At 61.5% G+C, this 459,080-nt stretch carries 401 protein-coding genes, 1 other RNA gene, 7 pseudogenes and 1 riboswitch (2 of these 410 running past the window's edge); of the genes and pseudogenes, 208 read left to right on the top strand and 201 right to left on the bottom strand.

Annotated elements, in window-relative coordinates:
• Together nadE and nudK are read left to right on the top strand one after the other, a co-directional pair.
• Positions 1–160 carry the 3' portion of an ammonia-dependent NAD(+) synthetase gene (nadE, locus tag J3P88_RS00540; RefSeq protein WP_434573403.1) on the top strand. The gene continues 674 nt to the left of window position 1, outside the view, so the window shows 160 of its 834 coding nt (coding positions 675–834); its start codon lies beyond the left edge, outside the window; the stop codon is at positions 158–160.
• Between the two features lie 249 nt (positions 161–409).
• The gene (nudK, locus tag J3P88_RS00545; RefSeq protein WP_186706474.1) at positions 410–1,006 is read left to right on the top strand and encodes a GDP-mannose pyrophosphatase NudK; all 597 of its coding nucleotides are present in this window, start codon (positions 410–412) and stop codon (positions 1,004–1,006) included.
• Here the strand turns inward: nudK and ftrA are convergent.
• On the bottom strand, positions 1,003–1,989 hold the full coding sequence (gene ftrA, locus J3P88_RS00550; protein WP_186728432.1) for a transcriptional regulator FtrA: 987 nt from the start codon (positions 1,987–1,989) through the stop codon (positions 1,003–1,005). The genes nudK and ftrA overlap by 4 nt on opposite strands.
• 130 nt (positions 1,990–2,119) lie before the next feature.
• On the opposite strand from ftrA, the gene J3P88_RS00555 reads away from it, so the two are divergent.
• A complete protein-coding gene (locus J3P88_RS00555; RefSeq protein WP_434573405.1) occupies positions 2,120–3,109 on the top strand; it encodes an aspartate-semialdehyde dehydrogenase in 990 nt (329 codons plus the stop codon).
• A 53-nt stretch (positions 3,110–3,162) separates the two neighbouring features.
• Here the strand turns inward: J3P88_RS00555 and J3P88_RS00560 are convergent, their stop codons facing one another.
• Positions 3,163–5,385 (bottom strand): LTA synthase family protein, encoded by a 2,223-nt coding sequence (locus tag J3P88_RS00560; protein ID WP_434573407.1) that lies wholly within the window; start codon positions 5,383–5,385, stop codon positions 3,163–3,165.
• 331 nt (positions 5,386–5,716) lie between these two features.
• On the opposite strand from J3P88_RS00560, the gene J3P88_RS00565 reads away from it, so the two are divergent.
• Both J3P88_RS00565 and J3P88_RS00570 read left to right on the top strand, forming a co-directional pair.
• Complete coding sequence (locus J3P88_RS00565; protein WP_186728429.1) at positions 5,717–6,619, top strand: LysR family transcriptional regulator; 903 nt, start codon at positions 5,717–5,719, stop codon at positions 6,617–6,619.
• A gap of 125 nt (positions 6,620–6,744) precedes the next feature.
• Complete coding sequence (locus J3P88_RS00570) at positions 6,745–7,371, top strand: glutathione S-transferase family protein (protein ID WP_434573409.1); 627 nt, start codon at positions 6,745–6,747, stop codon at positions 7,369–7,371.
• Between the two features lie 171 nt (positions 7,372–7,542).
• Here the strand turns inward: J3P88_RS00570 and J3P88_RS00575 are convergent, their stop codons facing one another.
• Genes J3P88_RS00575 through J3P88_RS00610 form a run of 8 tightly spaced genes read right to left on the bottom strand, consistent with a single transcriptional unit; the run spans position 7,543 to position 16,549 of the window.
• Entirely contained in the window at positions 7,543–8,673 is a 1,131-nt protein-coding gene (locus tag J3P88_RS00575) for a glycosyltransferase family 4 protein (RefSeq protein ID WP_434573411.1), read from the bottom strand.
• Positions 8,674–9,804: a glycosyltransferase family 4 protein gene (locus tag J3P88_RS00580; RefSeq protein ID WP_434573413.1), complete on the bottom strand. Its 1,131-nt coding sequence runs from the start codon at positions 9,802–9,804 to the stop codon at positions 8,674–8,676. It abuts the gene before it with no gap.
• Entirely contained in the window at positions 9,795–11,165 is a 1,371-nt protein-coding gene (locus tag J3P88_RS00585; protein WP_434573414.1) for a glycosyltransferase family 4 protein, read from the bottom strand. The genes J3P88_RS00580 and J3P88_RS00585 overlap by 10 nt, the downstream gene beginning before the upstream one ends.
• Positions 11,162–12,427, bottom strand: coding sequence for an ABC transporter ATP-binding protein (locus J3P88_RS00590; RefSeq protein ID WP_434573416.1), 1,266 nt, complete (start codon positions 12,425–12,427; stop codon positions 11,162–11,164). Before J3P88_RS00590 ends, J3P88_RS00585 begins: the two co-directional genes overlap by 4 nt.
• Entirely contained in the window at positions 12,427–13,224 is a 798-nt protein-coding gene (locus J3P88_RS00595) for an ABC transporter permease (protein WP_434573418.1), read from the bottom strand. The genes J3P88_RS00590 and J3P88_RS00595 overlap by 1 nt, the downstream gene beginning before the upstream one ends.
• Positions 13,215–14,666, bottom strand: a complete 1,452-nt coding sequence (locus J3P88_RS00600; RefSeq protein WP_434573420.1) for a mannose-1-phosphate guanylyltransferase/mannose-6-phosphate isomerase — start codon at positions 14,664–14,666, stop codon at positions 13,215–13,217. Before J3P88_RS00600 ends, J3P88_RS00595 begins: the two co-directional genes overlap by 10 nt.
• A 3-nt stretch (positions 14,667–14,669) precedes the next feature.
• A complete protein-coding gene (gene gmd / locus J3P88_RS00605) occupies positions 14,670–15,638 on the bottom strand; it encodes a GDP-mannose 4,6-dehydratase (protein ID WP_186706486.1) in 969 nt (322 codons plus the stop codon).
• Complete coding sequence (locus J3P88_RS00610; RefSeq protein ID WP_434573423.1) at positions 15,635–16,549, bottom strand: GDP-mannose 4,6-dehydratase; 915 nt, start codon at positions 16,547–16,549, stop codon at positions 15,635–15,637. Before J3P88_RS00610 ends, gmd begins: the two co-directional genes overlap by 4 nt.
• Positions 16,550–16,979: 430 nt before the next feature.
• Here J3P88_RS00610 and J3P88_RS00615 point away from each other — a divergent pair, with 430 nt between their 5' ends.
• From J3P88_RS00615 to J3P88_RS00645, 7 genes are all read left to right on the top strand, one after another.
• Entirely contained in the window at positions 16,980–18,584 is a 1,605-nt protein-coding gene (locus J3P88_RS00615; RefSeq protein ID WP_434573425.1) for a glycosyltransferase, read from the top strand.
• Positions 18,578–19,870: a glycosyltransferase gene (locus tag J3P88_RS00620; RefSeq protein ID WP_434573427.1), complete on the top strand. Its 1,293-nt coding sequence runs from the start codon at positions 18,578–18,580 to the stop codon at positions 19,868–19,870. Before J3P88_RS00615 ends, J3P88_RS00620 begins: the two co-directional genes overlap by 7 nt.
• Positions 19,867–20,739, top strand: a complete 873-nt coding sequence (locus J3P88_RS00625; protein WP_434573429.1) for a class I SAM-dependent methyltransferase — start codon at positions 19,867–19,869, stop codon at positions 20,737–20,739. Before J3P88_RS00620 ends, J3P88_RS00625 begins: the two co-directional genes overlap by 4 nt.
• On the top strand, positions 20,736–21,890 hold the full coding sequence (locus J3P88_RS00630) for an acyltransferase family protein (protein ID WP_186706490.1): 1,155 nt from the start codon (positions 20,736–20,738) through the stop codon (positions 21,888–21,890). The genes J3P88_RS00625 and J3P88_RS00630 overlap by 4 nt, the downstream gene beginning before the upstream one ends.
• Positions 21,884–22,708 (top strand): class I SAM-dependent methyltransferase, encoded by an 825-nt coding sequence (locus tag J3P88_RS00635; RefSeq protein ID WP_434573431.1) that lies wholly within the window; start codon positions 21,884–21,886, stop codon positions 22,706–22,708. Before J3P88_RS00630 ends, J3P88_RS00635 begins: the two co-directional genes overlap by 7 nt.
• Before the next feature lie 167 nt (positions 22,709–22,875).
• Positions 22,876–24,069: a DUF3142 domain-containing protein gene (locus J3P88_RS00640; RefSeq protein ID WP_434573433.1), complete on the top strand. Its 1,194-nt coding sequence runs from the start codon at positions 22,876–22,878 to the stop codon at positions 24,067–24,069.
• Positions 24,056–26,206: a hypothetical protein gene (locus J3P88_RS00645; protein WP_434573435.1), complete on the top strand. Its 2,151-nt coding sequence runs from the start codon at positions 24,056–24,058 to the stop codon at positions 26,204–26,206. The genes J3P88_RS00640 and J3P88_RS00645 overlap by 14 nt, the downstream gene beginning before the upstream one ends.
• A 178-nt stretch (positions 26,207–26,384) precedes the next feature.
• On the opposite strand, the gene lpdA is transcribed toward J3P88_RS00645, so the two are convergent.
• The gene (lpdA, locus tag J3P88_RS00650) at positions 26,385–27,785 is read right to left on the bottom strand and encodes a dihydrolipoyl dehydrogenase (protein WP_434573437.1); all 1,401 of its coding nucleotides are present in this window, start codon (positions 27,783–27,785) and stop codon (positions 26,385–26,387) included.
• Positions 27,786–28,006: 221 nt separating this feature from the next.
• Between lpdA and J3P88_RS00655 the strand changes: the two genes are divergently transcribed.
• The 5 genes from J3P88_RS00655 to cfaB all read left to right on the top strand — a co-directional run bounded on the left by J3P88_RS00655 (position 28,007) and on the right by cfaB (position 35,341).
• A complete protein-coding gene (locus J3P88_RS00655) occupies positions 28,007–29,968 on the top strand; it encodes an SPFH domain-containing protein (RefSeq protein WP_434573438.1) in 1,962 nt (653 codons plus the stop codon).
• Positions 29,965–31,005 carry a protease modulator HflC gene (gene hflC, locus J3P88_RS00660; RefSeq protein WP_434573440.1) on the top strand — a complete coding sequence of 347 codons (1,041 nt, stop codon included), beginning with the start codon at positions 29,965–29,967 and terminating at the stop codon, positions 31,003–31,005. Before J3P88_RS00655 ends, hflC begins: the two co-directional genes overlap by 4 nt.
• The gene (hflK, locus tag J3P88_RS00665; protein ID WP_434573442.1) at positions 31,002–32,054 is read left to right on the top strand and encodes a protease modulator HflK; all 1,053 of its coding nucleotides are present in this window, start codon (positions 31,002–31,004) and stop codon (positions 32,052–32,054) included. The genes hflC and hflK overlap by 4 nt, the downstream gene beginning before the upstream one ends.
• Positions 32,051–33,970 carry a heavy metal translocating P-type ATPase gene (locus J3P88_RS00670; protein ID WP_434573444.1) on the top strand — a complete coding sequence of 640 codons (1,920 nt, stop codon included), beginning with the start codon at positions 32,051–32,053 and terminating at the stop codon, positions 33,968–33,970. Before hflK ends, J3P88_RS00670 begins: the two co-directional genes overlap by 4 nt.
• A gap of 183 nt (positions 33,971–34,153) precedes the next feature.
• The gene (gene cfaB, locus J3P88_RS00675) at positions 34,154–35,341 is read left to right on the top strand and encodes a C17 cyclopropane fatty acid synthase CfaB (RefSeq protein ID WP_434573446.1); all 1,188 of its coding nucleotides are present in this window, start codon (positions 34,154–34,156) and stop codon (positions 35,339–35,341) included.
• On the opposite strand, the gene cls is transcribed toward cfaB, so the two are convergent.
• Entirely contained in the window at positions 35,338–36,777 is a 1,440-nt protein-coding gene (gene cls, locus J3P88_RS00680; RefSeq protein WP_434573448.1) for a cardiolipin synthase, read from the bottom strand. The genes cfaB and cls overlap by 4 nt on opposite strands.
• A gap of 141 nt (positions 36,778–36,918) precedes the next feature.
• Here cls and J3P88_RS00685 point away from each other — a divergent pair, with 141 nt between their 5' ends.
• Positions 36,919–37,440 carry a DUF3617 domain-containing protein gene (locus J3P88_RS00685; RefSeq protein WP_434573450.1) on the top strand — a complete coding sequence of 174 codons (522 nt, stop codon included), beginning with the start codon at positions 36,919–36,921 and terminating at the stop codon, positions 37,438–37,440.
• Between the two features lie 152 nt (positions 37,441–37,592).
• On the opposite strand, the gene J3P88_RS00690 is transcribed toward J3P88_RS00685, so the two are convergent.
• From J3P88_RS00690 to J3P88_RS00710, 5 genes are all read right to left on the bottom strand, one after another.
• Positions 37,593–38,468, bottom strand: a complete 876-nt coding sequence (locus tag J3P88_RS00690; RefSeq protein ID WP_434573452.1) for a metal ABC transporter substrate-binding protein — start codon at positions 38,466–38,468, stop codon at positions 37,593–37,595.
• 11 nt (positions 38,469–38,479) lie between these two features.
• Complete coding sequence (locus tag J3P88_RS00695) at positions 38,480–39,346, bottom strand: metal ABC transporter permease (RefSeq protein ID WP_434573454.1); 867 nt, start codon at positions 39,344–39,346, stop codon at positions 38,480–38,482.
• Complete coding sequence (locus J3P88_RS00700; RefSeq protein ID WP_434573456.1) at positions 39,346–40,014, bottom strand: metal ABC transporter ATP-binding protein; 669 nt, start codon at positions 40,012–40,014, stop codon at positions 39,346–39,348. The genes J3P88_RS00695 and J3P88_RS00700 overlap by 1 nt, the downstream gene beginning before the upstream one ends.
• A complete protein-coding gene (gene folE2, locus J3P88_RS00705) occupies positions 40,011–40,907 on the bottom strand; it encodes a GTP cyclohydrolase FolE2 (protein WP_434573458.1) in 897 nt (298 codons plus the stop codon). Before folE2 ends, J3P88_RS00700 begins: the two co-directional genes overlap by 4 nt.
• 117 nt (positions 40,908–41,024) lie before the next feature.
• Positions 41,025–41,417: a glutamine synthetase gene (locus J3P88_RS00710; protein WP_434573460.1), complete on the bottom strand. Its 393-nt coding sequence runs from the start codon at positions 41,415–41,417 to the stop codon at positions 41,025–41,027.
• Positions 41,418–41,560: 143 nt separating this feature from the next.
• On the opposite strand from J3P88_RS00710, the gene zigA reads away from it, so the two are divergent.
• Both zigA and J3P88_RS00720 read left to right on the top strand, forming a co-directional pair.
• On the top strand, positions 41,561–42,769 hold the full coding sequence (gene zigA, locus J3P88_RS00715) for a zinc metallochaperone GTPase ZigA (protein ID WP_434573462.1): 1,209 nt from the start codon (positions 41,561–41,563) through the stop codon (positions 42,767–42,769).
• Complete coding sequence (locus J3P88_RS00720) at positions 42,769–43,419, top strand: DUF1826 domain-containing protein (protein ID WP_186706507.1); 651 nt, start codon at positions 42,769–42,771, stop codon at positions 43,417–43,419. Before zigA ends, J3P88_RS00720 begins: the two co-directional genes overlap by 1 nt.
• On the opposite strand, the gene J3P88_RS00725 is transcribed toward J3P88_RS00720, so the two are convergent.
• Positions 43,416–43,769, bottom strand: coding sequence for an NADH:ubiquinone oxidoreductase (locus J3P88_RS00725; RefSeq protein ID WP_186706508.1), 354 nt, complete (start codon positions 43,767–43,769; stop codon positions 43,416–43,418). The genes J3P88_RS00720 and J3P88_RS00725 overlap by 4 nt on opposite strands.
• A 27-nt stretch (positions 43,770–43,796) precedes the next feature.
• On the opposite strand from J3P88_RS00725, the gene J3P88_RS00730 reads away from it, so the two are divergent.
• Positions 43,797–44,762, top strand: coding sequence for a CobW family GTP-binding protein (locus J3P88_RS00730; RefSeq protein ID WP_434573465.1), 966 nt, complete (start codon positions 43,797–43,799; stop codon positions 44,760–44,762).
• 12 nt (positions 44,763–44,774) lie between these two features.
• Here J3P88_RS00730 and J3P88_RS00735 read toward each other — a convergent pair whose 3' ends face one another.
• The gene (locus J3P88_RS00735) at positions 44,775–45,197 is read right to left on the bottom strand and encodes a DUF3301 domain-containing protein (RefSeq protein ID WP_250965395.1); all 423 of its coding nucleotides are present in this window, start codon (positions 45,195–45,197) and stop codon (positions 44,775–44,777) included.
• A 119-nt stretch (positions 45,198–45,316) separates the two neighbouring features.
• Between J3P88_RS00735 and pdxY the strand changes: the two genes are divergently transcribed.
• Positions 45,317–46,189 carry a pyridoxal kinase PdxY gene (gene pdxY, locus J3P88_RS00740; protein ID WP_250965394.1) on the top strand — a complete coding sequence of 291 codons (873 nt, stop codon included), beginning with the start codon at positions 45,317–45,319 and terminating at the stop codon, positions 46,187–46,189.
• Between the two features lie 201 nt (positions 46,190–46,390).
• Here the strand turns inward: pdxY and J3P88_RS00745 are convergent, their stop codons facing one another.
• Complete coding sequence (locus J3P88_RS00745; protein WP_047226692.1) at positions 46,391–46,876, bottom strand: acyl-CoA thioesterase; 486 nt, start codon at positions 46,874–46,876, stop codon at positions 46,391–46,393.
• Positions 46,877–47,154: 278 nt separating this feature from the next.
• Between J3P88_RS00745 and J3P88_RS00750 the strand changes: the two genes are divergently transcribed.
• Positions 47,155–48,918 (top strand): cation:proton antiporter, encoded by a 1,764-nt coding sequence (locus tag J3P88_RS00750; protein ID WP_434573467.1) that lies wholly within the window; start codon positions 47,155–47,157, stop codon positions 48,916–48,918.
• A 13-nt stretch (positions 48,919–48,931) separates the two neighbouring features.
• On the opposite strand, the gene J3P88_RS00755 is transcribed toward J3P88_RS00750, so the two are convergent.
• From J3P88_RS00755 to uvrD, 3 genes are all read right to left on the bottom strand, one after another.
• Positions 48,932–49,339, bottom strand: coding sequence for an SMI1/KNR4 family protein (locus tag J3P88_RS00755; protein ID WP_186728408.1), 408 nt, complete (start codon positions 49,337–49,339; stop codon positions 48,932–48,934).
• Between the two features lie 140 nt (positions 49,340–49,479).
• The gene (locus J3P88_RS00760; protein ID WP_186728407.1) at positions 49,480–50,355 is read right to left on the bottom strand and encodes a Tim44 domain-containing protein; all 876 of its coding nucleotides are present in this window, start codon (positions 50,353–50,355) and stop codon (positions 49,480–49,482) included.
• Positions 50,356–50,674: 319 nt separating this feature from the next.
• Positions 50,675–52,858: a DNA helicase II gene (uvrD, locus tag J3P88_RS00765; protein ID WP_186710753.1), complete on the bottom strand. Its 2,184-nt coding sequence runs from the start codon at positions 52,856–52,858 to the stop codon at positions 50,675–50,677.
• Between the two features lie 261 nt (positions 52,859–53,119).
• On the opposite strand from uvrD, the gene J3P88_RS00770 reads away from it, so the two are divergent.
• A complete protein-coding gene (locus tag J3P88_RS00770) occupies positions 53,120–55,993 on the top strand; it encodes a putative bifunctional diguanylate cyclase/phosphodiesterase (RefSeq protein WP_434573470.1) in 2,874 nt (957 codons plus the stop codon).
• Positions 55,994–56,065: 72 nt separating this feature from the next.
• On the opposite strand, the gene J3P88_RS00775 is transcribed toward J3P88_RS00770, so the two are convergent.
• Complete coding sequence (locus J3P88_RS00775) at positions 56,066–56,380, bottom strand: hypothetical protein (protein ID WP_434573472.1); 315 nt, start codon at positions 56,378–56,380, stop codon at positions 56,066–56,068.
• 444 nt (positions 56,381–56,824) lie between these two features.
• Between J3P88_RS00775 and hexR the strand changes: the two genes are divergently transcribed.
• Both hexR and J3P88_RS00785 read left to right on the top strand, forming a co-directional pair.
• Positions 56,825–57,691 (top strand): transcriptional regulator HexR, encoded by an 867-nt coding sequence (gene hexR / locus J3P88_RS00780; protein WP_003187110.1) that lies wholly within the window; start codon positions 56,825–56,827, stop codon positions 57,689–57,691.
• A 255-nt stretch (positions 57,692–57,946) separates the two neighbouring features.
• Entirely contained in the window at positions 57,947–58,156 is a 210-nt protein-coding gene (locus tag J3P88_RS00785; RefSeq protein ID WP_434573474.1) for a PA3496 family putative envelope integrity protein, read from the top strand.
• Here the strand turns inward: J3P88_RS00785 and J3P88_RS00790 are convergent.
• The gene (locus J3P88_RS00790) at positions 58,098–59,060 is read right to left on the bottom strand and encodes a LysR family transcriptional regulator (RefSeq protein WP_053126704.1); all 963 of its coding nucleotides are present in this window, start codon (positions 59,058–59,060) and stop codon (positions 58,098–58,100) included. The two genes, J3P88_RS00785 and J3P88_RS00790, sit on opposite strands and share 59 nt — an antisense overlap.
• Before the next feature lie 187 nt (positions 59,061–59,247).
• Between J3P88_RS00790 and J3P88_RS00795 the strand changes: the two genes are divergently transcribed.
• A complete protein-coding gene (locus J3P88_RS00795; RefSeq protein WP_003187105.1) occupies positions 59,248–60,663 on the top strand; it encodes an acetyl-CoA carboxylase biotin carboxylase subunit in 1,416 nt (471 codons plus the stop codon).
• Between the two features lie 12 nt (positions 60,664–60,675).
• Positions 60,676–62,484: a sodium-extruding oxaloacetate decarboxylase subunit alpha gene (gene oadA / locus J3P88_RS00800; RefSeq protein ID WP_434573477.1), complete on the top strand. Its 1,809-nt coding sequence runs from the start codon at positions 60,676–60,678 to the stop codon at positions 62,482–62,484.
• A 64-nt stretch (positions 62,485–62,548) separates the two neighbouring features.
• Here oadA and J3P88_RS00805 read toward each other — a convergent pair whose 3' ends face one another.
• The 3 genes from J3P88_RS00805 to J3P88_RS00815 all read right to left on the bottom strand — a co-directional run bounded on the left by J3P88_RS00805 (position 62,549) and on the right by J3P88_RS00815 (position 67,170).
• The gene (locus J3P88_RS00805) at positions 62,549–64,609 is read right to left on the bottom strand and encodes an autotransporter domain-containing protein (protein ID WP_434573479.1); all 2,061 of its coding nucleotides are present in this window, start codon (positions 64,607–64,609) and stop codon (positions 62,549–62,551) included.
• A 909-nt stretch (positions 64,610–65,518) separates the two neighbouring features.
• Positions 65,519–66,352, bottom strand: a complete 834-nt coding sequence (locus tag J3P88_RS00810; RefSeq protein ID WP_434573481.1) for an amino acid ABC transporter permease — start codon at positions 66,350–66,352, stop codon at positions 65,519–65,521.
• Positions 66,349–67,170 carry an ABC transporter substrate-binding protein gene (locus J3P88_RS00815; RefSeq protein ID WP_434573483.1) on the bottom strand — a complete coding sequence of 274 codons (822 nt, stop codon included), beginning with the start codon at positions 67,168–67,170 and terminating at the stop codon, positions 66,349–66,351. The genes J3P88_RS00810 and J3P88_RS00815 overlap by 4 nt, the downstream gene beginning before the upstream one ends.
• 113 nt (positions 67,171–67,283) lie before the next feature.
• Here J3P88_RS00815 and J3P88_RS00820 point away from each other — a divergent pair, with 113 nt between their 5' ends.
• The 3 genes from J3P88_RS00820 (at position 67,284) to J3P88_RS00830 (ending at position 78,427) form a co-directional block, all read left to right on the top strand.
• On the top strand, positions 67,284–68,183 hold the full coding sequence (locus tag J3P88_RS00820; RefSeq protein WP_434573485.1) for a homocysteine S-methyltransferase family protein: 900 nt from the start codon (positions 67,284–67,286) through the stop codon (positions 68,181–68,183).
• Positions 68,184–68,310: 127 nt separating this feature from the next.
• On the top strand, positions 68,311–73,326 hold the full coding sequence (locus tag J3P88_RS00825) for a dermonecrotic toxin domain-containing protein (RefSeq protein ID WP_434573487.1): 5,016 nt from the start codon (positions 68,311–68,313) through the stop codon (positions 73,324–73,326).
• 112 nt (positions 73,327–73,438) lie between these two features.
• Entirely contained in the window at positions 73,439–78,427 is a 4,989-nt protein-coding gene (locus tag J3P88_RS00830) for an OTU domain-containing protein (protein ID WP_434573489.1), read from the top strand.
• A gap of 61 nt (positions 78,428–78,488) precedes the next feature.
• Here J3P88_RS00830 and J3P88_RS00835 read toward each other — a convergent pair whose 3' ends face one another.
• From J3P88_RS00835 to J3P88_RS00845, 3 genes are read right to left on the bottom strand one after another with little or no spacing between them, the layout of a single operon-like run.
• Positions 78,489–79,160, bottom strand: a complete 672-nt coding sequence (locus J3P88_RS00835) for a GNAT family N-acetyltransferase (RefSeq protein WP_434573491.1) — start codon at positions 79,158–79,160, stop codon at positions 78,489–78,491.
• A gap of 10 nt (positions 79,161–79,170) precedes the next feature.
• Entirely contained in the window at positions 79,171–79,617 is a 447-nt protein-coding gene (locus J3P88_RS00840; protein WP_434573493.1) for a GNAT family N-acetyltransferase, read from the bottom strand.
• Between the two features lie 2 nt (positions 79,618–79,619).
• Entirely contained in the window at positions 79,620–80,261 is a 642-nt protein-coding gene (locus tag J3P88_RS00845) for an FMN-binding negative transcriptional regulator (protein ID WP_434573495.1), read from the bottom strand.
• A gap of 100 nt (positions 80,262–80,361) precedes the next feature.
• Here J3P88_RS00845 and J3P88_RS00850 point away from each other — a divergent pair.
• Positions 80,362–81,932, top strand: a pseudogene (locus J3P88_RS00850) (PLP-dependent aminotransferase family protein).
• Positions 81,933–81,973: 41 nt separating this feature from the next.
• Here J3P88_RS00850 and J3P88_RS00855 read toward each other — a convergent pair.
• From J3P88_RS00855 to J3P88_RS00895, 9 genes are all read right to left on the bottom strand, one after another.
• Entirely contained in the window at positions 81,974–86,599 is a 4,626-nt protein-coding gene (locus J3P88_RS00855) for a dermonecrotic toxin domain-containing protein (RefSeq protein ID WP_434573497.1), read from the bottom strand.
• A gap of 118 nt (positions 86,600–86,717) precedes the next feature.
• Entirely contained in the window at positions 86,718–87,818 is a 1,101-nt protein-coding gene (locus J3P88_RS00860) for a polyamine ABC transporter substrate-binding protein (protein WP_434573499.1), read from the bottom strand.
• Between the two features lie 11 nt (positions 87,819–87,829).
• The gene (locus tag J3P88_RS00865; RefSeq protein WP_434573501.1) at positions 87,830–88,861 is read right to left on the bottom strand and encodes a histone deacetylase family protein; all 1,032 of its coding nucleotides are present in this window, start codon (positions 88,859–88,861) and stop codon (positions 87,830–87,832) included.
• A gap of 549 nt (positions 88,862–89,410) precedes the next feature.
• A complete protein-coding gene (locus tag J3P88_RS00870; protein WP_434573502.1) occupies positions 89,411–90,037 on the bottom strand; it encodes a hypothetical protein in 627 nt (208 codons plus the stop codon).
• A gap of 283 nt (positions 90,038–90,320) precedes the next feature.
• Complete coding sequence (locus tag J3P88_RS00875; protein ID WP_434576655.1) at positions 90,321–90,680, bottom strand: DUF6124 family protein; 360 nt, start codon at positions 90,678–90,680, stop codon at positions 90,321–90,323.
• Between the two features lie 637 nt (positions 90,681–91,317).
• Positions 91,318–93,495, bottom strand: coding sequence for a lipase family protein (locus tag J3P88_RS00880; RefSeq protein WP_434573504.1), 2,178 nt, complete (start codon positions 93,493–93,495; stop codon positions 91,318–91,320).
• Between the two features lie 12 nt (positions 93,496–93,507).
• On the bottom strand, positions 93,508–94,278 hold the full coding sequence (locus J3P88_RS00885; RefSeq protein ID WP_434573506.1) for a hypothetical protein: 771 nt from the start codon (positions 94,276–94,278) through the stop codon (positions 93,508–93,510).
• A complete protein-coding gene (locus J3P88_RS00890) occupies positions 94,275–95,129 on the bottom strand; it encodes a DUF4123 domain-containing protein (protein ID WP_434573508.1) in 855 nt (284 codons plus the stop codon). Before J3P88_RS00890 ends, J3P88_RS00885 begins: the two co-directional genes overlap by 4 nt.
• Positions 95,126–97,189 (bottom strand): type VI secretion system tip protein VgrG, encoded by a 2,064-nt coding sequence (locus tag J3P88_RS00895; protein WP_434573510.1) that lies wholly within the window; start codon positions 97,187–97,189, stop codon positions 95,126–95,128. The genes J3P88_RS00890 and J3P88_RS00895 overlap by 4 nt, the downstream gene beginning before the upstream one ends.
• A gap of 445 nt (positions 97,190–97,634) precedes the next feature.
• Between J3P88_RS00895 and tssA (J3P88_RS00900) the strand changes: the two genes are divergently transcribed.
• From tssA (J3P88_RS00900) to J3P88_RS00975, 16 genes and pseudogenes are all read left to right on the top strand, one after another.
• A complete protein-coding gene (gene tssA / locus J3P88_RS00900; RefSeq protein WP_434573512.1) occupies positions 97,635–99,191 on the top strand; it encodes a type VI secretion system protein TssA in 1,557 nt (518 codons plus the stop codon).
• 35 nt (positions 99,192–99,226) lie between these two features.
• A complete protein-coding gene (tssB, locus tag J3P88_RS00905; protein WP_434573514.1) occupies positions 99,227–99,730 on the top strand; it encodes a type VI secretion system contractile sheath small subunit in 504 nt (167 codons plus the stop codon).
• Positions 99,731–99,756: 26 nt separating this feature from the next.
• The gene (gene tssC, locus J3P88_RS00910; protein ID WP_186709576.1) at positions 99,757–101,232 is read left to right on the top strand and encodes a type VI secretion system contractile sheath large subunit; all 1,476 of its coding nucleotides are present in this window, start codon (positions 99,757–99,759) and stop codon (positions 101,230–101,232) included.
• A 6-nt stretch (positions 101,233–101,238) separates the two neighbouring features.
• Entirely contained in the window at positions 101,239–101,649 is a 411-nt protein-coding gene (gene tssE, locus J3P88_RS00915) for a type VI secretion system baseplate subunit TssE (protein ID WP_186709569.1), read from the top strand.
• Between the two features lie 6 nt (positions 101,650–101,655).
• Entirely contained in the window at positions 101,656–103,443 is a 1,788-nt protein-coding gene (gene tssF / locus J3P88_RS00920; protein ID WP_434573517.1) for a type VI secretion system baseplate subunit TssF, read from the top strand.
• On the top strand, positions 103,407–104,411 hold the full coding sequence (tssG, locus tag J3P88_RS00925) for a type VI secretion system baseplate subunit TssG (protein WP_434573519.1): 1,005 nt from the start codon (positions 103,407–103,409) through the stop codon (positions 104,409–104,411). The genes tssF (J3P88_RS00920) and tssG (J3P88_RS00925) overlap by 37 nt, the downstream gene beginning before the upstream one ends.
• A gap of 11 nt (positions 104,412–104,422) precedes the next feature.
• Complete coding sequence (gene tssH, locus J3P88_RS00930) at positions 104,423–107,008, top strand: type VI secretion system ATPase TssH (protein WP_434573521.1); 2,586 nt, start codon at positions 104,423–104,425, stop codon at positions 107,006–107,008.
• Between the two features lie 10 nt (positions 107,009–107,018).
• Positions 107,019–108,530, top strand: a complete 1,512-nt coding sequence (locus tag J3P88_RS00935) for a sigma 54-interacting transcriptional regulator (RefSeq protein WP_434576656.1) — start codon at positions 107,019–107,021, stop codon at positions 108,528–108,530.
• A gap of 61 nt (positions 108,531–108,591) precedes the next feature.
• Positions 108,592–108,732 (top strand): type VI secretion protein, encoded by a 141-nt coding sequence (locus J3P88_RS00940; RefSeq protein WP_186709547.1) that lies wholly within the window; start codon positions 108,592–108,594, stop codon positions 108,730–108,732.
• Positions 108,733–108,752: 20 nt separating this feature from the next.
• A pseudogene (tagH, locus tag J3P88_RS00945) lies at positions 108,753–109,544 on the top strand (type VI secretion system-associated FHA domain protein TagH); the annotation flags it as partial.
• 59 nt (positions 109,545–109,603) lie between these two features.
• Positions 109,604–110,107: a type VI secretion system lipoprotein TssJ gene (tssJ, locus tag J3P88_RS00950; RefSeq protein ID WP_186709544.1), complete on the top strand. Its 504-nt coding sequence runs from the start codon at positions 109,604–109,606 to the stop codon at positions 110,105–110,107.
• On the top strand, positions 110,104–111,435 hold the full coding sequence (tssK, locus tag J3P88_RS00955; protein WP_434573524.1) for a type VI secretion system baseplate subunit TssK: 1,332 nt from the start codon (positions 110,104–110,106) through the stop codon (positions 111,433–111,435). The genes tssJ (J3P88_RS00950) and tssK (J3P88_RS00955) overlap by 4 nt, the downstream gene beginning before the upstream one ends.
• Before the next feature lie 5 nt (positions 111,436–111,440).
• Entirely contained in the window at positions 111,441–112,304 is an 864-nt protein-coding gene (icmH, locus tag J3P88_RS00960; RefSeq protein WP_434573526.1) for a type IVB secretion system protein IcmH/DotU, read from the top strand.
• A 13-nt stretch (positions 112,305–112,317) separates the two neighbouring features.
• On the top strand, positions 112,318–115,785 hold the full coding sequence (tssM, locus tag J3P88_RS00965; protein ID WP_434573528.1) for a type VI secretion system membrane subunit TssM: 3,468 nt from the start codon (positions 112,318–112,320) through the stop codon (positions 115,783–115,785).
• Complete coding sequence (locus tag J3P88_RS00970) at positions 115,785–116,510, top strand: PP2C family protein-serine/threonine phosphatase (protein WP_434576657.1); 726 nt, start codon at positions 115,785–115,787, stop codon at positions 116,508–116,510. The genes tssM (J3P88_RS00965) and J3P88_RS00970 overlap by 1 nt, the downstream gene beginning before the upstream one ends.
• Positions 116,507–117,439: a serine/threonine-protein kinase gene (locus J3P88_RS00975; RefSeq protein ID WP_434573530.1), complete on the top strand. Its 933-nt coding sequence runs from the start codon at positions 116,507–116,509 to the stop codon at positions 117,437–117,439. Before J3P88_RS00970 ends, J3P88_RS00975 begins: the two co-directional genes overlap by 4 nt.
• Before the next feature lie 334 nt (positions 117,440–117,773).
• On the opposite strand, the gene J3P88_RS00980 is transcribed toward J3P88_RS00975, so the two are convergent.
• The 8 genes from J3P88_RS00980 to tssI all read right to left on the bottom strand — a co-directional run bounded on the left by J3P88_RS00980 (position 117,774) and on the right by tssI (position 128,111).
• A complete protein-coding gene (locus tag J3P88_RS00980) occupies positions 117,774–118,454 on the bottom strand; it encodes a hypothetical protein (protein ID WP_346343471.1) in 681 nt (226 codons plus the stop codon).
• Between the two features lie 9 nt (positions 118,455–118,463).
• The gene (locus J3P88_RS00985; protein ID WP_434573532.1) at positions 118,464–119,051 is read right to left on the bottom strand and encodes a hypothetical protein; all 588 of its coding nucleotides are present in this window, start codon (positions 119,049–119,051) and stop codon (positions 118,464–118,466) included.
• 107 nt (positions 119,052–119,158) lie between these two features.
• The gene (locus tag J3P88_RS00990; protein ID WP_434573534.1) at positions 119,159–119,632 is read right to left on the bottom strand and encodes an SMI1/KNR4 family protein; all 474 of its coding nucleotides are present in this window, start codon (positions 119,630–119,632) and stop codon (positions 119,159–119,161) included.
• Positions 119,633–119,719: 87 nt separating this feature from the next.
• Positions 119,720–120,337, bottom strand: coding sequence for a hypothetical protein (locus J3P88_RS00995; RefSeq protein ID WP_434573536.1), 618 nt, complete (start codon positions 120,335–120,337; stop codon positions 119,720–119,722).
• A 121-nt stretch (positions 120,338–120,458) separates the two neighbouring features.
• Positions 120,459–120,893 (bottom strand): tetratricopeptide repeat protein, encoded by a 435-nt coding sequence (locus J3P88_RS01000; RefSeq protein ID WP_027912816.1) that lies wholly within the window; start codon positions 120,891–120,893, stop codon positions 120,459–120,461.
• Between the two features lie 14 nt (positions 120,894–120,907).
• Positions 120,908–125,296, bottom strand: a complete 4,389-nt coding sequence (locus tag J3P88_RS01005) for an RHS repeat-associated core domain-containing protein (protein ID WP_434573538.1) — start codon at positions 125,294–125,296, stop codon at positions 120,908–120,910.
• Between the two features lie 430 nt (positions 125,297–125,726).
• A complete protein-coding gene (locus J3P88_RS01010) occupies positions 125,727–126,161 on the bottom strand; it encodes a DcrB-related protein (protein WP_109752757.1) in 435 nt (144 codons plus the stop codon).
• A gap of 18 nt (positions 126,162–126,179) precedes the next feature.
• Positions 126,180–128,111, bottom strand: a complete 1,932-nt coding sequence (tssI, locus tag J3P88_RS01015; protein ID WP_434573540.1) for a type VI secretion system tip protein TssI/VgrG — start codon at positions 128,109–128,111, stop codon at positions 126,180–126,182.
• A gap of 248 nt (positions 128,112–128,359) precedes the next feature.
• Here tssI and J3P88_RS01020 point away from each other — a divergent pair, with 248 nt between their 5' ends.
• The 4 genes from J3P88_RS01020 to J3P88_RS01035 all read left to right on the top strand — a co-directional run bounded on the left by J3P88_RS01020 (position 128,360) and on the right by J3P88_RS01035 (position 130,988).
• Positions 128,360–128,794 carry a DUF1795 domain-containing protein gene (locus J3P88_RS01020; protein WP_434573542.1) on the top strand — a complete coding sequence of 145 codons (435 nt, stop codon included), beginning with the start codon at positions 128,360–128,362 and terminating at the stop codon, positions 128,792–128,794.
• 35 nt (positions 128,795–128,829) lie between these two features.
• Entirely contained in the window at positions 128,830–130,125 is a 1,296-nt protein-coding gene (locus J3P88_RS01025) for a PAAR domain-containing protein (RefSeq protein WP_434573544.1), read from the top strand.
• Positions 130,122–130,655 carry a hypothetical protein gene (locus J3P88_RS01030; RefSeq protein WP_018611734.1) on the top strand — a complete coding sequence of 178 codons (534 nt, stop codon included), beginning with the start codon at positions 130,122–130,124 and terminating at the stop codon, positions 130,653–130,655. The genes J3P88_RS01025 and J3P88_RS01030 overlap by 4 nt, the downstream gene beginning before the upstream one ends.
• A gap of 66 nt (positions 130,656–130,721) precedes the next feature.
• Complete coding sequence (locus tag J3P88_RS01035; RefSeq protein ID WP_434573546.1) at positions 130,722–130,988, top strand: hypothetical protein; 267 nt, start codon at positions 130,722–130,724, stop codon at positions 130,986–130,988.
• A gap of 167 nt (positions 130,989–131,155) precedes the next feature.
• On the opposite strand, the gene J3P88_RS01040 is transcribed toward J3P88_RS01035, so the two are convergent.
• The 11 genes from J3P88_RS01040 to tssA (J3P88_RS01090) form a co-directional block, all read right to left on the bottom strand.
• The gene (locus J3P88_RS01040; protein WP_434573548.1) at positions 131,156–133,096 is read right to left on the bottom strand and encodes a type VI secretion system tip protein VgrG; all 1,941 of its coding nucleotides are present in this window, start codon (positions 133,094–133,096) and stop codon (positions 131,156–131,158) included.
• Between the two features lie 159 nt (positions 133,097–133,255).
• Entirely contained in the window at positions 133,256–135,946 is a 2,691-nt protein-coding gene (gene tssH / locus J3P88_RS01045; RefSeq protein WP_434573550.1) for a type VI secretion system ATPase TssH, read from the bottom strand.
• Positions 135,939–136,988, bottom strand: coding sequence for a type VI secretion system baseplate subunit TssG (gene tssG, locus J3P88_RS01050; RefSeq protein WP_186710273.1), 1,050 nt, complete (start codon positions 136,986–136,988; stop codon positions 135,939–135,941). Before tssG (J3P88_RS01050) ends, tssH (J3P88_RS01045) begins: the two co-directional genes overlap by 8 nt.
• On the bottom strand, positions 136,952–138,811 hold the full coding sequence (tssF, locus tag J3P88_RS01055; protein WP_434573552.1) for a type VI secretion system baseplate subunit TssF: 1,860 nt from the start codon (positions 138,809–138,811) through the stop codon (positions 136,952–136,954). Before tssF (J3P88_RS01055) ends, tssG (J3P88_RS01050) begins: the two co-directional genes overlap by 37 nt.
• Complete coding sequence (gene tssE / locus J3P88_RS01060; protein ID WP_039593609.1) at positions 138,808–139,320, bottom strand: type VI secretion system baseplate subunit TssE; 513 nt, start codon at positions 139,318–139,320, stop codon at positions 138,808–138,810. The genes tssF (J3P88_RS01055) and tssE (J3P88_RS01060) overlap by 4 nt, the downstream gene beginning before the upstream one ends.
• A complete protein-coding gene (locus J3P88_RS01065; RefSeq protein WP_434573554.1) occupies positions 139,314–139,739 on the bottom strand; it encodes a hypothetical protein in 426 nt (141 codons plus the stop codon). Before J3P88_RS01065 ends, tssE (J3P88_RS01060) begins: the two co-directional genes overlap by 7 nt.
• Positions 139,739–140,191 (bottom strand): type VI secretion system amidase effector protein Tae4, encoded by a 453-nt coding sequence (locus J3P88_RS01070; protein WP_039593611.1) that lies wholly within the window; start codon positions 140,189–140,191, stop codon positions 139,739–139,741. Before J3P88_RS01070 ends, J3P88_RS01065 begins: the two co-directional genes overlap by 1 nt.
• Before the next feature lie 81 nt (positions 140,192–140,272).
• Positions 140,273–140,761, bottom strand: a complete 489-nt coding sequence (locus J3P88_RS01075) for an Hcp family type VI secretion system effector (RefSeq protein WP_003177228.1) — start codon at positions 140,759–140,761, stop codon at positions 140,273–140,275.
• Between the two features lie 209 nt (positions 140,762–140,970).
• Complete coding sequence (gene tssC, locus J3P88_RS01080; protein ID WP_122567584.1) at positions 140,971–142,467, bottom strand: type VI secretion system contractile sheath large subunit; 1,497 nt, start codon at positions 142,465–142,467, stop codon at positions 140,971–140,973.
• A gap of 2 nt (positions 142,468–142,469) precedes the next feature.
• On the bottom strand, positions 142,470–142,976 hold the full coding sequence (tssB, locus tag J3P88_RS01085; RefSeq protein WP_003177230.1) for a type VI secretion system contractile sheath small subunit: 507 nt from the start codon (positions 142,974–142,976) through the stop codon (positions 142,470–142,472).
• 81 nt (positions 142,977–143,057) lie between these two features.
• Positions 143,058–144,089 carry a type VI secretion system protein TssA gene (gene tssA, locus J3P88_RS01090; protein ID WP_434573557.1) on the bottom strand — a complete coding sequence of 344 codons (1,032 nt, stop codon included), beginning with the start codon at positions 144,087–144,089 and terminating at the stop codon, positions 143,058–143,060.
• A 416-nt stretch (positions 144,090–144,505) separates the two neighbouring features.
• Between tssA (J3P88_RS01090) and tagH (J3P88_RS01095) the strand changes: the two genes are divergently transcribed.
• From tagH (J3P88_RS01095) to tagQ, 12 genes are all read left to right on the top strand, one after another.
• On the top strand, positions 144,506–146,032 hold the full coding sequence (tagH, locus tag J3P88_RS01095) for a type VI secretion system-associated FHA domain protein TagH (RefSeq protein WP_434573559.1): 1,527 nt from the start codon (positions 144,506–144,508) through the stop codon (positions 146,030–146,032).
• A gap of 68 nt (positions 146,033–146,100) precedes the next feature.
• Positions 146,101–146,607, top strand: coding sequence for a type VI secretion system lipoprotein TssJ (gene tssJ, locus J3P88_RS01100; protein WP_014340883.1), 507 nt, complete (start codon positions 146,101–146,103; stop codon positions 146,605–146,607).
• A 15-nt stretch (positions 146,608–146,622) separates the two neighbouring features.
• Positions 146,623–147,957, top strand: coding sequence for a type VI secretion system baseplate subunit TssK (gene tssK, locus J3P88_RS01105; RefSeq protein ID WP_116833753.1), 1,335 nt, complete (start codon positions 146,623–146,625; stop codon positions 147,955–147,957).
• A gap of 6 nt (positions 147,958–147,963) precedes the next feature.
• Positions 147,964–149,274: a DotU family type VI secretion system protein gene (locus J3P88_RS01110; RefSeq protein ID WP_434573562.1), complete on the top strand. Its 1,311-nt coding sequence runs from the start codon at positions 147,964–147,966 to the stop codon at positions 149,272–149,274.
• The gene (tssM, locus tag J3P88_RS01115) at positions 149,271–152,771 is read left to right on the top strand and encodes a type VI secretion system membrane subunit TssM (RefSeq protein ID WP_434573564.1); all 3,501 of its coding nucleotides are present in this window, start codon (positions 149,271–149,273) and stop codon (positions 152,769–152,771) included. The genes J3P88_RS01110 and tssM (J3P88_RS01115) overlap by 4 nt, the downstream gene beginning before the upstream one ends.
• The gene (tagF, locus tag J3P88_RS01120; protein WP_411385963.1) at positions 152,768–153,421 is read left to right on the top strand and encodes a type VI secretion system-associated protein TagF; all 654 of its coding nucleotides are present in this window, start codon (positions 152,768–152,770) and stop codon (positions 153,419–153,421) included. Before tssM (J3P88_RS01115) ends, tagF begins: the two co-directional genes overlap by 4 nt.
• A complete protein-coding gene (locus tag J3P88_RS01125; protein WP_186710243.1) occupies positions 153,422–154,153 on the top strand; it encodes a PP2C family protein-serine/threonine phosphatase in 732 nt (243 codons plus the stop codon). It begins immediately after the preceding gene.
• Entirely contained in the window at positions 154,150–157,251 is a 3,102-nt protein-coding gene (locus J3P88_RS01130) for a serine/threonine-protein kinase (protein WP_434573567.1), read from the top strand. Before J3P88_RS01125 ends, J3P88_RS01130 begins: the two co-directional genes overlap by 4 nt.
• On the top strand, positions 157,251–157,967 hold the full coding sequence (locus J3P88_RS01135) for an ABC transporter ATP-binding protein (RefSeq protein WP_434576658.1): 717 nt from the start codon (positions 157,251–157,253) through the stop codon (positions 157,965–157,967). The genes J3P88_RS01130 and J3P88_RS01135 overlap by 1 nt, the downstream gene beginning before the upstream one ends.
• On the top strand, positions 157,967–159,163 hold the full coding sequence (locus J3P88_RS01140) for an ABC transporter permease (protein ID WP_411385961.1): 1,197 nt from the start codon (positions 157,967–157,969) through the stop codon (positions 159,161–159,163). The genes J3P88_RS01135 and J3P88_RS01140 overlap by 1 nt, the downstream gene beginning before the upstream one ends.
• Entirely contained in the window at positions 159,156–160,883 is a 1,728-nt protein-coding gene (locus J3P88_RS01145) for an SUMF1/EgtB/PvdO family nonheme iron enzyme (RefSeq protein ID WP_189656370.1), read from the top strand. Before J3P88_RS01140 ends, J3P88_RS01145 begins: the two co-directional genes overlap by 8 nt.
• A gap of 85 nt (positions 160,884–160,968) precedes the next feature.
• Positions 160,969–161,907, top strand: coding sequence for a type VI secretion system-associated lipoprotein TagQ (tagQ, locus tag J3P88_RS01150; protein ID WP_434573570.1), 939 nt, complete (start codon positions 160,969–160,971; stop codon positions 161,905–161,907).
• A gap of 365 nt (positions 161,908–162,272) precedes the next feature.
• Here the strand turns inward: tagQ and J3P88_RS01155 are convergent, their stop codons facing one another.
• The gene (locus J3P88_RS01155; RefSeq protein WP_434573572.1) at positions 162,273–162,401 is read right to left on the bottom strand and encodes a DUF6124 family protein; all 129 of its coding nucleotides are present in this window, start codon (positions 162,399–162,401) and stop codon (positions 162,273–162,275) included.
• A 241-nt stretch (positions 162,402–162,642) separates the two neighbouring features.
• On the opposite strand from J3P88_RS01155, the gene J3P88_RS01160 reads away from it, so the two are divergent.
• Positions 162,643–163,023 (top strand): helicase, encoded by a 381-nt coding sequence (locus J3P88_RS01160; protein WP_186706906.1) that lies wholly within the window; start codon positions 162,643–162,645, stop codon positions 163,021–163,023.
• A gap of 210 nt (positions 163,024–163,233) precedes the next feature.
• Here the strand turns inward: J3P88_RS01160 and J3P88_RS01165 are convergent, their stop codons facing one another.
• The 6 genes from J3P88_RS01165 to exbB form a co-directional block, all read right to left on the bottom strand.
• Positions 163,234–164,631 (bottom strand): aminoacyl-tRNA deacylase and HDOD domain-containing protein, encoded by a 1,398-nt coding sequence (locus J3P88_RS01165; protein ID WP_186706905.1) that lies wholly within the window; start codon positions 164,629–164,631, stop codon positions 163,234–163,236.
• A 79-nt stretch (positions 164,632–164,710) separates the two neighbouring features.
• The gene (recG, locus tag J3P88_RS01170; RefSeq protein ID WP_434573575.1) at positions 164,711–166,786 is read right to left on the bottom strand and encodes an ATP-dependent DNA helicase RecG; all 2,076 of its coding nucleotides are present in this window, start codon (positions 166,784–166,786) and stop codon (positions 164,711–164,713) included.
• A gap of 9 nt (positions 166,787–166,795) precedes the next feature.
• Entirely contained in the window at positions 166,796–167,716 is a 921-nt protein-coding gene (locus tag J3P88_RS01175; RefSeq protein WP_186706903.1) for a hydrogen peroxide-inducible genes activator, read from the bottom strand.
• Between the two features lie 325 nt (positions 167,717–168,041).
• Positions 168,042–168,797 carry an energy transducer TonB gene (locus J3P88_RS01180; protein ID WP_186730335.1) on the bottom strand — a complete coding sequence of 252 codons (756 nt, stop codon included), beginning with the start codon at positions 168,795–168,797 and terminating at the stop codon, positions 168,042–168,044.
• Complete coding sequence (gene exbD / locus J3P88_RS01185) at positions 168,794–169,222, bottom strand: TonB system transport protein ExbD (RefSeq protein WP_434573577.1); 429 nt, start codon at positions 169,220–169,222, stop codon at positions 168,794–168,796. The genes J3P88_RS01180 and exbD overlap by 4 nt, the downstream gene beginning before the upstream one ends.
• A 6-nt stretch (positions 169,223–169,228) precedes the next feature.
• Positions 169,229–170,212 (bottom strand): tonB-system energizer ExbB, encoded by a 984-nt coding sequence (exbB, locus tag J3P88_RS01190; protein ID WP_434573579.1) that lies wholly within the window; start codon positions 170,210–170,212, stop codon positions 169,229–169,231.
• 186 nt (positions 170,213–170,398) lie between these two features.
• Here exbB and J3P88_RS01195 point away from each other — a divergent pair, with 186 nt between their 5' ends.
• On the top strand, positions 170,399–171,256 hold the full coding sequence (locus tag J3P88_RS01195; protein WP_186706900.1) for an SDR family oxidoreductase: 858 nt from the start codon (positions 170,399–170,401) through the stop codon (positions 171,254–171,256).
• A 133-nt stretch (positions 171,257–171,389) separates the two neighbouring features.
• On the opposite strand, the gene J3P88_RS01200 is transcribed toward J3P88_RS01195, so the two are convergent.
• The 6 genes from J3P88_RS01200 to J3P88_RS01225 form a co-directional block, all read right to left on the bottom strand.
• Positions 171,390–172,130, bottom strand: a complete 741-nt coding sequence (locus J3P88_RS01200; protein WP_434573581.1) for a hypothetical protein — start codon at positions 172,128–172,130, stop codon at positions 171,390–171,392.
• Positions 172,131–172,185: 55 nt separating this feature from the next.
• Positions 172,186–172,566, bottom strand: coding sequence for a RidA family protein (locus tag J3P88_RS01205; RefSeq protein WP_186706898.1), 381 nt, complete (start codon positions 172,564–172,566; stop codon positions 172,186–172,188).
• A gap of 35 nt (positions 172,567–172,601) precedes the next feature.
• Positions 172,602–174,707: a bifunctional GTP diphosphokinase/guanosine-3',5'-bis pyrophosphate 3'-pyrophosphohydrolase gene (gene spoT, locus J3P88_RS01210; protein WP_053126562.1), complete on the bottom strand. Its 2,106-nt coding sequence runs from the start codon at positions 174,705–174,707 to the stop codon at positions 172,602–172,604.
• A gap of 60 nt (positions 174,708–174,767) precedes the next feature.
• Positions 174,768–175,031 (bottom strand): DNA-directed RNA polymerase subunit omega, encoded by a 264-nt coding sequence (gene rpoZ, locus J3P88_RS01215; RefSeq protein WP_003177259.1) that lies wholly within the window; start codon positions 175,029–175,031, stop codon positions 174,768–174,770.
• A gap of 167 nt (positions 175,032–175,198) precedes the next feature.
• Positions 175,199–175,819 (bottom strand): guanylate kinase, encoded by a 621-nt coding sequence (gmk, locus tag J3P88_RS01220; RefSeq protein WP_053126561.1) that lies wholly within the window; start codon positions 175,817–175,819, stop codon positions 175,199–175,201.
• A gap of 12 nt (positions 175,820–175,831) precedes the next feature.
• The gene (locus J3P88_RS01225) at positions 175,832–176,695 is read right to left on the bottom strand and encodes a YicC/YloC family endoribonuclease (protein WP_434573584.1); all 864 of its coding nucleotides are present in this window, start codon (positions 176,693–176,695) and stop codon (positions 175,832–175,834) included.
• 265 nt (positions 176,696–176,960) lie between these two features.
• On the opposite strand from J3P88_RS01225, the gene rph reads away from it, so the two are divergent.
• From rph to gltS, 3 genes are all read left to right on the top strand, one after another.
• Positions 176,961–177,683 (top strand): ribonuclease PH, encoded by a 723-nt coding sequence (gene rph, locus J3P88_RS01230; protein WP_003177262.1) that lies wholly within the window; start codon positions 176,961–176,963, stop codon positions 177,681–177,683.
• 30 nt (positions 177,684–177,713) lie between these two features.
• Entirely contained in the window at positions 177,714–178,082 is a 369-nt protein-coding gene (locus tag J3P88_RS01235) for a DUF4870 domain-containing protein (protein WP_186706896.1), read from the top strand.
• A gap of 353 nt (positions 178,083–178,435) precedes the next feature.
• Positions 178,436–179,644, top strand: coding sequence for a sodium/glutamate symporter (gltS, locus tag J3P88_RS01240; RefSeq protein WP_434573587.1), 1,209 nt, complete (start codon positions 178,436–178,438; stop codon positions 179,642–179,644).
• A gap of 93 nt (positions 179,645–179,737) precedes the next feature.
• Here gltS and J3P88_RS01245 read toward each other — a convergent pair whose 3' ends face one another.
• Complete coding sequence (locus J3P88_RS01245) at positions 179,738–180,517, bottom strand: exodeoxyribonuclease III (protein ID WP_013694557.1); 780 nt, start codon at positions 180,515–180,517, stop codon at positions 179,738–179,740.
• An 82-nt stretch (positions 180,518–180,599) separates the two neighbouring features.
• Here J3P88_RS01245 and pyrE point away from each other — a divergent pair, with 82 nt between their 5' ends.
• On the top strand, positions 180,600–181,244 hold the full coding sequence (gene pyrE / locus J3P88_RS01250) for an orotate phosphoribosyltransferase (protein ID WP_186706893.1): 645 nt from the start codon (positions 180,600–180,602) through the stop codon (positions 181,242–181,244).
• Positions 181,245–181,289: 45 nt separating this feature from the next.
• On the opposite strand, the gene J3P88_RS01255 is transcribed toward pyrE, so the two are convergent.
• The 6 genes and pseudogenes from J3P88_RS01255 to coaBC all read right to left on the bottom strand — a co-directional run bounded on the left by J3P88_RS01255 (position 181,290) and on the right by coaBC (position 187,707).
• Positions 181,290–182,159 carry a hypothetical protein gene (locus J3P88_RS01255; protein ID WP_186706892.1) on the bottom strand — a complete coding sequence of 290 codons (870 nt, stop codon included), beginning with the start codon at positions 182,157–182,159 and terminating at the stop codon, positions 181,290–181,292.
• Positions 182,147–183,205 carry a type IV toxin-antitoxin system AbiEi family antitoxin gene (locus J3P88_RS01260; RefSeq protein ID WP_434573589.1) on the bottom strand — a complete coding sequence of 353 codons (1,059 nt, stop codon included), beginning with the start codon at positions 183,203–183,205 and terminating at the stop codon, positions 182,147–182,149. Before J3P88_RS01260 ends, J3P88_RS01255 begins: the two co-directional genes overlap by 13 nt.
• Positions 183,206–183,449: 244 nt before the next feature.
• A complete protein-coding gene (gene argB, locus J3P88_RS01265; RefSeq protein ID WP_003206871.1) occupies positions 183,450–184,355 on the bottom strand; it encodes an acetylglutamate kinase in 906 nt (301 codons plus the stop codon).
• Between the two features lie 27 nt (positions 184,356–184,382).
• Positions 184,383–185,786 (bottom strand): annotated as a pseudogene (locus J3P88_RS01270) (phosphomannomutase/phosphoglucomutase); the annotation flags it as partial.
• Positions 185,787–186,038: 252 nt separating this feature from the next.
• The gene (dut, locus tag J3P88_RS01275; protein WP_186706889.1) at positions 186,039–186,494 is read right to left on the bottom strand and encodes a dUTP diphosphatase; all 456 of its coding nucleotides are present in this window, start codon (positions 186,492–186,494) and stop codon (positions 186,039–186,041) included.
• A gap of 4 nt (positions 186,495–186,498) precedes the next feature.
• Positions 186,499–187,707 (bottom strand): bifunctional phosphopantothenoylcysteine decarboxylase/phosphopantothenate--cysteine ligase CoaBC, encoded by a 1,209-nt coding sequence (coaBC, locus tag J3P88_RS01280; RefSeq protein WP_003206865.1) that lies wholly within the window; start codon positions 187,705–187,707, stop codon positions 186,499–186,501.
• A 145-nt stretch (positions 187,708–187,852) separates the two neighbouring features.
• Here coaBC and radC point away from each other — a divergent pair, with 145 nt between their 5' ends.
• On the top strand, positions 187,853–188,527 hold the full coding sequence (gene radC, locus J3P88_RS01285; RefSeq protein WP_186706888.1) for a RadC family protein: 675 nt from the start codon (positions 187,853–187,855) through the stop codon (positions 188,525–188,527).
• 86 nt (positions 188,528–188,613) lie between these two features.
• On the opposite strand, the gene J3P88_RS01290 is transcribed toward radC, so the two are convergent.
• Positions 188,614–190,200 (bottom strand): ABC transporter substrate-binding protein, encoded by a 1,587-nt coding sequence (locus J3P88_RS01290; RefSeq protein ID WP_434573591.1) that lies wholly within the window; start codon positions 190,198–190,200, stop codon positions 188,614–188,616.
• Positions 190,201–190,636: 436 nt separating this feature from the next.
• On the opposite strand from J3P88_RS01290, the gene rpmB reads away from it, so the two are divergent.
• Both rpmB and rpmG read left to right on the top strand, forming a co-directional pair.
• Positions 190,637–190,870 carry a 50S ribosomal protein L28 gene (rpmB, locus tag J3P88_RS01295; protein WP_003177273.1) on the top strand — a complete coding sequence of 78 codons (234 nt, stop codon included), beginning with the start codon at positions 190,637–190,639 and terminating at the stop codon, positions 190,868–190,870.
• Between the two features lie 11 nt (positions 190,871–190,881).
• The gene (rpmG, locus tag J3P88_RS01300) at positions 190,882–191,037 is read left to right on the top strand and encodes a 50S ribosomal protein L33 (protein ID WP_003177274.1); all 156 of its coding nucleotides are present in this window, start codon (positions 190,882–190,884) and stop codon (positions 191,035–191,037) included.
• Positions 191,038–191,113: 76 nt separating this feature from the next.
• On the opposite strand, the gene J3P88_RS01305 is transcribed toward rpmG, so the two are convergent.
• Positions 191,114–191,359 carry an I78 family peptidase inhibitor gene (locus tag J3P88_RS01305; protein WP_189674365.1) on the bottom strand — a complete coding sequence of 82 codons (246 nt, stop codon included), beginning with the start codon at positions 191,357–191,359 and terminating at the stop codon, positions 191,114–191,116.
• Between the two features lie 158 nt (positions 191,360–191,517).
• Positions 191,518–191,889: a cupin domain-containing protein gene (locus tag J3P88_RS01310; RefSeq protein WP_186706885.1), complete on the bottom strand. Its 372-nt coding sequence runs from the start codon at positions 191,887–191,889 to the stop codon at positions 191,518–191,520.
• Between the two features lie 245 nt (positions 191,890–192,134).
• Here J3P88_RS01310 and J3P88_RS01315 point away from each other — a divergent pair, with 245 nt between their 5' ends.
• Complete coding sequence (locus tag J3P88_RS01315) at positions 192,135–193,628, top strand: aldehyde dehydrogenase (protein ID WP_003206859.1); 1,494 nt, start codon at positions 192,135–192,137, stop codon at positions 193,626–193,628.
• Positions 193,629–193,950: 322 nt separating this feature from the next.
• Entirely contained in the window at positions 193,951–195,093 is a 1,143-nt protein-coding gene (locus J3P88_RS01320; RefSeq protein ID WP_186730327.1) for an MFS transporter, read from the top strand.
• A 188-nt stretch (positions 195,094–195,281) separates the two neighbouring features.
• Here J3P88_RS01320 and J3P88_RS01325 read toward each other — a convergent pair whose 3' ends face one another.
• Both J3P88_RS01325 and J3P88_RS01330 read right to left on the bottom strand, forming a co-directional pair.
• On the bottom strand, positions 195,282–196,847 hold the full coding sequence (locus tag J3P88_RS01325; RefSeq protein WP_434573594.1) for a phospholipase D family protein: 1,566 nt from the start codon (positions 196,845–196,847) through the stop codon (positions 195,282–195,284).
• Between the two features lie 61 nt (positions 196,848–196,908).
• Positions 196,909–198,342, bottom strand: a complete 1,434-nt coding sequence (locus tag J3P88_RS01330) for a PLP-dependent aminotransferase family protein (RefSeq protein ID WP_186706882.1) — start codon at positions 198,340–198,342, stop codon at positions 196,909–196,911.
• 179 nt (positions 198,343–198,521) lie between these two features.
• Between J3P88_RS01330 and J3P88_RS01335 the strand changes: the two genes are divergently transcribed.
• Positions 198,522–198,767 (top strand): DUF1127 domain-containing protein, encoded by a 246-nt coding sequence (locus tag J3P88_RS01335; protein WP_186706881.1) that lies wholly within the window; start codon positions 198,522–198,524, stop codon positions 198,765–198,767.
• Between the two features lie 117 nt (positions 198,768–198,884).
• Here the strand turns inward: J3P88_RS01335 and J3P88_RS01340 are convergent, their stop codons facing one another.
• Positions 198,885–200,198 carry an NAD(P)/FAD-dependent oxidoreductase gene (locus tag J3P88_RS01340; RefSeq protein WP_434573596.1) on the bottom strand — a complete coding sequence of 438 codons (1,314 nt, stop codon included), beginning with the start codon at positions 200,196–200,198 and terminating at the stop codon, positions 198,885–198,887.
• A gap of 145 nt (positions 200,199–200,343) precedes the next feature.
• Here J3P88_RS01340 and J3P88_RS01345 point away from each other — a divergent pair, with 145 nt between their 5' ends.
• Entirely contained in the window at positions 200,344–200,697 is a 354-nt protein-coding gene (locus tag J3P88_RS01345) for a YkgJ family cysteine cluster protein (RefSeq protein ID WP_003206850.1), read from the top strand.
• 136 nt (positions 200,698–200,833) lie between these two features.
• On the opposite strand, the gene J3P88_RS01350 is transcribed toward J3P88_RS01345, so the two are convergent.
• Positions 200,834–201,322, bottom strand: a complete 489-nt coding sequence (locus tag J3P88_RS01350) for an Lrp/AsnC ligand binding domain-containing protein (protein ID WP_003206849.1) — start codon at positions 201,320–201,322, stop codon at positions 200,834–200,836.
• A 155-nt stretch (positions 201,323–201,477) separates the two neighbouring features.
• Between J3P88_RS01350 and dadA the strand changes: the two genes are divergently transcribed.
• The 6 genes from dadA (at position 201,478) to J3P88_RS01380 (ending at position 207,607) form a co-directional block, all read left to right on the top strand.
• Complete coding sequence (gene dadA / locus J3P88_RS01355) at positions 201,478–202,782, top strand: D-amino acid dehydrogenase (protein WP_053189569.1); 1,305 nt, start codon at positions 201,478–201,480, stop codon at positions 202,780–202,782.
• Positions 202,754–203,107 carry a RidA family protein gene (locus tag J3P88_RS01360; RefSeq protein ID WP_186706878.1) on the top strand — a complete coding sequence of 118 codons (354 nt, stop codon included), beginning with the start codon at positions 202,754–202,756 and terminating at the stop codon, positions 203,105–203,107. Before dadA ends, J3P88_RS01360 begins: the two co-directional genes overlap by 29 nt.
• A 97-nt stretch (positions 203,108–203,204) precedes the next feature.
• On the top strand, positions 203,205–204,278 hold the full coding sequence (gene alr / locus J3P88_RS01365) for an alanine racemase (protein ID WP_434573599.1): 1,074 nt from the start codon (positions 203,205–203,207) through the stop codon (positions 204,276–204,278).
• A 128-nt stretch (positions 204,279–204,406) separates the two neighbouring features.
• Positions 204,407–204,955 (top strand): cupin domain-containing protein, encoded by a 549-nt coding sequence (locus J3P88_RS01370; RefSeq protein WP_003206841.1) that lies wholly within the window; start codon positions 204,407–204,409, stop codon positions 204,953–204,955.
• 183 nt (positions 204,956–205,138) lie between these two features.
• On the top strand, positions 205,139–205,549 hold the full coding sequence (locus J3P88_RS01375) for a c-type cytochrome (protein ID WP_186706911.1): 411 nt from the start codon (positions 205,139–205,141) through the stop codon (positions 205,547–205,549).
• A gap of 135 nt (positions 205,550–205,684) precedes the next feature.
• Positions 205,685–207,607: an acetyl-CoA hydrolase/transferase C-terminal domain-containing protein gene (locus J3P88_RS01380; protein WP_434573602.1), complete on the top strand. Its 1,923-nt coding sequence runs from the start codon at positions 205,685–205,687 to the stop codon at positions 207,605–207,607.
• Positions 207,608–207,727: 120 nt separating this feature from the next.
• On the opposite strand, the gene J3P88_RS01385 is transcribed toward J3P88_RS01380, so the two are convergent.
• Both J3P88_RS01385 and rep read right to left on the bottom strand, forming a co-directional pair.
• The gene (locus tag J3P88_RS01385) at positions 207,728–208,300 is read right to left on the bottom strand and encodes a xanthine phosphoribosyltransferase (protein ID WP_434573604.1); all 573 of its coding nucleotides are present in this window, start codon (positions 208,298–208,300) and stop codon (positions 207,728–207,730) included.
• Between the two features lie 55 nt (positions 208,301–208,355).
• On the bottom strand, positions 208,356–210,365 hold the full coding sequence (gene rep, locus J3P88_RS01390) for a DNA helicase Rep (RefSeq protein ID WP_186706875.1): 2,010 nt from the start codon (positions 210,363–210,365) through the stop codon (positions 208,356–208,358).
• A 274-nt stretch (positions 210,366–210,639) separates the two neighbouring features.
• On the opposite strand from rep, the gene J3P88_RS01395 reads away from it, so the two are divergent.
• Positions 210,640–212,310 carry a putative bifunctional diguanylate cyclase/phosphodiesterase gene (locus J3P88_RS01395; RefSeq protein ID WP_434573606.1) on the top strand — a complete coding sequence of 557 codons (1,671 nt, stop codon included), beginning with the start codon at positions 210,640–210,642 and terminating at the stop codon, positions 212,308–212,310.
• 108 nt (positions 212,311–212,418) lie between these two features.
• Here J3P88_RS01395 and J3P88_RS01400 read toward each other — a convergent pair whose 3' ends face one another.
• Positions 212,419–213,813: a NorM family multidrug efflux MATE transporter gene (locus tag J3P88_RS01400; RefSeq protein ID WP_434576659.1), complete on the bottom strand. Its 1,395-nt coding sequence runs from the start codon at positions 213,811–213,813 to the stop codon at positions 212,419–212,421.
• A gap of 159 nt (positions 213,814–213,972) precedes the next feature.
• Between J3P88_RS01400 and J3P88_RS01405 the strand changes: the two genes are divergently transcribed.
• From J3P88_RS01405 to J3P88_RS01415, 3 genes are all read left to right on the top strand, one after another.
• Positions 213,973–214,893 carry a LysR substrate-binding domain-containing protein gene (locus tag J3P88_RS01405; protein WP_411385939.1) on the top strand — a complete coding sequence of 307 codons (921 nt, stop codon included), beginning with the start codon at positions 213,973–213,975 and terminating at the stop codon, positions 214,891–214,893.
• A gap of 186 nt (positions 214,894–215,079) precedes the next feature.
• Positions 215,080–217,056: a methyl-accepting chemotaxis protein gene (locus tag J3P88_RS01410; RefSeq protein ID WP_186730320.1), complete on the top strand. Its 1,977-nt coding sequence runs from the start codon at positions 215,080–215,082 to the stop codon at positions 217,054–217,056.
• Positions 217,057–217,435: 379 nt separating this feature from the next.
• A complete protein-coding gene (locus J3P88_RS01415) occupies positions 217,436–218,650 on the top strand; it encodes an aldose 1-epimerase family protein (RefSeq protein WP_186730319.1) in 1,215 nt (404 codons plus the stop codon).
• Positions 218,651–218,656: 6 nt separating this feature from the next.
• Here the strand turns inward: J3P88_RS01415 and J3P88_RS01420 are convergent, their stop codons facing one another.
• Positions 218,657–220,150 (bottom strand): YifB family Mg chelatase-like AAA ATPase, encoded by a 1,494-nt coding sequence (locus tag J3P88_RS01420; protein WP_434573609.1) that lies wholly within the window; start codon positions 220,148–220,150, stop codon positions 218,657–218,659.
• A 252-nt stretch (positions 220,151–220,402) separates the two neighbouring features.
• On the opposite strand from J3P88_RS01420, the gene J3P88_RS01425 reads away from it, so the two are divergent.
• Positions 220,403–221,680, top strand: coding sequence for a sensor histidine kinase (locus J3P88_RS01425; RefSeq protein ID WP_434573611.1), 1,278 nt, complete (start codon positions 220,403–220,405; stop codon positions 221,678–221,680).
• A gap of 18 nt (positions 221,681–221,698) precedes the next feature.
• Here the strand turns inward: J3P88_RS01425 and J3P88_RS01430 are convergent, their stop codons facing one another.
• Positions 221,699–221,959, bottom strand: a complete 261-nt coding sequence (locus J3P88_RS01430; RefSeq protein ID WP_053126510.1) for an accessory factor UbiK family protein — start codon at positions 221,957–221,959, stop codon at positions 221,699–221,701.
• A gap of 415 nt (positions 221,960–222,374) precedes the next feature.
• Between J3P88_RS01430 and glnK the strand changes: the two genes are divergently transcribed.
• The 4 genes from glnK to sutA all read left to right on the top strand — a co-directional run bounded on the left by glnK (position 222,375) and on the right by sutA (position 225,146).
• Positions 222,375–222,713: a P-II family nitrogen regulator gene (gene glnK, locus J3P88_RS01435; protein WP_002555808.1), complete on the top strand. Its 339-nt coding sequence runs from the start codon at positions 222,375–222,377 to the stop codon at positions 222,711–222,713.
• Between the two features lie 33 nt (positions 222,714–222,746).
• Positions 222,747–224,081: an ammonium transporter gene (locus J3P88_RS01440; RefSeq protein WP_186706865.1), complete on the top strand. Its 1,335-nt coding sequence runs from the start codon at positions 222,747–222,749 to the stop codon at positions 224,079–224,081.
• A gap of 213 nt (positions 224,082–224,294) precedes the next feature.
• Positions 224,295–224,720, top strand: a complete 426-nt coding sequence (locus J3P88_RS01445; protein ID WP_186706864.1) for a secondary thiamine-phosphate synthase enzyme YjbQ — start codon at positions 224,295–224,297, stop codon at positions 224,718–224,720.
• A 102-nt stretch (positions 224,721–224,822) separates the two neighbouring features.
• Positions 224,823–225,146 carry a transcriptional regulator SutA gene (sutA, locus tag J3P88_RS01450; RefSeq protein ID WP_072406034.1) on the top strand — a complete coding sequence of 108 codons (324 nt, stop codon included), beginning with the start codon at positions 224,823–224,825 and terminating at the stop codon, positions 225,144–225,146.
• A 347-nt stretch (positions 225,147–225,493) separates the two neighbouring features.
• Here the strand turns inward: sutA and J3P88_RS01455 are convergent, their stop codons facing one another.
• From J3P88_RS01455 to lptM, 6 genes are read right to left on the bottom strand one after another with little or no spacing between them, the layout of a single operon-like run.
• Entirely contained in the window at positions 225,494–226,198 is a 705-nt protein-coding gene (locus tag J3P88_RS01455; protein ID WP_186730150.1) for an HAD family hydrolase, read from the bottom strand.
• Positions 226,195–227,094 carry a tyrosine recombinase XerC gene (gene xerC, locus J3P88_RS01460; RefSeq protein WP_434576660.1) on the bottom strand — a complete coding sequence of 300 codons (900 nt, stop codon included), beginning with the start codon at positions 227,092–227,094 and terminating at the stop codon, positions 226,195–226,197. Before xerC ends, J3P88_RS01455 begins: the two co-directional genes overlap by 4 nt.
• A 2-nt stretch (positions 227,095–227,096) precedes the next feature.
• Complete coding sequence (locus tag J3P88_RS01465) at positions 227,097–227,819, bottom strand: DUF484 family protein (RefSeq protein ID WP_053126501.1); 723 nt, start codon at positions 227,817–227,819, stop codon at positions 227,097–227,099.
• 13 nt (positions 227,820–227,832) lie between these two features.
• Positions 227,833–228,663 carry a diaminopimelate epimerase gene (gene dapF, locus J3P88_RS01470; protein WP_434573615.1) on the bottom strand — a complete coding sequence of 277 codons (831 nt, stop codon included), beginning with the start codon at positions 228,661–228,663 and terminating at the stop codon, positions 227,833–227,835.
• Positions 228,664–228,667: 4 nt separating this feature from the next.
• Positions 228,668–229,915 carry a diaminopimelate decarboxylase gene (lysA, locus tag J3P88_RS01475; RefSeq protein ID WP_186730152.1) on the bottom strand — a complete coding sequence of 416 codons (1,248 nt, stop codon included), beginning with the start codon at positions 229,913–229,915 and terminating at the stop codon, positions 228,668–228,670.
• 9 nt (positions 229,916–229,924) lie between these two features.
• Positions 229,925–230,104: an LPS translocon maturation chaperone LptM gene (gene lptM / locus J3P88_RS01480; RefSeq protein WP_018605419.1), complete on the bottom strand. Its 180-nt coding sequence runs from the start codon at positions 230,102–230,104 to the stop codon at positions 229,925–229,927.
• Between the two features lie 184 nt (positions 230,105–230,288).
• Between lptM and cyaY the strand changes: the two genes are divergently transcribed.
• The 3 genes from cyaY to rnk all read left to right on the top strand — a co-directional run bounded on the left by cyaY (position 230,289) and on the right by rnk (position 231,525).
• Positions 230,289–230,621: an iron donor protein CyaY gene (gene cyaY, locus J3P88_RS01485; protein ID WP_072343055.1), complete on the top strand. Its 333-nt coding sequence runs from the start codon at positions 230,289–230,291 to the stop codon at positions 230,619–230,621.
• Positions 230,622–230,625: 4 nt separating this feature from the next.
• On the top strand, positions 230,626–230,844 hold the full coding sequence (locus J3P88_RS01490; RefSeq protein WP_186706859.1) for a DUF1289 domain-containing protein: 219 nt from the start codon (positions 230,626–230,628) through the stop codon (positions 230,842–230,844).
• Between the two features lie 270 nt (positions 230,845–231,114).
• Positions 231,115–231,525: a nucleoside diphosphate kinase regulator gene (gene rnk, locus J3P88_RS01495; RefSeq protein WP_186706858.1), complete on the top strand. Its 411-nt coding sequence runs from the start codon at positions 231,115–231,117 to the stop codon at positions 231,523–231,525.
• Positions 231,526–231,538: 13 nt separating this feature from the next.
• On the opposite strand, the gene J3P88_RS01500 is transcribed toward rnk, so the two are convergent.
• The 3 genes from J3P88_RS01500 to J3P88_RS01510 form a co-directional block, all read right to left on the bottom strand.
• Entirely contained in the window at positions 231,539–234,379 is a 2,841-nt protein-coding gene (locus J3P88_RS01500) for a class I adenylate cyclase (RefSeq protein ID WP_434573618.1), read from the bottom strand.
• A gap of 168 nt (positions 234,380–234,547) precedes the next feature.
• Positions 234,548–234,793, bottom strand: coding sequence for a TIGR02647 family protein (locus J3P88_RS01505; protein WP_157711860.1), 246 nt, complete (start codon positions 234,791–234,793; stop codon positions 234,548–234,550).
• Between the two features lie 233 nt (positions 234,794–235,026).
• Entirely contained in the window at positions 235,027–235,311 is a 285-nt protein-coding gene (locus tag J3P88_RS01510; RefSeq protein ID WP_434573620.1) for a hypothetical protein, read from the bottom strand.
• A gap of 124 nt (positions 235,312–235,435) precedes the next feature.
• On the opposite strand from J3P88_RS01510, the gene J3P88_RS01515 reads away from it, so the two are divergent.
• Positions 235,436–236,095 carry a glutathione S-transferase family protein gene (locus J3P88_RS01515; protein ID WP_186730153.1) on the top strand — a complete coding sequence of 220 codons (660 nt, stop codon included), beginning with the start codon at positions 235,436–235,438 and terminating at the stop codon, positions 236,093–236,095.
• A 135-nt stretch (positions 236,096–236,230) separates the two neighbouring features.
• On the opposite strand, the gene argH is transcribed toward J3P88_RS01515, so the two are convergent.
• Entirely contained in the window at positions 236,231–237,625 is a 1,395-nt protein-coding gene (argH, locus tag J3P88_RS01520; RefSeq protein WP_434573622.1) for an argininosuccinate lyase, read from the bottom strand.
• A gap of 462 nt (positions 237,626–238,087) precedes the next feature.
• Here argH and J3P88_RS01525 point away from each other — a divergent pair, with 462 nt between their 5' ends.
• The 7 genes and pseudogenes from J3P88_RS01525 (at position 238,088) to J3P88_RS01555 (ending at position 244,628) form a co-directional block, all read left to right on the top strand.
• Complete coding sequence (locus tag J3P88_RS01525) at positions 238,088–238,834, top strand: LytR/AlgR family response regulator transcription factor (protein WP_060740100.1); 747 nt, start codon at positions 238,088–238,090, stop codon at positions 238,832–238,834.
• Positions 238,835–238,971: 137 nt separating this feature from the next.
• Positions 238,972–239,913, top strand: coding sequence for a hydroxymethylbilane synthase (gene hemC / locus J3P88_RS01530; RefSeq protein ID WP_411385931.1), 942 nt, complete (start codon positions 238,972–238,974; stop codon positions 239,911–239,913).
• A pseudogene (locus J3P88_RS01535) lies at positions 239,910–240,608 on the top strand (uroporphyrinogen-III synthase); the annotation flags it as partial. The gene hemC and the pseudogene J3P88_RS01535, both read left to right, overlap by 4 nt.
• A gap of 84 nt (positions 240,609–240,692) precedes the next feature.
• Entirely contained in the window at positions 240,693–241,826 is a 1,134-nt protein-coding gene (locus J3P88_RS01540; RefSeq protein WP_434576661.1) for a uroporphyrinogen-III C-methyltransferase, read from the top strand.
• Positions 241,823–243,055 carry a heme biosynthesis protein HemY gene (locus tag J3P88_RS01545; RefSeq protein WP_434573624.1) on the top strand — a complete coding sequence of 411 codons (1,233 nt, stop codon included), beginning with the start codon at positions 241,823–241,825 and terminating at the stop codon, positions 243,053–243,055. Before J3P88_RS01540 ends, J3P88_RS01545 begins: the two co-directional genes overlap by 4 nt.
• 396 nt (positions 243,056–243,451) lie before the next feature.
• The gene (locus J3P88_RS01550; RefSeq protein ID WP_434573626.1) at positions 243,452–243,994 is read left to right on the top strand and encodes a disulfide bond formation protein B; all 543 of its coding nucleotides are present in this window, start codon (positions 243,452–243,454) and stop codon (positions 243,992–243,994) included.
• 175 nt (positions 243,995–244,169) lie between these two features.
• Entirely contained in the window at positions 244,170–244,628 is a 459-nt protein-coding gene (locus J3P88_RS01555; RefSeq protein WP_053126475.1) for an Rsd/AlgQ family anti-sigma factor, read from the top strand.
• A gap of 59 nt (positions 244,629–244,687) precedes the next feature.
• Here the strand turns inward: J3P88_RS01555 and J3P88_RS01560 are convergent, their stop codons facing one another.
• Positions 244,688–245,353, bottom strand: coding sequence for an FKBP-type peptidyl-prolyl cis-trans isomerase (locus J3P88_RS01560; RefSeq protein ID WP_186730157.1), 666 nt, complete (start codon positions 245,351–245,353; stop codon positions 244,688–244,690).
• 191 nt (positions 245,354–245,544) lie between these two features.
• On the opposite strand from J3P88_RS01560, the gene J3P88_RS01565 reads away from it, so the two are divergent.
• On the top strand, positions 245,545–246,747 hold the full coding sequence (locus J3P88_RS01565; RefSeq protein WP_434573628.1) for an AlgP family protein: 1,203 nt from the start codon (positions 245,545–245,547) through the stop codon (positions 246,745–246,747).
• On the opposite strand, the gene J3P88_RS01570 is transcribed toward J3P88_RS01565, so the two are convergent.
• Entirely contained in the window at positions 246,744–247,208 is a 465-nt protein-coding gene (locus J3P88_RS01570; protein ID WP_434573630.1) for a TIGR02444 family protein, read from the bottom strand. The genes J3P88_RS01565 and J3P88_RS01570 overlap by 4 nt on opposite strands.
• Before the next feature lie 50 nt (positions 247,209–247,258).
• Between J3P88_RS01570 and J3P88_RS01575 the strand changes: the two genes are divergently transcribed.
• The 3 genes from J3P88_RS01575 to J3P88_RS01585 all read left to right on the top strand — a co-directional run bounded on the left by J3P88_RS01575 (position 247,259) and on the right by J3P88_RS01585 (position 250,530).
• The gene (locus J3P88_RS01575) at positions 247,259–249,169 is read left to right on the top strand and encodes an ATP-binding cassette domain-containing protein (protein WP_434573632.1); all 1,911 of its coding nucleotides are present in this window, start codon (positions 247,259–247,261) and stop codon (positions 249,167–249,169) included.
• A complete protein-coding gene (locus J3P88_RS01580) occupies positions 249,169–249,750 on the top strand; it encodes a mechanosensitive ion channel family protein (RefSeq protein WP_186706844.1) in 582 nt (193 codons plus the stop codon). Before J3P88_RS01575 ends, J3P88_RS01580 begins: the two co-directional genes overlap by 1 nt.
• Before the next feature lie 147 nt (positions 249,751–249,897).
• Entirely contained in the window at positions 249,898–250,530 is a 633-nt protein-coding gene (locus tag J3P88_RS01585; RefSeq protein WP_434573634.1) for a LysE family transporter, read from the top strand.
• Positions 250,531–250,754: 224 nt separating this feature from the next.
• Here the strand turns inward: J3P88_RS01585 and J3P88_RS01590 are convergent, their stop codons facing one another.
• The 4 genes from J3P88_RS01590 to J3P88_RS01605 all read right to left on the bottom strand — a co-directional run bounded on the left by J3P88_RS01590 (position 250,755) and on the right by J3P88_RS01605 (position 254,080).
• Complete coding sequence (locus tag J3P88_RS01590; RefSeq protein ID WP_434573636.1) at positions 250,755–251,498, bottom strand: penicillin-binding protein activator LpoB; 744 nt, start codon at positions 251,496–251,498, stop codon at positions 250,755–250,757.
• Positions 251,499–251,501: 3 nt separating this feature from the next.
• Positions 251,502–252,089 (bottom strand): penicillin-binding protein activator LpoB, encoded by a 588-nt coding sequence (lpoB, locus tag J3P88_RS01595; protein WP_053126460.1) that lies wholly within the window; start codon positions 252,087–252,089, stop codon positions 251,502–251,504.
• Between the two features lie 206 nt (positions 252,090–252,295).
• Positions 252,296–252,667, bottom strand: a complete 372-nt coding sequence (locus J3P88_RS01600; protein WP_186706841.1) for a YcfL family protein — start codon at positions 252,665–252,667, stop codon at positions 252,296–252,298.
• A gap of 18 nt (positions 252,668–252,685) precedes the next feature.
• Positions 252,686–254,080: a COG3014 family protein gene (locus J3P88_RS01605; protein WP_434573638.1), complete on the bottom strand. Its 1,395-nt coding sequence runs from the start codon at positions 254,078–254,080 to the stop codon at positions 252,686–252,688.
• 316 nt (positions 254,081–254,396) lie between these two features.
• On the opposite strand from J3P88_RS01605, the gene J3P88_RS01610 reads away from it, so the two are divergent.
• Both J3P88_RS01610 and J3P88_RS01615 read left to right on the top strand, forming a co-directional pair.
• On the top strand, positions 254,397–256,295 hold the full coding sequence (locus tag J3P88_RS01610; protein ID WP_434573640.1) for an FTR1 family protein: 1,899 nt from the start codon (positions 254,397–254,399) through the stop codon (positions 256,293–256,295).
• Positions 256,296–256,442: 147 nt separating this feature from the next.
• Positions 256,443–256,898, top strand: a complete 456-nt coding sequence (locus J3P88_RS01615; protein ID WP_186706838.1) for a YaiI/YqxD family protein — start codon at positions 256,443–256,445, stop codon at positions 256,896–256,898.
• Positions 256,899–257,033: 135 nt separating this feature from the next.
• Here J3P88_RS01615 and elbB read toward each other — a convergent pair whose 3' ends face one another.
• Positions 257,034–257,702 (bottom strand): isoprenoid biosynthesis glyoxalase ElbB, encoded by a 669-nt coding sequence (gene elbB, locus J3P88_RS01620; protein WP_434573642.1) that lies wholly within the window; start codon positions 257,700–257,702, stop codon positions 257,034–257,036.
• A 124-nt stretch (positions 257,703–257,826) separates the two neighbouring features.
• On the opposite strand from elbB, the gene J3P88_RS01625 reads away from it, so the two are divergent.
• Positions 257,827–259,074 carry a sterol desaturase family protein gene (locus J3P88_RS01625; RefSeq protein ID WP_434573644.1) on the top strand — a complete coding sequence of 416 codons (1,248 nt, stop codon included), beginning with the start codon at positions 257,827–257,829 and terminating at the stop codon, positions 259,072–259,074.
• On the opposite strand, the gene J3P88_RS01630 is transcribed toward J3P88_RS01625, so the two are convergent.
• On the bottom strand, positions 259,055–259,678 hold the full coding sequence (locus J3P88_RS01630) for a DedA family protein (protein ID WP_186706835.1): 624 nt from the start codon (positions 259,676–259,678) through the stop codon (positions 259,055–259,057). The two genes, J3P88_RS01625 and J3P88_RS01630, sit on opposite strands and share 20 nt — an antisense overlap.
• Before the next feature lie 204 nt (positions 259,679–259,882).
• Here J3P88_RS01630 and hemB point away from each other — a divergent pair, with 204 nt between their 5' ends.
• On the top strand, positions 259,883–260,896 hold the full coding sequence (hemB, locus tag J3P88_RS01635; protein WP_072405986.1) for a porphobilinogen synthase: 1,014 nt from the start codon (positions 259,883–259,885) through the stop codon (positions 260,894–260,896).
• 17 nt (positions 260,897–260,913) lie between these two features.
• Positions 260,914–263,130, top strand: a complete 2,217-nt coding sequence (ppk1, locus tag J3P88_RS01640) for a polyphosphate kinase 1 (RefSeq protein ID WP_434573646.1) — start codon at positions 260,914–260,916, stop codon at positions 263,128–263,130.
• A gap of 179 nt (positions 263,131–263,309) precedes the next feature.
• On the opposite strand, the gene ppx is transcribed toward ppk1, so the two are convergent.
• From ppx to J3P88_RS01665, 5 genes are all read right to left on the bottom strand, one after another.
• The gene (gene ppx, locus J3P88_RS01645; protein ID WP_434573648.1) at positions 263,310–264,812 is read right to left on the bottom strand and encodes an exopolyphosphatase; all 1,503 of its coding nucleotides are present in this window, start codon (positions 264,810–264,812) and stop codon (positions 263,310–263,312) included.
• A gap of 120 nt (positions 264,813–264,932) precedes the next feature.
• Positions 264,933–265,667: an amino acid ABC transporter ATP-binding protein gene (locus J3P88_RS01650; RefSeq protein ID WP_431080720.1), complete on the bottom strand. Its 735-nt coding sequence runs from the start codon at positions 265,665–265,667 to the stop codon at positions 264,933–264,935.
• Positions 265,654–266,304 (bottom strand): amino acid ABC transporter permease, encoded by a 651-nt coding sequence (locus tag J3P88_RS01655; protein WP_434573651.1) that lies wholly within the window; start codon positions 266,302–266,304, stop codon positions 265,654–265,656. Before J3P88_RS01655 ends, J3P88_RS01650 begins: the two co-directional genes overlap by 14 nt.
• Entirely contained in the window at positions 266,301–266,969 is a 669-nt protein-coding gene (locus J3P88_RS01660) for an amino acid ABC transporter permease (protein WP_053126440.1), read from the bottom strand. Before J3P88_RS01660 ends, J3P88_RS01655 begins: the two co-directional genes overlap by 4 nt.
• A 21-nt stretch (positions 266,970–266,990) precedes the next feature.
• The gene (locus J3P88_RS01665; protein WP_413793149.1) at positions 266,991–267,776 is read right to left on the bottom strand and encodes a transporter substrate-binding domain-containing protein; all 786 of its coding nucleotides are present in this window, start codon (positions 267,774–267,776) and stop codon (positions 266,991–266,993) included.
• A 254-nt stretch (positions 267,777–268,030) separates the two neighbouring features.
• Here J3P88_RS01665 and J3P88_RS01670 point away from each other — a divergent pair, with 254 nt between their 5' ends.
• The 6 genes from J3P88_RS01670 (at position 268,031) to J3P88_RS01695 (ending at position 274,234) form a co-directional block, all read left to right on the top strand.
• The gene (locus tag J3P88_RS01670; RefSeq protein ID WP_186730165.1) at positions 268,031–268,738 is read left to right on the top strand and encodes a FadR/GntR family transcriptional regulator; all 708 of its coding nucleotides are present in this window, start codon (positions 268,031–268,033) and stop codon (positions 268,736–268,738) included.
• 121 nt (positions 268,739–268,859) lie between these two features.
• Complete coding sequence (trxA, locus tag J3P88_RS01675; protein WP_003206727.1) at positions 268,860–269,189, top strand: thioredoxin TrxA; 330 nt, start codon at positions 268,860–268,862, stop codon at positions 269,187–269,189.
• Between the two features lie 241 nt (positions 269,190–269,430).
• Positions 269,431–270,690: a transcription termination factor Rho gene (gene rho / locus J3P88_RS01680; RefSeq protein WP_003206716.1), complete on the top strand. Its 1,260-nt coding sequence runs from the start codon at positions 269,431–269,433 to the stop codon at positions 270,688–270,690.
• Between the two features lie 124 nt (positions 270,691–270,814).
• Positions 270,815–272,281, top strand: coding sequence for a 4-hydroxy-3-polyprenylbenzoate decarboxylase (gene ubiD / locus J3P88_RS01685; RefSeq protein WP_039590257.1), 1,467 nt, complete (start codon positions 270,815–270,817; stop codon positions 272,279–272,281).
• On the top strand, positions 272,281–273,249 hold the full coding sequence (locus J3P88_RS01690; protein WP_434573654.1) for a CDP-6-deoxy-delta-3,4-glucoseen reductase: 969 nt from the start codon (positions 272,281–272,283) through the stop codon (positions 273,247–273,249). Before ubiD ends, J3P88_RS01690 begins: the two co-directional genes overlap by 1 nt.
• Positions 273,250–273,565: 316 nt before the next feature.
• Positions 273,566–274,234: a gamma-glutamylcyclotransferase gene (locus J3P88_RS01695; RefSeq protein ID WP_434573656.1), complete on the top strand. Its 669-nt coding sequence runs from the start codon at positions 273,566–273,568 to the stop codon at positions 274,232–274,234.
• Here the strand turns inward: J3P88_RS01695 and glpT are convergent.
• A complete protein-coding gene (gene glpT / locus J3P88_RS01700) occupies positions 274,210–275,559 on the bottom strand; it encodes a glycerol-3-phosphate transporter (RefSeq protein WP_434573658.1) in 1,350 nt (449 codons plus the stop codon). The genes J3P88_RS01695 and glpT overlap by 25 nt on opposite strands.
• Before the next feature lie 324 nt (positions 275,560–275,883).
• Here glpT and J3P88_RS01705 point away from each other — a divergent pair, with 324 nt between their 5' ends.
• A complete protein-coding gene (locus tag J3P88_RS01705) occupies positions 275,884–276,489 on the top strand; it encodes an energy transducer TonB (RefSeq protein WP_434573660.1) in 606 nt (201 codons plus the stop codon).
• 41 nt (positions 276,490–276,530) lie between these two features.
• Here the strand turns inward: J3P88_RS01705 and J3P88_RS01710 are convergent, their stop codons facing one another.
• From J3P88_RS01710 to J3P88_RS01720, 3 genes are all read right to left on the bottom strand, one after another.
• Entirely contained in the window at positions 276,531–276,806 is a 276-nt protein-coding gene (locus tag J3P88_RS01710; protein WP_434573662.1) for a bacteriocin immunity protein, read from the bottom strand.
• Entirely contained in the window at positions 276,803–279,130 is a 2,328-nt protein-coding gene (locus J3P88_RS01715; protein ID WP_434573664.1) for an S-type pyocin domain-containing protein, read from the bottom strand. Before J3P88_RS01715 ends, J3P88_RS01710 begins: the two co-directional genes overlap by 4 nt.
• 429 nt (positions 279,131–279,559) lie before the next feature.
• Complete coding sequence (locus J3P88_RS01720; RefSeq protein WP_434573666.1) at positions 279,560–280,537, bottom strand: NADPH:quinone oxidoreductase family protein; 978 nt, start codon at positions 280,535–280,537, stop codon at positions 279,560–279,562.
• A 150-nt stretch (positions 280,538–280,687) separates the two neighbouring features.
• On the opposite strand from J3P88_RS01720, the gene J3P88_RS01725 reads away from it, so the two are divergent.
• The gene (locus tag J3P88_RS01725) at positions 280,688–281,104 is read left to right on the top strand and encodes a flagellar basal body-associated FliL family protein (RefSeq protein WP_186707593.1); all 417 of its coding nucleotides are present in this window, start codon (positions 280,688–280,690) and stop codon (positions 281,102–281,104) included.
• A gap of 140 nt (positions 281,105–281,244) precedes the next feature.
• On the opposite strand, the gene J3P88_RS01730 is transcribed toward J3P88_RS01725, so the two are convergent.
• On the bottom strand, positions 281,245–281,697 hold the full coding sequence (locus tag J3P88_RS01730; protein ID WP_434573668.1) for an EVE domain-containing protein: 453 nt from the start codon (positions 281,695–281,697) through the stop codon (positions 281,245–281,247).
• A 194-nt stretch (positions 281,698–281,891) separates the two neighbouring features.
• Here J3P88_RS01730 and J3P88_RS01735 point away from each other — a divergent pair, with 194 nt between their 5' ends.
• A complete protein-coding gene (locus J3P88_RS01735; RefSeq protein ID WP_162893876.1) occupies positions 281,892–282,038 on the top strand; it encodes a hypothetical protein in 147 nt (48 codons plus the stop codon).
• 35 nt (positions 282,039–282,073) lie between these two features.
• On the opposite strand, the gene J3P88_RS01740 is transcribed toward J3P88_RS01735, so the two are convergent.
• From J3P88_RS01740 to J3P88_RS01755, 4 genes are all read right to left on the bottom strand, one after another.
• The gene (locus J3P88_RS01740; RefSeq protein WP_186707591.1) at positions 282,074–282,679 is read right to left on the bottom strand and encodes a 5-formyltetrahydrofolate cyclo-ligase; all 606 of its coding nucleotides are present in this window, start codon (positions 282,677–282,679) and stop codon (positions 282,074–282,076) included.
• A gap of 114 nt (positions 282,680–282,793) precedes the next feature.
• A non-coding RNA gene (gene ssrS / locus J3P88_RS01745) (6S RNA) lies at positions 282,794–282,973 on the bottom strand.
• A 30-nt stretch (positions 282,974–283,003) separates the two neighbouring features.
• Positions 283,004–283,321, bottom strand: a complete 318-nt coding sequence (locus tag J3P88_RS01750) for a cell division protein ZapA (RefSeq protein WP_053126417.1) — start codon at positions 283,319–283,321, stop codon at positions 283,004–283,006.
• A complete protein-coding gene (locus tag J3P88_RS01755; protein ID WP_003177365.1) occupies positions 283,318–283,527 on the bottom strand; it encodes a TIGR02449 family protein in 210 nt (69 codons plus the stop codon). The genes J3P88_RS01750 and J3P88_RS01755 overlap by 4 nt, the downstream gene beginning before the upstream one ends.
• A 129-nt stretch (positions 283,528–283,656) precedes the next feature.
• On the opposite strand from J3P88_RS01755, the gene J3P88_RS01760 reads away from it, so the two are divergent.
• From J3P88_RS01760 to gcvH, 8 genes are all read left to right on the top strand, one after another.
• On the top strand, positions 283,657–284,211 hold the full coding sequence (locus tag J3P88_RS01760) for a YecA family protein (RefSeq protein ID WP_058542287.1): 555 nt from the start codon (positions 283,657–283,659) through the stop codon (positions 284,209–284,211).
• A 25-nt stretch (positions 284,212–284,236) separates the two neighbouring features.
• Positions 284,237–285,571: a Xaa-Pro aminopeptidase gene (gene pepP, locus J3P88_RS01765; protein ID WP_434573673.1), complete on the top strand. Its 1,335-nt coding sequence runs from the start codon at positions 284,237–284,239 to the stop codon at positions 285,569–285,571.
• Positions 285,568–286,755, top strand: coding sequence for a 2-octaprenyl-6-methoxyphenyl hydroxylase (gene ubiH, locus J3P88_RS01770; RefSeq protein WP_411385915.1), 1,188 nt, complete (start codon positions 285,568–285,570; stop codon positions 286,753–286,755). Before pepP ends, ubiH begins: the two co-directional genes overlap by 4 nt.
• 67 nt (positions 286,756–286,822) lie before the next feature.
• A complete protein-coding gene (locus J3P88_RS01775; RefSeq protein ID WP_186730176.1) occupies positions 286,823–288,040 on the top strand; it encodes a 2-octaprenyl-3-methyl-6-methoxy-1,4-benzoquinol hydroxylase in 1,218 nt (405 codons plus the stop codon).
• 240 nt (positions 288,041–288,280) lie between these two features.
• Positions 288,281–289,285 carry an extracellular solute-binding protein gene (locus J3P88_RS01780; protein WP_434573675.1) on the top strand — a complete coding sequence of 335 codons (1,005 nt, stop codon included), beginning with the start codon at positions 288,281–288,283 and terminating at the stop codon, positions 289,283–289,285.
• Between the two features lie 170 nt (positions 289,286–289,455).
• Positions 289,456–291,072: an ABC transporter permease gene (locus J3P88_RS01785; protein ID WP_434573677.1), complete on the top strand. Its 1,617-nt coding sequence runs from the start codon at positions 289,456–289,458 to the stop codon at positions 291,070–291,072.
• 155 nt (positions 291,073–291,227) lie between these two features.
• Positions 291,228–292,310 carry a glycine cleavage system aminomethyltransferase GcvT gene (gene gcvT / locus J3P88_RS01790; RefSeq protein ID WP_434573679.1) on the top strand — a complete coding sequence of 361 codons (1,083 nt, stop codon included), beginning with the start codon at positions 291,228–291,230 and terminating at the stop codon, positions 292,308–292,310.
• A gap of 52 nt (positions 292,311–292,362) precedes the next feature.
• Positions 292,363–292,746, top strand: coding sequence for a glycine cleavage system protein GcvH (gcvH, locus tag J3P88_RS01795; protein WP_434573681.1), 384 nt, complete (start codon positions 292,363–292,365; stop codon positions 292,744–292,746).
• A 180-nt stretch (positions 292,747–292,926) separates the two neighbouring features.
• On the opposite strand, the gene J3P88_RS01800 is transcribed toward gcvH, so the two are convergent.
• From J3P88_RS01800 to J3P88_RS01820, 5 genes are all read right to left on the bottom strand, one after another.
• Positions 292,927–293,247, bottom strand: coding sequence for a DUF2388 domain-containing protein (locus J3P88_RS01800; protein ID WP_186707601.1), 321 nt, complete (start codon positions 293,245–293,247; stop codon positions 292,927–292,929).
• 65 nt (positions 293,248–293,312) lie between these two features.
• Positions 293,313–293,762 (bottom strand): NfeD family protein, encoded by a 450-nt coding sequence (locus tag J3P88_RS01805; protein WP_186707584.1) that lies wholly within the window; start codon positions 293,760–293,762, stop codon positions 293,313–293,315.
• Between the two features lie 9 nt (positions 293,763–293,771).
• A complete protein-coding gene (locus tag J3P88_RS01810) occupies positions 293,772–294,692 on the bottom strand; it encodes an SPFH domain-containing protein (RefSeq protein WP_186707583.1) in 921 nt (306 codons plus the stop codon).
• Positions 294,693–294,890: 198 nt separating this feature from the next.
• Complete coding sequence (locus J3P88_RS01815; protein WP_186730173.1) at positions 294,891–296,675, bottom strand: GspE/PulE family protein; 1,785 nt, start codon at positions 296,673–296,675, stop codon at positions 294,891–294,893.
• Between the two features lie 145 nt (positions 296,676–296,820).
• On the bottom strand, positions 296,821–297,159 hold the full coding sequence (locus tag J3P88_RS01820) for a hypothetical protein (RefSeq protein ID WP_434573683.1): 339 nt from the start codon (positions 297,157–297,159) through the stop codon (positions 296,821–296,823).
• A 125-nt stretch (positions 297,160–297,284) separates the two neighbouring features.
• Here J3P88_RS01820 and J3P88_RS01825 point away from each other — a divergent pair, with 125 nt between their 5' ends.
• Positions 297,285–297,755 carry an Lrp/AsnC family transcriptional regulator gene (locus tag J3P88_RS01825; protein WP_186707580.1) on the top strand — a complete coding sequence of 157 codons (471 nt, stop codon included), beginning with the start codon at positions 297,285–297,287 and terminating at the stop codon, positions 297,753–297,755.
• 152 nt (positions 297,756–297,907) lie between these two features.
• Here the strand turns inward: J3P88_RS01825 and J3P88_RS01830 are convergent, their stop codons facing one another.
• Positions 297,908–299,275: an inorganic triphosphatase gene (locus J3P88_RS01830; protein WP_434573685.1), complete on the bottom strand. Its 1,368-nt coding sequence runs from the start codon at positions 299,273–299,275 to the stop codon at positions 297,908–297,910.
• A gap of 147 nt (positions 299,276–299,422) precedes the next feature.
• Here J3P88_RS01830 and argE point away from each other — a divergent pair, with 147 nt between their 5' ends.
• The 3 genes from argE (at position 299,423) to J3P88_RS01845 (ending at position 303,811) form a co-directional block, all read left to right on the top strand.
• On the top strand, positions 299,423–300,580 hold the full coding sequence (gene argE / locus J3P88_RS01835; protein WP_434573687.1) for an acetylornithine deacetylase: 1,158 nt from the start codon (positions 299,423–299,425) through the stop codon (positions 300,578–300,580).
• A gap of 137 nt (positions 300,581–300,717) precedes the next feature.
• Positions 300,718–302,016, top strand: a complete 1,299-nt coding sequence (gene argA, locus J3P88_RS01840; protein ID WP_053126389.1) for an amino-acid N-acetyltransferase — start codon at positions 300,718–300,720, stop codon at positions 302,014–302,016.
• Between the two features lie 460 nt (positions 302,017–302,476).
• Complete coding sequence (locus tag J3P88_RS01845) at positions 302,477–303,811, top strand: OprD family porin (protein ID WP_434573689.1); 1,335 nt, start codon at positions 302,477–302,479, stop codon at positions 303,809–303,811.
• A 78-nt stretch (positions 303,812–303,889) separates the two neighbouring features.
• On the opposite strand, the gene hepT is transcribed toward J3P88_RS01845, so the two are convergent.
• A complete protein-coding gene (gene hepT / locus J3P88_RS01850) occupies positions 303,890–304,318 on the bottom strand; it encodes a type VII toxin-antitoxin system HepT family RNase toxin (protein WP_434573691.1) in 429 nt (142 codons plus the stop codon).
• Positions 304,308–304,703: a type VII toxin-antitoxin system MntA family adenylyltransferase antitoxin gene (mntA, locus tag J3P88_RS01855; RefSeq protein ID WP_434573693.1), complete on the bottom strand. Its 396-nt coding sequence runs from the start codon at positions 304,701–304,703 to the stop codon at positions 304,308–304,310. Before mntA ends, hepT begins: the two co-directional genes overlap by 11 nt.
• 334 nt (positions 304,704–305,037) lie before the next feature.
• On the opposite strand from mntA, the gene J3P88_RS01860 reads away from it, so the two are divergent.
• The 7 genes from J3P88_RS01860 (at position 305,038) to J3P88_RS01890 (ending at position 310,726) form a co-directional block, all read left to right on the top strand.
• Positions 305,038–305,676, top strand: a complete 639-nt coding sequence (locus J3P88_RS01860) for a peroxiredoxin (RefSeq protein ID WP_024617266.1) — start codon at positions 305,038–305,040, stop codon at positions 305,674–305,676.
• Between the two features lie 312 nt (positions 305,677–305,988).
• Positions 305,989–306,582 (top strand): NADPH-dependent FMN reductase, encoded by a 594-nt coding sequence (gene ssuE / locus J3P88_RS01865; RefSeq protein WP_434573695.1) that lies wholly within the window; start codon positions 305,989–305,991, stop codon positions 306,580–306,582.
• Positions 306,583–306,672: 90 nt separating this feature from the next.
• Entirely contained in the window at positions 306,673–307,638 is a 966-nt protein-coding gene (locus J3P88_RS01870; RefSeq protein ID WP_186707574.1) for a sulfonate ABC transporter substrate-binding protein, read from the top strand.
• Positions 307,639–307,662: 24 nt separating this feature from the next.
• Positions 307,663–308,811, top strand: a complete 1,149-nt coding sequence (gene ssuD, locus J3P88_RS01875) for an FMNH2-dependent alkanesulfonate monooxygenase (protein WP_186707573.1) — start codon at positions 307,663–307,665, stop codon at positions 308,809–308,811.
• A 7-nt stretch (positions 308,812–308,818) separates the two neighbouring features.
• Positions 308,819–309,601, top strand: coding sequence for an aliphatic sulfonate ABC transporter permease SsuC (ssuC, locus tag J3P88_RS01880; protein ID WP_434573698.1), 783 nt, complete (start codon positions 308,819–308,821; stop codon positions 309,599–309,601).
• Entirely contained in the window at positions 309,598–310,404 is an 807-nt protein-coding gene (ssuB, locus tag J3P88_RS01885; RefSeq protein ID WP_186730212.1) for an aliphatic sulfonates ABC transporter ATP-binding protein, read from the top strand. The genes ssuC and ssuB overlap by 4 nt, the downstream gene beginning before the upstream one ends.
• Before the next feature lie 106 nt (positions 310,405–310,510).
• Entirely contained in the window at positions 310,511–310,726 is a 216-nt protein-coding gene (locus J3P88_RS01890) for a TOBE domain-containing protein (RefSeq protein ID WP_003177394.1), read from the top strand.
• 147 nt (positions 310,727–310,873) lie between these two features.
• Here the strand turns inward: J3P88_RS01890 and J3P88_RS01895 are convergent, their stop codons facing one another.
• Both J3P88_RS01895 and J3P88_RS01900 read right to left on the bottom strand, forming a co-directional pair.
• A complete protein-coding gene (locus J3P88_RS01895; protein WP_434573700.1) occupies positions 310,874–311,509 on the bottom strand; it encodes a TetR/AcrR family transcriptional regulator in 636 nt (211 codons plus the stop codon).
• Positions 311,510–311,795: 286 nt separating this feature from the next.
• A complete protein-coding gene (locus J3P88_RS01900) occupies positions 311,796–313,172 on the bottom strand; it encodes a glutamine synthetase family protein (RefSeq protein WP_014340747.1) in 1,377 nt (458 codons plus the stop codon).
• Positions 313,173–313,450: 278 nt separating this feature from the next.
• On the opposite strand from J3P88_RS01900, the gene J3P88_RS01905 reads away from it, so the two are divergent.
• The 8 genes from J3P88_RS01905 (at position 313,451) to J3P88_RS01940 (ending at position 322,617) form a co-directional block, all read left to right on the top strand.
• Positions 313,451–314,227, top strand: coding sequence for a gamma-glutamyl-gamma-aminobutyrate hydrolase family protein (locus J3P88_RS01905; protein WP_434573702.1), 777 nt, complete (start codon positions 313,451–313,453; stop codon positions 314,225–314,227).
• Positions 314,228–314,267: 40 nt separating this feature from the next.
• Entirely contained in the window at positions 314,268–315,626 is a 1,359-nt protein-coding gene (locus J3P88_RS01910) for a glutamine synthetase family protein (RefSeq protein ID WP_053126367.1), read from the top strand.
• A gap of 58 nt (positions 315,627–315,684) precedes the next feature.
• Positions 315,685–317,049, top strand: coding sequence for an aspartate aminotransferase family protein (locus J3P88_RS01915; protein ID WP_434573704.1), 1,365 nt, complete (start codon positions 315,685–315,687; stop codon positions 317,047–317,049).
• Positions 317,050–317,231: 182 nt separating this feature from the next.
• Positions 317,232–318,329 carry a polyamine ABC transporter substrate-binding protein gene (locus J3P88_RS01920; protein ID WP_434576339.1) on the top strand — a complete coding sequence of 366 codons (1,098 nt, stop codon included), beginning with the start codon at positions 317,232–317,234 and terminating at the stop codon, positions 318,327–318,329.
• Between the two features lie 186 nt (positions 318,330–318,515).
• Positions 318,516–319,613, top strand: a complete 1,098-nt coding sequence (locus J3P88_RS01925) for a polyamine ABC transporter substrate-binding protein (protein WP_434573706.1) — start codon at positions 318,516–318,518, stop codon at positions 319,611–319,613.
• Positions 319,614–319,673: 60 nt separating this feature from the next.
• Entirely contained in the window at positions 319,674–320,816 is a 1,143-nt protein-coding gene (locus J3P88_RS01930; RefSeq protein WP_030138093.1) for an ABC transporter ATP-binding protein, read from the top strand.
• Positions 320,813–321,733 carry an ABC transporter permease subunit gene (locus J3P88_RS01935; protein WP_411385899.1) on the top strand — a complete coding sequence of 307 codons (921 nt, stop codon included), beginning with the start codon at positions 320,813–320,815 and terminating at the stop codon, positions 321,731–321,733. The genes J3P88_RS01930 and J3P88_RS01935 overlap by 4 nt, the downstream gene beginning before the upstream one ends.
• Positions 321,730–322,617 carry an ABC transporter permease subunit gene (locus J3P88_RS01940; RefSeq protein ID WP_186707565.1) on the top strand — a complete coding sequence of 296 codons (888 nt, stop codon included), beginning with the start codon at positions 321,730–321,732 and terminating at the stop codon, positions 322,615–322,617. The genes J3P88_RS01935 and J3P88_RS01940 overlap by 4 nt, the downstream gene beginning before the upstream one ends.
• 335 nt (positions 322,618–322,952) lie before the next feature.
• On the opposite strand, the gene J3P88_RS01945 is transcribed toward J3P88_RS01940, so the two are convergent.
• The 3 genes from J3P88_RS01945 to J3P88_RS01955 all read right to left on the bottom strand — a co-directional run bounded on the left by J3P88_RS01945 (position 322,953) and on the right by J3P88_RS01955 (position 326,499).
• Positions 322,953–323,294 (bottom strand): carboxymuconolactone decarboxylase family protein, encoded by a 342-nt coding sequence (locus J3P88_RS01945; protein WP_014340738.1) that lies wholly within the window; start codon positions 323,292–323,294, stop codon positions 322,953–322,955.
• A 105-nt stretch (positions 323,295–323,399) separates the two neighbouring features.
• Complete coding sequence (locus J3P88_RS01950) at positions 323,400–325,805, bottom strand: penicillin acylase family protein (RefSeq protein WP_434573709.1); 2,406 nt, start codon at positions 325,803–325,805, stop codon at positions 323,400–323,402.
• 106 nt (positions 325,806–325,911) lie between these two features.
• Entirely contained in the window at positions 325,912–326,499 is a 588-nt protein-coding gene (locus J3P88_RS01955) for a DUF6436 domain-containing protein (protein WP_434573711.1), read from the bottom strand.
• A gap of 108 nt (positions 326,500–326,607) precedes the next feature.
• Between J3P88_RS01955 and J3P88_RS01960 the strand changes: the two genes are divergently transcribed.
• Positions 326,608–327,555 carry an alpha/beta hydrolase gene (locus J3P88_RS01960; protein WP_434573713.1) on the top strand — a complete coding sequence of 316 codons (948 nt, stop codon included), beginning with the start codon at positions 326,608–326,610 and terminating at the stop codon, positions 327,553–327,555.
• 131 nt (positions 327,556–327,686) lie between these two features.
• On the opposite strand, the gene J3P88_RS01965 is transcribed toward J3P88_RS01960, so the two are convergent.
• Positions 327,687–328,430 carry a DUF2059 domain-containing protein gene (locus J3P88_RS01965; RefSeq protein WP_434573715.1) on the bottom strand — a complete coding sequence of 248 codons (744 nt, stop codon included), beginning with the start codon at positions 328,428–328,430 and terminating at the stop codon, positions 327,687–327,689.
• Between the two features lie 153 nt (positions 328,431–328,583).
• On the opposite strand from J3P88_RS01965, the gene J3P88_RS01970 reads away from it, so the two are divergent.
• A complete protein-coding gene (locus J3P88_RS01970) occupies positions 328,584–329,216 on the top strand; it encodes a 2OG-Fe(II) oxygenase (protein WP_434573717.1) in 633 nt (210 codons plus the stop codon).
• 2 nt (positions 329,217–329,218) lie between these two features.
• On the top strand, positions 329,219–329,710 hold the full coding sequence (locus J3P88_RS01975; RefSeq protein WP_434573719.1) for a DUF523 domain-containing protein: 492 nt from the start codon (positions 329,219–329,221) through the stop codon (positions 329,708–329,710).
• 197 nt (positions 329,711–329,907) lie between these two features.
• Here the strand turns inward: J3P88_RS01975 and J3P88_RS01980 are convergent, their stop codons facing one another.
• Positions 329,908–331,281 carry a GTPase/DUF3482 domain-containing protein gene (locus tag J3P88_RS01980; protein WP_434573720.1) on the bottom strand — a complete coding sequence of 458 codons (1,374 nt, stop codon included), beginning with the start codon at positions 331,279–331,281 and terminating at the stop codon, positions 329,908–329,910.
• The gene (locus J3P88_RS01985) at positions 331,274–332,641 is read right to left on the bottom strand and encodes a DUF2868 domain-containing protein (protein WP_434573722.1); all 1,368 of its coding nucleotides are present in this window, start codon (positions 332,639–332,641) and stop codon (positions 331,274–331,276) included. The genes J3P88_RS01980 and J3P88_RS01985 overlap by 8 nt, the downstream gene beginning before the upstream one ends.
• Before the next feature lie 86 nt (positions 332,642–332,727).
• On the opposite strand from J3P88_RS01985, the gene J3P88_RS01990 reads away from it, so the two are divergent.
• On the top strand, positions 332,728–333,240 hold the full coding sequence (locus J3P88_RS01990; protein ID WP_434573724.1) for a dihydrofolate reductase: 513 nt from the start codon (positions 332,728–332,730) through the stop codon (positions 333,238–333,240).
• Positions 333,241–333,354: 114 nt separating this feature from the next.
• Here the strand turns inward: J3P88_RS01990 and J3P88_RS01995 are convergent, their stop codons facing one another.
• Positions 333,355–334,746, bottom strand: a complete 1,392-nt coding sequence (locus tag J3P88_RS01995; protein WP_434573726.1) for an L-cystine transporter — start codon at positions 334,744–334,746, stop codon at positions 333,355–333,357.
• Positions 334,747–334,988: 242 nt separating this feature from the next.
• On the opposite strand from J3P88_RS01995, the gene J3P88_RS02000 reads away from it, so the two are divergent.
• Positions 334,989–336,044, top strand: coding sequence for a haloacid dehalogenase-like hydrolase (locus J3P88_RS02000; protein ID WP_434573728.1), 1,056 nt, complete (start codon positions 334,989–334,991; stop codon positions 336,042–336,044).
• A 235-nt stretch (positions 336,045–336,279) separates the two neighbouring features.
• Here the strand turns inward: J3P88_RS02000 and ilvD are convergent, their stop codons facing one another.
• From ilvD to J3P88_RS02015, 3 genes are all read right to left on the bottom strand, one after another.
• Positions 336,280–338,121 carry a dihydroxy-acid dehydratase gene (ilvD, locus tag J3P88_RS02005; RefSeq protein WP_434573729.1) on the bottom strand — a complete coding sequence of 614 codons (1,842 nt, stop codon included), beginning with the start codon at positions 338,119–338,121 and terminating at the stop codon, positions 336,280–336,282.
• Positions 338,122–338,568: 447 nt separating this feature from the next.
• Positions 338,569–339,765, bottom strand: coding sequence for a class I SAM-dependent rRNA methyltransferase (locus tag J3P88_RS02010; RefSeq protein WP_003206543.1), 1,197 nt, complete (start codon positions 339,763–339,765; stop codon positions 338,569–338,571).
• Between the two features lie 111 nt (positions 339,766–339,876).
• Positions 339,877–340,416, bottom strand: a complete 540-nt coding sequence (locus J3P88_RS02015; RefSeq protein ID WP_434573731.1) for a type 1 glutamine amidotransferase domain-containing protein — start codon at positions 340,414–340,416, stop codon at positions 339,877–339,879.
• A 233-nt stretch (positions 340,417–340,649) separates the two neighbouring features.
• On the opposite strand from J3P88_RS02015, the gene J3P88_RS02020 reads away from it, so the two are divergent.
• From J3P88_RS02020 to J3P88_RS02030, 3 genes are read left to right on the top strand one after another with little or no spacing between them, the layout of a single operon-like run.
• Complete coding sequence (locus J3P88_RS02020; protein ID WP_434576340.1) at positions 340,650–341,465, top strand: HDOD domain-containing protein; 816 nt, start codon at positions 340,650–340,652, stop codon at positions 341,463–341,465.
• Positions 341,466–341,495: 30 nt separating this feature from the next.
• Positions 341,496–342,308 (top strand): bifunctional DNA-formamidopyrimidine glycosylase/DNA-(apurinic or apyrimidinic site) lyase, encoded by an 813-nt coding sequence (gene mutM, locus J3P88_RS02025; protein WP_186707547.1) that lies wholly within the window; start codon positions 341,496–341,498, stop codon positions 342,306–342,308.
• Between the two features lie 53 nt (positions 342,309–342,361).
• The gene (locus J3P88_RS02030; protein ID WP_186707546.1) at positions 342,362–342,682 is read left to right on the top strand and encodes a multidrug transporter; all 321 of its coding nucleotides are present in this window, start codon (positions 342,362–342,364) and stop codon (positions 342,680–342,682) included.
• Positions 342,683–342,845: 163 nt separating this feature from the next.
• On the opposite strand, the gene J3P88_RS02035 is transcribed toward J3P88_RS02030, so the two are convergent.
• The 5 genes from J3P88_RS02035 to J3P88_RS02055 form a co-directional block, all read right to left on the bottom strand.
• Complete coding sequence (locus tag J3P88_RS02035; RefSeq protein ID WP_003195146.1) at positions 342,846–343,097, bottom strand: YfhL family 4Fe-4S dicluster ferredoxin; 252 nt, start codon at positions 343,095–343,097, stop codon at positions 342,846–342,848.
• A gap of 133 nt (positions 343,098–343,230) precedes the next feature.
• Positions 343,231–343,710, bottom strand: a complete 480-nt coding sequence (gene coaD / locus J3P88_RS02040; protein WP_003177462.1) for a pantetheine-phosphate adenylyltransferase — start codon at positions 343,708–343,710, stop codon at positions 343,231–343,233.
• A gap of 239 nt (positions 343,711–343,949) precedes the next feature.
• A complete protein-coding gene (locus J3P88_RS02045; RefSeq protein WP_434573737.1) occupies positions 343,950–345,545 on the bottom strand; it encodes a GMC family oxidoreductase N-terminal domain-containing protein in 1,596 nt (531 codons plus the stop codon).
• A gap of 148 nt (positions 345,546–345,693) precedes the next feature.
• Positions 345,694–346,239: a twin-arginine translocation pathway signal protein gene (locus tag J3P88_RS02050; RefSeq protein ID WP_434573739.1), complete on the bottom strand. Its 546-nt coding sequence runs from the start codon at positions 346,237–346,239 to the stop codon at positions 345,694–345,696.
• 27 nt (positions 346,240–346,266) lie between these two features.
• Positions 346,267–347,697, bottom strand: a complete 1,431-nt coding sequence (locus J3P88_RS02055; protein WP_434573741.1) for a coniferyl aldehyde dehydrogenase — start codon at positions 347,695–347,697, stop codon at positions 346,267–346,269.
• A gap of 148 nt (positions 347,698–347,845) precedes the next feature.
• On the opposite strand from J3P88_RS02055, the gene J3P88_RS02060 reads away from it, so the two are divergent.
• A complete protein-coding gene (locus J3P88_RS02060) occupies positions 347,846–348,517 on the top strand; it encodes a TetR/AcrR family transcriptional regulator (RefSeq protein ID WP_060740184.1) in 672 nt (223 codons plus the stop codon).
• Between the two features lie 34 nt (positions 348,518–348,551).
• Entirely contained in the window at positions 348,552–349,406 is an 855-nt protein-coding gene (locus tag J3P88_RS02065; protein ID WP_186707542.1) for a sulfurtransferase, read from the top strand.
• 192 nt (positions 349,407–349,598) lie between these two features.
• Here J3P88_RS02065 and J3P88_RS02070 read toward each other — a convergent pair whose 3' ends face one another.
• Genes J3P88_RS02070 through J3P88_RS02085 form a run of 4 tightly spaced genes read right to left on the bottom strand, consistent with a single transcriptional unit; the run spans position 349,599 to position 354,078 of the window.
• Positions 349,599–350,597, bottom strand: coding sequence for a hydrolase (locus J3P88_RS02070; RefSeq protein ID WP_434576342.1), 999 nt, complete (start codon positions 350,595–350,597; stop codon positions 349,599–349,601).
• 31 nt (positions 350,598–350,628) lie between these two features.
• Positions 350,629–351,240 (bottom strand): 16S rRNA (guanine(966)-N(2))-methyltransferase RsmD, encoded by a 612-nt coding sequence (rsmD, locus tag J3P88_RS02075; RefSeq protein ID WP_122567412.1) that lies wholly within the window; start codon positions 351,238–351,240, stop codon positions 350,629–350,631.
• A complete protein-coding gene (locus J3P88_RS02080; RefSeq protein WP_434573744.1) occupies positions 351,240–352,730 on the bottom strand; it encodes a M16 family metallopeptidase in 1,491 nt (496 codons plus the stop codon). The genes rsmD and J3P88_RS02080 overlap by 1 nt, the downstream gene beginning before the upstream one ends.
• Positions 352,723–354,078 (bottom strand): M16 family metallopeptidase, encoded by a 1,356-nt coding sequence (locus J3P88_RS02085; protein ID WP_434573745.1) that lies wholly within the window; start codon positions 354,076–354,078, stop codon positions 352,723–352,725. Before J3P88_RS02085 ends, J3P88_RS02080 begins: the two co-directional genes overlap by 8 nt.
• Before the next feature lie 344 nt (positions 354,079–354,422).
• Between J3P88_RS02085 and ftsY the strand changes: the two genes are divergently transcribed.
• The 4 genes from ftsY (at position 354,423) to rpoH (ending at position 358,516) form a co-directional block, all read left to right on the top strand.
• Positions 354,423–355,862 (top strand): signal recognition particle-docking protein FtsY, encoded by a 1,440-nt coding sequence (gene ftsY, locus J3P88_RS02090; RefSeq protein ID WP_434573747.1) that lies wholly within the window; start codon positions 354,423–354,425, stop codon positions 355,860–355,862.
• Positions 355,859–356,530, top strand: coding sequence for a cell division ATP-binding protein FtsE (gene ftsE, locus J3P88_RS02095; protein ID WP_003177474.1), 672 nt, complete (start codon positions 355,859–355,861; stop codon positions 356,528–356,530). The genes ftsY and ftsE overlap by 4 nt, the downstream gene beginning before the upstream one ends.
• Positions 356,527–357,549 carry a permease-like cell division protein FtsX gene (gene ftsX / locus J3P88_RS02100; protein WP_186707535.1) on the top strand — a complete coding sequence of 341 codons (1,023 nt, stop codon included), beginning with the start codon at positions 356,527–356,529 and terminating at the stop codon, positions 357,547–357,549. The genes ftsE and ftsX overlap by 4 nt, the downstream gene beginning before the upstream one ends.
• A 112-nt stretch (positions 357,550–357,661) precedes the next feature.
• The gene (gene rpoH, locus J3P88_RS02105; RefSeq protein WP_003177476.1) at positions 357,662–358,516 is read left to right on the top strand and encodes an RNA polymerase sigma factor RpoH; all 855 of its coding nucleotides are present in this window, start codon (positions 357,662–357,664) and stop codon (positions 358,514–358,516) included.
• A 196-nt stretch (positions 358,517–358,712) separates the two neighbouring features.
• Here rpoH and mtgA read toward each other — a convergent pair whose 3' ends face one another.
• Entirely contained in the window at positions 358,713–359,435 is a 723-nt protein-coding gene (gene mtgA / locus J3P88_RS02110) for a monofunctional biosynthetic peptidoglycan transglycosylase (protein WP_434573750.1), read from the bottom strand.
• Between the two features lie 73 nt (positions 359,436–359,508).
• Between mtgA and J3P88_RS02115 the strand changes: the two genes are divergently transcribed.
• From J3P88_RS02115 to trmB, 4 genes are all read left to right on the top strand, one after another.
• The gene (locus J3P88_RS02115; RefSeq protein WP_186707533.1) at positions 359,509–359,889 is read left to right on the top strand and encodes a DUF423 domain-containing protein; all 381 of its coding nucleotides are present in this window, start codon (positions 359,509–359,511) and stop codon (positions 359,887–359,889) included.
• A 105-nt stretch (positions 359,890–359,994) separates the two neighbouring features.
• Positions 359,995–360,195 carry a sulfur carrier protein ThiS gene (thiS, locus tag J3P88_RS02120; RefSeq protein ID WP_163006804.1) on the top strand — a complete coding sequence of 67 codons (201 nt, stop codon included), beginning with the start codon at positions 359,995–359,997 and terminating at the stop codon, positions 360,193–360,195.
• A 54-nt stretch (positions 360,196–360,249) separates the two neighbouring features.
• Positions 360,250–361,044: a thiazole synthase gene (locus tag J3P88_RS02125; protein ID WP_003177480.1), complete on the top strand. Its 795-nt coding sequence runs from the start codon at positions 360,250–360,252 to the stop codon at positions 361,042–361,044.
• 9 nt (positions 361,045–361,053) lie between these two features.
• A complete protein-coding gene (gene trmB, locus J3P88_RS02130) occupies positions 361,054–361,779 on the top strand; it encodes a tRNA (guanosine(46)-N7)-methyltransferase TrmB (protein ID WP_181288180.1) in 726 nt (241 codons plus the stop codon).
• A gap of 145 nt (positions 361,780–361,924) precedes the next feature.
• Here the strand turns inward: trmB and J3P88_RS02135 are convergent, their stop codons facing one another.
• The 9 genes from J3P88_RS02135 to J3P88_RS02175 form a co-directional block, all read right to left on the bottom strand.
• Positions 361,925–362,248 (bottom strand): DUF3392 domain-containing protein, encoded by a 324-nt coding sequence (locus J3P88_RS02135; protein WP_014340681.1) that lies wholly within the window; start codon positions 362,246–362,248, stop codon positions 361,925–361,927.
• Positions 362,249–362,266: 18 nt separating this feature from the next.
• The gene (gene hemW / locus J3P88_RS02140; protein ID WP_434573753.1) at positions 362,267–363,466 is read right to left on the bottom strand and encodes a radical SAM family heme chaperone HemW; all 1,200 of its coding nucleotides are present in this window, start codon (positions 363,464–363,466) and stop codon (positions 362,267–362,269) included.
• Positions 363,463–364,059: an RdgB/HAM1 family non-canonical purine NTP pyrophosphatase gene (gene rdgB / locus J3P88_RS02145; RefSeq protein ID WP_250963760.1), complete on the bottom strand. Its 597-nt coding sequence runs from the start codon at positions 364,057–364,059 to the stop codon at positions 363,463–363,465. Before rdgB ends, hemW begins: the two co-directional genes overlap by 4 nt.
• A complete protein-coding gene (locus J3P88_RS02150; protein WP_186707531.1) occupies positions 364,056–364,490 on the bottom strand; it encodes a DUF4426 domain-containing protein in 435 nt (144 codons plus the stop codon). Before J3P88_RS02150 ends, rdgB begins: the two co-directional genes overlap by 4 nt.
• 25 nt (positions 364,491–364,515) lie before the next feature.
• The gene (gene metW / locus J3P88_RS02155) at positions 364,516–365,136 is read right to left on the bottom strand and encodes a methionine biosynthesis protein MetW (RefSeq protein ID WP_053126236.1); all 621 of its coding nucleotides are present in this window, start codon (positions 365,134–365,136) and stop codon (positions 364,516–364,518) included.
• A gap of 7 nt (positions 365,137–365,143) precedes the next feature.
• On the bottom strand, positions 365,144–366,283 hold the full coding sequence (metX, locus tag J3P88_RS02160; RefSeq protein ID WP_046063237.1) for a homoserine O-succinyltransferase MetX: 1,140 nt from the start codon (positions 366,281–366,283) through the stop codon (positions 365,144–365,146).
• Between the two features lie 349 nt (positions 366,284–366,632).
• Entirely contained in the window at positions 366,633–367,223 is a 591-nt protein-coding gene (locus J3P88_RS02165; protein WP_072405911.1) for a YggT family protein, read from the bottom strand.
• A 10-nt stretch (positions 367,224–367,233) separates the two neighbouring features.
• A complete protein-coding gene (gene proC / locus J3P88_RS02170; RefSeq protein WP_434573757.1) occupies positions 367,234–368,052 on the bottom strand; it encodes a pyrroline-5-carboxylate reductase in 819 nt (272 codons plus the stop codon).
• 35 nt (positions 368,053–368,087) lie between these two features.
• The gene (locus tag J3P88_RS02175; protein ID WP_434573759.1) at positions 368,088–368,774 is read right to left on the bottom strand and encodes a YggS family pyridoxal phosphate-dependent enzyme; all 687 of its coding nucleotides are present in this window, start codon (positions 368,772–368,774) and stop codon (positions 368,088–368,090) included.
• Positions 368,775–368,827: 53 nt separating this feature from the next.
• On the opposite strand from J3P88_RS02175, the gene J3P88_RS02180 reads away from it, so the two are divergent.
• Positions 368,828–369,862: a type IV pilus twitching motility protein PilT gene (locus J3P88_RS02180; protein ID WP_053126225.1), complete on the top strand. Its 1,035-nt coding sequence runs from the start codon at positions 368,828–368,830 to the stop codon at positions 369,860–369,862.
• 174 nt (positions 369,863–370,036) lie between these two features.
• On the opposite strand, the gene J3P88_RS02185 is transcribed toward J3P88_RS02180, so the two are convergent.
• A complete protein-coding gene (locus J3P88_RS02185) occupies positions 370,037–370,648 on the bottom strand; it encodes a C40 family peptidase (protein ID WP_434573761.1) in 612 nt (203 codons plus the stop codon).
• Between the two features lie 248 nt (positions 370,649–370,896).
• On the opposite strand from J3P88_RS02185, the gene J3P88_RS02190 reads away from it, so the two are divergent.
• On the top strand, positions 370,897–371,325 hold the full coding sequence (locus tag J3P88_RS02190; RefSeq protein WP_057449544.1) for an NINE protein: 429 nt from the start codon (positions 370,897–370,899) through the stop codon (positions 371,323–371,325).
• A 132-nt stretch (positions 371,326–371,457) separates the two neighbouring features.
• Here J3P88_RS02190 and J3P88_RS02195 read toward each other — a convergent pair whose 3' ends face one another.
• The 7 genes from J3P88_RS02195 to gshB all read right to left on the bottom strand — a co-directional run bounded on the left by J3P88_RS02195 (position 371,458) and on the right by gshB (position 377,503).
• Positions 371,458–372,729 carry a dihydroorotase gene (locus J3P88_RS02195; RefSeq protein WP_427002102.1) on the bottom strand — a complete coding sequence of 424 codons (1,272 nt, stop codon included), beginning with the start codon at positions 372,727–372,729 and terminating at the stop codon, positions 371,458–371,460.
• Positions 372,726–373,730 (bottom strand): aspartate carbamoyltransferase catalytic subunit, encoded by a 1,005-nt coding sequence (locus J3P88_RS02200; protein ID WP_003177495.1) that lies wholly within the window; start codon positions 373,728–373,730, stop codon positions 372,726–372,728. Before J3P88_RS02200 ends, J3P88_RS02195 begins: the two co-directional genes overlap by 4 nt.
• Before the next feature lie 24 nt (positions 373,731–373,754).
• Positions 373,755–374,261 carry a bifunctional pyr operon transcriptional regulator/uracil phosphoribosyltransferase PyrR gene (pyrR, locus tag J3P88_RS02205; RefSeq protein WP_434573764.1) on the bottom strand — a complete coding sequence of 169 codons (507 nt, stop codon included), beginning with the start codon at positions 374,259–374,261 and terminating at the stop codon, positions 373,755–373,757.
• An 84-nt stretch (positions 374,262–374,345) separates the two neighbouring features.
• The gene (gene ruvX, locus J3P88_RS02210; RefSeq protein WP_003177497.1) at positions 374,346–374,783 is read right to left on the bottom strand and encodes a Holliday junction resolvase RuvX; all 438 of its coding nucleotides are present in this window, start codon (positions 374,781–374,783) and stop codon (positions 374,346–374,348) included.
• On the bottom strand, positions 374,783–375,352 hold the full coding sequence (locus tag J3P88_RS02215; RefSeq protein ID WP_186710357.1) for a YqgE/AlgH family protein: 570 nt from the start codon (positions 375,350–375,352) through the stop codon (positions 374,783–374,785). Before J3P88_RS02215 ends, ruvX begins: the two co-directional genes overlap by 1 nt.
• A 224-nt stretch (positions 375,353–375,576) precedes the next feature.
• Entirely contained in the window at positions 375,577–376,473 is an 897-nt protein-coding gene (locus J3P88_RS02220) for a TonB family protein (protein ID WP_434573766.1), read from the bottom strand.
• 76 nt (positions 376,474–376,549) lie between these two features.
• Complete coding sequence (gene gshB, locus J3P88_RS02225) at positions 376,550–377,503, bottom strand: glutathione synthase (protein WP_434573768.1); 954 nt, start codon at positions 377,501–377,503, stop codon at positions 376,550–376,552.
• Between the two features lie 224 nt (positions 377,504–377,727).
• Between gshB and J3P88_RS02230 the strand changes: the two genes are divergently transcribed.
• The 17 genes and pseudogenes from J3P88_RS02230 to madM all read left to right on the top strand — a co-directional run bounded on the left by J3P88_RS02230 (position 377,728) and on the right by madM (position 396,800).
• Complete coding sequence (locus J3P88_RS02230; RefSeq protein ID WP_092170757.1) at positions 377,728–378,156, top strand: response regulator; 429 nt, start codon at positions 377,728–377,730, stop codon at positions 378,154–378,156.
• Positions 378,157–378,205: 49 nt separating this feature from the next.
• Entirely contained in the window at positions 378,206–378,571 is a 366-nt protein-coding gene (gene pilH, locus J3P88_RS02235) for a twitching motility response regulator PilH (protein ID WP_018609535.1), read from the top strand.
• Positions 378,572–378,581: 10 nt separating this feature from the next.
• On the top strand, positions 378,582–379,121 hold the full coding sequence (locus tag J3P88_RS02240) for a chemotaxis protein CheW (protein ID WP_186729233.1): 540 nt from the start codon (positions 378,582–378,584) through the stop codon (positions 379,119–379,121).
• A 206-nt stretch (positions 379,122–379,327) separates the two neighbouring features.
• Positions 379,328–381,388 carry a methyl-accepting chemotaxis protein gene (locus J3P88_RS02245; RefSeq protein ID WP_434573771.1) on the top strand — a complete coding sequence of 687 codons (2,061 nt, stop codon included), beginning with the start codon at positions 379,328–379,330 and terminating at the stop codon, positions 381,386–381,388.
• 189 nt (positions 381,389–381,577) lie between these two features.
• Positions 381,578–387,511, top strand: coding sequence for an Hpt domain-containing protein (locus J3P88_RS02250; RefSeq protein ID WP_434573773.1), 5,934 nt, complete (start codon positions 381,578–381,580; stop codon positions 387,509–387,511).
• Complete coding sequence (locus J3P88_RS02255) at positions 387,504–387,965, top strand: chemotaxis protein CheW (RefSeq protein ID WP_434573774.1); 462 nt, start codon at positions 387,504–387,506, stop codon at positions 387,963–387,965. Before J3P88_RS02250 ends, J3P88_RS02255 begins: the two co-directional genes overlap by 8 nt.
• 214 nt (positions 387,966–388,179) lie before the next feature.
• A pseudogene (locus tag J3P88_RS02260) lies at positions 388,180–388,809 on the top strand (nucleotidyltransferase domain-containing protein).
• Positions 388,772–389,195, top strand: a pseudogene (locus J3P88_RS02265) (hypothetical protein). The pseudogenes J3P88_RS02260 and J3P88_RS02265 overlap by 38 nt, the downstream one beginning before the upstream one ends.
• Before the next feature lie 351 nt (positions 389,196–389,546).
• Complete coding sequence (mdcA, locus tag J3P88_RS02270; RefSeq protein ID WP_434573776.1) at positions 389,547–391,217, top strand: malonate decarboxylase subunit alpha; 1,671 nt, start codon at positions 389,547–389,549, stop codon at positions 391,215–391,217.
• Positions 391,218–392,093 (top strand): triphosphoribosyl-dephospho-CoA synthase, encoded by an 876-nt coding sequence (locus tag J3P88_RS02275; RefSeq protein WP_186710367.1) that lies wholly within the window; start codon positions 391,218–391,220, stop codon positions 392,091–392,093.
• Positions 392,093–392,392, top strand: coding sequence for a malonate decarboxylase subunit delta (locus tag J3P88_RS02280; RefSeq protein WP_207966832.1), 300 nt, complete (start codon positions 392,093–392,095; stop codon positions 392,390–392,392). The genes J3P88_RS02275 and J3P88_RS02280 overlap by 1 nt, the downstream gene beginning before the upstream one ends.
• A complete protein-coding gene (locus tag J3P88_RS02285; RefSeq protein WP_434573778.1) occupies positions 392,385–393,236 on the top strand; it encodes a biotin-independent malonate decarboxylase subunit beta in 852 nt (283 codons plus the stop codon). Before J3P88_RS02280 ends, J3P88_RS02285 begins: the two co-directional genes overlap by 8 nt.
• Positions 393,233–394,036: a biotin-independent malonate decarboxylase subunit gamma gene (mdcE, locus tag J3P88_RS02290; RefSeq protein WP_434573780.1), complete on the top strand. Its 804-nt coding sequence runs from the start codon at positions 393,233–393,235 to the stop codon at positions 394,034–394,036. Before J3P88_RS02285 ends, mdcE begins: the two co-directional genes overlap by 4 nt.
• Positions 394,033–394,653 carry a malonate decarboxylase holo-ACP synthase gene (locus J3P88_RS02295; RefSeq protein ID WP_434573782.1) on the top strand — a complete coding sequence of 207 codons (621 nt, stop codon included), beginning with the start codon at positions 394,033–394,035 and terminating at the stop codon, positions 394,651–394,653. Before mdcE ends, J3P88_RS02295 begins: the two co-directional genes overlap by 4 nt.
• Positions 394,650–395,570, top strand: a complete 921-nt coding sequence (gene mdcH / locus J3P88_RS02300; protein ID WP_434573784.1) for a malonate decarboxylase subunit epsilon — start codon at positions 394,650–394,652, stop codon at positions 395,568–395,570. Before J3P88_RS02295 ends, mdcH begins: the two co-directional genes overlap by 4 nt.
• A 67-nt stretch (positions 395,571–395,637) precedes the next feature.
• A complete protein-coding gene (gene madL, locus J3P88_RS02305; protein WP_186710375.1) occupies positions 395,638–396,030 on the top strand; it encodes a malonate transporter subunit MadL in 393 nt (130 codons plus the stop codon).
• A 5-nt stretch (positions 396,031–396,035) separates the two neighbouring features.
• Positions 396,036–396,800 (top strand): malonate transporter subunit MadM, encoded by a 765-nt coding sequence (madM, locus tag J3P88_RS02310; RefSeq protein WP_053189554.1) that lies wholly within the window; start codon positions 396,036–396,038, stop codon positions 396,798–396,800.
• 112 nt (positions 396,801–396,912) lie between these two features.
• Here madM and J3P88_RS02315 read toward each other — a convergent pair whose 3' ends face one another.
• A complete protein-coding gene (locus J3P88_RS02315; RefSeq protein WP_186707073.1) occupies positions 396,913–397,827 on the bottom strand; it encodes a LysR family transcriptional regulator in 915 nt (304 codons plus the stop codon).
• Positions 397,828–398,125: 298 nt separating this feature from the next.
• On the opposite strand from J3P88_RS02315, the gene trhA reads away from it, so the two are divergent.
• A complete protein-coding gene (trhA, locus tag J3P88_RS02320) occupies positions 398,126–398,743 on the top strand; it encodes a PAQR family membrane homeostasis protein TrhA (protein ID WP_122567374.1) in 618 nt (205 codons plus the stop codon).
• On the opposite strand, the gene J3P88_RS02325 is transcribed toward trhA, so the two are convergent.
• Entirely contained in the window at positions 398,731–399,654 is a 924-nt protein-coding gene (locus J3P88_RS02325; protein WP_434573787.1) for a LysR family transcriptional regulator, read from the bottom strand. The two genes, trhA and J3P88_RS02325, sit on opposite strands and share 13 nt — an antisense overlap.
• 105 nt (positions 399,655–399,759) lie before the next feature.
• Between J3P88_RS02325 and J3P88_RS02330 the strand changes: the two genes are divergently transcribed.
• Positions 399,760–401,001, top strand: a complete 1,242-nt coding sequence (locus tag J3P88_RS02330) for a D-amino acid dehydrogenase (RefSeq protein ID WP_434573789.1) — start codon at positions 399,760–399,762, stop codon at positions 400,999–401,001.
• A gap of 21 nt (positions 401,002–401,022) precedes the next feature.
• Positions 401,023–401,925 (top strand): transporter substrate-binding domain-containing protein, encoded by a 903-nt coding sequence (locus J3P88_RS02335; RefSeq protein ID WP_434573791.1) that lies wholly within the window; start codon positions 401,023–401,025, stop codon positions 401,923–401,925.
• Between the two features lie 59 nt (positions 401,926–401,984).
• Here the strand turns inward: J3P88_RS02335 and J3P88_RS02340 are convergent, their stop codons facing one another.
• Together J3P88_RS02340 and J3P88_RS02345 are read right to left on the bottom strand one after the other, a co-directional pair.
• Entirely contained in the window at positions 401,985–402,704 is a 720-nt protein-coding gene (locus J3P88_RS02340) for a 16S rRNA (uracil(1498)-N(3))-methyltransferase (RefSeq protein WP_434573793.1), read from the bottom strand.
• Positions 402,705–402,871: 167 nt separating this feature from the next.
• Positions 402,872–404,278 (bottom strand): adenosylmethionine--8-amino-7-oxononanoate transaminase, encoded by a 1,407-nt coding sequence (locus tag J3P88_RS02345; protein WP_434573795.1) that lies wholly within the window; start codon positions 404,276–404,278, stop codon positions 402,872–402,874.
• Positions 404,279–404,500: 222 nt separating this feature from the next.
• On the opposite strand from J3P88_RS02345, the gene J3P88_RS02350 reads away from it, so the two are divergent.
• From J3P88_RS02350 to J3P88_RS02365, 4 genes are all read left to right on the top strand, one after another.
• Positions 404,501–406,264 (top strand): flavin monoamine oxidase family protein, encoded by a 1,764-nt coding sequence (locus tag J3P88_RS02350; protein WP_434573797.1) that lies wholly within the window; start codon positions 404,501–404,503, stop codon positions 406,262–406,264.
• Between the two features lie 368 nt (positions 406,265–406,632).
• Positions 406,633–406,794, top strand: coding sequence for a hypothetical protein (locus tag J3P88_RS02355; protein ID WP_434573799.1), 162 nt, complete (start codon positions 406,633–406,635; stop codon positions 406,792–406,794).
• Positions 406,795–407,033: 239 nt separating this feature from the next.
• Complete coding sequence (locus J3P88_RS02360; protein ID WP_434573801.1) at positions 407,034–407,585, top strand: cytochrome b; 552 nt, start codon at positions 407,034–407,036, stop codon at positions 407,583–407,585.
• Positions 407,586–407,617: 32 nt separating this feature from the next.
• The gene (locus tag J3P88_RS02365; protein WP_186707081.1) at positions 407,618–408,199 is read left to right on the top strand and encodes a YceI family protein; all 582 of its coding nucleotides are present in this window, start codon (positions 407,618–407,620) and stop codon (positions 408,197–408,199) included.
• A gap of 253 nt (positions 408,200–408,452) precedes the next feature.
• Here the strand turns inward: J3P88_RS02365 and J3P88_RS02370 are convergent, their stop codons facing one another.
• The 4 genes from J3P88_RS02370 to ahcY all read right to left on the bottom strand — a co-directional run bounded on the left by J3P88_RS02370 (position 408,453) and on the right by ahcY (position 414,005).
• Positions 408,453–410,321 carry a DEAD/DEAH box helicase gene (locus J3P88_RS02370; RefSeq protein ID WP_186729204.1) on the bottom strand — a complete coding sequence of 623 codons (1,869 nt, stop codon included), beginning with the start codon at positions 410,319–410,321 and terminating at the stop codon, positions 408,453–408,455.
• A gap of 261 nt (positions 410,322–410,582) precedes the next feature.
• On the bottom strand, positions 410,583–411,362 hold the full coding sequence (locus tag J3P88_RS02375) for a substrate-binding periplasmic protein (protein WP_186729202.1): 780 nt from the start codon (positions 411,360–411,362) through the stop codon (positions 410,583–410,585).
• A 199-nt stretch (positions 411,363–411,561) separates the two neighbouring features.
• Positions 411,562–412,407, bottom strand: a complete 846-nt coding sequence (gene metF / locus J3P88_RS02380) for a methylenetetrahydrofolate reductase [NAD(P)H] (protein WP_186707084.1) — start codon at positions 412,405–412,407, stop codon at positions 411,562–411,564.
• Between the two features lie 188 nt (positions 412,408–412,595).
• Complete coding sequence (gene ahcY, locus J3P88_RS02385) at positions 412,596–414,005, bottom strand: adenosylhomocysteinase (protein WP_434573804.1); 1,410 nt, start codon at positions 414,003–414,005, stop codon at positions 412,596–412,598.
• 23 nt (positions 414,006–414,028) lie between these two features.
• A riboswitch (S-adenosyl-L-homocysteine riboswitch) is annotated at positions 414,029–414,135 on the bottom strand.
• Positions 414,136–414,327: 192 nt separating this feature from the next.
• On the opposite strand from ahcY, the gene J3P88_RS02390 reads away from it, so the two are divergent.
• Both J3P88_RS02390 and J3P88_RS02395 read left to right on the top strand, forming a co-directional pair.
• Positions 414,328–414,729, top strand: coding sequence for an acyl-CoA thioesterase (locus J3P88_RS02390; protein WP_072346269.1), 402 nt, complete (start codon positions 414,328–414,330; stop codon positions 414,727–414,729).
• A 315-nt stretch (positions 414,730–415,044) separates the two neighbouring features.
• On the top strand, positions 415,045–415,926 hold the full coding sequence (locus J3P88_RS02395) for a formate/nitrite transporter family protein (protein WP_186729198.1): 882 nt from the start codon (positions 415,045–415,047) through the stop codon (positions 415,924–415,926).
• Positions 415,927–415,930: 4 nt separating this feature from the next.
• Here the strand turns inward: J3P88_RS02395 and J3P88_RS02400 are convergent, their stop codons facing one another.
• Both J3P88_RS02400 and J3P88_RS02405 read right to left on the bottom strand, forming a co-directional pair.
• Entirely contained in the window at positions 415,931–417,664 is a 1,734-nt protein-coding gene (locus tag J3P88_RS02400) for a patatin-like phospholipase family protein (protein WP_434573806.1), read from the bottom strand.
• Positions 417,665–418,113: 449 nt separating this feature from the next.
• Entirely contained in the window at positions 418,114–419,274 is a 1,161-nt protein-coding gene (locus tag J3P88_RS02405) for an MFS transporter (protein WP_434573808.1), read from the bottom strand.
• Positions 419,275–419,576: 302 nt separating this feature from the next.
• Here J3P88_RS02405 and J3P88_RS02410 point away from each other — a divergent pair, with 302 nt between their 5' ends.
• The gene (locus tag J3P88_RS02410) at positions 419,577–420,410 is read left to right on the top strand and encodes an EamA family transporter (RefSeq protein ID WP_186707088.1); all 834 of its coding nucleotides are present in this window, start codon (positions 419,577–419,579) and stop codon (positions 420,408–420,410) included.
• Positions 420,411–420,460: 50 nt separating this feature from the next.
• On the top strand, positions 420,461–420,844 hold the full coding sequence (locus tag J3P88_RS02415; protein WP_186707089.1) for an MAPEG family protein: 384 nt from the start codon (positions 420,461–420,463) through the stop codon (positions 420,842–420,844).
• A gap of 154 nt (positions 420,845–420,998) precedes the next feature.
• On the opposite strand, the gene mltA is transcribed toward J3P88_RS02415, so the two are convergent.
• Positions 420,999–422,186, bottom strand: coding sequence for a murein transglycosylase A (mltA, locus tag J3P88_RS02420; protein ID WP_434573811.1), 1,188 nt, complete (start codon positions 422,184–422,186; stop codon positions 420,999–421,001).
• Between the two features lie 125 nt (positions 422,187–422,311).
• On the opposite strand from mltA, the gene J3P88_RS02425 reads away from it, so the two are divergent.
• Entirely contained in the window at positions 422,312–422,761 is a 450-nt protein-coding gene (locus J3P88_RS02425; RefSeq protein ID WP_434573813.1) for a c-type cytochrome, read from the top strand.
• 88 nt (positions 422,762–422,849) lie between these two features.
• On the opposite strand, the gene J3P88_RS02430 is transcribed toward J3P88_RS02425, so the two are convergent.
• Positions 422,850–423,245 (bottom strand): DUF1090 domain-containing protein, encoded by a 396-nt coding sequence (locus J3P88_RS02430; protein ID WP_186707092.1) that lies wholly within the window; start codon positions 423,243–423,245, stop codon positions 422,850–422,852.
• Positions 423,246–423,335: 90 nt separating this feature from the next.
• Positions 423,336–425,009: an NAD-dependent DNA ligase LigB gene (gene ligB / locus J3P88_RS02435; protein ID WP_434573815.1), complete on the bottom strand. Its 1,674-nt coding sequence runs from the start codon at positions 425,007–425,009 to the stop codon at positions 423,336–423,338.
• Positions 425,010–425,216: 207 nt separating this feature from the next.
• On the opposite strand from ligB, the gene J3P88_RS02440 reads away from it, so the two are divergent.
• A complete protein-coding gene (locus tag J3P88_RS02440; protein ID WP_186707094.1) occupies positions 425,217–425,837 on the top strand; it encodes a LysE family translocator in 621 nt (206 codons plus the stop codon).
• A 219-nt stretch (positions 425,838–426,056) separates the two neighbouring features.
• Here the strand turns inward: J3P88_RS02440 and metK are convergent, their stop codons facing one another.
• Positions 426,057–427,247 (bottom strand): methionine adenosyltransferase, encoded by a 1,191-nt coding sequence (gene metK / locus J3P88_RS02445; protein ID WP_186729192.1) that lies wholly within the window; start codon positions 427,245–427,247, stop codon positions 426,057–426,059.
• A gap of 19 nt (positions 427,248–427,266) precedes the next feature.
• Positions 427,267–428,261, bottom strand: a pseudogene (locus J3P88_RS02450) (ArsR/SmtB family transcription factor).
• A gap of 270 nt (positions 428,262–428,531) precedes the next feature.
• Between J3P88_RS02450 and tkt the strand changes: the two are divergent.
• The 6 genes from tkt (at position 428,532) to fba (ending at position 434,882) form a co-directional block, all read left to right on the top strand.
• Positions 428,532–430,529, top strand: coding sequence for a transketolase (gene tkt, locus J3P88_RS02455; RefSeq protein ID WP_186707097.1), 1,998 nt, complete (start codon positions 428,532–428,534; stop codon positions 430,527–430,529).
• A 152-nt stretch (positions 430,530–430,681) separates the two neighbouring features.
• The gene (gene epd / locus J3P88_RS02460; RefSeq protein WP_434573818.1) at positions 430,682–431,737 is read left to right on the top strand and encodes an erythrose-4-phosphate dehydrogenase; all 1,056 of its coding nucleotides are present in this window, start codon (positions 430,682–430,684) and stop codon (positions 431,735–431,737) included.
• Positions 431,738–431,761: 24 nt separating this feature from the next.
• Positions 431,762–432,925 (top strand): phosphoglycerate kinase, encoded by a 1,164-nt coding sequence (locus tag J3P88_RS02465; RefSeq protein WP_434573820.1) that lies wholly within the window; start codon positions 431,762–431,764, stop codon positions 432,923–432,925.
• A 31-nt stretch (positions 432,926–432,956) separates the two neighbouring features.
• Positions 432,957–433,181, top strand: a complete 225-nt coding sequence (locus tag J3P88_RS02470) for a hypothetical protein (protein ID WP_122566574.1) — start codon at positions 432,957–432,959, stop codon at positions 433,179–433,181.
• A gap of 56 nt (positions 433,182–433,237) precedes the next feature.
• Complete coding sequence (locus J3P88_RS02475) at positions 433,238–433,573, top strand: MliC family protein (RefSeq protein WP_434573822.1); 336 nt, start codon at positions 433,238–433,240, stop codon at positions 433,571–433,573.
• Between the two features lie 244 nt (positions 433,574–433,817).
• The gene (gene fba, locus J3P88_RS02480) at positions 433,818–434,882 is read left to right on the top strand and encodes a class II fructose-bisphosphate aldolase (RefSeq protein ID WP_003177554.1); all 1,065 of its coding nucleotides are present in this window, start codon (positions 433,818–433,820) and stop codon (positions 434,880–434,882) included.
• Between the two features lie 60 nt (positions 434,883–434,942).
• On the opposite strand, the gene J3P88_RS02485 is transcribed toward fba, so the two are convergent.
• The 5 genes from J3P88_RS02485 to J3P88_RS02505 all read right to left on the bottom strand — a co-directional run bounded on the left by J3P88_RS02485 (position 434,943) and on the right by J3P88_RS02505 (position 438,778).
• The gene (locus tag J3P88_RS02485; RefSeq protein ID WP_434573824.1) at positions 434,943–435,257 is read right to left on the bottom strand and encodes a type II toxin-antitoxin system RelE/ParE family toxin; all 315 of its coding nucleotides are present in this window, start codon (positions 435,255–435,257) and stop codon (positions 434,943–434,945) included.
• Entirely contained in the window at positions 435,258–435,536 is a 279-nt protein-coding gene (locus tag J3P88_RS02490) for a ribbon-helix-helix domain-containing protein (protein ID WP_434573826.1), read from the bottom strand.
• Positions 435,537–436,164: 628 nt separating this feature from the next.
• Positions 436,165–436,449, bottom strand: a complete 285-nt coding sequence (locus J3P88_RS02495; protein ID WP_434573828.1) for a fructose-bisphosphate aldolase — start codon at positions 436,447–436,449, stop codon at positions 436,165–436,167.
• A gap of 461 nt (positions 436,450–436,910) precedes the next feature.
• Positions 436,911–437,579, bottom strand: a complete 669-nt coding sequence (locus J3P88_RS02500) for a polysaccharide lyase family 7 protein (protein ID WP_434573830.1) — start codon at positions 437,577–437,579, stop codon at positions 436,911–436,913.
• A 527-nt stretch (positions 437,580–438,106) separates the two neighbouring features.
• Entirely contained in the window at positions 438,107–438,778 is a 672-nt protein-coding gene (locus J3P88_RS02505) for a polysaccharide lyase family 7 protein (RefSeq protein WP_186707106.1), read from the bottom strand.
• A gap of 323 nt (positions 438,779–439,101) precedes the next feature.
• Between J3P88_RS02505 and J3P88_RS02510 the strand changes: the two genes are divergently transcribed.
• The 3 genes from J3P88_RS02510 to J3P88_RS02520 are packed head-to-tail and all read left to right on the top strand — an operon-like array spanning position 439,102 to position 442,073.
• Positions 439,102–441,225 carry a putative bifunctional diguanylate cyclase/phosphodiesterase gene (locus J3P88_RS02510; RefSeq protein WP_434573832.1) on the top strand — a complete coding sequence of 708 codons (2,124 nt, stop codon included), beginning with the start codon at positions 439,102–439,104 and terminating at the stop codon, positions 441,223–441,225.
• A 43-nt stretch (positions 441,226–441,268) separates the two neighbouring features.
• On the top strand, positions 441,269–441,772 hold the full coding sequence (locus tag J3P88_RS02515) for a M48 metallopeptidase family protein (RefSeq protein ID WP_186707108.1): 504 nt from the start codon (positions 441,269–441,271) through the stop codon (positions 441,770–441,772).
• A gap of 4 nt (positions 441,773–441,776) precedes the next feature.
• Complete coding sequence (locus J3P88_RS02520; protein WP_186707109.1) at positions 441,777–442,073, top strand: winged helix-turn-helix domain-containing protein; 297 nt, start codon at positions 441,777–441,779, stop codon at positions 442,071–442,073.
• 128 nt (positions 442,074–442,201) lie between these two features.
• Here the strand turns inward: J3P88_RS02520 and J3P88_RS02525 are convergent, their stop codons facing one another.
• Positions 442,202–442,654: a GNAT family N-acetyltransferase gene (locus J3P88_RS02525; RefSeq protein ID WP_434573834.1), complete on the bottom strand. Its 453-nt coding sequence runs from the start codon at positions 442,652–442,654 to the stop codon at positions 442,202–442,204.
• Positions 442,655–442,914: 260 nt separating this feature from the next.
• On the opposite strand from J3P88_RS02525, the gene J3P88_RS02530 reads away from it, so the two are divergent.
• On the top strand, positions 442,915–443,652 hold the full coding sequence (locus tag J3P88_RS02530) for a substrate-binding periplasmic protein (RefSeq protein ID WP_186707111.1): 738 nt from the start codon (positions 442,915–442,917) through the stop codon (positions 443,650–443,652).
• A gap of 121 nt (positions 443,653–443,773) precedes the next feature.
• Here J3P88_RS02530 and yccS read toward each other — a convergent pair whose 3' ends face one another.
• The 10 genes from yccS to choV all read right to left on the bottom strand — a co-directional run.
• Positions 443,774–445,957, bottom strand: coding sequence for a YccS family putative transporter (gene yccS, locus J3P88_RS02535; protein ID WP_186707112.1), 2,184 nt, complete (start codon positions 445,955–445,957; stop codon positions 443,774–443,776).
• Positions 445,958–446,193: 236 nt separating this feature from the next.
• On the bottom strand, positions 446,194–447,372 hold the full coding sequence (locus tag J3P88_RS02540; RefSeq protein WP_411385845.1) for an NAD(P)/FAD-dependent oxidoreductase: 1,179 nt from the start codon (positions 447,370–447,372) through the stop codon (positions 446,194–446,196).
• 161 nt (positions 447,373–447,533) lie between these two features.
• Entirely contained in the window at positions 447,534–448,871 is a 1,338-nt protein-coding gene (gene dbpA, locus J3P88_RS02545) for an ATP-dependent RNA helicase DbpA (protein WP_238349432.1), read from the bottom strand.
• Between the two features lie 320 nt (positions 448,872–449,191).
• Entirely contained in the window at positions 449,192–450,619 is a 1,428-nt protein-coding gene (mdtD, locus tag J3P88_RS02550; RefSeq protein ID WP_186707115.1) for a multidrug transporter subunit MdtD, read from the bottom strand.
• 225 nt (positions 450,620–450,844) lie between these two features.
• Positions 450,845–452,182, bottom strand: a complete 1,338-nt coding sequence (locus tag J3P88_RS02555; protein WP_434573837.1) for a TldD/PmbA family protein — start codon at positions 452,180–452,182, stop codon at positions 450,845–450,847.
• Positions 452,182–453,624, bottom strand: a complete 1,443-nt coding sequence (locus J3P88_RS02560; RefSeq protein ID WP_434573839.1) for a TldD/PmbA family protein — start codon at positions 453,622–453,624, stop codon at positions 452,182–452,184. The genes J3P88_RS02555 and J3P88_RS02560 overlap by 1 nt, the downstream gene beginning before the upstream one ends.
• A gap of 668 nt (positions 453,625–454,292) precedes the next feature.
• Positions 454,293–455,996 carry a choline dehydrogenase gene (gene betA, locus J3P88_RS02565; protein WP_434573841.1) on the bottom strand — a complete coding sequence of 568 codons (1,704 nt, stop codon included), beginning with the start codon at positions 455,994–455,996 and terminating at the stop codon, positions 454,293–454,295.
• A gap of 219 nt (positions 455,997–456,215) precedes the next feature.
• The gene (gene betB, locus J3P88_RS02570) at positions 456,216–457,688 is read right to left on the bottom strand and encodes a betaine-aldehyde dehydrogenase (protein ID WP_186729176.1); all 1,473 of its coding nucleotides are present in this window, start codon (positions 457,686–457,688) and stop codon (positions 456,216–456,218) included.
• Positions 457,689–457,767: 79 nt separating this feature from the next.
• A complete protein-coding gene (betI, locus tag J3P88_RS02575) occupies positions 457,768–458,388 on the bottom strand; it encodes a transcriptional regulator BetI (RefSeq protein ID WP_186707120.1) in 621 nt (206 codons plus the stop codon).
• A gap of 526 nt (positions 458,389–458,914) precedes the next feature.
• A protein-coding gene (choV, locus tag J3P88_RS02580) for a choline ABC transporter ATP-binding protein (protein ID WP_186707121.1) crosses the window boundary here: on the bottom strand, positions 458,915–459,080 show its 3' portion. It continues 1,013 nt past the right edge of the window; only the last 166 of its 1,179 coding nucleotides appear in the window; its start codon lies beyond the right edge, outside the window; the stop codon is at positions 458,915–458,917.

Here is a 459,080-nt window from a genome sequence, read left to right on the forward strand (position 1 = left end):
CGGTAAGTTGGATGAAGTGGCGTATGGCTGTAGCTATGAGGAAATCGATGCGTACCTGATGGGCGAAGAGGTGTCGTCGCAGGCGCGACAGATCATTGAATGCGCCTACCTCAAGACAGCCCACAAACGAGCATTGCCACGCGTCCCTGCATCGTTGTAATAGGGTTCTAAATGCAATGCTGTTCACTTAAGGCAATCGACAAACCCGTGGCGAGGGAGCTTGCTCCCGCTGGGCCGCGAAGCGGCCCCAAAACCTGCCCAATGCGGAGCATCAGGCATACCGCCCACGCCGGTTTACGACTGCTTCGCAGCCGAGCGGGAGCAATCTCTGGCCACAGGTCCATCATTTCTCTCAAGTGAACAGCATTGGGTTCCAAAGGAGACTTTTGACCTTGAACGGAGTGGGTAAATGACACAGGCAATCGGCATCAAGGACCGTGTACGCATCAAGCACGTCGAAGTCCTCTCGGACGACTGGTACGTGCTGCGCAAGACCACCTATGACTACCTCGGCCGCAATGGCCAATGGCGCGAACTGACGCGTGAAACCTATGACCGCGGCAACGGCGCCACCATCCTGCTCTACAGCAAGGCCAAGCAAACCGTGGTGTTGACCCGGCAATTCCGTTTCCCGGCCTTCGTCAACGGGCATGATGACCTGTTGATAGAAACCTGCGCCGGCCTGTTGGACAACGACGATCCGCACACCTGCATCCGCAAGGAAACCCAGGAGGAAACCGGCTATATCATCCAGGACGTGCGCAAGGTGTTCGACGCCTTCATGAGCCCGGGCTCGGTGACGGAGCGGGTGCATTTTTTCGTCGGCGAATATTTTGACGAAGACAAGCAGCACGAAGGCGGTGGCCTGGAAGCCGAAGGCGAGGAGATCGAAGTGTTGGAGCTGTCCCTCGACCAGGCTTTGGGCATGATCGAGACCGGGGAAATTTGCGACGGCAAGACCATCATGCTGTTGCAGTACGCCAAGCTGCACCGGTTGCTGGATTAGCCCCGGGCCTGCTGTGGGCGGGGCGCGCCGCTGCCGAATCGTTCGCGATAGGCGGTGGGCGGCAAACCGACAGCGTTGCGGAACGCCGCCCGGAAACTTTCCACCGACCGATAGCCGCAAGCCTGGGCGATGCCGGCCGTGCTCTGGTCGGTGCTTTCCAGCAGCTCCCGGGCCCGGTTCAAGCGTTCCTGTTGCAGCCAGGTCTTGGGCGGCAGGCCGGTGGTCTCGACGAAGCGCCGCAGGAAGGTGCGCTCGCTCATGGCGACGCGGGCCGCCATGTCGCAGACGCTCAAGGGTTGATCCAGGTGCTCGCGAAGCCACTGCAGGACGCGGCTCAGTTCGTTGCGTGGCGACTTGCTTACGGGGGCGACGATGAATTGCGCCTGCCCGCCGGTCCGTTGCGGCGCCATGACCAGGCGACGGGCCACGGAGTTGGCGACATGCGTGCCGAAATCCCGGGCGATCAGGTGCAGGCAGGCGTCAATGCCCGCCGCGCTGCCGGCTGAGGTGATCAACGGTCCGGAATCGACATACAGCACGTTTGGATCAACCTTGATCAGCGGGAATCGCTCGGCCAGTTCCGCGCAGAATTGCCAATGGGTGGTCGCGGTCTTGCCGTCGAGCAGCCCGGTGGCGGCCAGGGCAAACACCCCCGAGCAGATCGACAACAGGCGTGCGCCGCGGGCGTGGGCGCGGCGCAGTGCTTGCAGCAACGCCTCGGGAGGCGGTTCGTGGTGGCTGCGCCAGCCGGGGATGATGACGGTTCGCGCGCTGTCCAAGGCTTCGAGCCCCGCGTCGACGGCTATCCGAAGGCCGCCCAGCGCATGCATCGGTGCTGGATCGACGGCGACGATTTGGTGGTCATACCACGCTACATCCAGTTCCGGGCGCGGCAGGCCGAAAATCTCCAGGGCGATGCCAAATTCGAATACACACAAGCCTTCATAAACCAGGATCGCCACGGTTCCGGGGTGAGCGTGCATTTGGCGTGATTCCACCGTTTATTGTCTTGCGCCGCACTGTAGCGGACTGGCCCGTCTCCCTACAATCGATCGCAGGCAATCAGGGACACCGAGACGGTTGAGCCTTGCAAAGGTGGATAAGGGACGGAAAATGAAGAAAATCGCCGTGGTGGGCTGCACCGGTGCAGTGGGCATGACCATGCTGCAATTGCTTGAAGATACCGACTATGAAGTGGTCTGCATGGCCTCGGGGCGTTCGGCCGGCAAGCGCTTGGCGGTGGGGCGGGCGCGACATCTGATCGAGCCTTTTTCCCTTGAAGGTTGCGCCGCGTGCGATATCGTTTTCCTGTGTGTTTCCGGGGCCTTTGCCTTGGAATACGGTGAGCGCTTGGCGGAAAATTCCTACGTCATCGATAACTCATCGGCGTTCCGTTATCACAACGATATCCCTTTGCTCGTACCGCCCATCAATGGGCAGCGCTACAGGGGCGAGAAATTGGTCGCCAATCCCAATTGCTCATCAGCCATCGCACTGATGGTGCTGGGTCCGCTGCATGACGCGTTCGGGCTGCAGAGCGTGATCATCTCTACGTACCAGGCGGCCAGTGGGGCGGGACAGCCGGCGATGCTGGAACTGCGGGAGAAGGCTAAGTCCTTCAGCGACTATGGCGACCGCGATGACAGCGAGCACTTCGCCCATAACCTCGCCTTCAACGTGATTCCCCAGGTCGACTCGTTCGAAGCCAACGGTTACACCCGTGAAGAAATGAAAGTGGTCTGGGAGTTGCGCAAGGTGCTCGATGAACCGGCATTGGCGATCAGCACCACCGCGGTCCGGGTGCCGACCTTGCGTTCCCATGCCGAAAGTCTCAGCCTGCGCTTCAACACCCCCATCCAGTCGCTGGCGCAGGTGCGCGAGCTGTTACGCAACGCGCCAGGGGTTGAAGTGGTGGATGAGCCGGAATACGGCGCTTATCCGATGCCCATGACCTCGACCTACAAACACGCGGTGGAAGTCGGACGGATTCGCTACAACCTGATCTACGGCGAGTACGGGTTGGACTTGTTCATCAGCGGCGACCAACTGCTGCGCGGGGCGGCATTGAATGCATTTGAAATCATGCAATTGATCAAACATTGATCAGGTCCGACTCCGAACATTGGAACGCGCAGCCATGGCTGCGCGTATTTTGTTCAGCCGGATTGGACCTCGCTGTCTTCCTGCATATCGTCCAGGTATTGCGGCTGGTCCGTCTGGCTTGCCTGATCCGGCAGTTCGGTCACGACGCTGAAGTCGCTGATCTCGATGGCGCCGACCCCATGACCGAGCAGATGGAAGGAAAACGCCTTGCGCTGCTGTGGGTTGTCGAAACTGATGTTCATCACCAGTGGTTGGTCGGGTGTCACCGCCACCTCGGTCGGCAGGTCCATCGGCACATCCTGCTCGAACTCCTTGGCCTTGAGGGAAATGTAGGCGGCATGGTCAGCTTCCACGGCTCGGATGGTCAGGCTGACGCGGGTCTGCGAGCCCTTGGGCATTTCCAGGTATTGGGCACCGATCAGGTTGTCGGTCCAGTCGTTGGTGACCTGGGCCGGCAACGGGATTTTGTCCGTGCTGCCGAACTGATAATGCTGGTTCAAGGGCGTGCGCAACAGTGTCTGGTCCAGGGCGGTGGCCCGGGCGCTGATCAATCGGGCACGCTGGCCGCTGTATTGCCCGCCATAGATGACGCGGTCGGCGATGAAGCCTTCGCTGGTGTAGTCACGGCAATGCTGGAGGAAATCGCATTCGGTAAACGTGCCCTTGCCATCGTGGTAGCGCAGCTTGCCGTTGGTGAACGACATGATTTCCCGACCCGTCGGGTAGTCCCTGAACATCGAGCGGCCGGACAACGATTTGGGCACCGCAAAGCCGAAGTAATCGAGGATCGAGGCGGTCAGGTCCACATGCCCGTAGGTGCCTGACTTGATCCGGGGCAATGGTTCCGGCGCCAGCGTCAGGTTGAACCCCCAGGACGAGGCCAGCCGCACATCGTCGATGCCATGGGATTCGTCCGAGGTGATGACCACCAGGGTATTGTCCAGGATGCCCTGGCGTTCCAGGCCCGCCAGGAAGTTCGCCAGTGCGTCGTCCAGGTAACCCACCGCCGCCTGCTTGGCCGTGTCGTAGCGTTGCAGGTAGTCGTCCGGCGCGGAGTAGGGCTGGTGCGTGCCCACGGTCAGCAGAGTCAGCATCCAGGGCTTGTCCGCTTGTTGCAGTTGCCCGACGTAGTCCAGCGCGCCTTCGAAGAACGTCTTGTCGTCCTTGCCCCAAGGAAATTCCAGATAGGCGGGGCGCGTGAACCACTCCATGCCCAAGGTCGTGTCGAAGCCGATGTGCGGCATGATTCGGTCCTTGGCCATGAAGCGCAGGCCCGCGCCCTGGAGGAAATGCGTGGAAAAGCCGTTCTGGCGCAACTGGGCCGGCAGGCAGGCTTGGTTGCGCTGGGTCTGGTTGAGCATTTCGACGCCTTTGGGCGTGCCGTCGTCGAGCTTGTCGTAATCGCCACACAGCATCGCGTACAAGCCACGAATGGTCTGGTGGCTGTGCAGGACGTAATCGGGGGTGTTCATGCCGCGCTCGGCCCAGGCGCTGAGGTGTGGCATCAGGTTTTCCTGATAGCTGCTTCTCAAGGCCTGGCGATTGGCACTCACATAGGCGCCGGGAATGCCTTCCAGGGCGATAACCAGCACGTTGCGCGCACGCCCCGGTTCGGCCAGCAATTTGCGGCCATCGAGGTCCAGGCGGGTCAGCCCTTCCATGGGCGGGATTGGGTCAACGGTGTCGCCATCGAGCCATTGCCGGGCTTGGTCCTGCCCGGCGGCGATCCCCGCCGTGACGAGTTGGTGGGGCAGGTTGAACACATTCCATTGGTCCGCCTCACTGGGGCGCCAGGCTTGCAGTGCGCCGTGGCTCAGCAAGAGCAACACCGGCACGGCCCAGGCGCGGCGCGGCAAGCGTGGCGCCTGGTGGGGGCGGCAGGTCCATTGGCTCACCAGCCACAACGCCAGGGCTGCCAACTGGATCGCGGCCAGCCACGGATGGGCGAAGCCGCCGCTGGTGGAGTTTTCAACGAACTGCGGGTCGGTCAGGTAATGAATATCCGAAGGACCGGGCATCCGCCCGACCGCGCTGACCAGCTCGATGCTGGCCAGGGTCAATGCGCTCCAGGCCAGTAATACCGGGAATGCCAGCCACCCGGGACGGCGATGGAGCAGCACGATCAACAACCCGCCGATACCCAGGTCCGAGAGATAACCCAGCGGGTCGGACCAACCCAGGGCGAGACGCAGGCCCATGGGGACCATCAATACGCAGCCAATCAGGGCGATGAGCGAGGCGCGGGGATGGGTTGAAGCGCGATAAAGAACGTTCACAAAAGCAGGCCTTTCGGTTGAAGTCATTCTACTGAACGGACACTGCCCCTGTGGGAACGAGCCTGCTCGCGATAGCGCCGGATCAGCTGAGTTCATAGTGACTGACACACCGCCATCGCGAGCAGGCTCGCTCCCACAGGGGGCTTCCGTCGGTCATGAAACTGTCATGAAGAGAGATGGTAGCAAGGGCTGTCGCCCCTGGCCGGGCCAATGGTCCGGTGTCCGGCTGCGCTACGCTGTGGTTCACTGGCACAGGCCCCTACAATGGCCGTGTCGCGCTGCTTTGAGGCGTGCAGAAAACTTGTATCAGGATTTCTCATCGGGGGGATGGATGGACAGGTTCCAGGAAATGCAGGTTTTCCTCGCCGTGGCCCAGGCTTCGGGGTTTTCGTCGGCGGCGCGGCGCCTGGGCCTGTCGGCGGCCAGCGTCACGCGGGCGGTGGCAGCGTTGGAGCAACGCATCGGCACGCCACTGCTGGTCCGTACCACTCGCAACGTGTACCTGAGCGAAGCCGGCCAGCGCTTTCTCGAGGACTGTCGGCGGATCCTGAACGATTTGCAGGAAGCCGAGGATTCGGCGGCTGGCAGTCACGTCCAGCCCCGCGGGCAGTTGACGATTACCGCGCCGGTACTGTTTGGGCAATTGTTCGTCACGCCGCTGCTAGTGGATTACCTGCACCGATTCCCCGAGGTCAGCATCAACGCCTTGTTGTTGGACCGCACGGTCAGTCTGGTAGAGGAGGGCATCGACGTTGCCCTGCGCATTGGCGAGCTGCCGGACAGCAACCTGCACGCCGTGCGGGTCGGTGAAGTGCGGCGGGTGGTGTGCGGCTCCCCGGATTTCTTCGCGCGCCACGGGCGGCCCCGGCATCCGGATGACCTGGAGCGAATGCCCGTGGTGGCGTCATCGGCCATTGGCCAGGTCAAAAGCTGGACCTTCATCGATTCAGGCCAACCGTTGGCCGTCCGGCCCGTGCCGCGGTTGGTAGTGACGGCCAACCAGGCGGCGATTACCGCCGCTTGTCAGGGACTGGGGATGACGCGAATCCTGTCTTATCAGGTGGCGGGCAACGTGGCCGCCGGTGAGCTGGAAATCGTCCTGGCCGATTTCGAATTGCCGCCGCTGCCGATCCATGTGGTGTACCAAGGCGGGCGCAATGCGCCGGCGCGGGTCCGCAGTTTTGTCGATTTTGTTGTCAGTGCATTGCGCGAACATCCAGCCTTGAGCGGCTGAAGCATTGTTTCTCTGGCTGAAACAATGGATTGCATCTGCAGGTGATTCTCTTGTTTTTGCCTTGGGCGGAAGATGACCCCATCGACGCCGTTGTGCTGATGGCGTCACTTCCAGCGGAGTCGACCATGAACCCGATCAAGCACTATCACTTCCCGCTTTCCGGCCATTCCCATCGCGTTCAACTGATGCTGTCGTTACTCGAACTGCCGGTCGAGGAGATCTTTGTCGACTTGGCCAAGGGCGCGCACAAACAGGCGGATTTCCTTGCGCTCAATGCGTTTGGCCAAGTACCGGTCATCGATGATAACGGTGTGGTGCTGGCGGACTCCAACGCGATCCTCGTGTACCTGGCGCAAAAATATGGCAAGGGCCGCTGGCTGCCCACCGATCCAGTCGGTGCCGCCCGGGTGCAACGCTGGTTGTCGGCGGCGGCCGGGCCGATCCATGCGGGGCCGGCCACGGCGCGGCTGATCACGGTGTTTGGCGCGGCCTACAACGCTGAGGACGTGATTGCCCGGTCCCACACTGTGTTGAACGTCATTGATCAGGAATTGAGCGCCCGTGCTTTCCTGGCGGGTGACGCGGCGACCGTCGCGGACATCGCCGGCTACAGCTATATCGCCCATGCACCGGAAGGCAATGTGTCGTTGGAGGACTACGCCAATGTGCGGGCCTGGCTGGCGCGGATCGAAGCCTTGCCCGGGTTCGTGGGCATGCCGCGGACGGTTGTCGGGTTGCAAAAGCATTCATGAGCACTTGAATGGGTGTGGCGAGGGGATTTATCCCCGCTGGGGCGCGAAGCGGCCCCCTAGAAGTATCGGCCGTCGCGGTTTGTCAGAACGAGAGCAAGGGGCTGCTGCGCAGCCCAGCGGGGATAAATCCCCTCGCCACATAGGATTGCGTCGCTCTATCGTGAGGTGGGATCAGGCGTAGGAAAGCGCCTTTTCCTCCAGCAGTTCCTCGTACAGCTGCACCCACTTGTGGCCCATCTCTTCGGACGTGAACAGCTGACGATAACGGGCTTCGGCCCTGGCCCCCATTGCCTGGGCCTGCGCCGGGTTTTCCCACAGGGTGCGCATCGCCTCGCGGAATGCCTCGGGGTTGCTCGGTGGCACCACCAGGCCGGTTTCTTCGTGGATATTGATGTAGCTGGTGCCAGTGCCGATTTCGCTGGAGATCATCGGCTTGCCGAACATCGCGCCTTCGAGCAGGGAGATGCCAAAGGCTTCGGAGCGCAGGTGCGAAGGGAACACGATGGCATAACTCAGTTCCAGCAGCGCAACCTTGTCTTCGTCCCCCAGTCGCCCGAGGAAATGCAGGTTGCGCAGGCCCAGTGCCGCCGCCTGGGCATGCAGTTGTTTTTCCAATGGACCGGCGCCCACGATGACCACGGGATAATTCACGCCTTTGAGGGCGTCGAGCAGAATGTGCAGGCCTTTGTAATAACGCATCACCCCCACGAACAAAAAGAACCGCTCACCCAGTCTGGCCTTCCACCCCGCCATGCGCTCGGCGTCGGGCTGTGGATAACTGCTCTTGTTCAGGCCGTAGGTGATAATCCGGGTCTTGGCCCTGTATGCCTTGAGCACATCGCTGGTATGCACATAGTTCGGCGAGGCTGCGACGATCCGATCCGCGCCGTCCAGGAAACGTCGCATCAGCGGTCGATAGAGCGTGAGCAGGTGCCGTTGGCGAACGATGTCCGAATGGTAGGTCACGACGTAGGGTTTTTTCGCGGCGCTGCAAAAGTGCACCAGGTCCATGAACGGCCAGGGGAAGTGGAAATTGATCACGTCCGCTTCGGCGGCCAGTTCACGGAATTTCTTGAAAACGCTGTAGGAGAAGCCGGTGGATGCTAGCTGGAAGTCCATTCGAGCTTGATGAACCACATGCTGGCGGATCTTGATCGGCTCCGACGCCGGTTGCCCGCTCAGGGCCAACACGGTGTTATCGATACTCAACCGGTCGGTGCTGTCGCACAGCTGGAAGATAACCTGTTCGATGCCACCCATGGAGTCTGGCAAATAGGTTTTGTAAAAGTGCAGGACTCGCATTCAACCTCCCAAGACCTGGCGATACGCCTGAGCCGTGACCTTTGCACAGCGCTCCCAGGAAAACAGCGCTGCCTGTTGTAAGCCTGCTTCCCGACACGCCTGCCAGTGCGGGCGATCCTCAATCAACCGCTGCATGGCGTCGCGCATGCCTTGTGGATCGTCGGGCTCGCAATAAATGCCAGCCGCCCCGGCCACTTCCGGCATCGCCGAGCAGCGGGTGGTCATTACCGGCGTGCCGCTGGCCATGGCTTCAAGCACCGGTAGGCCAAAGCCTTCGTAGAACGACGGGAAAATCAGTGCCCGGGCCCCCGCCAACAGCTGGGCGACCTGTTCGTCAGGCAGATACCCCGCCAGGCAGACATGACCATCTGCCAGGGCGCGTTTCAACTCATCATTGAGCTGTGCCTGTTGCCATCCGCTCATTCCTACAATGAACAAAGGAAAAGCCTGACGTATGGACTCAGGAAGCCCGGCATGAGCGCGCAAGGCCAATGACAGGTTCTTGCGTGGCTCCAGGGTGCCGACACAGAGAAAGTATCGGCCGTGCTCCAGCCCATGGGCCTTGAGCACGCTGTCGATCGCTTCCGGTTCGCGCGGGTGGAAACGTGTCGCCACCCCAAGCGGCGCGACCCTCAGGCGCTCGGCGGGAATGCCGAAATATTGCTGGGCTTCATCGGCGATGAATTGCGAGTCGGTCAGAATCAATTGGGCCTGTTCCACTGCGCGGCTGAGCCGTCGCTCGATTTCCTTCAGGCGTGCCGGTGGCTGCGTCTCGGGGTAGCGCAGGTGCGTGAGGTCATGGAGGGTGATCACCGTCGGCCCTTCGAAAGCCAACGGCCACAGGCTGGGTTCGTGATACAGGTCGATAGCCTTTGAACGGCCTTGATCGAAGCGTTTCTGCTCCAGCCAGCGCCGCGCTTGGTAGGCGCCCGGAACCCGTCGCAGCAACGGGCTCAGCTTGGAATAGCCTGGCTTGGCTGTTGGTGGCAACTGCGGGCTCCAGCCCCAACCGTGGAACAACGACAACTGTACGTCCGGCTCCCGCGCCAAGGCAGTCGCCAGTTCCGCTACGTAGTGGCCGATACCGGTGCGGGGCGCCTGGAGAATGCGTGCGTTGAGGGCTATCCGCATGTTGTTTCCCTGTCGACGATCGCTGCACCAATAATGTGGCCCTCGATTCGCTCCACCAATTGCGCACTGGCCTGGCGCCAGCTCAGCCATTGCCATTGATCCAGGTTGCGCTTGGCCGGGAATACCCCGGTGCGCTCCATGTCGATGACCAGGTTCGCCAGGCTTTGGGGATCGTCGAGATCGAAATAGGCCATGAACTCTCCGCCGATTTCCCGAAACACTTCAATGTCGCTGCCCATCGCCGGCAAGCCGCGTTGCATGGCTTCTACCAACGGCAGGCCGAAGCCCTCCACATAGGACGGGAACACCAGCGCCGTGGCGTGTCGGTAGGCGTGTTCCAGGCTTTGGTCCTCCAGGTTGTTGAACATGAACAGGCGGCTGTCGAGCTGCGGATGGCGTTGAATGCGCTCGATCAGGGCTTCGCATTTCCAGCCGATCTTGCCGACGATGCAGAGTCGCGCTTGTGAACCGGCGGCCCAGGCCCGTTCGAAGGCATCGAGCAGGTAAGCGTGGTTTTTGCGCGGCTCGATGGTGCTCACCATCAGGAACACCGGCTCGGGGCGCTTGAACAGCCGCAACAAGTTCGGGTCGACGGGTTGGGTGGCGTCAACCAGGTCCAGTTCGCTGCCCAGGTGGAAATAGTCGAACCAGCGCTTGCGCACCTCTTGCTCGCCAATGCGCCGGACCATTTCCTGGCGAAGCTGGTCGCGGATGGTGGTGGAAATGGCGATGTAGCCGTCGGCGGTGCGGGCGATCCAGTCGAACCAATGGTTGAACACCTTGACCAGTCCGGCGTCGCAGAATTGCGGATGGGTCAGGGGAATCAGGTCGTAGACCACTGAGATGATCCCGACGCCATCACGCTTGAGCTGTTCGGCCAGGGGAAAGAAACCTGAGTGCCAGGAAGAGTCCAGCAACACCAGCTGATCGCCGGCCCGATGTGCCAGCGGTACGCTGCGTGCCGGGACTGGCTTGCGTTTGAGGAGACGATCGAGGATTCGAATGGGGAGGCTCAAGCACGCCAGGGAGAACAGTCGGCAAGCCACGTACAAGAAGCGGCGAGCCCAGATCGACTGGCTGAAGGGGCGCCGTTGTTCGAGGGTCCGCTGCCTGAGCCAGAACAGGTTGGCGAACTGTACCAGCCGTGCTCGCAGACTGGCCAGATCCAGTCCGTTCGTGGGCAAAGGGGCCAGGCTTTTCACTTCGTACAGCTTGCCCTGCAGCATCACCACGGGAATGCATTCGCGCTCCCGATCCTTGGCCGGCAATTCACGAATGACGTTGCGCACCACTCGCTGGATGCCGGAGTTGTCATTCGGGTGGTCGTATACATAGGTGCAATCCACCAACAGACGGCTCATGGCAACTCCTTTTGCGGTACCGCCTCGACGGCCGTTTGGCTCGAACGCTGGATACTGGTCCGGGCCTGGAGCCAGGAACAGCCGACGAAATCCTCCTGGCGATTATTGATCACGTGGAACACCAATCCGTAGTCGCGCCATTCGAAATTACGGTCCAGGTGCGAGTCCAGCCGCGACAGGCTGAGCGCGACGGAGTAATTGCCCTTGCCCAGGCGCATGTCGAAACTGAAGCGGAAGGTGATCTGTTCGCCGGCCTTGAGGTCGGTCACGGCCTTGTCCTGGCGATGGGTGTTGATGCCGTACATGGGCTGGCCCAGGCGGTCCTTGATCAAAAAGCCCAGTACCAGCCGTTCGATGTCCTGGCGGATCTCGACCCGCACTTGCAGCACCATCGGCTGGCCGATCTCGGCCACTTCCACCGACTGCCCCTGGCTGTTGAGCAACTGCACATCGACGATGCCGGCCTCGCCGGTGCCGGAAATGGTCCGCACCTGACCGCTGGCGAGCATTTCCTGGCGGACCACTTGGCCTTCGCGCTGGGCCAGCATCGCGTTGTAGTAATCCATCACCTCTTCCGGTTTGCCGCGCATGGCCATGCGCCCGTGTTCGAGCAGGATCGCGGTGTCGCAGATCGACTGGATCGCCGAGCGATCATGGGACACGATCAGCAGCGTGGTGCCGGCCTTGCGGAAGCTGCGGATGCGCTCGAAGCTCTTGTGCTGGAAGTAGGCGTCGCCCACCGACAGCGCTTCGTCGACGATCAGGATGTCCGGGCGCCGGGCGGTGGCGACACTGAACGCCAAGCGCATCTGCATGCCGCTGGAATAGGTGCGTACCGGCTGGTCGATGGCCTCGCCGATTTCGGCGAAGCCCTCGATCTCGGGCATCAGGGCTTCGATTTCCTCCACCTGCATGCCCAGCAACTGACCGGCCATGAACGCGTTCTGGCGACCGGTGAAATCCGGATGAAAGCCCATGCCCAGTTCCAGCAACGCGGCAACGCGGCCTTGTAGCTGGATGTGGCCGCAGGTGGGTTGGGTGGTGCCGGTGATCATCTTGAGCAACGTACTTTTGCCGGCGCCGTTGACCCCGACGATGCCAACGGCTTCCCCGGGCTGGATCTCGAAATCCACACCCTGGAGGATCCAGTGCAGGTGGTGACGCTGGCGGGAAAAGGGAATCAACCACTCCAACAGCCGGCTCCAGCGGTTCGGATACTGCTTGTAGGCCTTGCCCAGGCCGGTGACACGCAAATGTCCCATCAGAGTTCATCCACCATTTCACCGCCGCGCCGGCGAAACATGCGCAAGCCCAGGGCGCACAACAGCAGGGCGAGCACCAGCAACGGCACCAGCGAACTCCAGACCGGCCACTGGTTATAGAGAAACAGGTTCTGGTAGCTCTGCATCAGGGCGGTCATGGGGTTGAACGCGAGCAGTTGCTGGATCGACGGCGGCAGGATCGTCATCGGGTAGACGATCGGCGTGAACCAGAACCAGAATTGCAGGCAAATGCCGAACAGCTGCCCGACATCGCGGAAAAACACATTGAGGATCCCCAGCAGCATGCCCAGCCCGGCGGCGAACATCACTTGCAGGGCCAGCAGCGGCACCAGGGCCAGCAAGGTCATGCCTGGCCAGCGTCCGGTGATCAACAGGAAACCGAGAAACAGCCCAAGGATGATCGCGAAGTTGATGCCCGCGTTGAAGAGCACGATCACCGGCAGGCAGATCCGCGGGAAGCTGATCTTTTTCAGCAGGTTGGCGTTTTCCAGGAACATGCCCTGGCTGCGGGTGGTGATTTCCGCGAACAAGCCCCAGGTCAGCAGCCCGGCGCAGAGGTAGACGCTATAGGCCATGCCATCTTCGACCCCGGGCAGGCGGGCACGCATGATGTGGGAAAAAATCACCGTGTAGACGAGGATCATCGACAACGGGTTGAGCACCGTCCACAACGCGCCGAACAACGAGTTGCGATACCGCGCCTGGAACTCGCGCTTGACGCTGCCCAGGACGAAGCCGCGGTAATTCCACAGGGAGTGGGGCAAGCTCAGCAACATGCGTCGACCCTGCCGTAGTGGTCTTCGAAGCGAACGATGTCGTCTTCCCCCAGATATTCGCCACTTTGCACTTCGATGATCACCAGATCGATCACGCCGGGATTCTCCAGACGATGTTTGTGTCCGGCCGGGATGAAGGTCGATTCATTCTTGGCGACCAGGTGCGAACCCGAGCCATTGTTGGTGACCTTGGCCATGCCTTCGACCACCACCCAGTGTTCGTTGCGATGGTGGTGCATTTGCAGCGACAGCGACGCGCCAGGCTTGACCACGATGCGCTTGATCTTGAAGCGTGGCCCTTCTTCAAGCACGGTATAACTGCCCCATGGGCGGCTGACCGTGCGATGCAGGCGATAGGCTTCGTGCGCCTTGTCCTTGAGTTGCCGGGCGACGCGGCGCACATCCTGGGCGCGGTCGGCATGGGCCACCAGCACGGCGTCGGCGGTGTCGATGATGATCAGGTTTTCCACGCCCAGGGCCGCCACCAGACGGCCTTCGCTCTGGACGAAGTTGTGCTGGCTGTCGATGAACAGGGCCTCGCCGGTGGCGCGGTTGTTCTGCGCGTCGGCGGGCACCAGGCCGGCGACGGCGCTCCAGGAACCAATATCGCTCCAATCGAATGTGGCCGGGATCACCACGACATTGGCGGAGCGCTCCATCAGGGCATAGTCGATGGAGATGTCTGGCATGTCGGCGAAATGCGCCGCGGACAATTCCTGCTGCACGCACCCTGAGGTTTCCACCGCCGTGCTGGCCGCGACGCAGGCGCGCGCCTGTTCCAGCAGCTCGGGGGCGTGGGCTTGCAACTCCGCCAAGAGGGTCTTGACCGAGAAGCAGAACATTCCTGAGTTCCACAAGAAACGGCCGCTTTCCAAATACTGCGTGGCGGTCGGCAAGTCGGGCTTTTCGACGAAGCGAACGACCTTGGCCGCGCCCTTGGTGTCCAGCGGCTGGCCCCGTTCGATATAGCCGAATCCGGTTTCCGGCGCCGAGGGCAGCACGCCCAAGGTCACCAGGTGACCGCTCTTCGCCAGTTCCACGGCGTGCGCCACCGATGCCTGGAAGGCCGCCTCGTCCTGGATCAAATGATCGGCCGGCATGACCACCAGGATCGCCTCGTCACCATGCAACGCCTGAATGGCGAGGGTGGCCGTGGCAATGGCCGGCGCGGTGTTGCGGCCCGTGGGTTCGAGGACGAAGTGACCACGGTGACGTTCCAGGTGGGCACTTTGATAGTGATCGCGGCTCTGGAAATAGTATTCGCGATTGGTGACCGTGACGATATCGCCCCGGCCATCGAACAACCCCGCGGCACGCCGGTAGGTTTTGCCCAGCAACGATTGGCCGTCGGGTAAGCGCATGAACGGCTTGGGATGACCCTCGCGGGACACCGGCCACAACCTCGTCCCGGCTCCGCCGGAGAGAATCACAGGAATGAGCATGGCCTACTCCTTGGCGACGCGTTTCATGTCCGCATCCATCATCATGCGGATCAGGGTGTCGAGGTCGGTCCGGGGCTTCCAGCCCAGGACGCGTTGGGCCTTGGCCGGGTTGCCGAGCAACACCTCGACTTCGGCCGGGCGGAAAAACGCCGGGTCGATCTTGACGAAGTCACGGTAGTCCAGGCCCACATGTTCGAAGGCGATCCTGCACATCTCGCGCACGGTGGTGGTGACGCCAGTGGCCACTACGTAATCGTCGGGGGTGTCCTGTTGCAACATCAGCCACATGGCCTCGACGTAATCGCCGGCAAAGCCCCAATCGCGCTTGGCGTCGATATTGCCCAGGCGCAACTCCTGCTGCTTGCCCTGCTTGATGCGCGCGGCGGCGTCGGTGACCTTGCGGGTCACGAACTCGATGCCGCGCAGCGGTGATTCGTGGTTGAACAGGATGCCGCTGCTGGCGTGCAGGCCGAAGCTTTCCCGGTAATTGACGGTGATCCAGTGGCCGTACAGTTTCGCGACGCCATAGGGACTGCGTGGGTAAAACGGGGTGTGCTCGTCCTGCTGCTCGGCCTGGATCAGGCCGAACATTTCGCTGGTGGAGGCCTGGTAGAAACGGGTCTGCGTACTGAACTGGCGAATGGCTTCGAGCAGATGGGTGACCCCCAGCCCGTCGACGATGCCGGTGGTCACCGGCTGGTCCCAGGAGGCCGCGACGAAGCTTTGCGCGGCCAGGTTATACACCTCGTCCGGCGCCGACTTGATCACCGCCCGCTGCACCGAGCAGGCATCGGCCATGTCACCGTCCAAATAAACGATGTCTTGTTCGATGCCCATCTCTCGCAGCCGCCAGCGCGAGTCGCTGCTGCGTCGCGCCACCAGACCGTGGACTTTGTAACCCTTGTCGAGCAGCAACTTGGCCAGATACGCGCCGTCCTGGCCGGTGATCCCTGTGATCAATGCACTTTTCATTCTTGTTGTACCCGTATCTCCCAGTCGGACAGGATCGCCCGCAAGGATTGTTGTGTTGTTGTTTCGGGCGTCCATCCGGTGGCCTGTCGTAGCTTGGCAGGGCTACCACAGACGCGACGCTGTTCTGCGCGGCGAAGACGCGCAGGGTCCTGGATCAGTTGCACATCGACCTGGGCGATATCGCCCAGTTGTTCGATCAGGCTGCGAATGCTCTGCTCGCGACCCGAGCAGATGTTGTAGACCTGCCCCGGGGCGCCTTTTTCCAGCAGGCTCAGGTAGGCCGAAATCACATCGCCGACATCGAGGAAGTCGCGGGTCACGTCGATATCGCCCACCTGCAACCGGGCCGGTTGCAGGCCCAGCTTGATCAGGCTGATTTGCCGGGCGGCGCTGGCAATGACGAAGCTGTCCTTCTGGCCGGGGCCGATGTGATTGAACGGGCGAGCCACCAGCACCGGCCAGCCTTCGCTCATGCCCCATTGCAGGCTCAGCAGTTCGGCCGACAGCTTGCTCACGGCGTACGGGTTGCGTGGGGCGGGTGCTTGCAGTTCGGTAATCGGCAGCCGGTCTTCGCTGACCTGACCATAGACGTCACCGGAGCTGACATACAGGAACGTGCCGGTGAACCCCCGGGCCTTGAGGGCCTGGAGCAGGTTCAAGGTGCCCAACAGGTTGATGTTCAGGGTGCGTGCCGGGTCGCGGAAGGCTTCAGGGACAAAGGTCTGGCCCGCCAGGTGGATCACGGCGTCGGGAACCTCGGGCCAGAGGCCCTCCAGGGTCTTGGCATCCGTCAGGTCGTAGCGCGCGGCGACAGGCATCACCTGCCAGGCCGAATCATGACCGTTCAGTCGAGAATTGAGGTGACGTCCAACGAAGCCGCTGAGGCCCGTAACGAACAGACGTTTTTTCAAGCACCAGCCCCCTTTACGGTGACTTCGTCTATCGCGAATGGAGTAGGAAATTTCCGTAAGATCGGGGAAAAGTCACTCAACGATCAGCTTAGCGAAGCTTTTGTTGTAGTTGTTTGGTTGCCAATCTGTGCCAATTTCGCCGCAATTTCAACAGCGCAAACCGTGACTGACCAGTTCTCATATTTATAGCGGGTTTATTCACATCGAGCGGTTCACGAACCCTTGGCGGATGTGTTTAGAATGCCCCTCGTCACACTTGCCCCTGGTTCCGATCTTCGGATCAAACCGCAAGGGACGGGACCATTAAAAAAACAAGAACGAGACGGGTAGCAAGATGAACGACGCGTGGCGGCTCCCGGGCCGGCTCGATGCGTGACTCGACCGTCATGAAGTTGGGGCTGCCGGGATGGCGGCGCCATGATGGGATGCCATGAATTTCATTCTTTACTCGGATGTAAACGATCACTCCATCAGTCAGAGCCTCGGTCGCCCTGAGTACAGCTATTACTTCGTGCTCAAGGCCTATCGCCCCGTGCTGGAAAGCCTGGGGCCGGTGCATGTGGTGTCGTCGGTCGCAGAGGTCGATCCGCTTTATCAAACGTTGCGGCAGGCCGGACAGGACTGCTTGTTCCTTTCGTTTTCCCCCCCGCACAAGACCCCGCTCGACCTGCTGTGCCCGATGGTCTGCGTAGTGGCCTGGGAGTTCGATTCGATCCCGGCCGAGCACTGGGATGACGACCCGCGGCATGACTGGAGCCGCACGCTGGCCCGTCATGGCCGGGTGATTACCTTGTCCAGCCACACGGCCGAGGCGATCCGTCGGACGTTGGGTGAGGATTTCCCAGTGCTGGTGTTGCCCACGCCACTGTGGGAGCGTTTCGCGGCGGTTCGTGAGCAACACCCAAGCCGGCCGGTCAACCCCGGAACGACCTTGCAGATCAAGGGTTGCATCATCGACAGTCGGCCCCTCGGGTTGTCGGCGGATGGCTTGATCGCGCCGATTTTCGAAGGTGAGCCGGAACCAGAGCCTGGCATTGATCCGGGCATCGTACCGCCGCCGCTGACTTGGCGGCGGCGGGCATTCATTTCCCGTCATTACCTGCGCGAAGTCGTCCGCGCCTTCACCGGCGGGAGCGAGCAGGGCCCCGTCTGGCTGTTCAAGCACAACCTGCTGTGCTGGTATCGCGAGGCGGTCCGCGACCTGATTCCGGTGCCGGTACGCGTTGCCACCAGCCGGGTCCTGAGGGGGCCAGCGCCGCCGTTAGTCGTCGAGCCCGTTCCTGAGCCCGCGCCACCGGAACATCCCCAAGCCGTCCTGCCGGACACCAGCCAGATGGCGGAAACCGACGTCAGCGGGGTGGTGTACGTCAGCGTGTTCAACCCTGATGACGGTCGCAAGAACTGGCATCAGTTGATCACCGCCTTCTGTTGGGCGCTACGCGACGTCGAAGACGCCACGCTGGTGCTGAAGATGACCCAGAACGATCTGTCGACCTACTACGTCGAGCTGCTGACGCTGCTGTCCCAGCTGTCGCCATTCAGTTGCCGGGTGGTGGTGATGCACGGTTACCTGGAGGACGAACAGTTCGCCCGGCTGTATGGCGCGGCGAGTTTCTACGTCAACGCGTCCCGTTGCGAAGGCCTGTGCCTGCCGCTGATGGAATTCATGTCCTGCGCCCGCCCGGCCATCGCGCCGGACCACACGGCGATGCGCGACTACATCGATACCGAAGTAGCCTTCATCGTCAAGTCCAGCCGCGAACCCACGATCTGGCCGGAAGACTCGCGCATCTTGTATCGCACCCTGCGCCATCGGCCCGACTGGGGTTCATTGAAACTCGCCTATGAACAGAGCTACGCCATGGCCAAGCACCAGCCGCAGGCCTACCAGGCCATGGCCGTTGCCGCGAGCGAGCGGATGCGCCGCTATTGCGGGTTCGCCCCGGTGCAGCAGCGCCTGGCGGATTTCCTGGCGGCGCCAGGCTGTGATGAAGGGCTGTCGCGGGTGGCCCAGGCAGGTACCGCCTCATGTTGATCATCATTTATTCGGAAACCAACCAGAGCAACATCCTGGAAAACCTCGGCAAGCCCGAGTACAGCTATTACTTCGTGCTCAAGGAGTTCCGCCCGGTGCTGGAGCGGTTGGGGCAGGTCGTCGAAGTGACTCGACCTGACGAAGAGGTCGACCCGCTTTATGCCGATTGCCTGGGGCGCGGCGAGGATTGCGTATTCCTGTCGTTTTCACCGCCGCACCGCACTGCCGCCCACTACGCCTGTCCGACGATCCCGGTGTTTGCCTGGGAGTTCAGCACCGTCCCCACCGAAAGCTGGCAGGGCGAGCCCCGGCACGATTGGCGGGTGGTCCTGGGCGCAACCGGCATGGCGATCACCCATTCCAGCTTCACGGTCAAAACCGTTCGCGAGGTGATGGGGGCGGACTTCCCCATCGCCGCCGTCGCCGCGCCGGTATGGGACCGCTTTGCCGCCCGTGGGGCGGCGCTGGCCCAGCGGCCGACAGTGGATCACATGCGCCTGCAATTGCACGGCCTGTTGATCGACAGCCGCACCACCGACCTGCGGCCGTATGGCCCACCGGCGCATCAGGCCGGTATGCCGCTGGTGCTGGACGGCCCGGCCGAGGATTGCGAGTTACTGCTGGACGGTGTGATTTACACCTCCGTGTTCAATCCTTACGACGGTCGCAAGAACTGGAAGGACATGATCAGCGCGTTTTGCACGACATTTCGCGACGTTGCCGACGCAACCTTGGTGCTCAAGCTGACTCATCACGACGTCAGCGCCGCGCTGACCGACATGCTCCACCATGTCTACAAGAACCAGTCGTACCGCTGTCGCATCGTGCTGATACACGGTTACCTGGCGGACGCGGACTACGAACGACTGGTGGAAGCCACCCGGTACGTGGTCAACAGTTCCTACGGCGAAGGGCAGTGCCTGCCGTTGATGGAGTTCATGTCGTGCGGCCGTCCGGCGATTGCGCCGCTGAACACGGCGATGGCCGACTACATCGACCCTGACAACGCCTTCATAGTGGAGTCGACCGAGGAATTGACCGCCTGGCCCCACGACCCGCGTGCCGCATACCGCACCCTGCGGTATGTCACCGATTGGGACTCGCTGTGTTTGGCCTATCGCGCCAGTTATGACGTGGCCAAGAACGACCCCGAGCGTTATCGCCGGATGTCGGCCCACGCCGTGCGCAGCCTGGAAAAATTCTGCAGCCAGGCCAACGCCGAGCAGCGTTTGCGGGCGTTTTTTGAAGCCATACCCGAGCGGCACCGGAACGCGCAGCAACCATGATCCGCCGATGGCTGGCCGGGCTCAGGCCTCCGGTCGAACCCTCGCCACCGCCGACGGCGGCCGTTTCGCCCCGGGATGCCGGCCTCTACGACGCGATGCTCGACGGTTGGTTTTGCAGTGAAACCGGTGAGTTGCTCAAGGGCTTTGCCATCACGGCCGAGGATACTTTACTGGATGTCGGCTGCGGCGAAGGCGTGGCGACCCTGTTTGCAATGCGCCAGGGCGCGTCCGTGATCTTTACCGACAGCGAACAGGACAAGGTGCGCGACCTCGCCCGCCAGGTCGAAGCCCAGGCCGCCGCGCCGTTCCTGGGCCTGGTCAGCAACAGCCTGCCGCTGCCCCTGGCCGATGGCTGTGCGAACAAGATCGTCTGCATGGAAGTGCTCGAGCATATCCATGATCCAGCGCCGTTCATGGCCGAACTGGTGCGCATGGGCCGGCCCGGGGCGCAGTACCTGCTCAGCGTGCCGGCTTCGGTGGGCGAGCATTTGCAGCAAGGCATCGCGCCGCCGGGCTACTTTCAAGCGCCCAACCATGTACAGATTTTCACTGCCGAACGATTCGCCGCGCTGGTGGAAGACGCCGGGCTGGTGATCGAGCATCGTCAGGCCAGCGGATTTTTCTGGGTCATGGGCATGATTTTCTTCTGGGCCAGCGAACGGGCGGCGGGCCGGGACCTCGAGGGGGCCGTGCGCGACCGTATCCAGGCGCCGTACCCACCGTTGATGGAGCGCTGGGCGAGGCTCTGGCAGGACCTGCTGGCGCAGCCCGACGGCTTGGCGATCAAGCAGGGGCTGGACCGGTTCATGCCCAAGAGCCAGGTCATCATCGCGCGTAAACCCGATCGTTCTTCCGGGAGTCCTTCATGAGCAGCAAGCGGATCATGGACATCGAGTTGTTGCGCGCTGTTGCGGTGATCGGCGTGTTGTTCCATCACCTGCAAGGCATGCCATTTCCTGGCGGATGGCCGCGCCTGGCGGCCCTGGCCGACAGTTTCCAGCTGTGGTGGGGCGTGGACCTGTTCTTCGCGATTTCCGGGTTTGTCATCGGACGCAGCCTGATCCCGCAGTTGCGGCGCTGCGACAATCCCCGGCAATTCTGGGCCATCACCCGGGACTTCTGGATTCGCCGGGCGTTTCGCCTGTTGCCGTCGGCCTGGCTCTGGCTGCTACTGGTGCTGTTCGCGGTGTTCTTCCTGAACCGCTCCGGCGCGTTTGGCAGCGTGCAGGCCAACCTGCAGGCGACGCTGGCCGGTTTCCTGCAATTCGCCAACCTGCGTTTTGCCGATGCGTTCATGCAGTACGAATACGGCGCAAGCTTCGTGTACTGGACGCTGTCGCTGGAAGAGCAGTTCTATCTGATCCTGCCGTTGCTGGTGTTCGTCTCGCGTCGCTATCTGGTGTGGGTGTTGCTGGCGGTGGTGCTGGTGCAATTCTTCACTTGGCGGGCGCTGTGGTTGTCGGTGATTCGTACCGATGCCTTGGCGCTGGGTGTGTTGTTGTCGATCTGGAGCTTGCGGCCCAGCTACTGGCGCTTCGAGCCCACGTGGTTGCGCCGCCCCCCCTTGGGCCTGCTGCTGGTGCTGGGCCTTGGCAGCGTGATGGCCTGGATCGCCACCGAGCACTTCAATTTGTCGTTCTACCGTCTCGGGGTCATTGCCGTGCTCAGCGCCGTGCTGGTCTGGGTGGCCTCGTATGATCGGGATTATCTGTTGCCCCGCGGTCGACTGAAAACGGCGCTGACTTGGGTGGGCAGTCGTTCCTATGGGATCTACCTGATCCACATCCCGGTGTTTTTCCTGCTGCGCGAATTGTGGTTTCGTTTCGCCCCCTTGGGCTCGCCGGACCCGGCAAGCCATCCCTGGCCGGCCCTGGCGTGTGCGTTGTTATTGATCGGGCTGTTGAGCGAGCTCAATTACCGCTGGGTCGAAATGCCCATGCGCAACCGTGGTGCCCGGCTGGTTGAACGCCTGTCCGCCGCCCGAACCGTCCTTCCTCTCCCTGGAGCCCCGACATGCTGAGCCTTTTGAAGAAACTCACCACGGGCCTGCCCGCGCCCGCCGAGCCGGCCGCCGAGAAAGTCGACCCGTATATGCTCGGGCTGCACGATGCGATGCTCAGCGGCTGGTTCAACCAGCAAACCGGCGAACTGTTCACGGGTTTCCCGGTGACGCCTGAAGACACGCTGCTGGACGTGGGCTGCGGCGACGGCGGCAACGTGCATTTTTGTGGAATGCGTGGGGCGAAGATCATCATTGCCGACATCGACGCGGCCAAGGTCGAAGCCACTCGCCAGCGCTTGAGCGACACCCCCGCGCGCGAAGTCGAGTGCCACGTGACCGACTGCAACCCGCTGCCGATTGCCGACGCCACGGCCACCCGGGTGGTATCCACCGAAGTCATCGAGCACGTCGACGACCCGGCGCAATTCCTCGCCGAGCTGGTGCGGGTCGGCCAGCCCGGTGCGCTGTACCTGCTGAGCGTGCCGCACCCCAGTTCCGAAGACCTGCAAAAGGACATCGCCGCGCCGGAGTACTTCCGCAAGCCCAACCACATTCGCATCATCAGCGAAGAGCAGTTCAAGGCGATGGTCAGCGAGGCCGGCTTGGAAGTGTTGAGCCACAGCCAATACGGATTCTATTGGTCGATGTGGATGCTGTTGTTCTGGGAGGCCAAGGTTGATTTCAGCAACCCCGACCACCCGTTGCTCAATCATTGGGCCGACACTTGGCAAGCCATACTGAATTCGCCGCGTGGTGTGGAGATCAAGCAGGCGCTGGACGCGGTGGTGGCCAAGAGTCAGGTGATTATTGCGCGTAAGCCTGGCGCGCTCCCCTAGCAGCAAGGGCGCCTTTTGTGGCGAGGGAGCTTGCTCCCGCTGGGTTGCGAAGCGACCCCCATTTGGTGGGCGCTGCGCACCCAAGCGGGAGCAAGCTCCCTCGCCACAGATATTCGCCAGGATCCGGGGGGCGTAATCTGCCAGACTTTTATGGATGGTAAGGCTTCATGACGTTTCTTTCCCGGCTCGCCCTGGCCCTCGCCGCGTTGCTTCTAGGGGGCTGCGAACAATCTCCGGCGCCGGCCCTCGATCAACAGCTCTATATTTGGCAACGCCAATGGACCCCGGCCCACGGGCTGGCGCTGCGCCAAAGCCAGGGTGACTTTTCCACGTTGCGGGTGCTGGCGTTGCAGGCGTTCCCCGGGGCGGGCTGGCGTCGTGCGCGGATCGATCCGGCCTTGCTCAAGGCGGACGGCCGTCCGGTGATCGCCGTGATTCGCCTGGACGGCCAGCTCAAGGCCCTGGACCAGGACGACGTCATCGCGCAAATCCAGCAAGTGCTGGGCGATTGGCAAGCCCAAGACCTGACCCCAGTGGGCGTGGAGATCGACCACGATGCTGGCAATGCGCGGTTGCCGGCCTATGGACAATTCCTCGGCCAACTGCGGCACAGCCTGCCGGCCAATCTGCGGCTCAGCATCACGGCGCTACCGGCCTGGCTCGACAGCCCCGCATTGCCGGGGTTGCTGGAAACGGTGGACAGCAGCGTGCTGCAGGTCCACGCGGTGAGTGATCCACGGCAAGGCCTGTTCGATCCGAAACAGGCCCGGCGCTGGGCGCAACGCTGGGGTGAACTCACCTCGCGGCCGTTTTACCTGGCCCTGCCGGCCTACGGCGTGGCGCTGCTGACCCAGGAGAGCGGCATGCCGGTGGTGGAAAGTGAAGTGCCGATCGACCGCGGCGGCGAGCGTCAGGAATTGCTGGCCGATCCGCAGCAAGTGGCCGGGCTTGCGGCAGATTTGCGGGCCGATCCGCCGCAACATCTTGCCGGGCTGATCTGGTTTCGCCTGCCCTTGGCCGGTGACCGGCGGGCATGGAGCCTGACCACCCTCGGTGCTGTCGCTCGGGGCGATCATCTGGACAGTCGCCTGGCGTTGCAGTGGGAGCAGCAGGACGGCTTGTACGATATCCGCCTGGTCAACCAGGGCAATCTCGACAGTCCCTGGCCCCAGCGCCTGACGCTGACTGTCGGCGCCTGTGACGGTGTCGATGCCCTGGCTGGTTATACGTTGCAACAAACCCCCGGACTGCTTACCTTCACCCGCATTCAGGAAGGCCGCTTGGCGGCGGGTAGCCAACGGGCAATCGGCTGGGCGCGCTGTACGAAAATCGACCAAGGAGGTTTCAATGTTTACCCGTGAGTGGCCTCGTCACCTGCTGTGCCTGAGCCTATGCCTGCCGCTGGGCCCGGCGTTGGCCTGCGGGCCGGATTTCCCGATGCGCCTGCTGGATAACCGCGCCCAGACGCTGGCGGAATTGCCCGAGGGCAGCTTTCGCTTCGAGGTTAGCCGTCTCGGCCAGGCGATTGCCGGACTCAAGCCGGCCACCGAGGCGACGCGCAACCCGGACTACAGCTATGACGACCTGCCTTCCTACGTGGAGCAACGCACCAAGGCCGAACAGATTGGCCTGACACCGCCGCAACAAGCGGTGGTGGAGCGCTTGCGCGCGTTGACTGACATCGACCAGGTGGCGGCTGAAGCGGCCAAGCTACCGGATGAATTGCGCCTATATGCGCTCGGCGCGGCGGCTTTTAATGTCGGTGAACATCAGCGCGCCGTGGAGGCCTTCCAGCAATTGCTGGCATTGCCGGCTGATCAACGTCGGTTGCGCAGCACCTGGGCCGCGTATTCCCTGGGACGGGCCTTGTTCGCCGTGAGCACCGAGGCGGGCAGTGGCGACCCCGTGGCCTTGCAGGACCAGGCGCGCGCAGCGTTTCGCCAGGCCCGGGAAATGAGCATTGCCGGCTTCAGCGATCCGTTGGAACTGGGTATTGCCAGCCTCGGTGAAGAAGCCCGGGTGGCCTACACCGCAGACGACTGGGACAGCGCCATCGGCCTGTACGCGATCCAGAACCTGCAAGGCTCACCGGTCGGCTACAGCTCGTTGCTGCAATTGGCACAAGGCTTGAGCGTCCAGCCAGATGAACGCTTGAGTGAATTGCTCAAGACCAAGTCGGTGCAACGACTGGTCACCGCCTATCTGCTCAGCCGCGTCGGCTGGTGGGACGGTGAAGAACCGTCGGGTGAGAAAAGGCTGGTCAAGCTGTTACAGGCCAACGCTCGGGACAACCTGGACGATGCCGACCGTTTGGCGGCGGTGAGTTACCAGCACGGCGATTACGCCAGCGCCCAGGCATTTGTGCAGAAGGCTGCCAACACAGGCCTGGCCTGGTGGCTGCGCGCCAAGCTGGCCTTGCGCGATGGCGACAAGGCGGCCGCGGCGGCAGCTTATGCCAAGGCTGCCCAGGCCTTTCCGAACGATGAGTCCTGGGGCAACCGTCGTACACCGGATTGGAACTACGAGTCGGTGCAGCCCAAGTGCCGGGTCGAGGGTGAAAGCGCAATCCTGGCCTTGCAGCGCGGTGATTATCTGCAAGCCTTCGATCAGCTCTATCGCGGTCAGGGCAACTATTGGTACGACGCCGCCGCCGTCGCCGAGCGGGTGCTCACGGTGGAGGAGCTCAAGCAGTACGTCGACGTCCAAGTCCCGGCGCCACCGGCGTTGAGCCAGGCGGATCGAGACAACTACGTGCCGCTGCCCGTGGCTGCGAGCCTGCGCAATCTGCTGGGTCGGCGTTTGCTGAGGGAAGGGCGCTTTGATGAGGCGCCGGCTTATTTCGATAACCCAGAACTGCAGAACAAGGCCCGCGCCTATGGGCAGTTGCGCCAGGATGCAGAGTCCAAATGGTGGCCAACCCGGCGGGCCGAGGCCTACTACTACGCATCCCGGATGGCGCGCGAATGGGGCATGGAGCTGCTGGGTTACGAAATGGCGCCGGATTACGCCAGCCTGGGCGGCAACTACAGCCTGGAACCGGTCGAGCTGAAGGTCGGGCCGCTGGTGGCCGAAGGGGAAGTGCAACGCCAGCAGGCCAGCGCCGCGCAGCCGGACGTGCGTTATCACTATCGGTTTGTCGCTACGGCGCTGGCGAGCCAAGCGGCGGATTATCTGCCGCACACCAGCCAGGCGTTTGCGGCGGTGCTGTGCAAAGCCGTGGGATACAACTCCAGCCTTGAAGAGCAAAGCGCGTTGTACCAGCGTTATGTGAAGGACGGTCCGTATGTGGTTTGGGCCGGGGATTTCGGCCATCAATGCCAGGAACCGGATTTCAGCTCTGCGAACAAACGCTACGTGACCCAGGCCTTGGACCCGATCCGCTCGACGCTGCGGCCTTACAAGGTTTGGCTGCAAGTGGGAGGGGCCGTGCTGGTGGTGGCGATGGCGTTGGGGCTGATCAGCCGGCGCCGGCGCAAGGCGCGGATGTCGGCCAGCTAAACTAACGGCCAGCCGAACACAAATTGTGGCGACGGAGCTTGCTCCCGCTCGGCTGCGCAGCGGCCGTCATTTTGCGAGTCCGCTGCCTGACCTGGGAAACGATGGGGACCGCTTCGCGGTCCAGCGGGAGCAAGCTCCCTCGACACAAAAGATTGTTCGCTCCAGCTTTGCGTTGTTCCTACATCTGCGTCGCCATCCCCTCCACATTCATGGCCGCCTGGCGCAACGCCTCCGAGCGGGTAGGGTGGGGGTGGCAGGTCAGGGCGATGTCCTCGGCCGAGGCGCTGAACTCCATGGCCACGCAGTACTCACCGATCATCTCGCTGACGCTCGGGCCCACCAGGTGCACGCCAAGGATTTCATCGGTGCGTTCATCGGCCAGGACCTTGGCGAACCCTTCGGTCTCGTGGTTGATCTTGGCCCGGCTGTTGGCCGTGAACGGAAACTTGCCGACCTTGTAGGCCCGGCCTTCAGCCTTGAGTTGTTCTTCGGTCTTGCCGACGCTGGCCAGTTCCGGGCGGGTGTAGATGACGCTGGGGATCAGCCCATAGTTGACCTCGGCGGCCTTGCCGGCGATCTGTTCGATGCAGGCCATGGCTTCGTCTTCGGCCTTGTGGGCCAGCATCGGTCCGGCCGTCACGTCGCCAATCACCCAGACGCCGGGCGCTTCGGTGCGGTGACGCTGGTTGGCGAGCATGCCGCGTTTGTCGGTGCTCAACCCGACGTTCTCCAGTCCCAGCCCTTGCGTGTAGGGCCGACGACCGATGGCGACCAGCACATAATCGGCGTCCAGGGTCTGTGCTTCGCCGCCCGCCGCCGGTTCGACCTGCAATTGCACGCCGCTGGCCGAAGTAGCGGCGCCGGTGACCTTCGCACTCAACTTGAATTGGATGCCTTGTTTAGCCAAGGCCCGTTGCAAGGTCTTGCCAGCCTCGGCGTCCACGCCCGGGCAGATGCGATCCAGGTATTCCACCACGGTGACCTGGGCGCCCAGGCGCCGCCAGACCGAGCCCAGTTCCAGGCCGATCACACCGGCGCCGATCACCACCAGATGCCGGGGCACCTCACCCAGGGACAAGGCACCGGTGGAATCGAGGATGCGTTGGTTATCAATGGTCACGCCCGGCAGCGACATGGGCTCCGAGCCGGTGGCGATGACGATGTCCTTGGCGCTCAGTTCGGTCTTGGTCCCATCGTCAGCGGTGACGGTCACCTTGCCCGGCCCGTCGATATGGCCCCAACCTTTGATCCAGTCGACTTTGTTCTTGCGAAACAGAAACTCGATGCCTTTGGTCAGGCCCGCCACGCTGTCGTCTTTCTGCTTCATCATTTGCGCAAGGTTGAGGGTGGGGCTGACTTCAATGCCCAGGGTGGCGAACTCCGCGCCCGTGGCCGCTTCGTACAGTTCCGAGGCATGCAGCAGCGCCTTGGAGGGCATGCAACCAACGTTCAGGCAGGTGCCGCCCAGGGTGGCTCGACCTTCGACGCAGGCGGCCTTCAGTCCCAACTGCCCGGCCCGAATCGCTGCGTTATACCCGCCCGGGCCGCCGCCCAGAATGACCACGTCGTAGTTGCTCATCGCTGTTCTCCCGCTTGGCCTGATAAAAAATTATGGCTGTAATATGAGCGTTTCCAGAGATTACGGTCAAGGCTTAAGTCAAGCGGCCAGCGAGGCCCTTGCCATGAAGAATTCAAAACGGAAATTTCACAGCAATCGTTATAAGGTAACGACCTATAACAGAGTGTCGGTGGCGTCTGCCCACGGGCCCGGATTTTGATCGCCACAAGTGCTGGGGTGGTATGCAAGTCGATCTAGCTATCGAGGGGGCACAAGTCGCCGAATGGCCGCGTTTTCAGCAAGCGTCGTTCCAAGGGCGCCGCTTGAAACGGATCGCCTTCGCCTTGGGAAGCGTGGCGGGCGTGGGCCTGGTACTGGCGTTTTTCATCGGGGTGTTTTCGCCGCAATCACTGTGGCCAGCCTTGTTGGTCAGTCAAGGCGCGGGGCTACTGGTGCTGGTGGCAGGCTTGCAATCGGCCTGGTGGGTGACGTTATGGCGCAGCAAAGCGCTGCTGCCGGCTGTGGATAACCTGCCGATTGAAAACGTGCCTGTTGATAACCTGGGTTGGTATGAGCGGTTGCTGGACCGCATCGGCGCACGCTCGGTCGGCCTGCTCAAGCAAATCGGTGCGCCTGCGCTGTGGCTGGCCGGTTGGGCGGTGCTGGTATTACTGAGCCTGGAGCAAGCCTGGGACTTGCAACTGCCCGCTGCCACCCTCGGGGTCTCGGCCAGTGTGGGGGCGGTGCTGTCGTTGTTGTTGGCGTTCGGGTTATTGGTATTCGAGCGGCAATTGGCTCAGCAATCCACGGCGCAATGGCCGGAAGCGCCGGCGCTGGCGCAACTGACCCGAGTGGCGATCATCGGGCTGGTGCTCGGTGCCTTGTGCTTGCTGTTCGCCACCGAAACGTCTCTCTGGCCGCTGCGCCTGGCGGTACTGATGGGGCTGTTGCCAGGGTTGGTGGCGGCAGAGTTGTTGCTGCGCGCGGTGCTGTCGTTGTTTATTCCGCGCCGGGACAGCCTGGAACCGACGCTGCTGGGGCGCAGCGTCATCGCCGATCTGCTGCGCTGGCCGCCGCAACCGTTGCTGGCCTTGCAACATGAGCTGCACAACCGTTTCGGCATCGATCTGCGCCAGGTCTGGGCCTTCAGCTACATGCGCCGGGCTTTTTTGCCGGTGTTGGCGCTGGTGGTGCTGGTGGGCTGGTTGTTGACGGGCGTACATGAGGTGCCGCTGCAAGGGCGGGGCATCTATGAGCGTTTCGGTAAACCGGTAGAAGTATTCGGCCCCGGCTTGCACGTCGCGTTGCCTTGGCCGTGGGGCAGGGTGCTCAACGTCGAGAACGGTGTTGTGCATGAGCTGGCGACCAGCGTCATGGATAACCAGGCGGTAGTCGAGGCTGCGCCGGCGGAAGGCCCGGCGCCGGCAATTGCCAATCGGTTGTGGGACGCCAGCCATGTGAACGACAAATCCCAGGTCATTGCCAGCCGTCGTGCCGATCAACAGAGCTTCCAGATCGTCAACATGGACGTGCGTTTTGTCTATCGCATCGGCCTGACTGACGCCGCGGCATTGGCGGCGACCTATAACAGCGCCGATGTGCCGACGCTGATCCGCAGCACCGCTAGCCGCATCCTGGTGCATGAATTTGCTTCGCGCACGTTGGATGGTTTGCTGGGTGCGGACCGTGTCAGTCTGGCCGACGAAATTGGTCGCGCCGTGCAGGCGGATTTGCAGTCGCTCGACAGCGGTGTGGAAATCCTGGCGACGGTGGTGGAGGCGATTCATCCGCCGGCCGGTGCAGCCAATGCCTACCACGGCGTGCAGGCAGCGCAGATCGGCGCCCAAGCATTGATCGCCCGGGAGCGTGGTGCGGCGGCGGAACAGACCAACCAAGCGCAGTTGCAGGCCAGCATCGCCCATGACCAGGCCACTGCCACGGCCCAGGAAATAAACGCGACCGCCCGGGCGGCCGATTTGCGTTTCAGCGCCGACCGCAAAGCCTACGCCACGGCGGGGCACGCTTTTATGCTGGAACACTATTTGAGCCAACTGAGCCAGGGCCTCGGCGATGCCCAGTTGCTGATTCTCGATCATCGCCTGGGCGGCGGCGGCAACGCGCCGACCATCGACTTGCGTACCTTCACGCTGCCGGCCGACCCCGCGTCGCCGCGTAACCCTGCCTCACCAGGAGCTGCCCATTGAGCCAGTCCTCTTCACACGGTCACCACGACCACGCCGGTCACGATCACGGCCATGGCGGTCATCACCACGGCCATCATCACCACCCTCACGGCGATCCGCAGCAAGCCGGTCCGTTTCCTTGGCGACGGATGGGCTGGGCGGTGTTGTTGATGACGTTCGCTGTCGCGGCCGCGAGCCTGGTGCAGGTGCGTTCGGGGGAGGCCACGGTCATTACCCGTTTCGGTAATCCGGCCCGAGTGTTGCTGCAACCCGGCCTGGGGTGGCGCTGGCCGGCGCCGTTCGAGGCGGCGATCCCGGTGGACCTGCGATTGCGTACCACATCCAGCGGCCTGCAGGACGTCGGTACTCGCGACGGACTGCGGATCATCGTCCAGGCGTATGTGGCTTGGCAGGTGCAGGGGGACCCGGACAACGTGCAGCGTTTCATGCGCGCAGTGCAGAACCAACCGGACGAAGCGGCGCGACAGATCCGCACGTTTGTCGGCTCGGCGCTGGAAACCACGGCCGCCAGTTTCGACTTGGCGAACCTGGTCAACACCGATGCCAGCCAGGTGCGCATCGCCGATTTCGAAGCCCAGCTGCGTCAGCAGATCGATCAACAATTGCTCACTACTTACGGCGTGCGTGTGTTGCAAGTCGGCATCGAGCGCTTGACCTTGCCCTCTGTGACACTGACCGCAACGGTGGATCGCATGCGAGCCGAGCGCGAGACAATCGCCACCGAGCGCACCGCCATCGGCAAGCGGGAAGCGGCGCAGATTCGCTCCGCCGCGGAACGTGATGCCCGGGTGGTGCAAGCTGATGCAACGGTGAAAGCTGCCGATGTCGAAGCGCAGTCCCGGGTAGAAGCGGCCGAGATTTATGGTCGGGCATACGCTGGCTCCCCGCAGCTCTACAACTTGCTCCGTTCGCTGGACACCTTGGGCACCATCGTCGGTCCTGGCACCAAGCTCATTTTGCGCACCGATGCCGCGCCGTTCCGTGTGCTGGTGGACGGCCCTGCTTCCGTGGAAGGCAAAGGTGGAACACAACCATGAGTGTGGTTCCACGTGGAACAAACGAGTTATCCAGTCCGTGGATCCAGGCCGGGCGCCTGGCGTTCCTGGCGCTTTACGCCGTGACGGTGTTGGCGGCGTTGGCTTGGGTTTTTTCCAATGTGCGGCAAATCGATCCGCAGAATCGCGCGGTGGTCCTGCATTTTGGCGCCTTGGATCGCGTCCAGAATGCCGGTCTCTTACTGGCGTGGCCGCGTCCCGTGGAGCAAGTGATCCTGCTCCCAGCCGCGGATCGGGTGCTTGAGCGGCGGGTGGAAAATCTGCTGCGCTTGGATGCGGCCCTGCAAGCCGATCGTGTCGCCAGTTTCGCCACGCCGGTCAGCGATGCGTTGGCCGGTTCTGGTTATTTATTGACCGGTGATGCCGGCGTGGTGCAACTGGATGTGCGCGTGTTTTACAAAGTCACCGACCCTTACGCTTTCGTCTTGCAAGGCGAACATGTCCTGCCGGCACTGGATCGGTTGGCGACCCGCAGTGCCGTGGCGCTGACGGCGGCCCGGGACCTCGACACTATTCTGGTGGCGCGCCCCGAACTGATGGGCAGCGATAACCAGGCCGCCGAACGGCGCGAACGCTTGCGGGGTGATCTGGTGCAAGGGCTTAACCGACGCTTGGCTGATTTGGCGGCGACAGGGCAGGGGCTGGGCATCGAAGTGGTGCGGGTCGATGTGCAATCGAGTCTGCCGGGGCCGGCGGTGAGTGCGTTCAATGCGGTGCTGACCGCCAGCCAGCAGGCCGACAAAGCCGTTGCCAACGCCCGCACCGAAGCGGAAAAACTCACCCAGGCCGCTCGCCAAGACGCAGACCGTGCCGTGCAAGTCGCCCATGCCCAGGCCAGCGAACGGCTCGCCAGGGCTTCGGCCGACACGGCCACGGTGCTCGGCCTGGCGAAGACCCAAGGCAGCGATTCGCAAATGCTGCTGCGCCTGTATCGCGAACGCATGCCCGCCATCCTTCGACAGGCCGGTTCAGTGACCACGGTCGACCCAAAAGACGATTCTCGTCTGATCATCCAGGGAGCCGGCCAATGAGCGCCCAAACCCCCGCAGCACCGATGTTGTCCTCGGCGGAACAACGCACCGCAGTTCGGCAATTGACCTTGGCAATGGTCGCCCTCGGCTTGCTCGCATTGGGCCTGGCATGGCGCGGCTGGTCGCCGGAGCAGAGCGGTGTCAGCCAACTGCTGTTGGGGTTTGCCTCGCTGTTGGTGGCCGTGCCGGTGATGCGTTCGGCCTGGTACAGCTTGCGTTACCCAAGCCTGCACGGGATCACTGACCAACTGATCGCCCTGGCGATGCTCGGCGCCTGGGCCACCGACGACCTGCTGACGGCGGCGTTACTGCCGATCATCATGATCTTCGGCCATGTGCTGGAAGAGCGCAGTGTCATTGGTTCCCAGGAAGCGATCCATGCCCTTGGCCAATTGACCCGCAGCCAAGGTCGCAAAGTGCAGGCCGATGGCTCGATCATTGATGTCGACAACGCGACTCTCCAGCCTGGCGATGTCGTCGAGGTGCGCGCCGGCGACCGAGTGCCGGCCGATGGCCGGGTGTTGTCTGGCCAGGCCAGCCTCGACACCGCGCCCATCACCGGTGAATCGGTGCCGCTGGAGGCGGTCGTTGGCACCGAGGTCTATGGCGGGGCGATCAATCTGGATGGCCTGCTGCGCCTGGAAGTGACCCGCACCGGCGAAGAATCCACCCTGGGCAAAGTCATTGCCCTGATGCAAAACGCCGAACGTTCCAAGCCACCCATTACCCGTTTGTTGGAGCGCTACGCCGGCAGCTATTTGGTATTGGTGTTGTTGTTGGCGGCGGTGACTTGGTTCGTGACCAACGATGCCCAGGCGATGTTGGCGGTATTGGTGGCGGCGTGTCCTTGCGCGTTGGTGCTGTCGGCGCCAGCCACGGCCATTGCCGGCATTGCGGTGGCGGCCCGCCACGGGATCCTGATCCGCAGCTCGGCCTTCCTGGAAGAGCTGGCGGACCTGACCTCGTTGGTGGTCGATAAGACCGGCACCTTGACCTACGGCGTGCTGCGTCTGCAATCCATCGAACGTGCCCAGGATGCCCACGCATCATTGTTGCTGCCATTGGCCGCCAGCCTGGGTTCGGCCAGCAGTCATCCGGTCAGTCGTGCATTGGCGGGGTTGGTGGAACAGGAAAATGGCCTGCCGCTGTGGGATATCCGCGAGCGTCAAGGGTTGGGTGTGGTCGCCATGACCGCACAGGGGGAAGCGGCCCTCGGTCGGCCGGAATTGTTTGCACAGCTGGGCATTCAAACATCGGCGATCCCTGAGCACGACGGTCCGATTGCCGGGCTGGCCTTGGACGGGCAATTTCTTGCCTGGCTACTGCTGGCCGATAGCGTCAAGCCGGAGGCGCAGATGGCCATGGCTGAACTGCGGGACTTGGGTCTGGGCCGCCAGCTGCTGTTGACCGGCGACCGCCAGAGCGTGGCCGCGACCCTGGCCCGGGACGTCGGCATCGGCGAGGTGCAAGCCCAGGCCTTGCCGGAAGACAAACTTGAACGGGTCATGGCTGAAATCGACCATGGGTTCCGCCCCATGGTGGTAGGCGATGGCATCAACGATTCCCTGGCGCTCAAGGCCGGGGTGGTAGGTGTGGCCATGGGCGCGGGCGGTGCCGACATCGCCCTGGCGTCGGCGGACATCGTGTTGATCGGCAGCGACCTGCGGCGCCTCGGCACCTGCGTGCGGTTGAGTCGCCAGTGCCGACGCACGCTGCAGGTCAACGTGATCATTGGCTTGGGTTGGACGTTGGCCATCGTTGCTTTTGCCGCTTTCGGTTGGCTTGGCGCGGCGGGGGCGATGATCGCAGCGTTGCTGCACAATTTGAGTACGCTGCTAGTCTTGGGTAATGCCGGGCGCTTGCTGCGCTTCCATGAGCCATTGCTCAAGGTCCAAGCGAAAGGCACCGTTGGATAGCTCCAGGCGAACTGTGCGTCACACGCGCAGTCTGCTGTTGGAGAGGGCATACCGCCGCGGGACTTACCCGTCACAGGGAGTGTTATGGGACAGCGATAGAAAAAGGCTATAAATTCGATAGCCAGCTATTTTTCTAACATGGTCTACCCTCATTTCAGACGTCTGAAACAAGGGGGATTATCCATGCTCGCGCAACTTCCACCGGCCTTACAGAATCTGCATCTCCCGCTTCGGCTGCGGCTCTGGGATGGCCATGAATTTTCATTGGGTGCCGATCCCAGCGTCACGATTGTGGTCAAGGACCCACAAATGGTCGCGCAATTCACCCACCCCAGCCTGGACGCATTGGGGGCGGCGTTTGTCGAAGGCAAGCTGGAACTCGAAGGTTCGATCCACGAAGTCATTCGGGTCTGCGATGAATTGAGCCAGGCATTGGTGGAGGATGATGCCGGTAACCAGCCGGTACGTTCCGTCCACGACAAGGAAACCGACGCCAAGGCGATCTCCTACCACTACGATCTTTCCAACGCGTTCTATCAGCTGTGGCTCGACAGTGACATGGTCTATTCCTGTGCCTACTTCGAGACGGGCAGCGAAACCCTCGAACAGGCCCAGCAAGCCAAATTCCGTCATCTGTGCCGCAAGCTGCGATTGCAGCCAGGCGATTACCTGCTGGACGTCGGTTGCGGTTGGGGCGGTCTGGCGCGATACGCCGCGCGGGAGTTCGGTGCCAAGGTCTTCGGTATCACCCTGAGCAAGGCGCAGTTGGCCCTGGCCCGGGAACGGGTCAAGGCCGAAGGCCTGGAGGGTCAGGTCGAATTGCAACTGCTGGATTACCGCGACCTGCCCCAGGACGGCCGCTTCGACAAAGTGGTCAGCGTCGGCATGTTCGAGCATGTCGGCCATGCCAACCTCGAGCAGTACTGCAAGACGTTGTTCGGCGCCGTGCGAGAGGGTGGGTTGGTGATGAACCATGGCATCACCGCCAAGCACACCGATGGGCGTCCGGTCGGTCGCGGCGCTGGCGAGTTCATTGAGAAGTACGTATTCCCCAACGGTGAGTTGCCGCACCTGTCGATGATTTCCGCGCAGATCAGCGAAGCCGGGCTAGAGATTGTCGACGTGGAAAGCCTGCGCATGCACTACGCACGCACCCTCGATCACTGGAGTGAACGCCTGGAGGACAACCTTGAGGCGGCGTCCAAGGAAGTGTCGGAGCAGGCGTTACGGATCTGGCGACTGTACCTGGCCGGCTGCGCCTACGCGTTCGCCAAGGGCTGGATCAATCTGCACCAGATCCTGGCGGTGAAGGCACACGCCGACGGCAGTCACGAGTTACCCTGGACCCGGGACGATCTTTACGTCCCTTAAAGAATCGGCGAAATAAGCCGGGCGATTCGCATGCCGATCTTCTGCAGGCGGTGGGTCTCCCGGCTTTCCTGTTTGTCGATTTCCTGGGCCTGGGCGAAGTCCTCTTCAAGCATCTGCTCGACCTCGCTGGCGAACGGAATATCCACGGTGAGCAGCATGACTTCGAAGTTCAAGCGGAACGAACGGTTGTCCAGGTTCGCACTGCCGATGGCGCTGATTTCCCGGTCGATCAGCACCACTTTCTGGTGCAAGAAACCCGGCGCATAACGGAACACCCGCACGCCGGCCCGAACCGCTTCAAATGCATATAGGCTGGACGCTGCGTAGACGATCTTGTGATCGGGCCGTGAGGGCAGCAGGATGCGCACATCCACGCCGCGCAGTACCGCCAGGCGCAAGGCGGCGAACACCGCTTCGTCGGGGATGAAGTATGGCGTGGTGATCCACACGCGTTCGCTGGCGGCGTGAATGGCCTCGACAAAAAACAACGAGCAGGTTTCATAGTCATCGGCCGGGCCGCTGGCCAGCAACTGGCACAGTACACCGTCGTCTGGGTAGCTGTCTGGCAGGATCAATGGAGGCAGCGAACGGGCCGCCCAGAACCAGTCTTCGGCGAACGACTCCTGCATGCTTGCCACCACCGGCCCGCGCACTTGGACGTGGGTGTCGCGCCACGGCGCCAAGGGTGGTTTTTCGCCCAGGTATTCGTCACCGACGTTGTGCCCGCCGACGAACCCCTGCACACCGTCCACTACCACGATTTTGCGATGGTTGCGAAAGTTGACCTGGAACCGATTGAGCCAGCCACTGCGGGTGGCGAACGCTTTTACATGGACGCCGCCGTCGCGCAAGGCTTGCACATAACGGTGGGGCAGGGAGTGGCTGCCGATACGGTCGTAGAGCAGATACACCACCACGCCCTCGGCGGCTTTTTTCAAGAGCAGTGTGTGCAGGCGTTGACCGAGGCGGTCGTCATGGATGATAAAAAACTGAATCAGCACGGCCTGTCGTGCCTGGTCGATGGCCTGGAAAATCGCTTCGAACGTGGCATGGCCGTTGACGAGCAACCGCACCTGGTTATTCGCCAGGCACGGTGCGCGCCCCAGTTTCGGCATGGCCCGCAATGAAGCGTAGGCCTGGGAGGCGCGAGCGGTCAGGGCTTCTTCGACCCACGGCCGCCAGTTCAGCTCGGAGATCGCCTTGCGCATTTCCTCGTTGGCTTGCCGGCGCGCCTTGATGTAGCCATCGAAGGTGCTGCGGCCGAACACCAGATATGGAATCAACGTCAGGTAGGGAATGAAGGTCAGCGACAGGGCCCAGGCAATCGAGCCTTGGGCGGTGCGTACCGTCAGTACGGCATGGACAGCGGCGATGGAACCCAGGGTATGGAGCAGCGCGATCAGGTAACCGAAAACATGCGGGCCGAAATAATCCATGGGGCAGCCTTGCTCCTGAAGTTTCAATGCTTAACAGACCATGTTCCAAGGTGAATGTCGCTATTTAATTCACAGGTCTTGGCCCTGAACCGAAGCCTGTCGGTGGCGTCTAACGGCCACTTGTCCTCTGGAGTTTGTGCAATGAATGTTCGTCTGCTGGGTGTGGCCTTGGCGATGGGTTTGTCGGTTCCGATGGCGGCTCAGGCGCAGATGCTCCAGCCGGGTTTGTGGGAATTGACCACTAGCAACATAAAGGTCGATAACCAGAACCTGCCGGACCTGCAACTGATCCTCGGCCAGTTGCAAACCCAGATGACCCCAGAGCAACGGGCGATGCTGGAAAAGCAGGGGATCACCATGGGCGGTAAAGGTATTCGCGTGTGCCTGACCCCGGCGCAGGTGCAGACCAATGATATTCCGCTGCAAGACCCGCAATCGGGTTGCAAGCAGCAGATTACCGAGCGCACCGGCAATCAGTGGAAGTTTCGCTTCAGTTGCCCGAAAGCCCAGGGGAATGGGATCGCTACGTTCCAGAGCGATCGTGAATTCACCACCAAGGTCAACGGTACTTTTAACGCCACCGGCATCCAGCAGAATGGCAGCCTCGACACGCGCGCGGTGTGGCTGGGGCAGGATTGCGGAACGGTCAAGCCGAGGGCTTGAATCGTAAACGTAATCTCTTGGTGAACCTGTGGGAGCAAAGCTTGCTCGCGATGCGGGCAACTTGGTTTATCGCCAAGCGCGTCATCGTTCATCGCGGGCAAGCCTTGTTCCCACAAGTGCTTGGTAAGGGCAGCCTTACCACAAGTGCTTGATCAAGGCCGACTCAGCGCCTCATACAATGTATTGAGGTTGTACTCGAACAGGCCAGTGAACGTACTGGCCGGTCCGCTGGCGGCGAGTGCATCGGAGTACAGCGTGCCACCGATGTGGGCGCCGCTCTCGTCGGCGATCTGCTTGAGCAGGCGCGCGTCCTTGATGTTTTCCATGAACACCGCTTTGACCTTCGCCTGACGAATCTGGGTAATCAACGCCGCAACTTCTGCCGCCGAGGGTTCACGCTCGGTGGACAAACCCTGGGGCGCCATGAACTCGATGCCGTAGGCCTGGCCCAGGTAACCGAATGCATCATGGGACGTCACGATCTTGCGATTACCGGCAGGCAATGCGCCGAGCTTGGCCTTGGCTTCGGCGAGCAGGGCGTAGATCTTCTTCAGGTACGCCTGGCTGTTGCGTTCGTAATCGGCTTTGTTGGCCGGGTCGGCCGCTTCCAGTGCCTTGGTGATGTTGCTGACGTACAGCTCGGCGTTCGCCAGGTTGTGCCACGCGTGCGGATCGGGAATGGTCTCGCCATCCTCCTCCAACGACCGCGGAATAACGCCGCGGCTGGCGCTGATCACCGGGGCGCTGGTTTCGGTGCTGGTCACCAGGCGGTCCAGCCACGGCTCGAAGCCCAAGCCGTTCTTGATGATCAGTTTTGCCTTGAGCAATGCCTTGGCGTCGTCTGGCGTGGGTTCGTAGGTGTGTGCATCGGCGTCCGGCCCGACCATGTTGGTGATTTGAATATGCTCACCGCCGACCTGCCGGGTCATGTCGGCGAGGATGCTGAAACTGGTCACGACCTGAAGTTTTTCGGCGGCGGACAGGGACATGGACAGCATCAGACTGAGTAGCACGAGCAGAACGCGCATCGGGAGACACCTCATTGGGATGTGAGCAAAGGCGGGCGGCGCAGTAAACCGTGCACCGGACCGAACACCACCGACAACAGATACAACACGCCTGCCACCAGAATGATGGACGGCCCGCTGGGCAGTGAGTAATAGAAGGACAGCAACAGGCCAAGCCAGACCGAGAGGCAACCGAGCAGCCCGGCGATGAGCATCAGCAGCGGCAGACGACGGCTCCAGAATCGCGACGCGGCGGCCGGCAGCATCATCAAGCCGACCACCATCAGTGCGCCGATGGCCTGGAAGCCGATCACCAGGTTCAGCACCACCAAGGTCAGGAACACGCCATGGGCCAACGGACCGAGACGACTGACGGTTTGCAGGAACAGCGGGTCCAGGGTATCGAGCAGCAACGGTCGATAGATCAACGCCATCGCCACCAGGCTGGCGCCGGAAACCCACAGCATGCCGTTGAGTGTCGGTCCGTCTACCGCCAAGGCCGAGCCGAACAGCAGGTGAAGCAAGTCCAGGCGTTTGCCCGCCATGCCAAGGATCAGCACACCCGCGGCCAAAGAAATGGGATAAATCGCCGCGAGGCTGGCGTCCTCTCGCAGGCCGGTGCGGCGGGTAATCCAGGCGGCGAGTCCGGCCATGCTCAAGCCCGCGCCCAGGCCGCCAATGGTCAACGCTGGCAGGCTTAGTCCGGCAAACCAGAAGCCCAAGGCAGCGCCAGGCAAAATGCCGTGAGCCACCGCGTCACCAATCAAGCTCATGCGCCGAAGAATCAAGAACACACCCAACGGCGCCGTGCTGCACGCCAACACCAGGCCGCCCAGCAAGGCCCGACGCATAAAGACAAACTCTAGGAAGGGTTGCCAGAAATGCGTGGCCGTGAGCATCAAGCCACCCACGTTTGGGGTTGTTGGGCAATCAAGTCGATACTGCGACCCAGCACGCAGCCAGTGTTTTTGATCAGCAGCGTATGGGGGACATGTTGGCGTACCGCTGCCAAATCATGACACACCACCATGATCGTTCTGCCCGCGGCATGCCATCGATGAATGTGTTTCCACAGCAGCGCCTGGCCTTGTTCGTCGAGGGCGGCGTGGGGTTCGTCGAGCAACAGCAAAGGCGCTTCGGCCAGGCTCAGGCGAGCGAGCAGGGCGCGTTGCAACTCGCCCCCGGACAACGCCATCAAGGGACGATGTTCAAGGCCGCTCAGTGCCCAATCCTTGAGTACGGTTTGCAGCAACTGTCTTCGCATCGCAGGCGTGTGCCGATTGCCCCAGGAACCGGCGGCCACCAGTTCTTGCAAGCTGATGGGAAATTGCCGATCCAGATGTTGCTGCTGTGGCATGAATGAGACGCCGCCACGTCGTGGAACATTTAGAGCGACCTTGCCGGAGAGCGGTTTTTGCAGTCCTGCGAGCACTTTCAGCAAACTGCTTTTGCCTGAGCCGTTGGCACCGATGATGGCGGTGAGGCTGCCTTCCGGTCGCTCCATGGCGAGCGGCGGCGTGAGCGGTTGGCCGGAAATGCCCCAGCGCAGTGCTTGGCAGTTGATCATGATAGGTCTCGGTTCCAACGGCTTTGAGCCACGGCGTCATGGGCATGGAGGCTTTCGGCATGAACGACGCGTACCTCCAGGGCAGTGATCCCGGGGGACCGGGCCAGGGCCGTGCTCAGTCGCCGCGCAGCGTCTTCGCAGAACATCAGGTTTTGGCCGTTGGCCAGGGCGAATGCTTGTTCATCGGCGCGTTTGACGGCGGTCTGCACAGCGGTGCCGAGGGCTGCTTCGGCTTCGTCGATGAACGACTGTAGGGGCAATTCCTCAACATCGGCGTCCAGGCGCAGGGTCAGGGTTGCGGTACTACGCTGGCTATGTGGGGTGGCGACGATCCCATTCGATGAACCCAACCAAGCCAGAATTTCAGCGTGCTCGAGTTTCTTGTTGGCGAAATCGTCGACGAATTGCTGCTGAATTAACTGCCGCGAAAGGGCGGCCGAGCATGGGCAAGTCGAGGAATAGGGAATCTGGATTTTCAGTTCCACGTGGAACATTGTGTTTTTCAAATGAGCTTCAATGCTCACCGGATAGCCTTTCCAGCCCATCAACGGGCTGATTAACGCCGGACGCTTGAGCAGCAGATCGGTGTGCACGCTGAGCGAAGCCGCAACGGACAAACCTTCATGACTGTCGAGGAATTGCTTCAGGATTTGGCGCATTAGCGATGGTGAAAGTGGCCTTTCCTCAAGCAACCCTAGCGCCAGGTATAAACGTGACATGTGGATACCGCGTGCTTCACCGTCATCAAGGCTGACGCCGGCGTCGGCCGTCGCACTTAGACGCTGACCGTCAATCAATACCGGTGTTGCGATGCCACACATGCCCACCCAATCAAGGGGCAGGGTTTGACGTGAAACCTGCGCAGCCACGTCGGGCAACGTTAACGCATTCATGGCTGAGACCCATCGAAGGTTCAAAATTAGATGTTATAGTATAACGGTATAATTAAAGAAGCCTTTTTCCATGAAGGGAGTTTCATCTTCCTAAACGTTCATGTTCCACGTGAAACATCAGCGCGGTGAAGCCTGACAGCCGTTCATACGGCCGCATACAAATGATCCGCCGCTACCGCCCGAGCTTGAAAAGCGATTAAGGGTTGTCCAGCCCACACGCCGGCTGTAGCCAACCCAACTTTCTCCATCCGATGCCAAGCCCGTAAAGAACGTAAGCTGACCGTAACGGCTGTTTGTTTGCGCCCAATAGCGGCGACCGACGGCTTCAAAACCGCGCAAATAAATTGTATTTCCCGCGGTCGCGACGCTGTAGGCATTGCCTTGTTCATCCACGCAGGCCAGCAAATTCGCGCTTCGGGTGCAGTTCGCCAATAGTGGACTTTGGGCCGCCGCGCTCAGCGCCCATAACAACAGCGGACCCGCCAAAACAAACTTCAGATGGTTACGCATGGATTGATCTCGGACAAATGAGAGCCGGCGGGGCTGGTTGAATTGTGTTGTTATACTATAACATTAAGAGAACCAGGCCCTGAACCCAGCCAAACCCTGGAAACGAGCCGTCGTCGAAGCGGCCGTCCGATGAGGATATACCGATGCCCAATCGCCTTCCTGTAACCGTGCTTTCCGGATTTCTCGGTGCCGGTAAAAGCACGCTGCTCAACCACGTCCTGCGTAATCGCGACAATTTGCGGGTCGCCGTAATCGTTAACGATATGAGCGAAATCAACATCGATGGCAGCGAAGTCCAGCGAGATGTCACCCTGAGTCGTTCCGAAGAGAAATTGGTCGAGATGAGCAACGGCTGCATCTGCTGCACGCTGCGTGAGGACTTGCTTGAAGAAGTCGGGCAGCTCGCCAGGGAAGGGCGTTTCGATTACCTGTTGATCGAATCCACGGGGATCTCCGAGCCGTTGCCCGTGGCGGAAACTTTCACGTTTCGTGATGAAGAAGGCCGAAGCCTGGCCGACGTGGCGCGACTCGACACCATGGTCACGGTGGTTGATGGGGTGAACTTCCTGTTGGATTACCAAGCTGCCGAAAGCCTGGCCTCAAGGGGCGAAACCTTGGGAGAAGAAGATGAGCGTTCGATCACCGATTTGCTGATCGAACAGATCGAGTTTGCCGACGTCATTCTGATCAGCAAGATCGACTTGATCAGCCAGCACGAGCGGGAAGAGTTGAGCGCGATTTTGCGGCGCCTCAACGCCCAGGCACAGATCATTCCCATGGTCATGGGAGAGGTGCCCCTGGGCCGAATTCTCGACACGGGGCTTTTTGATTTTGAACGCGCCGCCCAGGCGCCCGGCTGGCTACAGGAACTGCGTGGCGAACATGTGCCAGAAACCGAGGAATATGGCATCGCCTCGACTGCCTACCGTGCCCGCCGGCCGTTCCATCCCCAACGGTTCTTCAGCTTCATCGACCGTCCGTGGCCCAACGGCAAGCTCCTGCGTTCCAAGGGTTTTTTCTGGCTGGCCAGCAAGCCTGAGGAGGCGGGCAGTTGGTCCCAGGCGGGAGGCTTGATGCGGCATGGTTTCGCCGGGCGCTGGTGGCGGTTCGTGCCGAAGAATCAATGGCCGCAGGATGAAGAGAGCACGGTGACAATCATGAAGAACTGGCTGGCCGCCACGGGCGATTGTCGCCAGGAACTGATCTTCATTGGCCAGGACATCGATTTTGCCCAACTTACCGCTGAGCTGGACGATTGCCTGCTCACCGATGCGGAAATGGCCCTCGGCGTTGAAAGCTGGCGGCTGTGGCCCGATCCGTTCGGCCCATGGCATGAAGAGGTCGCAGCGTGATGCTGGCGCCGGCTTTGAAAAAAATGATGCAGGTCCGGCAGGTCCAAGGCGACACGCCAGGCATCTTCACGAAGATCCTGGAGGACGGCACCAACCTGGCAGTCTGGCAGCGGCAGCTTCCTGCACACATCGGCGATTTTGCCGCCATGGTGCTGGCGATGGACCAGCCACTGGCCGAATCCCGTGTGCTCGACTTGCCAGAGGAAGACACCCAGCCGGCGCTGCACGGCCTGGCTGCGGGTTTCAGCGACCTGCAGGGCTATGAAGGCTTTATCGCCGATGTTTCCTGGCTCGTCAGCGCGTTTGCCTGCCTGCTGGGCGCCCAACGTGTCGGTTTGCGTCTACGCACCCTGGATAAGGCCATGTGCCCGCGCTTCCATGTCGACCACGTGCCGGTGCGGTTGCTGACTACCTATGCGGGTGTCGGTAGCCAGTGGCTTAAGGAAGAGGTCATGGACCGCCGGCGCCTGGCACAGCCTGAAGCCGGGCCGGTTGATCCGCGCGTGATCCAGCAGTTTGGTTGCGGTGATGTCGGCTTGCTTAAAGGCGAGAAATGGCACGGTAATGAGGGGTTTGGCCTGATCCATCGCTCGCCGGAGCCCGCGCCGGGAGAGCGTCGCCTGATTCTCACGCTGGACTGGCTGGCTTAAGGCTTTAGCCAAGTTCCCTGGCTTTTCCCCTCACAAAATGGCTGCAGGTAAGCGGCATCGGTCGCCACGCCGTAATAGTGAATATCCTGGCGGTAAGGCATATTGGCGACCTGGGCGTTGCTGCACACGCCGAACGCGCCGCCAGGGCATTGATCGACGTATTGCACCTCGACTTTCTGGCCGGCAAGGTTTGGCTGGCAGAAACCGTCGGCAAACAGCTTCTGCGGGATGTTGCGGTTCTGCTGGCAGACTTTCACATCCAGTCGTTCCGCCTGGCTGTGGACCACACAGGCCTGGGCCAATGCCTGGTTCGACGTCAATGCCAGTAACAACCAGCCGATCATCCGCATGTTCACCTCCATCGAAAGTCGTCGATTATGTTGCAGCACATTCCCACCCATGTCATCGCCGGTCCCTTGGGCGCCGGCAAGACCAGCCTGATCAGACATCTGCTGGCCCAACGCCCGGCCAATGAGCGCTGGGCGGTGCTGATCAATGAGTTTGGCCAGATCGGCCTGGATGCCGCGCTGCTGACCCAGGCTGGCGATGGTATCGCACTGGGCGAAGTGGCCGGCGGCTGCTTGTGCTGCGTCAATGGCGCGCCGTTTCAGATCGGTCTTGGGCGTTTGCTGCGCAAGGCCCAGCCGGATCGGCTGTTCATCGAACCCTCGGGCTTGGGACATCCGGCGCAGTTGATGCGGCAGTTGAGCGAAGCGCCATGGCTCGGCGTGCTGGCGGTGCAACCCTGTGTGCTGGTGTTGGATGCCCGGGCGATGGCGGACGGCAAACCCTTGCCCGACGCGCAGCGACAAACCCTGGCGGATGCCGGACTGCTGGTGCTGAACAACTCCGACACCCTCACCCAAGCCGACCGAGAACGGTTGACGGCGCAACTGCCAGGGCGGGCGTTGTACTGGACGCAACAGGCTGCGCTGCCGATCGATCGATTGCCAGGCCTTGCGGCTCGGGGCAGTGGGGCTGTGGATAACTTGAATCTACCGAAGCGCTTGGGCCAGATACCGGCCATCTGGCCCGACCCGACGATGCCGATCTGTTTGTATCAGCAGCAGGAAGGTGGCTGGAGTATTGGTTGGCGCTGGCACCCCAGCCAGCAATTCGACGCAGCGGCATTGACGCGATGGCTACAAGGCCAAGACTGGAAACGGGCGAAGATGGTTATCCACAGCCTCGACGGTTGGGTTTCAGCCAATGCGTTAGAAGCGGCGGCGCTGGGCTGGCAGGCCAGCGAATGGCGCCAGGATTCCCGGATCGAGCTGATTTTCGATCAGCCGCAAGACGTCGATCACCTGCAAGCCGGTCTGGCGAACTGCCGGTGTGCCTGAATCAACCCTGTTTCAAGGCTTCCACTTGTTGTGTTCCTGGCGCCACTGGCTCAACTCGATGACTTCGGCCCTGGGCCTGGTCTGGACCGGTTCAATAGGGGTTGGTGGTGTTTCTTCGAACGGCATCGGGTAGGGCGCCAGTTCTATGTGTGCGCTGTGGGCACCGAACTGGGTGATGGTGCCCGAATGGCGGCTTTCGCCGGTGACGGTGAACTCGAAGGTGTAGACGCGAGCCAGGCGTCGTCGACCATTGGCGTCCTTTACGAAGCCGATTTTTTTCAGCGCCACGTTGCCGTCCAGCAGCTCGATCTTGAGGTTGGCGCAATGCTGCATGACCCTCGCCAACGCCCGTTCGCGCAAGCCATGGTTGTGCCACAGCCAGGCGCCGCCGCTAGCCAGCAGCATCAGCACGAAAATATTTCCAAGGGTCAGCATGAACGAAGTGCTCCGACAAGTTGCTGTCAGCTTAACTGTCTCGCCGGTCTGTCGTACAGGCTGCGTTTAGTCGCATACTGCGCGGCTTGAATTTCAATCGTTTTACGGAAACTTCCCGCATGAAACGTACGCCTCATCTGCTTGCCATTCAGTCCCACGTGGTGTTCGGGCACGCCGGCAATAGCGCCGCAGTGTTTCCGATGCAGCGGGTCGGTGTGAACGTCTGGCCGCTCAATACCGTGCAATTTTCCAATCACACCCAGTACGGCCAATGGACCGGCGAGGTGCTGGCGCCCGAGCAAATACCTGCATTGGTAGAAGGCATCGCCGCCATCGGTGAGCTGGGGCATTGCGATGCGGTGTTATCCGGTTACCTGGGCAGCGCGGCCCAGGGGCGGGCGATTCTGACGGGCGTGGCGCGGATCAAGGCGGCCAATCCAAAGGCGCTGTACCTGTGTGACCCGGTCATGGGGCATCCAGAGAAGGGCTGTATCGTGGCGCCCGAGGTGAGCAAATTTCTCTTGGAAGAAGCCGCTGCCGTGGCGGATCTCATGTGCCCGAACCAACTGGAACTGGACAGTTTTTCCGGGCGCAAGGCGCAGTCGTTGCTGGACTGCCTGGCGATGGCTCGCGCGCTGCTGGCCCGTGGGCCGAAAGCGGTGCTGGTCAAGCACTTGGCCTACCCCGGCAAACCCGATGACAGCTTCGAAATGCTGTTGGTGACCGCCGAGGGCAGTTGGCACCTGCGCCGTCCACTGTTGGCGTTCCCGCGCCAGCCGGTGGGTGTGGGTGACCTGACCTCGGGGTTGTTCCTGGCACGGATACTGTTGGGGGACAGCCTGGTGGCGGCGTTCGAATTCACCGCCGCTGCGGTGCACGAAGTGCTGTTGGAAACCCAGGCCTGCACAAGCTATGAACTTGAACTGGTCCGTGCCCAGGACCGGATCGCCCATCCACGGGTGCGGTTCGAGGCGGTGCCGATCAGCCTCTGATCAATGCAGGCCATGCGAGCCTGCTCGCGATAGCGGTGTAACAGCGACATTGATAGTGAATGTGATGCCCCTTTCGCGAGCAAGCCCGCTCCCACCTACTCGAGTTGGGTGTCGATGGCCCGCGACAAAGGCACTCGGTTAACTGTGGGAGCGGGCTTGCTCGCGAAAGGGGCGACTCGGTCGAATGGACAGTCGCTCCAGTTAAGGCCCGTCCGCCTTGATCTCCTGGTAGCGCCTCTCCAGTTCCTGGCGAATCTGCCGCCGTTGCTGGGCTTGTTCGTAGCGGCGCTTTTCTTCGCTGTTTTGCGGCTGCAAGGGCGGCACGGCAGCGGGTTTGCGCTGGTCATCCACCGCAACCATGGTGAAGAAGCAACTGTTGGTGTGACGCACCGAGCGTTCGCGAATATTTTCGGTCACGACTTTGATGCCCACTTCCATCGACGTGTTGCCGGTGTAGTTCACCGAGGCCAGGAAGGTCACCAGTTCGCCGACATGAATCGGCTCGCGGAAGATCACCTGGTCAACCGACAGGGTCACCACGTAGCGCCCGGCATAGCGGCTGGCGCAGGCGTAGGCGACTTCATCGAGGTATTTGAGCAAGGTGCCGCCATGGACATTGCCAGAGAAGTTGGCCATATCGGGGGTCATCAACACCGTCATCGACAGCTGGGCGTTTCCGGGTTCCATAACGTACTCACGGTTCAAGGCAGTCATTCGGGAGTGCACCTCTGCGGATGCTGGTGAGTGGCCTGCAAACAGGTCACCCCGTTTTAAAAACCACCGATATCGGGACGCTGCGCCTGTGCTTGCCGTCACGCGCCGATGGATCTGTTTCCATATATTGCACCGTCTTTTTGTCGGAAGTCGCGGTGTTACCCTTCAAAAGCCCCTTGCGAGGGCAATTCCTACAGCGGAAACGGATTTCTCCAGCTCGGCAGTGCGTCATTTGAACAGGGAGCCCCGACATGCATGCCATCAGTTTCATCCAGGATCTGGCGATCATCATGATGGCTGCGGGGCTGGTAACCGTACTCTTTCATCGTTTCAAACAACCGGTGGTACTGGGCTATATCGTGGCCGGCTTCATCATTGGCCCGCACACGCCGCCGTTTGGTTTTATCCACGACGAAGACACGATCAAGACCCTGGCCGAGCTCGGGGTGATCTTCCTGATGTTTTGCCTGGGGCTGGAATTCAGCCTGCGCAAACTGTTCAAGGTCGGCGCCACGGCCTTCATCGCGGCGTTCCTCGAAATCGTGTTGATGATCTGGATCGGCTATGAAATCGGCCGCTGGTTCGAATGGAGCACCATGGACTCGCTGTTTTTGGGCGCGATCCTGGCCATTTCCTCCACCACCATCATCGTCAAGGCCCTCAACGACCTGAAGATGAAGAACGAGCGCTTCGCGCAGTTGATCTTCGGGGTGTTGATCGTCGAGGACATCCTCGGTATCGGCATCATCGCCTTGCTGTCGAGCATTGCCGTCAGCGGCACCGTGAGCTCCGGCGAGGTGTTTTCCACCGTTGGCAAGTTGTCGCTGTTCATGATCGTCGCGTTGGTCATCGGCATTCTGCTGGTGCCGAGGTTGCTGGCCTACGTGGCGAAGTTCGACAGCAACGAAATGCTGCTGATTACCGTACTGGGCCTGTGTTTCGGCTTCTGCCTGCTGGTGGTGAAGCTGGAATACAGCATGGTGCTCGGGGCATTCCTGATCGGTGCAATCATGGCCGAGTCCCGGCAACTGCTGAAGATCGAGCGGTTGGTGGAGCCGGTGCGCGATCTGTTCAGCGCGATCTTCTTTGTCGCCATCGGGCTGATGCTCGATCCGGCGATATTGCTGCAATACGCCTGGCCGATTGCGGTGATCACGGGCGCCGTGGTGCTTGGCAAGATGTTGTCGTGCGGCCTCGGTGCCTTTATCGCCGGCAACGATGGGCGCACCTCGTTGCGCGTTGGGATGGGTCTTTCGCAGATCGGCGAATTCTCCTTCATCATCGCGTCGCTGGGGATGACCTTGCAGGTCACCAGCGATTTCCTCTACCCGGTAGCGGTCGCCGTCTCGGTGCTGACCACACTGCTGACGCCTTACTTGATCCGGGCCGCCGACCCGCTGTCCGTCAAGTTGGCAACGGCCATGCCGCAACGGCTGACGCGAGTGCTGGGGATGTATGGCGAATGGCTGCGTAGCATCCAGCCCCACGGCGAAGGTGCGATGCTGGCGTCGATGATCCGGCGGATTCTCCTGCAGGTAGGCGTCAACCTGGCGTTGGTCATCGCCATTTTTGTCTCGGGGGGATATTTCGCCGAGCGGATGTCGGCTTACCTGCAAGCCTGGATCAGCGATTCGAGCTGGCAAAAAGCATTGATCTGGGGTGGGGCGTTACTGCTGTCGCTGCCGTTCCTGATCGCTGCTTACCGCAAGCTCAAGGCATTGTCGATGTTGCTGGCGGAGATGGGCGTGAAGCCGGAGATGGCTGGCCGCCACACCCAGCGCGTGCGCCGGGTGATCGCCGAAGTGATCCCCATTCTCTCGCTGCTGGTGATTTTCCTGCTGTTGGCAGCCTTGTCGGCCAGCATCCTGCCGACCAACAAGTTGCTCGTACTGATCGCCGTGGTGGCGACTGCCGTGGCGGCACTGCTTTGGCGTTGGTTCATCCGCTTGCATACGCGGATGCAGGTGGCCTTGCTTGAAACCCTGGACAACCACAAGGAGTCGTCCGGGCATTGACCGGCAGCGGGGCTCAGCTTTCCAGCCAGACGTCCCGGGCCCAGTGCCAGACCGATTCCCAGGTTTCCTCGGCGACCAGTTCTTCTTCGGCTTGCCACAACACCACCGTGCCGTCTTCTTCGACGCAGTAATAATCATCGCCGTCCTGGCAGATCGGGATCAGGCTGCGGTCGACACCGGCATCCCAGGCATTGGCGGCCACATCCGGAAGGTAGGTGTGGGACTGTGGATCGGTGACGGTTACCGGTTCCAGGCTGCCGTAGACGACGTCGCTGACGGTTAGCAAAAACTCCCTGAAGACGAACGGGATATCGATGAACAGCTGCTCTTCGATCTCTACCAGCATGTCTTCGTCGGGCAATTCCAGCGGGACCGGTACGGGCTCGTTGGCTTCACGCAATTGTTCGATGATTTCTTCCACGTCCGGGGATCCTCTTTCTCGATGGCGCGGTTTTATATGGAGCGGTTTATACAGTAGCTCGCTATAGATGCAACCGCGAAATAGAAAACCCCGGCCTGAGCCGGGGTTCTTTTATTTCAACATGCAAAAACGGTAAAGGTTCAACCGTTCTGGCGGATACCAGCCACCAGCCAAGGCTGGTCATCGCCCTGGGCACGTTCCATGTTCCAGCTTTCGCTGAACGCTTCGCCCTTGTCGAAGCGAGAATCCTTCGACAGACCGCTGAAGGTCAAGGTGGCGATGGTCTTGTCGGCGCGATCGTCGACACCATCCAGTTGCACCTGCAGGTTGTCGATGTAGGTGGACTGGAAGCCGTCACCCAGTTCGGCCCGTTCGCGCTTGAGGAATTCCAGCAATTGCGGGGTGACGAACTCGGAGATCTTGTCCATCTCGTTCGCGTCCCAATGTTGCTGCAGGGCCATGAAGTGGTTGCGCGCGGCTTCGATGAAGCGTTGTTCATTGAACCAGGCCGGCGCATTGATCACCGGACGAGCGGCCACAGGCGCTGCCGAACCACCGAAGATCGAACCGCTGGCAGGCTGCTGGTTGAACACTTCACGCTGCATCGGCGCGTGGCCAGCTGGAGCGAGTTGCTCCTGCTGCTTGCGACGACGAGCGGCAATGAAGCGGAAGACCAGGAAGGCGATGACCGCCATGATCAGGATGTCGAAGATCTGCATGCCCTGGAAGCCGTCACCCATGAACATGGAGGCGAGCAGGCCACCGGCAGCGATGCCGGCCAGGGGGCCGAGCCAGCGCGACGCGCCGCTGGCCTTGGTGGCAGCGCCCGCGGCACCGGCCGCGCCTGCGGTGGCAGCGGTAGAGCCGGCGGCAGAAGACGGCGCCATCTGGCTGGTCTGGTGAGTCGGGGCTGCTCCCGAACTTTTACCACCGCCAAAGCGCTTGGCGGCATTGGCGTCGATGGCCATCGTCAGGCCGATGCACAACGCCATGGCGATGCTAAGAAAACGTTTCATATAAAGGCATTCCCATTTGTGGATAGCACGCGCGCCATGTTGCACAGCTGAAGTGTTGCTGGCTAGCGGGAGAGTGTTTCGGGCTTTTGCGTGACAGCTTAGGTTCAGCTTCGGCTGTGCAAGAAGGCTTGTTCGCTTTGGGCTGTAGGAAAGGGGAACAAGTTCTATCGGAAACTACAATGTGGGTGGGGGTTTTATACCTGTGGGAGCAAGGCTTGCCCGCGAAGCGGTGGCCCATTCGACAGATGTGTCAGACCGATCGCTATCGCGGGCAAGCCTTGCTCCCACAGGAGGCACAGAGGGTGCTTCCTGTGGGTCTTTAGATCGCTTCGAGCTTGGCATACCCCAGCATCAGCCACTTGCTGCCTTCGCTGAAATTCACCTGCACCCGGGCCTGGGCGCCGGCGCCTTCGAAGTTGAGGATAACGCCGTCGCCGAATACCGAGTGCCGCACGGTCTGGCCGAGGCTGAAGCCGGTTTCCGGGATATCGCTGCCGCCAAACAAGCTGCTGGTGCTTTGTTGCTGGCCGCCGCCGAACGGTCGGCTGACACTGTTGGACAGCCGCACTTCCTGGATCAAGCCCTTCGGCACTTCACGTACGAAGCGCGACACTTTGTTGTAGGTCTCGCTGCCATACAAGCGTCGGGTTTCGGCGTAGGTCATGACCAGGTTCTGCATGGCGCGGGTGATACCGACATAGGCCAGGCGTCGTTCCTCTTCCAGGCGTCCCGGCTCTTCCAGGCTCATCTTGTGAGGGAACAGGCCTTCTTCCATGCCCACGAGAAACACGTAAGGGAATTCCAGGCCCTTGGCGCTGTGCAGGGTCATCAGCTGGACGCTGTCTTCATGTTCGTCGGCCTGGGTGTCGCCGGCCTCCAGCGAGGCGTGACCGAGGAAGGCCGACAGGGGCGACAGGTCTGCGTCTTCTTCGGTGTTCTCGAAGTTGCGCGCGGCGCTGACCAGTTCCTCGAGGTTTTCCACCCGGGCCTGGCCTTTCTCGCCTTTTTCCGCTTCGTGGTAGGCGATCAGGCCGGACTGCTCGATGACGGTCTGGGTCATCAAGTGCAGGGGCATTTCCCCACACTTGGCGGCCAGGTCTTCGATCAGGTCCATGAAGGCCTTCAGGGCACCGGCGGCGCGACCGGTCACGCCTTTGTTGGTGACCAGCTGGCGCATGGCTTCCCACATGGACACATGGCTGTGGCGCGCGTGATCGCGAATCGCCTCGACGGTTTTCTCGCCAATGCCCCGCGTAGGCACGTTGATGACCCGCTCCAGGGCCGCGTCGTTGCCCCGACCTTCGATCAGGCGCAGATAGGCCATGGCGTTCTTGATTTCCGCACGTTCGAAGAAGCGCTGGCCACCATAGATGCGGTAAGGGATCCGTTCGCGCAGCAAGGCCTCTTCCAGCACTCGCGACTGGGCGTTGGAACGGTACAGGATGGCAATGTCGCTACGGGCCAGGCCGGTTTTCAGCGCGCTCTCGATGGTTTCCACCACGTAGCGGGCCTCATCGTGTTCGTTGAAGGCGGCATAGAGGTTGATCGCTTCGCCTTCGCCGCCATCAGTCCACAGTTCCTTGCCCAGGCGCCCGGTGTTGTTGGCGATCAGGGCGTTGGCGGCTTTGAGGATGCCGGCGGTGGAGCGGTAGTTCTGTTCCAGGCGGATGACTTCGGCGTCGGGAAAGTCCGCCGAGTACTGGTGAATGTTCTCGATCTTGGCGCCGCGCCAGCCGTAGATCGACTGATCGTCGTCACCCACCACCATCAGGCTGTCGCCGCCCTTGGCGAGCAGGCGCAACCAGGCGTATTGCACGGCGTTGGTGTCTTGGAACTCGTCCACCAGTACATGCCGGAAGCGCTTTTGGTAGTGAGCCAGCAGGCCCGGGTGGTCGCGCCACAGGTCCAGGGCCCGCAGCAGCAGCTCGGAAAAGTCGATCACCCCGGCACGCTGGCACGCCGCCTCGTAGGCTTCGTAGATGCTGCGCATGGTTGCCAGGAACAGGTCGCCGCTGGCCTGGATATGCTGCGGGCGCAGGCCTTCGTCTTTCTGGCCGTTGATGAACCATTGGGCCTGGCGGGCCGGCCAGCGTTGTTCGTCCAGGCCCAGCTCGCGGATCACCCGCTTGACCAGGCGTTGCTGGTCGTCGCTGTCCAGGATCTGGAAGGTCTGGCTCAGCCCGGCCTCCTGCCAATGCGCCCGCAACAAGCGGTGCGCCAGGCCGTGGAAGGTGCCGACCCACATGCCGGCGGGGTTGATGCCCATCAGTTGTTCGATGCGATGGCGCATCTCCGCCGCGGCCTTGTTGGTGAATGTCACCGACAGGATCGAATGGGGCGAGGCGTTCTCGACCTGGATCAACCAGGCGATACGGTGCACCAGCACTCGGGTTTTACCGGAGCCGGCACCGGCCAGGACCAACTGACGACCCACGGAGGCGGCTACGGCCTGACGTTGGGCATCGTTGAGGGAGTTCAGCAGAAGGGAGAGATCATCGCGCATCGGAGCATTCTAGGGTGCGGCGTCACCCCGGGCAAACCGAGCTTTGCATCGGCCGATAAAAGACCGTTTGGTGATGACCGGCGAGTCACGGGCTACAGGCATTGGCAGGACTCGCTCGGGAGGGGCGCCATCCAATGAAATAGCGACTTTTTTCAATGTTTTTATGAGCTGGGGCAGTGTGGGATGGCCCATGGCTTGTGTATGCTCGGCGCTTGTTTCGGGTTCTCCACGCTCCTCTCTATAAGAACAAGAACAGTGCCAATGACCCTCAATTCCGATCCGGCGGGCCCCTGTATGGAACCGCGGGTCATCTGCAAGCAGTACGCCACGGAGATGGCGGTCGAGCGCACACGTCTGCTGTATCAGGGCTCACTGCTTCCTACATTGTTCATGCTGCTCAACGGTCTGGTCTGCGCCGCACTGTTATGGGAGCCGCGGCGCTATTTCCTGGTCAGCGTCTGGCTCGTCTGGTTGTTGTCACTGGTGGCGTTGCGGGTGATCCAGGTGGCGGCTTTCGATTCGGCAATGCCAAGCCGCCAGGCCCACCCGATCTGGTTGCGTATGTTTTTGCTGGGCTCGGCGATGACCGGCCTCACGCTGGCTGGTGCTGGCATCGCGTTGGTCCCGGCCGACAGCTTCCAGCAGCAGGCCTGGGTGTTCGGCCTGATTGGCGCGGCCGCGTTGTCGGCCAGCGTGGCCTATGCCGTGAGTCTTCCGGCGTTCCTGTCCTTTGCCTTGCCCTGCCTGTTGCCGGCCATCGGCTATCTCTTCTGGGGTGGCGATGAGCAGCAGCGGGGGTGGGGCTGGCTCGGGCTGATTGTGTTGGTTTCCTTGAGCGTGGTGGCTTGGCAAGTCAATCGCCTGATTCAGAATGGCATGTTGCGCCGTTTCCAGAACCAGGCGTTGATCGAGCATCTGCAGCAAACCCAAACCCGCGGTGCGATGCTCAACGAGGCGCTGGGCCGGGAGGTTGAGCAACGGCGCTCGGCCGAGGAAAAATTGCGGGCGGCCCAGGTGGGCCTGGAGGCGCGGGTCGCGCAGCGCAGCCTTGAGTTGGAGGCCGCCAGCCAGGCCCTGAGCAAAAGCGAGGCGCGCCTGGCCCTGGCCCTCAAGGCCAGTGAGCTGGGGTTGTGGGATTGGAACCTGCAGACTGACGAAGTCCATCACACCCAGCTCAAGGAGTTGTTCGGCCTGGAGCCCGAATACGTCACGGCGATGCTCAGCCATCTCACTCCGCGCCTGCACCCCCAAGACCTGCCGGCGCTCAAGCGGGCCCTGGTCGAACACCTCAAGGGTCGCAGCGAGGATTACCAGATCGAATACCGGGTGCGGCACGGCGATGGCCATTGGGTCTGGATTGAAGACCGTGGCCGGGCCGTGGAGCGCAGCGCCAGCGGACGGGTGCTGCGCATGGTCGGGACTCGGCGCGACATCAGCGCGAGCAAGGAACTCGAGCAGCAACGGCAGCTGGCGGCCACGGTGTTCGAGGCCGCCAGCGAAGGGATTGTGATTTTCGACCCCAACTATGTGCTGCTCGCGGCCAATCAAGCGTTCACGCGAGTCACCGGTTTCAATATCGATGACATGCTTGGGCGCAACGTCGTCAACCTGCCGTGCAGTCGCGACGCGCGCCGGCACTACCCCATCATTCGTCAAGCGCTCAAACAGCATGGCACCTGGCAGGGTGAGCTGGTGGAGGCGCGGGCCAACGGCGAGTTGTACCCGCAATGGCTGCAACTGAACGTCGTGCGCAATGCTCGGGGAAATATCAGCCATATCGTGGGCTTTTTCGCCGATCTTTCGGCGCGCCGCGAATCCGAAGAGCGCATGCGCTACCTGACCCATTACGACGAGCTGACCGGGCTGGCGAATCGCTCCCTGTTCCGCGAGCGCCTGAACGAAGCTCATCAGCGGGTGCGCCAGGGTGGACGGCGTAGCCTGGCGTTGCTGCATATCAACCTGGACCGTTTCAAACTGCTCAACGATAGCCTCGGCCATGACATCGCCGACCAGTTGTTGCAGAAAATGGCGCGGCGCTTGATCAATGCACTGCCCGAGGCCGACACCATTGCCCGGTTATCCGGCGATGAGTTTGCGGTGTTGTTCGATGCCTACGGCAGCCTTTCCAGCCTGGCGCGGGTGGCGACCCGGCTGGCCGCCAAGCTGCGCGTGCCGCTGACCATCGAAGGTCATGAATTGGTGCTCAGTGCCTCCATCGGCATCAGCTTGTTGCCAGACAACACGCGAGAAATTGCCACGCTGGTCAGCCAGGCGAACATGGCCATGCAGCACGCCAAGCACCTGGGGGGCAACAACTTCCAGTTCTACACCGAGAGTCTCCAGGCCAGCACGCTGGAGCGCCTGCAACTGGAAAATCAACTGCGCAAGGCCTTGGAAGAGCAACAACTGAAGGTCTTTTATCAGCCCAAATTGTGCCTGGCCACCGGTCGCCTGAACGCCGCCGAGGCGCTGGTGCGTTGGGATCATCCGGCCATGGGCCGAGTCCCGCCGGGGGATTTCATCGGCTTGGCTGAAGAGACCGGGCTGATCGGACCGATTGGCGAGTTCGTGTTGCGCCAAGCCTGTTGGCAGGCGTGCGAATGGCAGCGCCAAGGACTTGAGCCGATCAGGGTGTCGGTCAACCTGTCGGTGCATCAGTTGCGCCAGGGCAAGCTGGTCAGCCTGGTGCGACAAGTGCTGGAGGAAACCGGCCTGGCGCCCCAGTACCTGGAGCTGGAGTTGACCGAGAGCCAGTTGCTCGACAGCGTTGAACACATCATCGCCACGTTCCAGCAATTGCGCGACCTTGGGGTCAAGCTGGCGATCGATGATTTTGGCACCGGCTACTCATCCCTGAGCTACCTCAAGCGTATCCCGGTGGACTACGTGAAGATCGACCAGGCGTTCATCCGCGGGCTGGGCGAGGGCAGCGTGGACACCGCCATTACCCGGGCAATCATTGCAATGGCCCATGGCTTGTCGCTCAAGGTAGTGGCTGAAGGCGTTGAGCGCCAGGAGCAGCTTGAGTTCCTCAGGAACGAAGGTTGCGATGAGGTTCAAGGGTATCTGATCAGCCGGCCGGTGGAAGCCGAGGGGTTGGCCAAGTTGTTGCGGATGGAACACTTGGCTGAGTGAACCTGATCGCCGATTGAAACTTCCCGTCCGACGACGAATGCGTCGGGCGGGAAGTTGTTTGTGGCCGAATGCTTAGTGGGTGATTAGAATTTCATCAATGTGGTGCAGCAACTTTCCTTCGAAAAAAATACTGACACTGGTGACGTTGGATTTACCCAGCTCTTTGTATTCGACAACCTTGTCTGTGAGCACTTGTAGCGAAACCCCGTCGGAATTTTGAAGTATCAACTCCAATCGTAGATCAAAAGATTTGTCCTGTTTGGCGCTCCGGACCAGCGTCGGGATAACGCCGGAATTTGCTACGGTTACGGTGCCAAAGGTGCGGAAAGATGCAGCTCCTGGCATACGATCGATTTGTGCTGTCCAATCTTTAGTTGTGATTTTCATAGTGGTAATTCCTTTAGTTAAAGTTGATTGCTTCCTGCGGGAGCCAATATAACGGCTTTGACTTGATGGTGTTAGCTAAGTGGCAGTTGGTATTGTAAGGAGAAATGAACTTTCAATGGCCTACTTGGTTTTGGCTTGAGAGCTACTGCCTAGGGTTGTAGGGATTATATATTGTTGGGAACTGCAAGTTGTTGAGTGTTTGGCTCATTGGAAATAGACGCTATTGCCCACGTTGGAAGCTCTGGCCGGGTCGGGAAGTCAGGCGATCGACAGCGCAGAGGCTTTGCGCTACGGCCCAGACTGCTACATCGGGCAATCCTCGGCCAAAACAAAGGGGCAGCGAGGTAATCCAGTTACGTTTTGGACGGGCAAAGCGCCAATTCTTGTAGTATAACTACAAGCTTGCTACATCCCGGCATCTGCCCATAACAAGAGTCCAGCCCCTTGAACCTGTTGCAACACATCGCCCAGTCACGCCACTTGCTGCGCAAGTCGGAGCTGAAAGTCGCCGATCACGTACTGCTTGATCCCGCGGCCGTGATGCATAGCTCCATGGCCGATCTTGCCCACAGCGTCGGCATCAGCGAACCGACCATCGTGCGTTTCTGCCGGGCCATCGGTTGCTCGGGCTTCCAGGACCTGAAACTCAAGCTGGCGCAAAGCCTGGCCGCCGGCGCGAGCTTCGGTCAGTTTGCGATCCATGAAGATGATTCAGTGGCGGACTACAGCCTGAAAATCTTCGACACGACCCTGCATACCCTCATGGAAGTTCGCGAGAAGCTCGACCCGGTGGCGTTGCAAAAAGCCGTCACGGCCATGTCCCAGGCCCAGCGTGTCGAGTTTTATGGCTTCGGCGCCTCGGGCGCGGTGGCCGCCGATGCCCAGCACAAGTTCTTCCGGTTGCTGCTGACGGCAGCGGCCTATTCCGACCCGCACATGCAGGCCATGTCGGCAGTGACCTTGAAACCCACCGATGTGGCGATCTGCATTTCCCAGTCGGGGCGTTCCAAGGACCTGCTGATCACCGCGAACCTGGTGCGCGAAAGCGGTGCCTCGTTGATCACCTTGTGTCCGAGCCAGACGCCGCTGGCAGAGCTTTCCACGGTGAACCTGGCCATCGACGTGCATGAGGACACTGAGATCTACACGCCGCTAACCTCGCGCATCGCCCATCTGGTGGTGATCGACGTACTGGCGATGGGCGTCGCCATGGCTCGTGGCCCGAGCTTGGTCAACCACCTCAAGAGCGTGAAGCGCAGCCTTCGCAGCCTGAGGCTGTCGCCCAAGTCGGTGAAGGCGCTGGACGACTGAATCCCAAGCCCTGAGGTCGAGGGGCTTTTGTGGCGAGGGAGCTTGCTCCCGCTGGGCTGCGAAGCAGCCCCCAACGATTTTCCCAGATACACCGCATTGGCTGGTTTGCGACTGCTGCGCAGCCGAGCGGGAGCAAGCTCCCTCGCCACAGGGGATCATTTCCCCTGAATTCATCGTTCTGTAACGCACGCGCCGCCAAACCGTCATCCCTCATCGTCATCGTAAAGCTCCCGTATACGTCTTGGGAGTCTCGACATGACCCAGTCCTACGAAGAACGCAGCGCCGTCAAAACCCGTCGTCAGCAGGAAGACCAACGCCGCATGGCGTTCCGTCGTGCAATCGAAGACCGCTATGAACAGCGTCAGCTTCTGGCCGAGATCAGCGAACTTCCTGACGCGGTAGAGTTCAATTACTGGCAGGCAACGCCGGCGGCTTCCCGTCGAAACGCTCAACCAGGCCGATGATCTGAGCGCGCTCGCCGCGAACGAAGGCCAGGAAGGCATGGGCCACCGGTGACAGGCGCTTGGCCCTGGCCTGCACCAGGCACCAACTGCGGTACAGCGGCAATTCCTCCACCGGCAACTCGATGAGCGCGCCGGACGACAATTCCCGGCTCACGGCGTGGCGTGTCAACAGCGCCACGCCCAGCCCGGCTACTACGCATTCGCGCTGGGCCTCCGCCGACGCCACTTCCAGCGTCTGGGTGAAGTGCACTCGTTTCTCCTTGAAATATTCCTCACAGGCCAGTCGCGTGCCGGACCCCGGCTCGCGCAACAGCAGCGTGTAGGGCTCCAGGTCCTGCAAGCGCAGCGGACCCAGGTGGCACAGCGGATGGTCGGGCGGCGCCACGGCGACGATCGGATTGTTGAGAAAGGGCAGGAATTCCAGGCCCATGTCCTGGGGCACCATGGACATGATCACCAGGTCGTCACGGTTGTCCGAGAGCCGGCGGATGACCTGGCCGCGATTGACCACCGTGAGGTTGAGGTTGACCTCCGGATGCTGGCGCTTGAATGCGGCGAATAGATGCGGGACGAAGTACTTGGCGCTGGACTCCACCGCCAGCTTCAGTTGGCCTTGCAGCGAACCCTGCATGTCCGAGAGCTGCATATCGAGGTTTTCCAGGCGCCCGAAGATGTCGCGGCTGGCACGTTGCAGGGCTTCGGCGGCTTCGGTCATGTAGAGTTTTTTGCCGACGTATTCGAATAACGGCTGGCCAATCAGCTCTTCCAGAGATCGAATCTGTAGGCTAACGGCCGGTTGTGTGAGAGACATTTCGTCGGCTGCACGGCTGTAGGACCTCAGGTCGCACACCTCGTTAAAAATCTGCAATTGGCGCAATGTCATACGCATCAACGACTTACGCATCTTTTAAGTACTCTGGTGTGGGGCGGACAGCTCAACTATAAGTCTTTGCTTATGCATGACCCAATAATTATTCATTTTTGTTAATCCACAGCCAGGACTAGTGTGGAGCTGCGACCAATTGTTACATCTGGTCACGCGTCGGCCTGGATCCCAGGCCGTGGTATCACCGGCTCAAGGGAACCTCCAATTGATAACAAAGATCCTGATCGCCAACCGTGGTGAGATTGCCGTCCGCATCGTGCGCGCTTGCGCCGAGATGGGCATTCGCTCGGTCGCGGTCTACTCCGACGCGGACCGTCATGCGTTGCATGTCAAGCGTGCGGACGAGGCCCACAGCATCGGCGCTGATCCGCTGGCCGGCTACCTCAACCCGCGCAAACTGGTGAACCTGGCGGTGGAAACCGGCTGTGATGCCTTGCACCCCGGCTACGGTTTCCTTTCGGAAAATGCCGAGCTGGCGGACATCTGCGCTGAACGCGGCATCAAATTCATTGGCCCGTCGGCGGAAGTCATTCGCCGCATGGGCGACAAGACCGAAGCGCGTCGCAGCATGATCAAGGCCGGTGTGCCGGTCACGCCGGGTACCGAAGGCAACGTGGCGGGCATCGAAGAGGCCCTGACCGAAGGTGATCGGATCGGTTACCCGGTGATGCTCAAGGCCACCTCTGGTGGCGGCGGTCGCGGTATCCGTCGTTGCAACAGCCGTGAAGAACTCGAACAGGCCTTCCCGCGGGTGATTTCCGAAGCCACCAAGGCGTTCGGTTCGGCGGAAGTGTTCCTGGAAAAATGCATCGTCAATCCCAAGCACATCGAAGCGCAGATCCTGGGCGACAGTTTCGGCAACGTGGTGCACCTGTTCGAACGCGATTGCTCGATCCAGCGCCGTAACCAGAAGCTGATCGAAATCGCCCCGAGCCCGCAACTGACCCCCGAGCAGCGCGCCTACATCGGTGACCTGTCGGTGCGCGCCGCCAAGGCCGTGGGCTACGAGAACGCCGGCACCGTGGAGTTTTTGCTCGCCGAAGGCGAGGTGTACTTCATGGAGATGAACACCCGGGTGCAGGTGGAACACACCATCACCGAAGAAATCACCGGTATCGACATTGTTCGCGAACAGATCCGCATCGCCTCCGGGCTGCCGCTGTCGGTCAAGCAGGAAGACATCCAGCACCGGGGTTTTGCGTTGCAGTTCCGCATCAACGCCGAGGACCCGAAAAACAACTTCCTGCCCAGCTTCGGCAAGATCACCCGCTACTACGCCCCGGGCGGCCCGGGTGTGCGCACCGACACGGCGATCTACACCGGCTACACCATTCCGCCGTTCTACGATTCGATGTGCCTGAAACTGGTGGTCTGGGCGTTGACCTGGGAAGAAGCGATGGACCGTGGCCTGCGAGCCCTGGATGACATGCGCCTGCAGGGGGTCAAGACCACCGCCGCGTATTACCAGGAAATCCTGCGCAATCCGGAATTCCGCAGCGGCCAGTTCAACACCAGCTTCGTTGAAAGCCATCCTGAACTGACCAACTACTCGATCAAGCGCAAACCCGAAGAGCTGGCCTTGGCCATCGCCGCCGCCATTGCCGCCCACGCAGGCCTGTAAGGAATCATGACAATGTCCAAGAAGATCCACGTTACCGACACAATCCTGCGCGACGCTCACCAATCGCTGCTCGCCACCCGCATGCGCACCGAAGACATGCTGCCGATCTGCGACAAGCTCGACAAGGTCGGCTATTGGTCGCTGGAAGTCTGGGGCGGCGCCACATTCGATGCCTGCGTGCGCTTCCTGAAAGAAGACCCGTGGGAACGCCTGCGTCAACTGCGTGCCGCGTTGCCCAACACTCGCCTGCAAATGCTCCTGCGCGGCCAGAACCTGCTGGGTTACCGCCATTACAGCGATGACGTGGTCAAGGCGTTCGTGGCCAAGGCCGCGGTCAACGGCATCGATGTGTTCCGTATTTTCGATGCGATGAACGACGTGCGTAACCTGCGGGTCGCCATCGAAGCGGTGAAAGCTGCCGGCAAGCACGCCCAAGGCACCATCGCCTACACCACCAGCCCAGTGCACACCATCGACGCGTTCGTGGCCCAGGCCAAGCAGATGGAAGCCATGGGGTGCGACTCCGTGGCAATCAAGGACATGGCCGGCCTGCTGACCCCGTATGCCACTGGCGAGCTGGTGAAAGCGCTGAAGACCGAGCAATCGTTGCCGGTGTTCATCCACTCCCACGACACCGCCGGCCTGGCTGCGATGTGCCAGCTCAAGGCCATCGAAAACGGTGCCGATCACATTGACACCGCGATCTCCAGCTTCGCCTGGGGCACCAGCCATCCGGGCACCGAGTCGATGGTTGCGGCCCTTAAAGGCAGTGAATTCGACACCGGGCTGGACCTGGAGCTGTTGCAGGAAATCGGCCTGTATTTCTACGCCGTGCGCAAGAAGTACCACCAGTTCGAAAGCGAGTTCACCGCGGTGGACACTCGCGTCCAGGTCAACCAGGTGCCGGGGGGGATGATTTCCAACCTCGCCAACCAGCTGAAAGAGCAGGGCGCGCTGAACCGGATGAACGAAGTGCTGGCGGAAATCCCGCGGGTACGCGAAGACCTCGGCTTCCCGCCGCTGGTGACCCCGACCTCGCAGATCGTCGGCACCCAGGCGTTCTTCAACGTGTTGGCCGGTGAGCGCTACAAGACCATCACCAACGAAGTGAAGCTTTATCTGCAGGGCGGCTACGGCAAGGCGCCGGGCTCGGTGAGTGAGAAGCTGCGTCGCCAGGCCATCGGCAGCGAAGAAGTGATCGACGTGCGCCCGGCCGATTTGCTCAAGCCGGAAATGACCAAGCTGCGCGGCGAAATCGGTGCACTGGCCAAGTCCGAAGAGGACGTGCTGACCTATGCCATGTTCCCGGACATCGGTCGCAAGTTCCTCGAGGAACGCGAAGCCGGCACCCTGACCCCGGAAGTGCTGCTGCCCATTCCTGAGGCAGGCAGCGTGAGCTCCGCGGGCGGTGAAGGTGTGCCGACCGAGTTCGTCATCGACGTGCACGGCGAAACCTATCGCGTCGACATCACCGGTGTGGGCGTCAAGGCCGAAGGCAAGCGTCACTTCTACTTGTCCATCGATGGCATGCCCGAAGAGGTCGTGTTCGAACCGCTCAATGAATTCGTCGGCGGCGGCAGCAGCAAGCGCAAGCAAGCCACTGCGCCAGGCCATGTCAGCACCACCATGCCGGGCAACATCGTTGATGTCCTGGTCAAGGAGGGCGACGTGGTGAAGGCCGGCCAAGCGGTGCTGATCACCGAAGCCATGAAGATGGAAACCGAAGTCCAGGCGGCCATCGCCGGCAAGGTCACCGCCATTCATGTGGCCAAGGGCGACCGGGTCAACCCGGGCGAGATCCTGATCGAAATCGAAGGCTGATCCAAACGGCCTCGATGCATTGTTTTACCTCGGGGGAGCAGGTGCTCCCCTTTTTTTTCGCCCGTCAGAACATCATCCGCCATTGGCCGGTCAACGCGCCGTTGCGGTTGTCCTGGCCCGTTTCGCCGCTGTAATTCAGTCCCAGGGTATGACGTGGCGATACGGCCAAATCTAGCCCTGCCTGCCAGAGCAAGCTGTCACGGTCCAGTTCGACGCCTTTGACGGTATAGATGCCACTTCCACTAGCCATACGCTGATGTGAGGTGCCCCTTACGTCGCCATACAGGTGCTTCCAGCCGACATCCAGTCGCGGCGTCAACCGCATGCCTCGGTCGAAAACCAAAGGGCGGGCGAGGCGCAGGCCGAGGTCGCTGCTGTAGTGTTCCTGTGCCTGGCCGTTGTACTGCAACGCGGCGTCCCCACCTTTTTCGGTATAGGCATCGCGTTGATAGCGCTGGTAACCCACTTGGACATAGGGTTCGATATCGAAATGTCCAACATCCAGGTTGTAGCCGATCTGTCCAAAGACCTGCTGTGTCGTGGCATCGTAACGACCCTTCAAGCGATCCCTGAATCCGTTGAAGGCAACGTGGCGCTTGGTGCTGCCGTCATGACTGCCATAGACAGCGCCCAGGCGCAGCGCCAGCGGCCCGTCCTGGCGCAAGGCGTACGCGCCGGCGAGCCAACTGTCCAGGGCCCCGTCGAACTGATAACTGTCCATCCGCGTCTGGGTCTTGCTGCCGATGATGCCCAGCCGCCAATCGGGGCTGACAGCCCAATCAGTTCCCAGCATCAGGCCCTTGGTCGAATGCTTGAGGGCGAAGTCGCCCAATTGCTTGGCGAGGCTGCCGCTGTTGCCGATGGCTTGGACCCAGACTTGGCCGTTGTCGTACCCATCCGCCGGACTTCTCCGGCTCATGGCCGAGAGCATTCCGGTGCCGATTGGCGCGATGCTGCTCAAGGTGGCATTGCCCAGATCGGCGGTGTCATAACCGCCCAGTTGGTCGATGGCATCGGCGGCGGTGGTCAGGTTGGTGCCAAGCAGGGCGTTGATGGCGGCGTTGGGTTTGGGCACAGGTTGGGTGGCCGACGATTGAGCCGCAGGCGTTGGCGCGGCGCCGGCAGTTTTTGGTGATTCGGTGAGTTTTGACGTTGGGCGAGTGGCTTGCGGCTCGTCGGCCGGGGACGGTACTGGCGCTGAAGTGCCGCTAGGTACTGGCGGCGATGGTTCGGCTGACTGTGGCTTCGGAATAGCGCCTACAAATTCTTGGCCGTTGGGATTTGCCGTGACGTTCTCAAGGGGCACTTCGTTGCGAGCGAGGACCAGTTCCACTTGTTTCTCCGTGATGTAGTCCGGTGTAGCCGTCATGAAAGCGAGTTCATTGATGACCTTTCCAAACTTCCCATCGATCTTGTCCGCCTTGATCACGACGTGCTTGCCGGCTTCGGTGGATTCGCCGGATACGGCGGTGATCTTCAGCGTCGCATTGCCCAAGGTAGCGGTGCCGCCAACGTTGATCGTGGCGCTGCCTTTCTCTGCATCGATTCCATAAACCAACGTCGCGCTCTTGGATAATTTGAAATCGTTGATAACCGAAGGGGCTCCCGTTACAGGATTGACTTCCACCAGGCCGGCCACATCCAGCGCGTCGACCGTCCCGCCACCGCTGAACGTGCCATTTTTTCCCACGAACACAGGCCCGGCCACCGTGCCTTGGTTCACGAGTTCGCCAAGAATGTGCATCGCTCCGTTGATGTCACCGGTGTTGATCAATTGGGCGTTCGAATCAATCAGGCTGCGGCTGTCGAAGGCCTTGCTGTTTGACCATTCGCCTCGCTTTAAATACAGGTCCTGGAAATTACGTATTTCACCTAACTCGCCTCCCTTGGCGATATCCAGTTGCAAGACGTTGGCGCCACCGCCGCCGTCGGTGAGCCCGATGAGTTCGCCTTGCCTGGTGACAAGCACCAGATCGTTACTGGCGTCCTTCGACAAAGGGACTTCCTGGATTTTGATGACTCTCTGGGTATGGGTATCCGGCGCAGCCGCGAACACCTTGAGACGAGCCTGCATCTCGCCGGTTGTTTCGAAGGAATGGGTTTCCCCGGCAACTGATTGAGCCATCGAAACATCGGCACAACCAAGCGCCAAGGCGATTGCCAGCGCAAGATGTTGGGGCAGGTATGTGTGTTGGGTAGGCATCGAATGTGACCTCTGATGAAAGAGGTCGCACTTTAAAAATTTCACCCTGTGCGGCGATGCCAGCCATCTCCTCGCCGTGGGAAAGATTCGGCGGATGAAATGTGTAGGCTGCTTGTGCTGCGATCAGCGTGTTGGTTGGTTGGCTTTCATGGTCCGGAGCTTTGCCCTACGACCCTTTCAGAAAAGTGTACGGACCGGACACATGGTTAACGGGGCGCCCGAGATCGACGTCCACCGCTAGGTGGCCTGATAGCCGACCTAGCTATTGGTGGGATCGCGTTTCTTCTGTGGGAGCGAGCCTGCTCGCGAAAGCGGAGGATCAGTTTGCGGTGATGTTGGATACCCACAAGGGTTTGGGAAACGGCACGGTCCGGTGGCGAGGGAGCTTGCTCCCGCTGGGGCGCGCAGCGGCCCCAAAAAAGCGATGAGCGCTGCGCACTCAAGCGGGAGCAAGCTCCCTCGCCACAAAAGCTTCCCAGCCATCACGCCACAGATTGATCAACGGTAAACGCTGTGGGAGCAAACTTGCGATAGCGGTGTTTTAGTTACATGGATGTTGGACTTGCTGACCCCATCGCGAGCAGGCTCGCTCCCACAGGAGAAACGCGGTCCCCATCAAGAGCCAGATCGGCTATCAGGCCGCCTCGGCGTGGACGTTGATCTCGGGCACACCGAGCCTAGGCGAGGTGCCAAGTGGTGGGGCAAAAGCGTTTGGCTTACTTTTGACTGGGCCGGCTTCCGGGCTTTTCGAAAGTGACTCGCCGTCAGGGCGAAACCTTAAGTGGCCGTTACCGCAGCAATGGATATACCCACCAACCTTAAAACCCCGACTCAACGATTATTCAGATAAGCCTTCCCATAATGCCGCTCCATCCGCGCCTGAATCAGCTCCAACGCAATCGACATCAACCAGTAAATAATCGCCGCCGTCGTCAGCATCTCGATATACCGATAACTGGAACGACCATAAGACTGCGCCAAAAACATCACCTCCCAAACCCCCATCACCGAGATCAGCGAGGAATCCTTGAGCATGGAGATGAATTGATTGGTGGTCGGCGGGATGATGGTGCGCATGGCCTGGGGCAGGGTGACGCGCCAGAAGATCACGGTTTCGCTCAGGCCCAGGGCGAGGGAAGCTTCGCGTTGGCCGTTGGGGACGCCAAGGATGCCGGCGCGGAAGATTTCGCTCAGGTAGGCGCCGTAGTTAAGCGACAGCGCGATGATCCCTGCGGCGATGGCGCCGGGGACCACGCCCAGTTGCGGCAGGCCCAGGTAGATCAGCAGGATCTGGATCAGCAACGGCGTGCCGCGAAAGAACGATGCGTAGAAACTGGCGATGCCGAACGCCACTGCACTGCTGGACAGCCGCGCCAGGGCGGTGATGAAGCCCAGCAATGACGAAGCGACGATCGAACACAGGCACAGGAACAACGTCAGCACCGCGCCTTGCAAAAAGCCATTGGGCGCCAGGTGCACACCTAGCAGGTTTGGCAGTTTGTCGAGGATGATCGAGAACTTCAGGTCGAAGCTCAGGAAGAAACTCGCGAACAGCACCAGCATGACCGCCCAGGTCAGATACAACCGTGTGCGGAAACCGAAGATTTTTTGCAGGCGTGATTCAGCCGCCGGTGGCGGTGGCTGAGGCGGTGGAAAAGAAGTCATTGGGTGATGTCGGCGCCGATCCATTTCTGCGAGAGTCTGCTCAAGGTGCCGTCCTGTTTCAACTGGGCAAAGACTTCACGCACCTTGCTGTCCCATTGGGCGTCGCCCTTTTCAATGGCCACCGAGTTCGGTTCGGAGTAGAGCGACGCGCCGGCCAGCTTGAAGCGCTTGTCTTCGGTCAGGCGCGGCTGCGCGGTCACCAGGTTGGTCAGCACCGCGTCCAGGCGCACCCCGGCGCCCAGGCCCAGGTCCTGGAAAGCCACGTTGTCGGTGTCGTACGGGGCGATCTGCACGTCCTCGAACGGGTAGCTCAGTTGGGTGTCCTCGGCGCCTTCGATCACCAGGTTCTTGTTCAGGTAGCTCTCGTAGCTGGAGGCGCTGGTCAGGCCAACCTTCTTGCCGCTCAGGTCCTTGGCGCCGTGGATACGGTCGTCCTTGGCGTTGACCACGATCACCGCTGGCGAAGCGTAATACTGCACCGGGAAGTCGAACACTTCGGCGCGGGCCTTGCTCGGCGTCATCGAGCAGATGCAGATGTCATAGCGCCCGCTCCAGTGACCGGCCGCGATCACGTCCCAGGACGGCGTTTCCAGGCGCAGTTTCACGCCCAGTTTCTGCGCCACGGCCTTGGCGACGTCCACGTCAAAACCGTCGAGCTGGTTCTGATCGTTGAGGAACGAGAAAGGCGGATAACTTTCCATCAGCACACCAACCAGCTCTTTTTTCTGTTCGATGCGATCCAGCGTGGCGCCGGCGAATGCTTGCGAAGAGGCAGCCAGCAGCGTCAGGCCCAGGGCCAGCAATGGTTGTAATTTCATGTGAGGGCCCTGTTAGAAAAATAAGTTGTAGTTCTCTGAATGGTGCGTATTAAATAGTTATAAGAACAACTCCGGTAGTGAGTATTTTTCATAAGCTTATGAGTGAATCGCATATGGGCGCAGTAACGACAGTTATTCTCGATGGCGGCATGGGCCGTGAACTGCAACGCCGTGGCGCGCCGTTCCGACAGCCCGAGTGGTCGGCGCTGGCCTTGAGCGAAGCGCCTCAGGCCGTTGAGGCCGTGCATGCGGCTTATATCGCCAGCGGCGCCAACGTCATCACCAGCAACAGTTACGCCGTGGTGCCGTTCCATATTGGCGAGGCGCGTTTCGCCGCCGAAGGCCAGGCCTTGGCCGCGCTGGCGGGTGAGTTGGCCCGGCGCGCAGTGGAGGCTTCAGGTAAAGCGGTGCGGGTAGCTGGGTCGCTGCCGCCGCTGTTCGGTTCCTATCGGCCGGATCTGTTCGACGCCTCCCGCGCCAGTGAATTGCTCGCGCCCCTGGTGAACGGCCTGTCGCCCCACGTCGATTTGTGGCTGGCCGAGACCCAAAGCTCCACGGTCGAAGCACGGGCGATTCATGCCGGGCTACCGAAAAACGGCAAGCCGTTCTGGCTGTCGTTTACCCTGAAAGACGAAGACACCGATGAAGTGCCACGCTTGCGTTCCGGCGAGCCGGTGGCGGACGCCGCGGCGGTGGCGGCGGAACTGGGTGTCGAAGTGCTGCTGTTCAACTGCAGCCAACCGGAAGTGATCGGCGCGGCCATCGATGCGGCGCGGGACACCTTCGAGCGCCTGGGGGTGAGAATCCACATCGGTGCCTACGCCAACGCCTTCCCGCCGCAACCGAAGGAAGCGACGGCCAACGATGGTTTGGACCCGCTGCGCGAAGACCTCGACCCACCGGGTTACCTGCAATGGGCGGCGGACTGGCGCAAGCGCGGGGCCAATCACCTGGGCGGCTGCTGCGGGATCGGGCCGGAGCACATTGCCGTGTTGGCGCAACAGCTGGACTGAGCAGTCGGGCAGGACATCCAAACTTACGATTCTCGTCGCTTGCGCGGCGATGCCTATACATATGTATGCCGTTTTCGCTTTTGCGACGGGATAGGGTCCGGTTTCCTCAATCAAACCGGGCCCTTGAATGTCTACTTTTTCCGAAGATGCGCCAGGCGCGCCATCGAATCCCCCTGTTGTCCCTCTCAAACCCACCGACGTGTTACCCAGCGGCCCCGACAGCACGGCTCAAGCCGACTTGCTCAGCCCCAAGGGAAAAGAGCAGGCCAGGTTATTGGGTTTGCTGGATACCAACCAAGCGAAACTGGCGCGTCTGTTCGCCAGTCTTCCGACGTTCGACAGCGTGCTCAAACGTTTGCTGGTCAACACACTCCAGACAAAAATCCCCTCGCGTAAGTTACGCACCTCACGGCCTGATGAGATTGATCCGGACTTCTGCTATGTGGGGCACTTCACGGCTGACTCCAACGGCGGGCGCTCGCTGACGACTTCGCAGAGTTTTACCGACGTCCTGTGGCGTTGCATGCAGACGGATACGCCCGAGACCTATAAGGGCAGCGGTGTGGGTTTCTTCACCCGTCCAGACTCGGCGAAGGAGGCCGACAGCCTGTTTGTCGATCCGCTGGACGCGCAGGATCTACGGGCCATGGAGGCGGTGCTCTACCTCGCCAACCCCGCCACGAATGAGCGCGTGAAGCGCCAGTTTCGCGACGACTTGGCCCAGTTTCGCAGCCGCCCCTACCGCGAAGACAACCTCGAGCTGCCCACCACGGCGGCCGCCTTCGCTCATTGGCTTTCCCTGCGATTCCTGCATCTTTTCAACCTTTACAAAGTCGATCGGCGGCCGGCCGCCCAACTCACGCCCAGTGAGCGCATCCAGCAGAAAGATGAAGACCGCCTGCTGGACATCATCACCACCCATCCTGCCAAGGCGGACCGAAACCGGTTGCTGCTGGCCCCTATTCCCCACGTCTACACCGTGATGCTGGCCATGGGGACGGCGGCACCGCAGAAATGGCCTGCCGCGATGGTGATCAAGTTTACCGATCGCCTGACGTTGTTCCTGTATTCCCTGGAAGGTGGGTTACAGCGATTCCGCTCGGTACAAGACCTGATCAGCAACGTGCACCCGACCCACGACGGGCAGGAGCGCACCATCCTGGATATAACGACCGAACTGTCCGGGCATGTGTTTGAGGTGGCGGCGGATGACCTGCTGCAGTTGCAAAGCACTGCACTGAAAACGGCACTGAACGCGCCAGGCAACGAGACGCTCGCGTTGAACACCTTCGCGCAACGCGTTGAAAGTGCGCTGGGCCTGTCCATGTTGTCGCTCGCCGAGCCCTTGGCGGTGCGCCAGCAAACCCTGGTGGAAAACAATCGCCCGGGTTTCTACAAGGCTGCGACCCGCTCCGAGCAAGCCCATTATCGTCGTCTGGAAGGGCAGGTCTTCAAGGCCGTCTACGCCTTGGGCGGCGGAGTCCCGACGCTGCTGCAGTTCACTCGCCAGCAGATCAGGCAATACCTTGAGCGCACCGTATATCCGGGCATCGAGCCGGACCCGGACAAAACCACGATCATGCTGTTCCAGGGCGGCAGTGCCCGTCCAAGCCAGTTTCGTAGCAGCAGCCTGACCCAGTTGATGCTCGATAACCTGCGCCCGCATCAATACCCGAATGCAATGCGGGAGGTCCTGCCGGTGTATCTGCTTGACCGGCATGGCCAACGTGTCCGGCATCCGGCCAATGGTTTTTTTGTCACGTTGACGGGCACGCAACTGGCGCGGATGGCGAACCATCTTGATGTCGGGGGCCGTTATGAAACGCTGCTGCGCAGGGAGATGAACAAACCTCAATACAAGGCCGCGTGGCAAGCGGCGTATCTGGCCAATTTGCAATTCAAGGGCTACGAGGCCGCGCTCAGGGGCGACGAGGTGTTCAAGGCCTCCCTGCTGGATAAGGCTTTCAATCCACCGAGGTCACGCAAGCGGGTGGCTCTCTGGCTGGACGCGGTCCTGGGTTCACCGACAGCGGCGGGGCGTGCGTGGGTCGACGGGCGCAAGGTCTGCGTCCATGGACTGGTATTGGGCGGCAGCGTGGGGGCAGGAGGGCAGCAAGATGCGCTGAACAATGCGGTCAGCATCGACGGTGTATTGATTTTTTCCGATCACGACGGTCCGGATATCCAGGGCACCGTGGGCGTTTATTTCCCGGACAGCCCCGGTGGTGACGATTTCCGCGAGTTCGCTGACCTGAGCGACGGCATTGCCGGGCTGTTGCCGGAAGAACAATGGCAGGCGTACTTCCGTTCGCGCATTTCCACGCTGGATCCCGGGCAGATCAAGCGCTTGTTGGGTCAGCAAGGCGGTCGACCGTTGATTCGTGGGGTGCTGTTGAGCGGCGATCTGTTTGAGGTTCTTCATAAGGCCTATGTCGAATTCCAAAGCGCCTACGCGGATCACCGCTCCAACAGCAACCGGGACATCAGCCATCAAACCGCGGCGAAGCTGGCGATGATGACGGTCGAGATCATCTTCGACTTGGCCGGCCTGCTGCTGGTGCCCGGTTTCCAGATGCTCAAGCGCGCCATCAAGACCGGGTTGCTGGTGCTCAAGACCGGTGCTGTCCCGACGAACCTGCCCACCCTGGCGTTCGTCGATCGCGTGGCCAACCATGTGCAGAAAGGGCTGGCCGGTGGGGTGAGTGTTCCGGTACGCGGCAAGTCCACTTTCCTGGCGATGACGGGTCGCCCAAACCCGGCCGAAGCGTTGGCCGGGCTGCCGCTGGAAGAGGCGCTTTATCGCCGTTATGCGGTGACGGATACGTCGTTGCTGCAAGGGGTCACGCCGGATCCCCAGGGTTTTTATCGCCCCACGCTCACACAGAACGCCACGGGGAGCGTGACCCGCCCGGTGTATGTGCGGCAACCCGACGGGACGGTGTTCCGGGTGCACGACCATACGCGGTTGAGGGCCACCGAGGCCACCATCGTCGACCCTGTCACGGGCTTGAGCATCCGTTCCAGTGGCGTGATGAGGAGTACCGTGGCGCGGATGCCCGATGGGGAATGGCGCGCGGTAGGACACGGCTCGGGCGGCGGCAAGCGCTCGCCGTCCCCCCAGCCAGGCCCTTCAAACCCTAAGCGGCCTGCCGCATTGCCTCGCAGCGCTTCCAACCTGGTGCGTACGCCAAACGAGTGGGACGTCGAGATCATGGACCTGGTCCCGGCCCTCGTCACCCAGCTGCCGAATTGGCCACGCAACCGGAGCTTGTTGATCATCGAGCAAAGGCCGGAGCGTCAGGACTGGTCGGTACGGTTCACACCGGGGCAGGTTGAACGGGCTTATCCGGCCATTGATCATCCGCTGAGATCAGACACGGATATCGTCTTGAGCCGGATCGGTGAGAACCATTACAACCTGCTGCTGGGTGAAGAGGTCGTCGCCAACCTGCTGCTGGGTGAAGAGGTCGTCGCGTTCGATGCCGATGGTGACTGCTTCTTCAATGCCGTCGCCCGGGGATTGAACGAGGGGCAGGCACAGCAGAGGTTTTCGATGCAGGGATTGCGCAATGACGTCGCCGACTACATCGACCTGCATCCGCAAGTGAATGATTACCTGGTGGTGCAACCCTCCGGGATCCAGCAGATGCTCTCTGATAATGCACCGACGCTGGCAGACATCATGGGCGAGCAGGCGGTGCTCGATCTCACCCAAGTCATTTATGGAGGTGTCAATCCACACCGCTTGTTCCAACCGATTCGGGACTACTTGAACCTGCATGTAAGAGCGATGGAGCGCAGGGTCTTGAACCAGGCTCAGGTGGCTGACTTGCCGCCGGAGATCCTGCAACACATCGGGCACCTCCTCTCACCCCGCATGCCGGGTCGCCTGCTGCTCAGCAGCATTCCGTATTACACGCAGAAGAGTCAGGCCTTGCAGGCATTCTTCGAGGATGTGCTGTTGCAGCCCATCGCCAGCCGGGAAATCGCCGAATTGCTCAATAATGAATACCTCATGCTCTCTCAGGACGTGGTGCACGTCATGCTCGAATACGGTGTCCGGGCCCGTGACCTGACAGACCATCACCCCCGCAATGAGATGGCCTACGTCAAGTACGACGAGGCCGTGCACGGCCAGCTCACTGACGATCAGCTCGACCAACAGCTCGATGGTGCCCTTTTGGTCGATCGCGACGACCTGGAGAAAGTGGCGAGACGATTCGAGCGTGAAACGGGCACGCGTATCGATGACGATATCTACCTGATGGATCAGTTCGTTTACTACGACAGGGTCGATGACCTCACGGATTTGCTCATCGTGTCCCTCGAGCGTTACCCCGTCTTGTTGGCACGGACCCGGATCCTCCTGCGCAGCCCCGTGATCGCTTCCAACCTGGGCGGCCTGTTCCCGGTGAAACAGCTCGCGGCATGGATACGAGATCCGGCGTTGAATGACGCGCGCCTTCAAATCATCGCCGAATATGCCAGTAGCCATTACCAGGAAATAGTGAGAACGGGCCGCATTGATATCGATTGGATGCGACCGTTCGATGATCGCAATCTGCATAATCTTGTTCGCCAGCAGGACGAACTGGTGAGTTTTTGGGATTTTCTCCCAGGCTTTCAGTATCTCGAAGACAGCAATATGTCGACGGCCGTGGGTTTGTTCAGCATTTCAGGCCAGATGGCTTCCAATAACCGGATCGCAATTTTTTTCGAGACCCCGAACCTATGGCGAGCCATTCAAGCGATGCCGGGCATCTCACCGCGCGGCGCCCGGCGAATCTGGGAGGACTTGGTGGGGCCGCAGTTCAGCGATGAGAATATACGGCGAACATTGGCGCAGCGTGGTTCGTTGAGTTCCGAGTCGGCTTTCACCAGCGCATTGATCGACAGCCTGACTCTGGACGAAGCTCACGCCCATCGGATCATTCTCGGCGCTTATGGCGTGACCCCACGGCAAGTCCTGCGTTTTATGAACAATTTTGAGTTTACAGGGGCGCTTGCAGACCATAGCCGCCTAGCGCTCGCGCGTTACCTGGCTCGTCATGGATCGATCCCGGATTGGGCTTGGCAGTATGCTCGAGCGGGGGTAACGCCCGAATCGCTGCGATCGTTCCTGGCCGCACGTAAAACGTCCTGAAAATGATTGCTTACGGTTTTTTCGGGCTTGGTCGCGACCCGATATATATGTATGTCATGTCTGGTTGATTAACGCGTTAGGTTTTGGCCTTCAATCCACCATGGACGGTCAAATGCCTATTGATTCCAGAAATGGATCCGACGATTCGTCGATCTCTGTCGTTTCCCTGCTATCCGCCAGCGGCCAGGCCGCTGGTCCACCCACAAGTGTCCAGGAACAGGAACAGGAACAACTCAGACAGTTGAACCTGCTGGACGCTAACCAAGCAGCACTGACCCGTTTGTTCGCTGGCCTGCCAACATTCGATACGGTACTCAAGGACTTGTTGGTTAAAGCCATCAAGGCAACCATTCCAACACACAAGTTTCGTAGCTCATTGCTTGAGCGTATCGATCCGGATCACTGGTACGTGAATCATTATGCAACTGATTCGAACGGTGAGCGGTCGTTGACTGCCTCGAAGAGCTTTTCTGAGGTTATGTGGGATGGTGTATCAACCGATTCACCTCCTGCTTACACACTGGGTGAGGTGGGGTTTTTCACCCGTCCAGATGAGGTGGATGAAACCCATAGCGTATTTGCCGTGCCGGTGGATATGCCCATGCTCCGAGCCATGGAGTCGGCATTGCATATTGCCAATCCGCCAACCAATGACCACGTGAGCCGTCAGTTCCGTGCTGGACTTGCGCACTTTCGTCACCCTGTAAATGACGGGGACTGGCTCGGTTCGACAACCTTGAAGACGGTAGAGGCGGCCTTCGCCCATTTGCTTTCCCAGCGGTTTTTACATTTTCTCGACTTGTACAAGGCTGATCGGGATCCCGCTGCCAAATCAGTCCAGGGCTTGCGCACGTTGCACGGTGACGAGGATCGCTTGTTGGACCTCATCACCACCCACCCTGCGAAAGCGGACAGAAACCGATTGATGCGAGCGCCCATACCGCAGGTATATGCGGTCATGCTCGACATGGGCGTCGATACACCGCAGCAATGGCCTGGTGCGATGGTTATCAAGCGAGCGGACCAACAGATGTTGTTTCTTTACTCTCTGGAGCGCGGACTGCAACGGTTCGGTTCTTTTCAGCAATTAGTCGCTCGCGTGCTGCCTGTTTATAAGGATCAACAACGCAAGGTCCTGGATATTTCCACTGAACGCACTGGACATGTCTTTGCCGTCGCGGCGCAAGAGCTGTTGGATTTGCAAAGCGCTGCTCTCGAAACAGCATTGAATGCGCCGGAAAACGAGACGGTCGCGGTGAGGACCTTTGCAAGGAATGTCGAGGATGCGCTGGTTCTACCCACGTTAAGCCTTGTCGAGCCGCTGATTTTTCGTGTCGCTACGCAAATCGAGAACAACCGGCCCGATTTCTATAAAACCGCGACGCCTTTGGAGCAAGCCCACTATCGCCGTTTGGAAGGCAAAACTCTAAACGCGGCCTACCGACTGGGCGATGGCATTGAGACGTTGGAGCAGTTCGCCCGGCGAAAGATCAAACAGTATCTCCAGCAAACCGTGCATACGAATATACATCCCGATCCGGACAAAACAATGATCACGTTTTTTTCCGGGAAAACTGTTGACCCCAGGAATTCCCGCATTACCAGCTTGACCCAGTTAATGCTTGATAATGTGCGTCCACATCAATATCCAAATACCCTGAGAGAGATACTGACCGTCTACTTGGTCGACCGGCATGGCCAGCGTATACGGCACCCAGCCACCGGTTTCCCGATTACTTTGGCAGGGGATGAACTCGCCAGGATGGCAACCACACTCGATGTCGGTGGAAGCTACGAAACCCTGATTCGCGAAGTGTTGAATAAACCTGCCTATAAGGCGGCGTGGCAGGTAGCTTACTTGGCCAATATGAAGCTCAAGGGATACGAAGCGACGCTCAAGGGAAGCGAAGTATTCAGAACCGAGGTCGTGGACGACTCCCGCAAACCAGCGAAGTCCAAGAAACGATTGGCTCTTTGGCTCAGAGCCATAGCGCAATCGCCGACAGCAGAAGGGCGTGCCGAAGTCGGCGGACGACACGTGAATGTCTATGGTCTTCTACTGGGGGGAAGCGTTGGCATTGGTGGGCAGAACGGGACGATGGGCGATGCGGTCAGCATCGAGGGTGCGCTGATTGTTACGGATCAGGACGGGCCGGTCATCAAGGGGACCGTCGCTGTTTATTTTCCTGACAGCCCTCAGGGTAACGATCTCCATGAGTTTTCTGATCTGAGCGATGGCGTTGCAGCGCTTCTGCGACAGGAAGAATGGCGGACATACTTCCGTTCGCGTATTTCCAGTGCCGATCAAGAGGAAATAAAAAAAATGCTGGGACAGCATCGCAGTCGCCCCCTGATTCGGGGCATGTTGATCACCGGTGACTTTCTCGAGACCTTTCACCAGGCGCACGTCAACTTCCACAGCGCGTATGCGGATCACCGTTCCACCAGTAACCGAGACATGCAACGTCAAGCGGCGCTCAGGATCGGCATGGCGGTGGTGGAAAGCATGATGGATCTGGTCGGTTTGCTTTTTACCCCTGGCTTTCGATTACTCAGTAGTGCGGTGGAGGTTGGCTACAGCGCATTCAGAACCGGTATTCCAATGGATCTGAAGACCCTGATACATGTGCATAATCTCTCATCGCGTATAAACCAACGCTCCGTTCATGGCTGGGTCCTTCCGCTAAAGGGGCAGGCCTCCCCCGTGACGGCCGCGGCTCGTCAGAGCCAGCGAGAAGCGCCGGCCGGCCTGCCATTGGAAGAAACGCTGTATCGCCGCTATGCCGTGACGGATCCAGCCTTGATCCAAGGGGCGTCGCCGGATGCCCAAGGTTTTTATCGCCCCTCCATTACCGACAATGCTACCGGTAGCGTTAGCCGTCGCGTGTATGTTCGGCAACCCGACGGGACGGTTTTTCGGGTGCACGATCACACCCGGCTGAACGCCTCTGAAGCTACCCTTGTCGATCCAATGACGGGCTTGAGCATCCGCTCGAGCGGCGTGATGAGAAGTACAGTCGCGCAGATGCCCGATGGCGAATGGCGCGCCGTAGGGTTCGGCCAGGGGGGAGGAAAACGACGAGCAGGCAGCTCTCCCGGACCAGGCCCTTCAGACCCCAAGGTGCCTGCTTTAACGAGTATTTCCGATGTAATCCGCACGCCGGGTAGTTGGGACAATGAAATCATGGACCTGGTGCCCGCAATCATGACTCGTCTCGGGAGTTGGCCGAGCAACCGAAGCCTGCTGATCAGGGATGAAATAGCGCGGAACAATCAATGGTCGGTGCGATTTACCCCAGGCGAGAATGAACGTATCTATCCGCTGCGCCATCACCCGGATCAATTGCCCAACGATGTCGTCCTGAGCCGGGTCAGGACCAATCATTACCGCTTGATCTTGAATGATCGCACGGTGGATATTCCTGCCGACGGGGACTGTTTCTTCAATGCCATTGCCCAAGGGCTGAATGAAGGCCAAGCGCAAGGTAGGTTCACGATGCGGGGGCTTCGCAATGAGGCGGCTCGTTATATCGATCAACATCCAGAGTTGGCACATTATCTTCCGGCACAACAAGGCTCCGGCATGCAGCTGGCGCTATTTCACAATGCAGCGCCGCTGAAAGACCTGTTGGGTACCGCCGCGTTCAGAGATCTGACACAAATCATCGATGGCGGTCCTAACCCGCATCAATTATTCCAGCCGGCCTTGAATTACTTGAGCAGTGCTATCAATAGCGCAGGCCGTAGGGTATTGAACCGAGCGCAAAGCGGCGTTCTACCGGCGGAAATATATCAACAGATTGGCCGATATTTATCAGTGCGGGCAGCCGGTCCGCTGCGTCGCTGGTATGGGCCCCTGACGTCACGAGAACGGCAATCCCTGCACGACTTCTTGAAAAATGTCTTGTTAGCGCCCGTTCAGCATCGGTATATCGTCCAGTTGATCGAAGAGGATCATTTCTTGTTAAGCCATGATCAGATCCACATATTGCTTGAGTATGGTGTCACCGCTCGGGAGCTGGTGTTTAATCATCGCGTCGCTGACGACGCCTTTGTCCTGTTCGATCAGGAGACGCATGGTCATCTCGATGAGGATGAACTCGAAGAACTGCTCGACGGCGTTTCGCTGGTGACCAGCGATGAGTTGGAAGAGTTGGCACAAAGAATCAGGCAGACAACCGGTCGGGTGATTGATGATCAGGCAGAGCTGCTTAATGCGTTCATAGACCACACCAATGCGGACAACACCAGGAGCCTGTACCGCCAAGCTCTTAGTCGCTTTCCTGCCCTGCAAAGGCGGGCTGAAATATTACTGGGATCCCCCATCGTTGCCTGGACGCTGGGTGACAAGCTGAGCGTGAGCTTGTTTGCAGAGTGGTTGCGCGATACCACGCTGTCCAATGTACGACTTCGCCTGATTGCCGAATATGCCAATAGCCGTTATTCGGAGTTATTGAACACCACGGATCTTGATATTGACTGGATGCGCCCGTTCAACGATCGAAACCTGGGAAGTATCATCGCTCGCCGGACTGAACTGGAGGCTTTCAGGATTTTCTTAGGCAACGAGCAAGAAGTCGGCGACGAGCCTGCCTGGGTCTTGAATTTTTTTAGTGCTCTTGGGCAGCGTGCGTCCAACGCCAGGATCAGTCTGTTGTTCGATACGCCTGGCTTATGGAGCTCGTTACAGCGATTCTCTCTCGATAGCGCCAGGCAAATTTGGGAGGATTTGATTGGGCCACACTTTAGCGATACACACATTCGGCTGGCGCTTGGGCAGCCTGGGGTATTAAGTTCTGAGTTGCATTTCGCGTTGGCGTTAGAGACCAGTCTTACTTCAGAAGAAGTCCGTGCGAACCGGATTATTCGTGGGCTTTTTAGCCTCGGCCAACGGCGGGCACAGCAATATTTATATAACTTCGACTTCCCAACGAATCGCTTGGGACATAGTCGTCTGGATTTTGCATTGCACTTGGAAAATCATATGCGAATGCCCGACTGGGCTTGGCAATATGTTAGGGACGGCGTGTCGGCGGATTCCCTGAAATTGTTTGGAGACCCTAAGGCACCAAAACCAGACGCAAATAAACCCGCTGATTGAATACCAGGCCGACTCCTCATCGCGCGCTCGCCTGCGATGGGGAGTCGAAAGGTATCGCAGGCTACATTCGACATTGCGCCAGACTGTGAATTTGCCCACCCTCGCGCTGATTGCCCTCGCTCAACCATCGCTCGAACCCTGCACGGACCGTCGGCCATTCAGAATCCAGCATTGAGTACCACGCCGTGTCGCGGTTCTGTCCCTTGAGCACCATGTGCTGGCGGAACACCCCCTCAAATGTGAAGCCCAGCCGCTCGGCAGCGTATTTGGAACGGGCGTTGGCGTTGTTGCACTTCCATTCCAGGCGGCGATAACCCAAGGTGAACGACTCTTTGGCCAGCAGATAAACCGCCTCGGTGCTTTTCGGCGAGCGCTGCATCGGCGCGCCGAACGTCACGTGGCCGATCTCGATGCGGCCTTGGGCCGGGACGATGGACATCAGGCTCAGAATGCCCTGCACCTCGCCGTTGGCGCGGTCGATCACGCTGAAAAAATACGGGTCGATATTACTCGCGTGTTTGTTTAGCCAGGCATCGAAGGCGCTGCGATCCTTGAAAGGACCGTAGGGCAAATAGTCCCAGAGTTTGGGATCGGCACCGGGGCCTTCCAGCGCTTGCCACAAATCGTCGGCGTGACGCGCCGGGTCGAGTTTCTCAAGGCGAATGAACCGTCCTTCGAGCAATCGCGCAAAGGGTGCGGGAGCGCCTTTCCAATGGGCCAGTGATGTCGACATGTTTTGCTTCCTACAGGGCTTTGCGAAATTGGATGAAGCCTGGGCGTTCGGCGATGCGCTCGTAGAGCTGGATCGCGGTCGCGTTGGTTTCGTGAGTCAACCAGTGCACCTTGCAGCAACCGTCGGCCGTGGCGGTAGCGTAGACGAACTCGATGAGCTGGCGACCCACACCGGCGCCACGGCTCTGTTCGGTCACCAGCAAGTCTTGCAGGTAGCAGGAATTCTCGATGCTCCAGTTCGAACGGTGATAGATGAAGTGCACCAGGCCCACCGCCGTGTCGCCCTGCCAGGCCAGGGCAGCATGGGTCGGTTCGCTGTCATCAAGCAAGCGCTGCCAGGTGCTTTGGGTCACCGCGTCCGGCAATTCGGTGTTGTAGAAGCGCAGGTAGGCTTGCCACAGCGGCAGCCAGGCGGCGTGGTCGCCGGCGCTGACTTGGCGGATGTCGAGTGGGCTCATGTTCACTCCTTGGGCAGTTGTTCAGGCATCAGGTGAGCGAGGGCGCGATCCTGCGGATCGGGGCTGGCGGCGAGGCCGTTGCGTACCCCGGCGGCATCCGCGGGGCTGCGGTTCTGACTGAGCTTGCGCTTGCCTTCCAGGCGCAGGATGGGCAGGGCGAAGCCGACGATGGCCTTGAGCATACTGTCGATGTACTCGGTTGGTGCGTCATCGATTTTCCACGGCTGCTCGCGGCCGCTTTCGTGGCGGTCGGTGAGGGCGCCTACCAGGTTGCGCAAGCGATGCGCGTCGCTGAATACCTCAGCGCTGCCATAGGCGTGTACGGCCACGTAGTTCCAGGTCGGCACGACTTTGCCGTGTTCGGCCTTGCTCGGGTACAACCCAGGGCTGACGTAGGCTTCGGCACCAGCGAATATCACCAGGGCTTCGGCCCCGGCTTCTAAATCGCGCCATTGTGGATTGGCCCGGGCCATGTGCCCGTACAGGCTGCCGTTCGGCCCTTGTTGCGTATCCAGCAACAGCGGCAAATGGCTGGCCTGCAAACCGTGTTCGCCCTGGGTAACCAATACTGCCAGGCGACAATCGCCGATTAGTTGGTGCAACTGGGGCAGGTCTTCGACGGCAAAGGTTTTAGGGTTGTACATGATGATTTTCCTTGGCGAATGCGAGCATCCTAGGCAGGCTATTGGTCTGTTGTAAGAGCCACTTCCGATCAATTCGATAGGTCCATTAATGAGGACTGTCATGCACTACACCGCACCGCCACTCTCGTTCAACCCCGCTGGCATCGAACTGGACCGCCGCCAAGGCCTCAGTCGCCAGCTTTATCAGGCGTTGCGGGCCCGGGTGCTGGACGGACGCCTGGCCAGTGGCACGCGCCTGCCGGCCAGCCGTGACCTGGCGGCGGCCTTGTCGATCTCGCGCAACAGCGTGGTGCGGGCCTACGACCAGCTTTACGCCGAGGGTTTCATCGAAGGGCGCGTTGGCGACGGTACTTACGTGGCGAAACTGTCCTCGCCGACGCTGCCACTGAAAAATATATCCACAAAAGTATCCACAGGGTTTTCAACAAGCTTACCCACAACCTTATCCACAGATTGGCTGGATTTACCTGTGGCTCCATCCAGTAAAGTTATCCACAGCGGTGCGTTGAACCGCGTCGAAGAACACCATTTGCCTCAGCCGCCCAGTGGTCCGCCGCGAGCGTTCAGGGTCGGTGTACCGGCTTTCGATCTGTTCCCTTTCGATGTCTGGGCCAAGCTGAATGCGGCGTTCTGGCGAAAGCCGGATCTGCAACAGTTGTGTTATGGCGATTCCCAAGGGGACGCACGCTTGCGCGGGCTGATCGCCGCTTATTTGCGCAGCTCCCGGGGGCTGCACTGCACGGCTGAACAAATTGTGATCACCAGTGGCGCCCAGCAGGGCATCAGCCTTTGTGCACAGCTGCTGGTGGACCCGGGCGACGTCGTGCGGTGGTGGACCCGGGCGACGTCGTGGCGGTGGAAAACCCTGGCTATCGCGCCGCCGGGCATGCGTTCGCCGTGGCCGGTGCCGATGTCAGGGGTGTGCCGGTCGATGGCGGCGGGTTGGATTGCGCGGCGCTGGGTACGTTGAGCCACTGTCGGCTGGCCTACGTGACGCCGTCCCACCAGTATCCGACCGGGGTGGTCATGAGCCTGCCACGGCGATTGGAATTGTTGGCCTGGGCCGAACGCAACGATGGCTGGGTCGTCGAGGACGACTACGATGGTGAGTACCGCTACAGCGGCGCGCCCCTGGCGCCCTTGGCTTCACTTGATCGCCAGGGTCGGGTGCTTTACGTCGGCACGTTCGGCAAAGTGGCGTTCCCGGCCCTGCGCCTGGGCTATCTGGTGCTGCCGCCAGGCTTGGTCGACGCCTTCGCGCGGCGGCGCGCCGTGGATGTGCGTCACTCCGAAGTCAGCACCCAGGCCGTGATGGCGGAGTTCATGGCCGCCGGGCATTTCCAACGACATATCCGGCGCATGCGCCGCGCCGCCTTGGCGCGGCGGGATGCCCTGCTGGCAGGTTGGCCGAAGGCTGTACCGGGCGTCGGCGCCATGCCCACGGTCGTGGCCGGGCTGCATGCCACGGTTCCCGTGGATAGCATCGAGCGTGAAGCTGAACTGATCGCCCAGGCGGCAAGCGCAGGTGTGGAAATCAATGGCCTGAGTGGCTATTGGTTACCTACTACGCCTGCAGAAGTCCGCGCCGGTCTGGTGCTGGGCTTTGCGGCAGTCCCGCCAGGGGCGATCGGCACCGCGCTGGCGAGCTTGATAAAGGCCTGGAAAATCTGACGGCACGTAACCGGGACATCAATCGCAGGCCGGGTTATTACCTATGATTTGCTCTCTGGAAAAAACACCTGTATGGCCTGATCATAGGCAATTTCGCTGCGGTAGTGCTCGATCAACTGACGTTGGCTCAGTCCATCCGTAGAGACATCGGCGACCTCCGATTTGACCTGCTCCAGCGTCTTCAGGCGTGCCGAAACAAACCTACGGTCGGGGCCCCAAAACGTGGAGTAGTGGAAGTCAGCGAACCAGAGCGCCTTACCGGTTTTCCAGTCTTTGATTTCATATCTGTCCAAGTAATGTTTTTGCGGTTTTTTGATACGTTTTCGCGCGATCCGTTTGGTGATGTGAATCAGTTTTCGCTCCTTCAACCAGATCAAACCACTCATGGTCGGTGGGCTCTGTTTGATAAGGCCCAGTACGGTGTCGTACTCCTGGCTCCACAGCGCCGTCGATTCTTTTTTGAGTTGCAAGCGCAAGGACTCCGCCAAGCGTTGATTTTCCGCTGACGGTTCAACCGTTTCATTCGTGACCACACTTTGTACTTGATCAAGGGCCTTTTTGATTGCTACCCCGACTGTTTCCAGCCGGCGCGCATGCGCGCTCAGGATCATTGCGACGCCAGCAGGGGTGCGTTCTGGCTGTTGCAAGTCTTTCTCGATTTGCGCCTTGAAGGCCGGTAGTCCGTCGATCAGCGCTTGGCCTTTTTGAATGCTCGTCTTAAGGGCCGGGACCGCCAATGGTGTGTCGGACGGTATATGCTGGGCCCATTCACCTGTTTCCTTACGGCGGAACGTGGCGATGATTTCACTCGTGAATGGATTCTTCACATCGACCCAACCCGTCTCTTCGTACGAGCCGGATAAGCGAGGCTCACCGCTGACGAGGCCCCAGAAGCGGGCCCTGATCATTTTTTTCCGAGGTCCGGGGCGTGGTTTATAAAGAGCGCCCGATCGTTGTCCATCGCTTCGCTTATCAAGGGTTTTGGCCAAATAAAGCAACGCTTGTTTTTTGAGATCACCTATTCGCTGTCGCAGGCGACTGAGATGTTGCAGGTCGGTGCTGCCTTTGTATTCGCTGTCGATGTAGTCGAGGTGTTCGTCGATGGCGGTGAACTGTTCCGTCAGGCCGCCGAGCGCATCGATTTGCTCATCCAGCCGGATCTCGCTGCGCTCATCGATCGCATCATGCAGGGTTTGGGCGGCCACTATTGCCGTGTCGATCAGTTGGTTTATTTCGCGCCAGCCTTCGGGCATCGTGGCGACGCTTTCAAGGGTCAGGCAGAGATGGCGATACATATCCAGTTGAAGGAACCGTAAATCGTCGCTCACGTAGAGAGGCATCGTTGCGCGATGGTCCCGGATGATCTCAACGCCTCCACGTCCCAGTCGCTTGAGCTCGGAAAAGCGTGTCTCCATATAGTCCAGACGCTCGATCATGTCGTCGCCGAGAGCAATCATGTTGTTGGCTGCGTCGATGTGCTGTTGCTCCAGTACTACGTCCCGAGACTGGGCCATGCTCAGCGCTTGATTCATGGCAGGGGCAAAGCGCTCTTGCAACACGGCCATTTCCGCAAAGGTGAAGTGGATTTGCGCGTCCAGATAGGCAACGCCTATTCGGGGGAAATCGGGCCTTGATTGAAAGACCGGCCATTCCATCAATCTCTTCAGGGCTTCATCATAGTAGTGCCGTTGCTCTGCCAAGGTCCTCGAGTAGACGTCACGGAAAATCGCTCTGGTTGCGCTGGAGGCTTGCTTAAAGGCTTGGGCATCTGCGGTCAGCAAGCGCTCGTTGCTCAGTTTCTGTTTTTCAAATGTAGTGAGTTCAGCCAGCAACTGGACGTTCCGGCGCTGTGCGCTGAGGACGACTTGTTGCATGACACCTTTTGACCCGACGCCGCTTAGGCGTAATCGGCTATCGATTCGCCATTGACCTCGTTCATCCCTGATCAGCGCAGGTCCGGTGCGTGTTTTGTCTGCAATGTTGACTTGCTCTGTCTGGACCGTGACCTCGAACCATTTGTCCGACATCTTCGTGTACCAGTGCCCATCCTTCTGGTAGAGGCCCTTGAGCGCGCCTTCGCTCTCTGGCAGTCCTGGGTCGTCGGGGGCCTCGATGCTGAAACTATCGAGCAGGCTGATGTCCTTCCTGGCTTTACCCATCAAGACGCCACTGGTATGGATGATGTCGTAGTGATCTTGCGACAGCTCTTGTTGGGCAAGCGGCGCGAGTGCCTCGATCACGGGCTTGGGTTTGAGCTCGGGCACACCGATTTCCGGTTCCGGCAATGGCTTCACTGCGGCGGTTTCCGGAGCTTCTGTTGGACGACCGCGGTTGTTTGACTTGCGACGATCGATTGCAGCATTGACGACACCCAATGCCACGTTGAGCAGTAAATCGACGAAGATCTCCCACTTGGCCTGGCCCTTGACCTGGTCCTCGGCTATTCCATCGTTTTGCGTCAATTGTTCAAGGTCATTCATTATTTGCCAGAGCCAGACCGCTGTGTTCGCGGTGGTGCCGAGATAGGGCAGCGCCAGATTTAAAATCAGCCAACCCGCTTGTTTGAAAGACGCCCAGCGGCTCTCGCTGTCAGAGACAGACTGACGGTCGGCGAGTGTGACCAAGGCGTCGGCATTGGCCTTGAACAATAGCGGCATGAAGTCGCTTCCCAGGGATTCGTCACTGAGCGTGACAGGGCCAGCGTTGGTTACTGACGTGATGGGAGCCGCCACGAAATCCACGACGGCCCAAGGCGAGGGCAAGGTTCCCGGAAAAACATATCTGCCGTAGGTATCCCGTACACCGTCGGGCAGCCACGCCAGCACCGATTGGCGCAAGGAATCGGTTTGTTTGATGGCGTATAACAGGTTGCTGAACGAGGGGAACTGCCACAGCTGCGGTTCGAGCATCGGGCGGTAGAGCAGGCAAGGACCGGCGCTCGACGTCTGCGGGCCGATCACGAACATATTGGCAACGATGTCCTCGGAAAGACCCAGCTGAAGCTCGGGCACGAACGCCAATTTGCGCAGGACAATGGCTTGGCCTTCAACCTTGCGGTTCGCTTCCAACGTTTCCATCAGCGCCGCGACATAACGACAACCGCGGTCATCTATGTTGCCTTGGCCCCGCAGTTTGGCTTCCAGCGCCAGCAACGGCAGCTGTACGCGTAGCTGTTCGGTGTACAACTTTTCCCGACGGCTCGACTCCGCCGGATCGTCAAGCAGTTTGGTTTTGACCAACTGCGGATAGACGCGGCCGATATCGACCTGAGTGATGAGGTTTTCAAGATAATCCACGGTGACCCACTCGGGTAACTCGGTCCCGTCACGAGCGCTCACGGTTCTATTGCCAGATGGCAGTGCGATCAAGTTTTGCAAGGCCAGTTCAACGAGGTTGAACGAGGTCGTGTCCGACTGGAACGGGACGACGAAGGTTCCCCAGACAACGGGGCTTTCTATTTCTACCTCGATGTTTTCCGGGGCTGGCGTCGAAAGGGTGCCCTGATCGGATCGCATTTGGGCTTTCAGGGCATTCGACGCGTACTCTTTAATGGCCGGAATATCGTCCAGGTAGGTCTTGCCGGCATGGGAACTGCTCAGCGCCGACAGATCCTTCATGTACTGGGCAAACAGTGTCTGGTCGGCTTCGGATGCTTGCTTCAGCCACTCGGGTATTTGATGTTTGAACCAGGACTCTCCGGGCCCGGTCGTCAATCCGAAAGCGGATGGTTCGATTCCTGCTAAGGCCCGATTCAACTCCGCGTGGCTGAGGCCGAGGATCCGGACCTGCATGGCGATAAGCCCGCAGGCCTTGCTGTCAAAAACGTTGCCGCTGGGCTCATAAAACTGCCACCTTATTTTCATCCCGTCCAGATCACCCAGATGGCTCGGAAGCGACCGTTCAAATGCATCGCGTGAGTCGAACCTCTCGTAGCCATTGAGCAATGAATGCGTAAGAACAACCTCCTTGTTGTCGATCAGGCCGACCAGCACGACTAACGAATTTTCGTTCACGCGGATCGTTCGTCCGTCCTCGACGGCTTCGACGTCAACCAGGTAGGCGTGGCTGTCATACTTATCCTTGCGGTCTGCGGGGACGGGGTGGAGAAACAGCTGCCTGGCCATGTCGCATTCAGTCTCCGTCCAGCCCTTCACCTGCTTGACGTTCCAGATTTTGCGCAGCGTGTCGGACATTTCCTGCCAGCGCGCAGCGTACTTGCCGAATGGAGTGTTCCAGTAAGCCAGTTGTTTTTCCTGGCTGGCCGCCGGCATGGCGGGCACCAACTCGTTGATCAGGCGTCCAATCTGGTCGATGCGTACCGGCAAATACGCCTCCGGGACGGTGATGGGGAGCTGAGTCAGAAAGTGCAGCCCATCAATCAACAACGTCGGCTCGTTTGAGTCCGCTCGCTCGGCGAGCAAATCACTGAGCGATTGGTAAATGGTGGGGAGCGCCACGATTTCACCGTCAATGATGTCCCAGTCCGGTGTGCCGAGAACAGTTGCGTAGGGGTCCAGGTCCAGAGAAGGGTAGAGGTCTTTGAGCGCGCGCCGCAGGAGTTCAGCGGCAACGTCCGGATAGCTGGGGCCTGCAAGTAACTGGTTGAGCAACGCCCCCCTGATGCTTGCGTCGGATATAGGGTCTGTGTCGGTAGCATCGAGTGTCATTTGAGTAGTCCCTTATCTCAAGATATGAAAAACCCGAAGCCGAACGCTTCGGGTTTTTCATGCTAGGGAGGCACGGGACGGCGCAGGTGGTAATTATGTATAGGCAGCCATTTTTCGCTTATTGACCGGACTTTATTCGTGTCCAAGCCCGCGTCCGGGCCCGCTCGGCGTCCCTGGGCAACGGCTGCAGCGTATACAGCGTGGCCATCGCCGCTTCCGTCGGATAGAGGTTGGGATTGCCGCGGATCGCCGGGTCGACTTTCTCGGTGGCGTCCTTGTTCGGGTTTGGATAACCGACAAAATCACTCACCGGCGCAATCACCTGCGGTTGCAGCAAATAGTTGATGAAGGTGTAGGCGTCGTCCGGGTTTTTCGCGCCTTTGGGGATCGCGAGCATGTCGAACCAGATCGGCGCGCCTTCCTTGGGCAAGCGCATGTCCACCGTCACACCGTTCTTGGCTTCCTTGGCCCGGTTGGCCGCCTGGGAGAAGCTGCCGGAATAACCCACCGCCACGCAGATATCACCGTTGGCGATGTCGGCCATGTACTTGGACGAGTGGAAATAAGTGATGTACGGGCGCACCTTCATCATCAGCGCCTCGGCCTTGGCGTAGTCCGCCGGCTGCTTGCTGTTGGGGTCCAGGCCCAGGTGCTGCAAGGCCAGGGGCAGTATTTCCGACGGCGAATCAAGCAAGGCCACGCCGCATTGCTTGAGCTTGCTGATGTTCTCTTCCTTGAAGATCAGGTCCCAACTGTCCACTGGCGCGTTGGCGCCCAGGGCGGCCTTGACCTTGTCCGGGTTGAAGCCGATCAGGATGGTGCCGTACATGTAGGGCACGGCGAACTTGTTGCCCGGGTCGTTGGCTTCGATCAGCTTCATCAGCTTGGGGTCGAGGTGGTTCCAGTTCGGCAGCTTGCTGCGGTCCAGGGGCTGGAACACCCCGGCTTCGATCTGCTTGGCCAGGAACACGTTGGACGGCACCACCACGTCATAGCCTGAGTTGCCCGTCAGCAGCTTGGCCTCCAGGGCCTCGTTGGTGTCGAAGATGTCATAGACCAGCTTGACCTGGCTGTTCTGCGCCTTGAAGTCCTCCAGGGCCTTGGGCGTGATGTAGTCGAACCAGTTGTAGACGCGCAAGGTGCGCTCCTCGGCCTGGACAGCGCCGCAAAGCAGCGCGGCGCACACGGCTGGGGCCATTAAACGCTTGAGTCTGTTCATGCTGTTGTTCCTCATGGGGCGCTTTGGAAACCTTCAAGAACGTTCACGGCATTGATGCCGATTTCTGCCACCGCGTAGCCGCCTTCCATCACGAACAGCGTCGGCTTGCCGAGCGCCGCGATGCGCTTGCCCATCGCCAGGTAGTCCGGGCTGTCGAGCTTGAATTGCGAGATCGGGTCGTCCTTGAACGTGTCCACGCCCAGGGACACGACGATGACATCGGCGTCGTAGCCCCGGATTTGCCCACAGGCCTGCTCCAGCGCCGCGCTCCAGGTGTCCCAGCCGGAGCCGGCTGGCAAAGGGTAGTTGAAATTGAAACCCTCACCGTCGCCCTCGCCGAGCTCATCGGCATAACCCAGGAAAAACGGAAACTCCGCCTCCGGATGGCCGTGGATCGACGCGAACAACACGTCGCTGCGCTCATAAAAAATCGATTGGGTGCCGTTGCCGTGGTGGTAATCCACATCCAGGATCGCGACCTTCTTATGGCCCTGGTCGAGAAAGGCCTGGGCGGCAATGGCCGCGTTGTTGAGGTAGCAATAACCCCCCATCAAGTCGCCAGCGGCGTGGTGCCCCGGTGGGCGGCACAAGGCAAAGGCACTGCGCGCCCCACGCTGGATGTCCGCCTGGGCGGTGAGGGCCACTTGCGCGGCGCTGTAGGCCGCCTGCCAAGTGCCGGCGGTGATCGGCGCGCCGGCGTCGAAACTGTAATAACCCAACTGGCCGTGCAGGCTGGTGGGGATGACCGTGCGAAAGGTCCGAGCCGGCCAGGTGAAGGGCAGCAAGTCGCCGTCGCGGTTGTACTTGGCCCAGCGGTCCCAGGCGCCTTTGAAAAATTCCAGGTATGCCGCGCTGTGGATACGCTGGATCGGCCCCAGGCCAAAATCCTGCGGCGCCTCCACCGGCCCCAGCCCCTGCGTCTTGACCCGCTCCAACACATGATCGGCCCGGGACGGCATCTCGAAGCAAGGCATCAACTGCCCGTCCATCAACTCGCAGCGGCCGTGGTGCAGGTGGTGATCGTCTGAGTAGATCGTCAGCATTTTGTTGTTCTCCGCATGGCTGGTCGGTTTGGACACAGTCTTGCGGCGGGAGGGGTTTTGGAGAACGGCAGGAGAGGCCAAAAGGGGATCGAAATGGCCAAAAGGTTTGACCGTAAATCGCCCCTTGTTGGCGCGGGTGTGCGCTGGTTCGGGGCGTTGGGGACCAAGGCTATCTGAGGCCATATAATGATGGGGTAGCGAAGAAGTGCTGAAGCGAGCCTTCCAGCTTGAAAGCCAGCTTCGTTTTTTGTTGCCAGTTGCTAAATAAAAAAGCGGCCGATGGACCGCCTAATGCTTACTTTGTGGGGGTTACGCGCTGGCAGATAGCTTGACCAACCGCGAGCCTGCGAGTGCACCATCAGGCTCATCGGAGGACCCACGACGGATGCGGTCGAGTATCCGCAAGTCCATTGAGTTTGTGACACGAGCTTTGCGCAAGCCGCGTACGTACAAGCAGTCAAAGTTGTCCTGCCCTTTATGTTTGCCGGCCTTCCCGCGTTGGGTTGCTTTCAATTTGCTCATTTTTCGATCACCTCTGAAATGATGCTATTACTCATCAAGAGTCAACACAAGGGCACCGTTTACCATCTGAAATTCATTTTCGAGGTATATAGGGACTGCGCCGGGTAACGGGCTATCCATTTCAATGAGTTCCGCACCAATGATCTTGCGGTACTGAGTAACGGCAAGCACGCAAAGCTGGATGACTCTTCTCTTCAACGGGTGTGAACCACTCTCCCGCTTGGGATGGCCTTCCAGTAGCTTGATCCGTACAACGGTGCGTTTGCCGCTGGGTGTGGCGAAGCATAGACCGCACAGTAGATTCCCGTACCACAGCGCAAGGTCAAGATGTCGGGCATCGCTTTTGATGATCTCTGGAGAGTCATGCCAGGGGAAACCATGGTCTGATTCCCATAGATTAAATTGTTCGAGCGCATCAGCATCGATGTTGCCGAAGCGCACCAGTGCAAAATCAACACCAGACGCTCGTTCAGGATCTGCTGGTTCTTGTGCTAGCAACGTCAATAGCTCGTTGGAAGCTGTGCGGGCCGCACAGGCATAAGCCCGCCATTCCTCATATTTGCGCCGTATAACTTTCCCCACTTCCAAATCCTTGATATCAACTTTTTTCGCACCCCCCTCTAGAAGAATGTGATGCTTAAAGTGGTTCAGCAATTACTGACGGGATTGGCCGCCAAGCCGTTCGCTGATGTCAGCGACGAGGAGACGATAGGGGTTGAGTGTATGGCCCACAAGTCGGCGGGTTCCGGTGTAGTTGTAGGCAAAGGCGCAAGGCTGCGTGGCTTGGCGGAAGGGCTGAGCAACCCGTCAGACGCGCCTTACAACCCGTGGCGAGGGAGTCTTGCTCCCGCTGGGCGTGAAGCGGCCCTAAAATCTTGCGGTCGCTGCGCCGCCGAGCGGGAGCAAGCTCCCTCGACACGGGTTGGTGGTGCTGCGGCTAGCGAGGGTCGACGTTATCCAGCGCACGGCTGGCCAGCAATGAACTCATCTCGATCAGTTGCTGGATGCCGAGGGCAATGTGGCGGCGGTGGCCTTCCAGGTCAAAGGCCAGGTTGCTGATCATCGCGTCGGCGGATGCCAGGTTTTCGCTGAGGTTGGCGAGCAGGCATTCGTTGTCGGCGTTTTTTGACACGGTGAAGAGCTGGTCCGGTTTGGATGCATCTTCAGACTTTTCCGGTTTCGGTTGCAGGTAATAATCCAAGGCGCGCCTTTCTGCTTCGTCTTGTTTTTTCGTTTTGGATTTGGTGGACGTAGAGCTGCGATCTGCTTCGGGGGGATTCGGTGTTGGCTTGAACATGTGCTGATACTCCATGGTTAAGCCGCAACCTCTTCCCTACTAAAAGAAGGGTGGCGGCTGTACGCAGGTTAGTAGACCGGGGAGATCAGCATTGCCGGCGCGCCGAAGCGCCCTGCGCACAGCCACCATCAAGGACAGGTAGGAACCTGCTTGGACGGAGAGCTCATGCATCCTACTGACACAACCCCGGGCTACTAAACCCGACCACTGATGGGCAGTGGCAGGGAAACGATAGAACCCATGGGCAAGGCGCACAAGCGGGCGGATTCTGGCGTAGTTGTAGGCAATGGCGCAAGGATGCGTAGCTGGGCGGAAGCGTTGCGGCGGGAGAATAAACAAGCCTCGGTAATGCCCAGGAATCGGGGCGATGGAGCTTGCCCTTGCTCGGCGGCGCAGCGGTTTTTCTGTAAGAATGTGCCCGCTTTTTTGGGGCCGCTGCGCAGCCCAGCGGTGCGGTGCGACGTTTCACTGAATCCCCTCGCCACAAAATGGGCACCCACCGCCAATCCCCTGTGGGAGCGAGCCTGCTCGCGATGGCGCCAGCACATGCACACCCGATCTGAAGGCACGCACGGCCTGTGGCGAGGGAGCTTGCTCCCGCTCGGCGGCGCAGCCGTCGTATTGGCCGCCATACCGATCAGATGATGAAATCGAGATCCAGCGTATACGGTTCGCCAATGGCATACCCGTGACCACCACGGATCAATTCCCCGTCGTCATTCATGGCCGGCGCCATCGCCAACTGCTCCGCCACCCTGTTCTCCGGATGCGCCTGCCAGCGAGCCAGGTTTTGTGCCAATTGCTCAGGTTGTTCCGACAAACTCCCGTAGACATCTTTTTCACTGACCGACGCGGTGCGCAGCGTCGCCAGGCGCGCACGGGTGTTGTGCATCTTGTCGACCTCGCGGATGAGCGCAATGTTGACGGCGCTTTCGCTACGCCCATTGGGCGCGCGCCTTCCCGTCAGGTAACGCTCTTCATCCCGCAGCTGTTGGGTAATCCGCGTCAGTGCATTGTCGATCCATTCATATTCGCGTTTTGTCGCCAGTGTGCTTCCGCGGATTTGCGCTTCCTGCCAGCGCCGCAGGGTCGCCCAGCAAGCGGGAATGTAGCTGGGGACCATGAAGTGATCACCGGTCTGGATGAGTTGGGCCAGCAATGCCGGGCGGTTCGGCAAGCCATGTTTATGCTTGAGGGCCACCTCGCAGGCGGCGTGTTGGGTGATGGTGTCGCACTGGGGCATCCACAGGATTGAAGACCGCTCCTTGCGATCGAACTCCACCGGCAGGAAGTGCCGCAAAAAGCCGTGGTGCTCGTAGCGCTCGCCCGTCAGGTTAGTGATGCCCGCGACGAACACGGAAAGGCCGACCGGTACGTTGACGAATGCAAGGGCCAACCCTGTGCCATAAACATCGCTCTTGGTATTCATCCAACTGCCGGGGACGCTGGGTATCGGGTCGTTGTGGTTGACCATTCGGTAATGCACCAGGGCTTCGGCGTTTTTTGTGAAGGTGGCGTCGGCGGCGCGAGGGGCGCCGTAGGTGTAAAGCTGGAGGGTGTAGCCTTCTGGTCTGCGCCGCAGCATTTCTGAAAGGAGTAACGCCACCGCGCCGCCCAGGCTGTGGCCGCATATCAGCAGTTTTTGGCCGGCGTAGAACCTGTCCAGATAGCTCGTCACGAAGGCCGCAGTTTTCTTGGCGGCACCATAGAACCCTTGATGCACCTGGCCGACACCTTCTTCAAACGGCACTTGGAGCGCATCGGCGTCGCGCAGGAAGTCGGCGGTTTGCTGGGTGCCACGTACTGCTATCAGGATCAGTTCGTCGTTGTGGGTGATGTAGGCCTGGGTGTCGGTGCTTTCTTGCTTGTCGGTGTCATCGAGAAAATGGACTTTGGCGGGATGTTCCTGATGTGCACCCAATTCCGGATCGTTGACCGCGTAGAGGGCTGGGTCGAACGGCACGATCTCCAGGCGTTTGGAGTAGGGCACGTCTTCATAAAGCGGGTGATAGGGCTTTGTCTGTTCCGGATAGAACTCCCCGAGTTCTTCGCACTTGGCCAATGCATCCGCGAACCAATTGCCCACGCTTGGTTGCTTGGTGAAGCTCAGCGGCGTTGTTATCGGAGCCTTGTCAGGTGTTTGCCCGAAGGGGCAGTAGGTCAAGGTCGACATGAGCGCCAGTTGATACAAGTTGAGCGCGCAGAATTCAGGGGCGATGGACAGCATGGGGCGCAAGGCGCGCAACGGGCGAACTTCCAACACCGTGTGTTTTTGCGGCATCAGCGCTACGCCGAGCTTGCCATGTTCACCCATCAGGCGTGCCGGCCCCGAAGGGGCTGGGTAATGGCGGTACACCTCGGGGGGCAAGTGCGCGACATGCTTGACCAAGTGCCGTACTTCCACTTGGAAGTAATCGTCTGCACAGGCTTGTGCGGGATTTTCCCGGGTGCGTGTGGCGTTTGGGTTCAGGTAGCGGGTTTGCTCGGCGCGGACTTGTAGTTCGGTGATTTGGAGAGGGTAGTGCGGTCTTGTCTGTAGAAATGAGTAGACCTCTTCAACCCCTTGATACTTCTGATCAAAATGCAAGGCAATCGGTCCTGCATGGTGGTTGGCGATCTTGCCGACACCCATGACATCTAGGTTGCCAGGGTATTTTTGTCCTTCTGAGTCGGTAGCGACATAAGCCAGCCCTGCATAAGGCTCACCAGAGCCAAGCTCATCGACGAGCTGAAAACTGCTCCACTTACCTCCCACAGGGCAGGTCAGATTGCGATGGCTCAGCCGTGACTCCAGTTCTTTTTGCAATGACGTCATACGCGGATTTCCTTATTCCGTACAACCGGGGTAAATAGTGCATTTCTGTCCGTCGGGCATTTGAAAGCCGCTGAAGTCCTTGTAATTGCCGTAACAAAATGCGTATTGGTCCTCAAAGTGTTTGCCCATGCAGCGTTTCCAACCGTCAGGCACCTTCACCCACGTGTCTCCAATGGCGGGTCTTTCTTCGTCCGCCAACTTGATCTTCATCCTCACGGTTTTACCCGGTAGCTGATCAAGGGTGTACGCCGAGAAAGGACGTCCACGCCCAAGCTCGCCTTGTGGGTTGGTTTTTTTGCAGTCGAGGATTTTTCTTAGAATGCGGGGCTTGCCTGAGGTGCGGAACAACCATTGGCATTGGCCGTAAAAAGTGCTTTCACCCGCTTCGCTGAACGTGCCTTTGTATTGTGTTTCCAGCTCATCGCGAATCACGACGTTGGCTGAGTCTTGACTGATATCGCTCCAATCCTTGCCATAGGCGGAGTTGATTTCGAGCTCAATGCGGCTGATCACCAGCGGGCAACCCATACGGGTTCGGCGAATAACGATTTCGGAGTCGGGTTTGTATGCCTTACGCCACTCCCTGTTGAATACCGGCGCTTTGTTATACCGGGTCTCGACGGTGCAGGTTTCGCTTGGGGCGGGCACGTAGTACACCGCTGCCTGGTAGGCAAAGTCACGCGGTAAATCTGCCGTAAAAGTAAACGTGTTCGGCTGTGTGTTGGCACAACCTGCCGTCATCGCCAGGCCGCTCAAACTTGCAATGCACAAAGCCTGTTTCATGCCGGCGTATCTCCCTGCCAAAACCCTGCCATCAGGCGCACCCGTTCAAAATGCTCGTCGGGGCTTTCAGCTGAACGTACTTGCCAATACGGCGCCAGCGCCTGGGCGGGTGCTTGCAGGCGCTGGGTCAATAAAAACTCCAACTGCTCGGGCGCCTGCCACTGCCAGGCCTCGGCCTGATCGAGCGTGGCACGCAACCACGCCTCCGGGTTTTGTTGCTCGGCCAGTGTTGCGAAGGCCTGGACATGCTCGGCCAACAGGAAGCGACGGGCATTGACGAGCCGAACCTGCATCGCTTGCTGCGGGGTAACGGGCACCTGCAGCCAAAGAGGCGAATCAGGCACCGGATAGGTTCCTGGCGCCGGGTTATGCGTGCTTGACCAGTGATTGCCCTGCCAATAGCAGACACTGATCGCTGGTCCGAGGTAGGCCGGATAGTCTTCAACGGACAGGTGCTTGAGCGCCCGGGACAGTACACGGTTGTCATGGAAGCGGTACAACGCCTGATGGGGGCGCTCTCCGATGATCAGCCGTTCCCGCCAGTGCTCCACCAGTGTAGGCAGCTCCCCTTTGGGAAGGCTGGCAAACCATCCCCAGTGGCTGTCCGGTCGGTCGAGCAGTTCATTGATGTGTTCGTCGCCGGGCCTATCGAAGGTGAAGACAAAGGGGCCGGCGTCAGCGAGGTCAGCAACCAGCGTTTGGCCGTACACGCTCAAGTATTGGTCAGGACGACTGTTCTTGAGCAATGTCTGGCGCGTGGGGTGCTCATGTTCTGAGTCCAGGACGAGGCACAGGGCGTGGCCGAGGCGTTGCTGTTCGATCAACCATTGATGGGGGAGTGAGCGAGTCATGCGGCGGCGACTTCCATTAGGCAGAGACCCTCGCGGCAGGCCTCGCAGATCGGACAAAAGTCCAATCCCGCTGCTTTGCTGGCTGTTATCAGCGCGCGTTGAGTGGGAGCGAATACTGGGGCTGGAGCCGCCAAGGGATCGGTCAAACCGGGTCTGAATGATGAGGCAGTGGCGCCGGCCATGGGGGCGCCGCCGAGTTGTATTTCACTGCTGCTGTAGATACCACTGTGATCGATCACGATGTGCTGGCCCCCGGCTTTCAAACTGAGGGTTGCGCCTGCTTCAAGGACCACATGAGCGCCTGCCTTGATATGAATTTGCTGCCCGGCCTCGACGGCCAGTGTCTGATCGACATGGGTGTGGCGGTTGGCGACGCGCAGGTAGTCATTGCCTTCGACCTGGACCGTGCGGTCGGCGGCCGTGGTCCGATGCTCTTCGGCGTGCAGGACAGTGATGCTGTTGCCCTTGATGGTTTCCCGTCGCTCGTTGCCAATCTCCAATCGGCTGTCGTTTTCGATTTTTTGTTCCATGTCACGCTGAGCTCGCAAATAGATCAGTTCCTGACCTGCGCGATCTTCCAGATGCAGCTCGTTGAAGCCCTTGCCGTCCGGTGAGCTGCGAGAGCGAAACACAGTACGGGTCTTGTGCGCAGGCAACGGGTAGGGCGAGGCATTGGCGCTATTGGTCAGGCATCCGATGATCAACGGCTTGTCGGGATCGCCCTCCATGAAGGCCACCAATACCTCCATGCCCACCCGCGGGATCGTGGCGCCCCCGTAGCTGTCACCCGCCCAGTTGGAGGCCACTCGCAACCAACAACTGCTGCCGTCGTCGACCTGTCCCGCACGATCCCAAAAGAACCTGACCTTGACCCGGCCATACCGGTCGCAGTGGATATCTTCGCCCTGGGGGCCGGTGACGATTGCGGTCTGACTGCCCGATATACGTGGTTTCTTATAGACCCGCTGCGAACGGAAGATCGCGTCCCAAGGCGTGGCAACGAAGCGATTGCGGTAGCCCTGATTGAAGCGATCTCCAGCCTCGCCAGCGTTACTGGAAGTGATTTCCTCCAGCACTTGCGGCTGTTTGCCTTCGTGATGCACTTCGGTCAGGAGCCATAGATCATTCCATTCCTGGCGAGGGTGCTCACTCAATGTCAGGAAGTGCCCCGTCCTCAATGCTGGCTGATCACTCTTTCCTTCGGCCTGGCGGTAGTCGACGCGATGGCGTTCCAGGGCTCTCTGGCTCAATAATCTGCCGCGTTTCTGCTGGGTAAAGTCGCCCGGATAGTCATAGGCTTCCAGGTCTGGTTGAACGTTTTCGACGCTAGGCTGACAGCTGCTCTCCAACAGGAATGTCGCCTTCTCGAAATCGTAATCACGGCGCGTGACGCGGCTGGTCCGGGTCTCCAGTCGCAGGCCAAATCGATGGATGACCGGCTCGTCGTCAACCATGCCGCTGCCGTGTTTATAAACAGTGCGCTGCTCAAGCCGAGGGAATACGGTCTGGTTATCACCAAATACCAGGTGATGGTCCGATTCACTGTACTGGAAGTGATAATGCAGGCCTTCTTCGTGACACAGGCGCTCGATGAAGTGCAAGTCGGATTCGTGATACTGCACACAGTAGTCACGAGGCAAATAACTCGCACTTAACTGGAAGCGATGGGCATCGGTGAGAATGCCGTGTTCCTTGAGAATCAACGTGATGATGTGCGGCACACTGGCCTGTTGGAAAATTCGCTGATTGATGCGGTGCTCCAAGTAAGCCAGGCGTGGCGCTAATCTTATTGTGTAATAAGTCAGCCTTTTACCTGAATCGCCTTGCGCAGCACGATAAATCACCCCGTGAACACCGCTTCCCTGTTTATCAAATGCTAAAAAGGCCTGTTTGTTTAATAAATGTTCCAGGTTTATATCCCTTCGTTCGCTGACAAGTTCAATGTCGAATGAATAGGGGGTGCTGATGGCTTCGGAACCTTCGAAGGCCAGGACTTGGAAGTCGTGCGTGAGGTCACGGATCGTGAGGCGGAAGTTGGACAGATCAAAGGTGGGTAACATGGCGAACGTCCTTGGGTTGTGGCTTTAGCTCCTGATTCCATTGAAGCAGTCCTGACGGATGATCGCGTAGGCACCGGTAAAAAAAGAAAGGGATGTAGGAATTTTCTTCATGGGTAAAAGAGATTGCGACAGAAATAATTTGAAGCGGTTTGTCATTTTTTGAAAGGTAAATTCCATCATTTCCAATACTGGCTTGACGTGGGAAGTTTTCACTTGGGCTCCATTTGGTTTTGTTTCTTTAAAAAAAGGAAAGCTCCTACTTTTTTATTCTGAAAACCTTGGCATTCTTCGCGGCGTTCGGCAGGTAAGAGAGCGGTGAGCGTTTGGGGCGAGGCGGCTGGGATTGTATTTGGCGAAATCTCCTACAAACGAAGCTGAATATTTACCTTGAATAACCATGCCGTCCAAATAACCCACGCCACACACCGAACTTTCAGGGGGGTAAATGTCGTATTCCGAAAATCTGTCCGTCCATTATTTGATGCTCGCCAAGACTCCCGTTTCCAAGGACAGTTTTGCGGGTGCGGACGTGCGTTTTTCAAATGAATACGAAGTCTTGGAAAGCGAGGTGGGCAAAGCCCAGTCGATGCACGCAAGTGGTCAGGTCGACTGGTTGAAGGTCCTTGAGGGAAGCGAAGTGCTGTTGCGGACCCAGTCGAAGGATCTACGTGTGGTGGCTTGGCTGGTTTGGGCGCTGTATCAGCGAGAGTCGTTTCAAGGGCTGCTAGCGGGTCTCGGTCTTTTGCAGAACTTATGCAAGCACCATTGGCTGGACATCCACCCGCTCAAGAATCGAACCCGTGCCGCCAGCATCAATTGGCTGTTGCCTCGCCTGGAACAAGCGTTCGGCGATGACATTGCAATCAAGGAGCAGTTGCCGATGTTTCGCCATCTCGCGGAACAAATGGAGAGCCTCGACGCTGCTTGCACCGCCCAATTGGGTGACGACGCACCTCTGCTGCTGCCGCTGTGTCGGCGCCTCGACAGTATGATCCAGCGAGCCACCGGAAACCGGCCGCAGCCTGGCGCCATTGGAACGGTTGTGGCTCAGGTAAAGCAGGTTGCCACCCAGCTGCTCGCATCCGGCACTCCGATCGAAAACGAAAAAGAAGCCCACAAAGCGCTGCGCGCCCAGCAGGAGGGTGCGCGTCCGTTATGCGCGTGGTGGCTCAAACAAAAAGCGACTGACGCTCGTGCCCTGCGCCTGAATCGCACCATGCTCTGGCTGGCCATCGATGTATTGCCCGAGCGCAATGCCGAGCAGGTCACCCAGCTGCGCGGCCTGCCAGCGGACAAACTCAAGGTTTACCAAGATCGTTTCCAGCAGGGTGATTACGCAGACCTGCTTGTGGAGATCGAGGCGAGCCTGGCGACGGCACCGTTCTGGTTCGATGGCCAGAGGCTTGCCTGGGAATGCCTGCAAGGGTTGAACGCCGAGTTGGCCATGCGGGAAGTGGAAGTCCATTTTGCGTTATTCATCCAGCGCCTGCCGGGGATTATCGAATTGCGCTGGCATGACGGTACGCCGTTCGCCGATCCGGCCACCCGGGGTTGGATCGCTGCCCAAGTCAAGCCTCACCTGCAGAGTCCCGGCGCGGCACCCACGGCCGATGTCCCCGACAACCTTGCGCCTTGGGAAGGGGCGCTGGAGGAGGCCGAGGCGATCCTGCGCAACGACGGTCTCAAACCCGCCGTTAAGTTGCTCAGGCAAGGCATGCAAAGCGCCAATGGAGCGCGCGCGCGATTTCTTTGGCACTTCGCGTTGGCTCGTGTGTGCTTTTCGGCCAGGAAATACGAACTCGCCAAGGTCCAGTTGGAGGCCCTCGATCAGACGCTACGAAACGCAGGCCTGAATGCCTGGGAGCCGCTCTTGGAGCTGCAGGTGCTGCACCTGTTGCATAGCTGCTGCGAGTTGTTGCCACAAAACCACTCTGTACGTGAATGCAAGGAAGAGACCCATCGCAGGTTATGTCACCTCGATCTGGAACGGGTCATTGAATAGGCCTCCGGGTCCCAAATTGAAAGAAGGAGAAAATCATGGCCAAAGAAGGCTCGGTCGCCCCTAAGGAACGTATCAACGTTACCTTCAAGCCTGCCACCGGCGGTGCTCAGGAAGACATTGAACTGCCGTTGAAACTGTTGGCGATCGGTGATTACACCCACCGCTTGGATGAACGCAAGGTCGAGGATCGCAAGCCGATCGGCATCGACAAAATTACCTTCGACGAAGTGTTGGCCAAGCAAGAGCTGAGCCTGACCCTGAGCGTACCGAATCGTCTCCAGGCAGAGAGCGGCGTTGAGGAGCTGCCTGTACAGCTGCGCTTGAACTCGATGAAGGACTTCAATCCGGCGAGCCTGGTCGAGCAAGTACCGGAACTCAGCAAGCTGATGGCGCTGCGCGAGGCGCTGGTGGCACTCAAAGGGCCGTTGGGCAACACGCCGGCATTTCGTAAAGCCATCGAAGGCGTACTCGCCAATGACGACTCCCGCCGCCGCGTACTGGATGAGCTGGGCCTGGACACCACAGCGAAGAGCGCTTGATTTCTTTCAGCCAAGGAAGCCGAAACATGAGTACCCATGCAGTACAGCAGCAGAGCCAGGACAACGCGGACTACAGCATTCTTGAAAGCATCATCGCCCAGACGCGTCTGACTCCGGACGATGAAGCCTACGACATTGCCAGGCGCGGTGTGTCCGCGTTCATCGAAGAGCTGCTCAAGCCACAAAACAGCGGCGAGCCGGTCAAGAAGGCCATGGTTGACCGAATGATCGCCGAGATCGACGCCAAGCTCAGTCGCCAGGTGGACGAAATCCTCCACCACCCGCAATTCCAGGCGTTGGAATCGGCGTGGCGCGGTTTGCAGTTGCTGGTGGACCGCACCGACTTCCGCGAAAACATCAAGATAGAAATGCTCAATGTGTCCAAGGACGATTTGCTGGACGACTTCGAGGATTCGCCTGAGGTCATGCAGTCGGGCCTGTACAAGCATATCTACACCGCTGAGTACGGCCAGTTCGGTGGGCAACCGGTGGGCGCGGTCATCGCCAACTACTTCATGTCCCCAAGCTCGCCGGACGTGAAATTGATGCAGTACGTGTCCAGTGTCGCCTGCATGTCCCATGCGCCATTCATTGCTGCGGCCGGTCCGAAATTCTTTGGCCTGGAGAGTTTCACGGGACTGCCGGACCTCAAGGACCTGAAAGATCATTTCGAAGGCCCGCAATTCGCCAAGTGGCAGAGCTTTCGTCAATCGGAAGACGCTCGTTATTTCGGCCTGACCGTCCCGCGCTTCCTATTGCGCAACCCATACGATCCGCAAGAGAACCCGGCCAAGTCGTTCGTCTACAAGGAAACCGTTGCCAACAGCCACGAGCACTACCTGTGGGGCAACACGGCGTACGCATTCGGCACGAGGCTGACCGACAGCTTCGCTAAATTCCGCTGGTGCCCGAATATCGTCGGCCCACAAAGTGGTGGCGCGGTCGAAGATCTGCCATTGCACCACTTCGAAAGCATGGGCGAAATCGAAACCAAGATCCCGACCGAAGTACTGGTGTCCGATCGCCGCGAATACGAATTGGCCGAGGAGGGCTTCATCTCCCTGACCATGCGCAAAGGCAGTGACAATGCCGCGTTCTTCTCCGCCAGCTCCGTGCAGAAATCAAAGTTCTTCGGTAACAGCGCCGAGGACAAGCATGCAGAGCTGAACTACAAGCTCGGCACCCAGTTGCCTTACATGATGATCGTCAATCGCCTGGCTCATTATTTGAAAGTTCTGCAGCGCGAGCAATTGGGGTCCTGGAAAGAACGCACGGACCTGGAGCGTGAGCTCAATAACTGGATCCGCCAGTACGTGGCCGACCAGGAGAACCCAAGTGCCGAAGTCCGTGGCCGTCGTCCGCTGCGTGCCGCGAAGATTGTAGTCAGTGACGTGGAAGGTGAACCGGGCTGGTACCGCGTCGGCCTCAACGTAAGGCCGCACTTTAAATACATGGGCGCCGATTTCACGCTGTCACTGGTCGGCAAACTGGACAAGGCGTAAGCACCCATGACTTACGGCAGTCTTTTCGAACGACTGGCTGATGATTCTGAAAAGCGCAGGGGTTTGAGCCGCGAGGTTTGCGTTGTCACATCCGTTGCTGCGCATCTGGCCAAGATGCTCAGTACGCGGGCAGGTAGCGTGCAGACACTCGCGGATTATGGACTGCCGGACCTCAATGACATGCGCTTTAGCCTGCACGACGTGGGGAGCCAAGCCCGCAGGGCAATCGAGACCTTCATCAAGGCCTACGAACCACGTTTGCGCGATGTCTGTGTCGTTTTAATGCCGAGCAACGCCGATCAACTTCGCCTGTCCTTGCGCATCGACGCGTTACTGGATGTGGACGGGGTCAGGCGACAGGTCAGCTTTTCCGCGCGCCTGGACGGCAGCGGTCAGGTCAAGGTCAGACAAGGATAGCCACTGATGTCGTTCAATCATTACTACCAGAGCGAACTGACGGCGCTCCGCCAGTTGGGTCGATGTTTCGCCGAGCGCAACCCGGCATTGGCGCCCTTTCTCGGGCAGGCCGGACGGGACCCGGATGTAGAGCGGCTACTGGAGGGGTTTGCATTCCTGACCGGACGGCTGCGCCAGAAGCTAGACGACCAGTTGCCGGAGCTGAGTCATTCGCTGATGCAACTGTTGTGGCCGAACTACATGCGGCCATTGCCGGCCTTCGGCATTTTGCAGTTCGATCCGCTGCAGCGATCTGGGCCCGCGTTTCGGGTCGAGCGCGATACCCCGGTCGAAAGCAAGCCGGTCCAGAAGGTGAGTTGTCGTTTCCTTACCTGTTACCCCACCGACGTCCTCGCGCTTGATCTGACCCAGCTGAGTTATTCGGTAAAAGGGGAGGGGTCGCTGTTGAGCTTGCATCTTCAGATGCGTTGCGACGGTCATTTGGGCGAGCTACAACTGAGCCGCTTACGCCTGCATTTGACTGGCGAACGCTACATCAGCCAGATGCTTTATCTAAGCCTGCTGCGTAATCTTGAAGGTATCGAGCTGATCCCGTTGGACGGCACCGGCGCGGCCCTACGGACGGCAGATGGCAGCCCGACGACGTTCAGGCTCCCCGCTGACCGTGTACAGCCGGTCGGGTTTGCCGAGGAGGAAGCGCTGGTCCCGTACCCGCTGAATACCTTTCGTGGCTATCGCTACCTGCAAGAATATTTCGCTTTCCAGGACAAGTTCCTGTTCGTCGACATCAATGGCCTGGACCTGATCAACACCTTGCCGCATGGCAACATCGAGCAGATGCGAGGCCTGGAGCTGCGCTTCGATATTGGCAAAAGTAGTATCCAGCGAATGCGCCCGACGCTGGATAACATAAAGCTGTACTGCACGCCGATCGTCAATCTGTTCAAGCATGACGCCCACCCGATCCGCCTGGACAGCAAACAAGATGAGTACCTGCTGTTGCCGGCTGATTACGACCAGGAGCACTGCGGTGTGTTTTCGGTCGAAAGCGTCACTGGCTGGAGTCCCGGAGGCCTGGGTTATCAGGCCTATGTGCCGTTCGAATCCTTCGAGCACGATTCAAGCTTCGATGTGCCCCACAGCCGCCCCTATTACAGCGTTCGCCAGCGGTCTTCCTTGATGCACGACGGTCTGGACACCTGCCTGGGCTTTGGTGTCCGGCACGCTCACCCTCATGAAACCCTGTCGATCGAATTGATGTGCACCAACCGGAACCTGCCGCGCCAGCTCAAGCCCGGGGACATCGATCAACCCAGCGAAAAAAGCCCCGAGGGGCTGAGTTTCCGCAACATCGGTCCGGTCACGCCAAGTTTCGCGCCGCCACTCAACCGCGACTTCCTCTGGAAGTTGATCAGCAATATGTCACTCAACTATCTGTCCCTGGCCGACGTCAATGCGCTCAAGGTGATTCTCGAAACCTACGATTTTCCGCGTTACCACGACGAACAGGCAGAGAAAGTCAGCAAGCGTTTGCTCAATGGACTCAAGTCAATCCGGCACCAGGCGGTCGACCGCTTGCACCGGGGCTTGCCGGTGCGTGGCCTGCGCACTGAACTGACCATCGATTCACTGGGTTACATCGGCGAGGGCGACCTGTTCGTCTTCGCTTCGGTCCTCAACGAGTTTTTCGCGTTGTATGCCAGCCTCAATTCGTACCACGAGTTGCGGGTGAACAGCACACAAGGAGAGGTGTACCAATGGACACCCCGCATGGGCCAACAGCCGCTTCTATAAACGTGCTGACGCAAGGGATACGCGAGTACTCGTTATTCCAGGCCGTGTTGCTGGTCATTGATCGGCTGGGCGAGGCTCATCCTGGTTTGGACGATAAAGCGCTGTATGACCGATTGGAGTTTCAGGCCAACCCAAGCCTGGGATTCCCGTCCAGCGACATTGATCGTGTGGAGTTTTTTGAAGAGCACGGCCAGGTGCGGGCGCGTCTGCGCTTGAACCTGATCAGCTTGGTGGGTGCGGGTTCGCCGTTGCCGGCGTTCTACGGTGAGCAGGCAGTAGGAGAGGAAAACGGCAATCCAACACGCGACTTTCTGGACGTCTTTCACCATCGTCTCCAACGGCTGATGCTGCCGATCTGGCGCAAGTATCGTTACTGCGCAAGTTTTCAGAGCGGCGCCCGAGATCCGTTTTCCGAACAGTTGTACGCACTGATCGGTTTAGGGGGCGAAGAGATTCGCAAGGCCAGCCAACTGAACTGGAAACGTCTGCTGCCGTACCTGGGCTTGCTGAGCCTGCGTGCCCATTCAGCGGCGCTGATCGAGGCCGTACTGCGTTATTACTTCAAGCACGCCGAACTGAACCTCGAACAGTGCGTCGAGCGGCATGTGGACATCCTTGACGAACAGCTTAATCGCCTGGGGAGCGCCAACAGCCTGCTCGGTCAGGACCTGGTGTTCGGCGAGCGAGTGCGCGACCGCAGCGGCAAGTTTCGGATCCATATCAGCGAGCTGGACTGGCAGCGCTTCCACGAATTTCTGCCCATTGGAAACGGTTACCAGCCGCTGTGTTCGCTGGTGCAATTCACCCTGCGTGATCCCCTCGAATATGACATTCGCCTGGTCCTGCGCCAGCAGGCAATTCGTGAGCTGTGTATCGGTGAACAGAACACTTGCCGCCTGGGATGGACCAGTTGGCTGGGGCATGAGCGCGCTGATGGCGTGGTGACCCTTGGCAGTAAAATTCATTAGGAATGGATGACATGATCAATGTAGACCTTCAGCAACTGATCCAGGCATTGGACGCTGAAACCAGGCGTGACCTGGAGCGTTCGGCCGAGCATTGCGTGGCCCGTGCCGCGGACAAGATCCTGGTGGAAGACTTGATGCTGAGTCTGCTGGAGCGTCCCCAGGGTCTGCTCGCGCGCGCCTTGCAGGACGCCCAGGTCAGTGCAGGCGAGTTGAACGCGGCCCTGCAACCGCGGATAGGGCACAGCGCTTCGCGCAACCCGGTATTCGCTCCGGAACTGGTGCAGTGGTTGCAGGATGCGCTGCTGGTGGCCAATCTCGAACTCGGCCGCAGCGACGTCGGACAAGCAGCGTTGCTCCTGGCGTTGCTGCGCAACCCGCTTCGCTACGCCGGGAGTGCTTATTTGGCGCTGCTTAACCGGTTGAACGTTGATCGCCTGAAAGGGTTCGCCTTGTCGCAACAGGCTCAACCGGTTGCCGGCCAGCCCATCACGACGCACGGCTCCCTGCTGTCGCGCTTTACCCATGACCTGACCCGACAGGCCCGCGAAAGCCAACTTGACCCGGTGCTTTGCCGCGACGGCGAAATCAGGCAGATGATCGATATCCTCGTTCGTCGCCGCAAAAACAATCCAATCGTCGTCGGTGAGGCGGGGGTGGGCAAGACCGCCATCGTCGAGGGGCTGGCGTTGCGCATCGCCGCCGGGGAGGTTCCGTCGGTGCTTCAAGGCGTTGAATTGCTTTCACTGGATATGGGGCTGCTGCAGGCTGGGGCCAGCATCAAGGGAGAATTCGAGCGTCGTCTCAAGGGGGTGATCGACGAGGTCAAGGCTTCGCCAAAATCCATCATCCTGTTCATCGACGAGGCCCATACCTTGATCGGCGCGGGTAACAACGCCGGGGGCACCGATGCGGCCAACCTGCTCAAGCCTGCCTTGGCCCGGGGCGAGCTGCGTACCATCGCGGCGACCACCTGGGCCGAGTATAAAAAATACTTTGAGAAAGACCCGGCCCTGGCCCGTCGTTTCCAAGCGGTGCAATTGCACGAGCCGACCGTCAGCGAGGCAGTGACCATCCTGCGTGGCCTGGCCCGGGTCTACGAAAACAGTCATGGCGTCTACCTGCGCGATGACGCGGTGGTCACGGCAGCGCAATTGTCGGCCCGCTACCTGGCCGGTCGTCAGTTGCCGGACAAGGCGGTGGATGTGCTCGACACCGCCTGCGCTCGCGTGCGGATCAGCTTGGCCGCGGCCCCACAAAGCCTGGAGCGACTACGTGGCGAGTTGGCCGAAGGCGCGCGCCAACGCCAGGCGCTGCGTCGCGACGCAGAGGCTGGCCTGCCGGTTGATCTTCAGGCTCTGGAGGCGCTGGAGGTACGTCTGGCAGCCATCGAGGACGAGAGTCACACGCTGGAATTCCAATGGACCGAGCAACGTATCCTCGCGGAACGTTTGCTGTCGCTACGTCAGCAATTGGCCAGGGCACGGGAAAGCGCGGTGGATCAAGCCCACGGTATCGAGGCGCTGGAAGCGGCCGTGCATGAAACACACGACTCGCTGGTGGCCGCACAAACCCAGGAGCGCCTGGTCAGCTTTGAAGTTTGCCCACGACTGGTCGCCGAAGTGATCCATGCCTGGACCGGTGTACCGCTGGCGCAACTGGCGCGCGAGCACAATCTGAAGGTGGCCAGTTTCGCCACAGACCTGCGTGCTCGTATTCGTGGCCAGGAACCGGCCATACAGGCGCTTGATCGCGCGATGCGCGCCGCCGCCGCAGGCTTGAACGAACCCGACGCCCCGGTAGGCGTATTTTTGTTGGTGGGCCCAAGTGGCGTCGGCAAGACTGAAACAGCACATGCCTTGGCCGACCTGCTCTATGGCGGTGAGCGTTTCCTCACAACGATCAACATGACCGAGTTCCAGGAGAAACATACCGTTTCCCGACTGATCGGAGCGCCGCCGGGCTACGTCGGTTTTGGCGAAGGCGGCATGCTCACCGAAGCTGTGCGGCAAAAAACCTATAGCGTGGTGCTGCTCGACGAAGTCGAAAAAGCCGACCCGGATGTGTTGAACCTGTTCTACCAGATCTTCGACAAAGGCCTGGCCAATGATGGGGAAGGGCGGGAGATCGATTTTCGCAACACCCTGATTCTGATGACATCGAACCTGGGCAGTGAGTGTATCGACGAGCTGTGCGAAAACGGCGCACGACCAAGTGCCGAGCGCCTTGAGGAGTCCATTCGCCCGATCCTCAGCGACCATTTCAAGCCAGCGTTGCTGGCCCGCATGCGCGTGGTGCCGTATTACCCGGTCAGCGGGCCTGTGCTGCGTGAACTGGTGGAAATCAAACTCGACCGCCTGGGCCAGCGATTGCGTCGACGTCAGTTGGGCTTCAGTTATTGCGAGCACCTCGTGAGCCACCTGGTCGAGCGCTGCAGTCGCAATGACCGTGGAGCGCGGCTGATTGGTCAATTGCTCGACCAGCACCTGATGCCGCTGGTTGCCGACCGCTTGCTCGCGGCCATGGCCGGCGGCGAACCGCTACGGCATGTACGCGCGGTGCTCAAGGGTGAAGCCAGTGTCGCGTGCGAGTTCTCCTGAAGTGGGCGCTCTGTTCAAGAAACTCTCGCAGCCACTGGACTATGCCGAAGCGCTCTTGGCGCAGTTCTCCAACCTCTCGCTTTTGACGGAAGGTGAGGCGTTGGTGGGGAATTTCATCCAGGGTGTGTCTCGGCTCAGCGGTTGTGAGCTGGTGCAGTTATACCTGCTCGACACCACCGGTACACGCCTGAAAATGAACACCGAATGCCTGGAAGGCCAGTTGCATTTTCGTGACCCGCAAAGCCTGCCTTCCGATTACCAGGCTGAACAATTGCTGCAATTCTCCCTGGGCCAGAACCGTGTGGTGTACCTCGGGTCGTTGAGCGACAGCGTTCACGAAACCCGCTTTCTGCCAGCCCGGGCCACACCTTGGCAGTCACTGCTTTGTGTTCCCCTGGTCGACCCGCAGGGTAGCGTCGGTGGCTTGTTGTTGTGTGCCAGTGCTCAGCATCTCGACTTGCATGGCGTCGCTGAGTCCCTGGGGCATCTGGGGGCCTTCGCCCTTGGCCAGATGCATCTGCTGCAGCGTCTGCACCGTCCGGCCGAGACACCTGTTACTTCAAGCCTGCCGAGCGGCATCAGCTACGGCCTGATCGGCAGGAGCGTGGCCATGCGCAAGACCTGCTCACTGATCAGTAAGGTACTGCACAGCCCCTATACCGTCTTGCTGCGGGGCGAAACCGGCACCGGCAAGGAGGTGGTGGCCCGGGCCCTCCATAACCACGGCCCGCGTCGATCCAAGGCATTTATCGTGCAGAACTGTGCGGCGGTCCCCGAGAATTTGCTGGAGAGTGAGCTTTTCGGCTATCGCAGAGGGGCGTTCACCGGTGCCGATCGAGACCGTGCCGGGCTGTTCGACGTGGCCAACGGCGGCACGCTGTTGCTGGACGAAATTGGCGATATGCCGTTGTCCCTGCAAGCCAAGTTACTGCGAGTGTTGCAGGAGGGCGAAATTCGTCCTTTGGGGTCCAACGACACCCATCACGTCGACGTACGCATTGTTGCCGCGACTCATCGCGACCTTAAGCGATTGATGGATGAGGGCAAGTTCCGCGAAGACCTGTATTACCGTCTCGCACAGTTTCCGATCCAGCTACCGGCGTTGCGTCATCGCGACGGTGACATCATCGAACTGGCGCGGCATTTTGCCGATAAGGCTTGCACGCTGCTGCAGCGTGATCCGGTGTGTTGGTCAGACGCGGCGCTCGATCACCTGTCGGCCTACGGCTTCCCGGGGAACGTCCGGGAACTCAAGAGCGTCGTGGAAAGGGCTGTGCTCCTGTGCGAAGGCGACGAACTGCTCATCGAGCACTTTGCATTGCACATCGAGACCCCTTCCGAGCGCGGCCGCATCAACCTGCGTGAGCGGATGGAGCAGATCGAACGTGGTTTGCTGATCGATTGCTTGCGCGAGAACTCGGGCAACAAGACCCGCGCCGCCCGCGAGCTCGGCCTGCCGCTGCGCACCTTGATCTATCGCCTCGCGCGTCTGAACGTCCAGCGCGGTGATTTCAATGATTGACCCTTCTTTCGCGCTATGGGTAACCGTTCCAGCCCGATCCTTTCATTCTGGAGACTTCTTGATGCCTGTCTTTCCCTGGCGAGCCGTCCTGTCGGCGATTCTCGTGTCATTGGCCCTGGGCGGTTGTAACGCCAATTACAAATTCAACGACAGTGGTTATCGCCCTCTGGGTGATCCGCAGGCAGTCAATCGCGGCAAGTGATGCCAAGGAGCTTTTGATAGATGGAACTTGTTCTTGAAATGCTCAACGCCAGCCAGTTCGTCCCGTCACGGCTGTGCCGGAAGACCTTCGGGCCGACCGGCGGCGTGATCGGGCGGGGCGAGGGCTGCCACTGGCTCATTCCTGACCGCGAGCGCCTGTTGTCCAAGCGTCACGCGCAGGTCAGCTTTCGTGACGGCGCGTTTTTCCTGACCGACACCAGTGGTAATGGTACGACCCATCGCGAAAGCGGCGTGCGCCTGCCCAGGGGCGAGTCGGTACCCATACTGGATGGGAATGCCTACATCATGGGCGATTTCGAGATCCTCGCACGGCTGGTCTCCGGGCCGGCGGACAAGCCTGCCGAAGCGAGCCGCCCGAGGCCGATCGACAGCCTCATTCCCGATGACGCCTTTCTGGAGCTCGATCCGTTGAAGGCGTTGGATCAGCAGGACCGGGCCTTGCTGGACATCGATGAGCTGATAAATCCTGCGACCGTCCCGCCGGACGCCCTTGGGCGGCCGGATTATGCGCGTATCGATATGGAAAGCCTGCTCTTGCCGGAGCTGGTGGGAGCGCCAGTCGAACCAGGGCCTGCCCCCATCCCGCCCACCGAAACTATTGGCCACCCCCACGACGGCTTTTGGCAGCGCTTCGGTACGGCCTTGGGCATGGATCTCGAAAGCCTGGACGGCAAGGCCCGCGAAGCCCTGGCGATCAACGCCGCGCTGCTGCTCAAGCAAAGCATTCAGGGCTTGCAACAGAGCCTGCGTATTCACTCGGGGCTGAAAAGCGAACTGCGCCTGGCCCAGACCTATGAAGAACAGGTTCGCTTGATTGCCAGCCTGCAAATCGACCACCACGGATGATGTCCATGCTGCACTGCACGATGCACCTACCCAAGATTTTGACTGCGCTCGCCACGACTCTGCTGCTGGCCGGTTGCACCACGCTGTCGCCCTTTTCGACGATGACCAAGCTCAGCCTCACCCTGACGGCCAATGACCGACTCAACCCTGATCTCAATGGCCGGCCATCGCCGGTGGTGGTGCGGTTGTTCGAACTCAAGCATCCGGTGGCTTTTGAGAATGCCGATTTCTTCAGCCTCTATGAGCGTCCGAGGGAAACACTGGCCCCTGATCTGGTTGCCAGCGAGGAGTTGGAGCTACGTCCGGGCGAAACCGTCGAGCTCAGGCTCGGTATCACCGGGGATGGCCGTTACGTCGGCCTGCTCGCGGCGTACCGTGACCTGCCACACGCCCGTTGGCGCTATACGCTGCCAGTGGCTGCGGCGCAGTTGACCGAAGCAAGCTTGACCCTCGACCAGGAGGGAATCGCCAACACGCTTGAGCGACTGGCCAAGGTGGCTGACCGATGAATCACGACAAGGTCATCTGGCAGGAAGGCATGCTGTTGCGCCCCCAACATTTGCAACACAACGATCGCTACTTCGACCACCAATTGAAGGTTCGCACCCGGTTGCTGGCCAGCTACGCCTGGGGCTTCCTGGCGCTTGAGATCGATCTGCAATTCCTCAACATGGGGCAACTGGTGGTCAGCCAGGCCAGCGGGGTCCTGCCGGATGGCAGTCTGTTCGAACTGGGTGGCAACGCCGAGCCGCTGGCCTTGGAAGTACCGTCCAATACCCGCAATACCCCGATTTACCTTGCGCTGCCATTGGTGACCGGCAATCACATCGAGTCCCGTCGTCCAGAGCAGTCAGACGTGTTGGCACGCTACACCGTCTACGACGCGCAGGTGAACGACTCCAATGCCGGAGAGGCCGGAGGGAGCCAAATCAGTTGCGGTCGTCCGGACTTGCGCCTGCTGTTGGGCGAGCAGCAGAGTGATCATGCGTTCGTGAAGCTCAAGCTCTGTGAAGTGCTCGATACCACGGCCGATGGGGTGATCAGGCTCGATCCGAACTTTGTACCGACCTTCATCCAGGCTCGCGCTTCCCACTACTTGCTGTCGTGTCTCAAGGAGATCATCGGCATGCTTGCCCATCGAGGCGACACCCTGGCTGAGCGGATCCGCTCCAATGGCAAGGCCGGTGGTGCGCAAGTCGGCGATTTCATGATGTTGCAACTGATCAACCGCAATGAACTGTTGCTGCGTCATGACCTGGATCTGGAGCAGGTGCACCCCGAAACGCTGTACCGAACGCTACTGGCCCTGCTGGGTGACTTGGCAACGTTCTCCAGTGACAGCAAGCGTCCAACGCTTAGCAACCGCTACCAGCACAGCGACCAAGGCGCATGTTTTCGAAGCCTGATGCAAGCGATTCGCCAGGTCTTGTCGATGGTGCTCGAGCAACACGCTATTGAACTGCCGCTGCAGCCGCGCCAATACGGAATCATCGTCTCGCCGCTGCAGGACCTGTCGTTGCTGGACACCGCTTCATTCGTGCTGGCGGCAAGTGCCCACTGTGACAGCGAAGAGCTGCGCCATCGATTGCCGGCGCACCTCAAGGTCGGTTCGGTGGAGCACATCCGCCAATTGGTCAACCTGCATCTGCCCGGCATCAAGATCAGGCCTTTGCCCGTGGCCCCGCGGCAGATCGCGTTCCATGCCAACAAAACCTATTTCATTCTCGAACCCAACGCCGAAGACCTGGCGCAACTGAAGCGCTCCGCAGGTTTTGCGTTCCATGTCAGCGGTGATTTCGCCGAGCTTGAATTGAATTTCTGGGCCATCAGGAACTGAACCAAATGGATAAGGAACATCTTCAGGATGAAACAACGGTCCTGCTCGACCAACATGGACAACGCCCTGCTTCAGTGCCTTTGACTGACGCAGCCCCGCCGCCGCGTTTCGAACAGTTGCAAGAGCGAATGATCTACGCCGCGCACCTGCCGCAGCCCCAGACGTTCACGGTCAGCCTCAATCCGCTGGTCGCGGCGGCGTCCGGATTGCTGTCGCACATGGTTCAGCTCAAGCACGGTCGCGAACGCGAGGACCTGCACGCCCTTAAAGGGGAACTGAAGCGGAGCCTGGAACAGTTCGAAGCCTGTGCCTTGCAGGGCGGTGTTGAAAGCAGTCAGTTGATCGCCGCGCGTTACGTGTTGTGCACCGCGATTGATGAGGCGATTGTCACCACGCCGTGGGGCCACGGGGGCGGTTGGTCACAGATAAGTTTGCTCAGCACCTTCCACAACGAAACCTTTGGTGGCGAGAAAGTCTTTCAATTGCTTGAGCGCTTATCGAAGAACCCCCTCAAGCACTTGCCCATGCTGGAGTTGTTGTACTTGTGCCTATCCCTGGGCTTCGAAGGCAAATACCGGATTCAGACCCGCGGGATGCTCGAACTCGAAAGCCTGCGTGACGCCCTGTATCGGTTGATTCGCCAGACCTGCGGCGACACCCCACGTGAACTGTCACCTCACTGGGAGGGCTTCGGCGGCGCGCGGCGCCGTCCGATGCGCATTGTCCCGACTTGGATGGTCGCGGCTTTCACGCTGGCCTGCCTGGGGGTGATGTACGCAAGTTTCGCCTGGGTATTGGACGAGCAACGCAAAAGCGTATTGCAACCTTATCAACTGTCAGAACCGGTCGCCGCTCAGCCGCTGCCGTAAACAGGGACGTGTCATGAAATCGCTTTTCAGGAAAATCAGTGCCTGGGTGCGCCAGACCTGGGTTTGGACGCTGCTGCTGGTGCTTGGTGTCGCGCTGTTGGTGTGGTTCGCCGGGCCACTTCTGGCCGTCAATGACTACAAGTTCTGGGCGAGCCCGACGGCGCGACTGCTGACTGTCACCGTGCTTGCGCTGGGCTGGGGCCTTGGCATGGTTTTCGTCAACGGGCGAGCCGGTTCAAGCGCGAATTCCCAACAAAACGCCCCCGATCAGGCTCGAACCCTGCATCAGGCCAGGATTGATGATGAGCGGCGCGAAGTGCGCTCGCGCTTCAAGCAGGCCTTAACCACGTTAAGGTCCTCGAACCTTTATTCCGGCCACGGCGATCTGCCCTGGTATCTGCTGATAGGCCCGCCTGGCAGCGGTAAAACCCATCTGCTGGAGTGCTCGGGTCTGGATTTTTCGTTCAATAGGCTAACGCGAAGCGCGGTCAGCAACGGATCCGGTACTCGGCATTGCGATTGGTATTTTGCCGAGCCCGCCGTGCTGGTCGATACCGCCGGACGCTACCTGACCCAACCGGACAGCGAACTTGACGGCAGCGGCTGGACTGTATTGCTCGAACTGTTGCGCAAGCATCGCCGCAGTCGCCCGTTGGGTGGTGTGCTGGTGACCGTGCCGTCCGAGGTCCTGTTACTGGGCAGCGAGGATGAAGTTACTACACTGGCCCGCCAGATTCGTGGTCGCCTGCAGGAACTGCAACGGCGACTGCGCATCGATGTCCCGATTTACCTGATCCTGAGCAAAGCGGACAGCGTGCCCGGTTTTAACGAGTTCTTTGATTCACTGACTCGCGAGGAAAACGACCAGGTACTGGGCGCGAGTTTCAGCCGGGACTCACGCGGCAGTGACATCACCGTGTTACGTGCTGAGTTCGAGGCACTGCTGCATCGGCTCAACAGCCAAATGATCATGCGCATGCATCAGGAGCGCGATACGTTGCGCCGTAGTCGCATGCTTGATTTCCCCCACCAACTTGGACAACTCGGCACCAGCCTGAGCCTACTGGCCGAGCAGGCATTCAGCGGCAATGTCGGGACGTTGCGTGGTTTCTATCTGACCTGCGCATCGTCGCCGGACCGCTCGGCGGCCCTGACCTCCGAACCTGGCAACGCGGGCGTGGGTGCCAGCCTTACTGGTCGGCGCTCGCGGTTCATTCATCACCTGCTCAGTCGGGTGATTTTTCCGGAAGCTGATCTGAGCGACCTCGTTCAGCGCGAACGCCGTCGTATCCATTGGGGGCAGCGGGCGTTGTACCTGGGGGCGCTGACGGTCGTTGGCCTGTGCGGGCTGTTGTGGGCGAGCGGTTTTTCAACCAATCACGAGCGCTTGGACAGCCTGCGTACGCTGGCGCAGCGCTGGGTTCAGCAACAATCGACCCCAGTGAGCACCGATGATTGGACCGCGATGCTCGAATCATTGGATATCCGCTTCGAGGCCACTCGGGTTTTCCCACCCTACAATGCGGTGCCGTTGCATGAGCGTGTCGGCCTGTATCAGGGTGAAGCGACCAAGGCTGTGGTCAACGACGCATACGAGCGTGAATTGCAGGCGCAACTGCTGCCAAAGATCGCGCAGAGGTTGGAGGAACATGTCCGCAACAACCGGGATGATCGCGGGCAACTGCTCGATAGCCTGCGCGCGTACTTGATGCTGGGCTTGAAGGAGCGTCGCGATGTCGCCTGGCTCAAGAATCGGGTGGCCAAAGACGGATCGCTTCGTTACCCCGGCAACATGGCGCTGCAAGAGCGTTTGAATGCTCACTTTGCGCGCCTGTTGGAGCTGCCCTTCATTCAGGTGCTCAACGAGCCACTGGTGACCCAGGCCCGGGAGGCCCTTCGCCGTGAGTCCTTGGCTGCCGTCGTGTACAGGATGCTGCATGAACAGGCCAGTCATCTGCCGCCATATCGACTCAACCCACACCTGGGGTCACAAGGGGCGCTGCTGGTCGGCACTGACCATGAGATTCCCGGTATCTATACCCGACAAGGTTATGAACGCTACTTCTCGGTTCGAGGTGCGACCCTCGTCACCGAACTGCTGCGGGACAACTGGGTGCTGGGAGAGAGTGAGCGTCTTAGTGCTATGGACATGCGGCGCCTGATGGTCGAGCTGGAGCAGCTGTATTTTCGTGATTATGCCGACCACTGGAGCGAGGCGGTCGGCCAGGTCGCCCTCCAGGCCATCAGCAATGCGGGCGAGGGCGCCGAGCAACTTGCGGGCCTGACCTCGGCTCATTCGCCGATTTTGCGGCTGCTGGTACAGGTGCGCGAAAACACCCGCTTCCAGACTGTTGCCGAGGCATTCGACGACCTGCCGCCAGCGGCGGGGAAGCAAGGAGCAGCCGATAAGAAACTTGCCGCCGTGGCGGGGAAAGCCGCTGCGTCCCTGACCGAACATCTGCCGGACACTGCGCAAAAATCCTTGCGACGGCGTTTCGAACCGCTGCATCGCCTATTGGATGAGGAGGGTGGGCCCACGGCTGATCTGGTCCAGGCCTTGCGTGCCCTCGATGAGGTGCAAGTGCAATTGGCGAGCCTGGCCCGGGCCAGTGCGCCGGAACAAGCCGCGTTCGAACTGGCCAGGCACCGCATGGATGGCCAGCGCGATGGGTTGAGCAAGCTGCGCAGTGCCTCTGCTCGCCTGCCGCGACCGGTCAATGGGTGGTTCAACGTACTGGCCGAGGACAGTTGGCGTTTGGTCCTCAACGACGCTTATCGTTACCTGAACCAGCGGTATCAGAGCGAGCTGTACAGCTTTTATGGCAAGGCGATCAACAAGCGGTACCCGTTCAGCGCCCACAGTGCCAGCGACGTTGCGCTCAACGACTTCCGGGTATTTTTCAAGGACCAGGGCATCGTCGATCGATTCTTCAACCACTACATGCAGCCCTTCATCAGCGGCCCCGAAGGAAACTATCGCCTGCGCAGCATCGACGGCCAGAGCTTGCCGATGTCCCGGCTCTACCTGGATCAGATGGCGACCGCGCAGACCATCCGCCGGAGCTTTTTCGCCGACAACCCGAACGAACCGCGAGTGCAGTTCAAGCTTGAACCGTACACGTTGGATCCAGCGGTGAGCCGTGCTGAATTCCGCTTTGGCGACCAGACGCTTGAATACCGCCACGGTCCGATCCTGCCGATGGCGTTTACCTGGCCAAGTGACGCGCAGGATGGTCGAACAGCCTTGGTGTTGGACAAAATGGTCGGACGCGGCATCGGCATAGAAAAAAATACCGGGCCGTGGTCACTGTTTCGTTTGTTCGACCTGATGCAGAGCGAATACCTGACCGGGCGCGATGTACGCGTGTTGAAGGCGGACTTGGGTGGCCTGCGTGCCAATTATTTGCTGACGAGCCAGCGCACACCGAACCCTTTCGACATGAGCGTGCTGCGCACATTCCGTCTGCCGGCGCAGCTTTGATTCCGCCATCAGGCCCCTGGCGCAGCGCCGCGCGTACGCATCCCGGCAAGACCCGGGCACGTAATGAGGATGCCTTTCTCGACAGCTCACAATGGGGAATGTGGGCTGTCGCTGACGGTATGGGCGGCCACTCGGGCGGTGACATCGCCAGCCAGTTGATCGTGGCCAACCTGACGGAACTGCCAGTCTGCCGGGACTTGGATCAACGTTCCAAGGCGGTGCGTCAATGCCTGCGCTGGACCAATCGGCGGCTGAGCCAGGAACTTACCGTCACCGACGATCATCCCGGCATTACTGGCAGCACGGTGGTGGTGCTGTTGCTGGAAGGGAACCGCGGCGTGTGCATTTGGGCGGGCGATAGCCGTTGTTACCTGTGGCGCGGTCGACGGTTGTACCAATTGACCAAGGATCATTCATTGCAACAGCAACTGATGGACACGCAACACATCAGCCGCGATGAGGCCGGTGCTCACCCTGCGGCCAAAGCGTTGACTCGCGCAGTGGGCGCCGCGCCAGAACTGAAGTTGGAGGTGTTGGAACTGGATGTTCACCCGGGCGATACGTTCCTGCTGTGCAGCGACGGCCTGTATCAGGGCTTTGGTGCAATGGCCCTTGGCAACGCCTTGAGCCTGGCTTCGCCATGTAAGGTCCTGGAGCAGCTTTTCGATGTCGTCTTGCGTGGCCCGGCGCGGGATAACCTGACCGCCGTAGTGATCCGAGCGTGAATGAAGAGGGTGGCCATCCTACGTATTTCGCCTTTGCCAACCCGGTGTCCGCTGTGGCATCCGGTCAGCGTTGCCTCAGCGAAGCGCCGGACCTACTCGCGGGACGCTATCGCCTCGAACGCTTGCTGGGGGCGGGCGGCATGGGTGTTGTTTACCGCGCGCGGGATTTATTGCATGAACAATATGCCGACCCCGATCCGTACCTTGCGTTGAAAATGCTCAGTGGAGCATTCGACGAATCAGCCGATGCGAGTGCGCTGCTCTACAGCGAGTTCGCCCTGATGCGGCGATTGCACCACCCAAATATCTTGCGTCCCTACACCTTCGAAGTGGATGCCGCCCAACGGCGGGCTTTCATCACCATGGAGTTGATGCGCGGGCTGACCCTGGACCAATTGCTGTGCGAACGCCCCCTGGGGCTGCCTTGGCCCGAACTGAAGGCGATCGCCGTGCCGCTGCTCGATGCCCTGGCATATGCCCATGGACGTGGTGTACTGCACGGCGATATGAAGCCCAGCAACATCCTATTGAGTGAAGAAGGCCTGCGCCTGTTCGATTTCGGCTTGGGCCTGGCCGAGGAGGGTCCTTCGCAGCACCTGCCGAACCTCAACCGTGAACGCCTCAACGCTTGGACCCCAGGTTACGCGGCGCCTGAACTGCTTGAAGGTGCGCCCCTATCAGCGAGTGCCGATGTCTATGGCGTGGCTTGCGTGTTGTATGAACTGGCGAGCGGCAAACACCCGTTCCGGCGCTTACCCGCCACTCAGGCTCGCGATGCCCGGCTGGATCGTTCACTCAAGGCACCGCGCAACCTGCCCAGGCATTGCTGGCCGGCGCTGCGAATGGCGTTGGCGTTTGATCCAGGGCAGCGTCGTATTAGTTCGGCTCGATTGCGTGATGCCTTGGGTGGAGTGTCGTCCTGGTGGTGACATTCTCCCTGTGTGCGAGCTTGCTCGCGAAGGCGGCAGCACGGTACGCACCAGGTCTTAAATGACACTCGGTCCCCGTGGCGAGGGAGCTTGCTCCCGCTCGGCGGCGCAGCCGTCGTAAACCGGCTGATGCGGTGTGTCTGTAGGAATGCGCCGGCCTGTTTTGGGGCGGCTACGCCACCCAGCGGGAGCAAGCTCCCTCGCCACGGGATTTGCGTTTCGGATCAAATCCTGTGGCGTTCGCGCATCGGCATTTCACCCGTTTGTAATGGGGGCCGTGATCGATGCGCTGCAGCGCTCGTCGGCCAACGGCACGTCGCTCCTTGGATGGCTGTCAAAGCTTGTCCAGGCTAGACACCGTTGTGGTGTAGAAGGCCACGCCCGACTTGTCGATGACTTTTATTCTGCCGCCTTCCTCCTTCAGGTCTTTGAGGTACGGACCGAACGCTATTTCGTCGGGCGCGGTTCGCAGGATTTCTTTGTCGAGTACCGGTGTGTCTTTCCTCAAGACCTTGAGGTTCATGAGGAAGCAGTCGATGGTTAACTGGCACTCCAGGGCGCAGACATAGTCCGACCCTTTTATTTTTTTCTGCTTGAAGGTCCACTCGTTTTTATAGTGGTTGCGGCGGAACTCATCCATTGCGTTTTTCAGCAGATCAAGCGGCAAGGCTATGTGCGGGCGGCATGTTTCCAGGCCTTCCAACAACCGTTGTATAAAGAACTCATTGAGCTCGTTGACCGATGTGCATTTTTTATACTGTTCGGTATCCAGGCTGACATTGACGATGAGCGCGCCGCTGGAGTTTACATAGGGCTCGTTGACGGTTTGGCGGGTGCCGACAAAGCAGATTTTCTTGAAGTTGGGCGTTTCGAATTTTTCTGCACTCAGGTGGCGCTCAAGAAAATTGCAGATCGATCGGCTTTGGTCGCGAAACGGATGAATAATGTCGTCGCTGAATTCGCCCAGGTCGGGGTATAGGTAAATTTCTTTTAAGATCATGATTTTGACGCTCACGCCGCCGGTCTATCTAAGCGGCACAGGTAAGCGGCGGGTTAACGGCCTTAGGCTCTCACGGTCCGTCCAAAGCCCTGGGAAGACTTCGAACTTCAGATCGTCGCGGTTAACGCCAGTATCGAAATAGCGGCACAACCTGTCGCTCAAGTCTTCATCTCCCCACATATTGGTGAGCTCGTATTTCTCAATGACGTGGCGGTTTTTCGAAAGCTTCAGATCTTCTTTCAGTGCGGGCACCAAGCTGTAATCGGCAGCGCAATCTGTGCCGATATCGATCAGGTCGGCGCCACGAAACGGGAAACCACCTTCAAAGTTGACGTGTGGCCTGAGCCAATAACGTTCATGGTCTGACAGGGTCAAGGAGGTTGTGCAGGTTAGTTTTTCCACCGCCAGCCGTTGGGTAACCACTTTTCCTACGAAGCCGCTGAATAAAATCATGCTGTTATCCAGTACGAGGTCGGGCCAGGTGCCGTCCTCGCTTTTCACGTCGTAAAAACGCATGACTGAATGCTTGGTCATTTGACCCAAGGTGTATAAATCGTCTCGCAGTTTGAGGCTGACTAGATCGCCTTCCTTCAAGGTGATGCGCTTGGCCATGGGTTCACTCCATTCCGAATATATTGATGATGCTCACGAGCACCGGCCCGCCCGTGCTCCTCGACCTTTGCTGGCGTTTCAGATCAAACCCTGTGGCGTTCGCTGGTTTATTCCTCGTCCAAATCTTCCTCATCGATCAGCCCTTGAACGAAGCGGAGGAAATTCGAGCAGACCAGCTTTTCGGATTGAGCCTGATTCTCTTCAGGGCTGAGGTCGCTATCGAAGCTATCAGTCGTGAAATAGCTAACGGCTTCGGTATCAAGGTTCAGGCAAAAGAAGTTGCCACCCCAGTCATTTGCGAAAGGTAAGAGGTGTGCAGGAAGTACCTGTTTCTTCAGCATCAACTGGTAGGTGGACAACACCGTGGATTCACCATGAGCGATCGACTTGAAGGTAGCCACTTCGATGGGATCGAAAAAGTCTTCGCTGACCCAATAAGCTCGTTCCGGCATGCCGCCGTTGTACTTGAGGTAATGGTTTCGAAAGGGAGCCGGTAGCTTCTTGCCGATGACGGACTCCAGATAATCCAGGTCCGCTGGCGTAAGGGCTGCTTCGCCACCTGAGAATGCGTTTTCAAGCACAGCGATCTCCGAGTATGGGTAGGGATGCGTTGCTGAAGAGGCTCTGCCAACATTCCGCTCGACTTCTCCTATAGCTATTAAGCATTTTCACTCAAGTAGGTTTTTCGCTAACGCCAAGTCGAACTGCTTATTCCCAAATATCGATTTAGTAGCCAGGGCTTTCTTGAGCACATCCGAATCCAGGCTCAGATTGTTTTTGTGCGCTGCAAAGACAATCGTCAGGAATGGAAACGCATAGTTATCCGGCTCGGCCAACACGTCATCGATTAATGCGGGCGAGCCAAGAACGCTGTGCTCTGCCTTGGGCAGGAAAAATTTTTCGAGCCGTTCGCTTATTTTTTTGACGGTTGCGCTGATGGCTTGAGAGGACGGGGTTCTGATGATGCCGCCCAGCTCGTCACCGAATTGCTTTGCTTCCTCCGACAAGGAACTCTTCGACAAAAACGATGCGTTCAACAGCCGGCTTTCGTAGGGCGGGGATTGCTCTTTGCAGAAGCTGAAAGCCTCGCAGGTATAGATCTCCAACCCCGCGTAATAGCCGTCGGCCTTGGTCAAGTGTTGAACGTAGATTTCCCCAAGCTTTTCCTTGGCAGCGAGCAGGTCAAGTTTGTTTTTGCTGGCCTTCAGGTCCAAGTGGGGTGACGTTGTTTGCTTCAGCGCCGCCAGTAACTCCGCTTCTAGGTGCTTGCGAATTTCCACACTCATGACGTAGACCTGAGCGAGTCTCGTGGGGCAATCACTTCATGCTCATCCGTTGGCTCGATCGGCATATAAATGTCAAAGCTTGTCCGGGCTAGAAACCGAGGGCTCTAGAGCCATGCTTTGGTCAGGCCTTTTTTTCCAAGTAAAACTTCAGATATTTTTTGGGTCTTTCTTGAAAGGCTCGAGCTTTGCCGAAGCTGTAGGCGTCATCAAAGTACCTATAAGCCTGCGCGTGGTCTCCCAGCTCAAAATAGACCATTCCCAGGTTAATCAGCGGCCCTGTATCGATATCCGATTCCCGGCCATCCAAGGTCTTTTGTGCCCAGTCTTTAGCAGCCTCGAAATCCCCATTGTCAAAATGCAGGTTGAAAAAAGAACCTGTGACCCAGGCTGACAAAGGTGTCCATTCCAGCTTCGGTTCAGGAAGCAATTCCCAAGCTTTTTGGTACAGGGCTTGAGCTTCATTTTTTTTGTTTTGCTCATCGAGTTCATTACCCGACGCCATGATGCGCATTACTTCGTCTGCCAGCGTCGGGCTTTCATCTGCCAAGTCTTTCATATGACGTTCCTTTACTAGTAAATGGGCTTTTCTGCGGGGCCAATAAAATCGCCGGGGTCCCTATATCGATCCGTCAGGAGCGCGCCTTTGGAGCGGTTATGGGAATAATATTCCAGCTCATAATTGTCAGGGTCGCGCATCCATCCCCTCACTTCTTTGGTTTTAGCCCCATGGAAACCGCCTTTGGAGTTCCAGTATTTAACGGCATCCGTTTTATGAGCCATGTCGGCGTCTTTAATGGAATACCATTTCTTGTCGGTGCTCTGGAATCTCATGTTTTTCCCGGTGCCGATTATTTTACCTTCGGCTCTCATCCGCGCGATCACCGCTTTGCCGGTACGGCTGCTCTTCCCAGGGGTTCTGCCTACAGAGTTCAGGCGACAAGATAGACCCAATGGATCGATCCATCCAAAGGGGTTGGGACTGTAGGCGTAAAAATTCAGACCACCGTTCAACCCAATCGGATCCGGCGTAGTAAACCGCCCCACATCCGGATCATAAAACCTGAACGTATTGAAATGCAGCCCGGTTTCCCGGTCCAGGTACTGCCCCTGGAACCGCAAATTCTGCTCTTCGATGTAATACGGCTCGCGCACCTCTTCCAGCGTGTTGCCCCACACCCGATACGTCGCCAGCCAAACGTTGTGTCCGTCGGCTTCGGTGAGTTGTTCCGGCAGGCCGTTGAGGTCGTTGTGGTAGTAGCGGATCTTTTGCAGCGGGCCGCTGCCGTCGACGCGGGCCAGGGGTTCGTAGCCGTCGTCTTCGTAGAGGTACAGGCTGGTTTGCTGGTGGCGGTGTTCCTGCAACAGACGCATGCCGTCCCAGGTGAAGCGGGTTTCCCCCAGCGGGTAACCATTGTTGTCGTGCTCGGCCTTGGCGATGCGCCGGCCCAGCGGGTCGTAGGCCATTTTCACCACGCTGCCGTTGTCGTTGCGCACTTCAATCAAGCGGCTTTCGGCGTCGTAGGCGAAGTGCTGCACGCCACGTTTGGCGCTGCGTTTTTCGATCATCCGGCCAAAGGCGTCGTAGCGGTAGCGCTTGTCCTGGTAGGTCAGCAGTTTGTTGTGCACCACCAATCCGGCGCCGGGGGCCGGGCCGTCCAGCAGGTTGGCGGCGGCGTCGTAGGTGAAGGTTTCGCGCTGGCCGTGCAGGCTGTCCTGGCTGGCGATGATGCGGCCGGTGGCGTCATAGTGCAGGAGCTGGCGCTGTTGCGCGGCGGGTTGCTGGTCGAGTTTGCCGATGAGGTTATCGGCGGGGTCGTACTCGAAGTGTTTTTGCACCGCCGCCGGCAACAGCGAGGGTTGGCTACTGTGGCGGCGTTGTCGCGTGCGCAGGCGGCCGCTGCGGTCGTATTCGCTGCGGGTGCTGATCTGCCCTTGGGTGCGCAGCACTTCGCGGTGCAGGCGGTCGCGTTCGAAGTCGCTGATGACCTGGCCGTCGAGATTGATCTGGTGCAGATGACCACTGCCGTAGTACAGGCGGTTGACCCAGCGGCCATCGGGCAGTTGGGTCTGGATCAGGTTGCCGAGTTCGTCGTAGTGGTGTTGCAGGCTGCCGCCGGCGCTGTTTTCGGCGAGCAACTGGCCGAGGGCGTCGTAGGCGAAGCTCAGGGTTTGCGCGTTGCCCTGCAGGTCGGTGAAGGTGACGGCGGTGAGTTGGTCCAGCGGGTCGTAACTGTATTCAGTGCGGCCATCGTCGGTGACTTTAGCGATCAACCGGCCCACGGCGTCGCGTTCCAGGCGATGGACGATGGGCGCCGGCGGTGCTTCGGTAATAATCGCCAGGCCCGTGCCGTATGGCGCAGGCATCGCCGTTACTGCCGCGACGTTGTCGAGGCGGTCGTAGTCGTAGCGCTTGGCGCTGCCATCCAGGTCGTGTTGTTCGATCAACCGATCGCCGATATCCCAGGCAAACCGGTAGCTCTCGCCATTCTCGTTGGTCAGCGCTTGCAGCCGGCCGAAGCTGTCGTAGGCGAACTGCACCTGCCGGCCCTGGGCGTCGGTGCGTTGGCGGACCTGACCGCGGCGGTTGTGCTGGTAGAGCGTGGTATGCCCGGCCGGGTCGGTGTAGCTGATGAGTTGGCCGGCGGTGTCGCGCTGGTAATGCTCGGTGCGGCCGTCCGGCAATTGGCTGCCGAGCAGCCGGCCTTGGGCGTCGTAGCTGAATTGGGTGCGTTCGCCGAGGGCGTCGGTGATGGTGTGCAGGTAACCGCGCGCGTCGTAGCTGAAGCGCGTCGGGTAACCCGAGCAATCGACGTGTTCCACCAGTTGGCCGAACGGGTTCCAGCGCAGCTTTTTGCTTTTGCCGGTGGCGTCGATGATTTCCACGACCTGGCCGTGGGCGTCGTAGCGGTAGCGGGTGATGTGGCCCAGCGGGTCGGTTTCCGCTGTGCAGTTGCCGCGCTGATCGTAGCGGTATTTCCAGCTGTGGCCGGCGGCGTTGGTGTCCGCCAGCGGCAGGGCCCAATGTTCGAGCCATAGGGTAGATTCGCTGCGGCCCAACGGGTCGGTTTCGCTGATCAGGTTGCCGGCGTCGTCGTAGTTGAATTGATACTGACCGCCCTGCGGATCGGTAGCACTGAGCATCTGGCGCTCATCGTTCCACTCGAACAACCACGTCTGGCCGAGGTTGTCGCTGAACCGGGTGATCTGGTGCTGGCTGTTCCAGTGCCGAATGCTGACCCGTTGCAGGCTGTCGATGATATGGGTGATGCCAGCGGCAAGGTCATAGTCGAATTGGTAGGCGTCGCCTTCGTCGGTCCAGTGCCGGACCACGCGCCATTCCTGGTCGTCGATCAGGGCCCATTCGTAGGAGCAGTGCAGGCCGCTGGGCAACTGGTGCTCGACCATCCTTTGCCCGGCGTCGTAGCGGAAGCGCCGTTGGACCTGGCCGGTGGCATCGCGCACTTCGGCGAGGGTGTTCGCCGCGTCGTAGGCGTAGCTGACCAGCACTTCGCGGGATTGGTCGGGGTAGAGGCGCTCGATGTGGGTGACGCGTTCGCCTTCGCGAATCAGCTCGACTTGCACCAGGTCGAAGGTGTCGCGCAGCCGCACCAGGCGTCCGGCCTCGTCGTAGTCGAGGTGGATGCGGTTGTCGTTGCGGTCACCCAGTTGGCTCAGGCGCAGGTGCGAAGGGTTGGCGGGCGAAGGTTCGAACAGACGGTACAGGCCGTCTTCGCTTTCGATCAGCAATGGCCCATCCACATGGCGGCGCACGGCCAGGCCTTCGCCGGCGCTGAACACCGCGCCGCCCAAGGGAATGGAGCCCATGTCGATGGGCCGGCCTTGTTCGTCGGTGTAGACCAGGGTTTCGCCGCCGTCGGGGTGGGGCAGGATCTCTACTTGGACTTCGTAGGCCACGCTCCAGCCGGCGCCGAACAAGGTATCCCGGCGTTCGTCGCGGCTGTTGTACACGCGTTGCCAGTCGATGGGCAGGATGCCGGGCAAGACGAAATCCAGCTCCTCGTCACCGCCCAGCACTTTGGCCCCGGTGGCGGCATGCACCGGGTTCGACGAACCCATGGCCGCATTGGCCGCTGCGTTCGCCGCGCTGCTGGCGGCCATGGACACCGCGCCGCCCACCAGCATGCACGGCAGTTTGCTGAAGAACTTGCCCTTGCCGCCCTTGAGCATCAGCAGCGCGGTGACTGCCAGGCCGACGCCCGGGGTCTTGCCGCTGCGAATCTCGCGTACCACCACCGAACCGCCGCCGATGGTCACGTTGGGCGAGATCAGCCCGGCCGACACCACCGTCGCATCGCAGGTGCTGCGGTCGCCACTGCGCACGGCGGGCTGGCCGTTGATGGTGACCTTTTCCGAGCCTTCGGCCATGAACTGCGGTGGCATCGGTGGGTGCTTGGTGCAGATCACCAGGTCTTCTGGCCGGGTCTCCGTACCGGGGGCCGGCGAGGCGACGGTGGGGCGCCACATCTGCGAAAAGAATTCCCCGGCCATGTCCAGGTAACTGGCTTCGGCTTCTTCTTCCGGCTCGGGCATGTCCAGTTCGGTGCCGGCCGGCGCGACGTGGGACACAACAGCGCCGGCGGCGCGGGCCGAGGGGATGTTGTTGGTAAAGGTATCTTTGGAGCCGGTGAGGATGTTGGCCTGCACCGTGGGCGGAAAGAGGGCGTTGCCGATGCCCTCGCATATATTGCTCAGGCCTTTGTCGGCCCCGGTCTTGCTCATGGCCAGGCCGACAATGGTGCCCACCACCAGGCCCAGGACGAAGCAGCCCAGGCCGCCGGTGACCACGGTGATGCCCGTGGCCGCGACCACGGCGGCGGTCGCCAGGGCGGTGATCGCGATGTTCGCCGCCACTTCCAGGACGCCGCCGAGGATGTCGGCCATCATCGAGGTATGGTTGAGTGCATCGCCCAGGCGGGCGGCCCAGAGCGCGTCAGACATGCAAGTCGCTCAGGTGGACAGGGTGGCTGTGGAGTGTGTGTTCAAGCAATTTGATGCCTTCCATTGCGCCGGTGTCCTTGTGGGTGACGTCATGCTGATTGATGCCATTTCTGGCGCTTGATCCGCTTTGGTTTGAGGCGATTACAGAGCGGGTGCTTTTGTTCCATCTTCAACTTCCCAACCACCGTCAATCCCCTGTGGGAGCGAGCCTGCTCGCGATGGGGCCTGATCAGTCAACCTCATCAGCGTCTGACCCACTGCTTTCGCGAGCAAGCCCGCTCCCACATTTGATCCGGGGTGAGTTCGAATTCCCTGGCCGCCGCTAATCCCCTGTGGGAGCGGGCTTGCTCGCGAAGGCGTCGGTACATCCGGCACCCATATAGCTGACCCATCGCAATCGCGAGCAGGCTCGCTCCCACGGGGATGGTCGTCAGGCCGGGGTATCGAACACCAGCGAACCCTTGATCGTCGCCCAATGCGCCGCTTCGGCATCGCCCAGTTTCTCGGCTTTCACGTAACTCAGGGCCAGCATCTTGCGGGTGCCGGGCAGTACCAGTGCGAGCTGATACTGGAAAACCTTTTCATTGCCTTTGTTGAACTGGCTGCGCAATTCGATGGCTTCGACTTCCTGGTTGGCGCCCACGCGCACGGTGGCGCCCGGCTGGCAGCGCAGTTGCTGGACCTGTTTTTCCAGGCGCTTGAGTTGGTCGTCGAGGTTGCTTTGCAGGGTCTCGCCTTCGGCCAGCAAGCTGCGGCTGACGATCAGGGAAGTACCCAGTTCAGGAAACTTGAGGATATTGATCGTCGCGTCCAGCAACTCGCTTGGCGGCAGTTGGAGCTGGAATTCGTTGAGGCGGTAAGTCATGGCGCTTGAATCTCGAAGTTAGCCCTTGGGGAACGCGGCGCTGATGTTGGCATCGATACTGCCTTTGACGCCCTGGCCGTCCGGCGTGGCGCCCGGGCCGCCACCGTTGTTCAGGTGCAGCACGCCGCCGGTGTTGAACTCGGCATCGCCGCTGGCGTAGAAGCTGATCTGCACGCCGGTCAGGTTGATCTGGCCGCTGGCGTTAAGCTCCAGGATGCTTTCCCCGCACACCAGGCGCAGGTTCTCGCCCACTTCGATGACGTAGCTCTGGCTGATGCTGTCGGTCTTGCGCTGGCCCACCGAGAGGATGTCCTCCTGCTTGACGATGCGCAGGCGGTTGTTGCCGATGGTCACCGTTTCGTTGTGGCCGATGCTTTTGTTGCGGTCATGGCCCACCGAATGGCTCTCGTCCACCTCGACCACGATGTCCTGGTTGCGCTCGGCATGGATGTACAACTGCTCGGCGCCTTTCTTGTCTTCCATGCGGATTTCGTTGAAATTCGCCGGTGTGCCGCCCTTGCTCGAACGGCTTTTCATGCCGCTCTGGGTCGCGTTATCTGGCAGGTCGTAGGGCACGGTCTGTTCGGCGTTGTAGACGCGGCCGGTGATGATCGGGCGGTCTGGATCACCCTCGAGAAAGCTCACGATGACTTCCTGGCCGATGCGCGGAATTTGCATCGAGCCCCAGTTTTTCCCGGCCCAGGATTGCGACACCCGAATCCAGCACGAGCTGTTCTCGTTGGACTGGTCGTGACGGTCCCAATAGAAATGCACCTTCACCCGGCCGAACTGATCGGTCCAGATTTCCTCGCCCTTGGGGCCGACTACCAACGCGGTTTGCGGGCCTTTGACGATGGGGCGGTGAGTAATCGCCAGCGGACGATAACTCTGCTGGGCGTCGATGCAGGTCAGGCTGCTTTCGAACTGCGCGGTTGGCGCGCCGCTACCGGTCTCGCCGCTTTCCTGGGAGAGGTAATAGCGAGCGCCGACGATCAGGTACTCGCGGTTCTGGTCCTGGCGGCTAAAACCCGTGAGGCTGAACAGATGCCCCGAGCCCAGGCCCCGGGCATTGCCCGCCAGTTCGACTTGCTCGTGCAGGGTCTGCAAGGCCTCGATGCGGGTGCGGGCGTAGTGTTCGCCGTCCTCGCTTTGCACATAGGTGCCGGGATAGTCGTAGAGCGGATAGTCGCCGGCGGTGTGCGGACGGGGCATGGCCGAGCGCACGTCGATGCGCGCGCTGGGGCGTTGGAAGTCGTAGTCGTTGAGTTCCAGCGAACCCGGTTGGACTTCCTGGGCCAAGTGCCAATCATGAATATGATCGCGCTCGCGCTGTTGCTCATTCTTGGGGTAGTAGGGCACCGAACCGTAGCCGGGTGCCGTGGTGTGGGCGCCATAGGCATCGGCCAGCACCAACACGTGACGGCCCTGCTCGTGACGGAAGAAATAGTAGATCCCTTCCTGCTCCATCAGCCGGCTGACGAAATCAAAACTGGTCTCGCGGTACTGCACGCAGTATTCCCACTCCCGATAGGGGTGGCTCAAGGCATCTTCGAAATCGGAAAAACCCAGGTCGCGGAACACCTGCTTGATGATCTGCGGGATGGTCAGGTTCTGGAAAATCCGGCAATCGGAGGTGCGGGTCAGCAGCCAAAGCCACGGGCGCAAGGTGGCCTGGTAGCTGGCGAACTGGCCCTGGTCGACGTTCTGGCTGCAACGGGCGACGATGCCATGGAAGTAGCGCTCGCCACCGCCATCGAGCTGCAGGCTCACGCACATGGGCTTGCCGAGCAACTGGTTGAGGTCGATGGCGTTGTCCAGCGAGTGCAACTGCAACTCGTAGTTGAACAGCCGCCCCAGCTCTTCGCCGCCGCCCATGTCCTTGAGCAGCAGAACCTCGGGTCCGAGGGGGCTGGTGACCTTGGCCAGGCGTGTGGCTTGGTTGAATAGCATCGGTAGTCCTTATCGCGGCCGCAGTCCATTTGACGCTGCGCAAGATTGCCGGCTTTTGATGTTCAAGATCAAGAGAGCGCGCCTTTCGACAGCGTGTGCACAGGCATGTAAACGCCAGAGTAGTGACGCTGATCGCATAATGTAGTTTGTTACGCGGGGCAGAGGAACCCGGTTCTTGATTGTTCCCAGGCATTACTTGAATATCTGCTCCTTCGCGCGTCACCTCACGTCCATGGAAAGCGATTACTGTGACCTCTTACCGCATTCAAGAAGCCGATCTCGAAATCCCCGATGCCTGGCAGGACCAGAGCATCAATATTTTCAAGCTGCCGGCCGTCGGTCCCGCTAAAGAAGCCAGTTTCGTGATCAGCCGCGATGCCACCCAGGGCGACGCGCCCTTTGCCGAGTACGTGGACCGCCAGCTCAAAAGCGCCGAGCAGCAACTGCCGGGCTTCAAGCTGGTGCAGCGCTGGGACACGGTGTTGCAGGGGCTCACCACCACGTTGCTGGATTACACCTGGCAACGGGAGGGGCGTGAACTGATGCTGCGCCAGGTGTTCATCGAGCGTAAGCCGGCGGTGCTGATCACCACCTTGACCACTACACCGAACGATTTCCCTTATCACGAGCCGGCCTGGAAGCTGGCGATGCATTCGTTCAAGCCACAGCCTCCGATTGCCTGAGCATCGACACGTCCCACTGAGTACTCATACACATCATGGATGCACAGGCTGCAGCACGTCTGGGTGATGAAATAGCCCACGGGTTCGGGTTGGCCGCGATGGTCGCCGGAGCCGTGGCCGGCGCCTTGATCGGCGCCGCGGTCGTTGCCGCGACGGTGGCCACGGGTGGAGTGGCCCTGGCGATCATGGCCGGCTCGATTGCCGCCGGCGGCTTGTCGATGTTCCAGATCGTCAAAGGCCTTTCCACCATCTTCAACCTGCCCGAGCCCACCACGGGGGCGTTGATCATGGGCAGCTTCAACGTCTACATCAACGATCGCAATGCCATGCGGGCGGGCGAAGACGTTTCGTCGTCCTGCACCGGGCTGCCGATGAACCACCCGATCTGGCCCTTCCCGGTGTTGATCGCCGAAGGCAGCGCCACGGTGTTCATCAACGGCAAGCCGGCGGCGCGCCTGCACAGCAAAATGGTCTGTGGCGCTCATATCAAGACCGGCAGCCCGAATACCTTCATCGGTGGGCCGACGGTGTCGGTGGCGTTTGTCCTGGATCTTGAAGGGTGGATGCACACGGGGTTGGAAGCGTTGGGGATGCTGGCCATGGGGGGCGCGGCGATTCTCGCGGCCATGGCCGGCGTTGCCGCTTTAGTCGGTTTTGTGGTGATCGGCGGCACGATGATGGCTGGCATGGCGTTGCTAGGGGATTTGGGGGATCGCTTGGGGCCGGGTTACCGGGACCTGCTGCAGGGCGTCGCGGGAATGGCGCTTTTGGGCCTGGGCCCGAAAATGGCAAAAATCGGTACGGCGCCCAAACCGCGCTCGGTGAGCTTCAAACCGGGCTACACGTCAGAGGATATCGCTGCGATACCCAAGTTGAGCCGGCCCAATCCTGCCGATTACCTTGAGGCCTCCTATATCGACAAGCATCTCAAAGTCTTTCAGGATGAAGGCGGTGCGTTTCTGTTTACCCCCGATGACATTGCCAACCCCATGTATGGAACCTTTAGCGACACTAAGTACGTCATGGCCAAGTCAGACCTGCACGGTGTGGTCGCCGAGTTTAAGAAAACCGGTGATCTTTCCATTCTGGAGACCGCTTTGGGTTATGAACCGGGCAGCTTCACCGGCAAGGAGATCTACATGATGAACCTGGAAAATCCCAAGGTTGTCATGCCCTCCGGTAACGAGCGCGGAGCGAACCCGTTATGGCGCCCTGGCGGCCTGACCCATCCCGGCGGTATGCGTGAAGCGGTATTGGATAAGGTGGCCATCCCACACAATAACGACATCAATTTCCTGCTCGCGAACCCGGATGTAGTGAGAATCCAATGAGTGCCACCCTAGATAACGTATTGCTGTTGGCCCTGGCCAATGATGAGCTGGATAAATTCCTTGTCGGCGAGCCGTTCTACTTCCAAGAAGCCCAGAACGATAACGAAGAACCGCAGAACATCGTCGCGGCCTTCGATTTGCTGGTGCTGCGTTACTGGCAACAGACGCGTGACCCTCAGTTTCCTGGGCGTTTCGTGGCGGCTTTGCTCAAGATTCTCGCGACTTACCCGGATCGTAATCGGGCGATTTATGTCGCTGCGGTGTGGGTCTGGTACTACCGGTTTTGCCTGAGCAAAAAGCAGGCGCAGCCCGAGGGGCTTTATGCCGACCTGTTCGAGGTCGATATGGGGGCCGTGGCGCTGGCCCTCCAGCGGCAGCTTGAGCTCAACAAGGCTGAGCTTGTTCAGGACACGCGGTGGGCGGGCGGCACCTGGAACAGCCAGAACGGCTTGTGGGGGCCACTGATGCGCACCGCCCTGGTTGTCCGGGACAAGCTGGGCGGCCCTGACTTTGTGCCGGCCAATCTCTGAGTGATGAATGATGTGCTGAAAGCCTACGTGGAAAGAGCCGACGGTGACTCGATTCGAGTTCGAATCATGGATAACACACTGGACTCTCCCCTGGGTGCCCTCGGGTTTTCGAATGCGACAGAACAAGCTATCTACCTTTTGCGCGTCGCGGACGACAAGCAGAAGGCTAAGGTCTTCGATGAGCTCCGTTCATTGGGCGTGGCCTTTTCGGCGGGCAAGGAATGGTGCCCCTCCGAAGTGTTCAAATATCTTCGTGACGAGCAACTGCTGAGCGGCAAGTACTTGCGAGTCGCGTGGACGCAGCCCGGTCAGTATCGGCTTACGAACGAGTGAAATTTGAAGATAGACTCTGTGGCGAGGGAGCTTGCTCCCGCTTGAGTGCGAAGCACTCACAAAGGGGGGCTGCTTCGCAGCCCAGCGGGAGCAAGCTCCCTCGCCACGGGATCATCGTTTACTTAAGTGAGCAGCGTTGCAGCCAGGGGTTGCTCCGGTGGTGAACATCAGTGTTTGGCCCTTGTTGGGAACAACGCCTTCACTGCCGCATCGATAACACCCTTGATGCCCTTGCCCTTGGCATCCACTTCGCTGGCGCCTCCGGAGTTGAGGTCCAAACGGCCGCCGGTGTCGATGTTGCCATTGCCACTGGCGTAGATGTTGAAGGCGGTGCCCGAGATGTTGATCTCGCCACTGGCATTGAACTCCAGCACGCTTTTGCCACACACCAGTCGAATCTGCGAGCCCGCTTCCACGAGATATTGGGTGCTGATGCTATCGCTCTTGGTGCCGCCGACGACCAAGGCATCGTTGCGCTGCACGGCCCGCAGTCGGTCTTGGCCAATGCGTACGGTTTCGTTGTGGCCGATGCTTTTATTGCGGTCGTGGCCTACCGAATGGCTCTCATCTACCTCGACCACGATGTCCTGGTTGCGCTCGGCATGGATGTACAACTGCTCGGCGCCTTTCTTGTCTTCCATGCGGATTTCGTTGAAATTCGCCGGCGTGCCGCCCTTGCTCGAACGGCTCTTGGTGCCGCTCTGGGTGGCATTGGCGGGCAGCGCATAGGGCACGGTTTGTTCGGCGTTGTACACGCGACCGGTGACGATGGGCCGGTCGGGGTCGCCTTCAAGGAAGCTCACGATCACTTCCTGACCAATGCGCGGTATCTGCACCGAGCCCCAATTCTTGCCGGCCCATGCCTGCGACACCCGAATCCAGCACGAGCTGTTTTCATTGGATTGGTCGTGACGGTCCCAATAGAAATGCACCTTCACCCGGCCGAACTGATCGGTCCAGATTTCCTCGCCCTTGGGCCCGACCACCAACGCAGTCTGCGGGCCCTTGACGATCGGGCGATGGGTAATCGCCAAGGGGCGATAGCTTTGCTGGGCATTGATGCAGGTCAGGCTGCTTTCGAATTGTGCTGAAGGCGCGCCGCCACCGGTCTCGCCGCTTTCCTGGGAGAGGTAATAGCGAGCGCCGACGATCAGGTACTCGCGGTTCTGGTCCTGGCGGCTGAAGCCGGTGAGGCTGAACAAATGCCCCGAACCCAGGCCCCGGGCGTTGCCCGACAACTCGACTTGCTCGTGCAGGGTCTGCAAGGCCTCGATGCGGGTGCGGGCGTAGTGTTCGCCGTCGGCGCTTTGCACGTAGGTGCCGGGGTAGTCGTAGAGCGGATAGTCGCCAGCGGTATGCGGGCGCGGCATGGCCGCACGCACATCAATGTGTGCACTCGGGCGCTGGAAGTCGTAGTCGTTGAGCTCCAACGAACCCGGTTGGACTTCCTGGGCCAGGTGCCAATCATGAATATGATCGCGCTCGCGCTGCTGCTCATTCTTCGGGTAGTAGGGCACCGATGCATAGCCGGGTGCAGGGGCGTGGGCGCCATAAGCGTCGGCCATCACCAGTACATGACGGCCCTGCTCATGGCGGAAGAAGTAGTAAATGCCTTCCTGTTCCATCAAGCGGCTGACGAAATCAAAACTGGTCTCGCGATACTGGACGCAGTATTCCCACTCGCGATAAGGCCGGCTCAAGGCGTCTTCGAAATCGGAAAAGCCCAGGTCGCGGAACACCTGCTTGATGATCTGCGGGATGGTCAGGTTCTGGAAAATCCGGCAATCGGAGGTGCGGGTCAGCAGCCACAGCCACGGGCGCAAGGTGGCCTGGTAGCTGGCGAACTGGCCCTGGTCGACGTTCTGGCTGCAACGGGCGACGATGCCATGGAAGTAGCGCTCGCCACCGCCATCGAGCTGCAGGCTCACGCACATGGGCTTGCCGAGCAATTGGTTGAGGTCGATGGCGTTGTTCAGCGAATGCAACTGCAACTCGTAGTTGAACAGCCGCCCCAGCTCTTCGCCGCCGCCCATGTCCTTGAGCAGCAGAACCTCGGGCCCGAGGGGGCTGGTGATCTTGGCCAGGCGGGTGGCTTGGTTGAATAACATCGAGGGTCTCGTGCAGGTTGAATAGCTAAAGGAGCGCAATCCCCCAATGTGGGAGCGGGCTTGCTCGCGAAAGCGGTGTGTCAGCCAACATCAATGTCGCTGACAGATTGCATTCGCGAGCAAGCCCGCTCCCACAGGGGATAGAGGTGTTCCTAACAGTCAAGCCGCGTCGCTGAAATCGTACTTCAGTTCGTTGTCCACGGCGCTGATCCGCACGCCGGCCAGGGCCTTGCCTTCGAGCATGCGGGTCAGGAACTCGCGGCTCATGTCCGGCAGCAGGCTGTTGGTCAGGATGGTGTCGATCATGCGCCCGCCGCTTTCGGTTTCGGTGCAACGCGAGACGATCAAATCGATCACCGCATCGTCGTAGTCGAAGGCGACTTTGTGGGTGCTTTCCACGCGCTTCTTGATGCGGTTGAGTTGCAGGCGGGTGATGGCCTTGAGCATCTCATCGCTGAGCGGGTAGTACGGGATCGTCACCAGGCGGCCGAGCAAGGCCGGCGGGAAAATCTCCAGCAGCGGCTGGCGCAACGCCTTGGCGATCTCTTCCGGCTCGGGCACGTTCTGTGGGTCCTTGCAGACCTGGGCGATCAGCTCGGTGCCGGCGTTGGTGGTCAGCAGGATCAAGGTGTTCTTGAAGTCGATCACCCGGCCTTCGCCGTCCTCCATCACGCCTTTGTCGAACACCTGGAAGAAGATCTCATGCACGTCCGGGTGGGCTTTTTCCACCTCGTCCAGCAGCACCACGCTGTACGGTTTGCGCCGCACGGCTTCGGTCAGCACACCGCCTTCGCCGTAGCCGATGTAGCCCGGTGGCGCGCCCTTGAGGGTGGACACGGTGTGGGCTTCCTGGAACTCGCTCATGTTGATGGTGATGACGTTCTGCTCACCGCCGTACATGGCTTCAGCCAGGGCCAGGGCGGTTTCGGTCTTGCCCACGCCGGAGGTGCCGGCAAGCATGAACACGCCAATCGGCTTGCTCGGGTTGTCGAGGCCGGCGCGGGAGGTCTGGATGCGCTTGGCGATCATCTGCAAGGCATGGTCCTGGCCGATGATGCGTTTTTTCAGGTGCTGGTCGAGGTTGAGCACGGTTTCCAGTTCGTTGCGGGCCATGCGGCCCACGGGGATACCGGTCCAGTCGGCGACCACCGAGGCCACGGCCTGGTAATCCACGGTCGGCAGGATCAACGGGGTTTCGCCTTGCAGGGCGGTCAGGCGCTGTTGCAGGTCCACCAGTTTCTCGCGCAGTTGGTGGCTTTCGTTGTCAAAAGCTTCGCTGTTGTCTTCGCTGTCCACCACGCCGACGCGTTCGCGCAGGGTCGCGCGGGTTTCCAGCAGTTCGTCCACCAGGGTTTTCTCTTCGGCCCAGCGGCTTTCCAGCTCGGCCAGGCGCTCGCGCTCGGCGCTCAGCAGGCTTTCGCTGTGGGTCTGGCGAGTGCCGATGACCACGCCAATCGCTTGTTCACGGGCGATGATTTGCAGCTCGGTTTCCAGGGCTTCGATACGCCGACGGCTGTCGTCCACTTCAGCCGGCACGGCGTGCAGGCTGATGGCGACGCGGGCGCAGGCGGTGTCCAGCAGGCTCACGGATTTGTCCGGCAACTGGCGCGCGGGAATGTAGCGGTGGGACAGCTTGACCGAGGCTTCCAGGGCTTCGTCGAGGATTTGCACCTGGTGGTGTTTTTCCATGGTCGAGGCCACGCCGCGCATCATCAGCAAGGCCTTGTCTTCCGACGGCTCGGCCACTTGCACCACTTGGAAGCGGCGGGTCAGGGCTGGGTCTTTTTCGATGTGCTTCTTGTACTCGGCCCAGGTCGTGGCGGCCACGGTGCGCAAGGTGCCGCGGGCCAGCGCCGGCTTGAGCAGGTTGGCCGCGTCGCCCGTGCCGGCGGCGCCACCGGCACCCACCAGGGTGTGGGCTTCGTCGATGAACAGGATGATCGGCTTGGGCGAGGCCTGGACGTCTTCGATGACCTGGCGCAGGCGCTGTTCGAACTCGCCTTTCATGCTTGCGCCGGCCTGTAACAGGCCCACGTCGAGGCTGCGCAATTCCACGTCCTTGAGGGCCGGTGGCACGTCGCCGGCGACGATGCGCAGGGCGAAGCCTTCGACCACGGCGGTCTTGCCCACGCCGGCTTCACCGGTGAGGATCGGGTTGTTCTGCCGGCGGCGCATGAGGATGTCCACCAGTTGGCGAATCTCTTCGTCACGGCCGACGATGGGGTCGAGCTTGCCGCTGCGGGCCTGCTCGGTGAGGTCGACGGTAAAGCGCTTGAGGGCCTCCTGCTTGCCCATGGCGGCCGGGGCCATGGCGCCGCTGGCTTCGCCCGGCACGGCGCCGGCGTTGAACCCGTCGCTGGCGGTCAGGGCGTTTTCCGGCGAGTCGCCGACGTATTCGTCAAAGCGCTCGCTCAGGGCTTCGACCTTGACCTTGTCGAACTCCGACGACAGGCCCAGCAGCGCGTGGCGCAGGCTTGGTGTCTTGAGGATGCCCAGCACCAGGTAACCGGTGCGCACCTGGCTTTCGCCGAACATCAGGCTGCCATAGACCCAGCCGCGTTCCACGGCTTCTTCCACGTGGGAGGACAAGTCGGTGATCGACGTCGAACCCCGTGGCAAACGATCCAATGCCTCGGTGAGGTCGCGGGCCAGGCGCGCCGGCTCGATGTTGAACTGGCGGATGATGCGGTGCAGGTCCGAGTCCTGCAGTTGCAGCAACTGGTGAAACCAGTGGGCCAGTTCCACATAAGGGTTACCGCGCAACTTGCAGAACACGGTGGCGGCTTCGATGGCTTTGTAGGCCACGCTGTTGAGTTTGCCGAACAACGCGGCGCGACTGATTTCACCCATGCTCATGGCTCCTTGAGGTCTGTGAGGTGTTGGCCTGTTCGGCGTAATGCCGGGCCAGTATTAAATCGTTGGCATCTTTTTCAGGACGTCCCAGCCAGGTGTTGAAGCCCAGGCGGAAACGGCCATTGAGTTGTAGTGCGGGCACTTCGGGCTGTTCCAGGACCAGGTTCAGGTCCCAATCCAACTCGTGGCCCAGGTATTCGGCGACCCAGGCCACCAGCTCGTTGAACGGTTGGCTGCCGGGCAGCATGCCCATGTAGTCAACGAGCTTGAGTGGCCCCAGGCGAATGCGGAATTTGTGCTGGCGGTCCCACACGAAGCGGCCCAGGCAGAAGTCCACGCCCAGTTGCGCGTTGACACCGACGCGGCTGCGTTCCGGCAGTTCCAGCCATTGGCCGACGTACTCTTCGATTTCCACCGGCAGGCCGAAGTACTCGCTGAGGATCGCTTTCAAACCGTCCGGGTAGCGGGTCTGCGCCGACAGGTGGCCGCTGTAGTGCAGTTTCGCCGTGTCGGGGATCAGCCCTTGGTTGAGCAGGCTCGGCATGCCCCGACCGCTGAGGGCCGCCAGCCGCGCCGACCAATAGTCATCGTTGGGGCGGTCGTGGCTGACCGTCGGCCGCGCTTCGGCCCAGGCCCGGTAGAACAGGCTGAGCAGGCGATGGTGGAACACATCGAGAAAGCGCTTGCTGGTGCTGTCGCCATTGTTGCGCTGGCGCTCGCGCACGTATTCGGTGATGTGCAGCGGCATCGGGCCGTTGGGGCCGCCGAGGCCGAAGAAGAACTGCTCCAGGCGCGCCGGCGTACCGTCGCCGCCCGGTTGCACCGAGGCGAGGGTGGCCGGGGCGAAGGTGCAGTCGGCCTGTTGCCCGAGGCGCAACGGGTCATCGGCCAGGCGCAGGGAATGGCCCAGGCGCGGCAGCTCGGGGGATTCGCACTCGATGCGCCGCAACGCCTGGAAGAAGTCGTATTCCCAGGGTTCCTGGTGCATCGCCTCCAGGGTACTCACAGGGTCGGACGACGTCCGGGCTTGGCTTTCCATCGCATGATCTCGCCGCGTTCGGTGGTACGGATCACCGTCTCGGTAAAACTGTTGATCGACACGTAGCGTGCCAGGAAGCGCTCGAACACCGCACCGAGCAGGAACACCCCGGTGCCGCGAAACGCGTTTTCATTAAATTCCAGGGTGATCTCCAGGCCTCGACCGAACACGATCGGGCCGGGCATCGGCAAGCGCCGGGTGCAGGCCTTGCTGCTGACTTCCCGCAGGCCTTCGATCTGCAATTGCAAGGCCGCGTCGTTGCTGTCGCCGTACAGGCGCAGCAGTTCGCGCAGGGCGGCGGCGCCTTGGCCTTGTTCGCTCAACGACAAGTAGTTCAGCGACAACTGGCTGATCAGCCGCCAGGCCTTGGCGTCGTGGGCATGGCTGGCCCGTGGTCGACTGGGTCCGGCCACGCAGCGCACGGCGCCCACCGGGGCACTGTCGGCGAGGGTGAAGTCAGTCTTGCCGTTGCCCACGCTCATGAACAGCGGCAGGTCGCGGTTGGTGCACAGCGCGGTCACGCCGAGTTGGCGCAGGTCATGGCGGTAGGGCGCTTGCTGGCTGTCCACCAGGCTGACGAAGGTTTCGCTGCCGATGTAGGTCGAGCGCGGGCCGTTGCGTCGTTGGTCGCTGGACAGCACGCGCGGTTCGCGCCGTACGGTGTAGTAGGCCTGGTCGCGGCCATAACGGGACGGATCGCGCACGGCGTAGAACGGCAGGAACGGTTGCTCCGGCCCGGTGCCGTGGCCAGTCAGGCCACTCAGGGAATGCACTTCGAAATCCATCGGCCGGGTGCGGTCGGCGATCACGTGGTGTTCGTTGACCCGCTCCGACAAGTGAATGCGGTCCAGGCGCTTGGGAAACAGGTTGATGGCCGGGGTGCAGAACGGCAGGAACTGCGAAGCACCGACGCTGCCTTCCAGGCTCGGATCGTGACGGTCGAACAGCACGATCAGCTCCAGCTCCTGGCCGTCGCAGCGCTTGACCGCACGGCCCAACTGGGTGAAGTCGACAAACAGGAAGCGGTGGGGCAGGGCGAAGTATTCCTGCAACAGGCGATAGCCCTGGAAGGCCCGCGACACCACGGGCAGGGCGGCGTCGGCATCGTCGAAGCCGCGCGAGCGCAACGCATCCTGGGGCAACCGCTCCACCCAGTCGCCGCCGGGCTTGCGGGCGAACACCGCGCAGGCATTGCCCAGCAGTTGTTCGTAGAGGCGGAAAGGCTGCTCATCGGCGCCGCTCAAGTACAGCGGCAGGTTGTCCAGGGCCAGGCTGTTGAACGGCAGTTCGGCGCCGGTGCGCAGGGTCAGGCGCAGGCCGGCCTTGGCCTTCGGTTCACTGGCGGCCAGGCGCCCGAGCACGGCGGACGGATTGCCGAAATACTCGGCCTGGCTGACCTGCAACGGCCACAACGTCACCGCGTGGGCGGTGCGGTACTCACAGCAGGTCTGGGTTTCGCGACCCAGGGCGGCGCGCAGGACGGTGTCGCGAGGCAGCGGGAAACCACTGCTCAGCGAGCCTTCGTCCGGGTCGGCCTGCATTTGCACCACGGTCATCGACGGCGTCGGCGCCAGGTAATGCGGGTAGGCGATTTCTAGCAGGTTGTGGGTGAAGGTCGGGTACTCGGCGTCGAGCTTGAGCTGAACCCGGGCCGTCAGGTAGGCGAAGCCTTCGAGCAGGCGCTCGACATACGGGTCGGCGCAGTCCATGCCGGCCAAGGTCAGCCGACTGGCGATCTTGGGATATTCCTTGGCGAACTCCGCCGCGCTTTCGCGCACATGGTGCAGTTCCTGGTTGTACAGCTCCAGCAGGCGCGGGTTCATGGGCGTCTCCGCTGGTCGGCGTTGACCACGCGCACATGGCCGGTTTCCAGGTCCAGGTCGGTCTGCAGCATCAGCCGCAGCGGCACCGGCTGGGCCCAGAGGTCGCCTTCGATCTCGAAACTCAACGCGTTATGGTTCATCTCGGCCGTCGCCCGGGCCCGCACTCGCAGGGTGTGGCGCAGGATCCGCGGTTCGAAGGTGGCAATGGCCTGGTGGATCAAGGTTTCCAGGGCCGAGACATCGACGTTCGACGCGCTGTTGCCGGCCAGCGCCGGCAACCCGAAATTCACCACCGAAGTGCCTGCCGGGGTATGCAGCGTGGCATCGGCGTCGAGCAATGACGTGGTGTTGAGCAGCCACGCCAGGTCACGCAGCACCGAGGCCTTCAATTGGGTCAGGGAGAGCACGCGCTTGTCGGCGCTTTCCTTGGGGTTGGTCGGATCGTCGTCGGTCAACCGGTCCAGCAGGGACGGTTGCAGGCGATCGCGGGTGGCAATTTCGGTTACCACGTGAAAGGCGCTACATACATTTTTTGGTCGCCGCCGGAGCCGCAAGCCGCATAGACGCTGACCGTTCCCGCCTCGAAACCTGCCGGCATCTGACGAATAGCCTGCATTTTGCTCAGGCAATCGCGGCTGGGGGCCGGCATGTGTTCACTGCGCCAGACCGCCAATATCGGAATGTCATTGAACATTTCCACGCGCAGCTTCTGCTGTTTATCCAGGCTGAAGCCGCACGGCCATTCCATGTCCAGCTTCATGCGGCTCTGGTCGGGCTTGACCAATGTGCATTGGCCTTGGTCGTCAACCAGGCTGAGCGACTGACCCACGAAAACGGCCTTGGTCGTCAGCGTATCGGCATGCTCGGCGCATGCGCTCAGGCTGACCAGGCTCATGGCCAGGCCTGCGGCGAGCAGGGGCTTTTTCATTACGCGAGCTCCCAGAACCAGACGGCTTTGGATCTGTAGAAAAGATCGTTGGTTTGGGTCAGGCCACGGTTCCATAAATCGATATGGTCACCGGTACGGCCTTCTGCGGACTCCCCTGATTGCTGGAAGCAGTCCTTGAAGAAAATCAGTCCGGTTTTTCCCATCAATTTGCGACGTTCCTCGGCACTGTTGCCCAGGATGGTTGGCCGTCCGAGATGATGTTTCCACAACCAATTGGCCAGCGATTCGGCGCCCCTGGCGTGTTCATGCGCACACTTGGGTTCGGTGTAGGTGGATTTGTTGACCTTGATGGTCTTCTCCGCATTGAGCGTCAGGCTCATGCGTATGGCGCATTGGTTTGCCCAGGGGCCTTCACAAGGTTTTGCGTCGGGGTGGGCCACCAGCAGATCGGAATACGCTTTCCACAAATTGACAAACGAAGGCTTGGCCATGACTCAGATACCACGTGGGAAAGGGTTGGATTCGAGCAAGCACCAAACACCCCCGGCGCGTGGCACCGGGGGCGTGTTCGATTACACCTTGATGTTCTGACGGATGTTCCAGCCGAACTTGACCGGACCGCCTTCCTTGGTGCCGTCGGCTTTCTGTGGCTGGTAGTCCACCAGCACCTTGGCGAAGTTCAGGGTGACGTTTTCGGTCAGGCGATCATCGCTGCCCGAGCCGCCAGTGCTCAGGGACGTGACCAGCACTTCTTCCAGGTTGATGATCATGTACTCGACCTGGCTTTCACCGCCGGCCTTGCGCACGGTCAGCTTGACCTTGTCGATGTGCTTGCCGCTGGCGCAGTGCATCATCAGGTTCGGCGACGCCTTGTCGACGTACTTGGTCAGGGACAGGTCCTGGACGTTGACCTTGCCCGCACCACCGCCGCTGCCGACGTGCATGTTGCCGGACTGGGACATGCCCCAGCTCCAGTTCAGGACGTCGATCTCGTCCTTGTGGGCCTTGTCCATGGACTCGCCCTTGATGTCGCCAATCTTGATGAAAATATCAACAGCCATGTTTTCTCCCTGTGTGGTCTTTACCACATTGTTTGGTTGACGCTGACCTTGCGAAATTACTTTGAATGTCAGTCAAGACACCGAACCTGTGGGAGCGGGCTTGCTCGCGAATGCGGTGGATCATTCAACATCGACGTCGACTGACCCGACGCTTTCGCGAGCAAGCCCGCTCCCACACAGGAGCGAGCCCTTTCCAACTAAACCTCTGTTTACGCGCCCTTGGCCGAAGGCAGTTTCGATACCAGGCGCAGCGACACGGTCAGCCCTTCGAGCTGGTAGTGCGGGCGCAGGTAGAACTTGGAGTTGTAGTACCCCGGGTTGCCTTCGACTTCTTCGACGATCACTTCAGCAGCAGCCAATGGATGCTGGGCCTTGGTGGTCTCGGTGGAGTGCGCCGGGTCACCGTCGACGTAGTTGAGGATCCAGTCCTGCAACCAGCGCTGCATCTCGTCCTTCTCTTTGAAGGAACCGATCTTGTCGCGCACGATGCACTTGAGGTAATGGGCGAAACGGCAGGTGGCGAACAGGTACGGCAGGCGCGCGGCCAGGTTGGCGTTGGCGGTGGCGTCCGGGTCGTCGTATTCGGCCGGTTTCTGCAGCGACTGGGCGCCGATGAAGGCCGCGAAGTCGGTGTTTTTCTTGTGCAGCAGCGGCATGAAACCGTTCTTCGCCAGTTCCGCTTCACGGCGGTCCGAGATGGCGATCTCGGTCGGGCACTTCATGTCCACGCCACCGTCGTCGGTCGGGAAGGTGTGGGCTGGCAGGTTTTCCACTTCGCCGCCGGACTCCACGCCACGGATGCGCGAGCACCAGCCGAAGTGTTTGAACGAACGGTTGATGTTCACCGCCATCGCGTAGGCAGCGTTGGCCCAGGTGTACTTGGAGCTGTCGGCGCCGTCGGTGTTTTCTTCGAAGGCGAAGGCTTCCACCGGGTCGGTCTTGGCGCCGTACGGCAGGCGCGCCAGGAAGCGCGGCATGGTCAGGCCGATGTAGCGCGAGTCTTCCGATTCACGCAGCGAGCGCCAGCCGGCGTATTCCGGAGTGGTGAAGATCTTGGTCAGGTCGCGCGGGTTCGACAGTTCCTGCCACGAGCCCATGCCCATCACGGTCGGCGAAGCCGCGGCGATGAACGGCGAGTGCATGGCCGCGCAGACTTTCGACAGTTCGCCCAGCAGTTCCACGTCCGGTGGCGACTGGTCGAAGTAGTAGTCGCCCACCAGGCAGCCGTAAGGCTCGCCGCCGAACTGGCCGTATTCTTCTTCGTACATCTTCTTGAAAAGCGGGCTCTGGTCCCACGCGGTGCCCTTGAATTTCTTCAGGGTCTTGTGCAGGTCGGTCTTGGAGATGTTGAGCACGCGGATCTTGAGCTGCTCATCGGTCTCGGTGTTGTTGACCAGGTAGTGCAGGCCACGCCAGGCGCTTTCCAGTTGCTGGAAGTCCGGGTGATGGATGACCTGGTTGACCTGGGCGGTGAGCTTGGCGTCGATGGCGGCGATGATCGATTCGATCGACTTGATGGCGTCGTTGGACACCAGGTCGGTCTGCGCCAGGGCCTGCTCGGCCAGGGTGCGCACGGCCGTTTCAACGGCTTCGCGGGCACGCTCGGTCTTGGGCTTGAATTCTTGCAGCAGCAGGGACGCAAACTCGCTGGTTTCTTGGGTGGCGCCCAGGTTCTGCACGCCTTCGCGGGCGGTATTGTCAGTCATGATCATTGGTCCTGTGCTGGCTTCGGCGCGCTCGCCAGAGCCTGCAACAGCGCTGGGTCCTTGATCGCCTTCATGATGATTTCTTCGGCACCGGTCTTGCCGTCCATGTAGGTCAGCAGGTTGGCCAATTGGGTGCGCGCTTCGAGCAGCTTGTTCAGCGAGTCGACCTTGCGGGCGACGGCCGCCGGGCTGAAGTCGTCCATGCTTTCGAACGTCAGGTCCAGGCTCAGGTTGCCTTCGCCGGTCAGTTCGTTAGGCACATGGAACGCCACGCGCGGCTGCATGGCCTTGAGGCGCGAGTCGAAGTTGTCGACGTCGATCTCGAGGAACTTGCGGTCGGCCACCGGTGCCAGAGGCTCGGCGGGCTTGCCGGCGAGGTCGGCCATGACGCCCATGACGAAGGGCAACTGGACCTTTTTCTCGGCGCCGTAGAGCTCGACGTCGTACTCGATCTGCACTCGAGGCGCGCGGTTGCGCGCGATGAATTTCTGAGAACTTTGCTTCGCCACGTTGCTGCTCCTGGTCGCTTGAGCGACGGTGTTGGCGTCATCGGGGGTGCCGGTGACGTGACTGCGTGATCCGCTCGCTTTTTATTCGCTGTCTGGGCCGCGCAGGTTTTCAAATTGGCTCATGCCGTCGGGAATCAGGTTGCGCACGATGGCCGCGAAGTCGGCGTGCACCAGATTCTTGGCCCGGTTCAACAGCACCGGCAGCGGGCTGGAGGGCTCATGACGGGTGTAGTAAGCGAGAATCCGGTCCAGGCTGCGCAGCACATCGTCGCGGTTGTTGATGTCGCCGCTGATGGTGCTGGTATTACGCGGTGCGCTTGTGACACTTGCATGTTCGGTGGGCGCTGCGCTGTCGTCGCTGACGGGCTCGGCCTGGGCGCTGTCGCCGCTCTGCGGGGCGAACTGACCGAGAATCTGCAGGGCCATTTTCAGCGGCTGCTTCAACGGGCCGAGGTCCACGCCTTGGGCGGAACCGACCTGGTCGCTGACTTGCTGCTCGATGGCTTCGGCGGCACTACGGGCTTCGAGCAGGGCGGCACGGATGATCTCCAGCTGCTCGGGATCGCTGTCGAGCAGGGCCCCGGCGAGCTGTTCGGCGCCGAGGTTTTCATCCGGGAAACTTTGCAGGCCGCTGGCATTGGCGGCGGCGCGCAGGCTGACGGCACCGAAGGTGCGCGAACGGGTCAGGATGCTCTCGCGCAGCAGGCGGATAGTGACATCGGACGTCAGGCCGGCGAGGGCATTGATGCGCACGGTGGGGTCGTTGTCGTCATCGGCGTCCAGGCGCGGATGCAGTTCGGCCCAGTATTGCTTGAGCAGCTCGCTGATCAGCGTCAGCACACGGGCCATGCCCGGCAGGCCTTCGAGGGCCAGGGAGCTTTGCATCAGGTAATGGGTGATGCGCAGGTCTTTGCTGCGCGCAAGCAAGTCCAGGCTCTGCTGCTGGATGCTGCGCCATTCAGGGGGTTCGGCAGGCAGGATCGAATCGCCCATGCTGCGCTCGGGTTGGCCCCGGGAGTCGCGTTCCAGGCGCAGGAAATCCGCGTCATATTCCAGGTCTTCACCGCACGGCGAAGTCGCGGAAACGGCGGCGAGCAGCAAAGGCACATCCACTTGGATCGATCTCCCTATCACCCGCTTGAAGAAGTCGGGCAGTTCACACGCAAGTTTCGGATGAAACTCCACATGTTCCTTGACGGTAATGGCCCTTTAGATCTTTGATGATTTTAAAGTGCCATCATGTATATTCAAGAAGTTGTGCATTTTTGGTGTAGTACTTATCGCTTGTCAAGGTAAGCTATTTCGCCTGTGTATGCCCTATGTAACAGTTGTGATGCGCTTAACAGCCTGCCCGACCCACCGGTCGAAGCGGCAACTGACGTGGGGTTTTTGTCACGCAAGCCGGTTATGATCAGCAATCATGCTGGCAAAAAGCCGTTCCCACGGTTGTTGGCAAGGTTGCCGGCGGGTCGTCAGGGCCTCAAACCCTCACTCCCGCCCGCGCGCGAAGTATTCAGCAAGGAGGCAAGATGCCGCTGTGTTTGACTATCACTAGTTATCACAAAATTACCCCAGGCCAGTGTTCTGAAAAGTCCATGGACCAGGGGGTGATGGCAATTGGCCGCAATTCCGATAATGACTGGGTATTACCGGACCCCGAGCGTCTGGTTTCCGGTAAACATTGCGTTATCCAATACAAAGACGGGCGTTATTACTTGACCGATAACAGCACCAATGGTGTGGAATTGGTCAAGGCCGGCGTGCGCCTGCGCAAGGGCAACAGCGAACCCCTGCAAGACGGCGAAGTGATCCGCATCGGTGATTATGAAATCCAGGCTCGCGTGGATTTCAGCCTGCCGGTCACCGACAGCAACCCGTTCGCCGAGTCCCCCAGCAGTTTCGAGGCCTTGATGGGGCAACAGAGCGCGCCGGCGTATGCGCCGTCTCCGATTCCCGGACCGTCACCGGTCCAGGTGCCTGCGCATTTCCAGGGTGTGTCGGCCATGGACACCCTGCCGGACCTGTTCGATTTCTTGGCGCCGAGCAGCGTCCCGCCGGCCACCCAGCCTGACCATGTCCCGGCCGAGCAACACAATTTCCGCCCGCCGACACCGATTGCCCAGCCGAGCCCGCCGCCGGTGATCGAGCCGGTGATGCCGCCGTCTGCCTCGGTGATACCCGACGACTGGGACCCGTTCAGCGACAAGCCTGCGCCGGTGGCGGTTGCGCCGCTGCCCGTGGCCCCGCCGCCGGTCCCGTTACCGCCGGAGGTCGAGCCAGTCGCGACGCCTGTTGCGCAGCCGCCGCTCGCCGACATCTTTGCTGACATCATTGCACCGCCGCCGGCCCCCGTGCCTGAAGCGTCGGTCACCCGCGTCGAGCCCCCGGTCGCACCGCCTGTTGCGCCTGTTGCGCCTGTTGCGTCGGTTACCCCGGTGGCTCCGACTGCTCCGGCCGAGTCTGCCCAGCCCGACTTGCTGCAAGCCTTCCTGCGCGGTGCCGGGCTGGATCAGTTACGCCTGGACAAGGCCAACGCCGAAGCGCAGATGGAAAACATCGGACGCAGTTATCGGTTGATGGTCGAAGGCTTGATCGATGTCCTGCGCGCCCGCAGCAGCCTCAAGGGTGAGTTCCGCATCCAGCAGACGATGATCCAGCCGGTGGAAAACAACCCGCTGAAGTTCGCCCCCAATGTCGATGAAGCCCTGCTGTTGCTGTTGCGCCACGGCAACCAGGCGTTCATGGCTCCGGACGCGGCGGTGCGCGACAGTTTCGATGACTTGCGGGCCCACCAACTGGCGGTGATGGCCGGTGTGGAAGCGGCCATCAAGCATTTGCTGGGGCGTTTCGAACCGTCGCAACTGGAAGAACGCATGGCCAAGCCCGGTGGGCTGTCGGGCATTTTCAGCGGCTCGCGACAGGCCCAGTACTGGCAGCAATTCACCGAGCTCTACAGCAACATTTCCCGGGAAGCCCAGGAGGATTTCCAGGACCTGTTCGGTCGCGAGTTCAGTCGCGCCTACGAAGAACACAGCACACGACAGCGACGCCGTTGAGCGGCGTCGCCTTATAACAATACTGATAAGCCCACAACGGATAGCTCAAACGTCATTGAGGACGCAGGATGATTCCCAGGTTTTTACTCGCAGTTGCCACCGTGCTTCTGCTGACGGCGTGCGCCAAGGATGCGGCCAACCCCCAGCCCGAAGAAGCTGAGGCCGACACCGCCGCCATCGAGCTGCATTTCCATGCCATTGCCGGTCTCAACCCCGGCGCCACCGGCCAGCCGGCCCCGGTCCGGGTGCGCATTTTCGAACTGAAAAATGCCGCGACCTTCGGCCGCTCCGATTATTTCGCCTTGGCCGAACGGGCCCAGGCCACGCTGGGCGCCGACCTGATCGACCAAGACGAGGTGCTGATCCAGCCCGGCCAGCAATTGAGCCTGCAACGCGACCTCGACCCGGCAACGCGGCACATCGGAATACTGGTGGGCTATCGCGAGCTGGACCAGTCGCTGTGGCGCACGGTGATGAATGTCCCGGCGCGCGAATACACCGAATACCAGATCAGCCTCGATGTGCGCGCCGTGCGCAGCGCCGTCGTCGTTCCCCCATCCAGCCCTGCCCAATAAGCAATCGGAGCCCCCATGTCCTGGAACAATCGCGTGGTCTGGTCGGAAGGCATGTTCATTGGAACGCAGCACTTCCAACAGCATGACCGTTACCTGGAAAACCTCATCGACGCCCGCAGCCGCCCGTTGTCGGCCGGCGCCTGGGGTTTTTCCGAATTGCTGATCGACCAGGGCCTGCTGGCCCAGGGCAAGCTGGCGATCATCTCGGCGCGGGGCCTGTTGCCGGACGGTACGCCGTTCAATATTCCCCAGGATGACCTGGCGCCAACCCCGCTGAACGTCGATGACAACCTGCGCGATGGCCTGGTGTACCTGGCCTTGCCACTCAAGCGTGCCGGTGCCCGCGACACCGTGGATGAAGGCGAAGACCTCGGCGCTGCGCGGTATGTGAGCCAGGTCTGCGAAGTGCGCGACGACAACGCACCGTTCGAAAACCGCGCGCCGGTGGCCCTCGGCTCCCGGGCGCTGCGGTTGTTGACCGAACAGGATGGCATCGGCGACTACGCCGCCATCGGTGTGGTGCGCATCAAGGAAAAACGCGCCGACCGTGCGTTGGTGCTCGACGACGCCTACATTCCGCCGCTGCTGGATGTCATCGCCTCCAAACCGTTGGCGGCGTTTCGCAGCGAATTGCTGGGCCTGCTGCATCAACGCGGCGAAGCGTTGGCCGGGCGGGTGGTGGCGTCCGGTGCCGGTGGCGCCTCGGAAATTGCCGACTTCATGCTGTTGCAACTGGTCAACCGCGCCCAGCCGCTGATCCAGCACCTGAGCCAGTTGAGCCCGCTGCACCCCGAGCGTTTCTACAGCGAACTGGTGAGCCTGGCCGGGGAGTTCTCCACGTTCACCGCCTCCGGGCGACGACCGCAACAGTACCCGCCTTACCAGCACGATGACCTGGCGCTCAGCTACGCGCCAGTGATGCAGGCCCTGCGCGAAGCCCTGTCGATGTTGATCGACAGCAAGGCGACGCCGATTCCGATTGTCGAGAAAGCCTACGGCATCCACGTGGCGATGCTGGCCGACAAGACCCTGCTCGACAGCGCCAGCTTCATCCTGGTGGTGCGCGCCGACGTGCCGGCCGAAACCCTGCGCAGCCGCTTCGGCCAGCAGAGCAAGGTCGGTTCGGTGGAACACATCCGTGACCTGGTCAATCTGCAATTGCCGGGCATCGGCCTGTTGCCGTTACCGGTGGCGCCACGGCAGTTGCCGTACCACGCCGGTTCCACCTACTACGAACTCGACCGGGGCAGCGACCACTGGCAGCAGTTGAGCAACTCCGGCGGCTTTGCGTTCCACATCGCCGGCCAGTTCCCAGGGCTGAACCTGGCGTTCTGGGCGATCCGAGGATAAACCGCGATGAGCAACGACGATCGTACCCAGTTCATGCCGACGCCCGGTGGCCGTGGCGCCGATCCCTTTCGCCCGGATCCTGGCCGGCCCCATCCTGCGCCGGCGTCCGCGCCGCTGTCGATGCCGGCCGCGCCGGTCCTGACCGGTAAGGCCGAGGGCCTCAACCCGCTGGAAAGTGCCGCCGGCCCGTTGCTGGCCTTGCTGACGCGCCTGCGCAACACCATCGCCCACCCGGCGCCGGCCAGTTTGCGTGCGCAACTGCTGGCCTACCTGCGCCAATTCGAAGAGCGCGCCGAGGCCGCCGGCGTGGTGCGTAACGATGTGTTGCTGGCCCGCTACGCCTTGTGCACCGCCCTCGACGAAGCGGTGTTGAGCACCCCATGGGGCGGCACCAGCGACTGGGGCAAGCAAAGCCTGCTGATCACCGTGCACAACGAAGCCTGGGGCGGCGAGAAGGTGTTCCAGTTGCTGGAGCATTGCCTGCAAAGCCCGCGCGAGCGCCTGTATCTGCTGGAACTGCTGTACCTGTGCATGTGCCTCGGCTTTGAAGGTCGTTACCGAGTGATGAACGACGGTCGCAGCCAACTGGAAGCGTTGCGTGAGCGCACCAGTGCGGTGATCCGCAGCGCCCGGGGCGACTACGAGCGCGAGCTGTCGCCGCACTGGCGTGGGGTCACCGTGGCCCGCGATCGCCTGGCGCAATTCATGCCGCCATGGATCGCCGTGGCCATCGGCGTGGCCCTGCTGCTGGCATTGCTGTTCGGCCTGCGCATGAAGCTCGCCTCGGATGCCGAGCCGGTGTTCAAGAACATTCATTTCCTCGGTGAAATCCCGGTGCAGACCATCGACCGTCCCGTGGTGCAGCCCAAAGTGATCGAGCGCCCACGCCTGGCCGGCTTCCTCGCCGACGAAATCCGCGCCAACCGCATTGCGGTGGAAGATGCCGTCGACCGCTCGGTGGTGACCATCCGTGGCGATGAACTGTTCGCCTCGGGCAGCGCCAGCATCAAGGACGATTTCCAGCCATTGATGCTGCGCATCGCCGATGCGGTGCGCAAGGTCAAGGGCCAGGTCCTGGTCACCGGCCACAGCGACAATCGCCCGATCGCCACCCTCCGGTTCCCGTCCAACTGGGCGTTGTCCGAAGCGCGGGCGCAATCGGTGCTGCAAATTCTCTCGGCCAAGACTGGCCAGCCCGAGCGCTTCAGCGCCGAAGGCCGCAGCGACACCGAACCGTTGGCATCCAACGCCACCACAGAGGGGCGTGCGCGCAACCGTCGGGTTGAAATCACAGTATTGGCGGAGGGGGTCGAGTGAAGGCGTTTTTCAGTTTTATGACCCGCTGGGTCATCCCATTGCTGGGGCTGATCGCCCTGAGCCTGATCATCTGGTTCGTCGGCCCGCTGCTCGATTGGCTGGTGCCCGAAGGCCGGCGCTGGGCCTTGATCATTCTGGTGTTCGCGGTGTGGATCGCCTATCGGGTGTTCCGCATCATCCAGGCCCGCCGTCAGGCTGCCGAAGTGATGCGCAGCCTGGCCGCGCAAACCCCGCCGGACCCGACCAGCATCGCCACCGCCGAAGAACTCGAAACCCTGCGCCAGCGCATGGACGAAGCCTTGGCCCTGCTCAAGAAAGCCAAGCTGGGCGGTGACGAGCGCCGTAACCTCTACGAGCTGCCGTGGTACGTGATCATCGGCCCGCCGGGTTCGGGCAAGACCACCGCCCTGGTCAACTCCGGGCTGCATTTCCCGCTGGCCGCGCAATTGGGCGCCGGTGCCGTGCGCGGTGTCGGCGGTACGCGCAATTGCGATTGGTGGTTCACCGACCAGGCGGTCCTGCTCGACACCGCCGGCCGCTACACCACCCAGGACAGCGACGCGACCATCGACAAGGCCGCGTGGCTGGGCTTCCTCGGCCTGCTGAAAAAACAACGGGCCCGACGTCCGATTGACGGGGCGTTCATCGCCATCAGCCTGTCCGACCTGCTGCTGGGCAGCGACGCCGAGCGCGCCGCCCACGCCGCGGCGATTCGCTTGCGGATCCAGGAGTTGTACACCCAACTGGGCGTGCGCTTCCCGATCTACCTGATGCTGACCAAGCTCGACCTCGTGCCGGGGTTCATGGAGTATTTCGACACCCTGAGCAAGGAAGAGCGCGCCCAGGTCTGGGGCATGACCTTCGCCCTGGACGATGGCAAGAGCAACGACAGCCCGCTGGCGTACCTGCAAAGCGAATTCACCGGCCTTGAGCAGCGCCTCAACGACCGCCTGGTGGAGCGCCTGCAACAAGAGCGTGACCCGGCGCGGCGTGACCTGATCTACGGCTTCCCGCAGCAGTTCGGCGCCTTGAAGGATTGCCTGCAAAGCTTCCTCGAGGGCGTGTTCAAACCCAACGCCTTCGAAGAGCGGGTGTTGCTGCGCGGCGTGTATTTCACCAGCGGCACCCAGGAAGGCAGCCCGATCGATCGCCTGATCGGCTCCATGGCCCAGAGCATGAACCTGGACCGCCAGCACCTGGCGCGCCAGACCGGCACCGGGCGCAGCTACTTCATCGAAAAACTCTTCACCGCCGTGGCCTTCGCCGAGCGCGGGCTGGTGGGCGTCGATCCGAAAGTCGAGCGTCGACGCAAGTGGATCGCCCGCGGTGTGCTGGCCTCCACGGTGGTGTTGGTGCTGGTGGTCAGCACGTTGTGGTGGGTCAGCTACCGGGCCAACCAGGCCTACATCGCCCAGGTCGATCAGAAGGTCGCGCCATTGGGCCAGACCGTGCAGAACCTCAGCCCGGCACAACGGGATGTGCTCGCGGTGTTGCCGCTGCTCAACGCGGTGAAGCACCTGGCCGACGACGCCCCGAGCTGGGCCGAAGGCCTGGGCCTGTACCAGGGTGACATGCTTGAAGCCGAGTCCGGCAGCGTCTATCGCAAGCTGCTGATCGCGGTGTTCGCGCCACGCCTGCTGACGCGCATCGAAGAGCAACTGCACAGCGGTGGCAATTCGGATTTCCTCTACGAAGGCTTGAAGGCCTACCTGATGCTCGCCGACACCGAGCATTACGACGCCGACTTCATCAAGGCCTGGATCGCCCTGGATTGGGACCGCAGCCTGCCGCGGGACTTGCCAGCCGAGCAGCGCCAGGCCCTGACCGGGCATTTGCAGGCGCTGTTCGAACGGCGTCCGCCCCTCGCGCGCCTTGACCCACGCCTGGTCGAAGACCTGCGCCGCCAGTTGCAGCAATTGCCGGTGGCCCAGCGGGTCTATGACCGGATCAAGCGGCAGAAACTGCCCGAAGGCATCCCGGACTTCCGCATCAACGAAGCCGCCGGGCGTGACGCCGCGCTGGTGTTCAGCCGCAAGAGCGGCAAGCCATTGGGCGAGCCGTTGAGCGGGTTCTTCACCGTCAAGGGTTACCGCCAGGGCTTTTTGCTCAGCAGCCTGAGCCAGACCGGCACCCTGGCCGAAGAGCAATGGGTGCTGGGCCACGAAGAGGCCGACCAGCAGAACGTCGCCAGTTTGGCCGCCGACGTGCGTCGCCTGTACTTCCAGGATTATCTGCGCCAATGGGACGCCTTGCTGGCCGACATCGACTTCGTGCCGATCACCAGCGTGGCCCAGGCCGCCGATGTGCTGCGGGTGATTTCCGGCCCGACCTCGCCACTGAAAAAACTGCTGGTGGCGGTGGCGAAGGAAACCGACCTGCAACAGGATGAACGCCTGCTGGCCGCCCAAGGCGCGCCAGTGGAAGGCGGTGTGGACAAGCTCAAGGAACGCCTGGGCAGCTTGCTCGGCCAGGAGCAGGCGACGCAAAACGCACCGGCGCAAAGCGATGACCCGATCACCGCGCACTTCGCCGAGCTCAACAGCATCGTCAGCAAAAGCGAAGGCGAGCCGGCAGCCATCGACGGCTTGCTGGCGGATATGAACGCCTTGTACGTGCAGGTCAGCGCCATGGTCGGTGCCAGCGGCGACGCCTTGCTCGGCGAAGCCAAGAACCAGGCCTCGGCCGCCGCCACCCGCGTCAGCCTCAACGCCGAACGCCAGCCGCCGCTGGTGCAGGGCCTGGTCAAGTCGGTGGTCAACTCCACCACCAACAGCATGATGGGCGGGGTGCGCAACCAACTGAACGCCGCCTGGACCAGCGAAGTGGTGAACATCTATCGCCAGTCCCTGGCCGGGCGCTATCCGATGTCGCCAGGCAGCGCGCGGGACGCGACCCTGGATGACTTCGGCCAGTTCTTCGGCGTCGGCGGGGTGATGGACAACTACTTCCGCAAGTACCTGCAACCTTACGTCGACACCTCGACTCCGACCTGGCGCTGGCAGCCGGGCGCGGCGCAGAAGCTCGGCATCGCCCCCGGCGTGCTGCAGACCTTCCAGCGCGCGGCGACCATCCGCGACGCGTTCTTCCGTTCCGGCGGCACCCAGCCGATGGTGCGTTTCGAACTCAAGCCGGTGGCGATGGACTCGACCATCACCCAGTTCCTGCTCGATCTCGACGGCCAGCAACTGAGCTACGACCACGGCCCGAGCCGCCCGACCGCCATGCAGTGGCCGAACCCGGGCAGCATCGGCGTGGTGCGGATCTCGATCATGCCGCCGTCGTCCAACGGTCGCTCCGGCATCACCCTGGATGGGCCATGGGCCTGGTTCCGACTGTTGGAGCAATCGGACCTGACCGCCGGCAACTCGCCGGATCGCTTCAACCTGCGGCTGCGGGTCGACGGCGCCAGCGCCTCTTATGAGCTGCGGGCCAACAGCGCCTTCAACCCATTCAAGAGCCGGGTGCTTAGCGGCTTCAGCCTGCCGGAGCGGCTATGAGTACACCGGGCTTCTATGGAAAGTTGGCCAGCCGCGGTGACTTCGTCAGCCGTGGCTTGCCCCAGGGCTTTATCGGCCCGTGGGATTCGTGGCTGGCGGCGGGTTTGCTCGCCAGCCAGACCAGCCTCGGCGAGCGCTGGCTGGACGCCTATCTGGTCAGCCCGCTGTGGCGCTTCATGGTCGCGCCGGGGGTGTGTGGCCCGGACGCCGCTGTTGGGGTGGTGATGCCGAGCATCGATCGGGTCGGTCGTTATTTTCCGCTGACCATTGCCGTGCTGCTGGAGCCCGACGCGGACCCGGCCTCGGTGGTGGGCGGTGCGGACGAGTGGTTCGAGCGGGTCGAAAACCTGTTGTTGAGTACGTTGAGCGTCGAGGCCAGTTTCGAGGCGTTCAACGAACAACTGGAAACCCTCGGCAGCCCGATGTACCTGCCGCGCACGCCGAGCAGCCGTTTCGCCAGCCTGCACCGCTTCGATGCCAGCGACCCGCAGCGGCGCATGAGCGCCCTGGCCGAGGCGGCCTGTGAAGGTGTGAGCCTGTGGTGGGGCCAGGGATCGGAGCGCATTGCCCCGGGTTTGATGCGCTGCCAGGGATTGCCGGCGGCGGCTGATTTTGCGCAATTTTTGCTCGGCCAAGAAGGTGTTGTGTAGATGCGTCCAAGTGCCGGAAAAGCAATCAAGTCTGCAAGCAAGAGCCATGTCGGGATGGTCCGCCAGGTCAATGAAGACGCCTGCCTGGACCTGCCGGAAAACGGCCTCTGGGTCGTTGCCGACGGCATGGGCGGGCACGCGGCGGGCGACTACGTCAGCAGCCTGATCGTCGACAGCCTGCGCGGCATTGCCGTGGGGCGTTCGCTGGACGAATACGTCGCGGCGCTGCAAAGCGACCTGCTGCGGGTCAACGCCGCCGTGCGGGAGGAAACCGCCAACCGTGGCGTGACGATGATGGGCAGCACCGTGGTGGTGCTGGCCGTCCGCGACCTGCGTGGCATGTGCCTGTGGGCCGGTGACAGCCGTTTGTATCGCCTGCGCGACGGCGTGCTCGAAGGCATCTCCCGGGACCACAGCTATGTCCAGGACTTGCAGGACAGCGGCCTGCTCAGCGAAGCCGAGGCGCGCGTGCATCCACGGGCCAACATCGTCACCCGGGCCATCGGCGTCGAGGCGCAACTGAACGTGGCGCTGACCGAACTGTTGCTGGTGCCTGGCGACAGCTACTTGTTGTGCAGCGACGGGCTGACCAAGACCGTCGAGGACGATGAAATCCGCGAAGTGTTGAGCCACGACGAGCCCGGCGAAATCGCCAGCAGCCTGGTGTCCCTGGGCCTGATGCGCGGCGCGCCGGACAACATCACCGTGGTGGTCGTGAAGGTGCCGTCATGAGCTTGACCTTGAACATTGTCATCCCCGGCTACGACATCGAAGGGCCGATCGGCGAAGGCGCGATGGCCAGTGTGTATCTGGCGACCCAGCGTTCGCTGGAGCGCAAGGTGGCGTTGAAAGTCATGGCCGCCGCCCTGGCCGCCGACCCGACTTTCTGCGAGCGTTTCCTGCGCGAAGGCAAGACCCTGGCGCGCTTGTCGCATCCGCACACCGTCACCATCCATGACATCGGCAACGTCGGTGAGCTGTATTACATGGCGATGGAATACCTGCCCAACGGCACGCTCAAGGAACGCATCGCCGCGGGCCTGACGCCGGAGCAGGGCCTGACCTACATTCGCCAGATCGCTTCAGCATTGGGTTATGCCCACGGGCTGGGCCTGGTCCACCGTGACGTCAAGCCGGCCAACATCCTGTTCCGCGCCGATGGTACGGCGGTGCTCTCGGACTTCGGCATCGCCAAGTCCCTCGACGACCGCACCCAGTTCACCCAGGCTGGCTTTGCTGTGGGTACGCCCAGCTACATGAGCCCGGAACAGGCCCGTGGGCAAGACATCGACGGTCGCGCCGACCTGTATGCCCTGGGCGTGGTGCTCTACGAAATCCTCGTCGGCAAACTGCCGTACACCGGCAACGACGCACTCTCCACGGCCCTGGCGCACCTGACCGAGCCGTTGCCGGAGTTGCCGGTGCATCACGGCCGTTACCAGGACGTGTTGCGCAAGTTGCTGGCGAAAGACCCGGCGGAGCGTTTCCCGGATGCGGCGGCGTTGCTGCGGGCGTTGGATAACCTGCCTGAGGCATCGGCGGAAGCGACGCTGATCCGGCCGTTGTCGTTTGAACTGCCGGCCACGCCGCCGGCGGTGGATGACTTGGCGGGTTTGACGCCCATGTCCATCGATATTCCGAGCGGCCCGGCTTATTCCCCACCGCCGTCACAACCGCAGTCCAAACCCGTTCCGCCGCCGATAAAACCGACGGTTCAATCCTCGGTGTCGGAGCAGCGCAAGGGGCCGGTGTTCGCCCTGGCCGCCGTCGCGGTCGCCGTGGCGCTGGCGTTGGGTGGCGCGGGTTATTGGTGGTTGGCCGGTGACGATGGCAAGGACGTGAAGACGCCCGTGGCCACGAACACCTCGGTCAAACCACCGGAAGTGAAGCCGCCGAAGGCCCCGGAAGTGCCGGCGGTCAAACCGCCCGTCGTCCCTGCGGCTCAGCCCCCCGTGGCGACCGAGGCCGATGGCGGCCAGCGTCCGCTCTTGATGGCCGGCAAGAAAACCCTGTTCCAGCGCGTGCTCAGCAAGCCGGGGGCGAAACTCGCCGAGGCGCCGGGCGCCGCACCGGGCAAGGCCCTGCCAGCGTTTTCGGTGTTGTATGTGTACCAGCGCAAGGACGTGGATGGCAGCGCCTGGGTGCGCGTCGGCGCGGCCACTGACGGGCGCAGCGACGGCTGGTTGCCCGCCGCCCAGGTCAGCGACTGGAAGCAGAGCCTGGTGCTCAAGTTCACTGAACGTTCCGGCCGTGCGCCGGTGATGTTCCTGCGTCAGCCCGGCGAGGTGGAAAAACTCCTGGCTAACCCTTCGGCGGCCAAGAACGTGCTGCTCAAGGCCCAGCAGAGCCCCCAGGAAGACCAGCAAGTGCTGGCCCTGGAACCGGCCGCCAGCGCCGTGCCGCAGAGCCAGTTCTACCTGTTGCCGATCTTCGATTCCCGCGAGAGCCTCGATGAGAACGGCCAGCCGGTGCAGTTGCTGAATGTGGCGTCCATCGATCCGGGCAACACGCCCAGGGCTTCGAACAACAACACGCCGATCACCACTGCCAACGCCGACGCGTTCCGCACCGCCGTGGTGCTGGTGGTGGACACCACCGTGTCGATGCAGCCCTACATCGATCAGGTGCGCGATGTGGTTCATCAACTGCAAACCCGCATCGCCGAGCGCGGCGAGTTGGACAGTGTCAGTTTCGGCATGGTGGGTTTTCGCAGCAGCATCCAGAAAACCCCGGGCCTGGAATACGTCGCCAAGACCTTGATCACCCTCGAACAGGGCCGCGACCCGCAACGCTTCATGGAGCTGGCGCGGCAGGTCAAGGCCTCCACGGTGTCGAGCCATTCGTTCAACGAAGATGCGTTCGCCGGGGTCATGCAGGCCGTCGAAGGCATGGACTGGTCCGGTTACGGCGGGCGCTTGATCCTGTTGGTCACCGACGCCGGCGCCCTGCGCAAGAACGACCCGTTTGCCGCCACGCAAATGAACGAGGCCGAAGTGCGCCAGGCGGCGCTGGGCAAGCAAATCAAGATCTACGCCCTGCACCTGCTCAGCGACGCGGGCAAGAAAACCCATGCCGGCGCCCAGAGCCAATACCGGACCCTGACCGCCGACGCCAACCCGCAGATCGGCGACCTGTACATTCCAGTGCCGGGCGCCGACGTGCGCAAATTCGGCGAGCGGGTCGACGAGATCGGCTCGGTGTTCGCCGACCTGGTGCACCAGGTGCGCAGCAATAAGCCGCAAAGCGTGCCGCTGCTCAGCGCCGCGCCGAGCCTGGCCGACAAATCGGCGGCGGTCGGCTACGCGATGCACATGGACTTTTTGGGGCGTAAATCCGCCAGCCAGGCGCCGCAACTGGTCAGCGCCTGGACCGCCGACCGCGACTTGACCAACCCGGCGCTGCCGGCGTTCCAGGTCTGTGTGATGCTGACCAAGCTGCAACTCAACGACCTGCAGCAGTCGCTGAAGCTGATCGTCGACGCGGCCCGCAAGACCCAGAGCTCGCCCAAGGATTTCTTCCAGGAAATCGCCAGCGCCAGTGCCTACATGAGCCGCGACCCGTCGGCCCTGCGCAAGGGGGGCAACCTCGCCGATGGCGGGATTCTCGGCGAGTACCTGGAAGGGCTGCCGTACCGCAGCAAGTCGCTGAACATGACCCAGGACCTGTGGCTGTCCTTGAGCGTGGCCGAGCAGGAAGATTTCATCGACGAGCTGGATTCGAAAATCCGCCTCTACGAAACCTTCCACAACGACCTCGCCAACTGGGTGCGCTTCGGCGACGCCGAGCCGGGCGACGCCTTGTACCGCGTTCCGTTGTCGACGCTGCCGTGATGCTGACCCTGAACGCCGTGCACAAAAGCCGGGGCGCCGGCAGCCAGCGCTACAGCCTGGTGATTCCACGGCTGTATTTGCGCGGCGGTGAACAACTGGCGGTGGTCGGCCCCAGCGGCTGTGGCAAGAGCACCTTGTTGGATATGTTGGCGCTGGTGTTGGCGCCGGATCAGGCCGGGCAGTTCGATTTCACGCCCGCCGACACGCCGCTGGACATCGCCAAATTGTGGCGTGCGTCGCAACAGGGCACCTTGGCCGAGCTGCGCAGCCGTTACCTGGGTTATGTTCTGCAAACCGGCGGCCTGCTGGGTTTTTTGGATGTGCGTGGCAACATCGCGTTGTCGCGCAAATTGCTGGGCTTGAAGGATGACGCTAGCGTGACGCGCCTGGCTGGGCAGTTGGACATTGCCGATCAACTGGACAAGAAACCGGCGGACTTATCCGTGGGCCAACGCCAGCGGGTCAGTTGTGCCCGGGCGTTGGCCCACGGCCCACGCCTGTTGCTGGCCGATGAGCCGACCGCCGCCCTCGACCCGCTGAACGCCGAGCGCGTCATGCAGTTGCTGGTGGCCCAGGCCCGCGAACACGGCGTCTGCTGCGTAGTTGCCACCCACGACGAAGCGCTGGCCCGGGCCAGCGGTTTGCAGGTACGGCGCATCAGTTGCCGTCGCGATGCCGACGGCGGTGTCACCGCCACCCTCGGGGAGGCTTGCTGATGCGCGGCGCGCTGGTGGCTTCCCTGGCCTGGCAGGATTACCGCAACGATGCCTGGCTGTCGGCCTGCTCGGTGCTGGCTTTGGTGGCCGTGGTGGCGCCGTTGCTGGTGCTGTTCGGCCTGAAGTTCGGCCTGGTCAGCAGCCTGACCGAGCGCTTGCAGAACGACCCTGCCACCCGGGAAATCATCCCCTTGGGCGGCGGTCGCTTCAGTGCCGAATTCGTCGAACAATTGAGCCAGCGCGGTGATGTGGCCTTTGCCTTGCCGCGCACCCGGCAGATCGCCGCCACGGCGGATTTGAGCAGCGAGGCGTCGGCTGTCACGGTCGAGATGATTCCCACCGCCGCCAACGATCCGTTGTTCGATCACTTGCCGGTGCCCCAAGGCTTGGATCAAGTGGTGCTCAGCCAGACCGCCGCTGAAAAACTCGGGGCCAAGGCGGGTGATTGGCTGCAGGCCAGTTTCGGCCGGCAGGTGGCCGGTCGCAGCGAGGCCCAGCGCACCCGCGTGCAGGTGCTGCAGGTGCTGCCACTGGAAGCCTTCGCCCGGGACGGCCTGTTCGCGCCGCTGGCGTTGCTGGAGGCGGCCGAGGATTACCGCGACGGCCGTGCCGTGCCTGCGTTCGGCTGGCCGGGCGATGCGGTGGGCGAGGCCGGGCAGCGCGTGTATCCGGCGTTTCGCTTGTATGCTCGCAGCCTCGGCGATGTCGAGCCGTTGCGGCAGTATTTCGCCGGGCAGAACCTGTTGGTATCGACCCAGGCCCAGACCATCGCACAAGTGCAATCGTTGAGCCGCAACCTGTCGATCGTGTTCTGGATCATCGCCGGGTTGGCCTTGGCCGGCGCGTTCGCGGCGATCTTTGCCGGTGCCTTGGCGGCGGTCGAGCGCAAGCGTCGGGAATTGTCGGTGTTGCGCCTGTTGGGGGTTTCCACCGCGGCGCTGTTGCTGTTCGTGGTGTTGCAGGCGCTCTACAGCGCCACGTTTGCGGCCCTGCTCAGTGCCGGCCTGTATGGCCTGGCGCAGTCGGGCCTGAATTATTTATTTGCACAGATGCCCGGCGAATACGCCAGTCATCTGTTGGTGCGTCACTACACCTTGGCCCTGGTGGCCGTGCTCGGCGTCAGCGCCGTCGCGGCGGCTTGCGGCGGCTGGCGAGTGGCGCGCATCCAGGCGTGTGAAGGAATTCGCGATGTATAAGTTATTAGGCGCCGCCGTGGCGCTGAGCCTCGCCAGCCTGACATGGGCTGATGAAGCCACGGACAAGCTGGACAACCCCAAGCCATTGCCCGACGACGTCAGCCTGCCGCTGCCGTGCGAAGGCCAGATGGTGTTCCGCTACGTCTACATCCTCGCCCAGGGCACCCTGGACGACCGCGAGATCAGCCTCGGCTACCCGTTCAGCGAAGGCGAGGCGGGCTATCAGCAGTCGTTCATTTCCGGCTACCGGCGCGACTTCATCAACGGTCAGTTCACCCTCAAGGACCTGCCCAAGGACTGGAACACGACCATCACGCCGTTGATGCCCAAGACCGACGCCAAGACGCCGCTCAAGCCGATGCTGTACTTCATTGGCAAGTACGAGGTCACGGCCCGGCAATACGCCCAGGTCATGGCCCAAGCGCAATCACTGGCCAGCGGCGAAGCGGCGCCAGCCTGCGAAACCTTGCAAGCCGAGTTGCCTCAAGGCGTGGCCGGGCGTTTGCCCAAGGTGAAACTGTCGAAATTCGAGGCCGAGCGCTTCTCGGCGGTGTACAGCGCCTGGCTGATGAAATACCACAAGGACCTGCTGCCGGTGAGCGGTCGCGGCACCTCCGCCGAAGACGGCGGGCTGGGTTTCGTGCGCTTGCCAACGGAAGTCGAGTGGGAATTCGCTGCCCGTGGCGGCCAAGCTGTGAGTCGTCAGGACCTGGAGGGGCGTCTGTTCCCTCGGCGCCTGGAAGGCAGTGAAAGCGACGGGCCCCTGGCCGATTGGGCGGTGTTCAACCAGGTCGCCGGCGGCACTGGCCAGGCGGCGCGGCTGATGCCCATCGGCACCAAGCTGCCGAACCCCATCGGCTTGTTCGATGTGGTGGGCAACGCGGCCGAGATGGTCCAGGAATCCTTCCAGTTGGTGCATGCCGGTCGCCGCCAGGGCGCCTATGGCGGCTTCGTGGTCAAGGGTGGCAACTACCTGGAAGGCGAGGGCACGCTGTTCACCGGCATGCGCCGCGAGTACCCGTTGTTCACGGCAGATGGCACTGAGCAAAGCAACGAGACCACCGGTTTTCGCGTGGCCGTCGGCGCGTTGTCGGCGCCGCGTTCGCGCTACAAGGAATTGTTCGCCCAATGGCAGAAAGAGGGGCGGCTCGCGTCGCTGACCGACGCCATCGACGACGCCGACGACCCGACCAAGCGCCTGGACAGCATCATCGCCGCCAGCGTCGATCCGCGCCTGCAAGCCGAACTGGGCCTGGTCAACGAGGAGCTCAAGCGCAACGTCTCACTCATCGCCCAGCAGCGCGAGGAAGCGGCGGGCAACCTGATCCAGTCCTCGGCCCTGGTGGCCGAGACCGTCAACAACTACAACATTCGCCTGACCAATCTGCAGAACAGTCGGCAAGCCGCCTTGGACGCCAAGGACGAGGCCAGCGCCACGCTGTTCGCCACGGCCATCGACAACGGCCGCAGCGCGCTGGATGGCGCGGTGGCGATCTACATCGACAACCTGGCCACCGGCACGCGCTACACCGATGCCGTGATCCAGGCGCAGTTTCAGCGCATCAAGGAAGAATTGGAGCGCAAACCGGTGCTGGGCAAGAGCCTGGTGGCGCGTGCAACGTTATTCGTTCGTCATGTCGGGGATTATCGTCAGCAAAAACGAGCCGACCCGGCGGCGATATTGAAGGAATTGCTCGCATCGAACGCTCAGCGGTCTTGAGTGTTCGTTGTCAGCGAGCTTGGAAGGGACTCAGGCGGCGATAGCGCCGTGCTGAGCTGGTCAACACTTAAAAGAGAACACAACTATGCTTTTCTCCCGTAAACCTTTGGCTTCGGTTTCCAAGCGTCACTTGCTGATGGTCGCTGTCGGCTTCAGCACCGTACTGACCGGCTGCGCCACGTCGCCGACGTCCAAGGTCGCGTCGAGCACCAAGGTCGAGTACTACCCGAACTGCTACGAGCCGGTGCAGCACTTGCGCGCCACCGAAGGCAACATGACCAAGTCGGTTGTCACCGGTGCGGCCGTTGGCGCGGTCGGCGGGGCGCTGCTGGGCGCCCTGACCGCTGACAAGGAAGACCGTGGTCGCAACGCCGCCATCGGTGCCGCGGGCGGCGCCTTGGCCGGTGGTGCCGCCGGTTATTACACCGAGCGCCAGAAGCAGATCGCCGATGACAACATGCGCATCGCTTCCTACGCTGCTGATGTCAGCAAAAGCGCTTCGGACATCGACCGTAGCACCGCCTACGCCAAGACCTCGCAGCAGTGCTACCAGAACGCGTTCAGCAAACTGGTTGCCGACCGCAAGGCCAAGACCATCAACGACACCGAGGGCCGTAAGCGCCTGGCGGAAATCGTCGCTGGCCTGAAAGAGTCGAACGACCTGATCGTCGCGGTCAACGGCAAAGCGTCCGAAGACCTGAACAACTACACCCAGGCCTACGAGAAAGACCTGCAGCAAGTGGGTGTGCAGCGTACTGACGTGGTGACTGTGGCCACTGCCGATACCACGCAGGTTGTGGCGCAGACCAGCACCAAGACCAAGAAGAAAGTGACGCCGGCGAAGAAGAAAGAACTGCCAACCGTGCCTAAAGAAGCGGTCGCCACTGAGAAAACCTTGCAGGACGCCAAGGCCAAGCAAGATCAAAGCAAGCAGGTTGCCAGCGCGGGTACCACCCAGGTCAACAGCATGTGCAAAAACCCGGACCTGGGCGACTGGGCACCGGTTCCTTGCCCGAATGTTTGATTGAGTGAGGGTGGCTGATCATCCCCTTGGGGAGTGATCACTGTGTGAAACCTGTGGGAGCGGGCTTGCTCGCGAAGGCGTCGGTTCAGTTGGCATCAATGTCGACTGACCCACCGCCATCGCGAGCAAGCTCGCTCCCACAGTTGTTTTTGGGGTGATCGAAATGTCCGCAAAGCCCCCAATCCCCTGTGGGAGCGGGCTTGCTCGCGAAGGCGTCGGTTCAGCTTGCATCATTGTTGCCTGACACTCCGCTATCGCGAGCAGGCTCGCTCCCACAGTGGATTGGGCTCCGGTTCGAAACAGAACCCTGTGGGAGCAAAGCTTGCTCGCGATGGCGCTGGTTCAGCCTGCATCAATGCAAAGCTCTATACCTTGGCCCCAGGCGCCACCGCCTCCTTGGTTTCCAGATGATCCAACGCCCGCTCGATCAACAACTGCACCCCATCGGCCATGCGACTGATCGCCAGGGCGACGCAGCGGCGTGGGTCATTCACATCGTTAATGTCCGAGGGTTTGGCAGGGGAAAAGGAGCAAAGGATCGCAGCCTTCGGCAGCTCCTACGGAAATCGATGTAGGAACTGCCGAAGGTTGCGATCTTTTGATTTTGAATTCGTGACTTAGCAGTCATCTTTCGCGAAAACCAGCTGATCTTCCGCTAAAGCGATCCGATGATGGCGTTGCGCCGAAGAATCGCTAAACTGCCAGCCATTGATCTTTTCTCACGAGGCTGTGCCCATGAAATTTCGTTTTCTGTTGTGGATGCTGGGGTTGTTGATGGGCAAGGCCAGCCGGACCAACCCGGCGTTCCAACAGCAGTTGGGCGACAAGGAGTTGGTGTTCCAGTTGCAAACCCTGGATGGCAAGGTCGCCCGGCATTTCACCGTGAAGAACCAGCGCATCACCAGCCAGTCCGGGGTTTACCCGACCCCGGCCTTCGCCATCGCCTTCAAGGACGCCGCCTATGGCTTCGCGACGATGCAGGCCAAGAACAAGCAGTTGGCATTCATGACGGGGATTCAGGACAAGTCGATCCAGATCAAGGGCAACCCGGCGCTGGTGATCTGGTTCCAGGGGCTGACCAAGTACCTGAAGCCGAGGAAACCTAAAGCCAAGTGACTCCCCTGTGGCGAGGGAGCTTGCTCCCGCTGGGCGGCGAAGCGGCCCCAAACGGATTGACACGGTCTTCCAGGCAGATCGCGTCGGCAGGTTTTGCGGCTGCTACGCAGCCGAGCGGGAGCAAGCTCCCTCGCCACAAAAGCTCTTCAGTCAGCAGCCAATGAGCTCATCAGGCAGTTAGCCATCAATGAGCTATGAATCAGCCGGGCATCAGTGGCCGAACTGCGAAGCCAGTTCCCGCAGCAGCACTTCGGCCTCAAGCACCTTGCTGACCACATCGTTGGCCTTTTCCCGGGTCAGGCCCACACGTTCGAGCAACGCATCCGGGATGTCTTCATCCGGGCCGGAGCCGATGCTGCGCGAGCGCAGCAAGCGCACGGCCAGGCATACCAGGTTCGGGTAGGCGGCGTATTCGCCGTCGTAGTGCGGGTCGTGCTGGAAGCGCAGGGCGGTGGCCAGTTCGTCGGGCATGTCCCAGTAGCGCATCAGCCAGGCGCCGATCTGCTCGCGGCTGATGCCCAGCAAGTGTTGCTCCACGTAGCTGTGGCACAGGTGCGGGTTGACCTCCAGGTGTCGGCAGATCAGCGAGAAGTGCGGCGGGAACACATGGGCCAGCAGTAGATAACCAAAGTTGTGCAGCAGGCCGGACAGGTAGGTCAGGCCGCCTTCGGGACGCTGGGCCCGCGGCATGGCGCGGGTCAGGCCTTCGATGACGGCGGCGGTGTAGATCGACTGGTGCCAGTACGGCGTGGTGTGTTGCGGGTGGTCCTTGGGCAGGCTCAGGGTCTTGCCCAGGGCCAGGCCCAGTGCCAGGTTGATCACCAGGTCGAAGCCCAGCACGCGGACGATGGCGTCTTCCACCGAGCGAATCTTGCCGGGCGAGGCGTAGTAGGGCGAGGCGGCCCAGCTCACCACTTGCGCGGCCAGGGCTGGATCGGTCTCTACCACACCGGTGATGTCATCGATGGTGGCGTCGGGGTCGACCCGCAGCTTGATAATTTTTTGCGCGGTTTCAGCCAGCGGCGGGATCTCGATGGTTTCTTCCAGCCGTTGCTGGATACGCCGGGCGGTAAACGCTTGCACAGCCTGGGTGATTTCCGCGCGGTCGTCGTGCGGGCGGTCCAGGTTGGGGGTGATGTTGCTCACGGCTTCGCCAAATGTCGCGGCGCTGGCCTTGGTGAGCATGGTCTTGAACGCTTCGCTGGTCACTTCCAGCAGCAGCCCCGGCTCGCCGGAGTTGATCAGCAATTTGGGTTCGCGCAGCAGGCTTTCTTCGTACAGGCACGGTGAGCTGGTCAGCGCCGGCAGGCCGGGCAGCAGGCTCAGGCTGTGTTTGCCGAGCATGCGCTCCAGGCGTTCGGTCGGCACCGCCGTGAGCTTGCGACCGGTGAGTTCGGCCAGGCGATTGAGGTCCAGCAGCTGGCTTTGTGGAAACAGCACCATGAGCGCGCCAACGGCATCGTGCAGCAACACCGCCTGCACCTTGCGGGCTGGGTTCAGGCCGGGTCGTTCGAGTACTTCGTCATAGCCGATGCCCAATTTCTCGAGCAACAGCCGAATAACAGACGGAGCGTGCGGGGCTTCGGGGACGAGGGCAGCTTCTGTCATGGTCTGTATCCGTTTTCCTACAAGTTGGTCAGTATAACCAGCTTGTCCGGCACGCGGGTCTTGAAAACTGAGCGCGTGCTCACACTTGGCCGTATTGCTGCCCATGACGCAGCCAGCGATCCAGCAGCGGGCTGACGTGGTCGGGCCAGCGTTCCAGCAGGGCCTGGGCGGCGTCGCGTACGGCAGGGAGCAGATCGGCGTCGCGCATCAGGTCGGCTACCTTGAATTGAAGCAGACCGGTCTGGCGCGTGCCGAGCATTTCACCGGGGCCGCGCAATTCGAGGTCTTTTTCGGCGATGACGAAACCGTCGTTGGTTTCGCGCATGATCCCCAGCCGTTGGCGCCCGATCTGCGACAGTGGCGGGTGATAGAGCAAGACGCAATGGCTGGCGGCGCTGCCCCGGCCCACCCGGCCGCGCAGCTGGTGCAACTGCGCCAGGCCCAGGCGCTCGGGGTTTTCGATGATCATCAGGCTGGCGTTTGGCACGTCGACGCCGACCTCGATCACCGTGGTGGCGACCAGCAGTTGCAGGGCGCCGGCCTTGAATTCAGCCATGACCGCGGCTTTTTCGACGGGTTTCATGCGGCCGTGGATCAGCCCGACCTTCAACTCGCCGAGGGCGGCGGTGAGGTCCTCGAAGGTGGTTTCGGCCGCCTGGCAGGTCAGCTCTTCCGACTCTTCGATCAACGTACACACCCAATAGGCCTGCCGTCCTTCGGCGCAGGCGCTGCGCACGCGCTCGATCACTTCCACTCGTCGGGTATCGGTCACCAGCACGGTGTTGACCGGTGTACGGCCGGGGGGCAGTTCGTCGAGGATCGAGGTGTCGAGGTCGGCGTAGGCGCTCATCGCCAGGGTCCGTGGAATCGGCGTGGCGGTCATGATCAGTTGGTGAGGGCACATGCGCCCACCCACGCCTTTCTGCCGCAAAGCCAGGCGTTGTTGCACGCCGAAGCGGTGCTGTTCGTCGATGATCACCAAGGCCAGGTTCTTGAACTGCACTTCATCCTGGAACAGCGCATGGGTGCCGACCACCATCGGCGCGCCTTCGGCGATCTGCGCCAGGGCGGCGGCGCGGTTCTTGCCCTTGAGCTTGCCGGCCAGCCAGGCGACTTCAATGCCCAGTGGTTCGAGCCAGCGCTGGAAGGCGATGAAATGTTGCTCGGCGAGGATCTCGGTGGGCGCCATCAACGCCACTTGATAACCGGCTTCCAAGGCCTGCAGCGCGGCGAGGGCGGCAACCACGGTCTTGCCGGCGCCGACATCGCCCTGGATCAGCCGCAGCATCGGCTCGGGCTGGCTCAGGTCGTAGGCGATTTCGTTGCCCACGCGTTGCTGGGCGCCCGTTGGGGTGAAGCCGAGGTTGGCCAGGTAGCGGGCCGGCAGGTCCTTGGCCTTGGGCATGGCCGGGGCGCGCAGGGAACGCAGGCTTTCGCGCAGGCGTTGCTGGGACAGTTGATGGGTCAGCAGTTCTTCGAACGCGAGGCGATGCTGGGCCCAGTGATGGCCGAGGGCGAGTTCGTCGACGTCGGCATCGGCGGGCGGATGGTGCAGGTAGCGGATCGCATCGGCCAGCGGCGCCAACTGGTAATCCCGGGCCAGTTCCGTGGGCAGCCAGTCGGGCAGGCTGCTGGGGCCCAGTAGCGTCAGGGTTTGCTGGCAGAGCTGGCGCAAACGTTGTTGGGTCAGGCCTTCGGTGAGCGGATAGACCGGGGTCAGGGTTTCATCCACGGGCGGCGGCTCGTCACCGGTAATGCTGCGGTATTCCGGGTGATAGATCTCCAGCCCCGACGCCCCGGGCCGTGCTTCGCCGTAGCAACGCACGCGGGTGCCGCGCTTGAGACCTTCCTTTTGCGCATTGCTGAAGTGATAGAAACGCAGGCTGAGCCCACCGGTGCCATCCTGCAGGCGCACCACCAGGCTGCGACGACGGCCCATGACTACATCGGCGCCGCTGACGGTGCCTTCGATCACCGCGTCCTGCCCCGGGCGCAGATGGCCGATGGGCACCACGCGGGTGCGGTCCTGATAGCGCAACGGCAGGTGAAACAGCAGGTCCTGGAGGTTTTCCAGGCCGACCTTGGCCAGTTTCTCGGCCATGGCTTCACCGACACCCTTGAGTGTCGTGACCGGCACTTTCGACAGCTCAGTCATGGCAGCGGCTTACTTGGCAGCGGGCGGCTTGGCCACGGAGCACAGGCGGATCGAGTCGGCGAGGATTTCGATGGCCTTGGGCCGCGGGAAGCTGGCGCGCCAGGCGATGGCAACGGTGCGGAACGGCACGGGTGGCGTCAGCGGGCGGACTTCGATCACGCCAGGGGAGTAATGATGGCTGTCCACCGCCGACAGCGGCAGGATCGAAATACCCAGGCCGGAAGCGACCATGTGGCGAATGGTTTCCAGGGAGCTGGATTCCACCGTGGTGTGCTTGGCGCCTTCGCTGCCCTTGGTCAGGGTCGGGCAGGCTTCGAGCACCTGGTCGCGGAAGCAGTGGCCCTCGCCGAGCAGCAGCAGGCTCTTGTCGTTGAGCAGGGCGGCGTCGATGGTTTTTTTCTGGGTCCAGGGGTGCTCTGCCGGCATCAGGACGTAGAACGGTTCGTCATAGAGCGGCAGGGTCAGGACGTCGGCTTCGTTGAACGGCAGGGCGATGATGATCGCGTCCAGCTCGCCGTTGCGCAGCTTGTCGCGCAGCACGTGGGTGAAATTTTCTTCGATGTACAACGGCATCTGCGGGGCGACCCGGTGCAGTTGCGGAATCAGGTGCGGGAACAGGTACGGGCCGACGGTGTAGATCGCGCCGACTTTCAGCGGGGCGGTCAATTGGTTCTTGCCGGCCTGGGCCAGTTCGCGAATGCCTTGGGCCTGTTCAAGGACCTTCTGTGCCTGGGCGACGATGCCTTCGCCTACCGGGGTCAGGCGCACGGCGCTTTTGCTGCGCTCGAAAATCAGCACACCGAGTTCGTCTTCAAGTTTTTTCACACCCACCGACAGCGTCGGCTGGCTGACGTGGCAACGCTCGGCCGCATGGCCGAAATGCTGCTCTTGGGCGAGGGTCACGATGTAGCGTAATTCTGTGAGGGTCATGGCGAGCGTCCGTGAAGTTGCGAGCCAAGCATACCGGCTGCAATCGATAGACGCACGTTATCAGACTGGGGGTGCGGTGGGACACTGGCGAATGTCTGTGGGGCGTTGCTGGATATGAAAAAGGCATCTTTCGATGCCTTTATGTCGGTTGTGCTCATTGTGGCGAGGGAGCTTGCTCCCGCTGGCCTGCGCAGCAGGCCTCTGGTGCGGCGAACGCGGTCTGCCTGATGCAGCACATTCGCTGGTTTTGGGGCCGCTTCGCGGCCCAGCGGGAGCAAGCTCCCTCGCCACAGGATTCAACCTGCCATCGGATTGCCAGATTGAGTCAACGCCGGCGCTTGTCGATGGAGTACACGAACGGTGCCGTCAGTTCGATGGTGCCGTTGGTCAGCAACTCCGCCGGTGGCTTGGGCAACGGCTGGGCGCGGCGGATCATTTCCAGGGTGGCCCGGTCCAGCAACTCCGTGCCGGAACTGCCCACCAGTTCGAATGACAACACGTTGCCGTCGGCATCCACCACGAAACGCAGGCGGTTGGTGCCTTCCTTGTTCATCTGTTGGGCCCTGGGCGGGTACTTCTTGTACTTGCCCAGGTGCGCCAGCAGCGTGCCCTGCCAATTGGCCTTGGCAGCCGATTGCGCGGGCGACGGGCCAGGCGCCGGTTGCGCGGACTTCTCGGCCACTGACTGGGTTGGCGGCGTGTCGCTGGGTTTCTGCTCCGACGGCTGTTCCTTCGGCGGCTCGGGTTTTTTCTCCACCGGTTTGGGCTTGGGCGGTTGAGGCTTGGGCTTGGGCTTGACCGGCTTGGGCACGGCGATTTCAGGCTTCGGTGCTTCGGCGAGTTTAGGCAGCGGCAGCTCTTCCACCGGCTCGGGCGGTTGCGGCGGTGTGACGACTTTTGGCGGTGCCGGTGGCGGCGGGGCTGGAACCGGCGCCAGCTCGACCATCATCGCCTGGGGCGGCAACTCGATGGGTGCTCGCGTGGTCCAGTTCAGCGCCAGGGCGATGGCGAGCGCATGCACGCCCAGCACCACTGCCAGGCTACCGCTGTAACGCGTCAGCTTTTGGCGCGTCGTGATCATTTTTTAGGCGCCGTCTCGAGTCCGACCAGGCCGACTTTCAGGTAGCCGGCGCTTCGCAGCGCGTCCATCACGCTCATCAGGTCGCCGTAGTCCACGCCTTTATCGGCCTGGAAGAAGATCGTCGTGTCCTTCTTGCCCTGGGTCTTGGCGTCGAGGGTCGCGCCGAGGACGTCGGCCTTGACCTCTTCCTCACCGAGGAACAGGCGCTGATCGGCCTTGACGCTGAGGAACACTGGTTTCTCCGGCCGCGGCGAAGGCTTGGCCGTCGACGCCGGCAGGTCGACCTTGATGTCCACGGTGGCCAGTGGGGCGGCCACCATGAAGATGATCAACAGCACCAGCATCACGTCGATGAACGGCGTGACATTGATTTCGTGGTTCTCGGCCAGATCGTCGTCTGCGCCTTCTTTCAAATGCAGGCCCATGGCCGATTACCCCACTTTCACCATGTGTGGTTGCGAGCCACGCTCGGGCGGCAAGTGGTCGAGGTCACGGCTGACCAGCAGCAGGACTTCAGCCGAAGCGTCGGAAACCTGGGCCTTGTAGCCGGCAATGGAGCGGGCGAAGACGTTGTAGATCACCACCGCCGGGATCGCCGCGACCAGGCCCAATGCCGTTGCCAGCAGGGCTTCGGCAATACCCGGAGCGACGACGGCGAGGTTGGTGGTCTGGGTCTTGGCGATGCCGATGAAGCTGTTCATGATGCCCCACACGGTGCCGAACAGGCCGACGAACGGCGCGGTGGAACCAATGGTGGCGAGCACGCCGGTGCCGCTGCTCATGTTGCGACCGCAGGCGGCGACCAGGCGCTCGAGGCGGAAGCTCACGCGCTCCTTGATGCCTTCCTTCTCGCGGCTGTTGGCCGACAGGCGCATCTCTTCGAGGGCGTCATGCACCAGCAGGTTGGCGAGGGTGCCTTCCTTCGCCGCGGTGGCGCTGGCTTCCTTGAGGGTGGCGGCTTTTTTCAGGGCGGCGATTTCACCGCGCAAGCGACGCTTGGCACCCAGCAGCTCGAAGCCTTTGGCGATCCAGATGGTCCAGGTGATGATCGAGGCGATGGCCAGACCGATCATCACGATCTTCACGATGATGTCGGCGTTCTGGTACATGCCCCATGGCGACAGGTCGTGGGCCATGCCCAGGGTATTGTCGGCTTCGAGCACTTCAGGTGCATCGGCCTCGACGGCTTGGGCCGGGTCGGTGGCGGCCGGCGTCGCAACGGGAGCGGCTGGATCGGCAGGCGCCTGGGCAGCAGCAGGTGCGGCGGCCGGAGTCGTCGCTGGGGTCGTGGCGGGCGCCTGTGCATCGGCGAAGGCCACGGCAGGTGCCAGCAACAGGCTGAACAACAAGGCGGCTACCGTGCTCCAGGCACGAGGTCGATTGGTTGGCGAAGCGGGGGATAGAGAGCGTTTCATGCTGGCCGGACCTGAGAAAAAAGGAGGTTGATGTTCTTCCAGGCCTCGTGGGCCGAGAACAAAAGTGGCGAGCATTATTGCAAGTAATTCTTGTTAACAAAAGTAATACAGTTACTTTTTTTGTCGCATGGCTAGCCGCTCATCCCCCACGGAGGCTAGTCTGCGGCTTTGCCAGAGGAGTTCTTGATGTCCGCGCCTTCTGTTTTGATCGCCGGCTGCGGTGATATCGGCGGCCGCCTGGCCAGCCAGTTAGTGGCCGAACATTGGCAAGTCCATGGCCTGCGGCGCACGGTTTCGAACTTGCCGGCGGGTGTCATCGGGGTGGCAGGGGATTTGTTCAGCGAGCAATGCCCCGCCGACTGGCCCACCGGGTCCCTGGATTACCTGGTGTACAGCGCGGCGGCCACCGACCATGACGAGGCGGGCTATCGCAGCGCTTACGTCGAAGGGTTGCAGCATGTGCTGGGCTGGCTGAAGCAGCATGGCCAACGGCCCAAGCGCCTGTTGTTTGTGTCCAGCAGCAGTGTGTATGGGCAGCAGCAGGGCGAATGGGTGGATGAAACGTCGCCCACCGTGGCCGGCGGATATTCCGGTCGATTGATGCTCGAAGCCGAGCAAGTCGCCCTGGACAGCGGCATTCCGGCCAGTCGCGTGCGCCTGACCGGCATTTATGGTCCAGGTCGGGAGTGGTTGCTGAGCCAGGTGCGCCAGGGTTATCGCGTGGTGATCGACCCGCCGCTGTACGCCAATCGTATCCACGCTGACGACGCGGCCGGCTTGCTGGCGTTTCTGCTGGAGGCTGATCGCCAAGGCAAGGTGCTGGACGACTGCTACATCGGCGTCGACAATGCCCCTGCGCCGTTGGCCGAAGTCGTGGGCTGGCTGCGGGAATTCATGGGTGTTACCGAGTGGGCCGAAGATGCCAGCGTGCGGCGCGCCGGCAGCAAGCGCTGCAGCAATGCCCGGGCGAAGGCCTTGGGCTGGACGCCGCGTTATCCGAGTTTTCGCGAGGGGTATGCGGCGATTCTGGAAGGGCGCTGCTGATTCGCCTGACACCCCAAAGCACCTGTGGGAGCGGGCTTGCTCGCGAAGGGGCCCTGACATTCAACATCTTCGTTGACTGTCATGCCGTCTTCGCGAGCAAGCCCGCTCCCACATGAGAGTTGCGTCGTGGCTCCTACTGCTTTTCAAGCACCCACTGCCGATCACCCGGCGTGAACGAAGGCATTTCATCCGCCAATGCCGCATTCACGGTCTGGAAAATCTCCAGCTTCTTGCCGTCGCGGGCAAAGATCCATGTATTGCCCTGGCCGTTTTGTTGCAGCCAGATGTTGTCGTTGCCGCCGCTCATGGAGGCGCAATCGCCGGCCAGGCACAAGGCGTAGCGATCGGCACCCGGCAGGCCGCTGACCTGGCCGTCGGGCTGGAATTGCACGGTGGCGCCCTGGCCGGGGCCGCTGGTGATGTTCCAAGTGCCACCGAGGTAAGCGGCATACAGCGCGCGCTCGAAACTGGCACCGATGGGTGCGCCTTCCGGTACCTGCACTTGCGCGCGGTCGAACACCTGCTGCGGTTCGTTCTCGGTGGCGGCCTGGCTCAACTGGTCGCCGTCGCGCTTGAGTTCGCTGGCGGAGCTGCCGTAGAAGTCGACTTTCCAGGCGCCGTCTTCTTCGCCCAGCAACTTGCCTTCAACGTTCTCAAAACCGTTGGTGTAGCGCGCCTGGCCGGCCCGGGTGTTGACGTCCCATTCCAGGTTCGGGCCATAGCCTTGCAGCGCTTCGCGCAGCGGGCCGCCCTTGGCGGCAGCGTCGATGGCCGCCTGGTTGATCCAGGTGCCGCTGATGTCACGGTCGGCAGGGTCGCTGGCGCAGCCGCCCAGAAGCAGGGCTGCCAGCGAGAGAGCAAGCGCTTTGCGCATGGTGGAATCCTTTCAAGACGAAAACGGCGCAGCGGGGGAAGCTGCGCCGACCTTATTACTCGAGGACCAGGATGGCATCCATCTCGACCTGCGAGCCCTTTGGCAGGGCCGCTACGCCGATGGCGGCGCGGGCAGGGTAGGGCTGGTCGAAGTATTTGCCCATGATCTCGTTGACCTTGGCAAAGTGGCTCAGGTCGGTGAGGAAGATATTCAGCTTGACGATGTCCTTGAACGAACCACCGGCAGCCTCGGCTACGGCCTTGAGGTTTTCGAACACCTGCACGGTCTGGGCTTCGAAGCCTTCCACCAGTTCCATGGTTTTCGGGTCCAGTGGGATCTGGCCCGACATGTACACCGTGTTGCCGGCCTTGATCGCCTGGGAATAGGTGCCGATGGCGGCTGGGGCCTTGTCGCTGGTGATTACGGTCTTGGTCATCGATGACTCCTTGTAAGGAATAGGCTATTGAGGCGTTATGCGCGCATCCGGGTGATGCGGATAACGCCGGTCAGGGCGCGCAGCTTCTTGATTACGCGGGCCAGGTGCACACGGTCGTGCACGCTGACCACCAATTGGACGACGCTGATGCGACCATCGCGCTCGTCCATGCTGATTTTTTCGATATTGCCGTCGGCGGCGTTGACGCTGCTGGCCAGCAGGGCGATCAGGCCGCGCTGGTGTTCCAGCTCGACTCGCAGCTCGACATTGAACTCGCCAGTGACATCCTTGGCCCACGAAAGCTGGATGCATTTTTCCGGGTTGTGGCGGATTTCGCTGATGTTGCGGCAGTTGTCCAGGTGCACCACCATTCCCTTGCCGGCGGACAGGTGGCCGACAATCGGATCGCCCGGGATCGGCGTGCAACACTTGGCATAGCTGAGCACCAGGCCCTCGGTGCCGCGAATCGCCAGCGGGCCTTCGGGGCTTGGCAGCTGTTCGCCTTCGCCGAGCAGGCGACGGGCGACGACATAGGCCATGCGATTGCCCAGGCCGATGTCTTCGAGCAGGTCTTCGATCAATTCGAGACGGTATTCGTGGAGCATCACCTGCACCCGCTCACCCGGAATCTTGTCCAGGGAGCTGTCGAAGCCGTTCAGGACCTTGTTCAGCAGGCGTTCGCCGAGGCTGATGGATTCGGAGCGACGTTGCAGCTTCAGCGCGTGACGGATGTGCGTGCGGGCCTTGCCGGTGACCACGAAATTGAGCCACGCCGGGTTGGGGCGCGCGCCGGGGGCGCTGACGATCTCCACCGTGGAGCCACTTTGCAGCGGTTCGGACAACGGTGCCAGGCGGCGGTTGATGCGACAGGCAATGCAGCTGTTGCCGACGTCGGTGTGCACCGCATAGGCAAAGTCCACGGCCGTGGAGCCCTTGGGCAGCTCCATGATTCGGCCCTTGGGCGTGAAGACGTAGACCTCGTCCGGGAACAGGTCGATCTTCACGCTCTCGATGAATTCCAGGGAGTTGCCGGCGCGCTGCTGCATTTCCAGCACGCCCTTGACCCACTGCCGGGCGCGGGCGTGGGTGCTCTTGGGCTGTTCGTCACCGCTGGATTTGTAGAGCCAGTGGGCGGCGATGCCGTTGTTGGCCATCTCTTCCATTTCACGGGTGCGGATCTGGATTTCGATCGGCACGCCGTGCATGCCGAAGAGCGTGGTGTGCAGCGACTGGTAGCCGTTGGCCTTGGGGATCGCGATGTAGTCCTTGAAGCGCCCCGGCAACGGTTTGTACAAATTATGCACAGCCCCCAGCACGCGGTAGCAGGTGTCGACCTTGTCGACGATGATCCGGAAGGCGTAGACGTCCATGATCTCGTTGAAGGCCCGGCGCTTGCCGCGCATTTTCTTGTAGATGCCGTAGAGATGTTTCTGGCGCCCGCTGACTTCGCCTTCGATGCCGTCGATGGCCAGGCAGTGGCTCAGGGACTCTTCGATCTTGTTGACGATTTCCTTGCGGTTGCCCCGGGCGCGCTTGACGGCCTGGTTGATCCGCGCAGAACGCATCGGGTGCATGGCCTTGAAGCCCAGGTCTTCGAACTCGATGCGGATGGCATGCATGCCCAGGCGATTGGCGATGGGGGCGTAGATTTCCAGGGTTTCCTTGGCGATGCGCCGGCGTTTTTCGCCGGACAGCACTTCCAGGGTGCGCATGTTGTGCAGGCGGTCAGCGAGCTTGACCAGGATCACGCGGATGTCGCGTGCCATGGCCATGGCCATTTTCTGAAAGTTTTCGGCCTGGGCCTCAGCCTTGGTCTCGAAGTTCATCTGGGTCAGCTTGCTGACCCCGTCGACCAGTTCGGCCACGGTTTCGCCGAACTGCGCTTGCAGCGCTTCCTTGGCAATGCCGGTGTCTTCGATCACGTCATGCAGCATCGCCGCCATCAGGCTCTGATGGTCCATGTGCATGTCGGCAAGAATGTTCGCCACCGCAAGCGGGTGCGTGACGTACGCCTCGCCGCTGCGTCGGCGTTGGCCGTCGTGGGCTTGTTCGGCGTAGAAATAGGCTCGGCGGACCAGGTTGACCTGGTCCGTGCCGAGGTAGGCCGATAAGCGATCGGCGAGGGCGTCTATGCTCGGCATGATGGTGACTCCTGCCGTTTGCTGTGACCCCGCGCCGTGCTACGTCGACCAGGCATAGGCTTAGACCGCCTCGTTGGACTCGTCCTCGAACGCTGCGAACAGCGGTTCGTCTTCGACGATCTCAGCGTTGGCGATGAACTCGTAGCTCATCAGGCCTTCGGCGATTTCACGCAGCGCTACCACGGTAGGCTTGTCGTTTTCCCACTGGACCAATGGCTCTTTGCCGCCGGTGGCCAGTTGACGGGCACGCTTGGTAGAGAGCATGACCAGCTCAAAGCGGTTTTCCACGTGTTCTAGGCAGTCTTCAACGGTTACGCGGGCCATGGTATTCCTCGGAGCGAATGCAATATGCGCGCTGCCCGGTTGGGCGAGCGGACTCGACAGTTTAAAAAAACACCAGCGTTTAGGGAAGCGCTGATTTTTTAACCAAACCCCTCGGCGCGCTGCGAGTACCAATGTAAAGCCGTCGCAGCGGTTTTGGGAAGGGCTGTTCAGCCCAGTAGTTCGGCCAATAATTTACCGAAACGTTGCTGCTGGCGTTTCTGTTGCAGCTGGCTGGCGCGGAAAATCGCCTTCAGGTCGTCCAGCGCGTGGGCGAAATCGTCGTTGATGATCAGATAATCGTAGTCGACGTAGTGGCTCATTTCGCTGACCGCTTCACGCATCCGGCCTTCGATGATCTCGTCGCTGTCCTGGCCGCGGTTGGTCAGGCGCTGGCGCAAGGCCTGTTGGCTCGGGGGAAGGATGAAGATCGAGCGGGCCTGGGGCATCAGCTTGCGCACCTGCTCGGCGCCTTGCCAGTCGATTTCCAGGATCAGGTCATGGCCTTCGTCGAGGGTCTGCTGCAGATAGCTTTGCGACGTGCCGTAGAGGTTGCCGAAGACTTCGGCGCGCTCCAGGAAGTCGCCGTGCTCGGCCATTTTCACGAACTCTTCGCGGTCGACGAAGTGATAGTTCACGCCGTTGACTTCGCCTGGGCGCATGGCACGGGTGGTGTGCGAGACCGAGACGCGGATCTGCGGCTCGGCGTCGATCAGCGCCTTGACCAGGCTGGTCTTGCCGGCGCCCGAGGGCGCGGAAATGATGTAGAGAGTGCCGGTGCTGTGGGTCATGTCGGGTTAGCCTTACTCAATGTTCTGCACTTGTTCGCGCATTTGCTCGATCAACACTTTGAGGTTGACCGCTGCCTGGGTGCTGCGCGGGTCGAAGGCTTTGGAGCCCAGTGTATTGGCTTCGCGGTTGAGCTCTTGCATCAGGAAGTCGAGGCGGCGACCGGCCGCGCCGCCGGACTTGAGCACCCGGCGGACTTCGATGATGTGGGTGCTCAGGCGATCCAGTTCTTCGGCCACGTCGCTCTTTTGCGCGAGCATGACCATTTCCTGTTCCAGGCGTTGCGGGTCCAGCTCGGCCTTCATGTCGGCGAAACGATCGAGGACCTTCTGGCGCTGGGTGGCGAGCATCTGCGGGACCAGCTCGCGCAGGGTGCCGACGTCTTCTTCGATGGAGGTCAGGCGCTCGTTGATCAGCCGGGCCAGCTCCGCGCCTTCACGCTCGCGACCGGCCTTGAGCTCTTTCAGGCCTTGGTTGAACAATGCCAGCGCTTCCGCGTTCAGCGCCTGGGGGTCGCTCGCGTCACCCACCAGCACGCCGGGCCAGGCCAGGACTTCCAGCGGATTCAGGGCCGCGGGGTTTTTGATCAGGCTGGCGACGGTTTCGGCGGCAGCGACCAACTGCGCGGCGCGCTCGCGGTCCACTTGCAGGGGTTTGCCAGTGCTTTCTTCGGTGAAACGCAGGGTGCATTCCAGCTTGCCTCGGGACAGGCCCTGGCGCAGCGCTTCGCGTACGTTGCCTTCCAGGTCGCGGAAGGACTCGGGCAGGCGCAGGTGCGGCTCCAGGTAACGGCTGTTGACCGAGCGCAGCTCCCAGCTCAGCGTGCCTTGGGCCCCGGCTTTCTCGACGCGGGCGAAGGCGGTCATGCTGTGCACCATGGGGGTTCCTCGCAATGCAGGCCGGCCACAACCAATGGGTGCGGGGCCTGGGATCTGTGGATAAATGCTGAAGGACAGCAAAGGCGCGGGATTGTAGCGCAGTGGGACCCAAGCGCCCAAACAGCTCCGGCAACAAACCGCTGCAGCCCGTCGGCCGGGGCTTCGGGCGCGTTCACCGGTCGCGTCAGCTTTTTTAAACTGCCCTCTGGCGGCCCACGGCTCTATAATGTCCGGCAGTTTTCCGTCCTCTGTACAGGTGTTCCCTATGAAACGTCCAAGTGGTCGCGCTGCCGATCAGCTTCGCTCGATCCGCATTACCCGCAACTACACCAAACACGCCGAGGGATCTGTACTGGTCGAATTCGGTGATACCAAGGTCATCTGCACCGTCAGCGTCGAAAACGGCGTACCACGGTTTCTCAAGGGTCAAGGCCAGGGCTGGTTGACCGCCGAATACGGCATGCTGCCGCGCGCCACCGGCGAGCGGAACCAGCGTGAGGCCAGCCGTGGCAAGCAGGGCGGCCGCACCCTGGAAATCCAGCGTCTGATCGGTCGTTCGCTGCGCGCTGCGCTGGACATGTCCAAGCTGGGCGACGTGACGCTGTATGTCGATTGCGATGTGATCCAGGCCGACGGCGGCACGCGTACGGCTTCCATTACCGGGGCCATGGTTGCGCTGGTCGATGCCTTGAAAGTGATCAAGAAGCGCGGCGGCCTCAAGGGCGGTGACCCGCTCAAGCAAATGATCGCCGCCGTGTCCGTGGGCATGTACCAGGGCGAGCCGGTGCTGGACCTGGATTACCTGGAAGATTCCGCCGCCGAGACCGACCTGAACGTGGTCATGACCAGCGCCGGTGGTTTCATCGAAGTCCAGGGCACCGCCGAGGGCGCGCCGTTCCAGCCGGAAGAATTGAACGCTATGCTGGAATTGGCGAAGAAAGGCATGAACGAGATCTTCGAACTGCAAAAGGCCGCCTTGGCCGACTGATCGTTGTGCGCTTCAGACAAGGAGAATGTCATGAGTGATGAGCAAGTCCTGTTGCCCCAGCCGAGCAAAGAAGTGCGGCAATGGGCGATGTTTTGTCACCTGTCTGCACTAGTGGGAATTTTCATTCCGTTCGGTTCGCTGATCGGGCCGCTGGTCATCTGGCAGATCAAGCGTGAATCCGACCCGTTCATCGATGCCCAGGGCAAGGAGGCGCTGAACTTCCAGATCACCGTGGCGATCGCCGCGGCGATCAGCCTGCTGCTGATGATCGTGGTGATCGGCTTCTTCCTGTTCGGCCTGGTGGCCATCGGTGCGCTGGTGCTGACGATCATTGGCGGCGTGAAGGCCAATGAAGGGCAGCCGTATCGGTATCCGTTTACCTGGCGGTTGGTTAAATAATCTTCCACGCTGCTCAGAAAATGCCCCGTCTTATCGGGGCATTTTTTTTGACGTCTTAATTGTTTCTCTTTATGTACGATGCCCTTTGCGCACAAAGTTGTTGTGCTTGTATATTGGCCTTACATTTTTAGTCACAACTGCACAGTTTCAGGGCGGTCTCTGTGCTTGGCAATAAGACTCTACGATTGATAGAGTTGGCCCAAGTTATATTCCTTCAGAAATATTTCGATATATTCAGACCATTGAAGGTCATTGAATTTAAAGACAATTAGTGTTGAGGAACAACCTGTTCAAGAGGCGTGTCCAGGTAAAAAGTTCGTCCTTGAAAAGATATGAAAAAAGATTAAGTAATTATGTTTCAGCTCGATTTCTATGGAACCCTTGTCGCCGCCTCGTTAGTGCTTCTGTTGGGGCGCGGCCTTGTTACACGTGTTGGTTTTCTGCGTGCCTACAATATCCCTGAACCTGTAGCGGGTGGGCTGGTAGTTGCCCTGGCGCTCTTGGCTATGCGGGGACTTGAAGTTGAAGTTCGGTTTGATACTTCTCTGCAAACACCGTTGATGCTGGCGTTTTTTGCCACGATCGGCCTCAGTGCAGATTTGGCCAGCCTGAAGAAAGGCGGGCGCGTCGTGGGGGTTTTCCTGCTCGCGGTGGTTGGTCTGCTGGTGGTTCAGAATGCCATGGGTATCGGGCTCGCAAAAGCGCTGGGGCTCGATCCGTTGATGGGGTTGCTGACAGGCTCGGTCACCTTGGCGGGCGGTCACGGTACAGGCGCGGCGTGGGGGTCGGTGTTCAGTGAGAAATACGGTCTGGCTTCCGCCTCCGAACTTGCGATGGCTTCCGCGACGTTTGGCTTGGTGTTGGGTGGCTTGATCGGTGGGCCGGTTGCGCGGTTGCTCATCAAGCGTGTCCAATCACCCGGCGGCCTTGAGCCAGAAAAAACCCGGATGCCCAAGGGCTTCGAGCAGCCAAACAAAGAGCGCTCGATAACGGCGTTTTCGTTTATCGAGACACTTGCTTTGATCGCGGTCAGCCTGTTGGCCGGCACGCTCTTGAATGGGCAGCTCCACGGTACTGCATTCGAATTGCCGACGTTCGTTTGCGTCTTGTTCGTAGGAGTGGTCTTGCGCAACGGGCTTTCGGCACTTGGCTTGTATCAAGTATTCGAACGAGAAGTATCCGTGCTTGGCAACGTCAGCTTGTCGTTGTTCCTGGCGATTGCCTTGATGTCACTCAAATTATGGGACCTGGCCTCATTGGCCTTGCCGATCTTCATCATCCTGGCGGCGCAGACATTGGTTATGGCACTGTTTGCGATTTTCGTGACGTTCAGGATCATGGGCAGTCACTACGATGCCGCGGTATTGGCGGCGGGACATTGCGGTTTTGGGCTGGGCGCCACGCCGACGGCCATCGCCAACATGCAAGCTGTGACGCAGCGCTACGGACCTTCGCAAATAGCGTTTCTGGTGGTGCCGATGGTGGGAGCGTTCTTCATCGATATCATTAACGTCATCGTCATCAAGTTGTACCTGGCCCTGCCGTTTTTCGCCGTGACTTGATGTTCTGGGCGGTAGCGTGCTCCATGAAAAATGCCCGTATCTTGCGATACGGGCATTTTTTGTCCGGTCTACCGGAGGCTATCGCCGATACGCTTAGATGGTCAGCGTCCAATCGTAATCCACGATCAGCGGCGCATGCTGCGAGAACCGTGGCTGGCGCGGCAGGCGGGCGCTGCGTACGAAGCGGCGCAACCCGGGCGTCAGCAGCTGGTAGTCGAAACGCCAGCCGAGGTTGAGCATCTCGGCCTGCTCGTTGTCTGGCCACCAGCTGTACTGGTCGCCTTCACGGCTGACTTCACGCAGGGCGTCGACATAACCCATGTTGCCAATGATCTCGTCCATCCAGGCCCGTTCCGGCGCCAGGAAACCAGGAGATTGCTGGCTGTCGCGCCAGTTCTTGATATCCAGCTTCTGTTGCGCCACGTACAGCGAGCCACAATAAATGTACTCGCGACGTTTGCGCCGCTGTTTATCAAGGTAACGGGCGAAGTCGTCCATCAACTTGAATTTCTGATTCAAATCTTCATCGCCGTTCTGCCCCGAAGGGAGCAGCAAGGTCGCGATGCTGACCTTGTCGAAATCGGCTTGCAGGTAGCGCCCGTAGCGGTCCGCCGTCTCGAAACCGAGACCGTTGATGACAGCCTTCGGTTGCAGCCGCGAGTACAAAGCCACGCCACCCTGGGCGGGGACTTCGGCATCGCAGGCATAAAGGAAGTAACCATCCAGTTGGAAGGCTGCATCGTCCAGTTCAAAGGCGGAGGCGCGGGTGTCCTGCAGGCAGATGACGTCGGCATTCTGTGCTTGCAGCCAACTGAGCAAACCACGCTCGACTGCAGCCTGAATACCATTGACGTTCACACTGATGATCCGCATAAATGGCCCCAAAAATCACGTGCGTGTATGATACACGCCGTGTACCTATTTAGCTAAATCCGCGGTATTTGAGGCTTTTTTCATGCAGGCGTATCAGCGCGATTTCATTCGCTTTGCCATCGATCGCGGCGTTTTGCGCTTCGGTGAATTCACCCTCAAGTCCGGGCGCACCAGCCCGTACTTCTTCAATGCGGGCCTGTTCAACAGCGGAACCGCCCTGGCACAGTTGGGCCGGTTCTATGCCGCAGCCATCGTCGAGAGCGGCATCCCGTTCGACGTATTGTTTGGCCCGGCCTACAAAGGCATCCCGCTGGCTGCCACCACCGCTGTGGCCTTGGCCGAACACCACGGCCGCGACCTGCCCTGGTGCTTCAACCGCAAGGAAGCCAAGGCCCACGGCGAAGGCGGCAGCCTGGTCGGCGCGCCGCTGACCGGCGAAGTATTGATCATCGACGACGTGATCACCGCGGGCACCGCCATTCGCGAAGTGATGCAGATCATCGGTTCCCAGGAAGGCGCCAAGGCCGCTGGTGTGCTGATCGCCCTGAACCGCCAGGAGCGCGGCAACGGCGAGCTGTCGGCGATCCAGGAAGTGGAGCGCGATTTCGGCATTCCAGTGGTCAGCATTGTGTCGCTGAACCAAGTGCTGGAATTTTTGGCCGATGATCCGCAGCTCAAGCAGCATTTGCCGGCAGTGGAAGCCTACCGCGCCCAGTTCGGCGTCTAAAAACCAAGGCCCCGGAAACAGGGCCTTGTTTTTTTCAGTGAATGTTCACTCCCGTAAATGAAGGGCGCGAAGTAAGGCATCCACTTGCCCGAAAGCATCCTGCTGCCACTGATCTGGCGTCCGATCCTCAAGGATCTGGCTGTCTTCGACGAAACGCCTTACGGACGTCGGGCCATAACCGTCGGCAATATCAAATTTCTGGCAGATGTACAGAAAGCCTTGCTCGCCACTTCCGGTTTCAAGTACGGGGCGGCATTCCTGCGCGAGCGCTGCTATGCCGCCCGGAAAATTGCGAACGCAATAGTAAATGTCGTAGGCGTCTTTCTGCTTGTGTCGTCCATTAAGGGCATAGCCTTTCATTGCGAGCAGTGCCGGGATAGAGCACACGGCAACCTCGACTCGATTTGTACCGCCGGTAGGCATAGGTCCTTCAATTGCGACCATCTGATAAAACCGCATTGCCAGGTCGGCACCGTCGGCACGTTGAACTGCAAAGTCGCTCAGAATGGGCGGTTTGTTTTGAATGATCGCAGCATCGCGTGGCATCAAGAAATCCACGATCACATCTATCGGGGCTCCCCCGTCATCCACGGGAACCTGGCGAACGAGTTGAAAGCGTCGTAACTCTCCTCTCTGCTCGTACCCATTGCCCATCAAGGCTTCGACCAGAGTCGCGTACTCGCCATCACCCAGTGCTTCTGCATCAAGGCTCAAGTCGACATCGAGTGTACCGACATGCTGCATATCGTCATTTGCAAGGAGCAGCCATGGCACTGCACCGCCAATCACTGCGAACTTTCCTTTGAAGCTACCCAGGATCTGACCCATTTCGACGAGTACTGCTTTAACTGCCACCGTCGTCCTGTCTTCATAATCCGAGGCCGATTGAGGTTCCTGCGGTACTACCGGGGCCATGTCAGTTTTTCCTGGCGTAGATATTCGGCCGCTTCCTTTGCGCGCTCGCCAGCAATGGATAGGTCCAAATAGGTTTGAACGGGGCTGGTGCATATCGCATCGGGCGCCGCTTCGACGACGTCCAAAAGGAGCCCTTCGTCCTTAGGGAGGGTAATCACCACATTTTCACCCTTGGTGACGGGGACCAGTTGCAAAGCTGTGATTAATTTTTCCAGGCCTTCACTGTCGGCGTAAAAATAATTCGTGCTGACTCGGGCGTAGGGGGCGAGCCATTGTGCGGCGGAAAACGAGGAAAATACCGTGCGTCCATTGCCTTTTTCGCCGATTACGCTGCGTGCCGCATTCTCCAGGGAGCTGCCGTGTAAGGCGGTATAGAATTTTTTACGCTCCCCGGATGGAGCCTCATAGGCTTGGACCCATGCATCCAGAAGCGATTGAGGATCGCACAGGAAAAATCCATCGCGTGTTGCTTGTCCCCATTCGCGATCAAGTAGGGCCGTGCGCACATTGCTGACTTGGCCCAAGCTCACATTGGCTGCCTCGGAGAGTTCTATCACACGCCATGCATGATCGGGCTCGCGCAACATCGTACGAAGGATCTGTGCTGACTTCGGCTTGAAGAGAGATTTCAGCCCTCTGTTTTCCGAGGGCGGCTTTTCTGCGACTTGGTGGTCGATGAATACACCATCGAACGACAGCCAGGCATTGCCCTCCAGATCCAGATAACCCACGCCTTTTTCCCGGCATGCCTGTCTCGCAGCAAGCGAAAGGTAGGGGGCTATCACGATAGGCGTGATCTCTGTACTCCTTTCACTGACGTAGTCGCGAAGTTGGAGTATGGCTGCGGTAACAAATCGGGGCTGTCCGTTGGCTTTGATGTCGCAGGCCAGGAAATGCGATTTTCCCGAAGCGACTATTTCAACGATGAGATCAGGGGCCCAGGTTTTGGCTGGCAGCGAGATCTTCACGCTTTTTATCTCGATGACCGGTACTTTGCCTAGGAGGTCTTGAAGCGCCTCTTTCGCGTTTATTGTGAGTATTTTCATTGACAGAGACCTTTTCAACGAATGCTGAAACTACCAATTTCAGTGAAAGTAGTCCACGTATTTCAGCAAAATGGGTGGTTTCAGCGTTTGTTGAAATGGCATCATCGCTGAAAATCAAGACAGGGTAAGCTTGATGTCTTCTTGCTCGCGAAAAAAAACGCGAGCCCTGCCAGTGCAAAATGGACTTCATGTTTTGAATCCACTTTGAAAACTGCCAAGGATCGCGATTTTGGTGTGTCAGCTATCAGGGACGCTTGCGATTGCTGATCAACGTACCCACGCCGGTATCGGTGAAGATCTCCAGCAGGATCGCATTGGGCACCCGGCCGTCGATGATCAGCGAGCTGCCGACGCCGCCCTGTACCGCTTCCAGCGCGCAACGAATCTTCGGCAGCATGCCGCCGTAGATGGTGCCGTCGGCGATGAGGTCATCGACCTGCTGGGTCGACAGTCCGGTCAGGACCTTGCCCGACTTGTCCATCAGGCCGGCGATGTTGGTCAGCAGCATCAGCTTTTCAGCTTTCAGTGCCTCGGCAACCTTGCCTGCCACCAAATCGGCGTTGATGTTGTACGACTCACCGTTGGCGCCCACGCCGATGGGCGCGATGACCGGGATGAAGTCGCCCTTGACCAGCAGGTTCAGCAGGTCGGTGTTGATGCCGACTACTTCGCCCACATGACCGATGTCGATGATTTCCGGCTGGGTCATCTCCGGGGTCTGGCGGGTGACGGTGAGTTTCTTCGCCCGGATCAGCTCGGCGTCCTTGCCCGTCAGACCGATGGCGCTGCCGCCATGGCGGTTGATCAAGTTGACGATGTCCTTGTTGACCTGGCCGCCCAGGACCATCTCCACCACATCCATGGTCTGTGCATCGGTCACGCGCATGCCGTCGATGAAGTGACTCTCGATCGACAGGCGCTTGAGCAGGTCGCCGATCTGCGGGCCACCACCGTGTACGACCACCGGGTTGATGCCCACGGCCTTCATCAGCACGATGTCGCGGGCGAAGCCGGTCTTGAGCTCCTCGCTTTCCATCGCGTTGCCGCCGTATTTGATCACCAGGGTCTTGCCGACGTAGCGTCGGATATAAGGCAACGCTTCGGACAGGACCTTGGCGGTGTTGGCGGCGGCTTCGCGTTCGAGGGTCATTCAGGGCTCCGGTAGTGCTTCAAAAAATCAAAACGGTAGTTGGAGATCAGGTGCAACACGTTTGAGTTGGGCGTGGAATACGTCCTTGATGCGCTGCAGTTCCGCCTCGTTGTCGGCTTCGAAACGCAGCACCAGCACCGGTGTGGTGTTGGAGGCGCGGACCAGGCCCCAGCCTTGTGGGTAGTCGACCCGCACACCGTCGATGGTGGTCAGTTCGGCGCCTTCGCCCCACTGGGCGTCGTGCAGAGCATCAATGATGCTGAATTTGCTCTCTTCGGTCACATGGATATTGATTTCTGGCGTAGAAATATCGTTCGGGAAGGTCGCGAACAGTTCTTCGGCCGTGGATTTTTCCTTGCTGAGGATCTCCAGCAGGCGCGCGGCGCTGTAGATGCCATCATCAAAACCGAACCAGCGTTCCTTGAAAAAGATGTGGCCGCTCATTTCGCCGGCCAGCAGGGCGCCGCTCTGTTTCATTTTCTTCTTGATCAACGAGTGACCGGTTTTCCACATGAGCGGGCGACCGCCATATTCCTTGATCAGCGGCACCAGGCGACGGGTGCATTTCACGTCGAAAATGATCTCGGCATCGGGGTTGCGCGCCACCACGTCCTTGGCAAACAGCATCAGCAGGCGGTCCGGGAACACCACGCTGCCGGTATTGGTCACCACGCCCACGCGGTCGCCGTCGCCGTCGAAGGCCAGGCCCAGGTCGGCGTTGGTTTCCTTGACCTTGGCGATCAGGTCTTCGAGGTTTTCCAGCTTGCCCGGGTCCGGGTGGTGGTTGGGGAAGTTGCCGTCCACGTCGCAGAACAGCGGGATAACTTCGCAGTTCAGGGCTTCGATCAGTTGCGGGGCGATCACGCCGGCCGCGCCGTTGCCGCAATCGACTACCACTTTCAGGCGGCGGGCGAGCTTCACGTCCTTGACGATCTCGTCGTTGTAGCGAGGAAGGATATCGACCTTGGTCACGCTGCCCTGGCCGCTGCTCAGGTCGTTGGTCTTGAGGCGGGTATGCAGGGCCTGGATCTGCTCGTTGGCGAGGGTGTCGCCGGCGATGACGATCTTGAAGCCGTTGTAGTTCGACGGGTTGTGGCTACCGGTGAGCATCACCCCGGATTTACCGGCCAGCACGTTGGCGGCGTAATACAGCGCGGGCGTCGGCACCAGGCCCACGTCGCTGACGTGGCAGCCGCTGTCGGCAACGCCTTTGATCAATTGTTCGACCAGCTCGGGGCCCGACAAGCGGCCGTCACGGCCGACGCACACGTTCGGTTCGCCCTGGGCCAGGCTCTGGGAGCCAATGGCGCGGCCGATCCAGTAGGCGGTTTCGGCGGTGAGGGTTTCCGGTACCACGCCACGGATGTCGTAGGCGCGGAAAATGCTTTCAGGGAAGATCGGGGCGATTGCGGCTGGGGTGTTCATGGGCGGGGCGCTCTATCAGGAAAGTGACTGGACAGGCCGACACTGGGTGTCGGCAGGCTCAAGCTGAAGGGTATGACGGCGTTTTTGACAGAGAGTTCGTGGTGGGAAAGTGCCATGAGACAGCGGTACCCCGGCCTCGCTCGCCTAATACATTGATTCCGGATGGGAAACCTAGCAGAAAGCCATTGCGCATTTTTTGTCCTGAAACAGAAGCTTCATGAGCGGGCCGGGCAGGACGCCGGGCCCGCAATCGAGCGGTCAATGGCTGCCGGAATGTCCAAAACCACCGGCGCCGCGCTGGCTCTCGTCGAATTCGTCGACCAGTTCGAAGTGGGCCTGGACCACCGGCACCAGTACCAACTGCGCGATGCGCTCGCCCACGGCAATATTGAAGGCCGTTTGGCCGCGGTTCCAGCACGACACCATCAGTTCGCCCTGGTAGTCGGAATCGATCAGGCCCACCAGGTTGCCCAGCACGATGCCGTGTTTGTGGCCCAGGCCCGAGCGCGGCAGGATCAGCGCGGCCAGGCCCGGGTCGCCGATGTACACCGACAGGCCGGTAGGAATCAGTAGGGTCTGGCCTGGCTCCAGGATCGTGTCCTGCTTGAGCATCGCCCGTAGGTCGAGGCCGGCGGAGCCTGGTGTGGCGTATTGCGGCAGCGGGAATTCGCTGCCGATGCGTGGGTCGAGGATCTTGGCTTGTAGAGCGTGCATGACATTAAACCTGGTTCAGACGTTCGGCGATGAAAGTGATCAGCTGGCGGGCAATCTTGCTCTTGCTGGTCTGGGCGAAAAGTGTGGCGTGCAACTGGCGGTCGATCACGCTGCAGGCGTTTTCTTCGCTGTTGAAGCCGATGCTCGGGTTGGCCACATCGTTGGCGACGATCAAGTCGAGGTTCTTGTCCTTGAGCTTGCGGGCGGCGTAATCGAGCAGGTGTTCGGTCTCGGCGGCGAAGCCGACACTGAACGGTCGGTCGGGGCGGGTGGCGATGCTGGCCAGGATGTCCGGGTTGCGCACCATTTGCAGGAGCAGGCCGTCGCCGCTTGTAGGGTCTTTCTTCAATTTTTGCGGGGCAACGACTTCGGGGCGGTAGTCCGCTACCGCAGCCGAGGCGATGAACAGGTCGCAGGGGATGGCCGCTTCGCAGGCCGCGAGCATGTCCCGGGCGCTGACCACGTCGATGCGCGTGACTCGGTCCGGGGTCGGCAGGTGCACCGGACCTGTGATCAGCGTCACCCGGGCGCCGGCTTCGACGGCGGCTTCGGCCAGGGCGAAGCCCATTTTTCCGGAGCTGTGGTTGGTGATGTAGCGCACCGGGTCGATGTTTTCCTGGGTCGGCCCGGCAGTGATCAGCACATGCTTGCCGGTCAGGGCCTGGCGCTGGAAGCAATCGGCGGCGCACTGGGCCAGGTCGGTAGCCTCAAGCATGCGCCCCATGCCGACGTCGCCGCAGGCCTGGCTGCCGGAGGCTGGGCCGAAGACTTTCAGGGCGCGGCTTTCCAGCAATTGCAGGTTGGCCTGGGTGGCCGGATCGCGCCACATGGCCTGGTTCATGGCGGGGGCGACGGCGACCACGGCGTCGGTGGCAAGCACCAGGGTGGTCAGCAGGTCGTCGGCGATGCCTTGGGCCAAACGGGCGATCAGGTCGGCCGTGGCCGGGGCGATCAGCACCAGGTCGGCCCACTTGGCCAGTTCGATATGGCCCATGGCGGCTTCGGCCGCCGGGTCGAGCAAATCCAGGTGGACCGGGTGGCCGGACAGGGCTTGCATGGTCAGCGGGGTGATGAACTCGCTGCCGCCACGGGTCATGACGACCCGTACTTCCGCGCCCTGGTCGATGAGTCGGCGAACCAGCTCGGCGCTCTTGTAGGCGGCAATGCCGCCGCCGACGCCCAGAACGATGCGTTTCCGATACAGCCGCTGCATAGGCCTGCCTTTCGATTTCAGTGGTCAGTGCAAGGCGAACCCCTTGGCAGCAGCCTGCCAGGGTGCAAATCGCCTGCAAAAAAGATGGGCTACGATATCACAGCGACCGCTACGGAACAGCGGCGCCCACAATCAGGGAGATGCCATGAGTATTCGTGACTGGCCCGCGGCCGAGCGACCGCGGGAGAGGTTATTGGCGCTGGGGGCGGGGAGTCTTTCGGACGCCGAGCTGCTGGCGATTTTTTTACGCACCGGGGTGTCAGGCAAAAGCGCGGTGGATCTGGCGCGACAACTGTTGATTCAATTTGGCAGCCTGCGCGCGCTGCTTGAAGCCGATCAGATTACATTCAGCAATCATATGGGGCTCGGGCCGGCGAAGTTTGCCCAGTTGCAGGCGGCTCAGGAAATGAGTCGGCGGCACTTGGCTGAGCGGGCACGGGAAAAGACATCACTGGAAAGCCCATTCGCGGTGCGTGAATACCTCAAATCCATGCTGCGCCACGAACCCCACGAGGTGTTCGGTTGCCTGTTTCTCAATTCCAAGCACCAGGTGCTGACCTTCGAGGCGCTGTTTCGCGGTTCTATCGACAGCGCCAGTGTCCATCCCCGGCAGGTGGTCAAGCGCGCCCTGGCCCATAACGCCGCTGCGTTGATCCTGTGCCACAACCACCCCTCCGGCAACGCCGAGCCCAGCCAGGCCGACCGTGTGCTCACTGAGCGGCTCCAGGAGGCCCTGGAGTTGATCGATGTGCGGGTGCTCGACCATTTCATCGTTGGCGATGGGGAACCGTTGTCGATGGCGGAGCGGGGGTGGATGTAGGCCGGGTCTGACGAAGCGAGGCCCTTTGTGGGAGCAAGCTCGCTCCCACAGGGACCATTGCAACTTCAAATGTCCGTGGGCTGGGGTTACTTGAGGCTGACCTTGGAGTAGTCCTGCCGCCCAAACGGGCTCACCCCATAACCCTGCACATCCTTGCGGGTAAGCGCGAAGGCAGTGGGGTGGGCCAGGGGTAGCCACAGGGCCTGCTGCTGGATCTGGGCCTGGGCCTGTTCGTAGAGCTTGGCGCGCACGCCTTGTTCGCCGGTGGTCTTGCCGGCGCTGATCAGTTTGTCCAGGTCCGGGTTGCAATAACGGGCGAAGTTGGTCCCGGACTTCACCGCCGCGCAGGAAAACTGCGGCGTGAGGAAGTTGTCCGGGTCGCCGTTGTCGCCGGCCCAGCCCATGAACAGCAGGTCATGCTCGCCGGCCTTGGCGCGGCGGATCAGTTCGCCCCATTCGATCACGCGGATTTCCGCCTGGATGCCGACTTCCGCCAGGTCCGATTGCAGCAGCTGTGCGCCTAGGCTTGGGTTGGGATTGAGCAGGCTGCCGGAAGGGCGCGTCCAGATGGTGGTCTTGAAGCCTTCCTTCAAGCCGGCCTTGGCCAGCAAGTCGCGGGCCTTGGCCGGGTCGTGGGCATAGCCCGGCAAGTGCTTGGCATAGCTCCAGGTGTTCGGTGGGTAAGGGCCGCTGGCGGCTTCGGCGGTGCCTTCGAAGACGGTCTTGAGGTAGCTGGCCTTGTCGAAGGCCAGGTTGATGGCTTGCCGCACCTCGGGCTTGTCCAGGGGCGGATGCTGGCTGTTGATCGCCAGGAACGCGGTCATGAAGGCCTCGGTCTGGGCCACGCTCAGGGTCGATTCCTGCCGGGCGGCCTGCACATCCAGCGGCTTGGGCGACAGGGCGATCTGGCATTCGTTGCGGCGCAGTTTCTGCAGTCGCACGTTGGCGTCCGGCGTGATGGCGTATATCAGCGGGTCCACCTGGGGCTTGCCGCCGAAATAGGCGTCGTTGGCCTTATAGCGAATCGAGGCGTCCTTCTGGAATCGGCTGAAAATGAACGGGCCGGTGCCGACCGGCTGGCTGTTGAGTTTTTCCGGCGTGCCGGCCTGCATCAACTGGTCGGCGTATTCGGCCGAATAGATGGAGGCAAAACCCATGCTCAACGTCGCCAGGAACGTCGAGTCGGCGTGATCGAGGGTGAAGCGCACGGTCAGCGGATCCAGGGCGTCGATTTTCTTGATCAGCGCCGGCAACTGCATGGACTGGGCGTGAGGGAAACCGCTTTGCGCGACCTTGTGCCACGGGTTCGCCGGATCGAGCATGCGTTCGAAGCTGAACTTCACGTCCTCGGCGGTCAGGTCGCGGCGCGGCGTGAAGTAATCGGTGCGGTGGAACTTGACCTGCGGCCGCAGCTTGAACACGTAGGTCAGGCCATCGGTGGAGACTTCCCAGCGCTCGGCCAGGCTGGGGACTACTTTGCCGCTGGCGGTGTCGAAATCCACCAGGCGGTTCATCAGCACGTCGGCAGAGGCATTGGTGGTGGTCAGGGAGTTGTACTGGACGACATCGAACCCTTCCGGGCTAGCTTCGGTGCAGACGCTCAGGGCGGCGGCGAATACCTGCGGGGTGATCAGCAGAGGGGCGAGCAACAACGGTAGGGCAGCGAGGCGCATGGTCGGTTTCCTGTGCAAGTCGAAGGCCCATCTGCGAGTGCAGTCTGGAAAAGGCCTACCCTAGTGGGCTCGCTGCCAAATGACTATCCCCTTTTTGCATTTTCCGGCACGCTGCGGCGACGTTTGGGTGGCCAAAACCTGTCGTATGTGAAAAAAACCTGCGTGCGGCGACGAGCGGTAAGGGGTGGCGCCAGCCTCTGTCCCCGCCGTCCCGGGCGGTTGGCCGATGATTCTCCAGGAAGACAAATCACATCGGCTGTTGTTGCACTGTGGTCTTTCTGGTATAAAGCAGCGCTCTTTTCTAGGGGCCCGGTTCCTTCACTGTAGGTGTAGCCGGTAAGACCCTTAAAGAAACGCGGCGCCTGGCGCCAAATGACTGAGAGATTAAGCGGCCAACCCATGCCGGGTTGGGCATGTGGTTTTAGAGGGCTGAGGCATGTCGAGAGTCTGTCAAGTTACCGGTAAGGGTCCGGTGACTGGGAATAACATTTCCCACGCAAACAACAAAACCCGTCGTCGTTTCCTGCCGAACCTGCAGCATCACCGCTTCTGGGTTGAAGAAGAGAAACGTTTTGTGCGTCTGCGCGTATCTGCCAAAGGCATGCGCATCATCGACAAGCGTGGCATCAGTGTCGTGCTGGCCGAACTTCGTCGCGATGGCAAGGTTTAAGGGAGCTAATCATGCGTGAATTGATTCGTTTGATCTCGAGCGCCGGTACTGGTCACTTCTACACTACCGACAAGAACAAGCGTACTACCCCGGACAAAATCGAGATCAAGAAATATGATCCGGTTGTTCGCAAGCACGTGATCTACAAGGAAGGCAAAATCAAGTAATTGATTTTTCCCTTCTTACGAAAAAGGCCCGTATCGCGAGATACGGGCCTTTTTTGTTGTGTTTTGGTCCTGTGGATCAACCGCATTTAATGCCGACGATGATTCCGTCGACATCCGTTACAAGGTTGATGCGTCGCGGGCGCAGATCGTAGGTTATAGGGTGTTTCGGGCCTGCGGGGCGAACCTGGGCCCCGTTGGCCAGCGCGCGAACTTCTTCACGCAGCTCGCGGGTGTATTTTTGGCCAATGGTGTACTGGGCGATAGCGATATCGCACTGGTCGTCTGGCATCGGCACGACAACGGTGTCGTTTTGATTCGGCATTTCTAGCTTCCTTGCTGATCGTTAAAAAGAAAAGGCACTCACCGGTTGGGTTGGTCGCGCATCCTGCGCGTCCCGCTGCGACGATAAATTGCGCGGTGCCTATGGCAGGTTTTAATCGTCACCGTGGCGATTGACCAATGATTAAGTGTCACGGTCTTTTACGGCGCGGTCTTGGCCTGTTCAAACACCACATAGATCTTGCGGCACGGCTCCAGCACTTCCCAGGTGCCCTTGAACCCCGCTGGGATCACGAAGCGGTCGCCGGCCCGCAGGGTCTTGGCGTTGCCGTCATTGTCCCGCAGCACGGAAACGCCCTGGACGATCTCGCAGTATTCATGCTCGGTGTAGTTGACCGTCCACTGGCCAATGGCGCCTTCCCACACGCCAGCGTTCATTTGCCCACAGGGGCTGCTGTAGTGGTTGAACACGGCTTGTTCGGGATCGCCCTTGAACACCTTGGCCGGGTCCGGGCGATAACGTTCGGCGGTGGTATTGGCCTGGCTGAAGTCGACGATGTCCTGAATGCTCATGCGGGTGATCCCCAGTGATCGCTTGGAAAGGCCTCGAGTCTATGTTTATTAAAACGAACATCGCAAGGCCGTTTGCCACCGTTGTGTCAAATATATTGAAACATGACCAGCCGCTGGTTTAGGGTGGCGGGTGCCCCGTACCAATTACAGCGCCGAACAGCGCCGAAAGCAGGCTGGCCGGGCAGAATTCTTTTGAGCGCTGCGCATTGCGCGGCGTTCGTACTCAATAAGAGGAGGACACACGCATGACCACCCTGACTCGTGCCGATTGGGAACAACGCGCCCGCGACCTGAAAATCGAAGGCCGCGCCTTTATCAACGGTGAGTACACCGATGCGGTGTCCGGCGAAACCTTCGATTGCCTCAGCCCGGTCGATGGCCGCCTGCTGGGCAAGATCGCCAGCTGCGACGTGGCCGACGCCCAGCGTGCCGTCGAGAATGCCCGCGCCACTTTCAACTCCGGCGTCTGGTCGCGCCTGGCGCCAAGCAAGCGCAAAACCACCATGATTCGTTTCGCCGGCCTGCTCAAGCAGCATGCCGAAGAGCTGGCCCTGCTTGAAACCCTCGACATGGGCAAGCCGATCAGCGACTCGCTGAACATCGACGTGCCCGGCGCGGCCCAAGCGTTGAGCTGGAGCGGTGAAGCCATCGACAAGCTCTACGACGAAGTGGCCGCCACGCCGCACGATCAATTGGGCCTGGTGACCCGTGAGCCGGTGGGTGTCGTGGGCGCGATCGTGCCGTGGAACTTCCCGCTGATGATGGCCTGCTGGAAGCTCGGTCCGGCGTTGTCCACCGGTAACTCGGTGGTGCTCAAGCCGTCGGAAAAGTCCCCGCTGACCGCCATCCGCATCGCCGCGCTGGCGATCGAGGCCGGCATTCCGAAAGGCGTGCTGAACGTGCTGCCAGGCTACGGCCACACCGTCGGCAAGGCCCTGGCCCTGCATATGGACGTCGATACGCTGGTGTTCACTGGCTCGACCAAGATCGCCAAGCAATTGATGATCTATTCCGGTGAATCCAACATGAAGCGCATCTGGCTGGAAGCCGGCGGCAAGAGCCCGAACATCGTGTTCGCCGATGCTCCGGACCTGCAGGCCGCGGCCGAATCCGCTGCCAGCGCCATCGCCTTCAACCAGGGCGAAGTCTGCACCGCCGGCTCGCGGCTGTTGGTGGAGCGTTCCATCAAGGACACGTTCCTGCCGCTGGTGATCGAAGCCCTCAAGGGCTGGAAGCCGGGCAACCCCCTGGACCCGGCGACCAACGTCGGCGCCCTGGTGGATACCCAGCAGATGAACACGGTGTTGTCCTACATCGAGGCCGGTCACAGCGACGGCGCCAAACTGGTCGCCGGTGGCAAGCGCATCCTTGAAGAAACCGGCGGCACTTATGTCGAGCCGACGATTTTTGACGGCGTGAGCAATGCCATGAAGATCGCTCAGGAAGAGATTTTCGGCCCGGTGTTGTCGGTCATCGCCTTCGACACCGCCGAGCAGGCCATTGAAATCGCCAACGACACGCCGTATGGCCTGGCTGCAGCGGTATGGACCAAGGACATCTCCAAGGCTCACCTCACCGCCAAGGCCCTGCGCGCCGGCAGCGTATGGGTCAACCAGTACGACGGCGGCGACATGACCGCACCGTTCGGTGGCTTCAAGCAGTCGGGCAACGGTCGCGACAAGTCGCTGCATGCGTTCGACAAATACACCGAGCTGAAGTCGACCTGGATCAAGCTTTGACATGGGCGGCCCCGGACCCTGTCCGGGGCTCCATGCAGCGCTGATTCTTTTGTGGGAGCGGGCTTGCTCGCGAAAGCGGTTTAACATTCAGCAACTAAGTTGACTGGCACTCCGCCTTCGCGAGCAAGCCCGCTCCCACATTGGTTGAGAATGAGCGGAAGATTGGCGGTCGAAACAGATCCCCTGTGGGAGCGAGCCTGCTCGCGATAGCGGTATGACAGTCGACGACTTTGTTGAATGTTGCTCCGTCATCGCGAGCAGGCTCGCTCCCACATTTGTTTTGCGTAGGGCTTGAAACATCACTGTCCACAGGAGCGTGGAAATGCGTTGGGCAACCTATTTCGCCGTGTTGGCGTCTGTCCTGAGCGTCGGCCTGGCCCTGGGCGTGAGCATGCCGCTGGTATCGCTGCGCCTGGAGGGCTGGGGTTATGGCTCGTTCGCCATTGGCGTGATGGCTGCGATGCCGGCCGTGGGGGTGTTGCTTGGGGCCAAGGTGTCGAGCCGTCTGGCGGCGCGGTTCGGCACGGCGGCGTTGATGCGCCTGTGCCTATGGGGTGGGGCAGTGTCCATCGGGCTCCTGGCGCTACTGCCCAGCTATACAGTCTGGTTGCTGTTGCGCCTGATGATCGGCGTGGTTCTGACCTTGGTGTTCATTCTGGGTGAAAGTTGGATCAATCAGTTGGTCATTGAAAAATGGCGTGGACGGCTGGTGGCGCTATACGGCAGCAGCTACGCCCTGAGCCAGTTGTCTGGCCCGCTGCTGCTGGGCGCCCTGGGGACCGATCATGACTACGGGTTTTGGGTGGGCGTTGGGCTGTTGTTGATCGCACCCTTGTTGCTGCTGGGCCGTAGCGGTGCACCCAGCAGTGAGGCCGGCAACGTCACGTTCAGTGATTTATGGGCGTTCTGCCGCGGCTTGCCAGCGATTGCCTGGGCGGTCTCGTTGTTCGCTGCGTTCGAGGCGATGATCCTCACCTTGCTGCCCGTGTATTGCCTGCGCCAGGGCTTCACGGCTGACATCGCGCTGGCGATGGTCAGTACCGTGGTGGTCGGCGATGCCTTGCTGCAGTTGCCCATCGGTGCCCTGGCCGATCGTGTGTCTCGCCGGGCTCTGTTGACGGGGTGTGCGGTGGCATTGATGTTATCGAGCCTGGCGGTTCCGCTGCTGATCGATACCCTGCTGATCTGGCCGCTGTGGGTGCTGTTCGGCGCCAGCGCAGGCGGTTTGTTCACGTTGTCGCTGATCCTGATCGGCGAGCGTTACCGCGACGATGCGCTGGTTCGGGCCAACGCCCATGTCGCGCAACTGTGGGGGCTCGGTTGCCTGGTCGGCCCGCTGGTGGCGGGGGCGGGCAGCCAATGGATCAGCGGCCATGCGCTGCCTTTGTTCATGGCGGCCGGGGCGTTCGGGCTGGTGATCCTGCTGGTTCGCCAGGGGGCGTTTGGGAGCACCCAGCCCGCTTGAACACCCGAAACCCTGTAGCAAGGGGGACTTTTGTGGCGAGGGAGCTTGCTCCCGCTCGGTTGCGCAGCAACCGCAAAGCCGGGACTGCTTCGCAGTCCAGCGGGAGCAAGCTCCCTCGCCACAAAAGCGGTCTGCCACAAGGCAGGCTGTCCACAAAGCGGTCTGCCACAAAAGCGACCTGTCCGCCTCTAAAGCATCCGCTCCAGTCCGATCGTCGTGCTGAACCAGGCATTGAACCGGCGCCACCAACTGCCCGGTTCTCGGGCCAGGTCGTGGATCTGGCCGTTATCTTCGGTGGTCCACACAAGCGTTCCATCTTCCAGCCTCGCCTGGTAGCTCAAGGCCGGCGCCATGCCTTGCAAGGCCAGCTCACGGACTTGTCCGGCGAGTTCAGGGCTGTCCACCAGCACGCCGACTTCGGTGTTCCATAGCACCGAACGCGGGTCGAAATTGAACGAGCCAATGAAGGATTTCTGCTGGTCGAAGATGATCGCCTTGCTGTGCAGGCTGGAGTCCGATTCGCCGTAGGACTTGCTGTAGAACAAGTGAGCGCTGCCGCCGGTGTCGCCCGGTTGCCGTCGCAACTCGAACAGGCGCACGCCATGTTGCAGCAGGGCCTTGCGGTACGGCGCGTAGCCGCCGTGCACGGCGGGCACGTCGGTGGCTTCCAGGGAATTGGTCAGCAGGCTCACCGACACACCGGCGTCTGCGCGACTGGTCAAGTACACCAAGCCTGGCTGGCCGGGGACGAAGTAGGCGGAAATCATGATCAGTTCTTTGCTGACGCCCGTCAGTTCGGGGGCCAGTTGGGTGGTCAGCAATAGCTGCGGGTCCGGTTCACCCTTGGCCAGCACTTTACTGGGCGCGTCCCACAGCGCCTGGTTCCAGGCCCAGATCAACTGGTCGCGCCACGTATCCAGGCGCGGTTGGGTCTTGTAGGCAGTCAATTGCTGGTAAAGCGCGTGGTTTTCCTTGTGGGTCTGCTCCAGCGACTCTTGCAGGCGCAGCCGACTGTTGGCCAGGTCCTTGGGCGTGGGGCGATGGGACAGGAACTGTTCGATGGGTTTGCTCAGGGCGCTGTTCCAGTACTGGTCGAAACTGTGGCCCAATTGTTCGGCCACCGGGCCGACGCCGAGCAGGTCGATGTCGGTGAAGTTCAGGTTGGGTTCGGCGTCGAAATACTCATCGCCCAGGTTGCGGCCGCCGACGATGGCCATGCTGTTGTCGGCCAGCCAAAGCTTGTTGTGCATCCGCCGGTGTTGCAGCGACAGGTTGAACAGGCGCCCGAGGCCACGGGTCACGCCGGTAGCGCGTCCGAGGTGCAGCGGATTGAACAGGCGGATCTGGATCTGTGGGTGAGCGGCAAGGGTCGCGATGATCTGGTCGAGGCCATCGCTGGTGGTGTCGTCCAGCAGGATCCGCACGCGCACGCCGCGGTCGGCGGCCTTGAGCAATTCATCCACCAGCATTCGAGTACTGATGCCGTCGTGGACGATGTAGTACTGCAAATCCAGGCTGCCTTGGGCGTTGCGAATCAGCTCGGCTCGGGCGGTAAAGGCCTCGGTGCTGTCCGATAGCAGCCGAAAGCCTGAGCGTCCTTCGTGGGGCGCGGCCTGGGCCTGGACCGAGCGGCCGAACGAGGATTCGGCGGCGGGCAAGGCCTGGGAGGGCTCACGGGTGACATCAAGACCGGCGCAGCCGCTCAGCAGTGAGGCGACTAACAGCAACGCAGGCAGGATCGGTCTGGATCTCACGTAGGATCGTTCCGCTTGTTGGTGGTGATCGGCTGTTGGGTGCTGCTTCCCTGGTTAACTTTCAGACGACATCGCGCTGGGTTTCGTTCAACAGTGCGATGGCGGCCGCTCCGACCTTGCGCACAGCCTCTTCGATCTGGGCCGTTGGCTTGGCAGCGTAGTTCATCCGCAGGCAGTTGCGGTACTTGCCCGATGCCGAAAAGATGCTGCCGACAGCGACCTGTACGCCTTGGTCCAGCAGGACTCGATTGAGCTTCAGCGTATCGAAGCCGTCGGGCAGTTCCACCCACAGCATGAAGCTGCCCCGCGGGCGGCTGGCACGGGTACCCGCTGGGAAATAGCGGCTGACCCAGTCAATCATTGCGTCGCGATTGCGCTGGTATTGCGTGCGCATACGCCGTAAATGGGGTTCGAAGTGCCCGCCCTTGAGAAACTCGGCAATGGCGATCTGCGGCTGTGGCGCGGTAGAGCCGGTGCTGATGTATTTCATGTGCAGCACCCGCTCCAGATACCGGCCTGGCGCGACCCAACCAATGCGCAGGCCAGGCGCCAGGGTCTTGGAAAACGAACTGCAGAGTAAGACGCGGCCGTCTTCATCGAACGACTTGATGGTGCGTGGGCGAGGGTAGGTGTAGGCCAACTCCCCATACACATCATCTTCAATAATCGCCACGTCGAAGCGTTGCGCCAGGTTCAGCAGCGCGCGTTTATTGGCGTCGGGCATGATGTAGCCCAATGGGTTGTTGCAGCTGGGAGTCAACTGTATGGCCTTGATAGGCCATTGCTCCAGGGCCAGTTCCAGCGCATCCAGGCTGATGCCGGTAAGCGGGTCGGTGGGAATCTCCAGGGCTTTCATGCCCAGGCCCTTGAGGGTTTGCATGGCCCCGTGAAAGCTGGGTGAGTCCACCGCGACGATATCGCCTTGTTCGCAGGTGGCGCGGATGCTGACCGACAGGGCTTCATGGCAGCCGGTGGTGACGATCAGGTCATTGGGGCCCAATTGGCAGCCGGAGTCCAGCGACAGCCGGGCGATCTGCTCGCGCAACGCGAGGTTGCCGTAAATGTTGTCGTAATACAGGCCCGGCATGTCTTGTCGGCGGCTGATCTGCGCCAGGCTGCGTAGCAGCGGTTTCATGGTCGGCGAATGGATATCCGGCATGCCTCGGCCCAGTTGCACCACGTCCGGGCGCGGCACGGCGCGTATCAGTTCCAGCACCTGGTCCCATTGGGAAATGTCCACGGGGCGCTGGGCCGGGCGGCCAATCACCGGCAGGTCCGGCAGTTCACGGCTCACGGGCACGAAATAACCTGACTTGGGTCTCGGCATCGCCAGCCCGCTGTCTTCGAGCACGCGATAGGCCTGCTGCACCGTACTCAAGCTGACCCCATGCTCCGTGCTCAATGCCCGTACAGAAGGCAGCCGGTCGCCAGGACGGTAGAAGCCCTGTTCGATGCGGGTGCCGAGCAGTTCGGCGAGGTTCACATAGAGGGTCATGGTGCGCTCCCGATGAGATGAGCAACTGCAACCGATACAGTTGAGTTGGAAAATGACGATTCAGTGCCGGAAATACCAAATCTGTATGCTTATAAAAGAATTGGGTTGAATCTGTATTGCTTTTAGCCGTCCGCGCATCATGAAACCTCTGGCTACCCAAGTAAACAGGAGCGATCAAAATGAACGGCTTGAGCGATGTGCGGCTGACGTTACACAGTCAGGAACTGGCGGCAGGGCAAGAGAAAGGGCTGCGCAGCGCGACATTGCGCAATGCACCGTCCGGCCTCGGTCGCTGGGGCCTGTTCTGGCATCGTCTGCATACACGCAAGGCCTTGTTGGAACTTACACCCGAACAGTTGCATGACGTCGGGCTGAGCCGAGAGCAGGCGCGGGAGGAGGGGCTGAAGCCGTTCTGGCGGCTTTGACGTGATCAAGAACCTGTGGCGAGGGAGCTTGCTCCCGCTCGGTTGCGCAGCGACCGCAAAATCGTAGGGTCGCTGCGCAACCCAGCGGGAGCAAGCTCCCTCGCCACGGTTGTTGGGCTAGACCAATTCTTTCAACCGATGCCACAACATCCCCAACGCCAACAACGGTGAGCGCAAATGCTTGCCACCCGGGAAGGTCATGTGCGGGACCTGGGCGAACAGGTCGAAACCGCTGCTCTGCTGCTCGCTGATGGCTTCGGCCAACAATTTGCCGGCCAGGTGCGTGGCATTCACGCCGTGGCCGGAATAGGCTTGGGCGTAATACACATTGGGCTGGTCCTTGAGCCGGCCGATCTGCGGCAAACGGTTGGCACCGATGCCAATCATCCCGCCCCATTGATAATCGATTTTCACATCCGCCAATTGCGGGAACACCTTGAGCATCTTCGGGCGCATGTAGGCGCCAATGTCCTGCGGGTCGCGGCCGGAATAGTGACAGGCCCCGCCGAACAACAAGCGACGATCGGCCGAAAGCCGGTAGTAATCCAATGCCACCCGTTGGTCGCAGACCGCCATGTTCTGCGGCAACAACGCCTGTGCCTGCGCTTGGCTCAAGGGTTCGGTGGCGATGATGTAGCTGCCGGCCGGCAACACTTTACCGCCGAGTTGCGGGTTGAGTCCGTTGAGGTAGGCGTTGCAGCCCAGTACCAGCGTCTTGGCGTGGACCGAGCCCTGTTGGGTGTGCACCTTCACTTCAGGGCCGTAGTCGATACGCGTGACCGCCGATTGCTCTAACAGCCGGACCCCCAGTTGCTGCGCGGCGGCGGCTTCGCCCAAGGCCAGGTTAAGCGGATGCAGATGGCCCGAGCCCATGTCGATCAATCCGCCGACGTAGCGATCCGAGCCTACGACGCTGTGCATTTCGTCGGCTTGCAGCAGTCGGGTCGAGTGGCGATAACCGAGGCTGCGCAGTTCTTCGGCGTCTTCGGCGAAGCCTTCCAGATCGCCGGGTTTGTTGGCGAGGTCGCAGTAGCCCCAGGTGAGGTCGCAAGGAATCTGGAAGCGCTCGACCCGCTGCCGAACGATTTCCACCGCCTCAAGGCCCATGAGCTTCATCTGGCGCACGCCGTCGGTGCCGATGATGGGCGCGAACTGGTCGAGGCCATGGCCGACGCCACGGATCAATTGGCCGCCGTTGCGCCCGCTGGCGCCCCAGCCGATCCGGTGCGCCTCCAGCAGCGCCACGCTCATGCCGCGTTCAGCCAGTTCGATCGCCGTGTTCAACCCGGAGAACCCGCCGCCGACGACGCAGACGTCCACCCGCAACTCCCCCTGCAACACCGGATGGTCCGGTTGCGGCAGGCTGCTGGCGGCGTAGTAAGAGGCGGCGTGCGCGTGGTTCGGGACAGGTTGCTGAACACGGGCGTTCATGTGCGTAATCCTGATTGTTCTGTTTGAGAAATTTTACGGAGCATAAGCCGGGGATTCCTCCTCGGGCAACACCGGTCGGTTGGCGCTGTCTGGTCCGCGGCTTTTAAGGCAGAATCCCGGACAGTCCTTCTCGGTAACCGTCTCGATGAGCTGCAACAGTCAAAAAATTCGCACGCTACGCCAGCAGATTCCCTCGTTCGAGTGCGTACCGGGCTGCCATGACTGCTGCGGTCCGGTCACCACCTCGCCCGAGGAAATGGCCCGCTTGCCCCGCAAGACCCGCGCCGAACAGGATGCGGCCATGGAAGCGCTCGACTGCGTGCACCTGGGGCCCAACGGTTGCACGGTCTATGACGAGCGTCCGCTGATCTGTCGGCTGTTCGGCACCACGGCGACCTTGCCGTGTCCCAATGGCCGGCGACCGGTGGAACTGATTCATCCGCGTGTGGAGAAGCAGATTCATGAATATATGGCCAGCACTCGGCAGGTATTGGTCTAGCGGTCTGGCATACCGAGTCGCGGCTTTCGCGAGCAGGCTCGCTCCCACAAGGGCTCTCTGTAGTTCGCAAGAAAGCGTTCGCCACCTACCTGTGTGGGAGCGAGCCTGCTCGCGAAGGCGGCCTTGGGGGCTGCCATCAATCCGGAATCGGCAGGTTCAAGCTCTCCTTCACTTCTTCCATCACGATGTAGCTCTTGGATTCGCGCACGTGCGGCAGTTTGAGCAGGATGTCCCCCAGCAGCTTGCGGTACGACGCCATCTCGGAAATCCGTGCTTTCACCAGGTAGTCGAAATCTCCTGACACCAGGTGACATTCCAGCACGTGAGGCAATTTCAGCACGGCGCGTCGGAATTCTTCGAAGGTGTCGCCGGATTTGTAGTCGAGGCTGATCTCGACAAATACCAGCAGGCTGCCCTTCAAGTGCTGCGGGTTGAGCCGGGCGTTGTAGCCCATGATGATCCCTTCGCGCTCCAGGCGCCGCACCCGTTCGGTACAGGGCGTGGTGGAGAGACCGACCTTTTCCCCCAGCTCGGTGAAGGAGATCCGTCCGTCCGCCTGGAGGATCCGCAGGATGTTGCGGTCGATCTTGTCCAGCTCGCGTTTGGTCTGGGTGTTGGTACGCACAGGTGATGCGCCTCCATGAAAAGGGGTTTTGCCGAGAATTCTCGCCAAATATAGGTGTTTATATAGTGAAAAGCACTGGCTGATCTTTTTTACACTGCGCCCATCAAAGCTATGTACAACAAACGTCAGCGGTTATCCGCGATGAGGGCATCAACATGCGCGTTCTGGTCTTGGGTAGCGGCGTCATCGGTACCGTCAGTGCTTATTACCTGGCTCGTGCCGGGTTTGAAGTGGTGGTGGTCGACCGTCAGCCAGCACCTGCCATGGAAACCAGTTTCGCCAATGCCGGTCAGGTGTCGCCGGGTTATGCCTCGCCGTGGGCCGCGCCGGGCGTACCGCTCAAGGCCATCAAATGGCTGCTGCAACGCCATGCGCCACTGGCGATCAAGGCCACTGCCGACGTTGATCAATACCTGTGGATGGCACAAATGCTGCGCAACTGCACCGCCAGCCGGTATGCCATCAACAAGGAACGCATGGTCCGCCTGTCCGAGTACAGCCGCGACTGCCTCGACGAGCTGCGCGCCGAAACCGGCATCGCCTACGAAGGCCGTAGCCTGGGGACTACGCAGTTGTTCCGCACCCAGGCCCAGCTCGATGGCGCGGCAAAAGATATCGCCGTGTTGAAAGAGTCCGGCGTGCCGTTCGAAGTGCTCGACCGCGAAGGCATCGCCCGGGTCGAACCGGCCCTGGCCAATGTCACCGACATCCTGGCGGGTGCCTTGCGCTTGCCCAACGACCAGACCGGCGACTGCCAGATGTTTACCACGCGCCTGGCGGAAATGGCGGTGAAGCTGGGCGTGCAATTCCGCTTCGGCCAGGACATCCAACGCCTGGACTTCGCGGGTGATCGCATCAACGGCGTGTGGATCGACGGCAAGCTGGAAACCGCCGACCGTTATGTGCTCGCCCTGGGCAGCTATTCGCCGCAACTGCTCAAGCCCCTCGGGATCCGTGCACCGGTGTATCCGCTCAAGGGTTACTCCCTGACCGTGCCGATCACCAACCCGGCCATGGCACCGACCTCGACCATTCTCGACGAAACCTACAAGGTCGCGATCACCCGCTTCGACAATCGCATTCGGGTGGGCGGCATGGCGGAAATCGCCGGTTTTGACCTGTCCCTCAACCCACGTCGGCGCGAAACCCTGGAGATGATCGTCAACGACCTTTATCCTCAGGGCGGCGACCTGGCCCAGGCCAGTTTCTGGACCGGCTTGCGTCCGACCACCCCGGACGGCACGCCAATCGTAGGCGCCACACCGTTCAAGAATCTGTTCCTGAACACCGGCCATGGCACCCTTGGATGGACCATGGCCTGTGGTTCCGGTCGCCTGTTGGCCGACCTGATGGCAAAGAAAAAGCCGCAGATCAGCGCCGAAGGCCTCGATATTTCCCGTTACGGTAGCAAACACCAGGAGTCTGCAAAACATGTCAATCCAGCGCCAGCTCACCAATGACCGCATGAGCCAGGTTGTCGTGCACAACGGCACTGTTTACCTGGCCGGGCAGGTCGGCGACGACATGAACGCCGGTATTGAACAGCAGACCCGCGAATGCCTGGCCAATATCGAACGCTTGCTGGACCTGTCCGGGACTGACAAGACGCGGCTGTTATCGGTGACGATCTACCTGAAGGACATCGAGGCCCATTTCGCAGGCATGAATGCCGTCTGGGACCAATGGTTGCCCAAAGGCGTCGCCCCGGCCCGTGCCACGGTTGAGGCCAAGCTGTGTGAACCGGAGATTCTGGTGGAGCTGTCCGTCGTGGCCGCGCTGCCTTAATTCCCGGCCGAAACGATCCCTCTTCCGGCGCTGCGGGCGGTTCATGCCGTCAGCCCGCGCCGGTTTTTTATTGATGACCGCCTAGAAGCCTGCCGCCATGCGTCCTGCCCGTGCCCTGATCGATCTCCAAGCCCTGCGTCACAACTACCAATTGGCCCGCGAAGTCACGGGGGCCAAAGCCCTTGCGGTGATCAAGGCCGACGCCTATGGGCACGGCGCGGTGCGTTGCGCCGAGGCGCTGCAGGACACGGCGGACGGGTTTGCCGTGGCCTGCATCGAAGAGGCCCTGGAATTGCGGGCCGGCGGGATTCGTGGGCCGATCCTGCTGTTGGAAGGGTTTTTCGAAGCCGATGAGTTGCCACTGATCGTCGAGCACGATTTCTGGTGCGTGGTGCATTCGTTGTGGCAGCTTGAAACGATTGAAAAAGCCCCTCTGAGCCAGCCGATCACCGTCTGGCTCAAGCTCGATTCCGGCATGCACCGGGTCGGCCTGCATCCGACGGATTACCAGGCCGCCTACCGTCGCCTGCTCGCCAGCGGCAAAGTGGCGAAGATTGTGTTGATGAGCCACTTCGCCCGTGCCGATGAACTGCACGATCCCAGCAGTACCGAGCAGTTGGCGATCTTCGACAAAGCCCGCCAGGGCCTGGTGGCGCCGATCAGCCTGCGCAATTCACCAGCGGTGCTAGGCTGGCCGCAGATACCCAGCGACTGGGTGCGCCCGGGCATCATGCTCTACGGGGCCACGCCTTTTGATGAGCCCAACGCTGTCGCCTCGCGCTTGCAACCGGTGATGACCCTGGAGTCGAAGATCATCAGCGTGCGCGAATTGCCTGCCGGCGAGCCGGTGGGCTATGGCGCTCGCTTTGTGACCACGCAACCGACCCGGGTGGGCGTGGTCGCCATGGGTTATGCCGACGGCTACCCACGCCAGGCCCCCACCGGTACGCCGGTGCTGGTGGAGGGGCAGCGCAGCCAGTTGGTGGGCCGGGTGTCGATGGACATGCTGGCTGTCGACTTGACTCATTTGCCCCAGGCCGGGCTCGGCTCGACCGTGGAGTTGTGGGGCAAGCACATCCTCGCCAGCGATGTCGCCAAGGCCGCCGACACGATTCCTTATCAGATTTTCTGCAACCTGCGGCGGGTGCCACGGCTCTATTCCGGGGCCTGACACGAAGCGCAACCTACCGAAAGTCGCTTCACCGCACAGGATTCGGGTCAAAGTGTTGTAAATACTGAACGCTGTCGCCATGATAACGCTCACTTTCCACACAACCTGATTCCCTGGAGGCTCCAGCATTGGACGTCGGTGAACGACTGCAATCCATTCGTAAACTCAAAGGCCTTTCCCAGCGTGAACTCGCCAAGCGCGCGGGCGTCACCAACAGCACTATTTCGATGATCGAGAAGAACAGCGTCAGCCCCTCGATCAGTTCGCTGCGTAAGGTCCTTGGCGGGATTCCCATGTCCATGGTCGAATTTTTCTCCGAAGAGATCCTCCAGGAGAAACCGACCCAGATCGTCTACAAAGCCAACGAACTGATCGACATCTCCGACGGCGCCGTGACCATGAAGCTGGTGGGCAGGGCACACCCGAGCCGGGCGATTGCCTTCCTCAATGAAATCTATCCACCGGGTGCCGATACCGGTGAAGAGATGCTCACCCATGAGGGCGAGGAAACCGGGATCCTGGTGGAAGGGCGGCTGGAATTGGTGGTCGGCGTCGAAACCTTCGTGCTCGAAGCCGGCGACAGCTATTATTTCGAAAGCACCAAGCCGCACCGTTTCCGTAATCCGTTCGACGTGCCGGCGCGACTGATCAGCGCAGCCACACCGGCCAATTTCTAGACCGAGAGGCGCCAGGCCCGCGTGGCCAAGGCGCCCGCTTGTTGGGCTGTCATGACAAACAAGACCCTTGTGACTTTGGGGTTGTTTCAGAGTGACAGGCTTACCGCTATACTTGCGCCCGCCTGCAAACCGTGGCCGCAGGCGTGACTAGCCACCATTGAGGGTGTACGCGTGAACCTAATTATGAAAATGCTGGCTGCACCAGCAACCGTATTGGCCCTATGGGCTGCGACCGCTCAAGCGGCGCCGAACGACGAAATCGCCAAGCGCCTTGAACCCGTCGGCCAGGTCTGCGTCCAGGGCAAGGAATGCAAGGGTATGGAAGTCGTGGCTTCGGCTGGCGGCGGGGCTGCCAAGACGCCGAAAGACGTGATCGCAAAACACTGCAACGCTTGCCACGGCACTGGCCTGCTGGGCGCGCCGAAAATCGGCGACAAGGCTGCCTGGAAAGAGCGCGCCGACCACCAGGGTGGTCTCGATGGCATCCTGGCCAAGGCGATTACTGGCGTGAACGCCATGCCGCCTAAAGGCACCTGCGCCGACTGCTCCGATGACGACCTCAAGGGCGCCATCAAAGAGATGTCTGGCCTGTAATACGCCAACATCTTTCACAAAAAAGCCGCTTACGAGCGGCTTTTTTGCGCCTGGGATTTTTCGGGGCTGTTCATCGCAACCAAGACCCGGCAAGCTCGGTCCAACCCACATTCATGGAATGTCCTGGAGGGTCCGATGGTGCAGTTGTGTTCAATCGAACAGGCGGTGGATGACGTGCTCGAGCGCCTGCCGGCGCATATTCATCTCGGCATGCCCCTGGGGCTGGGCAAGCCCAACCTGTTCGCCAACGCGCTGTACCGGCGCATCGCAGAACTGCCCGAGCGACAGCTGACCCTCTACACCGCCCTGAGCCTGGGCCGGCCGAACCTGGGCGACGGTTTGCAGAAGCGCTTCCTCGAACCCTTTATCGAACGGGTCTTCGGTGATTACCCCGAGCTGGATTTCTTGGCGGACCTGCAGCGGGACAGCCTGCCGGCCAACATCCGCGTCCAGCAATTCTTCATGCAGCCCGGCAGCCTGCTGCATAGCACGTCGGCCCAGCAGGACTACGTCAGCAGCAACTACAGCCATGCGGCCCGGGACATCAACGCCGCCGGCTTGAACCTGGTGGCGCAACTGGTGGCGAGCGCCCCGGAGCACCCGGATCGCCTAAGCCTGAGCTGCAACCCGGACATCACCCTCGACCTGCTGCCGATGATCGCCAAGCGGCGCGAGGCCGGGGAGACCATTCTCATGGTGGGCCAGGTCCATAGCGACTTGCCCTACATGCCCGGCGACGCGGAAGTCGGCATCGACGCTTTCGACCTGTTGATCGACGAAAAGGACAGCCACTCGTTGTTCTCCACGCCGAACATGCCGGTGGGTTTCCAGGACCATTTGATCGGCCTGCACGCCAGTACGCTGGTGCGCGATGGCGGTACGTTGCAGATCGGTATCGGCTCGATGGGCGACGCATTGACCGCGGCACTGCTGGCGCGCCAGGCCGATAACGCCGGCTACCAGGCGTTGCTGGCGGACCTGAACCTTAGCCAGTGGGCGCAATTGATCGAGCATGAGGGCGGGGTCGAGCCGTTTGCCAAAGGGCTGTACGGTTGCAGTGAAATGTTCGTCAACGGTTTGCTGGCGCTGGCGGAGGCCGGGATCATCCGGCGCAAGGTCTACCCCGACGAGGCGACCCAGGAGCGGGCCAATGCCGGGACGCTCGACGAGGCGGCGCAACCCGACGGCATCTGCATACACGGCGGATTCTTCCTCGGCCCGCGCAGCTTTTACGAGCGTCTGCGCGAGCTGCCGCAAAGCCGTCTGCGCGAATTCAACATGACGCGCATCAGTTACATCAACGAGCTGTACGGCCAGGAACAGCTCAAGCGCCTGCAACGCCTTGATGCCCGTTTCATCAACACGGTTTTCACCATGACCCTGATGGGCGCCGGGGTCGCCGATCAGTTGGAAGATGGGCGGGTGCTCAGCGGTGTGGGCGGGCAGTACAACTTCGTTGCCCAGGGCCATGCGCTGGAGGGCGGGCGCTCGATCCTGCTGCTGCGCAGTTGGCGTGAGGCCGGGGGCGAGATCAGCTCGAACATCGTCTGGGAGTATGGCCATTGCACGATTCCCCGGCACCTGCGGGACATCGTGATCACCGAATACGGCATCGCCGACCTGCGCGGCAAGACCGACGCGGCAGTGATCGAGGCGTTACTGAACATCAGCGACTCACGCTTCCAGCCCGGGTTGATCGAGCAGGCGCAAAAGGCCGGCAAGCTGCCGAAGGATTTCCGTCTCGATCCGCGGTTCGCCGACAACACCTCGGAGCGGTTGCAGGCGATCCAGGCACGCCATCCGAACCTGTTTCCCGAGTATCCGCTGGGCTGTGATTTCGATGGGCTGGAGCGGGACCTATTACGGGCGCTGAACTGGCTCAAGAGCAAGTTCAAGCTCACTGAGATCCTGGAGCTGGGCAAAGCCGCGCTGGATGCACCGGAGCCCTGGGAATATGCCGGGCATCTGGAGCGGATGCAGTTGACGAGTCCCGAGGGGTTGAAGGAGGAATTGGCCCAGCGGTTGCTGCTGGCGGGGCTCAAGGCGACTGCGCCATAGCGGTATATACATTCCCCTGTGGGAGCGGGCTTGCTCGCGAATGCGGTGTATCAGTTAGCATTGATGTGGCTGACACACCGCATTCGCGAGCAAGCCCGCTCCCACAGGGGTATGAGGGGGTTATTCGATGAAGGTCACAACCCCACCCGCCAGCGACTTCACCCGAGCCAACGACTCGACGCGATAGCCCTGTGCATCCAATTCCGCGCGGCCGCCCTGGAATGACTTCTCGATCACGATCCCCAGACCTGCCACGGTGGCGCCGGCCTGCTTGATGATGGAAATCAGCGCCTGGGAGGCTTTGCCGTTGGCCAGGAAGTCATCGATGATCAGCACCCGATCACTGCTGGTCAGGTGACGCGGGCTGATGGCGACGGTACTTTCGGTCTTCTTGGTGAACGAATACACGGTGGCCGACAGCAGATTCTCCGTCAGGGTCAGGGACTGTTGCTTGCGGGCGAAGATCACCGGCACGCCAAGGTTCAGCCCGGTCATGATCGCCGGGGCAATGCCCGAGGCTTCGATGGTGACGATCTTGGTAATGCCAGAATCCTTGAACAGCGCGGCGAATTCGTCGCCGATCAGCTTCATCAATTGCGGGTCGATCTGGTGGTTGAGAAACGCATCAACCTTCAGGACCTGGTCGGACAGCACGATGCCTAGCTCGCGGATTTTCTGGTGCAGGGCTTCCATGAAGCCTCCTCTGATGGCGCGTGAGCGCCTGAAGTCGATGAAAAAGTAAATGATTCTAGCGCTTTAACATCGCGCGTATATCCGCCAGGGCACTGTTGCCGCGAACGACTTTGACTTCCGTTGGCGTGTCGTCATTGCCTTCCCAGGCCAGGTCGTCCGGCGGCAGTTCATCGAGAAAGCGGCTCGGTGCGCAGTCGATCACTTCGCCGTATTGCTTGCGCTTGGCGGCGAAGGTGAAGGCCAGCGTCTGGCGTGCCCGGGTAATGCCGACATAGGCCAGGCGCCGTTCTTCCTCGATGGTGTCGGCCTCGATGCTGGAACGGTGCGGCAGGATTTCCTCTTCCATGCCCATGATGAACACGTAGGGAAACTCCAGGCCCTTGGAAGCATGCAGCGTCATCATCTGCACGCCTTCGGCGCCTTCTTCCTCTTCCTGCTGGCGCTCGAGCATGTCCCGCAGCACGAGTTTGCCGATGGCGTCCTCGACCGTCATGTCGCCGTCTTCGTCTTTTTCCAGGGTGTTCTTCAACGCCTCGATCAGGAACCAGACGTTGCTCATCCGGTAGTCGGCAGCCTTGTCGCTGGAGCTGTTGGTGCGCAGCCAGTTCTCATAGTCGATATCCATGACCATGCTGCGCAGCGCCGAGATCGGATCTTCCCCGGCGCACTGCTCGCGGACCTTGTCCATGAAGCGCTTGAAGCGCGCCAGGCGATCGGTGAAGCGGCTGTCCAAGTGCTCGCCCAGGCCGATTTCATCGGTGGCGGCGTACATCGAGATCTTGCGCTCGGTGGCATAGTTGCCGAGTTTTTCCAGGGTGGTCGAACCGATTTCCCGGCGCGGCACGTTGATCACCCGTAGGAAGGCGTTGTCGTCGTCCGGGTTCACGATCAGGCGGAAGTAGGCCATCAGGTCCTTCACTTCCTGGCGTCCGAAAAAGCTGTTGCCCCCCGACAGGCGATAAGGCACCTGGTGATGCTGCAATTTCAGCTCGATCAGCTTGGCCTGGTAGTTGCCGCGGTACAGGATCGCAAAGTCGCTGTACGGCCGGTCGGTGCGCAGGTGCAGGCTGAGGATTTCCATGGCCACGCGCTCGGCTTCGGCGTCTTCGTTGCGGCAACGGATCACGCGGATCTCGTCGCCGTGGCCCATCTCGCTCCACAGCTGCTTTTCGAACTCGTGGGGGTTGTTGGAAATCAGCACGTTGGCGCAGCGCAGGATGCGGCTGGTGGAGCGGTAGTTCTGCTCCAGCATCACCACTTTGAGCGACGGGTAGTCTTCCTTGAGCAACATCAGGTTTTCCGGCCGCGCGCCGCGCCAGGCATAGATCGACTGGTCATCGTCACCCACCACGGTGAACTGGTTGCGCTTGCCGATCAGTAGCTTCACCAGCAAATACTGGCTGGCGTTGGTGTCCTGGTATTCGTCCACGAGCAGGTAGCGGACCTTGTTCTGCCATTTTTCGAGAATGTCGGCGTGGTCCTGGAACAGCTTGACCGGCAACAGGATCAGGTCGTCGAAGTCCACCGCGTTGAACGCCTTGAGCGTGCGCTGGTAGTGGGTGTAGACGATGGCGGCCGTCTGCTCCTTGGGGTTGCGGGCGTTTTCCAGGGCCTCGGGCGGCAGGATCAGGTCGTTTTTCCAGGCGCCGATCATGTTCTTGATCTCATCCACGCCGTCGTCGCCCGAATATTCCTTCTGCATGATGTCGGTCATCAGGGCCTTGACGTCGGTCTCGTCGAAAATCGAGAAGCCCGGTTTGTAGCCCAGCCGCGCGTGTTCCTTGCGGATGATGTTCAGGCCCAGGTTGTGGAAGGTACAGACTGTCAGGCCGCGACCTTCGCCGGCGCGCAGCAGGCCGCCGACCCGCTCTTTCATTTCCCGGGCGGCCTTATTGGTGAAGGTCATGGCGACGATGTACTGGGCGCGGATGCCACAATTCTGGATCAGGTGCGCGATCTTGCGGGTGATCACGCTGGTCTTGCCGGAGCCTGCACCGGCGAGCACCAAAAGAGGGCCGCCGACATAGTTCACGGCTTCTTGCTGCCGGGGATTGAGTCGGGACATGACAGGGTTCAGGGAGTCGTTTGCGAAATGGGCCGGCATTTTAACAGGCTCAGAGAATTGTGCTGCTCTGTCCGACTTGTGACGCACACAGGATTGTCATTTGCCGCTTTTGTCACTTTCACGCAGGATGTGGAGCCAATTGGGTCCTGCGTAGCATTTCGAGCGGAAAAAACCACCGAAAAGCGCGTGTTTGAGAACCATTGGCATTGGTCATTGCCCATCGGCAGGTCATAATGCCCGGCGCCTACCACCTTGCAGAGTCTAGGGAGTCAGCTTGTCAACGCCTGTCGAACCCTTGCGTTTGCTGTTATTGGCCCAAGAGCCAGAGTGGGCAGCAATCTTGCGCGAGTGCCTGGTGCCCTTGGGGCCATCGGTCGTGTTGATCAGCGCCCCGAGCTGGGAGTCAGTCTGCAGCCTGTTCGAAGACAATCGCAATGCGGTGTTGCTGACCGTTGCGGCGTTGCAACCGGCGCCGGGTCGTTGCAGCCTGCCAACCATCCTGTTGCTTGAGCACGAGCCGGCGGCTGCCCCCGACGGTGTCAGCGACTGGTTGGTGCGCGACGTGCTCGACGGTGCGACCCTGCGTCGTTGCCTGCGCCATGTGCGTGAACGCGGCGTGCTGGAAAACACCTTGCAGCGCCTCGCCGAACAGGACCCGTTGACAGGCATCGCCAATCGCCAGGGCTTCCAGACCTTGCTGGCGGCGCGCCTGGCGGAAAACGACGGCCGTGGCCTGGCGCTCGGTCACCTGGACCTGGACAACTTTCGCCACGCCAACGACGCCCTCGGCCACCAGGCCGGTGACCGCTTGATCCTGCAAGTGGTGTCGCGTCTCAAGAGCTCGCTCGAGGCCGGCGATCAATTGGCGCGATTGGGCAGTGATGAGTTCGCCCTGTTGATCGACACCCGCCGCGCACCACAGCGGGCCGAGTGGATGGCCGAGCGTATTACCGAGGCCTTGGCCGAACCTTATTGGGTGGACGGTGAAAGCTTGCTGATCGGCTGTAGTCTGGGCGTCGCCCATGCCCGCGCCCAGGCCGGCGCCGATCCGCTGATGTGGCACGCCCACATCGCCATGCAACAGGCCAAGAGCACCCAGGGCTGCACCTTTCATATCTTCAACGAGCGCATCAATCGCAATGCCCGCAGCCTCGCCGACCTGGAAAGCGAGCTGCGCCGGGCACTGCGCCGCGACGAGTTGGAACTGCATTACCAGCCCCGATTGAACCTCGATGGCGGCCACATCGTCGGCCTCGAAGCCCTGGTGCGCTGGCGTCACGGCGAGCGCGGCTTGCTGCCGCCGAGTGAGTTCGTGCCGCTGGCCGAACAGAGCGGCCTGATCGTGCCGCTGGGCTACTGGGTGATTTCCCGGGCGCTGCGGGACATGCAGGCCCTGCGCGAGCGAGGGCTGGCGCCGTTGCACATGGCGGTCAACCTGTCGTTCCGGCAGTTCCAGGACAGCCAGTTGCTGCCGACCTTGAGCCGGCTGATTGCCGAGCGGGGTGTCGAGGCGCAATGGCTTGAATTCGAACTCACCGAAACCGCCGTCATGCGCCGCAGCGAACTGGTCAAGCAGACCATGGATGCCTTGGGCCGCCTGGGGGTGCGCTTCTCCCTGGACGACTTCGGCACCGGCTTCTCGTCGTTCGTGCACCTCAACAGCCTGCCGATCGCCTTGCTCAAGATCGACAAGAGCTTCGTCGGCGGCATGGAACAGCGCGAAGAGAACCGCAAACTGGTGCACGCCATGATCAACCTGGCCCACAACCTCAACCTGGAGGTGGTGGCCGAAGGTGTGGAAACCCAGGAACAACTGGACCTGCTTCGCGGTTTCGGTTGCGACCAGGTGCAGGGTTTCCTGATCAGCAAGCCGTTGCCGTTGCCGGAGTTGGTTGAATATTTGACGTTCGAGGGTGATCAGCAGTCGATGCTGGAAATCAGCTGACACAAAACCCTGTGGGAGCGGGCTTGCTCGCGAAGGCGGTGAATCAGTCGATATATGTCTGGCTGATACGCCGCCTTCGCGAGCAAGCCCGCTCCCACATAGTGAACCTCAGTCGGCTTGGATGCTTTCGAAACGCCGCAGTCCAGGCTCACTGCGAATCATCCGTTTCATCTTCCATTCGAACGCCAGCGTCAGGCTCACGGCCGCACAGGCCAGCCCCAGGGCCAGGCCCCACCAGACACCGGTTGGCCCCCAGTTCAAGTGGAAAGCCATCCACCACGCCGACGGCGCACCGATCAGCCAATAGCAACCCAGGCCCACCAGGAAGGTGGTCTTGGCGTCCTTGAGTCCGCGAATGCAGCCCATGGCGATGGTTTGCGTGCCGTCGAACAGCTCGAACCACGCCGCCACCGCCAACAGGCTCACCGCCAAGTTGATCACCTCGCGAAACGCCGGGTCGTCGTGGTCCAGGAACAAGCCGATCAATTGATGGGGCAACAACCAGAACACCATGGCGAACGCCAGCATCGCGGCCGCGCCGAAGCCGATCCCGACCCGCCCGGCCAGGCGCGCCATCAGCAGTTGCCCGGCGCCGTAGTGCTGGCCGATGCGCATGGTGATGGCGTAGGACATCCCGGCCGGCACCATGAACGCCACCGAGACGATTTGCAGGGCGATCTGGTGAGCCGCCAACGGCGTGCTGCCCATGGTGCCCATGCACAGCGCGGCGAACGCGAACAGCCCGACCTCCACTGCGTACGTGCCGCCAATCGGCAGGCCCAGGCGCCACAGTTCCTTGAGGTATTGGCGGTTGGGCCGCGACAGCCCATCCAGCAGCGGATAGGCACGGTAGGCCGGGTGCCGATGGATGTGCCAGGCCAGCGCCAGGGCCATGCAATTGGCGACGATGGCCGTGACCAGGCCGATGCCCATCAAGCCGAGTTTCGGCAGGCCGAACATGCCGGTGATGAGCGCGTAGTTGAGCAGGAAGTTGGCCACCGTACCGCCGAGGCTGATCACCATTACGGGTGTGGCTCGGCCGATGGCGCTGGTAAAGCCGCGCAGGGCCATGAAGCTCAGGTAGCCGGGCAGGGCGAATGGCAGCGCCAGCAGGAACTGCCCGGCGGACAGTACGTTGGTTTCGGTCTGGCCGAACATCAGCAGCACCGGCTTGAGGTTCCACAGCAGCAACCCGGCCATCAGCGCCATCAACCAGGCCAGCCATAATCCGGCCTGGGTCAGCCGGGTAGCCCCCTCGATATCGCCTGCGCCCTGGCGAATCGCAACCAGGGTGCCCACCGCGGCGATCACACCGATGCAGAAGATCGACACGAACGAATAGGTGGCCGCCCCGAGCCCACCACCGGCGAGGGCTTCGGGGCTCAGGCGCGCCATCATCACGGTGTCGGTGAGCACCATCAGCATGTGCGCCAACTGCGAGGCAATCAACGGCCCCGCCAGCCGCAGGATGGCCCAGAGTTCGGTACGCACCGGATGCCGCATGATCATCACGCTCCCTGTTCAAAGAAGGCAGTAAAGCGACGATTCTCGGCGCTCTAGACGGATTGCACAAAAGGATAAAAAAGATCGCTGGCATGATTAAAACTCATGCTGGGCGCGTTTCTGGTAGGGTTTGCAAACACCGCCATGGAGCTTTTTGCGATGCCTCGTCGTCTTCCTCCGCTTTATGCGCTGCGGGCATTCGAAGCCGCGGCACGCTACAGCTCGTTCACCCGGGCCGCCGAAGAGCTGTCGATTACCCAGAGCGCCGTCAGCCGGCACATTCGCACCCTGGAAGATCACTTTGCCTGTCGGCTGTTCCAGCGCAGCGGTCGCAACTTGCAATTGACCGAGGCGGCACGGCTGCTGCTGCCGGGCGTGCGCGAAGGTTTCATGGCGCTGGAGCGGGCCTGCCACACCTTGCATGGCGAAGACGGCATCTTGCGCATGAAGGCACCCTCCACATTGACCATGCGCTGGCTGTTGGCGCGCCTGAGCCGTTTCCGGCATCTGCAGCCTGGTAACGAAGTGCAACTGACCAGTGCCTGGATGGACATCGATTCGGTGGACTTCAACGTCGAGCCCTTCGATTGCGCCGTATTGCTGGGCAACGGGCATTTTCCGGCGGACTGGGAGGCCAGTCTGCTGTTCCCCGAGGAGTTGATTCCGGTGGGCGCGCCGAACCTGCTGAACGATCAGCCCTGGGATGTGGCGCGGTTGGCCAGCGCCGAACTGCTGCACCCGACGCCGGATCGCCGGGACTGGCGCAACTGGTTGCAACGCATGGGCCTGGCCGACAAGGTCTCGCTCAAGGGTGGGCAGGTGTTCGATACCCTGGAGCTGGGCATGATCGCGGCGGCACGCGGCTATGGGGTGTCCATGGGCGACCTGCTGATGGTGGCCGAGGACGTTGCCCAAGGGCGCCTGAGCCTGCCATGGCCGACGGCGGTTGCCAGTGGCGAGCACTATTACCTGGTCTGGCCGAAAACCCGGCCGGGGGGCGAGCGTTTGCGCCGGCTCAGCGACTTCCTCCAGGGTGAGGTCAAGGCCATGCAGTTGCCCGATGTGCAGCGTCTGGGCTGAAACGTTGCAGTTGGCGTGCTAGCCACTTGGCATTAATCCGTCCAAACCGCTCAAGTATTTGGCTTTGCCGCCGAATCCGTGAAGATGGAACCCTCGTTCAGAAAGGGTCTACTTACACCTCACCCGAATAAAATGCCGAGCGTGCGACGTGATCAGGATGATCCGGTCTCTCGGCCAGGAGCCGTCATGTCTCAACCCCGCGCCCGGATCGCCTCGCAGCTAGGCCTTGCCCTTGCCGTGATACTGGCGGTCGTGATCTCCGGCAGTACCGTCTTCGCCCTGCGTTCGCTGGACACCGCCAACCTTGCCACCCGTGAAGAGCACTTGGCCAGCGAAGCGCGCCTGATGGCCGATCAGCTCAATACCTTCCACAGCACCTTGCGTGAGAGCACCCAGCGCTTGGCCGGCCTGTTCGAAAAGCGCTTCAGCGCGGGTTTGACCGTGCATCCAGACCAGCCGGTGACGGTGGCGGGCGTACAGACCCCAGGCTTGAACCTGGGCAGCGAGGTGTTGAACAACAACTTCAAGGAAGTGGATGACTTCAAAGCGATGACCGCCGGTGTGGCCACGATATTCGTGCGCAGCGGCGACGATTTCATTCGCGTCAGCACCTCCGTCAGTAAACAGGACGGCACGCGGGCCATCGGCACTGTGCTCGACCGCGCCGGTCCAGCCTACGGTCCGGTGATCAGCGGGCAGAGCTACATCGGCCGGGCCCTGCTGTTCGGGCGCTTCTACATGTCGCAGTACACGCCCGTACGCGACAGCAGCGGCAAGATCATCGCCGTGTTGTATGTAGGCTTCGATTACACCGATGCGCAAAACGCGCAGTTCGAAAACCTCAAGCGTTTCCGCATTGGGCAGACCGGTTCGCTGGCCTTGTTGGATGAGCAAAACAAATGGCTGGTGCCGCCGGCAGGTGTACAGGCGCTGGATAATGCGACCGTGGCCATTACGGGCCTGATCAAAAAACCGGGCAAGGGTGCGTTCTGGGCCGATACCGCCGAAGACTTCTACAGCGTTGCCGTGCCGTTCGAGGGTGGGCCGTGGGCGGTGGTGGCGAGCATGCCGAAAACCGAGATCCGCGCCGTGACCTGGAGCGTCGGTACGCAGTTGGCCATCGGCAGCCTGCTGGCGATGCTGTTGGCGGTCGGCTCGGCGATGTGGTTGTTGCGTAGCAAATTGGCACCGCTGGGGGATTTGGTGCGCCAGGCCGAAGCATTGGGCGCTGGCGACCTGAGCGTGCGCCTGAACGTATCGAGCCATGACGAAATCGGTCAGCTGGCCCGTGCCTTCAACCAGATGAGCCAGGCCCTATCGACCATGGTCGAGCACATCCGCAAGGCCTCCCAGGAGGTCAACAGCCGCGCCCAGGCCCTGTCCGGGTTGTCCAGCGGGGCGTACGAGGGCATGGAGCAGCAGTCCGGCGAAATCACCAGCATGGCGGGCGCGGTGGAAGAGTTCAGTGCGACCTCCTTGAACATTGCCGACAACATGGGCAACACCGAACGTCTGGCCCAGGAGAATGCCCAGCAAACCCGCATTGGCCGGACCTCGATGGATGAGGCGTCGTCGTCCCTGGAACAAATTGCCGGCGCGCTGAACAGCACGGCCTCGGTCATCAATACCCTGGGCCAGCGTTCCCAGGAGATCGGCGGCATCGTCGGTGTCATCACCTCGATTGCCGAGCAGACCAACCTGCTGGCCTTGAACGCCGCCATCGAGGCCGCCCGCGCCGGCGAGCAGGGCCGTGGTTTCGCCGTGGTGGCCGATGAAGTCCGCAGCCTGGCGTCCCGCACCCGCCAGGCCACAGACGAAATCTCCAGCATGATCAATAGTATCCAGCAGGAAACCGGCAATGCCATCAGCACCATGGAGCAGGGCAACCTGCTGATGCAGGAAGGCTTGTCGCGCAATGCCAACGTGGCCTCGGCCCTGGCGCGCATCGACGAGCAGAGTCGCTCGGCAGGCCAGCAATTCGCGGCGATCACCACCGCCACCCAGGAACAAAGCAGCACCGCGACCCTGCTCAGCAGCAACCTGCAGAGCATCGCCATGGCCAACAGCGAACAGCGCCAAGTAGTCTCGAACCTGGCGCTCACCGCCAAAGAACTGGAAAAACTCGCCCAGGACCTGCGCCAAGAGGTGGATCGGTTCCGCTGAGGCCTCTGCAACCACCGCGAGCAGGCACCCCCGCGATTAATGTGGGAGCGAGCCTGCTCGCGAAGGCGTCTTGTCAGTCACATCTCTGTAAGCTGACCCACTGCCATCGCGAGCAGGCTCGCTCCCACAAGGGAGTTTACGGGTGATCCCTCTTCTTGCGCCTGCCTGGAATCAGTGTGGGAGCGGGCTTGCTCGCGAAGGCGGCAGTCCAGTCACCCTCATCTCAACCTGACCCACCGCTATCGCGAGCGAGCCCGCTCCCACAAAAGCCCTCAATCCAATGGTCCATCCTTTTTTAAGATTATTGCTGTTTTTTAGCTTGCTGAAACGTTTCTTCAAGTCTATAAAAACCGCACAACTCCAATAAAAGGTCGTGACCATGACTCCGCTCAAACTGCTCGTTACCCTTGGCGCCTTGGGCGCTGCTTCCCATGCGATGGCTTGGGATTACGTCCTGCTGGATACCGATAAAGCCGCCCAACCCTGGCAAATCACCAGCCAGCAACTCGGCGTGAAGACCGACAAACCCTTTTCCGTGACGATGCGCACCCTGCACGGTGGTCGGCAGGAAGGTGTCAGTGTGGTCGACATCGACAACGGCACCCTGAAGCTTTCAGTGGTCCCGACCCGTGGCATGAATGTGCTGCAGGCATCGGTTGGCGACGTGCGCATGGGATGGGATTCGCCCGTCAAGGAAGTGGTCAACCCGGCGTTCATCGAGCTCAACGGCCGAGGCGGGTTGGGTTGGCTTGAAGGCTTCAACGAGCTGGTCACCCGCTGCGGCTACGAATGGGTCGGCCATCCCGGCATGGACAATGGCGAGCTGCTGACCCTGCACGGTCGCGCCGCGAATATTCCGGCTAACAAAGTCACCTTGCACATCGATGAGAAACCGCCCTACGCCATTACCCTGCGGGGCGAGTTGAAGGAGCAGGCATTCAAGAAGGTCGATTTCTCGGTGCAGACCGAACTGGTCACCGAGCCCGGCAGCGTGACGTTCGCGCTCAACGACACGCTGACCAACAACGGCGATTACCCGAAGGAATACCAAGCGCTCTACCACAGCAATTTCAGCACGCCTTTCCTGGAGCAGGGCGCTCGTTTCGCGGCACCGGTCAAGCAGGTCTCGCCGTTCAACGATAAGGCCAAGGGCGACTTGGCCGACTGGCAGACCTACCGGGGTCCGACCAAGGATTACGACGAAACCGTTTATAACGTCGTGCCCTACGCCGACGCCAAGGGCGACACCCTCACGGTGTTGCACAACAAGGCCGGCAGTCTCGGGGTGTCGGTGGGCTTCAACACCAGCACGCTGCCCGTGTTCTCCCTGTGGAAAAACACGGATACCCAAGGCCAGGGCTACGTGACCGGGCTGGAGCCCGGCACCAGTTTTTCCTATAACCGCCGGTATCAGCGCCCCTTGGGCCTGGTGCCCACCATCGCGCCGAAAGAGCACAAGCAATTCCAGATCCACTACAGCCTGTTGGCAGACAAGGGCGCTGTGGATAAGGCGCTCAAGCGCATCGATACGATCCAGAACGGTCAAAAAACCGAGGTTCGGCAAACACCGTTGGTGGACCTGAGCAAACCATAAAGGGGTTCAAGCCGTAGCCGGCCGGTACTGCAACGCTTCGGCCAGGTGCTCGCGGCGAATGCTCCCCGCTTGCTCCAGGTCCGCCAATGTCCGGGCGACCTTGAGCAAGCGATGGGCGGCGCGCAGCGACAGCGTCAGCCGCTCGCAGGCGGTTTCCAGCCAGGTTTCATCGGTTGTGGATAACTTGCAATGCCGGCGCAACCCCGGCAGATCGAGGAAGGCATTGGCGCAGCCCTGGCGTTCCTGCTGGCGCTCCCGGGCTTCGGCGACGCGCTCGGCGACCGTGGCCGTATCGTCCCCGGGTTCGCGCTTGGGGTTCAAGGCCGTGGCTTCCCGGGCGACGGTCAGGTGCAGGTCGATGCGGTCCAGCAGCGGGCCGGAGAGTTTGTTGCGGTAGCGCTGCACCATGTCCGGTGTACAGGCACAGCGGCCACTGGGTTCGCCAAGATATCCACAGGGGCAGGGATTCATCGCCGCCACCAACTGGAAGCGCGCCGGGAAGCGCACCCGGTCACGGGCGCGAGACACCACGATGTGCCCGGACTCCAGCGGTTCTCTCAAGACCTCCAACACCTTGCGGTCGAATTCCGGCAGCTCATCCAGGAACAGCACGCCATGGTGGGCGAGGGTGATCTCCCCTGGCTGCGGTTTTGACCCGCCACCGACCAGCGCCGGGCCGGAAGCCGAGTGGTGTGGCTGGCGAAACGGACGTTGCGGCCAATGGCTCAACGGCACGCAACTGGCCACCGACTGAATGGCTGCGACCTCCAGGGCTTCGCTCTCGGCCAGTGGTGGCAACAGCCCGGGCAAACGGCTCGCCAGCAAGGTCTTGCCGGTGCCCGGTGGCCCGCTGAACAGCAGGTTGTGAGCCCCTGCGGCAGCAATCAGCAACGCCCGCTTGGCCGCGGCCTGGCCTTGTACTTCATTCAGGTCGGGGTAGGGTTTGCTGGCCGAAAGCAGTCCATTGGAAATGAACGGCTCGACCGGCGTGTGACCGTTGAAGTGCGCCACCGCTTCCAGCAGATGGTCCACGGCGATCACCTTCAGCCCCGAGGCCAGGCAGGCTTCCTCGGCATTGGCCCGTGGCACCACCAGTATGCGCCCGGCCTTGCGCGCCGCCAGCGCCGCGGGCAATACCCCGCGCACCGGGCGTACTGCGCCAGACAAGGCCAGTTCGCCGAGGCATTCCACGTCGTCCAAGGTCAGGGTCGGCACCTGCACGCTGGCCGAGAGGATGCCCAGGGCGATGGCCAGGTCGAAGCGGCCGCCGTCTTTTGGCAGGTCCGCCGGCGCCAGGTTCAGGGTGATGCGCCGCGCCGGAAAATTCAGCCCCGAGTTGATGATCGCGCTGCGCACCCGATCCTTGCTTTCCTTGACCGCCGCTTCCGGCAGGCCAACCATCGTCAGCGACGGCAAGCCATTGGCCAGGTGGACTTCAACGGTAACGGCAGGCGCCTCGACCCCTACCTGGGCGCGGCTATGGACAATGGCAAGCGACATGAATCGTTCCTTGAGTGAATGGGGCGCCGCGTCCTGCGGCTCTTGAAGATTAGTCGTGGGGATGAACTTGGGCGCAGTAATTGAGGGGAGAAAATTTGGCAGGATGTTTCGAGGGTGAGTGACAGCCGAGGAGCGGCCAACACCCTATCGTTCAATCCGTACCGCCGCGAATATCCGGCCGTCGCCCTCTGCTAGACTCGATTTTGCCCAGTCGGCACTTGGCGGTATCAACGGCACAGCGAGGAAGTGGCCATGAACGATCTGCTGGCTCTGTTAACCGACAAGCGCTTCATGCCTCACGGGCATTGCTACATGTGGCGTCCGGATCTGCTGTGGACCAATGTGATCGCCGACGGCTTGATCACCCTGTCCTACGTCACCATCCCCTTTACCCTCCTGTACTTTATCCACAAGCGCAAGGATGTGCCGTTCGATTGGATGCTGGCGGCTTTCGGCGTGTTTATCCTGGCCTGCGGGACCAGTCATGTGATGGAGATCCTGACCATCTGGCAGCCCTATTACTGGCTGTCGGCGCTGGTCAAGGTGATCACTGCGATCGCCTCGGTGATTACCGCCATCCTGCTGGTGCGGTTGGTGCCGGCGGCCCTGAAGATCCCCAGCCCGCAGCAACTGGCCAAGGTCAACGACGAATTGCGCGAGGCGCAGGCCGAACTGGTGACCACTGCGCGCCGGGCCGGCATGGCGGAGATCGCCACCAATGTGCTGCACAACGTGGGCAATGTGCTTAACAGCGTCAATGTGTCAGCCCAGGTCCTCTACGATAAGGTGCACACCTCCAAGGGGCCTGCGGTGGCCAAGGTCGCCCAGTTGATGAAGGACCATCCCGATGACCTCGGCGACTTCATCAGCACTGATCCGAAAGGGCGCGCGCTACCCGACTATCTCGACAAGCTGGCCGACGCGCTGGCCGTCGAGCAGCAAGGCATGATCGCCGAGCTGGCGCAATTGACCCGTCGAATCGACCACATCAAGGAAATCGTCGCCACCCAGCAGTCCTACGCTGGCAATGCCAGTGTCTTGGAGCCGGGCTCGTTGCGTGAGCTGGTCGAGGATGTCGTGCGCATTTGCGATGTGTCCCTGGCCCGCCACCACATCACGCTGATCAAGGAATTCAGCGATACCCCGCAAATGCCGTTGGATAAGCACCGAGTGCTGCAGATCCTGGTCAATCTGATCAACAACGCCAAGCAGGCGCTGGACGCAGGTACGAACCGGCCGCCGCAGATCGTCTTGCGCCTGAAGATCGTTGACGAGGGGCGCGTCCGGGTCGAGATCGAGGACAACGGCGAGGGGATCGCGCAGGACAATCTGGCGCGGGTGTTCGAGCACGGCTTCAGCACGCGTGTCGACGGCCATGGTTTTGGCCTGCACAGCTGCATCCTGGCTGCGCACGAAATGGGCGGCGATCTGACCGTGCAGAGCGCCGGGCCGGGCTGCGGCGCGCTGTTTATCCTGGAGCTGCCGCTGGCACTGACCCCGGACCCATCTCAACATGTTGCGAGGGGTTGAGTGGCCCGCAGGGGCTGCTTATTCCTGTGCCGGAGCCAGTCGCGCTTCCAGCTCCGCGACCTTGGCCTCCAGGCTTTCGAGCCGTGCCCGGGTCCGGGCCAGCACGACCATCTGGCTGTCGAATTCTTCCCGGCTGACCAGGTCCAGCTTACTGAAGCCGCTTTGCAGCAGGGCCTTGAACTGGCTTTCGATTTCGCTTTTGGGCAGCGGCGTGTCACCACTCAAGAGGCGGGAGGCGTGGCCGCTCAGGGCGTCGAGGAGGTCTTTGGGCGCAAGCATGTGCAGGTGTCCTGGAAACGATGGCGGGCAGTGTACCACGCAGTGTCTATAGTCAATTCGCAAGCCGGGGATGCACGCTTTTCGCGCATTGCGCCGGGCGTTGCTGCACTGTTGTTGTGCGTAACGTTGCGGTTCATGCCGCAGTGCACGTCGAGCAGGTGGCCAAGAGATTGAAATCAGAGGGTTTGGGTGCAGATGGCAAGGTTTCTGCTTAGAGGCTGATGACCCATGCACTGATGCAGTCGCTGTGACGAATGCAGTGCAGCAGGCGGAACGGGGAGTTTCGTCAGGATCGGTTAACTGGCACCTGTCGGGCAACTTGGGCCGACGACGCGTTACAAAGCCAGGCACTGCGCTTAGACTTGAGTCGGGTTTGTTTTCCTGGGGCAAGTCCACCAATTCGGGAGAAAGTTTCATGAAGCTAGTCACTGCCATCATCAAGCCGTTCAAGTTGGACGACGTGCGCGAGTCGTTGTCCGAGATCGGCGTGCAGGGCATTACCGTTACTGAGGTCAAGGGCTTCGGTCGGCAGAAGGGCCACACCGAGCTGTATCGCGGCGCGGAATACGTGGTCGATTTCCTGCCCAAGGTGAAGATCGATGTCGCCATTGACGACAAGGATCTTGACCGGGTGATCGAGGCAATCACCAAGGCCGCCAACACCGGCAAGATCGGTGACGGGAAGATCTTTGTGGTCAATCTGGAACAGGCTATCCGCATCCGTACCGGCGAAACCGATACCGACGCCATCTAAGCCGCCAAACCCAACGCCCCAGGAGAAAACAATATGACTCTGCGTAAATTCGCAGGGCTAGGAGCCCTGTTGTCCTTCGCAATGCCTGGCCTGGCCATGGCAGAAGAAGCGGCAGCCCCTGTCCTGAACTCCGGCGACACCGCCTGGATGCTCACGGCCACGATTCTTGTACTGTTCATGACCATTCCCGGCCTGGCACTGTTCTACGGTGGCATGGTCCGGTCGAAAAACCTTCTTTCCGTGATGATGCAGTGCTTTGCCATTACCGGTCTGATCAGCGTCCTGTGGGTCATCTATGGCTACAGCATCGCGTTCGACACCACCGGCATGGAGCAGGGCGTCGTCAATTTCAACTCCTTCGTCGGTGGCCTGGGCAAGGCGTTCCTGGCGGGCGTCACGCCGGCGAGCATCACCGGTCCGGCGGCGCTGTTCCCTGAAGCGGTGTTCATCACTTTCCAGATGACCTTCGCCATCATCACCCCGGCCCTGATCGTCGGCGCATTTGCCGAGCGGATGAAGTTCTCCGCCATGCTGATCTTCATGGGCGTGTGGTTCACCCTGGTGTATGCACCGATTGCGCACATGGTCTGGTCCGGCAACGGCGGCCTGATGTGGGACTGGGGCGTGCTGGACTTCGCTGGCGGCACCGTGGTGCACATCAACGCCGGTATCGCAGGTCTGGTGGCGTGCCTGGTATTGGGCAAGCGCAAAGGCTTCCCGACTACCCCAATGGCGCCGCACAACCTGGGTTACACCCTGATGGGCGCGGCCATGCTGTGGGTCGGCTGGTTCGGCTTCAACGCCGGTTCTGCTGTCGCCGCCAACGGCACCGCCGGCATGGCGATGCTGGTGACCCAGATCGCGACCGCTGCGGCGGCGCTGGGCTGGATGTTTGCCGAGTGGATCACCCACGGCAAGCCAAGCGCACTGGGCATTGCCTCGGGCGTGGTGGCCGGTCTGGTTGCAATTACCCCGGCTGCCGGTACCGTGGGCCCGATGGGCGCCTTGGTCATCGGCCTGGCGGCGGGCGTGGTGTGCTTCTTCTGCGCTACCACCCTCAAGCGCAAGCTCGGTTATGACGATTCCCTGGACGCCTTCGGCGTACACGGCATCGGCGGTATCCTCGGCGCGATCCTGACCGGTGTGTTCGCCGCTCCGGCACTGGGTGGCTTCGGCACCGTGACCGACATCGGCGCGCAAGTGTGGATTCAATTCAAAGGCGTGGGTTTCACGGTGGTCTACACCGGGATCGTCACCTTCATCATCCTCAAGGTGCTGGATGCCGTCATGGGTCTGCGTGTCACCGAGGAAGAAGAAGCCGTGGGCCTGGACCTGGCTCAGCACAACGAGCGTGGCTACAACCTGTAAATACGCGCCCATAAAAAATGCCCGGTTCGCCGGGCATTTTTTTGCCTGGAATTTGTCATTGCTCACAGGATGCGGCGGTTTTTCCGACGCCTTTTGTTGTGGATGCGACATGGGTTTTTATACCGCCAAAGGCTTACATCGAAGCAAGAATATTAGGGCCTTTGTTTTTTCCCAGAGCGCGCTAGAATGCGCGCCGAACGTGCGGAGAACTGTATGTGGCAACAGACGCTGATAACCCTGCGGGCAAGGCCCCGGGGCTTTCATCTGGTGACGGACGAGTTGCTGGCCGGCCTGCCTGAACTCAAGGCGTGTCGTGTTGGTCTGTTGCATCTGTGGCTGCAGCATACCTCGGCCTCGTTGACCATCAACGAGAACGCCGATCCGGCGGTACGTCGAGACTTCGAACGATTTTTCAATCGGCTGATCCCACAAGGAGCCGCCGGTTATGAGCACAACGACGAAGGCCTGGACGACCTCCCGGCGCACTTCAAGGCCAGCGTGCTCGGTTGCCAGCTCAGCCTGCCGGTTACGGCAGGAAGGCTGGCATTGGGAACCTGGCAAGGTGTTTATCTGGGCGAGCACCGTGATCACGGCGGTGCTCGTAAAGTCCTCGCCACCTTGTACGGTGAAGAGGCATAACCGCTGATTGCCGGCGGATGTTGAATTTTTTCTGGCAGCCTTCGAACAGATGGCGAAGCTGGGCTATAACTAATCTGCTTTTCGCAAGTCATGAGGTAGAACATGAGCGACGATGATCTGGAAAACGACGACCTCGAAGTAGGCGACGAAGACGAGACCGAAGAAGGCCTTGAAGTGGCGGCGGAAGACGTTGCCGAAGACGATGGCGCCGACGTTCCGGCTCCTACCGCCAAAGGCAAGGCCAAGGCGGCTGTGTCGGTCGACGAATTGCCGAGCGTAGAGGCCAAGAACAAGGAGCGTGATGCGCTCGCCAAGGCCATGGAGGAATTCCTGGCCAGGGGCGGTAAAGTGCAGGAAGTGGAGGCCAACGTGGTCGCTGATCCGCCCAAGAAGCCAGACAACAAGTACGGCAGCCGCCCTATCTGAGTGTCTGCTTCTTGCTTGCTGAAAAAGCCCGCCGTCGCTGCGGGCTTTTTCATGGGCGCAGAGCTTCGGTGCACCGCAGTTCCAGGGTGGGAGCGAGCTTGCTCGCGATGACTTCAGCCCAGACAACCCAATCCGGTGGTGAGGGAGCTTGCTCCCGCTCGGCTGCGCAGCAGTCGCTAAACCGGTCGAAGTGGTCTGCCTGGAAATACGCCGGGGCCCGCTTCGCAGGCCAGCGGGAGCAAGCTCCCTCGCCACGGATCGGTTTGAGGCTCAGGCGGCGGATGGGGGCCGTCTTCGCGAGCAAGCTCGCTCCCACATAGGGATTTGAGGCGCTGCGAAGCAGGGGGTCAGGGCTGGCTATGCCACCCTGCCAATAACCCCGGCAGTTCGGTCAGGCTGCGAATTTCCGCGTCGGGCGCGTGCGCGGCATCCCAGGCCTTGCCCGTCGGGTTGAACCACACCGCGCGCAGGCCGGCCTGTTGGGCGCCGGCGATGTCGTCGCCCGGGTGATCGCCGATATGCACGGCCGTCTGCGCCGTTGCACCACCGCGCTGCAGGGCTTCGTGGAACAGCCGGGCGTCTGGCTTGGCGATGCCGATGTCTTCGGCGCACAGGGCAAACTTGAAGTAGTCGGCCAGCCCGAGGCGACGCACATCGGCGTTGCCGTTGGTGACGACGCCAAGGGCGAACTGGTTGGCGAGGATTTCCAGGGTTGGCTCGACGTCGGGGAAGACCTCCAGTTGATGCCGGGCATGGAGGAATGCCTCGAATCCCTGGTCTGCCAACTCCGAGGCTCGCCACTGATCATAACCGGCGTCTTGCAGCGCCCGGAACAGCACTCGCCGGCGCAGTGCACTGATGCGGTGCTTGAGGTTCGGCTCTTCGCTGAGCACTTGCGTGCGGATCGCCCACAGGCGCTCCACCGGGAAATCGCCCAGGTCGGGCGCGTTGTCGGTCAGCCATTGGCGGAGTACGGCTTCGGCGCTGGCGATCACCGGGGCGGTGTCCCACAAGGTGTCGTCCAGGTCGAAAGTGATGAGCTCGATGGTCATGATTCGTCGCCCTTGATGCGTTTGGCCCTGGGGTGGGCACTGTCATAGACCGTTGCCAGGTGCTGGAAATCCAAATGGGTGTAGATCTGTGTGGTCTTGATGTCCGAGTGACCCAGCAGCTCTTGCACGGCGCGCAGGTCCTGGGAGGATTCCAGCAGGTGGCTGGCGAAGGAATGCCTGAGCATGTGCGGGTGCAGGTTCTGCCCCAGCTCGCGTTCGCCGGCGGCCTTGACCCGCAACTGGATCGCCCGCGGGCCGAGGCGCCGACCGCGTTGGCTGACGAATACCGCATCGTCGGCAGGGTTGGCCAGTGCTCGCAGGGGCAGCCACTGCTTCAGGGCTTCCCGGGCCTTGCGGCCGACGGGCAGCAGGCGCGTCTTGCTGCCCTTGCCGAGTACCTGGACCATGCCGTCGGCCAGGTCCAGTTGATCCAGGTTGAGCCCCGTCAGCTCTGAAAGCCGCAGGCCGGAAGAATAGAACAGCTCGAGAATCGCCTGGTCGCGCCGGGCCAGGAAATCATCCTCGACGGCGCCTTCAAGCAATTGCAGGGCGCGGTCGGTGTCGAGGGTCTTCGGCAGCCGGCGTTCGCCCTTGGGCGGCGCCAGGCCGGTGGCCGGATCGTGATCGCACAGGCCTTCGCGATTGAGGTAGTGGTACAGGCCACGCACCGCCGATAACAGGCGCGCCAGGCTGCGGGAGGATTGGCCTTGTTGATGCAAGCGGGCGATCAGGCTGCGCAAGCGCTGGATGTCCAGGGCCGACCAACTGCCGATGTTCTGCTTCTGGCACCAGCCCAGCACTTTTTCCAGGTCGCGGCGATAGGCCGATAACGTGTGGGGCGACACCTGGCGCTCACTGCGCAGGTGTTCGCAGTAGGCGTCCAGTTGCCGTTCCATCATCAGCGTACCGGGCGCAGCGAGCCGGCGACCCTTGGCAGCACCCGGCCGGTGACTTCGGCGATGTAGCTCAGGAACAGCGTGCCCACCGAACTCTTGTAGTGCTGCGGATCGCGGCTGGCAATGGCCAGCACGCCGTGCACGCCCTGGTGGGCGATGGCGACGACGGCAGTGGAGCCGATCTGCTTGCGTTGTTCTTCGCCAAACAGGAAGTCCAGTTCATGCTCGCGCAGGCTGCCGCTGACACTTTTGTCTTCCGTGAGCAGGCCGCCAATGGCCGTCTGCGCTTCGGCGTGGGTCACCCAGCGGCCCACCGGCATGGCGTTGTCGCCGAAAAGGATCAGGCTGACGAAGGGCACCTGGAAATCCTGGCGCAGGCTGTCTTCGACGCTCATGACCAGGTCTTCAAGGGTGCTGGCGTCCATCAGGGCCAGGATCAGCCGACGGGTCTTGTCGAAGAGCCGGTCGTTGTCCCGGGCCACGTCCATCAGGTGCGACAGCCGATGGCGCATTTCGATGTTGCGCTCGCGCAGGATTTTCATCTGGTGCTCCACCAGCGACACGGTATCGCCGCGCCGGTGGGGGATGCGCATCGTCGCAAGCAGTTCTTCATGCTCGACGAAGAAGTCCGGATGAGCCTCCAGGTAAGCAGCCACGGCCGCGGTTTCTGGAAGACTGGGGGATTCGTCGGGCTGTGGGGCTGGAACCTGTGGCTGATCGGTCATGGGTTTGGCTCACTCAAAGACGAACTTGTCCTTCGTATACGCGCACTGCCGGGCCGGTCATCATCACCGGCTGGCCAGGGCCTGCCCATTCGATGGACAGGCGCCCGCCGGGCAGGTCGATCAACAATGGCGAATCCATCCACCCCTGGCTGATCGCAGCGACGGCGGCGGCACAGGCGCCGGTCCCGCAGGCCTGGGTTTCCCCGGCGCCGCGTTCCCAGACGCGCAATTGTGCGCGGTGGCGGTCGATGACTTGCAGGAAACCGACATTCACCCGCGCCGGAAAGCGCGAATGGTGTTCGATTTTCGGCCCCAGTTCATGCACCGGGGCACTGTTGATGTCGGTCACGCGCAGCACGGCATGGGGGTTGCCCATGGAGACCGCCGCCAGCTCCACCGGGGTGCCATCGACGTCCACCTGATAGCTCAAGGCCTGGGCCGGCGCCTGGAACGGGATGTCCGCGGGCACCAGGCGCGGAGCGCCCATATTGACGCCGATCTGGCCGTCGCTGCGCACATCGAGCTCGATGATGCCGCTCTTGGTCTCGACGCGGATCTGCCGCTTGGCGGTCAGGCGCTTGTCCAGCACGAAACGGGCGAAGCAGCGCGCGCCGTTGCCGCATTGCTCCACTTCCGAACCGTCGGCGTTGAAGATCCGATAGCGAAAATCCACGTCCGGGTTGTTCGGCGCCTCGACGATCAGCAACTGGTCGAACCCGATGCCGGTGTGGCGGTCGCCCCATTGCTTGGCATGCTTGGGCTGGATGTGCGCGTGCTGGCTGACCAGGTCGAGGACCATGAAGTCATTGCCCAGGCCGTGCATCTTGGTAAAACGCAGCAGCATGGTTTTACTCCGGCAGCAGGCTTTCGCCGGCAAACAACTCGGCTACCGTCTCGCGGCGACGCACTTCGAATGCCTGATCACCGTCCACCAGCACCTCGGCGCAGCGGCCGCGGGTGTTGTAGTTGGAACTCATGACAAACCCGTAGGCACCGGCCGAATGCACGGCCAGCAAGTCGCCTTCTTCCAGCGCCAGCTCCCGGCCTTTTGCCAGGAAATCACCGGTTTCGCAGATCGGCCCGACGATGTCGTAGGGGCGGGCCGCGGTGTCGCGAGGGCGCACGGCGGTGACGTCCATCCACGCCTGGTACAGCGCCGGGCGGATCAGGTCGTTCATGGCCGCATCAACGATGGCGAAATCCTTGTGCTCGGTGTGCTTGAGGTATTCGACCTGGGTCAGCAGCACGCCGGCATTGGCCACGATGTAGCGGCCGGGCTCGAACATCAGCGCCAGGTCGCGACCGTCGAGGCGTTCACGCACGGCCTTGATGTAGTCGGCCACCAGCGGCGGCTCTTCATCGCGATAGCGCACGCCGACACCGCCACCCAGGTCGATGTGACGCAGGTAGATGCCGCAGTCGCCGAGGCGGTCGACCAGCGCCAGCAGGCGGTCGAGGGCATCGATGAACGGTTCGAGGGTGGTCAGCTGCGAGCCGATGTGGCAATCGACGCCCAGCACTTCCAGGTTCGGCAGTTGGGCGGCGCGCACGTACACATCCTCGGCGTCGGCAATGGCGATGCCGAACTTGTTTTCCTTCAGGCCGGTGGAAATGTACGGATGGGTGCCAGCGTCGACGTCCGGGTTCACCCGCAGGGAAACCGGCGCGCGGACGCCCAGCTCGGCGGCGACGACTTGCAGGCGCTCGAGCTCATCGGTGGATTCAATGTTGAAGCAGTGCACGCCGACTTCCAGGGCGCGGCGCATGTCTTCGCGGGTCTTGCCGACGCCGGAGAAGACGATCTTGTCGGCGCTGCCGCCCGCGGCCAGCACACGCTCGAGCTCGCCACCGGAGACGATGTCGAAACCGGCGCCCAGGCGTGCGAGGACGTTGAGCACGCCCAGGTTCGAGTTGGCTTTTACAGCGAAGCACACCAGGTGCGGCATGCCTTCGAGGGCATCGGCGAATGTCCGATATTGCGCTTCGATGTGGGCACGGGAATAGACGTAGGTCGGCGTGCCGAAACGTTCGGCGATCGCGGACAGGGCAACCCCTTCCGCGAACAGCTCCCCGCCACGGTAGTTAAAAGCGTCCATGGCGTTCCCTTAGTAAGTGGTGTGGGTGTCGTGCGAGTGTGACTTGGATTGCGACGACTTGGCCTGTTCTGCTTGTTCTTCGGGAGACTTGCTGTCATCAGGCAGGTACAGCGGACCCTTTTGACCACAAGCTGTCACGAGGCAGGCAACCGCGACGAGCGCAGCAAGGGAAGAGATCAGGCGCTTCATGGCGAAATCCTTGAAAATGCGTTAATTGCGCCGGAGTATACCGGCCACCCGTCAGCTTGCCTATGCAACGGGGCGCCCGTCCGGCGGCACTGGGGTCGTCAGTCGGTATATCCTTTGCAATCGCCGGGAAGCGTCCGTATCTTGCGGCGCTTGAGCATGAGCAGACATTTTCGAGGTTGCCGCAATGAGTTTGACTGAAGCCCGTTTTCACGATCTGGTCGATGCGACCCAGCAAACGCTGGAGGATGTGTTCGATGACAGTGGCCTGGACATTGACCTGGAAATCTCCGCCGGTGTCCTCACCGTCAAGTTCGAAAACGGCAGCCAGCTGATCTTCAGTCGCCAGGAGCCGTTGCGGCAGTTGTGGCTGGCAGCGGTCTCCGGCGGCTTTCATTTCGACTACGACGAGGAAAGCGAACGCTGGATGTGCGACAAGAGCGAAGAGCAGCTGGGCGAGATGCTCGAGCGCATCGTCAAGCAGCAGGCTGGCGTTGAACTCGATTTCGAAGGCCTGTGACGGCGTGAGCCAGACCGCCCTGCCACGGCCACCCAAGCCGCTCTACAGCAACGTCAGCCCCGCCGTGCCGTCGCCGTGTACCGGCGTGTGCAAGTTGGATGAACGCAAGGTCTGCCTCGGATGTTTGCGCCATGTGGAAGATATCCGCGAATGGCGCTCGGCCGACGACGAGCGCCGGCGGGTCATTTGTGCCGAGGCGCTCAAGCGCAGACTCTTGAAGTAGCCAACACCTGATGGCCAGGCTTTTTGTGGCGAGGGAGCTTGCTCCCGCTCGGCTGCGCAGCAGTCGCAGTTTTTTGGGGTCGCTTCGCAACCCAGCGGGAGCAAGGGTTCGGTGGTGTCCATGGGCAGGGCAAATCCTGCCCGGGTTGTTTATTTATTGAGCTGTGGTAGTGTCCGGCTACGCCTCAACTTATCGAGGCCCGTGAAAACCCCGCCTTTTTGTGGCGGGGTTTTGCTTTTTTTGTGCAGAAGAAAGGAGTCTGCCTGGATCATGACCGCACCTTCCATCACCCTTACCCGCCTGGACGTACAGCGTCTGGAACGCCTGATCGACAGTCTTGATGAAACGCTGCCGGGCGTGATTGCGTTGCAAACTGAACTGGATCGCGCCGAAAACGTGGTGGGCCACGAAGAAGTGCCTGCCGATGTCGTGACCATGAACTCGCGTGTGCACTGCCGCGAAGAAAGCAGCGGCAAGGACTATCACTTGACCTTGGTTTATCCACAGGACGCCAAGGCCGACGAAGGCCGGATCTCGATCCTCGCGCCGGTGGGCAGTGCCTTGCTGGGCCTGAAGGTCGGCCAGCACATCGACTGGCCGGCCCCGGGCGGCAAGACGCTGAAGCTGACCTTGCTGGACGTCGAATACCAGCCCGAAGCCGGCGGTGATTTTCAGCTCTGAGTGCCCGGGCGCATCAGGCCAGGGCCAGCGCCTCGTTCAGGGCGCGTTCCAGGTCGGCCTTGTAGCGCAGGTACAAGTTTGTTGAGCAGGCGCCGTCGCCCACCAGTCCCGAGAGGTCCAGGTCAGTGATGTAGCAGCGATAGCGCTGGGCTTCGCGGCGCTGTTCGACGATCTCCCTGGCGACCACGCGGAACAGCTGGTCGCCATGCTCCAGTTCGGAAAACTCCTGTTGATCGCAGTACAAGGTGACGTGCACCTGCCCGTGCGCCGCTTTGCCGATGATCGCCTGCACGTCATAGAACGGTTTGTTGACCGGCATCTGCGGGGCTTGCCGCGCTTCGATCCGTCGTGCCCGGCCACCTGAAGGCAGCAACTGGTAGTACAGGGTTTCCAGGCTCAGCGGCTGGGCGGCATCCAGCGGCAGCAAGGCGTCGCGGCGGTACAGCACCGATTGCACAAAGCGCTGCAGCGGTACCAGCAGGCTTTGTTCGTCGTGATACGGCACGCGTTGTTGCCACAGCGCGTTGAATTCATCGAGCACGTACAGGTCGGCTTCGTCCTCGTTGGTCCGGTAGAACACCTGGATGCACTCGGGCTGCCCCATGGGCAGGATCAGCGCCAGGTCATGGTCTTCCAGCGCCATCGGGTCCAGGTGCAAGGGGCTGTAGGCCGTCAGTTCTTCGCCCAGGTAATCCATCAGCGCCGACAAGCTGCCCAGGGCTACGTGATTGACCTGGCCGGGCACCAATTCCAGCACGTGATAGTGCTGCTGGACCTGAAGCAGATAACGGTAATTGAGCCTGCTCAATAACAGGGTCTGGGCTGTTTCGATGACCTCCTCGACGCGCCGCGCAATGAACTGGGCGCGGTTGTGGCAGAAGCAGCGCACCTGCAAGCGCGGCTGGCGCTGGGTGACGGGCAGGTCGTTGAGGTAGTCGCGCAGGCAATCGAGCAGGGCGTGTTCGCCGTCGAAACGCTTGACCAGCACCTCATTCCAACTGTTGAGGGTGACTTGGTCGAGGGTCAGCACCAGGTTTTCCCGGACCCCGGCATAGCTCAGGGAATCGGTACGCTCGGTGGTCATCAGAATGTTCAAGTCGCGGTGGTGCTTGAGCGGGTCGACGCCGACGTTCACCAGGATCAACACTTCGCTGGGCACGCTGGCCCGCAACAACTGCGCTTCGTCCACCGTAACCAGGGGCAGGGCGATGGATTGCTGCAGGCTTCCCAGCAGGTTGAACAGTTCGAACTCGCTCAGGTCGCTGCTACCTGGGTGTAGCGCCAGGCGCGTGCTGCTGTCGATCACGCCGTTGCGATGACACCAGGTCAGCAGTTCCAGCAACTCCCGGCAGCGCTTGATCGGCGCGAAGTTCTCCCACTCCAGGGCGTTGAGGCTGCCGTTGTACAGGCCCCACTGGTTCTGCCCGGGTTCTTTCTTGTTGGGCGACTGGACCAGGGTCAAGGTGTCTTCGGCCAGGTCCGGCGCGATGCCGGGGTTGATGAACTCGACCTTGTCGGCCTTGCGCTCGAAGGCGGCGTACAACCGCCGGCCCAGCACGTTGAGATCGCGCTTGTTGATCAGGCTGACGGTTTTCTCGGTGCGGGCGAACTGGGTCAGGAAGCGGTAGCTGTGGGTGAGTTCGTTGACCAGGGCGCGCCGCTCGTGGGTGACCTGGCGGACTTTCCACTGGCTGCGGCTGTCCAGCAAGGCCAACTGACGCTGGTCCCAGCCCCACTCCCTGGCCAGGCGCTCAAGCAGTACCCGTTGCCAGCCATTGCTGCGCGCCTGGCCGGTGAGTTTGCGATTGACCTTCAAGTACAGCGCGCGGCGGATCAGCTCCAGGCGTTCGGGTTCGCCACGGGCATTGAGGTATTCCTCGATGCGGCGGTAAACCAGCATGTATGGGTCCAGCTCTTCCAGGTCCAGGCGATTGGCAAACACCGCCTGCTTGAAACGCAGGCTCAGGCAGCGCACGTTCGGGTGTTCGCTGGCATAGACTTCGGTCAGCAGCAGCTTGAGCACGGACTTATAGGGCGATTCGATGCCCTTGAACAGTTGCCAGAGCCCGGCACCGACGAATTCTCCCGGCGGGATGTAGGCCAGATGCCCTAGGTCCAGGGTTTCATCCGCGCGAATGAAACGCTTGGACATCAGCGTATGGGTGTATTGCTCGTAGTTCTCTTCTTCATAGACCGGCACCAGCCACCAGATCGGTGTGCGCCCGGCCAGCCAGATCGCGGTGCGGTAGAACTCGTCGAGCAACAGGTAGTGCTGGGTGGTGCCGCAATCGTCGGAACTGAGCTGGTTGTCCCGCTCGCCCCGCACAAAACGCGCCGGGTCGATCAGGAAAAAGTGCGCTTCGGCGCCCTGGGTCGCGGCCCATATCTCCAGCAACTGGCATTTCTTGCGCAGCTCGGCCAGCTCATCGTCGCTCAGGTCCGGCCCGTGGCAGACCCACACGTCCATGTCGCTCTGATCGGCCTGGGCCAGGGTGCCGAGGCTGCCCATCAGGAACAGGCCCAGGATCGGGCGAGGCGGGTTGCCGCCGTGCCGAGGCTTGTAGGAAAACGAACGGGTCAGCCGCTGGGCTTCGGCAAGGACGTCGGCGTCAGGCTCGTAGTTCGACAGTCCGGCAGGCGTGCTGCCGGAGACGTAGCCGGGCAGCAGCGGATGGTTGACGTGGAAGAACAGCGGCAGCAACGTCAGCACGCCTTGCTGGCGCGGCGACAGGCCTTCGAGGGCGCGCTCCATCCGCACGGTGTTGAGCTTGAGGAAACGTGCGCGCAACTGGCTCAGCACCTTGCGGTCGATTCCTTCGTCCAGATCGGGGCGTATTTCGTGGTTGCGGGTCATGTCGGCTCAAACCGGCTCGCGGCGTCGAACGTGGGGTGATGGCAGGTTAGCGCCCGGTCTTGGGAATACTTAAGCTGAAAACAGGATTTTGAGGTTGGTTTTTTACGCAGGGCGCCAGTGCGCCGGCGGAAATCCCGTAGAGGAGATTTCCGTGGGCGGCAGGGGGGATCAGGCGGTTTCTTGAACGCTGAGAATAGTCAGGACGGTTTGTACATTCTGCGCGGCATCACGCCCAAGGCTGGTCAGGTAGCCACCATCGGGTTGATCGATCAGCTCTTTTTCGAACAGGCGTTGGGCAGCGGCAATCGCTTTAGGGGCAGCGGTCTGATGAATTTTCAGGCCTTCCTGGGAACTGTCCAGGTTGAAGAGTGCGAGGATTTCCAGTTCGGCAACCAACTCAGGGGTAAGCGACATAAGGACTCCAGACTTTCTAGGAATTTGGTCGACAGCGTCACTAAGGTGAGCGCACTCGGCCGAGCTGTCCAGTGTCAGTGTCATGCTTTTTTTGTTTAAAGCGATTCTTTTGTGGCGAGGGAGCTTGCTCCCGCTGGGACGCGAAGCGGCCCCAATAGCTTGACGACTGCTGCGCAGCCGAGCGGGAGCAAGCTCCCTCGCCACAAGAGCGGTCCAGTTTTCACAAGAGCGGTTCAGTTTTTTTCCGGCGGCAACTCGGGGAGGGCACGCAAGGCGGCTTCGTACCACTCGGTATTGAACGGGCGGTCCTCTTCCAGGATCGCGTCGATTTCCACCGCGAGCACATGGGCCATCAAGTTGAGGATTTCTTCGCGCTCATAACCCACCAGGGTCAATTTATTGAAAACGGCCTTGGCCGCTGGCGGGTTGTCACTCTCGATCTGGTTTTCAATCGCCTCGATCAGCGTGTTCTCGACGAACGCTTCTTCTTCGTTGTCGATATCGGTTGGCTCGCTCATGGCAGGCTCCTGTAGGAAAGGCCGCCAGTTTACCTGCATTCAGCGTCGTGATGCGCCTGGCAGGAAACGCCTCGACGGTCTATAACGCAAGGCTGCCCACCCCGCACGGCCTGGAGGCTTTGTAATGCTCAAGCTTTATGGTTTCTCCGTCAGTAATTATTACAACATGGTCAAGCTGGCGCTGCTGGAGAAGGGCCTGCCCTTCGAAGAGGTCCAGTTCTTCGGCGCCCAGACCCCGGAAGCCCTGGCCATCAGCCCGCGCGGCAAGGTGCCGGTGCTCAAGACCGAACAGGGTTTTATCAACGAGACCAGCGTCATCCTCGAATACCTCGAGCAGACCCAGCCGGGTAAAGCCTTGCTGCCAGCCGACCCGTTCGAGCGCGCCCAGGTGTTGGCCTTGTGCCGGGAAATCGAGTTGTACATCGAGCTGCCCGGACGGGCCTGCTATGGCGAGGCGTTCTTCGGTATGCAGGTGGCCGAGGCCATCAAGGAAAAATCCAAGGCCGAATTGCTGCTGGGGTTCGCCTCGCTCGGTCGACACGGCAAGTTCTCGCCCTACGTGGCGGGCGACAGCCTGAGCATTGCCGACCTGTATTTCTACTACAGCCTTTCGCTGGCTTTGCAGGTGGGCAAGAAGGTCTTCGATATGGATCTGCTGGCGGACATGCCGGCGGCCAAGGCACTGATGGAGCGGTTGGGGGAGAACCCGAACGTGCAGCGGATCGCGGCGGACAGGGAGGCAGAGATGCCGGCGTTTTTGGCGAGGATTGCCGCCAAGAAGTGAGTTTTGTGGCGCCTTCTTAAAGGACGCCTTCGCGAGCAAGCCCGCTCCCACATGGGATCTCCATATTCACCAAGATTTTGGGTCCACTGGAGATCCCATGTGGGAGCGGGCTTGCTCGCGAAGCTTTTTAGCTTTTTAGCGGCTGGCGAGCAGCGCCTGGCCACGCACCACGGCTGCCTTGACCTGCGCCGGCGCGGTGCCGCCGATGTGGTCGCGGGCATTGACCGAGCCTTCCAGGGTCAGCACGGCAAACACGTCCTGCTCGATCTGATCACTGAACTGGCGCAGTTCGTCCAGGCTCATTTCTGCGAGGTCCTTGCCACTGTCTACGCCGTATTTCACGGCATGGCCGACAATCTCATGGCAATCGCGGAACGGCAGGCCGCGGCGTACCAGGTAATCGGCCAGGTCGGTGGCAGTGGAGAAGCCGCGCAGGGCCGCTTCGCGCATCACCGCGTGCTTGGGCTTGATGGCCGGGATCATGTCGGCGAAGGCCCGCAGCGAATCGCGCAAGGTATCGGCGGCGTCGAACAGCGGTTCCTTGTCTTCCTGGTTGTCCTTGTTGTAGGCCAGCGGCTGGCCTTTCATCAGGGTCAGCAGGCCCATCAGTGCGCCGAACACCCGGCCACTCTTGCCGCGCACCAGTTCCGGCACGTCGGGGTTTTTCTTTTGCGGCATGATCGAGCTGCCGGTGCAGAAGCGGTCGGGCAAATCGATGAATTGGAACTGCGCGCTGGTCCACAGCACCAGCTCTTCGGAGAAACGCGACAGGTGCATCATCGCAATGCTTGCGGCGGCGCAGAATTCGATGGCGAAATCGCGGTCCGAGACATTATCCAGAGAGTTGCCGCCGACGGCGTCGAAGCCCAGCAACTGCGCAGTGTATTCACGATCGATCGGGTACGTGGTGCCGGCCAGCGCGGCGCTGCCCAGGGGCATGCGGTTGGTGCGCTTGCGGCAGTCCACCAGGCGCTCGTAGTCGCGGCTGAGCATTTCGAACCAGGCCAGCATGTGATGCCCAAACGTTACAGGTTGGGCGGTCTGCAGGTGCGTGAAGCCCGGCATGATGCTCTCGGCCTCGCGCTCGGCTTGCTCCAGCAGGCCTTTTTGCAAGCGCGTGATTTCGCCCAGGATCAGGTCGATTTCATCCCGCAGCCACAAGCGGATGTCAGTGGCGACCTGGTCGTTGCGGCTGCGGCCGGTGTGCAGTTTCTTGCCGGTCACGCCGATGCGGTCGGTCAGGCGTGCTTCGATATTCATGTGCACGTCTTCAAGGTCGACGCGCCAGTCGAACTGGCCGGCCTCGATTTCAGTTTCGATGGTCTTCAGGCCGTCGATGATGCTGTCGCGCTCGGCATCGGTGAGCACGCCGACCTTGGCCAGCATGGTGGCGTGGGCGATCGAACCCATGATGTCGTGGCGATACAGGCGCTGGTCAAAATTGACGGAGGCGGTGAAGCGGGCGACGAAGGCGTCGACGGGTTCACTGAAGCGGCCGCCCCAGGACTGATTGGTCTTGTCAGTGCTCATGAATTCGCTCGTGATCGGCTGTGGAGAAAGTAGCGGTTAAAGGCTGCGGCGGATGATAGCAGGGTTGCCGGGACTGGCGCTGGCACTGGTCGGAAGGTTTTTCCGATCGGGCCTTGGGATCCAAGAAGGGTTTCGCACAACGATATTTTTCGATTGAGCAATATCGTCGTGGCAACCGTCTACAGTGGACGGTAGGACTTTTGCTTTTTCCATCCGTGGCGCACCGGAAAAATAGAAGAAGGGGGAGCTCATATTGGTCAGATCGACAGTTAACAATCCCTACGGCGACGCCGTGCGACAACGGGCCTCGGGCATCGGTCGGCAAGCGCTGGTAAAGATAGACAACCGCCTCGCGGCACTTTTTGGCCCTCGAACGAGTCTTAGCGTGGATCGCGGTGACGGATGTCACTTCCCCTGTCTACGCTATCCTTGTGCGAGACTCACGCAGGAATCCAGCGCAATATGAATGTCCTGATCGTTGATGACGAACCACTGGCCCGCGAGCGCCTGAGCCGAATGGTTGGCGAACTCGAGGGTTACAGTGTCCTGGAGCCGAGCGCCACCAATGGCGACGAGGCATTGGCCCTTATCGACAGCCACAAGCCGGATATCGTGCTGCTCGACATTCGCATGCCTGGCCTGGACGGCCTGCAAGTGGCGGCGAAGTTGTGTGAACGAGAATCGCCGCCCGCCGTGGTGTTCTGTACCACCCGGGACGACTTCCCACCCGAGGTGTTGCAGGCCGGTGCCGTGGGCTATCTGGTCAAGCCCGTGGCGTCCGAGGCGTTGCTCGAAGCCTTGCGCAAGGCCGAGCGGCCCAACCGCGTGCAACTGGCGGCGCTGACCCGCCCGGCCGCCGAAAGCGGCAGTGGCCCACGCAGCCACATCAGTGCGCGCACCCGCAAAGGCATCGAGTTGATCCCCTTGAACCAGGTGGTCTATTTCATTGCCGACCACAAGTACGTGACCTTGCGTCATGAGAGTGGCGAGGTGTTGCTGGACGAACCCCTCAAGGCCCTTGAGGACGAGTTCGGCGAACGCTTCGTGCGTATCCATCGCAACGCCCTCGTGGCCCGCGAGCGCATCGAGCGTTTGCAGCGCACCCCCCTTGGGCATTTCCAACTGTTCCTCAAGGGCCTCAATGGCGACGCGCTGATTGTCAGCCGACGGCATGTGGCCGGCGTGCGCAAGATGATGCAGCAGCTTTAGCCGGGCGGTCCAAGGCGTTCAAAGCGTTTCATTTCGGGGATCTGGCGGCCAGGGAGGCCTTGAGGTCGTGATTCAAATCAAAGCGGTTTTGGCTGAGCTGTTATTATCTGCCGTATCTTTTAAGTACGGATTGATCCATGTCCCCTCGCGAGATCCGCATCGCCACCCGTAAAAGTGCCTTGGCCCTCTGGCAGGCCGAATACGTCAAAGCCCGCCTGGAAGCGGCCCATCCCGGGCTGAGCGTGACCCTGGTGCCCATGGTCAGTCGCGGTGACAAGCTGCTGGATTCGCCGCTGTCGAAGATTGGCGGCAAGGGCCTGTTCGTCAAGGAGCTGGAAACTGCGTTGCTGGACAACGAAGCCGACATCGCCGTGCACTCGATGAAAGACGTGCCCATGGACTTCCCCGAAGGCCTGGGCCTGTTTTGCATCTGCGAGCGAGAAGACCCCCGCGATGCGTTCGTCTCCAACACGTTTTCCAGCCTTGAGGCGCTGCCTGCCGGGAGCGTGGTCGGCACGTCCAGCCTGCGTCGCCAGGCACAATTGCTGACGCGGCGCCCGGACCTGCAAATCCGTTTCCTGCGTGGCAACGTCAACACACGCCTGGCCAAGCTCGATGCCGGCGAATACGACGCCATCATCCTCGCCGCCGCCGGCTTGATCCGCCTGGGCTTCGAAGACCGCATCACCTCGGCCATCAGCGTCGATGACAGCCTGCCGGCCGGCGGGCAAGGGGCGGTGGGCATCGAGTGCCGTAGCGCCGACAGCGACATCCATGCCCTGCTGGCGCCGCTGCATCATGCAGACACCGCCACGCGGGTGTTCGCCGAGCGCGCGCTGAACAAACATCTCAATGGCGGTTGCCAGGTGCCAATCGCCTGTTACGCCGTGCTGGAGGGTGAGCAGGTCTGGTTGCGCGGTCTGGTGGGGGATCCCAACGGCGGCCGACTGCTTAGCGCCCAGGCGCGGGCGCCGCGCCACGATGCCGAGGCGCTGGGTGTACGCGTGGCTGAAGACCTGCTGAGCCAAGGCGCCGCCGACATCCTCAAGGCGGTCTACGGCGAGGCCGGCCACGCGTGACGGGTTGGCGGCTGTTGCTCACCCGGCCGGCGGACGAGTCGTCGGCGCTGGCGGCGGTTCTGGCCGAAGCGGGGGTCTACAGCAGCAGCTTGCCGTTGCTGGAGATCGAGCCGGTCCCGCTGTCCGATGCCGGTCGCGCGATATTCCAGGCGCTGGATCAATACGCTGCCGTGATCGTGGTCAGCAAACCGGCCGCACGCCTGTGCGTCGAGCTGCTGCGCCAATACTGGCCCCGGCCTCCGGATCAACCCTGGTTCAGCGTGGGCGCGGCCACCGGACAGATCCTCGCCGATGCCGGCCTCACCGTGTTTTATCCCGATCACGGCGATGACAGCGAAGCCTTGCTGGAACACTTGGTCTTGCGCCAGGCTGTATCGCGGCCCGACCCCAAGGTCTTGATCGTGCGGGGCGAAGGCGGCCGCGGCTTGCTGGCAGAGCGTTTGCGTGAGCAAGGTGCTAGTGTCGATTACCTGGAATTGTACCGACGCCACTTGCCCAGTCATGGCGAAGGGGCATTGCAGGCATTAGTCGAAGCGGAACGCTTGAACGCCCTGGTGGTCAGCAGTGGGCAGGGCTTCGAGCATCTGCGGCGGCTGGCCGGCGATGCGTGGCCGGCCCTGGCGCGGTTACCGTTGTTTGTGCCAAGCCCAAGGGTGGCCGAGATGGCGCGAGCCGCCGGGGCCCGAACAGTTGTGGATTGCCGTGGCGCCCATGCCGCGGCTTTGCTGGCGGCGTTACGGGAACACTCCGTGCCGTTTTCTAATGCAAAGGATGGATACGTGAGCGAAACAGCCTTGCCAAAAGAAGATCTAGACCAGCCAGCGATCGATGCGCCGGTTGAAACCCCGCCTCCCGTAGCGCCGCGTCGTGGCAACGGGGTGGCCGTTGTTGCACTGTTGCTCGGTGCTGCCGGCGTAGCCATTGGCGGCTGGGGCGTATGGCAGGTGCGTCACCTGCAAACCAATAACCAGCAGCAGTCCGCCCAGGTCCAGGCGCTGAACGACCAGGCCCAGACCCTCAAGCTCAACGAGCAACGCCTGAGCGAGCGCCTGGCGCAATTGCCCCCGGCTGAAGAGTTGGAAGAGCGGCGGCGCCTGGTGGCCCAGTTGCAGAGTGACCAGCAACACTTGAATCAGCGCCTGGAAACCGTGCTCGGTGCCAGCCGCAAGGACTGGCGCCTGGCAGAGGCCGAGCACCTGTTGCGCCTGGCCAGCCTGCGTCTTTCCGCCCTGCAAGACATCAACAGTGCCCAGGCGCTGGTCCAGGGCGCTGACGAAATCCTGCGGGAGCAGAACGACCCTGGTTCGTTCGCCGCCCGCGAGCAAATGGCCAAGACCCTCGCTGCGCTGCGCAGCACCGAACAACCGGATCGCACCGGGCTGTTCCTGCAACTGGGCGCCTTGCGTGACCAGGTGCTGCAACTGACCGAACTGGCACCCGAGTACAAGGATCGCGGCGAATCGCTGCTGGGCCTGACCGCCGATGGCGATGGTGCCAGCCGGTGGGCGCAGTGGTGGGATCAGATCTCGCGCTATATCCGCATCGATTTCAACGCGGACGAGAACGTTCGTCCGCTGCTGGCCGGGCAGAGCCTCGTACAAGTGCGCCTGGCCCTGAGCCTGGCGCTGGAGCAGGCGCAATGGGCCGCCCTCAACGGCCAGGCGCCGGTCTACACCCAGGCGCTGACCGAGGCGCGGGATGTGTTGAAGAACAACTTCAACCAGGACAACCCGCAAAGCAAAGTCATGCTCGAGCGCGTGGGTGAGCTGTCCAAGCAACCGGTGACGGTGGTCACCCCGGACCTGACCGGCACGCTGAGCAGCGTCCAGGCCTACCTTGAGCGCCGCAACCTCAATGCCGAGGAATCGGTCAAGCCGCTGCCCGCGCCTGGCGCGCAGGAGGCCACGCCATGAAACGTCTCTACGTGATTCTGTTCGTGGTCATCGCCGCCGCCGGCTTGCTGGGCGTGGCGATTGCCGAGCATTCGGGTTACGTGCTGGTGGCGTACAAGAACTTCCGTTATGAAGCCGGCCTGTGGGTCACCCTGGCGCTGGTGGCGGTGCTCTGGCTGGTGTGGCGAGGCCTGAGATTCCTGATCGGGCTGGTGACCACTTCCAGCGGCGTGGTCAACCCGTGGTCGCGGCGCAACCGCAGCCGTCGGGTGCAAGTGGCGATCGAACACGGCCAGTTGGACCTGGCCGAAGGTCGCTGGGCCAGTGCCCAGCGCCACCTGCACCGTGCCGCCGAAGCCGAGCGCCAACCGCTGCTGTATTACCTGGGTGCTGCCCGCGCGGCTAACGAACAAGGTCTTTACGAACAGAGCGACAGTTTGCTGGAGCGCGCCCTGGAGCGTCAGCCCCAGGCGGAGCTGGCCATTGCCCTGACGCACGCGCAACTGCAGACGGACCGGGGCGACACGGACGGGGCATTGAGCACGCTGCAGGCCATGCATGAGCGTCATCCCCATAACGTCCAGGCCCTGCGCCAATTGCAGCGACTGCATCAGCAGCGCGGCGACTGGTCGGCGGTGATCCGGCTGTTGCCGGAGTTGCGCAAGGATAAAGTCCTGCCGCCGGCTGAATTGGCTGAACTGGAACGGCGTGCCTGGGGCGAAAACCTCACCCTGGCGGCCCACCGTGAAGAGGACGGCAGTGTCGGTTTGCAGTCGCTCAATCGGGCCTGGCAACAGCTGACCTCCGCACAGCGCCAGGAACCGGCGTTGGTATTGGCCTATGCCGAGCAACTGCGTCAGTTGGGCGCTCAGGTCGAAGCCGAAGAGGTGCTGCGCGGCGCGCTCAAGCGTCGCTACGACAGCCACCTGGCGCGTCTATATGGGCTGGTTCGTGGCAACGATCCGATCCGCCAACTGCAAACGGCCGAGGGCTGGCTCAAGGACCACCCGGCCGATCCAAGCCTGTTGCTGACCCTGGGGCGCCTGTGCCTGCAGAACAGCTTGTGGGGCAAGGCGCGGGATTACCTGGAAAGCAGTTTGCGGGCCCAGCGCAATCCCGAAGCCTGCGCCGAACTGGCGCGCCTGCTGGCGCAACTGGGGGATGCCGAGCGCAGCAACCAGTTGTTCCAAGAGGGGTTGGGGTTGCTGGATGAGCGCCTGCTGGCTGCGCCGCTGCCGGTTCCGGCTTAGGTGTTGTCCACTTGAGAGGGGTATGACTCATTCTTGAAAAGGGTATGAACCATTGTGGCGAGGGAGCTTGCTCCCGCTCGGCTGCGCAGCAGTCGTAAAAAACCTGCTCACTGTTTTCCTGACGCACCGTGTTGAATGGCTTTGGGGCTGCTGCGCAGCCCAGCGGGAGCAAGCTCCCTCGCCACGGGTTGGTGAACCTTAAATGCGCTGTTGCGAATACGGTTTTGGGGCTTTGGTCATACCATCAGTAAAGTCCTACAGCTCATCGCGCCGTATCCTTCTCGGCCTGTTGGGAATTCCCTACACCCCTGGTGAAGTGTCTGCGCGGGGCTGCCTTGAAAGGCCCGAGGGCTTTCCTCTACCGTAACAGCTTGTCTCTTCTGTTACGGAATCGCCATGTCTTTGGCCAGCTCACGTTTCTTGTTTCTCATGGCTTCCATCGCCGCCGCCCTGGCTTTGGGCATTAGCACGTATCTGGAATATTCGGTCGGCCTGGCGCCTTGCAGCCTGTGTGTCTTGCAGCGGTTGTGCCTGATGCTGTTCCTGGTGAACAGTCTCGTGGCCTGCGTACAGGGTCCAGGCCAAAGAGGCACGCTCTTCTACGGTACGGCAGGGCTGGTTTTTGCAGCGGGGGGAATGACCCTGGCCTGGCGTCAGGTCTTGATGCAAAGCGATTCGTTCGAGCCGTTAGCTGATTGTGTTGCCCAGCCCAAGCTGATGGATTCGTGGTGGTGCGCGTTGCATCGTATCTTTGATGGCACCGTCGACTGCGCGAATATCACTTGGACGTTGTTCGACATGAGCATCCCCGAGTGGAGCTTGTTGTTTTTTCTTGCGGTGTCCAGCGTGATGACCTATCTGCTGCTGCGCCTTGCCTGGAGTGCTCTGGTACAACCGCTCAGCGGCGAGACGTCGCAGTTGGTCCGGGCCGTGGATTAAACACTTGTATGAACTTTATCTCCTGCGTACCTTGAAGCCGTTGTCGTGCGGGCATAATCTGGCCCGCACGTGTTATTGGAATTGTGCCGCTCGATCATGTTGTGTCTGGCTTGTCCCTGTTCCATCAGGCGTGCACAGGCTGCGAGGGGCATGACTCACAAGGGAAGAAATCACCATGCTCGAAAGTTGTCAGAATGCTCAGGAACGCTGGGGTGGGGTGCATCTGTTGATCGATCGCTGGCTGCAAGAGCGTCGCGAACTGATTCGGGCCTACGATGATCTTGGCGACAAGCCTGAAGCCCTGAGCGAAAGCCGCAAACCCTTGCAAGAGTTCTGCGGTGTGCTGGTCGACTATGTGTCTGCCGGTCATTTCGAGATCTATGAACAACTGACGGGCGAGGCCAAGGCCTTCAACGACAAGCGCGGCCTGGAACTGGCCGAGACGATTTACCCGCGCATCGATGTCATCACCGAGAAGCTGCTGGCGTTCAACGACCTGTGCGATGAAGGCAAGTGTGTAGCGGAAAAATTCAAGGAGCTGGGCGGCTTGCTGCACGAGCGTTTCGAATTGGAAGACTGCCTGATCGAAGTGCTGCACAACGCCCACAAGGAAGAAGATACCGTCCAGGCCTGAGGCCTCGCGGTCATGAAAAAACGGTGCGCATTGCGCACCGTTTTTTTATTGGGTCAACGTCAGGTCGTCGCGCCCAGCAACTCGATCTCAAACACCAATGGCGTGTACGGCGGGATCACATCCCCGGCCCCTTCAGCGCCATAGGCCAGGGACGACGGAATCACCAGTCGCCATTTCGCGCCGACCGGCATTTGCGGCAATGCACTGCGCCAACCGTCAATCACACTGTCGAGGTTGAACCATTGTGCCTGGCGGTTGGAATCGAATACGGAGCCGTCCGGCAGTCGACCGGTATACAGCACCTGGACCTTGCCATGAGGGCCGGCCTTCGCGCCATGGCCTGGCTTGATTTCGGTCAGCAGGATGCCGTCTGCCAGTTGCTGGACGCCGGGTCGGTTCTTTTCTTCGACGAGAAATTGTTGCTCGGTTTTCAATGCGGCTTCGGTTTGCGGCGTTGTCGAAGGCGCGTTCAGTTGCGCCTGGTGCTCGGCCAGGATTTGTTCGATGCGCTCATCCTTGAGCGCCAGCGGCTTGCCCAGGTAGGCCTGTTGCAAACCTTCAACCAAGGCTTTGATCTGCAGGTCCGGCACGTCCTGGCGCAGGCGTTCGCCGAGGCTGGCGCCCAGGCTGTAAGCCAAATCGTGGGCATCGTTTGCGCTGGTTTTTTCAGCGGCCTGGACCGTGGCGCAAGCCATGCACAGGAGTAAAAACAGGTGACGCGACATGTGTGCTCTCCGGCCTCGAATCGAGGAATTATGCCAGTGCCGATATCTGTAGAGGTGGATTGCCAAGGCACTGGCGCAGAAGATTTTTCCTCCCTTGCAACGCAACGTCTTGTGTACTGTCAACATGCCCTAGCGGCGGTTGCAGCAGAGGTCTAGTATGAGCCGCACTCACGTCAGTCAGGAGGTAAACCATGTCGGCCACCAAGAAGCCTGTAAACACTCCGTTGCACTTGCTCCAACAACTCTCGGGCAGCCTGCTCGAACATCTGGAAAATGCCTGCTCCCAAGCGCTGGCTGATGCTGAAAAACTGCTCGCCAAACTGGAAAAGCAACGCGGCAAGGCGCAGGAAAAACTGCACAAGTCGCGCACCAAACTGCAAGACGCAGCCACCGCTGGCAAGGCCAAGGCCCAAGCCAAGGCTAAAGACGTCGTGAAAGAACTCGAAGACTTGCTCGATGCCTTGAAGGATCGTCAGTCCGAAACCCGCGCCTACATTCTGCAACTCAAGCGTGATGCCCAGGAAAGCCTGAAACTGGCCCAGGGCGTCGGTCGCGTGCAAGAAGCCGCGGGCAAGGCGCTGTCGCTTCGTGCTGCCAAGCCTGCCGCTGTATCGGCCAAGAAGCCGGCGGCTAAACCCGCCGTGGCAAAAGCACCGGCAAAAGTCGCTGCCAAGCCTGCCGCCAAAGCCCCGGCCAAAGTCGCTGCCAAGCCTGCCGCCAAAGCACCGGCCAAAGCCGCCAGCAAGCCGGCTGCCAAACCCGTCGCTGCCAGCGCTGCAAAACCTGCGGCGAAAAAACCAGTCGTCAAGGCGGCTGCCAAGCCCGCTGCAAAAACGGCGGCCGCTAAACCTGCCGCTGCCAAGCCTGCTGTAAAAGCGGCTGCTAAACCTGCCGCCAAGCCTGCGGCAAAAGCTGTCGCCAAACCTGCCGCTAAAACAGCCGCCGCTAAACCGGCTGCCAAAGCGCCGGTAAAAGCCACTGCAAAACCGGCTGCCGCCAAGCCTGCTGCCAAACCGGCAGCGAAGCCTGCGGCAACCAAAACGGCTGCGGCCAAGCCCGCTGCAAAAACCGCTGCCAAGCCAGTCGCTGCCAAAGCCCCTGCCAAAACCGCGGCTAAACCCGCTGCCAAACCGGCCGCGGCCAAGCCTGCAGTTGCGAAGCCAACGGCTGCCAAGCCAGCCGCCGCGAAACCAGTTGCTGCCAAGCCCGCCGCGAAACCGGCCGTGAAAAAACCAGCCGCTGCAAAACCTGCGACTGCGCCAGCCGCCAAGCCCGCAACATCGGCTCCGGCTCCGACCGCGGCACCTGCGCCAACCGCCAGCACGCCGGCCGCGGCGACCAGCCCAGCTGCCGTTGCGCCGACCGCCAGCAGCACCCCAACCAGCGCTTCCTAAGTGCCGGACACCGCGACGCGCAGCTGATGCAGCGCGTCGCGGCTCGCGGGTTCGGCATTCGCCGCCAGCCCTTGCAGCCATTGCGCTGAATCGTTCTGTTGTGCCCCCGGCCAATCCATGGCCAGCGCTTCCAATCTTTCCAACAATCGCCGTTCGGCGGCCAACTCCAGCTGCTTGACCTGTTCGCGCAGGCCATTGAGTGCCGTGTCCTGAAGGGCGCCGGCTTTCCATTGGTTGCGAAGCGTACGCAGTGGCCGCACCACCTCGGTCTCCCACGGCTCGGCCATTCGTCGAAGTCGCTGCAGCCGGTGTTCATTGCAGGCCACGCCGCGCTGCGCCAGCCACAGGCCACAAAGCAGCAGGCAGACGTTGGCGCCGGCGTCTTGTGCCGCCAGGCACGCAGGCTCTACGCCAGGCTTGGCATAGAGGTCGAGGGAAAAACTCCACAGGTCAGGGGACATCGTGCTACTCGCGCCAGTTGCGAGCGAAGCTGGTAGACTCCGCCGCCATTATGATCCGACTTCAGAACCTGACTTTACAGCGTGGCCCGCAACGTCTGCTAGAAGACGCCGAGCTGACCCTGCACGCCGGCCACAAAGCCGGCCTCATCGGTGCCAACGGCGCCGGCAAATCGAGCCTGTTCGCCTTGCTGCGAGGCGAGTTGCACCCGGACTCGGGCGATTGCCTGCTGCCGGCCGACTGGCGCATCGCCCACATGCGCCAGGAGGTCGACACCCTCGAGCGCCTGGCGGTGGACTACGTGCTCGATGGCGACCTGCGCCTGCGCCAGGTGCAACGTGACCTGGCGGCGGCGGAAGCGGCCCACGACGGTGCCGCACAGGCCCGCCTGCATTCGGAACTCGACAGTGCCGATGGCTACACCGCCGATGCCCGCGCGCGCAAATTGCTCGCCGGGCTGGGCTTTACCAATGAGCAGATGGATCGCCAGGTCGGGGACTTCTCCGGTGGCTGGCGGATGCGCCTGAACTTGGCCCAGGCATTGATGTGCCCTTCGGATCTGTTGCTGCTTGATGAGCCGACCAACCACCTGGACCTCGACGCCATCATCTGGCTCGAAGACTGGCTCAAGAGTTACCCAGGCACGCTGCTGCTGATTTCCCATGACCGCGATTTCCTCGACGCGGTGGTGGATCACGTGGCCCATGTCGATCAGCGCAAGCTCACCTTGTATCGCGGCGGCTACAGCGCCTTCGAGCGCGCGCGTGCCGAACGCCTGGCCCAGCAACAGCAGGCCTACGAGAAGCAACAGGCGCAACGTGCGCACATGGAAAGCTACATCGCCCGCTTCAAGGCCCAGGCCACCAAGGCCCGCCAGGCCCAGAGCCGGATCAAGGCGCTGGAGCGGATGGAAGAACTATCGGCGGCCCACGTCGATTCACCGTTCGATTTTGTCTTCCGCGAATCGACCAAGATCTCCAGCCCATTGATCGACCTGTCCGACGCGCGCCTGGGCTACGGCGACAAGACCGTGCTGGAGAAGGTCAAGCTGCAACTGACCCCTGGAGCGCGGATCGGTCTGCTGGGCCCCAACGGTGCCGGTAAGTCGACCCTGATCAAGAACCTGTCCGGCGAACTCGAGCCTCTGGCCGGGCGCCTGACCCGAGGTGAAAACACCGTCGTCGGCTACTTCGCCCAGCACCAGCTCGACTCCCTGGATTCCAAGGCCAGCCCGCTGCTGCACCTGCAACGGTTGGCGCCGACCGAGCGCGAACAGACCCTGCGCGATTTCCTCGGTGGTTTCGATTTCCGCGGGGCGCGCATCGACGAGCCGGTGCTGAATTTCTCCGGTGGCGAAAAGGCCCGTCTGGCACTGGCATTGATCGCCTGGGGCCGACCGAACCTGTTGCTGCTCGATGAACCGACCAACCACCTGGACCTGGAAATGCGCCTGGCCCTGACCATGGCCTTACAGGAATTCAGTGGCGCGGTATTGGTGGTGTCCCACGATCGGCATTTGCTCAAGAGCACCACGGATAACTTCTTCCTGGTCGCCGATGGCAAGGTCGAGGAGTTCGACGGTGACCTGGAGGACTACGCCCGTTGGCTGGTGGAGTACCGCCAGCGCAACGCGCCGGTCAGCAGCACACCGGTCAACCCGGACAAGACCGACAAGAAAGCCCAGCGCCAGGCCGCCGCCGCACTGCGCCAGCAACTGGCGCCGCACAAGCGCGAGGCCGACAAGCTCGAAGCCGAGCTGGGCAAGCTGCATGAAAAACTGCAGAAAATCGAAACCAGCCTGGGCGACAGTGGTCTCTACGAGGCAGCGCGCAAGGATGAGTTGCGTGACCTGCTGGCCGAACAGGCCAAGCTGAAGGTCCGGGAAGCGGAGCTCGAGGAGGCTTGGATGCACGCGCTGGAATTGCTGGAAAACCTGCAAGCGGAGCTGGAGGCGTTGTCCTGATGGAAGCGTTGGCGTTGCCTGTCCCTGTCATGTGGATCGAGCCGATCTGGCTCGGTGTGCAAATCCTGCTGATCCTGGTGGCCGGTTATGTCTCGCAGCGCTTCGTCGCGCGTGCGCTCACGGGCCTGGGTGAGCGTTACCCGCTCCCACCCCAACTGGTGATTATCCTGCGGGGTGTGCTGCGCTGGCTGATCATGGGCACTGCGGTGCTGGTGGTGCTCGAACGCCTGGGTGTCTCGGCCACGGTGCTGTGGACGGCGCTGTCGGGTTTTGTCGCGGTGGCAGCGGTGGCGTTCTTCGCCATCTGGAGCGTGCTGTCCAACCTGTTCTGCGCCGTTTTGATCTACACCGTGGGACCCTTTCGCCTGGGCGATGTGGTCGAGTTGGTGGATAGCACCGACAAGCCCGGTATCAAGGGGCGCGTGGTGGCAATCAATCTGCTGTACACCACGCTGATCGAACCCGAGGAACTCGGCACCGGCAGCGCGATGGTGCAAGTGCCCAACAGCCTGTTCTTCCAGCGCTCGGTGCGGCGCTGGCGCGGCAGTGAGGCGTTTCCGGTGGGTGGGTTCGTCGAATAACGCATAGGGCCGCTACGCGGCCCAGCGGGAGCGAGCTCCCTCGCCACGGTGTTTGCATCGACTCAAATGCGTGTGCAAAAAACGATGGTCAACGGCGTGACGGCGCATTAGCTTAGTCGTTTCGACGAATCCGAGCCGGGGAGTGCAATGGTGCTGGAAACATGGTTGGCGTTTTTCGCTGCGTGCTGGGTGATCAGTCTTTCGCCGGGTGCCGGCGCGATTGCATCGATGTCCAGCGGTCTGCGATATGGCTTTTGGCGCGGTTACTGGAACGCCTTGGGCCTGCAATTGGGCCTGGCGTTGCAAATCCTGGTCGTTGCCGCCGGTGTTGGCGCGATCCTCACGGCGTCGGCCACTGCGTTCTATGCCATCAAGTGGTTCGGCGTGGCCTACCTGGTCTACCTGGGGGTCAAGCAGTGGCGAGCCATTCCCGGCGACATGACCGACGACGCGGCCCCACGGCCCATAGGTAAGCCCCTGGCGCTGGTGTTTCGCGGTTTCCTGGTCAATGTCAGCAACCCCAAGGCGCTGGTGTTCATGCTGGCGGTGTTGCCGCAGTTCATCAATCCCCATGCACCGTTGATCCAGCAGTACCTGATCCTGGGCGTCACCATGATCGCCGTCGATCTCATCGTCATGGCCGGGTACACCGGGTTGGCGTCTAAAGTCCTGCGTCTGTTGCGCACACCGAAACAACAGCGGCGGATGAACCGTGCCTTCGCGGGTATGTTCATTGGCGCGGCGGGTTTGCTTGCGACGATCAGAAAGGCTGCTGCATAAAGCAAAACCTGTGGCGAGGTAGCTTTTGTGGCTGGCTTTTGTAGAGGGCTTTTGTGGCGAGGGAGCTTGCTCCCGCTGGGCTGCGAAGCGGCCCCAAGATCTTGCGGTCGCTGCGCAACCGAGCGGGAGCAAGCTCCCTCGCCACAAAAGCATTCAGCTCATCACAGAAGCTAAAACAGCTAGCTCGCCACAAGAGCCGCTAAACAGCTACCCGACGGTATGACTCAGCGCAAGATCACCGGCGCCGTATCCCGAGGCAGGTTATTGCGCTGTACCGGTTCGCCAGGTTGCTCGTAGCTCGGGCCGCCGAGTTGTTCGCTCAGTTGCCGCGCCACGTCTTCACCCAGGGCCTTGGACACTTCGCGGACCACCCGCGGGCGGTTGAGGCTGATGCGTGCGTCCCGGTGGTTCAGCAACTTGGTGTCCTGGCCTTCGCCCATGGCCGTGAAGGCCGAGGTGATCTCGTAGGTCTTGGTGTTGATCAGGCTGAAGTCCGCCACCAGGGTCAACGCCAGCACAGCCGAGTAGCTGTCGGTATGGGCCAGCTCGTTGATGTCGCGGGTGAAATCGATGTCCGACACGGTGCCGAACAGCACGTAGTCGGCACCCTTGAAGTTGCCGGCCTTGATGCGCTTGATCACGTCATACACGTCGCCACTGGATGCCGCCGTGTGGGGCGTGCCCTGGGTCAGCTGGAACATGCCGCTGCGCAGGATCTCGCCCTTGATGTCGCCGGTGAACTTGCGCAGTTCGCCCTGCTCGATGTAGCTGCTGGTGGCTTCCATCTCGTCGTAGCTCGAGGAAGCGCTGGCGCTGTAGGGGGTCGCCTGGAAGTTGCTCTGCGCCGAAACGGTGTGGATGTATTCCTCCACCCGTTCCTGGTACGCCAGGTCGGTTACCGCGACTTTTGGGGCCGCCTGGGCACTGAATGCGCAGGCCAGGGCCATGATGCCTATCCATGTGCGCATGGCTTAGCGCTCCGTGGTCTTGCGGATTTCTTTTTCGTCCATCCACTCGGCCAGACCGCTCTCGACGTCGATCAATTGCAGGCTGAATTTGTAGAAGACGTCCTTGTAGTCGCTGCTGCGCTTGACGATCGAGCTGATGGAGCCCTCGAGGCGGTACTTGGCAGCGATCATGTTGCCGGTCTTGGCCACGGTGCTTTTCTTGTACAGGCCGCTCTGGTTCTGCAGCTTGAGCTGGTCGACCTGGCTTTCCATGGCGGTGTTGTCGCTGGCGAAACGGGCCGCGCCGGTCTTCATCAACTGGGTCTTGATGCTGGTGGTGATTTCGCGGGTGTCGATGTATTCGCTGGTCTTGTTCTTCACGTCATAGACCTGGACAACCGGGCGACCCTGCAGGATGCCGGACTGGGCCAGGGAGCGGGTCATGGACTCGGCGATCATTTGCAGGTCGGTGGAGCCGAACTCGTTGGTCACGGTTTCCACGGCCTTGGTATCGCCGTAGCTGATGTTCTTGTTGCCCAGGACCGGCGAGTTGTTGGCACAGCCGCTGACCAGCAGGGCGGCGAGGGCGAGGGAGGAAATGCGTACGAACATGTGGGGGCTCTCGAAAACTGAATGAATATGGGCTTAGGTGCAATGCCGATCGGTAAAGGAACTTGTGCCGACGGTCCCTGTGGCGAGGGAGCTTGCTCCCGCTCGGTTGCGTAGCGACCGCAAGATCTTGGGGCCGCTTCGCGGCCCAGCGGGAGCAAGCTCCCTCGCCACAGGTCCGGTGCTGGCTTGACCGACCGGGATCAGGCTCAAGGGGTATTGATTTCCAAACGGAAGTCCACGGCCTTGGGTGTCGGTGCGATGGCCGGCAGGAAACTGGTCTGTTCGCCATACATCGTCAGGCTTTTCCAGGTTTCTTCTTCGGCGATCGGAAAGCCTTCCGGCCCCAGCCAGGCAAAGCGGTAATACATCGTCTTGTTGTTGTAGCTGGTATTGCTCAACTGGACATTGACGGTCATGTAGCCGTTTTCCCGGGCCACGCGCATGGCGCCGACCACGATGTTCTTGGTCTTGCCCATCGCCACGACCTTGCTGGCGGCGCTGCCCGGCTCCGGTGGCGGCGGGGTGGCGCAACCGGCCAGCAAGGCCAGGGCGCCGACGGCGATCAGTTTTAAACGCATGTGAACAAGACTCCGTTCTTAAGGTTGCTTGAGGGCAATGGCGGTCGGGTTGGCGCTTGGTATCACCTGGGCCGCCAGGCCGCCGGCGAACACTTGGTTACCCACCGCTCGCAGCGTGATGACCTGGTAGCGCTGGTCGACGGTGACCTTGACCACCGAACCGCCCACCGCGCTTGGCAGGGTGACCTGGTGCTCGCCTTTCTTCAGGCGCAGGCGCACCACTTGGGTGTAGTCGGGCAGGGTGCGCCAGGTCCGGGTGTCGGCGCCTTCGAGTACCGCCGAGGTAAGACCCACGGCCAAGCCGGCCAAGGGATTGGTTTCGTTGATTTGCTTTTGCGCCACGCCACGGGTGACGGCGCGCACGGTGGTGCGCAGGATGATGCCCGGCATGTCGTCGCGCAGGGCCCGGCGGGACATGGCGGTGGTGCTGTTGAGCTGGGTCAGGTCCAACTGGCGGCCATCGACACCGATCTGGCCGAAGGTGGCTGTGGAGGTGTCAGGCTTGATCAGCGGGAACGACAACGGTGTGATGACCAAGTTGCCGCTGATCGGCAGCGGAAGGGGAATGCGGATCGAGTCCCGGGACGGCGCCAGGCCACTCTGCACCACGATCAGGATGTCGCTGTCATCGCTTTTGGCGGCAGGCTTGTCCAGGTCGCGCAGGGCCTGCTCCAGCAATGGCGTGTTGGGGCGCAGTTCGGCGGCCTTGCGATAGCCCGGCGCGGCCAGGTCTTTTTCACCCAGGGCTTCGTAGACGAAACCGGCCAGGTAGTGGCTGAACGCGCTTTGGTAACTGTTTTTGAGGCCGACGACTTCCGGGGCGTCGAGGCTGGCCACCGGGTAACCCTGGAGGTCCTTGTATTCGGTCCTGACCCCTTGTTTCTCGGCTTCCTCCTCGCGCTTGAGGTATTCCTTGTCCCGCAGGTCGGCGATCACCGCTTCGCGTTCGTGGGTCTTCTTGATCTGGGTCCGGGCGCCGTCGAAGTCGTTCACTGCCAGCAGATTCAAGGCCATCTGCGTGGTCAGCATGACCTTTTCGTAATCGTAGCCTTCGTAGCGGCGGACTTTATCGTTGACCAGGAAGCTGCCGAACTGGGCCAGGTACTTGGCTGTGTCGAGCTTGACCGCATCCTCCCACTGGCCGACCTGCTGATCGGCGCTGTTCCAGGCGGTCTGGCTGCCGGACAAATCGCCCTTGGCACGCAGCAGCTCACCTTTCTCGAAGTAATACAGCAGGTCTTTGTCCTGGCTGGAGTTGTTCTTTTCCAGCAGGGTCAACGCGCCGTCGACGTTGCCGGACGCCAGCTGCTGGTTGGTCTGGGCCAATTCGCTGTCGTAGTTGCGAAAGGCCGAGCAGCCGGACAACAAGGTGATCGCGCCGAGGGCGACCGAAAGAACGGCACGGGATGCCATGAACATTTTCTTCCCTGATAGCAGCCGGGGGTGTGCGGGCCGGGCTGGAGCGATCCCACGGACGAGCGTCGAAACGCTGTCGGTTCCTCATAAAAAGAGGAGCTTTTATGCCATCGAATGATAAGAAGGCCGCGGGATTATAAACATGGCGCTTGGCTATGTAATGGCTTTTCAATTGCGAAATGCTGTTTTTGTGACATCACCTCCAAAGCATGAAAATCCGATGAAAATCGGCTCCCCAGGCACATCCGCCCTTGAGCCAAAGCCATTGGAAGTGAACAATGTGTTACTTCTTATTACCAACCGAGAGTCATTCATGACTGCGCCGTTCCGTTTGCTGGCCTGGCTTGTATTGCCATTGCTTGCGCTGTGCAGCACTTCGCTGCTGGCCGACACCCTCGAAAGTGCCCCCCAGGCGCTGCATTTATTGGATTACATCGGGGCGGATTACCCGGCTACGGTCGAGGCAGGCAAGGTCATCGACGAGGCGGAGTACCGCGAGCAGTTGGAGTTCACCCAGGCGCTGGAAGGGTTGATCGTCGGGTTGCCGGCCAAACCGGAAAAGGCCGAGTTGGTCCAGGGCATCGGCGCCTTGCGCACGGCGATCACCCAGCGCCAGGACGGCGGCGAAGTCGCCCGCCTGGCGCGGCAGCTGGGGGCCAAGCTGGCGGTGGCATATGAAGTCAGCCAAGCGCCGGTCATCACTCCCGATCCCATTCGCGGTGCGCCGTTGTATGCGCAGAATTGTTCGGTGTGCCACGGTGCCAGCGGTGCCGGCGACGGTCCTGCCGGTGTTGGCCTGGAACCGCCGCCCGCCAACTTGCGGGACGCCCAGCGCCTGGATCGCCTGAGCCTCTATGGGATCTACAACACCCTCGGCATGGGCATCGAAGGCACCGACATGCCGGCCTTCGCCGATCAGCTCGACGACCGTCAACGCTGGGACCTGGCGACCTACATCGCCAGCTTCAGCGCCGACCCGGCCGCGGCCAAAAGTGAACAAGTCTTTAACCTCGCTGACCTGGCGCGCCAGACCCCGGGCGAAGTCCTCGCCGCGCAAGGCCCGGCGGCGGCGGCGACATTCCGTGCCCAGCGTGCCCAGCCGCCACAGGTGCAACGTGGCCCGGCGCAGTTGCTCGACTACACGGCCGCTACTCTGGACAAAAGCATCGCGGCGTATCGCGCCGGTGACCATGACCAGGCCTACGACCTGTCGGTCGCGGCTTATCTGGAAGGTTTCGAGCTGGTGGAAAGCTCGCTGGACAATGTCGATGCCAACGTGCGCAAAGACACCGAAAAGGCCCTGATGGCCTACCGTCAGTCGCTGCAGGACGGTCTGCCGGTGGAGCAGGCCGAACAGCGCCTGGACGCGGCCAAGGCCAAGTTGAAAGCGTCCGCCGACTTGCTGGGCGGCGATGGCTTGAGCTGGTCGCTGAGCTACATCTCCGGCTTGCTGATCCTGCTGCGTGAAGGGTTGGAAGCGATCCTGGTGCTGGCGGCAATCCTGGCATTCCTGCGCAACACCGGCCAGCAGTCGGCGGTGCGCAGCGTTAACGTCGGTTGGGGCCTGGCGCTGCTGGCCGGCCTGGCGACCTGGGGCCTGGCGGCGTATGTGATCGACGTCAGCGGTGCCCAGCGCGAGTTGCTCGAAGGCGCGACGGCGTTGTTCGCCAGCGTGATGGTGCTGTGGCTGGGCGTCTGGATGCACGACCGTCGCCACGCAGCGGCCTGGCAGGACTACATCAAGAGCAGCCTGGTGGGCGGCGGTGGTCGTTTTGGTTTTGCGATCCTGGCGTTCTTCTCGGTCTATCGCGAACTGTTCGAAGTGATCCTGTTCTACGAAACCCTGTGGCTGCAAGCGGGCCCTGCCGGGCACAACGCGGTGCTGGCCGGCGGTGCGACGGCGCTGGTGTTGCTGGTGGGGTTGGCCTGGGTGATCCTGCGCGGCTCGGCGAAACTGCCGCTGACGCTGTTCTTCAGCATCAACGCCGCGTTGTTGTGCGCGCTGTCGGTGGTGTTCGCCGGTCATGGCGTGAAGGCGTTGCAGGAAGCCGGGATTTTCGGCACCCATCCGGTGGCGTTCTTCGACTTCGACTGGCTGGGCATTCATGCCGATGCCTATTCGCTGGCCGCGCAAGTGGTGGCGATCGTGGCGATCGTGGTGCTGTATGGGCGCAGTTGGGTGGCGGAGAAGCGTCGGGTGCAGGTTTCCTGAAAAGCGGCATTCGCTGCGCTCATGATCGCGAGCAAGCTTTGCTCCCACACAAGCCTGCTCCCGCACAAGCCTTGCTCCCACAGCCAGCACTTACCTGTGGGAGCAAGGCTTGCCCGCGATGCTTTTTAATTTAGAGGAAGCCACTCAATGCGCGTATGGATCGACGCCGACGCCTGTCCCAAGGCGGCGAAGGAACTGGTGGTCAAGTTCGCCTTGAAGCGCCGGTTCGAGGTGGTGCTGGTGGCTGGCCAACCGCAGATCAAGCCGGCCCTGGCCTGTGTGAAGTTGATCGTGGTGCCCAGCGGCCCTGACGCGGCGGACGATTACCTGGTGGAGCACGCCGTGCCGGGTGAGCTGGTGATCTGCAGCGACGTGCCCTTGGCCGACCGGTTGGTAAAGAGGGGCGTCGCCGCCCTGGATCCGCGGGGCAAGGAGTTCGACGCGCAAAACATGGGCGAGCGCCTGGCGGTGCGCAACCTGTTCACCGATTTGCGTGAGCAGGGGCATATGGGTGGCGGCCCGGCGGCGTACAGCGAGCGGGACAAGCAAGGATTTGCCAATGCGCTGGATCGGATCCTGACTCGGTTGACTCGAGTTTCCTGAGTCTTGCCTCAATTCCCTTGTGGGAGCGGGCTTGCTCGCGAAGGCGTCGGTTCAGTTGGCTCATCGATGACTGACACACCGCATTCGCGAGCAAGCCCGCTCCCACAGGAAGAAGGTTCAGGAGCGGTTGCGGGGTCAGGCGTCGTTCTCGTGCGTCAATTCCAACACCCGGTCCACCAGCTTGTTGATGCCCGAAGCCGCTTCGCTGATGTTCTGCGCCAGCATGTAGGCCGGGGTACTGACCAGTTTGCGCGCGCGGTCCTCGACGATGTCGGTCACCGCGCAGTCTTCGTGGGTACCGCCCATTTTGCTCACGGCCGCCGCCGTGTCCGGGTCGTTGCCGATGGTGCAGGTCACCCCCGGGCCATAGATTTTTGCTGCCAGGGCCGGGGAGATGCAGATCAGCCCCACCGGTTTACCGGCCTCGGCAAAGGCCTCGGTCAAGGCCAGGACTTCTGGCTGGACCGTGCAACCGACGCCTTCGACGGCAAAGTTGGAGAGGTTTTTCGCCGAGCCAAAGCCACCGGGTACGATCAGCGCATCGAAATCGTCGACGTTGGCGTCACGCAAATCCTTCACGTTGCCCCGGGCGATCCGCGCGGACTCCACCAACACGTTGCGGCTCTCGGGCATCTCCTCGCCTGTCAGGTGATTGATCACATGCAACTGGGCAATGTCGGGGGCGAAGCACTGGACCTGCGCCCCGCGCTGATCGAGGCGCAGCAAGGTGATCACGCTTTCGTGGATCTCGGCGCCGTCATACACGCCACAGCCGGAAAGGATCACTGCAATTTTTTTGCTCATGGGCTTTTTCTCCAGATTCATGGCGTTAAATGTCTACTAATTTGTCACTCGTTGCCATAGGGGGATCGGGCAGCTACACCTAACCTGCCGGTTATCTCCCTGCCTCGCCTGCCCGGGTTGCGTCATGAACTTCATCCTGTATGCCGTGCCGTTCTTCTTTGTGCTGATTGCCGTCGAGTTGTTGGCCGATCGCTGGCGGGGCGTGAGCCACTACCGCGTGGCAGACGCGATCAACAGCGTGAGCACCGGCGTGCTGTCGACCACCACCGGCCTGCTGACCAAAGGCGTGGGACTGGTGACCTATGCCTTTGCGTTGAAGCACCTGGCCGTCATCGAGCTCCCTGCCGACCGGGCCTGGACCTGGGTGTTTGCCTTTGTGCTCTACGACTTCTGCTATTACTGGCTGCACCGCATGGGGCATGAGCGCAACATCCTCTGGGCCGCCCATTCGGTGCATCACCAGAGCGAGGACTACAACCTGTCCACCGCGTTGCGCCAGACCAGCACCGGCTTCCTGTTGAGCTGGGTCTTCTACGTCCCGCTCGCCGTATTGGGCGTGCCGTTGGTGGTCTTCGTCAGCGTTGCGGCGTTGAATCTGCTGTACCAGTTCTGGGTCCACACCCAGCACATTCCCAAGCTCGGCTGGCTGGAGTGGTGTTTCGTGACGCCGTCCAATCATCGTGCCCACCATGCACAGAACCCTCTCTACATGGATCGCAACTACGGCGGGGTGTTCATTATTTGGGACCGTCTGTTTGGCACCTTCCAGGAAGAAGACGATAACGAGCCGGTGATTTTTGGCGTGACCACGCCGCTGGCGAGCTGGAATCCGTTGTGGGCCAACCTGCAGTTCTATGCCCAGCTGTGGGCCGATGCGCGGCGAGCGGGGCGCTGGTGGGACAAGCTGCGAATCTGGTTCATGCCCACCGGTTGGCGTCCGGCGGATGTCGCGGCCCGGTACCCGCTGAACAAGCCGGACTTGAGCCAGTTCCGCAAATTCGAAGTGCCGCTGGACCTGCGCCAGCAGTGGTACGCAGGGCTGCAGTTCGGCGTCTACATTGCCTTGGGCAGTTATTTGATGAACCTTGAAGGCAGCCTGCCGGTCGCCGCCCTGGTGCTGGGTTGGGGCGCGGTGGCGTTCGGTCTGTTCGTGTTGGGCGTGGCCCTGGAGAATCGCCCGTGGGCGCTGAAGCTGGAGCTGTTGCGGCTGGCGTCGAACCTGCCGCTGGTATGGCTGGCGCCCTTGGCCGGGTTGTGGCCGGCCAGCGCTGTGATGAGCCATGGGGCCTGGGTCGGGCTGCTCAGCTACAGCCTGCTCAGCGGCATCGGGCTGTACTGCTGCCGCAGCCGGTTTACTCGGTTGGCGTCGTAGGCTCGGCAGACTTGGCTTGTTCGAGTCGCTCGGCTTCGAGGACTTTCTTGGCCAGCCGCGCATTCTTGATGCGCCGGCGCAGCCACAGGACCAGGCCCAGCACCAGCAGCGCGCCGAGCACCCACAGTTCGTATTTCTTGATGCTACCCAGCATGCCTTCCAGCACCGCGCCGAAGTGGTACGCGGCGGCGGCCAGGGCCGTGGCCCAGATTGCCGCGCCGATGCCGTTGAGCAGCAGGTAGCGGCCCGGCGGGTAGCCTGACAGGCCGATGGCCACCGGCATCACCGTGCGCAGGCCGTAGACGAAGCGGAAACTCAGGACCCAGATGTCCGGATGCCGGCGGATGTGCTCCAACGCGCGATCGCCCATCAACTGCCAGCGCGGCTTGCGCGCCAAGAGCTTGCGGCCGTGCTTGCGCCCCAGGAAATACCACAGCTGATCGCCCGCGTAGCTGCCGCAGAACGCCACGACGACCACCAGGTTGATGTCCATGTAGCCACGGAACGCCAGGAAGCCTGCGAGCACGAGGATGGTTTCGCCTTCGAAGAACGTGCCGATAAACAGGGCCAAGTAGCCGAAGTCATGCAGAAATTGTTGGAGCATTGTCTGGGTGCTGGCGAAATGAACGCGCAGCCTAACCCTTCGGGCACATTCAGGAAAGTATCGAAATGTGTCTCGACGTGAACAATTCCTACAGAAGACAATGACTGCGACTACCGGTCGCGCTTTCGCACAACTGTCACGCGTTCGTCATAATGGCCGCTTATAACTGTCACGCTCGCCCGTCTGCGGGCTCAGGAGTCTGCCGTGAGCTTTACCCCCGCCAATCGTCTGTTCCCTGCTACCCGTCTGCGTCGCAACCGCCGTGATGAGTTCTCTCGTCGGCTGGTGCGTGAAAACGTGCTGACCACCGATGACCTGATCCTGCCGGTGTTCGTGCTGGACGGTGAGAACCGTCGCGAAGCGGTGGCGTCGATGCCCGGGGTGGAGCGCCTGACCATCGACCTGCTGCTCGAAGAAGCCGCCCACTGGGTCGAGCTGGGCATTCCGGCGCTGGCCCTGTTCCCGGTTACGCCGCCGGCGCTCAAGTCCCTGGACGCCGCCGAAGCCTGGAACCCGGAGGGCATTGCCCAACGTGCGACCCGTGCCCTGCGTGCGCGTTTCCCGGAACTGGGGGTGATCACCGACGTGGCGCTGGACCCGTTCACCACCCACGGGCAGGACGGTATCCTCGACGAAGAAGGCTATGTGCAGAACGACATTACCGTCGATGCGCTGGTCCGGCAGGCGTTGTCCCATGCCGAGGCCGGTGCCCAGGTGGTAGCGCCGTCGGACATGATGGACGGGCGCATCCAGGCGATCCGCGAAGCCCTCGAGGTCGCCGGTCACGTCAATGTGCGGATCATGGCCTACTCGGCCAAGTACGCCAGCGCCTATTACGGCCCGTTCCGCGATGCGGTCGGCTCGGCGCTGAACCTGGGCAAGGCCAACAAGGCCTCTTATCAGATGGACCCGGCCAACAGTCAGGAAGCCTTGCACGAAGTGGCGGCTGACTTGTCAGAAGGGGCAGACATGGTCATGGTCAAGCCTGGCATGCCCTACCTCGACATTCTTTGCCGGGTCAAAGACGAATTCAAAGTGCCGACCTTTGTTTATCAGGTCAGCGGCGAGTACGCCATGCACATGGCCGCGATCCAGAACGGTTGGTTGGGCGAAGGGGTGATCCTGGAGTCCTTGACCGCTTTCAAACGCGCAGGCGCTGATGGCATCCTGACTTACTTTGCCGTGCGCGCCGCCCAATTGTTACGAGAGCAGAAATAGCCTCCCAGGAACTTGCGATGAATACCGAAGGACTCACAGAAGTTGCCGTAAAAGACGCTCAACCCGTGGTCGAGCCAGTCGCCGAGACACCGCCGGAGCTGGAGCCCGCTCCCCCGGCTGTGGTCGAGCCTGCCCCGGCGCCGGCGATTGCTATTCCGAACCTGGATGACAGCAGCCTGTACATCCATCGCGAGCTGTCGCAACTGCAGTTCAACATCCGCGTGCTGGAGCAGGCGCTGGACGAGTCCTACCCGCTGCTGGAGCGGCTGAAGTTCCTGCTGATCTTTTCCAGCAACCTGGACGAGTTTTTCGAAATTCGTGTGGCCGGCCTGAAGAAGCAGATCACCTTCGCCCGTGAACAGGCCGGCGCCGATGGTCTGCAACCGCACCAGGCCTTGGCGCGCATCAGCGAACTGGTCCACGGTCATGTGGACCGGCAGTACGCGATCCTCAACGACATCCTGTTGCCGGAGCTGGAAAAGCACCAGGTGCGCTTCATCCGCCGGCGCAACTGGAACACCAAGATCAAGACTTGGGTGCGCCGCTATTTCCGCGACGAGATCGCACCGATCATTACGCCGATCGGCCTCGATCCGACGCACCCGTTCCCGCTGCTGGTCAACAAGAGCCTGAACTTCATCGTCGAGCTGGAAGGCATCGACGCCTTCGGTCGCGATTCCGGCCTGGCGATCATCCCGGCGCCGCGCCTGTTGCCGCGCATCATTCGTGTGCCGGAAGACGTCGGCGGCCCCGGGGACAATTATGTGTTCCTGTCGTCGATGATCCACGCCCACGCCGATGACCTGTTCCAGGGCATGAAAGTGAAGGGTTGCTACCAGTTCCGCCTGACCCGTAACGCCGACCTGTCGGTGGACACCGAGGACGTCGAAGACCTGGCCCGTGCCCTGCGCGGCGAGCTGTTCTCCCGTCGCTACGGCGATGCGGTGCGCTTGGAGGTGGCCGACACCTGCCCCAAACACCTGTCCGACTACCTGCTCAAGCAGTTCAACCTGCACGAGACCGAGCTGTACCAGGTCAACGGCCCGGTCAACCTGACCCGACTGTTCAGCATCACCGGCCTGGACAGCCATCCGGAGCTGCAATATTCGCCGTTTACGCCGCAGATCCCGAAATTGCTGCAAAACAGCGAGAACATTTTCAGCGTGATCAGCAAGCAGGACATCCTCCTGTTGCACCCGTTCGAGTCGTTCACGCCGGTGGTCGACCTGCTGCGCCAGGCCGCCAAGGACCCCCACGTCCTGGCGGTGCGCCAGACCCTGTATCGCAGCGGCGCCAACTCGGAAATCGTCGATGCCCTGGTGGACGCCGCGCGAAACGGCAAGGAAGTCACGGCGGTGATCGAATTGCGCGCCCGCTTCGACGAGGAATCCAACCTGCAACTGGCCAGCCGCCTGCAAGCGGCAGGCGCGGTGGTGATCTACGGCGTGGTCGGCTTCAAGACCCACGCCAAGATGATGCTCATCCTGCGCCGTGAAGCCGGTGAGATCGTGCGTTACGCCCACTTGGGCACCGGCAACTACCATGCCGCCAACGCCCGCCTGTACACCGACTACAGCCTGCTGACCTCCGACGATGCCTTGTGCGAGGACGTCGGCAAGCTGTTCAGCCAGTTGATCGGCATGGGCAAGACCCTGCGCATGAAGAAACTGCTGCATGCGCCGTTCACCCTGAAAAAGGGCATGCTCGACATGATCGCCCGGGAGACGCAGTTCGCCCTGGATGGCAAACCGGCCCACATCATTGCCAAGTTCAACTCGCTGACCGATCCGAAGATCATCCGGGCGTTGTACAAGGCCAGCCAGTCGGGCGTGCGCATCGACCTCGTGGTGCGGGGCATGTGCTGCCTGCGGCCGGGCATTCCGGGGGTGTCCCACAACATCCACGTGCGCTCGATCATCGGGCGGTTCCTGGAGCACACGCGGGTGTTCTACTTCCTCAACGGCGGTGAGGAGCAGATGTTCCTGTCCAGCGCCGACTGGATGGAGCGCAACCTCGACAAGCGGGTCGAGACCTGCTTCCCGGTGGAAGGCAAGAAGCTGATCCTGCGGGTCAAGAAGGAGTTGGAAAGCTACCTGACCGACAACACCCACAGCTGGAGCCTGCAGTCGGATGGCCGTTACATCCGCAACACGCCGACCGGCAACCAGAACCCGCGCAGCGCCCAGGCGACCTTGTTGGAGCGTTTGAGCAGCCCGGTGTTGGCGGTTCGTTAAAAGCTCGAAGGTTGGGTGGCAGGCTTAGCTTTTGTGGCGAGGGAGCTTGCTCCCGCTGGGCCGGTCCGACGCTTCGGGCGCAGCAGCCCCAACTCTTGGGAGGGCTTCGCCCTCCAGCGGGAGCAAGCTCCCTCGCCACAATGGATTGCAGTTGGGCCACTAGGGACTCCAGCAAGCAATCAGTGGATGTTCAACACAATCCCGACCCGCGTCAGCCATTCCGCTTCCTGGGCGAAGTCGGCCTGGGTCAGTTGGTTCTCTTCCAGCCAGCCGTCGGGAAACATCACGTCCAACTGATCGCCGTCGGCATGCAGGGCCACTTGCGGCATTTCCTGGGTGCCACGGATGTGGTGGAACAGGATCGCAAAACGCAGCAGCACGCACAGGCGAATCAGCTTGATGCCGTCGTCGCCGAACTCGGCGAATTTATCCTTGGGAATGTTGCGCCGATGGCCGCGTACCAATAGCGCGAGCATCTGCTGGTCTTCCCGGGAGAAACCCGCCAGGTCGGAGTGCTCGATCAGGTAGGCGCCGTGCTTGTGGTAGTGATAGTGGGCGATGTCCAGGCCCACTTCATGGACCTTGGCGGCCCAGCCCAGCAACTCACGCCAGACCCCGTCGTTAAGGTCCCAATCGTCGGCGACCTGGTCGAAGGCATGTAGCGCCTTGCGCTCGACCCGTACGGCTTGTTCCAGGTCGACGTGATAACGCTCCATGAGCGAGCCCAGGGTGCGTTCACGCACGTCTTCGTGATGATGCCGTCCCAGCAGGTCGTAAAGCACGCCTTCGCGCAGGGCGCCCTCGCAGTGGTCCATGCGTTGCAATTCGAGGGCGTCGAAAATCGCTTCGAGGATCGCCAGGCCCGCCGGGAAAATCGCCCGACGGTCGGGCTTGATGCCTTCGAAATCGATCTTGTCCGCCTCACCGAGCTTGAACACCCTGCGCTTGAGCCAGGCCAGGCCCTCGGCGTTGACTTCGCCAGTGCCGTGGCCACCCGCCTTGAGCGCCAGGCCGATGGCCCGGATGGTCCCCGAGGAGCCGATGGCTTCGTCCCAGGTCAGGCGATGCAGGGCGTGTTCGATGCTCATGATTTCCAGGCGCGCCGCCGTATAGGCCTGGGCATAGCGGGCCGGGGTGATCTTGCCGTCGCGGAAATAACGCTGGGTGTAGCTGACGCAGCCCATCTGCAGGCTTTCGCGCAGCAGCGGCTCGAAGCGCTGGCCGATGATGAACTCGGTACTGCCCCCACCGATGTCCGCCACCAGGCGCTTGCCCGGGGTGTCGGCCAAAGTATGGGAAACGCCCAGGTAGATCAGGCGGGCTTCTTCACGGCCGGAGATGACTTCCACCGGATGGCCGAGGATGGCTTCGGCGCGGCGGATGAACTCGCCCCGGTTGCGTGCCTCGCGCAGGGCGTTGGTGCCGACGATCCGCACCGCGCCCAGGGGCATGCCGTTGATCAGTTGGGCGAACCGCTTGAGGCAATCGAGCCCGCGCTGGATGGATTCTTCGCTCAGTTGGCGTTCTTCATCGATGCCGGCGGCCAGTTGGACCTTCTCGCCGAGCCGCTCAAGAATGCGAATTTCCCCGTTCTGGGCCTTGGCGACGACCATGTGGAAGCTGTTGGAGCCCAGGTCGATGGCGGCGATCAGGGACAGATTCTTGGCTTGGGATGGCGGCATGGTCAAAAAGTCTCGGTCGATAACCTTGCCATCCTGCCACGATCGACCGCTTACGCCAACGCACCTGAAGCAAACCCTTGAGCCAGAGCCATTCGCAGGATGCTTCTGTGGCAGTAAAGATCAGGCAGGCTCGACCGTGCCGATGAAGTTAGCCAGTTCGGCCGTCTGCGGATTGGCGAACAACACCTTGGGATCGCCCACCTCATGCACCTTGCCCTGGTGCATGAACACCAGTTTGTCGCCGACTTCCCGGGCGAAGCGCATTTCATGGGTGACCATGATCAGCGTCATGCCTTCCTTGGCCAGTTGTCGCACCACGCTGAGCACTTCGTTGACCAGCTCCGGGTCCAGGGCCGAGGTGATTTCGTCGCACAGCAGCACTTTCGGCGACATCGCCAGGGCGCGGGCAATCGCCACCCGTTGCTGTTGGCCGCCGGACAAGCGGTCGGGGAAGGCATCGAATTTCTCGCCCAGCCCGACCCTTTCCAGCATCTGCCGCGCCAGCTCGGCCGCCTTGGCCTTGGGCACTTTTTGCACAACCTGCGGCGCGAGCATGACGTTCTCACCGACCGTCAGGTGCGGAAACAGGTTGAACTGCTGGAACACCATCCCGACTTTCTGCCGCAGGCTGCGCAGGTCGGCGCGGGCCGCATCGAGGTATTCGCCGTCGACTTCGATCACGCCATCGTTGATCGACTCCAGGCCATTGAGGGTGCGCAGCAAGGTGGATTTGCCCGAGCCGCTGCGGCCGATGATCGCCACCACCTGGCCTTCCTCGACACTCAGGTCGATGCCTTTGAGCACGTGATGATCGCCGTAGTATTTATGCAGGGCGGTAATTCTAAGCAGAGGCATGCAGTCTCCTTTCCAGGTAGCGCGCACTGAGGGACAAGGGGTAGCAGAGCAGGAAGTAACCGAGGGCGACCAGGCCATAGACCATGAACGGCTCGAACGTGGCGTTGGCGAGCATGCCGCCGGTCTTGGTCAGTTCGGTAAAGCCGATGATCGACGTGACAGCCGTACCTTTGACCACCTGCACGGAAAAGCCCACGGTCGGCGCCACGGCGATGCGCAGGGCCTGGGGCAGGATCACGTAGCGCAACTGTTCGAGCGGGTTGAGGGCCAGGCTTGCGGAGGCTTCCCACTGGCCATCGGAAATCGAGTCGACACAACCGCGCCAGATCTCCGCCAGGTAGGCGCTGGTAAACAGCGTCAGGGCAATCGCCGCCGCCATCCACGGTGAAATCTCGACGCCGGCCAAGGCCACGCCAAAGAACACCAGGAACAACTGCATCAACAGTGGCGTGCCTTGGAACAGCTCGATGTAGGTGCGGGCGATGTTGCGGGGCAGGGCGCGTTTGGAGATGCGCAGGACCATCACCAACAAACCGATCACGCCGCCGCCGATAAACGCCACCAACGACAGCGCCAAGGTCCATTGCAGCCCGGTGAGCAGGTTGCGCACCACGTCCCAGAAAGTGAAATCGCTCATTGGCTGCTCCTGGCAATGTAGCGACGCCCGACCCAATTGAGGAACTGGCGGATCAACAGCGCCATGCACAAATAGATCAGCGTGGTCAGCGCGTACGTTTCGAACGCGCGGAAGTTGCGCGACTGGATGAAGTTGGCGGCAAAGCTCAATTCTTCGGTGGCGATCTGCGAACAGACCGCCGAGCCGAGCATCACGATGATGATCTGGCTGCTCAGGGCCGGCCAGACCTTGCCCAGCGCTGGCAGCAGCACCACGTGGCGGAAGGCCTCGAAGCGGCTCATCGCCAGGGCCGCGGCGGCTTCCAGTTGCCCCCGTGGGATCGCCTGGATGCCGGCACGGATGATCTCGGTGGAGTAGGCGCCAAGGTTGATCACCATCGCCAATACCGCGGCCTGCCATTCGGAAATCTGCAGGCCCAGGGACGGCAAGCCGAAGAAGATGAAAAACAGCTGCACAAGGAACGGCGTGTTGCGGATCAACTCCACGTACACGCCGAAGATCGCCGCGAACGGGCGAATGTTCCACGCCCGCACCACGGCCCCGACGATGCCCAGGCTGACCCCGAGCAACGTGCCGATGGCCGTCAGTTCCAGGGTGAACAACGCACCGCGCAACAGCAGCTCGGTGTTTTGCACCACCGGTAGAAAATCGAACTGATAAGCCATGCTCAGCCTCTCAAGCGACGGTCAGAGATCGGCCGGCAGCGGCTGCTTGAGCCAGGTCTGGGAGTTTTTCTCCAGGCTGCCATCGGTCTTGGCGGTGGCCAGGATCTGGTTGACCTTGTCCAACAGCGCCGGCTCGTTCTTGTTCACGCCCACGTAAACCGGTGAGTCCTTGAGTTTTACCTTCAGCGCCGGAACACGCTTGGGGTTGCGTTCGCTGATGGCGACCATCACCACGTTGCCGCTGGCGATCAGGTCCACCTGGCCGGCCAGGTAGGCGGCGATGGTCGAGTTGTTGTCTTCGAAGCGCTTGATGGTGGCGCCTTCGGGGGCGACTTTGGTCAGCTCGATGTCTTCGATGGCGCCACGGGTGACGCTGATGGTCTTGCCCTTGAGGTCGTCCAGGGTGTTGATGGCGGCATCAGGCGGGCCGAACACGGCCAGGTAGAACGGCGCATAGGCGCTGGAAAAGTCGATGACCTTTTCCCGCTCCGGGTTCTTGCCCAGGCTGGAAATCACCAGGTCGACCTTGCCGGTGGTCAGGAACGGGATGCGGTTGGTGCTGTTGACGGGGGTCAGTTCAAGCTTGACCTTGAGCTGGTCGGCCAGCAGCTTCGCGGTGTCGATGTCCAGGCCGCGGGGTTTCATGTCCGGGCCGACCGAACCGAAGGGCGGGAAATCCTGGGGCACGGCGACCTTGAGGGTGCCACGCTTGACCACGTCTTCCAGGCCGTCGGCGTGGGCAGGCAGCTGACAAAGCATCAGGCTGGCGAACAGGGCTGTGAGCAGGGCGCTGCAACGCTGAATCATGGCGAATCTCCGCAATCGGTGATGTGATTTCTGCGTTCGGACAGAGCACAGGCCATGCCAAGCCGGCTCTTCATCGGTCAAAGCCACGGTTTTGCTGGTGGGAGGCGGTCTTACTGGTCTGAACAGTTGCGCCGCGTTTCGCACCTTTATCGGGCGTCGGCATTTGCCGCCGAACCCTGCTGGGGCACGACTTGCCGGGCGCGGCGAATAGCTTTACAACTAGCCGCTCACTGGCCCGGTTCGTCTGAAAAATCATGAATTCCATCGCTCGTGCCGTTCCTGAAGTGGCGCTGCAAGCCATCCGCAAACTGATCGTCGATGAAGGCTTCGGCCCCGGCGATGCGCTGCCGTCGCAACGGGACCTGGCGCTGCAACTGGGGGTGAGCCGGGCGTCGTTGCGCGAAGCGCTGTCGTCCCTGAGTGCCTTGGGCATGATCAGCGTGCAGCCGGGCAAGGGCGTGTTCGTGCAGGCACCGGTAGAGGCTCCACGCAGCGAGTCCGCGCCGGGGTGGCCGTTCGCGGCCCAGGCTTCGCCGGTGGACATCTTCCAGTTGCGCTACGCCCTGGAAGGTTTCGCGGCGGGGTTGGCGGCGGTGACGCTCAGCGCCGATGAGCTCGACCGGTTGCAAGACAATGTCGAAGCCATGCGCCGGGAATTGAAGGTCGGGGATTTCGACGCCGCCGCGCGGCTGGATTTCGAATTCCATCGGCGAATCCTGCTGGCCAGCGGCAACCAGGCGATGCTGAGCATCCTCACCGCCAGCGCCGACATCTTCCTGGAGAGCCAGAAACTACCGTTCATCCGGGCGGAGCGGGCGATGGAAACCTGGCAGGAGCATCGCAAGATCCTGCGCGCCCTGGCCCGTCGGGCGTCAGGCGCCGCGCAAAAAGCCATGCAGGAACATGTACGTAACGCTGCGCTGCGTACCGGCATTTCCTTTGTCGCTCCCGTAGCTTCTTGAACCGGGCCATACTCAAATACATCGTGCGCCATAGCGAGACTCAATCAACTGCGGCTTCCTGAACCCTGGAAGGGCCGCTATGATGGGCCACGTTTTTTTGCTGATGACCCCGGAGATTTCCATGAGCAGCGATCTGATCAAACACGTTAGCGACGCTAGCTTCGAAGCTGACGTTCTCAAGGCCGAAGGCGCGGTACTGGTCGACTATTGGGCTGAGTGGTGCGGTCCTTGCAAAATGATCGCTCCGGTCCTGGACGAGATTGCCGAGACCTACAAGGGCAAACTGACCGTTGCCAAGCTGAACATCGACGAAAACCAGGAGACGCCGGCCAAGCACGGCGTGCGTGGTATCCCGACCCTGATGCTGTTCAAGAACGGCAACGTCGAAGCCACCAAGGTCGGTGCCCTGTCGAAGTCGCAACTGGCTGCTTTCCTCGACGCCAACATCTAAGCGCCGAATGCCACTGGAAAAGCCCCGCAAATCGCGGGGCTTTTTCGTTATTCGGGGCTAGACGCTTGCAAACCCAGGTGGTACATTCGGCCCCGCACTGGTTTCTCCATTGCCCCCTGCAAGCCGTCGCCGACGCTCTCCTTTCGAATAAGTACGCGATCCTGTCGCCTTCTCCGCGGCGCGGCCTCATTAAGCCAAAAGCTTAATTTCCCCCCTCCATAAATGATTACGTCATTCCTATATGAATCTGACTGAACTCAAGCAAAAGCCGATTACCGAACTGCTCGAATTGGCCGAACAGATGGGCATAGAAAATATGGCCCGTTCGCGCAAGCAGGACGTGATTTTCTCCCTGCTCAAGAAGCACGCGAAAAGCGGCGAGGAAATCTCCGGTGATGGCGTGCTGGAGATTCTCCAGGACGGCTTCGGCTTCCTTCGCTCCGCAGACGCTTCCTATCTCGCCGGCCCAGACGATATCTACGTCTCGCCGAGCCAGATCCGTCGCTTCAACTTGCGCACCGGTGACACCATCGTTGGCAAGATCCGCCCTCCGAAGGAAGGCGAGCGTTATTTCGCCCTGCTCAAGGTCGACACGATCAACTTCGATCGTCCGGAAAACGCGAAGAACAAGATTCTCTTCGAGAACCTGACCCCGCTGTTCCCGACCGTGCGCATGAAGATGGAAGCCGGCAACGGTTCCACCGAAGACCTCACCGGTCGTGTCATCGACCTGTGCGCACCCATCGGCAAAGGCCAGCGTGGCCTGATCGTGGCGCCGCCGAAAGCGGGCAAGACGATCATGCTGCAGAACATCGCGGCCAACATCGCCCGTAACAACCCTGAAGTTCACCTGATCGTGTTGCTGATCGACGAACGTCCGGAAGAAGTGACCGAGATGCAGCGCACCGTGCGCGGCGAAGTGGTCGCCTCGACGTTCGACGAGCCGCCAACCCGTCACGTGCAGGTTGCCGAAATGGTGATCGAGAAGGCCAAGCGCCTGGTCGAGCACAAGAAGGACGTGGTGATCCTGCTGGACTCCATCACCCGTCTGGCCCGCGCCTACAACACCGTGATCCCGAGCTCCGGCAAGGTGCTGACCGGTGGTGTCGATGCCCACGCGCTGGAAAAACCGAAGCGTTTCTTCGGCGCCGCGCGGAACATCGAGGAAGGCGGTTCGCTGACCATCATCGCCACCGCACTGGTTGAAACCGGTTCGAAGATGGACGAAGTGATCTACGAGGAATTCAAGGGCACCGGCAACATGGAGCTGCCCCTGGACCGTCGTATCGCCGAGAAGCGTGTGTTCCCGGCCATCAACATCAACCGTTCCGGTACCCGTCGCGAAGAATTGCTGACCGCCGATGACGAGTTGCAGCGCATGTGGATCCTGCGCAAGCTGCTGCATCCGATGGATGAAGTCGCTGCCATCGAGTTCCTGGTCGACAAGCTGAAGACGACCAAGACCAACGATGAGTTCTTCCTGTCGATGAAACGCAAGTAAATCGTCAGGACAGGCCAGCAAGAGCCGGGGAAACCCGGCTTTTTGCTATCTGTGCATTCACTATTCTGGACGGGCGGCGTTAAACTCGGGCCCCCGAACGCCACGGCGACCATGAGGCTTTTGCATGCAGTATCGCGACTTGCGCGACTTTATCAGTGGGCTGGAACAGCGCGGCGAACTCAAGCGCATCCAGGTACCGGTGTCCCCCGTCCTGGAAATGACCGAGGTCTGCGACCGCACCCTGCGCGCAAAAGGCCCGGCGCTGTTGTTCGAAAACCCGACGGGTTATGACATCCCGGTGCTGGGCAACCTGTTCGGCACACCGGAGCGCGTGGCCCTGGGCATGGGTGCCGAAGCGGTCAGCGAACTGCGCGAGATCGGCAAGCTGCTGGCGTTCCTCAAGGAGCCCGAGCCGCCCAAAGGCCTGAAGGACGCCTGGTCGAAGCTGCCGATTTTCCGCAAGATCATTTCCATGGCGCCGAAAGTCGTCAAGGACGCGATCTGCCAGGAAGTGGTGATCGAGGGTGACGATGTCGATTTGGCTATGCTGCCGGTACAGACCTGCTGGCCGGGCGACGTCGGCCCGCTGATCACCTGGGGCCTTACCGTTACCAAAGGCCCGAACAAGGACCGCCAGAACCTGGGCATCTACCGTCAGCAGGTGATCGGCCGCAACAAGGTCATCATGCGCTGGCTGAGCCATCGGGGTGGTGCGCTGGATTACCGCGAGTGGTGTGAAAAACACCCCGGCCAGCCCTTCCCGGTGTCGGTGGCCCTGGGCGCGGACCCGGCGACTATCCTCGGCGCTGTCACGCCCGTGCCCGACAGCCTTTCCGAATATGCCTTCGCCGGCCTGCTGCGGGGCAACCGTACCGAACTGGTGAAATGCCGCGGCAACGACCTGCAAGTGCCGGCCACCGCCGAGATCATCCTTGAGGGGGTGATCCATCCTGGCGAAATGGCCGACGAAGGACCGTACGGCGACCACACCGGTTACTACAACGAAGTCGACAGTTTCCCTGTGTTTACCGTCGAGCGCATCACCCATCGGATCAAGCCGATCTACCACAGCACCTACACCGGTCGTCCGCCTGACGAACCGGCGATTCTCGGCGTGGCGCTGAACGAAGTGTTCGTGCCTATCCTGCAAAAGCAGTTTCCGGAAATCACCGATTTCTATTTGCCGCCGGAAGGCTGTTCGTATCGCATGGCCGTGGTGACCATGAAGAAGTCGTATCCGGGGCACGCCAAGCGGGTGATGCTCGGGGTCTGGTCGTTTTTGCGACAGTTCATGTACACCAAGTTCGTTATCGTCACCGACGACGATATCAATGCACGGGACTGGAACGACGTGATCTGGGCCATCACCACGCGCATGGACCCCAAGCGCGACACGGTGATGATCGAGAATACGCCGATCGACTACCTCGACTTCGCCTCGCCGGTGTCAGGCCTGGGGTCGAAGATGGGGCTCGATGCCACGCATAAATGGCCCGGTGAAACCACCCGTGAGTGGGGCCGGGTTATCGTCAAGGATGAAGCCGTTACCCAACGGATCGATGCCATCTGGAATCAGTTAGGAATAGATTGATGCGTGTGACCTTGCAGCCTTCCGGCGCGGTGCTGGAGATACAGCCGGCGGAGCGGATTCTCGATGGCGCGCGGCGCCTGGGCTATGAATGCCCGCAAAGCTGCCGCAACGGCAACTGCCACGTCTGTGGCGCGTTGCTGGTGGAAGGCCGTGTGCAACAGGCGGGCGAGGTGCGCGATCACGGTGAGATCTTCACCTGTATCGCCGAGCCGCTGGAGGACTGCGTGGTGCTGTGGGACGGCGTGCTGTCGCCGGGTGAGTTGCCGGTACGCAACCTGGCGTGCCAGGTCATCGAGTGCGCCGACGTAGGCGGTGATGTCTGGCGAGTGCGCCTGCGTGCGCCGGCGGGCAAGCCGCCGCGCTATCACGCCGGGCAGTACCTGATGATCGAGCGGGAAAACGGCGAGAAATCGGCTTTTTCCCTGGCCTCGGCGCCGCATTCCGGGCGCGAGCTGCAATTGCACGTATTGGTGCGCGAAAGCAGTGCACAGGCGCTGCTGGAGCAACTGCGACGCAACCCCAGCGTGCGCGTCGAAATGCCGTTTGGCGACACGCATTTGTCCGAGCTACCGCAAGGCCCATTGGTGCTGATCGCCGCTGGAACCGGCATGGCGCAGATGCACAGCTTGATCGAGCACTGCCGCGCGGCGGGCTTCAAGCACCCGGTGCACCTGTATTGGGGCGTGCGGCGGCCGGACGATTTCTATGAAATCGAGCATTGGGACGAATGGAAAAAACTGCCGAACCTGTTCCTGCATAAAGTTGTCAGCGACTTGTGTGGCTGGGAAGGGCGCTGCGGGATGCTCCATGAAGCGGTGTGCGAGGACATCAGCGATCTTTCCGGCGTGCATGTCTACGCCAGCGGCTCGCCGGCCATGATCTACGCCACGCTCGATGCCCTGGTGGAAGCCGGCATGGATGCTCATCAGATGCGTGCGGATGTGTTTGCGTATGCGCCGCGCGCCTGAGCCGCATTCATCCTCCCAGGCTTAGGTCTGCTTTTTGTGGCGAGGGAGCTTGCTCCCGCTCGGTTGCGCAGCGACCGCCTCTTTTGGGACTGCTTCGCAGTCCAGCGGGAGCAAGCTCCCTCGCCACAACAGCAGATGTCCATCCATCGATATAACATCATATATTTCGTTTCGATATTTAGCCTTGAGGCTAGATACCGATAACGTATATAGGGTACGCAATGGCATTTAACTTGCCTGAATTCCCCTGACCGTCAACACCATGACGGCACCCTGACTACCTTCCGCCCCCGCGAGGAGCCAACCGCTAACGGCCATGACCGCTATCGAATCCGCCATTACCTGTGCCTTGTACCCGCCACGACTCGAACTGGGGCCGCAGCTGACCCGTGAACAATTGCTCGCCTCGATGCAATTGACCATGAGTCTCCACCAGGGCGGTCCGGTCTGGTTGTTCGCGTACGGTTCATTGATCTGGCGGCCGGAATGCACGGCGGTGGAGCGGGTGCGCGGCCGGGTCCATGGTTACCATCGCGGTTTATACCTGTGGTCCCATGAACACCGCGGCACCCCGGAATTGCCAGGATTGGTGTTCGGATTGGATCGCGGCGGTTCATGCAGCGGTTTCGCCTACAGGTTGCCGGAGGAAAATCTCGAGGACTCGCTGTTTGCCCTGTGGCAGCGCGAGATGCCGGTGCCGTCCTATCGCCCGCACTGGCTCAGTTGCCGTCTCGAGGATGGCAGCCGGGTGCAAGCCTTGGGTTTTGTGTTGGAGCGACACCTGCCCAGCTATGCCGGCAACTTGCCGGACCATGTGCTGAGCCAGGTGTTCGAAAGCGCCTGTGGGCGTTACGGCACCACTCGCGATTACGTCGAGCAGACCGTACACGCCCTGCGCAGCCACGCCATGCCAGACCGGAACCTGGAGGCGCGGCTCAGGCGCTGCCAATCAGCGCTGGATCAGGCGACCGCTTCGCGGCTCTGACTGGCGATTTGCTTGTGCCATAGGGTTGGCGCGAGGAATGCCATCGCCAGCAGGCAGGCACCGACCAACAGCACAAAACCGCCATCCCAGCCAAAGTGGTCCACGGTGTAGCCCATGGCGGCGCTGGCCGCGACCGATCCACCCAGGTAACCAAACAGACCCGTGAAGCCCGCGGCGGTACCGGCGGCTTTCTTCGGCGCCAGCTCCAATGCCTGCAAACCGATCAGCATCACCGGGCCGTAGATCAGGAATCCGATGGAAACCAGGGCGATCATGTCGACGGTCGGGTTGCCGGCCGGGTTCAGCCAGTACACCAGCGTTGCCACGGTCACCAGGGCCATGAACACCATGCCAGTCAGGCCACGGTTGCCACGGAAGATCTTGTCGGACATCCAGCCACACAGCAGCGTGCCGGGAATGCCCGCCCACTCGTAGAAGAAATAGGCCCAGGAGCTCTTGTCCACCGTGAAGCCCTTGGCTTCCTTGAGGTAGGTCGGCGCCCAGTCCAGCACGCCGTAGCGCAGCAGGTAGACGAAGACGTTGGCCATGGCGATGTACCAGAGCATCTTGTTGCGCAGCACGTACTTGACGAAGATTTCCTTGGCGCTGAATTCGTTCTCGTGGCTGGCGTCGTAGCCTTCCGGGTAGTCGTTCTTGTATTTCTCGATCGGGGGCAGGCCCACCGATTGCGGGGTGTCGCGCATGGTCGCGAAGGCAAACACCGCAACGACGAGCGCCACGGTAGCGGGCACGTAGAATGCCGCGTGCCAATCATTGAACCAGGCCATGCCCAGCAGGAACAGCGGGCCGATCAGGCCGCCACCGACGTTGTGCGCCACGTTCCACACCGACACCACGCCGCCACGTTCCTTCTGCGACCACCAGTGCACCATGGTCCGTCCGCTTGGCGGCCAGCCCATGCCTTGGGCCCAGCCGTTGATGAACAGGAGGATGAACATGATGGTCACGCTGGACGTTGCCCAGGGCGCGAAACCGAACACGAACATCACCCCCGCCGAGACCAGCAAGCCGAAGGGCAGGAAGTAACGCGGGTTGGAACGGTCGGACACCAGGCCCATCAGGAACTTCGACAGCCCATAAGCGATGGCGATGGCCGACATGGCCAGGCCCAGCTGGCCACGGGTATAACCCTCGTCGATCAGGTACGGCATGGCCAGGGAGAAGTTCTTGCGCAGCAGGTAATACCCGGCGTAGCCAATGAAGATCCCTGCGAAGATCTGCCAGCGAAGGCGTCGGTAAGTGCTGTCTATTTTTTCTTCAGGCAGGACTGCCTGGTGTGCTGCAGGTCGAAAGAAAGCAAACATTCAAGTGCTCCAGGTTCTTGTTATGGCGGCGGATGCGAATGTTACAGTTTCGTTACCGAAAATAGCATCGCTCGTTGTCGCATAAAAAGCAGAAATTTCGATTGATCATGTTCTTAAGTGAACATGTCGTTCAGACGTAAGCGAAGGGCGTCGTAGGAAATGCCTTCGCGACGCCCTTTCATGCGCCGCATCGGTGAATACGGGGCAAAGCAGTGGGAAACATCCTTCGCCCAAATGGGAAGTCTCGCTATAGGGTCCATGAGCCATGGCCTTTACCCTTTACGTTTCTGCCAGGTCTGGCATTTCAACTGAGGGGTAGGGGCAATGAGGTGGTCCGTGGTGATGCTGTTGCTGTGCTTGGCCGGTACGAGCGGGGCAGCGGAAATGTTGTTGGTGCCCGAGCACAATCCCAGGCCGGATTACCCGACGGCCCTGGTCCGCAAGGGCATCATGGGTATGGCCCGGGTCGGCTTCATGGTGCATGCCGATGGTCGTGTCGATGAGGTCACGATCTTGCACAGCGATCATCCGGATTTCGCCGAAGCGGCACGGGAGGCCGTGAGCCAATGGCGCTTCAAGCCTTGGCCGGTGGATCTTGAACACCCGGCGAAGACGCATGTCGTAGCGCCCTTCGAGTTCCGCCTGGATGACTTGCCACTGGACGCCAATAAATGGATCAAGACGTGGAAATGCTCGGACATCAACGCCCACGCCAACGGCCAGCTATGGGTGCAGGACTTGCTCCCGTTCCATTACACACGCCTTTACTTATCCAATGTGTTTTTCGTCAAACAGCTACCGGAAGCTGAGCGCCTGGCGTTGATCGCTCGGTTCAACAGGCTCTTGCCCTCGATCGTGCAGCGTTGCGGGAGTTTTCCAGCGGCGCGGTATGTGCGGATGCTGCCGAAGGAGGTTCGTGAGTTGCTTTAGCCTCGTTTTTAGGGCATCGCCGTTGGCGATGCCCCTACTTGTTATTCTGGCTTGAAACCGGGTTTTCCGTTTTGTTCTCGCCAGATTTTAATTTCATTCAGGATTCCTTCCGGACTGTCTTCTCGACCTTGTTTAGGGTAGAAAATAAGTGCGGATTTTTCTGGGTGCTCAGTAACCTTCTCAAAATGCTTTGCAAGTTTACTGGTGTATTCACCCAGCTCATCTCCAGTAAGTTCGTTATTGTCTTCGAAAAATTCCTTAAGAAAGGATAGAAACTCTGCTTCGGTATAGTCCTCGATTTTTTCTTTGAAGATCATGGCTTTGTTCCTTTTTTGTGAAGCTCAATATGTTCTTTAGGTGTCATGATGCTCAGGTTGTCTAAATCGTAAACTGCACCGCCCTTGGAAATCCATTGTATATGATGAATTTCAAATTTGTTCCTTTCACCTACGTGGTCGTCTGGAGTTGTGAACGGGGCAGCGCCGTTACGCATCAGTTTCAGGTTGGATCTACTGAACTGTGCTGATAATTTTTCATCATTGGCTACCCTCTCCCAAAATTTTTCTCGGAAGGCATCAAAGTCTCTGAAGTCCTGACCTCGAAGTAGATTTGCTATCTCGCGAGGAATGGGGGCACCAACGCCGTGCTCGCTACTTCCTAGCCAGTGTTCCCCAACCTCCTGACCTGCTCCAGTCACCGTCCCCGGCTCATATCGCGGCCCGGTACGACTCGCCATGACATAGACTGGCTGGATTCCCGATTCCATTGGGAATACCAGCACATAATCGTCAATGTCAGCGTCATCGCACGTTGGATGCTCGTCTATTCTCCCCTCTATCTGGGTAATCCTGGCCCCGGGAAGGATCCTGATTTCCGGCTGCGTCACAGGCAATTCGGTCGATCCAAGGAGACTATCCCCTGGAGGGCTGTTCGGCGTCCAAGTCAGTGTCCTTGGAAGAATCCCCTCGGTCGTGAAAGTGTAGAGATTGGTGTGTGGATCCAGTGTTACGTATCTGATCCGAACCTCGTTGGATAAACTTCCACCGGTCGGTGAGAGATAAAACTGAGTATGCTCCCCGCGAACAGATGACACGACGCGAAGCGGTAGGTGGTCTGTTTCAGCATTTGGAGTTAGTTTGAAACCCTCGTCCAATTGGGACAGTGGAATGCTAACCACCACTGGATTACGCTGAAGTTCGCTATTGCCGATTGTCGGAGAATATGACACCGCCACGCCAAATACCGTCAATGGACCACCGGCCAGGGTGGCACTCGCTTTCTTCAGTAGGTCGATGGCGCCTTGCAACGAAACGGGCGAACCCTCATACCCAGCGATCAAGCCGTCGGGAGTCGTCATGAGTGGCCGCGCGGAGGCCATCGCGCCGCTGGCGGTGGACAGTTGTATATTTTCGATGTGATGCTTCAACCGAAAGGTCGCATCGATATCGGCTTGTGCTTTACGCAGCGACGTCTTTCGTGAATCACTCGTCAATACATTGCCTACTGCATGCTCTGCTTTGGTTGCGTCCTGGTGCGCGACAGACAATTCCCGGTGTTTTTGCTGCATCCAAGGCAGTTTTTGATTGATGTCTTCAGGCTGGGCTTGGTTGAACTGATGAAGTAGCGCGTTAAAACGGACTGCCAATGCCGCCGCGATTTTCTGTTTTCGTTCTTGTTCGGCTCGTTGCGCCTCAGCTCGGGCTTGGGCTTGCTTTAGAGCTTGTGCTTTTTTCTCGGCAGCAACACGTAGCTGTTCTTGTAAGCGTTCGGCTGCTAAGGCCCGGTCGATGAGTCCAGCAAAGGCGTTAGTTGTTTTCGTTAAATGTCGAACGGATTCGGAATGAAGAAGGGATACATGGTAGTCCTGCCATCGCTTTCCTAGGTTTGTTTTTGCCTGTAGCGCCACAAGATTGCTGAGGGCTTCGAGCTCAGGTTTACTCAAGGGAGGCTTGATGTTCGGATTGGCTTTCGCAAAAGCAGCGATAGCTGCACGCTCAGTTGCAATCATCTTGGCTAAGGCTGCTTTGTAGTTCCTAAGCGACTGGGAGGCGGTTAGCCCGCCTGTTGCACCCAGCGTTGATGAGACTTTTTTTAGTAAAAATCCTGGTAGAAGCCGGAGGTGAATATTTTTTTCTTGATTGATAATCCTAAGTTTTTCATTTGCTGCTGATGCGGAATCACTTTGTCCGGATTTGACAGCAGCCAGCTCGACTTTTTTTGATGCGTGTTCCAGTTGCCCAGCAAGGATGTCGTTTTGCAATGAAAGCCGTTTCAGCTCCAACGCTGATCGGTACGCGTTGTCGATCGCTGAGTAAGCGACGGCGATATTGGGTGGGGAGGTCTGCAGGCTTTCCATTACTCTTTTGAAGGACAGTTCCTTCATTAGGAAGAATGGATTATGACCATATAGCGAGTAAGCGCTTTTGGTGCGTGCTTGATATTTGGATTCTTTGGATTGAATAGCCTTAAGCGTTGCATCCTGTTCTGTCTTCGCTTTTTCCAATGGCGAAAGTGGGCGAGCGCCTATAGCTGATCTTTTTGCTTGTTCGAGTTCTTTGATGGTTGTCTCGGTAAGTTTTATAAAAGTATTACGATACTCGGCGTCGATGACTTCGCTATTTGCTATACGCTCCTTCATCATGTCATCCCACGCGTGGGGAATAGACGCGTTGTGTCTTTTTGAACTTCTAGTGACTCCTCTAGGAGGCCCCTCGTACAAACCCCAAGCCCCTTGGAAATATCCGCCAGTGAAATTTTCACCTCTGATCGATAAAGGGCCTATTTCGTATGAGCCGGGTCCCAGTTGCTTATGAGGTCCTAAATAGGTGTTCGCATCGCACATATGACTTATCCATGTCGGTTCGTCCGTGACTGAATGGCTCCCCGCTGCTGCGGGGGGCTTTGTGTGTGAGGAAGGTTTGCGCATTTCTTTGGCGAGGATGCGGTATATATCTATCGCCAAATCAAATTTTATTTATGGCTGCCAAGAATTCCGACATGGGTCAAATGGAATAAAAAAAGGCCAGGGCCACCCTCATCGGTGGCCCTGGCCTTTTTGTCTGATGCGGTTTCAACGCACCTGCACAACCACCTTCCCCACCGCCTTGCGCTGCCCCAGGTCATTGATCGCCTGGGCGGCGTTGCTCAGCGGATACACCTGGGACACCAGCGGCTTGAGCTTGCCCTCGGCGAACCAGCCGAACAATTGCTGGAAATTGGCGGCATTGTCCTTCGGTTGGCGCTGGGCGAAAGAGCCCCAGAATACGCCCACTACGGCGGCGCCCTTGAGCAAGGCCAGGTTCACGGGGAGTTCCGGGATGCGTCCGCTGGCAAAACCCACCACCAGCAACCGGCCGTTCCAGGCGATGGCGCGGATGGCCTGGTCGAACAGGTCGCCGCCCACCGGGTCGTAGATCACGTCGGCGCCCTGGCCGTCGGTGAGGCGCTTGATTTCATCCTTCAGGCTGGTTTCGCTGTAGTTGATCAAATCGTCGGCACCGGCCGCCTTGGCCACTGCGAGTTTCTCCGCGCTGCTGGCGGCGGCGATCACCCGGGCGCCCATGGCCTTGCCGATTTCCACGGCCGCCAGGCCAACGCCACCGGAGGCGCCGAGCACCAGCAGGGTTTCGCCGGGTTGCAGGTTGGCCCGTTGCCTGAGGGCGTGCATCGAGGTGCCATAGGTCATGCTGAAAGCCGCGGCGGTGTTGAAGTCCATGGACGCGGGAATCGGCAACACGTTGTAGCCGGGGACCGCCACCTGTTCGGCAAAGCTGCCCCAGCCGGTCAGCGCCATCACCCGGTCGCCGACTTTCAAGTGGCTGACGTTCTCACCCACCTGGCTGACCACGCCCGCCGCTTCGCCGCCGGGGGAAAACGGGAAGGGTGGCTTGAATTGGTATTTGCCCTCGATGATCAGCGTGTCAGGGAAATTCACCCCGGCGGCGTGCACGTCCAACAGCACTTCGTTCTTCTTGGCGACGGGGCTGGCGACGTCTTCCAGCACCAGCGATTCGGCGGGGCCGAATTCTTTGCACAGCACGGCTTTCATCAGGGCTATTCCTTTGGGAGTGATGGCCGATAAGTGTAGGTGTGAGAGATAACGGGTCAACGAGCATGCCCCGCCCTGATAGCCGGCCATAAGCTTGTGCTTGAACGGCGGGTCGGTATGCTGGGCCGCAAACCGGATGAGGAATCGATTGTGAAAGCGTGGATCATGTTGATGCTGGCCCTGTCGCTGCCTGTGGCGGCGATGGCCGAAGAGGCCAAGGAAGCGAAAGAGGGCGAGGCACCGAAAGTCAGTTATATCACCCTCAGCCCGCCGTTCGTGGGCAACTATGGCTTGGACGGCACGGCGAAGCTGAAGGTCTACAAGGCCGACGTGGCCCTGCGCGTGACCGGTGATGCCGCCGCGGCGGCGGTCAAGGCCAACGAGCCACTGATTCGTAACCAGTTGGTGGCGTTGTTTGCCCAGCAGACCACCGAGGGGATGAACAACCTCGAAGCCAAGGAAAAACTGCGTCAGGAAGCGTTGAAGCAGACCCAGCAGGTGATGAACGACGAGACTGGCAAGCCGATGGTGGATGATTTGTTGTTCAACAACCTGATCATTCAATAGGTTTTGTGGTGGCTGGGCGGGCCCTATCGCGAGCAAGCTCGCTCCCACAGTGGATCTCCAGTGGTCCTATTTTGTGAACAACCGAGACCCCTGTGGGAGCGAGCTTGCTCGCGATAGCGGCCTACCGGACAGCGAATCACTCAAGGCTTCAGCGCAACCACCGCCGCCCACTGCTCCGCCGTCACCGGCATCACTGACAGCCGCGAGCCTTTCTGCACCAGCGGCATTTCCGCCAGGGCGGTCTGTTGCTTGAGGCAGTCGAGCTTCAGGACGTGGCGGAACGTCTCGACATGGGCCACGTCGATCGCGGTCCAGGGGTTTTTGTCCGGGCTGGCCTTGGCGTCGAAATAATGGCTGTCCGGGTCCAAGGCGGTCGGGTCGGGGTAGGCCGCCTGGATGATTTTGCCGATCCCGGCGATACCGGGCTCGGGGCAGCTGGAATGGTAGAAAAAGAATGTATCGCCCACCGCCATGGCCCGCAGGAAATTGCGTGCCTGGTAGTTGCGAACCCCGTCCCAACGGGCCTGGCCAAGCTTTTCCAAGCCCTGGATGGACAATTCGTCAGGCTCGGATTTCATCAGCCAATAGGCCATGATTGCTACTCCTTGGCGGTGTGGAAAAAATAGTTCAGCGATTTTATGACAAACCGACAGTCGGTTGACGCCAGAGTTTGCGTGTAGGGGCCGGTTGCCGCAAAATGCCGGCCTTCCAAGCTTGACGCTGCTGCACGGCCAATAAGAAAACCGCTGCTGTCATCGTGTGTGATATGCCTTGAGGGGGGCAATCGATGAAACGCAAACCGGATTTGTTGTGGATCTTGGTCATTCTGTTCGGTCTGGGTGTCGTGACCACGGGTTACGCCCAAAGCCTGTGGGCCAACAAGACCGAGGCGCCGGTGGATATCACCCAACCCGCGCCATCGCTCAAACGCTGAACCCGCTTTCCAGGCGCCGCGGATGACCGTGGCGTCTATCCCGCGATATACCACCGCCTGTCGCTGACCGTTCCCTGTAGCGGTACGTCCCAGCTTGCCTGCGCCAATCGTTCGACCTTCTGGCATTCATGGGCCAGCCCCAATAGCGTTGGCTTGCGCCACTGCTTGCGTCGCGCCAGGTACGCCAGGCTGCGGTCGTAAAAACCGCCGCCCATGCCCAATCGACCTCCCGCATCGTCAAACCCCACCAGTGGCAACAACACCAGGTCCAGCGTCCAGACCTTGCGTTGCCGGGCGACGTTCTTGCGTGGTTCAGGGATACGAAACCGATTGGGCTGCATCTGTTCGCCGGGGTGGATGCGTTGGAATACCATCTTGGTCTGCGGCCACGGGCTGAGTACCGGCAGGTAAGTGGCCTTGCCCCGGCGCTGGGCCGCGCGCAGTAGCAGGCGCGGGTCGATTTCGCCATCGTTGGGCAGGTACAGGGCGATGTGCTTTGCACGGCGAAACAGCGGGTGCTGGGCCAGTTGTTTGTACAGCCCGCGGGCGGCTTGCCGTTGCTGGGCGGGCGTCAGAGCGCGACGGGCCTGGCGCAGCAGGCGTCGAAGTTGCGGGCGGGGCAGCAGCGCGGGTTCGGTCATATCAAGGCTTCACGCAGTGGCGATGTCACAGCGTAACCGCAAAACAGGGTGCCCAGAAATGCCTGCGCCAGAAACGACAATGCCAGTTCATATGAACTGGCATTGTCTGGAGTCAGGCTCCCCGGATGAACCGCTGTCGGCTTAGCCCTTGAACCCGAAAGTTCAAGGTGGAAGTTGCAGGAGGCGTTAAGGCTTTCCGTCAAGCGGACATGCACACCGGCCCCAACGTGCAACCCCCGTGGTTGTGCGTATCGGCTCAGGGACATCACCAACTGGCAAGCACCCCAGGGAGTGACGCGAGTATACCCCAGGCAGCTTCGCGAATCAGCCCTTGGCGACGTCTGGATCGGTGGCGAGCACCAGATCCACCCGATCGAGCAGGTCGCGCACCTGTTCACGGGTCGAGCCGCTGACCTGTACGTCCGGCGTGTCCTGGCGATGCAACAGGTCGTGGGTGATGTTCAAGGCGGCCATCACGGCGATGCGATCGGCGCCGATGACTTTGCCGCTGCTGCGGATCTCGCGCATCTTGCCGTCCAGGTAACGGGCGGCACTCACCAGGTTGCTGCGCTCTTCCTGGGGGCAGATGATCGAATATTCTTTGTCGAGGATCTGCACGGTAACGCTATTGCTTGAACTCATGAGTCTTGCTCCAGGGCCTTGAGGCGCGAAATCATCGATTCGACCTTACGCCGGGCGATTTCGTTTTTTTCAATGAGGTGCGCGCGTTCCTCGCGCCAGGTTTTTTCCTGAGCTAATAGGAGTCCGTTTTGGCTCTTAAGTTGCTCGACCCGGTCAATTAGCAGTTCGAGTCTGGCCATCAGCGCTTGCAGGTCGGTGTCTTCCATTGTGTCCACTGAAGATTGTGTCTGATGGAGGGTATGGGTCGCACAGCCTCTGATAGTCTTGGCGAGTCTGTCGATGTAGGATACAAGGCCTCCATTCTAGACATAGCGCCGTCTGGCGCCTAGCTGCCCATGCCCATTCAGAATTCCCCGTATCAAGCATTCGCCACCCTGCTGAGCACCAGCGGTCATCCTGTCTCGCCCGCCGAACTGCATGGCCTGTTGCTCGGTCGCAGCTGCGCCGGCGCCGGCTTCGAGGCCGACGGCTGGTTGGCCGACGCCGCCGAGCTGTTGGAAGGCGAGCCGGCGGACAACGTCCGTAACGCGCTGATCGGCCTGCAGGAAATGGTCAAGGGCGAGTTGACCAGCGACGACATGACCGTCGTCCTGCTGTTGCCCACTGACGACGCCCCCCTGGCCGAGCGCGCCGCGGCGCTGGGGCAGTGGTGCCAGGGCTTCCTCGCCGGCTTCGGCCTGACCCGCCGCGAATACGCGCTGAGCGAAGAAGCGAAGGAAGTGCTGCAGGATCTGGCCGCGATTTCTCAGGTCCAGGATGCCCTGGAAGAGTCCGACGACGGCGAAAGCGACTACATGGAAGTGATGGAGTACCTGCGGGTCGCGCCATTGCTGCTGTTCACCGAGACCAAGAAAACCGATGCAGCGGCCCCCAAGCCGTCCTTGCATTAATTGTTAGAGGGAACCCCGTCTGCCCATGATTCATATCCCGAAATCGGAATACAGCCGTCGCCGCAAGGCCTTGATGGCGCAGATGGAACCCAACAGCATCGCAATCCTGCCCGCCGCCGCCGTTGCGATCCGCAACCGCGACGTCGAGCATGTCTACCGCCAGGACAGCGACTTCCAATACCTCAGCGGCTTTCCCGAGCCGCAAGCGGTGCTGGTGCTGATGCCCGGCCGCGCCCATGGCGAATACATCCTCTTTTGTCGCGAGCGCAACGCCGAACGTGAGTTGTGGGACGGCCTGCGCGCCGGCCAGGAAGGCGCGATCCGTGACTACGGTGCCGACGACGCTTTTCCCATCGCCGACATCGACGACATCCTGCCGGGCCTGATCGAAGGTCGCGACCGGGTGTATTCGGCCATGGGCAGCAACCCTGAATTCGACCGGCACCTGATGGAGTGGATCAACGTGATTCGCTCCAAGGCCCACCTTGGCGCCCAGCCGCCGAACGAATTCGTTGCCCTGGATCACTTGCTGCACGACATGCGCCTGTATAAATCGGCGGCGGAACTGAAGGTCATGCGCGAAGCGGCGCGGATCTCCGCCCAGGCGCACATCCGGGCGATGCAGGCGGCGCGCCCGGGGTTGCATGAGTTCAGCCTGGAGGCCGAGCTCGATTATGAGTTTCGCAAGGGCGGGGCGAAGATGCCGGCCTACGGCTCGATCGTCGCGGCGGGGCGCAACAGCTGCATCCTGCACTATCAGCAGAACGACGCGTTGCTTAAGGACGGCGACCTGGTGTTGATCGACGCCGGCTGTGAAATCGACTGCTACGCCAGCGATATCACGCGTACCTGGCCGGTCAGCGGCAAGTTTTCGCCCGAACAGAAGGCGATCTACGAAGTGGTGCTGGCTGCCCAGGAAGCCGCGTTTGCCCAGATCGCACCGGACAAACACTGGAACCAGGCCCACGAAGCGACGGTCCGGGTCATTACCGAAGGGTTGGTGCGCCTGGGACTGCTGGAGGGTGAGGTGGACGATTTGATTGCCAGCGAGGCCTACCGGGCGTTCTACATGCACCGCGCCGGCCATTGGCTAGGCATGGACGTGCATGATGTGGGCGAATACCGGGTCGGCGGCGAATGGCGGGTCCTGGAAATCGGCATGACGTTGACAGTGGAACCGGGCATCTATATCAGCCCGAACAACCGCAGCGTCGCGAAAAAATGGCGCGGCATTGGCGTGCGCATCGAGGATGACGTGGTAGTGACCAAGACCGGTTGTGAAATCCTGAGCCGAGGCGTGCCGAAAACGGTCGCCGACATCGAGGCCCTGATGGCCGCCGCCCGGACGCAAGCGGCATGAGCCGGATCAACGTGGCGATCATCGGCGGCGGCCTGGTCGGCGCGAGCCTGGCCCTGGCCCTGCAGGCTGGTGCCAAGGCCCGGGGCTGGAAGATCATGCTGATCGAGCCCTTCGCCCCTGGCGACGCCTGGCAGCCAAGCTACGATGCCCGGTCCTCGGCATTGTCCTACGGTGCCCGGCAGATTTATCAACGCCTGGGTGTCTGGCAAGAGATTTCCCGCCGCGCCGAACCGATCAAGCAGATCCATGTGTCCGACCGCGGGCGGTTTTCCACGGCGCGGCTGTCGGCCATGGAAGAAGGTGTGCCAGCGCTGGGCTATGTGGTGGAAAACGCCTGGCTCGGCCAGTGCCTGTGGCAAGGCCTGGACCCGGAAGTGGTCAGTTGGCGCTGTCCGGCGCAGGTGACGCGCATGGAGCCATTGGTCGGCGGTTATCGCCTGACCCTCGACGACGAAACCACCCTGGAATGCGATCTTGCGGTACTGGCCGATGGTGGTCGCTCCAGCCTGCGCGAGCAGTTGGGCGTCGGCGTGCGCAGTCGCCCATATGACCAAAGCGCCTTGATTGCCAACATCACCCCCAGCGAAGCCCACAATGGCATGGCCTTCGAACGCTTCACCGATGACGGCCCGATGGCCTTGTTGCCGCTGCCGGAGAATCGTTGCGCGCTGGTCTGGACCCGCCAGGGCATGGACGCACAACGGCTGGCAGCCCTCGACGAGCGCAGCTTCCTCAGCGAATTGCAGGGCGTGTTCGGTTATCGCCTGGGGACGCTGAAACAGGTGGGCGTGCGGCACTTGTACCCGCTGGCGTTGGTGGAGGCTGAAGAGCAGGTCCGTCCGCACCTGGCAATCCTCGGCAACGCCGCCCACAGCCTGCATCCAATTGCCGGGCAGGGGTTCAACCTGTCCCTGCGCGATGCCCAGGCCCTGGCCGATGCCTTGCTCGACAGCGACGGCGAGCCCGGAGACTTTGCCGTGTTGCAGGCTTATCGCGAGAGCCAGCGCACGGATCAGGCCCTGACCGTGGGCTTCTCCGACCAGGTCACGCGCCTGTTCGGCAGCAACCTGCCGCTGGTGTCCCTGGGCCGTAACCTCGGCTTGCTGGGCCTCGACCTGTTGCCTCCGGCCAAGCGCTGGTTCGCCCGCCAGGCCATGGGTTTGGGGACGCGTCCCGATGCGTGAGGCTGGCGTGGTCACTTCTTTTCATGGGCGACTGACGTCGCCAGCAAAACAGGCATAGAGCATGGAATTGCGTGCAGATCTGCTGATTGTCGGCGCCGGTATGGTCGGCAGCGCCCTGGCGCTGGCGTTGCAGGGCAGTGGCCTGCAAGTGCTGTTGCTCGACGGCAGCCCGATGAGCGTCAAGCCCTTCGATCCCCAGGCCGCGTTCGAGCCCCGGGTCAGCGCCTTGTCGACGGCCAGCCAGCGAATCCTCGACCGCCTGGGCGTCTGGGACGGCATCACCACCCGGCGTGCCAGCCCTTATACCGACATGCACGTCTGGGACGGCAGCGGCACCGGGCAGATTCATTTTTCCGCCGCCAGCCTGCACGCCGAGACGCTTGGGCACATCGTTGAAAATCGCGTGGTGCAGGACGCGCTGCTGGATCGGTTGCATGATTGCGACCTGGGCCTGCTGGCCAATGCCCGGCTGGAACAGATGCGTCGCTCCGGCGATGATTGGTTGCTGACCCTGGCCGATGGCCGCACCCTGCGCGCGCCCCTGGTCATTGCCGCCGACGGCGCGAATTCGGCTGTGCGCCGCCTGACCGGCGTGGCAACACGCGAATGGGATTACCTGCACCATGCCATCGTCACCAGCGTGCGCAGCACCCGGCCGCATCGAATGACGGCATGGCAGCGCTTCACCGATAACGGTCCGCTGGCGTTCCTGCCCCTTGAGCGTGACGGCCAGCATGACTGGTGCTCGATTGTCTGGTCCACGACCCCCGAAGAAGCGCAGCGTTTGATGGCGCTCGATGACACTCGATTCTGCAACGAGCTGGAACGCGCCTTCGAAGGCCAGCTCGGTCCGGTACTGAGCGCCGACCCGCGCCTGTGCGTGCCGCTGCGCCAGCGCCATGCCAAACGCTACGTGGCCGAAGGGCTGGCGCTGATCGGCGACGCGGCCCACACCATCCATCCGTTGGCTGGGCAGGGGGTGAACCTGGGCTTCCTCGACGCCGCCGTGCTGGCCGAAGTGCTGTTGCAAGCGGCCGCACGCGGCGAGCGCTTGGCGGACGTGAAGGTGTTGAGCCGCTACGAGCGGCGCCGCATGCCCCACAACCTGGCGCTGATGGCCGCGATGGAGGGCTTCGAGCGGTTGTTCCAGGCCGATCCGCTGCCGGTGCGCTGGTTGCGTAACACCGGGTTGAAACTGGTAGACCGCTTGCCTGAGGCCAAGGCGCTGTTCGTGCGCGAGGCGCTGGGGTTGATTGGAGATTTGCCGGATCTGGCCAAGGCTTGAGAGGTGGGTTGGGCTTATGGCCCTATCGCGGGCAAGCCTTGCTCCCACAAGCTTTTGCTTCCCCCGGATGTCCGATGTGGGAGCTGTTGTGGGAGCAAGGCTCGCCCGCGATGGCTGTCGCAAAACACTGCACAGCTCAAGGCTGCAACATTTGGAAATGTGTCCGCCTACTGTTCGATTGTGATGACAAATGTGAGTCCTTATCATTTGCGCTTCGCTCACCATCCAGAGACCGCTACCATGTTGGCAACCAAACGCCTGCTGTCCGCCCTCGCCTTGACCCTGATCGGCACCACTGCCGCCCAGGCCGCCGATGAGGTGGTGGTCTACTCCTCGCGCATCGATGAACTGATCAAGCCGGTCTTCGACGCCTACACCAAGAAAACCGGCGTGTCGGTGAAGTTCATCACTGACAAGGAAGCGCCGTTGATGCAGCGGATCAAGGCCGAAGGCGCAAACGCCACCGCCGACCTGCTGCTCACCGTCGATGCCGGTAACCTTTGGCAAGCCGAGCAGATGGGCATTCTCCAGCCGTTTACCTCCCCGGTGATCGACGCCAACATCCCGTCTCAATACCGCGCGTCCTCCCACGCCTGGACCGGCTTGAGCCTGCGGGCGCGGACCATCGTCTATTCCACCGAGCGGGTTAAACCCAGCGAATTGATCACCTATGAAGCGTTGGCTGGCAAAGAGTGGGAAGGCCGTCTGTGCCTGCGGACCTCGAAGAAGGTCTACAACCAGTCCCTGACTGCCACCCTGATCGAAACCCACGGGGCGGAAAAAACCGAGGAAATTCTCAAGGGCTGGGTCAAGAACCTGTCCACTGACGTGTTCTCCGACGACACTGCGTTGCTTGAAGCGATCAACGCTGGCCAATGCGATGTCGGCATCGTCAACACCTACTACTATGGCCGCTTGCACCAGCAGAAGCCGGACCTGAAGGTCAAGCTGTTCTGGCCGAACCAGGCTGATCGTGGCGTGCACATCAACCTCTCCGGCATTGGCTTGACCCAGCATGCACCGCATCCGGAAGCCGCGAAGAAGCTGGTGGAGTGGATGACCACGCCAGAAGCACAGAGCATTTTCGCCGACGTGAACCAGGAATTCCCGGCCAACCCGAAAGTCGAACCGTCCAAGGAAGTGGCAGCCTGGGGCAAGTTCAAGGCCGACACCCTGCCGGTGGAAGTCGCGGGTAAACGCCAGGCCGAAGCCATTCGCATGATGGATCGCGCTGGCTGGAACTGAGACCCGTCCTGTTCAGTTCATTGAAAACAGGTGGCGAGGGAGCTTGCTCCCGCTGGAGGGCGAAGCCCTCCCAGAGTATCTGCGGGCCATGGCCCGGAACTTTGGGGGCTACTTCGTAGCCCAGCGGGAGCAAGCTCCCTCGCCACGTGACCATTTAACGAGAGTTTTCCTTGGCCCACCCCGCCCAACGCCGTTGGTACCCCCTGGTCTTCGCCATCGCCGCGTTGGTCCTGTTGCCCTTGAGCGTCTTGCTGCTGTCCTGGCAGAGCATCGACCAACAGATCTGGTCCCACCTGTGGGACACGCAAATGCCACGCCTGCTAGGCAACACCCTCACGTTGATCCTTGGCGTGGGGATCGGTGTGACGCTGTTGGGGGTCAGTCTCGCTTGGCTCACCAGCCTGTGTGAGTTCCCGGGGCGACGCTGGCTCGACTGGGCGTTGATGCTGCCGTTTGCGATTCCGGCTTATGTGCTGGCGTTTGTCTTCGTGGGTCTGCTGGATTTTGCCGGCCCTGTGCAGACGCTGATGCGAGAGTGGTTCGGCAGCGGCCTGCGCCTGCCTCGGGTTCGTTCCACCGGCGGGGTAATCCTGGTGCTGGTGCTGGTCTTTTACCCTTACGTCTATCTGCTGGCACGCAGCGCCTTCCTGGCCCAGGGCAAGGGCCTGATGGAGGCTGCCCGGGTGCTGGGGCAATCGCCGTGGCAGGCGTTCTGGCGCGTGGCGCTGCCGATGGCCCGGCCGGCCATCGGTGCAGGCGTGGCGCTGGCGCTGATGGAAACCCTGGCGGATTTCGGTGCGGTGTCAGTGTTCAACTTCGACACCTTCACCACCGCCATCTACAAGACCTGGTACGGATTCTTCAGCCTATCCAGCGCAGCCCAATTGGCCAGCCTGCTGTTGTTGGCGGTGATGCTGGTGCTCTACGGCGAACGCCGGGCCCGCGGCGCCAACCGAGCCAGCAACGAGCGGCCCCGGGTCAAGGCGTTGTACACGTTGCGCGGCTTCAAGGCCGTGGCGGCCAGTGGCTGGTGCTTCCTGGTGTTTGCCTGCGCGTTTGTCATCCCGGTGCTGCAATTGGTGGTGTGGTTCTGGCAACGCGGCCGTTTCGACCTGGATGAGCGTTATGCCGGGCTGATCGTCCACACCCTCTACTTGGGCGGCCTGGCCGCGTTGGTCACCGTCTGCGTGGCCTTGCTGCTGGCGTTCGCCCGGCGGTTGGCGCCGACCCGCCCGATTCGTGCCGGCGTCGGCCTGGCGAACCTGGGATATGCCTTGCCCGGTTCTGTGTTGGCGGTGTCGATCATGCTCGCGTTCAGCTACCTGGACCGTGAGCTGGTCATTCCGCTGTCGACCTGGCTCGGCGGCGCAGGCAAGCCGTTGCTGCTGGGCAGCCTGTCGGCGCTGTTGTTGGCGTATCTGGTGCGCTTCCTGGCCGTGGCCTACGGTCCGTTGGAGAGCAGCCTGGCGCGAATTCGTCCGTCCTTGCCCGAAGCGGCACGCAGCCTTGGGGTCAGTGGGCCACGACTGTTTTTCAAAGTGTATCTGCCGTTGTTGTTGCCCGGGACATTGAGCGCGGCGTTGCTGGTGTTCGTCGATGTGCTCAAGGAAATGCCCGCGACGCTGCTGATGCGCCCGTTCGGCTGGGACACGCTGGCGGTGCGGATCTTCGAGATGACCAGCGAAGGGGAGTGGGCCCGGGCCGCGTTGCCGGCGCTGACGTTGGTCTTGGTGGGGTTGTTGCCGGTCATCGGATTGATACGACGTTCGGCCCATCGAAACAGCTAGGTGTCAGTCCTACTTCATGCGGCTACAATGCGCGGCATTCGGTGCGGTCCGTCTGTCGGACCGGGCAACTGAGAGCGTCAGAAAACTCCTTTTTTCAGGCGTTCGCGCTACGCAGTGTCCGTCCGCACCTTCGCCAAGCCCGGAAGGAGAAACCCATGGGACAGCGTACGCCTCTGTATGACCTTCATCTCGCCCTCGGCGCGAAGATGGTCGATTTTGGCGGTTGGGATATGCCTTTGCACTACGGCTCGCAAGTCGAAGAGCACCATCAGGTGCGTCGCGACTGCGGTGTGTTCGATGTATCCCACATGACCGTGATCGATGTCGCCGGCCCCCAGGCCAAGGTCTGGCTGCAGCGCTTGCTGGCCAATGACGTCGACCGTTTGCAGGGCTCAGGCAGTGCCTTGTACAGCGCGATGCTCAATGAGCGCGGCGGCATTGTCGACGACATGATTATCTACCGTGTCGAGGACGGCTATCGGCTGGTCTTCAACGCCTCGACTCGCGATCAGGACCTGGCCTGGATGCAGGCGCAGCTCGGTGACTACGACGTGCAGTTACATGAGCGCCCCGAGCTGGCGATGCTGGCGATCCAGGGCCCCCACGCCCGGCAAAAGATTGCCGAGTTGGTCACGCAACCGCGTGGGCAAATCATCCAGCAACTCAAGCCTTTCGAAGGCCGCGCCGACGGCGAATGGTTCATCGCCCGGACCGGCTACACCGGCGAAGATGGCCTGGAGATTGTGCTGCCCGCCCAAGAGGCCCCGAGTTTCTTCAACGACCTCGTAGGGGCCGGCATTTCGCCCATCGGCCTCGGCGCCCGCGATACCTTGCGCCTGGAAGCCGGCATGAACCTCTACGGCCAGGACATCGGTCAGGACGTTTCGCCCCTGGCCTCGAACATGGCCTGGAGCATCGCCTGGGAACCGGCGAGCCGTCCGTTCATCGGGCGCAGTGCGCTAGAGGCCGAGCTTGCCAGCGGTGTGCAGCACAAACTGGTCGGGCTGGTGCTGGAAGAGCGGGGCGTTTTACGCGCCCATCAAGTGGTTCGCATCGCCAATGTTGGCGAAGGAGAGATCACCAGTGGTAGTTTTTCTCCTACGCTTAGCAAGTCGATTGCCCTGGCACGTGTTCCGATGGAAACCGCCGACCGGGCCGAGGTGGAAATTCGTGGTAAGTGGTACCCGGTACGGGTGGTCAAACCGACCTTCGTCCGCCATGGCAAAACCCTGATCTAACCTTTTGCGGCGGGCCGCTGGCCGCTGACACTTTCTCTTGAGGACACAGAATATGAGTGATATCCCTGCCGACCTGCGGTTTGCCGAAAGCCATGAGTGGGCCCGTCTGGAAGCTGACGGCACCGTCACCGTGGGCATCAGCGACCATGCGCAGGAAGCCTTGGGCGATGTGGTGTTTGTCGAGCTGACGGAAATCGGTAAGGTCTTTGCCGCGGGTGACCAGGCCGGTGTGGTTGAGTCGGTCAAGGCCGCTTCCGACATCTACGCCCCGGTTGCCGGCGAAGTGGTCGCGATCAACGAAGAGTTGGGCGGTTCGCCGGAGTTGCTGAACTCCGATCCGTACGGCGCCTGGATCTTCAAGCTCAAGCCAAGCGACAAGGCTATGCTGGATAAGTTGCTCGATGCGGCAGGCTACAAGGCCGCAATCGGCGAATAACCCGGATCTAATGTGGGAGCGGGCTTGCTCGCGAAAGCGGTGTGTCAGGTTCAGTAGTGTTGACTGATACACCGCTTTCGCGAGCAAGCCCGCTCCCACAGGGTACTGGGGATAGCTTCGGGATGTTCACGGAGCAAAAAAATGCCGCTCAATCGAGCGGCATTTTTCATGGGCCGGGAATCACTCCTGGGCGACGGCGTTTTTCGCCAGGATCGCGTTGGCCAGTTCCATGTCGGTGGCTTGCAGGCCTGGGTTGTCGGCACGCACTTTCTGCATCGCTGCCTCCAGGTAAGGGCCGCGGATACCGCCATCACTGGCGACGAAGCTGCCGGCATCGTCCTGGGCGGCGACGATCAGCTTGTTATCCTTGAAGGTCAGGTAGGTGGAACCGGTGGTCGCACCGGATGAGATGACGTTACGCCAAAACGTGTCGGCCATTGCCGAGCCAACAGGAAGAGACAGCAAGGCTAGGGTAGCGACAGCAAGTTTGAGACGCATGATAGGTGACTCCACTGGGTTAACTATGACGTTGGATTACCTGCGTCTCGATTCAGTTCCATGACTTGTCAGTCAGCCCGCTCCACTTGCAATACCGCGCCTTCCTGGGCCACCACCTTGACTCGCGTACCAATGGGCGACTCGGGCCCCTTGGCCAGCCAGACGCTGTCGGCCACCTTGATCTTGCCGCGGCCCTCGACGATCGCTTCATGCACCAGGAAGACCTTGCCGATCAGTTCCTGTCCGCGCAGGTTCAGGAGCGGCTGATCGCTTTGGCGCACCGCGCTGCGCTGGCGTTGCCACCAGTACAGTGCCGTGGCGATGGCAAACAGGCCGAACAACAGGAACTGCAGCTCCCACGGCATCTGCGGCAGGATGAACGTGAGTACGCCGACTGCCGCGGCGGCCATGCCGATCCACAGCAAGTAGCCACCGGCGCCGAAGACTTCGAGGATCAGCAGGATCACGCCCAGCGCCAGCCAGTCCCAGTACGACATGTGTTGCAGGAACTCCCACATACGCGCGCCTCAGGCTTTCTTGCTGTCGAAGGTGGCCTTGACGATCTCGCCGATGCCACCGACCGCACCGATGACCTGGCTGGCTTCCAGCGGCATCAGGATCACCTTGCTGTTGTTGGCCGACGCCAGTTTGCCCAGCGCATCGATGTATTTCTGCGCGACGAAGTAGTTCACGGCCTGGACGTTACCGTCGGCAATGGCCTGGGACACGACCTGGGTGGCCAGTGCTTCGGCTTGCGCCTGGCGCTCGCGGGCCTCGGACTCCAGGAACGCGGCCTGGCGGCTGCCCTCGGCCTCGAGGATCTGCGCCTGCTTCTTGCCTTCGGCGGTGAGAATCGCCGACGCGCGCAGGCCCTCGGCTTCGAGGATCTGGGCACGCTTGATCCGTTCGGCTTTCATTTGCCCCGACATGGCGGCCATCAGGTCGGCCGGCGGGCTGATGTCCTTGATCTCGATCCGGGTGATCTTGATGCCCCACGGCGCCGTGGCTTCATCGACGGTGCGCAGCAGTTTTTCGTTGATGCCGTCGCGCTGGCTCAGCATCGCATCCAGCTCCATGGACCCCAGCACGGTGCGGATATTGGTTTGCAACAGGTTGCGGATGGCGTGTTCGAGGTTGTTGACTTCGTAGGCTGCCTGGGCCGTATTGACCACCTGGAAGAAGCACACGGCGTCGATCTGTACCGTGGCGTTGTCGGCGGTGATGACTTCCTGGGGCGGGATGTCCAGCACGCTTTCCATGACGTTGATCTTGCGCCCGATGCGATCCATCACCGGGATGATGATGTTCAGGCCGGGCTTGAGCGTATTGGTGTAGCGGCCGAACCGCTCGACCGTCCATTGGTAGCCCTGGGGTACGACCTTGAAGCCCATGAAGAGAATGACGACCACCAGGCCGATGAAAAGTAAAAGTACGCTACCGATCTGCATGACGGTTCCCTGTGCGAATTGAGATGGACCTGTGAGCCCTGAGTGTAGGGCAAGCGGCCATTATCCTCACTCTGTGGCAGCAAAGCTTGCTCGCGATGCAGGCGCCTCGCTTCCCAGGGAGACCGCGTCATCTTCATCGCGGGCAAGCCTTGCTCCCACGGTGAGGTCAAAACCCTCTCGCCACAGGTGCTGCCGCTATTACTTCTGCTCGCTCTGAGGCGTAACCCGCAACACTTCCTCGACCGTGGTCAAGCCTGCCGCGACCTTTTGTGCCCCTGACAGCCGCAGGCTGCGCATGCCTTCCTTGAAGGCCTGGCGGCGCACCGCCAGCAGGTCGGTGTCGGGGTGGATCAAGGCCTTGACGCTGTCGGTCAGTTGCATGATTTCATAGACGCCGGCGCGGCCGCGGTAACCGGTGTCGCGGCATTCCAGGCAACCGACGGCCTGCTGGGCATTGCTCGGCAGCGGTGCCTGCCAGGGCCGGGTCAGGGTCTGCCAGTCGTCTTCGTTCAGGGTCAGTGGCGCCTTGCATTGTGGGCACAGGGTGCGCACCAACCGCTGGGCCATGACCCCGAGGACGGTGGCCTTGATCAAATAATGGGGCACGCCCAGCTCCAGCAGGCGACTGATGGCGCTCGGTGCGTCGTTGGTGTGCAGCGTCGACAGGACCAAGTGACCGGTGAGCGCTGCCTGGATCGCCATTTCAGCGGTTTCCAGGTCTCGGATCTCACCGATCATGATGATGTCCGGGTCTTGTCGCATGAGGGCCCGCACCCCGGCGGCGAAGCTCAGGTCGATGTTGTGCTGGACCTGCATCTGGTTGAAGGACGCCTCGACCATTTCGATCGGGTCCTCGATGGTGCAGAGGTTCACTTCCGGCGTCGCCAGCTTCTTGAGTGTGGTGTAGAGGGTGGTGGTCTTGCCGGAACCGGTCGGCCCGGTCACCAGGATGATGCCGTTGGGCTGGCGGGTCATGTCCTGCCAGCGGCGCAGGTCGTCGGCGGAGAAACCGAGCTGGTCGAAATCCTTGAGCAGCACTTCCGGGTCGAAGATACGCATGACCATTTTTTCGCCGAACGCCGTGGGCAAGGTCGACAGGCGCAACTCCACTTCGCCGCCGTCCGGGGTCTTGGTCTTGACCCGGCCATCCTGGGGTTTGCGTTTTTCCGCGACGTTCATCCGCCCCAGGCTCTTGAGGCGGCTGACGATCGCCATCGTGACCTGCGGCGGGAATTGGTAGACGGTGTGCAGCACCCCGTCGATGCGAAACCGCACCGTGCCCTGCTCGCGGCGCGGTTCGATGTGGATATCGCTGGCCCGCTGTTGGAAGGCGTACTGGAACAGCCAGTCGACGATGTTGACGATGTGGGCGTCGTTGGCGTCCGGTTCCTGGTCGCTGGCGCCGAGGTTGAGCAACTGTTCGAAATTACTCAGGTTGCTCGGTTGCTGATCGACCGTGGTGGCGCCGCTGACCGATTTGGCCAGGCGATAGAACTCCACGCTCAGGCGCTGGATATCCACCGGATTGGCGACCACCCGCTTGATCGGCAACTTGAGCACATGGGTCAGGTCGGCTTCCCAGCTGTTGACGTAGGGTTGTGCGCTGGCGACGGTGACGGCGTCACGATCGACCGCCACCGCGAGGATCTTGTGGCGCTGGGCAAAGGCATACGACATCAAGGGCGTTACGGCCGCCACGTTGATTTTCAGCGGGTCGATGCGCATGTAGGGCTGGCCGGCCTGCTGGGACAACCACAGGGTCAGGTTCTCAAGGTCCAGGCGCTTGCCGGGCCGACTGAGGTCGTCCAGGTGCTGGTTGGCAATGAACTCCAGCGGATGCAGCTGGCTGTTGGCGCTGTGGCGCCGGCGGGCGTTGAGCGCGGTTTCGGCCGAATCCTGGCTGATGAAGCCCTGGGTGACCAGTTGGCGCAGCAGATCATTGAGGTCCAGCCAGCGGTCCTGAGTGGCGTGTTTGGTGGACATGCGGGTTCCTATTGGACAATTGCAGCAAAGCCGCGATACAGACGCCTCGGCGTCCTCGCTCGGTCTGCAAAAGAATAGTCCCGACCCGGTGGTCCGTTGGGCCACTACCCGACCAATGCGTTACCAATTCTTGCCCGTGGGGGGCTCAACCGGCCGCTTGGGTCGGCTCAACTCGCGCAATATCAGCGTCTTGCAGGTCCACCGAGCACATGCCGATCAGGTTACGTAATTTTTCTGCGATGACCTGGGCACGGTGCCAACTCAGGCCGTCCATGAGGATGTCCAGCGATAGCAGATCGTCGAGGCGCTCGACGCGAACCTGCTGTGGGGTCAGGCCCTGCAAGGCAAACAGGTTCAATGCCCGGCAGAGCAGGTCCGGCTCGGCCTCTGCCAGCATCTGATAGTGCACGCGGCAATGGGCATTGGCGGCGTGCCAGACATCGGCGCGGGTCGGGGTGGTGGCAACGGCTTCGAGTGGGGGCATGTGCGATCTCCTTGGCGGCGGAGAAATATTTACATGCGTCGCCGGGTATTTCTTATCTAAGATGAGTACTTTCGGCGATGTTTCGAATCGCTTGAGTCTCCAGATCATTCATTTTGGGTTTGTCTATGCAAAGCGAGCTGGATAGCTATGACCGCAGGATACTGGCCCTGCTGCAAGAGGATGCCTCGCTGTCCAGCGCGCAGATCGCCGAGCAAGTGGGTTTGTCTCAATCGCCGTGCTGGCGGCGGATCCAGCGGATGAAGGAGGAGGGCATCATCCGCGCCCAGGTGACCCTGCTGGACCGCAAGAAAATCGGCCTCAACACGCAGATCTTCGCCGAAGTGAAACTCAACGCCCATGGCCGTTCGAACTTCACCGAATTCACCGAGGCGATCCGCGGCTTTCCCGAAGTGTTGGAGTGCTACGTGCTGATGGGTTCGGTGGATTTTCTGCTGCGCATCGTCACGGCGGACATCGAGGCGTATGAGCGATTCTTTTTCGAAAAGCTGTCGATGGTGCCGGGGATCCAGGAGGTGAATTCGATCGTGGCGCTGTCGGAGATCAAGTCGACGACGAGTTTGCCGGTGGTGCGCTAGTTGGATCTGAGGTGAATGTGCCGGCCCCTTCGCGAGCAAGCCCGCTCCCACAATGGTCCTCCGCCGTACACACATGTTGTGTTCGCTGAAGATCCAGTGTGGGAGCGGGCTTGCTCGCGAAAGCGGTACTCCAGACGCAGAAGATCTTTCGGTTACAGGCGCAACAACGTCTTCCAAGCCCGATTCTGATACACCGCAATCGCCTGTTGCTTGCGCGCATCCAGCGTTTCGTCGGTGATCGGTTGGTTGGCCAGTTGTGCCAGCTTGTTCAGCTCACCGTAGAGCCGATCCATTTCCGGGATCTCCAGCACCTGGCGGGCATGGTGCAGCCAGGCCTGGATGCGTTCGATGCGCGGCAGTTGTTCGGCCAGGTCTTCCGGTTGCTGTTGATAACGTTGCAATTGCAGGGACGAGGACTCTTCGCCCAACAGGCGTGGCAACCAGCTGCCCAGTTGCGCCGCGCCCTGGCGATTGCCGCGGGTGTTGCGCTCGGCGGCCCAGCTGCGGGCCAGCAGCCAGCGTGACGTGTTGAGGGAAAACAGGCCCCAACGCGGGTCTTGCAGCTCTTCGAGGAACTGTTCCGGCGCGGCCTTGCGCACGTCTTCGTCGTCCAGGCCGGCCTGGACCAGCGGGCGCCAGTCTTCCAGCAACGCGTCCAGGGCCAGGCGCAAGTCGTGGGTCGATTGGCGCGGCGCGGCCTGGCCGAGGCTGCTGAGCAGGGCGCGCAGTTCGGCTAGGCTTTCCACCCAGTCCTGCAGCAGGCGCCAATGGCCGTTGAACCGGTATTGCTCGGCCAGGCGCTGGCTGCTGCCGAGCAAATGCCAGCTCAGCGCGGCGAAGGCATCGTCCAGCGGCGTTTCGGCAGTCAGTTGCGGGGCTGGCAGGCTCAAGGCGTAGCTGCCCGCGTCATGCAGGCGATAGCCACGCTCGGCCTTGCTGATGTCGCAGGGCATCAGGGGCAGGGTCATGGCCAGCTCGGCGGCCAGTTCCAGCAGGGCGGCGGGTTCGCCTTCGCGCAGTTCCAGCTCCAGTTCGCAGATTTCTTCCTTCTGCTTGCCGACCACCACGTGGCCCAGGTCCAGGGCGGCTTCGATGACCACTTTGCTTTTGCCACGGCCCCAAGCGATTTCAGCGCGTTCGCGAACGAAATCGGTGGTGAAGATGGCCTTGAGGGTTTTCTTGTCCAGTTCGGCCAAGGCCTCGGGCCAGCATTCGCCGTCGAGCTTCTTCAGGTCGAGCTTGGCCTTGGGCAGGTGCCAGTCGTATTCGTTGCGCTCGGACAGGCCGGCGACGCTCTGGCCGCGGGTCTTGAGGGTCTGGATCACCTCTTCGCCGTCGCGACGCAGGCGCAGGGCGACCTTGGCCCGGGCCAGGTCACGCTCTGGCGTGTCGAAATACTGGTTCATCAATTCGTGGCGTTCCCAGCCACTCTTGTTGCGTTTTTTCAGCAGCGGATGCTCGCGCAAGGCTGCCAGGGTCTCGCGGCTGACGCGGAGTTTGATTTCGGTTTCTTTCTGCATGGCCGGAAAATCCAGGGATCGGGTGCGCAGCCGGGGGAAGGTGTGGCTGCCAAGGCCGTGCAGTGTACAGGACTGACTCGCCCTAGGTTTATTCCTGGGTCCAGATGGTTCTATGATGAACGCCAATCTGTATGCCCGGAGCCAGCGATGCCTTTGCCGTCCATGAAAGATCAATTCGCTGCCCTGATCGCCACGCCTTCGGTCAGCTGTACCCAGCCTGGGCTCGACCAGTCCAACAGCGCCGTCATCGAGCTGTTGGCCGGCTGGCTCACTGAGCTGGGGTTCTCCTGCGATATCCAGCAGGTCAGCCCTGGCAAATTCAATCTGCTGGCCAGTTTCGGCAGCGGTCCCGGCGGCCTAGTGCTGGCCGGCCACAGTGACACGGTGCCGTTCGACGGCGCCTTGTGGCAGACCGATCCGTTGAAGCTCACTGAGGTCGATGGCCGGTGGGTCGGCCTGGGCAGTTGTGACATGAAGGGTTTTTTCGCCCTGGCCATCGAAGCGGTCAAGCCGCTGCTGGACCAACCGTTCAAGCAACCGCTGCTGATCCTCGCCACCTGTGATGAAGAAAGCTCCATGTCCGGCGCCCGGGCCCTGGCCGATGCCGGCCGGCCCTTGGGGCGGGCAGCGGTGATCGGTGAGCCGACCGGCCTCAAGCCAATACGGATGCACAAAGGCATCATGATGGAGCGCATCGACATTTTCGGGCGTAGCGGCCATTCGTCCGATCCGCGCCTGGGCCACAGCGCGTTGGAGGCCATGCACGATGCCATGGGCGAATTGCGCGGCCTACGCCTGCAATGGCAGCGTGAATTCCGTAACCCGCAGTTCAGCGTGCCGCAACCGACCCTGAATTTCGGCTGCATCCACGGCGGCGACAACCCCAACCGGATCTGCGGCCAATGTTCCATGGAATTTGACCTGCGGCCTTTGCCAGGCATGGACCCGCAAGTGCTGCGGGCGGCGATCCAGCAGAAGCTCAACCCCATCGCCGAGCGCCATCAAGTCAAGATCGACTACGCGCCGCTGTTCCCCGAAGTGCCGCCGTTCGAGCAGGCCGAGGACGCCGAATTGGTCCGCGTGGCCGAACGACTGACCGGCCATCGTGCCGAAGCAGTGGCGTTCGGCACCGAAGCGCCTTATCTTCAGCGCCTTGGCTGTGAAACCCTGGTGCTCGGTCCTGGCGATATCGCCTGTGCCCACCAACCGGGCGAGTACCTTGAAATGTCACGTTTGCAACCTACCGTGGAGCTGTTGCGGCAGTTGATCGGCCATTACTGTCTGACGTCGGCCACGGCCGATTAAATTGCGCCCTTGCGGGCCCGTATTCATCACATGAGGAGAGCGCGCGTGTCGCCAAGCCTGTTCCGACGATAACCACCAGCCCGTTGTGCGTTCTGTTTCGTCTTTTTTTGGCTGTTATTTATTACAGGTCCAGGTTCATGCCCGAATACGTCAATTGGCTTCGTCATGCTTCGCCCTACATCAACGCCCACCGCGATTGCACCTTCATCGTCATGCTGCCCGGCGACGGGGTGGAACACCCTAATTTCGGCAACATCGTCCATGACCTGGTGCTGCTCCACAGCCTCGGCGTGCGCCTGGTGCTGGTCCATGGTTCGCGCCCGCAGATCGAGACTCGCCTCGCTGCGCGGGGCCTGACGCCTCACTACCACCACGGCATGCGCATCACCGACGCGGCGACCCTGGAGTGTGTGATCGACGCGGTCGGCCAGTTGCGCATCGCCATCGAGGCGCGCCTGTCCATGGACATGGCGTCCTCGCCCATGCAGGGCTCGCGGCTGCGGGTCGCCAGCGGCAACCTGGTCACCGCCCGGCCGATCGGCGTGCTCGAAGGCGTGGATTACCACCACACCGGCGAAGTGCGCCGGGTCGATCGCAAGGGCATCAACCGGCTGCTGGACGAGCGCTCCATCGTGTTGCTGTCGCCGTTGGGTTATTCGCCCACCGGAGAAATCTTCAACCTGGCCTGTGAAGACGTCGCCACCCGGGCGGCCATCGACTTGGCGGCCGACAAGCTGCTGCTGTTCGGTGCCGAACAGGGGCTTATCGGCGAGGACGGACGGCTGGTGCGGGAATTACGTCCGCAACAGGTCCCAGGCCACATGCAACGCCTGGGCAGCGACTATCAGGCCGAACTGCTGGACGCGGCGGCCCAGGCCTGTCGTGGTGGCGTTGCGCGCAGCCACATCGTCAGTTATGCCGAGGACGGCGCGCTGCTGGCCGAATTGTTCACCCGCGATGGCAGCGGTACGTTGGTGGCCCAGGAACAATTCGAAGTGGTGCGCGAAGCGGCCATTGAAGATGTCGGCGGCCTGCTGGACCTGATCAGTCCGCTGGAAGAGCAGGGGATTCTGGTGCGTCGCTCCCGCGAAGTGCTGGAGCGCGAGATCGAACAGTTCAGCGTTGTCGAGCGCGAAGGCATGATCATCGCCTGCGCGGCGCTGTACCAGATCGCCGATTCGGATGCCGGGGAACTGGCCTGCCTGGCGGTGAACCCGGAGTACCGCCACGGTGGCCGAGGCGACGAACTGCTGGAGCGGATCGAAACCCGCGCCCGCGCCCAAGGGCTCAAGACGCTGTTCGTACTCACGACCCGTACCGCCCACTGGTTCCGCGAACGTGGTTTCGAGCCCAGCAGCGTCGACCGTCTGCCGGCCGCGCGAGCCTCGCTCTACAACTATCAGCGTAATTCGAAAATCTTCGAAAAAGCCCTGTAACCCCTGGCGCGCTCCCTGCGTGGGAGTGTCGCAGGGGGCGTCTTTTTGATTTCAGACAATGAATCGCCTGACGCATAGCCATCAAGCTCCCATCTCAAGCAGCCTCGGCGCGAAAGGATCAAGGGATCCCTCTACGCCGGGGGTTTCCCGCTGAGCGCTTCTCGACAAAAAGCCATTCAGTAATCCGCCGGCTGGCCGATACGCCGGACCACGGTTGATGAAGCTTTGATGGCAGCTATATGTCGAAAAGAGCTGAAAACTGGCAGAACAATTCTTTTTGGATTTATAGAGAATCCATTATCCTGCGGGCCGTGTAGCGGGGTTAGACCATGGTCGTAGACACAATTGGTTACGATTGACTTGTCAGTCACGGTCTGGCGCTAATCGCGCATCCGCGGATTCCGGGCGTTCGATCCGGAACCAAAGACACACAAGAATTAGAAAACGAGAGGAGCGAAGCATGAACAAGTCCACCTTGGCCCTGGCTGTGGCCGTTGGGGTTTTGGCGCAGCAGGCAGGCGCCGCCGGTTTTATCGAGGACAGCAAGGCTACCTTGGGTCTGCGTAACTTCTACATCAACACGGATAACCGTGATGGCACCGCCAATCCTTCCAAGCAGGAGGAATGGGGACAGGGTTTCATTTTTAACTTCACTTCCGGCTACACCCAAGGCACCGTCGGCTTCGGCGTCGATGCTATCGGTCTGGTGGGTGTGAAGCTGGACTCTGGTAAAGGCACGGCCTACAACGCAACCAACAATAAGGGTGGCACTGTCTTCCCTAGCGAAAGCGACGGTCGTGCGGTAGATGATTTCGGCAGCCTGGGTCTGACCGCTAAGGTCAAGGTTTCCAAGACGGAACTGCGCCTGGGCACCTTGCAGCCGAAGCTGCCTGTAGTGACCTTCAACGATGGTCGCCTGTTGCCACAAACTTTTGAAGGTGGTCAGATCACCTCCAACGATATCGATAACCTGACTTTGGTTGGCGGTAAGTTGGAACATGCGAAAGGTCGTAACTCGACCAACAACGATTCGCTGACAATTGCTGGCTCTAACGGCGCGACCACAACTGCTACCAGCAACCAGCGTAGCAATGAGTTCTACTATGCCGGCGGTGACTACAAAATCACCAAGGATCTGACGGCTCAGTACTATTACGGCAACCTGGAAGATTTCTACACTCAACATTTCCTGGGCCTGGTCCACAACCTGGCGCTGCCAGTGGGTAGCCTGAAATCCGATCTGCGTTACTTCAACAGTGATTCCGATGGCAAGAACGCCAGCCAGGAAGGTCGTCTGACGGGGTATCGCGCTTCTGGCTTCCAGAACAATGGTGGTGAAGTAGACAACCGTACCTGGAGTGCAAAATTCACTTACAGCCTGCAAGGCCATGCGCTCAGCGCCGGTTATCAGCGTGTGAATGGCACCAGCGACTTCCCATTCCTGAACCAGGGTGACGGTGCATCTGCCTACCTGATCACTGACGTTCAAATCGGCAAGTTCCAGCGTGCTGGCGAGCGTACCTGGCTGGCTCAGTACGCCTATGACTTTGCAACTGTTGGCGTGCCAGGCTTGACGACTTCGGTCATCTACCTGAAGGGCGACAACATTGCCACTGCTACCGGTGATAAGAGCGAGTGGGAACGTGACTTCACGCTCGGTTACGTTGTCCCGGATGGCAAGTTCAAAGGCCTGGGCTTGGCGTGGAGAAACGCCTCGCTGCGCTCTGAAGTGGCCAACCAGCGTAACCAGGACGAAAACCGCCTGATCGTGAGCTACACGCTGCCGATTCTGTAATTAGGCGTAAAAAAGCCCCGCCCGGCAATACGCCGGGCGGGGCTTTTGTTTTTTTGGTTCAATGAACCGGAGATTGCTTTATTCCTTGGTGTTCACCGCGTCCTTACGCAGTATGAACGCGCTGAACGCCAGGAAATCGCCCAGATGCTGGGTAATGATCGCGACCATGATCGGCAACTGCAGGGCTTGGTAGTCATGCACGGCGATGTTCCTGAAACCCACCATGTTCTTCAGGTTTCTAACCAGCCCTTCTTCCACCCAGCCACCTTGGAAAAGCAGTTCGAATGTATCGCGGGCACTTTGCGGGACACCCAATCGTTCACGTCGGATCAAATGCTGTCCCATGTCCAGTGCCGCTTCACACGCACGCTGGATGTTCAGGACTGCCGAATCCTGGCGAGTGAAATCGGTGGCAAACGTAGCGGGATCTTTCTCGTATTCCTCCCGCACCCTTGCGACGCAACGCTCGATACTCGCTGCTTTATTGATCAGTACGTCATCGGCCATACACGCTGCCTTCTTCCTGAATATCCTTGAGCAATCCTGCCCGAGCCTCATCGAGAGCGGTTTTTTCGCTGAGAATAAAGCACTCGAACAACCCAGCCTGTACATCTTTGGCCCAGAGCCTCTGTCCTCGGGTCACGATTTGGTACTGCATGACGGTCGTTGCCCCGCGTAGATCGATCAGGTCCACGGGGCTGCCCGCGATATCCGCCAAATCACCTGAAAGCTGCCATAACGACACAGGATCGACTTCGCCGGATAAAAGCACAGCCAAATCGACATCACTGTCAGGCCCGGCGGTGCCCTGCGCATGGCTGCCGAACAGGTAAACCGCCAGCAGTCCAGGGAGGTGGTTTTGCAGATGAGTCAGCAAGGCTTGAGTGTTCATGCTGCCTATCCTAGCCGCTCGTCCTGAAATCGCGTCAATAATTTCCGTAGTGTAGGTACAAAACAAAAAAAGCCCCGCCCGGCAACACGCCGGGCGGGGCTTTGCGTTTTCGAGTAGGGCCCACCCCTGTAGCCTTCCTCGAATTTCTCCTCTTTTCAGCAACTCGAGGCCTTCTCGAACCTCGCTGACGATCTTGTGCCGGTATGCGAAATGGCGCCAGTGAACAGTTTTTTATATTCACTAATGATCTAGATAAATGGATATTCATTCTTTTTAAAGCAATCGAAACCGGTGCAAAGTTTGGGCTCACAACAATTCATCCAGGAGCCGCACCATGAGCCTCAGACTCGGCGACATCGCCCCCGACTTCGAACAGGATTCCAGCGCCGGCAAGATTCGCTTCCACGAATGGCTCGGTGACAGCTGGGGTGTACTGTTTTCCCACCCGGCGGATTTCACGCCGGTATGCACCACCGAATTGGGCCTCACGGCCAAGCTCAAGGACGAGTTCGCCCAGCGTGGGGTCAAGGCCATTGCCCTCTCGGTGGACCCGGTGGACTCGCACCACAAGTGGATCGAGGACATCAACGAGACCCAGAACGCCGTGGTCAACTTTCCGATCCTGGCCGATGCCGACCGCAAGGTCTCTGATCTGTACGACCTCATCCACCCCAACGCCAGCGACACCTTGACCGTGCGCTCATTGTTCGTGATCGACCCGAACAAGAAGATTCGCCTGACCATTACCTATCCCGCCAGCACGGGTCGCAATTTCAACGAGATCCTGCGGGTGATCGATTCCCTGCAATTGACCGACAACTACAAGGTCGCCACCCCGGCCAACTGGCAGGACGGCGATGAAGTGGTGATCGTGCCGTCGCTCAAGGATGAAGAAGAACTCAAGCAGCGTTTCCCCAAGGGCTATCGTGCCGTGAAGCCTTACCTGCGCCTCACACCGCAGCCTAACCGTTGACGCAACACCTGACTCTGAACCTGTGGGAGCGAGCCTGCTCGCGATAGCGGTGTACCAGTCGACATCGACACTGGCAGATCCGACGCCATCGCGAGCAGGCTCGCTCCCACAGTTTGATCTTCTGTGCACCAAGGGTTTTGGCCGTTTCGACGGCCTTTTTTATTGCGCCAAGGAAAGTGAATCACATATCCCTTAATCGCATAACCAAATGAATAAATATGATTTAAAGATATATAAATCCCCTGTTATGGTTTGCCCATGCAGCGAGATCGCCCACCGCGAATCGCACGTGACAGTTAAGGAAGGGTAGGCATGTTGGTCGTCTCACTCGGTGGCAGTCCCAGCCAACGCTCCCGCTCCGGGGTGCTGCTGGAACGCTCGCAACGTTGGTTGCAACAGCAAGGTGTGGAGGTGGTGAGCTATCAGGTGCGCGATTTCCCGGCCGAAGATCTGCTCCATGCCCGTTTCGACAGCCCGAAGGTCGTCGACCTGCTCCAGCAGATCGAAAATGCTGACGGCCTGGTGATCGCCACGCCGGTGTACAAGGCGTCTTTTTCCGGTGCGCTGAAGACCGTGCTGGACCTGCTGCCTGAGCGGGCCCTGGCTCACAAAGTGGTGTTGCCCATGGCCACCGGCGGCAGCATCGCCCATATGCTGGCGGTGGATTACGCCCTTAAACCGGTGTTGTCGGCGCTCAAGGCCCAGGAAATGCTCCATGGGATTTTTGCCGAAGACAGCCAGATCGCTTATGGCGAAGGCAGCGCCCAGGCCCAATTGGCGCCGGCCCTGCAGCAGCGTCTGGACGAGGCGCTGGAACAGTTTTACAGCGCCATGGCCCGTCGGCCCCGGCCGTTGGACCCTCATGTATTGAACGAACGTTTGCTGAGTGCTCGCTGGAGCATTTGAACCCGAACACCCCTGATTCAACTCACCTTACTCAGCCGCCAACGGCCCAGCAGGTGCAGCCAAAACCCCACAGCAAAAAGGAGAGGCGCCATGCGCACTGTCATTTTGCGTCGCGGGCTGGTCGCTCTGTTTGCTGCGGCTGTGTCCCTCGGCGTCATCACCCAAGCTCAAGCCGAGACCTTGCGGATTGGTTATCAGAAATACGGCACCCTGGTGCTGCTCAAGGCCAAGGGGTCGTTGGAAAAACGCCTCGCCGCCCAAGGCGTGGACGTGCAATGGACCGAATTCCCCGGAGGTCCGCAGCTGTTGGAAGGCTTGAACGTCGGCTCCATCGACTTCGGCGTGACCGGTGAAACGCCGCCGGTGTTTGCCCAAGCCGCGGGCGCCGACCTGCTTTACGTTGCTTACGAGCCGCCGGCGCCCACCAGCGAGGCCATCCTGGTGCCGAAAGGCTCGGCCATCCAATCGGTGCAAGACCTCAAGGGCAAGAAGGTCGTGCTGAACAAAGGCTCGAACGTCCACTACCTGCTGGTGCGGGCGTTGGAAGATGCTGGCCTGAAGTATTCCGACATTCAAACCGTTTTCCTGCCGCCAGCCGATGCCCGTGCCGCGTTCGAACGGGGCAGCGTAGACGCCTGGGTGATCTGGGACCCGTACCAGGCGGCCGCCGAACAACAGTTGCAGGCACGCACCCTGCGTGACGGCAAAGGCATCGTCGATAACCACCAGTTCTACCTCGCCACCAAGCCCTATGCGCAAAAAAATCCCCAAGTCATTACCGCCCTGGTGGAGGAAGTGCGGGCAGTGGGGGAGTGGTCCAAGGCCAATCCTGAAGACGTGACCAAACAGGTCTCGCCGCTGCTCGGCCTGCCGGCGGACATCACCCTGACGTCGGTGAAACGCCAAGGCTATGGGGCGCTGTTCCTCACGCCGGAGGTGGTGGCGGCGCAGCAGAAAATCGCCGACAGCTTCTACCAGCTCAAATTGATTCCCAAGCCCTTGAGCATCAAGGACGTGATCTGGACGCCGCCGGCGGCCGTTGCGAACGCGCAGTAATTCGACCCCTTAGGAGACCACTCCATGAGCCTCAATATTTTCTGGTTCCTGCCTACCCATGGCGACGGCCATTACCTTGGCACTGCCGAAGGCGCCCGCGCCGTCGATCACGGTTACTTGCAGCAGGTCGCCCAAGCGGCGGATCGACTGGGTTTTGGCGGTGTGTTGATCCCCACCGGGCGTTCCTGCGAGGACTCCTGGCTGGTGGCCGCTTCATTGATTCCCGTGACCCAGCGCCTGAAATTCCTCGTCGCCCTGCGCCCCGGGATCATTTCCCCGACGGTGGCGGCACGGCAGGCCGCGACCCTCGACCGGTTGTCCGGAGGGCGGGCGCTGTTCAACCTGGTGACCGGCGGCGACCCGGATGAATTGGCCGGTGACGGCCTGTTCCTCGACCACGAACAACGCTACCAGGCCTCGGTGGAATTCACCCGCATCTGGCGCCGGGTGCTGGAAGGCGAGACCGTGGATTACGACGGTGAGCACATCAGCGTGAAGGGCGCCAAGCTGCTCTATCCGCCGATCCAGCAACCGCGTCCGCCTCTGTATTTTGGCGGCTCGTCGGAAGCTGCCCAGGACCTGGCGGCCGAACAAGTGGAAATGGTGCTGACCTGGGGCGAGCCGCCGGCCGCCGTTGCGCAGAAAATCGAACAGGTACGGGCCAAGGCTGCGAAGCTCGGACGTACCGTGCGCTTCGGCATCCGCCTGCATGTGATCGTGCGGGAAACCAACGCCGAAGCCTGGCGAGCGGCCGACCGGCTGATTTCTCACCTGGACGACGACACCATCGCCCGGGCCCAGGCCTCCCTGGCGCGCTTCGATTCGGTGGGCCAGCAACGCATGGCCGCCCTGCACGGCGGCAGTCGCGACAAGCTGGAAGTCAGCCCCAACCTCTGGGCCGGTGTCGGCCTGGTACGCGGCGGTGCCGGCACGGCGCTGGTGGGCGATGGCCCGACCGTGGCGGCGCGGGTCAAGGAGTATGCCGACCTTGGCATCGACACCTTTATCTTCTCCGGTTATCCCCACCTGGAAGAGTCCTATCGCGTGGCGGAACTGTTGTTTCCGCACTTGGATGTGGAGCGCCCGGAGTTGCCGAAAAGCCAGGGCTATGTGAGCCCGTTCGGTGAAATGGTGGCCAACGACATCCTGCCCAAAGCCGCGTCCCAGAGCTGAGGCGGCCATGAATAAAATCATCCACAACCTCGCGCCCTGGGCGGTGCCGCTGCTGTTGCTGGCGGTCTGGCAACTGTCGGTGTCGGCCGGTTGGTTGTCCACGCGGATCCTGCCGGCACCCGTGGCGGTGATCGAAGCCGGCGTCAACCTGGTGCGCAGCGGTGAGATCTGGACGCACCTGGCGATCAGTGGTTGGCGGGCGGCGGTCGGTTTCCTGATCGGCGGCGGCATCGGCCTGGCCCTGGGCTTTATCACTGGCTTGTCGAAATGGGGCGAGCGCCTGTTGGACAGCTCCGTGCAGATGGTGCGCAACGTCCCGCATCTGGCGCTGATTCCGCTGGTGATCCTGTGGTTCGGCATCGATGAGTCGGCGAAAATCTTCCTGGTAGCCCTGGGCACGTTATTTCCGATCTACCTCAACACCTACCACGGCATCCGCAACGTCGACCCGGCGCTGGTGGAAATGGCCCGCAGCTACGGCTTGTCCGGCTTCAGCCTGTTTCGCCAGGTGATCCTGCCGGGCGCCTTGCCTTCGATCCTGGTGGGCGTGCGCTTTGCCCTGGGCTTCATGTGGTTGACGTTGATCGTGGCGGAAACCATTTCGGCCAGCGCCGGCATCGGCTACTTGGCGATGAATGCCCGTGAGTTCCTGCAAACCGATGTGGTGGTGCTGGCGATTCTCCTGTACGCGGTGCTGGGCAAATTGGCCGACCTGGCCGCCCGTGGGCTTGAGCGGGTCTGGCTGCGCTGGCATCCGGCGTACCAAGTGAACAAGGGAGGTGCCGCATGACCGCCCAACAACCTCCGCGCCTGCTGCGTGGCATCCCGCTGGCGGTGCGCAACCTGCAAAAAACCTTTGGCACGCGTCAGGTATTGCGCGACATCGACCTGCATATCCCGGCCGGGCAATTCGTGGCTGTGGTCGGTCGCAGCGGTTGTGGCAAAAGTACCTTGCTGCGGTTGCTGGCCGGCCTCGATCAACCCACCGACGGCCAACTGCTGGCGGGCTCGGCGGCCTTGAGTGCGGCGCAACAGGACACGCGGTTGATGTTCCAGGAAGCGCGTCTGCTGCCGTGGAAAAAAGTCATCGACAACGTTGGCCTCGGGCTCAACGGCAACTGGCGTCCGCAGGCCTTGCAGGCACTGGAAGCCGTCGGCTTGGCCGACCGTGCCCAGGAGTGGCCGGCGGCATTGTCCGGCGGCCAGAAACAACGGGTGGCCCTCGCCCGCGCGCTGATTCATCAGCCACGGCTGTTGTTGCTCGACGAACCCTTGGGCGCATTGGACGCCCTGACCCGTATCGAGATGCAGCAACTGATCGAAAACCTCTGGCAGCAGCACGGTTTCACGGTGTTGCTGGTGACTCACGACGTCAGCGAAGCGGTGGCGATTGCCGACCGGGTGATCCTGATCGAGGACGGCCAGGTCGGCCTCGACCTGCCCATCGACCTGCCACGCCCACGGGTTCGCGGCTCTCATCGCCTGGCGAGCCTGGAAACCGAAGTCCTCAACCGTGTGCTGTCCTTGCCCGGCCAACCGCCGGAACCCGAACCCGTTTCACCCTTGCCTACGCAATTGCGTTGGGCGCAATGAAGCAGCTTCAAGCGGCAAGCTACAAGCCGCAAGAAGAAGCACAGCGCTTTTACTTGCAGCTTATAGCTTGCCACTTGCAGCTCATTTCGACCCCAGGAGAAATCGTATGACCATCAAAGCCATCAACGTACGCAACCAGTTCAAAGGCACCATCAAGGAAATCGTCGAAGGCGACGTGCTGTCGGAAATCGACGTGCAGACCGCCTCCGGCATCGTCACGTCGGTCATCACCACCCGTTCGGTCAAGGAGTTGGAACTGGCGATCGGCAGCGAAGTGATTGCCTTCGTCAAATCCACCGAGGTGTCTATCGCCAAGTTGTGAACGATGCTTGACCCACGGCCCCGGACGGCGAGAGCCCTTCGGGGCTTTTGGGCTGCGCACGCATGCACTTTGTTGAGGTGAGGAGGGGGCTGCTGCGCAGCCCAGCGGGAGCAAGCTCCCTCGCCACGATGAGGTTGCTTCTGGGGATTAGAGGGCTTCGCGCTTGGGCAGATACGGCGGCAGGTACAGCCCCAGGTACGCATCGAATACCCGCATGCCTTCTTCGGCCATGCGTGGGGTGATCTGGCCGTGTTGTTGGACCGAGCGGGCGTAGACGCGGTCGCCCAGTTCCATGGCCAGGGCGAACACATCGACGTCGTCGGGCAGGGGTGGCAGGGCGAAATGGTGATCGAAGACCTTGTGCAGCAAGTCGCTCAGCTCGAGGTCGTGCTGGCGGTCGGCCTGGGTGACTTCGGTCAGGCCGTGCTGGGCCAGGATCAGTTGGCGAGCGGCGGCGTCCTGGCTGTAGATGGCGAGCATGCGTTGTTCCACCAGCCGGGACAGGTCGTGCCAATGGTTCAGCGCGGCATGATCGATCGGTGCTTGCAGGCCCGCGCGGAAGGCGGCGTGGACATCGGCGGTCAGGGCTTCGAGCAGGGCCGGGACGCTGGCGAAGAAGTGGTACACGGAAGAGGGCGGGATCCCGGCGCGCTCGGCGACGCTGTAGATCGACAGGCTGGCCACGCCTTCGGCGGCAAGCAGCGTACGGGCGGCATCGAGAATGGTGTCGATCCGGGCCTGGCTGCGTGCGCGGGGCTTGCGGGGTGTGGCGATGCGCGTCATGGACGTCTCCTGCGGGGCTGCCGGGCATTGTACGCAGAGCGAGCGGATGGTCCATACCCGGACTTGTGAGCAGAGCAACTCCTGTGGCGAGGGAGCTTGCTCCCGCTGGGCTGCGAAGCAACCCCGAAACCAGTCGCCGCCGTGGTTCAGGTTGACCGTTTCAGCATTTTTGGGGCTGCTGCGCAGCCCAGCGGGAGCAAGCTCCCTCGCCACAATGTTCGGCGGCAGACATAAAAAAACGCCGCAGGCCATAAGGCCTGCGGCGTTTCTTTTTGACCGCAACCGCTTACACGGTATGCAGGTACCAGTTGTACTCAAGGTCGGAGATGGAGTGTTCGAACTCCTCCAGCTCGCTTTCCTTGCAGGCCACGAAGATATCGATGTATTTCGGGTCGATGTACTTGGCCATGACTTCGCTGTCGTCCAGCTCGCGCAGGGCATCGCGCAAGTTGTTCGGCAAGCTTTGCTCGTTCTGCTCGTAGCTGTTGCCTTCCACCGGCGCACCGGGCTCGATCTTGTTGACCAGGCCATGGTGCACCCCTGCCAGCACGGAGGCCATCAGCAGGTACGGGTTGGCATCGGCACCGGCGACGCGGTGTTCCAGGCGCACGGCATCGGCCGAGCCGGTCGGCACGCGCAAGGCCACGGTGCGGTTGTCCAGGCCCCAGGTCGGCGAGTTCGGCACGTAGAACTGTGCGCCGAAACGACGGTAGGAGTTGACGTTCGGGCAGAGGAAAGCCATCTGCGCGGGCAGGGTCTCGAGCACACCGCCGATCGCGTGACGCAATGCGGCGTTCTGCTCGGGATCCTCGCTGGCAAAGATATTCTTGCCGTCTTTATCCAGGATCGAAATGTGGACGTGCAAACCATTGCCTGCCTGGCCCGGATACGGCTTGGCCATGAAGGTGGTGTCCATTTCATGGTCGTAGGCGATGTTCTTGATCAGGCGCTTGAGCAGGACCGCGTAGTCGCACGCCTTGATCGGATCGGCCACGTGGTGCAGGTTCACTTCGAACTGCGCCGGGGCACTTTCCTTGACGATGGCGTCGGCGGGAATGCCTTGCTCCTTGGCCCCTTCCAGAATGTCCTGGAGGCAATCGACGTATTCGTCGAGGTCATCGATCAGGTAGACCTGGGTCGAATGCGGGCGTTTGCCGGAAATCGGCGAGCGGGGCGGTTGGGGGCGTCCATTCACGTTCTCCTGGTCGATCAGGTAGAACTCCAGCTCGAACGCGGCGCAGATGGTCAGGCCCAGTTCATCGAACTTGGTCACGACCTGGCGCAGGACTTCGCGCGGGTCGGCGAAGAAAGGCTCGCCTTCGAGTTCGTGCATGGTCATCAACAGTTGCGCGGTAGGGCGCTTCTGCCAAGGCTCATTGCACAGGGTGTCAGGGATTGGATAGCAGATCCGGTCGGCATCACCGATGTCCAGGCCCAGGCCGGTGCTTTCCACCGTAGAGCCATTGATATCCAGGGCAAATAGAGAGGCCGGCAGGTTGATGCCTTTCTCGTAAACCTTGTGGAGGCTGGTGCGTTCTATGCGCTTGCCGCGCACCACACCATTCATATCCGCAATCAGAAGGTCAACGTACAGAACCTCAGGATGTTCCTTAAGGAACGCGTTCGCTTCGTTAAGCTGAACGGCACGCGGGGGTACCGACATGATGCAACACCTTTGTTGTTAAAAATATCAATCATTGATCTCTTCGAAAGCCAGTCAACCCGAACGGCATGCCGAAGTCAAGCAGGGCCTTTTTTGCCCTAAAAAAGCACCTGCGAGGCTTTTTTGGGGCAATTTAGGGCGTTTTTTTCCCTTTAGGGGCCTTGGCGCCCGCAGGCTTGAGCGGGCCGTGTTGTATTTTTTACGGGGGTGTTGTGTAAAAAAATGAACAAGGCTAAGCTCGATTCAAACCCATAACAGCAATAATACCGGGGTGCTTCATGTCTCGCCTGCCGTTAATCGGCGTCACCACCTGCTCCAAGCAGATCGGTCTGCATGCTTATCACACCAGTGGCGATAAATATTCCCGGGCTGTCGCGACAGCCGCCAAGGGCTTGCCAGTGCTGCTTCCGTCCTTGGCGGATCTGTTCCAACCGTCCGATATTCTGGACGCCTTGGACGGTATTCTTTTTACCGGCTCTCCTTCTAATGTAGAACCTTTTCACTATCAGGGCCCGGCCAGTGCGCCCGGCACTGCCCATGATCCTGCACGGGACGCCACCACCCTGCCGCTGATCCGCGCCGCTGTCGAGGCGGGCATCCCGGTGCTGGGCATCTGCCGTGGTTTTCAGGAGATGAACGTAGCCTTTGGCGGCAGCCTGCATCAGAAAGTTCATGAAGTCGGAACCTTCATCGATCATCGTGAAGACGAGACTCAAGCGGTGGAGGTCCAATACGGTCCTGCCCATGCCGTGCATATCCAGCCCGGCGGTGTACTGGCAGGCCTGGGATTGCCTCAATCGATAGAGGTCAACTCGATCCACAGCCAGGGCATCGAGCGCCTGGCGCCTGGGTTGCGGGCCGAAGCGGTGGCCCCCGACGGCCTGATCGAGGCTGTTTCGGTGCCAGAAGGCAAGGCTTTTGCTTTAGGTGTGCAATGGCACCCCGAATGGGAGGTAAGCTCTAACCCGTACTACCTTGCGATTTTCCAGGCATTTGGCGATGCCTGCCGAGCAAGGGCAACACAACGCGACGCGGATGCGTCAAACAACGCCTGACGATTAATAGCAGTCAGGAAACTCACGCCTAGAGGCATTTATGAGTAACAACCTCGACCAGCTCACCGATTGGTTGAAAGACCACAAGATCACAGAAGTCGAATGCATGATTGGCGACCTGACCGGTATCACCCGGGGCAAGATCTCGCCGACCAACAAGTTCATCGCCGAAAAAGGCATGCGCCTGCCCGAGAGCGTGCTGCTCCAGACCGTGACGGGCGACTATGTCGAAGACGACATCTATTACGAACTGCTCGACCCGGCTGACATCGACATGATCTGCCGCCCGGACGAGAACGCCGTGTTCCTTGTGCCTTGGGCCATCGAGCCCACCGCCCAGGTCATCCACGACGCCTACGACAAGCAGGGCAACCCCATCGAGCTGTCGCCGCGCAACGTGCTCAAGAAAGTGCTCAAGCTCTACGCCGACAAAGGCTGGCAGCCCATCGTCGCGCCGGAAATGGAGTTCTACCTGACCAAGCGCAGCGACGACCCGGACTTCCCGTTGCAGCCGCCCATTGGCCGCTCCGGCCGCCCGGAGACCGGTCGCCAGTCCTTCTCGATCGAAGCGGCCAACGAATTCGACCCACTGTTCGAAGACGTCTACGACTGGTGCGAATTGCAGGAGCTGGACCTCGATACCCTGATCCATGAGGACGGCACGGCGCAGATGGAAATCAACTTCCGTCACGGCGATGCCTTGTCCCTGGCCGACCAGATCCTGGTGTTCAAGCGCACCATGCGCGAGGCGGCACTCAAGCACGACGTGGCCGCCACCTTCATGGCCAAGCCCATGACCGGCGAGCCGGGCAGTGCGATGCACCTGCACCAGAGCATCATCGACAAGGAAACCGGCAAGAACGTTTTCTCCAATGAAGACGGGACCATGAGCGATCTGTTCCTGCACCACATCGGTGGCCTGCAGAAATTCATCCCCGAGCTGTTGCCGCTGTTCGCTCCCAACGTCAACTCGTTCCGCCGCTTCCTGCCGGATACGTCGGCGCCGGTGAACGTGGAGTGGGGCGAAGAGAACCGCACCGTGGGTCTGCGCGTGCCGGATGCCGGGCCGCAGAACCGTCGGGTGGAAAACCGCTTGCCGGGCGCCGACGCCAACCCGTACCTGGCGATTGCCGCCAGCCTGCTGTGTGGCTTCATCGGCATGGTCGAAGGCATCAGCCCGAGCGCGCCGGTGGTGGGCCGCGGCTACGAACGCCGCAACCTGCGTTTGCCGCTGACCATCGAAGACGCCCTGGAACGCATGGAAAACAGCACCACTATCGAGAAATACCTGGGCAAGAAATTCATCACAGGCTACGTCGCGGTCAAGCGGGCCGAGCATGAAAACTTCAAGCGCGTCATCAGTTCGTGGGAGCGGGAATTCCTGCTCTTTGCCGTCTGAAGCGCCGGGCGGGGCTGCTTCAGGCAGCTTCGCCCTCACCGATAACAGGAGAATTCGCATGACCCGCAATAACCCGCAAACCCGTGAATGGCAGGCCCTGAGCAACGATCATCACCTGGCGCCGTTCAGCGACTTCAAGCAGCTCAAAGAGAAAGGCCCGCGCATCATCACCCACGCCAAGGGCGTCTACCTCTGGGACAGTGAAGGCAACAAGATCCTCGACGGCATGGCTGGCCTCTGGTGCGTGGCCGTCGGTTACGGTCGCGCGGAGCTGGCCGATGCCGCCAGCCAACAGATGCGCGAATTGCCGTACTACAACCTGTTCTTCCAGACGGCCCACCCGCCGGTGCTGGAACTGTCCAAAGCCATCGCCGACATCGCCCCTGAAGGCATGAACCACGTGTTCTTCACCGGCTCCGGCTCCGAGGGCAACGACACCATGTTGCGGATGGTCCGCCATTATTGGGCGATCAAGGGCCAGCCAAACAAAAAAGTCATCATCAGCCGCAAGAACGGTTATCACGGCTCGACCGTCGCGGGCGCGAGCCTGGGCGGCATGACTTATATGCACGAGCAGGGCGACCTGCCGATCCCGGGCATTGTCCACATTGCCCAGCCTTACTGGTTCGGTGAAGGCGGCGACATGAGCCCCGAAGAGTTCGGCGTTTGGGCGGCCAACCAGTTGGAAGAAAAAATCCTGGAGATCGGCGTAGACAACGTCGGTGCGTTCATCGCCGAGCCGATCCAGGGCGCTGGTGGCGTGATCGTGCCGCCGGACAGCTACTGGTCGCGCATGAAGGAAATCCTCGCCAAGTACGACATCCTGTTCGTGGCCGACGAAGTGATCTGTGGCTTTGGCCGTACCGGTGAGTGGTTCGGTACCGACCATTACGGGTTGAAACCGCACATGATGACCATCGCCAAGGGCCTGACCTCCGGCTACATCCCCATGGGTGGGCTGATCGTGCGCGACGACGTGGTCGCGGTGCTCAACGAAGGCGGCGACTTCAACCACGGCTTTACCTACTCCGGTCACCCGGTGGCCGCGGCGGTGGCCCTGGAAAACATCCGCATCCTGCGCGACGAGAAGATCATCGAGCGTGTCCACAGCGAAACGGCACCCTATTTGCAACAACGCTTACGGGAACTGAACGATCATCCGCTGGTGGGTGAAGTACGTGGGGTCGGTTTGCTGGGGGCGATCGAACTGGTCCAGGACAAGGCCACGCGCAAGCGCTACGAAGGCAAGGGTGTGGGCATGATCTGCCGGCAGTTCTGCTTCGATAACGGGCTGATCATGCGCGCGGTGGGCGACACCATGATCATTGCGCCGCCGCTGGTGATCAGCAAGGCCGAGATCGATGAGTTGGTGACCAAGGCGCGGCAGTGCCTGGACCTGACCCTCAGTGCGTTGCAAGGCTAAGTGCTAGGCTCTGAGCGAGGTGCCTGCAAGGGCCTCGCCCAGCGTGAACAAAAGGCTGGGCTTGTGTTGAAAGCCTGGCCTGTAACTTGCCAGACTACCGCCTGTTCAAGTTGCCAGAGAGCCGGCTACTGAACTGTGGCTAAAAAGAATAACTGGAGCATCAATCCATGAAGGCATTAGGTATGAAGATAGCTGGCAAGACCCTCCTCGCCATGTCCCTGATGGGCGTGATGGCGGGCGCCGTCCAGGCGGACGACAAAGTGCTGCACGTCTATAACTGGTCCGACTACATTGCGCCGGACACCGTTGCCAAGTTCGAAAAGGAAACGGGGATCAAAGTCGTCTACGACGTGTTCGACAGCAACGAAACCCTGGAAGCCAAGTTGCTGGCTGGCAAATCCGGTTATGACATCGTGGTGCCGTCGAACAACTTCCTGGCCAAGCAGATCAAGGCTGGCGTCTACCAGGAGCTGGACAAGTCCAAGCTGCCTAACTGGAAGAACCTGGACACCGACCTGCTCAAGGCCGTCGGCGATGCCAGCGACCAGGGCAACAAACATGCCTTCCCTTACATGTGGGGTACCATCGGCATCGGTTACAACCCCGAGAAGGTCAAGGCCGCATTGGGCGTCGACAAGATCGACTCCTGGGACACCCTGCTCAAGCCCGAGAACATCGCCAAGCTCAAGAGCTGCGGTGTGAGCTTCCTCGATTCGCCAACCGAAATGATTCCGGTGGCCCTGCATTACCTCGGTTATCCGACCGACAGCCAAGACAAGAAACAACTGGCCGAGGCCGAGGCGCTGTTCCTCAAGTTGCGTCCATCGATCGGTTACTTCCACTCGTCCAAATACATTTCCGACCTGGCCAACGGCAACATCTGCGTCGCCGTGGGTTACTCGGGTGATATCGAGCAATCCAAGAGCCGCGCTGCCGAAGCTGGCGGCAAAGTGAAAGTGGCCTACACCATTCCGAAGGAAGGTGCCGGTTCGTTCTATGACATGGTCGCCATTCCCAAGGATGCCGAAAACGTCGAGGCCGCTTATAAGTGGATGAACTTCATCCTGCAGCCGGAAGTCATGGCTGAGATCACCGACAACGTGCGTTTCCCTAACGGCAACAAGGCCGCCACCGCTCTGGTGGACAAGGAAATCTCCGGTGACCCGAGCATTTATCCATCGGACGAAGTGAAGGCCAAGCTGTACGCCATCGCCGACTTGCCAGCCGCGACCCAGCGGATCCTGACCCGCAGCTGGACCAAGATCAAATCCGGTAAATAAGCCGGCCTGAAGCACCCTCCTGTTGTCGCGGCCAGCGCGGCGGCGGCAACAGGAACCCATAAATAACTAAAAGTTTTGCGGGATCGGTTTATCGAGGGTAAGTTGCGCGCCGGTTTTGTTGCAGGGCCCCAGCAAGGGTCACGTAACGGGGGCAACTTGGGCCCAACTATTTAAGAGGACCTCCACGTGCCAGTCTTTTCTTTGTTACGCAACGCCTTGCTGGTGGGCGCCGGCCTGACGCTCGCCGTCAGTGCCCAGGCTGCCTCCACTGTGCATATTTATAATTGGTCGGACTACATCGGCGAGACCACCCTGGCGGATTTCGAAAAAGCCACGGGCATCAAGCCGGTGTATGACGTGTTTGACTCCAACGAAACCCTGGAAGGCAAGTTGCTGGCGGGGCGCACCGGTTACGACGTGGTCGTGCCGTCCAACCACTTCCTGGGCAAGCAGATCAAGGCCGGGGCTTTCCAGAAGCTCGACAAGGCGCAGTTGCCCAACTACGCCAATCTCGACCCGGTGCTGCTCAAGCGCCTGGAAAAGAACGACCCGGGCAACCAGTACGCCGTGCCTTACCTGTGGGGCACCAACGGCATCGGCTATAACGTCGAGAAAATCAAGGCAGTCCTGGGTGTCGACAAGATCGATTCGTGGGCCATGCTGTTCGAGCCGGAAAACATCAAGAAGCTGTCCAGCTGCGGCGTTTCGTTCCTCGACTCGGGTGACGAGATGATCCCGGCGATGCTCAATTACCTGGGCTTGAACCCCAACAGCGAAAACCCTGAAGACTACAAGAAGGCCGAGGCCCAACTCCTCAAGATCCGGCCTTACGTGACCTACTTCAACTCCTCCAAATACATCTCCGACCTGGCCAATGGCGAGATCTGCGTGGCCGCCGGTTTTTCCGGGGACATCTTCCAGGCCCGCGAACGTGCCAGCGAAGCCGGCAAGGGCGTCGACATCGCCTACGTGATTCCCAAGGAAGGCGGCAACCTCTGGTTCGACATGCTGGCGATTCCCCGTGATGCCGGCAACGTCAAGCAAGCCCATGCCTTCATCAACTATGTGCTCAAGCCTGAGGTCATCGCCCAGGTCAGCGACGTTGTCGGTTATGCCAACCCGAACCCCAAGGCTGGCGAACTGATGGACCAGAAAGTACGCACCGATGAAGCGGTTTATCCACCGCAAGCGGTCGTCGACAAGCTCTACGTCAACTCCGAGTTGCCGCCCAAGATCCAACGACTCATGACCCGCAGCTGGACCAAGGTCAAGTCGGGTAAATAAACGTCAACACTCTTGTTCGCCTCCTTGGGGCGAACTGCAAATTCTGTGGGAGTTTCGTAAATGGCAGTTGCCTCCGGCGCCTATAAGAAAGCCCTCGAGGGCGACCAGACACCCAAGCAGGTGCTGGTCAAAATCGACCGGGTCACGAAGAAGTTCGACGAGACGATTGCCGTGGACGATGTGTCCCTGGAAATCAAGAAAGGCGAGATCTTCGCCTTGCTCGGCGGCTCGGGATCGGGCAAATCCACCTTGCTGCGCATGCTGGCCGGTTTCGAGCGGCCCACCGAGGGACGGATTTTCCTCGACGGCGTGGACATCACCGACATGCCGCCCTATGAGCGGCCGATCAACATGATGTTCCAGTCCTACGCCCTGTTCCCCCACATGACCGTGGCGCAGAACATCGCCTTCGGCCTGCAACAGGACAAGATTCCGAAAGCCGAGATCGATGCCCGCGTGGCGGAGATGCTCAAGCTGGTGCAGATGAGCCAGTACGCCAAGCGCAAACCGCACCAGCTGTCCGGTGGCCAGCGCCAGCGGGTGGCCTTGGCCCGTTCCCTGGCCAAGCGGCCCAAGCTGTTGCTGCTCGACGAGCCGATGGGCGCCCTGGACAAGAAGCTGCGTTCGCAAATGCAGCTTGAGCTGGTGGAGATCATCGAGCGGGTCGGCGTGACCTGCGTCATGGTGACCCACGACCAGGAAGAGGCCATGACCATGGCCGAGCGCATCGCGATCATGCACCTGGGCTGGATCGCCCAGATCGGCAGCCCGATCGACATCTACGAAACCCCGACCAGCCGCCTGGTCTGCGAATTCATCGGCAACGTCAACATCTTCGAGACCGAAGTGGTGGACGACGCCGAAGGCCACGCGGTGCTGACCTGCAAGGACCTGGACCGCAGCATCTACGTGGGCCACGGCATCAGCACCTCGGTGCAGGACAAGTCCGTGACCTACGCCATTCGCCCGGAAAAACTGCTGGTCACCTCCGAGCAGCCGACCTGCGAGCACAACTGGTCCAGCGGCAAGGTCCATGACATCGCCTACCTGGGCGGTCACTCGGTGTTCTATGTCGAGCTGCCGAGCGGCAAGCTCGTGCAATCCTTCGTCGCCAACGCCGAACGCCGTGGCCAGCGCCCGACCTGGGGCGACCAGGTGTTCGTCTGGTGGGAAGACGACAGCGGCGTGGTGCTTCGCTCATGAACATGCGCAAACTCAAACGCCGACTCGATCGAATAACGCCCGGTGGCCGCCAACTGGTCATCGGGGTGCCTTTCATCTGGCTGTTCCTGTTCTTCATGCTGCCGTTCTTCATCGTCTTGAAGATCAGCTTCGCCGAAGCCGACGTGGCCATTCCGCCCTACACCGAGATCTACAGCTACGTCGACCAGAAGCTGCAGGTGCTGCTCAACCTCGCCAACTACGTGATGCTGAGCGAGGACGAGTTGTACATCGCCGCCTACCTCGGCTCGCTGAAGATGGCCTTGATCAGCACGGTCCTGTGCCTGCTGATCGGTTATCCGATGGCCTACGGCATCGCCAATGCCCGCAAAGAGATGCAGACGGTGCTGGTGCTGCTGATCATGATGCCGACCTGGACCGCGATCCTGATCCGCGTCTATGCGTGGATGGGCATCCTCAGCAACAACGGCTTGCTCAACGGCTTCCTGATGAGCATGGGCTGGATCAGCGAGCCGCTGCAGATCCTCAACACCAACCTGGCGGTGTATATCGGGGTCGTCTACTCCTATCTGCCGTTCATGATCCTGCCGTTGTACGCCAACCTGGTCAAACACGACCAAAGCCTGCTGGAGGCCGCCTCCGACCTGGGTTCGAGCACCTTCAACAGCTTCTGGAAAATCACCGTGCCGCTGTCCAAGAACGGCATCATCGCAGGCTGCATGCTGGTGTTCATCCCTGTGGTGGGCGAGTTCGTGATCCCGGAACTGCTGGGTGGCCCGGAAACCCTGATGATCGGCAAAGTGCTGTGGCAGGAATTCTTCAATAACCGAGACTGGCCGGTGGCGTCCGCCCTGGCGGTGGTGATGCTGGCGATCCTGATCGTGCCCATCATCCTGTTCAACCGCAGTCAGGCCAAAGAAATGGAGGGCAAGGAATGAAGCGCTTCAGTTTTTCAAGCCTGATGCTGGTGCTGGGTTTGCTGTTCATCTACGCGCCGATGCTGATTTTGGTGATCTACTCGTTCAACGCCTCGAAACTGGTGACGGTGTGGGGCGGCTGGTCGGTCAAGTGGTACGTCGGTCTGCTGGACAACAGCCAGTTGATGGGCTCGGTGATGCGCTCGCTGGAAATCGCCTGCTACACGGCGATTGCCGCGGTGGCCCTGGGGACGCTGGCGGCCTTCGTGCTGACCCGCATCACCCACTTCAAGGGCCGCACGCTGTTCGGCGGCCTGGTCACCGCGCCGCTGGTGATGCCGGAAGTGATCACTGGTCTGTCGCTGTTGCTGCTGTTCGTGGCCATGGCGCAGATGATCGGCTGGCCCCAGGAGCGTGGCATCGTCACGATCTGGATCGCCCACACCACGTTCTGCGCGGCCTATGTGGCGGTGGTGGTCTCGGCGCGCTTGCGTGAGTTGGACCTGTCCATCGAAGAGGCGGCCATGGACCTCGGTGCGCGGCCGTGGAAGGTGTTCTTCCTGATCACCATCCCGATGATCGCGCCGTCACTGGCGGCGGGGGGCATGATGTCCTTCGCGTTGTCCCTGGACGACCTGGTGCTGGCGAGCTTCGTCTCCGGTCCTGGTTCGACGACCTTGCCGATGGAAGTGTTCTCGGCCGTGCGCCTGGGGGTGAAACCGGAAATCAACGCCGTGGCGAGCCTGATCCTGCTGGCGGTGTCGCTGGTGACCTTCCTGGTCTGGTACTTCAGCCGCCGCGCCGAAGAAAATCGCAAGCGCGCGATCCAGCAAGCCATCGAAGAAAGCGCCGCCGATTCCTGGAAGCAACCGGAAGTCCGCCGGGCCGAGACCGCGCCGGTCTGACCCGATACTGGCACCCAATGTGGGAGCGGGCTTGCTCGCGAAGACGGAGGTACATTCAACATTCATGTTGGCTGATACACCGCTTTCGCGAGCAAGCCCGCTCCCACAGGTTTTTGGGAACGCCACGGTCCTGTGGCGAGGGAGCTTGCTCCCGCTTGAGTGCGCAGCGCTCATCGCTTTTTTTGGGGGCGCTGCGCGACCCAGCGGGAGCAAGCTCCCTCGCCACAAAAGCTTCCAAATCATCACGCCATGGATTGATCAACAGTAAATCCTGTGGGAGCCAGCTTGCTCCGGGCGGCGATCCGACGATAGCGACCTGTGGGGTTATTGGCCCGTCACTTCTTCAACGCGTCATGAGCCTCCAGCGCTCGCAGGGAGTAGATGTACGCCGCGCCCGCGTTGAGGGACACCGCGGTGGCCAGGGTGGCGGCGATTTCTTCGCGGGTGGCGCCGGCCTTGATGGCGGCGTCGGTGTGTACGCCGATGCAGCCGTCACAGCGCGTGGTGATGGCGACGGCGATGGAGATCAGTTCCCGGGTCTTGGCATCGAGCACATTGTTCTCCGCCGCGGCTTCGTCCAGGGCCATGTAGGCCTTGACCATCTTCGGATTGCTTTTGCCCAGGGCACCAAAGGCGCTCTTGATGGTGGGCAGCAGCTCGGACCAGTTGTTGAACATAGCGTTGACTCCTGTGGAAGAGACGGGCAAGTGTGCCCCTGTAGTCTTGACCATCCATGACGATCAAGCCCGGCTAACGATGAAAAAAAGTCCTGCACGCCCGATTCAGGGCGCCCGGGCCGGCAACAGCTTCAAGGTGCCATGGGTGTTGGCCGTTACTTCTTCCTCGGCCAGGTGCGCCTGGTGATACAGCCCCTCGATGTACGCCTCGGCCTGATCCTCGTAATGCTTGTCGAACGGAACACCGCTCTGGCCAACGGGGTTGATGGTGACGCTGTGGCTCGGGTCGGCGAAGTCGATGATGCGCCGGGTCGAAGGCCCGTAGGTCACCGGCCACGGCGCCGGGCCGATCCGGGCGGAGAGGTTGTTGGGCACTTCGTGAGTGCCGGGCGCGGCGAACGGGCCGACGTTGAAGATCCGGTCCAGGGGCTTTTGCAGGCCCAGCGGGTGGCCGTGGGTCAGGGTGTGGGCCTTGCCCCATTGCCATTGCGTGGCATCGTCGCCGAAGGTGGCCTTCAAATGGTCGAGGCTCTTGTCCCAGGCCTTTTTCACGGTGTCGGCACGGGTCTCGGTGCCGAGGGTCGTGCGATCGTCCCACCACGGTGAGTCCTCTGCGGTTGCCAAGCGTGGCAGGGCCGCGTCGATCACCCGGGTCGACAGGGCGGTTTCGAAGAACCCGTCGCCCAGTTCATCGTGCAGGGCGGCATCGGCCAGGTTGAACAGGAATTGGTTGAACAGCGTGGCGCTGAGGGAGTCCAGGGGATAATCGCCAGGCCATTGGGCCAATTGTTCCACCCATTTGCGTTGCTGCGGGTCACTGACCACCCCACGCAGCACCGGCACCAGCGGTGCAAGCAGGCGAGGACCGTAGGCGGTGGTGGTGCCCAACTGCAGTTTCTGGGTGCTTTCCAGGTCCCACTTCGCCTGCTTGTCGCTGAGCTGGTGGTTGAGTTGCTGGCCACGGTCGGCAAGGTTGTAGTAGCCGGGGATCTCGATGCCGCTGGCCGGCACCGGTTGGAAATTGGCCGAGACGATGTAGCCCCGCGCCGGATTTTCTTCCTGCGGGTTGCTGCTGAACGGATAGAAACCTTCCTTTTCCGCCTCCGGGCTGCTGCCATCGAGAATGAAGCCAGGCTTCACGCCGGCGGGGCGCTTGGGCAATTGCGCAGCGGCCCACCAGCCGATGTCCCCCTTGGCATTGGCCCAGACCACGTTCAGCCCCGGTGCGTGGATCTTGGCCGAAGCGCCGCGGGCCTTGGCGAGGGTGTCGGCGCGGTTGAGCTGGTAGAAGGCGTTGAGGATCGGGTTGCGGCTTTCCAGGAATCCCCACCACATGGCGACCGGAGTCTTGCCGGCGTTGGCGCCGAGGGCATCGTTGACGATCGGACCGTGGGGCGACTGGCGCAGCACCAGCGTCACCGGCGCCTGGCCCTTGACCGCGATCTGCTGCTCGCTGCGGGTCATGTCCACCCATTGGTCGCGATACCAGACCTGCTCGGGATTGTCCGGGTTGACCTTCTCGGCGATCAGGTCCAGGTCGTCGTTCTGGAACATGGTGACGCTCCAGCCGAAATCCTTGCTCATGCCTAGCGTCGCAAAGGGCAGCAATGCCTGGTAATGCCCGTAGAGCTCAAAGCCGGGGGCCGACAGGTGCGCCTCGTACCACACCGACGGCGTGGAAAAACGAATGTGCGGGTCGCCCGCCAGCAATGGCTTGCCGCTGCGGGTACGGCTGCCGGCGACCGCCCAGGCGTTACTGCCTTCGAACTGCGGCAAGCCATTGTCGGCCAGGGCCTGCTCGCTCAGGCGGGCCAGGGCGTTGAGGCCTTTCCAATCGGCGGCGGCCAGGGGCAGGCCGGCTTTGCGCCCTTCGGCCAGCACGCCCTGGGGCTGCCAGTCGAGGTCGAAAATATTCAGGTAGTTGGCACCCAGCACATCGCGCACATAGGTCAGCAGGGGTTCGGTGCGAAAGGCAGCGGCGAAGCTGTAGGCCATGTAGCCGGTGATGCTCACGGTGTCTTCGGCGGTGAAGGGGCGCTTGGGAATGCCCAGCACATCGAACTCCACGGGCCGGGTGTGGCTGTCCTGGTAGGCGTTGATACCGTCCAGGTAAGCCTGCATGGCGACCCAGGCGGGGGATTGCGGGTCCTGCTCGGTGATGTAGGCCGCGGCGCGCTCGCGAATACGCAGGCTGCGCATCAGCTTATCGGTGTCCAGCAGCTTCGGCCCCAGCACCTCGGCCAGCTCGCCCCGGGCGAGGCGGCGCATGATCTCCATCTGGAACAGCCGGTCCTGGGCATGGACATAACCGAGGGCGCGGTACAGGTCGGCTTCGTTCTCGGCGCGGATATGCGGCACACCGCGTTCGTCGTAGCGCACCGTCACCGAGCCCAGCAGCCCTTGCATCTGCATCGTGCCTTGGCGGGTGGGCTGCTTGCTGTAGAGGTAGCCGCCCGCGACGATGATCGCGGTGACGATCAATGAGAGGAAGGCGATGAGGGTGCGTTTCATGGTGAGTCCTTATTCTGATGACAGCGGTTCCATGGCCTCGCTGTTCGTTCCCTGTTTAACATGCCGCTGCGCGACTTCGCATCGCTCCTCGGGAGGATTTCCCGTCTTATTCCTTGCCTGATGTGTCCTGGGACCAAGGACAATAGCAACCCACCGCCATCGTATGCGTCGCATTGACCGCCCGACCGCCGCTCAACGCTTCAAGAATCGGCTCGATGAAGCTGTTGCTCGAATTACAGGTCAGGCCTTCGCTGTAGGGGCCGAAATACGCGAGCTGGCCGCTGCGATCCCAGATCGCCACGGCCGGGCTGGCGGGGATCTGGCTGGAGCCGGGCAGGCTTGGGAGCGGCTTGAGGTTGTTCAGGGTGGCCGGTAACTGACCCTGGCTGCCGGGCTTTTGTACCGCATAGAACTCGACGCCTTGCGGTACGTATTTATCCACCAGTTCGGAAAGGTGTTGCTGATTGCCGACGTTGCACGGGCACGCCGGGTCCCAGAAATGCACCAGGCGGATCGCGCCGGGGCCTGCCAGGTCGGCGGGCAGGCGCAGAGGGTCGCCGGAAAATATCGCGGTGTGTTGGCTGAAGGCCCGCAGGAAACGGCCCTGGAACCAGTCGTAGGCCACCCACAATACGATGGCGCATCCGAGGGCGAGCAGGCTGGCAAGCAAGGTCGTGCGGTGGGACGGGCGCATGGAGTCGATCCTCTGAGGCCGCGTAGCTTGCCATGCTTGCCGCGACAGATGAATATCGCAGGCCTGTAAAGTCTGTTTCGCGCGCTGCGCCTTTGTCTGGAACTCTTGATGCCTGCCACTTTCGATCCCGATCTCCTGCGTGCCAGCCTGCAACCGTTGGCCCAGTGGCAAGCCCTGTCCGAGCAAGCCCGGGCCTACCAGCGGTTCTATGGGCTGGATTTCCCCCAGCGCAGTGTGCGCAAGGGATTAGGGCGTTTCGAGGTGGGCGGGTATGAAGTGGTCAGCCAGGTCTGGTGGCCGGAAAAAACCGTGGCGACGTTGTTTGTGTTCCACGGTTACTACGATCACATGGGGCTGTACCGGCACCTGATCGAGTGGGCCTTGGAGCAGAAATTCGCGGTGATCGCCTGCGACCTGCCTGGCCATGGCCTGTCCAGCGGCGAACGCGCCAGCATCGGCGATTTCGCCGAGTACCAGGCCACCTTGCAGGGCTTGTTGGCCGAGGCCGCGACGCTGGACCTGCCGCATCCCTGGCACTTGTGTGGGCAAAGCACTGGCGGCGCCATCGTGGTCGATCACGTGCTCAACCACGGCGCGCAGAGCCCGGCCCAGGGTCAGGTCATCCTGCTGTCACCCCTGGTACGGCCGCGGGCCTGGGGCTGGTCGCGCCTGAGTTATTACCTGCTCAAGCCCTTCGTGACCGGCATCGCCCGGCGTTTCAGCGAGAACTCCACCGACCCGCAGTTCCTGCCTTTCTTGCAAGCCGACCCGTTGCAACCGCTGCGCCTGCCTACTGCGTGGGTGGGCGCGTTGGGGCAATGGATCAAGCGTATCGAAGCCGCCCCAAGCAGCCCGCGCCAGCCCTTGATCGTGCAGGGGGAGGCGGATATGACGGTGGATTGGGTGCACAACCTGAACGTGCTGCGCAGCAAGTTCGACCGGCCGCAGGTGTTGATGTTGCCTGAGGGGCGGCATCATCTGGCGAACGAGGCGCTGGCGATGCGGCAGGAGATGTTTGGGTTCTTGACGAAGCGGATGAGCAGAGTCAGGCGGTGACTGATTAATTGCCTTCGCGAGCAAGCCCGCTCCCACAGGGTCTTGAGTGAACTTAGGTTCTGCGACCGTCGCAAACCCCTGTGGGAGCGGGCTTGCTCGCGAAAGCGGTATAGCCGGCGCTGAAGATCTATCTACTGCCCGAGATCCTGCCCCACCGCCAACCCCGCCCGAATCGCCGCCAGGGCCGCCTGATAATAAGCCTGGCCCTCGGTCGATTCGGCGAAGGTGGCGAATTCTTCCAGCTCGGTATCCGTCAGGTCACGGTAGACGTACAGCAGCGTGTTGTTCAGGTCCGCGCCGATCTGTTCCATCAGGCGCTGGCGCTGGCCGTTGAGCATGCCCTGGGCCTGGCCGGCACCCAAGAGTCCCGGGATCATCGAGCTCAGGCTGTCGGCCGCCACGCCGGCGATCGCCAGGCTGACTTCGGCGCCGGCCTCGCGGGCGGGGAGGGCCTGGGCCAGGTGGCCGATGATCAACAGGCGGTTGTCGCTGGCTTGCATCTTCGGCAGGCCCTTGGCGTTTTTCGCCAATTGGTCGCGCCGGGTCGCCAGCAATTCGGCCGCCACGACCTTGCGGCCCAGGGGCGACTGGAAAAAGGCCAGGGCCGGGTTCGGGTCGCGAAGCTTGCTGCGTATCTGCGCCTCGGCCCGCTGGTCCATGGCCTGGGGAGCAAAACGTTGATTGCTGTTGTTGACCAGCGCCTGGAACACCGCCGGCGGCAGGCTGCTCTGGTAGCGTTGCTGGGCGGCGCTCAAGGCATCATTGAAATGCGCCCGCTGTTCCGGCCAGCCGGCGACCTTGTACAACTGGTCGTAGCTGTCTGCCCAGGCGGGCAAAACGCAGAACATCAACAGTGAGAAAAGCAAACGGCGCATAGGGACTCCTGTCAGCAGCCGACTATTCTCCGTGGGGTGTGGGGTCTTGTCGAGAATTCGTATCAAGTTCGTACGGCGGTGCTCTTGGAGGTAAAGAACCGACGCAGCGAACCCGCTGCGTGGCGCTGTCGGTTTTGCAGGCGCCGGCATACTATGCGCGCCATGCAAATACCTTCTGATCACCCGCTGCTGTTACGTATCGTCGACGACCTGGCCGAGCGCGGCTGGTCGCAGCAGAACCTCTTCCTGCCGGACGCGCTGACCCGCGCCCTGGCGGCCGAATGCCGCCAGCGTGCCGCCGAGGGTGAGCTGGCCCCGGCGGCGGTCGGACGCGGGCCGTTCTCGGAGATTCGCGAAGGGATCCGGGGTGATCGCATTCAGTGGATCGAGCCTGGCCAGGCGCAAGCCTGCGATCAATACCTGACACTGATGGATAGCCTGCGCGAGGCGATGAATCGCGGGTTGTTCCTGGGGCTGGAAGACTTCGAAAGTCATTTTGCCCTGTATCCACCCGGCGCGTTCTACCTCAAGCATGTCGACCGCTTTCGCGACGACGACCGGCGGATGGTGTCGGCGGTGCTTTATCTCAACGACGATTGGTTGCCGGAACACGGCGGCCAGTTGCGCATGTACCTGGAGGACGGCGTGGAGCGTGACGTGGTGCCCATCGGCGGTTGCCTGGTGGTGTTCCTGTCGGGGGACATCCCTCACGAAGTGCTGCCGGCCACCCGGGATCGCCTGTCCTTGACCGGTTGGTTCCGCCGTCGCGGCAACGAGGTGTTCTGACGATGGAAAAGATCCTGGTCAGCCGCTGCCTGCTCGGCCATCGCGTGCGCTACGACGGCGGTGCCAGCGGGCCGTTCGATCAACTCCAGCAATGGCTCGACCAAGGCCGGGTCGTACCGCTGTGCCCGGAAGTCGCTGGCGGCTTGCCCACCCCGCGTGCGGCGGCGGAGATTCCTGGGGGGCAGGGCGGGCAAGTGCTTGACGGTCAGGCCGCGGTGATCACCACCGATGGCGAAGATGTGAGCGCGCAATTTCTGTCAGGCGCGTATCAAGCGCTGGAGCAGGTGCGAGTTCACGGCATCCGCATCGCGGTGCTCAAGGCCAACAGCCCATCGTGTGGCAACCTGCTGACCTATGATGGGACGTTCAGTGGTGTGAAAGTCAGCGGCGAAGGGGTGACGGCGGCGTTGCTCAGGCGCCATGGCGTGCGGGTGTTCAGTGAGCTGGAGTTGCCTGAAGCGGCGGCGGCCCTGAAGGCCTTGAGCCACGAATAACTTCTGGCTGACCGCTTTTGTGGCGAGGGAGCTTGCTCCCGCTGGGCCGCGAAGCGGTCCTGAAACCTGACACTCCGGTGTGTCAGGCCAACCGCGTTCCGGCATTTTGGGGCCGCTTCGCAGCCCAGCGGGAGCAAGCTCCCTCGCCACAGGTTTTGTGTACTGCCAAAGGGTACTTGGCCAGAACCTTGTGTCGCTCAGAGCTGCTCGGCCAACTGCTCGATCTGCTCCTGCCGCTCCGCCTGGCTCAACCGCGGCTGGGGGTTGAGGGATGACCATTGCGGATGCGCCCGGGCCTTGTTCAGGGCTTCGGGCAGCTTGCCCTCGCGCCAAGTCTTGTCCTGGGGCGTGGCGATGCGGATGCTGTCCAGCGCCGCGTGGCCGCGCAGGTTGAGGGCTTGCAGCAACTGTCCTTGGCGCAGGGCCAGTAGGCGCAGCACGCTGTCGTCAACCGTCAGTTCCCGTTGCCCCTTGAGTTTGCCCATCAGCCGGTTGCCGTAGCTGCGGGCGGTTTGCAGGGTGCCGCCGACAATCGCCCCGGCCAGGGCGGCGGCGCCGAGGGTCAGGCCACCTACCAGCAAGTCCACCCCGGCACCGGCCGCCGCGCCCGCCGCGATCCCGCCGCCGACGCGTACACCCAATTGCTTGAGGGTTTCGGGGTTGAACAGGTCATCGCCCCAGCGCCCGTCGAGCAGCGGCAGGTCGCCGGCGGCGGCGTCCTGGGGACGGAACGCGTAGAGTTTGAGCAGGGCTTCGACACAACGCTGTTCGCGTTGACGTACCGCGTTGCGCAATTCGCCAATGGCCTGGCGTTCCAGTTCGGTATCGCTGGCGACGCTGCGTCGGCAGGCGGCGCAGTCGATCAGCAGTTCGGCGATCAAGCGCGCCGCGCTCTGCTGGCGGGCCAGGCGTTGGGCCTGCTGGTCGGCGACCAGTCGCTCCAGTTGCCCACGGGCGCCTTCCAGCAACAACGCGAGGCTTTCATACAGGCGTCGCTCGCCGTCCTCGGGCGGGGCGACGCTGTCAAAGCGCACCAGGGCGTGCAACCCCAATCGCGCCAGGGCTTCGCGCCAGTCGGGTTCACGATGCTGGGCGCTGCTGACGAAATTCAGCACCGGCAGCAGCGGTTTGCCACAACTGGCGAGGACTTCCAATTCATCGCGGTACTTGGCCAGCACCGGTTCCCGAGCATCGATCACATACAAACCGGCGTCGCTGGCGAGCAATTGCCGCAGTACCTTGGCTTCCTGTTCGAAGCGTTGTCGCGCCTCGCTACCCTCGAGGAAGCGAGCCAGGCGCGCCGGGCCGTCGAGGCGTTCGCCAGGACGCTCCAGGCGCTCGAGGTAATCGAGCAGGGCGATGGCATCTTCCAGGCCCGGCGTGTCGTACAGCTCCAGCAACGCTTCGCCGTCCACCGACAGGCGCGCACCCTCGACATGCCGGGTGGTGCTTGGGCGGTGGGACACCTCGCCGAAGCCGACGTCGCGGGTCAAGGTCCGCAGCAACGAGGTCTTGCCCACGTTGGTGTGGCCGACCACGGCCAGTTTCAGCGGCTTCACGGGGTCAGTCATGGCCGCTCTCCAGCCAGTTCAAGGGCATGCAATCGGCGAACGGCAACTGCAACTGTTGCAGCGCGCTGTGCCAGTCCCCCAGGCGCTCGGCGTCCAGCGCTTCGCCGGGCGGCGCCTGCAACAGCCAGACGCGGGTGGCGCTGGCGCTGCGGGCCAGCTCGGCGATCAGCGCCAGGCTGCCACGGTCCGGCGAGCGACGTGGGTCACAGGCAATCGCCAGGCGTGTCGGCGGAAAACGCGACAGCTGTTCGAGGAGTTTGTGGCGCGACTCGCGGCTGTCGAGGATGCCGGCGCTTTTCACGGTTTCGGGCAGCTTGGGCGGCCAGGGCCGATCATCCAGTTCGATCGCCACCAGCAGCGCGCCGTCGCTGTCCATCGCACTGACGGCACTTTCGACTCGATGCAAGTGCGCGGGGGCGGCGTCGTTGACGCCCAGGCGTTCGCTGCTGGGCATCAGCCGTTCACGCAACTGGGCGTAGCCCGGCAGGTTCAAATCCAGGCGCAGCGTGGCGCGACCGCGTCGCCAGCGCCACAGGCACAGCAACGCCAGGCCCAGGCGGGGTAGCAGGCCATAGACCAGCAGCACGCCGACCAGCCAGGCGGCCCAGGCCTGGCGGGCGCTTTCGATGTTCAGCGCGGCGTCGCCACTGGCGCGGATCATGTCCTCGGTCGGCACGCTGAAGCCCAGCAGTGCCGGCAGTGCGCCGAGGGCCTGGGTCATGGCGACGAAGGTTTCGCTGCCCAGCAGGGTGGTTTCCCAGACGAAGCCATAGCGCCGGGTCGCCATCAGCAGCAGGACGATGACCAGCGCGCTGAGCATCGCCAGCAGCCACAGGCCATTGACCAACACACCGAGGGCCCAGCGACTGAGTTTGTGCCGTTGCAGCAACAGCAGCAGGGCCGGCGCCAGTTGGGCGGCCTTGGCGTCGCGGGCGAGTTTTTCGCTGAGCCACAGCCACAGGCGTCCCAGTGCGGCACCTTGCTCACCGGCGAAGACCAGGCCCAGGACCCAACCGATGAGCAGCACCAGATTCAACCCCAACAGACTGCCCAAGGCCCAGAACACATTGACCGGTGCCTGGCCGTCACCGAGGGCGGCCAACCCGAGGCCGGCGCCGCTGAGGACGGCGAGCAGCGCCAAGGCGATCAGCGCCAGGCGCGCCCCTTGCAGCCAATGGCGCAGGGCTTGCGTGAGGCCATCGCGCTCGGCCAGCCAACGGGCGCGCTGATGGATGCGGGCGGATAGATCGCCGCCTGACGCACGGGCCAGGCGATTGGCTTCCTGGTCTTGGAGCGGGCCGGCGTGCTCTTCACGCAGGCGGATCGTCTCGGTCAACCAGAGGTTCTGCAGTACTGTCACGGGGGCTTCCGTTGCTCGAATGAGGGTTGAGCATAACCGCTGTGATGCCTGTCGGGGTACGCCGGGCCTCTGGTATCCTCGCGGCCATGAACAAAACTCTCCCCCTAAGCCTGATCGCAGCCCTCGGTGAAAACCGTGTGATCGGCGTCGACAACAGCATGCCCTGGCACCTGCCGGGGGATTTCAAATACTTCAAGGCCACCACCTTGGGCAAGCCGATCATCATGGGGCGCAAGACCTGGGACTCCCTCGGTCGACCGCTGCCGGGGCGGCTGAACATCGTCGTCAGTCGCCAGCCGGGTCTGGTGCTGGAAGGTGCCGAGGTGTTTTCCACCTTGGAAGCCGCCGTGGCGCGGGCCGAGGCCTGGGCGCTGGAGCAGGGTATCGACGAATTGATGTTGATCGGTGGCGCCCAGCTCTATGCCCAGGCCCTGGAACAGGCGGATCGACTGTACCTGACCCGCGTGGCGCTGAGCCCTGAGGGAGATGCGTGGTTTCCTGAGTTCGATCCGAGCCAGTGGAAACGGGTCTCGAACCAGCCGAACCCGGGTGAAGGCGACAAGCCGGCCTATAGCTTTGAGGTGTGGGAAAAGCTTTAAAGCAAAAGCTTCGCGAGCAAGCCCGCTCCCACAGTCGACCGATTTTTCCTGGCACAACTCGGTTAACTGTGGGAGCGGGCTTGCTCGCGAAGGCGATTGATCAGGCGCCACCCATCAAGCGTGCACCAACTCCCCATGCTCCTGGGCATCAAGCAACGCCTTGTCCGTCTGCTGCATCACCTGGCTGGTAATCGCCCCGGCGGTGATCGAGCCGCTGACGTTCAACGCCGTACGCCCCATGTCGATCAGCGGTTCGACGGAAATCAGCAAAGCCACCAGCGACACCGGCAAGCCCATGGCCGGCAGCACGATCAGCGCGGCGAACGTCGCGCCGCCTCCGACCCCGGCCACCCCGGCCGAACTCAACGTCACGATCGCCACCAGTGTTGCGATCCACACCGGGTCCAGCGGGTTGATGCCCACGGTCGGTGCGACCATCACCGCCAGCATGGCCGGGTAAAGGCCGGCACAACCGTTCTGGCCGATAGTGGCGCCGAACGAGGCGCTGAAGCTGGCAATCGCCCGGGGAATGCCGAGGCGGCTGGTCTGGGCTTCGATGCTCAATGGGATGGTGGCCGCGCTGGAGCGGCTGGTGAAAGCGAAGGTCAACACGGGCCAGATCTTGCGGAAAAAGCGCAATGGGTTGATGCCGGCAGCGGACACCAGTAGGCCATGGACCACGAACATCAGGCCCAGCCCCAGGTACGACACCACGACAAAGCTGCCGAGCTTGATGATGTCCTGCAGGTTGGAACCGGCCACCACCTTGGTCATCAACGCCAGCACACCGTATGGCGTCAGCTTCATCACCAGGCGCACCAGGCGCGTCACCCAGCTTTGCAGGGTGTCGATCGCGTTGATCACTTTCTGGCCTTTCTCCACGTCATCCTTGAGCAACTGCAACGCCGCGACGCCGAGGAACGCGGCGAAGATCACCACGCTGATGATCGACGTCGGCTTGGCCCGCGCCAGGTCGGCAAAGGGGTTCTGCGGAATGAACGAAAGCAGCAGTTGCGGGATGTTCAGGTCGGCGACCTTGCCGGCGTAGTCGCTCTGGATCACTTGCAGGCGCGCCAACTCCTGGGTGCCGGCCACCAGGCCCTCGGCGGTGAGGCCGAACAGGTTGGTCAGGCCGATGCCGATCAGCGCGGCGATTGCGGTGGTGAACAGCAGCGTGCCAATGGTCAGGAAGCTGATCTTGCCCAGGGACGAGGCGTTATGCAGGCGGGCCACGGCGCTGAGGATCGAGGCGAAGACCAGTGGAATCACGATCATCTGCAGCAACTGCACGTAGCCGTTGCCCACCAGGTCGAACCAGCCGATCGAGGCCTTGAGCACCGGATTGCCGGCGCCATAAATCGTGTGCAGGGCGATACCGAACACCACGCCCAGCACCAGCGCCAGCAGCACTTTCTTGGCCAGGCTCCAGGTGCGGTGACGGGTTTGCGCCAGGCCGAACAGCAAGGCGAGGAACACCAGCAGGTTGAGGATCAGCGGCAGATTCATCAAAAGAGACTCCGATAAGACGTACCAGTCGCCCGAAGCCGCGACTGTGAGCCGGGAAGCCTAACAGCCTGATATCTAATGAATTAATACTAAAAAGGCATGTTGATTGTCGTTTATGGAATAAGGACTTGGCGTTTGCGGGTACGTCGCTGGCGTGATCAGGACGCAAGCGGTCGCGGCTGGGCGAGGACTGTCACACGCATTTGTTAGCGTCGAGTTCTTTGAACCCGGGAGAAATGCCGATGAAACTCGCACCTCGTTTTCTCGCTGTCGCCTTGAGTCTTGGCCTCGTCGGCCAGGCACTTGCCACCGAACTCAAGCACTGGCCAGCGGAGCAGGCCAAGGCCTTGGACGCGATGATCGCCGCCAACGCCAACAAGGGTAACTACGCGGTGTTCGACATGGACAACACCAGTTACCGCTACGACCTTGAGGAATCGTTGCTGCCGTTCATGGAGAACAAGGGCCTCATCACCCGGGAAACCCTCGACCCGTCCTTGAAGTTGATGCCGTTCAAGGACACGGCCGACCACAAGGAAAGCCTGTTCAGCTATTACTACCGCTTGTGCGAAGTCGATGACATGGTCTGCTACCCGTGGGTGGCCCAGGTGTTCTCGGGCTTCACGCTCAAGGAGCTCAAGGGCTACGTCGATGAGCTGATGGCGTCCGGCAAGCCGGTGCCGACCACTTATTACGATGGCGACAAGGTGGTCGAGTACACCGTCAATCCACCGAAGATCTTCACCGGTCAGGCCGAGCTGTACAACAAGCTGATGGAAAACGGCATCGAGGTCTATGTCATGACCGCCGCTTCCGAAGAACTGGTGCGCATGGTCGCCGCGGACCCGAAATACGGCTACAACCTCAAGCCGCAGAACGTGATCGGCGTGACCACGCTGCTCAAGGACCGCAAGACCGGCGAGCTGACTACCGCGCGCAAGCAGATCACCAACGGCAAATATGACGAGAAGGCTAACCTTGGCCTGGAGTACACGCCGTACCTGTGGACCCCGGCAACCTGGATGGCCGGCAAGCACGCGGCGATCCTGACGTACATCGACGAATGGAAAAAACCGGTGCTGGTGGCGGGTGACACACCGACCAGTGACGGCTACATGCTGTTCCACGACGTGGACGTGGCCAAGGGCGGGATTCACCTGTGGGTCAACCGCAAGGACAAGTACATGACCCAGATCAACGGCATGATGGCCAAGCACGCCGCCGCCCAAGCCAAGGAAGGACTGCCAGTGACGGCGGACAAGAACTGGGTGATCGTCAAGCCTGAAGACATCCAATAACCCCCCGTCCCACAGGGATACCAAGGAACCTTGTGGCGAGGGAGCTTGCTCCCGCTGGGCTGCGTAGCAGCCCTAAAGTCAGCCCACGCATTGAGGGGAGGGACGAATTTTTGGGGCCGCTTCGCGACCCAGCGGGAGCAAGCTCCCTCGCCACGAAAGATGACTTGGCTCAAAGGGTCGAACTGAAGCCCAAAAAAATGCCCCGCACTTGGCGGGGCTTTTTTATGGGCAGCGCTTACAGGCCGTCAAGCATCGCCTTGTTACGCACCGCGCCCTTGTCGGCGCTGGTGGCGAGCAGGGCGTAGGCCTTGAGGGCCGTAGTGACTTTGCGCGGACGCACTTCCACCGGTTTCCAGCCCTTGTTGTCCTGTTCGATGCGGCGCCCGGCCAGTTCGTCGTCGCTGATCAACAGGTTGATCGAGCGGTTCGGAATGTCGATCAGGACCTTGTCGCCATCGCGCACCAGGCCGATGGCGCCGCCCGCCGCCGCTTCCGGCGAAGCGTGGCCGATGGACAGGCCCGAGGTGCCGCCGGAGAAACGGCCATCGGTCAGCAAGGCGCAGGCTTTGCCCAGGCCCTTGGATTTCAGGTAGGACGTCGGGTAGAGCATTTCCTGCATGCCCGGGCCGCCTTTCGGGCCTTCGTAGCGAATGATCACGATGTCGCCGGCCTTCACTTCGTCGGCGAGGATGCCGCGCACGGCGCTGTCCTGGCTCTCGAAAATCTTCGCATTGCCTTCGAACACATGGATCGACTCGTCGACGCCGGCGGTTTTCACCACGCAGCCGTCCAGGGCGATGTTGCCGTACAGCACGGCCAGGCCGCCTTCCTGGGAGTAGGCGTGTTCGACGCTGCGGATGCAGCCGTTTTCACGGTCGTCGTCCAGGGTTTCCCAGCGGGTCGACTGGCTGAACGCGGTTTGCGTCGGGATGCCCGCCGGGCCGGCCTTGAAGAAGTGATGCACGGCCTCGTCGGTGGTCTGGGTGATGTCCCACTTGGCGATGGCCTCGGCCATGGTCTTGCTGTGCACGGTCGGCAGGTCGGTGTGCAGCAGGCCGCCACGGGCCAGGGAACCGAGGATGCTGAAGATCCCGCCGGCACGGTGCACGTCTTCCATGTGGTACTTCTGGATGTTCGGCGCGACCTTGCACAGCTGCGGTACGTGACGGGACAGGCGGTCGATGTCGCGCAGGTCGAAATCAATCTCGGCTTCCTGGGCCGCGGCCAGCAAGTGCAGGATGGTGTTGGTGGAACCGCCCATGGCGATGTCCAGGGTCATGGCGTTTTCGAACGCCTTGAAGTTGGCGATGTTGCGCGGCAACACCGACTCGTCGTTCTCGACGTAGTAGCGCTTGCACAGCTCGACGATGGTCCGGCCGGCCTGCAGGAACAACTGTTCGCGGTCGCTGTGGGTGGCCAGGGTCGAACCGTTGCCCGGCAGGGCCAGGCCCAGGGCTTCGGTCAGGCAGTTCATCGAGTTGGCGGTGAACATGCCGGAGCACGAACCGCAAGTCGGGCAAGCGCTGCGCTCATACTCGGCAACCTTCTCGTCAGAAGCGCTGGAGTCGGCGGCGATCACCATGGCGTCGACCAGGTCCAGGCCGTGGCTGGCGAGCTTGGTCTTGCCGGCTTCCATCGGACCGCCGGAGACGAAGATCACCGGGATGTTCAGGCGCAGGGCGGCCATGAGCATGCCGGGGGTGATCTTGTCGCAGTTGGAAATGCACACGATGGCGTCGGCGCAGTGGGCGTTGACCATGTATTCGACCGAGTCGGCGATGATCTCGCGGCTCGGCAGCGAATAAAGCATGCCGTCGTGGCCCATGGCGATGCCGTCGTCCACGGCGATGGTGTTGAATTCCTTGGCAACGCCGCCGACGCGTTCGATTTCCCGGGCAACCAGTTGGCCGAGGTCCTTGAGGTGCACGTGACCTGGTACGAACTGGGTGAAGGAGTTGGCAATGGCGATGATCGGCTTCTTGAAGTCGTCATCCTTCATCCCCGTGGCGCGCCACAAGGCACGGGCGCCGGCCATGTTGCGGCCATGGGTGGATGTTTTCGAGCGGTAATCAGGCATGGAGCACTCCGGGCGGCTAATCAGGTACTTATCAGGTATCAATGGGGAAGTGAGCTTCTGTCGACGTCTGGAGCACCCGGGTTTGGCCGTGTGTCCGCAAGTGGCCGATGACTTTGCAGGATCGCTGCGCGCCTCGGCATGAGCTCATAAACCCGCCGGGGATGAATGGCGATGAATGCCACGATTCTACACCGCTGGCGCCAGGATGAAATGACGCAAAGCGCTGATCGGACGCCAATGTCGTGCGCGGGATGACGACTGGCAGGGTTCAGCCGACTAACAGGCCCCTGCCACGCTGCCGGACCTGGGGGGCAACAGCGGGGCCGGGGTTGATCTTTTGAGCGGAGGCTTATTCAGACGCGCAAAAAAAATCGCAGCCAAGGCTGCGATCAGGATGCAATTGGAGTGTGCGGGGCACAGCGCTATTGGCCCTGGCCCCGCCTGGCCTCAGCTGTTGGGCAACAACCGGCAGGTGATGCTCTTGATATAGCGGGTTTCGGCGATGGCCGGGTGTACCGGGTGGTCTGGCCCCTGGCCGCCGCGTTCGAGCAGTTGGATGTTGCGGTCCAGGTGACGGGCGCTGGTCAGCAGGATGTTTTGCAGGTCGTCTTCGGGCAGGTGCATCGAGCACGATGCGCTGACCAGGATGCCGTCCTTGCTGAGCAGGCGCATGGCTTGCTCGTTGAGGCGGCGATAGGCGCCTTCGCCGTTCTTCAGGTCTTTCTTGCGTTTGATGAAGGCCGGTGGGTCGGCGACGATCACGTCGAAGCGCTCTTCGCTGGCCTTGAGCTCCTTCAGGGCCTCGAAGACGTCGCCTTCGATACAGGTCAGCTTCTCGGCGAAGCCGTTCAGCGCGGCGTTGCGCTCGACACCGTCGAGGGCGAAGGCCGAGGCGTCGACGCAGAACACTTCACTGGCGCCGAACGCCGCGGCTTGCACGCCCCAGCCGCCGATGTAGCTGAACAGGTCCAGCACGCGCTTGCCCTTGGCGTACGGGGCCAGGCGCGCGCGGTTCATGCGGTGGTCGTAGAACCAGCCGGTTTTCTGGCCTTCCATGACCGGCGCCTCGAACTTCACGCCGTTCTCTTCCAGGGCGACCCATTCCGGCACCAGGCCGAACACGGTCTCGACGTAGCGGTTCAGGCCTTCGGCGTCGCGGGCGGCGGAGTCGTTCTTGAACAGGATGCCGCTGGGCTTGAGCACTTGAGTCAGGGCGGCGATCACGTCGTCCTTGTGGGCTTCCATGGTGGCCGAGGCGATCTGCACCACCAGGATGTCGCCGAAGCGGTCGACCACCAGGCCCGGCAGCAGGTCGGAGTCGCCGTAGACCAGGCGATAGAACGGCTTGTCGAACAGCCGCTCGCGCAGGGACAACGCCACGTTGAGGCGATGCACCAGCAGGGATTTGTCCAGCGGCAGCTTCACGTCACGGGACAGCAGCCGGGCGCAGATCAGGTTGTTAGGGCTCATCGCAACGATGCCCAACGGCTTGCCGCCGGCGGCTTCGAGGATGGCCTGGTCGCCGGCCTTGAAGCCGTGCAGGGGCGTGGCGGCTACATCGATTTCGTTGCTGTAGACCCACAAGTGGCCGGCGCGCAGGCGACGGTCGGCGTTGGCTTTGAGGCGCAGGCTAGGCAGGGACATGACGTCGCTCCGGAAAAAAGAGCGGGAGTATACCGTGTTGCAACCTTGGCGGGGCTTGCGGTGGACATGTGGTGAGGGAGTGGGCTCCCTCGCCACGGTGTCGAGCATGCTTCAAGCGGACAACGCGTTGAGCAACTCGCGGTTAAAGGCCGGGATGTCATCAGGCTGGCGGCTGCTGATCAACGTGCCGTCCTTGACCACTTCCTGGTCGACCCAGTTCGCGCCGGCGTTGACCAGGTCATCCTTGAGGGTCTTGTAGCTGGTCATGGTCTTGCCCTTGACCAGCCCGCTCGATACCAGCAGCCAGCCGCCATGGCAAATCACCGCGATGGGCTTTCTCGCCGCTTCGAAGCCCTTGACCAGTTTCTGGGCGTCGGGGTCGATGCGGATGGTGTCGGAGTTCTGCACGCCACCGGGCAGCACCACGGCGTCGTACTGCTCGACATTGGCGGCCTTGAAGGTCAGGTCGATCGGGAAGTCGTCGGCCGGCTGGTCATGGTTCCAGCCTTTGACCTGGCCTTCGCGGGCCGAAACGATGTCCACCTTGACGCCGGCCTGTTCCAGCGCCTGTTGGGGGCCGGTCAGTTCGGCTTGTTCAAAACCGTCGGTCACCAGGATGGCGACACGTTTATTGTTCAGGGAGCCAGGCATGAAAAAATCTCCTCAAGCTGAGTGGCTGGGTTGCCGACTAAAGCCTGTATGCAGGCTCGGCTGTCGGCCCTGTAAAGTCCGAAGCCGATGCCTGAAGGAAAGTTCCGCCGATCTCCCTTGCGGTGTATCGGATCCATCTTTAAGGGTTAGAATCCCCGCCTGACCCAGAGTGTGTACTCATGTCCAAAGAGCTTACTGCCGAACAGATCCAACAGTCCTTGCAAGGCATCAGCGTGCCGCCCCAGCCGCAGATCATGGTGGATCTGCAGATGGAGCAGTACATGCCCGACCCGGACCTGGAGACCATCGCCAAGTTGATTTCTCAGGACCCGGGCCTTTCCGGGGCCTTGCTCAAGATCGTCAACTCGCCGTATTACGGCCTGCGCAACAAGATCACCTCGATCCAGCGCGCGGTGAACCTGCTGGGCAGCCGTTCGATCATCAACCTGATCAATGCGCAGTCGATCAAGGGCGAGCTGCACGACGACGCCATCGTCACCCTGAACCGCTTCTGGGATACCGCCCAGGACGTGGCGATGACCTGCCTGACCCTGGCCAAGCGCGTTGGCCTGGAAAACGGTGACGAAGCCTATGCCCTGGGGTTGTTCCACGATTGTGGCGTGCCGTTGATGCTCAAGCAGTTTCCCAGCTACATGGGCGTGCTGGAAGAGGCCTACGCCAGTGCCAGCGCCGAGTGCCGGGTGGTGGACACCGAGAACCGCGTGTTCAATACCAACCATGCGGTGGTCGGTTACTACACTTCCAAGTCCTGGCGCCTGCCGGATCACGTCAGCCAGGCCATTGCCAACCACCACAATGCCCTGGCGGTGTTCAGCGACGAGTCTTCACGCAACAACAGCCCGCTGAAAAACCTGCTGGCGATCCTGAAGATGTCCGAGAACATCTGTGCCTCCCACCGGGTACTCGGCAATCAGGCCGAAGACCACGAGTGGGAGAGCGTCGGGGGCATGGTGCTCGACTACATCGGTTTGTCGGAATACGACTTCCAGACCCAAAAACAGGAAATTCGCGACCTCGCCTCCCGTTGAGCGCGCGGCTTCGCCTGACGCGAGAACCCCATGCCAGAACTGCCGGAAGTCGAAACCACCCGTCGCGGCATCGCGCCCCATCTTGAAGGCCAGCGGGTCAGTCGCGTGGTGGTCCGTGACCGCCGCCTGCGCTGGCCGATCCCGGAAGATCTCGACGTGCGGCTCTCGGGCCAGCGCATCGTGCAAGTGGAGCGGCGGGCCAAGTACCTGTTGATCAATGCCGAGGTCGGCACGTTGATCAGCCACCTGGGCATGTCCGGCAACTTGCGCCTGGTGGAGGTCGGCATGCCCGCCCTCAAGCATGAGCACGTGGACATCGAGCTGGAGTCGGGCCTGGCCTTGCGCTACACCGACCCTCGGCGTTTCGGCGCGATGCTCTGGAGCCTCGACCCGCTCAATCACGAGTTGTTGATTCGCCTCGGTCCCGAGCCGTTGACCGACCTGTTCGATGGCGAGCGGTTGTTCCAGCTTTCGCGAGGGCGCTCCATGGCCGTCAAGCCGTTCATCATGGACAACGCAGTGGTGGTGGGCGTGGGCAATATCTACGCGACCGAGGCGCTGTTCGCCGCCGGGATCGACCCGCGCCGGTCAGCCGGAGGCATTTCCCGGGCGCGTTACCTGAAGCTGGCGATCGAGATCAAGCGCATCCTCGCCCATGCCATCGAGCGCGGTGGCACCACGTTGCGGGACTTCATCGGTGGGGACGGCCAGCCGGGCTATTTCCAGCAGGAGCTGTTTGTCTATGGCCGGGGCGGGGAACTGTGCAAGGTCTGCGGCACGGGGCTGCGGGAAATCCGCCTGGGCCAGCGCGCCAGCGTCTGGTGCCCTCGCTGCCAGAGCTGATCGGTCCTACGGTCTATAGTCAGTATTAACTGATTTAGCCGAAGGATCGCCCGATGAAATTGCTTCGACCTGTCGCTTTAGCGCTGCTGCTGAGTGTTGGTTTGCCTGCCCAGGCCAACAGTGGCAGCGGCGACCCGCGCTACACCATCCAGAATCCGCCGGCTTTTGCCATGATCGGTGATCTGCTGATCGCCCGCCCACTGCTGCTCGCCGCCACGGTGATCGGGGCGGGGGCGTTCGTGGTGTCGTTGCCCTTTACCGCGCTGGGCGGTGGGGTCGGCGATGCGGGGAAGGCGCTGGTGGTGGACCCGGCGAAAGCCACGTTTGTGCGATGCCTGGGGTGTGTGGGGGAGGGGTTTGAGCGGCAGGAGTGAAGGTCGACAGTTATATCTGGGTGGTTGCTGAGGGCCTCTTCGCGAGCAAGCCCGCTCCCACAAGGGATGTGCTTATGACACAAATCATGTGAACACAGTCGATTTCTGTGGGAGCGGGCTTGCTCGCGAAGTCGTCGGTACAGACGCTACAAAACCACCTGGCTCAAGCCTTGCCAGTGATCTTGCGATATTTCTCCATCAACTGCTCTTCCGTCTCTGGATGAGCCTCGTCCAGCGGGATGCAATCCACTGGGCAAACCTGCTGGCACTGGGGTTCGTCGTAATGGCCGACGCACTGGGTGCACAGGTTCGGGTCGATGACGTAGATTTCCTCGCCTTGGGAAATGGCGGCGTTCGGGCACTCGGGTTCGCAGACGTCGCAATTGATGCAGTCGTCGGTGATGATCAGGGACATGCAGGCTCCTGCCGGGGCGTTGGGCCCGGGCATCTGAAAACGTATGGGCGCAATTGTGCCGCATTGACGAGCGCAGTGCACGCGGGCGCGATGGACTGCGCTGTGCTGCGAGGCGGCTCGCAGTACCCGCCAGCTATTTCTTGAAGCGCAGCGTCAGCGCATCGGCCACGGCCGGGTGGACGAACTTGGTGATATCACCGCCCAACGCCGCAATTTCCCGCACCAAGGTCGAGGAAATGAACGAGTAGCGTTCCGACGGCGTCAGGAACAGGCTTTCGACGTCCGGTGCCAGCTGGCGGTTCATGTTGGCCAGTTGGAACTCATACTCGAAGTCCGAGACCGCGCGCAGGCCGCGCAGGAACACGTTGGCGTTCTTTTCCTTGGCAAAGTGGGCCAGAAGCGTCGAGAAGCCGACCACTTCCACGTTGGGCAGGTGTTTGGTGACCTCGCGGGCCAGCTCCACACGTTGTTCCAGCGGGAACAGCGGATTTTTCTTCGGGCTGGCGGCGACGGCAATGATCACATGGTCGAACAGGCGCGCGGCGCGTTCGACCAGATCGCCATGGCCCTTGGTAATAGGGTCGAAGGTACCTGGGTACAACACTCGGTTCATCGCGTCGTCCTGGCGGGAGTCCGTTGGGGAGTCGGATGGTATCGCAGCCTTCTCGGTCGGCCAAGTCGGCTGTTGCGTAAGAAAGCACTATAGACGCTGCGAATAACCCGGATATCCAGACGTTCGGTAAGCCTGTGGCGAGGGAGCTTGCTCCCGCTGGGCTGCGCAGCAGACCCATTTTGTGAGCGCTTCGCGCTCAAGCGGGAGCAAGCTCCCTCGCCACGGTTTCAATACAGGGTTCATGGGTTTTTCAGGCGTTCGGCCAGGGCCGTCGCCAGTTGTGCGGTCAGCCCGTACACCGACAACTGCGGGTTGGCGCCGATGCTGGTGGGGAACAGCGAGCCGTCATGGATCGACAGGTTGCCCAGTTGGTGGTGGCGGCCCAGGCTGTCGGCGACAGCGGTTTTCGGGTCTTCGCCCATGGCGCAGCCACCCATCACGTGGGCACTGCCCAGGCGCGTGCGATACAAGGCCAGGTCGAGTCCGTCGATCAGTGTGCGGGCTTCGGCCAGGGTCTTCACGTAGTGGGCATCGCTATGGGCGGGCATGACCGCCTTGGCGCCGCCGGCGAATTGTATTTCGGCCATGCTGTGGAAAGCCCGGCGCAGGCCATCCCAGGTATACGGCGAAACGGGGTAGTCGAGCACGGGCGTGCCGTCGCTGCGCAACTCGACGTTGCCGCCGGGACTGTCCGGGTGAAAACCGTCGCGCAACAGCGCCAGCATGGCGTGGGTATGGGGCAGTTGGGCCATGTGCACGGCGTTCTCGGCGCCGAACCCGCCCAATAACGTGGTGGCGAGGGCCGGGTGCAGGGGCGGGACTTCGAGCTTGTAGGCCATCTTGCCGGTAGTCCCGTCCTGCCATTGGAAATGATCCGAATAAATCGATTGCGGCGCGCCGTAGAACGGATTGATGACCTCGTCGAATTGCCCGACGGACATGTTTACCAAGTGCAGGAAGGTGCGCTTGCCCACGCGTTCGTGCGGGTCTGGCGCCTCGGAGCGCAACAGCAGGCCCGGGCTGTTGATGCCACCACCCGCCAGCACGTAGTGCCGCGCCTTGACGGTGATGCGCCGCCCGGTCGGCGCCACGCAACGTTCGTCCATGGCTTGGCACTCGATGCCGACCACCGCGTCGTTCTTGATCGTCAGGCGCTCGGCCCGCGCCAGGTAAAGCAGCGCGCCACCCTTGTCCAGCGTGGCCGGGATGGTGGTGACCAGCATCGACTGCTTGGCGTTGGTCGGGCAGCCCATGCCGCAATAACCCAGGTTCCAGCAACCGCGGACGTTGCGCGGGATGACGTGCCAGGCGTAGCCCAGTTGTTCACAGCCTTTGCGGATCACGTCGTTGTTGGCGTTGGGCGGAACGAGCCACGGCGCCACGCCCAGGCGTTGTTCCATCTGCGCAAACCAGGGTGCCATGTCAGCACGGCCGTGGCCCTTGACGTTGTGCTCGGCGGCCCAATGGTCGAGGGTCTGGTCGGGCGTGCGGAAGCTGGAGGTCCAATTGATCAGCGTCGTGCCGCCGACGGCCCGGCCCTGGAGAATGATAATGGCGCCGTCCTTGCTCATGCGCCCGAGGCCTTCCTGGTACAGGCTGCTGTAGGCCTGGTCTTCGAGCAGCTTGAAGTCATGGCTGGTCTTGAGCGGCCCTTCCTCGATCAGCAACACACGGTAGCCGGCGGCACTGAGGATTTCCGCCGTGGTCCCGCCACCGGCACCGCTGCCGACGATGGCCACGTCCGCTTCCAGGGTCAGGTCTTCGGTCAGCTGCGCGCCGTTGTAGGTGGTCCAGCCACGGGCGAGGCCTTCGCGGAAGGGATCGGGTACGGGCATGTTCAGGGCTCTCTTATTGTTATGTGTCGACGATGAGGAACCCTGTGGAAGCGGGCTTGCTCGCGAAGGCGGCTGTACATTCAACATTTATGCAAGCTGACACACCGCCTTCGCGAGCAAGCCCGCTCCCACAGGATCTCACTGGCTTTCAAATCTTGGGCGGTCCTGGATACCCGCAACGCGCCCAGGACTCGGGGCGGCTGTACCAGGCCATCATCAGCAGTTGCAGCAATGAGCTGTGGCCTTGGCGCAGCAGGTCCAGAGAACTGTTTTCCCACCGGGCGAGGAACTGGCGGATGTCATCGGCGCTGGCGTTCTCCCACGTGCCCCAGACCCCGGTCAGTGGTCCACGGGTAATGCCAAGGGTGAGCACATCGAACAGCTGATGCGTGAGCTTGAGCATGGCGGGGGACAAGTGGGCCAGGCCGTTGTCCAGGCTTTTCAGGGTTTCGTCAGTGGCGGCAGGGATTCGTTCGGGGGTCACTGCGCCCTCCAGCATCACGGGGATGACGCTGCGTAGAAATGGCAGGTCGCTGTCGCGCAGGGCGATCAAGCCCGCGGCCGGTTGGCTTGGCGAGCAACCGCTCAGGCTGACGCCGAGCCCGACGGTGGCCAGGAAGGCGCTGGCGCCGAGGCTGAATTTCAGCAGGCCGCGCCGTGACAGCGCGGGGGTATCGATGAGGCTTGGGTTCATTATTGTTATTACCCGGCAAGAGACGCGTCAGCGGACAAACAGCTTCTGGATCAGTTTCTGCAACGGCTTGCCATAGGGTGGATAAATCAGCTTCGCCGCGTTGAACCGCTGTTTGGTCAGCACGCCCTTGGCCTTGCTGAAGGTCAGGAAACCCTCATGCCCGTGGTAGTGCCCCATTCCCGAGGGCCCGATGCCGCCGAATGGCATGTCATCCTGGGCGACATGCAGCAGCGTGTCGTTCAGGCAGACGCCGCCGGAATGGGTTTCGTGGAGCACGCGATGCTGTTCGGCCTTGTTGTAGCCGAAGTAGTAGAGCGCCAGCGGGCGGGGTCGCTGACTGATGTAGGCAAACGCCTGTTCGAGATTGTCATAAGGCACGATGGGCAGCAGCGGGCCGAAGATCTCGTCCTGCATGACGTTCATCTCATCGTTGACGTTGAGCAGCAGGCTGTGGGCCATGCGGCGACCCTGGCCTTGCTCGAACAGCTCGATCAGCAACGCGCCTTTGCTGGTGGCGTCGCCGATGTAGCCGTTGAGCCGCGCCAGTTGTCGTTCGTTGATGACGGCGGTGTAGTCCGGGTTGTCCGCCAGGGTCGGATAAAACCCTCGAACCGCCTCGCGATAGGCCTCGACGAACTCGCCGACGCGGTTCTGCGGCACTAGCACATAGTCCGGGGCGACACAGGTTTGCCCGGCATTCAGGGTTTTGCCGAAGGCAATGCGTTCGGCGGCGTCCTTGATCGGTACATCGACCGACACGATGGCCGGCGATTTCCCACCCAGCTCAAGGGTGACAGGCGTCAGGTTTTCGGCAGCGGCGCGCATGACATGCTTGCCAATGCTGGTGGCGCCGGTGAACAACAGGTGATCGAAGGGCAACTTGGAAAACGCCATGCCCACGTCCGCCTCGCCCAGCACCACGCACACCAGGTCCTGGGGGAAGACCCGGGCCAGCAATTGCTTGAGCAGCAAACCGGTCGCCGGTGTCGATTCGCTGAGCTTGAGCATCACCCGGTTGCCCGCCGCCAGTGCCCCTACCAGCGGCCCGATGGCGAGGAACAGTGGGTAATTCCACGGGACGATGACCCCGACCACGCCCAACGGCTGATAGATCACTTTGGCGGACGCCGGTTGAAAGGCCATGCCCACCTTGCGCCGGGAGGGCTTCATCCAACCCTGGAGGTGACGGCTGGCGTAATGAATGCCATGCAGGCTCGGCATCAGCTCGGCCAGCAGTGTTTCGTCGGCGCTGCGGTGGCTGAAGTCCTGGCTGATGGCGTCGATCAAGGCTTGGCGTTCGTTGCTTAATACCTCCCGCAGTGCCTTGAGCCATTGGCGGCGCTGTACGGCCGGTGGCATCGGGTGGGCGGCGTAGGCCAGGCGCTGGGCATCGAAGCGCGACCGCAGCTCGTCCAGTTGTTGTTGAGACTCGTGCAGGTAGGCCACGTCGGCAGGCATCGTCAGGCACCAGATATTATTAGAGTGGGTGTTTTTTAGAGCTTATACTCTAAAAAGTCAATGACATCCTTAGCGGCTTTGGGTTTTTCCTGTGGCGGATAGGTCGTAAGATGCCGTTCAATGCTTTCGTCGAATTAAAGCCCAAACCATGGCCCCACGAATGAAAACCAGCGAGCGCATCGTGCAAAACAGCCTCGAGCTGTTCAACCAACAGGGTGAGCGTAGCGTCAGCACCAATCACATCGCCGCCCACATGGACATGTCCCCGGGCAATCTCTATTACCACTTCCCCAACAAGCAGGCGATTATCGCCGTGCTGTTCAGTGAGTATGAGAACCTGGTGGACAGTTTCCTGCGACCGCCCCAGGGCCGGGCGGCGACAGTGGATGACAAACGCTTTTACCTGCAGGAACTGCTGGCGGCCATGTGGCGCTATCGCTTCCTGCACCGGGACCTGGAGCATCTGCTCGACAGCGATCCGGACCTGGCGGCCCGCTATCGGCGGTTTTCCCAGCGCTGCCTGATCCACGGCACCGCCATCTACGAGGGCTTCGTTGCCGCCGGTATCCTGAAGATGGACCGGGTGCAGATCGAATCCCTGACCCTCAACGCCTGGATCATCCTCACGTCCTGGGTGCGGTTCTTGTGCACCACGCGGGAAAATTTCAGCCACCTGAGCGAGCAGGCCATCAAGCGTGGCGTCTATCAGGTGCTGGTGCTGGAGGCCGGTTTCGTGACCGATCAGGCCCGCGAGGCGGTGGATGCACTGTTCAAGGAATATTACGTCCCGCTGGCCCAGACCCTGGAGGAAGGGCAGTAGGAATCGATCCCCGATTTAGTCACAGGAGCTCACCATGCCCATCGCGCAACTCATCAGCCCCCAAGCCCTCGAACAGCGGCGATCCCAGCCCGGGCTGGTGATCCTCGATTGCCGTTTCGCCCTGGAAGACCCGGATTACGGTCAGCGCAGTTATGCCGAGGGCCACATTGCCGGGGCGTCTTTCGCAGACCTTGAGCGCGATTTGAGTGGAGCGGTGACAAAGGGCGTGACCGGGCGTCATCCGTTGCCCGAGCCCGAGGCGTTGATCGAGCGTCTCAAGACTTGGGGGCTGGATAACGACAGCGAGGTCGTGCTGTACGACGACGGTCCCGGCGCCTATGCCGCGCGGGCCTGGTGGTTGCTGGCCTGGCTGGGCAAGCGCGACGGCGTGTACATCCTCGACGGTGGGCTCAAGGCCTGGCATGCCGCCGGCTTGCCCCTGAGTCTTGATCCGCCGCAGAACGGTCGTGGGACCTTCAGCGGTGCGCCGGACGCGAGTTTGTTGATCGATGCGCAAGCCCTGCAACAACGCCTTGGCGAGCCGGCCATGACTTTGCTGGATGCCCGGGCCTTGCCGCGTTTCAAGGGCGAAGTCGAGCCGATCGACCCGATAGCCGGGCATATCCCGGGCGCCCAGTGCGCAGCGTTCACGGACAACCTGGGCGCCGATGGCCGCTTCCTGCCGGCCGAACAGCTCAAGCAACGCTTCGCCGAAAAACTGGGCGAGCGTTCGCCCACCGAACTGGTGGCGTACTGCGGCTCCGGCGTGACGGCGTGTCATAACCTGTTTGCCTTGTGCCTGGCAGGCTATCCGTTGGGACGGCTGTATGCCGGCTCGTGGAGTGAGTGGATCAATGATCCACAGCGGGGCGTGGCGAAGGGCGAATAACGAACACCCGGAATCGATATGGGTGAACACCAGACTGGTGGACACCCCGGAAAAAATTGTGGGAGCGGGCTTGCTCGCGAAGACGGCGGTACATCCAACATTAATGCAATCTGACCCACCGCTTTCGCGAGCAAGCCCGCTCCCACAGGGGATTCGTTTTGTCTGCAGATCCTTTTACTGCCCTTGCCACGCTCAGCCGCGCCCCAGGCTGGCCAGCCAATGGGGAATCCGCCGCTCCAGGTAATACCCGGGGCGCCGCAAGGTTCCGTCGACAAACCCCACATGCCCACCCCGGGCGTGCAATTCAATCCGGGTCGAGGCCGATAATTCGCCCGGTTCGGGCAGGCTGTGGGGGAAGACAAAAGGATCGTCGGCGGCCTGGATGACCAGGGTCGGCGTGCTGATAGCTGCCATGAAATAGCGGCTGGAGGCGCGGCGGTAGTAATCCGCTGCATCGGAGAACCCATGCAGCGGCGCCGTTACCCGGCCGTCAAAGTCCCAGAAGGTGCGCATGTTCTCCAGCGGGCCCAGCGCCGCCAGGGTCGCCAGGCCTTCGTGACGTCCGTCGTGCAGAAACTGGCGTTGCTTGTTGCGCACATAGGCCACCAGTTGTCGCATGAAATGCGCCTGGTAGAGCTTCGAGAATCCCTGGCCGATGCGATCGGCGCACTGGTCGAGGCGAAACGGTACCGAGACCGCCACCGCCCCTTGCAACTGGCTGTCGCCGCCGGTTTCCCCCAGGTGCTTGAGCAACACATTGCCGCCCAACGAATAGCCCACCGCAAACAGCGGCGCCAAGGGGCGTCGGGCGCGCAAATGGGCGATGGCGGCGGCCAGGTCTTCGCTGACGCCCGAATGATAGCTGCGGGGCAGCAGGTTCGGCTCACCCGAGCAGCCGCGCCAGTTCAACGCCGCACTGGCCCAGCCCTGGCGACCGAGCGCCTGCTGCAACCCGGCCACGTAGGGCGAATTGGAAGAGCCGGTCAGCCCGTGCAGCACCAGCACCAAGGGTGCCTCGGCGCTGTGGGGGCCATGCCAGTCGAGGTCGAGGAAATCGCCGTCTTCCAACCACAAGCGCTCGCGTTGGCGCGCGATGTGGGTGGTCGGGCGCCACAAGGGGCCCCACAAGGTTTGCAGGTGCGGATTGCCAAGGCCCGGAGCAGGGACGAAACGTTCAGGTGCGGCGGACATCATTATTATTCTCGATGTACGGGTCAGCCGTTCAGCCCATGTCCTTTGTCAAACGCTGCCACAACGCGTAATACACCCGTCCGGATTTCTGCTCGCGGTGCAAGCGCCAGTTGCCCGGCAAGCCCAGGGTGGACGGGGCGGTCTCGCTTTCAGTGTAGACCCAGGCATCCTCGGCCAGCCACTGGCGTTCCTCGAGCAAGGCGCAGACCGTCGGCAGCAGGTTCTGGTTGAACGGCGGGTCGAGGAACACCAGGTCGAAAGGTGTCGCCGGTTGGCTGTCGAGGTAGCGCAGTGCATCGGCGGTTTGCACCTGGCCGACGGTGCAGCGCAGGGTGCCCAGGTGTTCCTTCAGGCTGGAGACCGCCAGGTTGCTGGCGTCCAGCGCCTGGCCCATGGCGGCGCCACGAGACAGGGCCTCGAGAAACAAGGCGCCGCTGCCGGCGAACGGGTCGAGCACCCGGGCACCCGCCACGTAGGGCGCGAGCCAGTTGAACAGGGTTTCCCGCACGCGGTCCGGGGTCGGGCGCAAGCCTGGGGCATCCGGGAAGCTAAGGCGCCGGCTGCGCCATTCGCCGCCGATGATGCGCAACTGGTTCACACCGTTGTGCACGGGTTTCTTGCTGGAATTGGATGGGCGGGCCATTAGTGCTCCGGAACCCCGAGCGGCTGCTCGGCAGGTTTGTCAGTGGGGGGCGGCAACGGCTTTTGCGGCACGCTCGGGCCGGCGGTGACGATAACCATCTTGTCGGTGCTCAGGTGTTTGTTCAGCGCGGCCTTGACCTGCTCGACGGTCAGTTCCTGGGACTGGCGCATGAAGTCCTCCAGGTAGCTCAGCGGCAAGTCGTAGAACCCCATGGCGCCGAGCTGGCCGACGATGTCGGCGTTGCTGGCGGTGGACAGCGGGAAGCTACCGGCCAGCTCGCGCTTGGCGTCATCGAGTTCTTTTTGGGTCGGACCGTTCTTGAGGTAGTCGGCGAACACGTCCTGCACCAGTTTCAAGGTGCCCTCGCTCATCTCTGCACGGGTTTGCAAATTGATCATGAACGGGCCGCGGGCCTGCATCGCCGTGAAACCGGAGTACACGCCGTAGGTCAGGCCGCGCTTTTCGCGAACTTCAGTCATCAACCGCGTGCCGAAGCCACCGCCGCCGAGGATCTGGTTGCCCAGGGACACGGCGGCGTAGTCCGGATCGTCGCGGTCGATGCCCAGTTGCGCGAGCATCAGGTTGGTCTGCTTGGAGGGGAACTCGATGTGACCGATGCTCGCCTTCGGCTCCACCGGTGGCGGGGTTTTCGCCAGGGCCGGGCCTTTGGGGAGCGCGGTGGAAACCTGGTTGGCAATCGCTTCTGCTTCGGCGCGGGACAAGTCCCCCACCAGTGCGATCACGGCGTTGCCGGCGGCATAGGCCTTGGCGTGGAACGCCCGGGCCTGGGCCAGGGTGATCGGTGGAATGCTCTCGGCGGTGCCGTCGCTGGAGTGGGCATACGGATGCTCGCCGTACAGGCGCTTCATCAGTTCCAGGCCCGCCAGTTTGCCGGGGTTCTGCTTCTGGTACTCGAAGCCGGCCAGCATCTGATTCTTGATCCGGGCAAGGGAGTCGGCGGGGAAGGTCGGTTTGCCGACGACTTCGGCGAACAACTTCAATGCCGGCTCGCGCTTGTCGGCCGCACTGAGACTGCGCAGGGACGCCACGGCCATGTCCCGGTAGGCACCGTTGCCGAAGTCCGCGCCGAGGCTTTCGAAGCCCTGGGCAATGGCGCTGACATCCTTGCCGGCCACGCCTTCGTTGAGCATGGCGTTGGTCAGCAGGGCGAGGCCAGGGGCGTCGCCGTCCTGGCTGCTGCCGGCGGCGAAGGTCAGGCGCAGGTCGAACATCGGCAATTCCCGGGCTTCGACGAACAGCACCTTGGCGCCGTCGGCGGTTTTCCAGGTTTGCACGTCGAGCTGGCGCCGGCTGGGCGCCTTGTCGTTCAGTTCAGCCAAGGATTGCAGCTTGTTGCCGGACTTGGCCTTGTCCAAGGCCTGGCTGGCGTTGGAGTCGCTGGACGGCGTCAGGTAAAAGGCCAGGGCGCAGGCCAGGGCGATCGACACCAGGCCGATCGGCACCAGGCGCGATGATTTGCGCTCACTCATGAGCTTTCTCCTCGGGCAGGATGTGCGCAACGCTTAGACGCGAGCGGGTGAAATACAGCTGGGCTGCCTTCTGGATGTCTTGCGGGGTCACGCTTCGCAGTTCGGCGAGTTCGGTGTCCATCAGTTTCCAGGACAAACCGACGGTTTCCAGCTGGCCGATGGCGGTGGCCTGGCTGGTGATCGAATCGCGCTCATACACCAGGCCGGCGATGACCTGGGCGCGTACGCGTTCCAGTTCCTCGGCGGTCGGGGCGGTGGTTTTCAACTGTTCGAGCAAGCGCCACAGGCCGGCTTCGGCCTGGGCCAGGGTTTTGTTTTTCTGCGTGTTGGGCGTTGCCGACAAGGTGAACAGCGTGTCGCCACGGGTGAACGCGTCGTAGCTCGACGAACCGCCGGACACCAACTCTTCACCGCGCTCCAGCTGGGTCGGGATCCGGCCGCTGTAGCCGCCGTCCAGCAGGGCCGAGATCAGCCGCAGGGCATTGACCGACGCCTTGTCTGTCGTGGTGGCGATGCTGGGCACGTTGAAAGCCAGCATCACGCTGGGCAGTTGGGTCTGCACATGCAAAGTGATCTGGCGCTCGCCGGGTTCGGCCAGTTCCAGGGGGATTTTCGCGACCGGCACCGCGCGCCGGGCAATCGGGCCGAAATAACGCTGGGCCAGGGACTTGACCTCATCCGGCGTTACGTCGCCAACCACCACCAGGGTCGCGTTGTTCGGGGTGTACCAGGATTGGTACCAGTGACGCAGCTCTTCGACGGTCATCCGGTCCAGGTCGGCCATCCAGCCGATGGTCGGCGTGTGGTAGCCGCTGGCCGGATAAGCCATGGCCTTGAAGCGCTCGTAGGCCTTGGACATGGGCTTGTCGTCGGTGCGCATGCGGCGCTCTTCCTTGATCACCTCGATCTCGCGGCTGAATTCCTCCGGCGGCAGGCGCAGGCTGGCCATGCGATCGGCTTCCAATTCGAAGGCCACGCCCAGGCGGTCACGGGCCAGCACCTGGTAGTAGGCGGTGAAGTCATCGCTGGTAAAGGCGTTCTCCTCGGCGCCCAGGTCGCGCAGGATCAGCGAGGCTTCGCCGGGGCCGACTTTTTCACTGCCCTTGAACATCATGTGTTCAAGAGCGTGGGACAAACCGGTCTGGCCTGGCGTTTCGTAGCTGGAGCCCACCTTGTACCAGACCTGGGACACCACCACCGGCGCGCGATGGTCTTCGCGCACGACGACCTTCAGGCCGTTGTCGAGGGTGAATTCATGGGTGGGTTGTGGGTCGGCAGCCAAGGCTGAAAAGGGCAGACAAACTGTGCTGAGCAGCAGGCCTGCGGCGCGGCGGGCAAGAGCATTCATTCGTGTTTAAACCTGTTGGGTTGCCCGCTAGGTCTTAGCGTCGGCGGGCGAGAGGGTGCTAGGATACTGATCCGTTTTACTGGCGGCCACGCCTATCGGGCCTTTTATCGGCCCGGGGTTGTCTGGGTTCCCCGGAGAAACGTTGGGTTTGCTCGTTGATCCCGACGTTTTCGCCGATGATGCCGTACCAGTCCTTCGAAAAAATCGACTTTGAGGCGTCCTGGGGACGCTTCGACAAAATGTTGCGCGTGAACAAGCTGGATGAAACGCAGTCTGTTCAGCATCGAATATTTATCACCGAGGCGCCCTCGTGGCGCGTCGCTACCGTGAGATAGCCGTCCTCCATGTTTGGTTCCAACGACGACAAGAAGACCCCAGCTGCGGCTGGCGAGAAAAAAAGCCTGTTCGGATGGCTGCGCAAGAAGCCGCAGGAAACCGTCGTCGAACAGCCAGAAGCGCTACCTGAGCCCGCCGCCGAAACAGTGGCCGAAGAGGCCGCGCCCATCGTCCTGCCGATTGCCGAGCCGGTGCTGCAGCCGGCCGAGCCTGAACCCGAGCTCGCGCCTGAGCCGCTGGCCGAACAGCCGCTGACCCCGCCGGCCGGGCAAACCCCTTGGCTGACCTTGCCGGTGGCGGAAGAGCCGGTCGCACTGGTCGAGGACGAGGTTGCGCATACCCCACCACCGATTCCGGCAACGACGCAACCTGTCGAGAAGCCGGTCGAGGCGCCGGTTGCCGAAGCGCCAGCGTCCGTCATTACGCCCGCCGCGCCTCAACCCGTTCCTGAGCCAGAGCCTGCTCCGGCTGAGGTTCCGACTCCGGCCGAGCCGCCACGCACGGCCGAAGAAAACAAGGTCGGCTTCTTCGCCCGCCTCAAGCAGGGCCTGTCCAAGACCAGCGCCAGCATCGGCGAAGGCATGGCCAGCCTGTTCCTGGGCAAGAAAGTCATCGATGACGAATTGCTGGAAGACATCGAAACCCGCCTGCTGACTGCCGATGTCGGTGTCGAGGCCACGTCGGTGATCATCCAGAGCCTGACCCAGAAGGTCGCGCGCAAACAGCTGACCGACGCCGATGCCTTGTACAAATCCCTGCAAGGCGAGCTGACCAGCCTGCTCAAGCCGGTGGAAAAACCCCTGGTGGTGGCTTCGCAGAACAAGCCGTTCGTGATCCTGGTCGTGGGCGTCAACGGCGCCGGCAAGACCACCACCATCGGCAAGCTGGCCAAGAAGCTGCAGCTCGAAGGCAAGAAAGTCATGCTGGCCGCGGGCGACACCTTCCGCGCCGCCGCGGTCGAACAGCTGCAGGTGTGGGGCGAGCGCAACAAGATCCCGGTGATCGCCCAGCACACCGGTGCCGACTCCGCCTCGGTGATCTTCGACGCCGTACAAGCGGCCAAGGCCCGTGGCATCGATGTGCTGATCGCCGACACCGCCGGTCGCCTGCACACCAAAGACAACCTGATGGAAGAGTTGAAGAAGGTTCGCCGGGTGATCGGCAAGCTCGACGCCGACGCGCCCCACGAAGTGCTGCTGGTGCTGGACGCCGGTACCGGCCAGAACGCCATCAACCAGGCCAAGCAATTCAACCAGACCGTCGAACTGACCGGGCTGGCCCTGACCAAGCTCGACGGCACGGCCAAGGGCGGGGTGATTTTCGCCCTGGCCAAGCAGTTCGGCCTGCCCATTCGCTACATCGGCGTGGGCGAAGGCATCGACGATTTGCGCACCTTTGAAGCCGAGCCCTTTGTCCAGGCACTGTTTGCCGAGCGGGAGCATTCATGATTCGTTTCGAACAGGTCGGTAAACGCTATCCGAACGGTCATGTCGGCTTGCATGAGCTGAGCTTTCGGGTCCGTCGGGGCGAGTTTCTGTTTGTCACCGGCCATTCCGGCGCCGGCAAAAGTACCCTGCTGCGCCTGTTGCTGGCGATGGAACGACCGTCTACTGGCAAACTGCTGCTGGCCGGCCAGGACCTGAGCACCATCAGCAATGCCCAGATCCCCTACCTGCGGCGGCAGATCGGCGTGGTGTTCCAGAATCACCAATTGCTGTTCGACCGCACGGTGTTCAACAACGTGGCGTTGCCGTTGCAGATCCTCGGCTTGTCCAAGGCCGAGATCATCAAGCGCGTGGACTCGGCCCTGGAGCGCGTGGCCCTGTCGGACAAGACCGACCTGTACCCAGGCGACCTGTCCACCGGCCAGCAACAGCGCGTCGGCATCGCCCGCGCCATCGTCCATCGCCCGGCCTTGCTGCTGGCGGACGAACCCACCGGTAACCTCGACCCGCGCCTGGCGGCGGAAATCATGGGCGTGTTCGAAGACATCAACCGCCTGGGCACCAGTGTGCTCATCGCCAGTCACGACCTGGCACTGATCGCGCGCATGCGTCACCGTATGCTCACCTTGCAACGCGGTCGACTGATCGGTGACGGGGAGGCCGGCGTATGAGTGCTACTCGCAGCCCGAAAGTGGCCGAACGCGTGGCCCCGAAGGCCTCCGATCCGCAGCCGCAAAAGAAAAAGCGCGACGATGACGACGGCCCGGACTTCGCCACGCTGCTGCGCGCCTGGATCGAAAGCCATCGCGCCAGCCTGCTGGACAGCCTGCGGCGCCTGGGCAAGCAGCCCATCGGCAGCTTCTTTACCTGCATGGTGATGGCGGTTGCCTTGAGCCTGCCCATGGGGCTGTCATTATTGCTAAATAATGTGGAGCGCCTCGGCGGTTCCTGGCAGCGCGCCGCGCAGATTTCCCTGTACCTGCAGATGGACGCCAGTCCTGGTGAAGGCCAGGCGTTGCGTGAGCAAATCAAGGCCATGCCAGGCGTGTCCGATGCCGAATACATCGGGCGCGAGCAGGCGCTGGAGGAATTCCAGCAGCAGTCCGGCCTGGGCGATGCCCTCAAGGAATTGCCGGAGAATCCGCTGCCAGGCGTGGTGCTGGTGACGCCGAACGAGGTCGACAAGCCGGCCCTTGAAGCATTAAGACAAAGACTTTCCGAGTTGCCGAAGGTACAACAGGCGCAACTTGATCTAGTCTGGGTCGAGCGTCTGGCGGCGATCCTCAAGCTGGGCGACCGGTTTGTCTTCGGTCTGACGGTGCTGCTGGTTTCTGCATTACTTTTGGTGATAGGCAATACCATTCGTCTTCATATTGAAAACCGCCGCACCGAGATAGAAGTGATTAAACTCGTCGGCGGTACGGACAGTTATGTACGCAGGCCCTTCCTTTATATGGGGGCGCTGTATGGCTTCGGTGCCGGCATTCTGTCTTGGGGCGTATTGGCGTTTGGCCTGGATTGGCTGAACGATGCGGTAGTGGGGCTGGCCGGTTTGTACGGCAGTGATTTCTCGCTGGCCGGAGTGCCAGTCGCCGACGGTCTGTCGCTCTTGCTTGGCGCGGTGCTGTTGGGTTATATCGGTGCATGGATTGCGGTCGCACGCCACTTGCGTGAGCTTGCGCCAAAATAGTGTTTTTTGCGCGTATTGACCTTTCGGTTTTTGTGGGAACTTGTCCTACGGTTCCCGGTCAATTTTCGCAGTGCTGAACTGCACGAGTTATGTAAGTTGGAGGTTTTTTCGTATGACCACTTCTTTGCAACCTGCTTATGCTCTGGTCCCGGGTGCGAACCTGGAGGCCTATGTGCACACGGTCAACAGCATCCCGCTGCTGACCCCCGAGCAGGAGCGTGAACTGGCCGAGAGTCTCTACTATGAGCAGGATCTTGAGGCGGCTCGGCAGATGGTGCTCGCCCACCTGCGTTTTGTCGTACATATCGCCCGCAGCTATTCCGGCTACGGGCTGGCCCAGGCCGACCTGATCCAGGAAGGCAACGTTGGCCTGATGAAGGCGGTCAAGCGTTTCAACCCGGAAATGGGTGTACGCCTGGTGTCGTTTGCCGTGCACTGGATCAAGGCGGAAATCCACGAGTTCATCTTGCGCAACTGGCGCATCGTGAAAGTCGCGACCACCAAGGCCCAGCGCAAGCTGTTCTTCAATCTGCGCAGCCAGAAGAAGCGTCTGGCCTGGCTGAACAACGAGGAAGTCCATCGCGTTGCCGAAAGCCTGGGCGTGGAGCCTCGGGAAGTGCGCGAGATGGAAAGCCGCCTGACCGGCCATGACATGGCCTTCGACCCGGCCGCCGAAGCGGACGACGACAGCGCTTTCCAATCGCCGGCCAACTATCTGGAAGACCACCGGTACGACCCGGCGCGTCAACTGGAGGACGCCGACTGGAGCGACAACTCCAACACCAACCTGCACGAAGCACTGGAAGTGCTGGACGAGCGCAGCCGCGACATCCTCTACCAGCGCTGGCTGGCCGAGGAAAAAGCCACGCTGCACGACCTGGCGCAGAAGTACAACGTGTCGGCCGAGCGGATTCGCCAGCTTGAGAAGAGCGCGATGAACAAGCTCAAGGTCTCGATCGCGGCTTGACCTGCGATAGCGACAATAAAAAACGCCCCGATCAGTGATGATCGGGGCGTTTTTTATTGTGCTCAATCTCGGACCTGACACTCCACCTGTGGGAGCGGGCTTGCTCGCGAATGCGGTGTGCCAGTCCACATCAATGTATCTGGTGCACCGCATTCGCGAGCAAGCCCGCTCCCACAAGGGGTCTCCAGTGTCTTGGTTATTGGGCCCAAGGCGCTCGCCGCGAATTATTGAGCTCCAGCAAATAACCGGCGCCCCCCAACTGGCTCATCTGCTGGCGAATCCAACCCGCCCGCCGTAGCACGTAGGGGCTCGGCCGGCTTGCGCTCCATTTTCGCGGGTTGGGCAACACCGCCGCCAACAGGCTGGCCTGTTGCCGGGGCAATGCACCCGCGCCCACGCGAAAGTGATGCCGCGCCGCCGCTTCCGCTCCAAACACGCCGTCATCCCACTCCACGCTATTGAGGTACACCTCGAGGATCCGCTGCTTGGGCCAGAACACTTCGATCAGCGCGGTGAACCAGGCCTCCAGGCCTTTGCGCAGCCAGCTGCGGCCCGACCACAGGAACAGGTTTTTCGAGACTTGCTGGCTGAGGGTGCTGGCGCCGCGGATCGAGCCGCCACGGCCATTGTGGGCGAAGGCGGCCTGGATCGCACCGATGTCGAAGCCCCAGTGTTCGGGGAATTTCTGGTCTTCGCCAGCAATTACCGCAACCTTGAGGCTGTCGGATATCTGCTCCCAAGGTTGCCAGTCGCGCTGCAGGTCGATCGGCTCGCCGTTGAACCAGGATTCAACCTTGCGCTCGATCATCAGCGCGGTGAACGGTGGCGGCACCACGCGAAACAGCAGCACCAGCACAACGCTGCCGACGGCGAACCAGAGCAGGGCTTTAAGGAATCGTCGAAACAATGTACGCAGCATAGAGATGGCTTGGCCGAACCCGTCGAGCGGGCCATTATACAGACCCTGCCCACCGAGTCTGATTGGAGTTCCCATGTTGCGTAGCTTTCTGATGCTGGCGGCTTTTTTCGGTTTCACAGGCGTGGCGTTGGGGGCATTCGCCGCCCATGGCCTGAAAAGCCGCCTGAGCGCCGATTACCTGGCGATTTTCCACACCGGCGTCACCTACCAACTGGTCCACACCCTGGCGTTGCTGGGCGTCGCGCTGCTGGCCACGCACATTCCCGGACGCATCGTCACCTGGGCTGGGGTTTCCTTTGTGATCGGTATCCTGTTGTTCTCCGGCAGCCTGTATTTGTTGACCCTTACAGGCGTTACCAAGCTGGGCATCATCACGCCCTTGGGCGGCGTGGCCTTCCTGATCGGCTGGTTGTGCCTGGGCATCGCGGCCTGGCGCCTGCAACTTGCCGCTTGAAGCTTGAAGCTTGAAGCTTGTAGCTCGTAGCTGACCAAGGGGCTTGGGTCACCCAGACTGATCGGGCTAGAATGCCAGCCCCTAAAAATGATGGCGGCATCCGGCATGCGCATTCAGTTGAACGGCGAACCCCTTGAACTGCCCGACGGTGAAACCGTTGCGGCCCTGCTGACCCGTCTGGAACTCACCGGACGCCGCGTCGCGGTGGAACTCAATCTGGATATCGTCCCGCGCAGCCAGCACGCCGAAACCACGTTGAACGACGGTGATTCGGTCGAAGTGGTCCATGCCATCGGCGGCGGCTAGTCGCCTCGGTTTCGCAGCATTTCGCAAGAACCTCACCCCAACAGAGGATTTCCCATGAGCATCGTTCGTAGCGACAAGCCCTTCGTCCTGGCCGGTCGTACCTACCAGTCGCGCTTGCTGGTAGGCACCGGTAAGTACCGCGACATGGAAGAAACCCGCCTGGCCATCGAGGCCTCGGGCGCCGAGATCGTGACCGTCGCCGTGCGCCGGACCAACATCGGCCAGAACCCGGGCGAACCGAACCTGCTGGATATCCTGCCGCCGGATCGCTACACCATCCTGCCGAACACCGCCGGTTGCTTCGACGCCATCGAGGCTGTGCGCACCTGCCGCCTGGCCCGTGAACTGCTCGACGGCCACAACCTGGTGAAGCTGGAAGTGCTGGCGGACCAGAAGACCCTGTTCCCCAACGTGATCGAAACCCTCAAGGCCGCCGAGACCCTGGTCAAGGAAGGTTTCGACGTGATGGTCTACACCAGCGACGACCCGATCATTGCCCGTCAACTGGCGGAGATCGGCTGCATCGCGGTCATGCCGCTGGCCGGCCTGATCGGCACGGGCCTGGGGATCTGCAACCCATACAACCTGCAGATCATCCTGGAAGAAGCCAAGATCCCGGTGTTGGTGGATGCCGGTGTCGGTACCGCCTCTGACGCCACCATTGCCATGGAATTGGGTTGCGAAGCGGTGCTGATGAACTCGGCCATCGCCCACGCCCAGCAGCCGATCCTGATGGCCGAAGCCATGAAACACGCCATCGTCGCCGGTCGCCTGGCGTACCTGGCCGGGCGCATGCCGAAAAAACTTTACGCCAGCGCCTCCTCGCCGCTGGATGGTCTGATCAAGTAAGAGCCATTGATGACTGAATCGAACGACACGCCGGTCCTGCCGGAAGAAGGCGAAGAGCGCCAGCACCGCCGCATCAAGAGTTTCGTAATGCGCGCCGGGCGCATGACTGAAGGCCAGCAGCGTGGCCTGGAGCAGGGCGCGCCGCTTTATGTCCTGCCGTTGGCTGACGCACCGGTCGACTTCGACCAGGTATTTGGCCGCTCGGCCCCGCGCTCGCTGGAAATCGGCTTTGGCATGGGCCACTCGTTGTTGGAGATGGCCGCCGCTTCACCTGAGCAGGATTTCATTGGTGTGGAAGTCCACCGTCCAGGCGTCGGTGCGCTGCTCAATGGCGTACTGACCCAAGGGCTGACCAACCTGCGGGTCTACGATTGTGACGCCATCGAAGTGCTCAACCGCTGCGTGGCCGATAACAGTCTCGATCGGCTGATGCTGTTCTTCCCGGATCCCTGGCACAAAAGCCGTCACCATAAGCGCCGGATCGTCCAGGCGTCGTTCGCTGAGCTGGTGCGTAGCAAGTTGAAGGTCGGCGGTGTGCTGCACATGGCCACCGACTGGGAACCCTACGCCGAGTACATGCTGGAAGTGATGAACGTCGCCCCGGGTTATCGCAACCTGGCCGAAGATGGCAAGTGCGTGCCGCGCCCGGCTGAACGGCCGATCACCAAGTTCGAGCGCCGTGGCGAACGGCTTGGGCATGGGGTTTGGGATTTGAAGTTCGAGAAATTGGCGTAAACACCAGAAATCCCTGCTGAAATGGGATTCCCTGTGGGAGCGGGCTTGCTCGCGAAAGCGGTGTAGCAGTCGACATGGATGTTGAATGTTCTGCCGCATTCGCGAGCAAGCCCGCTCCCACATGTGTTTCGTGGTGTCTGTTGGTTCAGCGCCGATCCGCCACTACGCCAATCAACACCAGCACCACCAACAACACCGGCGCCAGGCTGTAGTTGTTGAACTGGCTCAAGCCCCTGACGATCCACGGCGTGGCATAGATCAGCGCCGCGCCGCTGCCGATCATGCATAGCAGGGCGATCAAGGGGACGCGCAAGGCGCCGGCGATGCTGCCCAGGCGCTGTTCGACCCAGCCCTTGATGTCGGCACCAAACAGCACCAGCAAACAGCCTACCAATGCCAGGGAGATTTCCGACAGGTTGCTGCGGCTCCAGCGGGACACGGTGGCCAGCAGGTCGAGTACCAGATCCATTCGATTTCCTTGTGTTGATCAGCTCAGAAATGTCTGCAGCAAGTCATTGAGAAACAGCTGTCCGCGCTCGGTGGCCGCCAGACGTGTCGGTTCGACCTGCAACAACCCGCTTTGTTCGGCCTCGCGCCGGCCTTCGGCCAGGCTTTCAAGTGGCAGCCCGGTGCGCTCCGGGTACAGCCGCGCTTCCACGCCTGCGGTCAGGCGCAGGGCGTTCATCAGGAACTCGAATGGCAGTTCTTCGTTGGCCAGGATTTTCTCGCCGGCCTGGAAGCTTTTGGCTGGGTTGAGGTAGTCCTTGGGCAGGCGGGTCTTCCAGGTGCGCACGATGCGCCCGTCCGGATGGCTGAGCTTGCCGTGGGCGCCGGCACCGATGCCGATGAAGTCGCCGAAACTCCAGTAATTGAGGTTATGCCGCGCCGCCCGACCGGGCTGGGCGTAGGCCGAGACTTCGTATTGGCCGTAGCCGTGTTCGGCCAGCAAGGCCTGCCCGGCTTCCTGGATGTCCCACAGCGTGTCGTCTTCGGGCAAGGTCGGCGGCTGGTTCCAGAACACCGTGTTCGGCTCCAGCGTCAATTGGTACCAGGACAGGTGGGTCGGCTTCAAGGCGATGGCCTGGCGCAGGTCGCTCAAGGCGTCGTCGAGGGACTGGTCGGGCAGCCCATGCATCAGGTCCAGGTTGAAATTGTCGAACCCGGCCTGGCGGGCCATGCCGGCGGCGCGCACCGCCTCGTCACCGTTATGGATCCGGCCCAAGGCTTCGAGCTTGGCCTGCTGGAAGCTCTGGATGCCGATGGACAAGCGATTGATGCCCAGGGCCCGGTAGGCGACGAACTTTTCCTGCTCGAACGTGCCGGGGTTGGCTTCCAAGGTGATTTCAATGTCCTGGGCGAACGGTATCCGCGCTTCGACACCCTTGAGCAAGCGGCCCAAGGCCTGGGCGCTGAACAGGCTCGGGGTGCCGCCACCGAAGAAGATCGAGCTCAGCGGGCGACCGTAAACCGCGTGCAGGTCCTGGTCGAGGTCGGCCAGCAGGGCGTCGACATACTCTTCTTCCGGCAACTGCGGACTGGCGGTGTGGGAGTTGAAGTCGCAATACGGGCATTTGCGCACGCACCACGGGATGTGGACGTACAACGCCAGGGGCGGCAGCACCGGCAGCGGCGCCCGAGGCGTTTGGACACCGCCATGAATCAGCGGTGCGGGAGCGTCATCGATCATTGCAGGCCCAGGCGTTGACGCAGCAGGGCCATGGCGCGGGCGCGGTGGCTCAGTTGGTTTTTTTCCACCGGCCCCAGCTCGGCGCTGGAGCAATTGCGCTCCGGCACCCAGAACAACGGGTCGTAGCCAAAACCGTGCTCGCCGCTGGCCTCGGTGAGAATGCGCCCGTGCCACAGGCCCTCGCAGAGGATCGGCAACGGATCGTCGGCGTGGCGGACCAAGGCCAGCACACAGACGAACTGCGCGCCGCGCTCGGCTTCGGGCACGTCCTTGAGGGCGTCGAGCAGCTTGGCGTTGTTCGCCGCGTCACCTTTGCCGTCAGCGTAACGGGCCGAGTAAATGCCCGGCGCACCGCCGAGGAAATCCACGGCCAGTCCGGAATCGTCGGCCAGCGCTGGCAGACCGGAGATACGCGCGGCATTGCGGGCCTTGAGAATGGCGTTCTCGACGAACGACAGGCCAGTCTCCTCCGGTTCCACCTGGCTGAATTCGCCGATGGAGCGCAACTGCACCGACCCGCCGAGCATGGCCTGCAGTTCCTTGAGTTTGCCGGCGTTGTGGCTGGCCAGCACGAGTTGGGTAAGGTTGATCATTGGCCCGGGAACAGTTCCTGGTTGAAGTTGAGGGTGTTGATCTTGTCGCCGATCCGCACCTGGATCTCGAAGGTGCGGTTTTCCTGCTGGGGCACCGGATACTGGGCGATGTAGTAGATCGCGCCTTGCTCGATCACCTGCTTGAATTGCAGCGGGATGCTCTGGCTGGTGAGGTCTTTCACCGTGCCGCTGACCTGGGCCATCAAGGGCTTGCCGCCCTTGATCACCGAAATATTGATCACGCCCTGGTTCTTGCTGCGAATCAGCTCGGCTGCCTTGGCGATGTCGGGCGTCAGGAACGTGGAGTTGAAGGTGTTGTAGTGCACGGTGATATCACCGAATTTTTCCATGCGCTCGGCCTTGATGGCGTCGGCGGCCATGGCGCCAACGCTCAGGCAAGCGGTGATCAAAAACAACGCTAGACGTTTCATGTCGTGCTCCTGGTGAGGCCGGGGCTCACACCGCGACCTGATGATCGGCCAGGCCTGGGCTGCTGACCCGATAGATGCCTATTTCCCCTAACAGATTAGGCCATAGCTTGCTGGCCCACCCGTGGCGGTGCTGTTGGTCCACGGCCAGGCGATCGATGACCTTGGCCTCACGTTCGTGGCACAGCGCTTCGAAATCCTTGAAGGTGCAGAAGTGGATGTTCGGCGTGTTGTACCAGGTGTAGGGCAGGAAATCCGAGACCGGCATGCGGCCCTTGCTCGCCAGGTACCAGCGGCAGCGCCAGTGGCCGAAGTTGGGGAAGGTGATGATGCACTGGCGTCCGACCCGCAGCATTTCGTCGAGGATCTTGTCCGGGTAGTGCACCGCTTGCAGGGCCTGGGTCATGACCACGATGTCGAAGCTGTTGCTGGCGAAGTTGCCCAGGCCCTTGTCCAGGTCCTGCTCGATGACGTTGATGCCCTTGGCGACGCACTCGGCAATGTTGTCCGGGTCGTTTTCCAGGCCGTAGCCGGTGACTTGCTTGTTGTCCCGCAGCCAGGTCAGCAGTTCGCCGTTGCCGCAGCCCAGGTCGAGCACGCGGCTGCCGGCGGGGATCCATTCCTGGATGATGTCCAGATCGGCTCTCATGGCGTCCTCACAGCGTTATACGGTTCATGTAGTTGCCGAACGCCTGCAGGTAGCGCGGGATCGGGATCAAAAAGGCGTCGTGGCCCTGGGGCGCGTCGATTTCCAAGTAGCAGACGTCCTTGCGCGCGGCCATCAGCGCATCCACCAGCTCCCGCGAGCGCGCCGGGGAGAAGCGCCAGTCGGTGGTGAACGACATCACACAGAACTTGGCGGTGGCGTTGGCGAAGGTTTTCGCCAGGTTATCGTCGAAGTTCGCCGCCGGATCGAAGTAGTCCAGCGCCTTGGTCATCAACAGGTAGGTGTTGGCGTCGAAACGCCCGGAGAACTCTTCACCTTGATAACGCAGGTAACTCTCGACCTGGAACTCGACGCTGTGGAAGTCGTAGTTGAGCTTCTCGCTCTTGAGTCCTCGGCCGAATTTCTCGCCCATGGAGTCGTCGGACAGGTAGGTGATGTGCCCGACCATGCGCGCCAGCATCAGCCCACGCTTGGGGATCACGCCGTGTTCCTGGAACGAACCGCCGTGGAATTCCGGGTCGGTGAGGATCGCCTGGCGCGCCACTTCGTTGAAGGCGATGTTCTGCGCCGACAGCTTGGGCGCCGAGGCGATTGCCAGGCAGTGGCGCACGCGGTCCGGGTAGGTGATGGTCCATTGCAGGGCCTGCATGCCGCCCAGGCTGCCACCGATCACCGCCGCCCACTGGCCGATGCCGAGGCGGTCGGCCAGGCGCGCCTGGCTATGGACCCAATCTTCCACGGTCAGTACCGGGAAATCGGCGCCGAAGGGCTTGCCGGTGTCCGGGTTGAGGCTGCTGGGGCCGGTGGAGCCGTTGCAACCGCCGAGGTTGTTCAGGCTGACCACGAAAAACTTGCTGGTGTCGATGGGCTTGCCCGGGCCAATGCAGCTATCCCACCAGCCGGGCTTGCGGTCGTCGATGCTGTGGTAGCCGGCGGCATGGTGATGCCCCGACAAGGCGTGGCAAATCAACACGGCATTGCTCGCCGTGGCGTTGAGGGTGCCGTAGGTTTCGTAGATCAGGTCATAGGCTGGCAACGAACGGCCGCAGGCCAGGGCCAGGGGCTCGCTGAAATGCGCCGTTTGCGGCGTCACCAGACCAACGGAATCGGGGGGAAAGGCAGCTGGCATCGACCCTGCTCGCGTTGAAATGAGGCGTAAGTCTAAAGACCGCTGGGGTTAGCGGCAAGCAAACGGCGGCGCTGATTGTCCGCTGATGCAAACCCTGTGGCGACTGGATCAATCTGTGGCGAGGGAGCTTGCTCCCGCTGGGGCGGGCTGGCGCTCCAGCGCGAAGCGGCCCCGTAGGAGCTGTGTAGGAGCTGCCGAGTGCAACGAGGCTGCGATCTTTCCCCTGACAATTGAGTCGTGAGCGAAAGATCAAGATCAAGATCAAGATCAAAAGATCGCAGGCTTCGCCAGCTCCTACAGAGCCCAGCGGGAGCAAGCTCCCTCGCCACAGGAAAAGTTGCAGCGTGCTTTAGATCAGCAACCGCAGGATCTCCGGCATCATGGTCATTGCCGCCAGGTTATTGATCACCAGCATGTCGATCAGCTTGAGCACCATGAACGCCAGGATCGGCGAGATGTCCAGGCCACCCAGGTTCGGCACGATGCGGCGGAACGGTGCCAGGGCCGGCTCGCAGATCTGGTTCACCAGTTCGGCACCCGGGTTATGGCTGCCCGGCGCGACCCACGACAGGATCACGCTGATGATCATGGCGAAGAAGAAAATCTTCAGGAACAGCGCGGTCACGCCAATGATCGACCAGATCAGCAGTTGCAGCGGGTTGCCGGTGGTGCCGTAGGTCAGCAGCAAGGTCAGGGCCATCAATGCCAATTGCACCAGGATCGCCAGGACCAGCGACGACATGTCCAGGCCGAACAGGCTCGGGATGATCCGGCGCAGCGGCTTGAGCAGCGGCTGGGTGGCCTTGACGATGAACTGGCACAACGGGTTGTAGAAGTTGGCACGCACCAGTTGCAGCACGAAGCGCAGCAGCACGATCAGCAGGTACAGGCTGCCGAGGGTTTGCAGCACGTAGACCGCTGCAGTGTTCAATCCAATCATGAATGGCTCCTTATTGGCCCAGTTGTTCGGCCATTTCGGCCGAGCGGTGCGCGGCGGCGCCGAGTGCTTTTTCCACCAGGGCTTCGAAGCCCCCGGCCTGGAACGATTTGATGGCCGCTTCTGTGGTGCCGGCCGGCGAAGTCACGCGGCGGCGCAGCTCGGCCGCATCGACGTCGCTGGACACCGCCATGTGCGCGGCACCGAGGGCGGTCTGCAAGGTCAACTGGGCGGCGGTTTCCCGGCTCAGGCCAAGCTTCTCGCCAGCGGCGGTCATGGCTTCGATCAGCAGGAAGAAGTACGCCGGCCCCGAGCCGGAGACGGCGGTGACGGCGTCCAATTGCTGTTCGGTGTCCAGCCACAGGGCCAGGCCCACGGCCGACAGCAGCGTTTCGGCCTGCTGGCGTTGTTCGGCGCTCACCTGTTCGGTGGCGAACAGGCCGCTGACACCCTGGCGCAGCAGCGCCGGGGTGTTGGGCATGCAGCGTACGATCGGCTGCTCGCCGAGCCAGTTGTTCATGCTGGCGCAGGTGATACCCGCTGCAATCGACACCACCAGTTGATGGGGCTTGAGGCTTGGGCGCAGGGCCTCGCAGACGGTTTTCATCGCTTGCGGCTTGACCGCCAGCACGATGACGTCCGCGCCGTCGATGGCCTGGGCGTTGTCGGCAAAGGTCTCGATGCCGTGCTCGGCGCTGACTCGGGTGCGGGTCTCTTCACCTGGATCGCTGGCGCGGATCAGAGAAGCGTCCAGACCCTTGGCCCGCAGGCCGCCGATCAGGCTGGCGGCCATGTTGCCGGCGCCGATGAAAGCAATACGCGTGTTGCTCATGACAGGTCCTTATAAAGAGATGAGTCGGCCATGGTTCAGGAGTGACCGTAGTCGCGGGCGCCAAACAGGGCAGTGCCGATGCGCACCCAGGTGGCGCCTTGGGCAATGGCCGACTCAAGGTCGTGGCTCATGCCCATGGAAAGTGTGTCCAGTGGCAGTGCCAGGCTGGCTTGCAGGCGTTGAACGGCGGCGAAGGCCGCATCCTGGGCGGTGCGGTCATCGGTGGGTTCGGGAATTGCCATCAGCCCGCGCAGCTTCAAGCGTGGCAAAGCACTGATGGCATTGGCGAGGGCGGGCAGGTCGGCCGGAGTGCAGCCGGATTTGCTGGCTTCACCGCTGACATTGACCTGGATGCAGATGTTCAGCGGCGGCAATTCGGCCGGACGCTGCTCGGACAGGCGCTGTGCAATTTTCAAGCGATCCACGGAATGCACCCAATCGAAGTGTTCGGCGATAGCACGCGTCTTGTTCGATTGAATGGGGCCGATGAAGTGCCAGATCAAGGGCAGGTCGGTCAATTCGGCCTGTTTGCTCAAGGCCTCTTGCAGGTAGTTCTCGCCGAAGTCCCGCAGGCCGGCGGCATAGGCTTCACGCAGGGCCTGGGCGGGCTTGGTCTTGCTCACGGCCAGCAGTTGGACGCTGCCTTCGGCACGTTGGGCGGTCTGCTCCGCCGTGCGGATACGCGAACTAACCTGAGCAATGTTGTCTGCTATCGTGGACATAAAGAAGCGCCAGCGGTGAGGTTCGCGGCATTCTACTGGAATTGAGGAGCGCTATGGATATCACTGAACTGCTGGCCTTCAGCGCCAAACAGGGGGCGTCGGACCTGCACCTGTCCGCCGGGCTGCCGCCGATGATCCGCGTGGATGGTGACGTACGGCGGATCAACCTGCCGGCGCTGGACCACAAGCAGGTCCATGAATTGATCTACGACATCATGAACGACCGGCAACGGGTGGATTACGAAAAGTTTCTGGAAACCGACTTTTCCTTCGACGTGCCGGGCGTCGCGCGGTTTCGGGTCAACGCCTTCAACCAGAATCGCGGCGCGGGGGCGGTGTTCCGGACCATTCCATCGAAAGTCCTGACCATGGAAGACCTGGGGATGGGCGAAGTGTTTCGCAAAATCACCGAGGCGCCGCGCGGGCTGGTGCTGGTGACCGGGCCGACCGGCTCAGGCAAGTCCACCACCCTGGCGGCCATGATCGACCACCTCAACAGCCACAAGCACCATCACATCCTCACCATCGAAGACCCTATCGAATTCGTTCACGAACCGCGCAAATGCCTGATCAACCAGCGCGAGGTGCACCGCGACACCCAAGGCTTCTCCACGGCCTTGCGTTCAGCCTTGCGGGAGGACCCGGACGTGATCCTGGTGGGCGAGATGCGCGACCTGGAAACCATCCGCCTGGCGCTGACCGCCGCTGAAACCGGGCACCTGGTGTTCGGCACCTTGCACACCACGTCGGCGGCAAAGACCATCGATCGGGTGGTGGACGTGTTCCCCGGCGACGAGAAGTCGATGGTTCGCTCGATGTTGTCGGAGTCGTTGCAAGCGGTGATATCCCAGACGCTGATCAAGAAGATCGGCGGCGGCCGGGTCGCGGCCCATGAAATCATGCTGGGGACCTCGGCCATTCGGAACCTGATCCGGGAAGACAAGGTGGCGCAGATGTACTCATCCATCCAGACCGGCGGCTCGCTGGGGATGCAGACGCTGGACATGTGTTTGAAGGATTTGGTGAACAAGGGCTTGATCAGCCGCGAACATGCCCGGGAGCGGGCGCGTACGCCGGATAATTTCTAGGGTAGGAGGCAGTACCGCGTTGTGGCGAGGGAGCTTGCTCCCGCTGGGGCGCGGAGCGGCCCTGAAGGCGGCTGCCTGGAACTGTCTGGGTGACGGTGGCGTCTGGTTTGGGGCTGCTTCGCAGCCCGGCGGGAGCAAGCTCCCTCGCCACAAGGGCCATGCGAGCTTTTCGGATCAGCGCTGAACCACGCGCATCGCCCCAGGCTCTTTCGGCAGCACCCGTTTGGCGACCACGTAATGGGTATTCCAGTACGGTTTGTTCAGCGTGTCGATGGTCACCGACTTGCCACGGCGCGGGGCGTGGATGAAGCGGTCGTTGCCCAGGTAGATGGCCACGTGGTTGACCCGGCGGCTCTTGAGCTTGAAGAAAATCAGGTCGCCGGGCTTGAGGTCCTTGCGCTCGACTTTCTCGCCATGACCAGCAGCCATGGCGTTGGAGGTGCGCGGCAGGTCGAACGTGGCGTCGTTGAACGCGTATTTCACCAAGCCACTGCAATCGAAACCTTTACTTGGGCTGCTGCCGCCCCAACGATAAGGTGTGCCGAGCACATTCACGGCGCGGCTCAGCACGTTGCTGGTCGTCTTGGTCGCCATGGGTGGCACCAGGCGACTGTGAGCGGTGCTCACGCGCTGGACGCCCTGCTTGTTCTTGCTCGGAGGAGCAGAAACATGGGATTTCGGGGTGTAGCCGTTGACGTTGGGAAGACGTTGCTCACGATTGGTGGCGTGGGCGGCCAGTGGCAATAATAGGCAAATGGTTAGCCATGTCTTGAAAAATGGACGCATTAGGCAGGGCTCATAAAGGTTAGCGCGCAACTTTATAACAGCTTTTTTTGCCATTCCGAGGCCGTTTGTCGATCCGAAACCCAGCGTAAACCCTGCACCACTGCGGCAATTTGACTTGATTGTCCGACAGAAGCCCGGTACCACGGGCGTTTCCTCGGTCCGAGTCGTCCAGGACCGCTTGTCGGCGAGACACAAAAAAGTCACAAAAAGTCAGAACAAATTTTTCTATCGAGGCAAAAGAGGCATTCATGAACAGCTATCAGCAGGACGCAATCCGCGATACCCACAGCAAAGTCATCGGGTATCTGCTGTGGATTTTCGGTTTTACCGGCGCTCACCGTTTCTATTATGGCAAGCCGGTCACGGGCACGATCTGGTTTTTCACCTTCGGCCTGCTGGGCATCGGTTGGTTGATCGACCTGTTCCTGATCCCGGCCATGGACCGCGAAGCGGACCTGCGTTTCACCCCCGGGCCCATCGAGTACAGCGTGGCTTGGATTCTGCTGACGTTCCTGGGGGTGCTGGGCGTACACCGGATGTATCAGGGCAAGTGGCTCAGCGGGATCCTCTACCTGCTGACCGGTGGGGTGTTTTTCCTTGGGGTGCTGTATGACTTCTGGACGCTGAATGATCAGGTGTCGATTCGGAATGCGCAGAAGCGTGGGGCTTTTCACTAAGCCAGTCAGATCGAGTCGCCTGCATTCGCGAGCAAGCCCGCTCCCACAGGGATCGTCGGTGAGCACATTATTGTGAGCACCTCGGACCAAGTGTGGGAGCGGGCTTGCTCGCGAAGCAGGCGACGCGGTTTTTCAGGCCTGGTGAGTGATGCGCCCATCCATCAGCGTATAACGCACCACGCCCGGCAGGCTGTGGCCGAGGAACGGGCAGTTGTCGCCCTTGGAGCGCCAGGCTTCACCGGCCACGGTTGACGCGGCTGGGTCGAACAGCACCAGGTCCGCTGCTGCGCCCACCGCGAGTTTCCCCGCCGGCAGTTGCAGCGCCTGGGCCGGGCCGGCGCTCAGGCGCGCCAGCAAGGTCGGCAAATCCAGCAAACCGTCTTCCACCAGCGTCAGGGCCAGCGGCAGCAGCAGTTCGACGCTGCTGATGCCCGGTTCGGTGGCGCCGAACGGAGCCAGCTTGGCATCGCGCTCGTGGGGTTGGTGATGGCTCGAGATGGCCGAGATCACGCCAGATTTCACGGCCTCGCGCAGGCCATCGCGGTCGGCGCGAGTGCGCAGCGGCGGCTGGACGTGGTAGACGCTGTTGAAATCGATCAGCGCTTCGTCGGTGAGGATCAACTGATACAGCGCGACGTCGGCGGTCACCGGCAAGCCGCGGGCCTGGGCCTGGGCGATCAATGCGGCGCCGCGGGCACTGGTCAGTTGGCTGAAGTGGGCGCGCACGCCGCTCTGTTCCACCAACAGCAGGTCCCGGGCCAGGGCCACGGTCTCGGCGGTTTCCGGGATGCCCGGCAGGCCGAGGAAGCTGGCGGTCGGGCCTTCATGGGCGAGGCCACCTTCGGCCAGGTCATGGTCCTGGGAGTTGAAAATCACCGTCAGGCCGAAAGTCGCCGCGTATTCCAGGGCACGGCACAGGGTACGGGTGTTGCGGAAACTGTTCAGGCCATTGCCGAACGCCACGCACCCGGCGTCACGCAGGGCGATGAGCTCGGCCAGTTGTTCGCCTTCCAGGCCTTTGCTCAGTGCGCCAATCGGGAAGACCTTGGTGTTGCCGGCTTCACGGGCGCGGTCGAGGATCAGTTCGGCCACGGCCGAGGTGTCCAGCACCGGTTTGGTCTGCGGCGGGCAGCACAGGCTGGTCACGCCACCGGCGGCGGCGGCGCGGGTTTCGCTGATGATGCTGCCTTTGCGGCTGTAGCCCGGTTCGCGCAGGGCAACGTTCAGATCCACCAGGCCGGGCGCGGCCACCAGGCCTTGGGCGTCGAGGATTTCGGCGGCGACGAAACCTGTCGGCGCCGCGCCAAGGGCGACGATCTTGCAGGCATCGATATGAATATCAGTCACTTGATCCAGGCCGCTGGCTGGATCGATCACGCGTGCGCCGAGAATGCTGAGCTTCACTGGGCGTTCTCCTGGTCGAATTGGCGCTGGGCCGTTTGTCCGCTCATGGCCATGGACAGCACGGCCATGCGGATGGCGATGCCGTAGGTCACCTGGTTGAGGATCACCGAGTGCGGCCCGTCGGCCACCGCCGACTCGATCTCCACGCCGCGGTTGATCGGGCCTGGGTGCATGACGATGGCATCCGGCTTGGCCCCGGCCAGGCGCGCCGTGGTCAGGCCGAACAGGCGGTAGAACTCGCCTTCGCTGGGCAGCAGGCCACCGGTCATGCGCTCGCGTTGCAGGCGCAGCATGATCACCACGTCCACATCCTTGAGGCCTTCGGTCATGTCGGTGTAGACCTTCACGCCGTATTGCTCGACGCCGATGGGCAGCAGGGTTTTCGGCGCGATCACGCGGATGTCCGGGCAACCGAGGGTCTTGAGGGCCAGCATGTTCGAGCGGGCCACCCGCGAGTGCAGGATGTCACCGACGATCGCTACGGACAGGTTCTCGAAGCTGCCCTTGTGCCGACGGATGGTCAGCATGTCGAGCATGCCCTGGGTCGGGTGCGCGTGACGGCCGTCGCCGCCGTTGATGATCGCCACTTGCGGGCAGACATGTTCGGCAATGAAGTGCGCCGCGCCCGAATCACCGTGGCGCACGACAAACATGTCGGCGGCCATGGCTTCAAGGTTGCGCAGGGTGTCGAGCAGGGTTTCGCCCTTGCTCGCCGAGGACGTGGACACGTTGAGGGTGATCACGTCCGCCGACAACCGCTGGGCCGCCAGTTCGAAGGTGGTGCGGGTGCGGGTGGAGTTTTCGAAGAACACGTTGCACACGGTCTTGCCGCGCAGCAACGGGACTTTTTTAACCGCCCGGGCGCCGACTTCGAGGAAGGAGTCGGCGGTGTCGAGGATTTCCGTCAGCAGCTCGCGGCGCAGGCCGTCGAGGGACAGGAAGTGCCGCAGCTGGCCCTGATCGTTGAGCTGCAGCGGGCGCTTGGTTTCGAGAGGCGTCATCGCGATGGACTCTTACAAGGGCAGTTAAAGGGCAAGGTCTTGCAGTTCGAGTTGCAGCGGCGACGGCCCGGAGAGCTTGACCCGCTCGTGGACGGCCAGCGTCAGCGTCGCGCCGACCACGTTCGGTCGGATCGGCAGCTCGGCGGCGTCCAGGTCCAGCAGGCACACCAACGTCACGCTGGCCGGGCGACCGTAGTCGAACAGTTCGTTCATGGCGGCGCGGATGGTCCGGCCGCTCATCAGCACGTCGTCGATCAGCACCAGGTGCTGGCCTTCGATCTCGAACGGCAGCGCCGAGGGGCGTACCTGCGGGTGCAGGCCGTTCTGGCTGAAGTCGTCACGGTAGAAGGACACGTCCAGGGTGCCCAGCGGCGATTGGCTGCCCAGTGCTTCGAGCAAGGCCTGGGCGACCCAGACGCCACCGGTGCGAATGCCGATGTAGCGCGGTTCGCTGATGCCGCGTTGTTCCAGGTGTGCCGTGAGACGAATCGCCATCTGGCTGATCAGTTCGGCAGGATTGGGCAGGCTCATGCTGGCTCCTTCAGGTTCCCGGGCCGGTGGTGAATGGCGCGGTCTATCGCTAAGAGAAAGCGCCTTGGCGGCGCTTTCAAAAAATCAGGTTTCGAACAGGGCGGCGTTGGCGTCGAGCCAGCCTTGCAGCAGCAGGGCGGCGGCGATGGCGTCCACCGGGTTGTCGCGGTAACTGCCTTTCTGTCCGCCGCGCACCAGGCGCTCGCCCTTGGCCTCGAAAGTGGTCAGGCGCTCGTCATGGGTATAGAAGGGCAGGTTGTAGCGGCCATTGAGCCGGCGGGCGAACTTTTCCGCGCGCAGGCACATGTCACTGGGCGTGCCGTCCATGTTCAGGGGCAGGCCGACCACCACGGCATCGGGTTTCCATTCCTTGATCAGCGCTTCGACCTGGTTCCAGTCCGGCACGCCATTCTGCGCCTTCAAGGTGCACAACTCGCGGGCCTGGCCGGTAATGACCTGGCCGACCGCTACGCCGATCTGTTTGGTGCCGTAATCGAAGCCCAGCAGCAAGCGCAGGGCCATCAGGCGTGTCCTGCCTGGCTGGTGAGCAGGCTGAGGTTGACTCCCAACCGGCTGGCCGCCGCTTCCAGGCGCAGTTCGCTGCTGGTATTGAACAGGATGTCGGCGTCGAACGGGCAGGTCAGCCAGGCGTTATCCGCCAGTTCGGCTTCCAGTTGCCCGGGCTCCCAGCCGGCATAGCCGAGGGCGATCAGGCTTTTCGCCGGGCCGACGCCATCGGCGATGGCGAACAGCACGTCCTGGGAGGTGGACAGCGATAAACCGTCCAGGTCCACCGTGGCCTGGAATTTGGGGCCCGACGGATGGAGCACGAAACCGCGATCGGTCTGCACCGGGCCGCCAATGAAAATCGGCACGTGCTGGCACAAGAGTGGCGGTTCCACCTCGGGCCGCAACTGCTCGAGAATGTCCGCCAGGTTCAGCTCTTGCGGCCGATTGACCACCAGCCCCATGGCCCCATTGGCCGTGTGCTCGACGATGTAGGTCAAGGTGTGGGCAAAGTTCGGATCGGCCATGTGCGGCATGGCAATCAGGAAGTGATGCTTGAGGTAGGTGGGGCTGACGTTTTTCATAGGCGCTAGTGTGGCGGCGCAGGGGCGAACTGACAAGCTGGGGATGTGCAGGAAATGCCTCGATCTGGAAGGAGACACCAGTCAAATGTGGGAGCGGGCTTGCTCGCGAAGGGGCCAGTACATCCGACGGATCTCTTGTGGCAGGGCCGCCGTCTTCGCGAGCAAGCCCGCTCCCACAGTAGATCAGCCGCGGGTTCAGGCGCCATGTCCACCACTGATGCAGCTCAGTTACTGGAAAGCCGGTCACCCCGGGCGAACTTCCAGGTGCGGATGATTTCCAGCCGGTCGATGTCCGACAGGTCCCCGGTAAACGGTGCGAACGGTGCGGCCAGGCGCACGATGCGCTGGGCTGCCTGGTCCAGCAGCGGTTGGCCGGAGGATTCGAGCACCAGCACTTCATACAACGAGCCGTCGCGGTTGATTGAGACCATGAGCCGCAGGTTGCCGTAGATCTGTTTGCGCCGCGCTTCGTCGGGGTAGTTGAGGTTGCCGATGCGCTCGACCTTCTTGCGCCACTCGTCCTTGTACCAGGCGCCCTTGTCGCGCATGGTCGAGGCGGCGCTCAGGCGGTGGATGCGCGGGCGCTTGGCGTAGAGCTGTTGCTCCTGGGCCAGTTCGGCTTCCAGGCTGGCGATATCGCTGGACAGCTGGGAGCTGTCGAAGGTGGGCACCGGGGCCTGGGGCTTGGGATCGGGCTTGACCTCTTCCTTGACCGGGGCTTTTTTCGGCTTCGGCGCCACGGTGGTCACGGCTGCCTTGGGCGCCGTTTCCCGCACTTCGGGCTTGGCCGTCGGCGGCGGGGTGACTTTCTGCACCGTGCTGTCCTGGAACGGCGCGATTTCGGTGGTCTTGGGGGTCGCCTTTTTTTCCAGGGTGCCGCTGCCTTGCTGGTTTTCCTGGGCAAGGAAATCGGCCTTCTCGGGCTTGGCCTCGCTCTTGAAAGTGGCCAGGGTAATTTCCAGGGTCTGGCTGATCTGCTTGGGCTCGACTGTGGCAAACCCGACGCCCAGCAGCAGCGCCAGGTGGATCAACGCCGCCAGGAACAGGGTAAAACCGAGGCGATCAGCCGGGCGCACGCCACGATGGGCGAGCTCTTGGGGCAGATCGGACGGAAGTGTCATGACAAGGAAACCAACATCGCGTTTTTTTCAGGCCGGGCATGATAACGCAATGTGGGTTTCCTTCAGCAGATCTGGATCAACGAGCCTTGAGCTTCTGATCGATGGCATCCATCAACATGCCGCCGATGTCCGTGCCAAAGGCGTTGTCGATCTCGCGAATGCACGTCGGGCTGGTGACGTTGATTTCTGTCAGGTGCTCGCCGATCACGTCCAGGCCCACGAACAGCAGGCCTTTCTCACGCAGGGTCGGGCCGACCTGGGCGGCGATCCAGCGGTCCTTCTCGGTCAGCGGTCGCGCCTCGCCACGGCCACCGGCCGCCAGGTTGCCGCGGGTTTCGCCGGCTGCCGGAATGCGCGCCAGGCAATAGTCCACCGGTTCGCCGTCAATCATCAGGATGCGCTTGTCGCCATCGACGATGGCCGGTAGGTAGCCTTGGATCATGATCTGTTGCTGGCCGTGCAGGGTCAGGGTTTCCAGGATCACCGACAGGTTCGGGTGGCCGGCGGTGTGCCGGAAGATCGAGGAACCGCCCATGCCGTCCAGGGGCTTGAGGATCACGTCGCCGTGATGGTCGGCAAATGCGCGCAACACGTCCGGGCGACGGCTGACGATGGTTGGCGGCGTGCATTGCGGGAACAGCGTGGCGAACAGCTTTTCGTTGCAGTCGCGCAGGCTCTGGGGCTTGTTGACCACCAGCACGCCAGCGTTTTCAGCCTGTTCCAGCAGGTAGGTGGAGTACACGAACTCCATGTCGAACGGCGGATCCTTGCGCATCAGGATCACGTCCAGGTCGCTGAGCAGCGCATCGCTTTCATCGCCCAGCTCGAACCATTTTTCAGGGTTGGCGAAGACCTTTAGCGGCTTCATCCGCGCCCGTGCCTGGCCTTCGGCCTGGTAGAGGTCGCGCTGCTCCATGTAGAACAGCTCCCAGCCGCGCTTCTGAGCGGCCAGCAGCATGGCCAGCGAGCTATCCTTCTTATAGGAAATGCTGGCGATAGGGTCCATGACAATGCCGACGCGTACGCTCATGGCTTGGTTCCTCGAAATATGATGGGCACATAATGGCGTGAAAAAGTGGCGTCAGAGTGGCGCCCGGAAGATTGGCGGTCAAGGAAAAACCACCGCGCCGAGCGGCCGATAGATCGGCGATGGAGACTGTGCTAAAAAGGCTGCCATGTGACGTGCGGGCCTTGAACATCAAGGGTTTGCGCTGTCGTTCACACTTACGCGTTAAAAATCGGTCCGCAGTGGCAATGGCAGAGCATCTCACGCAGCAGCAACCCAGCGCCTTGAAGGTCATGGTCATCGACGACTCGAAGACCATCCGCCGCACCGCCGAAACCTTGCTGCGCAACGTGGGTTGCGAGGTGATCACGGCCATCGACGGTTTCGATGCCCTGGCCAAGATCGCCGACCATCATCCGGGCATCATTTTTGTCGACATCATGATGCCGCGCCTCGATGGCTACCAGACCTGTGCCCTGATCAAGAACAACAGCGCGTTCAAGGCCACGCCGGTGATCATGCTGTCGTCCCGGGACGGGTTGTTCGACAAGGCCAAGGGGCGCATCGTCGGTTCCGATCAGTTTTTGACCAAGCCGTTCAGCAAGGAAGAACTGCTGGGGGCGATACAGGCCCATGTCCCGGGCTTTGCCGCTGTCCAGCCGCACCAGGCACATTAATGACACTCGGCCAACGGGCCCGGGGTCAACAAGAAAAATGGGGAACACCATGGCACGAGTTCTGATCGTCGATGATTCGCCGACTGAAATGTACAAACTGACCGGCATGCTGGAAAAGCACGGCCACGAGGTTCTGAAGGCCGAGAACGGCGCCGATGGCGTGGCCCTGGCCCGCCAGGAAAAACCCGATGCGGTGCTGATGGACATCGTCATGCCCGGCCTCAACGGCTTCCAGGCCACGCGCCAGTTGACCAAGGACCCGGACACCGGCCATATCCCCGTGATCATCATCACCACCAAGGACCAGGACACCGACAAGGTCTGGGGGACGCGCCAGGGCGCGAAGGACTACCTGACCAAGCCGGTGGACGAAGAAACCCTGATCGCGACCCTGAACAAAGTATTGGCGGGTTGACGGCGCGGCCATGAGCCAGTCCCTGACGGCCTTCGAACTGCTGTTGCAGATCGACCGGCGTTGCCGGCTTCTGGGGGCGGACCTGCCCTCCCAGCCGACCCACCGCGCCGGCTGGAGCGGCATCGGCTTTCGCCTGGGCGAGCACTGGTACGTGGCGCCGATGGGCGAAGTCAGCGAAGTGCTGCACGAGCCACGTCACACGCACTTGCCCGGGGTCAAGCCGTGGGTACGTGGTGTGGCTAACCTGCGCGGACGCTTGTTGCCGTTGATGGACTTGTGCGGGTTCTTCGGCCATGAACTGTCGACCGTACGCAAGCAGCGGCGCGTGCTGGTGGTGGACCACGACGAAGTGTTCGCCGGGTTGCTGGTGGACGAAGTCCTTGGGCTGCAGCACTTTGCCCAGGACAGCCTGGAACCGACGCTGGTGGACGACCACGACGGCCCGGAAGCAGCCTTCGTCAAGGGCCGGTTTGGCGGCGAGCGCGAGTGGCAGGTGTTCAGCCCGTTTGCCCTGGCGCGGTCTCCGGGGTTCATGGATGTGGCGATTTAACCAGAAATATTGGGTGAATGGGCTGGCCTCTTCGCGAGCAAGCCCGCTCCCACATGGATCTGCCGTGAACTCAAATTGTGTGAGCGCCATAGATCAAATGTGGGAGCGGGCTTGCTCGCGAAGGAGGCGACTCGGTCTGACAGGTGAGTAAAGCAGTTGCCCCAGGAACAGCCGTAAGTTGGATTGGGCAGTACAGGCGAAAATCGATGATCAAAGCAAAAACAGGCAAGCCACTGGAAGCGTCGCGCAGTCGTTCGCAGATCATCGTGCTGTTCGTCGCGCTGATCGTCTTCATCATGCTGCTGTTCGCCAACTTCGCTTACCTCAACACTCAATCCACCTATGACAAACAGTACATCGGCCATGCCGGTGAGCTGCGGGTGCTGTCCCAGCGCATCGCCAAGAACGCCACCGAGGCCGCCGCCGGCAAGCCCGCGGCGTTCAAGCTGCTCAGCGACGCGCGCAATGACTTCGCCCAGCGCTGGGGTTACCTGAAACAGGGCGACCCGGTGACCGGCCTGCCGCCTGCGCCCGCCACCCTGCGTCCACAGATGCGCGCCGTGCAGCTGGATTGGGAGCGCCTGCTCAAGAACACCGATGCCATCCTCTCCAGCGAGCAGACCGTGCTGTCGCTGCATCAGGTGGCAGCCACCCTGGCTGAAACCGTGCCGCAGTTGCAGGTCGAGTACGAAAAAGTCGTCGAGATCCTGCTGCAACGTGGCGCGCCGGCTGCCCAGGTGGCGATGGCCCAGCGCCAGTCGCTGCTGGCCGAACGGATTCTCGGCGCGGTGAATACCGTGCTGGCGGGGGACGAAAATGCCAGCCAGGCGGCTGACACCTTTGGTCGCGACGCGGCGCGTTTTGGCCAGGTGCTCAATGGCATGTTGCGAGGTGATCCGGCCTTGAAGATCTCCCAGGTCCAGGACCGCGATGCCCGGGCACGCCTGAGTGAAATCAGCGAGCTGTTCGAATTCGTCTCAGGCTCGGTGGATGAAATCCTCGAGACCTCGCCGGAGCTGTTCAAGGTCCGCGAGTCGGCCGGCAACATCTTCAACCTGTCGCAGACCCTGCTCGACGAGGCTTCGCACCTGGCCACGGCCTTCGAAAACCTCGCCGGTGGGCGCTCCGTCAACACCATTGGCGGTTATGTGCTGGGGCTGATGGCGCTGATGTCGATCATCCTGATCGGGCTGGTGATGGTCCGCGAGACCAACCGCCAGCTCCACGAAACCGCGGAAAAGAACGAGCGCAACCAGAACGCGATCATGCGGCTGCTGGATGAAATCGAAGACCTGGCCGACGGCGACCTGACCGTCACGGCCTCGGTCACCGAGGACTTCACCGGCACCATCGCCGACTCCATCAACTACTCGGTGGACCAACTGCGCGACCTGGTGGCGACCATCAACCTCACCGCCGGCCAGGTTGCCGCCGCCGTGCAGGAAACCCAGGCCACGGCGATGCACCTGGCCCAGGCTTCCGAACACCAGGCCCAGCAAATTTCCGAAGCATCGACTTCAATTAATGAAATGGCCCAGTCCATCGACCAGGTGTCGGCCAATGCCGCCGAATCGTCGGCGGTGGCCGAGCGCTCGGTGGAAATCGCCAACAAGGGCAACGAGGTGGTGCACAACACCATTCATGGCATGGACAACATTCGCGAACAGATCCAGGACACCGCCAAGCGCATCAAGCGCCTAGGGGAGTCGTCCCAGGAAATCGGCGACATTGTCAGCCTGATCGACGACATCGCCGACCAGACCAACATCCTCGCCCTCAACGCCGCCATCCAGGCGTCCATGGCCGGCGATGCCGGGCGCGGGTTCGCGGTGGTGGCCGATGAAGTGCAGCGCCTGGCCGAGCGTTCTTCGGCGGCGACCCGGCAAATCGAGACCCTGGTGCGAGCGATCCAGGCCGATACCAACGAAGCGGTGATTTCCATGGAGCAGACCACCACCGAAGTGGTGCGCGGTGCACGACTGGCCCAGGATGCCGGCGTCGCCCTGGAAGAAATCGAAGGCGTGTCCAAGACCCTGGCGGCGCTGATCCAGAGCATCTCCAACGCGGCGCAGCAACAGACCACCTCGGCGGGGCAGATTTCCTTGACCATGAACGTGATCCAACAGATCACCACGCAGACTTCGTCGGGCTCCACCGCCACCGCCGAAAGCATTGGCAACCTGGCGAAAATGGCCAGTCAGCTGCGCCGTTCGGTGTCGGGGTTTACCTTGCCGACGGCGCCTGTGGTGGATGAGGACAAGGTGTGACAGGCCGGATCTGCATATTGAGAAGGGTCATGTGGCGAGGAAGCTTTTGTGGCGAGGGAGCTTGCTCCCGCTGGGGGGCGCAGCCGCCCCAAAGATTTCGTGAGCGCTGCGCACTCAAGCGGGAGCAAGCTCCCTCGCCACAAAGGCTGATGTAATCCTGCGGCATACGACTGTTGATTTGGAGTGGTTATGGGTGATCGGCACGACTACGTGGCCCTGGAATGGGTCAAGGGCGAGATTGCCGAAACGCTGAAGCAGGCTCATCTGGCCCTCAACCGCCTGGTGGACGATCCCCAGGCGGCGGATGCCCTCGGGCAGTGCCTGGCCTGCATTCACCAGGTCCACGGCGGCCTGCAGATGGTCGAGTTCTACGGTGCGGCGCTGCTGGCCGAGGAGATGGAGCAGCTGTGCGCCGCCCTCGAGGACAACCGCGTCACCCATCGCGACGAAGCCATCAGCCTGTTGAGCCAGGCCCTGGGGCAGTTGCCGATCTACCTTGACCGCGTACAAGGTGCCCGCCGCGACCTGCCGTTGGTGGTACTGCCCTTGATCAACGACCTGCGCAGTGCCCGGGGCGAGAGCCTGCTGTCGGAAACCAGCCTGTTCAGCCCCGAACTGCCCGATATTGCGCCGCTTGACGACGAGGCCTTGCAGCGCCTTGAACCCGCCGACCTGCCAAACACCTTGCGCAAATGGCGCCAGACCCTGCAAATGGCCCTGGTGGGCCTGCTGCGCGAACAAGACGACGCGACCCACCTCGGTTACCTGGCCAAGGTCTTCCAGCGCCTGGAAACCTTGTGCGCCGGCGCGCCGCTCAATGCGTTATGGCAGGTGGCCTCGGCGCTGGTCGAAGGCATGCGTGACGGGCGCATCGCCAACAGCCCGGCGCTGCGCAGCCTGTTCAAGGAAGCCGACAAGGAACTCAAGCGCCTGCTGGACCAAGGCATGCCCGGCATCAATCAGCCGGCACCGCCGCACCTGCTCAAGAGCTTGTTGTTCTATATTGCCAAGGCCGAACATCCCAGCGGGCAGATGCAGATCATGAAAGAACGCTACTCACTGGACGACGCGCTGCCCGACAGCGCCATGGTCGACGAAGAACGCGCGCGCCTGGCCGGGCCCGACCGCGATGCCATGCGCTCGGTGCTCGCCGCGCTGTGCGAGGAGTTGGTGCGGGTCAAGGAACGCCTGGACCTGTTCGTGCGCAGCGATCGCCAGCACGCCTCGGAACTGGACAGCCTGCTGGCGCCGCTGCGGCAAATCGCCGACACCCTGGCGGTGCTGGGCTTCGGCCAGCCGCGCAAGGTCATCATCGATCAACTGGCGGTGGTCCTGAGCCTTGCCCAAGGCCAGCGCGCGCCGGATGACGCGACCCTGATGGATGTCGCCGGGGCCTTGCTCTACGTCGAGGCGACCCTGGCCGGCATGGTCGGCACCGTCGAGCCCGAGAGCCGCGAAGACACGCACCTGCCCACCACCGACCTGACCCAGATCCACCAGATCGTCATCAAGGAAGCCCACACCTGCCTGCAACAGGCCAAGGACATGATCGTCGACTACATCGACGCGGACTGGAACAGCGAGCAACTTCAGCCCTTGCCGGCACTGCTGACCCAGGTGCGCGGCGCGCTGGCGATGATCCCCCTGGGCCGCGCCGCCAGCCTGGTGGAGGCCTGCAACGCGTTCATCCGCGACCACCTGCTGCTGGAGCAGGCCCAGCCGGGATGGGAGGAGCTCGATCACCTGGCCGACGTGATCACCGGCCTGGAATACTACCTGGAGCGCTTGAGCGAAGACCCGGAAACCCCTGGCGAGCCGTTGCTCGATGGGGTCGAGCGGAGCCTGGCCGCGCTCGGCTATTACCCTGACGAAGCGCGGGTGCCGGTGCTCGATGATGTGTTGAGCCCCAACGAAGCCCAGGTCATGCAGGACTTGCAGGAGCTGGACGACCCGCAGACGGTGCAGTCCTTGGCCGAGGTGCTGGCCAGTCCGGTGTCGGCGGTCAATCCGCCGGCCCGGAGCACCCCGGGCAGCCTGTTGCCGCCACCACTGGACGAAAGCCCGGTGGACGACGAATTGCGCGAGGTCTTCCTCGAGGAAACCGCCGAGGTGCTCGACGTTCTGCGTGAGTACCTGCCGCGCTGGGGCGCGCATCCCGACGATGCTGTTGCCCTGGGCGAACTGCGCCGGGCGTTCCATACCTTGAAAGGCAGCGGCCGGATGGTGCGGGCGCTGGTGCTGGGCGAGCTGGCCTGGGCCGTGGAAAACCTGCTCAACCGGGTGCTGGAGCGCAGCGTCGAGCCGGGGGCGTCGGTCCGTCAGCTGATCGAAGATACCGTGCAGTTGTTGCCGGACCTGGTGGCCGAATTCGCCGCCAATCGCCAGCGCCAGCGTGACGACGTCGACCGCCTGGCCGCCCGCGCCCATGGCCTGGCCAAGGGCGGCGATGAAGACGATGACGACGAGCAGGATGTAGCCGCTCTCGATCCGCTGCTGTTGAAGATCTTCGACAACGAAGCCCAGGGCCACCTCGCCAGCCTCAATCGTTTTCTCGACCAGGCGGCCGACCACCTGCCGTTGCAGGCCAGCGATGAATTGCAGCGGGCCTTGCACACCCTCAAGGGCAGTGCGTCCATGGCCGGCGTGCTGCCCATCGCCGAGCTGGCGGGTGCGATGGATGAGCTCGCCCGGGAATACCGGGCGCACCTGATCGCCCTCGACCTGGATGAGGTGGAATTGCTGCTGGAGGCAGAGGGACTGCTGCGCCTGGGCCTGCGCCGGTTGCACAGCGAACCGCTGACGCCGATCCCCGGCGCCGGGGACCTTATCCAGCGCGCCCAGGCGCTGCTGGCCGAGCGCCTGCACGCCGCCAACAGTGCGCCGGGCAAAGCCCTGAGGACCAAGCGCGATCCACAATTGATCAACAATTTCCTTGCCCAGGGCATGGACATCCTGCTGGACGCCGAGAGCCTCTTGCAGCGCTGGCAGCAGCACCCTGGCGAAGGCCAGGAATTGAGTGCGCTGCTGGATGAACTGACTACCCTCGGCGAAGGCGCGCACTTGGCCGACCTGCACCCGGTGGACGAACTCTGCGAAGCCCTGCTGGACCTCTACGGCGCGGTGGAAGAAAGCAGCCTGGCGGTCAGCGATGAATTTTTCCAGCAAGCGCAGCGCGCCCATGAAGCGCTGATCGACATGCTCGATGAGCTGGCGGCCGGGCAGCACGTGCGTCCGCAACCCGAGCGGGTACAGGCCCTGCGTCGCTTGCTTCAGGAGAGCCTCGACCCGTCGGCCACCGGCCTGATCCGCAGCGACGGCAGCCGCACCTTGAGCATCCGCGAACTGGGCCACGCGACGGCGGAAATGGAACGTGACACGCCCGCCGAGACCTCGATGGAAGATGACCTCGCGTCGATTTTCCTCGAAGAGGCCCAGGACATTCTCGAAAGCGCCGCCCAGGCCTTGCAACGCTGGTTGGCCGATCCGGACAATGGCGCGCCGTTGTCCTCGCTGCAACGTGACTTGCACACCCTCAAGGGTGGCGCGCGGATGGCCGACATCCGGCCGGTGAGCGACCTGGCCCAGGAGCTGGAAAACCTCTACGAAGGGCTGGTGGACCGGCGCTACAGCTACAACGAGGAACTGGCGCAGTTGCTCGATAACAGCCACGAACGCCTCGACCTGTTGCTTGGGCAGTTGCAACAGGGCCAGCCGTTGGGCGATCCCGTTGCGCTGATCGACGCCATCCGAAGGTTCCGCCAGGACAAGCCGAACGCCATCGAGACGAGCGCCGCGGCCCAGGCCGACGGCACCGGCCATGATCCCGAGTTGCTGGAAATCTTCCTTGAAGAAGGCTTCGACATCCTCGACAGCTCGGGCGCGGCGCTGCTGCGCTGGCAGGAAGAACCGTCGAACCGCCAGGCCGTGGAAACCCTGCTACGGGATTTGCACACCCTCAAGGGCGGCGCGCGGATGGTGGAAATCGGCCCCATCGGCGACCTCGCCCACGAACTGGAAAACCTCTACGAAGGCCTGTCGGCGGGCCTGCTCCAGCCGACCCCGGCGCTGTTCGCCTTGTTGCAAAGCAGCCATGACCGACTGGCGCAGATGCTCGATGCGGTGCGCGCCGGTCACCCGTGCCCACTGGCCGACCGGCTGATCGCGCAGATCCAGGCGGTGAATCATCCCCAGGAAAGCGCGGCGCCACAGGCTGTTTCGACACCGGAGCCGGTCCCCACCGCTAGCGTAAGTCTTCCCACGGCGCCGGCAAGACCGGACCCTGGCGCAGCGGGCGACGGTGCGGACATGGTCAAGGTCTCCGCCGAACTGCTCGACGACCTGGTGAACCTGGCGGGCGAAACGTCGATTTTCCGTGGGCGCATCGAACAGCAAGTCAACGACGCGCGCGTGGCCCTGGGCGAAATGGAAACCACCATCGAGCGCATGCGCGACCAGTTGCGGCGCCTGGACACCGAGACCCAGGGGCGGATTCTCAGCCGCCAGCAAGTGGAGGCCGAGCGCCTGGGCTACGAAGAATTCGACCCGCTGGAAATGGACCGGCATTCCCAGTTGCAGCAATTGTCCCGGGCGCTGTTCGAGTCCGCGTCGGACTTGCTCGAACTCAAGGAAACCCTGGATCGCAGCAACCACGACGCCGAAGTCCTGTTGCAACAGCAGGGGCGGATCAACACCGAGCTCCAGGAAGGCCTGATGCGCACGCGCATGGTGCCGTTCGAACGCATGCTGCCGCGGCTCAAGCGCATCGTCCGGCAAGTGGCGCAGGAATTGGGCAAGGACGTGGAATTCGTGGTCGGCAATGCCGACGGCGAGATGGATCGTAATGTCCTGGAACGCATGGCCGCGCCGCTGGAACACATGCTGCGCAACGCCGTCGACCACGGCCTGGAGTCGGCCGACGTGCGCATCGCCGCCGGCAAGCCCGCGCGGGGGCGCATCAGCCTCGACCTGTCCCGGGAGGGCGGCGACATCATTTTCGACATCCGCGACGACGGTGCCGGCGTGCCGCTGGAAGCGGTGCGGCGCAAGGCGATCAAGCGTGGCCTGTTGGCGCCGGACAGCGACATCAGTGACCGCGACGTGCTGCAGTTCATCCTGCAACCGGGGTTTTCAACCGCGGAAAAAATCACCCAGATCTCTGGGCGTGGCGTGGGCATGGACGTGGCCCACGAAGAGGTGCGGCAGTTGGGTGGCAGCATGGTCATCGATTCCACGCCGGGGCAGGGCGTGCATTTCCGCATTCGCCTGCCGTTTACCGTGGCGGTGAACCGGGCGTTGATGGTGCATTGTCACGACGACCAGTACGCGATCCCACTGAACGCCATCGACAGCATGGTCCGGGTGTTGCCCGCCGAACTGGACGGCTATTACCAGCTCGATCCGCCGACCTACACCTACGCCGGGCAACGCTATGAGCTGTGCTATCTGGGCGAGTTGCTGAAAACCGGCGGCCGCCCGAAATTGCTGGGCCAGAGCCAACCCTTGCCGGTGTTGCTGGTGAAGTGCAACGAGCGGCACGTCGCCGTGCAGGTGGACGCCATCGCCGGGACCCGGGAGATCGTGGTCAAGAGCCTGGGGCCGCAATTCGCGGCGGTGCAGGGCTTGTCCGGGGCGACGATCCTGGGGGATGGCCGGGTGGTGTTGATCCTCGACCTGCTGGCGCCGATCCGCGCCTTGCCCCACCAGGTTCCGCGCCGCCAGGTGCCGGCCGAAGGCGAGGGCGAACCGCAACGGCCACTGCTGGTGCTGGTGGTGGATGACTCGGTGACGGTGCGCAAGGTCACCAGTCGCCTGCTGGAACGCCATGGCATGCATGTCCTGACCGCCAAGGACGGCGTGGATGCCATGGCGCTACTGGCCGAACACGCGCCCGACCTGATGCTGCTGGACATCGAAATGCCGCGCATGGACGGTTTCGAAGTGGCCACCCAAGTGCGCAACGACCCGCGCCTGGCGCACCTGCCGATCATCATGATTACCTCCCGCACCGGCCAGAAACACCGCGACCGCGCCATGGCCATCGGTGTCAATGACTACCTGGGCAAGCCGTACCAGGAATCGGTGCTGCTCGACAGCATCGCCCACTGGAGCAAAACCCATGCATGAGCATCGCACCAGCCACCTCACCGGGTTATTGCTGCCCTTGGCCGACCGACACCTGATCCTGCCCAACGTGGCGGTGGCCGAACTGATCGACTACCAGAGCAGCGTCTTCGATTTGGACACTCCACCGTGGTTCCTGGGCTGGGTGAGCTGGCGCGAACGGCAGATCCCGCTGTTGAGCTTCGAGTCGGCCTGCGGCCAGAAAACCGTGATGGGCGAGCGCGTGCGCATCGTCGTGCTCAACGCCCTGGGCGGGCGCCCGGAACTGCGCTTCATCGCTTTGCTGGTCCAAGGTATTCCACGTTCCTGCAAGCTCGACAGCCAGTTGAGCTACGTCGACGTGCCGCTGTGCGGGCTGGAGCAGGCGGCGGTGCAGGTGGGGGAGCATGTAGCGAAAGTGCCAGATTTGCTGGCGTTGGAAGAGTTGGTGATTGCGGCGGGATTGGTCGGCAACTGAGCCCAAACTGTGGGAGCGAGCTTGCTCGCTCCCACAGGGCAGGCCCTCATCCGGATGTCGCAAACCGTGGCGAGGGAGCTTGCTCCCGCTGGGCTGAGAAGCAGCCCCATAAGGGGCTGTTAAGTCCTTTTATGGGGACCGACTTAAGTGTCAAAGCTTGATAAGTCCCAATAAGGGACCTATCGTTCCCCTTTTGGGACTGTAGACTGCTTATATGAACCCTCTTTCTCTCAGCGACGCGCTGTTCACGGCCACTCAGCAGCGAGTCTTGGGCTTGTTGTTTGGTAAGCCTGATCAAAGCTTCTATGCCAACGAAATTGCCCGCTGGGCCCAAGTAGGCAAAGGCAGCCTCATGCGCGAGCTGGAGCGCCTGCAACGCTCAGGCGTGCTCACCATGACTCGTCTGGGCAATCAAACCCATTATCAAGCCAATCCACACTGTCCGATTTACGCTGAACTGCTGGGCATCGTGCGCAAGACCATCGGCATCGCCGAACCGTTACGCCTGGCATTGGAGCCCTTTTCAGAGCAACTGTGCTGGGCGTTCGTCTATGGCTCCATCGCCAAGGGCCAGGCGAACACATCCAGTGACATAGACCTCATGCTGATCGGCGAGGGCCTGCACTACAGTGAAGTCATGGAGCGGCTCCTGCCTCTGGAAGAACAACTGGGCCGCCCCCTCAACCCTACGCTCTAGACGCCCCGGGACTGGGCAGCAAAACTTGCGGCCGGCAACAGCTTCGTGGTGCGGGTAGCGCAGCAGGAGAAGATCGACTTGCTGGGTGAAAACCCTTTGGAAACCAAGGATGGACAAGCACCAAAACCTGGAGAACCTGTCACATAGCGGCGGCCTGAAAACCGAACCACCGGATCGCCAGGAATGTGAAGGCCTGATGCGTTCAGCCGTGGATCGCTTGAAGGATGCCCAAACCACTTCCCTCTCTTTCTCAAGTCGATTCGACCTGGCATATAACGCCGCCCATGCCTTGGCGCTCACGGCGCTACGTTTGAGCGGTTATCGGTCGGACAAACGCTATCTGGTCTTCCAGTGCCTGATTCACACGGCGGATGCGAGCAAAGTACAGGTCCGGTTATTCGTTGTGTCATGAGCGGCGCAACCTCGCCGAGTACGAGGGTTATATGGACGAAGACCATGCACTCCTTACGCAAATGATTGAGAACGCGGCAGAATTGCTCGAACGAGTCCAACAGTTAATGGCTAAAACTTAATACCCGTGGTGAGTGGACCTGCTCCCACAGGGCTGGCCCTCATTCGGATGTCGCAAACCGTGGCGAGGGAGCTTGCTCCCGCTGGGTCGCGCCCGTAGGAGCTGTCGAGTGCAACGAGGCTGCGATCTTTCCCCAGACAATTGAATCTCAAGCGAAAGATCAAAAAATCGCAGCCTTCGGCAGCTCCTACAGCGCAGCCGAGCGGGAGCAAGCTCCCTCGCCACAGAAGCATTGTCCGCTGCGGCATTCAACCATTACTCCCACCGTAACGATCCGCCGCTGAGCTTGATTGATGCCCACGCCACAACACTCCTAAGGTGAGCTCCACGACAGCGAACCCGTGGAGTGGTCATGACAACAACAATATCCCCCGACTCGCGCTGGACGCGGCGGCGCAGCGAGAAACAGCGGCGTCTCGGGCTGGTGAAGGGGCTTGCCGACGGAGTGGTGCTGCCCACCGACAAGATCGTCGCGGCGCTGGAGGCGTTGATCCTGCCCGGCGACTGTGTGGTGCTGGAAGGCAATAACCAGAAGCAGGCGGACTTCCTGTCCCGCTCCCTGGCGAAAGTCGACCCTTCGAAGCTGCATGACCTGCACATGATCATGCCCAGCGTCGGTCGTTCCGAGCACTTGGACCTGTTCGAACGCGGCATCGCCCGTAAGCTCGATTTTTCTTTCGCCGGTACCCAGAGCCTGCGCATCAGCCAGTTGCTGGAAGACGGCCTGCTGGAAATCGGCGCGATCCACACCTACATCGAGCTCTATGCCCGGCTGGTGGTGGACCTGATTCCCAATGTCGTGCTCTCGGCCGGTTTCATGGCCGACCGCGCCGGCAATATCTACACCGGCCCCAGCACCGAAGACACGCCGGCGCTGATCGAACCGGCGGCCTTCAGCGACGGCATCGTGATCGTCCAGGTCAATCAGTTGGTAGACGATGTCAGCGATTTGCCGCGAGTCGATATCCCGGCGTCCTGGGTGGATTTCGTGGTGGTGGCCGACAAACCGTTCTACATCGAACCGTTGTTCACCCGCGACCCTCGCCATATCAAGCCTGTGCATGTGCTGATGGCAATGATGGCGATCCGTGGGATCTACGAAAAACACAACGTCCAGTCCCTCAACCACGGCATCGGTTTCAACACCGCCGCCATCGAATTGATCTTGCCGACCTACGGCGAATCCCTTGGTTTGAAGGGCAAGATCTGCCGCAACTGGACCCTCAATCCGCACCCGACCCTGATCCCGGCCATCGAAAGCGGCTGGGTCGAAAGCGTGCATTGCTTCGGCACCGAGTTGGGCATGGAAAGTTACATCGCCGCGCGCCCCGACGTGTTCTTCACCGGCCACGACGGTTCGCTGCGCTCCAACCGCATGGTCTGCCAACTGGCGGGGCAGTACGCGGTGGACCTGTTCATCGGCGCCACCCTGCAAGTGGACGGCGACGGCCATTCCTCCACGGTGACCCGCGGTCGACTGGCCGGCTTCGGCGGTGCGCCGAACATGGGCCATGACCCCCGCGGTCGCCGTCACGGCACGCCGGCCTGGCTCGACATGCGCCACGGCGATGGCGAGGCGCCGTTACTCGAACGCGGCAAGAAGCTGGTAGTGCAGATGGTCGAGACGTTCCAGGAGGGCGGCAAGCCCACCTTCGTCGACACTCTCGACGCGGTGGACGTGGCGAAGAAAGCCGGCATGCCCCTGGCGCCGATCATGATCTACGGCGATGACGTCACCCACCTGCTCACCGAAGAGGGCATCGCCTACCTGTACAAGGCCCGCTCCCTGGAAGAGCGCCAGGCGATGATCGCCGCCGTGGCCGGCGTCACTGCCATCGGCCTGCGCCATGACCCGAAAGACACCGCACGCATGCGCCGCGAAGGGCTGATCGCCTTGCCCGAAGACCTCGGCATCCGCCGCACCGACGCCACCCGCGAGTTGCTCGCGGCCAAGAGCGTGGCCGATCTGGTGGAATGGTCCGGTGGCCTCTACAACCCGCCCGCCAAGTTCAGGAGCTGGTAAATGCGCGCCCTTAATCTGCAACCCAAGACGTTATCCCTGGCTGAACGTTTGGCCGATCTGGCGGTGGACGCGCTGATCGACGAAGCCGACCTCTCACCCAAACCGGCCCTGGTGGACCGGCGCGGCAGTGGTGCCCACACCGACCTGCACCTGGGCCTGATGCACGCCTCGGCACTGTCGCTGTGGCCGGCCTTCAAGGAAATGGCCGAGGCCGCCCTCGAGTGTGGCGAGATCGGCTTGCCGCTGCGCGAGGCCCTTGGCCGGATCGGCCGAGAAGGTGAAGCCGCGATGCTCGCCACCACGGGCGGCGTAAATACGCATCGTGGTGCGATCTGGGCCTTGGGCTTGCTCGTCGCGGCGGCGGCGCTTGAGCCTGAATCCAACGTCGCGGGCGCCGTCACGCTACGCGCCGCCCGCCTGGCCTTGCTCACCGACCGTTATGCACCCCAACCCTTGAGCCACGGCGCCCAGGTCGCCCAGCGCTACGGCGTGCGCGGCGCCCGGGAAGAAGCGCAACTGGCGTTCCCGGCGGTGACGGGCCTGGGCTTGCCGCAACTCAAGCGCAGCCGCGCGGCGGGGGCGGGCGAGCAGAACGCTCGCCTGGATGCCTTGCTGGCGATCATGACAACACTGGCCGACACCTGCGTGCTTTACCGCGCCGGCGAAGCGGGTCTGCAAGCCATGCAGCAGGGTGCCAAAGCGGTGCTCGACGCCGGTGGCAGTGCGAGCCTGGGCGGCCGTCGCCAATTGCATGCGCTGGACCAACAACTGATTGCCTTGAACGCCTCGCCCGGCGGCGCTGCCGACCTGCTCGCCGCCTGCCTGTTCCTCGATCGCATCGAGCGCGGCGATGGCTTCTTCCCAGGAGTGTGCTGATGGAAACCTTATCCTTTGAATTCCCCGCCGGCCAGCCGCCACGGGGCCGGGCGCTGGTGGGCTGTGTCGGCTCGGGCGATCTGGAAGTACTGATCGAGCCTGGCCTGGCGGGCAAGCTGACCATCCAGGTGCAGACCTCAGTCAACGGCAGCGAGCAGCGCTGGCGGCATCTGTTTGCGCGGATGTTCGACGGTCAGACACCGGCCGCGATGAGCATCGACATCCATGATTTCGGCGCCACCCCCGGCGTGGTGCGCCTGCGCCTGGAACAAGGCTTCGAGGAGATCGGCCATGACTGACAGCGCAGCGTTGCTCAACAAGCACAGCTTCGTCGAACTCGGCGCCCGGCAACGGGCCAAAGCCTTGCTCGATGCCGGTACGTTCCGCGAATTGCTCGACCCGTTCCAGCGGATCATGTCGCCGTGGCTGTTGCGCCAAGGCGTGGTGCCGCAAAGCGACGACGGCGTAGTGATCGCCAAGGGCATGCTCGACGGCCTGCCGGTGGTGATCGCCGCCATCGAAGGCGCGTTCCAGGGTGGCAGCCTCGGCGAAGTCGGCGGGGCGAAGATCGCCGGTGCGTTGGAATTGGCGGCGCAGGACAACCGCAAAGGTATTCCGACCCGCGCCGTGTTGCTGCTGGAAACCGGCGGCGTGCGGTTGCAGGAAGCCAACCTCGGGCTTGCGGCGATTGCCGAGATTCACTCGGCGATAGTCGATCTGCGCCAGTACCAGCCAGTGGTTGGTGTGGTCGCCGGCAGCGTCGGTTGCTTTGGCGGCATGTCCATTGCCGCCGGGCTGTGCAGCTATCTGCTGGTGACCCGGGAAGCACGGCTGGGCCTGAACGGTCCGCAAGTGATCGAACAGGAAGCCGGCCTCGACGAATACGACTCTCGCGACCGGCCATTTATCTGGAGCCTGACCGGCGGTGAGCAGCGTTTCGCCACCGGACTGGTGGACCGTTACGCGGCCGACGACGTGACGCAGATCCGCCAGCAGGTCAGCCAGTTGCTGCACCTGGGCGTGCCCGCGCAGCACCGCAGTGGCCAGGCCGAACTGTTCCTGCAACGCCTGGCCCGCTTGGACACCGGTGTGCAAATCGAACCGGAAGCGGTTCGCCAGCTGTACCAGGGAGAACGCCCATGAGTGCTTATTCGTTGAGAGGCTTGCGCTGGTTCGAGGCCTTGAGTGGTGGTGCCAGCACGGTGCAAGGTTTACCCGCTTCGTTGAAAGTCGCCGATGTCAGCCTGGGCGAACAAACCGTGCGCCTGCTGGGGGTGGTGGCCGATCCCGACAACCGTTTCCCTCGGGCGCGCAATGGCGAAGTCGGCTTGCTGGAAGGGTGGGGCCTGGCCAAGGCGGTGGATGACGCCATCGACGCCGACCGCGATGCAACCCACAAGCGTGCGCTGATCGCCATTGTCGATGTGCCGAGCCAGGCCTATGGCCGGCGCGAAGAAGCGCTGGGCATTCACCAGGCCCTGGCCGGCGCCGCTGACAGTTACGCCCGCGCCCGGTTGGCCGGGCATCCGGTGATTGGCTTGCTGGTGGGCAAGGCGATGTCGGGGGCGTTCCTGGCCCACGGCTACCAGGCCAACCGGTTGATCGCCCTGCGCGACCCGGGCGTGATGGTCCACGCCATGGGCAAGGCTTCGGCGGCGCGGGTGACCTTGCGCAGTGTCGAGGAGCTTGAAGCGCTGGCTGCCAGCGTGCCGCCGATGGCCTATGACATCGACAGCTTTGCCAGCCTGGGCTTGCTGTGGGAAACCCTGTCGGTGGAGCAGATCGAACAGCCCTCGGCGACTGATTTGGCCCGGGTCATCGATTGCCTGCAACAGGCGATCAACGATGTCGCCACTGCGCCTCGCGACTTGAGCAGTCGCCTCGGTGCGACCCATCGGGCAGCCTCCAGCACGGTTCGCCAATTGTTGAGAGCGCAGTGGTGAATACGTACCTGGCCCATGACCTGCTCTGGGGGATGACCCCGGAGCAGGTGCCTGCGAGTGCGCCGGCATGGGTGGTCGAATCGATTGCCGCCGGTCATCCGGTGGTGGTTCGGCGCTCGCTGACGGCACCGGATCGAATCGCGGTCGGCGTGCGTGGGCGCTTGCGCGAGCAGCGTTATGCAACATCGATGGCGGTCGCGGCGATCTCCCGTTGCGTCAGGCCGGAAGACCTCTGTCACGTCGAGTCGACTCGCGACCTGCCGGCCCTGCACACGCTGGCCCGCCTGCGCCCGCTGCTCGATGCCAGCGGCTGGGCCTGGGGGGTCAGTGGCAGCGCCGGATTCGAACTCGCCACGGGTGTCGAGGCACTGCATGAGCGCAGCGACCTGGATCTGATTCTGCGCACGCCGCAGCGCCTGGATCGGCTCCAGGCCAAGGAGTTGCTGGCGCTACTGGATGCTTCGGTATGCGCCGTGGACATGCAGTTGCAAACCCCTTGCGGCGCCGTGGCCTTGCGCGAATGGGCGGGCTCGTCCCGTCGGGTCTTGCTCAAGGATGATGTCCGGGCCCGGCTGGTGAGCGATCCCTGGCAGCCTTCGTTGGAGCAGGTCGCGTGAGCAGGCTCTTGGTCTTTCCCGGCCAGGGTGCGCAGCGCGTGGGCATGCTCCATGGGGTGGCGCCGCGGATCCTGGACGAGGCGGGTGCTGTGCTCGGTGAAGACGTCTTGCGGCTGGACAGCGCTGAAGCCTTGCAATCAACCCGCGCCGTGCAGCTGTGCCTGCTGATCGCCGGCGTGGCGGCGGCCCGCCGATTGCTGGAACGGGCTCCCGCGCCTGATTATGTGGCGGGACTGTCCATCGGTGCGTATCCGGCGGCAGTGGTGGCCGGGGCGCTGGCTTTCGAGGATGCGTTGCGGCTGGTCAGCCTGCGCGGCGAACTGATGCAGCAGGCCTACCCGCAAGGCTACGGCATGACGGCGATCATCGGCCTGGACCTCGCGGCGGTGGAAGCCTTGCTGGCCCAGGTGCACAGTGAAACAACGCCGGTCTACCTGGCCAATATCAATGCCGATAACCAAGTGGTCATTGCCGGCAGCGACGGCGCCATGGGCCTCGTTGCCGAAAAGGCTCGGAGCCAAGGCGCTGGCAAGGCCTGCCGGCTGGCGGTGAGCGTGCCGTCCCATTGTCCGTTGCTGGAGGCGCCGGCCCGGACGTTGGCCGAGGCGTTTGCCGAGGTGCCGTTGAAAGCTCCGACACTGGGCTATCTCAGCGGCAGCCGCGCCCGGCCGGTGATCAAGATCGATGCCCTGCGCGACGACCTGGCCTTCAACATGTGCCGTGTCGTCGATTGGCGCGGCACGGTGCAAAGCGCCTACGAGCGAGGCGTGCGGTTGCAGATCGAACTGCCGCCCGGTGCGGTGCTCACCGCCCTGGCGCGCCGGGTGTTCGAGCAGGGCTCCGTCATCGCCTTCGACGGTGCTCGGCTCGATACCTTGCAAGCGCTGTTGCGTGAGGAGGGAAGCCGCCAACCCTAGACCACCGACTCAAGCTGGCGAAGCACAAAAACAACAACTTCGACGATGCACTTTGAGGACTACGACAATGATTATTTACGGTGTGGCGTTCCTGGCCTTTTGTACCCTGGCGGGTATTTTCATCGGCGAGCTGCTGGGCAAGCTGATTGGCGTGCCGGCCAACGTCGGCGGCGTCGGCATTGCGATGCTGCTGTTGATCGGCCTGGGCAGTTACCTGAACAAACGCGGCCTGTTCACGGGCAAATCCGAGGCCGGCGTGGAATTCTGGAGTGCGATCTACATCCCCATCGTGGTCGCGATGGCGGCCCAGCAAAACGTCTACGGTGCACTCAAGGGTGGGCCGATGGCGATCCTGGCCGGGACCCTGGCGGTGGTGATTGCCTTTGCGTTGGTACCGGTGCTGGTGCGCATTGGCAACAAAGGGCCTCAGGCCGACATCTCCGTCAAGACGGTCGGGTGATTGCCATGTACGAATCCATGATGAAAGTCATCACCGGCTACGGCCTGATCAGCGGTTTTGCCATTGTCGGCATCACCATGTGGGTGTCCTACTGGATCAGCAATACCTTCACCAAGGGCCGCCTGCACGGTTCGGCCATCGCCATCCTGCTGGGGCTAGTGCTCTCCTACATCGGCGGGGCAATGACCGGTGGGCAGAAGGGCGTGGTGGACATTCCACTGCTGTCCGGGATTGGCCTGCTGGGCGGTGCCATGCTGCGGGACTTCGCCATCGTCGCCACGGCGTTCGGCGTGAGCGTCGAGGAACTCAAGCGCGCCGGTTTCGTCGGGGTGCTGGCGTTGTTTGTCGGCGTCGGTACGTCGTTCATTGCCGGTGTCGGCGTGGCGATGGCCTTCGGTTATACCGATTCGGTGAGCCTGACCACCATTGGTGCGGGAGCGGTGACCTACATCGTCGGGCCGGTGACCGGGGCGGCGATTGGGGCCAGTTCCGAGGTGATGGCGCTGTCCATTGCCGCCGGATTGATCAAGGCGATCCTGGTGATGGTGGCGACGCCGTTCGTGGCGCCGTACATCGGCCTCAACAACCCGCGCAGCGCGGTGATTTTTGGCGGCTTGATGGGCACCTCCAGCGGCGTGGCCGGTGGGTTGGCGGCCACCGATCCGAAGCTGGTGCCGTATGGTTGCCTGACGGCGGCGTTCTACACGGCACTTGGGTGTTTGCTCGGGCCTTCGCTGCTGTTCTTGATCATGCGGGGGTTGATGGGGTAGGGCTTAGTCTCTTTGTTGAAAGAACTGGCCTCTTCGCGAGCAAGCCCGCTCCCACAGTAGACCCCGAGTCCTCTGTGGGAGCGGGCTTGCTCGCGAAGGGGGCAACTCGGTCTCACGCCTGCCGATTGGCATACATCCGGCACTCCGCCAACAACGCCAGCAAGTTCGGATCACGCTCCTTGGCCTTCAGGAACACCACGCCAATGTGCTGCTGCAACCGGTACTTTTCCTGCAAGGGGATCAGCTTCACCCGGTTTTCATACACCGCTGCAATCCGGCCCGGCAGCAAAGCGTAGCCCACCCCGGAACTGACCATGCTCAGCAGGGTGAAGATGTCGTTGACCTGCATCGCCACCTTCGGCTCGAACCCCGCCTGCTTGAACACCCGTACACCGTCCTGATGCGTGGCGAAGCCCTGGGTCAGGGTGATGAACGTTTCGTCGCGGACCTCGGCCAAGTCGACTTCGCTGCGCTGGGCAAAGGGCGAGTCGGCCGGCGTGGCGAGGAAGATGTCATCGGAAAACAGCGCGATCTGCTCGCAATCCGGGTCGTTGACGCTGTCGTCCAGGGACACCAGGATCGCATCGACTTCCATGTTCTTGAGCTTGTACAGCAGGTCGATGTTGGAGCCCATGATCAGGTCGATATTGAGTTCGCTGCGGCGGATCTTCAGGCCCATGATCAACTGCGGCACGGTCTTGACTGTCAGCGAATACAGCGAGCCAAGCTTGAAGCGCTCGGCGGAGAAGCCGGCGGCCTCGCGGGTCAGGCGCACACTGTCGACCACGTCCTGGATCAGCTTCTGCGCCCGTTCCTCCAGCACATAGGCGCTTTCCAACGGCGTGAGGTTGCGGCCTTCGTGCTTGAACAGCGGGCAGCGCAAGGCGCTTTCCAGCGAGTGAATGGCCCGGTGCACGCTGACGTTGCTGGTCTGCAACTCGGCCGCCGCCCGCGCCAGGTTGCCGGTGCGCATGAAGGCCAGGAACACCTCGAGTTTCTTCAGGGTCAATTCTTCGTCGATCAGCATGGGGCGGACTCTTATTCGTATGGGCTGATTGTGCCCCATGTCTTCCTGGCGACGCGATTCATGTGGCTGGAGAGCCTTTGTGGCGAGGGAGCTTGCTCCCGCTGGGTTGCGCAGCAGCCCCAAGGATCTTGTGAGCGCTGCGCACTGGAGCGCCAGCCCGGTCAAGCGGGAGCAAGCTCCCTCGCCACAAATGATCTTTTGCCACAGGTTCTGTGTGCGATGCAGAGAGCAAACCATTGCACTTTCAAGCGCCAAGCCTGAGCCTTGGCCCCTGTTTCTAAATGCGAGGTGGTATTGGATGTATCACGGGGAACGACTCAACGCCTGGACGCACCTGGTGGGGGCGGTGGCCGCGTTTATCGGCGCGGTGTGGTTGCTGGTGATCGCCGGGATGGCCGGCGATCCATGGAAGATCGTCAGCGTGGCGATCTACGGGTTCACCTTGCTGGTGCTGTACAGCGCTTCGACGGTCTATCACAGCGTGCGCGGGCGCAAAAAAGAAATCATGCAGAAGGTCGATCATTTCTCGATCTACCTGTTGATCGCCGGCAGCTACACCCCGTTCTGCCTGGTGACCCTGCGTGGGCCCTGGGGCTGGACATTGTTCGGGATCGTCTGGGGGCTGGCCGTGATTGGTATCTTGCAGGAAATCAAGCCGCGTTCCGAAGCGCGGATCCTGTCGATCGTGATCTACGCCGTGATGGGCTGGATCGTGCTGGTGGCGGTCAAGCCCTTGCTGGCGGCGTTGGGCAGCACAGGGTTCGCCTGGCTGGCCTCGGGTGGCGTGTTGTACACCGTCGGCATTATCTTTTTCGCCCTCGACCACCGGCTGCGCCACGCCCATGGCATCTGGCACCTGTTTGTCATGGCCGGCAGTCTGCTGCACTTCGTGGCGATTCTGTTCTACGTGCTTTGAGCGGCGGCGAACAGGCGATCCAACTGCGCCTGGGCCTGGCTGGCAAAAATCTCCAGCAACGCGCCGAGGGTATGCACCGGCGCCTCATTGGCACGGGTCACGGCGTACAGGGAAATCGGCAGTGGGGGCGACAGCGGCCGGATGGCGGTGCGAGTGCTCGAAGCGCCGAGCGCGGTGAACGGGTCGATCACTGCCAGCCCGGCACCGGACTCGACCATGGCCCGGGCCAGTGAATAGGTCTGTACGGCGATGCTGATGCGCGGCGGCGGTTCCACGGCCTTGAGATAGCCGTCCAGCTTGGCCGAAAGTGGGTCGGCACTGGACAGGCCGATCAACGGTGCGCCGGCCAGGGCCTGCAACGGCATCGGCTGGCCCACCTGCGCTTCGGGCCAATGACCGCTCGGCGCCAGGGCGACCAATACGCCGCTGGCCAGGGCCCGGGCCTTGAGTCCTGGATGATCGGGCGGTTGCAGGGTCAGGGCCACGTCGATTTCGCGCATCAGCAGGTTCTGCGTCAGTTCGCGGCTGTGGGCGCTGGACAACTCGCAGACGATGTCCGGGTAGCGTCGGGTCCATTGATGGATCGCCGCCGGCAATAGCGACAAGGCCAGGGCCGGTGTCGCGCCGATCCGCAGGCTGTGGCCCGGCTCGCGGCGCAGGCTCTGGGCGAGGCGCCGGACACCTTGCAGGCTCTCGCTGACCTTGTCGACTTCGCGCTCCAACTCCAGCGCTTCGGGGGTGGCCTGCAACTTGCCGCGCACCCGCAGGAATAACGCAAACCCCAATTGCTGCTCGGCGTGCTGCAGCACTTTGGTCACCGCCGGTTGCGAAACGTGCAGCAGTTGGGCCGCACCGCTGATGGAACCGGTCTGGCGGATGGCCTGGAAAATCTCGATATGGCGAAGGCGCATGGCAAGCCCATAACCTTTGTTTATAGGGGGCCCATCTTTATTCATTGTTCGCGGCCTGTCACCTGGCCCTAACCTGAAGCCATTCAAAACAGATGTGAGACGGACATGGCTCAGCGGGTTTGCATCATCGGCGGTGGCGTGGTGGGGCTGGCGACGGCTTATGCGCTGGTGCGCGACGGCATCGACGTGAAGGTGGTGGAGGCCCGGGAGACCTTGGGCAGCGAAACCAGTTTTGCCAACGGTGGCCAGCTGTCCTATCGCTATGTCGCCCCGCTGGCGGATGCCGGCGTGCCCTGGCAGGCCCTGGGCTGGATGCTGCGCGGTGACTCGCCGCTCAAGCTGCGGCCACGCCTGGACCCGGCGCAGTGGCGCTGGATGGCTGCGTTCATTGGCGCGTGCCGGACTTCGGTCAATCGGCGCAACGGCGCCCACCTGCTGCGCCTGGCGCTGTTGAGCCAGGCGACCTTGCAGGGCTGGCGCGAGCAGGACCACCTCGACGGCTTCGAGTGGCGGCGCAACGGCAAGCTGGTGACGTTTCGTGACGCCGGGCATTTTCGGCGCGCGCGGCAGGGGTTGGCGGACAGTGCCTCTCAGCAGGTGCTTGGCCCCGCCGAGTGCGCGACCCTGGAACCGGCCCTGGCCGGCGTGCCGTATGTAGGCGGGATCTACACACCGGATGAGGAGGTCGCCGATTGCCATGGGTTCTGCCAGCAATTGGCGGCACGTTTGCGCGCTTCGGGGCGCTGCGAGTTCCTGTTGGGGCAGCCGGTCAGCGCCATCGAACACGCCAATGGCGCGGTGCAGGCCATCGTGCTGGACGGGCAGCGGCTGCCGGTGGAGCACTTGGTGATCGCTGCCGGCCACCGCAGCGCCGCGCTCGCCTTGCCCGGCGTGCGGATGCCGCTGTATCCGCTCAAGGGCTACAGCTTGACCGTGCCCATTGGTCCCGAGCATCAGGCGCCGGAGTTGAGCATCACCGACTACGACCGCAAAGTTGTCTACGCGCGGATCGGCGAACAATTGCGAATCGCGGCGATGGTCGACATCGTCGGCTTCGACCCGACGCCGGACCCCAAGCGCCTGGCCTTGATCAAGCGCCAGGCCCTGGAAACTTTTCCCCAGGCTGGGGATTATTCCCGTGCTATCGAATGGGCCGGCATGCGCCCGGCCACCCCCAGTGGCGTGCCGCTGATCGGCGCCACCGGCTACCGTAACCTATGGCTCAACCTGGGCCATGGGGCCTTGGGTTTTACCCTGGCGTGTGGCAGTGCTCGCGTGCTCAGCGAGCTGATCCGCCAGCACACACCTTCCATCGACTTGCAGGGCCTGACGCCCCGCGCCGCCTGACTTACCCAACGGAGAATAACAATGCAAAAAATCACGTTGATCGGCTGCACCCTGAGCCTGCTATTGAGCGCCGCGGCTTTTGCCAATGAGGCGCCAACGGCGGGCGCGCTGGGCAAGATCGCTAGCAGCAAGACCATCACCCTGGGCTATCGTGACGCCTCGGTGCCGTTTTCCTATGTCGCGGATAACAGCGGCAAACCGATGGGTTATTCGGTGGAACTGGCGAGCAAGATCGTCGAGCGCATCAAGCAGCAACTGGCATTGCCGCAACTGAACGTGAAGTACAACCTGGTTACCTCCCAGACCCGCATTCCACTGGTGCAGAACGGCACCGTGGACCTGGAGTGCGGCTCCACCGGGGTGACGGCCGAGCGGCAGAAGCAAGTGGCGTTTTCCTATGGTTTTATCTACGTGAAGGGCCAGTTGCTGACGGCCAGGGACAGCGGCATTCACAGCTTCGCCGACCTGCGTGGCAAGAACGTGGTGACCACCGCCGGCACCACCAATGAGCGCTTCCTGAAAAGCTACAACCAGGACAACAAGGCCGACATGTTCATCATCAGCGCCAAGGACCACGGCGAGTCCTTCCAGATGCTCGAGACCGGCCGGGCGGCGGCGTTCTACATGGACGATGCGCTGCTCTACGGCGAACGGGCCAAGGCCCGCGACCCGCACAAGTGGGTGGTGGTGGGGCAGGAGCAATCGCGGGAGATCTACAGCTGCATGGTGCGCAAGGACGATCCGCAATTCCTGGCATTGGTCAACGCGACCCTGGCCGATTTGTACAAGTCGGGGGAGATCAACGAGATCTACGACCGCTGGTTCCAGAAACCGATTCCACCCAAGGGCCTGAACCTGGAGTTTCCGATGACCAGCGAGTTGAAGGCGATCATTGCCAAACCGACGAGTGAGCCGGTGCAGTAAGTGTCATGTACCGCTGAGCCCGCTCCCACATTAAATGGCATCTTCAATGGGGCGGAGCCTTAGAAATCCCCCCACAACTGCTGCGCCACCGCCAACGCCACCACCGGCGCGGTTTCGGTGCGCAGCACGCGGGGGCCGAGGCGGGCGGCGTGGTAGCCGGCGGCTTTGGCCTGCTCGACCTCGGCATCCGACAAGCCGCCCTCAGGGCCGATCAGGAAGGCCAGTGTGGACGGTTTGTCATGGCTGACCAGCGGCTCGGCCACCGGGTGCAGTACCAGTTTCAGTTCGGCCTCGGCCTGCTTCAACCAGTCCGCCAGCAACAGCGGCGGGTGGATCACCGGCACGGTCGAGCGTCCACACTGTTCGCAGGCGCTGATCGCCACCTGGCGCCAGTGCAGCAAGCGTTTGTCGGCGCGCTCGTCCTTGAGGCGCACTTCGCAGCGCTCGCTGAAAATCGGTGTGATCTCGCTGACCCCCAATTCCGTGGCCTTCTGGATCGCCCAGTCCATGCGCTCGCCCCGGGACAGGCCCTGGCCGAGGTGAATACGCAGCGACGATTCAGGCTGTCCGGCGAACTGCTCGTCCAGTTGCACCCGCACGCGTTTCTTGCCGACTTCGGCCAGGGTGCCGCGAAACTCCTGGCCGGAGCCGTCGAACACCTGCACCGCATCGCCCTCGGCCATGCGCAGCACCCGGCCTATGTAGTGGGCCTGGGCCTCAGGCAGCTCGTGATCGCCGAGGCTCAGGGGGGCATCGATGAAGAAGCGGGACAGTCTCATGTTTTGTTCTCTATTGAATCTGAATTCGACGTTGCTGCGAGGGAGCTTTGTGGCGAGGGAGCTTGCTCCCGCTCGATTGCGCAGCAATCGCCAGGAGGGGCCGCTTCGCCCGAAGCGTCGGACCGGCCCAGCGGGAGCAAGCTCCCTCGCCACAGAGAAATCTGCCGTCAGCCCGGATCGCGATAACCCGGGTGAAAGTCCTTCGGCACCGCCACGCTGACCTTGTCCCGGGTGGCGATGTCGATGCCTTCGCTGGCCACTTCGGCGAGGAAGTCGATCTGCTCGGGGGTGATGACATACGGCGGCAGGAAATACACCACGCTGCCCAGCGGTCGCAACAATGCACCGCGCTCCAGGGCATGCTGGAACACGGCGAGGCCGCGGCGTTCCTGCCATGGATAAGCGGTCTTGCTGGCCTTGTCCTTGACCATCTCGATGGCCAGCACCATGCCGGTCTGGCGCACCTCGGCGACGTTCGGATGGTCGGCCAGGTGGGCGGTCGCGCTGGCCAGGCGTTGGGCCAGGGCTCGGTTGTTTTCGATGACGTTGTCTTCTTCGAAGATATCCAGCGTCGCCAGGGCCGCCGCGCAGGCCAGCGGGTTGCCCGTGTAGCTGTGGGAATGCAGGAAGGCGCGCAAGGTCGGGTAGTCGTCGTAGAACGCGCTGTAGACCTCGTCGGTGGTCACGCACGCCGCCAGCGGCAGGTAACCGCCGGTCAGGGCCTTGGACAGGCAGAGGAAATCCGGGGTGATGCCGGCCTGTTCACAGGCAAACATCGTCCCGGTGCGGCCGAAGCCGACGGCGATTTCGTCGTGGATCAGGTGCACGCCGTAGCGGTCGCAGGCCTCGCGCAGCAGTTTCAGGTACACCGGGTGGTACATGCGCATGCCGCCGGCGCCCTGGATCAGCGGCTCGACGATCACCGCCGCCACCGTGTCGTGGTGCTCGGCCAGGGTCTGCTCCATGGCGGCGAACATATTCCGCGAATGCTCCTCCCAACCCATGCCTTCGGGGCGGTGGTAACAGTCGGGGCTCGGCACCTTGATCGTGTCCAGCAGCAACGCCTTGTAGGTTTCCGTGAACAACGGCACGTCGCCCACCGACATCGCCGCGATGGTTTCGCCGTGGTAACTGTTGCTCAGGGTGACGAAGCGCTTCTTGTCCGGTTGGCCGCGATTGATCCAGTAGTGGAAGCTCATCTTCATCGCCACTTCGATGCAGGACGAACCGTTATCGGCGTAGAAGCACCGGGTCAGGCCTTCGGGCGTCATTTTTACCAGGCGCTCGGACAGCTCGATCACCGGCTGGTGGCTGAAACCGGCAAGGATCACATGCTCCAGTTGATCGACCTGGTCCTTGATGCGCTGGTTGATGCGCGGGTTGGCGTGGCCGAACACGTTGACCCACCAGGAACTGACGGCATCGAGGTAGCGCTTGCCTTCGAAATCTTCCAGCCACACGCCTTCACCGCGCTTGATGGGGATCAGGGGCAGCTGTTCGTGGTCTTTCATCTGGGTGCAGGGATGCCACAGCACCGCGAGGTCGCGTTGCATCCACTGGTTATTCAGGCCCATGTACAGTCTCCTCGAGGCGGCTCGCGGCGGGCGCGGGCAAAACAATCGCGCAAGCCTATGCAATGGCGGCCGTGGGGACAACCCATTGTGTCATTCGCGCTACTTTGAGCCAGGCGATAGACGTCGCTGGCGGCGTTTTGATGGCTGACGTATTCTTCGCCGTTCCCTGGGCCGACTGGCTCGAAGCTGAAATTTCCTAGGTTTTAATCCGGAGTTCGTTGAATGTCTGCTGGTTGGCTGCGCGCCTGTGCGCTGGTGATGATAGGGCTGTTCAGCGTTTCGGCGCTGGCCAAGGACAAGCAACCGACGGCCATCGTCATCGGCGGCGGGTTGGCCGGACTGACGGCGGCCTACGAGCTGCAAAACAAGGGCTGGGCCGTGACCCTGCTGGAAGCCAAGCCAAGCCTGGGTGGCCGCTCGGGCATGGCCACCAGCGAGTGGATCGGCAACGAAAAGACCCAGCCGGTACTGAACAAGTACGTCTCCACCTTCAAGCTGAGCACCACGCCGGCCCCGGAATTCGTGCGGACCCCCAGCTACCTGATCGACGGTACGTATTTCACCGCCGCAGACCTGGCGACCAAGCAGCCGGCCACCGCCGAAGCCCTCAAGCGCTACGAAACCACCCTGGACGACCTGGCGCGCTCCATCGATGACCCACAGAATCCAGCGGCCACAAATACCTTGCATGCGCTGGACCAGATCACCGTGTCCAACTGGCTCGACCGCCTGCAATTGCCGGCCACGGCCCGTCAGCTGGTGAACCAGGAAATCCGCACGCGGTACGACGAGCCTTCGCGCCTGTCGCTGCTGTATTTCGCTCAGCAGAACCGCGTCTATCGCGGCGTGTCCGACCGCGACCTGCGGGCCTCGCGCTTGCTCGGTGGCAGTCCGGTCCTGGCCCAGGCGTTTGTCAAGCAGCTGAAAACCATCAAGACCAACTCGCCCGTGTCGGCCATCTCCCAGGACAAGGACGGCGTGACCGTCAAGGTCGGCAGCGTGGGCTACCAGGCTGACTACGTGGTGCTGGCGGTGCCATTGCGAGCCCTGAACAAGATCCAGTTGACCCCGGCCCTGGATGCCCAGCATCAAGGTGCGATCAAAGGCACCAACTACGGCTGGCGCGACCAGATCATGCTCAAGTTCAAGACCCCGGTCTGGGACAGCAAGGCGCGCATGTCGGGTGAGATCTACAGCAACACCGGCCTGGGCATGATGTGGATCGAGCCGGCCCTGAAGGGCGGCGCCAACGTAGTCATCAACCTGTCCGGCGACAACGCCCGGGTGATGCAGGCCTTCGGCGACAAACAGATGGTCGACCAGGTGCTGATCCGCCTGCACGCGTTTTATCCACAGGCCCGTGGCGCGTTCACCGGCTATGAGATCCGCCGCTACAGCACCGACCCGTCCATGGGCGGCGCCTACCTGGCCTTTGGTCCGGGCCAGATCAGCAAGTACTGGCGCCTGTGGGAAAAGCCGTTGCAGCGCGTAGCTTTTGCCGGTGAACATACCGATACGTTGTACCCGGGTACCCTGGAGGGGGCGTTGCGCAGCGGCCAGCGGGCGGCGAGTCAGGTTGAAGACCTGGCGGCCGGCAAGTCGTTCGAACCGGCCAAGGTTGTTCCGGCTGCAACGGCAGCCGCCGCGGGTGCGGTAGCGGCGAAGAAGGGCAACTTCTTCAGCAACCTGTTTGGCGGTTCGGATGACGACAAGAAGCCCGAGCCGGTGAAGGCGCCAGAGTCGGTAGCACCGCCGCCAGCGCCAACGCCTGCTCCCGCCCCAGTACCGGTCCCGGTGGAACCTCCCGCGCCGGCCCCGGCGAAGGTTGAGCCAGCCAAGAAAGCAGCGACCAAACCCGCGGCGAAAAAACCGGCTGCCAAGGCCCCAGCTAAAAAAGTCCCGGCCAAGGCTCCGGTGAAAAAGGCCGAGCCGGTGAAAAAACCAGCAGTCAAGCCGACGACGGCTACTGAGACCAAGGCTCAGTAACCGCACAAATGAGAAAAACGCGGCTAGTGCCAGTCAGTTAAGCAGCAAACCTGTGGGAGCAAAGCTTGCTCGCGATTGCGGTAAGCCAGCCGACAACGATGTTGGCGACTCTGCCGCTATCGCGAGCAAGCTTTGCTCCCACAGGATTTATGCCGTTTGCTCCTAACTGATAGGCATCAGGCTCAAGGGCCGCATTTTTATTCAGCATCAGGCGCGCTGCTGCCACTCAAAGCCAGGCGTCGTGTAATGCTCGCTAACGTCCTACACGCCTCGACGATATATCGGAAACTTCCCACCCTTTAACCAGAAGCAGGTGATAGAGCGCACCAAGCCATGAGTCTAGGCTCCTCAAAAAAACAGGAGCGAGTATGAAAATACTATTAGCGATGGCCGTATTGGTTTCGTTGTATGGCTGTGTGTATGGTGATGACCATGAGCCTCTAATGACTCCGGTGATCCTCGAGCAAGACACTCAGTTGGCGTACAAATGCACCTTCGATCCCTATAACCCAAAATGCGCGGTGGACTAACAATCAAGGCTTTAGCTCGTGGCCGCTTTGGTAGGACTGAGCCTCGCGATTACGTCTTCCAGCCAAGCCGTTCTCTTGGCTGCCCCTCGCCATCACGCAGCGCATCCGCTTTAATCTTTCCTTAACGCTCCCCTCCCAGACTGATGATCGTATTTCTCGATATTTCAAAGCGAAATTTTCCGCTTTAAATCGATAGATAAGTCGCTAGTCTTGAGCGCAGTTTTTACAGGATATGAGCAATGCAGCTACGCAACTCTTCTTCTCGTTATGGTTGGGTCAGTATCGCTGTGCACTGGGCCGTTGCCCTGGCGGTGTACGGGTTGTTCGCGCTGGGCCTGTGGATGGTCGGCCTGGATTACTACAGCACCTGGCGCAAAGACGCACCGGACCTGCACAAGAGCATTGGCCTGGTGCTGCTGGCGGTCATGTTGCTGCGGGTGGTTTGGCGGTTTGTCAGCCCGCCGCCACCGACCCTGCAAACCTATGGCCGCCTGACCCGCGTCAGCGCCAAGCTTGGCCATAGCGCACTGTATCTCGGGTTGTTCGCCGTGATGATTGCCGGTTACCTGATTTCCACCGCAGACGGTGTCGGGATCCCGGTGTTTGGCCTGTTCGAAGTACCCGCGCTGGTGTCCGGACTGCCCGATCAGGCAGACGTCGCCGGCCAGATCCACTTCTACCTGGCATGGGCATTGGTAATTTTTTCCGGCCTTCATGCGTTGGCAGCATTGAAACACCACTTTATCGACCGTGACGCGACCCTCAAGCGAATGCTGGGGCGCGAAGCCTGATGTTCAACCTCGACTCCAAAGGAATAGAAAGCATGTTGAAAAAGACGCTCGCCGCCCTGGCAATCGGTTCTGCCCTGCTGTCCGCCGGCCAGGCCATGGCTGCCGACTACGTGGTCGACAAGGAAGGCCAGCACGCCTTCGTCGACTTCAAGATCAGCCACCTGGGCTATAGCTACATCACCGGTACCTTCAAGGACATCGACGGCAAGTTCAGCTTCGACGCCGCCAAGCCTGAAGCCAGCAAGATCGAGTTCAACGTCAACACCGCCAGCGTGTTCACCAATCACGCCGAGCGTGACAAGCACATCGCCAGCGCTGACTTCTTGAATGCCAGCAAATTCGGCAAGGCCACGTTCGTGTCCACCAGCGTCAAGTCCACCGGCGAAAACACGGCCGATGTGACCGGTGACCTGACCCTGCTGGGCGTGACCAAGCCGGTCGTGGTCAAGGCGACTTTCCTGGGCGAAGGCAAGGACCCATGGGGTGGCTACCGTGCCGGCTTCGAAGGCACCACTACCATCAAGCGTTCCGACTTCGGCAAGCAGAAAGACCTGGGGCCAAAATCCGACACGGTCGAACTGTACGTCTCGTTCGAAGGTGTCAAAGCGAAGTAACTTTCGCGCCTGACAAAAAAACGCCCCTGGTCTTGCGATCAGGGGCGTTTTTGTTGCCACATGTAATCTGACAAACAGCGCAGGATCCTTTGTGGGAGCGGGCTTGCTCGCGAATGCGGTGGGTCAGTCGATAAAGTATTGCCTGATAGACCGCATTCGCGAGCAAGCCCGCTCCCACATTTGGAACTGTGTTGGGGCCAAAAAAATGCCCCAGGTCGTGAGACATGGGGCATTTTTCAAGGCATGGAAAAACTCAGCGATTGCGTGTCAGCAAGGCCGGTTTTTCGCCCCGCGGACGGCTTGGCAACTGGTCCAATTGCTCAGGCGTCGGGAAACGATCGGCTTTCGATTCCTTGTGCATGATCTTCGGTTGGTTGCCGCGCGGGTTCTGCACGGCGGGTTCCTGGCGAGGCTGGTCGTCACGGGCCGGGCGGCGCGGGCGGGTGTCGTCGCGGCGGGCCTGGCCGTCACGGGGGGCACCGTTGCGTGGACCGTTGCGCTTGGCCGGTGGCGTGCCGGTGGACGAGCCGTTGCTGTTGCGCGGACCGTTCTGGCGACCTTGTGGCGTGCCGGTGCGCGGAGCGCCTGCACCGGCGCCCTGTGCCGGGGCACCTGGGCGGCGACCGCGGCCTTGGGCCGGTTTCTGCTGCGGCACGTAGTCGACGCGGTTACCGAAGTTATCCACATCGTCATCCAGGAACTCGTCCGGAGCACGATCGGCTGCGGCACGCGGTGCTGGGCGCTGCTGTTCACGGGCCGGAGTGCCTTCGCGAGGCTTTTGCTCGCGGGCAGGGCGTTCGCCGCGGCCATTGCTGTTGCTGGCCGATTTTTCCTTGCCCTTGTCCTTGCCTTTGTCTTTGCGACCGCCGCCGCCACCGCCGCCATTCGGACCGTCGCCGCGTGGGCCACGGGCGTTGCGCGGATTGCGCACGTCCGGACGTTCGCGCACTTCAGGCTTCTCGGCCTCGATGGTGCTGGCATCAAAGCCCATCAGGTCGCCGTCGGCGATTTTCTGCTTGGTCATGCGCTCGATGCTTTTGAGCAGTTTTTCTTCGTCCGGCGCGACCAGGGAAATCGCCTCGCCGGAACGACCGGCCCGGCCGGTACGGCCGATACGGTGCACGTAATCTTCATCGACGTTAGGCAGCTCGAAGTTGACCACGTGGGGCAACTGGTCGATGTCCAGGCCACGGGCCGCGATGTCGGTGGCCACGAGGATGCGCACTTCGCCGGCCTTGAAATCGGCCAGGGCCTTGGTGCGAGCGTTCTGGCTCTTGTTGCCATGGATCGCCACGGCCGGCAGGCCATGTTTGTCCAGGTACTCGGCCAGGCGGTTGGCGCCGTGCTTGGTGCGGGTGAAGACCAGGACCTGTTCCCAGGCGCCGGCGGTAATCAGGTGCGCCAGCAGGGCACGCTTGTGGCTGGCCGCCAGGCGGAACACACGCTGCTCGATCCGCTCGACCGTGGTGTTCGGCGGCGTGACTTCGATGCGCTCCGGGTTGTGCAGCAGCTTGCCGGCCAGGTCGGTGATGTCCTTGGAAAACGTAGCCGAAAACAGCAGGTTCTGGCGCTTGGCAGGCAGGCGGGCGAGGACTTTCTTCACGTCATGGACAAAGCCCATGTCGAGCATGCGGTCGGCTTCGTCCAGCACGAGGATTTCGACGTGGGACAAATCGACGCTGCCCTGGCCGGCCAGGTCCAGCAGGCGACCGGGGCAGGCCACCAGTACATCGACGCCACGGGACATGGCCTGGACCTGGGGGTTCATGCCAACGCCGCCAAAAATGCAGGCGCTGACGAACTTCAGGTCGCGAGCATAGATCTTGAAGCTCTCGTGTACCTGGGCCGCCAGTTCGCGGGTGGGGGTCAGGACCAGTACGCGCGGTTGGCGCGGGCCATGACGCTGGGATTTGTCTGGGTGACCGTTAGGAAACAACCGCTCCAGGATCGGAAGGGCGAAACCGCCGGTTTTGCCAGTACCTGTCTGCGCCGCGACCATCAGGTCGCGACCTTGCAACACGGCGGGAATGGCCCGCTGTTGCACCGGGGTAGGCTGGGTATAGCCGGCGGCTTCGATGGCGCCGACTAAAGCCTCGGAGAGACCGAGGGAAGCAAAGGACATGAGTAATCCTGTTTTAGTGAGGGCCTGGCCCAATGGGATAGTCTTGCCGGGCGCGAATGACGTTCAACCAAAAGACGTCATCCCGTCCGGTCCTGCCGGGCCTCGAAGGCGGGTCCGGACAAGGCTCGCGCGGGCTGTAGGCTGCGCTGTAGCGGTGTCGGGATGCCTTTTGCAAGACCGGGCGTCCGGGCGTGAGCCTGGCGGGAAGGCCGGAGTATAACAGAGCAAACGCCGCGCGCCGCTTTCCTGCTGCTCAACGGTTTATTTCAGCACTGGACTGGCTGGGTGAGTGGTCTTCGCCAGGGGGCCGGCGCCATAGCGGGCGCTCAGTTCGGCATAGGCCGGTTCGCGCTTGAAACGCTTGAGTTCGGCACCGAAGCGTTGCACCAGCAAATCCATGCCGGCGTTGCGCCGTACCGCCAGGTATTGGCTTTGACGGCTCACCACCATAGGGTTTTCGGTGATCTGGTCGCCCAGTTGCATTTGTTCGAGCACATGCCGACCGACCCTGCGGTCGGTGATAAGCAGGTCGATCCTACCCAGTTGCAACTTACCGAAGTTGGCTTCGTGGGTGGGCGCCGCTTCACGTTTGAACCGGGGCGACTCACTGAAGGCCTGGCTGTACAGGTAGCCGGGCGAGGTACCAACCGTCAGGCCGGCCAGGTCATCGAGCGTGCGAAATGGGTGGGGCCGGGCGTTGGCGTAGAACATCACAAATTCCACGTCCGACAGCGGTTCGCTGGGATAAAGCAGCGTCGCATCGCGTTCATTGCTGTGGAAAATGTCCAGCGCGCCGTCCGCCAACCCCTGTTCGAGCATCGCCAGGCAACGCTTCCAGGGCAGGAACTGCCATTCCACGTCGATGCCCAGGCGCTTGAACACAATCGCCGTGGCTTCGTAGTCCAGGCCGAGCATCTTGCCGTTCTCTTCGTAGACATACGGGGCCCAGGGCTCGGTGACAATGCGCAACTTCTCGGCCTGAGCGGTCATGCTCAGGCACAAGAGAAAAAAGGAGGTCAGCAGCTGGACAATGACGGGCATGGCCTGAGGTTACGACGAGAACTCATCAAATAGCTAGAGCGCTCTGGCCTGCGCCTTGGTTGCCTTTTGCTTGCCTTTGGTGCTCATTGAGGCCTCGTGGCATTCATCCGATGCGAACGCATTTGCTTGAGGCTGAGGAACTGAATGGAAAAGGCCTTGGTTTTCGCCAAGGCCTCTTTGTACAACCGCATCAAGTCATTCAACGCGGCAGCTTGAGGTTGTTCCATACCGCGAGGCTGGGCTCGGCCTGGTTAAGGGTATAGAAATGCAGCCCCGGTGCGCCGCCTTGCAACAAACGTTCGCACATTTGCGTGATGACGTCCTCGCCGAAGCGTTGGATGCTCGAGGAATCGTCGCCATAGGCTTCCAGCTGCTTGCGGATCCAGCGTGGGATTTCAGCACCGCAGGCGTCGGAGAAACGCGCCAGCTTGCTGTAGTTGGTGATTGGCATGATGCCCGGCACGACCGGAATATCGACGCCCAGCTTGCGGATACGTTCGACAAAGTAGAAGTAACTGTCGGCGTTAAAGAAGTATTGGGTAATCGCGCTGTTGGCGCCGGCATTGGCCTTGCGGACGAAATTGTTGAGATCGTCTTCAAAGTTACGCGCTTGCGGGTGCATCTCCGGGTACGCAGCCACTTCAATGTGGAAGTGATCGCCGGTTTCTTCTCGGATGAAGTTCACCAATTCGTTGGCGTGGCGCAGCTCGCCGCTGGCCATGCCCATGCCCGACGGCAGGTCGCCACGCAGAGCAACGATGCGCTTGATGCCAGCGGCCTTGTACTGGGTCAACAGGCTGCGCAGGTCGTCCTTGCTGTCGCCGACGCAGGACAGGTGCGGAGCGGCCGGGACTTTGACTTCGCCTTCGAGCTGCAACACGGTGTTCAGGGTGCGGTCACGGGTCGAGCCGCCGGCGCCATAGGTGCAGGAGAAGAAGTCGGGGTTGTAGCGGGCCAACTGACGGGCAGTGGCGATCAGTTTTTCATGCCCAGCATCGGTCTTCGTCGGGAAGAACTCGAAGCTGTAGCGACGGTCTTGGGACATGGTCATATCCTTGGAAACTCGTAAGCCTGGACGCCTTGCGCATCACAATATGGGAGCGGGCTGTGTGGGAGCAAAGCTTGCTCGCGATCCAGGCGCTGCGGTCCTCGAGAGACCGCGGCGTTTTCATCGCGGGCAAGCCTTGCTCCCACACAGCCCGCTCCCACAGGGAGAGCAGGCAATAGCGCCGATCAGTAGCGGTAAGCGTGCGGCTTGAACGGGCCTTCGACGGTGACGCCGATGTAGTCAGCCTGTTGCTTGGTCAGCTTGGTGACCACGCCGCCGAAGCCGCGGACCATTTCCAGGGCCACTTCTTCGTCGAGTTTCTTCGGCAACACTTCCACGGTCAGGCGCTCGGCTTTCTGGGCCGGCGACAGGTCGGCGTATTTCTGGCCGAACAGGAAGATCTGGGCCAGGACCTGGTTGGCGAACGAGCCGTCCATGATGCGGCTTGGGTGACCGGTGGCATTGCCCAGGTTCACCAGGCGGCCTTCGGCCAACAGGATCAGGTAGTCATCGTTCTGTGGATCGAAGCTGCCAGTGCCGGTGCGGTGCACCTTGTGGACCTGCGGCTTGACTTCTTCCCATGCCCAGTTCTTGCGCATGAAAGCGGTGTCGATTTCATTGTCGAAGTGGCCGATGTTGCAGACCACGGCGCGCTTCTTCAGGGCCTTGAGCATGTTGGCATCGCAGACATTGACGTTGCCGGTGGTGGTCACGATCAGGTCGATCTTGCCCAGCAGAGCCTTGTCGATGCTGCCCTCGGTGCCGTCGTTGATCCCGTCGATGAACGGCGAAACCAGCTCGAAACCGTCCATGCAGGCTTGCATGGCGCAGATCGGGTCGACTTCGGAGACCTTGACGATCATGCCTTCCTGGCGCAGGGACTGGGCCGAACCCTTGCCCACGTCACCGTAGCCGATCACCAGCGCCTGCTTGCCGGACAGCAAGTGGTCGGTGCCGCGCTTGATGGCGTCGTTGAGGCTGTGACGGCAGCCGTACTTGTTGTCGTTCTTGCTCTTGGTCACCGAGTCGTTGACGTTGATGGCCGGGATTTTCAGCTCGCCCTTGGCCAGCATGTCCAGCAGGCGGTGCACGCCGGTGGTGGTTTCTTCGGTCACGCCGTGGACCTTGTCCAGCACGGCCGGGTATTTCTTGTGCAGCAGCTCGGTCAGGTCGCCGCCGTCGTCGAGGATCATGTTGGTGTCCCATGGCTGGCCATCCTTGAGGATGGTCTGCTCCAGGCACCACTCGTACTCTTGCTCGGTCTCGCCTTTCCAGGCGAATACCGGGATGCCGGCGGCGGCGATGGCGGCAGCGGCCTGGTCCTGGGTCGAGAAGATGTTGCAGGACGACCAGCGCACTTCGGCACCCAGGGCAACCAGGGTTTCGATCAGCACGGCGGTCTGGATGGTCATGTGGATGCAGCCGAGGATTTTTGCGCCCTTCAATGGCTGTTCGCCAGAGTACTTGCGGCGCAGACCCATCAGGGCTGGCATTTCGGATTCGGCGATGATGATTTCGCGACGGCCCCAGGCAGCCAGGGACATGTCGGCGACTTTGTAGTCGGTAAAAGCAGCAGGCGTGATAACAGCGCTCATGAAGAGCCTCCATTCGTAATGTATGCGAATGGGCGCCGTTGTGCGTTTAGTGTCCGTGCGGGTAGCCCCGTACAAACAACGCCCCATCCGAGCCTGACAGGTCGAGCCTGCTGCAGCGCCCCTCGGACAGGTGGCGGGAACGGTCCAAAGCGTGGACCGAGGTAAGACGGTGGCGATTATAACGGGCTAATCGGATCTTCCAAAAGGGTTTCTGTCGGCAAATCGAAATTGCCGATGACCGTCATAGGGCCCACGACGTAGAGCCTGGCCGTGCGGTCTGCCATGATGCAGCAATCCAACGGCCAGACACTCAGGAGTGATCATGAATTTCCACACCCGCAAATGGGTCAAGCCCGAAGACCTCAACCCCAACGGCACGCTGTTCGGCGGTAGCCTGTTGCGCTGGATCGACGAGGAGGCGGCGATCTATGCCATCGTCCAGCTCGGCAACCAGCGCGTGGTCACCAAGTACATCTCGGAAATCAATTTCGTCAGCGCTTCGCGCCAGGGCGACATCATCGAGCTGGGTATCACCGCCACCGAGTTTGGCCGCACGTCCATCACCCTGACCTGCGAGGTGCGCAACAAAATCACCCGCAAGAGCATCCTGACCGTGGAGAAAATGGTCTTCGTCAACCTCGGCGAAGACGGCCTGCCTGCGCCTCATGGGCGGACCGAGATCAAGTACGTCAAGGATCAGTTCAAGGATGATGTCGTCGAGTGAGTTCGGCGGCGCTGCTATCGCGAGCAGGCTCGCACCCACAAGGGGCCCGGGTTGATCACCCGATTTGTGTTCCCCTTGTGGGAGCGGGCTTGCTCGCGAAGGCGGCTGCACATTCAGCCCCGATGCAAGCTGACCCGGCGCTTTCGCGAGCGAGCCCGCTCCCACATTATTTTGGGGGTGATCACGGGATTTGTGTTCACCGCCGTCCCCCTGTGGGAGCGAGCCTGCTCGCGATAGCGGTTTCAGGCTGAGGTAACTGAACAGCGCTGGACGCCGCGTGTCGTAGGTACATCACGCCACGGCTTCAGGAGCTGTATGGACACCCACAAAGAAGGCAAGACCCCGGACCTTTCGGCTCAGGAGCAGCACGAAGTCGACCGTAACCAGCCGCCGCGGGCGGCCGTGCTGCATGAAATCATCCGCACCCAAGGCAATCTGGAGCTGGAGCGTAGCGTCGCCGCGCTGTGGTGGTCGGCGCTGGCGGCCGGGCTGACCATGGGCCTGTCCCTGATGGCGATGGGCTTGCTCAATTCTCGATTACCGGATCACGAAGGTTTCAAAGTGATCGCCAGTTTCGGTTACTGCGCAGGCTTTCTAGCGGTGATTCTCGCGCGCCAGCAATTGTTCACCGAAAACACCCTGACCGCCGTGCTGCCGATCATGAGCAAGCCGACTTTGGGCAATTTCGGTCGATTGTTCCGGTTATGGGGCGTGGTGCTGGTGGGCAACCTGTGCGGCACCTTGTTGGTGGCCTATGTGATGTTGCACCTGCCGATTTTTGACCGGCGCACCGATCTGGCCTTCCTGGAGATCGGTCGCAAGGTCATGGAGAACGACACTGGCCAGATGTTCGCCAAGGGCATCATTTCCGGTTGGATGATCGCCACCATGGTGTGGATGATTCCGTCCATGGAGAGCGCCAAGATGTGGATCATCATCCTGATCACCTACCTCATGGCGCTCGGGGACTTCACCCACATCGTCGTCGGCTCGGCCGAAGTGTCCTACCTGGTCTTTGCCGGGCAATTGTCCTGGGAGGATTTCTGGATGGTGTTTGCCGGGCCGACGTTGGCAGGCAATATCGTCGGTGGAAGTTTTATCTTTGCGTTGATCAGCCATGCACAGATTCGCAGCGAAGTGGGCCCGCCGAAAGATAAGCACCCCGATAAGCCTGCGCAGCGCATTGACTCGGAGTAGGCGGTTATTTGAATTGCATGTTGCGCAGTGTATTGCGGGTTGTTGAATTCGGATTGGGCATTCCTGTGGCGCGTGATCTGTAGTTCGCGATGACCCCTTCGAGTGCTCCGTTGAACGCGTTCTTCTGGTCCTGTGAGTTGTTGATCTCTGGCACTTTCTGCAGTTTCTGGATGGCCTCGTCTATCAGATGAATGTTCGGATCGGGCTGGCCGAAGAGATAGCGCGCGGGATTCAGCACGTGTTGCGCGGCGTAACGGATGCGCGTGGCAATGTCCTGCAAGTGCATTTGCTCGACGGCGCGACGGGTCACCTTGGATGCGTTGGGCGCGCCTTTATCCCACTCGGCGGCGGCCTGCAGGAACTGCATGAAATCCGGGTCATTGCCATGATTGAGGCGTTTAGCCAGCCATTCCTGCCGGCCGGGTGTTGTTGCAAACTGATCGATTTGCCATATGGCAGTGGAAATTTGCGGGGTGGGTTTAAGTGGGAGGGACTCGCCTTGCGGGTTGCTGAGGTCGTTGGCCTTCTGGATCGCCAGCTTCAACAACGTCAATGCCGTTTTTGCCTCTTGTCTGAAGAAGATCACCTCGGCGCAGGCTTCGTCGCCTTCCAGTTCTGTCCTTAGCTGCTCGAATTCCTTGTCACCCAACGCCAACAGCGCATCCTCGATCGAGTCAAACAAAAAGGTTTGTCGAGTGGCGTTGTGCTCGTCCAGGTGGGTTTGGACTTTCTTGCGCAGTTCTTCCTGGAGATGATCCTTGATCTCCTTGGACATGCCGAAATTGACTGTCCCGCTCAGCAGGCCGCGGTAATCACCTTTATTGGATTTCAGCGGTACGACGACGGTCTGGTCGGCAAAGCGCCTCAGTTGATCGGCATTCCATACAGAGCTGGCCGTATGGGGTGCATTGAGAAAATTGTCCTTTAGGGCCGTGATGCCCGTGCCTCGCTGGTTTTCTGGATTCGTCTCTTGCGCCTCGAATACCAGGATCAAAGACTCGCTGTCCGGGATCGGGCTCATGGAGGTCGTCGGGTTATAGATGTCAGGTACCGGTGTGTTGTTCAGGATGCCGCCATCGGCACATGCCGTGGCTATGTCCATCGGTTGGAACGGTTGCCCTTGCAGGGTCGGTTTGCTGAACACCACCGGCAGCGACGCCGAAATGTGCGCGGCCACGGCAATGTCCATATCGGGGGTCGATTCCGCGCTGAAGACCACCAATTGTGTGCCTTCTTCGAACATGACGGTGCCGGTGATTTCCGCGGTCTTGATCTGTGGGATCTCTTTACTCAGGACGGCCAAGTCGGCGAAGGTGACGTATTGGTTCTTTTCCACATTGGCTACGGCTTGTTGCGCCTCTTTGGAAAGAGGTTCCGGGTGATCTTTGCAGCGTTGTAGAAGCGCCGCGCAGGACTCCTCTCGGATCAAATTCTCCAGCGGCATCCCCTTGGAGCCCAGGCGCGGCAACAGATCACACAGCAGTTGCGCCAGCGGAACGGTTTTGAGTTTTTCGCCCAGCTTCGACCATCCGTTCTGGAGTGTTCTAACAATTGTATGGGTGCTGTCGAGCAAGGACGTGAGGGGGATTGCGTCAAGGATCTCGTCAAAGCGAGCGTGACTCATGCCGTTGGCAAGCATGGCGGCCGATATGGCCCCCGCCGAGGAACCTGAAATCGTTCTGATATCGTTCATGACGCCGTTGGCTTCGAGGGCTTCGACAAGTCCGGAATAAGCCATCCCTTTGGCGCCACCGCCACTTAGCACCAGTTTCGTAATGGGAGGCCGATGCATGCTGAGTTGGACGCTACCGTCTTCCTTTCGAACGACAATGATCGATCGGTATGTCGCGTCGAATGCCAATAGGCAAGGGGCAGGGTGCGCTTGTTTTGCAAGCGGCTCTGTGCTTTCAAAAGGGCGAGAGGGGTGTTGCGAGATTGCGCTTAGCATTTGGTTCGTTCCTTGAACCGTGGGTGGAGGCCGACTTTAAGCAAAGTTCGCAGACGGATGGCGTTGTGTCTCAATTGGATAAACATCCGTCGGCGGCAACAGCGTCCGGCGGATATCAATGAAAAACCTCTGGAGCAAGGCTTCAGGTAGGTAGGTAAAACTGCCCGCGCGGATTAGGGGCAAAGTCTGATGCAAAGCGTCGCCCTTTCACTCACGAGCAGGACAGATTTCCCAGCCCCTCAAATAGCGACGGCCGCCAAGCGGCGCTGTCGATGGATAAAAAACAAGGCGGTCAATACCGTGAGGCCGCCGACAGCCGCCCCGGCCCACGGCAGATCCGCCAGGTCGGCACCGCTGGCGACCACCAATCCACCCATCCAGGCCCCGGCCGCGTTGCCGAGATTGAACGCGCTCTGATTCAACGTAGAGCCGAGGTTCGGTGCTTCGTGGGCCTGGTCGATGATCAGCAATTGCAGGATCGGGCACAGGGCGAAGGCGAAGACGCCCCACAGCACCAGCGTGATCGCCGCCGGGATCACCGACCGGCTGGTCTGGCTGAACGCGGCCAGCACCAGCACCACGGCCAAGGCCATGCCCACCAGCGCAGGCAGCAGGCGCCGGTCCGCCAGGCGTCCGCCAAGGAAGCTGCCCGCCGTCAGGCCGATGCCGAATAACAGCAGCATGACGGTGATGCCGTGGGGGCTGACACCGGTGATGTCCTGCAGGATCGGCGCGATGTAGGTGAACACGCTGAACAAACTGGTGGAGGCCAGCACGCTCATGCCCAGGGCGAGCAACACGTCGACCTTGCCCAGGACCTTGAATTCGCTGGCCAGGTTGGCCTTGTCCATGGGGATTTCCTTGGGCAGCCAGACCCATTGGGCAACGGCGGCGATCACGCCGATGATCGAGACCGCCCAGAAGGTCGAGCGCCAGCCGGCGTATTGACCCAGGGCCGTGCCCAACGGGACGCCCAGCACGTTGGCCAGGGTCAAGCCGGTGAACATCATGGCAATCGCCTGGGCCCGTTTGTTCGGCGCCACCAGCCCGGCCGCCACCACCGATCCAATGCCAAAGAACGCGCCGTGGCACAACGCAGTGATGACCCGGGCGGCCATCAGCGTGGTGTAGTTCGGCGCCAGGGCGCAGAGCACGTTGCCAAGGATAAACATCAGGGTCATGCCCAGCAGCGTGGCCTTGCGCGGCATGTTGGCGGTGCCGATCGCCAGGATCGGCGCGCCGAACACCACGCCCAGGGCGTAGCCGGTGATCAGCAGCCCGGCCTGGGGAATACTCACGGTCAGGTCCCGGGCGACATCGGGCAACAGGCCCATGATGACGAATTCAGTCGTGCCGATGCCAAAAGCGGCAACGGCCAAAGCAAGCAAGGCGAGTGGCATGCGCAAGGTCTCTGTCTGTAGTCTTGACGCCCGGATCAGGCATACGCATGCCGGCGCCCCGGTTCGAGTGAACGGGACAACAGCAAAATTATTGGTATTGGTGTATGCGCAACTGAGTGCGGCGTGATCGGTTTGCAGTATAAACGATAGCGAATCAATTCATGAGCCTTACTGGTGTAGGAGCTGACGAGTGCAACGAGGCTGCGATCTTTCCGCCGACAATTGAGTCTGAAGCGAAAGATCAAAAGATCGCAGCCTTCGGCAGCTCCTACGGGGCGGTGGGACAAGACAAGGAGCGTGCCGTGCTTGCGACGGCCTTGGTGTTGGTAGCGGCACTGTTGCATGCGGCATGGAATACGCTGATCAAGTTCAGTGGCGAGCGTTTGCTGGTGGTGGCATGCATGGACAGCGTCGCCCTGCTGTTCGTCGCGTTGGCCCTGGGTTTCGTGGCATGGCCGCCATTGGAAATCTGGCCGTGGATCCTGGCGTCGGCGGCGTTCGAGCTGTTGTACCGTTATTTGCTGATCCAGGCTTATCGGGTCGGTGACCTGGGGTTGGTCTATCCCCTGATGCGCGGCCTGTCGCCGCTGGTGGTGCTGGCCCTGACGTTTATTTTCGCCGGTGAAGCCCTGACGACCCAGCAGGTCATCGGTATCTTGCTGATCCCGTTCGGCATGCTTTGCCTGTTGTGGCAGGGCGGTGGCGGCGACCGGCTGCCTTGGTCGATGCTGCCGGTGGTGGCGCTGATCGGCCTGTGCATCGGCTGCTACACCTTTATCGACGGGCATGCTTTGCGGCGTTGGTCCCATCCGCTGGATTACCTGGTCTGGGTCACGCTGCTCAGCGCCTGGCCGTTCCCGTTACTGGCGCTGGTGGGCAAGCGGCCGGCGTTCATGCGGTTCTGGCGCGAACAGTGGCGACTGGGATTGGCGGTCGGGTTCTGCGTATTGTTCAGCTACGCTCTGGTGCTGTGGGCCATGCAACTGGGCTCGATCGCCGAAGCGGCGGCGCTGCGGGAGATCAGCGTGATCCTGGTTGTGCTCTTTGGCATGCGCTACCTTAAAGAACCTTTTGGCCGGCCACGGCTCTTAGCCTGCGGGCTGGTGCTGATTGGCATGCTGGTGATGAAATCCTGACCGGCGCCTGATGCTCGATTCTATATAAAACTCAAAAAGGAAAACGCGGTATGACGGTTGCCCTGTGGTGTGTGTTGATTGCTTTTCTCCTGCCTTACCTGTGTGTCGGGATCGCCAAGGCTGGTGGCAGATACCGGTTGCAGGATAACCATGACCCACGGGATTTTCTGGATTCCCTCGAAGGCGCGCCCCGACGTGCCTTCGCCGCGCAACTGAACAGCTTTGAAATCAGCCCGTTCTTTGCCGCCGCGGTGATCGTCGCTCACCTGGCCGGGAATGCCGAACTGGTTACCATCAACGTGTTGGCGGTGTTGTTCATCACCAGTCGCTTGCTCTACATCATTTGCTATCTGGCGGACTGGGCGATTCTGCGGTCGCTGGTGTGGTTCGTGGGGGTGGGGTTGGTCCTGAGTTTCTTCTTTGTTTCGGTCTGAGCCTGGTTCTTAAATCAAGGCGCCTGTACTGGCCTCTTCGCGAGCAAGCCCGCTCCCACATTTTATCTTCAGTGAATCACAACACTTGTGAGCACCCGAAATCCGTGTGGGAGCGGGCTTGCTCGCGAAAGGGCCCGCCCAGTGAACCCAGTCCTCAGGGATTGGCGGTTACTGCATTCGCCACCTGAGGCACTGACGGCAACGCCATGCCCTTGGGCCAGAGCATCCAGATCTGTCCCTGCTGCTTCATATCCCCCGCCAACTGTCCGGCCGCCTCGCCCGTGCCCCAGAACAGGTCCGCCCGCACTTCGCCGGTGATTGCACCGCCGGTGTCCTGGGCGGCGACGGGCCGGTTCAGGACGCTGCCGTCGGGGCGCGTAGTGGATAGCCACAACAGGCTGCCCAGTGGAATCACCTTGCGGTCCACCGCCACGCTGTAGCCGGCGGTCAGCGGCACATTCAGCGAACCTCGGGGGCCTTCATTGCTGTCGGGGTTGCGGTTGAAGAACACGTAGCTGGGGTTGCTGCCGAGCAATTCTGGAATGCGGTTCGGGTTGGCCTTGGCCCAGGCACTGATAGTGCCCATGGTCACGTCTTCCTTCTTCAGCTCACCCTGTTCGACCAGCCAGCGGCCGATGGGGCGGTAAGGGTGGCCGTTCTGGTCGGCATAACCGATGCGCAGTTGGCGGCCATCAGCGAGCTGAATGCGCCCTGAACCTTGGATTTGCAGGAACTGCAGGTTCATGGGGTCGGTCAGCCAGGCAATGACCGGTGCCTTCACCCCGTTGGTTTCGATGGTGGCTGCATCGTCGTACGGCTTGAGCACCCGGCCTTCGAGGCGTCCGCGCAGGCGTTTACCCTTGAGCTCAGGGTAGATGCTGTCCAGCGACACAATGATCATGTCTTCCGGCACGCCGTAAACCGGGATATTCGCCGTGGCGGTCTGGGTGAGGCTGCCGGGGTAGACCGGTTCGTAATAGCCGGTAATCAGGCCGTTGGGGCTGTTGTCTCCCGAGCGCAGGCCATAGACGTCCAGGTTTTGTTTCAGGAAACTGCGTACCGCCACAGCCGTCAGCGGCACGTTGGCCGCCGCCGCGCAGGTCGCGCCCCACACCGCGTCGGCCTTGAGCCGGGTGCATGCGCTACGCCAGGAACCGAAACCGGCCAGCAGGTCTGCATCGGACACCGTTGGCAACGCCTCCCAGGGGGCGCTGACGTAGGTGGCGAGCGCATGGGTCTGCGGTTCCTCGACCTTTTCACCGCGATTGCAACCGGCCAACAGGGCGATCAGCGGTAGGGTCAATGCCAGGCCTTTGTGCCAGGGCTTGATGCGGCTGTTCATGAAGATTTCCTTTGCAGCCATTCGAACACTGTCAGGTGCTCGAACAACCCGTATTGTTGATAGGGGCATTGGTCTTTACCGGTGATCCGAGGATACTAATCGCCGTTTCCTGCCCCGAGGCCAAGATGTTTGTAAAACGATTTTCCATGGCCATGCTGGCCTGTCTGATGTTGTCCGCCTGTGGCGGCGTCGATCCCAATTCTCCCCTGGGCCAGCGCAAGACGATCTTCAAGCAGATGCTCAAGACCAACGAGGAACTGGGCGGCATGTTGCGTGGCCGAGTACCGTTTGACGGCGCACGTTTCGCCGAGGGTGCGGCACAACTGGACCAACTGTCCCATGAGCCGTGGAAACACTTCCCACAAGTACGCGAGCAAGACCACACCAGCGCCCGGGATGAAGTCTGGCAAAAACAGGCGCGCTTCCAGGAGCTGGCCCGCAACCTTGAAGCAGCCACCGGTGAGTTGGTGATCGTCAGCAAGGTCCAGCCCTACCGGGCCAGCAACCTGGGGCCGGCGGTGCAGAAGGTCGAGGATGCGTGCAGTGCCTGTCATAAAGAGTTTCGGGATTATTGATGGTGGAGCAGTTGCAAGCTTCAAGCTGAAAGCTGCAAGCGTGGCGCTTTGAACTTGCAGCTTGCAGCTAGAAACTTGCAGCTAGAACCTACTTATCCAACTCATCCACCGCTTCCTGCAGCTCCTTGCGGGAGGCCGCCAGCTTGTCCTTGCGTTTGTTGATCCGCTCGGCATCGCCTTTCTTCATGGCCTTTTCCAGGTCGGCCTGGCGCCGGCTGACCTCGTGCTTGGCATCGAGCACCTTGTTTTCCCGCTCCTTGCGCAAGGAAGCATCGGTGCAATGGGTGGTGACTTCGTTCAGGGCCGTTTCCAGGCCAGCCTGCTGATCCTGGTTGCCACGGGACTTGGCCAGTTCGATCTGGTTGATGATGCCCTGGCGCTTGGCCGCGCAACCGGTGAGTTCCGGGGTTTGCTCGTCCGCCATCAAAGGGGCGGCCATGGCGCTGCACAAGAGCAGCAGGGCAGCGGGGGACAGGAAATTCATAGCAACTCCGTAAAAAATCGCGAGCGGTCGGTGCAGATGCGCTGTTGGAACGCATGCTTGCCCCTTGGGTTCAACCGCACGGGCGTCGGATTAAAAACCGTCGACCCCGGCGGTGCGTAATTCGTCACTCAAGGCCAGTACCTGCGGGTCGCGAAAAAAGGCGCTCAATTGCGCGGCGCGTCCCGGTCCGATGCCGGCTTCGGCTTGCCATTGTTCGGTACTGCGTTCGGCCAGCTTCTGCCACGGCCCTTCCAGTCGTGCCTGACCGCTGGGCGGCAGGCCCAAGGCCTTGAGCCATTGTCCGAAAGGGCGTTGTCGGGCGCTGTCCAGGCTGGCGAGCAGGCGGACGCTACTGCGCTCGCCGAAGCCGCCAATGTTAGCAAGCTCGGCGGCGTCGAGGGTCAACCAATCCAGTAATCCGTTGAGTCGACCGGCAGCCAGGAGTTTTTCCCAGGTGCCGGGGCCGACATGGGGCAGGGCAAGCCCGTGCTTGCCGCTGAGCCAGTTCAGGCGTGCGAGGAATTGGCTTTCACAACCGGGCGTCGCTTGCCAGCAACTCAAGAAGTGATGATCGCTCGCCGTGGGGGCATTGACGTCCTGGCGTTCGAGGCTGCGCAGTACCACTTCGTCGAGGCGTGGGATGGTCAGCCCGGCCAGGCTGATGGCGACCCGGTCGCCGGGGCGGATGTCCATCTCCTCCCAGCGCTTGAGAGAGCTGACGCTCACCCGGCGAATCCACCGGTCGTCGAGCCGGATGCGTTCAAGCTCCAGTACGGGGGTGATACGCCCCGTACGACCGACCTTGAAGTGCACCTTGCGCACTTCGGCCAAAGCCTGGGCATACGGGTATTTCCAGGCCACGCTCCAGAACGGCGCCCTGGCCTGCCAGCGGTCGGAGGGTGGGCGGCGGCTCTGGCGCAGAACGATTCCGTCGCTGGCGAAGGGCAACGGTGTGCGATACCAGTGGTCGCGCCACTGCTGGGCATCGGCCAATGCCCGGACGGGCTGGTGGTAGTCGCGGGTGTCGGCGAAACCCAACTTGTGCAGCGCGGCCATCCGCTCGGGCAGGGTGTCCGGTCCTTCAGGCCATTCCCAGATAAACAGGCCGATATAGATTCCGTCTTGCACAGTCAGGCTATCGCGCGCCATCAAACCCGCCATGGTGCCGCGGGCGTTCACGCTGCCGCTGTTGGCTTGGACATGGTCCAGCAGCCGCCAGTACAGCTCGCCCTGGACGACCAGGTCTATGGGCTGGTGCAGTTGTTGCGGGATGGCGCCGATCTTGCGCGCATTTGTGGTCCAGTCATGCCCCTGGACACCATCGCCGCGGCTGATCGCCTGGTGCAGGCGGCCCTTGCGGTAAACCAGGGAGACCGCCACGCCATCGATTTTCGGCTGCGCCCAGACGTCCTCCCGACCCTGCAGCCAAGCCTCCACGGCGTCGGCGTCCTTGAGTTTTTCCAGGCCGGTATGGACGATGGGGTGTGGCACCTTTCCGCCCGCCGAGCGCAGGGGATCATCGGGCGCCGCGAGGTGGAAGCAACCGCGCCATTGGCCCAACTGGTTGCGGGACTGGTCATAAAGCTCATCGGCCACCAGCGTCTGGCCGAGGCGGTGGTAACTGTCGTCCCAGGTGTCGATCTGCTGTTGCAGTGCGGCGATCTCGGCCTGGGCACGTTCAACAGGCCAGTCGGGACAGGGCGCAGCAACCGCGGGAATAGCGATGAAGACGAGACAGGCGAGGGCATGCAGGAACGGTGGCATCGAAGCATCCTTGCTTGGTTGAGTACCTCAAGGCTAGTCAGTGTCTTGATCGTTGCGAGGCCCGGAGCGTTACCGGATTTTGCGGCGTCTGATGGCTAAATCGCGGCGGTACAGTCCGACGCGATTTAGCCGCGCAACTGTCCCTTGAACCCCTCGATGACCGGTGCAGAATGAACCTTCGATCCGCCTCCGCCTGGAACGCTCGAAATGGACCTGTCGACCCTCGCTGTTTTCATTCCGGCCTGCTTTGCGCTGAACATGGCGCCAGGGCCGAACAACCTGCTCTCCATCAGTAACGCCTCGCGTTATGGCTTCGTCCGGGCGTGCGGCGGCGGTGTCGGTCGGTTGCTGGCGTTTGCAATCATGATCGCCCTGGCGGCGGTGGGGCTCACCGCTGTGCTGCACACCTCGGAGTTGCTGTTCCTGGGGATCAAGCTCGTCGGTGCCGGTTACCTGTTCTACCTGGCCGTGCAGTTGTGGCGGGCCCAGCCTGAGGCCGACAACGAAGCCGGGCTCGCCTCGATGAGCCGAGCCGGCCTGGCACGCCAGGAGTTCCTGGTGGCGATCGGGAATCCGAAGGCGATCCTGTTGTTTACTGCGTTCCTGCCGCAATTCGTCGACCGTACCGGCACCGTTACCCAACAATTCGCCGTGCTGGGTGGCTTGTTCCTGGTGCTGGAGTGCATCGCCATCGGGCTGTATTGCTACATGGGCATTTACGCACGGCGGCTGTTTGCCCGGCCCAGCGGTAAGCGCCTGTTTAACCGGATGTGTGCAGGGCTGCTCGCCAGCGCGGCTTCGTTTTTGCTGGTGGCACGGCGATCGTGAATATTGCGTTAAGTCTTTGTGGCGAGGGAGCTTGCTCCCGCTGGGGTGCGAAGCAGCCCCAATCAGTAGTCCGGGCAACTCAATACACCTGAGGGCTGAGGGGGGGCGCTTCGCGCCCCAGCGGGAGCAAGCTCCCTCGCCACAGTGTGTGGTGGTGAACCCAGGGCATGAAAAAGCCCCTGGCGACCGAGTCGCCAGGGGCTTTTTTACAGGCGGGTGTTACAGGCCGGCAGCGGCGCGCAGGGCGTCGGCGCGGTCGGTTTTTTCCCAGGTGAACGTGGTGAAGGTGTCGTCACCCACGGTCTTGGTCTGTGGCGTGCGACCGAAGTGGCCGTAGGCAGCAGTGTCCTGGTACATCGGGTGCAGCAGGTCGAGCATCTTGGTGATGGCGTACGGACGCAGGTCGAACACTTCACGGACCAGGTTGATGATCTTGTCATCGCCGATCTTGCCGGTGCCGAAGGTGTTCAGCGAGATCGACGTAGGCTGGGCCACGCCAATGGCGTAGGACACCTGGATCTCGCAACGCTCGGCCAGACCGGCGGCCACGATGTTCTTGGCGACATAACGACCGGCGTAGGCGGCCGAACGGTCAACCTTGGAAGGGTCCTTGCCGGAGAACGCGCCGCCGCCGTGACGGGCCATGCCGCCGTAGCTGTCGACGATGATCTTGCGACCGGTCAGGCCGCAGTCGCCCACCGGGCCGCCGATGATGAACTGGCCGGTCGGGTTGATGTGGAACTGGGTGTCCTTGGACAGCAGCTCGGCAGGCAGCACGTGCTTGACGATCAGTTCCATCACGCCTTCGCGCAGGTCTTTGTAGGACACATCAGGGTTGTGCTGGGTCGACAGGACGACAGCGTCGATGCCAACCACCTTGCCGCCTTCGTAACGGCAGGTCACCTGGGACTTGGCGTCCGGACGCAACCACGGCAGCAGGCCGGATTTACGGGCCTCGGCCTGGCGCTGGACCAACTGGTGCGAGAACGTGATCGGGGCCGGCATCAGCACGTCGGTCTCGTTGCTGGCGTAGCCGAACATCAGGCCCTGGTCGCCGGCGCCCTGGTCTTCTGGCTTGGCCCGATCAACGCCCTGGTTGATGTCGGGGGACTGCTTGCCGATGATGTTCATCACGCCGCAGGTCGCGCCGTCGAAGCCGACGTCGGAGCTGTCGTAGCCAATGCCCAGGATGACGTCGCGGACGATCTGTTCCAGGTCGACCCAGGCCGAGGTGGTGACTTCGCCGGCGATGATCGCCACGCCCGTTTTCACCAGAGTCTCGCACGCCACGCGGGCGAACTTGTCTTCAGCAATGATGGCGTCCAGCACCGCATCAGAAATCTGGTCGGCGATTTTGTCCGGATGCCCTTCAGACACGGACTCGGAGGTGAAAAGGGAGTATTCGCTCATCTCGATGTTTTCCTACAAGTTACCGTTGGTGAGTGTCGCCAGTGGCCGCTGAAAGTGGCGAACCTGGATCTGGAAACCATTACGTAAGCCTATATAGAGGCTTTCCCCGGGCACGAGGCCCGCTGTGGTGGCCCAGCGGGCCAGGTCGTCTTGTTCAAAGCCGAGCCAGAGATCGCCGCAGGCTTCCCTGGCCCAACTCTGGTTGTGGCTGCATAACTCGGTCACCAGCAGGCTGCCGCCCGGTTGCAGCAGGCCGGCCATGTGCTTGAGTGCCTCGGCCGGCGCGGCGAAATGATGCAGCACCATATTCAATACAACGCAGTCAGCCTGCTTGTTCATGCCATCCAATGCATCGGCCAGTTGCAGGCGGACGTTAGCCAGGGCCTCGCGCTCACAGACCTGGCGCGCCAGTTCGAGCATGGCCGGGCTGTTGTCCAGCGCCGTCACTTGGCTGAAGCGTCGCGCCAGCTCCGGCAGGAACGCACCGTCGCCGGGGCCGACTTCGATCGCCGTGGCCGTGGGCTCGAAGCTCAATTTATCGAGCAGTGCCACGACGCTTTCGCGGTATTGCGGCAGTCCGGCGATCAGGTCTTGCTGGGCGCGAAACTTCTCGGCGACCCGTGCGAAGAAGTCCTGGCTGGCAGCGGCCCGTTGGCCGTGGACCTGGGCGATGCGAGCCTGTACGTCGCTCGGCAGGGCCAGCGCGTCCACTTCGTCCAGCAGCGCCGCGTGCAGCTTGCCGCCCAACAGGTCGGTGTGGGGTAGGGCGCGGCGATAGAAGATGGCGTTGCCTTCCCGGCGAGTCGCCACCAGGTCGGCCTGGGCCAGGACCTTGAGGTGATGGCTCATACCGGACTGACCGATGCCGAAGATCTGCGCCAGTTCCAGCACGCCGAACGAATCGTTGGCCAGGGCGCGCAAAACATTGAGCCGCAACGGATCGCCGCCGGCCTTGCAAAGGGCCGCCAGCTCATCGCAGTCGTCATGGCGAATGGTGGGCGCGGGTAAGTTCATGAGCGGCAGTCTAGTGAGGGGTTTGGATCGCCGCAAGGTCAATATCAAAAAGTTTTGATATTGGTGGATAAATGGCACTTCCCAACCCGTGCTTGACTCTACAACACATCAGCGGAAAGGTTTCACCTGGCGAATGCGACTTTATCCACCGGAAAAACGCTCATGGATGACTATCTGTCATTGCCCCGGGGCGGGTGGGTGAGGGAAAATGCTCGCCTTTTTCAGTTTCGTTTTATTCATTCTCGATTCAATACCCGCAGGAGAACAGCGATGCCCAGCCGTCGTGAGCGTGCCAATGCCATTCGTGCCCTCAGCATGGATGCCGTGCAGAAAGCCAACAGCGGCCATCCCGGTGCCCCCATGGGTATGGCGGATATCGCCGAGGTGCTTTGGCGCGACTACCTCAAGCACAGCCCGAGCAACCCAGCCTTCGCCGACCGTGACCGTTTCGTACTGTCCAACGGTCACGGCTCGATGTTGATCTACTCGCTGCTGCACCTGACCGGCTATGACCTGTCGATCGATGACCTGAAGAACTTCCGCCAGTTGCACAGCCGCACCCCGGGCCACCCGGAATACGGCTACACCCCGGGCGTGGAAACCACCACCGGTCCATTGGGCCAGGGCCTGGCCAACGCCGTGGGTTTTGCCCTGGCGGAAAAAGTCCTGGCCGCGCAGTTCAACCGCCCTGGTCATAACGTCGTCGATCACCACACTTACGTGTTCCTGGGTGATGGCTGCATGATGGAAGGCATTTCCCATGAAGTCGCCTCCCTGGCCGGCACCCTGGGCCTGGACAAGCTGATCGCGTTCTACGACGACAACGGCATCTCCATCGACGGCGAAGTCGAAGGCTGGTTCACCGACGACACCCCCAAGCGCTTCGAAGCCTACAACTGGCTGGTGATCCGCAACGTCGACGGCCACGATCCGGAAGAGATCAAGATTGCCATCGAGACGGCTCGCAAGAGCTCCCAGCCGACCCTGATCTGCTGCAAGACCACCATCGGTTTCGGCTCGCCGAACAAGCAGGGCAAGGAAGACTGCCACGGCGCGCCACTGGGCGCCGAGGAAATCGCCCTGACCCGCGCTGCGCTGAAGTGGAACCATGGCCCGTTCGAAATCCCGGCCGACATCTATGCCGAATGGGATGCCAAGGAAAAAGGCCGCGCCCTCGAAGCCGAGTGGGACCAGCGTTTCGCCGCCTATTCCGCCGAATTCCCTGAGCTGGCCAACGAGCTGGTGCGTCGCCTCAGCGGTGAGTTGCCGGCCGATTTCGCCGAAAAAGCCTCGGCGTACATCGCAGAAGTCGCCGCCAAGGGCGAAACCATTGCCAGCCGCAAGGCCAGCCAGAACACCCTGAACGCCTTCGGCCCGTTGCTGCCGGAACTGCTGGGCGGTTCGGCCGACCTGGCCGGTTCCAACCTGACCCTGTGGAAAGGCTGCAAAGGTGTCAGCGCCGAAGACGCCAGCGGCAACTACATGTACTACGGCGTTCGTGAGTTCGGCATGAGCGCGATCATGAACGGTGTCGCGCTGCACGGCGGCCTGGTGCCTTACGGCGCGACCTTCCTGATGTTCATGGAATACGCCCGCAACGCCGTGCGCATGTCGGCGTTGATGAAAAAACGCATCCTGTATGTGTTCACCCATGACTCCATCGGCTTGGGCGAAGACGGCCCGACGCACCAGCCGATCGAGCAACTGGCGAGCCTGCGTTGCACGCCGAACCTGGACACCTGGCGTCCTTGCGATGCCGTGGAATCGGCGGTGGCCTGGAAATACGCCCTCGAGCGTAACGACGGTCCGTCGGCACTGATCTTTTCGCGCCAGAACCTGCAGCACCAGAACCGCGGTGCCGACCAGATCGGCGACATCGCGCGCGGCGGCTACGTGCTCAAGGATTGCATTGGCGAGCCTGAGCTGATCCTGATTGCCACCGGTTCCGAAGTCGGCCTGGCCGTCCAGGCCTATGACAAGCTGACCGAGCAGGGCCGCAACGTACGCGTAGTGTCCATGCCGTGCACCAGCGTGTTCGACGCCCAGGACGCCGGTTACAAGCAAGCGGTGTTGCCGCTGCAGGTCAGTGCGCGGATCGCCATCGAGGCTGCCCATGCCGATTACTGGTACAAGTACGTGGGCCTGGAAGGCCGCGTGATCGGCATGACCACCTACGGCGAATCGGCACCTGCGCCGGCGCTGTTCGAGGAGTTTGGCTTCACCCTGGAAAACATCCTGGGTCAGGCGGAAGAGCTGCTGGAAGACTGATCCGAAAGTTGCGTCGTCTGGACTGCCGCCTTCGCGAGCAAGCCCGCTCCCACATTTGGAATGCAATCTCATGTGGGAGCGGGCTTGCTCGCGAAGGCGGTGGCTCAGGCAACACTGAGCTGAAGGATTCACCACGCCAATCGAGAACCCCCATGCCCCAACCGCGTCCCTACAAAGTTGCACTCAACGGCTACGGCCGGATTGGTCGTTGCGTCTTGCGTGCGTTGTTCGAGCGAGGGGCCAAGGCCGGTTTCGAAATCGTGGCGATCAACGACCTGGCCGACATGGCCAGCATCGAATACCTGACACGCTTTGACTCCACCCATGGCCGGTTCCCCGGCGAAGTGCGGGTCGAGGGCGATTGTCTGCATATCAATGGTGATTGCGTGAAGGTCCTGCGCAGCGCCACCCCCGAAGGCATCGATTGGGCGTCCCTGGGCGTCGATCTGGTGCTTGAATGCTCCGGCGCCTATAACACTCGCGACGATGGCCTGCGCTTCATCGCCGCCGGCGCGCCACGGGTATTGTTTTCCCAGCCGATGGCCAGCGAAGCGGACGTCGACGCCACCATCGTCTATGGCGTGAACCAGGATTGCCTGAGCGGCGAAGAGCTGCTGGTGTCCAACGCGTCCTGCACGACCAACTGCGGCGTGCCGCTGTTGCGCCTGCTGGACCAGGCCATCGGCCTGGAATATGTATCGATCACCACCATCCACTCGGCGATGAACGACCAGCCGGTGATCGATGCCTATCACCACGAGGACTTGCGCCGCACCCGTTCGGCGTTCCAGTCGGTGATTCCGGTGTCCACTGGTCTGGCGCGCGGCATCGAACGGCTGCTGCCGGAACTTGCCGGGCGAATTCAGGCCAAAGCCGTGCGGGTGCCGACGGTCAACGTGTCCTGCCTCGACATTACGATGCAGACCGTGAGCGATACCGACGCCACCGAGGTCAACCGAATCCTGCGCGAAGCCGCCACCAGCGGCCCGCTCAAAGGCCTTCTGGCCTATACCGAGTTGCCTCACGCCAGCTGTGATTTTAATCATGACCCCCATTCGGCCATTGTCGATGCCAGCCAGACCCGTGTATCCGGGCCGCGGCTTGTGAACATCCTGGCCTGGTTCGACAACGAATGGGGGTTCGCCAACCGAATGCTGGACGTTGCCGAGCATTACCTGCAAACCGCTTTGAAAAAACCTGCTCCCTAAACAGTTACCCAGGAATTGCGACCCATGACCGTGTTGAAGATGTCCGACCTCGATCTGCAAGGTAAGCGCGTACTGATCCGCGAAGACCTCAACGTCCCCGTCAAGGACGGTGTTGTCACCAGCGACGCGCGTATCCTGGCTTCGCTGCCGACCATCAAGCTGGCCTTGGAAAAAGGCGCGGCCGTGATGGTTTGTTCCCACCTGGGCCGTCCGACCGAAGGCGAGTTCTCGGCGGAAAACAGCCTCAAGCCTGTGGCTGACTACCTGAGCAAGGCCTTGGGCCGCGAAGTGCCGCTAGTGGCCGATTACCTGGGCGGCGTCGACGTCAAGGCCGGCGACGTGGTGCTGTTCGAAAACGTGCGCTTCAACAAGGGCGAGAAAAAGAACGCCGACGAGTTGGCCCAGCAATACGCCGCCCTGTGCGACGTATTCGTGATGGACGCCTTTGGCACCGCCCACCGCGCCGAAGGCTCGACTCATGGCGTGGCGAAGTTCGCCAAAGTCGCCGCCGCGGGTCCCTTGCTGGCCGCCGAACTGGACGCATTGGGCAAGGCCCTGGGTTCGCCGGCCCAGCCAATGGCTGCCATTGTGGCCGGCTCCAAGGTTTCCACCAAACTGGACGTGCTCAATAGCCTGAGCCAGGTCTGCAACCAGTTGATCGTGGGCGGCGGCATCGCCAACACCTTCCTGGCTGCTGCCGGTCACCCGGTTGGCAAATCCCTGTACGAGCCAGACCTGCTGGACACTGCCCGGGAAATCGCCGCCAAGGTCAGCGTACCGTTGCCGGTGGACGTGGTCGTGGCCAAGGAGTTCGCTGAAAGCGCCACCGCCACCGTCAAGCTGATCGCCGACGTGGCCGACGATGACATGATTCTCGACATCGGCCCGCAAACCGCAGCCAACTTCGCCGAACTGCTGAAATCCTCCCAGACGATCCTGTGGAACGGTCCGGTTGGCGTGTTCGAGTTCGACCAGTTCGGCAACGGCACCAAGGTGCTGGCCCAAGCCATCGCCGAAAGCGCGGCGTTCTCCATCGCCGGTGGCGGCGACACCCTGGCGGCCATCGATAAATATGGCGTGGCCGCAAAGATCTCCTACATTTCCACCGGTGGCGGCGCATTCCTCGAATTCGTCGAAGGTAAAGTGCTGCCTGCCGTGGAAGTCCTGGAAAGCCGGGCCAAGGCCTGACGCTGCGTTGACCAGGCAAAGGAGTGTTCTGATGGTCAAGACGTTCACGTTGCTGCTGGCGGCGACGATGCTGGTGGCTTGCTCAAGCAGCCCGGAGGCCCCGGCCCCGCAAACCGGCACGCCGACGCCCGAAGAAGGCTGTTACCAGGCCGACTGGCAAGCCGAGACCAATCCGGTGCTGAACAAGCGTTCCGGACCGGACGGCCTGGACAAATACGAGACGCAAACCCCGGCCAAGGAACATGGTTGTCCTTGACGGGTCTGACACTTAACTCATGGCGGGCGGCAGGTGCCGTCCGTCGAGGAACACGGATGAAAGGCTTGATCGCCGTCGTGGCGTTGGCATTGCTGGCCGGTTGTTCGCAACTGGGTTTTTTGCAGTCGTCCGAACCCGTTTCAGAGGGCTGGACAAGCTGGACCTGTGACAGCGAGGCCAAAGTGCTCTGGCGCTACACCGATGCCGCACGCAAGGAAGTCGATGTACGCCTGGGCGGCGCCGATAAGGTGTATCGCCTCACGCTGGAGCCGGGTGGCGAAGGTTCGCTGTACAGCGACGACATGCTGGCGTTCCACGTCAAGGGTGAGGAAGGCCTGGTGTACTGGGTCGCCACCAATGATTTGATTGGGCGTGGCTGCAAGGCAGAGTGATTCACTGAGATCCAATGTGGGAGGGGGCTTGCTCGCGAATGCGGCGGGTCAGCTTGCATCTTTGCTGAATGTGAAACCGCATTCGCGAGCAAGCCCGCTCCCACAGGGACCTCTATACGTTTTGAGATTTTGCTTCACCGAACACGCAGGCCGGGGCCAACCCCCGATCCGCAATGACTTGAATAGCCGCCGCCGCTCCGGCAGGCTGGCACGATTAACGACCCTCGACCGGGAGAGAGACACAATGGCACTTATCAGCATGCGTCAGATGCTGGACCACGCAGCCGAGTTCGGCTACGGCGTTCCAGCCTTTAACGTCAACAACCTTGAGCAGATGCGCGCCATCATGGAAGCCGCTGACAAGACTGACTCTCCGGTGATCGTCCAGGCTTCGGCCGGCGCCCGCAAATACGCCGGCGCGCCATTCCTGCGTCACCTGATCCTGGCGGCGATCGAAGAATTCCCGCACATCCCGGTGTGCATGCACCAGGACCACGGCACCAGCCCGGACGTCTGCCAGCGCTCGATCCAACTGGGCTTCAGCTCGGTGATGATGGACGGTTCCCTTGGCGAAGACGGCAAGACCCCGACCGACTACGAATACAACGTACGCGTCACCCAGCAAACCGTCGCCATGGCCCATGCCTGCGGCGTCTCGGTGGAAGGTGAGCTGGGTTGCCTGGGCTCGCTGGAAACCGGCATGGCCGGTGAAGAAGACGGTATCGGCGCCGAAGGCGTGCTCGACCACAGCCAAATGCTGACCGACCCGGAAGAAGCTGCGGATTTCGTCAAGAAAACCCAGGTCGACGCCCTGGCCATCGCCATTGGCACCAGCCACGGCGCCTACAAGTTCACCAAGCCGCCTACCGGCGACGTGCTGGCCATCGACCGCATCAAGGAAATCCACAAGCGCATTCCCAACACTCACTTGGTGATGCACGGTTCTTCTTCGGTACCGCAGGAGTGGCTGGCGATCATCAACCAGTACGGTGGCGACATCAAGGAAACCTACGGTGTGCCGGTTGAGGAGATCGTCGAAGGTATCAAGTACGGCGTGCGCAAGGTCAACATCGACACTGACCTGCGTTTGGCTTCCACTGGTGCGATGCGTCGGTTGATGGCGACCAATCCTAGCGAGTTTGATCCGCGTAAGTTCTTTGGCGCGACGGTGACGGCGATGCGGGATGTTTGTATTGCGCGTTATGAGGCGTTTGGTACGGCGGGTAATGCTTCCAAGATCAAGCCGATCTCTTTGGAGGCTATGTATCAGCGGTATTTGAAGGGTGAGTTGAACGCTAAGGTTAATTGATGGTTTAGCGCTGTGAGAAAACCCGCAGAGATGCGGGTTTTTTATGTTTTGGATTTAGCGTCAATCGTTGCGCTCGCACTGCAAAGTGACCTCAAAGTCCTGTCCGCCATAAAAAACGCCCAAGATGGAAACTCGTGAGACATTAACGGAAAAGGCAATAACGGTCCGCTTGCGGTAGTTGGTGATGCGCAGGCCTGGGCGTATATCCTCCCTCAGATTCCCTCGGTGCGGAAACACCCGCAGTTCTTCGCAGTAGGTCACGATGGCGTCGGTATACCGATGGGCAATTTCCGGTGAAGCCTCTGTGGCAATGTAGCGATAGAGCGCAGCTAACTGTTCAAGGGCTTCCGGTGCAAATTCGACGGTACACGTCATTCAGGGTTTTATAGCTGCGTTCTGGTGTTCTGTCGCCAATCGAGAGCGTACCTGATCAGCGCTGAGTGCGCGCGAGGGGTCGGCTTTCAAGGCGTCGTAAGCCGGGGCTACTTGGCCTACCAGCCAGTTTTCCAGCGCCCGATCACGAGCCAGCAGCGCCCGGAGGCCGTCACGAATGACCTCACTTTCAGTGGCGTATTCACCGGCAGCCACCTTGGCTTTCACTACGTCGGCCATCTGGTTAGGCAGCGTGATGCTGAATTGTTGAGTGCTACGCATGATAGGCCTCCTGGATAAGACGGGATTTAATCCTACTCTGCTCAAAAGAATATGCACATGACCTCCTGTCATCCTTGATGACTTTGCGGGCGGATTTAGAAGTGAACTTGCTTTGGCGGTGGTTCAGTCGATGAAAGATTTTGAATGCACCGGCCTCTTCGCGAGCAAGCCCGCTCCCACAGGAGGAACGCGGTCCCCATCAAGAGCCAGGTCGGCTTTAAGGCCGCCTCGTGGTGGACGTTGATCTCGGCGCCCCGTTAACCACGCTGGCCGAACGCAGGCATTGTGGAGTGGGCAACCCGGCATGGATGCCGGGTTAGCCGCGCTGGGCCATGGATGGCCCTTCGCGGCGGGCCCACGGAGCAATGCCGGAGTGAGGGAACACCGAGCCAAAGCGAGGTGCCAAGTGGTGGGGCAGAAGCGTTTTGCTTACTTTTGACTGGGCCGGCTTCCGGGCTTCTCAAAAGTGAGCCGCCGTAAGGGCGGAACCATAGGTAGCCGTTACAAAAAAAACGGATATACACACAGATTCAGATAGTGCTGTGTCAGTCGACATCCATGCTGCTGACCCAGCGCTATCGCGAGCAAGCTCGCTCCCACAGGGTGAACATCTCCCGCCGGGAGGGCTTTATTGGTCTTCGAGGCCGCGTTGTTCTATTACCCCGAACACGTCGGTCACGTACTGGACCAGGATCCGGGCGACATTGGTGAGGATGTTGAGGTCGCTGGCGGCCGAGTCGCGCAGGGTGGCGCAGGCCATGAACGTCAGGTAATCGAGCGTGGCATGCAGACGTTCGCTCGCACAGGCGTGAAGCTCTGTTAGCGGGACGGTTTTGTCGATGAATAGCACAGGTTGGGTGGTGGCGATTGGAGTGAGAGGGGTGAAGCGGCTAAGTGATTGAGTCGTCGTCATAAGTTTTGGGCTCTATTAATAAAAATTAATTGCCACCTGCTTGCTGCGAAACAAATAGGTGGCAGTTGCGCGCGGGTTCGCAGACCGAGATAGAGACCAAACCCGGCAGACCCGAAGGTCTCCCGCGCGCAACCGCCATAAAATGAACGCAGGCGAGTTTGCCTGAATTTTCATTTGACGGTGCAAAGTCTCTGTTCTGTCAGTGGGCTGCGAAACCCTTGCCCACTGACCAACGCCAGCAGGCAAACCGAACTATAGAGGAGATTTTCGAAGCCAAAATCGGCCCTGTAGGACGCACCGACCCCCTGTGGCGAGGGAGCTTGCTCCCGCTCGGGGGCGCAGCCGCCGCAAAACCGGCACATGTGATGGGTCTGGCGGAAAGAGGGCCGCTTCGCAGCCCAGCGGGAGCAAGCTCCCTCGCCACAGGGTGTAAATTCCTACGAAATTTTAGGACGTAAAGTTCAGGTGTTGTGATCGATATCCAGCACGCTGAATGTCACTTTCCCACCTTCGCTGGTATAGCCCGTGTTGTCCTGCACATACACCCCAGCCTTGAAATACAACGGCTTGTCGCGCCACGCCGCGCCGACGGTGGTGTACCAGCTATTACCGGCAGCGGTAATGCCCAGGTCGCCGGTACGATCGAGATGAATCCGGTAAGAGAAGGACTGATTGAGCTTCACCCCAGTGGCAACGGTAATCACCCTGCCTTCGCTGTCGTCAGGCCGCATGCGGACCTTGGCGACGATATTCCCGGTGGCGCTGTCTTCCTTGTATTGGTATTCCAGCTTGACCATCGGCTTGCTGCTGTCCTTGGCATGGATCTGGCCGATCACGATCTTGCCGCTGCTGGGCACCTGATTGACCACCAAATTTGCCCGTAGCTGGTTGTCGGCGTCGGGATAAACCCAGTTGCGCAAGGTGCCGTCCCGGTAGGTCTCGCGTAATTCGCTGCGGGGGTAGATGGCGTTTTCAGTCTTGGTGCCGGTGACCGGAGACCAGAAATACACCGTGCTGCCTTCGGAGTTGAAATATTTGTCCTGGAACCCATCCACCAGTCGAGGGGTTTCGATGGTTTTCGGCGGGCTGCCTTCAGGGATGCTCAGGTTCCAGGTTGCAAGGTCGACCATGTTCGGATCCTTTCTACTGCAAAAGAAATGATTCACGCCATCGCCGGAGGCTCTAGGACGCACTTTTGCTGAGGCCAAGAATGGGCGCGGACGGGAATTTGGCGCATTCGTCCGGCGGAGGGTTGGCGTCAGCAGACCGTCAGAGTGGTGTTTTCTGGATTTGTGCCCGAGATAATCAACCGTTGGTCGGGTGCCGGGCTTTTTCTTGGAACCATTACGCGATGGCTATTTGGCAGCTATTTAGGGCAGGGCAAAAAAAAGCACCCAAGCCGGATAATGCCGACAGTTAAGCGAAATAAAGCCCGGCAGTAACCCTGTGGCGAGGGAGCTTGCTCCCGCTGGGTCGCGAAGCGGCCCTGTTTTTGGGGCTGCTACGCAGCCCAGCGGGAGCAAGCTCCCTCGCCACGGTTTGTGTGTTTGCCCGTGCTATCCACTTAACTGACAGGTATTACCCAAGCCGGATGCTTTCTAAGGAGGGGCGCCGATAGCAGCGTTCCGTGCCGCTATTACGACGCAGCAGGCTGCAATCAAAGCGTGGTGTGTTTGATTTCCAGCAGGCTGAACGTCACTTTCCCACCTTCGGTGACGTAGCCGGTATTGTCCTGCACATACACACCCGCCTTGAAATAGAGCGGTTTGACTTTCCAGCTCGGATCAACGGTGGTTCGCCAGTTGTAGCCCGCCGCCGTGATGCCGAGTGCGCCCTTCGGGCTCAGGTGGATCATGTAGGAAAAACTCCGGTTGAGGGTCACGCCCGTGGCGATGGTAATGACCTGGCCCGTCGCGTCGTCCGGACGAAGACGCACCTTGGCGACGATGTTTCCGGTGGAGCTGTAGGTTTTGTATTGGTATTCCAGTTTCACCATCGGACTGGTGCTGTCTTTGGTGTGAATCTGGCCGATCACGATCTTGCCGGTGCTGGGCACCTGGTTGACGGTGACGGTCGCGCGCAAGGTGTTGTCCGCCGACGGGTAAAGCCAATTGCGCAAGGTGCCGTCGCTATTGGTTTCGCGCAGTTCGCTGCGTGGGTAAATAGCATTGGCCGTCGTGGCGCCTGTCACGGGAGCCCAGAAAAACACCGTGCCGGTTTCAGAGTTGAAGTACTGGTTCTTGAAGCCCTGAACCAATTGTGAGGTTTCAATGGTGGCCGGTGGGGCGCCCTCGGGGATGCTCAAGTTCCAGGTTGCGAGATCGATCATGTCCAGGTCCTGCGTATCAAAGGTGTAAAGGTGAATGCCGTAGCGGGAGGCTTTAAACCGCCCTTTTGAAGCGTTTCGGAACGCTGGACTTGGGCTTTTCTTGTAGACCGTTCGGCGGATGTTTGACGTCAATTGTTCGTCGATGAGGTCTTTGCAGTTTCTGTGCCTGGGGAGGGTGACCGTTAGTCGGCTATTTCGGGCTTTGTCTGGATGATGGCGCGTTGACACCTACTGCTTTTCAAAATCCCGGTCTAGAGTGAGGGGACAGTATTTGTCCGCTTTGCTACGTAAAAACGGACGTGGCGCCCGATAAGAGAAGCAGCATGGAATGCGCGCAACCAACGCCCGGCGAAGACAGCTCTGTCCTTTTGATTGTTGATGATTACCCTGAAAACCTGCTCAGCATGCGGGCCTTGTTGCAGCGTCAGGATTGGCGGGTGATGACCGCGTCCTCGGGGGTCGAGGCGCTTAACCTGCTGCTTGAGCACGACATCGATCTGGTTCTGCTGGATGTGCAGATGCCCGACATGGACGGGTTCGAAGTGGCGCGCCTGATGCGTGGCAGCCAGCGCACGCGGCTCACGCCGATCATTTTCCTGACCGCCAACGAGCAGTCCCAGGACGCGGTCATCAAGGGCTACGCCAGTGGCGCGGTGGACTACCTGTTCAAGCCCTTCGATCCGCAAATCCTCAAGCCCAAGGTCCAGGCGTTGCTCGAGCACCAGCGCAATCGCCGGGCCTTGCAGCGCCTGAGCCAGGATCTCGAAGCGGCCAGGGCGTTCAATGCCTCGGTGCTGGACAACGCCGCCGAAGGCATCCTGGTGGTGGATGAGAACGGTTGCATCCGCTTCGCCAACCCGTCCACCTGCCGCTTGCTCAATGCCACCGCCGAGCAGTTGCAGGACATGCCATTCCTGGATTTCCTGCAAAAACCGCACATCCCCGAATGGATCGGTTCCGATATCCACAACGCTTATCAGCGTGGTGAAACCTGGCGATTGCATGACGCAGTGCTGCGCACGGCACCCGGCCAGCAAGTGTCGGTGGCCTTGTCCTGCGCCCCGTTGCCTTCGGAGCAGAAGGCAATGGTGGTGACGCTCCAGGACATGTCCGTTGTGCGCCACCTGCACCAGCAACTCGAATACCAGGCCGTTACGGACCCGCTGACCGGCTTGCTCAACCGCCGGGGGTTCTACCAGACCGCGGAAAACCTGTTGATGCGCAGCGAGCGCCTGGAAAGCAACTGGGTGTTGCTGTACCTGGACCTCGATGGTTTCAAGCGGGTCAACGACTCACTGGGGCACGACGCCGGGGACCGGGTTTTGCGCTGGGTGTCGGAGCAGTTGAAGGCGTGCCTGCGCCCCTTCGATATTCTGGCGCGGCTGGGTGGGGACGAGTTCACGGCGCTGCTGGACCTGGAGTTTCCCGAGCAGGCGGCGAAGATCGCGGAGAAGCTCATCGAGCGCGTCGCGATCTGCCAGCAGATCGAAGGCATGGACGTGGCGCTCGGCGCCAGCATCGGCATTGCGACCTACCCCGACTGTGGCGCCAACCTCGATGGGCTGCTGCGGGCGTCCGACATCGCCATGTACGAAGCCAAGCGTGCCGGCCGCCAGCAATACCGTTTCTACGATCACGAAATGAACGGGCGGGCCCGTTCACGGCTGATGCTGGAAGAGAGCGTGCGCTCGGCTATCGAGAACCGTGATTTCAATATGGTCTACCAGCCGCAGGTGAGTATCGTCGACGGGCGGATCCGCGGATTCGAGGCGCTGTTGCGCTGGCAGCACCCGAGCGTCGGCGATGTGCCGCCGGGGCTGTTCCTGCCGTTGCTGGAAGAGGCGCGGTTGATCAGTCGGCTGGGCAGTTGGATCTATCATCGCAGCGCGGCCCAGCGCAAAGTCTGGGAGCGCTTGTTCGCGGACGACCTGGTGTTGGGCGTGAGCCTGAGCAGCACTCAATTCGGTATGCCGAACCTGGTGACCGAGTTGCGCCAGGTCCTGGAACGCCATGCCTTGAAGCCTCGGCAACTGGAGGTCGAGGTGACCGAGGATGCGCTGATGCGCAACCCCGATGAAACCCAAAAGCAATTGCGTCTGCTGCGCCAACTGGGCGTGCGGGTGGCCTTGGATGACTTTGGTTCGGGGCCTTGTTCGCTGGCGCATCTGCGCGACCTTGAACTCGATACCCTCAAGCTTGATCGGCACTTGATCGCCCGTTTGCCAGGGTCGCCCCGGGATGCGGCGTTGGCGGCCTCGGTGATCGACCTGTGTACGCAGCTGGGCTTGCGGGTGATCGCCGAAGGGGTGGAAACCCGCGAGCAGTATCAGTGGCTGCAGGCCCATGGCTGCGAGTACGTGCAAGGGTTCCTCGTGGCGCGACCGTTGATGGCCGAAGACACCAATGCCTTCGCCACGCCCTTCGACTGGAGCGCGGTGCAGGCCTGAATTCGCTACACTGGCGGCCTCTTGTGACTGTGTTGCCCTCTTGATGACCGCACTCAAATACCTCCAGGCCTATCCTGCCGCCCTGCAAGCCCAAGTGCAGCAATTGATCGCCCAGGACCGCCTGGGCGAATACCTGCAACAGCGCTATCCGGGTCGGCATCCAATCCAGAGCGACAAGGCCCTGTACGGATATGCGCTGGACCTCAAGCAGCAATACCTGCGTAACGCACCGGCCATCGACAAGGTGTTGTTCGACAGTCGCCTGGACCTGACCCACCGCGCCCTCGGCCTGCACACCGCGGTGTCGCGGGTACAGGGCGGCAAGCTCAAGGCCAAGAAGGAAATCCGCATCGCGGCGCTGTTCAAGGACGCAGCGCCCGAGTTCCTGAAGATGATCGTTGTGCACGAGCTGGCGCACTTCAAGGAGTCAGACCACAACAAGGCCTTCTACCAACTCTGCGAACACATGCTGCCGGGCTATCACCAGTTGGAATTCGACCTGCGGGTGTACCTGACCTGGCGGGACCTGCAACCTCACAAGGAATGACCGGATGGACGTGAGCAAGACCAAGACCAGTTTCTACCGTCGCCTGTACGTGGCTTACCTGATCGACAGCGGCCTGGCCAGCAACGTCCCGGCGCTCACCGAAGCCACCGGCATGCCCCGGCGTACCGCCCAGGACACCATCGCCGCGCTGGCTGACCTGGATATCGTGTGTGAGTTCGAGCAAGAGGACGGCGCGCGCAACCATGCCGGGCGGTATCGGATTCGCGATTGGGGGGCGATCGATCGGGGGTGGATCGAGGGGAATTTGCCGCGGATCAAGGCGGTGCTTGAGTATCCCTGAATACTGGTTGTGTCTGGCCTGACGCCTTCGCGAGCAAGCCACACTCCCACAGTGTGGTCTTCTGTGGGCACAAAATCTGTGTCCACCTCGGAACCCTTGTGGGAGCGGGCTTGCTCGCGAAGGGGATCTTAAGGACGATGCATGCCGATGTGTGGAATCCCATCCTCCATGTATTCCACCCCCACCACTTCAAACCCATACCGCCCGTAATACCCCTGCAAATGCGCCTGGGCCGACAACGAGATCGATACGCCGGGCCAATGCTTCTCGGCCTGCTTGAGGGCCTTTTCCATCAGCGTATGGCCCAACCCCTGGCCGCGTGCCTGTGGCGCGATGATCACGCGCCCGACCACCACGTCGCTGTTTTGCGAGTGCGGGTCGAGCAGGCGCAGGTAAGCCACCAAGTGGTTGTCGTGCCAGGCCATCAAGTGGCAGGTGTCGCCCTCCAGGTCCAGGCCGTCAACGTCCGGGTAGGCGCAGTTCTGCTCGACGACGAACACCTCGGCGCGCAGCTTGAGGACGGCATACAGCTGCTCCTTGCTCAGGTCAGTGTGATGTTTGCAGACCCATTCGATATCCATTTTTTGAATTTCCTGAAGAACCTGATGCCGATAGTAAGCGTGCTTGGCTCGGAAGTCTCTTGCTTGCACGACCCGAAAATCTGTGACAAAGACCAAAATGCCATCATTCCTTTGTCGCGGGACTGTCGTCTTTGTGTAATCTTCATGGCAGCGCTGCGCAGCGGTTCCAATGAGCTAATGTTAGGACCGGGTGTCCGAGGATGCCCGTTGGGTTTGGGCTAAAAACAAACCGGGCTTTGAACCCGTCAAGGATGTTTGGCATGCCGCGATTGCATCGAGCTCTTGCATTGATCGGGTTGCTGTTGCTGAGCTACGAAGCCTGTGCGCAGAAGTTGCGCCTGGTTGCCGATGCCTGGCCGCCCTTTACCGATTCCACCCTGATCAATGGCGGCCTGGCGACCGACATCGTCAGCACGGCCCTGGCGCGGGCCGGTTATGCCACGGACTTCGAACAAGTGCCCTGGGCCCGGGCGATGCTGGGTATCGGCGAGGGCCGCTATGATGTGCTGATCAATGCCTGGTACAGCGAGGAGCGCACGCACATAGGCCGGTTCTCGGCCGAGTACCTGCTCAACCGCGTGCGCTTCATCAAGCGCAAGGACGAAGCGATCCAGTTTGATAGCCTGCCCCAGTTGCGTGCGTATCCCATCGCCGTGGTGCGTGGTTACGCCTATTCCAAGGCGTTCGACGAAGACCCGAAAATGCAGAAAGTGCCGGTGCACAATTTCGCCATGGCGGTGCGCATGCTGGCGGCCGACCGGGTGAAGTTGACCCTGGAGGACGAGTACGTCGCCCGCTATTACCTGGCCCGTGAATCGCCCACGGTGCGCAGCGCCGTGGAGTTCCTGCCCAAGCCCTTGAGCGAAAACAGCCTGCACATCCTGGTCAGCCTGAAGAACCCGGAGCATGAGCAGATCGTGGCCGGGTTCGATCGGGCGATCGCGGCGATGAAGGCGGATGGGAGTTATGACCGGTTGCTCAAGCAACATGGTATGTGAGCTTAAAGGTTGATTTGCCTGGACTGGCCTCTTCGCGAGCAAGCCCGCTCCCACATTTGGAATGCGTACTCCTGTGGGAGCGGGCTTGCTCGCGAAGGGGGCGGCCCATTCCCTACAACCCTCAAGCCTCGCCAGTGTCCTTGATCAGATGCGCCGCCAACGTGCGCAACGGCCCCAGCTGCCGACAGATCAACCCCAATTGCGTCTGCACCAACCGCTGTCCTTCGTCGATCTCATCAGGCATCTGCTCCAACTCACTGGCCAGGGCTTCCTCTTCATCGCTCTGGATCGCGATCGGCTGTTTGCTTGCCAGGCCTTGTGCGATTTCGTCGATGCTCGCCGCCAGTTTCACCCCGGCACCGTCGATCAATTGTTCGCGTACTTGCGTCGGCAACTCGGTGCCGCGATGGGCGCCCAGGCCTGACAGGTAGCTGAGCAGGGTGTGGGACAGCACCAGGAAGCGGAAGCCCACGTCGGCTTCCTTGCGGAAGTGCCCCGGCTCCATCAGCATGTTGGCCAGCGTGGTGGACAGCGCGGCATCGGCGTTGTGGGCGTTGCGTCGGGCCAGGCGATAAGCCAGGTCGTCGCTTTTGCCGGCGGCGTATTGCTGCATGATCTGGCGCAGGTAAATGCTGTTGCAGGTCAGCGTGTTGGCCAGCACCTTGTTCAGCCGCCGACCTTGCCAGTCGGGCAGGAACAGGAACACCGCCAGCCCGGCGATCAGGCTGCCCAGCAAGGTATCGAACAACCGTGGCAGCAGCAGCCCGTAGCCGTCGCCCACCTGGTTGAAGCAGAACAGCACCATGACGGTGATCGCCGCCGTCGCCAGGGTGTAGCGGGTGGTGCGGTTGGTAAAGAACACCACCCCGGCGGCAATGGCGAAGCACGATTGCACCAGCGGATTGGGAAACAGGTCGAACAGCGCCCAGGCCACGGTCAGGCCGATGGCGGTGCCGATGATCCGCTGGCCGAGCTTGCGCCGGGTGGCGCCATAGTTGGGTTGGCAGACGAACAGCGTGGTGAGGATGATCCAATAACCCTGGGACGGGTGGATCAGGTGCACCATGGCGTAGCCCACGCTCAGGGCCAGGGGCAGGCGCAGGGCATGGCGGAACAGCAGCGAGGTGGGCGTGAGCTGGGTGCGCAAGCGCAGCCAGACGTCCTTGAGATTGCGCGGCGAGCGGTCCAGCAGGCTGCTGTCGGTGGCGTCGGCCAGGGCGTCGGGGTTGCTCGCGTCGCTGAGCAGGCGGTCCATGGTGCCCAGGTTCACCGACAGGGCTCGCAACGACCGCAGCAAGCCGCGCCAGGCCGGGTTGCTCTGGATGCGCAGGTGTTCGAGGGACGCGTGCAGGTCGTTGAGGGCTTCGGCAAAAGTATCGTCGTAGATGAATGGCTGGCGCAGTTGGATCGATTCGGCCAGCGCCTGGCAGGCCTTGCCTTGCTGGCGCAGCAGGCGTTGGCAGCGGAACAGCACGTCGCTGTGGAAGAACGCCTCGGCCAGGGCGTTGTAGGGATAGTGGGACGAGCTGGCCCGTTCGTGGATGTCCTGGGCCAGGAAGTACAGCTTCAGGTAGCGGCTGACCTTCGAGCCGGGCCGGCCATTGCCGACGCGGTGCAGGATGATTTCCTTCGCGCTGTTGAGCGCAGCGACCACCCGACCGTTTTGCTGGGCCAGCTCCAGGCGGCGTGCTTCGATGTCCAGTTGGCGGATCGGCTCCAGGAGCGATGATTTGAGCTTGAGGTAGCGTCCCAGTTCGCGAAACAGCCGCGCCAGGCTTTGCTGCACCGGCTGGTTGGAAAACAATGCCTGCCACACGACCGACAGCACGCCGTACCACGCGGCACCGGCGACCAATAGCAGGGGTTCGTGCCAGAAATCGTTGACGGCGACGCCGCGCTGGTCCACGCCGATCATGGTGTAGACCGAAAGAATCAGGGTTGCCGAGGCAATTGCGCCATAACGTTCGCCCAAGGCGCCAAGCATGGTCAGGCCGAATGCCGCCAGGGCCAGGGCGACGATGAACAGGATGGGGTAGGGAAACAGCAACTCCACCGACAGCGCTGCGGTGCTGAAACACAGCAGCGTGACTGCCAGCGCATTGAGGCGGCCCTGCCAACTGTCGTCGGTCTCGGCCAGGGCGCTGGCGATGATGCCCAGGAACAAGGGAATCAGCAGCGCCATCTCGTCCAGGTACCAACACAACCCCATGCTGCCGGTCAGGGCGATGAAGACCCGCACGCTATAACTGAACTTATCCAACGCCCAAAGGCGACGCAAAGACTGGCTAAACGAGTTCGCTGACATGAAGTGCACGGGCCTGACGGGCAATGACGCTAAATTGAGGCAGTAATGACGCCGACGCAATGGCGGCGATCACATCTGGCAGCAAAAAGTGTTCCGATGTCCGCCGCCGAGCTACTGTAGGAGCGGGCTTGCTCGCGAAAGCGGTGTGTCAGCCGCTATTGAATTGCCTGATACACCGCCTTCGCGAGCAAGCCCGCTCCCACAGGGTTTATTACCCACATTCGAGTCGTGTCGGCTCAGACGTACTGCGCCGCCGCATACCCGGAAGCCCAGGCCCACTGGAAATTGAACCCGCCCAGGTGCCCGGTGACGTCCAGCACTTCGCCGATGAAATACAGGCCCGGGCTTTTCAGCGACTCCATGGTCTTGGACGAGACTTCCCGGGTGTCGACGCCGCCGAGGGTGACTTCGGCGGTGCGGTAGCCTTCGGTGCCGGCGGGGACGACATTCCAGCTCGCCAGTTTCTCGGCGATGTCCGCCAGCTCTGCGTGGGTGTATTGCTTCATGGGTTTGGACACGAACCAAGTGTCGGCCAGCAGGTTGGCCATTTTCTTGGTGAACAACTCGCCCAGCAGAGTCTTGAGTTCGCTGTTGGGGCGTTCGGCCTGTTGCTGTTGCAGCCATTGCGGCACATCGTGGTCGGGCAGCAGGTTGATCTGCACCGTGTCCCCTGGTTCCCAGAACGAGGAAATCTGCAGGATCGCCGGGCCGCTCAGGCCGCGATGGGTGAACAGGATGTTCTCGCGAAAACTCTGGTCGTTGCAGCTCACCAGGCAATCTACCGAGGTGCCCGAGAGTTCAGTGCACAGGGCCTTGAGCTGATCGGTGATGGTGAACGGCACCAGGCCGGCGCGGGTCGGCAGCAGTTCGTGGCCAAACTGTTTTGCCACCTGATAACCGAAGCCGGTTGCCCCGAGCGTGGGGATCGACAGCCCACCCGTGGCGATCACCAGGGATTGGCAGGCGAGGGCGCCGAGGGTGGTTTGCAGCCGGTAGCCGCCGTCGGTTTTTTCGATCTGCGTGATCGAGGTGTCCAGGTGCAGGCTGACGCCGGCCTGGTCGCATTCATCCAACAGCAGGCCGAGGATGTCGCTGGACTTGTTATCGCAGAACAACTGGCCGAGCTTTTTTTCGTGATAAGGCACGCCGTGCTTGGCCACCAGCGCGATGAAATCCCACTGGGTGTAGCGGGCCAGGGCCGACTTGCAGAAGTGCGGGTTCTGCGACAGGAAATTGCCCGGCTCGGTGTACATGTTGGTGAAATTGCAGCGCCCGCCGCCCGACATGAGGATTTTCTTGCCGGCCTTGTTGGCGTGGTCCAGCAACATCACCTGCCGCCCGCGCGCGGCCGCGGTCAGCGCGCACATCAACCCTGCGGCGCCAGCGCCAATGATCACGACTTCGGTAGAGCGCAAAACGGTGTCCTCGCACAAAAATTTAATGTTCACCGACAAACCAATGTGGGAGCGGGCTTGCTCGCGAAGGCGGTGGGTCAGTCGACATTGAATCGACTGGTCCTCCGCATTCGCGAGCAAGCCCGCTCCCACAAGGGATCTCTGTTGGGTTGGAGATCGCTTTACAGGATCCGCACCCGCAACGAGCGGCCCTTGATCTTGCCATCGTTCAAGCGCTGCAAGGCCTGTTTGGCGATGCCGCGTTCCACGGCCACGTAGGCCTGGAAATCGAAGATCGCGATCTTGCCGACCTGGGCGCCAGGGATGCCGGCGTCGCCGGTCAGGGCGCCGAGGATATCGCCAGGGCGGACTTTGTCCTTGCGCCCGGCGCCGATGCACAGGGTGCTCATGGCCGGCAGCAGCGGGCCGCCACCCTGGGGCTTGAGGTTGTCCAATTGGTCCCAGCTCAGCGGTGACTTCTGCAGTTGCTCGATGGCCTGGGCGCGGTGGGCTTCGGACGGCGCCACCAGGCTGATGGCGATGCCTTTCTCACCGGCGCGACCGGTGCGGCCGACACGGTGGATGTGGATTTCCGAATCCCGGGCCAGCTCGACGTTGATCACCATGTCCAGGGCGTCGATGTCGAGGCCGCGGGCCGCTACGTCGGTGGCCACCAGCACCGAGGTGCTGCGGTTGGCGAACATCGCCAGCACCTGGTCGCGGTCGCGCTGTTCCAGGTCGCCGTGCAGGCCGACGGCCGAGATGCCCTTGGCCGTCAGGTGGTCGACGGTTTCCTGGACTTGCTGCTTGGTGAAGCAGAACGCCACGCAGGAGGCCGGGCGGAAATGGGCCAGGACCTTGACCACCGCGTCCATGCGCTCCTCGGGGGAGATCTCATAGAAGCGCTGCTCGATCTGCGCATCGGAGTGCAGCGCCTCGGCCTTTACTTGCTGCGGGTTGCGCATGAACTTGGACGACAGTTGCTTGATGCCCACCGGGTAGGTGGCGGAGAACAGCAGCGTCTGGCGGCGTTCCGGGGTCTGCTGAATGATATCTTCGATGGCGTCGTAGAAGCCCATGTCGAGCATGCGGTCGGCTTCGTCGAGGATCAGCGTGTTGAGGCCGTCCAGGACCAGCGAGCCCTTGCGCAGGTGCTGCTGGATGCGCCCCGGCGTGCCGACGATGATGTGGGCGCCGTGTTCGAGGGAGGCGATCTGCGGGCCGAAGGACACGCCGCCGCACAGGGTCAGGACCTTGATGTTGTCTTCGGCGCGGGCCAGGCGACGGATTTCCTTGGCGACCTGGTCGGCCAGCTCGCGGGTCGGGCACATCACCAGAGCCTGGCAGCCGAAGAAGCGCGGGTTGATCGGGTTCAGCAGGCCGATGCCGAAGGCGGCGGTCTTGCCGCTGCCGGTCTTGGCCTGGGCGATCAGGTCCATGCCCTTGAGGATCACCGGCAAGCTTTGCGCCTGGATCGGCGTCATCTGGGCATAACCGAGTGATTCGAGGTTAGCCAGCATGGCGGCGGACAGCGGCAAAGTATTAAAAGCGGTGGCAATGGTGGTCACGGGACTGGCCTGCAAAACAAAATGTCGCGCAGTGTAGCAGCCTCGTGCCACTTTCTTCGAAAGTTCTGGACGAGCTGTGGCGCAGTTCTGAAGTGGGCGAATTCCCTGTGGCGAGGGAGCTTGCTCCCGCTGGGGCGCGAAGCGGCCCCAAACCGGCCAACACGGTGCCCCTGGAAGTCCGCGTCGCCTGGATTGCGTCTGCTGCGCAGCCGAGCGGGAGCAAGCTCCCTCGCCACAAAAGCCCTGAAGCCTTAAAACCGTCCGAGTCCTACCTAGTGCTCGATATGCTCATCCGGCCGCTTGTCCCGCCGCCCATCCTGCTTCGACAACTGGGAAAAGATCGTCGCCGCCAGCATCGCCATGATCCCCACCGTCACGAACGTCAGTTGGAATGCGCCCAGCACCGTCTCCACCCCATCGTTGCCCACCTGGGCGGTAAAGCCGCCCAGCAGCGCGCCGGCGCAGGCCACGCCGAGGCTCAGGGACAGTTGCGCCACCACCGACAACAGGCTGTTGCCGCTGCTGGCACTGGCGTCGTCCAGGTCGATCAGGGTCACGGTGTTCATCGCGGTGAATTGCAGCGAGTTGATCGCCCCCAGCACCGCCAGTTGCGCCAGCAGCAGCCAGTACGGCGTCTGTTCGCTGACCAGGCCCATGCTCGCCAGCATCAGGCCCAGGGCCAGGGTGTTGCTGGTCAACACGGCGCGGTAGCCAAAGCGTTCGATCAGCGGTCGGGCCACGGATTTGGCGACCATGGCCGCCGCCGCCAGGGGCAGCATGCTCATGCCGGCCTGGGACGGTGAATAACCCAGGGCGACTTGCAGCAGCAACGGCACCAGGAACGGCAAGGCACCGCTGCCCAGGCGCGCGAAGAGGTTGCCGAGAATACCGACGGCGAAGGTCCGGGTCTTGAACAACGACGGTGGGAACAGCGCATTTTCGACATGCCCGGCCCGCAGCCAATAGGCCGCCAGGCAGGCCATGCCGCCGAACAGCAGCAACATCACCCGTAGGTGCGGCAAGTGCAGTTCACCCAGGCCTTCCATGGCGATGGTAATCAGCACCATCGCCGCGCCGAACAGCAGGAACCCCAGCCCATCGAACCGCGTGCGCTCGCTGCCACGCAGGTCGGGGATGAATTTCCACACCGCGTAGCAGCCGATCACGCCCACCGGCAGGTTGATGATGAAGATCCAGTGCCAGGTCAGGTATTCCACCATCCAGCCGCCCATGGTCGGGCCGATCAGTGGGCCGAGCAGGCCAGGGATCGTGATGAAACCCATGATCCGCACCAGTTCCGAGCGCGGATACGCCCGCAGCACCACCAGCCTGCCCACCGGCAGCATCAGCGCACCGCCCAGGCCTTGGACGACCCGGGCGCCGATCAGCATGCTCAACGAATTGGACAAGGCGCACAGCAGTGAGCCGAAGCTGAACAGCAGGATCGCCCCGAAGAAAATCTTCTTGGTGCCGAAGCGGTCGGCGATCCAGCCCGACGCCGGGATCAGCAACGCCACGGTGAGCATGTAGGCAATGATCACGCCTTGCATGCGCAGCGGGTTTTCCGCCAGGTCGCTGGCCATGGCGGGCAGGGCGGTGTTGAGGATGGTCCCGTCCAGGGACTGCATGAAGAAGGCAATCGCCACGACCCACGGAAGCCAGCGGGCGGTGACGGCGTCGAGCGGGGCGCGGTTGGGCATGGGACCTCTTGTATGAAAAGTGAACAATTACCTGGGGCGAGGGGATCTTGAAAAAAACAATTACCAGTGGCAAGGAAGCTCTTGTGGCGAGGGAGCTTGCTCCCGCTGGGGGGCGAAGCACCCCCAAAACCGGCCAACACGGTGTGCCTGAAAGATTGCGTCGCCTGGATTACGACTGCTTCGCAGCCGAGCGGGAGCAAGCTCCCTCGCCACGGGAACTGCGTGTTATAGCGTCAGCGTGAGCCTCTTCACCAACGCCCCCGGCAACAACATCGAGGCCGTGGCCCGCTGGCTGTAGGTGCTGGCCGAGAGCAGAAGTTCCCGCTCCCGGGTCAGCGCTTCGAGTTGCGAGCCCAGCAGGCTGTAGACGCTGTCGTCGAAACGCATCGTGCTGACCGGTGCCTGGATCTGGCCGTTCTCGACCCAGAACGTGGCGAAACGGGTCATGCCGGTCAGGCGTGCCGCCGGTTGGTCCGAGTAGTTCAGGTACCAGAGGTTGCTGATGTACAACCCTGTGCCAAGTGCCTCAAGGATGTACTTCTGCTCCAGTTGCCCGCCCTGCATGTCCAGCGCCGTGGGGTATTCGTAGCGGCTGGCGCCGTTGGCCGCGAGGCCGTATTCGGCGGCGCTGCGGGAGTTGACCAATTGTGCGTTGGCCATGCCCTTGGCGATCAGCCCCAGGTCGTCGCGGGGATAACCTTCGTCGGAAAACGCCGGGCTCAGGGAGCCGCTGACCTGCTCCGTGAGCCACACGTTGGGACTGAAGTGGGTTTCGCCAGCATAGAACTTCTGCAACGGGCTCTGTTTGCTGGCAATGGCCTGGGCCGAGAACCCGCCCCAACTGAGCATGCCCATGATCTCTTCCAGGGCGGCCGGCGCCAGATAGGCGCGGTATTCGCCGGGCGGCAACGTGCGCAGCGGGCGGCCGAGAAACGCCAGTTGCTCGCGGGCCTGCTCGAAACGTTGGGCAAATCCTTCGCTGCTCCACACATGCCCGGCGTAGCTGGCTTTCACTGCCTGGCCGTTTTCATGGAACAGGCTGAAATCGAAGTTGAAGCTGTTGGCCTGATGCCAGCCGAACGCGCCCGAAGAACTGGCGAAACCTCGGCTGATGGGCCCGGCGGCGTAGAAGCCCACCAGGTCCAGGCCTTCGGCGGCGCGGGTGATTTCGGCAACGGCCTGCTCCGTCTCGGGCAGCGGATGGTCCTGCACATTGTTGCTCTGCCAGTGATGATGGTTGAGCAGCAGGTACGGATCGCGGGGTAGCAGCGGCAAGGTTTCGCGCAGTTGCTGCAAGCCTTCGGACAGGCGTTGCACATCGGCCTCGGGGTCGCCGGACAGAGTAATCTGCAAGTCGGCGTGGCGACCGTCGTCGATCAATTTGAAGCTGACATTGGCCTGCTGCACCTGCCCGGCCTGGCGGACCTTGCCGTGGTTGAAACGCACGAAGGCCGAGGATTCGGCGGCGTAGCCGAGGGTGAACTGTTCAGGCGTACGCAGGGCGCCGCGCAGCCAGTCGACCAGAACCTTGAATGCCTCGGCCTGATTATTGGTGGTGCTCATCAGGCATCTCCCCCAAACACATCAACATTGTTGAACACACAGGCTGGCGACGCATGGCCGACGCGGATGACCTGATTCGGTTCGCCCTTGCCGCAGTTCGGCGTGCCAAGGACTTGCGAGGTGCTGGCGTCGCCCACGGCGCGCAGGCTTTTCCAGAATTGCGCGGAAATGCCTCGGTAGTTGGGGTTCTTCACCACGCCCTTGAGCTCGCCGTTCTCGATCAACTGGCCCCATTCGCAGCCGAACTGGAATTTGTTGCGGGCATCATCGATGGACCAGGAGCGGTTGGTGCGCATCAGCACGCCGTGCTCGATGCCCTGGATCAATTGTTCCAGGGATTGGTCGCCGGGCTCGATGTTCAGGTTCGCCATGCGGTCGATGGGCGGCCGATTCCAGCCGCAGGCGCGGCTGTTGGCGACACCGTCCAGGCCGGCACGGAATTGCGACAGTGCCCCACCCAATGGACGCAGCAGCAGTCCTTCGCGAATCAGGAACTGCTTGCTGGCGGCACTGCCGTCGTCGTCATGGCTGTAGCTCGCCAGTTCTTCGGGAATGTCCGGGTCGAAGGTTACGTTTAGCAGATCGGAGCCGTATTGCAGGTGGCCGAAATCGCTGGCCTTGACGAAGCTGGTACCGGCGTAATTGCGCTCGTCCCCGAGGATGCGGTCCAGTTCCAGCGGATGGCCGATGGACTCGTGGATTTGCAGCATCATCTGGTCGGGCATCAGCAGCAGTTCGCGGGGACCTTGCGGGGTGTTCGGCGCCATCAGCAATTGCAAGGCCTGGTCGGCGATTTTCGGCCCGGCGCCGATCAGGCCGCAGCGGCTGATCACGTCGAAGCCGCCTTGCTGGCCGAAATTCTCCCGACCCAGGGTGCGGGTCTGGCTGTCGTGACCGTCGAAGGCGGTGACGTCCAGGGCCGGGTAGATGAAGCGTTGGGCCTGGCGCAGTTCAGCGCCGGCGCTGTTGAGGTAGATCTGCTCGACCTGGGTCAGGCCGATGCTGGCTTGCCAGTTTACCAGGCGTTCGTCCCGGGGCACCGCGGCCGATTCGTCGCCGAGCAGTTGGTAGCAGTCGCTCAACGGCGGGAAGGCCTGGTCGAAATGCGGCGAGAAGTAATCGGCGCGGTCGCTGGACACCGCTTGCCCGCGCAGGTCGAGCAGGGCATGGGGCTTGAGCTGGCGCGCGTGGTGCTCGGCGCGTTGCAGTGCTGCTTGCAGGCCGGCCTGGGACAGGTCGTTGGTGGCGGCATAGGCTTCGACCCCGTTGACCCGCACGGTGAGCATCGCACCTTCATCACGGTTCAGGCTGGGCGGTTCGGCGACGTTCTTGCGCACGGACAAATGCTGGCCGGATTCGCGCACATAACGCAGGGAAAAGAATTCAGCGCCCGTGCGCAAGGCAGCGAACCGCTGCTTGAGCCGGGGGTGGAAGTCGAACATGAAACCTCCTTGTCTGGAGTGGCGATGCAGCGAGGTGCGGCGCAGTGACGCGGTGGCTCTAGAGTAGGCCTGGGGTGGGGGAGGGATCAAGGTGGATGGGATTTTGCGGTGTCAGGCCGTACACCATCGTCGGATCGCCGCCCGGAGCAAGCTCGCTCCCACAGTGGGTTTTCAGTGGTCACAAAAATCTGTGTTCCACCGCCAATCCCCTGTGGGAGCGGGCTTGCTCGCGAAGACGGCGGTACATTCAACATTGATGCAAGCTGACCCACCGCTTTCGCGAGCAAGCCCGCTCCAACATTGGGATCTTCGGTGGTCACAAAATCTGTGTTCCACCGCCAATCCCCTGTGGGAGCGGGCTTGCTCGCGAAGACGGCGGTACATTCAACATTGATGCAAGCTGACCCACCGCTTTCGCGAGCAAGCCCGCTCCCACAATTGGCATCTTCGGTGGTCACAAAATCTGTGTTCCACCGCCAATCCCCTGTGGGAGCGGGCTTGCTCGCGAAGACGGCGGCACATTCAACATTGATGCAAACTGACCCACCGCTTTCGCGAGCAAGCCCGCTCCCACAATTGGGATCTTCGGTGGTCACAAAGTCTGTGTCCACCACCCAACCCTTGTGGGAGCGAGCCTGCTCGCGAAGGCCGCGCCGCGGTCATGAGTCTTACTGTGCAGCCGTCGCCACTTCACGCAACGGCTTGCCGCGCACCGGCGCATCACCGGCCACGTAGTACGGTGCGGTGCTGCGCGGCAGGGGCTTGCGACCGCGGATCTTGTCGGCGATTTTCTCGGCCATCATGATCGTCGGTGCGTTGAGGTTGCCGGTGGTGATGATCGGCATGATCGAGGCGTCGACCACGCGCAACCCTTCCATACCGTGCACGCGGCCTTCGCTGTCCACCACGGCCATGTCGTCGGTGCCCATCTTGCACGAGCAGGACGGGTGGAACGCGGTTTCGGCGTGCTCGCGAATGAACTGATCCAGTTGTTCGTCCGTCTGCACCTCGATACCCGGGCTGATCTCGCGACCACGGAACGGATCGAGCGCCGGTTGCTGCATGATCTCGCGGGTCAGGCGGATGCCATCGCGAAATTCCTGCCAGTCCTGCTCGGTCGCCATGTAGTTGAACAGGATGCTCGGGTGCTGGCGCGGGTCCTTGGACTTGGCCTGGATCCGACCACGGCTGGGCGAACGCATGGAGCCCATGTGTGCCTGGAAACCATGCTCCTTCACGCCGTTGCTGCCGTTGTAATTAATCGCCACCGGCAGGAAGTGGTACTGGATGTTCGGCCATTCGAAATCCGGGCGCGTGCGGATGAAACCGCCGGCCTCGAACTGGTTGCTGGCGCCGATGCCGGTGCCGTTGAACAGCCATTCGGCACCGATGGCTGGCTGGTTGTACCAGAGCAGCGACGGGTACAGCGAGACCGGTTGGGTGCAAGCGTATTGCAGGTACAACTCCAGGTGATCCTGGAGGTTTTCACCGACGCCCGGCAGATCGTGGACCACCGGGATGTCGAGGTTTTCCAGCAGCTTGGCCGGGCCGACGCCGGAGCGTTGCAGGATCTGCGGCGAGGCGATGGCGCCGGAGCACAGCAGCACTTCCTTGCGCGCCCGGGCTTCGACGCGCTCTTCGGCGGCGCCCACCAGGTAACGCACGCCGACCGCGCGCTTGCCTTCGAACAGGATCTTGTCGGTCAAGGCATGGGTGACAATGGTCAGTGTCGAGCGTTTCTTGGCGACGTCCAGGTAACCGCGGGCGGTGCTGGCGCGACGGCCATTGGGCGTGACGGTACGGTCCATCGGGCCGAAACCTTCCTGCTGGTAGCCGTTGAGGTCCTCGGTACGTGGGTAACCGGCCTGCACGCCGGCTTCGACCATGGCGTGGAACAACGGGTTGTTGCCAGCCTTGGGCGTGGTCACGCTGACCGGGCCGTCGCCACCGTGGTAGTCGTTCGGGCCGATGTCGCGGGTTTCGGCCTTACGGAAATACGGCAGGCAATCGAGGTAGGTCCAGTCTTCCAGGCCCGGCAGCTTGGCCCAGTTGTCATAGTCCAGGGCGTTGCCGCGGATGTAGCACATGCCGTTGATCAGCGAAGAACCGCCCAGGCCCTTGCCGCGACCGCACTCCATGCGGCGGCCGTTCATGTGCGGCTCCGGGTCGGTCTCGTAGGCCCAGTTGTAGCGACGGCCTTGCAGGGGGAACGCCAGGGCAGCGGGCATTTGCGTGCGGAAGTCCAGGCGATAGTCCGGGCCGCCGGCTTCGAGCAGCAGGACGGTGACGCCTTCGTCTTCGGTCAGGCGGGTGGCCAGGGTATTACCGGCCGAGCCGGCACCGATGATGATGTAATCGAATTCTTGGGACATGAAATGCACCCTCTTTTTGAATTGGGTTCAGGTCGCGGTCATCGAGTGCCATATTCTCTGTGGCGAGGGAGCTTGCTCCCGCTCGGCTGCGTAGCAGTCGCAAACTGGGCGACCGTGTTCTGTCTGGATGACCTTGAGGCCTGAGTCGGGGCCGCTTCGCGGCCCAGCGGGAGCAAGCTCCCTCGCCACAAAGGCCCCGGCCTCAGGCTCGGTGTCGGATCAGAACACCGACGTGTAATCGCCCAACTCGACCTGTACCGATTTGATGCGGGTGAAGTTGTTCAGCGAGCTGATACCGTTCTCACGGCCCACACCTGATTGCTTGTAGCCACCGACCGGCATTTCCGCTGCCGATTCGCCCCAGGCGTTGATCCAGCAGATGCCGGCTTCGAGCTGGTGGATCACGCGGTGGGCGCGGTTCAGGTCGCGGGTCACGACGCCGGCGGCCAGGCCGAAGTCGGTGTCGTTGGCGCGGCGGATCACTTCTTCTTCGGTGTCGTAGGTGAGGATGCTCATCACCGGGCCGAAGATTTCTTCACGCACGATGGTCATGTCATCGGTGCAATCGGTGAAGACCGTCGGGGCGACAAATGCGCCCTTGGCGAATTCGCCTTCGGTCAGGCGACCGCCGCCGCACAGCAGGCGCGCGCCTTCGGCTTTGCCTTTCTCGATGTAGCCCAGCACGCTTTCCATGTGGGCGAAGCTCACCAGCGGGCCGAAATTGGTGTTTTCGTCTTCTGGGTTGCCGACGCGGATGCGCGCCACGCGCTCGGCGATCTTGGCTTCGAAGGCGGCCTTGAGGTGGCTCGGCACGAACACGCGGGTGCCGTTGGTGCAGACCTGGCCGGAGCTGTAGAAGTTGGCCATCATCGCGGTGTCGGCGGCGCGATCCAGGTCGGCGTCGTCGAAGATGATCAGCGGCGACTTGCCGCCCAGCTCCATGGTCACGTCCTTGAGCGACGAGCTCGAGGCGCTGGCCATGACTTTCTTGCCAGTGTCGGTGCCGCCGGTGAAGGAAATTTTCTCGATGCGCGGATGCTCGGTCAGCCAGGTGCCGACTTCACGGCCGCTGCCGGTCAGGACGTTGAACACGCCCGCTGGAACGCCGGCTTCGGTGTAGATCTCGGCCAGTTTCAGCGTGGTCAGCGAGGTGACTTCGCTCGGTTTGAAGATCATCGCGTTGCCGGCGGCCAGGGCCGGTGCGGATTTCCACAGGGCGATCTGGATCGGGTAGTTCCACGCGCCGATACCGGCCACCACGCCCAGGGGCTCGCGGCGGGTGTAGACGAAGGATGTGGTGCGCAGCGGAACCTGCTCGCCTTCGATGGCAGGCACCAGGCCGGCGTAGTATTCCAGCACGTCGGCACCGGTGACGATGTCGACGTATTTGGTTTCGGAGAAGGATTTACCGGTGTCCAGGGTTTCCAGGGCGGCCAGTTCATCGTTGCGCTCGCGCAGGATTTCCACGGCGCGACGCAGGATGCGCGAACGCTGCATGGCAGTCATGGCGGCCCAGACTTTCTGGCCCTTTTCGGCGCTGACCACGGCGCGCTCGACGTCCTCGAACGTTGCGCGCTGCACCAGGGCGAGTACTTCACCGTTGGCCGGGTTGATGGCTTCGAAAGTGGCGTCGCCGCTGGCATCGCTGTACGCGCCATCGATGTAGAGTTTTTGCAGTTCGAAACGGGCCATAAAGTCCTCGCAAGTGCATGAGTGGTTGGCTGGCCACCGAGCGTGTCGTTTATAGCTGACTACGCGCTGCGGTGACGGTTCAGGAGTCGAGCGGTTCTGTGTGCTCTGGCGCTCCTGTTTTGGCCAGTTGGAAATCCATGTATTCGTAAGCGATCTGGTGCGCCTGGGCGGTATCGAACGCGTCTCCCGACAGCGCGCCGCGCAGCCACAAACCGTCAATCAGCGCGGCCAGGCCCCGTGCCGCGCTGCGTGCCTGGTCAACGGGCAACACGCGGCGGAACTGGCAACACAGGTTGGAATACAGACGGTGATCGTTGATCCGCTGCAACCTGTGCAAAGACGGGTGATGCATGCTGGTGGCCCAGAAGGCCAGCCAGGTTTTCATTGCCGGGCCGTTGACCTGGCTGGCGTCGAAGTTGCCTTCGATGATCACCTTGAGGTGAGCCCGCGGACTCGAGTCCTCCAGCGCCTGCCGCCGCGCGGTGACGTTCTCGCTCAGGACGCTCATCAGGTACTGGGCCGTGGCCGCGATCAGGCCGTTCTTGTCCTGAAAGTAGTGACTGATGATGCCGTTCGAAACACCTGCCAAACGAGCGATCAGCGCAATGCTGGCGTCCCCCATGCCGACCTGATCGACCGCTTGCAACGTCGCTTCGATCAATTGTTGGCGGCGGATGGGTTGCATACCGACCTTGGGCATCTAGCACATCTCCTTAGGCCCGCAGGCGGACGAGTGCAGTCCGTCATGGCGAGGGCCAGTCTATTTTGTTTTGATTGAACGTTCAATCAACAAAAAATAAGTTCTATGACAAGTCGTCGCTATTTGCCGGGGCGAGGACTTTTGGGGATGTCTTTATAACACTCGTCGGTTGGCTGCCCACCCGTCGATTGGTTGAAATGAGGCGATGCAGCGAGCTCCTTGTGGCGAGGGAGCTTGCTCCCGCTGGGTTGCGGAGCGACCCCAAACCGGCCAAGCACGATGTACCTGAAGGTTCGTGTCGCCTGGATTGCGACTGCTGCGCAGTCGAGCGGGAGCAAGCTCCCTCGCCACAGTTATCAGCATTCCAAGCTCAGTATCAGCATTCCAAGCTCAGTATCAGCATTCCAAGCCCAGTATCGGCATTCCAAGCCAGTACCAGCATTTCAAACCTGGTATGAGCATCAGCCTTGGAAGGCCCAAACAAAAACGCCGCGATCATCTCGCGGCGTTTTTGTGTGCGGGGGGCTTAGCCCAGGTTCTTGCCGAGCAGTGCGTGGTACAGCTCGCTGTCGCCCAGGATCCCGACGACTTTCTGATTATCGTGGAGCACCAGTTTGTTGCCGGTCTGGTAGCGAATCTGCAACGCATCGCGCATGCCGATGTTGGAGTCCACCAGGGTCGGACGTCGGCCC

Origin of the sequence: Pseudomonas sp. Z3-6 (assembly GCF_051131985.1) — a bacterium.
GTDB classification, from domain to species: domain Bacteria; phylum Pseudomonadota; class Gammaproteobacteria; order Pseudomonadales; family Pseudomonadaceae; genus Aquipseudomonas; species Aquipseudomonas zanjanensis.

Bases quoted from the DNA above. Each gene is read 5' to 3' on its own strand.
- J3P88_RS01940 (WP_186707565.1), top strand. From the start codon at position 321,730: ATGAAGCGCTTCAGTTTTTCAAGCCTGATGCTGGTGCTGGGTTTGCTG.
- J3P88_RS01550 (WP_434573626.1), top strand. From the start codon at position 243,452: ATGTCTTTGGCCAGCTCACGTTTCTTGTTTCTCATGGCTTCCATCGCC.
- J3P88_RS02555 (WP_434573837.1), bottom strand. From the start codon at position 452,182: ATGAGCACCACCAATAATCAGGCCGAGGCATTCAAGGTTCTGGTCGAC.
- J3P88_RS01405 (WP_411385939.1), top strand. From the start codon at position 213,973: ATGCCTCGTCGTCTTCCTCCGCTTTATGCGCTGCGGGCATTCGAAGCC.
- dadA (WP_053189569.1), top strand. From the start codon at position 201,478: ATGCGCGTTCTGGTCTTGGGTAGCGGCGTCATCGGTACCGTCAGTGCT.
- J3P88_RS01935 (WP_411385899.1), top strand. From the start codon at position 320,813: ATGAACATGCGCAAACTCAAACGCCGACTCGATCGAATAACGCCCGGT.
- J3P88_RS02315 (WP_186707073.1), bottom strand. From the start codon at position 397,827: ATGCTGATCGACGAAGAATTGACCCTGAAGAAACTCGAGGTGTTCCTG.
- tssJ (WP_186709544.1), top strand. From the start codon at position 109,604: ATGCTGCACTGCACGATGCACCTACCCAAGATTTTGACTGCGCTCGCC.
- ftsY (WP_434573747.1), top strand. From the start codon at position 354,423: ATGTTTGGTTCCAACGACGACAAGAAGACCCCAGCTGCGGCTGGCGAG.
- J3P88_RS01400 (WP_434576659.1), bottom strand. From the start codon at position 213,813: ATGCGGCATCCGGTGCGTACCGAACTCTGGGCCATCCTGCGGCTGGCG.
- J3P88_RS00725 (WP_186706508.1), bottom strand. From the start codon at position 43,769: ATGCGGATGATCGGCTGGTTGTTACTGGCATTGACGTCGAACCAGGCA.
- tssG (WP_186710273.1), bottom strand. From the start codon at position 136,988: ATGGAAAGCCAAGCCCGGACGTCGTCCGACCCTGTGAGTACCCTGGAG.
- J3P88_RS01260 (WP_434573589.1), bottom strand. From the start codon at position 183,205: ATGAAAATACTCACAATAAACGCGAAAGAGGCGCTTCAAGACCTCCTA.
- J3P88_RS01820 (WP_434573683.1), bottom strand. From the start codon at position 297,159: ATGCCCCCACTCGAAGCCGTTGCCACCACCCCGACCCGCGCCGATGTC.
- tssE (WP_186709569.1), top strand. From the start codon at position 101,239: ATGACTTACGGCAGTCTTTTCGAACGACTGGCTGATGATTCTGAAAAG.
- J3P88_RS01970 (WP_434573717.1), top strand. From the start codon at position 328,584: ATGCGCGCCATGCAAATACCTTCTGATCACCCGCTGCTGTTACGTATC.
- J3P88_RS00580 (WP_434573413.1), bottom strand. From the start codon at position 9,804: ATGCGGATAGCCCTCAACGCACGCATTCTCCAGGCGCCCCGCACCGGT.
- J3P88_RS00595 (WP_434573418.1), bottom strand. From the start codon at position 13,224: ATGTTGCTGAGCTTGCCCCACTCCCTGTGGAATTACCGCGGCTTCGTC.
- tssG (WP_434573519.1), top strand. From the start codon at position 103,407: ATGGACACCCCGCATGGGCCAACAGCCGCTTCTATAAACGTGCTGACG.
- J3P88_RS01525 (WP_060740100.1), top strand. From the start codon at position 238,088: ATGAATGTCCTGATCGTTGATGACGAACCACTGGCCCGCGAGCGCCTG.
- J3P88_RS02185 (WP_434573761.1), bottom strand. From the start codon at position 370,648: ATGCGTCCATTTTTCAAGACATGGCTAACCATTTGCCTATTATTGCCA.
- J3P88_RS01830 (WP_434573685.1), bottom strand. From the start codon at position 299,275: ATGCAGAAAGAAACCGAAATCAAACTCCGCGTCAGCCGCGAGACCCTG.
- mltA (WP_434573811.1), bottom strand. From the start codon at position 422,186: ATGAACAGCCGCATCAAGCCCTGGCACAAAGGCCTGGCATTGACCCTA.
- J3P88_RS02415 (WP_186707089.1), top strand. From the start codon at position 420,461: ATGACGGTTGCCCTGTGGTGTGTGTTGATTGCTTTTCTCCTGCCTTAC.
- J3P88_RS02490 (WP_434573826.1), bottom strand. From the start codon at position 435,536: ATGCGTAGCACTCAACAATTCAGCATCACGCTGCCTAACCAGATGGCC.
- J3P88_RS00815 (WP_434573483.1), bottom strand. From the start codon at position 67,170: ATGAAATTACAACCATTGCTGGCCCTGGGCCTGACGCTGCTGGCTGCC.
- J3P88_RS01930 (WP_030138093.1), top strand. From the start codon at position 319,674: ATGGCAGTTGCCTCCGGCGCCTATAAGAAAGCCCTCGAGGGCGACCAG.
- J3P88_RS01860 (WP_024617266.1), top strand. From the start codon at position 305,038: ATGAGCCTCAGACTCGGCGACATCGCCCCCGACTTCGAACAGGATTCC.
- mutM (WP_186707547.1), top strand. From the start codon at position 341,496: ATGCCAGAACTGCCGGAAGTCGAAACCACCCGTCGCGGCATCGCGCCC.
- J3P88_RS00775 (WP_434573472.1), bottom strand. From the start codon at position 56,380: ATGAAAATCACAACTAAAGATTGGACAGCACAAATCGATCGTATGCCA.
- J3P88_RS02190 (WP_057449544.1), top strand. From the start codon at position 370,897: ATGAACAGCTATCAGCAGGACGCAATCCGCGATACCCACAGCAAAGTC.
- J3P88_RS01065 (WP_434573554.1), bottom strand. From the start codon at position 139,739: ATGAAAAAGCCCCTGCTCGCCGCAGGCCTGGCCATGAGCCTGGTCAGC.
- J3P88_RS01845 (WP_434573689.1), top strand. From the start codon at position 302,477: ATGAACAAGTCCACCTTGGCCCTGGCTGTGGCCGTTGGGGTTTTGGCG.
- tssH (WP_434573550.1), bottom strand. From the start codon at position 135,946: ATGGGTGAAATCAGTCGCGCCGCGTTGTTCGGCAAACTCAACAGCGTG.
- J3P88_RS01225 (WP_434573584.1), bottom strand. From the start codon at position 176,695: ATGGTGCACAGCATGACCGCCTTCGCCCGCGTCGAGAAAGCCGGGGCC.
- J3P88_RS02030 (WP_186707546.1), top strand. From the start codon at position 342,362: ATGAAATTGCTTCGACCTGTCGCTTTAGCGCTGCTGCTGAGTGTTGGT.
- rpoH (WP_003177476.1), top strand. From the start codon at position 357,662: ATGACCACTTCTTTGCAACCTGCTTATGCTCTGGTCCCGGGTGCGAAC.
- J3P88_RS02215 (WP_186710357.1), bottom strand. From the start codon at position 375,352: ATGAAAAACGTCAGCCCCACCTACCTCAAGCATCACTTCCTGATTGCC.
- tagH (WP_434573559.1), top strand. From the start codon at position 144,506: ATGCCGCTGTGTTTGACTATCACTAGTTATCACAAAATTACCCCAGGC.
- J3P88_RS01910 (WP_053126367.1), top strand. From the start codon at position 314,268: ATGAGTAACAACCTCGACCAGCTCACCGATTGGTTGAAAGACCACAAG.
- J3P88_RS01440 (WP_186706865.1), top strand. From the start codon at position 222,747: ATGACTCTGCGTAAATTCGCAGGGCTAGGAGCCCTGTTGTCCTTCGCA.
- J3P88_RS00770 (WP_434573470.1), top strand. From the start codon at position 53,120: ATGACCCTCAATTCCGATCCGGCGGGCCCCTGTATGGAACCGCGGGTC.
- J3P88_RS01040 (WP_434573548.1), bottom strand. From the start codon at position 133,096: ATGTTATTCAACCAAGCCACCCGCCTGGCCAAGATCACCAGCCCCCTC.
- J3P88_RS00840 (WP_434573493.1), bottom strand. From the start codon at position 79,617: ATGAGCCCACTCGACATCCGCCAAGTCAGCGCCGGCGACCACGCCGCC.
- J3P88_RS00830 (WP_434573489.1), top strand. From the start codon at position 73,439: ATGCCTATTGATTCCAGAAATGGATCCGACGATTCGTCGATCTCTGTC.
- J3P88_RS00625 (WP_434573429.1), top strand. From the start codon at position 19,867: ATGATCCGCCGATGGCTGGCCGGGCTCAGGCCTCCGGTCGAACCCTCG.
- nudK (WP_186706474.1), top strand. From the start codon at position 410: ATGACACAGGCAATCGGCATCAAGGACCGTGTACGCATCAAGCACGTC.
- thiS (WP_163006804.1), top strand. From the start codon at position 359,995: ATGCGCATTCAGTTGAACGGCGAACCCCTTGAACTGCCCGACGGTGAA.
- J3P88_RS01630 (WP_186706835.1), bottom strand. From the start codon at position 259,678: ATGCTCCAACAATTTCTGCATGACTTCGGCTACTTGGCCCTGTTTATC.
- tssM (WP_434573528.1), top strand. From the start codon at position 112,318: ATGAAATCGCTTTTCAGGAAAATCAGTGCCTGGGTGCGCCAGACCTGG.
- J3P88_RS00710 (WP_434573460.1), bottom strand. From the start codon at position 41,417: ATGCGTAACCATCTGAAGTTTGTTTTGGCGGGTCCGCTGTTGTTATGG.
- J3P88_RS01950 (WP_434573709.1), bottom strand. From the start codon at position 325,805: ATGAAACGCACCCTCATCGCCTTCCTCTCATTGATCGTCACCGCGATC.
- J3P88_RS02470 (WP_122566574.1), top strand. From the start codon at position 432,957: ATGGTCAAGACGTTCACGTTGCTGCTGGCGGCGACGATGCTGGTGGCT.
- J3P88_RS01990 (WP_434573724.1), top strand. From the start codon at position 332,728: ATGAACAAAACTCTCCCCCTAAGCCTGATCGCAGCCCTCGGTGAAAAC.
- J3P88_RS01320 (WP_186730327.1), top strand. From the start codon at position 193,951: ATGCGTTGGGCAACCTATTTCGCCGTGTTGGCGTCTGTCCTGAGCGTC.
- J3P88_RS02525 (WP_434573834.1), bottom strand. From the start codon at position 442,654: ATGGATATCGAATGGGTCTGCAAACATCACACTGACCTGAGCAAGGAG.
- J3P88_RS00845 (WP_434573495.1), bottom strand. From the start codon at position 80,261: ATGTACAACCCTAAAACCTTTGCCGTCGAAGACCTGCCCCAGTTGCAC.
- folE2 (WP_434573458.1), bottom strand. From the start codon at position 40,907: ATGAATGCGTTAACGTTGCCCGACGTGGCTGCGCAGGTTTCACGTCAA.
- argE (WP_434573687.1), top strand. From the start codon at position 299,423: ATGCCTTTGCCGTCCATGAAAGATCAATTCGCTGCCCTGATCGCCACG.
- tssC (WP_122567584.1), bottom strand. From the start codon at position 142,467: ATGACTGACAATACCGCCCGCGAAGGCGTGCAGAACCTGGGCGCCACC.
- J3P88_RS02050 (WP_434573739.1), bottom strand. From the start codon at position 346,239: ATGAACCCAAGCCTCATCGATACCCCCGCGCTGTCACGGCGCGGCCTG.
- J3P88_RS00640 (WP_434573433.1), top strand. From the start codon at position 22,876: ATGACGTTTCTTTCCCGGCTCGCCCTGGCCCTCGCCGCGTTGCTTCTA.
- J3P88_RS00630 (WP_186706490.1), top strand. From the start codon at position 20,736: ATGAGCAGCAAGCGGATCATGGACATCGAGTTGTTGCGCGCTGTTGCG.
- J3P88_RS01255 (WP_186706892.1), bottom strand. From the start codon at position 182,159: ATGGCCCCGGTAGTACCGCAGGAACCTCAATCGGCCTCGGATTATGAA.
- mdcA (WP_434573776.1), top strand. From the start codon at position 389,547: ATGACAACAACAATATCCCCCGACTCGCGCTGGACGCGGCGGCGCAGC.
- pyrE (WP_186706893.1), top strand. From the start codon at position 180,600: ATGCAGGCGTATCAGCGCGATTTCATTCGCTTTGCCATCGATCGCGGC.
- J3P88_RS01505 (WP_157711860.1), bottom strand. From the start codon at position 234,793: ATGTCGCTTACCCCTGAGTTGGTTGCCGAACTGGAAATCCTCGCACTC.
- J3P88_RS02440 (WP_186707094.1), top strand. From the start codon at position 425,217: ATGGACCTGTCGACCCTCGCTGTTTTCATTCCGGCCTGCTTTGCGCTG.
- epd (WP_434573818.1), top strand. From the start codon at position 430,682: ATGCCCCAACCGCGTCCCTACAAAGTTGCACTCAACGGCTACGGCCGG.
- J3P88_RS02365 (WP_186707081.1), top strand. From the start codon at position 407,618: ATGTTGAAAAAGACGCTCGCCGCCCTGGCAATCGGTTCTGCCCTGCTG.
- J3P88_RS02335 (WP_434573791.1), top strand. From the start codon at position 401,023: ATGCAAAAAATCACGTTGATCGGCTGCACCCTGAGCCTGCTATTGAGC.
- J3P88_RS02530 (WP_186707111.1), top strand. From the start codon at position 442,915: ATGCCGCGATTGCATCGAGCTCTTGCATTGATCGGGTTGCTGTTGCTG.
- rnk (WP_186706858.1), top strand. From the start codon at position 231,115: ATGACCGCACCTTCCATCACCCTTACCCGCCTGGACGTACAGCGTCTG.
- argH (WP_434573622.1), bottom strand. From the start codon at position 237,625: ATGAGCACTGACAAGACCAATCAGTCCTGGGGCGGCCGCTTCAGTGAA.
- J3P88_RS02375 (WP_186729202.1), bottom strand. From the start codon at position 411,362: ATGCCCGTCATTGTCCAGCTGCTGACCTCCTTTTTTCTCTTGTGCCTG.
- J3P88_RS01345 (WP_003206850.1), top strand. From the start codon at position 200,344: ATGAGCTGCAACAGTCAAAAAATTCGCACGCTACGCCAGCAGATTCCC.
- J3P88_RS01410 (WP_186730320.1), top strand. From the start codon at position 215,080: ATGTCTCAACCCCGCGCCCGGATCGCCTCGCAGCTAGGCCTTGCCCTT.
- J3P88_RS01360 (WP_186706878.1), top strand. From the start codon at position 202,754: ATGTCAATCCAGCGCCAGCTCACCAATGACCGCATGAGCCAGGTTGTC.
- J3P88_RS00745 (WP_047226692.1), bottom strand. From the start codon at position 46,876: ATGGAACCCGGAAACGCCCAGCTGTCGATGACGGTGTTGATGACCCCC.
- J3P88_RS02065 (WP_186707542.1), top strand. From the start codon at position 348,552: ATGCCCATCGCGCAACTCATCAGCCCCCAAGCCCTCGAACAGCGGCGA.
- J3P88_RS02115 (WP_186707533.1), top strand. From the start codon at position 359,509: ATGTTGCGTAGCTTTCTGATGCTGGCGGCTTTTTTCGGTTTCACAGGC.
- J3P88_RS02350 (WP_434573797.1), top strand. From the start codon at position 404,501: ATGTCTGCTGGTTGGCTGCGCGCCTGTGCGCTGGTGATGATAGGGCTG.
- uvrD (WP_186710753.1), bottom strand. From the start codon at position 52,858: ATGCGCGATGATCTCTCCCTTCTGCTGAACTCCCTCAACGATGCCCAA.
- J3P88_RS00600 (WP_434573420.1), bottom strand. From the start codon at position 14,666: ATGCTCATTCCTGTGATTCTCTCCGGCGGAGCCGGGACGAGGTTGTGG.
- J3P88_RS01415 (WP_186730319.1), top strand. From the start codon at position 217,436: ATGACTCCGCTCAAACTGCTCGTTACCCTTGGCGCCTTGGGCGCTGCT.
- J3P88_RS01650 (WP_431080720.1), bottom strand. From the start codon at position 265,667: ATGCCTCTGCTTAGAATTACCGCCCTGCATAAATACTACGGCGATCAT.
- J3P88_RS00860 (WP_434573499.1), bottom strand. From the start codon at position 87,818: ATGAACAGACTCAAGCGTTTAATGGCCCCAGCCGTGTGCGCCGCGCTG.
- J3P88_RS02060 (WP_060740184.1), top strand. From the start codon at position 347,846: ATGGCCCCACGAATGAAAACCAGCGAGCGCATCGTGCAAAACAGCCTC.
- ppk1 (WP_434573646.1), top strand. From the start codon at position 260,914: ATGAATACCGAAGGACTCACAGAAGTTGCCGTAAAAGACGCTCAACCC.
- J3P88_RS02230 (WP_092170757.1), top strand. From the start codon at position 377,728: ATGGCAGAGCATCTCACGCAGCAGCAACCCAGCGCCTTGAAGGTCATG.
- J3P88_RS01130 (WP_434573567.1), top strand. From the start codon at position 154,150: ATGAGCTTGACCTTGAACATTGTCATCCCCGGCTACGACATCGAAGGG.
- tssC (WP_186709576.1), top strand. From the start codon at position 99,757: ATGAGTACCCATGCAGTACAGCAGCAGAGCCAGGACAACGCGGACTAC.
- spoT (WP_053126562.1), bottom strand. From the start codon at position 174,707: ATGCCGAGCATAGACGCCCTCGCCGATCGCTTATCGGCCTACCTCGGC.
- dut (WP_186706889.1), bottom strand. From the start codon at position 186,494: ATGCACGCTCTACAAGCCAAGATCCTCGACCCACGCATCGGCAGCGAA.
- J3P88_RS01330 (WP_186706882.1), bottom strand. From the start codon at position 198,342: ATGACCCTCTATGTGAACCTCGCCGAACTGCTCGGCACCCGCATCGAA.
- J3P88_RS02150 (WP_186707531.1), bottom strand. From the start codon at position 364,490: ATGAAACGTCTAGCGTTGTTTTTGATCACCGCTTGCCTGAGCGTTGGC.
- J3P88_RS01455 (WP_186730150.1), bottom strand. From the start codon at position 226,198: ATGACCATCGAGCTCATCACTTTCGACCTGGACGACACCTTGTGGGAC.
- J3P88_RS02045 (WP_434573737.1), bottom strand. From the start codon at position 345,545: ATGCCCGTACCCGATCCCTTCCGCGAAGGCCTCGCCCGTGGCTGGACC.
- J3P88_RS00880 (WP_434573504.1), bottom strand. From the start codon at position 93,495: ATGACGTCATTGCAAAAAGAACTGGAGTCACGGCTGAGCCATCGCAAT.
- coaBC (WP_003206865.1), bottom strand. From the start codon at position 187,707: ATGCAGCGGCTGTATCGGAAACGCATCGTTCTGGGCGTCGGCGGCGGC.
- J3P88_RS01980 (WP_434573720.1), bottom strand. From the start codon at position 331,281: ATGACTGACCCCGTGAAGCCGCTGAAACTGGCCGTGGTCGGCCACACC.
- J3P88_RS02500 (WP_434573830.1), bottom strand. From the start codon at position 437,579: ATGGTCGACCTTGCAACCTGGAACCTGAGCATCCCTGAAGGCAGCCCG.
- J3P88_RS00685 (WP_434573450.1), top strand. From the start codon at position 36,919: ATGAATGTTCGTCTGCTGGGTGTGGCCTTGGCGATGGGTTTGTCGGTT.
- J3P88_RS02475 (WP_434573822.1), top strand. From the start codon at position 433,238: ATGAAAGGCTTGATCGCCGTCGTGGCGTTGGCATTGCTGGCCGGTTGT.
- J3P88_RS00570 (WP_434573409.1), top strand. From the start codon at position 6,745: ATGAACCCGATCAAGCACTATCACTTCCCGCTTTCCGGCCATTCCCAT.
- J3P88_RS01740 (WP_186707591.1), bottom strand. From the start codon at position 282,679: ATGACCGAACCCGCGCTGCTGCCCCGCCCGCAACTTCGACGCCTGCTG.
- tkt (WP_186707097.1), top strand. From the start codon at position 428,532: ATGCCCAGCCGTCGTGAGCGTGCCAATGCCATTCGTGCCCTCAGCATG.
- J3P88_RS01730 (WP_434573668.1), bottom strand. From the start codon at position 281,697: ATGGCCTATTGGCTGATGAAATCCGAGCCTGACGAATTGTCCATCCAG.
- J3P88_RS01750 (WP_053126417.1), bottom strand. From the start codon at position 283,321: ATGAGTTCAAGCAATAGCGTTACCGTGCAGATCCTCGACAAAGAATAT.
- J3P88_RS00645 (WP_434573435.1), top strand. From the start codon at position 24,056: ATGTTTACCCGTGAGTGGCCTCGTCACCTGCTGTGCCTGAGCCTATGC.
- J3P88_RS01995 (WP_434573726.1), bottom strand. From the start codon at position 334,746: ATGAATCTGCCGCTGATCCTCAACCTGCTGGTGTTCCTCGCCTTGCTG.
- J3P88_RS01430 (WP_053126510.1), bottom strand. From the start codon at position 221,959: ATGCTTGCGCCCAAAGACCTCCTCGACGCCCTGAGCGGCCACGCCTCC.
- J3P88_RS00700 (WP_434573456.1), bottom strand. From the start codon at position 40,014: ATGATCAACTGCCAAGCACTGCGCTGGGGCATTTCCGGCCAACCGCTC.
- metW (WP_053126236.1), bottom strand. From the start codon at position 365,136: ATGAGAGCCGATCTGGACATCATCCAGGAATGGATCCCCGCCGGCAGC.
- J3P88_RS01135 (WP_434576658.1), top strand. From the start codon at position 157,251: ATGCTGACCCTGAACGCCGTGCACAAAAGCCGGGGCGCCGGCAGCCAG.
- tagQ (WP_434573570.1), top strand. From the start codon at position 160,969: ATGCTTTTCTCCCGTAAACCTTTGGCTTCGGTTTCCAAGCGTCACTTG.
- J3P88_RS01890 (WP_003177394.1), top strand. From the start codon at position 310,511: ATGACCATCAAAGCCATCAACGTACGCAACCAGTTCAAAGGCACCATC.
- J3P88_RS01005 (WP_434573538.1), bottom strand. From the start codon at position 125,296: ATGTCTGACGCGCTCTGGGCCGCCCGCCTGGGCGATGCACTCAACCAT.
- J3P88_RS00940 (WP_186709547.1), top strand. From the start codon at position 108,592: ATGCCTGTCTTTCCCTGGCGAGCCGTCCTGTCGGCGATTCTCGTGTCA.
- J3P88_RS02125 (WP_003177480.1), top strand. From the start codon at position 360,250: ATGAGCATCGTTCGTAGCGACAAGCCCTTCGTCCTGGCCGGTCGTACC.
- J3P88_RS00865 (WP_434573501.1), bottom strand. From the start codon at position 88,861: ATGCTGACGATCTACTCAGACGATCACCACCTGCACCACGGCCGCTGC.
- J3P88_RS01340 (WP_434573596.1), bottom strand. From the start codon at position 200,198: ATGAACGCCCGTGTTCAGCAACCTGTCCCGAACCACGCGCACGCCGCC.
- J3P88_RS01425 (WP_434573611.1), top strand. From the start codon at position 220,403: ATGAACGATCTGCTGGCTCTGTTAACCGACAAGCGCTTCATGCCTCAC.
- ligB (WP_434573815.1), bottom strand. From the start codon at position 425,009: ATGCCACCGTTCCTGCATGCCCTCGCCTGTCTCGTCTTCATCGCTATT.
- madM (WP_053189554.1), top strand. From the start codon at position 396,036: ATGTACGAATCCATGATGAAAGTCATCACCGGCTACGGCCTGATCAGC.
- J3P88_RS01565 (WP_434573628.1), top strand. From the start codon at position 245,545: ATGTCGGCCACCAAGAAGCCTGTAAACACTCCGTTGCACTTGCTCCAA.
- J3P88_RS00835 (WP_434573491.1), bottom strand. From the start codon at position 79,160: ATGTCGACATCACTGGCCCATTGGAAAGGCGCTCCCGCACCCTTTGCG.
- J3P88_RS02280 (WP_207966832.1), top strand. From the start codon at position 392,093: ATGGAAACCTTATCCTTTGAATTCCCCGCCGGCCAGCCGCCACGGGGC.
- J3P88_RS01780 (WP_434573675.1), top strand. From the start codon at position 288,281: ATGTTGGCAACCAAACGCCTGCTGTCCGCCCTCGCCTTGACCCTGATC.
- J3P88_RS02390 (WP_072346269.1), top strand. From the start codon at position 414,328: ATGAATTTCCACACCCGCAAATGGGTCAAGCCCGAAGACCTCAACCCC.
- J3P88_RS01500 (WP_434573618.1), bottom strand. From the start codon at position 234,379: ATGACCCGCAACCACGAAATACGCCCCGATCTGGACGAAGGAATCGAC.
- J3P88_RS02345 (WP_434573795.1), bottom strand. From the start codon at position 404,278: ATGGGCCTGAATAACCAGTGGATGCAACGCGACCTCGCGGTGCTGTGG.
- ssuC (WP_434573698.1), top strand. From the start codon at position 308,819: ATGAATAAAATCATCCACAACCTCGCGCCCTGGGCGGTGCCGCTGCTG.
- J3P88_RS02135 (WP_014340681.1), bottom strand. From the start codon at position 362,248: ATGGATCTGGTACTCGACCTGCTGGCCACCGTGTCCCGCTGGAGCCGC.
- J3P88_RS02465 (WP_434573820.1), top strand. From the start codon at position 431,762: ATGACCGTGTTGAAGATGTCCGACCTCGATCTGCAAGGTAAGCGCGTA.
- J3P88_RS02510 (WP_434573832.1), top strand. From the start codon at position 439,102: ATGGAATGCGCGCAACCAACGCCCGGCGAAGACAGCTCTGTCCTTTTG.
- tssA (WP_434573512.1), top strand. From the start codon at position 97,635: ATGTCGTATTCCGAAAATCTGTCCGTCCATTATTTGATGCTCGCCAAG.
- rph (WP_003177262.1), top strand. From the start codon at position 176,961: ATGAAACGTCCAAGTGGTCGCGCTGCCGATCAGCTTCGCTCGATCCGC.
- gcvH (WP_434573681.1), top strand. From the start codon at position 292,363: ATGAGTGATATCCCTGCCGACCTGCGGTTTGCCGAAAGCCATGAGTGG.
- J3P88_RS01895 (WP_434573700.1), bottom strand. From the start codon at position 311,509: ATGACGCGCATCGCCACACCCCGCAAGCCCCGCGCACGCAGCCAGGCC.
- exbD (WP_434573577.1), bottom strand. From the start codon at position 169,222: ATGGGCCTGCATTTGAAAGAAGGCGCAGACGACGATCTGGCCGAGAAC.
- mtgA (WP_434573750.1), bottom strand. From the start codon at position 359,435: ATGCTGCGTACATTGTTTCGACGATTCCTTAAAGCCCTGCTCTGGTTC.
- J3P88_RS01245 (WP_013694557.1), bottom strand. From the start codon at position 180,517: ATGCGGATCATCAGTGTGAACGTCAATGGTATTCAGGCTGCAGTCGAG.
- J3P88_RS02240 (WP_186729233.1), top strand. From the start codon at position 378,582: ATGAGCCAGTCCCTGACGGCCTTCGAACTGCTGTTGCAGATCGACCGG.
- J3P88_RS02520 (WP_186707109.1), top strand. From the start codon at position 441,777: ATGGACGTGAGCAAGACCAAGACCAGTTTCTACCGTCGCCTGTACGTG.
- J3P88_RS01125 (WP_186710243.1), top strand. From the start codon at position 153,422: ATGCGTCCAAGTGCCGGAAAAGCAATCAAGTCTGCAAGCAAGAGCCAT.
- J3P88_RS01000 (WP_027912816.1), bottom strand. From the start codon at position 120,893: ATGAAAGACTTGGCAGATGAAAGCCCGACGCTGGCAGACGAAGTAATG.
- J3P88_RS01960 (WP_434573713.1), top strand. From the start codon at position 326,608: ATGCCTGCCACTTTCGATCCCGATCTCCTGCGTGCCAGCCTGCAACCG.
- J3P88_RS01025 (WP_434573544.1), top strand. From the start codon at position 128,830: ATGGATGCACAGGCTGCAGCACGTCTGGGTGATGAAATAGCCCACGGG.
- J3P88_RS01010 (WP_109752757.1), bottom strand. From the start codon at position 126,161: ATGACTTACCGCCTCAACGAATTCCAGCTCCAACTGCCGCCAAGCGAG.
- J3P88_RS01140 (WP_411385961.1), top strand. From the start codon at position 157,967: ATGCGCGGCGCGCTGGTGGCTTCCCTGGCCTGGCAGGATTACCGCAAC.
- J3P88_RS01075 (WP_003177228.1), bottom strand. From the start codon at position 140,761: ATGGCTGTTGATATTTTCATCAAGATTGGCGACATCAAGGGCGAGTCC.
- coaD (WP_003177462.1), bottom strand. From the start codon at position 343,710: ATGAACCGAGTGTTGTACCCAGGTACCTTCGACCCTATTACCAAGGGC.
- J3P88_RS01545 (WP_434573624.1), top strand. From the start codon at position 241,823: ATGAAACGTCTCTACGTGATTCTGTTCGTGGTCATCGCCGCCGCCGGC.
- proC (WP_434573757.1), bottom strand. From the start codon at position 368,052: ATGAGCAACACGCGTATTGCTTTCATCGGCGCCGGCAACATGGCCGCC.
- J3P88_RS01975 (WP_434573719.1), top strand. From the start codon at position 329,219: ATGGAAAAGATCCTGGTCAGCCGCTGCCTGCTCGGCCATCGCGTGCGC.
- dapF (WP_434573615.1), bottom strand. From the start codon at position 228,663: ATGCTGCTGCGTTTTACCAAGATGCACGGCCTGGGCAATGACTTCATG.
- J3P88_RS00890 (WP_434573508.1), bottom strand. From the start codon at position 95,129: ATGACTCGCTCACTCCCCCATCAATGGTTGATCGAACAGCAACGCCTC.
- J3P88_RS01710 (WP_434573662.1), bottom strand. From the start codon at position 276,806: ATGATCTTCAAAGAAAAAATCGAGGACTATACCGAAGCAGAGTTTCTA.
- J3P88_RS01380 (WP_434573602.1), top strand. From the start codon at position 205,685: ATGGTGCAGTTGTGTTCAATCGAACAGGCGGTGGATGACGTGCTCGAG.
- gltS (WP_434573587.1), top strand. From the start codon at position 178,436: ATGTTTCAGCTCGATTTCTATGGAACCCTTGTCGCCGCCTCGTTAGTG.
- J3P88_RS00690 (WP_434573452.1), bottom strand. From the start codon at position 38,468: ATGCGCGTTCTGCTCGTGCTACTCAGTCTGATGCTGTCCATGTCCCTG.
- J3P88_RS01965 (WP_434573715.1), bottom strand. From the start codon at position 328,430: ATGCGCCGTTTGCTTTTCTCACTGTTGATGTTCTGCGTTTTGCCCGCC.
- mdcE (WP_434573780.1), top strand. From the start codon at position 393,233: ATGAGTGCTTATTCGTTGAGAGGCTTGCGCTGGTTCGAGGCCTTGAGT.
- J3P88_RS02070 (WP_434576342.1), bottom strand. From the start codon at position 350,597: ATGTCCGCCGCACCTGAACGTTTCGTCCCTGCTCCGGGCCTTGGCAAT.
- J3P88_RS00805 (WP_434573479.1), bottom strand. From the start codon at position 64,609: ATGGCTCAATCAGTTGCCGGGGAAACCCATTCCTTCGAAACAACCGGC.
- J3P88_RS02330 (WP_434573789.1), top strand. From the start codon at position 399,760: ATGGCTCAGCGGGTTTGCATCATCGGCGGTGGCGTGGTGGGGCTGGCG.
- J3P88_RS01900 (WP_014340747.1), bottom strand. From the start codon at position 313,172: ATGTCGGTACCCCCGCGTGCCGTTCAGCTTAACGAAGCGAACGCGTTC.
- J3P88_RS02400 (WP_434573806.1), bottom strand. From the start codon at position 417,664: ATGGCTTATTCCGGACTTGTCGAAGCCCTCGAAGCCAACGGCGTCATG.
- J3P88_RS02340 (WP_434573793.1), bottom strand. From the start codon at position 402,704: ATGAGACTGTCCCGCTTCTTCATCGATGCCCCCCTGAGCCTCGGCGAT.
- exbB (WP_434573579.1), bottom strand. From the start codon at position 170,212: ATGAAACGCTCTCTATCCCCCGCTTCGCCAACCAATCGACCTCGTGCC.
- J3P88_RS02015 (WP_434573731.1), bottom strand. From the start codon at position 340,416: ATGCCTGGCTCCCTGAACAATAAACGTGTCGCCATCCTGGTGACCGAC.
- J3P88_RS01605 (WP_434573638.1), bottom strand. From the start codon at position 254,080: ATGGCATCCCGTGCCGTTCTTTCGGTCGCCCTCGGCGCGATCACCTTG.
- elbB (WP_434573642.1), bottom strand. From the start codon at position 257,702: ATGAGCAAAAAAATTGCAGTGATCCTTTCCGGCTGTGGCGTGTATGAC.
- J3P88_RS02010 (WP_003206543.1), bottom strand. From the start codon at position 339,765: ATGTCCCTGCCTAGCCTGCGCCTCAAAGCCAACGCCGACCGTCGCCTG.
- J3P88_RS01825 (WP_186707580.1), top strand. From the start codon at position 297,285: ATGCAAAGCGAGCTGGATAGCTATGACCGCAGGATACTGGCCCTGCTG.
- ssuD (WP_186707573.1), top strand. From the start codon at position 307,663: ATGAGCCTCAATATTTTCTGGTTCCTGCCTACCCATGGCGACGGCCAT.
- argB (WP_003206871.1), bottom strand. From the start codon at position 184,355: ATGACCCTCGAACGCGAAGCCGCCGCCAACACCGCCAAGGTCCTGTCC.
- J3P88_RS01955 (WP_434573711.1), bottom strand. From the start codon at position 326,499: ATGCGCCCGTCCCACCGCACGACCTTGCTTGCCAGCCTGCTCGCCCTC.
- J3P88_RS01070 (WP_039593611.1), bottom strand. From the start codon at position 140,191: ATGGCCAAGCCTTCGTTTGTCAATTTGTGGAAAGCGTATTCCGATCTG.
- J3P88_RS01235 (WP_186706896.1), top strand. From the start codon at position 177,714: ATGAGTGATGAGCAAGTCCTGTTGCCCCAGCCGAGCAAAGAAGTGCGG.
- J3P88_RS00825 (WP_434573487.1), top strand. From the start codon at position 68,311: ATGTCTACTTTTTCCGAAGATGCGCCAGGCGCGCCATCGAATCCCCCT.
- J3P88_RS02360 (WP_434573801.1), top strand. From the start codon at position 407,034: ATGCAGCTACGCAACTCTTCTTCTCGTTATGGTTGGGTCAGTATCGCT.
- yccS (WP_186707112.1), bottom strand. From the start codon at position 445,957: ATGTCAGCGAACTCGTTTAGCCAGTCTTTGCGTCGCCTTTGGGCGTTG.
- J3P88_RS00590 (WP_434573416.1), bottom strand. From the start codon at position 12,427: ATGGGACATTTGCGTGTCACCGGCCTGGGCAAGGCCTACAAGCAGTAT.
- gcvT (WP_434573679.1), top strand. From the start codon at position 291,228: ATGGGACAGCGTACGCCTCTGTATGACCTTCATCTCGCCCTCGGCGCG.
- J3P88_RS00575 (WP_434573411.1), bottom strand. From the start codon at position 8,673: ATGCGAGTCCTGCACTTTTACAAAACCTATTTGCCAGACTCCATGGGT.
- J3P88_RS02395 (WP_186729198.1), top strand. From the start codon at position 415,045: ATGGACACCCACAAAGAAGGCAAGACCCCGGACCTTTCGGCTCAGGAG.
- metF (WP_186707084.1), bottom strand. From the start codon at position 412,407: ATGTCCCAAGACCGTCGCTACAGCTTCGAGTTCTTCCCGACGAAGACC.
- J3P88_RS00985 (WP_434573532.1), bottom strand. From the start codon at position 119,051: ATGGCCAAGCGCATCACCTTGAAGGAAGGCGATCTAGTCAGCCTCAAA.
- J3P88_RS02370 (WP_186729204.1), bottom strand. From the start codon at position 410,321: ATGTCCTTTGCTTCCCTCGGTCTCTCCGAGGCTTTAGTCGGCGCCATC.
- J3P88_RS02220 (WP_434573766.1), bottom strand. From the start codon at position 376,473: ATGACACTTCCGTCCGATCTGCCCCAAGAGCTCGCCCATCGTGGCGTG.
- tagF (WP_411385963.1), top strand. From the start codon at position 152,768: ATGAGTACACCGGGCTTCTATGGAAAGTTGGCCAGCCGCGGTGACTTC.
- J3P88_RS00855 (WP_434573497.1), bottom strand. From the start codon at position 86,599: ATGACACTCGATGCTACCGACACAGACCCTATATCCGACGCAAGCATC.
- J3P88_RS01290 (WP_434573591.1), bottom strand. From the start codon at position 190,200: ATGCGCCTCGCTGCCCTACCGTTGTTGCTCGCCCCTCTGCTGATCACC.
- J3P88_RS01600 (WP_186706841.1), bottom strand. From the start codon at position 252,667: ATGCGTTTAAAACTGATCGCCGTCGGCGCCCTGGCCTTGCTGGCCGGT.
- J3P88_RS02255 (WP_434573774.1), top strand. From the start codon at position 387,504: ATGCATGAGCATCGCACCAGCCACCTCACCGGGTTATTGCTGCCCTTG.
- J3P88_RS00635 (WP_434573431.1), top strand. From the start codon at position 21,884: ATGCTGAGCCTTTTGAAGAAACTCACCACGGGCCTGCCCGCGCCCGCC.
- ssuB (WP_186730212.1), top strand. From the start codon at position 309,598: ATGACCGCCCAACAACCTCCGCGCCTGCTGCGTGGCATCCCGCTGGCG.
- J3P88_RS01465 (WP_053126501.1), bottom strand. From the start codon at position 227,819: ATGACCGATCAGCCACAGGTTCCAGCCCCACAGCCCGACGAATCCCCC.
- J3P88_RS00785 (WP_434573474.1), top strand. From the start codon at position 57,947: ATGACCCAGTCCTACGAAGAACGCAGCGCCGTCAAAACCCGTCGTCAG.
- tssI (WP_434573540.1), bottom strand. From the start codon at position 128,111: ATGCTATTCAACCAAGCCACACGCCTGGCCAAGGTCACCAGCCCCCTC.
- xerC (WP_434576660.1), bottom strand. From the start codon at position 227,094: ATGGAACGGCAACTGGACGCCTACTGCGAACACCTGCGCAGTGAGCGC.
- J3P88_RS01805 (WP_186707584.1), bottom strand. From the start codon at position 293,762: ATGTGGGAGTTCCTGCAACACATGTCGTACTGGGACTGGCTGGCGCTG.
- gmd (WP_186706486.1), bottom strand. From the start codon at position 15,638: ATGAAAAGTGCATTGATCACAGGGATCACCGGCCAGGACGGCGCGTAT.
- J3P88_RS01030 (WP_018611734.1), top strand. From the start codon at position 130,122: ATGAGTGCCACCCTAGATAACGTATTGCTGTTGGCCCTGGCCAATGAT.
- rpmG (WP_003177274.1), top strand. From the start codon at position 190,882: ATGCGTGAATTGATTCGTTTGATCTCGAGCGCCGGTACTGGTCACTTC.
- J3P88_RS01555 (WP_053126475.1), top strand. From the start codon at position 244,170: ATGCTCGAAAGTTGTCAGAATGCTCAGGAACGCTGGGGTGGGGTGCAT.
- lpdA (WP_434573437.1), bottom strand. From the start codon at position 27,785: ATGAGCAACTACGACGTGGTCATTCTGGGCGGCGGCCCGGGCGGGTAT.
- J3P88_RS01665 (WP_413793149.1), bottom strand. From the start codon at position 267,776: ATGATTCAGCGTTGCAGCGCCCTGCTCACAGCCCTGTTCGCCAGCCTG.
- pilH (WP_018609535.1), top strand. From the start codon at position 378,206: ATGGCACGAGTTCTGATCGTCGATGATTCGCCGACTGAAATGTACAAA.
- icmH (WP_434573526.1), top strand. From the start codon at position 111,441: ATGGATAAGGAACATCTTCAGGATGAAACAACGGTCCTGCTCGACCAA.
- J3P88_RS01335 (WP_186706881.1), top strand. From the start codon at position 198,522: ATGAACGGCTTGAGCGATGTGCGGCTGACGTTACACAGTCAGGAACTG.
- J3P88_RS00555 (WP_434573405.1), top strand. From the start codon at position 2,120: ATGAAGAAAATCGCCGTGGTGGGCTGCACCGGTGCAGTGGGCATGACC.
- J3P88_RS01945 (WP_014340738.1), bottom strand. From the start codon at position 323,294: ATGTTCAACAACTGGTCCGAGCTGCTGCCCACCATCAAGAGCGCCTTT.
- rep (WP_186706875.1), bottom strand. From the start codon at position 210,365: ATGTCCCGACTCAATCCCCGGCAGCAAGAAGCCGTGAACTATGTCGGC.
- ssuE (WP_434573695.1), top strand. From the start codon at position 305,989: ATGTTGGTCGTCTCACTCGGTGGCAGTCCCAGCCAACGCTCCCGCTCC.
- J3P88_RS02055 (WP_434573741.1), bottom strand. From the start codon at position 347,697: ATGCCTGCCGACGTGGCCTACCTGCACGAGTCTCAACAACAACTGGAC.
- oadA (WP_434573477.1), top strand. From the start codon at position 60,676: ATGTCCAAGAAGATCCACGTTACCGACACAATCCTGCGCGACGCTCAC.
- ftrA (WP_186728432.1), bottom strand. From the start codon at position 1,989: ATGCACGCTCACCCCGGAACCGTGGCGATCCTGGTTTATGAAGGCTTG.
- dbpA (WP_238349432.1), bottom strand. From the start codon at position 448,871: ATGCTGGCTAACCTCGAATCACTCGGTTATGCCCAGATGACGCCGATC.
- mdtD (WP_186707115.1), bottom strand. From the start codon at position 450,619: ATGCCCAACCGCGCCCCGCTCGACGCCGTCACCGCCCGCTGGCTTCCG.
- J3P88_RS02560 (WP_434573839.1), bottom strand. From the start codon at position 453,624: ATGTTCGACTTCCACCCCCGGCTCAAGCAGCGGTTCGCTGCCTTGCGC.
- J3P88_RS01315 (WP_003206859.1), top strand. From the start codon at position 192,135: ATGACCACCCTGACTCGTGCCGATTGGGAACAACGCGCCCGCGACCTG.
- rdgB (WP_250963760.1), bottom strand. From the start codon at position 364,059: ATGATCAACCTTACCCAACTCGTGCTGGCCAGCCACAACGCCGGCAAA.
- J3P88_RS00585 (WP_434573414.1), bottom strand. From the start codon at position 11,165: ATGAGCCGTCTGTTGGTGGATTGCACCTATGTATACGACCACCCGAAT.
- J3P88_RS01580 (WP_186706844.1), top strand. From the start codon at position 249,169: ATGGAAGCGTTGGCGTTGCCTGTCCCTGTCATGTGGATCGAGCCGATC.
- tssK (WP_116833753.1), top strand. From the start codon at position 146,623: ATGTCCTGGAACAATCGCGTGGTCTGGTCGGAAGGCATGTTCATTGGA.
- J3P88_RS02200 (WP_003177495.1), bottom strand. From the start codon at position 373,730: ATGACGCCTCTCGAAACCAAGCGCCCGCTGCAGCTCAACGATCAGGGC.
- J3P88_RS00750 (WP_434573467.1), top strand. From the start codon at position 47,155: ATGCATGCCATCAGTTTCATCCAGGATCTGGCGATCATCATGATGGCT.
- tssF (WP_434573517.1), top strand. From the start codon at position 101,656: ATGTCGTTCAATCATTACTACCAGAGCGAACTGACGGCGCTCCGCCAG.
- pyrR (WP_434573764.1), bottom strand. From the start codon at position 374,261: ATGAGCCTGCCCAATCCTGCCGAACTGATCAGCCAGATGGCGATTCGT.
- J3P88_RS01515 (WP_186730153.1), top strand. From the start codon at position 235,436: ATGCTCAAGCTTTATGGTTTCTCCGTCAGTAATTATTACAACATGGTC.
- J3P88_RS01810 (WP_186707583.1), bottom strand. From the start codon at position 294,692: ATGCAGATCGGTAGCGTACTTTTACTTTTCATCGGCCTGGTGGTCGTC.
- J3P88_RS01575 (WP_434573632.1), top strand. From the start codon at position 247,259: ATGATCCGACTTCAGAACCTGACTTTACAGCGTGGCCCGCAACGTCTG.
- metK (WP_186729192.1), bottom strand. From the start codon at position 427,247: ATGAGCGAATACTCCCTTTTCACCTCCGAGTCCGTGTCTGAAGGGCAT.
- tssB (WP_434573514.1), top strand. From the start codon at position 99,227: ATGGCCAAAGAAGGCTCGGTCGCCCCTAAGGAACGTATCAACGTTACC.
- J3P88_RS01305 (WP_189674365.1), bottom strand. From the start codon at position 191,359: ATGCCGAATCAAAACGACACCGTTGTCGTGCCGATGCCAGACGACCAG.
- J3P88_RS01815 (WP_186730173.1), bottom strand. From the start codon at position 296,675: ATGTCCACCAAACACGCCACTCAGGACCGCTGGCTGGACCTCAATGAT.
- glnK (WP_002555808.1), top strand. From the start codon at position 222,375: ATGAAGCTAGTCACTGCCATCATCAAGCCGTTCAAGTTGGACGACGTG.
- betA (WP_434573841.1), bottom strand. From the start codon at position 455,996: ATGTCCCAAGAATTCGATTACATCATCATCGGTGCCGGCTCGGCCGGT.
- J3P88_RS01195 (WP_186706900.1), top strand. From the start codon at position 170,399: ATGTCCGCGCCTTCTGTTTTGATCGCCGGCTGCGGTGATATCGGCGGC.
- rpmB (WP_003177273.1), top strand. From the start codon at position 190,637: ATGTCGAGAGTCTGTCAAGTTACCGGTAAGGGTCCGGTGACTGGGAAT.
- J3P88_RS02325 (WP_434573787.1), bottom strand. From the start codon at position 399,654: ATGCGCCTTCGCCATATCGAGATTTTCCAGGCCATCCGCCAGACCGGT.
- J3P88_RS02180 (WP_053126225.1), top strand. From the start codon at position 368,828: ATGGATATCACTGAACTGCTGGCCTTCAGCGCCAAACAGGGGGCGTCG.
- gmk (WP_053126561.1), bottom strand. From the start codon at position 175,819: ATGACCCACAGCACCGGCACTCTCTACATCATTTCCGCGCCCTCGGGC.
- ftsX (WP_186707535.1), top strand. From the start codon at position 356,527: ATGAGTGCTACTCGCAGCCCGAAAGTGGCCGAACGCGTGGCCCCGAAG.
- ppx (WP_434573648.1), bottom strand. From the start codon at position 264,812: ATGCCGCCATCCCAAGCCAAGAATCTGTCCCTGATCGCCGCCATCGAC.
- J3P88_RS01870 (WP_186707574.1), top strand. From the start codon at position 306,673: ATGCGCACTGTCATTTTGCGTCGCGGGCTGGTCGCTCTGTTTGCTGCG.
- J3P88_RS01375 (WP_186706911.1), top strand. From the start codon at position 205,139: ATGAAAATGCTGGCTGCACCAGCAACCGTATTGGCCCTATGGGCTGCG.
- J3P88_RS00615 (WP_434573425.1), top strand. From the start codon at position 16,980: ATGAATTTCATTCTTTACTCGGATGTAAACGATCACTCCATCAGTCAG.
- rsmD (WP_122567412.1), bottom strand. From the start codon at position 351,240: ATGGCCCGCCCATCCAATTCCAGCAAGAAACCCGTGCACAACGGTGTG.
- J3P88_RS02355 (WP_434573799.1), top strand. From the start codon at position 406,633: ATGAAAATACTATTAGCGATGGCCGTATTGGTTTCGTTGTATGGCTGT.
- trmB (WP_181288180.1), top strand. From the start codon at position 361,054: ATGACTGAATCGAACGACACGCCGGTCCTGCCGGAAGAAGGCGAAGAG.
- J3P88_RS02035 (WP_003195146.1), bottom strand. From the start codon at position 343,097: ATGTCCCTGATCATCACCGACGACTGCATCAATTGCGACGTCTGCGAA.
- pepP (WP_434573673.1), top strand. From the start codon at position 284,237: ATGATTCATATCCCGAAATCGGAATACAGCCGTCGCCGCAAGGCCTTG.
- J3P88_RS01420 (WP_434573609.1), bottom strand. From the start codon at position 220,150: ATGTCGCTTGCCATTGTCCATAGCCGCGCCCAGGTAGGGGTCGAGGCG.
- J3P88_RS01570 (WP_434573630.1), bottom strand. From the start codon at position 247,208: ATGTCCCCTGACCTGTGGAGTTTTTCCCTCGACCTCTATGCCAAGCCT.
- ilvD (WP_434573729.1), bottom strand. From the start codon at position 338,121: ATGCCTGATTACCGCTCGAAAACATCCACCCATGGCCGCAACATGGCC.
- J3P88_RS01715 (WP_434573664.1), bottom strand. From the start codon at position 279,130: ATGATGAAGGAGCGTATAGCAAATAGCGAAGTCATCGACGCCGAGTAT.
- ubiD (WP_039590257.1), top strand. From the start codon at position 270,815: ATGCAGTATCGCGACTTGCGCGACTTTATCAGTGGGCTGGAACAGCGC.
- J3P88_RS01625 (WP_434573644.1), top strand. From the start codon at position 257,827: ATGAACTTCATCCTGTATGCCGTGCCGTTCTTCTTTGTGCTGATTGCC.
- cls (WP_434573448.1), bottom strand. From the start codon at position 36,777: ATGGATTATTTCGGCCCGCATGTTTTCGGTTACCTGATCGCGCTGCTC.
- fba (WP_003177554.1), top strand. From the start codon at position 433,818: ATGGCACTTATCAGCATGCGTCAGATGCTGGACCACGCAGCCGAGTTC.
- J3P88_RS01670 (WP_186730165.1), top strand. From the start codon at position 268,031: ATGAATTCCATCGCTCGTGCCGTTCCTGAAGTGGCGCTGCAAGCCATC.
- ftsE (WP_003177474.1), top strand. From the start codon at position 355,859: ATGATTCGTTTCGAACAGGTCGGTAAACGCTATCCGAACGGTCATGTC.
- J3P88_RS01165 (WP_186706905.1), bottom strand. From the start codon at position 164,631: ATGACAGAAGCTGCCCTCGTCCCCGAAGCCCCGCACGCTCCGTCTGTT.
- J3P88_RS01310 (WP_186706885.1), bottom strand. From the start codon at position 191,889: ATGAGCATTCAGGACATCGTCGACTTCAGCCAGGCCAATACCACCGCC.
- J3P88_RS01660 (WP_053126440.1), bottom strand. From the start codon at position 266,969: ATGGCTTATCAGTTCGATTTTCTACCGGTGGTGCAAAACACCGAGCTG.
- J3P88_RS01720 (WP_434573666.1), bottom strand. From the start codon at position 280,537: ATGAAAGCCGTGCTGTGCAAAGAATTCGGCCCCGCCGAATCGCTGGTG.
- J3P88_RS00670 (WP_434573444.1), top strand. From the start codon at position 32,051: ATGAGCGCCCAAACCCCCGCAGCACCGATGTTGTCCTCGGCGGAACAA.
- J3P88_RS00565 (WP_186728429.1), top strand. From the start codon at position 5,717: ATGGACAGGTTCCAGGAAATGCAGGTTTTCCTCGCCGTGGCCCAGGCT.
- J3P88_RS01200 (WP_434573581.1), bottom strand. From the start codon at position 172,130: ATGCGCAAAGCGCTTGCTCTCTCGCTGGCAGCCCTGCTTCTGGGCGGC.
- J3P88_RS02275 (WP_186710367.1), top strand. From the start codon at position 391,218: ATGCGCGCCCTTAATCTGCAACCCAAGACGTTATCCCTGGCTGAACGT.
- J3P88_RS02245 (WP_434573771.1), top strand. From the start codon at position 379,328: ATGATCAAAGCAAAAACAGGCAAGCCACTGGAAGCGTCGCGCAGTCGT.
- J3P88_RS01920 (WP_434576339.1), top strand. From the start codon at position 317,232: ATGAAGATAGCTGGCAAGACCCTCCTCGCCATGTCCCTGATGGGCGTG.
- J3P88_RS02285 (WP_434573778.1), top strand. From the start codon at position 392,385: ATGACTGACAGCGCAGCGTTGCTCAACAAGCACAGCTTCGTCGAACTC.
- J3P88_RS00995 (WP_434573536.1), bottom strand. From the start codon at position 120,337: ATGAGTGTGGAAATTCGCAAGCACCTAGAAGCGGAGTTACTGGCGGCG.
- ruvX (WP_003177497.1), bottom strand. From the start codon at position 374,783: ATGGCCCTGCGCTTGCTGCTGGGCTTCGATTACGGCACCAAACAGATC.
- mntA (WP_434573693.1), bottom strand. From the start codon at position 304,703: ATGAACACTCAAGCCTTGCTGACTCATCTGCAAAACCACCTCCCTGGA.
- J3P88_RS02165 (WP_072405911.1), bottom strand. From the start codon at position 367,223: ATGATTGGATTGAACACTGCAGCGGTCTACGTGCTGCAAACCCTCGGC.
- hemC (WP_411385931.1), top strand. From the start codon at position 238,972: ATGTCCCCTCGCGAGATCCGCATCGCCACCCGTAAAAGTGCCTTGGCC.
- J3P88_RS00895 (WP_434573510.1), bottom strand. From the start codon at position 97,189: ATGTTACCCACCTTTGATCTGTCCAACTTCCGCCTCACGATCCGTGAC.
- J3P88_RS01510 (WP_434573620.1), bottom strand. From the start codon at position 235,311: ATGAGCGAGCCAACCGATATCGACAACGAAGAAGAAGCGTTCGTCGAG.
- tssK (WP_434573524.1), top strand. From the start codon at position 110,104: ATGAATCACGACAAGGTCATCTGGCAGGAAGGCATGCTGTTGCGCCCC.
- recG (WP_434573575.1), bottom strand. From the start codon at position 166,786: ATGACTGAGCTGTCGAAAGTGCCGGTCACGACACTCAAGGGTGTCGGT.
- lysA (WP_186730152.1), bottom strand. From the start codon at position 229,915: ATGGACGCTTTTAACTACCGTGGCGGGGAGCTGTTCGCGGAAGGGGTT.
- J3P88_RS00620 (WP_434573427.1), top strand. From the start codon at position 18,578: ATGTTGATCATCATTTATTCGGAAACCAACCAGAGCAACATCCTGGAA.
- J3P88_RS01560 (WP_186730157.1), bottom strand. From the start codon at position 245,353: ATGTCGCGTCACCTGTTTTTACTCCTGTGCATGGCTTGCGCCACGGTC.
- betB (WP_186729176.1), bottom strand. From the start codon at position 457,688: ATGGCCCGTTTCGAACTGCAAAAACTCTACATCGATGGCGCGTACAGC.
- pdxY (WP_250965394.1), top strand. From the start codon at position 45,317: ATGAAACGTACGCCTCATCTGCTTGCCATTCAGTCCCACGTGGTGTTC.
- tssJ (WP_014340883.1), top strand. From the start codon at position 146,101: ATGATTCCCAGGTTTTTACTCGCAGTTGCCACCGTGCTTCTGCTGACG.
- ahcY (WP_434573804.1), bottom strand. From the start codon at position 414,005: ATGAGCGCTGTTATCACGCCTGCTGCTTTTACCGACTACAAAGTCGCC.
- J3P88_RS02505 (WP_186707106.1), bottom strand. From the start codon at position 438,778: ATGATCGATCTCGCAACCTGGAACTTGAGCATCCCCGAGGGCGCCCCA.
- radC (WP_186706888.1), top strand. From the start codon at position 187,853: ATGAGTATTCGTGACTGGCCCGCGGCCGAGCGACCGCGGGAGAGGTTA.
- J3P88_RS01905 (WP_434573702.1), top strand. From the start codon at position 313,451: ATGTCTCGCCTGCCGTTAATCGGCGTCACCACCTGCTCCAAGCAGATC.
- cfaB (WP_434573446.1), top strand. From the start codon at position 34,154: ATGCTCGCGCAACTTCCACCGGCCTTACAGAATCTGCATCTCCCGCTT.
- J3P88_RS02485 (WP_434573824.1), bottom strand. From the start codon at position 435,257: ATGACGTGTACCGTCGAATTTGCACCGGAAGCCCTTGAACAGTTAGCT.
- gshB (WP_434573768.1), bottom strand. From the start codon at position 377,503: ATGAGCGTACGCGTCGGCATTGTCATGGACCCTATCGCCAGCATTTCC.
- sutA (WP_072406034.1), top strand. From the start codon at position 224,823: ATGAGCGACGATGATCTGGAAAACGACGACCTCGAAGTAGGCGACGAA.
- hemW (WP_434573753.1), bottom strand. From the start codon at position 363,466: ATGATCGATGACGCTCCCGCACCGCTGATTCATGGCGGTGTCCAAACG.
- J3P88_RS01690 (WP_434573654.1), top strand. From the start codon at position 272,281: ATGCGTGTGACCTTGCAGCCTTCCGGCGCGGTGCTGGAGATACAGCCG.
- J3P88_RS01110 (WP_434573562.1), top strand. From the start codon at position 147,964: ATGAGCAACGACGATCGTACCCAGTTCATGCCGACGCCCGGTGGCCGT.
- J3P88_RS02080 (WP_434573744.1), bottom strand. From the start codon at position 352,730: ATGAGTGAGCGCAAATCATCGCGCCTGGTGCCGATCGGCCTGGTGTCG.
- J3P88_RS02000 (WP_434573728.1), top strand. From the start codon at position 334,989: ATGAAACTCGCACCTCGTTTTCTCGCTGTCGCCTTGAGTCTTGGCCTC.
- J3P88_RS01205 (WP_186706898.1), bottom strand. From the start codon at position 172,566: ATGACCAAGACCGTAATCACCAGCGACAAGGCCCCAGCCGCCATCGGC.
- betI (WP_186707120.1), bottom strand. From the start codon at position 458,388: ATGCCCAAGGTCGGTATGCAACCCATCCGCCGCCAACAATTGATCGAA.
- J3P88_RS00720 (WP_186706507.1), top strand. From the start codon at position 42,769: ATGCTGGCGCCGGCTTTGAAAAAAATGATGCAGGTCCGGCAGGTCCAA.
- J3P88_RS01615 (WP_186706838.1), top strand. From the start codon at position 256,443: ATGCGCGTATGGATCGACGCCGACGCCTGTCCCAAGGCGGCGAAGGAA.
- J3P88_RS01755 (WP_003177365.1), bottom strand. From the start codon at position 283,527: ATGGAAGACACCGACCTGCAAGCGCTGATGGCCAGACTCGAACTGCTA.
- J3P88_RS02405 (WP_434573808.1), bottom strand. From the start codon at position 419,274: ATGCCACTCGCCTTGCTTGCTTTGGCCGTTGCCGCTTTTGGCATCGGC.
- J3P88_RS01705 (WP_434573660.1), top strand. From the start codon at position 275,884: ATGAGGTGGTCCGTGGTGATGCTGTTGCTGTGCTTGGCCGGTACGAGC.
- tssH (WP_434573521.1), top strand. From the start codon at position 104,423: ATGATCAATGTAGACCTTCAGCAACTGATCCAGGCATTGGACGCTGAA.
- rpoZ (WP_003177259.1), bottom strand. From the start codon at position 175,031: ATGGCCCGCGTAACCGTTGAAGACTGCCTAGAACACGTGGAAAACCGC.
- J3P88_RS01735 (WP_162893876.1), top strand. From the start codon at position 281,892: ATGAAACGCAAACCGGATTTGTTGTGGATCTTGGTCATTCTGTTCGGT.
- J3P88_RS00730 (WP_434573465.1), top strand. From the start codon at position 43,797: ATGTTGCAGCACATTCCCACCCATGTCATCGCCGGTCCCTTGGGCGCC.
- J3P88_RS00820 (WP_434573485.1), top strand. From the start codon at position 67,284: ATGGGCGCAGTAACGACAGTTATTCTCGATGGCGGCATGGGCCGTGAA.
- tssF (WP_434573552.1), bottom strand. From the start codon at position 138,811: ATGAACCCGCGCCTGCTGGAGCTGTACAACCAGGAACTGCACCATGTG.
- trhA (WP_122567374.1), top strand. From the start codon at position 398,126: ATGTATCACGGGGAACGACTCAACGCCTGGACGCACCTGGTGGGGGCG.
- J3P88_RS00810 (WP_434573481.1), bottom strand. From the start codon at position 66,352: ATGACTTCTTTTCCACCGCCTCAGCCACCGCCACCGGCGGCTGAATCA.
- madL (WP_186710375.1), top strand. From the start codon at position 395,638: ATGATTATTTACGGTGTGGCGTTCCTGGCCTTTTGTACCCTGGCGGGT.
- metX (WP_046063237.1), bottom strand. From the start codon at position 366,283: ATGCCAGCTGCCTTTCCCCCCGATTCCGTTGGTCTGGTGACGCCGCAA.
- J3P88_RS00735 (WP_250965395.1), bottom strand. From the start codon at position 45,197: ATGCTGACCCTTGGAAATATTTTCGTGCTGATGCTGCTGGCTAGCGGC.
- J3P88_RS02250 (WP_434573773.1), top strand. From the start codon at position 381,578: ATGGGTGATCGGCACGACTACGTGGCCCTGGAATGGGTCAAGGGCGAG.
- alr (WP_434573599.1), top strand. From the start codon at position 203,205: ATGCGTCCTGCCCGTGCCCTGATCGATCTCCAAGCCCTGCGTCACAAC.
- lpoB (WP_053126460.1), bottom strand. From the start codon at position 252,089: ATGTTCGTACGCATTTCCTCCCTCGCCCTCGCCGCCCTGCTGGTCAGC.
- lptM (WP_018605419.1), bottom strand. From the start codon at position 230,104: ATGAAGCGCCTGATCTCTTCCCTTGCTGCGCTCGTCGCGGTTGCCTGC.
- J3P88_RS01035 (WP_434573546.1), top strand. From the start codon at position 130,722: ATGGATAACACACTGGACTCTCCCCTGGGTGCCCTCGGGTTTTCGAAT.
- J3P88_RS02515 (WP_186707108.1), top strand. From the start codon at position 441,269: ATGACCGCACTCAAATACCTCCAGGCCTATCCTGCCGCCCTGCAAGCC.
- J3P88_RS00875 (WP_434576655.1), bottom strand. From the start codon at position 90,680: ATGTTCAAGCCAACACCGAATCCCCCCGAAGCAGATCGCAGCTCTACG.
- J3P88_RS01160 (WP_186706906.1), top strand. From the start codon at position 162,643: ATGAAATTTCGTTTTCTGTTGTGGATGCTGGGGTTGTTGATGGGCAAG.
- J3P88_RS01655 (WP_434573651.1), bottom strand. From the start codon at position 266,304: ATGAGCGATTTCACTTTCTGGGACGTGGTGCGCAACCTGCTCACCGGG.
- trxA (WP_003206727.1), top strand. From the start codon at position 268,860: ATGAGCAGCGATCTGATCAAACACGTTAGCGACGCTAGCTTCGAAGCT.
- J3P88_RS02425 (WP_434573813.1), top strand. From the start codon at position 422,312: ATGTTTGTAAAACGATTTTCCATGGCCATGCTGGCCTGTCTGATGTTG.
- J3P88_RS01145 (WP_189656370.1), top strand. From the start codon at position 159,156: ATGTATAAGTTATTAGGCGCCGCCGTGGCGCTGAGCCTCGCCAGCCTG.
- cyaY (WP_072343055.1), top strand. From the start codon at position 230,289: ATGAGTTTGACTGAAGCCCGTTTTCACGATCTGGTCGATGCGACCCAG.
- J3P88_RS02495 (WP_434573828.1), bottom strand. From the start codon at position 436,449: ATGACGACGACTCAATCACTTAGCCGCTTCACCCCTCTCACTCCAATC.
- J3P88_RS01760 (WP_058542287.1), top strand. From the start codon at position 283,657: ATGCCCATTCAGAATTCCCCGTATCAAGCATTCGCCACCCTGCTGAGC.
- J3P88_RS00885 (WP_434573506.1), bottom strand. From the start codon at position 94,278: ATGAAACAGGCTTTGTGCATTGCAAGTTTGAGCGGCCTGGCGATGACG.
- J3P88_RS01915 (WP_434573704.1), top strand. From the start codon at position 315,685: ATGACCCGCAATAACCCGCAAACCCGTGAATGGCAGGCCCTGAGCAAC.
- J3P88_RS01385 (WP_434573604.1), bottom strand. From the start codon at position 208,300: ATGGAAGCCCTGCACCAGAAAATCCGCGAGCTAGGCATCGTGCTGTCC.
- hepT (WP_434573691.1), bottom strand. From the start codon at position 304,318: ATGGCCGATGACGTACTGATCAATAAAGCAGCGAGTATCGAGCGTTGC.
- J3P88_RS01175 (WP_186706903.1), bottom strand. From the start codon at position 167,716: ATGACCCTCACAGAATTACGCTACATCGTGACCCTCGCCCAAGAGCAG.
- J3P88_RS02175 (WP_434573759.1), bottom strand. From the start codon at position 368,774: ATGTCCACGATAGCAGACAACATTGCTCAGGTTAGTTCGCGTATCCGC.
- J3P88_RS00695 (WP_434573454.1), bottom strand. From the start codon at position 39,346: ATGCTCACGGCCACGCATTTCTGGCAACCCTTCCTAGAGTTTGTCTTT.
- J3P88_RS00655 (WP_434573438.1), top strand. From the start codon at position 28,007: ATGCAAGTCGATCTAGCTATCGAGGGGGCACAAGTCGCCGAATGGCCG.
- J3P88_RS02430 (WP_186707092.1), bottom strand. From the start codon at position 423,245: ATGAATTTCCTGTCCCCCGCTGCCCTGCTGCTCTTGTGCAGCGCCATG.
- argA (WP_053126389.1), top strand. From the start codon at position 300,718: ATGCCCGAATACGTCAATTGGCTTCGTCATGCTTCGCCCTACATCAAC.
- J3P88_RS02085 (WP_434573745.1), bottom strand. From the start codon at position 354,078: ATGAATGCTCTTGCCCGCCGCGCCGCAGGCCTGCTGCTCAGCACAGTT.
- J3P88_RS00790 (WP_053126704.1), bottom strand. From the start codon at position 59,060: ATGCGTAAGTCGTTGATGCGTATGACATTGCGCCAATTGCAGATTTTT.
- ubiH (WP_411385915.1), top strand. From the start codon at position 285,568: ATGAGCCGGATCAACGTGGCGATCATCGGCGGCGGCCTGGTCGGCGCG.
- rho (WP_003206716.1), top strand. From the start codon at position 269,431: ATGAATCTGACTGAACTCAAGCAAAAGCCGATTACCGAACTGCTCGAA.
- J3P88_RS01585 (WP_434573634.1), top strand. From the start codon at position 249,898: ATGGTGCTGGAAACATGGTTGGCGTTTTTCGCTGCGTGCTGGGTGATC.
- J3P88_RS01445 (WP_186706864.1), top strand. From the start codon at position 224,295: ATGTGGCAACAGACGCTGATAACCCTGCGGGCAAGGCCCCGGGGCTTT.
- J3P88_RS01590 (WP_434573636.1), bottom strand. From the start codon at position 251,498: ATGCGCACATGGATAGGCATCATGGCCCTGGCCTGCGCATTCAGTGCC.
- J3P88_RS01180 (WP_186730335.1), bottom strand. From the start codon at position 168,797: ATGATCACGACGCGCCAAAAGCTGACGCGTTACAGCGGTAGCCTGGCA.
- J3P88_RS01610 (WP_434573640.1), top strand. From the start codon at position 254,397: ATGACTGCGCCGTTCCGTTTGCTGGCCTGGCTTGTATTGCCATTGCTT.
- zigA (WP_434573462.1), top strand. From the start codon at position 41,561: ATGCCCAATCGCCTTCCTGTAACCGTGCTTTCCGGATTTCTCGGTGCC.
- J3P88_RS00760 (WP_186728407.1), bottom strand. From the start codon at position 50,355: ATGAAACGTTTTCTTAGCATCGCCATGGCGTTGTGCATCGGCCTGACG.
- glpT (WP_434573658.1), bottom strand. From the start codon at position 275,559: ATGTTTGCTTTCTTTCGACCTGCAGCACACCAGGCAGTCCTGCCTGAA.
- J3P88_RS01695 (WP_434573656.1), top strand. From the start codon at position 273,566: ATGACCGCTATCGAATCCGCCATTACCTGTGCCTTGTACCCGCCACGA.
- hflK (WP_434573442.1), top strand. From the start codon at position 31,002: ATGAGTGTGGTTCCACGTGGAACAAACGAGTTATCCAGTCCGTGGATC.